Raw genomic sequence first — 461,373 nt, forward strand, 5'->3', positions numbered from 1 at the left:
GTATATTAAACGCGGCGTAACCATCAATAACGAGAAATACATTGAAGGTTTATGGAATGCCTGCGCTAGCCTCGGGACACAGTATTACGATGAGCTAATCGATGATCTTTCTGCAATTGCCGAATTTTATGATCACATTATTGTCACCCCTGGAGCCAATGCGGATATTCTTCCAGAGCTCAAGCATCTCCCCCTATCTAAAGTGAAGGGGCAGCTTGTGGAAATTGCTTGGCCTGCAGAAATCCCTATGCCGCCGTTTAGCATCAATGGGTCCAAATACATGGTTGCTGATACAGAAAGAAATACTTGTATACTAGGCGCAACTTTCGAACACAACCAACCGGATGCCACTCCAAACGCTCAGGTTGCTTACCAAGAAATTATGCCGCCTATCTTAGCCCTTTTCCCTGGGCTTAAGGATGCTCAGGTTCTCAATTATTATGCCGGTATGCGATCATCAAGCCCTACCCATCTTCCTATGATTAGCCGTGTCCAAGAAAAATTATGGTATCTTGGGGGACTAGGATCTAAAGGCCTTTTGTATCACGGGCTTTTAGGAGATATGCTGGCCCAGGCTTTACTGCGAGACTCTACAGCGTACATCGCTAAAGAGTTCCTGTATACCCCAGAGACCTCTTAATCCCCCTTTTGCTCATCGAAAAAATGTTTACAGAGAGACACTAGCCTTCTCTTGGAGAATTTCGTCTAAAGAAATTTGCATTTTTCCCTGAATAAAGGAGTCCCAAGGAAGCCCTGGAACGATCTCGTACTCTCCAGTCTCCAACATCCGGCAAGGGAATCCAAAGATGATATCCTCCGGCAATCCATAAGGATTGTGATCCGAGCACACTCCAGAGGAAAACCATTCCCCCTCTTTTGGTTGATATATAGAGCGAGCGGCCTCTGACAGAGCTCGAGCTGCAGAAGCCGCAGAAGACTTCCCTCTTGCTTCTATCACAGCACTACCACGGCTCTGCACAGAGGGGATCATAATATTCTCTAACCAATCCCGATCTGCTATCGTTTCCGCGATAGGACGCCCATGAATCAATGCTTGTGTAAAATCTGGCACCTGCTTGGCGGAATGATTCCCCCAAACAACAATCTGCGATACCGCAGATAAGGGCACCTCAGCCCTATGTGCTAACATACTATGCATACGATTTTGATCTAAGCGTAGCATGGCATGAAAATTTTTTCTTAATAAGCGAGGCGCGTGACTCATTGCTATCCAGCAATTCGTATTCACAGGGTTTCCAACAACAAAAATTTTTGCGTCGCGTTTAGCCGCTGTGTTCAATACTTTCCCCTGAGTAGCAAAAATCTCGCCATTTTTCTTCAGTAGATCTCTTCTTTCCATCCCAGGGCCTCTAGGAACAGACCCTATAAGGAAGGCTGTGTCAATCCCATCAAAAGCATCGTGCAAAGAGGTTGTCACCTGCACTCGCTGCAATAAAGGAAAGGCCCCATCATCCAATTCCATGCGCACTCCCGATAAAGCCCTTTCTGTCCCAGGAATATCATAAATACGCAGATCTATTCCGCAAGTGGGTCCGAAAACATCCCCGTGAGCCAAAGCAAATAAAAAGCTGTAGGCGATTTGCCCTGTTCCTCCTGTTACCGCTACACTCACTGTTCGAGAAAACATAAACTACCCTCTCCTTGCTTTTACAAAACGTACGTACTCTCCATACCACGATTGTAATCCATCAATTCTGATCCCCAACATACGTTTGGATGATAAAAGAATCAAGTCTCTAGCCTGGTATAAAAAAAAAGCCCATCTATTGAATCCAATAGATGGGCTAACAGTATACTTGGATATACACCTAGAAAACCTTATAAAAGACAGGTCCCTGAGCTCCTACCCACATGCTCGACCCAGACCGCATAACTTGCTGCCCTTTCTTAGCAGCCAAATAGCCGTGGACATCTAAAAAGCCAATGAACCGTGCGCGAATAAAAAACATAAAGGCCCCCTAAAAACATTTCAAGAGAGAAGCGCCCCATTATAACATATTTAAAATAAAAACTCTGCAACAACACTTAGAAGCCTCGACTTAAGAAAACCTCACAATGCGTTAAAAATCCTTAACATTTCTCTCGCTTCAGGAAATTCTAGCGGAGCTGTTCCAGACATGATCCCCATAATTTGAGTCGCCAATTCTTTACCCAGGGAAACTCCCTCCTGATCAAAAGAATTTATCCCCCAACAAAAACCTTGAAAGGCGAACTTATGTTCATAATAAGCCAATAACCCTCCAGCAATACGAGGAGAAAGTTGCTGTGCTACTAGGATCGAAGAAGGTCTATTCCCCCTAAACTTTTTATTCGGATTTGCATTATCTCTCCCTTGGGCCAAAGCTAATGACTGCGCAATAAGGTTAGCAAACAGTTTCTGAGAGGAAGAACTCCCAGATAACATACAGTCAAGACCCCGCTGGTTTTGTAAAAATCCAATAAATTCTACGGGGACAACATCTGTTCCCTGATGCAGACTTTGGAAAAAAGAGTGCTGACAATTCGTCCCCACATCCCCCCAAATGATCGGGGTTGTTTTGAAAAGAAGCTCTTTCCCTTGTATAGAAATGCTTTTTCCATTGGATTCCATTCCGCACTGTTGTAGATGCGCAGGGAAATATTTTAATCCCGTTGCATAAGGAATAACTGCTGTTGTAGGATACCCCAACAGATTGCGATTCCAAATACCAATCATAGCGGATAAAAGGGGGAGATTCTTTTCCATAACAGGAGTCAGCGCGTGAACATCCATAGAGGCTGCTCCTTGTAGGAACTCCAAAAAGGCTTCAAAACCAAAGGCGAAGCCTATCACAACCCCGCCAACCATAGAAGTCGCAGAAAATCTTCCACCAATACTATCCCAAAGATGGAAAACTTCCAAGTAACGGCTATGGTCATCCATGGGACTCCCTTGAGCCGTTACTGCTACAAAGTGCTCTACCGTAGCAAGCCCCCTATCTTGATAAGCTCGCCTAAATAATTCTTCGTTTACCGCGGGTTCTAAAGTCGTCCCGGACTTAGATACTACAACAACAAGCGTCTGCTCTAAATCGATCTTCTGTAATACTTCTGCAGCATTATCTGGATCTACATTCGAGACAAAAAAGATCTGTTTATCCGATGGACAACAGCCTTGCATAGCAAAGTACATGGCTTTAGGTCCTAACTCGGATCCACCAATACCTATCTGCACAAGCGTAGAAAACCTAGAACGGGCTGTATACAAAAATTCTGCAAGACGATGTGCTTCTTGTTCAGAATAATCTGCTATAGATGCGGCTTCTCCTTGAAGATTATGGTCGCGAACCCATGCTCGCGTTGCTGTATGCAATACGGCGCGGGACTCACTCTGAACCCCCTCAATATAGTTCATAACAGAGCCTTGTTGCATACGTTCCATCTGCTTGACTAGCTCTCTTTCTTCAGCGAGCCCATTTAAAGCACAGAGACTACGCTCATCCACACGCTCCGTAGCATAACTGTAGGTAAACCCTTCCGCAGATAAAGCATACCGTTGAATCCGCTCCTGCGACAAAGTCTCTGGCAAAGTCAAATCAATCGGATGCGAGGCTAGCTCTTGCAAAACCTCTAATGACTCACAATCTAAAAAACCTGTACCCATCAAGATTCTCCTTTTGAGGAAGTTTGACACAAGAGACTTTTTTTTCTTTTATGATTCCATTTTTGCAAAAAAGCAAGATTTCATCACTCTACCACATGCTCCGCGTATCTTTTATGTAGGCTATTTGGCAAAAATGCTTTAACTATGAGCAAATCATTTTCGTAATGATGAGAGATCACCAATCCTGCATCACATAATTCTGTAAATAACCCATATTCTTTGTAAGGGAGATGCAAGGTGACCTGGGGATACTCTTCTTGTACCATATCTGCCATAGCTTGCAGCAAATCTCGTATTCCCTCCCCTGTTTTTGCAGACACACACACAGGATTAGGAGACATAAGTCGCAATTTAGAAACAACTCCCTTATCTGTAACCATATCTAGTTTATTCAACACAGTAATGACACGGGGCTGCTCAATCCCGAGTTCTCGCAAGATCGTTTTTGTGGTTTCGACATGTTCCAACGCCAGCGGATGAGAAGCTTCAATAACATGCAGCAAAATATCCTCGTGCAAGGCGGCCTCTAAAGTACTTTTAAATGCTGCTACCAAAGTGTGTGGAAGCTTACGAATAAATCCTACAGTATCGGTCAACAATACTCTTTGACCACAAGGCAAAACACAACGTCGCGTTTTAGGATCCAATGTAGCAAATAGCTTATTCTCCGCATAAGTCTCTGCTGAAGTCAGTAGATTTAAGAGGGTACTTTTCCCAGAATTTGTATATCCAATCAATGCAAAAGTCGGAATCTGGCTCCGTTTTTTGGCTTTACGACGCTCTTTTCTCTGTCGTTCTACATCTTTTAAATCTCTGGAAAGCTTATGAATCCTTTCCCGAACAATTCTTCGGTCTAATTCAATTTGTTTCTCCCCTTCTCCCTTAACAAACCCGCTACCACTTCCTCCAGATTTCTGTCTAGACAGATGCCCCCACATACGCTTCAATCGAGGCAACAAATAACGTGCTTGCGCAAGCTCTACTTGCAATCCTGCTTCGGCCGTAAGCGCTCGGCTAGCGAAAATCTCTAAAATTAACTCTGTGCGATCTAATACTACAACACGTAACCGTCTTTCCAAGTTCCGTTGTTGAGAGGGAGAGATCTCTTCATCAATTAGTAAAGTCCCAATTGTTGGAAACTCTTCTAAAATCCGTTCTATTTCCTCTATCTTTCCCTCATTCAGATAAAAAGATGAAGAGGGGGATCGCAAAAGCCATGTACAAGTCTCTAGAACACTCAGATCACAAGAGTTTGCAAGAGAAATCAGCTCTTCAACATACTCCGGAGCTCGCTCTTGCTCTGCACGATTTGCATAACAGCAAACAGCTAAAGCCTGCGCAGGATCTTGTTCCTCCCGGGGAAGAGAAAATCTCCAACCGATAGCACTTTGTCTCTCTTTTTTCTCCTTCTGATTATTCTTTTTCATTGCTTATTTTCCCTATTCCCATAAAAGCTCCATTCCATCATAAGCACACTCTCTTGCAGAATCCTGCTCCAATACTTTGTGTAGATAGTGACTTACATGCGTTATCACTAAACGTGATGCCCCTATCTTTTCCACTAAATGATCCGCTTGTTCCAAAGTTAAATGTGAGGGCGAGCGGCTTCCAAAAGCCTTAGGAAGAACCCCTAATGAAGTTGAAAGAACAACCGTTTCAACTCCCTTCAAATAATCCAAAATCTGATCATCATAATGAGACATGTCCGTCAAATAAGCTAAATTCCCAAAACGATATCCAGTCACTTGGCAGTTTTTTTGAAAATAAGAAACATAGGTAAAAGGCACACCTAAAAACTCGTATTCCCCACATGGTTCATTTAAAATTGTGAAACGTAAGGAAGCCGCTAAACTAGCATCCAAGGATGCTTGCCGAATTAAATGCTTTCTAGTTTCACACAAATAATTGTATGTGAACGCAGAAAGAACAATAGGAACTTGTTTAAGATGGGCAATATACCAAGAACGCAGATCGTCTATCCCTCCAATATGATCATAATGGGGGTGGGTAAGGAATACCCCATCTAATTGCTGAATCTTATATTTCAATAACTGAGTTCTAAGATCCGGGCCTGTATCAATAATCAAATTTTTTCCCTGACTTTGTACCAACACGGAGGAACGCAGACGACTCACAGCCCCCTTCGAACATACCTCACAAGAACAAAATGGCACAGGAGTCCCCTCCGGATCTCCTGTGCCCAAAAAAACAACCTTCCCAGAAGAAGATGTTGCTTCCATATAAGGCCTCTTAGTATTCAGACTTCAACTATTTAAACCCCATTTCTGTTCTAGCTCCGCCAACACTCCCTCCTTCTTAATCTCTTGTACTGCGGCTTCTATCTCAAAAGCTAAAGATGGACGATCAGAAGCAACTCCTATTCCATACCCTAAAACCCATTGATCTTCAGGGAGCTCTATAGTTGCAGTAGTAAGAGTCGGAAAATCTTTCAGAACGACTTGTGCAATGGACGGCTCCAAAACAGCTACGGGAGACTTATTATGCAAAACTTCCATAAGCACTTCTAAAGTACTATCAAAAGAGCGAATACGCACTCCTGGAAGAGACTGCAAATATGTCTCTTGATAGGTTCCTGTTTGAACAGCTACAGAACTGTACTGAGCTAGTGGTAAAGGCTCCGCATTTTCTCCCTTAAAAACTAAAACCAAGTTCTTAATTTCTTCTCCGTAGTAAGGAATCATAAAAATTTCTTTCAATCGAGAAGGCGTAATGGACACTCCTGCCATAACTGCATCAATACGATGCTGTTTTAAATTAAGAATAAGCGCATCAAAAGCAAATTCGCGGACTTCTAATTTTTTTCCTAACTTTTTACTAATTTCCCTAGCTAAATCTATATCAAAGCCAACCGTTTCTCCTTTTTCATCAACAAACTCAAACGGAAGATACGTTGCGTTAGTCCCTACAATGAACTTTTCGCCAAGAGAATCCCCATCCTCCTTTAAACATCCCGTCAAACAGAAACTAGAAACAACAGCTAAGAATGCCATCCAAAAATTTTTTCTTCTCACGCCCATACTCACTCCGACTCAGAGGTCTAACGACAGGGACTATACCCAGCAAAAGAAATAAGAATCTATACAAAAGCTTTTTTCTTAGATATCAGGTCCTGTTCCTGTATCCACAAAGCTAATTCTGCAAGTTCAGGAGAAGAGATATGTTGAGCTCCATCACACAAAGCTAATTCTGGCTGCTCATGAACCTCCACCATCACGCCGTCAGCCCCAAGAGCGATAGCAGCACGAGCTAAAGGCACAACCAAGTCTCGAATTCCTGATGCATGAGAAGGATCCACAATAACAGGCAAGGCCGTCTCTTTCTTAACCCATGCAACAGAATTCAAATCGAGGGTATACCGAGTTGAGGTTTCAAAAGAGCGAATGCCTCTTTCACAAAGAATCACTCCAGGACAACTTGCATTACGCAGTAGATACTCCGCAGCTCCCAGCCATTCCTGAACTGTAGCAGCAGGATTTCTTTTTAAAATCACCGGACGATGGCTTTGGCTCACCTCATTAAGAAGAACAAAATTTTGCATATTACGAGCCCCTATCCGCAAAAGATCCACGTGTTCCGCGGTCATTTCCACATCACGAACATCCAAAACCTCTGTCTCTGTTAACAATCCGTGAACAGCCTTGGCTCGACTATGCCACACCACACAATCCGGAGACCAGCCTTGAAAAGAATGTGGATTCGTACGTGGCTTGCGAATAGAACCTCGAAAAATGTGTGCCCCAGCCTCCTTAACCTTTAACCCTAAAGAAATAGCATGTTCTTGGCTTTCTAAAGTACAAGGTCCAGCAATAAGAATAGGCCTCCCCCCTCCTATGGATAGGGTTTCTGATAAATGAATAACTGGGTTCCGGGTTGAATCAAATACATAGGGCAAAGGAACCCGTTGTTTTTCCATAAGATCTAGTTTTCCTGTTCTTCTTTTTTAGCAGGGGCAAATCATACACACTGGGAAGAGAAAGGAAAGAAAAAGATTTTCTAGAAAAAGAAAAATGTCCTCTTCTCTCAAAAGAAGAGGACATAAAAAAATAGTTATTATTCTGAACCGTTAGGCAACCGTTTAATATCAGAAATCACATCTATCAGAGTCGTAAGGAAAGCTTGAAACAATGCTTCATCGGCATATGCCACGCTTCCCTTGAGTAACTTCCTACAATAACACAGTAAGCTACAGGTTAAACACATAACTCCTTGTATAAAAAACAATCTACATTTTTGTTTTAGCATATTTTCTCACAAATGTAATAGCTTCTTTTATAAGAACTAAAACAACTAAATCTTAAAAACTAAAATTAAAATCAACAAAAACCACTTAAAACAAAATATTAAACTCGTTGAAAACAAAAAAACTTTTGTTAAAATTTTTGCCCGGCTGCAAAAACGTTTACAAGAGGGTAAAAGCGTGTTCGGATCTATTCCCTGTTATCCAGGATGCAAGAAAGTCTCTTTGCAGGATGATCACTATTACTATTGCAATTTATGCGATAGCATCGTTTCTCCAACGAGCGTAGATGTTGCCGTTGTTTCTCCTAATCTACCAACCGCCCACCCAAAATTTAAGCTCTCTGTTTTACGTTGCAAAAACCATCCAACGAAAGGTTTGAACCCTGGGGGACCAATTACTTCTTTACAAGGTCTCGCCCCATCTGCATCAACCCCCTTAACGGAAACTCACCAAGAAATGCTTCGTCTCTGTTCTCGAGTTCGTTGCTTAGACATACTTACTTTATGCAGCACGCTGACTGCCGCCCTTCTTGCCATTACCGGAGCCATCATTCAATTCGTCATTGCCGCTCCCACAGCCTTCTTCATTCCCCTCATTCTACTGGGTCTGGCAATTGTCCTCTGCATAGGAGCCTTCTCTTGTGCTCGGATTTCCCAAAAAAGCACAGCGCGTTGGCAGAGCCTCTCCAAAAAAATAGTTCTATCATCTGTCAGGGTCCCAGTCCAATCTGGAACAGAACGCTACACTTTATTAACAGAATTTCCCCCAACCTGTTACGAAACTCCTAAACCCATAAATAGCGCTCCAGGCTCTAGGAACCAAGATTTCAGGAATACTCCACGTTTTGTAGCGAAAAAGACGGCCTGTAAACTTTCAGCTAAAACTCTGAAAATCTTAAAAAATCGCCGCAAAGATTAACGGATTTCTACTTAAACAAGGCGAATAAAGCTCCCGCTGCCGCAGATTGCAAAGAAGCTGATTCTTGCACACAGCGGCCTCTTAAAAAACATGTCGCCTTTCTATTTTCCGAATACGCGATTGCCTCCAAGATGGTCAGCTTGTCTTGCCAACGGCTCTGTGGGTATAGATCGATTACTGCATTCAATCCAGCCTCTTCCCCCTCACGTTGTAAAGAAAAGAGAGCTTGCTCTAAAACAGAAGCAAAGCTCTCTTCTTGCGTAGGTTCCCCGAAAGATTCGCAATCCCCTTCAGCCAATAACACACCAGAACAAAAACTCCATCCCACCTGCTGCCCAGCTAAATACTGAGCAACAACCTCTTTTACCTTACTGTATTGAGCAGCGGCTAATAAACAGATAATCTTTTTCGCTAAATCTCTTTTGATAATTTCTGCTTGTAAAGGAGATGGTGGGATAAGAATTTTTTGATCTTCACACAAAAATCGTTCCAGCGCTCGACAGGGCTCTATTCGTTGCATAAACATAGCTATGATATCCCCTGCCTCTTCTATCTTTTCTCTACTTACTAAAAGCACAAAAGCAAGATTTACCTGAGCACGAGTCCCTTGTACTGTTGATAAAAACCGCCCAGCTAAATGAGCGCCTTGAATACCTAAGGAGCAAATAGCTTCCGAAGCAGCTTCACAAAGCATACTAGAAGAAGATGACAACCCTTCAATCAACTTATCCTCTCCTAAAGGGTCTTCTTGTAGATAAAGAATCGCTGCAGCTTGCATCTGCACACGCGCAGAGGGAGAATGACAAGCCAACTTCCGCACAGATTCTATTATAGCGGCCGATCGAAACTCTTTACCCATTCTTAAAACAACCTGTAAAGTAGCCAACTGAACATCCGGGTGATCCGCAGCAAATAATTGCAAAACTTCTTCTTCTACATATTTTTCTGGATGCTCTTTTAACATTTCACAAGTCATTAGAGCCTGATCAATACCCATTAACACCGGGCATTGGGGATTCGCAAGCAAACACAAGGCTCTCCACGCCTCTCTTCGCTCAGTTCCATCTAATTGCGAATTTTGGACAACGCCCCTCAAATGAGAAGTTAAATCCGTGATCTCTAACAAGGCTGCAGCTCGATACGCCGCAACTCGAACCTGCATCGAGGAATCATTTTTTGCCAAATCGCTCAGAGCACGAAGTAAACTACTGGAACCATACATAGCAGCTACCTGTAAAGCGATCTGTCTAACCGTATCGCTATCATCAGACAAAGCCTGCAAAATTATAGGCACTAATCGATAATCGTGAGCCATGCCTGCGGCCAAAATAGTAATCACCCGAACTGTAAGCGAAGGATGTCGAATGTTTTTTTGAAGAAGGGTAGCAGCAAGATCTTCATGCACATCGCGATCAAATTCCAATGAAGAAAAACGTTTTTTAGAATGAAGAAAAGCTGCTTCCCAAGCCGAATATTCATGGTGCAGGGCTAAAGCCTGTAATGCTACACGCACCTCTTGTAAAGAACATTCGGAAGATAAAAGAATTTTTGCCTCTTGTGCTGCCGCACCATACTCATGAAAAAGCATCTGCCGCTGAATCGAATCAGAACAATGCCCACAACACATGATGAAGAAATAAACTATGCGATGGAGCCTAATAAGCCTCCGCCAAGAAGATGAATATGTAGGTGGAATACGCTTTGTCCCCCCTCTAAACCATTATTGATCACCACACGATATCCATTTTCTATACCGAAATCGCGGGCCATCATCTGAATAATCTTACCCGCTTCTGCAAGCAAGAGAAAATCATTGCTTTGCATATCTTGTAATTTTTCAATATGCTTCTTTGGAATAATAAGCAAATGCACTGGAGCCTGAGGAAACTTATCCTTAATTACGATAAAATTTTCATCCTCAAAAACCTTATCGCATTCGACGGAACCTTCTATAATACGTTCAAAAATTGTAGTCATTCCACTCCCTGCTGTTTTAATACTAAATTCAGCGCCTCTTCACAACTTTCCCGACTATCCCAAACGGAGAGGAACAACCCTTTGTGACAAAAAACTGCTCCAGGGATTCCTGTAACCTTAACCAACTGATCTCCCAATAACCCCGCCCACTCTTCTGGAAAAGGAATTCTTACCTCCATTCGACGATCCAGAGTAGGGGGAATCCCTCGTAAAATCCATTGATCCGAACAGGGAAAACTGACAAAAGCCGCAGGATGATTTTCTCCTCCTAAGGAGAAAAAATTCTCCTGCCACGCTAATGGACGATCAAAGCGCAAACAAACATCTTCCTTCTCCATAACTTGCTTGACAACATCTCGACACATACGATCGTAACGAAACTTATCTCGTAAACGAGTAAGCAGATCTATCGCAAAATGCAAAGCGAAGAAAAATTCTTTATCGGTATTCCCTCCCTCTTCCAAGGGATTATAAATTTTAATGATGTCTGAGAAAGAACAGAACCCTTCCTTAGAAAAAAATCGTCCGTTATCTTGCTCATCCACACCATGTACTAGCGTGTTATTGAGATATTCATATTCTTCATGAGAGAGGAATCCTAGATTATGCAAATAATCAAGAACCATCCCAGCACTACTCCAAGAACCAGCATACGACACCTGATGATGATCGAAACGCTTATCTTCTGCGGAGTATCTCCCTCCCACATCACAAACGTACTCACATTGCGCTAACTTTTCAGGATCTCTGGTGCGAATAATTTTGTTCTCATCAACAAGATCAAACATAATCAATAAAGCGCAAGCCGTCACTTCGTCGGCGTGAAAAGAACCATCATGTGTGCCAACACTTCTTGGAATTTGCATTCTCATTATCCTCCGTGATCCTCTCGACAATAGAACAACAAACAAACCTAGGCGGTAGTATCCTATCCAAAAGCTGAAAATCCTCCATCCTACTTGTTGTTTAGGATTAATATCAAGCGTTCCGCGGAAAGCTTTCCCCCTTTTGAAACCCTAGATTTTCTATATTTTCAAAATAAACCCTTTACAAACCTCGTGTTAAGTATGCATATAAATTCTTTGACTTCTCTTTTTAAAAATTTTTCCGATAAGCTGGTTCTTCACCTACGAGGATTCCAATGACACTCTTTCACTCTTGCCACGATGCCGTCTCTCCAGACGGCTATTTATGTTCTTCTCTTCAATTAATCAGTACCGGTGTGTATGAAGGAGAAATCGAAATTCAAAATATCCCCTCCTACTTCCTGGGATTCCAATTACCTCTTCATTGCGTTCATCTCAATCTAAAAAGTTCCTTAGCCCAACTAGGAATAGATGCAACTCTTCTTCACTGTGAGCTCAGCAAAAACCAGAAGCGAGCTCATATACACGCACAATTTACTAGCCACGGCCCCGTTGCGGAATCTATGCTCACTCTTCTCAAGCCCGGAGATCGAGTAGCCAAACTATTTGCTGCAGACGAGCGTAGATTGGTCCGCTCTCCCGATTATCTTGAAAGCATGCTAAAAAATACTGATAAGGCTGGACACCCCCTGCTTTGCTTTGGGAAAAAACTGGAACATCTTATTTCTTTCGATGTAGTAGATGACCGTCTTGTTGTATCCCTCCCCACTCTACCGGGCATCGTTCGTTATGACTCAGACATCTACGGCCTTCTTCCTCTGATTCAAAAATCTCTCAGCAACCCCAAATTAAGCATTCGTCACTTCTTGTCCCTTTATCAACAGATTGCGGAGGGACAACATATTCCTTGTGAAGGCAATATTCTTTTGATCAAGACAGAGCCTCTTCATATCCGCACAGTATTTGCTCGCGTGGTCAATCAACTTCTTCCTCAAGGGCTCTTCCATACTTCTGCTAACATTTTAGAGCCGACAACTCAAGAATCTGGAGACATTTTCGAATTTTTTGGAAACCCATCCACATCAATAGAGAGAATCCCTTTAGAATTTTTCACTATTGAACCCTACAAAGAGCACTCCTACTTCTGTAATCGAGATTTATTGCAAACAACCTTGCAATCCGAAAGCGAAATCAAAAAAATATTTGGAACAGCTCCTCAAGGCCCTGTAAAAGCTGCTACTTATTTATCCAAAGGAAGCGAAATTCCTTCTCTTTATGCAGATTCTTGGCTTACAGGATCTGCAGCTGCATATCAATGTAGTGAAAACCAAGCAGTCAAGGACGAATATATCCATGCACAGCCCTGCTATCCTTTTTTGGAAGCAATGGAAATGGGCCTTATTAATAGTGAAGGCGCTTTGCTCTCCCGCTTTTTCCCTTCTTCTAGCTTGAAGGGGATGTTGATCTCCTATCATGTACGCCACTATCTCAAGCAAATTTATTTCCAAGTGCCTTCCTATACGTATGGAGACTACTTCTCTCATAATGACAGAGGATTGTTATTAGACCTTCATCAGGCCGGTATTGATGTATTCTGGGCAGATGAAGAAAGTGGTCGCGTCTTGCAATACACAAAACGACGCGATAAGAATAGTGGAATGTTCGTTGTTAAAGATCGTGTTGAAGAATTCCGTTCAGCTTTTTTCGTAGCTATTTATGGATCTCGTCTTCTCGAAAATAACTTTTCCGCCCAACTCCATACTCTTCTTGCAGGACTACAACGGGCGGCACATACCCACGGCATTCCAGGCTTCTCCAAACCTACCCCTCTAGCCGTAATCACTGGGGGAGGAACCGGTGTCATGGCCACAGGAAATCGCGTCGCAAAAGAACTTGGCATTCTTTCTTGCGGAACTGTCCTCGATTTAGAAGCCTCACCTGCACAAATCGACCAGCCAGCAAACGAATTCTTGGATGCCAAAATGACGTACCGGCTCCCACAGCTTATAGAAAGACAAGAACATTTTTATGCAGATCTTGCTATTTTAGTCGTTGGTGGGGTCGGAACAGATTTTGAGCTTTATCTAGAACTCGTCTACTTGAAAACTGGAGCAAAGCCTCCTACCCCTATTTTTCTGATTGGGCCTGTTGAATACTGGAAAGAAAAAGTAGCTCATGCTTATGAGATTAATCTCAAAGCAGGAACTATCCGAGGTTCCGAGTGGATCAGTAACTGTTTGTTCTGTATCACATCTCCCGAGGCGGGGGTTGCTGTGTTCGAACAATTTTTAGCTGGAGAACTGCCTATAGGCTATGATTATCCTCCAGCTCCAGACGGATTAGTTATCGTTTAAACATAAAAATTCCCCTAGCCTTTTTTCCCTAGGGTAGGGGAAGCCATTTGAGGAAACCGCTCAAATAGCAAAGGTTTCACCGCTCTAGGCAACAACACCTTCTTCCTACGAGAAGCCTCTCCCGCTATCAAAGTGACGTCATTCTTAGGAAGCGACAAAAAATCGGCTAACAATTCTATGACTGCGTCATTAGCCTTACCTCTTTCCGGAGCTTCTGTCACTCGAACCCTTAATATACCATCGTCCAGACATAAGACTCTATTTTCTCGTGCCTTTGTAGTAACTCTCACTTCCACAACCCAAAAGCCTTCTAACAAAATTCTCTCCTTCTCCTTTTCAGGAATTTGAAGGAAGCGTAGTAGTAGTACGCGTCCTTTTATCGTTTACTAGCTCACAAGAATACCTATTCCGGATTTCATTTCCCTCTAAAATACAAGTTTATTTTAATTCTCAAAAAAACTTTACCCCCCTTCTCCCAAAAATCTTGTTTTTTCTCAGCTTCCGAGTTATAACGAGGCAATCCCTAACCCACGCCAAAAAGATGAAACCTCTACGTTTCGGTTGTTTCTTTTACGTTCTTTCTTTTGTCTTTCAGATAGCTGTTGCCAATGAACCAAATTCTTGTCCCGATTGCCAAAATAACTGGAAAGAGGTAACTCACACCGATCAACTCCCTGAAAACATAATTCATGCTGACGATGCTTGCTATCACACTGGTTATGTACAGGCTCTGATCGACATGCATTTTTTAGATAGCTGTTGTCAAGTCGTTGTCGAAAATCAAACAGCCTATCTATTCTCCCTCCCTACAGATGCTGTAACACGTAATGCCATCATTAATCTAATTAAAGACCTACCTTTTATCCACTCAGTAGAAATCTGTCAGGCTTCCTATCAAACCTGTCACCATCAAGGGCCTCAAGGCACAGCTTCTCTTCCAGAACAACGTTCCTTCTGCACAAAAGTATGTGGAAAAGAGGCTATTTGGCTGCCGCAAAACACAATCCTCTTTCCACCTCTTGTAGCCGATCCTAGACAAGCAACTAACAGCGCAGGCATTCGTTTCGATGATGAAGTCATAGGGAAACGTGTGGGATCCGCAGTATTTGGAGGAGATTTCATCTTTTTACGATTGTTCGATGTTTCGCGTTTCCATGGAGACATGGACATCGGTCTCCAAGGTGCGGTTTTTTCTGTATTCGACCTAGAAAATCCAGACGCCTGCATGGTGAATTCGGACTTTTTTATCTCCGCTTTATGCAGTTTTGCTGTAAATAAATGGAGCTATCGTTTGCGACTATGGCATCTTTCTTCTCATCTTGGAGACGAGTTTATCCTCGCAAACCAGTTGCCTCCTAAAAACCGTTATAATCGTAGCGACGAGGCAATAGATTTCTTTGCTTCTTTCCGCTACACACCACAAATACGTGTCTACGGAGGAATAGGATACATTATCAGCCGAGACCTAACCTTCCCTGAAGATCCTCTTTACTTTGAAGGAGGGTTAGAGCTCCGGCCTTTCGGATTACGCGAAGATAATCTTCACGCTCAACCTATCTTTGCTATGCATTTTCGTTTCTGGGAGGAGCAAGACTTTTCTATAGACCAGACTTATATATTAGGAATGGAATGGTCTAAATTCCAGGATATCGGTCGAAAAGTTCGTGCTGTGATCGAGTACCATCAGGGATTTTCTTATGAAGGACAATTCGTCCGAAAAGAATGTGATTACTATGGTTTTAGGTTGAGTTACGGCTTCTAGCCACCTAAAAATTAGACTAGACATATGAGAGCCCCACCTTTATAGTACCGTCCGCTATTTTGATTCCCTTATGTTTCTTTCGAAGTGGGTGGTTTATGAAGAGAAATCATAATTTCGCATCTTTAGCGACAAATTACTTATTCTCTGATTTACAAAAGCGAGTTACTCAATTCCGTTTAGACAATCCCCAACATCGAGTGATCAGTTTGTCCATAGGAGATACAACCCAACCTTTGGATACGAGTGTTGCGGAAGCTTTTTCCGAGTCGATTATGCGTTTGAGTTCTCCTGAGACTTATTGCGGATATGGTCCGGATTTTGGGTTGCCATCCTTAAGACAAAAATTATCCAAAGATTTTTATCATGGCTGCGTTGACGCGGAAGAAATCTTCATTTCTGATGGCGCTAAAGTTGATCTCTTTCGTTTGCTCTCATTTTTCGGCCCTAATCAAGTAATTGCTGTTCAAGATCCCTCTTACCCGGCTTATGTCGATATCGCCCGCTTAACAGGTGCTAAGGAAATTGTTACTCTTCCATGTTTACAAGAAAATGACTTTTTCCCTGTATTTCCTACGAATACTCACATTGATATTTTGTGCCTATGCTCCCCCAATAATCCAACGGGGACTGTTTTAAATACCAATCAACTGCGAGCAATCGTGCATTATGCGATAGAACATGATATTCTCATTTTATTCGATGCGGCTTATAGCACCTTCATCGCAGATCCGTCCCTTCCTAAAAGCATCTTCGAAATTCCTGATGCACGGTTTTGTGCAATAGAAATCAATTCCTTCTCTAAGCCCCTCGGATTTGCCGGCGTTCGATTAGGATGGACTGTTGTGCCTAAAGAGTTAGTCTATAGAGAAGGCCTTCCCGTAATTCGCGATTGGGAACGCTTCCTTTCAACGACTTTCAACGGAGCCTCTATCCCAGCTCAAGAAGCTGGAATCGCAGGTCTTTCCATTCTTCCAAAACTTGAAGCTGTTCGCTATTACAGAGAGAATAGCGCTTTACTTAGAAATTCTCTATTGGAAGCGGGGTATCAAGTATTCGGAGGCGAACACGCTCCGTATTTATGGGTCAAACCTACTATGGAAACCATTGCTGACGAGGATCTTTTTGACTTTTTCTTACAAGAATACCATATCGCAGTTACACCAGGGATTGGATTCGGTCTTTGTGGTTCAGGGTTTGTTCGCTTCTCTTCTCTAGGAAAACGTGAAGACGTATTAGCGGCCTGTGAACGGTTACAAATGACTCCCGCTTTGCAGTAATAGCAGGAATAGGGGTTCTATGCTTTTGCGAAAAATTTTTGGCTATGTTTTTTGCGCTTCTTTAGCTTGTTCTTTCATTTCAGTAGTTGTAGTTTCTTTTCGTACCGAGCCGACAACCCCTTGCATAGCAATCTTCTCTTCATTCTCTCATAATTCGCTTAGCGAATGTATCGAGAGCTGCCAAAAAGAGCTTGTAAGTTTTGGCAACATGCCTTCTATTTCACTATTTAATGCTGAAGACAATGTGGTCAAAGCAAGAAAAATTGCTCGAAATCTTCATAAAGACCCCAATATCGTTACAATTGTTACCCTAGGACCCATCGCTACCAAAGTAATGAGTCAAATTGAGACGCAGAAGCCGATCATCTATGCTGTGGTCCCTTCAGGAGAAGCGCTCCGCTTCCCAAAAGAACAAGCCAATATCTATGGGGTCCATGATAGTGTAGATATCAATCAGTGCTGTTTTGCAATTCATGCTGTAACCAACAACGCGACTTCTTTGATTTACCTGCAGCCTCATGAACCTTTCCCCTCTTCTTTGCAAGAAGAAATCACCACGAAGCTCCGCGCCTCAGGGATTAAAGTAACGGGACTTCCGATCTCCACAGCAAATGTTTCTTCCCGTATTCAATTTATTGCCGAAAATCGTCCATCCGCAGTCTTTTTCCCTCTTTCTTCCTTATCAGAAAAAATGGGAACCGCGCTGATTAAAAGTATCTTAAAGGAAAATATTCCTCTCGTTACCGATGATTCTTCTCTTGTTACGGAAGGAGCATGCGCGGCATGCAGTGTAGACTATAAATTATCTGGGAAACAAATCGCCCATATCGTCCGCTATTTGCTTAGCAAAAAAAATAAGGAACAAAACCCTCACCAAATCAGCACAGAACCCATTCTTTCCAAAATAACCTTTAATGAAGAGATCATTCGACTCCTAGGTTTGCCCTTTAATATGGCTCCAGTCCATCAATGCATCTCTTTCCATTCAGCAGATAACCCAGGATTAGTTGCTGTACAAACCCCTTAAAATATTTTATTGCCACCCCCTATCATCATCGGACACAGATTCTGAATCCAAGCTTTCATCCTGCGGCATGACGAACAGAGAGTCTTCTGCTGCGCCATCCCGCAACCGATCTCGCAAAGAACGCGGATCTTCTAAAGGAGGGTTAGAGCCTAAATAGGAAGCATACGGATTGGTGAATACCCCTGGACGCGTATAATAATCCGTACGTTTAGAATGAATCCCAACCTTATTTGAAATCCAACGAAAGAAACGTAAAATTTGTTGATACACAGCTCGTAAAGCACTCATTAAGTGCTCCTGGCAAAACTGATATGCTTTTTTCCATGCACAGCAACATGCGTTTGCCTCTTCTTTGGAAAAATCCTCATCCAGATCGAAAGACTCCCCTTCGTGCAAACGTTCTGCTAAAAGTGCTAAGTCATAAATCGATTGATGTAAACGCCCCACCTCTCCATGGGACCGAAGTTTCCATTCCCCTTTTGCATCTATCTCTAATCCCAGTTTTTTCAATTGAGAAAGGACGGCTTCGCCATCCTTACCCAGCTCCAACAACAGGTCCTTTTGAGAAATTCCACGAAGTGTTTTGTGTAAGTCTGCCAAAGAAGAAGTAACCAACCCCGCATGATGGCGCATCCCCTTTGCCATCCTTTTTAGTGAAGAGCGAGTATTTACCAATCTATTACGGACAGAAAGAGATCCGGGCCGCGTATTTTTGGCTACCCCCTCTTTACGATCACTGGCACGTCTTGAACCTTTTAATGAACCTTTACCGTTCACCTCTAAAGATTCCAGCTGCTCTTCACCAGAAGCAATCGCTTGAAAAATAGCTTCTAGATCTTCTTCTACTTGCTGAACATTTGCTTCATTCTTTTCTACGACATCAGCAACAACATCAGCAACTTCGAGCTCTCCAATAGCGCCCCCTAAAATTGGGGATGACATCAGACCATCTGATTGGATGATAGGAAGCGCAACCTGCTGAACTTCTGCAGCAGATTCATTTTTCTCGACAGCCGTAAAAGAAACGGTCTGGCCAGAGGGAAGGACTCCTTCAGGATTCACCTCCTCGTCCCCACTAGCTCTGGGAAGTCCATCTGGAGAAGCCCCCGATGCTCCTTGTATAGCAACCATAGAAATTAAAAAACAAAAACCAGAATAAAATTAATTTTATTTGACAAACACTCGAAATATCAAGGCATTAAAAGAAAACAAATCGAAACTAATTAAAATACAGAGAGAACCAAAATTACAAAGATTGATCCAGAAACCCTCCTATGCTAAGATTCTCCTTCACAAAAACAAATACAAAGCCCTCGCCTCCCTATGAGAACATCTCTTTTGTTTTACAGAACCTCTAAGAATACCAACAAAGAAGCCTCTGTTCTTTCCTATGAACTTCTTGAGAAAGCCGGCTACCTTTTCAAAACATCTAAAGGAATTTACTCATACGCCCCTCTTTTCCAAAGAGTTGTCTTAAAAATGACGGAGATCATCCGTGAAGAGCTCAACGCCATTGGAGGTCAAGAAGTTTGTCTCCCCCTATTACAGTCGGCAGAATTGTGGCAAAAAACGGGCCGTTGGGATGCTTTTTTATCAGAAAAACTACTCTATGTCCTTAAAGACAGAGAGAATCGAGAGATGTGTTTAGCTCCTACCCACGAGGAAGTGGTTTCAGAGTTCGTAGCCCAGTGGCTATCGGGGAAAAAACAACTACCTATCCATTTATATCAAATTGGAACTAAGTTCCGTGATGAAATTCGGCCTCGATTTGGACTCATGCGGGCAAAAGAGTTTTTAATGGAGGACAGCTACACATTCTCAAGCTCTCCAGAGCAAATGGATGAACAATATGCAAAACTTCGTTCAGCCTATCAGCGCATTTTTGATCGATTGAACCTCAAATATGTCATTGTTACCGCTGATGGAGGGAAAATTGGTAAAGGAAAATCTGAAGAATTTCATGTCCTCTGCTCACTTGGAGAGGATACCATTTGTGTGAGCGGCTCCTATGGAGCCAATTTAGAGGCCGCACAGGCTATCCCTCCATCCTACGCATACTCCTCCGAATTTCTCCCCTTAGAGGAAGTTGAAACTCCAGGAGTTCGAACTATTGAAGAGTTAGAGGCCTTTTTCAAAGTCCCTAAACAACAAATCATGAAGACTATAGTTGTCAAAGCTTGCAAAAAAGGCTGCGAACAATTTGTTGCCATTTGCATTCGTGGAGACCGCCAAGTCAACCTAATCAAAGTCGCTTCTTTCTTACAAGTAGATGACTGTGAACTCGCTTCTGATGAAGAGATACTCAAACATCTCCATGTTGAAAAAGGATTTATTGGACCTTTATGTTGTCCCATCCCCTACTATGCAGATGAAACAACACGCCCTATGACAAACTTCATCTGCGCAAATAATCAAAAAGATACTCATTGCAAATACGTGAACTGGGAACGAGATATTCCTCTTCCGACCTTTGGGGATTTTCTTTTGGCAGAAGCTGGAGATCTCTGTCCTCAAAACCAAGGAGCCCCCTATGAAATTTTCCAAGGTGTTGAAGTAGCTCATATCTTTAATCTTGGAACGCGCTACACGGAAAGTTTCTCTGTAGATTTCCAGGATGAGAATGGGGATAAGCAACTCTGTTGGATGGGTACATACGGCATTGGAGTAGGAAGGACCCTGGCTGCTTGCATAGAACAATTGGCTGATGACAAAGGAATCGTTTGGCCTTTGGCTATTGCTCCGTTCTCTATTACTCTGCTTTATAATGGTGGCGATACCGAAGGAGAGGCTCTGGCAACACAATTGTATCACAGCCTAAATACAGCAGGTTTTGAGCCGCTTCTCGATGATCGTAATGAGCGTCTTGGCTTCAAATTAAAGGACAGCGATCTACTGGGAATCCCCTATAAATTAATTATTGGGAAGTTTTTCCAGAAAACAGGACTACTTGAGATCGAATCTCGAACAGGAGAAAAACAGAATCTATCTCCCGACGATTTATTAGATTGGTGTTCTAAAAATCTTCCTTGTCACACGAGAAAAATTCCTCCCATCCGAGAAATCTAGCACTCTTTGCTCGCGAGCGCTAAAATTCTTGACCTGAGGATCGAGTTTTCCTATAATGACACCGACTTATGGAAAATAGAATAGAAATGTCCCAACTGCGAGCATCAAAAAAAGATTCTAAGGTTTCGCACGTCCTACTTATGGCCACTAAGCTTTATTTAGAAAGTGGCCAGCCCGTAGGCTCGAAACTTCTCAAAGAAACTTATTGTTCCGATCTAAGTTCGGCAACGATACGGAATTACTTTGCTCAATTGGAAACAGACGGCTTTTTAAGAAAAAACCATATCTCAGGGGGAAGAATCCCTACCGATCTTGCTTTCCGCTATTATGCAGACCACTGCGCTCCCTTTCTTGAACAAGAAGAGCTTTTAACAATTCAACAAAAACTGGGAGCTTTACCAGAGCACAGCAAAAATATCGTAAAAGACCTACAAAAAGCTTCTGAAATTCTCTCAGAGATCTTACAGCTCCCTGTTTGTTTTTCTTCTCCACGTTTTGAAAGCGATTCGGTAACAAACATTCAACTAGTCGCTATAGATGACCAACGCGTAGTGTTTGTACTTTCAACAGAGTTCGGGCAGGTGTTTACAGATGTTCTCTGGCTTCCAGAACAGCTTCCCGAGAACTCGTTGCAAAGAATCGAACACTTTTTACAATGTTATCTACGAAAACAACCCTCAGACAACCTTCTTTCTCAAAAAGAAGAAGATCTTGGTATGACCTTGTACAACGAAGTTGTGGTCCGTTATCTTACTCGTTATTGCCACTTCAGCGAGGAAGATCTGTACCAAACAGGGTTAGCTAGGTTACTCAAATATGAAACCTTCAAAGATCCTGAAACGCTTGCTCAGGGACTTGCTTTTTTTGAAAATCGCAAGCATATGTGTACACTTTTAAATGCGTATCTACACAAAGAGACTCCCACTGCGTTCATTGGCCGAGAGCTATCAGATATCCTAGAAACCACGGATCCTTCGTGCACAGTAATCACTGTTCCTTACTATATGGATCGTACTCCTCTGGGAGCGTTTGGTGTGCTAGGCCCTATAAATCTCCCCTATCAACAGGTGTTGAGCACGCTCTCTTTATTCACAGAACGCTTGAAAACGATTCTAACCCAAAGTTTTTATAAATTTAAATTGTCTTTCAGAAAGCCTTGTCCGACCGACTCTAGATCTTCTCAAAGACCGGCAGAGTTGACTCGACGCTCTTCTATAAAATTATTACCTGCTAAGGAGCTATCATGACAGAAACCCCAAATACCTCGTCGGAAGAAATTCAGACTAGCGAGCCTTCGCCTGATAACGAACTTCAAACGCTCCAACAAGAAAACGCTAATTTAAAAGCCGAGTTGCAAGAAAAAAATGATCGTTATCTTATGGCTCTCGCTGAAGCAGAAAATTCGAGAAAACGTCTACAGAAAGAACGTACAGAAATGATGCAGTATGCTGTAGAAAATGCCCTTCTGGATTTTCTCCCTCCAATAGAAAGCATGGAAAAAGCTTTAGGATTTGCCTCTCAAACATCTGATGAGGTGAAAAATTGGGCCATAGGATTCCAAATGATCCTGCAACAATTTAAACAGGTATTCGAAGACAAAGGTGTTGTTGAGTACTCTTCAAAAGGGGAACTCTTCAACCCATATTTGCATGAAGCTGTAGAAATCGAAGAAACAACGACTATTCCCGAAGGGACTATCTTGGAGGAATTTACTAAAGGTTATAAGATAGGAGATCGTCCTATTCGTGTAGCAAAGGTAAAAGTAGCAAAAAGTCCTGCTAAAGGGAATACAGACAGTAACGAAGAAAAAGAATAATTATCCTAGAAATTAGGTGTTCAATATGAGCGAAAAAAGAAAGTCTAACAAAATTATTGGTATCGACTTAGGGACGACTAACTCTTGCGTCTCTGTAATGGAAGGCGGCCAACCTAAAGTGATCGCCTCTTCCGAGGGAACTCGCACAACCCCTTCTATCGTTGCTTTTAAAGGTGGCGAAACTCTCGTGGGAATCCCTGCAAAACGTCAGGCTGTAACTAACCCAGAAAAAACGTTGGCTTCTACTAAACGGTTCATTGGTAGAAAATTCTCTGAAGTCGAATCCGAAATTAAAACCGTTCCCTACAAAGTAGCAGCTAACTCCAAAGGAGATGCTGTTTTCGACGTAGAAAATAAACTATACACTCCAGAAGAAATCGGCGCTCAGATTCTCATGAAAATGAAAGAAACTGCCGAAGCTTATCTTGGAGAAACCGTAACCGAAGCTGTCATTACTGTGCCGGCTTACTTTAATGACTCTCAAAGAGCCTCCACAAAAGATGCTGGACGCATTGCAGGATTAGATGTTAAGCGCATTATCCCAGAACCAACAGCCGCAGCTCTTGCTTACGGCATTGATAAAGCGGGAGACAAAAAAATCGCCGTATTTGACTTAGGAGGAGGAACTTTCGATATCTCTATCTTAGAAATTGGTGATGGAGTCTTTGAAGTTCTTTCGACAAACGGGGATACTCACTTGGGAGGAGACGATTTCGATGAAGTTATCATCAACTGGATGCTCTCTGAGTTCAAAAAACAAGAAGGAATTGACCTGAGCAAAGATAACATGGCTTTGCAAAGATTAAAAGATGCTGCTGAGAAAGCAAAAATCGAATTATCCGGAGTATCTTCTACAGAGATCAATCAGCCATTCATCACGATTGATGCTAACGGTCCTAAACACTTAGCTTTGACGCTAACTCGTGCCCAATTTGAAAATTTGGCCTCTTCTCTCATTGAGCGCACCAAACAACCTTGTGCTCAAGCTTTGAAAGATGCGAAATTATCTGCTTCAGACATCGATGATGTTCTTCTTGTTGGAGGGATGTCTAGAATGCCCGCAGTGCAGGCTGTTGTAAAAGAAATCTTTGGCAAAGAACCTAATAAGGGCGTTAATCCGGACGAAGTAGTAGCAATTGGCGCAGCTATTCAAGGAGGAGTCCTTGGAGGAGAAGTGAAGGATGTTCTTCTGCTTGACGTGATCCCTCTCTCCTTAGGGATTGAAACTCTAGGAGGAGTCATGACTCCCCTCGTAGAGAGAAATACAACGATCCCCACACAGAAAAAACAAATCTTCTCTACAGCAGCAGACAACCAACCAGCTGTAACCATCGTCGTTCTTCAAGGTGAGCGACCAATGGCGAAAGACAACAAAGAAATTGGACGGTTTGATTTAACAGATATTCCTCCAGCTCCTCGTGGTCACCCACAGATCGAAGTCACCTTCGATATTGATGCTAATGGAATTTTACACGTATCTGCTAAAGATGCTGCCAGCGGACGTGAGCAGAAAATCCGCATTGAAGCAAGCTCCGGATTGAACGAAGATGAAATTCAACAAATGATCCGTGATGCAGAGCTCCATAAAGAAGAAGATAAGAAACGAAAAGAAGCTTCTGATGTGAGAAATGAAGCGGATGGAATGATCTTTAGAGCCGAAAAAGCTATTAAAGATTATCAAGACAAGATTCCTGCAGAGCTTGTTAAAGAAATCGAAGAGAAAATAGAGAAGGTTCGTCAAGCTATGAAAGACGAAGCTTCCACGACAGCTATTAAGGCAGCTTCCGATGAGCTTAGCGCTCACATGCAAAAAATCGGAGAAGCTATGCAGGCTCAATCGGCATCTGCTGCTGCTGCAAACGCTCAAGGCGGACCTAATATTAACTCTGAAGATTTGAAAAAACATAGTTTCAGCACACGCCCTCCAGCAGGAGGAGACACGTCTTCTACAGATAACATTGAAGACGCGGATGTTGAAATTGTAGATAAACCTGAATAGGATCTCTGATCATATTTTTCTTAAACAAGAGCCTCCCATTTCTTAAAATGGGGGGCTCTTGCCCTCTAAAAAATTCTCTTTTTTTTTTAAATCCTACATTACACTTCTTTCTTAAGAGTAATTAATCCCTTTGTTCATGTATGCTAGTAGTACGTATCTTGACTGCTATAGCATAAACGTTTTTTCTAAGAGGCGTTGTATCATTAAAACCCGGCTGCCCTACTACCCCTAACTTCAAGATGCACAATATTTCTTGGTAGTTTGAGAAGCGAGACTGTACCGGCAGTACGACAGTAATGGAGTTTAGCTTGTGGGAAAAGCTAAAAACAAAAAGAAAGTTCTAAAAAATAAAAGACAGGTTTTGGTTCCTGGTATTTTATTCATTCATCCTAAAAAGGGATTCGGTTTTGTCACTCCAGATCAGCCAGAACTGTACCCTTTTGATATCTTTGTTCCAGCTAATGACCTAAAAGGCGCCTTAGATGGAGACCATGTTCTTGTCGCTCTCCCCTTCTCTCAACGTGGAGGAGAAAAAATAAAAGGAGTAATTCACAAAGTACTCGCTCGAGGGAAACAGGTCTTAGTAGGGACTGTCGTTTCTCTTATCAGTCCGACCTTAGCCTTGGTTTATGTGAATGCCATAAGTCCAGAGAGTCCTGTGAAAGCAGAACTTCTCCCTAAAAGGACTTACAAGACCGGCGATCGTTTACTACTAAAAACTCCTGTGTGGAAAGAGAATTACCCAAGTAAAGAGCCTCCTCCTTTGGTGATGTTAGAATTCATGGGGAATATCTCTAATGCTAAAACCGATTTTCCTGTGATTAAGGCCGAATTTTCGATCACAGAAGAATTCCCCGAGGCCGTTATTCAAGAAGCTGGCCAGTTTTTACAAAAACACATTACACAGGCCCTACACTCCAGAAAAGATCTCCGGGATCTTTTGTGTTTTACCATAGACTCTTCTTCAGCTAAAGACTTCGACGATGCAGTCTCGCTGACCTACGATCAAGAGGGAAACTATATTCTTGGGGTCCATATTGCCGACGTCTCCCACTATGTTACCCCAAACTCGGCTTTAGATAAGGAAGCATCAAAACGCTGCAATTCGATCTATTTCCCTGGAAAAGTCATTCCTATGCTACCTTCGGCTCTTTCCGACAACTTATGCAGCTTAAAACCCAATGTAGATCGTTTAGCGGTATCTGTTTTCATGACCTTTTCCAAAGAAGGATTGCTTTCGGATTACAGAATTTTACGTAGTGTCATTCGCAGTAAATACCGTATGACCTACGATGAAGTAGATGCGATTATTGAAAAAAAATTACCCCATCCCATCTCTAAAACTATTTTAGAAATGGACAAATTGAGCCGTATTTTTGCGGATATCCGCGAGCAACGTGGATGCATGCGTCTTGTACTTCCTTCTTTCACTATGTCTCTCGATAATCTACAAGAACCCGCGGCGCTTGTTGAAACCAAACAGACTGCTGCACACAAACTCATTGAAGAGTTCATGCTGAAAGCTAACGAAGTAATCGCCTATCATATTTCTCATCAGGGAGTCACTATGCCTTTCCGGATACATGAACCTCCGAATGAAGAAAGCCTCCTTACTTTTAGAGAAACCGCGAAAGCCTTAGGCTTCACGATCACGCAAACTCCTGCACAAGAACCTGATTATCAGTACTTGTTACACACAACTTCTGCAAACCACCCTCTGGAACCTATTTTGCATTCTCAGTTTGTGCGAAGTATGAAGACCGCATCGTATTCTACGGAGAATAAAGGACATTACGGACTTTGTTTGGATTACTATACCCATTTCACTAGTCCTATTCGTCGATATGTGGATCTTATTGTTCACAGGCTCCTATTTCACCCTCTTTCTGTGGAAGAAAACCATCTTGAACAAATTGTTCGTGCATGTTCATCACAAGAACGTGTTGCCGCAAAAGCTGAGGGAGCGTTTATAAATATGAAAAAGGCTCGCTTTTTGAAAAAGTTTTTTGAAGAGCAACCCGCCTCCCTTTATAAAGCTTTTATTATCACTGTATCTCCAGAAGGGCTCTCCTTCGTTCTTCCTGAATTCTGTCATGAAGGTTTCATTCCAGCCGCTAAGCTCCCTAAAGAGTATGTAATCAAAACAAAGCTTGGGGTGGAAGATCTCCCAGAGCATCTACGCCCAGGAACCTCCATTTTCGTACAGCTTTCCTCTGTTACCTTACTTACCCAGGCCATTGAATGGACATTAGTGGAAGCTAAAGAGAAGCGCTCATCGAAAAAAAAGAAAGCTGGGTCTAGCGCAACGAAAGAAAAGAAAAAAGGCAGCTCTAAAACGAAGAAAAAATGAAGAAAAGCAGCGGGTTTCTCTCTGTTCTTTCAAAAAATTATTCGTTAGATCCCCGCTCTTTTTTTGAAAAAGATTTTCTTAAACAAAAGGTGCTTTACTTCTTGCAGAAAAAGCGGTAAACTTGCCGTTTCGTCTGGGCAAACTCATTCGCGTCTTTTTTTTTCAAAAGCCCCTTTTGAAAAGTTGGGGGAACGCATTCAGATTTTCTGGATTAGAGGGAGCCGGCAGTACAAGCTCATATCAAGGTAAGGAAAGATTTCCATGCATGACGCCCTCCAAAGTATTTTGGCTATCCAAGAGCTCGACATTAAAATGATTCGTTTAATGCGGGTCAAACAAGAACATCAAAAGGAGCTCGCTAAAATTCAAGCTTTAAAAACGGATATCCGTCGCAAGGTTGAAGAAAAAGAATTAGAAATGGAGAAACTCAAAGAGCAGATCAAAGGTGGCGAGAAGCGCATTCAAGAAATTTCTGATCAGATCAACAAATTAGAAAATCAGCAAGCTGCTGTAAAGAAAATGGATGAGTTTAATGCTCTAACCCAAGAGATGACAGCAGCCAATAAAGAGCGCAGAACTCTAGAACATCAACTCAGCGATCTCATGGATAAACAAGCTAGCGGGGAAGATCTTCTTGTCTCTTTAAAAGAGAGTTTGTCTTCTACAGAAAATAGTAGCAGTGCTATCGAAGAAGAGATCCGAGAGAATATTCGAAGAATTAACGAAGAAGGGCGTTCTTTATTAAGTCAAAGAACACAATTGAAAGAAGCCACAGATCCAGAGTTATTTAGCATTTACGAACGACTTCTCAATAACAAGAAAGACCGTGTTGTTGTCCCTATTGAAAATCGTGTTTGCAGCGGCTGCCATATAGCCCTTACCCCTCAGCATGAAAACTTAGTGCGCAAACAAGATCATTTGGTATTTTGCGAACACTGCTCACGAATTTTATACTGGCAAGAGCTTCAGGCGCCATCAACAGAAGGCACAATGATCAAACGTCGTCGTCGTCGTACCGCCGTGTAACGAACTAATCGGAAGAGCAAGGCAGCCGCTGGAGCAGTTTGTTTAAAGCTGATATCAGAGGAAAGTCCGGACTTCATAAGAAAAGATGCTGGAGAAATTCCAGGGGCCGAGAGGCTACGGAAAGTGCAACAGAAAACACTCCGCTATAAATTGCAAAATTTATAGACAGGCTGAAAAGTCCTACTTTAGGAGTAGGAGCTGCTGGGGAGACCCGGTAGACCTGTAAACCCCATCTGAAGCAAGAGAAAAAGTCTTTTGTCTCTGCAAAGAACCTCTCTACGGGAAGGTTCAGACTTTTTCATAATCGCTTGAGAAGTATAGTAATGTGCTTCCTAGATGAATGGCTGCCCGCAGGCAAGAATTTTTATTCGCGCTTGTTGACAGAATCCGGCTTACTCGCTCTTCCGAGCTTTTTTATTGCAATAATCCCGCCCTAGCTAACGTATGCATATGTAATAACCCAACGACAAAACGTTGATGTTGGGCGTCTACCACAGGAAGCACAGTCACAGGATTGCCTGTTTCCATCATCTTTAAACTCAAAAGAATATCCGCGTCTTCCGAGATTGTCTTAGGTTTTTTCGTCATGACCCGTTGCAACGGAAACTCCAATACATCTCCGCCACATTCAGAAAGCCCTCGTCTTAAATCTCCATCCGTGAATATCCCTAATAACTCAAATTGCTCATTCACTATGCATACACATCCGTAACCATACGAAGAAAGTACAGTAAGAGCTTCTGAAACACTAGTGGATGGAGAACAAAAAGGAACTTCCGTCTTAGGGAAAAAATAATCTTTGACTTTCCCATTGGCTTTCAAACCGATCTGTCCGCTTGGATGATTCCTCCCGTAGTCCGATAAGGAGATTTTTCGAGAGTGCAAAACCGTCATTGCCAAAAGATCCGAAAAGAGCAACTGACAAGTTGTCGACGTTGTAGGCATAAGATTAAAGGGATCCAACTCTTCTAACTTAGGCAGTGTCACAACAAAATCAGCAGAAGCTGCCAGATTAGAACAAGGAGATGCTGTGATCCCCACTAAAAAAACTTGTCGATTTTTAAGATGCGGAATCCATTCTAAAATCTCTTTAGTCTCTCCGCTATTCGAAAATAAACAAACAATATCTCCTGAAGAAACAACTCCTAGATCCCCATGAAGAAGGTCGCCAGAAAGAAAAAAAGCTTTTTCTCCAAAAGATTGCATAGTGGCAACTAATTTACGAGCGATGCAACCGCTTTTTCCTACTCCAGAAAAAAACACTGCACCCTGATGCTCCAAAAGCTTTTCTGTAAGCAGACGAACACTAGCACACTGAAAGTTTGCGAAATACTGCGAAATCATTTGTCTTTGCTTATGAAAAATATCCAAACAAAGGTCTTCTGCAATACCTGGCATGTGCGTTAACTCGCTCGTCTTATTAAAAACTTTCTTTTAGCTCATCGTAACAGACTCTAAGCGATTTTTCAAAGCGGTTAAAAACTCTCCTCCATAAATTCCATCTAACACGCGATGGTCAAAAGTCAGGGTAACGTACACCATTTTCCTAATAGCCAAAGAATCATCGTCCCTAACAACAACACGTTTTTGGATAGTCCCAATCCCTAAAATAGCTACTTCTGGATAACGAATAATGGGCACGCCGATAAGAGCCCCAGTCATGCCAAAATTCGTGACGGTAACACTTCCGCCTCGAGTTTCTAAAGGATCTAATTTATTAGCGCGTGCTCTAGAAGAAAGATCTGCGAGAGCTTTAGCTATACTCACTAACCCCTTATCCTGACAGTTATGAATAACAGGAACAACCACACCCTCTTTATTTAGGTTTACAGCCACTCCTACATTAACAGCTTTCTTTAAAACAATCGTATCTCCATCCAAAAATCCATTAAGAAGGGGGAACTGCTCCAAAGATTTAGCTAAACACTGTATGATAAAACTCGTGATTGTGAGCTTAACACCATGAGCTGCCGCAAAACGCTCTCGCTCTAGAGAAATAAGATGTAATAAATCCGTAACGTCCACATCAACAACCAAAGAGGCATGCGGCACCTCTTCTGAGGATTGCTGCAAAGAAGAGGCTATAGCTCGGCGTAGCGGAGACATTGGGATTCTATTTTCTTCTTTAGAACAACACACATCTTTAGCGTCTCTTTTATCAACAAGATAACGTTCCAGGTCTCTTTTAGTAATTCGACCTTCCTCTCCTGTACCACGAATCTGTTGCAATTCCTGGAGATCCATTCCCTCTTTGTTTGCTATTCCCAAAACTGCTGGGGATAGCCACTGCGACCCATTTTTTAGAGAAGGTTCTTTAGATTCCTCCACATGAGCTTGTACAGGATCCTCTGATGCGGAACTTTCTCGCAAACGAGCCAAAACATCTCCAGAGGAAACCTCTTCCCCCTCTTGAACCAAACACTCTTCTAAAATACCTGCTTGTGAAGGAGCTAGCTCTGTTGCGATCTTATCTGTTGAAACCTCGATCAACGGCTCATCTTTTTGAATAAAGTCTCCGACCTGTTTCAACCAGCGGACAACTATACCCCCAGATGCGGTTTCCCCTATCTTTGGAAATCGAAACTCGAACATGAATCCTCTTATTTATGAACTAGTAAGCGAGGTAGTTGTTTAACTCAAATTCATGCGAATACACAGCTCTTTTAACCGTCACAAGCTATTAACAACGACCGCGCTTACTGAAAAACATTAAATATGTCCCATGTTACACTAAATACTTTTTGCAACTACAGAAAAGAATTCGAGGGGGGAGAGTTAAAAAGAAAACGAAGAAAGTTTTTCTTTCTTCGTTAAGAAAAGACCTTTCTACCCATTTTGAGGAAGGATATTCTCCTCTTGTTCAGAAGAACACTCTCCTTCTCCTTCGGCAATATACAAGGCGACAACAGCATCTCCTAAAATATTCATAGGCGTTCCGATAATATCGCGTAAGCGATCGATACCAGCTAAGACTGCAATCCCCTGGATAGGCAGGCCGACAGAAGCAAGTACAGAACCGAGGGTGATCATTCCTCCCCCAGGAACCCCAGCACTCCCCACAGCTGAAAATGTCGCCGTGACAACTAAAAGAAGCAGACTGGTTAAAGAAAGTGGGCAATTATACGCTTGAGCAATAAAAACTGCTGCCATTCCCTGAAAAATCGCCGTACCATTCATGTTTACGGTTGCTCCTAAAGGAAGCACAAATCCCGATATCTCTGAAGAAACTCCAAGATGTTTTGAAACACAACGCATGGTAACAGGCAGTGTAGCAGAACTGCTTGCAGTCGATACAGCGCAAGAAATGGCATCCATCATGGCCGACAAAAATCCACTAAATGAGCGTCTACATCCTAACCGAACCAATCCGCCAAACACCAATATAGCATGACAAATACAAGCGATGTAATAAACAACAAGGAATTTTCCTAATTGCAGTAAAACTGTTAACCCATGATTCCCAGATATCCAAGCCATACTTGCTGCTACTCCGTAAGGAGCAAAAGACATAATCATATTTACCATGCGCAGCATAATTTCATTACACCCATGAATTAGCTGTTCGACAGGGCGAGCCGCGGCTCCCGCTAAACGCATAGAAACTCCTGTGAACAAAGCAAATATGATGATTTGCAGAATATTCCCTTCAACAAAAGAACGTATAGGATTAGAAGGAAAAATTTGGCCAAAAGTCGTTAAAAAGCTCGTACTGCTAGGTTGTCCCGATATAGAAGAATAAGACGCATCGAACCCATGAAGATCGCAGCCCTTCCCAGGACAGAAGAAGAGCGCAAAAGCCAGACCAATACCTATCGCAACAGCAGTTGTGCCTAAATATAATCCCAGACTTCTTAAGCCTATACGCCCTAGTTTTTTCATATCGCTAATCGAAGCGATTCCCAAAACCATGGAGCAAAAGACCAAAGGATACACTACCATACTCAGTAGATTCAAAAATATATCCCCAAAAGGCTTAACAAATGCTGCTTTGTCTTCTAGAACTAAGCCGGAAACAACTCCAACGATCAATCCTATAAAGATTTTTACCCATAATTTCATGTAGTCACCCTCTTATTTTTCCGGACGGCTTCTATTGCATCCAACATGGCTACCATTCGTTCTTCGTTGCTCACACAAGAAAACCTCATGCGGACTTCCCCTATGGGCAACGACATCTCCTCAGCGAGCGATCCTATTTTTATGCTATCCTTTTCTGTGCATAAGAGCCCCACTCCTTGGCGCAAAATAATTTTTTTACAGAAAAGATCTAACTCTTGTTTGGTTATCCCCTCGTGGTCGGGCAATAGATGCGTTCCTAAAATATGGATCCCCTCTTTCCTTAACATAGTCAAAAACCCTTTTGGGAATCCTAAACCACAAAAAACCCCCACTCCCAAACCTTTCCAACGATCCCGAGGCATATTCGCAGACATATTCAACCAAACAATCTCCGAAATCTTCGGTTCAATAACAATCTTGGCTTCGGAATTGAATCGATCCAACTCGCGCAGATCAGACGGAGAACACCGACCATTAACTATGATGTAATTCGCCTCACCTAATCGTTCCGGAAAATCCCGAAGTCTCCCTTTTGGGAAAAAAGCTCCTCCTCCAAAGGGGTCTGATCCATTCACCAGCACAATGTCGATATCTTTATGAATACGCTTATATTGAAATCCGTCGTCTAGTAACAACACATCGAAAGCTTCTGCACTTTTTTCAGCCAGAGCTCTGCGATCTTTTTGTATCCTTACTGTTCCTGCAGGCAAATACTTTGCTAAGAGCAAAGGCTCATCACCAACACACGAAGCCGAGTGAAGCAAAGGATCCACAATAACAGAAGACTTCCGCCGACTATACTTTCCTTTGTATCCTCTAGACAAGACCGCACAAGAAAGTCCTCTTTCCCTTAAGGCTTGAGCCAACCACAACACCAAGGGGGTCTTCCCTGTCCCACCAACAACAATATTCCCCACACTCACAACTGTTGCCTGTACCCGATGCGGAGATCTTGAAATCTTATGTCGCAACCAAACAACACAAGCAAACACTCTAGCAATAACTCCCCACACCAAGCCCAAACGATCAGACAAAGCTCCAGAAGTCGCAGAGATAATAAAATGACGGGAAAGGTCTCGAATACCAGAAAAGAAACTGAATCTCATGGGCGTCCCTTTACTCAAGTTCTTGCTAAACGAACAACCTGCAAAAACATGACAACCCTAAAGGGCTGAGACAGACTCTTCGTCCTCTTTACCCAAACAGCCCCTCCAAACAAGGACATTTCTCAGGATCGCATATAAAACGTTAAAAATCAAGTTTTAAAGCCGAAGATCAAACTTGATGTCAAATACTTCTTTGACGAACGATTTCATAAGCAACAGCTGCAACAGAAGAAGAGAGGTTCAAAGAGTCCGCTTTCCCTAGCATTGGCAAAGCAATACTACAAAAGCTTCCATCTAACCAAGAGGGGGAAAGACCATCTTTCTCAGAACCAAATACTACAGCTAGTGGTTGGCAAAAATTTTGATCAAAATACATAGTTTGTGCTGACGGAGTCGTTGCAAAAATCTTCCACTCTTGTTCTCTCACCAAAGCTAAGACCTCTCCCAAAGAAGCCTGCCAAACGGGGACAGTAAACACCGTCCCTAGGGAAGACCGAATCACATTGGGATTATACAAATCAACCACAGGATCACAAAGAATGACCCCATCAACCCCTGCGCCATCCGCTATCCTCAATAACGCCCCAATATTGCCAGGTTTTTCGGCTTGCTCAACGATCAAATAAAATGGCTGCTGATTTTTGCGCCGGAATCCTAAGAACTCTTGGCAAGACAGCTGTTTTTTTTCAAAAACAGCTATGAAATGATCTGGATGCTCCTTAAAAGAGAGTCTCTCTAAGACTTCTTTAGAACAATAAAATTTTTCAATTCCCAGAGAAGAGAGCTCTTTATCAAAGTCCCGCTCTTTCTCTGAGATCGATTCCCCACAAAACACATAGAGACACCGGTAACCAGAAATCAACGCCCGATGAATCTCTCGGAACCCTTCTAATAAAAAATATGGACTATTACGCGCCCGTTGGCGCTTCAATGCAAGCGCTGCTTTAACGCGCGCGTTATTTTTTCCTATAAATTCCATTGCGCAAAGACTCCTGAAGGCAACCGTTGATCCCCCTCACCACAAAAACTTTCGCCTACACGCCACCCCTGCAAGGGAAGCATAGGAAGCGCCCTTCTAGCTAAACAGTGCAAAAACTCTGGGGTATGCCCCGGTGTATGAGAAGTAATGAGCATATGCGAAAAAGAACTAGAAAGTAGCTGTGAACACAACTCTAATAAAAAGAAAAAATCTCTCTCTATTTTAAAGGTCTCTCCATCTGGTCCTCTCCCATAGGTTGGAGGATCTAGAAGAATTATATCATAAGTTTTTCCTCTACGAATTTCTTTCTTTAGAAAGGAAAAAACATCTTCAATGATCCAAAAAATTCTTTTTTCAGAAAAAGAATTTCCCTCAACGTTTTTTTGAGCCCATTTAACAGCGGCTTTAGAAGCATCTACATGATAAACAGTAGCGCCCTGCTGTGCACAAAAAATGGAAGATGCCCCAGTATATGCAAATAAATTCAAAACTTTGCAGGAAGACTTAGATAAAGAGGGCCGTAGATCCCGCCAGAATGTAGCATGTTCAGGGAAAATTCCCACATGACCAAAAGGGGTAAGCTTTAACAAGCATCGCACTGAATCGATGGTTATCCACCACTCTTTAAGATTGTGATTACGGAATTTCCACTCACCCTTCTCCCCTACACGGATAAACTCTGCAGAATGTTGTTTCCATAAAGAAGGTTGCGTCTTTGGCCAAATCGCCGTAGCAGCAGGGCGGATCAAAAGGACATCCTGGAATCGCTCTAGTTTCTTCCCATCCCCACTATCTAGTAATTCATAATCCATCATATGCCTATCTTTTCGGACTGAAATCGCATCACCGCATCCACCTGCATTTTTGTCATCATATCAGGCTCTATGTTTACTCGAGACCCAACCCTCTTGTATCCCAAAGAGGTCCGTGCTCGGGTCTCTGGAATCACGCTGACAGAAAAGATATCACCCCGGACTTGCGCGACCGTTAAACTAATACCATCAATGGCAATAAAACCTTTTTCAAGAATATACGGCACCAGATGTGCTGGCGCCTTAAAAAACATATAAGATTTTTCCACAGCAAGGATAGAGCCTACACCACAGACATGCCCAGAAACAAAATGGCCACCTATTTCATCCCCCAATCGAACAGAACGCTCTAGATTCACCATGGTCCCCACTGTATAATCTTTAATCGTGGTACAGGCCATGGTCTCTTCTGTAACATCAAAAAACAGCAGTTCATATTCTCTTTTGACCAAAGTCAAACATATTCCATCAACAGAGAGACTACTCCCTGGAGCTCCATCGATTAATTTACGGGCAAAGATTCCTATCTCCATGAAATCCCCGTAATAGTTGACAAGCTCTACCCGAGCGACCTCTTGAATAATGCCTGAAAACATAGATACCCTAACGCCTTGCTAGGCTATAACAAAATATTTCTTAGTGACTTTAAGGAACTAGATACACGACAAAGCCTCTCGGATCACATAGAAGCAAACTTCGGTTGCTTATAATCAAAAAATGATTATACTCCGAGACCGTCTGTAGAGAAAACTCTCCCTAGGACAGAGCTCTTTTCAGCACGAGAGATAGGATTTTATCCATTAAAATAAAAACCGTGGTATCTTGAGCGTCCTGCAAATGTTAGGCGACCTTTGAAAAAAAATCACCACAAATCACAATCAAGAATTGTGTTACCAGATCCCCCAACCCATCTCTTTCTTGTATTTCTGGAGGACCTGTTAGTAGTCCACAAGGATCCAATGTTTGAATTTTAGGAGGAATCTCCCATGCTATGCCCATTTTGTAACCATGGAGAGCTTAAAGTTATCGACTCTCGAAACTCTCCAGAAGCTAATGCAATTAAACGACGCCGAGAATGCTTACGATGTAATCAAAGATTCACAACATTTGAAACTGTAGAGTTAACTGTACAGGTGTTAAAGCGAGACGGTCGTTACGAAAATTTCCAAGAATCTAAGCTTGTAAATGGGCTGAAAGCAGCTTCCAGTCACACAAGAATTGGTCAAGAACAGGTACAAGCCATAGCTTCCAATATCAAGCAAGATCTTCTGGGCAAACAAAATCGAGAAATCTCTACCAAAGAAATAGGCGAACTAGTAATGAAATATCTAAAAAAAGCAGATATGATTGCCTACATTAGATTCGCCTGTGTTTACAGAAGATTCAAAGATGTTGGGGAACTCATGGAAGTGTTATTATCTGCGACACCAGACGGTGAAAAATAAACATGAAAAGGAGAATTTTATGCCCCTAACGGCCGAAGAAATAGCCGATTTTAAAGCTCGCCTTCTCGAGATGAAGGCTAAATTATCCCATACTTTAGAAGGGAATGCTCAAGAAGTAAAAAAACCTAATGAAGCGACCGGCTATTCGCAACACCAAGCTGATCAAGGCACAGATACATTTGACCGAACCATCAGTTTGGAAGTAACAACTAAAGAGTACAAACTTCTTAGACAAATTGATCGCGCTTTAGAAAAGATCGAAGAAGCTTCTTATGGTATTTGTGATGTAAGTGGAGAGGAAATTCCGTTGGCAAGATTAATGGCAATCCCTTACGCTACAATGACCGTAAAAGCTCAAGAAAAATTCGAAAAAGGACTTCTTTCCGGAAACTAGTTATAATGCCGACCCGCTCTTTATCAACCTTCCTTACTCTCCTACTCCTAGCCTCTCTTGATTGGGTCTCAAAACTAGTTGTGTTACTTAAGAGTTGTCAACTCTCCCCCCACTCCCCGGCTTTACTTTATAGCTATGTGTGGGGACACTTTTCTTTTCTCATTACCCCTTCCTTCAATGAAGGAGCGGCTTTTGGTCTATTTGCTCAACATAAAGTCCCTCTTCTCATTTTCCGCATTTGCGTTATCTTAGGCCTTTCTCTTTTCTTAGGAATTAAATATAGATCTTTACACACAAGAACACGAATTGCTTTAACACTAATTCTAGCAGGAGCTCTAGGTAACGTAGGGGATATCGCTCTACATGGGCGGGTTGTTGATTTCCTTTCCCTCAACTACTACTCTTGGAGTTTCCCTTCTTTTAATTTAGCAGATACCTTTATCTCCGCAGGCACCCTTCTGCTTGTTGGGCACCTATATTTTAGCAAAGACAGCAAGAAATATTTTTAATTTGCTTCTCGTCAAAGGATCCCCTACCAAACAAAAAGGAAAAAGGAGATAATAGTAGAGTTATTTTTTTCAAAAAAATTAGTTTAAATAGCATCTTATGAACGCATTTCTATCTTTCTTAACGGCTTTTGATGACTTTATTTGGTCATACATAGCGTTTATTTTGATCCTTTCGCTCGGAGTTGTGTTCACATATAAATCTAAGTTTGCACAATTCACTCAGCTCCCTTCTTTTTTCAAATTGTTTTACCAATTTTCAAAAGAAGCTTCGTTAAAGGAAGAAAATCATAAGAAAGGCGTTCATCCATTAAAAGTTTTTTTTGCATCTGCCGGAGGGAATATCGGCATAGGGAATGTTGTCGGAGTGGTCACCGCTGCCTGCGTTGGAGGCCCCGGGGCTCTTTTTTGGGTATGGGTAGCCGGAATCCTTGGGTCTATCGTTAAATATTCCGAAGTGTATTTAGGAATTAAATTCCGACAGTCCGACGCAAACCATGTTTATCATGGAGGCCCCATGTTCTTCCTTGATAAAGCCTATAAGACCCGTATCGTCTCTGTCATTGTAGCAGTTCTTCTTTGCATTTATGGGGTAGAGATCTACCAGTTTTCGGTTATTGCGAATACCCTATCCTCCTGCTGGAACATTCCCAAGCTTCTCTCTATTGCAACCCTTCTCTTTCTGGTTGTCTATGCCGTGCAAGGAGGATTGCAGCGGATTGGGAAAATCTGTTCCTTAGTTTTACCTTTCTTTATGTTGGTTTACTGTGGAATGGCTTTTTATATCCTTGTTCAAGAAATTCATACACTCCCAACGCTTTTCTCAACTATTTTCCACTCAGCCTTTACAGGCCACGGAGCCATTGGAGGATTTGCAGGATGCACTGTTGCTTCAACGATTCGTCAAGGACTTTCTAGAGCCGCTTATTCAGGAGATATCGGCATTGGCTTTGATTCGATTATTCAAAGTGAAACATCTGCTACCAACCCTCAAACCCAAGCCCAGCTTAGTATTGTGGGAGTCATTGTCGACAATCTTGTCTGTACATTAAGTCTTCTCATAGTCCTCGCTTCTGGAGTTTGGCACAAGGCTGGGCTTGAAGGATCAGAGATTGTGGAACAAGCACTCTCCTCATACTTCCCCTATATCCGCGTATTTCTTCCTGCGTTCCTTTTTGCAACGGGGTATACAACGATTATTTCCTACTTCCTTGTTGGGAAAAAATGCGCAAACTTTATTGGCGGAGGCAAAGGATCTTATTTATATACTCTTTACGGCATAATGGCTTTACCCGCTTTCTGCTTCCTACCACAAGACACGGCATTACTCGTCATGTCCGTCTCAGGAGCATTGTTGTTATGCCTCAATCTATTCGGAGTTTTTTTAATGCGAAAAGAATTGGTCTTCCCTGAAAAAACCTCTGAAACCCGTGAAGCATCTGGCCCCTCTCTCTCTTCTTAAGAAGAGAGAGAGACATAAAGCTGTTGCTGATCAAAGCAGCGTCCCTTATATATGGTCCTTCTAACCCATGAGAACTTTTAGAAACCCATAGGTAACTTTGTCTTTATAAATAAGGTTTTTTCTACTACAGAAAGAGCCTTCCCAGAGGAGAGCAAAACTCCCTCTTATTCAAGGACAAAATTCCTCCAGACTTTTTAACTTCCAATGTCATATAATGATAGCTTGCAACCAAGAACTTCTTTCGCCTAGAGGCTTAGATTTGCTCAGCAAAAATTCTAATTCTAATCTTACCCCCACGATATTTTATCCATCAGACCATAATATTGATCTGCAAAGCTTCTCTCCTCACGCTCTTTCTGTTGTGAAAACATTAAAAAAGGCGGGATACGAAGCCTATATCGTTGGAGGATGTATCCGAGATCTATTGTTAAAAAAAGAACCTAAAGATTTCGATGTCTCTACTTCCGCTAAACCAGAAGAAGTCAAAACCTTATTCAAAAATTGCATTCTTGTAGGTAAACGCTTCCGTTTAGCGCATATCCGCTTCCCTAATCAAATTATAGAAGTCTCAACCTTTAGATCGGGGAGCAACGAAGAAGATTCGTTGATCACAAAAGATAATCTGTGGGGATCTGCTGAAGAGGATGTGCTGCGCAGAGATTTTACTATTAACGGCCTTTTTTATGACCCTAGCGCAGAAGTCGTGATCGACTATACAGGCGGTGTTGAGGATTTAAAAAATCGATATTTAAGAACAATCGGCGATCCTTTTCTTCGTTTTAAGCAAGATCCAGTGCGCATGCTGCGCTTATTAAAAATTCTGTCTCGCTACGACTTTACTGTCGATCCCAAAACTTTAGAAGCTCTTCAAGAGTCTCGTCATGAATTAATCAAAAGCTCGCAACCTCGAGTCTTTGAAGAGCTTATCAAAGTCCTGAGCTCTGGAGAATCTACGACGTTCTTCCAACTAGCTTCTGAATACCGAATCTTAGAAATCTTATTCCCCTATATGGCTAAGGCTTTTAGCCTGAGCAAAACTCTACAAAATCAAACTTTTGCTAGCTTGACGGCTTTAGATACTAGGGTTCGACAACGCTCTTTCTGTTTAGAAAGACATCTTCTGTTAGCGATATTGTTGTTCCCTATCGTGAACTTCAATGTTCGGTATAAGTATAGTCAGCATCCTACTATGTCCATCCAAAATATCTTTGACTATATCAAAAACTTTTTAACAGAATTTTTTGCAGACTCTTTTACCAGTTGCTCCAAGAAAAATTTTATTCTGACAACTTTGCTTTTGCAGATGCAGTATAGACTGACTCCGCTGACTCCTTTGAAAAAAGAAAGAAAATCTTTCTTTAATAAAAAATTTTTACGCCACACCTACTTTCTTGAAGCCCTTTACTTATTAGAAATCCGCAGCAAGGTATATCCAAAAGTGAAAGCTACATATGAGGAGTGGCTCAAACATTATGAACAAGCCTCGGAGTGACTTTCTACGTGCATTTGGGAAATTTTCTCTCCCTATAGATTTACAATGAGCTATTATGTTTCCCCAGAAAATCACACTTTGGTTATACCCCTTAGGGCTTTTTGCTAACCTCTTCTTTGGTACAGCATTTTGTGTTCAGTGGTTCTTAACTAAGAAGAAAGGAAGCTCTTTCGTTCCCAAAATTTTTTGGCACCTGTCCAGCACTGGAGCAGTTTTGATGATCTGCCATGGATTTATCCAAAGTCAGTATCCTATTGCCCTGCTCCATTCCTTCAACCTGATTATTTATTTCCGGAATCTCAATATAACTTCCTCCAATCCCCTTCCGGTCTCAAAAATCGCCTCTTTATTGGTAGTGACCGCAACAGCAATTACGTTATCCTTTGCGATCGGCACATATTATCTTCCCCACATGACATGGATGGCATCTCCAAATATCCTACATTTGGATCTTCCAGAAGCCAATTTTTCATGGCAGATGATAGGATGCATCGGATTAACGATCTTTTCTTTAAGATTTTTTATCCAATGGTTTTACCTAGAATATAGAAATCATACATCCCTTCCCCTTCCTTTCTGGAGGGCCAGCCTATTGGGGGGATCTATTTGCCTTGTTTACTTTTTACGAACCGGAGATCTCGTCAATGTTTTGTGCTATGGATGTGGACTATTTCCTTCTCTGGCAAATCTTCGCATTGCCCGTCGAGAATCTCTTCACAAACCTTTTAGCAACAGCTGCTTCATCTCTGCAGGGGAACATAGCGGTGATACTCTAGGCGCAAATGTATTAAAAGCAATTCAAACAAAATACCCAGACATACACTGTTTTGGTGTAGGAGGGCCGCAAATGCGCGCTCAAAAATTTTGCGCGCTCTTTACCATGGAAACGTTCCAAGTTAGCGGATTCTTGGAAGTGTTTCTAGCTTTGCCTAAATTATGGTACAGATACCGCCTTCTGTATAAAACGATTCTTAAACAAAACCCTCGCGCGGTCATCTGCATTGACTTCCCCGATTTTCACTTTTTATTAATAAAAAAGCTTCGTTCTCTCGGATATAAAGGGAAGATCGTGCATTACGTGTGCCCTAGCATATGGGCTTGGAGGCCTGCAAGAAAAACTACTTTAGAGAAGCATTTAGACTTGCTTCTATTAATCCTTCCTTTTGAACAAGCGTTGTTCCAGGATTCTCCCCTCCGTACAATATATCTGGGGCACCCTCTTTCTGAAACTATCCAGCTTTTCCGTCCTAAACAAAACTGGAAGGAACAGCTCCATCTTCCCCCCAACAAACCCTTCGTTGCAGCTTTCCCAGGAAGCCGTCGAAGCGATATCCTGCGTAATCTTATGATTCAGGTACAAGCTTTTCAGGCATCAGATTTTGCGACAACACATCATTTGCTTGTATCTTCGGCGCACCCTGAGTATGACCACCTTATTCTGGAAGTTTTGCAACAAAATCGTTGTGTGCATAGTCATATTGTTCCCGCTCAATTTCGTTATGAATTGATGAGAGAATGTGATTGCGCTCTTGCAAAATGTGGAACCATTGTTTTAGAAACAGCTCTGAACCTTACTCCAACAATAGTCACCTGTCAACTCCGTCCTCTAGACTCCTTTTTGGCGAAATATATTTTCAATATTATCCTGCCAGCCTACTCTCTCCCTAATATCATTCTAGGAAGAACCATTTTCCCAGAATTTATCGGGGATAAAAAAGATTTTCAATATGAGGACGTTGCTGCAGCGTTAAACATCCTTAAAACATCTTCCGCTCAAGAACAACAAAAAAACGCTTGTAGAGAGGTGTATGAGGCCATGAATGAGTCTACATCAACCATGAAAGAGTGTCTCTCTCTTATATTCGAAACCAGTTAACACCTCTATATCAGCGACTTACGGAAGATTTCTTGGGTCGATAGAAAAAGATCTTTCTGTTTATAGTTCCCTTGCAGAATGACGCCACAAGGCGTTTACAATGAAGGAACTTATGAATCAACCCATAAAAAAACACTCTCATTTTTATCCTAAAACCCCATCTAAACCCACTTTCTCAACAACAACCCCCTATCTAGCTCTTATTCCCAAGCTCCTACTTGGTTCTCTGATAATTTATGCCCCATATTCTTTTGGAGAAATGGAATTAGCCATTTCTGGACACAAATACGGCAAAGATCGAGACACCTTCACGATGATCTCTTCTTGCCCAGAAGGCACTAATTACACTATTAACCGTAAACTTATCCTAAGCGATTTCTCTTCAATAAATACCTTCTCATCAGGAGGAGCTTTTAAAAATATAGCAGGGAAAGTTTCCTTCTTAGGGAAAAACCCTCATTCTGCTATCCATTTCAAGCACATCAATATCAAAGGATTTGGATCCGGGGTCTTTTCTGAATCTTCAATTGAATTTTCTAATTTACGCAAACTGGTTGCTTTTGGATCCGAAAGCTCTGGAGGCATCTTTACAGCAAAAGATGACATCTCCTTCAAAAACAATCATTACATAGCCTTTCGTAATAATATCGCTAAAGGAAATGGTGGGGTCATCTTACTTCAAGGTGCAGTTAAAGGAAATGTGTCTTTCACCGATCAAAGGGGCGCTATAATCTTTTCTAATAATCAAGCCATTGTCTCTTCATCTATAAAACATAGTGGGCGTGGAGGAGCGATTAGCGGAGATTTGACTGGATCTCGAATTCTTTTTCTTAATAACCAACAAATTATGTTCGAAGGAAATAGCGCTGTTCATGGAGGAGCTATTTATAGTAAAAATGGGGTGGTAGAATTTCTTGGCAATGCAGGCCCTCTTTCTTTTAAAGAGAATAGCTCCGTAGCCAATGGAGGAGCTATTTATACCAGCAATTTCAAGGCGAATCAGCAAACAGCTCCTATTATATTCTCACAAAACAATGCTAACAAGAAAGGCGGAGCTATTTATGCTCAATACGTTAACTTAGAACAAAATCAAGACACCATTCGTTTTGAAAAAAATTCTGCAAAAGAAGGCGGCGAAGCAATTAGCTCATCCCAATGCGTGATTACAGCTCACGATGCGATTACTTTTGCAGACAATGCTGCAGGAGATTTAGGAGGCGGAGCGATCTTTTTAGATGGGAAACTCCCATCGCTATCCCTAGTAGCCCATAGCGGTAACATTGCATTTAGCGGCAATACAATGCTCCAGGCCACCAAAAAAGGTGCTCTTTCTCGACATAATTCCATTTTTATCAAAGAAGCGCCTTATAAAATTCAATTCGCAGCGAACAAAAACCAGTCCATTAATTTCTTTGATCCAGTCATTGCCCTAGCAGCATCTCCCTCCCCGGTACAGATCAATGCTCCCGAACATGAAACCCCGTTCTTTTCTCCTAAAGGGACCATTGTCTTCTCTGGCGCTAATCTTTTAGACAATGCTAGAGAAGATACGCTTAACAGAACCTCCATTTTCAACCAGCCCGTTCATCTTCATAACGGAACCTTATCTATTGAAAATGGAGCTCATCTCATTGTCCAAAGCTTCAAACAAACAGGTGGCCGCATTAGCTTATCCCCCGGCACCTCTCTAGCTCTCTATACGACGAGTACGCTCTTTCATGGCAATGTTTCTAGTAAGGAGCCTGTTGAAATTAATGGGTTAAGCTTTGGAGTAGACATTTCTCCTTCCAATCTCCAGGCCGAAATCCGTTCAGGAAGCGCTCCTATCAGATTATCGGGTTCCCCCTCTATTCACGATCCTGAAGGCCTATTTTATGAAAATCGAGATACCGCGGCGTCTCCTTACCAAATGGAAATCCTTTTATCCTCGGATAAAGTGATTGATATTTCCAAGTTTACCACAGACTCCCCCGTATCGAATAAAGAAGCTGGGTTTCAAGGAGCTTGGCATTTTAGCTGGCAGCCCAATACGATAAGCAATACCAAACAAAAAATTTTACGCGCATCCTGGATCCCAAACGGAGAATATGTTCTTGAAGCAAACCGCGTTGGCCGAGCAGTCCCTAATTCCTTGTGGAGCACGTTTTTACTTTTACAAACAGCTTCTCATAATCTGGGAGATCACCTATGCAATAAAACGACACTTATTCCAACTTCCTACTTTGGAGTATTAATGGGTGGAACTGGAGCTGAGATGCGCACCTATTCTTCAGACAGAGAAAGCGTTGTCTCTCGTTTAGGCGCAACAGGCACCACTATCATACGGCTGACTCCCTCTCTTACCCTCTCCGGAGGAGGAACACATATGTTCGGAGACTCTTTTGTTGTTGACTTACCAGAGTTTATCACTTCTGAGGGAATTGTACAGAACGTTGGACTTACCCAAATCCTAGGACCTTTGACTCTAAACTCTACTTTATGCGCAGCTTTAGATCACAATGCTATGATGCGCGTATGCTCCAAAAAAGATCATACCTGTGCCAAATGGGATACCTTTGGAATCCGCGGAACGTTAGGAGCCTCTTATACGTTTCTAGATTATGAGAATATCATTCGCATATTCTCATTTGCCAACATAGAAGCTACTAATATTATGCAAAGAGCATTTACTGAAACAGGCTATAACCCAAGAAGTTTTGCTAAGACAAAACTGACGAATATCGCCGTTCCAGTAGGAATTGGTTACGAGTTTTGCTTAAGCAACCACTCCTTTGCTTTATTAGGAAAGGGACATATCGGATACTCTCGAGATATTCAACGAAAGAATCCAGAAACCCTTGCTAAGTTAACTATGAATGACTTCTCATGGACTACCGAAGGCTGCCCCGTTCCAACCTCGGCACATACAGTGGCAAACCAACTCATTCTTCGCTATAAAGCATGTTCTCTGTATGTAACAGCATATGCCATCAACCGAGAAAACAAACAGCTCTCAAGCAGCTTATCTTGCGGAGGCTATGTTGGTTTTTAATAAGCTCTTATAGAGAACGCTTGTTAAAAGCTTTAGAACTTCATGATAAATTAGGCAAGGAATACCTTGCCTAATTTATTTTTCTGATTTATCTAACGCCTATCGAGTTCGTACGTATTCAATGGGTTTGTCTTCTATGAAATGGATGTCAGCTACTGCTGTGTTTGCTGCTGTTCTTCCTTCGGTCTCAGGGTTTTGTTTCCCAGAATCTAAAGAATTGAATTTCTCTCGCACAGGCACCTCTTCTTCTTCTACAACCTTTACAGAAACTATTGCTGAGGACGGCGCAGAATATATTGTCTCTGGTAACGCATCCTTTACCAATTTCACGAATATTCCTGTTAAGACAACGACCTCGAATACATCAACCTCTACCACAACCCCCAATAGCAAGCCTTCTGCCGATACAACTCAAACAGGAAAACTGGTCAGTGCCGCTTCCTCTTCTTCTAGTACCACCGAAAACACTACGGACACTCCAGATCCTAAAGGAGGTGGAGCTTTCTATAATCAGTTTTCCGGAGTTTTATCATTTATGACGCGATCAGGGACCGAAGGTTCTCTGACTCTGTCTAACATCAAAATGACTGGGGATGGAGGAGCGATTTTCTCTCAAGGAGATCTGCTTTTCACAGACCTTACGGGGTTGACTATCCAAGGGAACCTTTCTCAACAGTCTGGAGGGGGAATCTTTGGAGGTTCTAAGATCTCTTTATCCGGAATCACTCAAGCCACATTCTCGTCCAACGCCGCAGAAATCGTTGTTGCAGAAGAAACCCCTCCTACCGAAAAACCAGAAACCTCTTCTACCGCAAAACCAGAAACCGTAACAGCACCAACAACAACACCAATACCACCAACAACAACACCAACACCAACCCCAACAACAGTCTCTACCTCCTCTGAATCAAATTCTTCTGCTTCTGCTCGTAGTCGTTTCATTTGCGCTTCAGCTAATCCAACTACAGGAAGCGATACCAGTTCGGATCATAGACCTGGATCCGGAGGTGCTGTCTATGCTAAAGGAGATTTCACTGTCTCTGACTCTAAAGCAATCGTTTTTTCAACAAACAAAGCTAGCAAAGATGGCGGAGCAATCTTTGCTGAAAAAAATATTCTTTTTGAAAACATTGGTTCATTAAAAGTCCAAAACAATGGAGCAGAGGAAAAAGGCGGGGGTATCTATGCTCAAGGCAACCTCTCGATTCAGTCTTCTAAACAAATCCTGTTTAACTCCAATACCAGCAAGCAAGGAGGCGGAGCTCTTTACATCGAAGGGGATGTAAAATTCCAAGATCTTGAAGAACTTCACATTAAATACAATAAATCTGGCACGTTTGAAACGAAAAAAGTCTCCTTATCGCTACCAAAATCACCTGATAAAAACTCGTTAGCCGCATCTTCCACATCTGAATCGAACACAGCATCTTCCCAATCTGGATCGGGCACAGCATCTCCCCAATCTGGATCGGACACAGCATCTCCCCAACCTGGACCGGACGCAGGAACACCTACTCCTACACCTGTAACAGCGAAAGGAGGAGGGATATATACTGACAAAAATCTTTCTATCTCCAACGTTACAGGGATCATCGAGATTGCGAATAATAAAGCAACAGATGTTGGAGGAGGCGCTTATGTAAAAGGGGCGCTCACTTGCGAAAACTCACACCGCTTACAATTTCTGAAAAACTCCTCCGATAAAAAAGGCGGAGGACTTTACACAGAAGATAGCATTACCCTATCCAATCTGACCGGAAAGACTTTATTCCAAGAGAACACTGCTAAAGAAGAAGGTGGCGGACTTTTCATCAAAGAAGATAAGCCCCTTATCATGAAGGGTCTTGATAGCTTTTGCCTGATCAACAACACTTCTGCGAAAAGCGGTGGGGGTGCCTACGTCTCCAAAGAAATATCTCAGACCTATACTGCCACCAGTGAAGAGTTCCCGGGCATTACTCCTGTACATGGCGAAACAATCATTACTGGGAATAAAGCTACAGGAGGTAGCGGTGGCGGGGTCTGCACAAAACGTCTTGCTCTATCTAATCTCCAGACCGTCTTATTATCTGAAAATTCTGCATCAGAAAATGGAGGCGGAGCCTATACATGTCCGGATACATTTCCTCCTGTAGCTGATTCTTCGACCACAACAGGAACCCCACCCTCAACAGCAACCTCATCCACAACAGGAACCCCATCCCCCGCAGGAGCAGCCGGAGCCGCTGCATCCTCTTCTTTATTTTTCTTAACAGCAGCCACAGATCCTGCCGCTGCTACTCCTAAAGCGGATCAAGAGAGCGATCCTAAAGCGGACAAGGATTTTTTAATCGACTATGTCGTCAACACCACGATTAGTAAAAATACTGCAACAAAAAAGGGTGCTGGTGTTTACGCCAAAAAAGCTAAACTATCCCGTATAGACGCTCTTAACATCTCCGAAAACTCTGCTCAGGAAACGGGTGGGGGGATCTGCTGTACAGAATCTTTAGAATTAGATGCTATTGTCTCCCTATCCGCAACTGGTAACCGCGCAGGGAAAGAAGGCGGAGCTCTTCATGCAAAAACTTTAACCGTTTCTAATTTACAATCAGGATTCTCTTTCTCAAACAATACAGCAAACTCTTCTTCTACAGGAACCGCAACAACCGCAACACAACCCGCTGCTTCTCCAGGTGCAGCTTTACCTCAAGCTTCTGCAGGAGGCTCTTCAACGTCCTCACCAACAACGACCCCACAACCAACGTCCTCACAACAAACGCCCTCACAAAACCCCCTAACATATGCAGGAGTAGTAGGAGGCGCAATTTATGGGGAGACGGTCTCCTTCTCCAAGTGTAGCGGACTTTGTCAATTTTCAGGCAACTCTGCCATAGATAATACCCCTTCTAACCCCTCTTTAAATGTCCAGGGTGGAGCCATCTACGCAAAAACGTCTTTATCTATAGAGGCGGAAGATTCTAGCACTTCTTATGTCTTTGCTGGGAACAGCGTCTCTAGTGGGAAGGCTCAAACCAAAGGGCAAATAGCCGGTGGAGCGATCTGCTCTCCTACAATCACATTAAAATGCCCAACTACATTTTCTAAGAACACCGCTTCCATGGCAACAGCAACTTCCTCATCCGGAAGCCCTAAGGATACCATTGGAGGAGCCATCGCAGGGACTACGATTTCCCTATCAGGGACTTCTCGCTTTTCTGAAAATGCAGCAGATTTAGGAGCTGCCATAGGAACCTTGGACTTGAAAGCGACTAACGGGTCTCCACAAACTCCTGCTGATACTGAAAAAATTTCTCTAGAGAATGGCTCCTTCTCATTCGAAAAAAATAAAGCGAATAAACGCGGAGCTATTTACGCGCCGACCGTTTCCATTAAAGGGAACAACATCACATTTAACCAAAATACATCTACACATGATGGGAGCGCGATTTATTTTACTAAAGACGCAACCATTGAATCTTTGGGATCCGTTCTTTTTACTGGGAATAACGTAACCGCTGAGCAAGCAAACTCCCAAACTTCTGGCCAAAACACCAATACAAAAAACTATGGTGCTGCCATCTTTGGGGATCCTGTAAGCTCCCAGCAACCTCAAACCGATACAACTTTAAAACTCATTGCTTCCTCTGGGAATATTACTTTCAGCAATAACAGCCAAAATACAACTCCAGACAGCCCAGCTAAAAAGTTCTGCAGTATCGCAGGATATGTGAATCTATCTTTACAAGCCGCGCAAGGAAGATCGATTAGTTTCTTTGATTGCATCCATACCTCCACGAAAAACGCTGGCCAAACACAAAATAGTTATGCATCTCTAAATATCAATGAATCTGTTGGAGACAAAACCTATTCAGGGACAATATCTTTCTCTTCAGAACTCCATGAAAATAAATCGTATATTCCACAGAAAGTTGTCTTGCATAACGGAACACTTGTTCTTAAAGAAAACACGGAATTACATGTAGTTTCCTTTGAACAGAAACCTGGCTCAAGTTTGATCATGGAGCCAGGAGCCGTATTGTCTAACCAAAATATAGCTAACGGAGCCTTAGCTATTAATGGACTAACTATTGACTTATCTAGTATGGGAACTCCGAAAGCAGGAGAAATCTTCTCTCCTCCTGAATTACGTATTGTTGCCACTTCTTCCAATTCGCAAGGGGCAGGAGGAGGCAGTAATAGCGGAGTAGGCGGAGTAGGCGGAAAGGTAACCGCCTCTAAAGAGCTCTATACAGCAGCCGCCTCCTCAGCTCCTGGCGCAGCTAGTCCAGCTATGGGCGATAATAAGGTTTTCTTAACGGGAAATCTTACTTTAATCGATCCTAACGGCAACTTTTACCAAAATCCCCTCTTAGGAACAGATCTATCCAATGTCCCGTTAATCAAATTGCCAAGCAATACCAATGATATCGATGTTTCTGCTTTAACTCTCTCTGGAGACCTTGCTCCTAAGAAAGGATATATAGGAACTTGGACTTTGAATCCCGATCCACAAACAGGGAAGATTGTCGCTAATTGGAAATTTGATATGTATCGTCGCTGGGTATATATCCCAAGAGACAATCATTTCTATGCGAACTCAATTTTAGGTTCCCAAAATTCCATGATTGTCGTGAAGCAAGGGCTTATCAACAATATGTTGAGCAATGCTCGTTTCGATGATATTGCTTACAACAACTTCTGGGTTTCTGGGGTGGGAACTTTCTTAGCTCAACAAGGGACTCCCCTCTCAGAAGAATTTAGTTATTATAGCCGAGGAACTTCTGTAGCCATTGATGCAAAACCTAGACCAGATTTCATCTTGGGAGCTGCTTTCAGTAAAATGGTTGGAAGAACCAAAGCGATTAAGAAAGTACATAATTATTTCCATAAAGGGTCCGAATACTCTTATCAGGCCTCTGTCTATGGAGGGAAGTTCCTGTATTTCTTACTCAATAAACAACATGGCTGGGCATTACCCTTCTTATTACAAGGGGTTGTCTCTTATGGGCATATTAAACACGATACGACTACTCGCTATCCTTCTATTCATGAGCTAAATAAAGGAGATTGGGAGGATCTCGGATGGTTAGCAGATCTACGTGTTTCTATGGATCTTAAAGAGCCATCTAAAAATTCTTCTAAACGAGTTTCTCTTTATGGAGAACTTGAGTACTCCAGCATTCGTCAAAAATCATTTACAGAGATCGATTACGATCCACGACACTTTGATGATTGCGCCTATAGAAACCTATCAGTTCCTGTCGGCTGCTCTTTTGAAGGTGCTATCATGAGCTATGATATCCTTATGTATAACAAGTTATCTTTAGCTTACATGCCTTCTATCTATAGAAATAGCCCTGTTTGTAAATATCGAGTCTTATCTTCGAATGAGACAGGCGAGGTTGTTTGCGGAGTCCCTACAAGAACGTCTGCTAGAGCAGAATACAGTACACAACTATATCTAGGACCCTTCTGGACCTTATACGGAAATTATACTATAGATGTAGGCATGTACACTCTGTCACAAATGACTAGCTGCGGAGCTCGCATGATATTCTAAATAAGTGGCCTCTGAAACAAGGAGGCCAAACTTATTCGAGCGGCTTTTTATAAAAATTTTAATACAAAAAGTCGCACGAAACTTGCCCCTATTCTCCCCAAAAAAACTTCGTTTTCAAACTTTTTGAAAACTTCGAATTACGACTCCAAAACCTTCTGTTTTTGCTTTTTTTTAATTCATGGTCTATCTAACACCTATCTTTGTTTTATAGTTAGGCTATCCGAGTTATGAAATTTCTATCAGCTACCGCTGTGTTTGCCGCAGCTCTCCCCTCTGTTACCGAGGCTAACTCCTCTGAATCCCCAATAAAGCTTACAGATTCGAACAGAACAGGCTCCTCTTCTCAATTTACAGAGATCATTCCAGATGGAGGTGCTGAGTACGAGATTTCGGGTAACGTTTCGTTTTCTAGCTTCTCGAATATCCCAGAGGAGATCAAAGATCCTTCTCCAGCCCCCGAACACGAAGAAAATGCCGATACCGATGAAGATTCTTCTCCGGATAGCCGAAATACAAATCCAGAAGAAACCCCACAAAATCCTTCTTCAGAGACTCCAAGAGATGATTCTCAAGCCTCCTCTTCGCAAGAATCTGACGGTGCCTCTGAAGACGGTTCTTCTTCTACACCCACCGCTTCCCCATCAACACCTCCTGAGCAACCTCTAAGCAGCGCGATAGCGCTCCGCTCTTTCCTGTACTCTTTGCAAGCAGAAACAGAAGAGAGAGCCCCAATATCCCAAGATGGTGGCTCTAACGGAGACGCTACTCCCTCAGAGCCTACAGAAGAAGGTCAACAAGAGCCGCGGGTTAACAACACAATTAGTGGAGGCGGAGCCTTTTATAACAATCATGAAGAGAAATTATCCCTTGTAAACAACCCTGAAAATCCAGGCTCCCTCACCCTATCAAACATTCGAGTAACAGGAGCAGGTGGGGCTATTTACTCGAAAGGACCTTTGAGCATAAAGAATCTTAAACAGCTTGTATTAGAAGAAAACTTATCTAAACAAGCTGGTGGAGCTATTTTAGGAGAATCCACAGTGACTATCAGTGGCGTAGACACTCTTACGTTCACTAAGAATGCTGTCAAAGTTACCTTTGTTGATAAATCAGAAACTGAAGGTTCAGAACCTGAAGGTCCTTCTGGCAGTCCAGAAGCTGAAGCTCCTTCTGGCAGTAGTAATGCCTCAGATAACAATTCTTCCGGTGGCGGTAGCAACGGAGTTCCTTCTACTCCCCAAGCCGCAGCCTTTTCAAGATTTTTATCCGCATCTCCTAGTCTAGATTCTCAACCGAACAAAACGGAAAATACGAATAGCACCTTAAACTTTGAATTAGGCTGTGGAGGAGGAATCTACTCTAAAGACAAACTTACTGTCTCGAACTCTAAAGAGATCTCCTTTAATGAAAACTCTGCTACTAAAGATGGAGGAGGTATCTATTCAGAAAACGAAATATCGGTAAGTACCGCTGAGAAAGTTCTCTTTACAGGCAACACCGCAGGGGTAGTAGGGACAGCATCTGCTACCGATACTGAGCAACCCCAAACAGATACGAAACAAGACTCTCAGGAGAGCGCCCCTGGTTCCACAAGCTCTCAAGGGAGCTCCCCAGGTTCCACAGACTCTCAACCGGGCAGTATTGCTTCTGCTAGATTAACACAGCTTTCTTTAACCCGTTCCGCTTCTACAGAGGTTAGCGGATCGCAAGGCCAAGAAGATAGTCCCCAGCAAAACGAACAAGATTCCGAAAATAATCGGCAAGAAGAAGCTTCTTCTAATGAAAACACGAATCCCGATCAAGCTGCTTCTACAAATGATCAATCTCCTGACGGCGGATCTTCTGGCAGCGAATCTCCTTCCCCAACATCTCCTCAATCCCCTACCACGGAAGTCATCAAACCCGTTGTAGGTAGCGGAGGTGCGGTCTATACCAAAAAATCTTTGACCGTTACAGATGTTACTAAAATCGAGCTTGTCAAAAACTCAGCTACAGGAGACGGAGGAGCTATCTATGCAGCTGATAAGGTAGCCTTTACCACTACTACGGCAAGCGACACTAGTGATGCTCGAGATCCTGGAGAAACAACTATCTCAGATAACAAAGCCTCGGGATGCGGAGGAGGCGTATGTACTAAAGCTTTCTCTGCTAACAATCTAAAAACACTTACTCTGTCTAAAAACACTTCTGAGAAGTCCGGAGGAGCTATTTACACAGATCTGGACGCTCTTAAAACTCCAGAAAAATCGGAAACAGAACCGTCTACCACCCCATCATCATCAAGTCCTGGAGCACCAGCTGCCGCTGCTAAAACGAGCCGCTTTGTAGCAGCGACTTCCAATCCTCAATCAGAAACTGTAGTTGATAGCCCTGATAGTGATATTGATGTATTCATCAATAAAGTCTTGACCGTTTCTATTACAGAGAACAAGGCCGCGAAAAAAGGTGGTGGAGTTTACGGTAAAAAAGCCAAATTCTCTAATCTTGATAAGTTAGACATCTCAAATAATACCGCTCAAGATATTGGAGGAGGTCTTTGCTTAACAGAAAGTGTCGAATTTGACGCTATAGGATCTCTATCTACCTCTAATAACTCTGCTATCGCGCAGGGAGCCGGAATTCACGCAAAAACAGTTACTATAACCAACACAAAGTCTGCGTTTACATTTGCCAATAACACTGTAAAAGCAACAGAAAATCCCGGACCAGAAGTTACTCAACCAGAGGGAACCGCTCCTTCTGACGGAGAGAATCTGCCCTCAACTTCTAACGATGGACAAGATCAAAACCCTTCCTCCGAAAATGAATCAAATCAAGAGCAACCAGAAGCTGAGTCAAGAGCCTCTGAAGAAGCTTCTGACGTAAGTAGCGGGCAAGAAGAAAATGAAGAAGGATCTGCTTCAGCATCCTCCTCTGCAAGAAATAGTGAAAGTGAAGGAAGATCAGATTCAAACGAAGCTGATCAGCCAGAGGCTCTAGTTAGCAGCAATAGTGAAAATAGCGACCAAGCAGCAGGATCTGATTCAACACCCTCCCCTGAAATAAATGGTGAAAGTGAAACCCAACATCTTCCTGAGACATCTCCAGAAACACTTTCAACTGAAGAAACACACGATTCTACATCTGAACACACAGAATCTGAAGCAGCAGCCCCCGAAGCTTCTAGCCCAGTTTCTTCCGAATCATCCACAACTAGTCAGGGAACTCAAGCTACCGCATCCTCTCGTGTTGCAATTCTAAGCTCTACAAACACAGTTGGATCTCCGAGTGCTACGTCCCCTACTTCTGAAGCTTCTGGATCTACTGCAGGCGGAGAAGATTCTAGATCTGATACAGGCGAAGGAGATTCACAATCCGGAGAAGCAGGCCCTAATGGAAACCAAACAGAAGGATCTAGTGACAGCCCAACTTTAGTTGCTGGAGGAGCCATCTGGGGAGATACCGTTAAGATTGAAAACTTCTCCGGAAATGGAACGTTCTCTAAGAATACGGTTATAGATAATAAGAACTCTGGATCTACAGCCAATGTCTTAGGAGGAGCTATCTATGCTAAAACCTCCTTAGATATTAACAACGGAAGCTCTAATAGAAGCATTATCTTCTCAGATAACTCTGTTTCTTCGGAATCTACCACAGGCCAGGTTGCTGGAGGGGCCATCTTCTCCCCCACTGTTACGATCAAAGCCCCAGTGGTATTTTCTAAAAACTCTGCAACTCATGAAAGAACAAATCTCAAAGATGGAGGTACAAATCTCAAAGATACCTTCGGAGGAGCTATTGGGGCCACTACCTCGGTCTCTATCTCGAAAGGAGCACGTTTTTCAGAAAATACTGCCGACATTGGATCTGCTATTGGATTAGTGGCTGGTGCAATCCCTGTAGATAACAATTCCGGTACTACTACAGTCTCTGACCCAGGAACCCCAAGTACAACTCCTGACACACAAAACAAGGATACGGTAAGACTCGAAGGTGGTTCTTACTATTTTGAAAAAAATAAAGCCCTAAAACGAGCAACTATTTACGCTCCTACTGTATCTATCAAGGCCTATACTGCAACATTTAACCAAAACAGTTCTGCAGAAGAAGGTAGTGCAATTTACTTCACTAAAGAAGCGTCTATCGAATCTTTGGGATCTGTTCTTTTTACAGGAAACTTAGTAACTCCAACAAACAGTACCACAGCAATCTCTACAGAAGCTGTCAAGAAGTATGGAGCTGCCATTTTTGGACAAATTGCTGCTACAAATGGAACACAACCAACTTCTCAGACACCGCCAACAACAACACCAGAGAACCTTCCTCTAAAACTTATAGCTTCCGGGGGAAATATCAGTTTCCGTAACAATGAGTACCGTCCTACTGCTCCAGCTATAGGACAACCTAGTTTCTGCAGTATCGGAGGAGATGTTAAACTCACTATGCAAGCAGCAGAAGGCAAAACGATAAGCTTTTTTGATGCGATCCGAACAACCACTAAGAAAACAGGAACGCGAGCATCCGACTATGATACCTTAGATATTAATGCTAACACTGTAAACTCTGCTTTCACGGGAACAATTATGTTCTCTTCTGAGTTACATGAGAACAAATCCTATATTCCGCAAAATGTGGTTCTACACAGTGGATCACTTGTATTGAAAGCTAACACAGAACTTCATGTGATTTCGTTCGATCAGAGAGAGGGCTCCTCGCTTATCATGGAACCGGGAGCAGTTCTTTCTAACCAAGCTACAGCCGATGGATCCTTAGTGATAAATAACCTCACCATCGACTTATCAAGCGTAGGAACCACCGTATCCCCCGGAGGAGGGCTTTTCACGCCTCCAGAACTGAGAATCGTAGATACCACCAGTGGTGGAAATAGCGGAGCTCAAGGGGGAAGCAGCGGAAGTGCAGACAACAATCCTAGCAGCGGAAGTGTAGACAGCAATTCTGGCGGCGGAGGCTCCGGTAGTGGCCAAGATGCTACCAACGCTGGTAACGGCGGCAGCTCTACTGGCACAGATAGTAGCGTTAATGGAAGCGGTGGAGCAAGTTCATCGGACTCTAGCAGCTCCTCTGCTCCAACCTCTAACTCTGCCCCTTCTCCTGTAGCAGCCTCAGCCCAAGCTTCTATTACTAAAAACCTGACGGCAGCAGTTCCAGCAAATCCAGGAACAATAGGTAATAAGGTTATTATTGATGGAGTGATTACTCTAGTCGATCCTAACGGAACATTCTTCCAAAACCCTGCATTAGGATCTGACCAAACAATCTCTTTATTGGTGCTGCCTAAAGATTCCAACAAAATGCAAGCACAGAAAGTGGTGCTGTCAGGCGATATTTCCCCTCAAAAAGGCTACACGGGAAACCTTACGCTTGATCTAAGCAACTTACAAACAGGAATCCAAGCTATCTGGACATTCAAATCCTACAGACAGTGGGTCTATATTCCTAGAGATAATCACTTCTATGCCAACTCGATCCTAGGCTCTCAAATGTCTATGGCCACCGTCAAACAAGGCTTGATTAATGATAAGTTGAATCTCGCTAGATTTGATGAGGTTGCTTACAACAACTTGTGGGTATCTGGAGTAGGAACAAAGCTTTCTCAGAGAGGCGGTCCACGATCTGAGGAAATGACTTACTACAGTAGAGGCGCTTCTGTTGCTTTAGATGCGAAACCTGCTCAAGATCTGATCATTGGAGCTGCATTTTCTAAGATGATTGGAAGAAGCAAGTCTTTGAAACAAGAGCATAACTACACGCACAAAGGATCCGAATACTCTTATCAAGCCTCTGTTTATGGAGGAAGACCTTTTCACTTGGTAATGAATAGAGGAACAGAACGAACCCTACCACTCTTATTGCAAGGGGTGATTTCTTATGGTTACATTAAACATGATACCGTTACCCACTATCCTACAATTCGTGAACGAAACAAAGGAGAGTGGGAGGATTTAGGATGGTTAGCTGCGTTGCGCCTATCTTCCGTCTTAAAAGCTCCTACACAAGGGGATTCTAAACGCATTTCTGTTTTCGGAGAGTTTGAATACTCCAGCATTCGTCAAAAACAATTTACGGAAACAGAATACGATCCTCGTTACTTCGGTAACTGCACTTATAGAAATTTGGCAACACCTTTAGGGATAGCCCTAGAGGGAGAGTTCAAAGGTAACGATATTTTGATGTATAACAGATTCTCTGTAGCTTATATGCCATCCATCTATCGAAACTCACCAGTATGCAAGTACAAGGTACTTTCATCCGGAGAAGGAGGAGAAATTATTTGCGGAGTCCCAACAAGAAACACCTCTCGAGCAGAATACAGTACACAGCTGTACCTCGGGCCTTTATGGACACTGTATGGTTCCTACACACTAGAAGCGGATGCTCATACGTTAGCTAATATGATTAACTGCGGCGCCCGCATGACCTTCTAACAATTCTTAGAAGGCAGCTCTTGACTAGAGCTGCCTTCTAGGAACTTGTCTCTCACCATCAATTCTCCGACTCAAGAACATTCTGGCGAAAACAAAGACACACTTGCAGTGGTGAGGGTCATTTGTGCAAATGTGACAAACGGAGAGAGAGGGATTCGAACCCTCGGTACGCGTTAACGCACACACGCTTTCCAAGCGTGCTCCTTAAGCCACTCGGACATCTCTCCATAAGTACAGACTACGCCCTAAAAGCCTTAGCTACCGTCACTAAGCAGACCATTAAGGCAGTAGAAAAAACATTCTTAGTTTTTTAAGATTTTATCTCCAGCTTTTTCTTATAAAACTCATCGTTACCCAAAAAAATCCTTGCCCAACTTGTCATTCAACAAATCTCTGTACAATCTTTAACAGTCTCTTCCCTAAAGAATAAATTATACGGGAGACAAGCCATTGAACAAAATTGCTAAACAATAGAATAATGGTCCGTTGTTAATATTTTAAGATAGTATGCGCTTACTTATTTTTCTCCTCCTTTCTTTGGGGATCATTCATTCTTATGGAGACGAGATTCCTAGTCGAAAGCAGGTTTTGGTTAGTATTGTTCCTTATAAATTTCTTGTGGAACAAATTGCTGGTGATACGTGCCAAGTCTTTTCTATAGTTACGGATAATCGTGATCCCCACAACTATGAGCTTCCTCCCAAATATATAGAAAAAATACGCCAGGTAAAACTTTGGTTTCGAATCGGAGAAGGATTTGAAAGGACTTGTGAGCGAATTATCTCTTGTAAACAGGTAGACCTTGCTGCCAATATCGATAAAATCATGAATGGGTCTTGTTGCCAACGTTTTCTAAATTTTGATACTCACACTTGGTTAAGCCCGAAAAATTTAAAAATTCAAATTGAATCTATAACAGAATCTTTAATCGAAATGTCTCCAGAGCATGAGGCTTTATATCGTAAAAACAGCTTGTTATTACAAGACAAGCTTGATCAGTTAGATCAACAAGTCTCTTCTATTGTTTCTGAAGCCTCTCAACGGAATATCTTAGTTACCCACGGAGCTTTTGCCTATTTTTGTAGAGACTACGGGTTCACACAACATACTATTGAACGCCCTAATCATTCAGAATTATCCCCTAAAGACATTGTTCGCGTGGAACGAACAATTCGCGATCATAATTTGCATTCCGTTATTTTGCTAAAACATGCCGGGAAACGTAGTAGTGCTGCTTTAGTGCGAAAGTTCAATATGACCCCCATTCTACTAGATCCTTATGCTGAGGATATTTTCACTAATTTAATAGCTATCGCAACGGCCTTTGCAAGTTTATGACAAAACAATTACTACTCGAGAATGTGTCTTTTCGCTACGGAAAAACAGGTCCTTTAATTGTTGACCACGTCTCCTGCGAAATCTGTTCTGGAGATTTCATTGGAATTATCGGGCCTAACGGAGGAGGGAAAACGACTCTTACGCAGATTATGCTTGGGCTATTGCAACCTACCTGTGGGAAAATCTCTACCTACTCTACGCGAGAAAATAGTCCTTTATCCATAGGTTGGGTCCCCCAACACTTTGCCTATGATGCTGCATTTCCTATTACCGTCAAAGAAACTGTTCTTTCTGGCCGGTTAGCAACTCTTCCGTGGTATGGACGTTATACCAAGCAGGATCATGAAGCCGCCGAAGAAGCTCTTCATACAGTCGATCTGCTCCCCTACCGAGACTCGTGCTTTTCCCATCTGTCCGGAGGACAAATCCAACGGGTTCTTTTGGCTAGAGCTTTAGCTGCTCGTCCAGAATTCCTTCTATTAGATGAACCAACAGCTAATATTGACCCTGCTAATCAACAAAAGATTTTGCAAATTCTTTCCGCTCTAAATCAGCACTGCACGATCCTTATGATCACTCATGACTTACATCACACTGCAGGGTGTTTTAATAAAGTATTCTTCATGAATAAAAAATTAACAGCTTTGGCAGACACTAAAACCATTTCAGAACGATTTTGTTGTAACACTTTTGGTAAAAATTCATGATCTCCGTTCTCTCTTCTCTTCTCCCACCTCTTTTGTTTCCTTCCTTGTTAGCTGCGTTGGGAGCTTCCATTGCTGGGGGAATCGTAGGATCATATATCGTAGTGAAACGCATCGTATCTATTAGCGGAAGCATAGCCCATTCGATTCTAGGAGGAGTTGGGATTGCTTTATGGCTGCAATATCAGTTTGATCTACCTATCTCGCCTTTGCACGGAGCTATTGCATGCGCAATCTTTGTGGCGATTTGTATTGGAAACGTTCATCTGAAATACCATGAACGTGAAGACTCTATTATTTCTATGATTTGGTCTATCGGTATGGCCGTGGGAATGTTATGCATATCAAAACTTCCCTCGTTTAATTCGGATCTTGCGGACTTTCTTTTTGGAAATATTCTTTGGGTAACTCCTAAAGACCTTTACTTTCTTGGGATCTTAGATCTTCTAATTGTTGCTACTGTATCGATTTGTCATACACGATTCTTAGCTTTGTGCTTTGATGAGAAATACATGGCATTAAATCACTATTCTGTAAAGGCTTGGTATTTATTACTACTTATCCTGACAGCAATCACAACAGTCGTTCTCATGTACGTAATGGGAGTCATTTTAATGTTAAGTATGCTTGTTTTACCTGTGTCGATAGCTTGTCGTTTTTCTTTTAAAATGAGCCGTATTATCTATACTGCATCCATTTTGAATATGTGCTGCTCATGTTTAGGAATCATTCTCGCCTATATCTTGGACCTACCAGTTGGACCCGTTATCGCAATCTTAATGGGAGCAGCCTACTCACTGAGTTTACTGTTAAAAAGATCGTGCAATGCATCCACTCCCTCTCCAGTAAGTCCTGACAGCAAGATAAACTGTTGATCAGGGAATGTACGCTTTAAAAGAGCCAGACGTTCTTCTCGTTCATCAGGCAATAACTGATCTGTCTTATTTAAAGCGATCACCATACTTTTATTTTTAAGATCTTCTTTATAAGCCGAGAGCTCGTTAAGCAAAATTTCAAGATCCTTCTCAGGGGAATTTCTTTCTACTCCAGAGATATCGACCACCAATAATAACAATCGCGTTCGTTCAATATGACGAAGAAAATCTAATCCCAAGCCCCGATTCTGCGAAGCGCCTTCAATAATCCCAGGGATATCTGCTATAACCCACGGTTTCTGGTATAAAAACCCTTTTTGATGAACTAATCCTAACGAAGGCTGTAGGGTTGTGAAAGGGTAGGCACCTACTTTAACTTCTGCACGAGCGAGATTGTTAAATAAAGTAGATTTCCCCGCATTAGGGAAGCCCACGAGACCAATATCAGCTATGAGTTTGAGTTCTAATTCTACCAAACGAATCTCACCAGGCTTCCCTGGAGTTGCTTTTGTTGGAGCTCGGTTAACAGATGTTTTAAAGAACACATTTCCTTTACCACCTCTACCTCCTTGGCAAACAACAATGCGGTCTCCATCTTTAGTGAAATCATGGATTAGCTCTCCAGTATGAGCATCCCGTAAAAGAGTTCCCTCTGGAACCTTTAAAACCAGATCCTTACCATTTTTTCCTGTACGATTATTACTAGCCCCAGGCTGCCCATCATTTGCTTTAAGAAAACGAAGATTCCGGTATTCTTCAAAAGAATACATGTTGGCAACAGCTTCTATAAGAATCGACCCGCCATTACCACCATTACCACCATAAGGGCCTCCCTTAGGAAGATATTTTTCCTTTCTCCAAGCTACAACACCGTTACCGCCTTTCCCTGCGCGTAACTCTAAAGTAATTTGATCAACAAACATGAGACTAGTCCTGGACAAACAAAAAAAGCCCCATTTTTACGCTTAGGCAAAAATAGAGCTCGAAAAACTAAATTATAAATAAAAACGAACTAAGCTTGTGGTATAACAGAAACGTAAGTACGATCCGTTTTTTTCATAACAACAATACCATCCACTAAAGCAAATAGTGTATCGTCTTTTCCTCTACCAACATTCACTGCAGGATGCCACTTAGTCCCTCGTTGTCTAACTAAAATGCTCCCAGTAGAAACTCTTTGCCCTGCGCCAACTTTTAAACCAAGACGCTTTGATTCGGAATCGCGACCGTTACGGCTTGCTCCCTGACCTTTCTTATGTGCCATGACTCAAAAACCCTTTATGTTTCTTACAATTTACATAACCAAATCGCAAATCTTCACCCGAAGGTAATTTTGACGATGACCTATTTTTTTGTGGTAATTCTTACGTTTTTTGTACTTGTAAGCCACAACCTTCTCTCCGCGAACAAAAGAAACTAGTTCCCCTTTCACTACAGCGCTACCAACAGTTGGAGCCCCAACGGAAGCTTTCTCTCCATCAAAAGTAAACAAAACTTCTTGAAAAAGGACTTCTTTGTTCTCTTCAGAAATACCATCCAACAATTCGACGTCTATAACATCGCCTTTGCGAACCTGGTATTGCTTATTTCCAGTCTGAATTACAGCGTAAGGCTCCATTAATTTTTCCTATAAACTTTACTTGTTGAAACTCCCCATCCTGAAGGAAGCGCCTGACTTGTCCGGAGAGCCTTTGTGTTAATGCCTACAGATATATCATCCTTAAGCGAACAACAAACATAACTACTTCCCCCACGCTTCAAAAAGACCGGCGCTCCTTTTTCCTAATCCAGGGCACTGGCCAAAGCACATGCGGATCGTAGCAACTTTTAATTCTCTGAGTAGATGCGAAACCTGCTATAAAAAAGTTAGAGGGCCTCCGTCCAACCCCCTGAACGCCACTTGCGAGTACACTCGCACACTCATAAGATGGCCAGAGCCGGGATCGAACCGACGACACAAGGATCTTCAGTCCTCTGCTCTACCAGCTGAGCTATCTAGCCACACTCGGGACCATTGTAGAGAAACTACCGCTTTAAATCAACGATATTTCTTGTTATCCGAAAAATCTTTAATCCTATTAAAAAATACCAGCGCCTACAGATTCCCTCAGAGCAAAAAGGGAGGCTGCTGCTACTCCAAAAACGAATTACAAGTTATAAAGAATTTAGCTATAGTTTTGCCTAGAATTCCAAGCGAGAGGGAATTCCCAAGCCAAAGGAGCTCTTGTTATGAAAAAGCATTTTATTACTGGCCTAGTTATTCTTCTCCCCTTAGCAATTACCATCGCGGTTGTTGGGATGATTATGAATTTTCTCACACAGCCTTTTGTTGGTATGGCTTCGGATTTATTCGAAAAATTTAGTTTTTATGCTAAATACAAAGCTTTTCTTAGATTTGGCTTACAAATTGTACTTTTATTTGGGCTTTTCTTTACAACAGTTCTGCTTGGATTCCTTGCCCGCCTTATGATTTTTAAATCTTTACTATCTGTTTATGACAAAGTCCTTCATAGGATCCCAATTATCAAAACTGTCTATAAGGCAGCTCAACAGGTCATGACGACAATTTTTGGCTCCCAATCCGGATCTTTCAAACAAGTGGTCATGGTCCCCTTCCCTAACAAAGAAGTTCTATGCATCGGTCTAGTGGCGGGAGACGCTCCAACATCATGCTCTCGAAACGCTGATGACCCCATGATTACTGTATTCATTCCGACAACTCCAAACCCTACTTCTGGGTTCCTGACTTTGTTTAAAAAATCGGACATTACCTTTCTAGATATGAAAATTGAAGATGCATTCAAATACGTGATCTCTTGTGGAGTATTGAACTCGGACCCCTGCGCTTCTTCTCCATTCATAAATCCTAATTCTTAATCCCTTCAATCGTCGCTTGTTGCGCAAAAATTTTTTAGTTGAAGCCTGCTTAGAGCTCTATTGAAAAAAAAACAGCTCTCTACTATTCTGTTCTCTTCATGAGCAACAGCCGCAGCTAAGTTGCTATTTTCTTCGTAAATCTCTTTTCATCCGGAAAGAAAGATCTTGTTGGGTTATTTATATGACACGAATGAGTAAACAAGCTCGCCGTAGAGCTCAAAGTCCAAAGAAACGCAAACCCGTTTATGCTATTCAGCATCCAAAAGATGCTCCAAGAATTGCTTTTAAGGTCCACACCAACACGGTGAATAGTGTTGGCGTTTTTGTTCCTCAAATTGGTTAGTTATTAGAGAAAAAACATGTCTAGACATCGCAGTTACGGAAAATCTGTTAAAGGAGAAACCAAAAGAAACGTTCTTAAGCGTTTTGAGCGCATCGAAGTTTTGCGTAAATTAGGGCGCTGGGACGATGCTACCGCTAAGAAAGTCACAGGCCTTCTTAAAACTCCTGTGATTAAATAATTTGTATTTTTTTTGTTTATTTTGGATTCATCTTCTCCTCAAATTTTTGTTTCTAACGAGCAACAAGACGTTGATATAGATTTACAATCTGTTCGACGTCTTGTTGTTTTATTTCTGCAGATGCATAAAATTTCTACAGATCAGGTGTATATCTATTTTTTAACAGATGCTGCTCTTGCTCAACTGCATGATGAGCAATTTTCTGACCCCTCCCTAACAGACACCATCACGCTTCCCATAGACAAACCAGGCGACCCTTCTTTTCCGCATGTTCTAGGAGAAGCTTTTGTTAGTCCTAAAGCAGCCATGCGATTCCTGGGGCAATATACACAATCCCAGTTATATCATGAGATCTCCCGTTATGTAGTCCACTCTTTACTACACATGTTAGGATACGACGATCAAACAGATGAAGATAAACAGATTATGCGAGCACAGGAAGACTCTTCCTTGGACTTCTTAGCTCAAAACCAAGCGTTACTACAACCTACTACATAAAAAAGTCTTCTTCTCTCTCTAGAAATCTCTATATCGATAAAAATTTTTATCGTAACATGCAAAGAAGGCTATGAGCCTCCTCAAATTAGGCTCCTAGAATAATTTCTTGTTTTACCGGAGAAAGCCCCTTTTCGCCTCTCACCATGCTATACATTCTGCTGGCAATCATCGTTCTTTTCCTTATTTTCGGCTCAGAAATCCATCGCAGAGTCTCTACCTTAACATACGGCGGGAATGGAAATCCTGCACCTCTTCCACTATTTAAAACACTTCCTTTGCTTTGCCTAATTTACGGAATGCTAGGAGCCCCTGTTTATCAATACATCAACACATTTTTCTCTGTCCCGCAGCCTATTTTTTGGTTCATCTTTCTATCTTTAATCCTGATCGTTTATAAACTTTTGCCTTCTTTTTCTCGTTATTCAACCTCTACAATCAGAACCCTAGAAAGATGCTTATCAGGAGTTAAACAATCCTCTTCTATTACGACTCCACAACTTTCAGCCCCAACACCTGCTAACGAACTATCAGCAAATATCGCTTGCCTAAACGATAGGATTGCTCGAGAAATTATGACTCCCAAAGCAGATATTTTTGCTCTTCAAAGAGACACTCCTATTTCTCAAGCATTCCCCCTAATCATAGATGAGGGGTATAGCCGCATTCCCTTATTTACGAAGAGTATCGACGACATTACAGGAATGGTTCTAGTAAAAGACCTGTTGCCAGTGTACTATAAAGATCCTCACACCACTCAACCTCTATCGTACGTTGCCTATCCCCCTCTGTATACACCAGAAATTCGCCGAGTCTCTTTACTTTTACAAGAATTTCGGCAGAAGCGGTGCCACTTAGCTATTGTTGTGAATGAGTATGGGTTCACGGAGGGCTTGGTTTCTATGGAAGACATCGTTGAAGAAATTTTTGGAGAAATCGCAGATGAATACGATGATCAAGAAGATGTTCACTATAAAAAAGTGGGGAATGCTTGGATTGTGGATGGCCGCATGAATATTTCTGACGCTGAAGAATGTTTGGGCCTGCGCATCGCACATGAAAACAGCTACGACACCCTTGGTGGATATGTTTTTCATAAATTAGGAGCTGTTCCTGAAAAAGGAATGAAAATTTACTACGAAGATTTTGATATTGATATCTTATCTTGCTCCGACCGTAGTGTAGAAAAAATGAAAATCACTCCAAGAAGGCGCAAACCTTTATCATAAGACAACCTATTCTCAATGAAATCATTAGTAAAATCTAGTTTCTCTATCTGTTGTCTAAAATGTATAGCCATAGTAGAAGAAAAATTACGGAAGGGCCTTCTAGTCATAATGTCTGTAGAATCCTTTTGTAAACTCCCTAAAAACAAAACAGTCCTTCTAACTACTCAATCTTAGGAGCCTTAGACCTCATGAGTAATTTTCAAAAAGAAGAACAAGGTCAAACCGGAATTTTTCATTTACAAGGAAAACTCGATGGGGTCTCCTCTCCAGCTGTACAAGAAAGCATTTCTGAATCTCTTTCGAACGGCATGAAAAACATCATTTTGGATTGTACAGCTTTAGACTATATATCTAGTGCGGGCATTCGTGTTCTTTTACAAAGCTACCACCAAGTTGGGAAAAATGCAGGGAAAATTGCTCTGACCTCCATTTCTAAAACGGTTGAGCAAACTCTTTATGTTACGGGATTTCTGTCCTATTTCAAGGTTTTTGATTCCGTAAATGAAGCTTTACAAGCTTTAACAAAAGAAAATGCTTAATCCAGTCTTTTACTCATTCTCTTTTCAAGTGATGTGTCTCAATCAAAGTTGTGTGGTCCTGAAAAAATTTTTGGTGTAACATAACTTTGTCTTCGAAGATCCTTTGTAAAGCGTGCCAAAGCAAAATTTTTACATGAAAAGGACTTCCTGGTTACTCAAACTTATATATTAGTTGCTATGCGTAGATCTGTTTGTTACGTTACTCCTTCAGTTGCTAGGGCCGGTCAAATTTCTACCTGGAGGTTTGAATATTCTTCAGCTAATTTCCTCCCAGAGGGAACATTACTCAAATTTGACTTAGGAATAGACGGACGCCCCATAGACTGGGAGATTCCCTCTACAGACCTCTCTCAACCGCGTAACACGATCTATTTGGAAACCCCTTCTGAGGATATTGTGACAGCACGAGCAGTGTATGCTCCCGGAGCCTGTATCCCCGCCTTCGAATTTGTTCTCCCCTGCGATATAGAAATAGGAGATACTTTTTCCATTATTCTCGGGGCCTCTCCTAATTTCCCTCAAGAAGATGCTTCCGGCAATGGAGCTCAATTGTTTACTCAGCGCCGTAAGCCGTTTTCTCTTTATATCGATCCTACAGGTAAAGGAGTTTTTGAAGATCCTGATATCTTCACCATGGACATCCGCGGAAATGTTTTAAAGAATATCCGTATCTTTGCTCCCTCTTATGTGGTCAAAAACAAACGCTTTGATATTACCGTTCGCTTTGAAGACGAATTTGGAAATTTAACAAATTTTTCCCCAGAAGAAACCCATATAGAGCTTTCTTATGAGCATCTGCGAGAAAATCTCAGCTGGCAATTGTTTATTCCTGAGACGGGGTTCGTCATTCTTCCCAATCTGTATTTCAATGAGCCAGGGATTTATCGTATTCAGTTACGTAATCAAGCAACAAAAGAAGTGTTTACGTCTGCACCCATTAAATGTTTTGTAGAAACCTCTTCTCATCTTTTATGGGGACTTTTGCATGGAGAATCTGAGCGCGTCGACTCTGAGAGCAATATTGAATCTTGTTTACGTTATTTTCGGGATGACTGTGCTTTGAATTTCTTTGCAACATCTTCATTCGAAATTCAAGATGGACTCACTCCTGAAACCATTAAAGCTATCAACCAAACGGTCTCTGATTTCAATGAAGAGGACCGCTTCATTGCTCTATCTGGAGCACAGTATCTTTCTGAAGAACCCGGCGAAGGAATTCGCGAGGTTCTTATGATGAAAGAGCCCAAATCTCCAGGCAAGCATAAAGAGTGTAAACTATTCCCCTTGTCTAAGCTATATAAGCAGTCCACCAGTCACGAGTTGATTTCGATTCCATGCTTTACTGCATCGAAAAAATTTGGTTATGATTTTCAGAATTTCCATCCTGAATTTGAGCGGGTTGTAGAGATTTACAATGCTTGGGGATGTTCAGAAAGAACAGAGGCTGAAGGAAACCCCTTCCCTATCAAAGGTTCTATAGACTCTGAAAATCCCCAAGGCACCCTTTTGTCTGCCTTAAAGAGAAATTTACGTTTTGGATTTGTAGCCGGAGGTCTTGATGATAGAAACCTATACGGCAACTTTTTTGATTCAGATCAACAACAATACTCTCCAGGGTTAACTGCTGTCGTCTGTAATAAATATTCTCGAGATTCTTTGCTTGAAGCCTTGTACCAACGCCAATGCTACGCAACAACAGGTCAAAGAATTATTTTAAGCTTCCAAATTACATCTGCTCCTATGGGCTCAGAACTTTCGACAGCTATGAAACCGGGCTTAATGATTAACAGACATATTTCAGGATACGTGGCAGGAACTGCAAAGATTTCCTCTGTCGAGATTATCCGCAATGGAGACACGCTTCATACTTTCTATCCTGATGGGAATAATTTTGAATATGAGTATGATGATTTGACCCCATTTGCTCAGGCCACTCTTGAAGACCCCAAAAACGGGGCTCCTTTTGCCTTTTATTACCTACGAGTCACGCAAGAAAATGGAGCTATGGCTTGGAGTTCTCCTATTTGGATAGATCTTAATTAAGCTGTGTATGACCTCTTTGTTTCTTCTCATCTGTTGTGCCACAGTCTTATTAGCTATAGGAGTGACTGCTGTGCTTGTGGGATCTTTTCTATTAGGCAGACCCTTATCTAAGGGATGTGGCCGCAGGGATTGCTGTCAAAAAAAAGGGTCTTGCTCTCATAACAATAAAAACTCGCAACCCGACAACGATTATGACGACTCTTCCAGCTCGCATTCTTCCTAAAAGTTCGTGGCTCAAGGCTTTGTTTGATGATTACTTGTCCGGAGTTCGGCTTTCCGAGGAACAAGCTTTACAATTGCTTCTTGTGGATGCTGAGGACGAACAAGCACTATGGAGTTTCGCAGACCACATTCGTGCCAAGCGTGTTGGCGATACTGTTTTCTACTCTTCAACCCTTTATCTCTATCCCACTAACTTTTGCCAGTTCAACTGTACTTTTTGTTCTTTTTACGCCAAACCAGGGAACCCTTCGGGATGGTTTTTTACTCCCGATCAACTCATTAGTCGTATAAAAGAAAGCCCATCCCCTATTACCGAAACGCATATTGTAGCAGGTTGTTATCCCTCCTGTAATCTTGCCTATTATGAAGAGCTTTTCACAAAAATCAAAAAACATTTTCCAGACTTACATATCAAAGCTCTTTCTGCTGTCGAGTATGACTATCTAGCAAAACTAGAAAACCTTTCTGTCAGAGAGATCATGGAGCGCTTACGTATTGCAGGCCTAGACTCCATCCCTGGAGGAGGTGCAGAAATCTTGGTTGATGAAGTCCGAGAAACCCTTTCTCGTGGAAGATTATCTTCTCAGGGTTTTTTAGACATTCACCGAACCGCACACTCTTTAGGAATTCCTAGTAATGCTACCATGCTCTGTTATCATCGAGAAACTCCTGCAGACATTGTTACGCATCTAAGTAAATTACGCGCTCTTCAGGATGAAACTTCTGGATTTAAAAATTTTATTCTTTTGAAATTCGCTTCCGAGAATAATGCCTTAGGGAAACGTTTGCAAAAAATAACGTCAAGACACTCGATTCCTCCTGCGACCATCATTGCGGTTGCCCGGCTATTCTTAGATAATTTTGCTAACATTAAAGCTTTATGGAATTATCTAGGACTAGATGTTGCCTTACACCTACTTTCTTGTGGAGCTAATGACTTTTCTTCCACTCATCAAGGAGAAAAAGTATTTCAAATGGCCTCTTCTCAAAAGCCTATCCGGATGGACATCGAAGGAATGGCTAATCTAATCATGCAACAAGGTCGTATTCCATGCCTAGTCAATTCCAAGGAAGTCTAACAGTTGGTTGCGTACGTTATGTTAACGCTTTACCTTTCTCTATTGGATTATCGCAAACTCCAGGGATTTCCCTGTTTACGGATACGCCAGCTAACCTGGTTCCCAAGCTGCTCTCAAAGGAGATTGGCTATGCCTTAACCTCTGTAATCGCAAAATTCTCTTCTCCTTTACAGCAGGTTTCTTGTTTTGGAATCGCAGCTTATAAAAAAATTTTGAGCGTTAACTTACACGCTACTTCTCAATTTTTTACTAAAGAAGCTCCCCGTATAGCTGCTACAAGAGAAAGTCTCTCTTCCATTATGCTTGTGCGTATCCTTTGCGAAAATCTCTGGAAAATTCCGTTTCCTGCTATTACATCTCTTTCTTCAGAAGAAGTTCTTGCTCAAGCAGAACATTACGATGCTTTATTATTAATAGGGGACACCGCTTTAAGACACCCAACAATTCCTGGATTTCAAACTTATGATCTAGCAGCTTCATGGTATGATCTTTCAGGCAAGCCATTTGTTTTTGCGGGTGTTCTTAGTCTTTCTTCAGTTTTTCCTGAGCAATTGCAACAAGGGTTCCTATCCGCTCTGCATTATTTTCAAGATTATAAGGAGGAAGTCTGTCGAAAGGCAGCTGTGTTACTAGACCTCCCGGAATCGCTGATGCAACAATATTATACCCTATGTCGTTACGAGCTATCCGAAGACGATTTTGCTGGTTTACAACAGTTTAAGCACTATTATGACCAACTTTCGCGAAAAACCGAACATTCGCATTATGTTTGATTCCTTGGCACCCACCTATGACAAAATCAATAAGATTTTGTCTTTGGGCATGCATCTGTCCTGGAATTATTCTTTTGTGTCTCTTTTAGGGGAAACTGATCATCTATTGGATTTGTGTGCTGGAACTGGTCGTGTAGCCCTGTCATACATCCAAAAGCACCCGCAGGCTTCAGCGACCCTTGTAGATTTTTCTACTAAAATGCTGGAGACTGTCCAAAACCGCTATCCTTCAGCTCCATTCTCTTATGTGACCAGTGATGTCGCCCATTTACCTCTTCCCGACGAGTCTTTTCGTTTAGCTTCCATGGCGTATGGACTAAGGAATCTTTCTTCTCCTTTAAAAGCTCTGAAAGAAGTACACCGGGTTTTACAAACGGGAGGACGCCTTGGCATCCTTGAATTGACTCGTCCTGCGCCCTATAACCCAGCCTATCTCCTACATAAGCTTTATCTCAATCTAGTCGTTCCTAGTGTAGGTCGGTTGTATTCTGGAAATAGTTACGCTTATTCTTATCTCAAAGAAAGTATTCGCAACCTTCCCTGCGACACCACTCTTGAAAAAGAGTTCCTCGAAGCAAAGCTGCGCATTATCCGAAAACAAAAATTATTTTTTGGAACGGCAACCATCTGGATTTTAGAAAAATAAAACGAAGAAAGCGTTTCAAAAATGTTTACGAACGAGCTTTCTTCCGACCGCGTTTGGTAGCCTTTTTTGGTTTGACGATATCATCGTCGTCGTCATCGTACTCTTCATCAAAAAAGTCACTAGACTCCCCATCACCATCATAACCAAGTTTAGCAGATAACTCGCGCAAAGAGTCGAAACGCTCAGAAAACTTCGCTAGGTTCAGCTGGTCTTCCAATCGCCCTCCTCCTCGTAAGTGAGCTAAGAACTCTTCTTCTGTATCGAATTTTTCAGAAAAAGTAAGAGAAGAAGGAGATGTAATCTCTGGCAAGAACAGAAAACGCCGCGCTGCAGCAGGGACCTTTGTATAGATATCGCTAGACACCGTAGTTTCTGCTTCCACTTTCGCAGACTGTTTGGGAGGACGGCCTCTCTTAGGACGAGGATTCAAAGCCTCGTTCGAATAGTATACTTTAGACTTATTCAGGAGAAGCTGCCGCGCCTGCGTCAATTCTTTTGACACTTTTGCATCAAACAAATGCACCTTCAACTGCTCTAAAATATGTTTTGAAAAATCCAAATCTTCTTCAAAAACAAACTGGAACTTATTGTTTCGTAACCACTCAATAATTCGAATACGAGAACGTTCAACATAAAACTGTTGCCACTTCTCCTGCTCCGTCTCATGGTCATACAAAAATTCTAAAAACTGCTCGCGAGCATTTTTAGACTGCACAATTTCCAAAAATTTTTCTTTGGTGTCGATATCGTAAATTTTTTCATTTACGAAGGTCTCCATGATCTTCTTAATTTCATAGAAGGTCAATTTTGGAATCAAACAATACCGATCTGCATTCTCTTCCAACTCTTGATAGATCTTATCAAGATCTTCCTGATCTTTATCGAGATCTATGTACAAGATAAATCCCTCCACCCGATCTAAATAGAAATCTCTCTCATCATCAGATTTTGAGAAAGCATCCATCAGGCGCAGAACACGTAACAAAAGAGGATTTTGAGGTACAGGATATGTTGTCATAGGCTCCAGTATAGGGAATGCTCTGTTAGATAGCAACCCTCTCTTGCTTTATCCTCAAATTTATCTACTACATTTAGATCTAGGAGTTAGCCATCCTATATTTTCACTTCGGTTCAAAAGACATACAGGGCCTTCTAAAAACACCTGCTCATTTTCAGAAAAAATCTTAACGATGTTCCCGCTCCGAGAACACACCGATAGAGAAAAGTCTTGTCCCAAAGAAAAAATATCCGCAGCGACCAAGGCACTAGCCAACATTCCCGTCCCACAAGACAGAGTTTCTCGTTCACACCCCCGTTCATAGGTATAGACAAGAAGTAGATCATCTTTTTTTCGTTGAACAAAATCTACGTTTACTCCTTCAGGACTAAAGTCTTCATGATAACGAATAAAAGCCCCCCATTCATGTATAGGGATCTTGTTCGCATCGGGGACAAAGACCACAACATGAGGAACCCCGGTATCAATAAAGAAGACCTCTTCCGGCATACCAGGCAACACATGTGTTAATTTCCGCTTCGCCTTCTTCCAATCAGGCAATGTCATATTCACCAATACCCGACTCATAGAAAAAAACTTACCCTGATAGACCCCACGATCCGTTTCAATAGAGACATCTTCTAAGCCGAAACATTGCGCTACGTGAGCCATCGCGCATCGCACGCCATTACCACACATAGAAGCAACAGATCCGTCGCTATTAAAAATCGTAAGCTTAGCATCCGCGATATCAGAGGGCTCCACGCACAAAAACCCATCGACCATCTCTTTCTGGCATAAAAACAAAACATCCTCAAGAGAAGGTCTAGACTCCCCTAAAACGAAACTGTTTCCTGCTCCAGAATATAAAAGATATCTACAAGTCGTTAAAAGAGAAGAGAATCCCATCTAATAACCCAAACTCCATAGCTTCATTTGCGCTCATCCACATGTCTCGATCAATGGCTTTCTCTATTACCTCTCGAGATTGACCAGTGGCTTCAACATATACATCAATAATACGTGCTTTCGTTTTTAAAATTTCACGCGCATGAATATCCAGATCTGTAGCTTGTCCTGTAATGGTCCCTCCAATGGAAGGCTGATGGATCATAATACGCGCATGCGGCGTAGCAAATCGTCGTCCTGGAGCCGCACATAAGCTCAACACGGAGCCCATCGATGCCGCTAACCCCGTAACAACAGTGGTTACCGGAGAAGAAATCATTTTAATTTGGTCCCAAACAGCAAATCCTGCGTCAACAGACCCTCCAGGGCTATTAATGACAAACACAATCGGCTGTCCAGGGCTTGTGAGTTCCAAATACCAAAGCTTTTTGATAGCCTCTGCAGCGCTCTTCTCTGTTACTGGCTCAGAGAAGAAAATACGACGAGAGTCCAACAACTTTCTATCTATGACATCTTGCAACTTATGCATCATTTCCCCTTCAGGCATAGAGTCTCCCACTAAACTAGCGTTTCCAGATCGATTTCAGGGTAAAGAGGGAATCTTCCCAACAAATCTGCTACTCGTCGTCTCGCCTCTTGAGCGATCCTTTCTGGTAGCTCTCCCTCACATTTACTAGAACCGCCCTCAGCATTGCTTCTCACAGTAATATTTCGCAATACTTTCACGATAATATTCGCAACTTCTTCCATCTCGCCCCCTCCCATACCTAAAGAGGTCAGAGCCGGGGTGCCCAGCCGGATACCAGAAGTCTTCCATTGTCCAGAAGCATCTGAAGGAATGGTATTCCGGTTCACCGCGATACCTACAGAGGTTAACACATCTTCCGCAATACGTCCAGGAACTCCTAGAGAAGTTAGATCGATAATCAGCATGTGATTATCCGTTCCCCCGGTTAATAATCTCAATCCATTCTGTTGAAACACTTCTGCTAAGGTGCGAGCGTTATCCACCACTTGGTGCGCATACTTCCTGAAATTGACTGTCATAGCCTCTTTCAAAGCGATTGCTTTGGCTGCAATCACATGAGGAAGGGGGCCTCCCATCATCAATGGACAAGCCTTATTCAAGGTATTTGCATACTCTTTTTTGGCTAGAACCATCCCCCCTCTTGGGCCCCGTAAAGTCTTGTGCGTAGTTGTGGTAACAATATCTGCATAAGGGATAGGATTCTCCTCACCAGCAAAAACACCTCCAGCAACTAATCCTGCAAAATGGGCCATATCCACCCATAAAACTGCGCCACAATCTTCCGCGATTTGTTTTAGTGTAGCAAAATTTAAACGTCTTGAGTAAGACGAGTACCCCGCGATAAGAACAGTCGGTTTATGTTCTTTTGCTATTTTTGCTATGACATCGTAATCAAACAACTCAGTATCTAAATTAACATCGTAAGAAAGACAATGCATTAATTTAGACATAATATTCATGCGTACAGTGCCATGCGTTAAATGTCCACCAGAATTCAAAGAAGGACCTAAGCACTTGTACTGTGCCATTTCTGCTTTTAATGCCTCATACTCCTGTTCAGGAAGATCATTGATCGTCTTGTATCCTAAACGTTGAACAGCAGGGCTTTGAATCTTTTGTGTAAGAATAGACATAATAGCAAGTAGATTCGCATCTGCTCCAGAATGAGGCTGAACAAAAGCACTCTCGGCACCAAATAATTCTTTAGCAGTCTCTGCACACTCCCACTCAATAGCATCTACATTCTCACAACAAGAATAAAAACGTTTGAATGGGCTTCCTTCACAATACTTATCTGTGAGCAAATTTCCCATCGCCAGCTGAACGGACAGGGAAGAATAGTTCTCTGAAGCAATCATTTTCAAGCGAGACCGCTGGCTTTTCAACTCTTGGACTATGCTTTGCCCAATGGAAGGAAAAGCGTGTAATAGGTGATCTAGCGCTGCTAAATAAGCTACAGACGCCAAACTTTGATGACTTTTTTCGGAAATATTTCTCAAATATCTATCCAATAAAGAAGCCATATTTCCACCTCCGCTGATTAAATCCTCAAGATCCTATAGGATCTTTCCGAGGAGCTCTTTTCTCCTTTTTCCACAATTTGTTATAGAAATCTGATTTTCTTAGAGAAAAGAGGATTTTTTCTATTTATATTCAAAGATCTACGATCAAACAATCTCTATCGATCCGCCTTCCTTCATCACTATCAAAAGGCCTTGTTACATCTTTGCAGCTTCAGTTGATCATATTCTCACCGCAAAGTCAAGAAGCTTCCTATTAACAAAAAGCTTCTCTTCAATTTAAAAAAAACTCTAACATGATCTTTTTAAACAAAGGAAAGTTCTCCTATTGTTATGATTCTTTACTTAGGGCTTAACCCGTCCTTTGCCAAACGATATTCTGCGGTTTTTCAGCCAATGATCCGCATAGTTCCTTTTTCCAAACGGGCTCCTCAGATGCGCCGAGCTCGACAATTTCTTGTATCCGCTTCCCATATTTTGTTAACAAGTCCCTCATCTACTCGTTGCTTTTTTGCTTCTATAAAAAAGAACATCTCTTCCTCCGCACTGATCAACAAAAACTTTGTTACTATTGGAGAGACGACTTCTTCTCGCGTACGCGCCCACTTCCCTAACGCCACGATTCAGCAGGTCCCCTTCCCTCAAGCGGAATCTTTTCTGCCCATTCTGTCCTCCTTATCTCCTGAAGCCTCCATACTCTACCCCCACTCTTTTCTTGCCCGGCCTATTATCCGCTCTTTTCTTGAGAAGCTCCCAAATCCCTTCTTTGCCTATCCCCACTACACAGTAAAACCTCTCAAACTTCCTCTTAAAACATTTCTTCCTTATAAAATCATTATCCTCACCAGTCCTTCGATTGTTCATGCGTATGCAAAATTATTCCCCTCACTTCCCAGGAAAGAACATTGGTGTTTAGGAAAGATTAGTGCAGAAGCGTTTACCAACACATATTGTGTCTCTCCTTCCAAAATTCTCTTTTCATCACAAGAGTCCACAGATTGTTAATAACTATCTTTCTGTTTATTTTAATAAACATATTTTCCAGAATGAGCCGAGAAACATTTTTTAGCATAAACGCATGACAACAACTCCTCCTCGTTTTGTTCTTCCCAATCCAGAATGGATTTATCGTGTCGGCATTGGCCAAGACAGCCACCGTTTTCTCTCTGATGAAGATCCTAAGCCTTGTATCCTTGGCGGGGTTGTTTTTGAAAACACTCCGGGATTTGAAGCCAATTCGGACGGAGATGTCGTTTTACACGCTATTTGTAACGCTTTTTCATCTGTAACGCATAAAGGAATTTTAGGAGGACTTGCAGATGAATTATTAAAAACACAGGGGATTTCCGATAGCGCCACCTATTTGAAAGAAGCCGCGGCTTCTTTAAAACCTACTCAAAGAGTCTCTCATCTGGCGATTACTATAGAGGGAAAACGTCCTAAATTACTTCCTAGACTACCTGCCATGCGAAAAAACATAGCAGAGATACTGCAGATTCCCTTAGACTCCATTAACATTACAGCGACTTCTGGTGAAGGACTGACCAGCATGGGACTGGGGGAGGGGGTACAATGTTTTTGTGTTTTAACCGTTATGGAATTTTGTCCAAGTTAATATACGTCTAAAACGAGTCTCTTTTCCAAAATAAGCTCTTGCACGAGTGGCAAGCCTAAAACATTCCCTAAAGCACGTTTTGTTTCTGTCCCAAGAATTTTTTTCCCGCAAATAAAGAAAAAAGCACCTTTTTCGTAATTTTCTTGTATAAGCTCCTTTTGCTGTTCAATTACATCTTGAACATACATTTTGGTCTCGGCATCTCTAGAAAAAGCTGTGAACAACTGCAGTTTTTCAGAGGCAATTAAATCTTGCAAAAAGTCTCGATAGTAGAAATTGCTCTTCTCAAAACGCTCTCCAAAAAATAAAAAGTTTGCGCCAGGATCCTGATGATACAATCTATGTTGCAAAAATCCTTTGTATGGAGCAATCCCAGTTCCCGCGCCAACCATAATCAAGGGCTTTCCAAAAGTTTTCTTTTCTAAAGTGAAATGCCTTGTTGGCTGTATAAACCCTTGAAAAGTCATCCCCTCTTGCAAGTGGTTACATAAAAAAGCCGAGCACAATCCATAACGCACCTGCTCTTTCCCAGGGAAACTGATACAACGCACGAGCAGCTCAAGTTGTCCATGAGAACAATCTGGAGAAGAAGCGATCGAGTAAAATCTCGGGAGCAGAGGTGAGAGTCCATTGATAAATGTTTCAAAAGGAATCGAAGGACGATAAAACAAAATAGCCTCTGCCAGAGACCAAGAATCATCAAGATCCTCAGGGAAAAAAGGCCTTAAAGCTTTTGGAAATTTATCAAGATCCGCATAGCTAAGAAGGAATTCTTGAACAGGAATGGGAGAATCTACATATCGAGAAGCGACTAAAACACGAGAATCGTACTGTAAGGTAGATAATATAGAATTCACCAGTGGGAGGGAATTTGTTGGGAATACACCTAAAGCATCCCCAACTTTATAAGAGATCTTCGACTGAGAAGGACCACATACGATCTTAAAAACAGGATCTAAAGAGGTCTGAACGCCATCTTGATGAGAAGAACAAAGCTCACGAGAATGTAATACCATTCGCTGAGCTTTGAATTTAGCAAATAAAGACATTCTTAAATCGAAAGATTACGCAGCCTTAATTTTAATATCGACTCCAGCAGGCAAAGACAACATTTTTAAAGCATCGATTGTTTTTCCTGTAGGATCTAAAATATCAATTAATCGTTTATGCGTACGAATCTCAAACTGCTCACGAGATTTTTTATCTACGTGAGGAGAGCGTAAAACCGTATATACTTCTCTCTTCGTTGGTAAAGGAATCGGACCAACAACACGAGCACCGGTTCTTTTAGCAGTCTCAACAATGTTTGCTGTAGACTGATCGAGCTGCCCTTGATCAAACCCTTTCAAGCGAATCCGAATTCTTTGTTTTTGCTGCTTCATATATTCCTTACTTCTTAACAATCTCTTCTTGAATTTTCTGAGGAACTTTAGCAAAGAATGCAGGTTCCATAGTCGACGTAGCTCGACCAGAAGTCAATGATCGTAGAGAGGTCATGTACCCGAACATTTCACTCAAAGGTACCTCTGCGCTGACTTGAGCCATGTGTCTAGAAGACTCTTGCCCCAAAATCTTACCTCTACGACGGTTTAAATCTCCGATTACATCCCCTAAGTGGTCTTCTGGAGTGATAACAGTCACTTTCATAATTGGCTCTAAAATAACTGGAAGAGCTTTTCTACAAGCTTCTTTTACAGCCATTGATCCGCAAATCTTAAAGGCCATCTCACTAGAATCCACTTCATGGTAAGATCCGAATACAATACTTACCTTGATATCAACTAAGCCGTATCCAGCCAAAACTCCAGAATTCAAGCCTTCCTCAACGCCCTTAATCACCGCAGGAATGTATTCTTTTGGAATTACCCCTCCGACAATCTTACTGACGACCTCATTCCCTTTTCCAGGTTCATTAGGCTCGATTTCCAAACAAACGTGAGCATATTGCCCCCGCCCACCGGACTGCTTAACGTATTTAGTTTCACTATTACTATTTTTTGTAATAGTTTCTTTATAAGAAACCTGCGGCTTACCGACGTTAGCTTCTACTTTAAACTCTCGAATCATTCGGTCTCGAAGAATGTCAAGATGCAACTCTCCCATTCCAGAAATAATCGTTTGGCCTGTTTCTTCATTCGTAGAAACTCGGAAAGTGGGGTCTTCTTCGGAAAGAGCACTTAAAGCTTGAGCTAACTTCTCTCGATCCCCTTTAGATTTAGGCTCAATAGCCATATCAATTACAGGTTCTGGAGCTTCTATACGCTCTAACACGATCTCTTGGTTTTCATCACAAAGAGTGTCCCCTGTTACCGAAAACTTAAGTCCCACGCAAGCTCCGATGTCCCCAACAGTGAATTCATCTCTATCGGTTCGCTCGTTAGCATGCATTTCCAAGAGTCTGGAAATCCGCTCTTTCTTATCCTTAGTGGAGTTAAGAATAGCAGAACCTTTCTTCAATGTTCCTGAGTAAATACGGATAAACGTAATACGACCAACATAGGGGTCTGTCATAATTTTGAAAGCAAGCGCAGCCAAAGGACCATCTTTGGAAGGCTTCAAGCTCACTTCTTCCCCGGTTTTCAAATTAATTCCGCGAACATTACCACGATCAAGAGGAGATGGCAGCCATTTGACAATTACATCAAGAAGCTGTTGAACTCCCTTATTCTTAAAAGCACTTCCGCAAAGAACCGGATTAATTTTGCCTTCAATCACTCCCTTGCGCATCACCGCATGGATTTCTTCTTCCGTAATAGAATCGGGATTCTCAAGAACTTTCTCCATGAAAGCTTCGTTACTTTCGTCAACGGTAGCCAGCTCTTCTAACAACTGCATTCTTAGTATTGCACACTGCTCCTGAAGATCTTCTGGGATCTCTCGTTCTTCCCACTTAGCCCCTAAAGTTTCATCTAGGAAATAAAGAGCCTTCTGGGAAATCAAGTCCACCATTCCTACAAACTGGCTTTCAGATCCAATCGGGCAATGCACTGGAACAGCATTTGCCCCGAGTTTCTCTCTCATAGACTCAACAGCGCCAAAATAATTCGCGCCCATACGGTCCATTTTATTCACAAAAGCAATTCTAGGAACCCCATACTTGTTAGCTTGCCGCCAGACAGTTTCAGACTGAGGTTCAACCCCAGAAACCGCGTCAAAGACAGCTACAGCGCCATCAAGCACTCGTAAAGAACGTTCAACTTCAATCGTAAAGTCGACGTGACCAGGTGTATCGATAATATTAATTTTGGATCCCAACCAGAATACGGTCGTAGCAGCAGAGGTGATAGTAATCCCTCTCTCTTGTTCCTGCTCCATCCAGTCCATGGTCGCACCACCTTCATGGACCTCTCCGATCTTATGAGTTCTTCCCGCGTAGAAAAGAATCCGTTCTGTTGTTGTTGTTTTCCCTGCATCGATATGCGCCATGATACCGATATTTCTAACCGCGTCTAAACCGAACTCTTGACCGCTCATCGAACTTTTTGCCTCTCACACACGAATGTTAAACGTTATCCTACCACTTATAATGAGCAAATGCTTTATTTGCTTCAGCCATGCGATGGGTATCCTCGCGTTTCTTAATCGTCGCCCCTTGCTTATTGAAACAATCGATTAGTTCATTAGCTAGGCCAACTTCCATACATTTGCCTGGCTTGGAGCGCGCATGCTTGATAATCCACTGCATAGCAAGACAGCATCTTCTATCTGGAGCTACTTCAACAGGAACCTGATAAGTTGCCCCTCCAACTCTGCGGGAACGCACCTCAAGAATCGGCTTCGCATTTTCTAAAGCTTCTTCAAACCCTTCCAAAGGGTTTTCCAAGCCCAATTTTTTAGCAAAGCGATTCAAAGCCCCGTAGACAATCTTTCTGGCAATGCTCTTTTTCCCGTGCAGCATCACCTTGTTAATAAACCTTTCTAAGACTACGCTCCCATAAATAGGATCGCCTGGAATGACTTTCTTCTCAGCCGCATGTCGTCTTGACATATAAACTCAACCTCTTCGTAACTCTTTTGCTTTAGGTTTAAGAAACCAATCTACTTAGGACGCTTCGCTCCGTAGCGGGAACGGCTCTGTTTTCTATTTTTTACGGCAGCACAATCTAAAGCACCTCGAACGATATGATAACGCACCCCTGGCAAATCTTTAACTCTTCCGCCTTGAACCAAAACGATGCTGTGCTCCTGCAAGTTATGACCTTCTCCACCGATGTAGGCAATCACCTCTTGTCCATTAGACAAGCGAACCCAAGCTACCTTACGCAAAGCAGAGTTTGGTTTCTTAGGAGTTTTAGTTTTTACCTGAAGACAGACCCCTCTTTTTTGAGGAGACTTTTGTAAAGCTGGAGATTTCTTTCTAGTTGCGCCAGACTGACGCTTCTTACGTATTAACTGATTAATCGTCGGCATGTACTCTTCTCGATTCAACCTCTCTTACAAACAGAGGAATATAGAATAAGAATATCTTTGTTTGCAAGGGGTTATTTCTAGGACTAGTAAGAGTTTATGAGACTCTACAATAATTTTTATTAAAAAACATTTATCCCAAAAAATTTTCTTAAAATGCTGTTTTTTAAAAAGAATTAATAAAAAAAGGGTTGAACCCTTGCTGATAAAATGATTTCTTAGAATACTGTTAGTTCAAAAATTTGGAAACAAGACCTGCATCATGAAAGTTGTTGTGAATCCTGCTTGCGAACCTTCTCAAGCACCCACTCCAGTATTGCCGCAGAATCAGCGAACCGCATTTTTCAGAAATACCGCAATGTTGACCTGTAGCCTTATATTCACTTTATGTTCAGCAGTTCTATTTATTATCGGTCTTTTCCCTCAAACTACTATTCCTTTCGCTGGAGCATTTTTTGTGATCGGGATGTTTCTTGCGTTTTCGGCGTTAAGTATTTTTCTTATCGCTCTTGTCTATAACATGAAGAACTGGCTATCCAATAAGCCTATTCCCTTACCGTTTTTCTCCAACATTAATTTTCTTGTCGCGAAAGAAAAATAATTCTTTTTTGCCTTCTTTGTCGACAAAACTTTTTTTTCGATGCGAACAAATAAATAACCAGACACTTGAGGCTTTATAAAGCAAAAGCCGACTCAAGTTTGAGCGACGCCTGTCGAAGATACGAATAATCATCATCAATAGAGATATTCGTAATGAAGAGACTCGCTCGCTTTTGTCTTCTAATCCTAACTTTCTTTCCACAACTTGCTTTTTCCTCGGCGCCTCTTCGACAACAAGATATTCGCAAAACAGTAGAAAAACTCGTCGAGCATCATATAGATACGAAGCAAATTTCTCCGTATATTCTCACACGCTCGTTAGAAGATTATGTTCGAGCATTTGATTCTCATAAGGCCTATCTAACCAGAGACGAAGTGCAATCCTACGCTTTTTCAAAAGAAGCAACGCAGCCTTTGTTTAAACAATATCAAGAAGACAACTTTTCTTCGTTTAGAATGCTGAATGCTTGTATCCAACAAAGCATTTCTCGAGCAAGGGAATGGCGCGCTATGTGGTTAGCAGACGCTGTACGCGTTATCCAAGACGCAGCCTCCCACTCTATCCAGAAAAAACCCTCCGCATGGGCCTCTTCTATCGAAGAAGTGCGAGAAAGACAATACGATCTTCTTCTTTCTTACGCCTCTATCTACTTAGAAGACGCAGCAAAAAATCGTTACCAGGGTAAAGAACATGCATTAGTACGATTATGCATTCGCCAAATCGAAAACCACGAAAATCCTTACATAGGCATCAATGACCAAGGGCATAAGATGTCTTCTGAAGAAGAAGCAAACAGCTTCCATATTCGTGTTATTAAATCCATTGCGCATAGTTTAGATGCGCACACAGCCTATTTCAGCAAAGAAGAAGCTCTATCTATGAGAGCTCAATTAGAGAAAGGCATGTGTGGGATAGGGGTAGTTCTTAAAGAAGATATTGATGGTGTGGTTGTTAAAGAAATCCTTCCTGGCGGTCCTGCCGACAAAACGGGAAGTCTTCGCGTAGGAGATATTATTTACCGCGTTAACGGAAAAAACATTGAGAATATTCCCTTCCCTGGAGTGTTGGATGCTCTGAGAGGATCCGCAGGATCTTCCGTAACGTTGGACATTCACCGACAAGATAATGACCATATCATTCATCTACGTAGAGAAAAAATTCTTTTAGAGACTCGTCGTGTTGACGCATCTTATGAGCCCTATGGTAATGGGGTTATCGGTAAAATCACTTTACACTCTTTTTATGAAGGAGAACAGGTATCCAGCGAACAGGATCTACGCCGAGCCATTCGAGAGCTGCAGGAAAAAAATCTTCTAGGCCTAGTCCTTGACATTCGAGAAAACACTGGAGGATTTTTATCTCAAGCCATCAAAGTTTCTGGCTTATTCCTAACCAATGGAGTCGTGGTTGTCTCCCGCTACGCAGATGGATCAGTAAAACGCTATCGCACCATATCCCCTCAAAAATTTTATGATGGACCATTAGCTATTTTGGTCTCCAAAAGCTCTGCTTCTGCAGCAGAGATTGTTGCTCAGACTCTTCAAGATTATGGTGTAGCTCTTGTTGTGGGAGACCAACAAACCTACGGCAAGGGGACCATTCAGCATCAAACGATTACCGGAGACAATTCTCAAGAAGATTTCTTTAAAGTGACCGTAGGGAGATATTATTCTCCTTCAGGAAAATCCACCCAACTTGAGGGTGTTAAATCGGATATTGTCATACCATCTCGCTACGCAGAGGATGATCTTGGCGAGCGCTTTTTAGAGAACGCTCTACCAGCTGACCAATACGAGAATGTTTTGAACGACAACCTAGGAGATCTTGATGTCAATATCCGTCCTTGGTTCCAAAAATATTACTTGCCGCATTTACAAAAGCAAGAATTTACATGGAAGGAGCTGCTGCCTCAACTTGCCCGTAATAGTCAAGAGCGACTGGAAAAAAACAAGAACTTCGAGATATTCATCCAACATCTCAAAAAAGCGAACAAGCAAGACCGGTCTTTTGGAAGTAATGATCTACAAATGGAAGAGACTGTTAATATTATTAAAGATATGATCCTTCTGAAAACTTCATTGCGAGCGCCTGAGCAATAAAATCAAAGAAAAAATTTTACCCTCTTTGTAAGCACCTATTTAGTTAGAAGGAGATCTGCTATAGAGATTTCCTTCTAACTTTTTTTTATTGATTCACTCGTTGCTGGATAAAAATTCAAGGGTATTCTCTATATGGTTTAAATTATCTTCCGTGAATACTTTATTAGAATTATTAAGTATCCCATCGTCTAAAACGTCTTCAGATGTTTTCAATAGCGTTTTACATAATGCCCACCTGTCTCTGGAGCAAAAACCATTTAGAGATAAAATCCCCAAGCAGATATTCACACATCCCAAAAGAGCCGGGATAGTTAAATAACTTGCATTAACAACTAACGCAACTTCGGGAACTATAAATAACAAAGCAATACTGGCAATAACCAAAAGCACACCAACCACGACCAATCCCACCTTAAATGCGGTAGAAGATAGAAGACTTGAGGCGCGATCTTTTAGAGTCGATGACTTGGTATCTCTAGGAATATCTTGTGATGAATTGGGAGATGGGGCTCCCGAAACAACGGATACAGTGCTCATATTTCCCCTCCTATTTGTGTTGTCGGACAGGGAGTCTACACAAACACTTATTTTTCTAAAACCCGTCTAGAACGCTATGTGAGCAGGAAAATAAAACACCGTTTTTTGCAACAAAACAAAAAAGCTGCCCAGGAAGCATCCTGGACAGCTTTATCACACACACTATCAATGATTAATAGATGTGGGTATTCTCAGTGTCAGATACAGGGACTGTCAATGTGTCGGAGGAAAGAATAGCCTCTCCACGAGCATCGCCAGCTGATACAGCTTTCAACGTTACAGAAAACTCCACCGTTTCTTTAGAACCTAATCTAGGTAACGCATCAAACACTACCGTATTGCCTGTAATTGTTCCTTTAGTTGGCCCAGAGAAGGATACTGGTTGCAATTCTTTAGAGAATTTCAAGATTAAAGAAACATTAGTATCTTCTGCAGACCCTCTGTTTGTCACACAGATGCGATAAACAGTATTTTCCCCTACGCAAACCGGATCACAGGTATCAACTACACACATGTGAGTCGCAGCAACCCCCTTCCAGTAAGTTGTTGCCTCTGCGCAAGATGTACAAGTACCACAATCGGAGCAGCTTTTCACAACGACGTTATTTGTAAATTGCCCAGGAGTTTGCGCTCTTACTAAAACTTTATATTGCAGGGATTCTCCAGGATTGAGTTCTTTCACAGTCCAAACTACTTTATTACAAGAAATTTGAGCTCCAGGTGCCTCAATGACAGTTACTCCAGGAGAAAGTGTATCTTCGACTACAACGTCTCGTAAAATCAGGTCTCCAGGATTAGAAACAGAGATCACATATTCTACAGGTTTACAAACGTAAGACCAATCAGCTCCAGCGATATTTACTTGTACGCAAGGCTCATTGATTACCGTTGTTACGCTAGCCGTATTTTTATGTCCACCACAGTAAGAAACTGTCGCGATGTTTGTAGCTCGCCCGCGTTTAAGAGGGCAAAACTCAACAGTAACTACTTTCTGTTCTCCGGGCTGCATATCCCCTAGGGTGTATGTCAACACACGCTGTCCAGATGAGTGAGCAAAGCCATCCGGAACAGGATTTTCTAGCACAACGTTACGAGCTGTAGCTGTTCCTTGGTTAACTACGAGAATTTTGTAGGTTACAGGGCAACGCAAACATGCGCATTCAGGACCTTCCTGTTTAACGCAGATTGCAGGCTGACCACATTTTGTAACCGAACGAATCTCTGGACAAGCACAAACCGTTGCAGCAGTAAAACAGCAGCCTTCTTTAAGAGGTTTTACCCATACAGTAATTTTACTTTCTTCGCCTTGTCCTAACCGATCAATTTTCCAAACTAGCTTACCGTCAGCAGTAGGAGTTGTAGCTGGATCGCTACTAACGAACTCTGCTTCGCAAGGTAATTGCTGTGTAATGATGACATCAACACAATCTCTTTTTCCTTTAGCAGTGATCTCAATAGGATAAGGAGATCCTACCGTAGCATATTCAGGAACAGACTGCGTGATTTCTACATTACGATCGTCATTAACTTTGACGGTGTACATTTTTCCAAAGCAAGAATCCTGTTTAGGACCAGTAGATTTAGACTCCCGAACTGGAGCAACCGCCTGGTTATGAACTACAGGAGTTTCTTTTTGATGATTTTTTCTTGCTTTTTTGTCTTTGTGATGAGAAGCAGTATTTTTCGCTTTGGTGTCAGCTAAGCTAATAACGTTTGTAGAGAGAGACTCTGCCATAGAGGTCTCTAACACCCCGCTAGCAAATAAACTCGCCACACTAGTCACCGCGAAGATCGTCACTGCTCGTCTGATGAGTTTGTTCATTGGATCTCCTATTCGCATAGATTATTTTTTGTCTGCCATCGGGTAGAAATTGTTATTAACTAACTTTTACCCTCAACATTTTCTTCTAGCTGAAATAGTTAGTAAGGAAAGGTGTTTTCCTTACTAACTACATCTGTTGTGGGTAGGCTTTTAACTAGCGCTACCTATTGTCTACATCTGCCGTCAGCTGGAATGCCTCTAGCTTGAGGTCCTTGTTTACCCTCATGGTTTACATCCCCTCCGCAAGGTTTGCAGGCTGGGACATACCCGTTACAAGAGTTGCAACCACCGTCTCCATCTCTCTTCTTAGATTCACAAGGGGAACATTTAATAGGTGCGCATGGATCTTCGAAGCAACAGTCAACGATACGACAACAACTACTTAAAGAAACAACACTGCATAAAGCAGCGAGCAAAGCAGTTTTTTTCATAACTTCCAGACTCCTTTCTAGAAAAGGGCTCTCGAAGTTTCTTTTATCGATAAAAGGGATTCTTTTAGTAATAAAAGAAACCGGCCCTCATAGACAATATTACATTATAAAATAAAAATTATATCAATTCTTTTTTAAAAAGACGGCTTTATAAAAGATAATAAACAAACCTAGTTCAACAAAAAGCTTTTAGGTTAAATCACTATATTTCAAATGCCTGCGACATTTTAAACAAAAAGAATCTTCAACCAGAAAATCTGAAAACAAAAAAAGCTAACTAGCCAAACTATAGAAAACAAATAAATTAACTATATAATAAGAAAATCGGAGGGGGTAGAAAGATGAAAAAACTTTTCTTTTTGATAATCACAACTATCGCTCTCCTGACACCAGGGTGTTCTTATGAACCTCCTAAGAGAGAGTATATTTTGGCGCATAGATGCTCGCCTCTTTTCAAACGAGCCCAAACCTTAGACTTCTCCCTAGCTCAGGCCGTTTTTGAAAAAACTTTTTCTCCTCCCCAGAATCCCGAAGAATATTTTCAGAACTAGAATGTTGAAAAACGAATTTCTTCGAGAGGCTGCTCTTGCAACATCTTATCAATCTGCTGCTGCTGTTTCTTAGAAATCCCTCCCAATAGATTTTGGGCATGGGTAAGTCGAGCTCTTGTCCGAGCTTTCCCCAATAATTCCATAGAATCAAAAAGAGGCAGCCCCTGCTTCTCTCCCGTAATAGCAACATACAGTAGTGGAATCACCGCTTTTTTATGGTGAACTTGGAAAGCCTCGGCCAACCACTTAGATCCTTGATAGAAGAAATCTTTTTCCCACAAATCCTTCTTCTCTAAATACTTAACCAAAGCATAAAGCATAACAGTAGCCTGTTCTGGACTGAGCGAAGAAGGCAACAGCTCTTCTTTAGTGTACTCTGGAATATCTGTGAAAAAGAATCCGGTTAACCGAACAAAATCTGCTAGTGTGGTGATGCGTGTCTGACACAGCGGAAGAATTTTTAGTAAAAATTCATCATTCCACAACCATTCCTTTAACTCCTTCAATAGACTCTCTGGAGATCCTTCATGATTGAGATAATGTTTATTCATCCAATCTAACTTACGGATATCAAAAACAGCTCCAGATCTACCAATACGTTTAGGATCAAATGTTTCGATCAAACGCTGCATGGAATAAATTTCTTCATCCCCCTCCATGCTATATCCCATGAGAGTCAAGAAATTCATAAATGCTTCCTTCTTGTATCCCGCGTCTCGATAGTAGAAAATGGAAGTAGGATTTTTTCTTTTTGATAGTTTGCTTCCATCGGGGTTAAGAAGGAGTGGCATATGGAAAAACTGAGGAGGCTCCCATCCAAAAGCTTCGTAAAGAAGAAGATGTTTCGGAGTGGAGCTTAACCACTCTTCCCCTCGCAATACATGCGTGATCTTCATCAAATGGTCATCAACGACATTGGCAAAATGATAGGTTGGGAATCCATCAGATTTTATCAAGACCTGGTCATCAACATCCGCCCAAGGAAAAACTACGCGGCCCTTGCACTGATCCTCAAAAACGCTTTCTCCTGTCAACGGAACCTTCAATCGAATAGTGTAAGGTTGGCCCTGTTCCTCCCTCTGTCGCACTTCCTCTGCAGAGAGATATCGATATCGGCGGTCATAACCACCTCTATAGCCTAAAGTACTGGCGACTGCCCGCATCTCTTGCAGCTCTTGAGGAGTAGCAAAACATTTATAAGCATAATCCGTTTGTAAGAGAATTTGCGCATATTCCCTATAGATCTCAGTGCGTTCAGATTGACGATACGGCCCATAAGCTCCTCCAATATCTGGACCTTCATCCCAACGAATTCCACACCATTTGAGTGCTGAGAAAATATTTTTTTCATAATCATCACGACTTCGAGTCTGATCTGTATCCTCAATCCTCAAAATCATTTGTCCATTAAATTTTCTTGCAAAAACTTCATTAAACAGAGCCATGTAAGCAGTCCCTACATGAGGATCTCCTGTAGGAGAAGGGGCCACTCTAACGCGTACATTTTGGAAAGTCATTCGCTACTAACTCGGAAAAGGATTCTATTTTTGTGAAAGAACTCCCCATCTTCCAGGGTTCCTGTCTTATCTTTCAGGCATAAAATCGGACCGTTCAAAGCCCTATGCCTCTAAACAATACCAAAGAAATTCATTCTTGGCGACTTTAACAAAGGCAAAAACAAGAGTTTTTCTAACCTCTTTTTCAAGAGAAAAAAAAAGCCTCCTTCGGAATCCCGAAGGAGGCCCAGGCCCCTCCCTGCATGTGCCCTCACAGAGAAGGTCTTGGCTCTATGAGATCAAATTTTCGGCGTCCGTCAGCAGCTCTGCCGCCCCTAAAGCTCCGAACCCTTCCTTCATAGCAGCAAGATGCTTGCCCTTTCGCTCAACCTCTTTCTTAAGATAATCGTTTCGATATCTCTCTACTTCTGAGACATGAATTACCCAAGCTGACCCTCTACGCTCTCCTTTCATAGCACCAATACGAGTAGCATAGTAAATCTTTTGCTCAGGAACATTGAGCATGGATGCTACTTGACCCACAGAATAAAACCCTTTCTCGTTGTCAAACAGCAATTCCCCTTGGTAGGTAGATTTGGCTCTTGAATAACGGTTTTTTCTGTAATCTTCTAAATCTTGCAGATCAATTTCCCAGCGCGTGGTTTTCAACGCCTTTAGCTTCTTCTGTTTAATAGCAACATAAATAGCCTGACGTGTCACATTGTGCAACTTGGCAGCCTGAGTAATCGACACCCTTTGTTCAGGAGCTGAGGCAGAACTTTCTTCTTGCCGCGTCTCTTGCTGAGGATCTCGAACTTGTTCTTCTTCGGTCCATGTATCTTGTTGTAAGCATTCCATACGACTGTTTAGTCCTCCCCCGTCCACTTAAAAACAAATACTTTTTTTTCTTTTTTTCTAGGCTTGTTGCGTGAATAATGGCTCTGTCATCCCAATAACCCTCCCCCAGAGCAGCTTCTGCAGCTCTAGAGCAGACAAGCCCTTTCACTAACACTCTCTTCTTAGGGCTAGCAAGCGACCGCCAAAAAAATCTCAACCCCCTTAAAAAGAGAAAGTAATATTTTCCCAACAAAAAACTTATTAATCAAGCTGTTTGTTAAAAATAAATGCTATTTTTGAAACAAACCTTTGTAAATTTTTTTACAATTACGACTGACAAGAGAAGAGAAGGGGGACAAAAAAATCGCAAATTCTCCGCTCTCATCACAAACAAGATAAAAGGATACATTAAAACAATAGATTAGGAGGCATTGCCCCCCTCAAAAATTTTACAGATTTCCTGGGAAAATCTCGCAATCAGGACGCCAGTATACGAAAGTCCTGGATAAGAAGCCGCACAGCCCCATGAGCTGACCGCCTCGTAACACGCAACGTGTAGGCAATCTCTAGAGGCATATTCCAATTGGCTTTGAGTAAACTGATTTTATCTCCCTGACCAAAAGCCGTGCCCTCTAAATTTCTTTCCCCGCTATTCAAATATAATTTCACGTGATTTCCAGGTAGTAGCTTCGGATATCGCACCTGTATAGCCTTTGTATAAAAAACAGGAGACAGATTCCCCTTACCAAAAGGCTCCAATAGCTCCATAGAAGAGATCAGATCGCGGTTAATATGAGAAAAATCCATGTCCACATCTAGGGGAAGAGTGCGCATAGCCTCATCTTTTCTCAAAGAAGAGCTCACCAAATGAATAAATTTCTTTCTAAAACCTTCTACTTGATCCTCTTTGATCATCAGCCCTGCAGCAAAATCATGCCCCCCATAAGATAGAAAAAAGGGTTCGCACTTGCGGAGCACTCCCAATAGAGGAAACGATCCTATAGTACGTAAAGATCCTTTCCCCACACCATTTTGAAGCGAAATAATTGCTACCGGTTTGTTATAGGTGCGCGCTAAACGAGCAGAAATAATCGGGATCACTCTAGAGTGCCAATTAGGAGAGGCTAGCACAATCGCAGCTTGGGCAGTTAGCTTAGGATTTGCTGCCAAAATCCTTTCCACATCTCGAAGCACCTCAGCCTCTATACGCTGGCGCTCCTGATTTACAGTAGCGAGTTCTGAAACAATCGCTCCAATAGCTCGTGAATCTTGGGACAAAAGCAATCTAACCCCTTGGTCAGAATCTGCTAATCTCCCTAGGCTATTTAATTTGGGGGTGATTCGAATTCCTAAATTGGTTGAAGAAACTTCACATTTATCTACTCCAGATAAAGAACAAAGTCTTTTCAAACCCAAACGCTTTCCTTTGGCGATTTCTTTAATTCCATAGGCAACCAAAATACGATTTTCACCGGAAAGTCTCCCAACATCCGCAATCGTTCCTAAGCTTACCAAATCCAAAAATCGCACCAAGTCTATTTTATCTGTCCAAGAGGAGTCTTGTTTAATAAGCTCCTCATAAGTTGCGCTGACTAGCTTAAAAGCAACGCCAACACCTGTCAGTTCCTTATTAGGATAAGGATTTTTATCTAATTTCGGATTCAGCATGGCAACACAATGGGGAAGTCTCCCTGTAGGCATGTGATGATCTGTGACAATCACATCTATGCCTTGTTTATTCATTGCCTGCACTTCCTTCCCTGCAGTAACGCCGCAATCTACCGTAATTAATAAAGAAACTTTATCCTGCAGCATTTGCGAGATCAAAGAGGAGGTTTCTCCATGTTGCTTAAATAAGGTCCCCGAACAACAATAGCTCGTTTTCACTCCAAGTATTTGTAAAAATTCTACAAGTAAAGTTACGCCTGTTATACCGTCTACATCACTATCACCATAGATCATCACATGCTCATTATTTTCCTTAGCTAGGAGTAGCCGCGCTACAGCCTTTTCCATATCTAAGAACAGATCGGTAGGGTGTAATTCCGAGAGTTGTGGATCCAAAAAATCCCGGATTTTTTGGATAGATTGGAAGCCTCGAGATACAAGAACTTGAGCAATGGCAGGATGAAGATTGAATTCCTTTATAATCTCCCTCAGGAATACCTCATTACGCTCAGGATAAGCCCATTTTTGTCCAAGTGCAGATAGAGAGTCTTTTTCCATATATTCTCATCACCAGAGGAAAACTCCTTTTAAAAAAAAGCTCCTTCCCCCTTCAGGAGGAAAGGAGCCTGATTATAACCCCATACTCTGGGATTACATACGCTGACGCTGGGCGCTTTTACTGTGGGGAATTTTGTTCTTCCTTGCGCACCATAAACAGGAGAAGCGGAGGCGCTATATATAACGAAGATAGCGTCCCCAATAAGATTCCTACTGTCATAATGAACGCAAAATTGAAAATAGAGCCACCTCCAATAAATAACAAAATGACCAACACAGATAGGGTAGTCGCGGTGGTCATAACCGTACGTCCCAGTGTTTTCTGCAAAGCGTCATTGATTAATATTGGCATTGGGGTAAACAGTTTTTCACGGCGATCCTCCCGAATACGATCAAAAATAATCAACGTATTGTTCAAAGAGTAACCTAACACTGTCATCAATGCGCCTATCGCCTGCAAATCGATCTGTATTCTTTGTAAAAAGAAATGCAGAGCAACTAACACAGAGCATGTTGCTAACAAATCATGCAGCAAAGCACAAATGGCACTGAAAGCATATCTCCATTCAAAACGTAAGCTAACATAAAGCAGGATAATTCCCAAGGCCCCCAATAATGCGAAGATTGCCTGTGTACGCATTTTATTGGAAAGTTGCCCGCTAACCTTAAACCAGCTGCCTTGAGAGGCATCGAATGCCATAGAAGAAGTAGAACTTCCAGAATCCGATAATACTTGCAGAACCCGAGCCAAATGATAGTCTGGCCCTTGCTGTTCTACATTCCCTCCATCCTTTCGCTCCACCCAATCTAAAGCATTCTGAGAAAGATAGATCTTAACCTTTCCAGAGCTATCGGCTTTACGTACACGATAATCTCGAGAAGATAATCCTATTTGCTGGAATCGTTTTTTCAAGACGGAACACATTTGCTCTGGATTATAGTCACATACATCGGCATCCAAAGTCAGCGCATATCCTCCTTTGAAATCCATGCCTAAAATAGAGTCCCAGGCACCAAATCCCAATCCAATACAACCTAAAACAACAACTGTTCCAGAAACCATCCACAAACGTTTACATTCTTTTAAGAAGTTGTGTTTGATCCCGATAAACTTGTTCATCATATGTAATTGGGTCTCCCTTGTTTTTCTTACCCAAATTACGAAAAAGAACTTCGTCATGAACAAAGCTGTGAACATGGAGGAAAAAATACCAATGATCAAGGTTAGGGCAAAGCCTTTGATAGGGCCTGTATCAAGCATAAGAAGCAATGCTGAAGCCAAAATAGTCGTTAAATTCGAATCAAAAATTGCACTAAAAGCTTTCTTGTACCCAGCCTCTACAGATTCCGATAAACTTCTGGTCAATAGATATTCTTCTCGAATTCTCTCGAAAACCAAAACATTGGCATCTACAGCCATTCCCATAGCTAAGATAATCCCAGCCAATCCGGACAAGGTGAGAGGAGCATCTAAATATTGTATAGCGGCCCAAATAAGCAATAAATTCAAAAGAACCGCTACCGAAGCAATGACTCCTCCAAATTTGTAGTAAACACTCATCAACACAATGAGAGCCGTGAGTCCCAACACTATCGAAAGAATCCCTTGCAACCGCTGCGTACTTCCTAATTCTGGAGAAACGACTTCCTCACTTAAAATTTCTGGAATGAAGGACATGGCTCCAGATTTAAGATCTGCAGCCAAACGGTTCACTTCCCTATACGAAAAATTCCCAGAAACACTGGCATGATCCCTTAGAGGGACATTCAAGACTGGAGCACTAATAACATATCCATCTAAAATCACAGCCATACGCCATCCTCGTCCTCCAGAGAAATGGCTATTTTGTGTTTTACTTACTCCTTCTTGACAGAACTTCGAAGTCCAAGCGTGGAATTGGTGCACAGGAGTTTCCTTACTGTCTAAAGAGACAGCTTTATCCTTCACGCCGAAGTTTAAAACATAACCCTCCCCTACAGCAAATTCTGGACGGATGTTCTTAAGAGAGGCCCCCTCTAAAGCATGGTTTCTAAACACGATCATAAGAGGGTTTACTTGATCTCCAGAATCTTTTTCTACCGCAATCATCGAGTATTGCGTATCTAAACAAGCCCCTCCCCCCTCACACTCTTTGGAAAAATCTAATCCCGCTTCTTTCAGTTTCTCAACAGCAACGCGAACATTGGCGGGAACAGCTCCTTGATCTCCGTGGAAAATAGCTGCTGCTAAATGATTAATATTTCTAGGAGATGCTTCATCAAGACTACGTGCAGTAAACCAAAGATAATCCAAGAAAGTTTGTACTTCGTAACGTAAAGGGCTTCTTGAAGAAAACTGCTCATTCACTACGTGAAAAGACATTTTCGAAGTTCCCAAGATATCCGCAGAAGACAGGTTAGCGGCTCCAGGAATGCTTACCTGTAGATGATCCCCCTCTCTTTGCATGCTGACTTCTGATACTCCCAGTTTATTTAACCGGGCATACAACTCATCAGAGACTTTATCAATGCTTTCCTTGTCTGTTACAACATTCCCCTGATGGTCTCGGAAAGCTAATCGAATTTGCTTCCCTCCTACGAAATCTGTACCAAATCGTAAAACATGCTCCCCTCGAGAATACTTTCTTACATTTAACTTAAAATTCTCGATAAAAACATTTTTATGAGGAATCGCTGCTCGCAACCGCACCTGAGGATTCATAGAACACTGCGCCTGCCGATACTGCTCATCCCAGCGCACTAACTCTGCCTGCTGAGCCTTCTCAATACGATTCATCACAGCCAAACGGTCGCGAATATCCCGAACTTCAAGGGAAGCATCCCCAAAGCTTTGGACAAACTCCTCTCCCCAAATTTGTATGATGCGCTGTAAAGGTTCTTTGATTTCTAGAATTCGATCCTCTCCTAAACTCCAAGACACAGCATCCGTATGAACAAAACATGCATACAAATTCTGCAAATCTTGCTGTAAAAGAGCAGCTTCTTCGGCTCCAGCATTTTCATATTTAGCAATGATCGAACGTAAACCTTTGAAAACAATATATACGGATCCTTTAGAAAAATGCCGGCAGCTTCTATCTGGGGAAAAAATAAAACATCCCAAAGCATCGCTTTCCACAGGGGCTCTGCTGTACACAGGAAAATTTTCTGTAGATAAATCACAGGTTCCTGCAGCAGGCCGATTCAGAACCAAAGCCGTTAAATGTTCCCCTATTCTTTGGCACACCCGGCTCCCCTGCAAAACAATCCTACCGCTTGCAGCCTCATCCCTGAGCCGTACGGCAAATCCAGATTCCGTTTCTTCAACTGAACGATTCAAGCGAGTAGCTATGTGCTGTTTTTCAACAACAAACAGCCGCTCCAAATCCAAGCGCTCATTGCCCACCAGTTGTTGACGCTTAGCAATAACCTCTGCATCAAAATGGAATAATAACTTGCCATCACCAGTCAATGACATCGATGAGAAACAAGGCGAAAGCTCACTACAATCTACCACATTCCCGACGACTTTAGGGCTGATCTCATTCCAACGCACATTACGAGAGTGTAAAAAATAAGCGGCTTCTTTAAGTTCCTCTCGATATTCTTTGACATCTTCATGCTGTAAAGCTTTTTCGAGCCTAGCCAAAAAAGCGAAAAAATCTCGCTCCGAACCTAAAAAACGCGATAAGAAAGCCTGCGTCTTTCCTGTAGGCAATAATCGCAAACCAGAACAAACACTCTGCGCTATATGGGCGACTTTTTCTATAGGCATAGAGTCCCATAGGGAATGATACCCGCATTCACAGAGGGTTTCTGATTCCATAAAAACGTTCGTTGCAATCGCTGCTAATTCCTGTGACACGGTAAGTTCTTTATCTTCATAAGAAACAAAAGAAAGATCTTCTTCTGTTAAAGAAGTCACTAAACTTCCTGAGACTTGAACAACTGTTTCCCCTGAGAGTTCAGAACTTCCCACGACATGTAGTCGCGCCGATTTAACAGGAACTGTAGGTTCACCATGAACCACATTATCAACGAAAGTGGCAGCCTCTTCTGCTAGAGGGAAATGAACATTTACTACCCCCGGGATGCTGGGATGTTGTTTAATAACCCCGCGCAATTTTAATGTAGATAAAATCTTTGCAACACGAACCGTCAAATCATTTCGTGTATCCGTAACCTGCTTGGTTAGCCTCTCTATAATCCTCTGCGCCTCTCTTCCATCTATTTTCCTATTCAAAGGACGCGAATAGTATAAACAGGTAGGTAAAACGTGATATAAAGCCAAAGCAAAGACAAAAATTATAACACTTAGATTTCGCTTAAAATTACGCTTCATTATGAGGCTCTTCGTTATTCGTGAATTCTGCGAATGCAGCTACTTAGCCCTACGCTAAAGCAGCAAGAAGGAAGTTCTAGGCTCTTCAAAACATATGGGTTTAGAAAAGAAAAAAGCCCTCTCAATGACAAGAGAAGGAGCCCAGAGTCTCCCTCATTTTCGACGTTTAGAGATAAGCTGAGATGGAAGGGTTCTTACAAAAAAAACAGTCGCTTTCCAAGGATTCCACTCAATTCATATAGAAAACTCTCGCCTAACGCCTGGTTAAGGCAAGATTTTCCCCGGACTATACCCTTTGTTCACGTCAAAAAACTGTAGCTCAGTATGTTTTTTGTAACGTTTATAATCAAGGGCAATTACCAACAAGCAAAGACGTCTAAAAAAGTAAAAAGTAAAACTCTTTCTCAGAAACCTTTACTGAATGTTTTTTTCAGAAAGAGCATCAAAAGAAAGCGCCTGACGAATGCGTATATTTGCCATTTGATGATAGGCCCAATAAAAAAGTAGTGCACCTAAAAGCATCAGGCCCATTCCCGGCAAAGCCGTCAAGCAGGTACAAAAAGCCAGAACGCAGCAACCTAAAATAGAGATTCCGAGCAGAGCAATCAACGCTGGAGCAATTTTTTGCATCCAATCCGTTGCCTGTGATCGACACTGAGAGGTTAGAGTTTTTTCTGACCGTCTCAAAGAAGTTGTAAATAGAGGTGAGGGGAAATTCGAGCAGAGGTCTGGTATTTTCATGCGAAATTTCCTTACTTATCGTAATAGCAAAACTATTTTTATCGCTCCATCGAGCTCCCAAGAAAATCTACTTTCAAGGGAAGCCTGTCCAACAACAAACAGAGTTTTAAGACTCTTGCTCTTAGCAACAACGAGAACGTCCGTCCATTTTACCAAACTGAGCCGCTAAACCGCAACTCTCAAAACACCCTCACAAACCAAAAAAAATTTTTTTCTTACTCATCTTAAAAAATTTCTCTAGAGAATAGAAATTCTCTACTTAGAGGAGACTTGATAATAATCATCGTCTATGAGTACCATCCCTGCTCTGAGTTTTAAGAACGTTTTGCCAAAGGCTCCGCCTCATCCCTTCCTGCCCTGTGGGAATCGTCTCTTAGAAACAGAGGTTATGAATCCCTTCACAATTCGCAGAGGAATAGCAAAATCTCCAGCCATTACAGAATGTCAGACTGCGCATGTCTCTAGCTTTAGAACAGACGAATCTAATTCAAAAAAAAATTACACAGGAAACTCCTATTCCTAAGCATATCGCCATCATTATGGACGGGAATCGTCGATGGCAAAAAAAACACACGTGTTTTTGTCAAAAACATGCGATCTCCGGCCACCGGCGAGGGGCGGATAGCATCCCACAAGTTGTGGATACGGCCTTACACTTAGGAGTAGAAGCTCTTACGCTATTTGCTTTTTCTACAGAGAATTTTTCCCGATCGAAAACCGAAGTCGCAGAGTTATTTTCGTTATTCAACTCACAACTGCATAGCAAGCTCTCTTTTTTACATGATCGGGAAATCCGGTTACGCTGTATCGGCGACTTATCCAAACTCCCCCAAGAGTTACAAAATAACATCAAACAAGCCACATCTTCAACCGCCCACTACTCTCAAATGGAACTCATTTTTGCGATTAATTATGGAAGCAAAAATGAATTGGTTCGAACTTTCAAAAAACTATACCAGGATCTTGTGAGTAAAAAAATATCTGTTAATGATATTTCTGAAGAGCTTATCAGCTCCCACTTAGACACATCTGGTCTTCCTGACCCAGATTTGCTAATTCGTACGGGCGGTGAAATGCGTGTCAGTAATTTTCTCTTATGGCAAATAGCTTATACAGAACTTTACGTAACGGATGTGTTGTGGCCTGATTTCACAGCCCAGGACTTGCTAGAAGCAATTAAAACATACCAACAACGATCAAGACGCGGAGGGAAATAAACGCAATGTTCGACTCGGATCATAATTCCATTTTTCAAAGCGACTTTTGCCAACGCTTGGTCGTCCACTCGATTCTACTTGTCTTCCTTATTATTCTTCTTTGCACCTCTTTATATCCTAGCTCTGCCTTCATTGTTGGACTGCTTGCTTCCTCCTGCGCAGCGGTTGGGACATATGAAATCGCTGCCATGGCAAGAATGAAATTTCCTTTTTCTTTTACTCGATATAGCGCTATGGGCTCCGCTATTTTTATCGCTCTAACTTGTCTTACAGCTCGTTGTAAAACGATGCTACCAGACCATGCAGACCTGATTCCCTGGTTTTTCTTATTTTTTTGGACCATTCGTCTTGTATTCAAAAGTCGGCATTATAAACTTGGTCCGATAGGATCCACCAGCCTAGCCTTGTTTTGCATGCTTTATGTATCCGTCCCTATCCGCTTGTTCCTCCACATCCTTTATGGATTCATTCATACTGATACACCTTTCGAAGGGATTTGGTGGGCTATTTTTCTTATCGCCACGACAAAAAGCTCGGACATTTTTGGGTACTTTTTTGGCAAAGCTTTTGGGAAAAAACGCATCGCCCCAGTCATTAGCCCAAATAAGACTGTAGTCGGTTTTGTGGCTGGTTGCATAGGCTCTATTCTAGTTAGTTTGCTTTTCTACTCTCATCTTCCTAAAGCCTTTGCGGATCAGATTGCCATGCCTTGGATTCTTGTTGCCCTAGGCATTACATTAGGAATTAGCGGATTCTTTGGAGATATTATTGAATCCACTTTCAAACGCGATGCACAAATCAAAAATAGTAGTGATTTGGAGTCTGTCGGAGGAGTGTTAGACGTCCTAGACTCCTTGCTTCTTTCCACTCCTATCGTTTATGCTATCCTTCTCATCACTCAAAACGGAACATTTTTAGGATGATTATCACGATAGATGGTCCTTCAGGAACAGGGAAAAGCACGCTAGCAAAAGCTTTGGCAGAGGCTTTGCAGTTCAACTACTGCAATACAGGGGCTATGTACCGGACGCTGGCGTATGCACGTTTACAGCCTGATTGGCAAGAAGTCTCCTTAGAAGATTTTCTTGCATCACCTCCCTTCTCTTTCTCGTTTTCTAAAAACACTCCTTTACAAGCCTTCTATAAAGACCAGCTCCTCACCACTGAGCTCTCCTCTCAAGAAGTTGCTAATTTTGCTTCTAGTCTTTCCAAAAATCCGCAGGTTCGCTCCTATATGCAGACTTTGCAAAAAAAATATGCTACGATAGGGAGCTGTGTTTTTGAAGGGCGTGATATGGGATCTAAAGTGTTCCCCCATGCTGAAATCAAAATTTTTTTAACAGCCAATCCGGAGATTCGCGCAAAGCGACGACTAAAGGACTTGCCCGAAGGCTCTCTGTCTCAAGAAGCATTAGTAGCAGAACTGATAGCGCGTGATCAAGCAGATCAACAAAGAGAACTCGATCCCCTTGTCATTCCTCAAGATGCTCTAGTTATAGACTCTTCTGATTTGACAATAAGCCAAATTCTGGAGAAAATCTTACCTTTGGTACATTCCCGCTTAATATGATTTTTACTATTGCAAAGAGCCTTGTCCGCTTATTATTCCCTCTGTTTTACAGAAGAAAAATTTTTAGGTCAAAAGCTAGCGCTGCCGTGACGGGAGCGGCTATTATTGCTGCAAATCATGTTTCATTTTTAGACCCTATAGTGATTCCTCTTGCTTTCCCAGGCAAAATTTATCACTTGGCTAAGTCTGGTTTATTTGCAAATCCTTTTGCTCGATGGCTTTTTCGTGCACTAGGCTGCTATCCAATCAGCAGGGAGGCTGGGAATTCTGCCGCTTTTAAGGCCGCGCTCAACATCTTTTCTAAAGGAGAAAAGCTCATTATTTACCCGGAAGGGACCCGACACTCTGATGGAAAAATTCACCGAGGGAAAGTAGGTGTAGGTATGCTAGCTCTGAAAGGGAATGTTTCTGTAATTCCTGTGTATGTTGCTGGAACCTTCGAGGCTTTTGGAAAAAAACACACATTCCCAAGGATTTGGAAAACTTTAACTACCGTGATAGGCAAACCGATCACATTTCAAGACCTCATTGACAACTCCGCTCTCGATAAAAAAGAAGCTTATCAATTAGCAACAGATCGCATCATGGCCAAGATTACAGAACTACAAACTTGGTTCCAGCAAGGATGCATTGGAGAAATCCCTTAGTTTATAGATTTTATGACAACATTGCTCTCTTTTCTGACTTCGCTATGTTCTTCGGCGATTCATACAGCTTTTCCAGAATTGGAAGAACTCCCCCTCGATATTACCCCTTCTACTAAAGAGCATTTTGGGCATTACCAATGTAATAATGCCATGAAGCTTGCTCCCGTCTTGCGCAAATCTCCTCGCGCAATTGCAGAAGAAATCCTCGCTCACATTCCAACAACTCCTTTTTCCTCCGTAGAAATCGCTGGAGCAGGATTTATAAACTTTACCTTCTCGAAAGAATTTTTAGCAGATCAGCTCCAAATCTTTTCTCAAGAATTAGCGAAAGGGTTTCCTGTCTCCTCACCACAAAAAGTCATCATTGATTTCTCCTCTCCCAATATTGCTAAGGACATGCATGTGGGGCATCTTCGCTCTACAATCATAGGAGATTGTCTAGCTCGTTGTTTCTCTTTTGTAGGCCATGATGTCCTTCGCTTGAATCATATTGGAGATTGGGGAACAGCTTTTGGCATGCTTATCACCTATCTGCAAGATACTGAGCAAGCCAACATCCATCAGTTAGAAGATCTTACAGAATTATATAAGAAAGCCCACGCACGTTTTGCCGAAGACCAAACGTTTAAAAAGCGCTCTCAGCACAATGTCGTAGCCTTACAATCTGGAGATCCTAATGCGCTTGCCTTATGGAAGCAGATTTGTGATGTTTCAGAAAAATCCTTTCAAACGATTTATTCTATCTTAGATGTCGAACTTCATACTCGAGGGGAGTCTTTTTATAACCCCTTTTTGGCTGATGTGGTTTCAGATCTAGAATCCAAAAACCTCGTTACTCTTTCTGATGGGGCAAAATGTGTCTTCCATGAAGGATTCTCCATCCCTTTGATAATTCAAAAAAGCGATGGAGGATACAATTATGCAACGACGGATGTGGCTGCTATGCGTTATCGCATGCAGCAAGACCACGCCGATAGAATCCTTATCGTCACAGACTCTGGACAATCCCTCCACTTCCAATTGCTAGAAGCTACCTGTCTGGCAGCAGGCTATCTTCCCCGCCAGGGAATCTTTTCCCACGTGGGATTTGGTGTCGTTTTAGATACTCAAGGAAGAAAATTCAAAACCCGCTCGGGAGAAAATATCAAACTCAAAGAACTGCTCGATACTGCTGTTGAAAAAGCTAAAGAATCTTTAAGAGCACATCGCCCCGAAATTTCCGAGGAGGAGCTGGCCTATCAAGGGCCAATCCTTGGCATCAATGCCATTAAATATGCGGACCTTTCTTCTCATAGAATCAACGATTATGTGTTTTCTTTTGAGAAAATGCTACGCTTCGAAGGAAACACCGCGATGTCCCTTCTATATGCTTACGTACGGATTCAGGGCATTAAACGTAGAATGAAGCTAGCCTCTCTCCCTGAACAGGGAGCTCTATCCATTCATGAGCCAGCGGAGGAAGGGTTAGCACTTACCTTACTACGCTTCCCAGAAATTTTAGATCTAACTCTACGAGAACTCTGTCCTCATTTTCTCTCGGACTATCTCTACACGCTGACAAACAAATTTAATGCGTTTTTCCGCGATTGTCACATCGAAGGATCTGATTATCAACAAGAGCGTCTTTATCTTTGCGGATTGACCGAGAGAACGTTATCAACAGGTATGCACCTATTAGGGCTAAAAACTTTAGACCACCTGTAAAAAGCTTCTAAGGAGAGCTTTTGAAAGCTCTCCTAAACGCACCTCGCTTTTTCTGTCAATATTCTGGCTCCCAGGCTTTCTAGTTTCCCTAACCAGTCAGTGTACCCCCGATCTAACATCTTGGTATTTTCAATCTTAGAAGCTCCCCCCTCGGCGATAAGAGCTGCCATAACATAAGCAAATCCCGCGCGCAGATCAGGAATCACTAAATCTGTTGCTTTCAAGGGAGTGGGACCGTGAATGACCGCACTATGCGGATGATTTCCTGTAGAGTATCGACAGGCCTTTGCGCTTAGACACTCATAGAATAAATCACAGTGAGCCCCCATCTTCGCTAACCCCCGCAAATACCCCAATCGGTTCTCATGCACCGTCTCATGAATAACAGAGCATCCTTCTGCTTGAGAGAGCAGTACTGCAAAAGGCTGCTGCCAGTCCGTAATAAACCCTGGATGCACATCCGTTTCTAAAAGAACACCTCCCTTCAAGGGTTTGTCATAGAAAAATTCAATCCCAGTTTCTTGAACAGAAAATCCTCCACCTATAGATCTTAGAACTTTTAAAAAAGGAATCATATGCTCGTGACGAGCCTGTTCTACAAAAACTCTTCCTTGGGAGACTACAGCAGCCATACCAAAAGAAGCTGCTTCGATTTTATCTGGAATCACAGTGTGTTCGACAGGGGAAAAGTCCCGGCAACCAAAAATTTCGATGGTTTTATCATTATCAGTCGTGATCTCTACACCAGCTTTCTGCAAGAAAGCAATAAGTTCAATAATCTCCACTTCCAGAGAGGCATTCTTAATAAGGGTTCTTCCTTGAGCCCCGACAGATGCTAAAATAAGGTTTTCTGTAGCCCCGACAGAAGGATAGGGCAACGTAATATGCGCTCCAACAAGCCCATCTGGAGCAGCAGCCCAGTACCCTTCTTTACTAACAACAAGCTCTGCTCCTAATTTCTCTAGCCCTTCGAGATGAAAATGTAACGAACGCGGTCCAATGGCATCGCCCCCTAAATTAGGGACAAAGATCCCATAAGGACAACGACGAAGCAAAGCTCCTAATAACAAAATAGGAATGCGATTTACACAGGAAAATTGTGGAGGAACTTTAGACAACAAAATACGTGGAGTAATAATGTCAATCACTTGCGATTGCTGATCCCAATCTATGACAGCCCCCAAAGCCCGACACAACTCCACTGTTTGCCGAACATCTTCAATATTGGGGACGTTCTTCAAAATGGTCCGCTTATCCGAAAGCAAAGATGCCACAAGCAACTTAGTAGCTGCGTTTTTAGCTCCCGACACACGTACAGATCCTTGTAGGACCGTTCCTCCAAAAACCTTGATACCAGGCATTTTAGTTCCTTTGATTGCATTTCTTCACAAACGTTACCTGGTACGCAGTTATTTTTCACGAAAACTTTATTTTTAATAAAACACCATCTTATTAACAAACAAAAGCTTGTTAGAAACACAATAGATTTTAAAAACAATTGTTCTATCAATTAACAAAAGCAATTTTTTAAAATCTAATTAAATTAGACGTTGTTTTTGTTTTTGTTTGTAGTTATGACGACTCCAATAAGCAATACTGGACCCAACATCCCAACAGTTACAGTCTCCACTACCACCGCAGCTTCCGGATCTCTTGGGACTTCCTCTGTATCCACCACATCTACCAATTCTACAGCTGTAGAAACATCAACTAAAACAAGTTCCTTGGCAGAGAGTGCCATTCCGACTAGTGGAGAGCAGATACAAGCCAGTACCGGCTCCAATACCCCTATTACAGCTAGCGTCTCAACAGCGTCTCCATCTCAAACAGCCTCTGCCTCAGCAAACAAAGCAGCAGCATCTGCTGCAAGAAACTTTGGCACTTCTGAATCTTCTGATTCATCTAAAACCAATGCCTCTTCATCCAATCATGTGGAGAGCAACAATACCGAATACGAGAGCGGGTTATCAACGGATGATGACGGATTGTCTAACAGCGCAGATGTATCTCGTTCAACCCCATCTGATACAGCTCAAACAGGAAAAGCCTCTGGTGATGGCGCCGCCGTTAGGCAACTACGATCGTCCACCTATACCACAAGGCCTCGTAATGAGAACGTATTAGAGCCTGGACCGGAAGGGCTTCCGGATATGTCTCTTCCTAGCTATAACCCCACAGACCGGAATTCTTTACTCAGTTTCCTAGCCAATCCTAATGTCAAAGGGAGAATGCTCGAACACTCCGGACATCTGGTATTCATAGATACGAACAGAAGTAGCTTCATTTTTGTTCCGAATGGAAACTGGGATCAGGTTTGTTCCATGAAGGTTCAGAATGGAAAAACTAAAGGAGACCTTGGCTTAAAAGATTTAGAAGATATGTGTGCAAAATTTTGCACAGGGTACGCGAAGTTCTCTTCCGATTGGGGTAATCGTGTAGAGCCTCTAGTTGCCTCTAAAGCAGGTGTAGCCAGTGGAGGTAACCTCCCAGATAAAATTATTATCAACAATAAATTTAGAACCTGTGTTGCTTACGGCCCCTGGAACGCTGCAGAATCCGGAAACAGCTTCACCCCTTCTGCTTGGAGACGCGGGCATGAAGTAAAATTTGGACCAATCTTTGATGGAGTAGCGCCGTTTAATAAAATCAACTGGGGCTCTTCCTCTGGCCCTGGTGATGACGGCATCTCCTTCTCCAATGAAACTTCGGAACCATTCGCAACCGCTCCCTCATCTCCATCCCCAACCCCAGTTATCAACGTCAATGTTAATGTCGGCGGAACTAATGTTACTGTTGGAGACACAAACGTATCTGGAAGCTCCGGCAGCAGCACACCAACAGCTTCTAAATCTGTGGACATGTCTACGGATACTAGCGATTTAGATACTAGTGATATTGATACAACTGACCAAACAAACTCCTTGAATGCAGACATCGACGATGTATCAGATGCCGACTCGGGTATCGGAGAAGACAGTGTATCAGATACAGAGTCTACAGATGGAGATAACTCCGGAAAAACTACTTCAGCCTCTGGGAAACCTACTTCATCAATAGAGGACGGAGCGAACGGACCAGACATCCTTGCTGCTGTACGTAAACACCTGGATACAGTCTACCCTGGTGAGAATGGCGGTTCCACAGAAGGACCTCTCCCCGCTAACCAAAACTTGGGTAAAGTCATTAGCGACATGGAGAAAACTGGAACAGCTGAAGAGACCGTTATATCTCCAGGAAATGGCTCAGGAACACTTGACTCCTTGAATGCAGACATCGACGATGTATCAGATGCCGACTCGGGTATCGGAGAAGACAGTGTATCAGATACAGAGTCTACGGATGGAGATAACTCCGGAAAAACTACTTCGGCCTCTGGGAAACCTACTTCATCAATAGAGGGCGGAGCGGAAGGACCAGACATCCTTGCTGCTGTACGTAAACACCTGGATAAAGTCTACCCTGGTGAGAATGGCGGTTCCACAGAAGGACCTCTCCCCGCTAACCAAAACTTGGGCAAAGTCATTAGCGACATGGAGAAAACTGGAACAGCTAAAGAGACCGTTGTATCATCCCCTTATCAAGGGACTGGGAAAGCCCCCACAAATATTACTGGAACGAACTCCCCGCTCCCTCCGGTTCCAACCAAACCAACAACTAAAACACCTAGAACAGATAACAAAGCTCCAGCTTCTGGCGTGATGGCTCGTCACAGTCTCCTGCCTACAGGTAAGGCTGGGTCTGGAGGGCTAACTCTGCAAGAGCTACTTCCTCGCGTACGAGCACATCTTGACGAATCTTTCTCTGAGTCTGGAGAGCTTATAAGTAAAGATGGGCCTCAACTTGGAAGTATCGTTGATAACTTCAGAAAGGAGACGGGCTCTGGAGGAATTATAGCTTACGTTGAAAATGTTCCAGGAAACAAAGGAACGGCCTCTCCGTTAACAGGCGGCGATTCCGGGAAAAAAGCTTTTGATGCGGCACGAGAGACTGCGCAAGCTTTAGGAACCGTTGCAGGTAAGTTGAATATGGCCTTACAAGCACAAAAACTAGAAAACCTTACAAAAGATGAGGGCCCCACCACTGTTGGCAAAAACCTTTTTGAGGCGGCAGCAGCAACAACAAAAGCCCTCGGATCTCTTATCGACAACATAGGGTAGAAAGAACCCCTCGAGCAGAGCCCTTTTAGCTCTGCTCGGGGCCAATATAATTACGCCATATTGTGATAGACATCGTCTACATCATCGATATTCTCTAACCACTCAATTAGAGCCAAATTAGACTTCCCGGTCTCTTCATCACAATCTACTAAACGCAAAGGAACATAGATTATCTTCTCTTCAGAACACGTAACTCCTCTAGCCAGCAACCCCTCTTTGACGGAGGCTAAGTCTGTGGGCTCACAAAGAACTAAAAAAAATTCCTCATCGTCACTATCCAGGTCTTGCCCTCCGCAGTCAATCACATGAGTTAATAGAGTGGCCTCGTCAATAGAACTCTTGGGAACATAGCAGGCTCCTGTACGAGCAAAATTATATAAAACACTTCCGGGCTCAACCAAAGTCCCACCACGTTTATTAACAGCTACACGCATATCTGAAGCGGTTCGGTTTTTATTATCGGTCATCGCTTCCACGATAATCCCAACCCCTCCAAATCCATATAACTCGTAAGTCACTTCCTCATAATTTTTCTGATCTGCAGAAGAAGCCTTTTTCAAATTACGCTCGATATTCTCATTAGGAATGTTTTGATCCTTGGCTTTCTGAATAATCATTCGCAAACGAGCATTTGACTTAGGATCTGGGCCTCCCATTTTGACTGCAGAAATGAGCTCTTTAATCGTCCGAGAAAAAATTTTCCCTTTCTTATGATCTGCTCTTTCTTTCCGGTGTTTAGTATTGGCCCACTTACTGTGTCCTGCCATGCTTATTACCTATAATCCTTCTACTATCAGGAGATCCCTGACAAATTATTTTTCAATTCTGCTTTCAAACATGCCATTAAAAAGGCGAATTTTTTCAAACCGAAGTCTTTTGACACAACCATCTTACACAAAAGAAAGTTTCGACTCTATATGGAAAACTTAGAGCCCTCTCTCCATAGTAATTTTCGCTAAGTATCCTAGCTCATCTTTATAAAAAGTCTTCTGTCTTCCTACCTCTATAAATCCAAATCTCTCATAAAGATGGATAGCGGGATTTCCCTCGTACACTTCTAAATACACAAGCTCTAATTTTAACTGCGTCTTCCCTAAGTGAAGCAAGTTGTTCAACAGAGCAGTCCCAATGCCTTTATTACGAAATTTTTCTCCCACAATGATGGATAATAAACTGTGATGAGACACTTTAATATAGGGATTGAGTATGAGAGTAGCGACTCCCGCGACCTCCCCATTATATACAGCTGTCAAGCTGCTGCGACAGCGATAAAAACTTACCCAAAAATTTACGCTATCGCGAATTTCTGCTTCGGTTTTTATAGGGAATCCTCGAAGAATTTTGGGATCATTTAACCAAAGACGCATGTAATGTGCGTCCTCGGGAACTGTATAACGGATCTCTAATAATGGATCATGCATAGTGGTCATGTAATTTCTCCATAATCAGCTAGGTATGCCTTGATAAAAGCATCTAAAAGCTCGCCATCCATCATCGCTTGGATATTGCCTACTTCGTATCCTGTCCTCACATCTTTTACTAAAGTATAAGGTTGAAACACATAATTACGAATCTGGGATCCCCAGCTGATTTCTTTTTTATTTTTTCTATCTATATTTTGTTTCTCTAAACGCTCCTGTAACAGCCTCTGATAAATTTTCGCGCGTAACATATTCATACACGCCTCGCGGTTTTGAATTTGACTGCGTTCATTTTGACACGAAACCACAATCCCTGTAGGAAAGTGGGTGATCCGTACCGCTGAATCTGTTACATTCACATGTTGTCCTCCGGCTCCTGAAGAACGATACGTATCAACACGAATATCTCCGGGACGGATCTCAACTTCTATTTTATCATCAATTTCTGGGAACACTTCTACTGAGGCAAAACTGGTATGCCGTTTTGCGTTACTATCGAAAGGAGAGATCCGCACCAAACGATGCACTCCGCTTTCGGCTTTAGCATAACCATAGGCATACTCACCAATGAGTTTCAAAGTAATGTGCTTAACTCCCGCAACCTCTCCATCTAACCGATCGATGATTTCTATTTTCCATCCGTGGCTGTTTGCCCAGCGCGAATACATACGCAATAACATCTCTACCCAATCACAAGATTCGGTTCCTCCGGCTCCCGCATTGATAGATAGAAAACAAGAATTTCGATCCAACTCACCAGAAAGAAGTCTGAGCGTTTCCCATTCTGCTATTTTCTTTTCACAAAAAACAAATTCTTTTTCTAATTCTTTTTGTATTTCTACGTCTTTAAAAAATTCTTCTTCTTTTAAAAAGAATTGTATGTCGTTAATTTTGTTTTTTAATTCATTATATTCTAATATCTGCTGTTTTAATCGAGCGATTCTCTCAGAAATTTTCCCGGCCCTAGCCACATCATCCCAAAACCCTTCTTGAACAGACTGTTGTTCCAGGGTCTTTAATTCGTTTTCCTTTTCTTCCGGGTCAAAGAGACCTCCGAGTTAAAGCCAACCCCTCAAGCAAAAGCTCTAATCGTTTATCAAAATTCTCATGCATAACCGTTCACCATTCAAAATATCTAACCAAACTCTATTGTAAGGACTCTTTTTCCATTTGTAGTAGCAGGAATTGCTAAAACGTCCTCATGGTAACACGATCCTCTCTTAGGGATCAATTTCTTGCGAGTCCAAGAAGAAGCGGCATAGGGGTCCCCGTTTTCTATCGCTCTCCCTGAAAGCTTTACTATGTTTTTTATTTTGACGATAAACCTTGTTAGAGAATAAAAGTGTTGCGAGGGAAGAGCCAAAAACTTTGCTTGTCACCTTCTTTAACTAGGAGTCACCCATGAGTCAAAATAAGAACTCTGCTTTCATGCAGCCTGTAAATGTATCCGCTGATTTAGCTGCTATTGTTGGTACCGGGCCTATGCCTCGCACAGAGATCATCAAGAAAATTTGGGATTACATTAAAAAGAATAACCTTCAAGATCCTACGAACAAGCGCAACATCAATCCCGATGATAAATTGGCTAAAGTTTTTGGTTCTAAAAACGCTGTAGACATGTTCCAAATGACGAAACTGGTCTCCAAACACATCGTTAAATAAAATAGAAATTGACTCTCGCGTTCCTCGTCCTTAAGATGGGGAACAAATTAGTTCTTTTTATTTGCGTTTGTGGGCTTTACTGCATCTTTAACAGCTATCGTAACAGCACCAGCTTTAGCATGGGTTTGGGCCAACCACTTCGAGCCTAATCTGCTAAAAGTCACCCACTTGAGCTGGAAGCTACCCAAGAAGTTTGCTCATCTTCATGGGCTTCGCCTTGTGCAAATCTCAGATTTGCACTTGACTCAGTCGACGCCCGATGCCTTCTTAAAAAAGATCTCTCGCAAAATTTCTTCTTTATCTCCAGACATTTTAGTATTTACGGGAGACTTTATCTGCCGTGCTAAAGTCGAAACTCCTGACCGACTAAAAAATTTCTTATGCTCCTTAAATGCTCCTTTAGGGTGCTTCGCTTGCCTAGGGAATCATGATTACGCTACCTATGTATCTCGCGATATTCACGGGAAAATCAATACCATTCCGATAACAAGCTGTCGTCCTTTAAAAAGAGCTCTAGTTTCGGTGTATCAAAGCCTGCTCTCCTCGTCTCGCAATGAATTTGCAGACACATTGAACCCCCAAGCTCCTAATCCCCACCTAGTAAAGGCATTGCAAGACACTCCATTTCAGCTATTGCATAATCAAAGTGTCACACTCTCTGACATGGTGAACATCGTTGGATTAGGAGACTTTTTTGCCAAACAATTCGATCCAAAAAAAGCTTTTACTAACTATAATCCTACGTTACCTGGTATTATTCTTTCCCATAATCCCGATACGATTCACCTTCTGAAAGATTATCCAGGCGATGTCGTTTTTTCTGGGCACTCTCACGGTCCTCAAATTTCGCTCCCTTGGCCAAAGTTTGCAAAAGCCATAACAAATAGACTTTCGGGATTGGAAAACCCAGAGCTAACTCGGGGATTGTTCTCTTTCCCTCAAGAAAAAAGGCTCTTATACGTAAACCGAGGACTTGGAGGGTGGAAACGATTACGATTTTTCTCTCCTCCAGAAATTTGTATCATGAGGTGTCTCTATGAACCTTAGTTGTTCCCTTGTATTGTTAGGAGGAGGAAAGGGCGAACGTTTTCAGTCTTTCCAACCCAAGCAATACGCGCATCTCGATGGGGAGCCACTAATTCTTCATGCCTTACACGCTTATCAACGTCTTCCATTTATTCAAGAAATCGTGATTGTTTGTGAAGAACAGTATCAAGAACTGTTTCTTCCCTACCCTGTTAAATTTGCTTCCCCAGGAGCCTTGCGACAAGACTCGGTTTTTTCTGGCTTACAACAAGTCTCGTCCCCCTGGGTGTGTGTGCACGATGGCGTGCGCCCATTTGTCTATGCGGATGAAGTGACCGAAGTTTGCTTTGCGGCACTCAAAACTGGCGCGGCAGCTCTTGCTACACCAGCAACTTACACGATTAAATCTCGAACTCCAGTACGCACTCTAGATAGAGATGCGATAGCGGTAATTCATACCCCTCAATGCATAGATACAGAAATACTCAGAGAAGGACTTCTTCTTGCGAAAATCATGGATTTCACCCTATCGGATGATACAGAAGCTGCTGAGCTGCTCGGCATAGAACCTACGCTAATCTTCAGCAATAGAACTCAAATTAAGGTAACCTATCCCGAAGATCTTCTATTTGCTGAAGCTCTTCTTCAAGCCCACACTCATCAATAAAACTTCTCATGACACGAAAAATCGTTTTAAGAATTGCTTATCAAGGGACCGCATATTCTGGATGGCAGAGACAACCCAATGCGCTTTCTATCCAGGAAGTTTTAGAAACGCTCCTAAAAAAAATTTCTGGGGAGCGGATTTCTGTTATAGCCTCCGGACGTACAGATGCTGGTGTTCACGCTCAAGGACAAATTGCTCATTTTTGTTGTCCTGACCACCCTCATTTTTCCGATCCTGCACAAATCAAAAGAATGCTTAACGCTCTTTTACCCCATGATATTGTCATTCGCGATGTTGTAGCAACCCATCAAGATTTTCATTCTCGATTTTCCGCTATAGCTAAAGAATATCATTACACGCTTTCGCTACTCCCTAAACCACTTCCTCACCATCGACTATTTTGTTTTAGTCCTCACCACACACTCCATGTTGAGCGCATGCGAGAAGCAGCACAATACCTCGTAGGCACCCATGATTTTGCTTCCTTTGCTAATCTAGGAAGAGAGTACTCTTCCACGGTACGAACTCTCTATACCCTCGACTTGTTAGAACAAGAACATCTTGTCACAGTTGTATGCAAAGGAAGTGGTTTTCTTTATAAAATGGTACGCAACATTCTGGGAGCTCTTCTCGATGTTAGCAAAGGGAAATATCCCCCAGAACATCTTCTGGAAATGCTCGAAAAAAAAGATCGTAAAAAAGGGCCTCCTTCCGCCCCTCCTTACGGGCTTTCTTTACATCACGTGTGTTATCCCGCCCCATATCAATGGTTTTGCACACACGAACCTACTAATGATTCTAGCGAGGGGAAGCAATAGCATTCTCTTGCTGGGAATGCCGTCTGAATTTTTTCTATAGAAAAAGCGGCATTCACAGCCACCATAGTTGCTTGCACCCCAGATAATGCTTGAAGTCCTTTCAAACTATCTTCAAATCCGATAACCCGTTCTCCATTCCTTACAAAACGCTGCCAAGCCAATAGATAACTATCCGAAGCCGGCTTAGGACAAGCATAGTTCTCTCGGGTTATCCAGAATTGCATACATTCTAAAATGGGCAATTTTTCTCGAATGCGTAAAGTAGCCTCTTTAGAAGAGTTCGTCACAACACCGAAACGCTTCCCCTTTAATAAAGGCAGTAACATTTCCACGCCAGGCATAAGCTGCACTGGCTCTCTTAATAAAAGACTTTGGTAACAACGGTCTCTATCCCCAAAATAGCGAGGGAAAAAAGCGCGTGTCTGAGGGAAAAGCTCTATAAAAGCTTTTTGAAACCTCTCTCTTCCAAGCATAGCTAAAGAATAATATTGGCTAAAAGATAACGTAATGGGGACTCGATAGTTCTGCCAAGTCTCTAAACATGCTTGATAAAATAAAGGTTCTGTGTCGATTAATAACCCATCTAAATCGAAAAAATACACATCATAAGCATCTATATGCATAACTTCTTCTTCCCCATCCAAAACGAAAGTGCTAAATCTTGTACTTTTTCTTTCATGAAGATATAAACCTTTTTCTATTCAGCGCAAAAATCTTATGCACCCCGCCCACCTTCTCTTATTATGCCTTCTGAGCCTTTTATCGGGATGCTCATCCCCAACCTCTCCTTCTCACATAGAAGCTGCTCGCGTCACGACACAAAGTTCTGGCCAGCTCATCCTATATCCCTCCATAGAGTCTCGCCCCGCTCCCATATACAACTGGCCTACCCCAAAATCTCCCGTTATTACAAACTACTCCTTTCATTGCCATGGAGCCTCTGGATCATTATCTACAGAAGAGTCTCTGATTTTTGACTGCGATGGAATCAAACATTTAGCCAAACCTTTTTTCGTTCACCCCCTTCTTCTTACCATTGCTCAACTTATTCACCATCATTTCCCCATCACCGTTGAAGAAGGGTATTGTTGTCCTATGCACTACCAGTTTCTCCAAGTTTCTGGGGTTCCCTTATCAGAACAACACTGTAAAGGCTTAGCAGCAATCGTTGCTACACAACAGTCTATCTCTCCCCAGATGCTAGCCCCTATTCTAACAAAACTATACAAAGGCCCCCCGCTTCCCTCCAAAACAATAACCCTTTCTCAGACAAGCATCCAAAATGAAGATTTTAAGATCACGTCAACTTTTAGAAAGAATAAACCCATCTTAATCATTGAGATTCAAAATGAATAAATCCTTTTCCCCTTAACAAAAAAAAACTTCTTCCCTATACTTTGCCCCGTAAGAGCGTTTCTTACCAGATAGAGGGAGACCCCCTTTTTCTGTCTTTCTTCAGAATTAGAAGATTGTGCCGGCGTGGCGGAATGGTAGACGCGGTAGACTCAAAATCTACTCTTAGCAGTAAGGTGTTGGTTCGAGTCCAATCGCCGGCATTAATCGTTCTTCATGATTTGTGTTGCTAATAATTCGTAAGAGTCTTTTTTTAAAGGAGAACGCCAACCTGCTCTCCTGTCATGAAAGAATCATCCCTTCTCCCCTTATTAAAAAAAAAGAAAGGTTTTTTCTTATCGATCCTCGATCTCACACAAAATGAAGCCTCTCTTTCTTCAGACGAGCTCACTAAAGTATTACGGCAGAAAAAAACTCTTTTATCTTGTATAGAAAAAGTCGACCAGCAAATCAAAAAATTCCGGGATAGTTTCTCTGTAGCTCTTCCTCAAGAAATTCAGGAAGAACTAGCAGAAATACGCTCCGTCATTCTGCGTATTCTAGAAACGGACAAAAACAACTATTCCATAAGAAAAACCGAACTGGGAACTTATGTCAAAAATCGACACCTGTGATTCTTGCGTTTCCAATAGCGAGCTTTTAGCCATTCGTGCACGCGTAACCCAATCGTACCGAGAGGCTCAAACCATTCTTGCTTCTATTCCTGATGGAATTATTCTACTCTCTGAATGCGGAGAAATTGTAACTTGTAATTCCCAAGCTCGTTCTATTTTAGGAATTCCAGAAGATATTCAGTTAGTCCATCGAATGTTTCATGAGTTCTTTCCGGACACCTTTTTTGGATTCTCGGTTCAAGAAGCTCTAAACAAAGAGATCCCTCCTAAAACGATTCGTTTGACCTTATCCCAAGACCTTTCTCATAAGGAAATCGAAGTATTCGTTAGAAAAAATCTTTCAAATAACTTTCTTTTTCTTCTTATCAGAGACCGGTCAGACTATCGACAGCTCGAGCAAGCAATCGAAAAATATCGTAGCATCTCTGAACTAGGGAAGATCGCTGCCACTCTTGCTCATGAAATACGCAATCCTCTAACAGGAATCTCCGGATTTGCTGCAATTCTTAAAGAAGAACTTTCTTCCGAACGGCATCAACGTATGCTCAATGTCATCATAGAAGGCTCTCGCTCTTTAAATTCGCTCGTTTCTTCTATGCTCGAATATACAAAAATCCAGCCTTTGAATCTTCGCTCTATAGACTTGCAAGATTTTTTCTCCTCGTTAATCCCCGAACTTTCCTTAACCTTTCCTTCCTGTACATTCAAAAGAACCCTCTCATCCCCCTCTTTTCGTTCTATAGATCCAGATCGCTTGCGATGCGTAATATGGAATCTCGTAAAAAATGCTGCAGAAGCTTCGGATGACGAGATTGTTCTCGAGCTGCATGATAAAGGATTTTCCGTCACAAATACAGGAACTCTTCCTCTAAACATTCAAGAGAAACTTTTTTTACCATTCTTTACTACCAAACCTCAAGGAAACGGTCTTGGACTGGCTGAAGCACATAAAATTATGCGTTTACATGGCGGAGACTTGGTTTTTTCGAACCAAGACAATCTGATCGTTTTTACCCTACTATGGACTCCCGCTTAAACGCCTCTAAGACAATCCCTCTCTCTTAAAAAGCTCATGGCAATAGAAAAAATCCTAATTATTGACGACGATCCCCATATCCTAGATCTTCTTTCAGAACTTTTGGGAACTAAAGGATTTGTTGTTTCCTCTGCAACAGGAGTTCAGCGGGCTTATAAACAGATCTCTACGCAAACGTTCGATCTGATCATTTCCGACATGAACATGCCCGACGGATCAGGCTTAGATATTATTAAGTATTCAAAACAACATTGCCCACAAACTCCCATTCTGGTGATTACCGCTTTTGGAACCATTGAAAATGCTGTGGAAGCAATGCATTTTGGAGCCTTTAACTATCTCACTAAACCGTTCTCTCCCCAAGCTCTTTTCACCTTAATAACGAAAGCGGAGGAACTACAATCCCTACAACAAGAAAACCTATTTCTTCGATCACAAGGGTCTTCTCTTTCTCATCCTTTAATAGCAGAAAGCCCTGCGATGAAACAGCTGCTCGATAAGGCTCGAAAAGCAGCTAACAGCTCTGCAAATATTTTCGTACACGGAGAATCTGGTTGCGGGAAAGAGAACCTCTCCTTTTTCATACATAAACACTCTCCCCGCTCTACAAAACCTTATATCAAAATTAACTGTGCAGCCATTCCCGATACCCTCTTAGAATCCGAATTCTTCGGCCATGAAAAAGGAGCCTTCACAGGGGCAACTACAAAAAAAGTGGGTAGATTCGAGTTAGCGCACCAAGGGACTCTCTTATTAGACGAAATCACGGAAATTCCTATTCACCTACAAGCTAAACTCTTACGAGCAATTCAGGAACAAGAATTTGAACACGTGGGGGGAACGAAAACTCTTCCGGTAAATATTCGTTTTTTGGCAACTTCGAATCGCGACCTTCAAGAAGCTATGGCAACTAAAATTCTTCGGCAAGATCTCTACTATCGGCTTAGCGTTATTTCTTTACACATTCCCCCTCTTCGCGAGAGAAAAGAAGACATTTTACCCTTAGCCCATTACTACCTAGAAAAATTTTGTAAACTTAATAACAAACCTTCCAAAACCTTGTCTTTAGAAGCTCAACAAAATTTTTTAGACTATTCATGGCCAGGAAATGTCCGAGAACTTTCTAATGTTCTTGAACGCACCGTCATTTTAGAAAGCGATCCCTTAATTACTCCTTCTATGCTCGCGCTTCTATAATCATTTCCAAGAGTTTTGCTTGTTTTTCAGAAGCGATTCTGGTAATCTGGGCCTCTTCAGTAAGCACCGATAGCTCAACTGGATAGAGTACCTGGCTTCGGACCAGGTGGTTGGAGGTTCGAACCCTCTTCGGTGCGTTTTCTCCCAGATCTCTTTTTAATTTTTACTATTCCGGTATAAGCAACATTTGTAACCACACCTGCTTGCGATTGGAAGTTTTTGATCCTATGAACACCTCTTCCCCAGAGCCTCGTTATCTTTTCGATCCCATCCGCTGCAAACCTGTCCCCTCTTTCCCCGAGGAAAACATACGACAAGCTCTCCTCTCTTTCCTTATCCAAGAGCTCTCCTATCCTCCTCAACAGATCATCGTAGAAAAAGGAATTCGATCCTTCATTCCCACCTCCCGTCCCCCTCTATCTAAAAAAATACGTGGAAGAGCAGATGTTCTGATCGTTTCCCCTTCATCCTATACTCCCTCTGGGCAAGCCTCTTTTTCCTTCGCTCATCCTAAGCCCTTGTTACTCATCGAGTGTAAAGCTCAAACCATTACCTCACGCTCGTTCAATCAATTAATTAGCTACAATTATTTTATTGGAGCCCCTTGTTTATCTTTGATTAGTAAATCTTCTCAATTGACAGGGTTCCTCTCTCCAGCAACAAAAACATTCGCCTTTTGCCAAGGCATTCCTTCATATTCTCAACTTATAAACTTCTATATAGATACGTTTTCATGCAGCTCATCCTCCCCGGAATCGTTCTCTCCCAATCTCCCGCAGAAAAACAACATGTCATAGTGAAAATCTTCTCTCCCTCAGGGCTTCTTTCTGCTTTCGCAAAAAATGGAGCCGCTCTATCTTGCGATTTTCGAGAGTCCTTGCTCCCTATTTCGCTCAGTCTTTTCACTATTCAACATACTCCTCCCAAAATGCGAAAAGTCCTACAGGGAGAGCTCAAAAATTCTTTCACAAAAATTAAAAATTCGTATTCGCTCTTGGAAAGTACGGGAAGAATGATTCGAGCTATTCTTAAAACGCAATGGCACGAAAAACCCTCTCCCCATCTCTTCTCCATTTTTCTGAACTTTCTTCAACGAATCCCCGACACTTCACAGCCTTATTTTTTTTCTTCTATGTTTCTACTTAAACTTTTACAGCATGAAGGAAGTTTAGATTTGTCATACTCCTGTTCTGTGTGTAAAAGCTCCTTAGAAACTTCAACCGTGTATCGTCATGAAGGAGTATTGTTTTGTGAAAAACATGCTCACGAAAAAACCATTTCCTTTAGCCACGAAGAAGAACACCTCTTAAGAATCATCGTACAAGCCAAAAAGTTCCAAGAGCTGATGTGTTTAGCTGAATTCCCTATAGACATCGACGCTAAAATCGATGCCTTGTTTTCCTCTTTTCTTACAGAAGCGCCTTCTCCCTAAATCCACAAAAAGTAATTACGGATTAACGAAGAAAAATGGTCCCTCCGTTACGTGTTGCCACATGAAAAGTAAGCGTGACAGGGGCTTCTCCTACTAAAGAATTTCGAAAAGTTTTTTTCCAGAAACCCCTTCCTTTTTGCACTAACGCTCCCTCTGCAACCACTTTGCTGTTCATGTCAACCTGCGTATAGACTACCACTCCGACATCTTTAGGAAGCAGGATAGTAATTGGTTCTTGCTCATTGCGAATATGAATAGCAGCGTTCTTCTTCCAATCTCCGCGGAAATCCAAATCCATTCTACAAGAGGTGCAAGACAAGTCCACGAAAGAAAGTTCTGGGCACTCCCCTTTTATTTTTGAACGAAGCAACCCAAAAGATCCCTTATAAACAACGCTCTCTAATTTAGGAAAACTCCCTGTCACATCAAACTGTACACGTTTTTTTCTTTCCGCATGGATCTCCATAGTCTCCATATCTGGATACCGACCAGAAAATACAAACCGATCCATATAAAACTGCTCTTCTTCCGCAAGAAAATGAGCGCCAAAAGCAGGCAGACTGAACACTCCACAAATCGTTAATAAACAAACTAATATATGCACAACAATACGCCTCTCTTCTGCACTATGAAAGAAACATGGATCTACGCGTCCACAATCACTTATGCAAGCCAAAACCTATTGTCAGCATACTAGAAAGACAAAAAGATTATCAAAATGAAAAACTGTAAGAGATAACAGTAAGAAGAAAGCTTTGCGAAAGAGGGGACTCGAACCCCTAAGGAAAGCTCCACTACCACCTCAAGATAGCGCGTATACCAATTCCGCCACTTCCGCAAAAAAGAAGACCAAGCAAAGAACAGCTTACTCCGATTTCTCTCTTTACTACAAGAAAAAACCTTCCTATCGAGATTTTTCTTATCTTTTATAAAGAAAAATCTTCGTCTTCCCAAAAACTACCAGCTCTTCTACCATACTCTGTTTAGAGGCTGTATACATGAAGATGGTTCCTCAGAGCCTCATCCCCTTGTTGTAAAGAAACTCTTGAATGTGAAACACTCTCTCTTAACGATATAGATAGAAATTTCTCCATGCGCTGTTCCGCTTATTGCTCGGCTTCGGCCTATCATTTACATATTCTCTTTCACATCCTCAAAGCCAACTATCCTTCGGTCTTATCCCGAGAATATGTGCTTATTTCCTCTGAAGAACTCGATGAGAGTGACAAGGCTGCTGTTTTTTTCCCTTTTGGCGTTTGTGTATTCTGGGGATGGGAAGAAGCTGAAGAACTTCAGGTAATCCGGGCAATCACTTCGGCAGCAGTAGATCCTCTTCCTAACCCAGAATTTGATAGCTACGACTTCCACTATGGAGAAAAGCTTCAGATCCGACGAGACAGACTTGTCCTAACAAATTCTAACTTAAATACGAAACTTGCTATTTCCTTCGGGTTAGCACAATCCATCAAACTCACTGTTTTTGAAGAAACGATTTACAAAACAGTCGAGAATTCAAAGTCCTTACCTCAAGAACTCGCTTCCAAAGGGAAAATTTCTCTGTCTCGCAAAACAATCGCAAAAAAGATCGGAGAACTGTTTCTAGATAAAGCTTCTGTTAACCTACACTCTGATATTCTCGATGAACCCGACTTTTTCTGGGAACATCCGGAAACTCAGCCTTTCTACATCGATGTTTTAACTTGCTTGGATGTAAATGCCCGCGTGAATGTGCTGAATCACAGACTCGCAATCCTTGGAGATGTTCTTGAAATTTTAAATGATCAGTTGAATCATCAACACTCCTCGGCTCTAGAATGGACTGTGATCTGGTTAATTGCTTTGGAAGTGTTGGTCACACTACTTAAAGACGTATTCAACATCATCTAAAGGACTATGAAGCCCTCCAAGATCAGCATGTTTTTTCAGGGGATGATTCATCTATACCGATGGACCATTTCCCCTCTTTTAGGAGCCCCTTGTCGTTTTTTCCCCTCGTGCTCTGAATATGCTCTTGTTGCCTTACAAAAACATCCTTTGAAAAGAAGCCTTTTCCTCATCGCTAGGCGGCTACTCAAATGTGGCCCTTGGCATATCGGAGGGGTTGATCTTGTCCCAGGAACGTCTATTGAAGAATACCTAGACGCTCCTAACTCCCAGCTAAAATCCTCTGACGACACGAATGCTCCAGTTGAGCAAGAAACTGTCTTGTATAACAAGCATCTTTAGGCACAATCTGAACAAAATTTTCCAAATCTTCATCAGAAAACTCATGCAATACCCAGTCTGCATCGTGCACTAATAATAAAAGTGCGGCTAAGGGCTCCTGTTTATCTACATAGGCCTTAAGAAAAATCCTCCTCTGCTGGTCGGAAATAGCCGTTTGGCGATTCTCTGGACAACACAGAGAAAAGAAAAGATCCTCTCCTCCCTGAATCACCATTCTTGCCAAAGAGGCCACAGAAGCCACCTCAACCTCTGCTCCGAAAAGGAGTGAACGCACATAAAGAAACTCCGGGAGATGACAAAAACGATAGAGAATATCTTCATCAACCATCCCAGCTTTCCAATCACGTACCATCATACGAAAGAATCCTTGAGAGGAAAAAGGAAATCTTTCGGTATGCAAATACTGCTGAATCCGCAAGCACTCCTGATCATTAATGTCTGGAAGTAACCAAGTGTGTTCCGGGCTTTTGAGCTTAATGAAAGTGAGCGGATGCGTTAGCATGGAAGCAACATCTAAAGAATATTTTTGTATGCCAACACCTAAAGCCCATAATTTTAATGGGTACCCAAATATCTTTTTCTCCTCCTGCAATAAGGTAAGCAAGTCGGAAAAAGAAGCTTTCTCTAGCCTTTCCAAAATATCAGGAGGAATGGTCCCTATACGAGAACTTTTAGCAACGAGATGTCCCGGAAAAACCTGTAATTTATAAATATCTTTTCTAAATACCGTGGAATAAATCAGAAGCAAGAGCAAAATATTCACAATGGAACTAAGAACGAGCGCTTGTCTTAACCACTTAATAGTTTTTTGATTTTGGACGGCCTTTATTCCTCTCCTTTCCATGCCCACAAAAACTCCTTCAATCCTCTCCCTCAAAATACTTGCTACTATACACGCCTCTTCGTAAAATCTACCCAAAAAAACTGCAGCTACTCATGCTCGTTCCCTTACCCTTATTACAAAAGTTCTTTTCTTCACCTCTTACTATTGAGGAAATTTTACAGGCCTGTGATCGCATTGGAATTGAAGCAGAGTGTCCCAATGTCTTTCCTGAGTCTCTGCATACGGTCGTAACAGGTAAAATTTTAAGCACTTCCCCTCATCCTGAGGCAGAGCGACTTGCAGTCGCCATTGTTTTTGATGGGGAAAAAGAACGTCAGATCATTTGTGGAGCCTCCAATTGCCGCGCAGGGATTATCGTCCCAGTTGCTTTACCTGGAGCAAAAATACGTAATGCCCAAGGCGAAGTAACTACGATCAAAAAGTCTAAAATTCGTGGACTAGAATCTCTAGGAATGTGTTGTGGTGCTGATGAACTAGGATTCTCGCAGCTACAAAAGGGAGCGCGGGAGATTTTTGAATTTCCAGAAAACACTCCCTTAGGAGAAAGCGCCTGCCTACTACTCGCAGGAGCTTCTTTAGAGTGTTCTTTGACCCCAAATTTAGGCCATTGCGCATCTTTACTTGGCCTAGCCAGAGAAATTTCTTTTCTGTCGGAGACTTCTCTTAGTATCCCCAAGGAATTCTCCTTTGCCCCTTTCCCTCTGGAATCCCAATCTTGTAGCGAACACAACCTTGAGGCTTGTCCTGTTTTCTATTCCGTCAAGATTTCGGGAATATCTTGGAGACAATCCCCAGAAGAGCTCCAGGCATCCCTATCAGCTCTCGGTCAAAAACCTTTAAATGCTATTGTAGATATCACCAATTATGTAATGCTCTCTTTAGGCCAACCTTTGCATGCCTACGATAGCCAAGCCGTCGATCAAAAGTCTTTGCATGTAGCCACTCTGCGTTCTTCACAACCTCTCACTCTTTTGAACAAAGAAACGTACTCTCTCCCAGAAGGCTCTCTTGTCGTTGCCGATCAACACAATATCTTAGGGCTAGCAGGAGTCATGGGGAGCGCCGCATCCGCTTACTCTGAAAGCACAACAGAAATTATTTTAGAATCGGCGTATTTTCTTCCTCAGGCTGTGAGAAAAAACCTACGAGAGATTCCGCTACACACAGAAGCAGCATATAGATTCACTCGAGGAGTAGATCCTCAAGGAGGATTGACTGCTTTATATGCAGCGATTCACATGATCCGAGCTCTGTTCCCAGAAGCCCATATCTCTCCTATTCAAAAAATTGGAGAGAGCCCTTCTGTTCCATTATCTCTCAATATCCGCCCTGAAACCCTGAAAAGGTTGCTTAACATCTCCCTTTCTCCTTTGGAGATAGCAGAAAAACTCTCTTCTTTAGGGTTCCAGGCTTCTGCAGAAAAGACCTCAGTCCATGTAGAGGTTCCTCCATATCGCCATGATATTCAAGAAGAGACTGACCTGGTTGAAGAAATCTGCCGAATCACACCTTTTGTTCAAAAAACACAAAAGATACTTCCGGTCTATACTCCGAGTTATTCTTTAAAACGCACTTTAACCACAGCTCTCGCAAATAGCGGACTGCAGCAATTTTTCACATGTTCCTTGCTAGATACAGAAACTGCAGAACTCTCTTTGCAAAAGAGCTGTCTGATTCCTGTGCAGAATTCTTCCTTGAAATTACGAGACTCTCTTCTTCCTGGGATGCTGAAAAGCACAGCAACGAATCTCAACAGACAAGCTCCTTTTGTCCATGCCTTTGAAATAGGAAATGTCTACTCCCAAGAACGGGGACAGTACCAAGAGGAAGAGCATGTTGCGATTCTTCTAACTCGCCAAATTATGAATAATTCGTGGCACGAAAAGGTCCCTGTATCCTTCTATACAATCAAAGGCTGGGTTGAGAAATTGCTGAGCCATGCGGGCACCTCTATAGAAGACTTTATCCTGCAGCCAAGTCAACATCCAAATTTCCATCCTTATCAGCAAGCAGCTTTATATCACAAAAAACAGTGGTTAGGTATCTTTGGGACAGTGCATCCACAATTGTGTAAAAAAAGCCAGATCAAACAGGATGTGATTTTTGCGGAGCTCTCTTTAAAAGTTCTGTTGTCCTCGAAAAAGAAAACAGAGAAGCGTTATATCCCATATCCAATCTATCCTTCCTCTTCTAGAGACATTACAATTACAGTGGATAAAGATCTTCCAGCGGATCTCGTACGCAAAGAACTTTTGCGTTTCGAATCTAAATGGCTTGAAAGTGTTCATATTGTCAGTGTATATCAAGGGAGGGATGGTGAGTCCCAAAATAAAAACCTGTCTCTTCGGATGGTCTTCCGTGATCATGAACGCACCTTATCCGGACAGGAAATAGAGGAAGAATACGAACGTCTAACCACATTACTTGATAAGAACTTAGCCAACATAGGAAACGGCAACTCATGAAGCGTTTATTTTTTATTTGCGCCCTCGCCCTCTCTCCTCTAGTACATGGAGCTGTTCAAAAAGATCCTACGTTAATGAAAGAGACTTTCCGCAATAACTACGGGATCATTGTTTCTAAGCAAGAATGGAAAAACCGTGGATGCGATGGATCCATCACGAAGGTATTTAAAGATGGAACGACAACCCTAGAGGTTTATGCGCAGGGAGCCCTTCATGGAGAAGTCACTCAGACATTTCCCCACTCAACAACCTTAGCTGTCGTAGAGACCTATAATCAAGGACGCCTTCTTTCTAAAAAGACTTTTTTCCCAAATGCTTTACCAGCTCAAGAAGAAGTGTATCATGAAGATGGCGCTTTTTCATTAACTCGTTGGCCAGATAATAATAACTCAGACACCATCTCTGACCCGTGCTTTGTAGAAAAAACGTATGGAGGGCGGGTATTGGAAGGGCATTACACCTCTTTTAACGGGAAATACTCCTCAACTATTCTTAATGGCGAAGGAGTCCGCTCTACGTTTTCTTCTGATAGCGTGTTATTAACAGAAGAGACTTTCAGCGATGGTGTAATGGTTAAAAAGACAACTTTTTACTCAACACGAGAACCAGAGACAATTACGCACTATGTTGATGGATATCCCCACGGTATACGCTTTACTTACCTTCCAGGAGGGATTCCCAATACGGTTGAAGAATGGCGATATGGACACCAGGACGGGCTCACAATTCTATTTAAAAACGGATGTAAAGTAGCCGAAATCCCGTTTGTACGCGGAGCCAAGAATGGTATCGAGCTCCGATACAATGAGCAGGAAAATATCGCGGAAGAAATTTCTTGGCAGCACAATACTTTGCATGGAGTCCGTAAAATCCATGCTGCAGGAGTATGTAAATCCGAATGGTATTACAAAGGCAAACAGGTCTCACAAACGAAGTTTGAACGATTAAGCTCTGCCAGATGATACAACCTTGGGAGCCCCATGACTGAGAAGTTCTTTGTTGTTTCTCCAACGTCTAAGAACTTGTTGGCTCAGGCCTGCTCTCAAGGGCTTTCTATAGATAAGCATCCCCCAATTCAAATCATTGTGCATTTTCGGGGGGCGTTTATTTTTCACTCGCGCCTCTCCCCGGCGCCAGTCTTCACTAGCTTATTCCTTGGACCAGGAGCTCATAAAGCTATGGAGGGGCTTGTGCACTGGTGCAAGGCTTACGCGATGAAAAAACCTATCCCGCTATCCTTCCTTGACCTAGCCTCTTTCAAAGGAAAGTCCTTAGCTATCCTAAATGCTGTCAACAAAATCCCTTTTGGTACCCGGCTTACCTATCAAGAAATTGCAGAGCAGACCGGAACAACAGCAGAAGAAGTGCTTATCACCTGTAAGCAAAACCCTCTACCTCTTCTCATCCCTTGCCATCGAGTACTCTCTGAGCAAGATTATCCCGGAGGAAAAATTTTTTATGACATCCTCTCCCGGTTTGAAGGAATCTAATCTTGCATCTTAGGATCCAAGGCATCTCGAATCCCATCGCCAATCACTGCAATAGCCATCAACAGCAATGTCAACATTACTGCTGGGGGCCATAAAATTGCACTTTCGGAAGGGAATGCAGTAACTCCCTCTCGTAATAAATTCCCCCAAGACGCCGAGCTCTCCTCTCCCAGCCCTAAAAAGGTTAATCCAGCTTCACAGCTAATCATAGCCATCATAGAAAAAGGTAGTAAAGAAATGACGGGGACAATCACATTAGGAAGGATTTGATGAACCATAATATGGTAATGACTATAACAAAGATTTGTGGCCGCTAATACGTACCCTAAATTTTTTTGTTTTAAGGTTTCAATACGAACATAGCGACTGATGCTCACCCAGCCAAAACATCCCAACAATACCGAATCTAATATCAAAGATTTCTTCTGCGTGATGGCTACTACAAGCATAAGGATAAACAGCATGGGCATGGTCTCCCAAATTTCAGTTACCCTTGATAACAACATATCTACTTTGCCACCAAAGTACCCGGATAGTAATCCCACAACAATACCAATGAATAGCGCGATAGAGACCCCCAATCCGCCAACGACAATAGCGATGCGAATGCCAAAAATAATAGAGGCGAGTAAATCTTTTCTATTAATACGCGTAAGTTGCCACCAATGAACATATTTGTTCATTTCCCGAGATCCTCCGGCATCGTCCTCCCAGTGAAAACTACTGAACAGAGGATTCAAAAGCAGTTGAACTTTCTCTGATTCACTGTCTATCCAAGCGCGTTTATCGACAATAAACGCGATCGAATTATTCAAAGCCTCTCGCTCTTCTAAAAGATGGCGAATAAAAGACAACCGTTGACGAAAAGGAGCTTCCTTTTCCTCAAGAGCCTCATACGCAGCACGCAGCTCTTTCTCGGGATGTTGCTCATATATAGCCATGTTTAGAGCATGTTCCGCACGAGCCTTCGCCATCAGATAAGGCCGATAATCCTCAAGAAGAGTCCCCCATCCTTTAAAACCTTCTGGATACGCGTCTTTCAACTTATCTATCTTGTTTTTTAAAAAGCGCAAACTTGCCGTCTCGTTCTTCATTTCTAAAAAACGTAGTGTGGGCATGGGAGATTTCTTACAAATTTCATAAATCTCTCTTTGCTTTTCAAGGCGATCATGCTGCTGCTTACGATATTTTGCTTTAACAAGCATTCCTAACTGCTCATACTTACTCATATAAGCACGCTCACTTTCCCAAGTTCGCGTTTTTTTAGGGATGGTAGTGAGAAATTCTGCTTGTGGATGCGTGGTGAATTCTTTTTGAATATGCTCTGCTCGCTTTTTCTTTAATGCCTCATCTCGACACGGATCTTGAATGCCCCCATTCAACGCAAAAGAAAACAGCGCAATATGAACACTGGCAACTAAAGCTAAAAATAGTTTTCTCCAAATACCACTCAGATAACGCAGTCCCAGAACGATAAAAGGAAGCGTGAGCATCAACACATTAAAAAACAAGTCTATAGACTTTGTATAAAATCCCGGGAAAAGCAAATAACGGAATAAAGGGAAGTACCACTCTCCTTGCCAACAAACAAGAATGGGTTTGCTACAAGCAAATAAAGGCGCATAAATGCCCACCAGCATAAGCCCAATAAAGAACTTCAATGCTAGAGAAGGAAGCGTGCGTTTATGATACGCAAGAGAAAACCTTTGATAAGAAGTCTTCGGCTCATTCATCTCACACCTCCCTTTCTTCTAACTGAACACGAGGATCGAGAAGAACATAACAAATATCCCCTATTAAATAGCCGATAAGAGAAATCACAGATCCCATAATCACGGAAAACATGACCACGTTATGATCACGGTTTAAAATTGCCTGGTAGAAAAATTTCCCAAAGCCATCGATATCAAACAAGGTTTCCACTACTAAAGCCCCTCCAAGCAATGCGCTTAGCGATGATGCTAGAGAGGTAATCAATGTTGCTGCGGAGTTTTTCCCTACATGTCGGACCAAAATATCATATTGAGAAATTCCTCGTGCTCGAAGAGCTGGAATATAATCTTCTCCCAAAACTTCTAAAAACACAGCGCGACTCAATCGAGACTGCGCAGCAAACGCTCCATAACTTACAGCACAAAAAGGAAGGAAGCTATGTAGCACTATATCTACAAGCTTTTCCAGAGAAGTCATTTCTCTGAAGGCTTCAGGAGAAGAGCACAACCCGCTGTACGGCATGGAAATAGAGGTAAAAGGAACCGTTTTGTTCAAAACAAAATTATCAATAATCCAAGGAACCGCAACAAAAACAGGGATGGAAAATAAGATTAAAAAGAGAAAATTAAGGAGGTGATCTATCCAGCGGTTTTTATGGATTGCCATGATCATCCCAAATACTTGGCACAATATAAAAACAACAATCATGGGAAGCAGGGATAGAATTAAAGACGACCCTAAACGTTTTATCACTTCTGAAACGACCGTTTTATGGCAGTCATTCCGTAATGTTCCAAAATCTAATTTAATAATTCGAGAAAGATATCTAGCAAAACGAGTCTCAAAGAAAAAAATCCTCCAAGAATCCGTTCGCATAAGCTTCTCTTTTCCCCCTTCCTGATCAACCCATGCTTGTAATGCGGCAATCTTCACTTCAATATCGTTTTCATTAAGTAAGCGCACCAATTCCGCATTACTCTTGGATACTTTCTGATTATATTCTCGTTGTTCTGGAAGCAAGTGTGCACCAACGATACCTTGACGAATCCCCCCTCGAATAAATAAATCCGCAGCGACATGACGATAGATATCTTCTTGCGAGGGATCCTCAGCTTCTGCCAGTAGAGCAGGCATAATAAACTTAGCGCAATCTCCCCAATACACTTTGATATTAGTTACACATCCTGTGGAATTTTTTTTATGGATCGTCCCATCGATAATTTCTTGAATCCCTGCGCGCAGCTCTGCTCGAGAAATTCTCGGACGAGTATTAAAAAAAATGGGAAGAGTTAGTCCGTAATGCTCTCTAAACTGCAAATAACGATCCGGCCCTTTATATGTTCGGATCTTATCGGATCGCCCAGCTTCTCCCTGAGCATCCACACTGTGCTCCTCCAAAAGGTCTCCTGGAGCAGCATTCAGGATAACAAAATTTACGGAAATAATCGCAAATAGGGTTAAGGGAATCAGGCATAAGCGCTTTAAGATATAACGGAGCATCGGCCCTCTCCTCTATCCACCCACATCATAGATAAATTCACGGTTTCATCCTGGGCTCCAGGAATTAAATCCTGATGTTCCGTCGGGATGAAAATATTTTTCACATATTCCTTATGGACTAAGGAGTATTGTCTTGAATAAAGAAAGGCATAAGGGGACTCTTCATGAATCACTTCATGGAACCGGTGATAGAGCTCTTGTCGTTTATCAGGATTATATTCATAGCTGAGCTGTTCTATAATACGATCTACTTCTTCATTACAGAACCCTACAGCATTCGCAGAGCCTTTCTCTAAAGCTCCTTCTGAGTGCCATAAAGAGCGCGGATCCTCTGGAGGAGTTCCTAAACACCATCCAGAAAGGATCGCATCAAAATTTTTCTCTTCAAGAGCCTGCGAATAGTCCGCCATATCCAGCCCAAGTAGGCAACATTCAATACCCACTTCCTTGCATACCGTGGCCACATATTCTGCAATAGTTCTTGCGGTCACACTTTTTACATAATAGCATAATCGGAAGCGGAATGGCACGACTACCCCGTCTATTACTTTTTCTCGAATCCCATCTCCATCGGCATCAATCCACCCCTCTTCTTCTAGCTTACGAGAAGCTTCTTCTGGAGAATACTGCCAACCTTCTACATTTCGATTATACGACGGAGAACACAAAGAAAAAGGCCCGCTGATCACGGATCCTCGTCCATCCAAGCATTGCTCAATAATCCGCTCTCGGTCGATCAGCATATTCATTGCCTGTCGAACAGCACGATTTTTAAAGAAAAGAGAAAGGCAATTCCAGCCAATATAAGAGTACGAACGATCCGAAGAATTTTTCTCTAAGATAGCCTCTCCCCTAGCTACCTGTTCTTTATAAGCAGAAGTTTTCATGAAACTAGCCAAATTTTCCACATGGTTAGGAGGGAAATAGGCAATATCCACCTTACCAGCTTTAAAATCTTGAAAGAGCGCGTCCGTGCTATCTTTCATATAGACATACCGCTTCTCTACAAGAGCTGCACGAGGGTTGTAATAATTGGGATTACGAACCAGGGTAATTTTCTCATCATCCATCCCTGCAAATCGGAAAGCTCCGCAACTCACAATGTAATTATATGCCCAGTGCGAAGAAAAGTTCTGTGCCCACACAGAATCTTTTCGATACGTATCTGGATCAGAATCATCTTGAACAATTTTTTCCCCATTTGCGAAATACTGATATACAAAGCATGGAAGAGGTTGCAGAGCCAGGGTATTTGCAAAGGCCGAATACGGCACCTTCTTCTCTTCCTCTCCGTGCTCATTGCACACAGTATGCGCGCGCCAGCGCACAACTAACTTCAAATCATTTTCTACACGAACGGAAACGATATCTTCAAAGTAGGACCGCAAGGCTACAGCGCGCATCTCTGCGACATAGGGATTCATGACGACGTCGTAATAGAATTTAACATCATAAGCCGTCACTGGATGAGGTTTTAAAAAAACCTCTGCTAAAGTCACGTTTTTAGGGAACAACGTAGGATCTATGGGCTCCCAAAACATATTGGGACGTAAATAAATATGGAACTCCTTATCCCCAGATCCATCATCTACATAATGCTCTTCTACCTTCAAAGCCAGACTAGGAGCAAACTCCTCATATTTACCAATATGTTCCGTAGCCAAAGAGGGAACGCACAATTCGTAGAATCGAACGATATTGACAAAGCCGTTAAACGGGCTCAAATTGTCTGGACGTCCTACTTGAGCTGTACGGATGACTCCTTTTGGAACAAAGTCTTCTTTCAATAAGGTGGGAACAACTTTTTCAACGTAGGGATCCGAACACAGCAAATTAGGAAAGGCAGGATCTCCATAATTCTCGCTCACACATATTTCTGGAGATACGTGAGCGTTCATAGATTGTATCAAACTTTTTTGCTGATTCGAGACTCTGACCAACTCCAGGACATCTTCATGCAAAGTCCTTAGCTCTTTTTTGATACATTTAACATCTTTTTCAAGTAAATCTGAAGACCAATACAATAGGAATAAAGATAGAACTAATATCGTTCGTGTAATTTTATCTATCATGCGTTGTCTCCTCTATTCGTTGAAAACGCACCAAAAAGCCAAGAGACTAGTCTCGGACACTCTTATCAATTCGGATTTTGAATTCTAGTGCCTGGAGAATTATAGCAAAAGAAAAGCTTTTTCCTCTTATGAACAAGATTCTTGACTTACCAAGAAAACGGTCTCAAAAAAACCTTATAGAACCCAGCGTGAATAGGGCGCCCCCAAAAAAAAAGAGAGTTGATTTTTCAACTCTCTTTTAGACAAAACCGTCGAGTAGATTATTCGCCGTCTTTAGGACCTTCTTCTTCTCCACCACAGCATAGGGATGTTACAAAAGAATCAGTATTTTTTTCTTCTTCAGTATCACCAGCATGAAGAGCGCAAGAAGAAAGTACAAGAGCGAGTAAAAGTAATTTTTTCATCGGGGTCTCCTTTTAATAGGTAGATTTCGAGAATTATCCAACTTCCTATTCTTCATTCAAAAAAATGCTATAGAAAAGAAAAGAAGCGGTCTTAAGCCGTGTAAGCTTGGTCAAACTTTAAAAAAATCTGAAAATATAGGCAAGGAAAAGGAGGCTTCTAACCTGCTGTGGATGAGGAAAGTTCTTTAATGCAAAACAAAAAATTGTTTGAATCGACGCATACAAAGCCGATGAGGAGAAGGAATTTCTCTACAATCTAAAGCCATATCCATACGCGGAATACCGTGTTGTGATTGCTGTGCATAGGAAAAACTCGCAGTGTTCCCTAATAAGAATGAATAGCGATAAGCTTCCTGAACCAAATGTTGACTAATTAGATCACTTTTTCCAAAGGGATAAAAAAAGCTCTCTATAGGGGCTTGTACGGCCTCTTCTAACAAAATTTTAGACAATACAATTTCTGTATGTAGATAAGGAGGAGAACGTTTTAGGTTTCTAATAGCAAATCCCGAAGAAGCTAATCGAATGTATGGGCTTTTAGCCATAATACAAAGCTCTTTCACGGAACAGAAGGGTTGATAACGAGAAAAAATTTCATCTTGAAAAGCTAAACCATCTGATGGAGAGGTCCGCACATCAATAGGGAGGTTTTCACTTTCTGATCGAGATACATACCTCCAAGCAACTCCGACAACCGCCGGGATCTGGAATTTTTGAAGAAAAGGAAAGACGTGGGTGTAAAAATCTACAGAGGCGTTATCGAATGTAAGCATAATCGCCCTTTTTTTTGGGAGAGAGTCCCCTGGCAGCACAAAGGAATAATGCCGCCCAAGTAAGCGCAAAAAACCCAAAAATGATTTGAATATATGAGGAACCTTAGAAAAAGCAACTTGGCGATAAGCTAAAACGCGGAGCATGGATCAACTGCGGGAATGGCAAAAGGATCTTCGGGATAAATTACTAGCTGCCCAGAAATAACGGTAGGAGCGGGCTCTTTTTCCTTAACAGCGCTCTCTGCTGTTTCTATAGAACAGTCTTCAGAAGTAGGGAGGGTGTTGGGCATAGAATACATTCCAAATCAACAAAAGGATTTGAGGCTGGAGTACCGTTTCGATATCGTCCAAACCCCGTCTTTATAAAATTGTTCGTAATCTTCGAATCCTGGCAGAGCCTGTAATTCTTTTAACTCTAAAGAAAAATCTTGATTCAAAGACTCCTTCACCTCGATCACCCGAAGCAACGTTAAAAAACGCAACATCAGGAAATCTTGAGAAGAAGAAATGGAGGAAAGAAGTTCTTTAGATTTATCTAATACCGCTTGATACTGCTGTGTAGCATGCGCATCAGCGATTTCTTTCCAAAGGCTGTGTTGCAGCGAGGGACGCCGCAAGCGCATACCGTGATGATACGCGAGGTCTGAGTAATAGGCCCCTCGCAGGGGGTCCTTATAAACATGAAAGCAGGAAGCAAGAAATCCTGCATAAGGAAGAACCTCCTTCCCTCCCCTGCGAAAAGCCTGTTCTAGCATAGGCAGGGATTCTTTAGGAGGAAACACTCCTCGCGAACAGGCCGCTTCTGCAGATCGAGAAAGCAAAGATATGCTGTTCCAACGTTCTGCGCGCCCTGTTTGTATATTCATAACAATCTTCCCCGAAAGGAAAACGGCTAAAGCAATCAGGCAAAAAAGAGCAACCGAGTAAGAAGAAGTTTTTTTTTGTAGAGTCTCGATCATAGTCTTTACGCACCTATAAAAACAAACAGTCCTGAGCCCGTTCCAATGTACTAAAAAATCTTGAGACACTAGTGTAAGACGGTCTTGTAGATAGCTTGTCTTCCCGATAAATATCTCGACCAGGTTCTTTTACACAAGAGGAACTTCAGATGGAGCCAGTGTACAATGGTTGTTATTTTGAATGTAGGCCTTTTTGCATAAGCTCTAGCCCAATAGACAGGCCCCCCTCTATCTTGTCAAAACAAAAATTCACTAATGCTTTGTAAAAGCTTTCTACGAGAGAGAAAGACTCTGTGATTCCCTAAAAAAAGTATCCCGAGGTAAAATAGACCCCCTCTCTGTTTAAAAGAGCCCCTCTATTTCAGGGTATGTTATGTCCATTATCCCTCCGAGGTCTTTTTCATCTCCCACAAGCTTTTGTGGGAGACTCAGCGTTTCATGGCGAGCCTCTTTATCGCCCCGTGCCCGTTATGAGGTAGGGAGTGTCATTGCCATTACTGGCCTGATCTTAACCTTAATAGGAGCTGCCAGCGTTCATGCCGTGCTTTTGCGGTCTGTGGCTACCGCTACCCTGCTTTCCATTTGTGCATCGCTTTCGCTTTGCCCCCTAGCAACAGCAATCTTTTCCGTGCTTGTTGGACTAGCGCTTCTTTGTGGAGGAATCTTTTTACTCCCAATACAACAAGCCCCTCCTAAAACTCTTCTCTTTATTTAGCCACTATCCCATAGAATTTGATCAGCTTTTTGGATTTTTTTAGATCCACCTTTCTGAGCTGCTCATAGACCTGTAATCCTTTTGCATTCATCCCTTGTTGAAAATAGAGAATCCCTAATTTCATCATCGTGTTCGCTTCATTGGGCTTCAATTTCAATACAATCTCGTATTCACGAATCTCCTCCATCGGCATTTGTAAATCATGATAACTATATGCCAATTGGGAGTGCACCCAAACGTTCCCAGGAGCATATTCATTAAGAATTTTGAACTCCTCCGTAGCTCTACGAGCTGTTACAAAGAACTTTTCTTGAATATCCTCTCCATAACGCCCTGGAGGCACCCAATATTTCGTATCGAACTCCGGATACTTTCTCGGATCGGCATAGAGTCCCGATAAAGATACGTAAGCATCTGCTAAAGAAACATGCGCCCCTAAATCTGTCGGAATTGCTTGAACCACAAGCAAATATAAATCTACTGCTTTTTGTAAAAGGAGTTCTCGGAACATGAAATAATCCTTCCAAAAACAAAAACAGCTAAATTTTTTGATCGAATCGTAAGGAGGGATAATTTTCAATAAGTTACAAAAAACAAAATACTCCTGATGCTGCATCACCAGGGATAGTTGCGTAACAGCGGCCGCAATCTCTGGCTGTTCTTCCACAACACTTTTCTTTTTAAAAATCGCCTGCGCTTGATGAATAAATGCTGCGAGCAGCCTATCGAAGACTTCTGTTTTTCTGGAAAGGATGTAAAGACGAATAACCAAACAAAAAAAGATCGTCAGAATAAAACAAGCAAGACAAAAAGCCGGCAATAAAGTTTTGCCAGAGAACAGAAAGAAATAGAGAAAGATACCGAGCTCAGCTACCATCAGGGCTGTACCCAAAGCCACTAACAGAGTTTGCTTTAGCAGATAGCGCAACAAATTTTGGTGCGTCTTTTTACATAAAGCCTCCAATATGGACTGAGCGTTTCGTGATTTCATGGAAATCCCGCGTTCCTAAATTGCCGAGCGACCCAAAAAAAAGTTTTTTCTCCTCTACAATAGAGAGGCCTGCCAATAAAATTTTCTTCAAGACTATATTCTTAGAGACAATACCGAACAGCCGTTTTCTTGAGAAGTTGAAAAGCAGACTCGTCTAAGGCATCAAAAAAGGCTCTAAGAAAGTCTCTTGAGGAGAACTTTTCACTATAGCAGCTAGAGATGAAACCCAACTAGCAGAGGCATTTACAGCAGGAACGCGAACCACTTTATACCCTCTTTGCAATAACATCGGAACATACAGATGGTCGATTTCATACAAAGTTTCAATATGATCTGAAACAAACCCGAAAGGTACGATCACAATATAACGCTTCTTTGTGGATAGAGAGCGGCAGACCTCCTGTGTAGAAGGCCCTAACCAAGCTCCTATACCAAATTTCGATTGAAAGGCGAGAGTTCCTTCTTTTTCGCCGAGCAAAGCCTCAAAAGAGGCTTGGCACTGTTGAGCATAAGGATCTCCTAAGCGAATATGGCGCATAGGAAGCCCGTGTACAGAAAAAAGGAAAAAACAGTCTTCTGTAGTAATTCTATGAGCTAGCAGACAATCCTCTATATGTCTTTGCATGCAGGAAATAAACTGTGGATGAACTCCGAAATGAGTAATCCATGCCAAGGGTTTTTCCGGAAGATGCTGTAAAAAAAACCGGATTATACTGCCTGTTACAGCAAAAGTATAATGCGGGAATAGAGGAACCCCAACAATATCTCCTTCACTCTCTTGCAAAGCAGCAAGAGTATTTTTATGGGTTTCTGGTAAATATCGATGAAAGGGAATCACAGAAGCCTGTAGCTCTTGAGAAAGATTTCGAGCGAGAAGCTCTGTATCTTGAAAAATAGGAGAGCCTCCTCCTAAATACGCATATTGTTGTGCTACACGACGCGTTCTACATTTCGCAATGAAGGAGAAAAGCGGTTTGTGCAACAGGGAAGGAACTCCTCCTCCAGTGACATCTCGATCTGTCAACAAAGCTTGCAGGAAGCTAAAGATTTCTCGAGAAGTCCTCGGGCCGCCAAAATTCGCTAATAAATACGTTGTCACGATCACTCTTATAGATTTCTGCTTTAGGGAAGGCGTGACTGCTGTTTAATAGCCTTATATCGTCCGGATCGACGACTTTTTGCCAGCCCAGCATTAAATCCCTCTAATAAAGAATCTGCACTGCCTCGCAGCACAACTAAACGTAGGCCTTCCTCATTAAGAGGTTCTGAAGCAATACGCAAACGCCCTTTATAAGCCGTTTCTACTAGAGCGGTCGCTTCAATCACTGGCACTAACAAAGCATCATAACGTTGTGTAGACAAAGCCTCTAAAGCGATAGGAATATGCTGATACGAATTAATCACGGCATTGGGAACATCTTGGGCGATGAGAACAGAAGAATCAAATTTATACACACCAATCAGCTTCCCTTCCAAATCTTGAAGAGATTGATAAGGAGAATTTTCGGCAACGACAAGTACAGGCCCTGTCAACAAAATAGGGTCAGAAAACTGATACCGCGCCAGCATTTCTACAGAAGGAAATACCGAAGTGAACGCTCCGCCCGTCTTCTTATCATCTACATTTTCAAAAAGATGAACCCAATCTTGGTTCACCAAGGAGATGTTCAAGCCCTCTTTGTAATTAATCTCCGAAACTAAATCATTCACAAAAGCATTGATTCCTGATGTGTAGATTCCAAACTGTTGAGGGAACCAAGTGGCATCCCTTCCTACAAGAATTTCCTGTTTTTCTCTCGAACACCCGTAGCAAAATGCCACAATAACCAAGATTAAAAAACTGAATGGCCGTAAATACTTAAATTTCACTCTAACCTCGGAGATCCGCTTAGATCTCCGAATCATATTCAAGAGAAAAATTTTTATCTACTCACTAGACCTTGCTTACGAAAAATTCGCCTATTCTTCCTTTTCCAAGATATACTCAGAAAGGAAGGTTCCCCCCGATTTTCTACGTTTTCGGATAGATAACCCTTCGACCACAATCTCTTGTAAAGCAGCGTTTTCTAAAAAAAGAATCCCCTCTGGATCTAATAACTTTTGTTGCACAACATAGGACAAGACCTCTTGCAGAAAAGCATTTTCTAAAGCGTACGGAGGATCCACGTAAATAATATCAAAAACACGCTTCTGTTTACCTAGGCGCAACAGAGCGGAACGCACATCTTGCTTGAAAATATGGACTGGTAGATTGTTGTCCAACAAAGCAAGATTAGCCCGGATTAATCGAATAGCTTCCACAGAAGAATCAATAAATGTCACGGAGCTTGCTCCCCTGCTAATAGCCTCAAAGCCCACGGATCCAGACCCAGCAAATACATCTAAAAATCGCGAATCAATGATCCGATCGGAACAGATATTAAAAACAGCCTCTTTGATAACGCCACAAGTTGGGCGTACAGCAGGATTAGAAAAAGTCTTTAAAGACTTCCCTTTGAATTTACCAGATAAAATTTTCAACGGACGACCTGTGGAATAAAATCAACGTAATCGGCAGCCACAAGCATATAATCAATCCCTCGGATTTTCCCAAATCCAGGAAAAGGCCTCGGCACCTTATGCAAATGTCCAAACAAACAATGAGAGACTCTCCCATCCGCCTCTAATAATTTAGAAACAAGGCCCGGAGAGCCATCGTTACTAATCGGAGGATAATGAGTCATAACCAGAACCTCTTCTACAGAAGAAGGCAGTTGTTTTAATGCTCGTTCCAAACGACCTAATTCTCGAAAAAAAATTTTTTCGTCTTGCTCAGTTAAAACCTTTTCATGAGACGATTCACAAGCATCTTCCCACTGGACACAAATATCTTGAGAATCCCACAAACGAACACCCACGATCGCTTGATAAGCATTAAGCAATACATACCCCTGAGAAAGATAGTGAAGGTTTTCTGGCAATACGGTAGCGAGTTTTGATGCAGAAGCAGAGCTCCAATAATCATGATTTCCCCGAATCATGTACTTTATCCCAGGAAGAGAACCTAAAAACTGGAAATCTTTCTGAGCCGCCTCTAAGCGCATAGCCCAAGAGATATCTCCCGGAAGACAAACAATATCCTCTGGGGTAATTACTTCTCGCCACCGCTTTTCTATTTTATGATGATAGCCAATCCAAGGCTCCCCAAAAACTTCCATTGTTTTTTCTGGGGCACCAAAAGATAGATGTAGATCTGCAAGGGCAAAAACACGCACAGGAACCTCTTGCTAAACAGGAAAATCAGCCCGTTATTCTGCCAACAGCCCTTGCCTTTGTCAACAGATCAAGAAAAAACTCTCTCTCTTAGAAAACATAATTATCCGGGATTTTCGTCCCTCTAGGAACAATGATAATCCCATCTCGAACCACTAACTTCCCATCAGGAGAATCATAATCTTTATGCCCCTGTAAATTTTGTAACCGCACACCATTTCCTATGCAGCAGTTTTCATCTATAATCGTTTTATGAATCTCACAGTTTTTCCCTATCCCTAAAGGAGATGTTCCCGATGTATAGGAATCGCTCCCCATCATAATGGAATGGTCGAATATAGATCCCTGGCCAATTACCCCTCGCACACCAATCACGCTATGAGATACCTGACCAGACTCAATCATTGCTCCCTCACAAAGGAGCGAACTGGAAATTTTAGAATCGGAAATGATGGCTCCAGGAAGATGATTATTTTTACTATAAATCATTCCCCTATCATCATAACAATTAAAACCCCGAACATTTTGTGAGGGACGCTGAGTCAATGCCATATTCGCTTCATAGTAGGATTCTATAGTTCCAATATCTGTCCAATAACCTTTGTACAAATAAGCAATGGTTTTCCCTCGATGCATTTGTCTGTGAATCAATTCTTTTCCAAAATCATCTCCAGTTTCTTCTAATAATAACTGGAATAGACACTCTTTGCGGAAAAGATAGATTCCCATAGATCCTAGAAAGTTTCCTTGTTGAGGATCTAAACCACATTTTTTCATCGCGGCGTTGCTTAGCCGGAAATGTTTTAAAATCTCTTCACTTTGAGGTTTTTCATAAAAATCGACTAATTTCCACTCATCATCAACTTTAAGTACCCCAAATCTGGAAACATCTTTGTCGGATACAGGCTGAGACGCTATCACCATGTCTGCCTGAGCATCAATAGCGTAGTCAACTATAGAACGAAAATCCATGTTGTACAATTGATCCCCGGACAAGATTAAGAAATACTCTATACGAGAATCTTCTAGGTAAAGAAGATTTTGCCGAATTGCATCAGCAGTCCCTTGATACCACACTTGGCTTCCATCCCGTCTTTCTGGAGCTAATAGATGGATGTGGTCTTGCATAACTCCATGATAGAAATAAGTCTTAAATAAGTGTTGTTGCAAGGTATAGGTTAGGTATTGCCCAATCACAAAAATTTTAGAAAAGCCTGAGGCAATAGCATGAGATATGGGAACATCAATGAGTTTATATCTTCCACCGAAAGACACTGTTGGCTTACAACGCCAACAAGTTAGTGGAGACAATCTCTTTCCCTCTCCCCCGCATAAGACAATAACTCCTACGTTATCTCGATAGAAATGCGACCGTTGTCGATTGATCTGCTCTTCTTTCGTCCGTTTACCAGTCATCTGTCCCCGCTCCGATAAAAAAATAATTTTAAAAACAAATTATTAAAAAAGCTAGACAAACAAAGTTATAAAAACTGCACAAACAATAAATCGATTTTATTTTTAGACGCTTGAAAAACAATTTTTATCTTTTTTGACAAAAACTTTTCTAATTTTTACAAAGAAAAGAACCCCTTACCGAGACTCCTATGCTCTTTCATCTATTTGTTGGGATCCCCATCCAAGAGCAGATTCTTGACCCCGAATCTCCTCTTCAAGTGATCTATTTTGACGGGAAAAGATTTTTAGGGATGTACAGCCAACCAGCGGAAAGCTTTTGTGTAACGGAAATAGCAGAACTTGTGAGAGCTGCTGTAATCAAATTAAATGGGGTGGCTTTTCGGAATATTCAATCCTACCAGGCCACCCCTGTCATCATTCCAGAAATCCTAATCGGATAAAAACGGCGCTTAATCTTTCAAGGACAACAGGAACTCAGTGTTACTGTTCGTCTTTTTCAACCGCCCAAGAAGCAAATGCATCGCATCAATCGCTGTCAAGCCAGCTATAGCCTGTCGGAACAGCCGAACTTTTTCTAGTTCTCCAGGGTGATATAACAACTCTTCTTTTCGTGTTCCGCTCTTGATTAAATCAATCGCAGGATAAATTCTACGATCAGAAAGATGGCGATCAAGAACCAACTCCATATTCCCGGTTCCCTTGAACTCTTCGAAGATTACCTCGTCCATTCTGGAGCCTGTATCAATTAGTGCTGTAGCTAAAATCGTTAAAGATCCTCCGCCTTCAATGTTTCTAGCTGCTCCGAAGAAACGTTTCGGCTTATGTAAAGCGCTGGCATCAACCCCACCTGTGAGAATTTTCCCAGAATGCGGTTGTACAGTGTTATACGCACGCGCTAAACGTGTAATCGAATCTAATAGGATCACAACATCCTTACCGTGTTCAACCAAACGCCGCGCCTTTTCTATCACCATTTCAGCAACTTGAATATGTCGATCGGGTTGTTCATCAAAGGTCGATGCAACAACCTCTCCCCGGACCTGACGAATCATATCTGTCACTTCCTCTGGGCGCTCATCGATCAGCAAAACAATGAGTTCTGCGTCAGGATTATTTACCGCGATAGCATGTGCAATGCTTTGCAAAATCACCGTTTTCCCCGAACGAGGAGGCGCAACGATCAGCCCTCGCTGTCCCTTACCAATTGGAGCTGTTAAATCCAATACACGCTCTGCGAGGTTTTCTTTCCCGATCTCCATGATCAAACGCTCGTTAGGATGTAGTGGAGTCAAGTTCTCAAATAACACTCGCTCCTTTGCCTTATCAGGAGTAGAACCATTGATTTTATCTACTTTCAACAGAGCAAAATACTTCTCTTTTTCCTTTGGAGAACGGATGGTTCCAACGATAGTGTCTCCCTTTTTCAAATCGAAACGACGAATTTGTGCCGGAGAAACATAAATATCCTCCGCAGAAGGAAGGTAATTGTAAGTAGGAGATCTCAGAAACCCAAAGCCATCGGGGAGCACCTCTAAAACGCCCTCTCCAATTAAAAATTCATCAGGACGTTCGGACTTAGCTTTAACGATTTCGAACACTACCTGAGATTTCGTCAGAGAACCTACATTTTTCACTCCGTACTGCCGAGCCAAAACATTTAACTCGTTGATGCCCATGCGCTGTAATTTAGCAATCTTAGTAACTGCCACTGGCTGCGAGGTTTCTTTCTCTTCTGTAGCAACAGCACTGTCTTCACTAATTTCTTTTTCCAATGATAAAGGGCCCTCGCGCCTCTTGTGCTCCTTTACCTTTTGTAAGACCTCGGCTGGACTCTCTTCTTTCATATTGTTCCCTTTAAAGCCTTAAAACATTGTTTTACTTTGCGACGAAATTCTTCCTTCGTTCCATTGTTCTCTATAACCACATCCGCTCGCAGGATTTTTTCTTCTAAAGCAGAAAAGCGTGCACACCGAAGATCGAAACTGGTATCCGAGCCTCCAGTTTTTTTAAGAAAACGCTCTTTACGTATCCCTGTATCTGCAGAGATCAAAATAACCCGATCAAACCAATCCGCATACTGAATCTCATACAACAGAGGAACTTCCACAATAAATAGAGAGTACTTTTGCTCTTGAACCACTTGTGCATATTTTTCCTCAACAAAACGACACACTTCAGGATGCAGGATCTTTTCTAAAGACAGCAATAAATCCCGGTCACCAAAAACTTTTTCAGCAATGGCCTTTCTATTAAGAGTATTCTCTATGATTATCTCTGGACCCAAAAGATCAATTACACGTTGACCCACTGAGGTATAAGGAACAAGGAAACTATGAGAAACTTTATCAGCACTAATTACAAAAGCTCCCAAATCTTCAAAAACTTGGCACGCCTCAGTTTTCCCAGAAGAGGGATCCCCAGTAACAGAAATCTTCAATAAATCTAGCATTCCGCCCAATTTTTTCCAATTAAGACATTCACAACCAAAGGAACAGACAACAACATTGCAGACTCCATCTTCTCTTGAACAAGAACTTTCAGCTCTTCCAACTCCTCCGCAGGAACTTCGAATAATAATTCGTCATGGATTTGTAATAATAACTGACTTTTTAGCCTTCTCGATACTAATTCCTTAGAAATATCTAGCATTGCTAACTTAATGAGCTCTGCAGCGCTCCCTTGTATACGAGTATTCACCGCAAGTCTGCCGGAAGCTGCTCGAGCCCCAGGAGAGCTTTCCCAATCACTCAAGATGCGTTCCCTTCCCAACATCGTTGTTACTTTTTGCTCTTTGCTAGCCTGCTCGATCGTTTGTGTAATAAATTCTGCAGCTCGAGGGTAGCGTGCAAAATAAGCGTCCATTAATCCTTGAGCCTCGCTCACGCTAATCTTCAAAATTTTTGACAACCCATAGGCCTGTTGTCCATACACAAGACCAAAATTTACAGCTTTAGCCTGATGACGTTGTCTCTTTGTCACTTGTTCCAAAGGAACATTGAAAACCTGCGAAGCAGTGAAAGCATGAATATCTTCGCCAGAATTGAAAGCCTGCTTCAAGGTCTCGTCCTGGCTAAGATGGGCAAGAAACCGTAACTCAATCTGAGAATAATCAGCGGCCAAAAAATAATCATTTTCTTTTTTAACTCGAAATGCCTCTCGAAGCAATCTCCCCCTTTCTGACCGTACTGGAATATTTTGAAGATTTGGGTCCTGACAAGCAAGTCTTCCTGTTACAGTCCCTACTTGGTTGAAGGTCGGATGGACTCTATGTGTTCTGCTATCTGTCTGTTTAGGCAAAGCGCGAACATAGGTCGACAACATTTTTTCTGTGGCACGGAATGCTAAAATTTTGGAAACAATTTCGTGGGCACCCTCTAAAGCCTCTAATACCTCAGCCTTAGTAGACTTTGCTTTATCCACAGGCTCTATTCCTAATCGGTGATACAAGACATCTGCTAATTGCTTGGGAGATTTAATATTAAACTCACATCCAGCAAGAGCATAAATTTCTTGGGTATAGGCTTCGAGCTCTTGAGATAAGTCCTTATCCAGCATGGATAAGCTTGAACAGTCTAGAGGCATCCCTGCGCGTTCCATAGCAAATAAAATAGCTTCTAACGGCTGTTCAACGGTTTCAAAAATGTTTTTGAGCCCCTTTTCTTCTAACTTCGCAAACAAATTATTTTTAACATCTAGCAATCGCGAAACGAATGTTCCAAAATATTGCTCAGGGTGCCGAGGAAGACTTTGCACAGGAAGAGAACTGGCCCCCCATTCTTTTGCAAAGAAGGCAGCTTCTTGAATATATCCAGCTTCAACTAAAAGCTTTTGAAAAGAAATTTTTGCTCCCCCACTAACCAAATGTTCCGCTAAAACCAAATCGGCAGTTACGTGAACATCTATTCCGAGATTTTTTAAAGCGTGGTTATCCCGTTTGGTGCGGTAACCAAAAAATTTAGTTGTAGCATCCCCAAAAAAGGGTTTAAGTAAAGCGATCTCCTGCTCTCCAAACACCTCTATATAAAACACTTCATCTTTCCCAGATAAAGCAACTCCTTGCACACGCAAGGATGGTAAATGCTCTCCAGTATAGGCAACACAATACCCAACTTCACCACCAGCTAATCTTTCTAAAACTGCTTGCAAAGTAACAGGATCTCGCACCATTTGCACAGAAACTGGGCTCTCGGACATTTCTGTATGCCGAACTAAAGCATTAAACCCATGTTGTAAATAAAATGTGTTCAGCCGTGTGATATCCACATTCTGCGGAGAGAAAACCATCTCTTCAGTTTTCAAAGGAAGCGCAAGATCCGCGTGAAGAGTAGCAAGACGCTTACTTAAGAGAAGAGTCTCAAGCTGCTCCTCTATCATTTGTTTATTTTTCCCCGACAAACGTTGAACATTAGCAGCTAAATCTTCTACCGAGCGAAACTCTTTAAGTAATGCTTGAGCTTTCTTAGGCCCACAACCTGAAACACCTGGAATATTATCAGAAGAATCCCCAACCAAAGCTAAATAATCAGCGATCTGCTCAGGAGCGACCCCAAACTGCTTCAAGACTTCGTCATAGCGGATTTCTTGTTCTTTCCACGGATTAAAAACAGAAACATGCTTATCCACTAACTGCAATAAGTCCTTATCTGCTGTACACACACAAACTTCAAAACCATCTGCTACAGCTTTTTTAGTAACACTGGCAATCACATCGTCAGCTTCTACCCCTTCCTTTTCCAGACAAGAGATCCCAGCTAACTCACAATACTGCTTCACCAGGTTAATTTGTTCAGGCAAATCTTCTAACTGCCGATCGCGATTCCTTTTATAATCCGCATAGAGCTCCTGACGGCTTAATTTATTATTCGGACCATCAAACACAGCCACGATGTATTCGGGAGCGAGATCATTAATTAATTTATCTAAAGAACGGATAAACCCGAATACCGCTTGGGTACTCTCCCCTTTGGGGCCTCTCATCTCAGGAAGGGCAAAATATGCTCGAAAAACAAATCCTGAAACATCTAAAACGAAAAGTTTTTTCATCTGCATCACCCCAGCCTTTAATCCATGTACCACAAAGATTTTTGTTGCTGGTCAGGTAATACTGTCCATTGGAATTTACCTGTCACAAGCGGGCTGTTACTCAAACAGCAGGAAAATCGTTTTAGAAAATGACCAGAGCTCAAGCCAATAACTCGATAAGTTTCTTTGGCTCCACATACTTCGGCAAGATCTTCCAAGGCCTGTTCTTGAGTCAGATTAACAGCATCAACAAGGCCCTCTTCTAACGCCTGTTTAGCAATAAACACACGAGCGCCCAAAACCTGAGTCACACGATCCTTAGACAATTGTGGGCGATTTTTAACAACATGATCCACAAACTGTTCATAAAAGGCGTCGACTATAGCTTGCCGCTCTGCATATTCTTCTTCTGTCCATGGCGAGAATGGATTTAAAGGAGCTTTATCCTGTCCTGCCGTAAGAATAGCCGTTTCCACCCCATGCCGCTGGAGCCCTTCCTTAACATTAAAATATGGTCCTGATCGAACTCCAATGGAACCAATTAAAGCGCTAGAGGTTGTTCCAATTCGATCAGCTACGCATGCAACATGATATCCCCCAGAAGCACAAAGCCCCGATACAAAAACGTGAACGGGAATTTCTAATTGCTTCTTCCAGAAAGCAAGAGTTGCGCTCATGCGATCAACTTCAAAAATCTCTCCTCCAGGGCAATCCATTTTAATTAAAAGCCCCTTCACTCTACCTTTATACGGAGCCTCATTTAAGCGTTGCAAAGCAGATTGCAGCCGCTTAGCTGCCCCATTACTAGACATAAGCGCATCGTTAATCTCAATGACAGCTAGAATAGGAGCGGTCTTCCCTAGCTCTTGAACCTCTCCCTGAGCGTTAGGAAGATTTACAAAAAGAGCATTGTCTCCGGATCCTAAGAACAAAGAAAATACAATAAAGATGACGCTCAAAGCTCCGACAACACCAACAGATAAACCGCAGGTAGATAAAAAACCTTTTAATAAAAATCGAAAAAAATTCTTCATAAAAACCCAAATAAATCTATTAATTGCTTTTCGCATTAGAAACAAAACGGTACTAAAACACGGGGATTATAAAAAGAATTTTTAAATAAAAAATTAAAAGACCTGGGATAAAAATCTCAGGTCTTTTTTCTTGCTAGGCTACAAAGTAGTGACGACCTCTTCTCGCGTTTCAGCCTCAGGAGCAGAGATTTTGCCTTCTTCATCCAAAGAAGATGTTTCGCCAGCAAGCTTGGCTCTGCTTAAAGCAGCAGTTTTAGCTTCGTACTCTTTACCTAACCAAGCAACTACAGCGATCCAACATCCCAAAGCTAGCAACAAAATAATCGTAATCACATTTAAACTAGCCGCGACAGAAGAGAAGATAATCAAGAGCCCTTGATAAACCAAAGATCCACCAGACTTCCCAACTCTAGAAATCACCCCATCGATGGCAGCTTTCCCATAGTTTTTCTCATCGTCTTCCAAGGGGATAAAGGCCATTTCTTTAGTTTGATCAAAATATGTGAATTTAATCGCCCTAGAGAACACATTCTGCATCCCCCCAAGCCAAGCAGTAAGAACCAGCGGGGAAATGCCGAGGAATCCTCCCCAAACCATCGCATCGCCTTTGAAGGCATAGATTGCGCCGAAGAAAAGCGCTCCCGTTATTAACATTGTTAGCGGAGTCACCAAGGCCCCCACAGTCCATCCCCATCGACGAATGCTCTGCCCTGCAGCAAAAACCCCCGTTACAGCAGACACAACTCCGGTAAGGGTTGTAATCCTACTCATATAAGAATTAAATTCTACCCGAGAGGTATAGATTTGACAAACTTGGGCCTTCCAAACAACTTCAAAAAGGTGAATAACAAGATTATAAGCGAGAACAACTATGGCAATTCCCATTAAATAGCGGGAACGAAGGAGAAGAGAGAAAAGACTTTTTGCTTTTGCCTTGGGACGCTTCTTCTCCTTTTTAAGCTGTGCCATAGACATTTCTGCCGCTAATCCATCTCCTAATACCAAAGATTCCTCCGACAACCGATCTAATCTTTGGTATAAATAGAGAATCCCCCCTCCTGCGGCCACAACCAATAAAGTAATATTAAGTAATACTTCGTGCCAGGGATCCACTGCCATAGGGAAGGCAATCAACACATGTTTACCTAGCCACAAAGACATCTCCCCCGCAAAAATAGAAGAGAGATTTAATCCTGTATTAATGAGAGCGTAAAAACGCCCCGCTTCACGCACACTCGTAATATGGTTAGCTACCCCCCAAAATAGGGTAGATAGAACAACAGAACTCCATAGCTCAGACATCACATAATACAAGCTATAGCTCCAGTACTGAACCATAACCACGAATCCCCGCACCCCTGGAGGCAAAATAGATTGTAGCTTTGCGGCCAGACCGTTTAGATGCAGCGAATCTCCCATAGGGTAAATCACCGCAGCAAACAAAGCGAAAAAGCCTAAAAAACCACCAACAATAGAGCAGAAAACGGTGCTCCTCGAATAGCGGCGGCTCATCCACCCATAAATCATGGTAACAATAACGGCTCCCGGAACAATCCCCCAAACTTTTAAGAAAGGAATGACTTCCGCTCCCGCTCGAGACCCAACTAGAACTAGCGAGTCTTTCGTGGTTTTTAATAGAGCGTAGTTAAAACCTACAAAAAAAGCTAAAAAGAATAATGGTAAAAATTTAGAGAATTCTGATCTGTGGATGGGGAAAAAGTACCCCCGGAACTTCGAAAAGGACTTCACCTCGGAAGACATATACTCCTTCCTAATTTAATAAATATTGAAGACTTTGGGAAAATAACTCGCGATGCGAAGAAGCTCGCATACTTTTGAACTTTAGAACAACAACTGCTGGACGCTTGGCGATGCATAATCACAAGATTTTTATAAAATCTAGGGAACAAGGATAGCGCACTCGCGGCTAAAATTCAAGCTCTTGATCACCCCCGCCTCCTTCTCTCCTTGAGCAGCTACTCCACACAGTGTCGTCTGTAATCCAGAACCCTCTCTAAAAAATAGAGAGCCCCAACAACCACTAGGGGAGTTAACCAGACCTCGGGGATCCGCATTCCAAGCGTCTCCCCAAACAAAATAAAGAATTGAATAACTGTAAAGATCTTACCAAAAGATAAGGCTCTATAGTCATATCCCTTCCATCCCCTAACCCAGAAGAGGTAAAATCCAAAAAATACCAAGAAAATATCTCTAGAAAAAATCAAAGCAAGATGTGTCAGCCCTAAAGAATTTTCCCAAAACAGGACTCCCACACAAATCAAAAAAAAGATTTTATCTGTAGCAGGATCAAGTATAGACCCTAAACGACTTGTAGCATTGTACCGCCTAGCCAAATAGCCATCTAGAACATCGCTAACCATCGCAGCAAAAATGACCAAGAGTCTTGTAACCGTTCTCTCCTGGAAAAAAAGAAGAGCTAGCCACACCCTGGATAAAGAAAGGAGATTGCAGAAATGTCTCATAACATTGATTCGGAAGCTTACCTTTAAAATTCTTAGCCTCCAGCGCAATGACACACATTATGCAACATAGACACTCTAAAAGCAAGAAGAGAGTTACCCACGATTCTTGCCATTTCTCTCAGCTTGTCAACAAAAAATTCTAAAGAACAAACGGTTTTGAAAAATCAAAAAAAGAAACGGAAAGAGAGGGATTCGAACCCTCGGTACCCTTTAAGGGGTACGCGTCCTTAGCAGGGACGTACTTTCGACCACTCAGTCATCTTTCCATAGAAACAATCGGTCTACGAACCCGAAGGACAAATCTACACGAGAGGATTTTTTTTGAAAAGCATAAGAGTTTTCCTCTTTTCAAAAGAGCGTTTTTAACTTAAACGGAAAACACTTTTCTTTATCGCCTTTCCTCTTGAGGATATATCACGAGATCCCCTAACCTGGCGCGAGGGATTCATTTACTAATAATAAACACCACCCTCCCACTATGGCAACCCAAACAAAGAAACCCCACTCTCCCCAGCTCATCTCTCTTCCTAATTCTAAGGAATCCGAAATGATCGTGTTAGGGTGTATGTTAACAAACGTGAATCACCTTAACCTGGCGGCCAACCTTTTACAGGAAGAAGACTTCTATTTCTTAGAGCATCGCATTATTTTTCGCGTATTACAAGATGCCTTTAAATCAGACCGTCCTATGGACCCCCATCTTACAGGGGAAGAGCTGAAACGCCGAGATCAGCTAAACGTCATTGGAGGAGCTTCTTACCTCATCACTTTATCCGAATTTGCAGGGACTTCTGCTTATATCGAAGAGTATGCAGAGATCATCCGTTCCAAATCTATTTTAAGGAAAATGATCCAAGCGGCTAAAGACATCGAAAAGAAAGCCTCTGAGGAGCCTCGCGATGTAACCACCGCCCTAGACGACGCTCAAAACCTATTATTCCGAATAAGCCAGACAACCAACCTAGCTCCCTACGTCCTTGTTTCCGATAAACTCAAAGGAGTCTCTTCTGCCAAAGACAAATCCTTTTTACTCGCTTTACAAGAACGTCAAGAAGCCTTTCAAGCTAGCTCCCACGATGCAAACATCCCAACACTTTCAGGGTTTCCTACGCATTTCCTGGATCTGGATAAAATGATTAACGGGTTCAGCCCCTCTAACCTCATTATTTTGGCTGCACGGCCCGCTATGGGGAAAACCGCTTTAGCCCTTAACATTGTAGAAAATTTTTGTTTTGAAAGCCGTCTTCCCGTCGGAATTTTTTCTCTAGAAATGACCGTAGATCAACTGATTCACCGGATCATCTGTTCTCGTTCTGAAGTTGAAGCCAGAAAAATTAGTGTTGGAGATATCTCCGGTCGCGATTTCCAGCGAGTGGTCTCAGTGGTTCGCCAAATGGAAGAGCATACTTTACTAATAGACGACTATCCAGGCTTAAAAATCACAGATCTTCGAGCTCGAGCTCGAAGAATGAAAGAAAGCTACGATATCCAATTTCTTGTTATTGACTACCTCCAGCTGATCTCTAGCTCCGGCAACTTAAGGAATTCTGATTCTCGCAACCAAGAAATTTCAGAAATTTCTCGAATGCTTAAAAATTTGGCGCGAGAATTAAATATCCCTATTCTTTGTCTCTCACAATTATCCAGAAAAGTTGAAGATAGAGCAAATCACAGACCTTTAATGAGTGATTTACGCGAAAGTGGAAGTATCGAACAAGATGCAGACCAAATCATATTCCTCCTTCGTCGTGAATACTACGACCCTAACGATAAACCTGGAACGGCAGAGTTAATTGTCGCCAAAAATCGCCATGGTTCAATAGGTTCTGTACAATTAGTTTTTGAAAAAGACTTCGCTCGATTCCGAAATTTCGCTGGATGCGAATTCCCTGGATAAACAAGTTTATTCCAAAAAATTGACCACCATTGTAAACTTCTGCCCATCACTGGTAAAAGCCGGAGATGCACTTTGAGAAAAGCCCGGAGGGAGTCGAGCACATGCTCGATTCCCGAAGGATTTGTTGCAGCTTTTCGAAAGACTTACTTATTATTCTTTGCGTAACTTATTAAGAAGAAAACCATGTCATCTGTTAAGAAAAAACGAAGACTTAAGATCGCCAAACACAAGCGAAAAAAAAGACGCAGAAGAGATCGTCATAAAAACAGATAGTTAAATCGTTTGGGTTTTATGTGGACGTTCCCCGTTGAATACGATGTAATAGTCATTGGCGCAGGACACGCTGGTTGTGAGGCCGCGTATTGTGCTGCTAAAATGGGGGCTTCTGTCCTACTTTTGACCTCAAACTTGGATACTATAGCAAAGCTCAGTTGTAATCCTGCTGTAGGGGGCATTGGTAAGGGACATATTGTCCGAGAAATAGATGCTCTCGGTGGGATTATGGCTGAAGTTACTGATTTGTCAGGAATTCAGTTTCGCATTCTAAATCAAACTAAGGGGCCTGCAGTACGAGCTCCTCGAGCTCAAGTAGACAAACAGTTGTATCATATCCATATGAAACAACTGTTAGAGCAGGTTGCTGGCTTGCATATTATGCAAGGAACGGCCGAATCTATCTTAGATGATGGCGAAAAGGTTTTGGGAGTTTCTACGAAGGAAGGCTGGGCTTACTCTGGGAAAACCGTCGTTTTATCTTCAGGGACTTTTATGCAAGGGCTCATCCATATCGGCTCCCAGAACTTCTCTGGAGGACGGTTAGGAGATGCAGCATCCTTTGGACTGTCTAAAGATCTAAAACGGTTAGGTTTCCCTCTAGGACGCTTGAAGACCGGGACTCCTGCTCGCTTGCTATCTTCGTCTATTAACTTTTCCGTGATGGAAGAGCAACCTGGCGATGAGAATGTGTGTTTCGTGCATCGCGAGGAAGCTTTTATTCCCAAACTCCCCCAAGTTTCTTGTCACATCACTCACACCACAGACAAAACGAAAGAGCTAATCACTAGTAATCTTCATCGTTCTGCTTTGTACGGAGGCCGCATAGAAAGTGTTGGTCCACGATATTGTCCTTCTATAGAAGACAAAATTGTGAAATTTGCGGATAAAGATCGCCACCATATTTTTATCGAACCAGAAGGACTTCATACACAAGAAGTCTACGTGAACGGACTTTCCACATCGATGCCTTTCGATGTACAATATGAAATTATTCGATCCGTGGCTGGTTTAGAAAATGCAATCATTACCCGGCCAGCCTATGCTATAGAATACGATTATATCCAAGGGAATGTAATCTACCCTTCTTTGGAGTCTAAGATTCTTGAAGGATTATTCTTGTGTGGGCAAATCAATGGAACAACAGGCTATGAAGAGGCTGCTGCGCAAGGCTTGATTGCAGGAGTTAATGCGGTAAACAAAGTCTTACATCGCCCACCTTTTGTTCCTAGTCGCCAGGAATCATATATTGGGGTCATGCTAGATGATCTTACGACTCAAGTATTGGATGAGCCCTATCGCATGTTCACCAGTAGAGCTGAGCACCGTCTACTGTTACGTCAGGATAACGCAGGCTTGCGACTTGCTCATTACGGACATGCTTTAGGATTGTTATCCAGCGAACGTTATTCCATGTTTCAGGCACAAAAAACTTGTATAGAACAAGAGAAAGAGCGCTTAGAGAAAACCTTTAGAAAATATGGTGATACGGTTGCTTCATTAGCAAAAGTTTTATGCCGTCCAGAAGTTTCTTATCAACAGCTTCTTACAGAATTTCCGGAAGATGTTAAAGATTTAGGGCCGGTGATTAGCGCCTCCTTAGAAATGGAGATCAAGTATGCAGGCTACATCTCCCGACAGCAAGCACTTATCCGTAATATGGAGAAGTCTGAAAATATTGTGATTCCAGAAGATATGGATTACCACAGTATTTCTGCTCTTAGCTTAGAAGCTAGAGAAAAGCTTTCTAAATTTACTCCTCGCACCATTGGATCTGCAGCAAGAATTTCAGGGATTTCTGTAGCAGACATTCAAGTGCTCATGGTCTCTTTGAGAAAAGATGGTCTTTGATTGCGTTTTCGTTCATTACCAAGGGCTCCCTATTTTTAAACAATTGCAGATAGAAGAAGCGTTGCTTCGCAACTCTTCTCAAAACTTTTGTTTAGTAAATACCAATCCTCCAGAAGCCGTTGTGTTAGGTATTTCTCGGAAACCCGAACAGGATTTGTATGTAGAACATTTAAGATCAGACAACATCCCAATCATTCGTCGCTATAGTGGTGGTGGAACAGTTTTTTTAGATGCGGATAGTCTCATGGTTTCCTGGATTATGAACTCTCCCTCTCCCATGCCATCTTCAAAACAGCTTTTGCAATGGACTAGCACCATCTACGCGCCCATCTTCCCCTCAGGATTCAAGGTTATAGATAATGACTACACGCTTTTTGAAAAAAAAATCGGAGGGAATGCTCAATACATTCAGAAACACAGATGGGTTCATCACACAACGTTTCTTTGGGATATGAATCCTCAAAAGCTTGCTCGTTATCTTCCTATTCCTCAAATCCAGCCAGCTTATCGTCAGAACCGTTCCCATACGGATTTCTTAACGACTATCCACTCCTGGTTTGATTCAAAAGAGGATTTTTTATCTAAATTACGCCACTCTGCAGCGCACAAAATAGTTTGGAAGGAAGGTTCTCAACAAATGATCGCTGAAGCGCTCAGCCAGCCCCACCGTCAAGCCACGCAGATTCTTTGATCCCTCCCTACACAAGTAAAGAAGGAGGGATCAAAATGTCCGCAATATTACGCCACAGAATTGACTATTTCCGTTTTGGCAAAGAAATACCCAACTTCAATAGCAGCATTTTCTAGGCTATCGGATCCGTGCACAGCATTAACGCCTATAGACTCTCCGAATAAAGCTCGAATAGAACCCGGAACAGCTTCTTTAGGATTTGTTGCTCCCATCAATTCTCTATTACGAGCGACAGCGTTTTCTCCTTGCAATACCATGACCACAACAGGACCAGAGATCATAAAATCTACTAGTTCTTGGAAAAAAGGTCTGTCTTTATGAACAGCATAAAATCCTTCTGCCTCTTTTGCAGAGAGGTGCACCATTTTCATAGCAGCAATCCGCAGTCCAGCTTTTTCAAAAATAGAGACGATCTCTCCTATATGTGCCTTGCCTACAGAATCGGGTTTGATAATTGATAATGTTTGTTCCATGTATTCTCCTTTTTGCCTCTTTTTCGCCAATTCAAAAAGAGTCTCTTAATGGAAGAGAAAAAGAGGCGGTTTACATCACAATCGCAAGAAAACTATAGCTTAGCCAAGCATTTTCAGAAATACCAGAGAAAGGCCCTATCCTTTTCTTAGGGCTACAGGAAGAAGTTCTGCCACAGAAGCGTCTTCGGACAATTCTTTTACAGCTTCTGTCATCATGCGATCTGCAGCAAGACGCGAAAACCCGAGATTCATTAAAGCCCCAATCCCCTCTTTAAAAGAAGACGAGACTGCAGGAGAAACAACAACGGGCTCTTCTAGATAAAGAGGCATCAAAGCGGGAAGCTTTTGTTTAAGATCAACCATTAATTTCTCGGCTGTTTTTTTCCCTATTCCAGGCACAGAAGCGATCGCCTGCACGTTTTCTAAACGCACGATCGAGCATAACTCTTGCAAAGGAAATGTATTCAAAATAGCCAATCCAGTTTTTGGACCAACACCAGAGAAAGAAATCAACAAACGAAAACATTCCCGTTCTGCGCGGGAACTAAACCCGTATAGAATATGCTCTGTTTCACGAATGACACTATGCACGTAAACAAGCACCTCTTGGTGCATAAGTGCGCGCAAATCCACTAAAAATCGTTCAGAAAGCACAATTGAATAGCCTATACCAAAGCTTTCAATCACAACATAGGCTCCGTCAATATGTGTTAAATTCCCTTTGATATATTCGTACATAGGAGCCTGCTTTATCGATTATAAAAGAGTTTTCTTTAAATTCTGATAAGGAGCTAAATGAGCGTGGCACATAGCTAAAGCAAACGCATCCGCAATGTCTTCATTATCCTCTGCTAAAAGATCTTGTATGTTCAGTAATCTACTGACCATAAGCTGTACTTGCTGCTTAGAAGCATTTCCTTTCCCCACGGCAGCTTTTTTAGCTGTATTAGGAGCGTACTCAAAAACAGCAACATCCTGTAACGATGCCGCCAATAACAATACTCCCCTAGCCATTCCTAGTTTAATTGTGCTTTGAGGATTTTTATGAACATACTGCGTTTCTAAAACAACAGCTTGGGGAGACTCTTGTTGAAGGATTGTGGAAATCTCTGTAAACAACTGTTTATATCTGCGGGATAACGTCTGTTTTTGCGAGAGTTTGATCTTTCCAAAGCTATGCGGATACACTTGATGGCGATTTTCCACTCGGATGAACGCATATCCACAAACCAAAGTTCCAGGATCTATTCCCATGATCAAATCTGCCATGCTCTTCTATCCCCGAGTCTGCTCGTTGTTTTTGCGTTAAGCAGATTCTACACGATCAAGGAAAGCATTGCTAATGAAATTCAGAATCCAACAAGAGGCTGTATTATCAAACCTCTTCTTTTGCCAAAAATCGATCTATTTGCTCTTCAAGCACCCTAATTTTATGCTCATAACATAGCCTGCGTCCCTCACTAACCTCCATCTGCTGAACACTTTCTACTAAATCACGTTTTAGCTCATCGATCACATCATTTTGATGCCGGGACTGCTGTAATTTTTCCGCTAAACGATTTTGCAACCAATGATTTTCTGCCTGTAATTTGGAAATCTCCTGCCGACTTTCATCTTCTTGTGATGCTAGCCGAGATTGTAATTCACAAACTCGTTTTTCCCACTCTGCTAAAGCCTGTTCTTTATCTGCAGATTGTATCTGCTGCTGCTGCTCATTTCTTAGCAAATCTTCGCTCATTTTTGTGCATACTCCAAACAAAAGCTGGCAAGTATTCTCCCACTCCATAATGTCTGAATCTTTCCAAAGACAAAACAACTGAAGCATTGAGCGAGAATATTCTTCGTATTGATCAGGAGGGATAAACGAACGAACCTTGCGAAATCGCAACCAAGACAGCAGACGTAGCTTAACTAAAGACCAACGCCACACCAAAGAGATACCTATAGTTAAATAGCTCTCTTCATCTATAAATCAAAAAGGCATTATTGTATCAAGAAGCAGAGAAAAAAAAGATGTGCTCAGAACAAGACTCGAACTTGCACGGGCCAAAGCCCAAGGGATTTTAAGTCCCTAGTGTCTACCATTCCACCATCTGAGCAAAAAATAACGAGGGCCTTTAGAGCCCTCGTCATAGCTTTACAAGAAGTTCTAGCACGCACAACTGGAAAAGCTAGGCCAGATTGTATGTTAAAGTTTAAAAAAAAGCAACGGACTTCTTATTTTTCGGAAGAAATCCTATTCCAAAGGAAGACTGGGAAGCTCCTCTTGAGGTTCATCGACAGGCTTTTCATTTTCCTTCGTAAAAACTACTGAGTCCTCATCGGCCAAGATGGACTCAATGACATTACAGCTTTCGTTCACTAAAGCATTCAAAGACTCATTGAGGTCTGCAGAAGTCATAGGCTGAGACTCTTTAGGTTCTTCCTCTGGGCCTTCAGAAATTAAGCGAGTAGGAGGCGGAATCAAAGCAAACCGGCGCTCGGAAGACTCTCCTTCCTCAACAGGAGAAGATTCTTGCAAACATTCCTCAGTAACCGTATCGATCATTTCTTGAGAAGACCCTACAGCATCAGCTATTTCTTTATTATTCCGCCGACGCCCCTGTTTTTTCTTCTCTTTCCACTTCTCATTCTTAAACTCCTTCCGTCTTTCCTTCTTAGACATAGGAGCTGGAGGAACTGCAGAAGGCGCGGCAACAGCAGGCTCTGCAACGACTTCTTCCTCTGGGGAGGTACTTCCTTCCTCCTGAACAGGAACCGATGGAGACACTTTAGGCATTTTTAATAAAGCATCTCGACCACCAACAATCTTAACGCCGCGGTCTAGTCCAACAGCTTTTAGATTAATTTTAGCATCGCGAACTTCTGTAATTTCATAATCCGCTGCAGGAACCAAAAAAGGTTTACAGTGATCGCAATTACGGAAGAAGCTCGTCCCTCCCAAACAGATAACCTCTATAGCCTCTACAACAAAAGGATCCTGGGAAAGGTGTTTTGAATTGCGAATGGATAATTTATATCCTTCTCTAGATGTAATAACAGTCTCTATGACTGGATCTCTTGTAAAATACACGAATTAACCTTTATTTAGAGTTTTCTTGTACGTACTCTAATAAATCTACTATGCGAGTCGCATAGCCTATTTCATTATCATACCAAGCTATCAATTTGAAGAATCGATCATTCAAAGCAACTCCGGCTTGGGAATCAAATACTGACGAATACTCACAACCAATAAAGTCAGAAGAAACTACAGCCTCTTCTGTGTAATGCAGAATACCCTTCATACTTGTATTTGCAGCATGCTTCACAGCTTCGCAGATGGCCTCATACGTTGTTGCCGAGCTCAATTTAACAGTTAGATCTACTACAGAGACGTCCGCCACAGGCACTCTAAAAGCCATCCCTGTCAACTTTCCTTTAAGCTCTGGCAAGCACAACCCCACAGCCTTTGCGGCTCCTGTTGAGGCGGGAATAATATTTTGGAAAGCGCCTCGCCCTCCTCTCCAATCTTTCCGAGAAGGACCATCCACCACACTTTGCGTGGCTGTCGCCGCATGAACCGTTGTCATCAACCCCTCTTCTATACCAAAGTTGTCTAGCAAAACCTTAGCCAAAGGAGCTAAACAATTTGTTGTACAAGAGGCGTTGGAAATGATTACATCATTCGCTGCATCAAATTTTTGATGATTAACTCCCATAACAAAGGTAGGGACATCGCCTTTAGCAGGAGCGGTTATCAATACACGCTTAGCGCCAGAAGCTAAATGCTTCGCCGCATCATCTCTATTAACAAACAATCCTGTGCTTTCGACGACAACATCAACATCCAAATCTTTCCAAGGAAGCTTTTGAACGTCTCTTTCTGCCAAGAAACGGATCTTTCTTTCTCCGACAACCAGACATTCATCAGAAAATGTCGCCTGCGAAGCGAAAGATCCGTGAGTGGAATCATACTTAAATAAGTACGTGAGAAGATCTCCTGCGACTAAATCATTAATAGCTACAACTTCGATAGAGGAATTTCGTTTCAGAATTTGTCTTAAAACTAATCGCCCAATCCGTCCAAAACCATTAATCACAATCCGCATGGCTAAATCCCAGGTAGTCAGTGTTTTCGAAAAATTAGCACTAATCTGCTAAAAATTCTATAATACACTTTTGAGCATTATCACCAACCCTATTTTGCAGCTTCAAAATGCGCGTATATCCGCCATTTCTCGAAGAAAATCTGGTGGCCAATACATCAAACAACTTCCCAAGGACTCTTCTATCAACATTGTAAGCAGATAAATCGCCCGCCTTAGCCTGACGAGCCTCTTTACTAGTCAAGGAATTATATCTGATCATAAGACGCCCAACGGCCAATCTTTTTGCGGCTAAAGTATTTTTCTTGGCTAAAGTAATCATCTTGTCCGCATGACGACGCAACTCTTTGGCCTTAGGTATTGTTGTCTCAATTCTTTCATTGTGAATCAAGGACTTCAACATATTAGCCAACATGCAACGGTTATGCGAAGAAGTTCGACCAACCCTAAATTTTTTTCTAGCGTGTTGCATATCTTTTTTTATCCCTTGGTACTCTTAGTCGACCGAATTTTTTCGGCATACCATTTCATTTTTTCTTTGACATTATCTAGCCCTACGCCAAATTGGCTAAGATCCATGCCTAACTCTAATTTCATTTCTTTCAGCTTATTCTTAATCTCACAAAGAGACTTCTTCCCGAAATTCCTAAACTGTAACAATCGAGGCTCCGGCATAATCACCAGCTCCCCTATCGTTTCGATATTAGCATTAGACAAACAGTTCGTGGATCGCACAGAAAGCTCTATCTCATTGATGCCTAAAACTAATTTATGAAGAATATCGTCTTTGTTTTCTTTCTCTACAGAAATAGCTTCTTCAAAAACGATTCGTTTTTCATCCATTTTCTCGAAAACGGAAAAATGCTTGCTCAAAATTTGCGTAGCAAAGGCCACAGCTTCTTTAGGAGCCACACGACCATCCGTTTCCACTTGTAAGACTAGCCGATCGAAATCTGTATCTTGCCCAACACGGGTATCTTCAATAAAATAATTGACCAAAACAACAGGAGAAAATGCTGCATCTAGGACAATTTCATTCATCCCTCTTTCTTCAAGAACAATTCTCTCAGAAGGAATGTACCCTCTACCGAAGGCAACCCGCAACATAACTTCCAACTGCATAGGGCGAGTAACTGTAAAAATTACGTGATCAGGATTTACAGCTTCAAAGGTCCCTTCTTGCAAAAGATCTCCCAAAGTAACAGCTCTTTGTCCACCAGCCGCAGCTAAATCAGCAGCATCGATGGAAATCGTGGCGTGTAATTTTTGAGAAGCTCTTCCTCCTTCAGCGCCTTGCAAAGGATATTTTTTAAGCAAAGAACCCTTCAAATTCAAAACGATATTGGTCACATCTTCAATGATTCCCTCTACCGCCATATATTCATGTAAAACTCCCGTCATGGAAAAAGAAACAATAGCAGGAGCTTCCAAGCCGATTAATAGAGCACGTCTCAAGGCGCTTCCTAATGTGTGCCCCATCCCTTTTTCTAAGGGATCAGCAACAAACCGAGCTACTCTATCAACGCCACCAACAGCCCCTTCAACGGGAGACATTTTCACCGATTCAGGCAACTCAAATTTGTTATAAAGTAAATTATGTGAATTATCCGACATCCCAAACTCCTTAGCTATAACTACACTCTTCGTCGTTTTCTTGGTCGACACCCATTATGAGGGACGGGAGTTTCATCTCGGATAACAGAAACAATAAGCCCGGAAGAAATCAGAGCCCGTACAGCAGATTCTCGCCCAGCGCCAGTTCCTTTCAAACTTACTTCAACCTCTTTCAACCCAGAGCTCATAGCAGTCTTAGCGGCGTCTTGAGCAGCAACAGTCGCTGCAAATGCCGAAGATTTACGAGAGCCCGAGTAACCAACTTTTCCAGCAGAGGCCCAGGAAATCACATTACCAGCAGGGTCGGTTATGGTTACAATTGTATTATTAAAAGTAGCCTTAACATGGACAACGCCCGAAGGAATGTTTTTTACTTGTTTTCTTTTTACGCCTTTTTTTTGCGTTTGATTTTTAACCAAAACACTCTCTCCTAAAAATTATTATTTCTTCTTACCTGCAACAGTTTTACGTTTACCCTTACGCGTGCGAGAATTGGTTTTAGTTCTCTGACCACGGACAGGTAAAGAAAGTCTATGTCTTTGCCCACGATAAGCATGGATGGTAATCAGACGTTTGATGTCAGATTGCACGCGACGGCGCAGATCTCCTTCAACAACATAATCCGACTGCAAAAGAGCGTTTAGTCGACCCACTTCTTCTTCAGTCAACTCTGCAGCTCTCGCTTCTGGATTCAACTGCAATCTAGCAATGATCTCTTCAGAAAGAGCTGGCCCTATTCCATAAATATATGTAAGACTTATTTTTAATTTCTTTTTCGCAGGAATATCTATTCCAATGATGCGTGGCATACGAAGGGCCTCCCTTAAAGTAGTATAAGCATCTTAGGTCAAAAATTGTTATTTTTCAACGTCTTCCTTTGGGGCGATCTTTCTTTAAAACTCCGTCATAACGCCGGACTAAAAGGAAAGCATCTATTTGCTTCATCGTATCCAAAACAACTCCGACTACGATAAGCATGGCAGTTCCACCCAAAAAGTAGCTGACGTTCGCGTCAACTCTTAAAACCCTTCCCAAAATAGAAGGTAATATCGCTACAACAGCTAAAAATACAGCCCCCAGTAAAGTTACCCTGTTCATTGTGTATTCAAGATAGGTCTGGGTTGGTTTTCCCTGTCTAATACCAGGGATAAACGCTCCATTTTTTTTCATTTCAGAAGCTATTTGTTCTGGCCGAAACTGCGTAGCTGTCCAGAAATAGGTAAAAAATATAATAAGCAGCACGTAAAAAATTGAGTAAACCACACTACCAGGAGACAACATCGCGGCTATACGCTTCAACCAGGAAGATTCTGAGGAGAGAAACTGTCCAATGGTAGCAGGAAACATAAGCAAAGAAGAAGCAAAAATAACAGGAATTACCCCCGCATAATTCACTTTCAGCGGAAGATAAGATCCTCCTCCTAAAACTTCTCTTCTTCCAATAATTCTACGAGCATGCTGAACCGGAACTTTTCTCACTCCCTCTATAATCAATACAGTCCCCATAAGAACGAAAACAAAGACTGCACAAAGAAGCAAAAGAGAAACGATTCCAAATTCAGAAGGATCCTGAGATCCCAAATTTAATTTATTAACAATAGACCCTAAAACAGAGGGGAACGAAGCTAATATCCCAAGGGTAATGATCAAACTAATTCCATTACCAATCCCTTTATCAGAAATTTGCTCTCCAACCCACATGAGTAAAAGAGTCCCAGTCGTCATCACAACAACAGTTGTCAGATAAAAGACCCAGGGCACGCCAAATAATTTCAAGGACAGCATCGCAGGAAGAACAATTCCTGGAACAGCCAGATTCATTCGCAGAGCAAATTTTGCAAAAAGCAGAGACTGCACGCAAGCAAGAAGCAAAGTGAAAAGCCTTGTCATTCGTCCTAACTTGCGTCTTCCCTGATCAGGAGCTTCCCGCATTTCTCTCTGCAGGGTGGGCATAAAGACCACAAGAAGCTGCACGATGATCGAAGCGGAGATGTAAGGCACAACTCCCAACGCTATGACCGTCATCTGAGCGAAAGCTCCCCCAGAAAAGATATCAGCTAATTGAAACAAGTTTTGGCTGGATCCTAACAGCTGATTAAAATAAGCTACAGCGCGTTCTCCATTAATTCCTGGCACAGGAATAAACACTCCAATTCTACACAACGCAAGCAGAGAAACGGTAAAAAATATTTTCTGTCGCAGTTCGCAAATCGAAAACACTTGTCGCAATGTAGCCATAAACTTTACCCAAAAGTTTTAGTTAAATAGTCTCGATAAGACTTTTTACTCCTTCTGACAGCACTATTGCAGCATCTTTCCAGACTAATTTCTTATCTAAAGCACCCTTAAGGATCACTTTAACACGAGACGTCTCTCTATGGATAACTTTTCGCTGTTTTAAAGTCTCCAAGGACACTTCTTCTCCGTTTTCAAATATTTCATTCAAACGTTGTGTTGCAACTTCTTCACAACACTTGTCAAAGCGTTTGTGAGAAAATCCTCGGGTAGGGACTTTTCTATATAAAGGAACGCCTCCCCCTTCATATCCGAACCGTCTTTTGTATCCAGAACGGCTCCCGTCCCCTTTATGTCCCCGTCCACTAGTTTTACCGTGTCCGGAAGAAGGGCCTCTGCCCAAGAGTTTAGTTCTCCGCTTACGAGGAGAAGAATCTTGTAAACATTCTAACTTAATCATTGATAACGGCTCTCCTTTTCATAATATCATCTTTACAAGAAAGTGTCAGGAGAGCTTTAAAAGCTGCTTTTACCTGATTCATAGGATTATTAGATCCTAAACTCTTTGCCACGATGTCTTTTATTCCGGCCATCTCTAAAATCAAACGAATACGAGATCCTGCCACAATTCCGGTTCCTGGTTTAGCAGGTTTTAACAGAAGCTCCGCTCCATCATGATTAACAAGAACCTCATGAGGAATAGATCCTCCCTCAAGAGATTTGATAGAGACAAGATTTTTTCGAGCAACATCTCCACCTTTACGGATAGCATCCGTTAACTCGTTAGCTTTCGCAAACCCAAAGCCCAAACGCCCTTTTCTATCGCCTACTAAAATAAGCGCAGAAAAACTAAATTTACGGCCTCCTTTAACAACCTTACAACAACGGTTGACGACGAGAACCTTCTCTTCCAGCTGATCTTCCTTATGAGAATTTCTTGATAGCGTCATTATCTAAACCTTCATTAAAACTGTAATCCACCCTCTCTGGCACCATCAGCAACCATAGCTACTATGCCATGATACTTGTGAGCCCCTCGATCGAAAACAACTCGATCTATTTGAAGGCCTTTTCCTAACTCAGCAATTTTTACCCCTAAAGCCTTGGCATTATCTTGATTTTTATTCGTTAATCCAGAGGTTTTGGAAACTTTAGCCAAGGTTGAGATGGATGCCAAAGTTTTACCTTCAACATCATCTATCAGCTGCACATAAACATGCTTATTTGTCTTCACAACGGATAGCCTAGGCTTTAAAGAAGATCCTTTTAAGGCTTTCCGCACTCTTAAAGCTCTGCGAGCTTTCCCAGAAGTTTTTTTATATAAAGAGCTTTCCATAGTTCGACTCTACTTTACCCTCTATTTTTTACCAGTTTTTGCTGCTTTTCCAGCCTTACGACGTACATATTCGTTCTCATAACGAATTCCTTTACCTTTGTACGGCTCTGGAGGGCGTTTCGCACGAACACAAGCTGCAAATTCTCCAACCAATTGCTTGTTGATACCCTTGATAGAGATTAATGTATTTTTTTCAACAGAGACTTCCAATCCAGCAGGAATAGGCATTTTTGTTGGATGAGAAACCCCGATCGACAAATCTAAAAAGGACCCCTGCACAGCAGCTCTAAATCCGACTCCGATCATTTCTAATCGTTTCTCAAATCCAAGGTGGACACCTTTGACCATATTTGCTATTAAAGCCCAATAAAGCCCTTGCATACGACCAGGTCTGTCTACAACGTGAGCTGCAGGAGAAACAAACACCTCATTACCTTTAAGGGCAACTTCAACTTCTTTTGCCAGTGCCTGTGTCAAAGACCCTTTAGGACCTTTTACTGAGATTTCATCATTTTGAATAGAGACCTCTACTCCTTGAGGAAGTACAATAGGGTCTCGAGCTTTACGAGACATTCGTTACCGTCCTAATCTTTTAACTTGCTACCAAACTAAACAAAGCAATTCGCCGCCAACATTCTTAGCTCTGGCTTCAGAACCCTCTAAAACTCCTTGGGGAGTTGAAAGGACGGCAATACCCATATTTCCGAAAACGTAAGGAATCTTTGCTGCAGAAACATAAACCCTTCTGGAAGGTTTAGACACACGCTTAAGCGCATGAATCACAGGTCTGCGGTCTTCCCCATATCTCAAAAAGACTCTCATTAGTCTTTTACGATTTTCTTCCTTCACCAAAAAGTGTGCAACAAACCCATGTTGCTTGAGGATTCTTACAATTGATTCAAGCATTTTACTATGCTCGATATCAATGTACAAATGCTCCGCCATCAAAGCATTTCGAATCCGTGTCAATAAATTTGCAATTGAATCACTCGTCATTCCCATACCGACCTACATCTCCCTTATTGAGCCTTCTTGAAACGTAAGCCCATACACTCTAACAAGGTAAGGCACTCCGCATCGGTTTGTGCTGTAGTTACCCAAGTAATATTCATTCCCTGAGATCGTTTAACGCGATCCAAATCAACTTCAGGGAAAATTTGTTGATCATCTAAACCAAGGGAGTAACATCCTCGCCCATCCCCTTTACAAGAGAATCCTCTGAAGTCGCGAATTCTTGGGGAGACAATATTGCAAAAACGGTCCATAAAGTCATACATACGAACACCTCGCAAAGTGACTTTTGCCCCGATGCCTTGCCCTTCTCTTAGCTTAAATCCAGCGATTGAGTTTTTAGCTCTAGTTACCAAAGGCTTTTGCCCAGAAATAACAGCTAACTCCTCTAAATGAGACTGGAAAAGATTTTTATCTTTTGCCGCCTCAGCAAGCCCCATGCTTATAACAATCTTTTTAAGAACAGGGATTTGCATAACGTTTCCATATTGGAACTTGTCTTGAAGAGTCTTTCTGATCTCTTCAATATACAGTTTTTTTAACCTGCTCATATTAACCCTTTCTTTCTCTTACCAACCGGTATAATGAAGAACTTCCGTCAGAACGCTTATTCCAAAGCTCCCGTCCTTTTTCTGTAACCTTGACAAATAGTCTAGCAGGCTCATTATCAATACTTAAGCGTACGTTGGAAATATGAAGAGGAGCCTCAATATTAATACGCTTCCCTTTAGGATTTTCTTGAGAGCGTTTAATATTTTTTACTCGGACGTTAACTCCTTCAACTACAACTTTATCCTTCAAACAACGCAAAACTTTTCCTTGCTTACCTTTGTCGTTTCCAGCAAGCACATAAACAGTGTCACCGACACAAACACTACGTCTCTTCATACTATCTACCTTTAAATCACCTCAGGAGCCAAGGAGCTAATCTTAATGAAACCTCGATCTCGAATTTCTCTCGCTACGGGACCAAAAATTCGAGTTCCCTTAGGATTGCCTTTGTCATCAATGATTACACAGCTATTTGTATCAAATCTCAGTGTAGAACCATCTTTACGACGAATATCATTTCGAGTCCGCACAATGACGGCTTTAACAACGTCTCCTTTCTTGACGGAACTATCAGGCTCAACATCCCTTACAGAGCAAACAATCACATCACCGACCGTTGCATAACGTCGGCGAGACCCGCCGAGAACCTTGAAACATTTTACCTTTTTAGCTCCCGTGTTATCGGCAACTTTTAACTGACTTTCTTGCTGGATCATAATTGCTAAACCACTACTAATTTACACGTCCGACAACCCGCCATCTCTTTGTTTTAGACAAAGGACGCGTTTCTTGAATTCGAACAGTATCTCCCTCTTTCACATCCAACTCATTATGCGCATAATATTTGCTAGAATCCCTAACTACTTTAGCATATTGAGGGTGCGAGTACACTCTTTCGACTCGAACAACGACAGTTTTTTCCATTTTTGACGAGACAACTACACCGATCTTAGTCTTTCTACGACCTCTCACATCACTAGCCATGGACTCTATCCTTTTGTTCTTGTTTTATTGTTAGAGCGCGAGCAATGCTTTTTTTATACAGAGAAAACTGATGAGTCTTTACAGCTTTATTTTGTAAAGCAGCTTCTGCTCGTAAAGTGAAGAGAGCTTTTTTATTATCGCGAATAAACTCGTCCAACTCTTCAGAGCTTTTTCCTCTAAGTTCTGCTAATAAATTCTTTTTTGCTCCCATACTATACCCTTTCTACACGCTTGACAAATCGTGTCCTAATTCCCAATTTCGCAGCAGCTCTTCTCAAAGCATCCTGAGCATCTTCTTTGGAAACGTTCGCTACTTCGAATAAAATACGTCCGGGACGAACAACAGCTACCCAATGATCTGGAGCTCCTTTACCTTTCCCCATTCGTGTTTCAGCAGGTTTTTTCGTTACACTTTTATCTGGGAAAACTCGAATCCAAACTTTCCCTTTTCGTTTTAAATATCTGTTAATAGCAACCCTGCAGGCCTCAATTTGACGGCTAGTAATCCAACCTCGTTCCAGAGTTTGCATTCCAAACTCACCGAAATCAACAAACGTTGCTCCCTTACTCAATCCAGCAAACTGACCTTTCTGCTGCTTGCGAAATTTTGTTCGTTTAGGCATTAACATAATAATTCACACACCCTTATAACCTGTCTGCATTACGCAGCAGCTGTTGAGGCTCCACCTGCATGATTAGCGGCAGGGACGGCCTTCTTTTCACCAAGATTAATCCAAACTTTTATGCCGATAATTCCATATGTCGTCTCTGCAGACGCTGTAGCATAATCAATATCTGCTCTGAGCGTATGAAGAGGCACACGACCATTCTTATACCATTCTGATCGAGCAATCTCAGCTCCAGCCAAACGACCAGAGACCTGAACCTTAACCCCAAGAGCTCCGGCATCCATTACCGATTGCAAAGCTTTTTTCATTGCTCTTCTGAAAGACACACGTCTTTCTATTTGTTTAGCAATACCGTCAGCTACAAGTTGAGCATTTAATTCAGGACGTTTAACTTCAGCAATCTCTACCCAGACATCTTTGCCTGTTAACTTTTTCAATTCAGCCTTCAGAGACTCTACTTCAGCACCTTTTTTCCCGATGACTAACCCTGGTCTAGCCGTATGAATAGTCACTTCAATTTTTCCACTCATACGTTTGACAACAAATCCTGCAGCGCCTTGACAAGAAGGTTTTTTTCTCAAAAATTCCCGAATTTTCACATCTTCAATGAGAAATTTCCCAAACTCTTGATTATTCCCATACCATAAAGATCGCCATTTTTTAGTAACCGCTGTACGGAAACCTACCGGACATCCTTTCTGACCCATACTCTACTCCTACTGCCCTCTCTCGCCAACAATCACAGTTAAATGACTTGTGCGCTTCAAAATAGGGGCTCTTCCCCCTCGACTTTTCGATTTCACTCTTTTGAACATAGGACCAGCATCAACTCGAACTTCCACAACGCAAAGATTCTCTCTCTTTACGTTTGCGTTGGATTCCGCATTTGCAATGGCGCTATCCAAAACTTTTTTAAGATATCTTCCAGCCTTCATTTGAGAAAAACTAAGCTGTTGTTGTGCTTCAATAACACTACAGTTTCTCATTAGCCCTGCAGCCAAACGAGCTTTTCTTGGCTGAACCCGCATATATCGGGCGGTCGCTTTAAACATAATCCGTCTCCTTATGACTTACCCTTTTTTAACGGGATGGCTCTTAAACATTCTTGTTGGAGAAAACTCTCCCAACTTGTGTCCAACCATAGTCTCAGACACAAAGACCGTCAAAAACTTACGGCCATTATGAACTTCAAAAGTGTGCCCAATCATTTCAGGAGTAATCATAGAACGACGAGACCACGTTTTGATTGGAGTTTTCTTCTCCAAAGCGTTCATATCTCGAACCTTTTTGAGAAGGTGATGATCAACAAAAGGACCTTTTCTTAGCGATCTACTCATAATCCCTATTTCCTTCTATCCTTAACTATCCACTTATTACTCTTACGCTTATCACGAGTTTTCAATCCTTTCGTGACTTTACCCCAAGGAGTCTGGGAAATATATCCATTATGCCGTCCTTCCCCTCCTCCGTGTGGGTGGTCCACAGGGTTCATGGCAGTTCCTCGAACGGTAGGACGGATTCCCTTCCAACGACGACGTCCAGCTTTACCATCTACACACAGATTATGATCCGCGTTAGAAACTTCTCCGACAGTAGCTCGGCACATTTCGTTTAACATACGAAATTCGCCAGAAGGCATTTTCAAAGTAACGTATCCAGAGGTCTTGGCAATGATTTGAGCAGAAAGCCCAGCAGATCGAACCAATTTTCCTCCAGATCCTGGTCTCATTTCCACGTTATGAACAGAAATTCCCAGAGGGATGCTCTTAAGAGTCATGCAGCATCCAGCTTTAAAAGGACTTCCTTCTCCAGAAATTACACGATCACCGCGCTTAATTCCCTTAGGAGCCAAAATATAACGTTTTTCTCCATCTACATAGTTCAATAAAGCTATGTAAGCAGAGCGGTTAGGATCGTACTCCACAGAAGCAACTTTAGCTTCAATACCATCTTTATTACGTTTGAAATCGATCACTCTATAATGACGTCGAGCTCCTGCTCCACGATGACGACAGGAAATATGCCCTAAATTATCTCGTCCTCCAGAACTTTTCTTGAAAAAAGAAAGCTTCTTGTTTGGACGAACACTTCTTTTAGAGGAAGACCCGTCTAATTCTCCTTGAGTAGTAAGCTCATCAAAAGAAGGCAGAATCAGCTGTCTTGTCCCGGGAGTTACTGGCTTAAACTTTTTAAACATGTTATTCTTCTCTTCCTTCTTTACTAACCAATAGAGTGGCCATCAACAAAAGTCACAATAGCCTTCTTAAACCCGGCCGTTCTTCCTCTTTTTCTTCCCCGAAGCATTCTCGTAGGTTGAGGTTTTACACAAACCGTATTCACTTTTTTAACCTTCACGCCTTTATTAGCGTAGATCGCTTCTATGGCTTCAGCAATCATAGGCTTAGTAGCGTTCCCTGCAACAACGAACGTATACTTAGGATCTTTGCAATAACTACCTTTTTTCTTGCCTTCTCCGCCCCCGAGACTTAATCCTTCCAGCATTTTAGCCTTCTCGGTCACATAATGTCTTTTGACAACATCATAAGGATCTTTCATGTCTTAGTTTCCCCTTTAATCTTTTGTTGTAGAGACAAGATTCTCGACAAGTACTTCCAAAGCCCTTTCTGAAACCACAATACTTCTTGCAGCGGCAATATCGTACCCACTAATATTTTCTCCGTAAGCAAAACCTCTTACAGAAGCCAAATTTCGCACGCTTAATTTCAAATTCTCGTTGCTTCCAAGATGATCCAACCCATCAACGAATAAGATCCCGCGGCACTCTACGTTGCACTCTTTCAAAAATCTCAAAGCTTCCTTTGTTTTAGGCGCGCTCAAGCTACCAACAAACACAGAGTTTTCTGCGACAATTAATTTGCCCGTTTGAATTTTTTGAGCTAAAAGCAAACGAATAGCTGCTCTTCTCTCTTTCTTATTGATGCGAATATGTTGATCAAATTTCGGTTTAGGGCCAAAAACGATCCCGCCCCCTCGGAATTGCGGAGCTGCCAAACAACCTTGACGAGCATTTCCGGTTCCCTTTTGTCTAAAAGGCTTTTTAGTGGAGTGGCTAACTTCTGATCGCCCTCTTGTGCAAGCGCTCCACTGACGTTTATTGGCCTGAATGGCCACTAAATAGTCTTTTACTGATTGCTCTTTTCCTTCAGTAAAGAAGGCATCAGGCAAATCAAATTTACCCGACTCTTTCCCAGAAAAATCAAATTTTGATAATAAAACCATTAGGACCTCTACCCCTCTACTCCGCAAGAACGCTTCACAACAACAACGGATCCTTTAAAACCAGGAATTGCTCCTTTAACAAGCATAACTTTTCTATCTAAGTCAATTTTTACGACCTCTAAATTCTTAACCGTAACCCGGTCGCATCCCATATGGCTAGGACGCTTACTTCCAGGGAAGCATCGGCCAGGAGTAGATCGCATTCCAATAGATCCTGCATGACGGTGGAATCCGGAACCGTGGCTTTTTGGCCCTCCTCGGAATCCAAATTTTTTCATAACCCCTTGAAAACCTTTCCCTTTAGAAATTCCGCAAACGTCAACGCTAGACACTCCGTCGAAAATCTCTAACCCGAATTCATCGCCTAAAGAAACAGACTGAACAGCTTCTTCAGAAACAACAACCTCTTTTAAAACACGAAAAGCGCTTCCTCCAGACTTTTTAAAATGTCCTAGAAGCGCTTTAGAGAAACGCTTTTCAATAGTTTTTTCTGGAGCTTTTACTGCATCGGCTCCCATTTGAACAGCATTATAGCCATCTGAAGATGCGGTTTTCAGCTGGGCAACAACGTTTGGCTCTATGCTAATTACCGAACATGCAACAAGATTTCCATTCTTATCGAAGACATGCATCATGCCTTCCTTTTTCCCTATTAGGCTAAGCTGAGACCGCATATTTAATTACCTTATCACACAACTTGACAACGCTTAATAGACCGCCCTTGGTGCCTAATTACACTTTTAGCAAACGGCCATGCCCTCCACCCTGTACGAGTGATTCCCGCGATAAAAACGCGGCTCCTTAAAGCAAACAAAGGCTGCGAATGGGCAATGGTATATAACCCGCGACATCCACACAAGAGATTTTTCTTGACGCTAAGAAATCCCACACCAAAAATCGCAAAAACAAAGCCTGAAAAATCGTTCTAGGTTTCACCAGTGGAGCTTCCTTGGAAGAAAACTTAATAAGCTTATCCAAGAAAATTAAAGGGACAGGTTATCAAAGGAGGGCGATTTTTACAATAAGAAAAGCGAGGTTCTTTGCAGATAAAAAAAGCTGTTTCTAAAAAGAAACAGCCTTTTTCTTGAAAAATTTAAAAAATCTCTTATGCCTTGGACCAGAAAGTACACAACCCGATAATTGCAGCGGATAATGTGCATCCTGCAGCAACGATAGCGCGAATGCCTTGCGCAATTGGCAATGGAACCAATTTGAAAAGATCGGAGACACATTCTAAGAATTTTTCTATCATGGTAAGAATGCTGTACTTGATACGAGTCATCGATCTGGATTTTTCTCCAGCAACCGCTCTTTGTCGAACAAAATCCTCGCCCATCTCATTATTTGCGCCAAGCACTTGATCTGCTTCACCTCTCAGAATACGATTGCAGCGCTCCTCGCAATCTGCTCTTTCTGCACTAATATTTAAACCAGCTCCCACCACAGATGCCGCGTGGTTAGCAGCCATAATATAGCCAACAGAGCTTCCCAACCCATTTTTAGCTTGAGAACTCAAGAATGGTTTAGCAAGAAGCTTATTGACAAACAGCACTGGTCGAATCACTCCGAAGGTAGTAAGGTAGGTCGCCCCTCCGACAAAAGAACAAGCATCAGCAGCCGCTCTTCGCTTATGAGCCACACAAACATCTTTCATCAGGACGTTTTGACCTTTTTCTTCCGGCTTTCTAGCTGCTCGTATGTGATCGAAACAGCTTCGCGCACTCTGGACCGTTGCTGGTAATGAGCCGTTGAACGCATTCCCGAGGGCGATAACTGTCCGCGCATCGCCAAACCCTTTAGCGACTTTGGAAGCTGTAACAAAGGAGTCTGTTCCTGTTCCTTCGGTATGCTCTAAAATACTTGCGGTCAATTCTGCGGCAGATTTCGCAGTTTTTGCTAACTTATCCACTCCTTTCGCGCTATTCACGACTCGCGCAAGCTTATTCCCGGGCCGTGTAAACAAAGATCTCAACGCCTCGCTCGTACCAACCCCCAGACGCCCACATATAGAAGCCATAATGCTCACCTACCTGCTTCAAAATTATCCTATTACATTCAGGCGAACATTGTACCACGTCTATTACTTAAATCTAAAAAAGAAACGTTTAGAATCCCTTAGGCAGACTTTCTCGGCCCAAAAAATCAAAAAATATTTTGATGGGCCGAGACTCTTGATTGGCAAAAAATTTTTTAAAAAAACAGGACAGCCCCTCTCGATTGCCCATTAAAAAAATCTCTTGCTTTCATGCCAGCCTTTCCCTCTGGCTGCACTATGCGCAATCGCAAAGACCCTTGACGACAAGCAACCAATAAATCTTCACCAGAAACCCCTAGCACTTCTCCTGGGGTTTCATGAGGTTCAGAAGAGGACTCCATTCGAGCAGAAAGAATTCCCAGCCTTCGAGACTCCTTCCCTTGGAAGAGAAAACGAGTCCAAGCTCCTGGAGCAGGAGAAACCCCGCGAATATGAGCGTAAACAAGACGAGCTGGCGCATCCCATTTCACCAACCCCTCTTCTTTAGTTAATTTAGGAGCCAAAGTAGCTAGTGCATGATTTTGAGGAATATGCCGGACCGTTCCTGCTTCAATTTCTCGTAAAGTTTTTAACAAAATCTCTCCACCGGAACTAGCAAGAGCTTCTGCCAGATCTCCTGCCGTCATGTCTTCGCCGATCGCTACATGATTAACATTGGCAATGTCTCCGGTATCCATTCCAGCATCCATACGAATCACCGTGTTTCCAGAGAGAGTTTCTCCTGCCATGATACAACGCTGAATAGGCGCCGCTCCGCGATACGCAGGCAATAACCCTGCATGAAGATTGTAGCATCCATATTTAGGAATATCTAAAAGTTCCTGTCGTAAAATGACCCCATAGGCCACAACAATAAACACATCCGCCTGCCATTCTCGCAATTGGGAAAGAAACGCAGGATCTGTAGTCTTTGTAGGCTGAAGTAAAGGAATGTTTTTAGACAAGGCTAACTGTTTTACTGGAGAAGCAACCGGCTTGGACGAGCGTTTCTGAGGTTTATCAGCTCTCGTAACAACACCGACAACAGAGGTTTGTGCTTCCAATAGCGTTTGTAAAACAGTAGCCGCAAACTGAGGAGTCCCCAGATAAACGACTCTAAGATTCAACAAAAGCTCCTTCTTTTTTATCTATCGGCCCATCTAAAGGCATTCCGCAATCCACGCCTCTCTCTATGCCTCGCTTGCTCGGCTGCCGACAAAATTCAACGAAATGGCACACTTCCGGGACATCTCCAAACTCTTCCAACACCCCATCCAAAGAATCTTGAAAAGACTCTTCTGAACGGAAAACTCGTTTAAAAGTCTTAATTAGTGCCAGCCGCGTTTCAAAGGACACGCGACGTCGCTGCAATCCTACCTTGTTAATTCCTCCTAATGCGTAAGGATTCCCAGTCCCTATAGTAAAAGGAGGAATATCTCGGCGAATCCCACTCATGGCACCAACCATTGCATAAGAACCGATGCGAACAAACTGGTGCACACCAACCATACTGCCAATAGTTACACAATCCCCAACCTGCACATGACCGGCAAGCTGCACATGCGTACTAAACACTACATTATTACCAACAGAACAGTTGTGCGCGATATGCGCCCAAGGCATGATCAAACAATTGTTTCCTATGGAAACCGTAGTCCCTTCAAATGTAGAGGAGGTAATCATAGCAAATTCACGAATTTCGCAATGCTCTCCGATTTCGACAAAGGTTTTTTCCCCTTTAAATTTTAAATCCTGGGGCTTATTCCCGATCATTGCTGAAGGCCAGATCGTTGTTCCTCGACCGATCGTTGTGAATCCATCAATATACGCGTAAGACTTGACTACAACATCATCGCAAAGCGTCACATTTTTTTTTACAATAGCGTAGGGCTCTATCGTTACATTGTTTCCAATCTGCGCCCCATCTTCCACAATTGCTGTATGATGAATGTTAGTCATACACCGCCTCTTTATATCGCCTCTTTTTTAACAAGAACAAAGCTAAGTTCGCCTTCAGCTACAACCCGAGAGTCTACGAAAGCTTGTGCTACAGCCTTCCCGCCTTTAGCAGATATCAAAGAAAACTCAGCTTTTAAGGTCAAAATATCTCCTGGTTTAACAGGATGACGAAATTTTGCCTTTTGGATACCTAGAAATAATGCGATTTTTTGATCCCGCTCATTTTCCAATAAAATTCCCAACAACACACCGGCAGCTTGAGCTAAAGCTTCCAGTATGAGAACTCCGGGCATGATAGGCGCTCCAGGGAAATGTCCTGCAAAAAAAGGCTCGTTAATCGTTACATTTTTCTGGGCCACTATCGAACGAGTGCTTAAATCATAAGAAAGAATTCTATCCACTAATAGAAAGGGATATCGGTGCGGAAGCAATTTTTGTATATCTTGTATTCCTAATACAGGCTTTTCATTCATTTAATTAACTCCTGTTCCTGCTGCAACGCCTCTAAAATTTTATTCCCTAAAGCGACATTGGAAGAATGGCCAGATCCCACCGCAATAATATGTGCTACAAAAGGTCTTCCAATTAGCGAAAGATCTCCTATTAAATCCAACATCTTGTGGCGAACAGGCTCGTCAGAGAAACGCAGCTTGCCTAAACTAATGACACTATCATCTTTAAACAATACGGCATTACCTAAACACCCCCCGCCAATAAGTCCCTTTTCCATTAGAAAGCAGAGTTCATTGTATAGAGCAAACGTTCTGCAAGAAGCAATTTCCCTGCGGAAAGACTCTTCAGAAATTACCAGTGAACGATACTGTGTACCTATCGTAGAGTTATGTGAATAGTGCAGGGTATAAGAAATTTTAAATTCGTCTGAAGGAAACGCTGCTAAAATCGTATCCTGATACTGATAGTAGACTGGATGTGCAAGCCTCGCTATCTGGACCATTTGATCCTGATCCTCAACTCCTGCCTGGTCTATGAGATCTACAAATACTTGGGAACTCCCATCACCTATAGGAATTTCGTCTTCGGAGCAATGAATACGAACATTATCCACGCCAAAGGCGTACAGTGCCGCCAACAAGTGTTCTACCGTGGACACAACACCTCCTTGCGAGGATAATGTAGTGCTGCGCCCCGTCCCACAGACATTGGCTAACCGAGCAGGAATGTGCTGTCCAGAAGCTGCACAACGAGAGAAAACGACTCCCGTGTTTTCTTCTGCCGGCTCTAGAGTAAGCGTCGCAGCTTTTCCAAAATGTACCCCCACTCCGGAATAGCATACTTTACGCTTCAATGTTCTCTGAGCTCGATCTAACATGCAAAACCCTGACAAAGAGACCCCGTATATTATCCTTTTTTTTTTTTAGCAAGCAAGCGATATCAAAAAAATTACTATCTAGTTTTAAAACACTTGCTATTTCAAATACTGCTCTCTGACGGACCGTTTTTCTCTTCGCCTAAAAAAGCCTCTCAAAGCACCTAGAACCGAAATCCCCGCCACAAATAATAGCGGCGCATCGCCGAACTTTGCATATATAGTAGGATAGCTGTAAAGAGGGATAGACACTTGAAGCACATCTGGATGCACAGGGCTAGTTCTAGACTCCCAAGGGAGAATGCCCCGTACTCTACCTAAGGAATCTACTGCCGCAGACACCCCTGTATGGCAAGCGCGGATACAAGGCAGCCCTAGTTCTTGATTACGTAATACGCCATGATAAAAGTGAACGAGGGGCAACCTTGAGCGCGGATACCATCCGTCATTTGTGAGATTAACCAAAATATCTGCTTGCAGACTTTTGTAGGGGCGAATTGCATAACCAAAAGTCTCTTCATAACAGATGGAGATGCCCGCTTTTATTTGCTCAGAAACCTGCACAACTCCAGGTTTCTCTCCGGGCAGACGTTGAAAAGGAAGAGCAAGCTCAGGGCAAAAGATTTTACATAGAGAAAACCCGAGTTTACCTCCTGGGATATATTCTCCTCCAGGGACAAGAATTCGCTTATCATAACTAGTCACTTCCCCTTGTAAAGAGACGCATTCTGCGGCATTATATAGGTGCATTGCCCCGTTTTTATCTTCCCACCTTTCCATCCCCATGATCACAGCACATTGAAACCGTTCGGATAATGCCCGAATCCAATCTAAGTTTGTAAAAAACTCGCTCCAAGATTTATTGGGAACCAAGCCTTCCAAAATTTTTTGATTTTCATGAAAGGCATAGGCTTGCCTATGCAACCCAAAAGGGACACAGACCTCTGGGAAAACAATCACATCCACGGGAGGCTGAATAGCCTGACACAAAGAAATTAATCCACTCCAAACAGCGCTAGCCGTCTTTCCTCCCTGCATATGAGGGCTGTATCCTGGTTGTACAATAGCGACTTTAAGAACCTTTTCATCAGAAAACTGCCTTTTTATATATTCGTAGTATCCACCTCCTAATATATAGGGGAAAGCGCTGCAAGCTAGCCACAAGCCATAAGCAAAGCGCTTTCTTAACACCAATACACAACAACATCCTAAATTTGCTGCTAAGACTATAAAACTCTGCCCAGCCCAGCCAAAAAAACTTCCAAACTGCCGGCCATAGGCGGTTGCGGTAAGAGGCCAGCCAATAAAATCGAAAGAAACGCCAGAAAACAGTCCATAATAACGTAGAGCTTCTATAGCTACCCACACTCCTGGGAGCCAAAATAGAGCACTCCAATATTGCCTACGAAAACATAGAACAAGAAGGCTAGAGAAACTCGCAAAAAAGACAGAAAGAGAAGAGACAAGAACAGCCCAAACACCATAGATCCCTGTCCCTACATACAAATCCTCCAGCATCCAGGAAAAGTGAAAACCTTCAATGGTCCAAATCCAAAAAAAGGCTATCCACCAGATTTTTTTCCAGGGTAAGTGCTGGGCTAAAGAAACCAGACTTTTCCAAAATAAGCCGTAACCACACAGACAACTGACAACAGAAGCTAAAACACTTATATCAGGCTGCGCAAAGCAAACGAGCGCCCAAGAAAGACTAAGGTACCATACATTTTTTAACACTAACGGGACTCCCTCATTAGCTTAGATTAAAGACCAGAAATGAGAAAACGAATCCCAAAACATGCGTTCAAAGCTTTAAGCGGGAAGCTCTTCTCTGATCTGCCTCCAGGAAACGCCGTATCTCTTCTTGACTTTCAGGGATTAATTCGGGGACCTCTATAGGAGAATTATTCTCATCCACAGCGACAAACGTAAAATACGCTGAAGTGATATGTCTCTGTTCCTGCTTATAAATATTTTCTGCCCAGACTTTCACTCCCACTTCTAAAGATGTTCGCCAAGATCGATTCACGGAAGCACAGCAAATCAGATTTTCTCCCATATAAGCAGGAGCATAAAAACGCATAGCATCCACAAAAGCTGTCACACAAATACTTTCACAATGACGCTCGGCGACCACTAAAGCTAGCCGGTCCAACAGACTCATCAATAATCCGCCAAAAATTGTGTTGTTCGTATTTAAGTCGTTAGGAAATATTTTATAGATATGATCGTTGATACAACTAGCAGAAACTTTCTTCTTCTTATCTTTAATATCCTTCCTCACACAATCCTTCTATGCATCCAATAGTCCCATCTTGACTAGCCGGGGAGTCGAAGACACCTGCTATTCCCAGGCTTCCCTGTAACGGATAGTAGTCGTGGCATAGAAAAAAGCAAGGAATTCCTTGGAAGACTACAGCCCCAAAAAAGGGTTGTTTGCTTGAGCAAACCCAGTACCTTTTTTGCGAGCTTTGATCTCGCTACGAATAGAAAACAAGAGATCTTGGTCAAAGTCCATTTTGGAAGCCCATAATAGATATTCTAAGGGGATGTCTGTAAACAACCGTCCTTTATATTTCCCTAATGGCATATATTTCATTTTAATGGGCTTAGACAGAATATGTGTTACTTGAGACAATGTACGGAAGCGTTTCGTTAGGTGCTTAAATACCCTGACATTCATTTCCACATCTTTCATTGCCCGGTGATTCCCTTGATGAGGAACATTAAAATGCCTTGCTAGAGCCTCCAAAGAATTATTCGGACTATCCCCATATTCCTTCGCTAAACGCAAGGTATCAATCACATAGTGCTGCTTGGGAAGAAGCGTTTCGCCCAAACGCTCGCTTTCCTGAGAAAGCACTTGCAAATCAAATCCTACATGATGCCCAACAATATGATCTCTTTCTTTAAAGAAACCTTTAATTTTAGAGAACACCTCACCAAATTTCGGCTTATCTTTTAACATGGCATCGGAAATCTTATGAATTTTTTGTGATTCTGCCGAAACGGCTCGTTCCGGATGAATAAGAAACTCTACGGAATCAATAACTTCGTCAAATGTAAACCGAATTGCCGCAAATTCAATAACCCGATCTTTTTTTACATCTAAGCCCGTTGTTTCACAATCCAAACAAACGAACTCAATATCTTTCAACAGTACCACGCGCTAATCTTTCTCCATAAAAAAGCCTAAATCACAATCCTCTGTGATTTCTATAATTACTTCTCTTTGCGTATCCGTAAGAAAACGCATCTGTACACCACAACGTTTACGAAATTGTGGAAACAGATTCACAGCTTCTGGCCACTCAACACAAATAAGATCCTCTTCTTCTGCATCTTGAAAAAGATCCGCTCCACTTTCCTCAGAAATCATCCCGAGACGATATAAATCGTAATGGCAGACCCTTCGCTCCCCTTCTTCATAAACATGGAGCAGGGCGAAAGAGGGACTAGCCACCTGACCTACGGCAGCCTCCCCTAAAAACCCTTGGACAATCCCCCGAACGAACTCTGTCTTTCCTGAGCCGTAATCCCCTGATAGCAAAACAACCATTCCGGGAGTTAGGAGCCTTCCTAGCTCAGCAGCAAAGTCTATCGTCTCTTTACAAGAGTTGGTTACTCTTCTGTATCTACCCATTGGCTGATGTACTCATGAAACGCTGTGTCATCTGCTAGGCTTTCGACAAACTCAGCGATCTTGTCTTCCTCTAAAGCATCTTGCAATAAAGTCAAAAACGAGCTTTCTAACTGGAATTTATTTTGATTTTGCACTTCTTCAAGAGTCATAGGACGCAAATAAGAAGTTTTAAAATCTTCTAAGAGCGTTGGCAAACTATGGAATAGCTTCCCGGTTATTGCAGAAGCATATACTGTTTTGATGATGGGCTCTTTTGGAGGGACGATATACGCTCTGATTACCTCTGGATCATCAGACACTAAGAATCGTTTTACGGCTACACCGCTTTGTCTTTCCCTGTTCTGAGGGCAGGAAGAAAGCCAGTCATAAATGGCATCCTGAGGATTTGCATAGACGTTATCAGCAAAGACTTTCCCCGTAAACGGACAGATGTAAATACGCTTCGTCTGTTCATTTACCTCTGGTTTACCAGAAGAAATTTGAATCTCCGTTTCTCTCCAAATTTTCTTATCCGCTTCTAAAAGCTTAACAGCGTCTTCTACGCTTTTAAAAATCACTTTATCACGAATAAAAACAACCGGACTCAAGTGCAAAGACTGCTCTAAATAAAACAAGTACGTTGCTAACAATTCTGGGGATTTTTGCTTTTTCAAAAACTGGAGAAGTTTTTGTTTGATACTTCCAGAAATATTCATACTTATCCTTACTTTTTTCAGCTGCGTAACGGCAACCTGACTCTTCTTTTAATCACCAGCCTTCCTTATAAAAGGTAAGCCTTCCGCCCATATCCCTGTTCTCTACCTACTCTCACTTCCTTGCAAAAGTATTTTTACAAAAAGTAAAACAGGCTTAACCTCCCCAAGCTCTAGGGGTAGGGCATCCTGAATCCACTACATGCTATCATGATTTTCTGTTAGGCACAAGCTCATTACGTTTTCAAGAAGACTTTGAATTCAAACAGAAAGCTTATCTAGCATCAAAGAAAATGATTTTTCTTGAAACTTGCGCATCAACGACTCAACAAAAATTTTGCTGCAGGAGGCCCTTATTCCCTCTGTTAGTAAACAACTCAAAATATTCCTGTACAGAATTTATTTAAAAAAATCCACCACGCTTAACCTTTTATTAAAAAAGCGTTCCTTTTATACTGGGCCCTTGTGCAGCTATGGCGGAACCGGTAGACGCGCTAGATTCAGGTTCTAGTGAGCTTTTGCTCATGGAAGTTCAAGTCTTCTTAGCTGCAACATTCTTCTCAACAAATGCCCTGATTAAGGGCATCTTTCTTGACTTTTGCATAAGGGTTATGGCTAACTGGCCTTGCAGAACACAGTCAGCTCTGTTTACTTGTGGTTCTCAGGAATCTTTGAAACCTCCCCGTAAGGGCTTATACAGATTTTAATTTAGGAATACGCTTTATGGTCCAAATTGTATCTCAAGATAATTTCTCTGATAGCATTGCTTCTGGGCTAGTTCTTATTGATTTTTTTGCTGAGTGGTGCGGCCCCTGTAAAATGCTCACTCCAGTGCTAGAAGAAGTAGCAAAAGAACTTCCTTCCGTCACCATCCTGAAACTGGACATCGATGCTTCTCCTCGTCCCGCAGAACAGTATGGCGTCTCTTCTATTCCCACTCTAATTCTTTTTAAAGACGGAAAAGAAGTTGAGCGTAGCGTTGGCTTGAAAGATAAAGATTCTCTGATCAAGCTCATTTCCAAGCATCAATAAAAAGATTCTTAAAAAAGGCCGAGGATTCCCTCGGCCGGAAAACTGATTTAAAATATATTTTTATAATTCTGCCGCACTACTTCGTACATGATAATTCCAACCGAAGTAGCTAAATTGAGCGAACGCGTTCCCTCCATCATAGGAATATACAAACACTGAGACGGGTAAGCGTCCAAAACAGACTGTGGCAATCCTCGTGATTCTGCCCCAAAAATATACGTGCCATCCAAGGGAAGCTCTCGTTCTCCATAGTAAGAAGAACCCTTCGTCGTTAGACAAAAAATTTTCTCTTGAGGCACTCCACTAAGAGCCTCTTCCAAAGAATCTACTACAGACAAAGAAAGCTGGTCCCAATAATCCATCCCAGCTCTCTTCACAAACTTATCCGCTAAAGAAAACCCCAGGGGCCGCACCAATATCAGTTCAGCCCCCAAAGCCACACACGTCCTACCAATATTCCCTGTGTTTTGAGGAATATCCGGATTGTGAAGAACTATGCGCATAAAAAATCCTAATGACTACTCTACAGCAGAGACGTTATCGTCACTTGCTTCTATCAATTTCACTTCAAAGATAAGCAAGGAATTTGGAGGTAGTTGTCCTGTAGTTCCATAAGCTAAATCTGGATGTATATACAGCACTCGAACCTCTCCTTCTCTCATCCCTTGCATTCCTTGGGAGAATCCTGGGATAACTTTTGTCAAAGGCAATAAAATTGGCTCTTTATTTTTCTCGGAGGTATCAAAAACTTTTCCGTTTATGAAACTTCCTGTGTAGTGAAGCAAGGCATTAGGTTTCCCAGAAAGAACACGCCCCGTCCCTTCTTTCACAATGCGGTACTGCAATTTATTAGGCTCTAACTCAATAACGCCTTCTTTATCTTTGTTTTCTTTTAGGAATAGTTCTGCTGCAGCTAAGTTTTCCGAACATTTTTGTTCAAAACTCGCTTTTTGCACCGCAGCCATTTGTATTTCATATTCAGAATCTGTCAAAGGCGCGCTCTTTCCTTCGATTTCCGATTGCATACCAGCAATCACTTCAGCAAGATCTAGCGCAAAATCTTCTGAACGGCCCAACTGTCGAGCCAATAAATGTCCGAAAGTTCGCGACAACTTTTGATTATCTGTTAGTGCAGAGTCTTCTACCATGCTTTTCTCCGTCGCAGATGTTTGCGAGCCGCTACGATTATCGCACCCTGCTATAGGTAGGGCGACTGCAAACATAAGCATCCAACTTAATATATTCTTCATTCGTTTCTTCCTTAGTTGCACCCGATTTCTCAGACGCGCTGTTTTAAAAACCATTTTCTCCAGGAGAAAACCAGCTCCTGTCCCCCGCTGTAAAAAAAAAGCCAGTTTTCTCAACCTTTAGAGCAAAAATGATACTACAGCTTCAGCCCCAATTCTTTTAACTGAATCGGCAAAATTTCTGAAGGCGCTGACATCATTAAATCCCCCGCCTTCTGCGTCTTAGGAAAGGCAATAACTTCTCGAATAGTTTCGGCTCCTGTCAGCACCATCATAATGCGATCCAAGCCTAGAGCAATCCCTAAATGTGGCGGCGTCCCAAAACTTAAAGCATCGATGAAAAATCCGAACTTCTCTTTCACACTTTCTTGCGACAGCTTTAATAAACCAAATATTTTATTTTGCAAATCTGGATTATGTATGCGCTGAGAACCAGAAGCAATTTCATACCCATTCAATACTAAGTCATAACTCGATGAGCGGACAGATAAAGGATCTTTATCCAAAAGAGGAATATCTTCATCTAACGGAGCTGTGAAAGGATGATGCTCGGGACACAGCTCTCCGTCTTCCTTAGCAAAAAGAGGGAAATCTGTAATCCAAACAAACTGGTATTGCGTTGCGTCATAAAGTTGACGCTCCTTAGCGATCAATCTACGCAAATGATCCAAGGATTGGTTGGCGACGGCCTCTGGAGCCGCTACCAATAACAACATATCCTGGTCTTTGGCTTCAAAAGCCTCGAACATTTCCTGGAAAACCTCTTCCGAAGCAAATTTCGCAACATTGGAAGCAATCTTACCATCCTGGTTTTTAATCCATACCAGTCCCATAGCTCCGTAGCGCTTCACAAAATCCGTATAACCATCCAACTGTTTTCTGGAAATGTCCGCTCCACCAGGAACACAAAAGCCCTTGACTATGCCTCCTTGAGCCATTTGATCTAGGAAAATAGAAAAGGAGAACTTCTTCGCATATTCACAGCAATTCTTAAGACGTAAACCAAACCGTAAATCAGGTTTATCTGTCCCGTAAAACTCTTTTGCCTCCTGATACGTCATTCTCTGGAAGGGAGCGGATAATTCTACCCCCTTAACAGCAAACATCCGGGCAACTAAATTCTCCACTATTGGGAAAAGATCCTCCGGACCACCAAAACTCATTTCCATATCAATTTGAGCAAATTCAGGCTGACGATCAGCTCGCAAATCCTCATCACGGAAACAGGTGGCTATTTGGAAATACCTGTCTAATCCCCCAACCATTAAAATTTGTTTAAACAGCTGAGGAGATTGTGGAAGAGCATAAAAATTTCCTGGATAAATCCGTGAGGGCACCAAGTAATCTCTAGCTCCTTCAGGGGTAGACTTCCCTAAAATAGGAGTGACGACCTCTGTAAAACCTTGCTCATCTAGATACTCTCTGCAAGCCAACATGACCTTATGTCGCCACATCAATCTGTCCAAGATATCTCCACGACGCATATCGAGATAACGATAAGTCAGCCGTAGCTCTTCATTCACGTTAATGTGCTCGTCGGAAATCGAAAAAGGAAGATTCTGCGCTCGAGATAAAATTTCTAAATGAGAAACCTCTACTTCAATACTTCCTGTAGCCAAATTGGGATTTTCCATCCCTTCCAAACGAGCACACACAAGCCCTTCTACACAAAGCACCCATTCGGAGCGGACCTGATCCATAAGCCGATGAAGTTCTGGGCTTTCCTCTTGCCGACATACAATCTGCGTGATCCCAAATCGATCTCGTAAATCGATAAAAACAACTCCCCCGTGGTTTCGGTAACGATGTACCCACCCAGACAAACGAACACGGTCCCCAACATGATTAAGGGATAGCTCATTACATTTATGCGTTCTGTACTTCATAAACCAACCTTTGTTCTACATCTTGTTTAGCTCCAGAAAAGCTTTGATGTAGAGCCATATCTTTAACTATAAACTGTTCCCTAGATAATTCTTGCTCTCCCACAAGACAAACGAAGCCCACCTGGTGGTCAGCCGCATCTTTAAGAGCGGCTTTAGGTTTTTTGTGCGACCAATCTACCTCTGTCGCAACACCTAAATGACGCAGACGCTTCGCCCAGGAGAAACAAAAAGAATCCGCGCTCTCATCCAAAGGGACTAATCGCAACCTCTTCGTAAAAGTCGGCGAAAAAGCTCCCTGTTCCAATAAAGTTTGAATCACGCGTTCCAATCCCACTCCGAAACCACATGCAGGCATCGAAGGTCCGCCAGACTGCATCACCAACTCATCGTAACGCCCCCCTCCCCCTAACGCATAAGAGTGGTCGCCAACAACGGTAACAGCTTCGAAAACTAAATCTGTGTAATAATCCAATCCTCGAACAAGCCGTGGATTGATTTTGTAAGGGATATCCAAAACTTTCAGCTCGGCTAATACCGCATCGAAATAGCTTAAATCTTGATCCTCAACGTAATCTAGGATAGAGGGAGCCTTTTCAATAAATTCTTGGTCTTCCGGCTCTTTAGAATCTAAAATACGCAACAAATTCGCGTGATATCGTTCCTGGCTTAATGGAGATAAACGGTCCAAATCTTTGCGGAAAAACTCTCGTAAAGCCTCGTCATAACGCGCCCGCGTCTTTTGGCCTCCCAAAAAATTCACCTGAATTTGCATGTGCTTAAGACCGACCGCAGCATAAAAATCCCATAACAAGGACAACACTTCAACGTCTCGCAAAGGATGCCGCACACCAATAGCCTCTAAACCAAACTGGTGATGCTGCCGGTAACGCCCAGACTGTTGCCGCTCATAACGAAACATCGGCAAAATGTAATAAATTTTATTATCTTTGCGCATATCCGCAGAATGGTCTAGCAAAGCTCGAACAACAGCGGCAGTTCCCTCTGGCCGCAAAGTCAAGGAACGCCCTTTTTTATCTAAAAAGGTGTAAACCTCTTTTTTTACGATGTCGCTATGCTCCCCAACGCGCAAAAAAGTTTCCGTCTTTTCAAAAACCGGTGTTCGAATTTCATCAAATCCATACAAATTACAGACCCGATGCGCCGCATGCTCAACATTTTTCCAAAGGGCAGAATTTCTCCAAAGATTCTTTGGAGAGGTTACATAGGGGAAAACATCGAAAACACCTTTCGGCAATGCGCTACTCATTTTATATAACCGGACTATGCTTCACGAAAAAAATCGCTATCTTTTTTTGTTTTAAAGTTTTTTTTTGCACAAAGAACGAGACCATCATGTTACACCAAAAGAGTTTTCAGGACTACTCGAAAACCCTCCCCCTTTTCTTCCCATTATTTCTTTGACACCCCACGCAAACTATTCACCACCCTCTTGTTAAAAACGCAAACGAGTTGTCTTCTAAAAGACTTTGAGCTAAATGAAAGGAGTATTGACGACATTACTGCAATTGTCCAATATGATGCCCGGGCTGGTCTAGCCTAGACTGATGGCAAAAAAACGAGGTCTTAGAAGCTGATACTCCCGTCTCAGCGCGCGTTTGTATTTCTCTTAAGCTTCTAAAGCAAACACACTTGAATCGAGCTAACCCTATGAATCTATGGACCAGAATTTTTCAGCCTCCTCGCCACATTAAAGAAATCAGTGACCCGGAGTTGGTTAAAAAGCAATATAAGTACTGGAGAGTGCGCATTTTCTACAGCATGTTCTTCGGTTACGTATTCTTCTATTTTACAAGGAAAAGCTTCACTTTTGCCATGCCAACCCTGATAGCAGATCTTGGGTTCGATAAAGCTCAACTGGGGATTATCGGCAGCACTCTCTACATCACCTACGGCATTAGCAAGTTCGTAAGTGGCGTGATGTCCGATCAATCGAATCCCCGCTATTTCATGGCCACCGGCTTGATCATTACCGGGCTCTCTAACATCTTCTTTGGTCTATCCTCGACCGTGCCTTTATTTGTGCTGTTTTGGGGGATTAATGGATGGTTCCAAGGATGGGGATGGCCTCCTTGCGCACGGCTGTTGACTCACTGGTATTCCAAATCAGAAAGAGGCACTTGGTGGAGCGTCTGGAGCACATCTCACAACATCGGGGGGGCATTAATTCCCATTCTTACCGGAGTCGCGATCGATTATGCTGGATGGCGAGGAGCCATGTTTGTCCCCGGAGCGATCTGCATCATCATGGGTTTTATCTTAATAGACCGTTTGCGAGACACTCCGCAATCATTAGGATTGCCCGCTATAGAAAAATTTAGAAAAGAAGAAGAAGCTCGTCACCACGAAGAAACTACAGCAGATATCTTAGAAGAAGAGGCTGAAAGAGAGCTTTCTACTAAGGAAATTTTGTTTACATATGTATTATCCAATAAATGGTTATGGTTCCTTTCCTTTGCTTCTTTCTTTATATACGTAGTCCGCATGGCTGTGAATGATTGGAGCGCTCTCTATTTAATCGAGACAAAAAATTATTCAACAGTAAAAGCAAATCTCTGCGTATCTTTGTTTGAAATTGGCGGATTATTTGGTATGCTATTAGCCGGCTGGTTGTCCGACACAATTTCTAAAGGGAAACGCGGACCAATGAACGTAGTCTTCTCTTTGGGCTTATTGTTCTCTATCTTGGGATTATGGGGAACCCACGACCACTTCATGTGGTGGGTGGATGGAGTACTCCTATTCATTATCGGGTTTTTCCTTTTCGGGCCGCAAATGATGATCGGATTAGCCGCTGCCGAATTATCACACAAAAAAGCTGCTGGAACGGCCAGCGGCTTCACAGGATGGTTCGCCTATTTCGGAGCCGCTTTTGCTGGGTATCCTTTAGGAAAAGTCGCTCAAGATTGGGGATGGCACGGATTCTTTGTCGCACTCTTAGCTTGCGCTTTGATTGCTTTGTTATTCTTCCTGCCAACATGGAATGCATCCGAACAGAGTTTAAGAAAACATAGCCACTAAGTGAAGAGCTGTTTTGACCTGGATTCCTTTACACTGCCACTCTCAATATTCCATTTTGGACGCAACATGCTCCATCAAAAAATTTGTTGCTAAAGCAGTGGAATACCAAATTCCCGCGCTCGCCCTTACCGATCACGGGAATTTATTTGGAGCGGTTGATTTTTATAAAACCTGCAAACAACACGCAATCAAACCTATTATTGGGTGCGAACTATATGTCGCACCCACCTCTCGGTTTGATAAAAAGAAGGAAAGAAAGAGTCGCGTAGCCAATCACCTTATTCTTTTATGCAAAAATGAGGAAGGGTATCGTAATCTTTGCTTACTTTCTTCCCTCGCCTATACCGAAGGATTCTACTATTTCCCTCGCATAGACAGGGAACTTTTAAGCCAACACTCAAAAGGGTTGATCTGTTTATCAGCCTGTCTGTCTGGATCCGTCGCTCAAGCTGCATTAGAATCGGAAGAGGCCTTAGAGAAAGATCTTTTGTGGTACCAAGATCTTTTCCAAGAAGATTTCTTCAGTGAAGTGCAACTTCATAAATCCTCTGAAGAAAAAATCGCACTTTTCGAAGAAGAGTGGTTGAAACAAAACTATTATCAATTCATTGAAAAACAACTCAAAGTCAATGAAGCAGTTTTAACCGTCTCGAAACGGCTCGGCATTCCCTCGGTTGCTACCAATGATATTCATTATTTACATCCCGACGATTGGCTTGCTCATGAAATTTTACTCAATGTGCAGTCTAGAGAGCCCATCCGAACAGCAAAACAAAATACCTACGTCCCTAATCCTAAACGCAAAACCTATCCTAGCAGGGAATTTTATTTCAAATCTCCTCAAGAAATGGCGGAGTTGTTTGCTGATCATCCTGAGACCATTTCCAATACCTTGATCGTTGCCGAACGTTGCAACCTGGAACTCGATTTTGTTACCAAACATTATCCTATTTACGTCCCGGAAGATTTACAAAAAAAAGGTTCTTATACTGAAGAAGAGCGGTATAACGCCTCTTCAGCCTTTTTAGAACAGCTTTGCAATCAAGGGCTAAAAACCAAATACACACCAGAAGTGTTAGAGCATATCGCTCAAAAATTCCCAGGAAAAGATCCGCTTACAGTCGTCAAAGAACGACTCAGTCTAGAGTCTTCGATTATCATCTCTAAAGGGATGTGCGACTATTTACTCATAGTATGGGATATCATCAATTGGGCAAAAGATCACGGGATTCCTGTCGGTCCTGGAAGAGGATCGGGAGCCGGCTCAGTTATGCTATTTTTACTAGGGATTACTGAAATCGAGCCGATTCGCTTCGACCTCTTCTTCGAGCGGTTCATTAATCCTGAGCGAATATCTTATCCAGATATTGATATCGATATCTGCATGATTGGGAGAGAACGTGTCATCAATTATGCAATAGAACGTCACGGGAAAGAGAATGTAGCCCAAATCATTACATTTGGGACCATGAAAGCCAAAATGGCTATTAAAGATGTCGGAAGAACGTTAGACACTCCCCTTTCTAAAGTAAATTTCATCGCGAAAAGAATTCCTGATCTCAATGCTACCATTTCTTCAGCGTTAGAAGCGGATCCTGAATTAAGGCAAATGTATGTAGACGATGCTGAAGCGGCGGAAATCATCGACATGGCAAAAAAGCTGGAAGGCTCCATTCGCAACACTGGAGTACATGCTGCAGGCGTTATCATTTGTGGAGACCCGCTTACCAATCACATCCCCATTTGCGTGCCGAAAGACTCTTCCATGATTTCTACCCAATACTCTATGAAACCTGTCGAGAGTGTTGGTATGCTTAAAGTGGATTTTTTGGGTCTAAAAACCTTAACAAGCATCCACATTGCTTCACAAGCCATTTATAAAAAAACCGGAATTTTACTACAGGCCGCAACCCTCCCCTTAGATGATCGCAATACATTTTCTCTTCTTCATCAAGGCAAAACCATGGGGATATTCCAAATGGAATCTCGAGGGATGCAAGAGCTCGCCAAAAATTTACGCCCAGACGCTTTTGAAGAAATTATAGCTATCGGGGCTCTCTATCGTCCCGGCCCCATGGACATGATTCCTTCGTTTATCGATAGAAAACATGGTAAAGAAGCTATCGAGTACGACCATCCTTTAATGGAGCCCATTCTCAAAGAAACGTTCGGGATCATGGTTTACCAAGAGCAGGTCATGCAAATTGCAGGATCATTGGCAAAATATTCCCTGGGAGAGGGGGATGTTTTACGCCGAGCTATGGGGAAAAAAGATCATGAACAAATGATCAAGGAGCGTGACAAATTTTGCTCAAGAGCTGCTGAGAATGGCATAGATCCTGCTGTAGCAACAACTATCTTCAACAAAATGGAGAAATTTGCTTCCTATGGATTTAATAAATCGCATGCCGCAGCATATGGACTCATAACCTATACAACAGCTTTCTTGAAGGCAAATTATCCCAAAGAATGGCTCGCAGCTCTTCTTACTTGCGATTACGATGACATTGAGAAAGTCGGCAAACTGATTCAAGAAGCCCATAGTATGAACATCCCCGTACTCCCTCCCGACATTAATGAGTCAGGGCAAGGCTTCGAAGCCACGCAAGAGGGCATTCGGTTCTCATTAGGAGCCATTAAGGGCGTGGGGATGAGCATTGTAGATAGCATTGTTGAAGAACGAGAGAAGAATGGGCCTTATCAAAGCTTACAAGACTTTATAAAACGAGCAGATTTTCGCAAGGTTACTAAAAAACAACTTGAAAACCTTGTGGATGCAGGAAGTTTTGATTGCTTCGAACCCAATAAAGACCTTGCTATAGCCATACTTAATGATCTTTATGACACCTTCTCTAGAGAGAAAAAAGAAGCCGCTACAGGAGTCCTGACCTTCTTCTCTTTAGATAGCATGGCTAAAGATCCCATCAAAATCAATTTATCTCCTGAAAATGTTGTTCGACGCTCAGACAAAGAATTGCTGAAACGAGAAAAAGAGCTGTTAGGAGTTTATCTTACAGCCCATCCCATGGATGCTGTTAAACACTTGCTTCCATATTTATCTGTAGTCCGTGCAAAAGATTTCGAAGGCCTTCCTCACGGGGCTGTTGTTCGAACGATCTTTTTAATCGATAAAGTCACGACTAAAATTTCTTCTGCTGAGCAGAAAAAATTTGCACTTTTACAAGTAAGTGATGAAGAAGATTCTTATGAACTTCCGATTTGGGCCGATATGTATTCGGAGCACCACGATTTACTAGAGGAAGATCGTCTGATCTATGCTATTTTAACAATAGATCGCCGTAGTGATTCCCTCCGTCTCTCTTGTCGTTGGATGAGAGATTTATCCACGGTCAATGATACAGTGATCGCAGAATGCGATGAAGTTTATGACAGACTCAAAAGTCAAAAAACTTACTCTTCTATGAAAAAATCTTCAACAGGACGGCCGCAAGCAATGGCAAAAAAAGAAGAAACTAAACAAATTCCGCCTGTAACCATCTCCCTAGATCTAAACAAGTTGCGACACAGTCACTTATGCATTTTGAAAGGATTGATACGCAAACATTCTGGATCTCGAGCCCTCTCCCTAGTGTTCACAAAAAATAACCAACGAGTCGCTTCGATTTCTCCTGATACAGATTTTTTTGTCTCAGAAGATATCTCATCCTTTCTTAAAGAAATGGAAACGACAAATATCCCTGCTCGCGTTCTAGCAACTTCTGTGTAAGCGCTATCTTTGAATAGTAAAAAGGGTTTGTATCCTCCATTGACAGTGTAAAAAAAAGTCTTTACCATCCTGAGGAATTTGTTTTTTTGGGATCAGATACTTACAATGAAAACTATTCTCGCTACTGCATGTCTCATCTTATGCACCTTTTCTTCCTGCTGTGCTAAGGGAGTTTACGGAACACGTACTAAACTAGTTTGTGATGAAACAACTCAACCTAAACACTCTCCAGAAGAGTATTTCTGTAAGGGAGAGCGTAAGTTAAATGAAAAACAATACCTTGAAGCACAACAATATTTTAGTCTAATTCAACGGCATTTCCCGAAACATCCTTTATGTGAGCGAGCTCACCTGTATGCTAAATTGTGCGCAATGGAATTAGATCAGGCGCAGCTTCCCTCAAGCACTCTTACACGATATGTCCCTTCAAATCCCTCTGACTCTTATTCTAAACCTTTAGCACCCGTTTATGTACTCAGTCATCCTCTGATACAACATAAAGCTTCACTTCTTCGAAATAAAAAAACGAATTCTAAAGTATTCCGCGAGTGCCTTAAGGAAGTTTCTTTAGGCATTTGTTATGAAGCGACACGCGATCTTGCTCTCAAAAACGTCTCTATTCAAACTCCTTTAATGCAGGCAGAATGTCCTCATCTCACAGGCCCCAAGATTGTTGTTGTCCCAGTATTAAGAGCTGGGCTCGGAATGGTTGATGGCTTTCTTTCTCTAGTGCCCACCGCTAAAGTAGGCGTAATAGGCATGAGTCGCGATCATGAGACATTCCAAGCCTCGGCTTACTGCTGTAAACTTCCAGAAGACATCTCTGATTGTCTCGTATTCATCGTGGATCCAATGTTAGCAACAGGCGGATCAGCATCAGCAACTATTCAACTTGTAAAAGAACATGGAGCTAAAAATATTACCTTACTCAATGTTTTAGCCGTTCCAGAAGGGATCGAACGCATTCAAAAAGATCATCCTGATGTAACCGTTTACGTAGCGTCTCTAGACGAAAAATTGAATGAAGTTGCCTACATTCTTCCTGGTTTAGGTGATGCAGGAGATCGTTTCTGCGGAACATCTAATCCATCATAATCTATTGGCTAGAAGAACAGAGAATAACGAGGGCGGAGACTGTTCCACCCTCTTCTTTTAAAGGAGAGAAAAAGAGCTGTCGTTAAGCAAAGACTTAAAGAGATGGCAGAACCGCTATTGACGATGAGAAGGGGAAAAATCGAAAGGCTTTCCTGTAATGGCATTAATATATTCAACCCGAACGCTGCTATCTGAGGCGGCAATAGAAACTTTGTATACAGGAACCTGAATACGCTCGGAACTTAAGATAAAGAAGTTATCTCCAAAGATCATCTCTACTAAATTTTGAATACGATCTTCAGGGTATACAACTGAGCAAACCGAAGATCCTTTGGGTTTATCTAACCAAACAGGAGAAGAATTGAACACAGTCATACATCCTTTAATTGGCTGCGCCTGCTGGAAATGGCTGTAAATCAAGTTATCATGAGTAAAGATGAGTTTTTTCTTCTGACAAGCACGAATTACCCGATCGGCACACATATTCCGCATAGATAAAGCTTGAGAAAGCTGTTCTTTTGGAGCCGCTCCCCCCATACCAGCCAAAACCTGCATTAATTGCACGTCTTGTTTTCCTGCTTTCAACATTAAGCATTCTCTAAATCCTTTAGAGTATGTCCAAGAAGCTGTGTTTAACACCATCTCTCCATTAGACAAGCTCCATAGAACAGTACCTTCATGACTTCCAGCACGCTTGTCTTCTTCTCCAGAAAAGCGGACTCGCATAAGAACGTGTGGAACGAAAAGCAATTCAGCAGAAGCCTTTTCTTTAGCAAACATTGCTAAGACTTGTTCTTCAGATACCCGTCTTTCAAACACACACAAACGCTCTTTCCCAGAAATTTTACGAACGAGTTGAGAACCTTTCTCAAAAAGCTCTACTCCATAATCTATCGCAAATTGTTTGATTCTATGTGAATAAGGGATCTTTTCCCAAAAGACAATAGAACTAAAAATCGCTACAACAAAAACAAGTTTCTTCATAAACGAACCTTTTTATTTATTTTAATAAATAAAAACTGTAATGCCAAACAAATTTTTTGTTCTTTGTTAAACAATGGCTGTAAGAGATTTGACAAATTCTCTTTTTCTTTTTTATGATGACGCTTTGTTATCGTTATCTTGGCGTCTAATTATGAGAGTCATTTTGAGAGCGCTTTGCTTGTTGTTCTTGTTGCCCTGTTGTTGTTATGCGCGAGTGCCCTCTTTCGAACCTTTCTTAGGCACTATGTCTCCTAAAAAGTACTCTCCTAAATATGCTCCCGAACTGTATTTCGAAAAGGGAGACCAGTACTTTCAAGCTAAAAAATTTAAGCAAGCTCTTCTCTGTTTCGGGATGATCACTCATCACTTCCCGGAACATGTTCTGTATTCCAAAGCGCAATTCCTTACCGGGCTTTGTTACCTTGAAATGGGCCACCCAGATTTAGCAGATAAAGCACTATTACAATATCAAGCGCTCTCCGATACAGAATACTCAGACCAATTATTCGCGATTAAGTATTCTATCGCACAAAGTTTCGCTAACGGGAAGCGTAAAAATATCGTTGCTTTAGAAGGATTCCCTAAGTTACTGAATGCGGATGCAGATGCTTTACGTATTTTTGATGAAATTGTGACAGCTTCTTCTGATGAGAATCTTAAAGCTTCTGCTCTTTACTCAAAGGGAGCGCTTTTATTTGCTCAAAAAGAATACACAGAAGCAATCAAGACCTTAAAAAAGGTTTCACTCCAATTCTCTTCCCACGAGCTTTCCCCAAAAGCTTTTACTTTGATTGCTAAAATTTACTGCCTACAAGCCTTGCAAGAACCTTACAACGAACAATATCTGCAAGCTGCACGAGAAAATGCTAGCGCTTTACAAAAACAACACCCCTCACATCCTAGTAATACAGAAGTTGCTAACTATATCCGACGCATGAGCGAAGCCTATGCTTCGTGCCTGTATTCAACAGGACGTTTTTACGAGAAAAAACGAAAAGCCTCTTCTGCAAAAATTTATTACTCAATAGCATTGGAGAATTTCCCCAATACGTCTTATGTCGCAAAATGTAATAGACGATTAGAAAAGCTTTCTAAATACGTTAGTTAAGCAAACAGAAAGACAGTTATGCTTAAGCTCTATTGGTTATACAGCTTCATTTTTTGTGCATTCTTCTTGTCTTCTTGCGGTTACACTCTGATCTCTCCTTACACAGGGGGAAAACAACACCCTATATCCCAAGGTATTTATGTTTGCCCTATAGCAGAAGATTCTTTAGGAGAGGTCGTTGCTGCACTCTCTTATGAGCTGGAAAAACGCTGTCTCAGAACACGATCGCAACAATCTGCTGCAGACTATTCGCTTAAAGTTCTGCTTTTTAATGAAACAGATGAAAATATCGGCTTTACCTATACCCCTAAAAAATCAGGAGAAAAAACTGCCAAACACTTCATCGTCTCTAACGAAGGTCGGTTGGCTTTATCAGCCAAAGTACAACTCATAAAAAACCGCACCCAAGAAGTATTAGTAGAAAAGTGTTTAAGAGAATCCGTCACATTTGACTTTCAACCAGACTTAGGCACTGCAAATGCCCATCAATTAGCGCTTGGGCAATTTGAGATGCACAATGAAGCTATCAAAAGCGCTTCTCATACATTGTATTCCAAATTAGCTAAGACCATTGTACAACAGGTATATTATGACCTCTTCTGAAGGAGAACAGGTTTTCCCTGCAGTATTACAAGAACTCTATACTATGCTCGATTTTGTAAAACGAGCTGGCACGCACTGTAATTGTCCTAAAGAAAAATTAGCAAAGTTAGAACTGGCCTGCGAAGAGCTTCTCTTAAATATCATCAATCATGCCTATAGATCCCTACCCTCCCCCGGATGGATCCGTATTCTTTGCACAGAAACCCCAGATGCTCTTCTGGTTCGAATCACAGATCATGGCCCAGCTTTCAACCCCATCACCGCCTCTCCAGACCTCCTGCAACTCGATCTTCCCGTTGAGCAGCGAAAAATCGGGGGATTAGGAATATTTCTTGCTAAACATTCTGTGGATGTTTTTGATTATGAAAGAGTCAATGATACGAATGTCGTCACGTTAACGCAGTTTACGAAACCTCAAAACTCGTAACACCTCGTGTTATTGAGGAGGAAACAGAGTCCTTAACTCGTTTTCCGTATCACGGATATCGTATAAATACCGTCGCAAAGCCTCTAAAATGAGGCTAGAATTGTTGTATTGCCCAGAAGCCTCAAAAGCTAATTCAGGAGAAATTTCCGAACCGTGATTTACAGCAATATAGCCGCGAGTAACAGCTTCCCCATTAACTAGCGAAGGCACTAACCACACAGCAAAATTTTGGTTAAATAAAGTGAGTTTATCTGGAGATTCTGATACGATGAAGTCGTTGACTGCGCCATCAGCAAGCCCCTCAGCTTTAAAATCTAAAGCCGAACGCGCTAGAACATCAGAAATATCCAAAAAACCTTCTGGAAACGCTGTATTGTAATTTGCTATTGAGTGACGAAAAAATTTTTCTAAAAAATCTGAACTCACCGCAATTTCTCCTTTTCAAAGGGTAATTTTTTATTGAAGGCACCGTCAAGAGCTTTTTTTTCTATTCATAAGTGGGAGTCCTTAAAAAGCAGACCATCAGCAGGTTCTATGCGTATTTTTTCCGTGTTGTGTCGATTCTTTGTCTGCTTCATCTCTTTTTACCCACACTCCCTACCTTTGTTCGCCGAAGCCCCTTCAATTTCTACCAAAGGAATCGCTGCAGCGGTAGTCCATGCAAATTCTGGCGTTGTGCTTAAAGAAAAAAATCTAAATCAAACGATTTTCCCAGCAAGCATGACAAAAATTGCCACAGCCTTGCTCATATTAAGACAATACCCAGATGTTTTAACTCGATTCATTACTGTCCGCCGAGAACCACTAACCTCCATTACCCCTCAAGCAAAACGCCAATCTGGATATCGTAGTCCACCTCACTGGCTGGAAACGGATGGCTCGACTATCCAGCTAAAAGCAAAAGAAGAAGTCTCTGGCTGGGATCTTTTGCATGCGCTTCTTATTAGCTCTGCCAATGATGCCGCAAATGTTTTAGCGGACGCCTGCTGCAAAAGCGTCCCCGCTTTCATGCGTCAGCTCAATGATTTTTTAAAAGAACTGGGATGTCAAAACACCCATTTTAACTCTCCTCACGGACTTCATCACCCAGACCACTATACTACGGCAAGAGATCTAGCGATCATTATGAAAGAAGCTTTAAAAGAGCCTCTTTTTCGACAGGTCATTCGTACAGTCTCTTACACCATGGAAGCTACAAACTTAAGCCCTGAAAGGGTTCTTTCTTCCACGAATCGCCTTCTTTCCTCGTCCTCTACTTACTTTTACCCTCCCTGTCTAGGAGGAAAAACTGGGACAACAAAAAGTGCAGGGAAAAATATTGTTTTTGCAGCAGAAAAGAATTCCCGTTCTATTATCGTCGTAGTAGCAGGATATTTTGGTCCCGCCGAACAACTTTATCAAGATGCTATTGCTTTATGCGAAGATCTATTCAATGAGCAACCTCTCCGATGTTTTCTAATTTCCCCAGGCAGTCTGTACCCTGTACAAACCAAATTAGGAACGATAACAGCTCCCGTATCCCAAGGTATTTATTACGACTTTTATCCTTCTGAAGGAGATCCGCTCCTATCTCTTTCTCTGAAATCACAAAAAATCTCTTTCCCTATTCGACAAGGAGATCTTTTAGGAAATTGGATCTTATCCTCTCCTTCTGGGGAACAAGTCTGTTCCATCCCATTCCTAGCAGAGAGCGATATCCTTCCCTCTTTTAAACAACGCATTCTTTTGATCGGTCTTCGGATTCTTACCAGGTATAAAACCTATGCTCTGATCTTGCTTGTCTTCTGGCTGTACCGAAAGAAAAAACGTTCTCGTGCAACAAGAACTTTTTCTAATCCTTTTTTTTCGTAACTTACTAGTTGAGAAATCTTTAGCGGACTTTTTTTCTACTTTTTTCTAAGATTTTCGTATTGTTAGAGAAAGTCTTTTTCCCTGCCCGTTTTTCTCAAGATCTTGTTTCAGATTGTGTATAGGACGCCCATGTTCGCAAAAACTTTTTTTCAGGCATTGCTATTTCTCTCGCTTCTTCCTGTACTCCTTTTCCCAAATTCTCCAACCCCCTCACCAAGCCCTGCTAGAAAAAAACCTTCTTTACTCCAATTATTCAAGCGCAGCCTTCCAGAAACAGCTCATCACAGAAAAGAACGGTATTATCTTTTCCTTAAACATGTAAGCCACTCTCTTAAACGCCCAGAAATATGGAATGATTTACAAAATCTTCTCCTGATTCTTATGCAATTTGAACAATTTGCCAATCAAGAAGTCGGCTCTCGCCGTTATGAAGAAATTCTTGCCCAAGTGATAGAAAAAAGGATTCACTTCTTATTATCAGAACAACAGGTTTCAGAACTTACAGACATACTTTCTCCTAAAATAGGCGATTCATGATCCCTTTCCGTTTCCACCACCTTTATACCCTACTTGACACCATGTTCTCTTCCCCCATTGGAGAGAGCAATCGAGTGGCCGCATACTTCAAAGAACACCCCGCTCTCGGCTCTAAAGATCGCCAATGGATAAATGCTCGTATTTTCACAATCCTCCGTCACCGGCGCTTATTAGAAACATTGATTCTAGAAGAAGGCAAAGAGCTCTCTGCACAAACATTAGTGGACAAAGTAGAAGAAGGCGTAACCGAAAACTTGGAACTTTTCCCACACCTCCCCTGGGCTATCCGCTATTCTATATCTGACGATTTAGCGGACTGTCTATCCCAAGATTACGGAGAAGATGAGGCCATTCGTTTAGCTAAACTCTTTTTAGAAGAAGCTCCTTGTTCGATTCGCGTCAATACACGCCGCATCTCCGTGGACAAACTGCAAGAAATCCTGCCTTTCCCATGCCAAAGAGGCGCTGCCCCATCCTCCTTACGTTTCGAGAGACGCTACCCTTTACAACATACCAGAGCATTCCGTAGAGGACTCTTTGAAATCCAAGACGAATCTTCTCAAATAATTACGAATGCGATCCTGATTAAAGACTCCGACACAGTATTGGATTTTTGCGCCGGAGCTGGAGGGAAAAGCCTGATTTTTGCTCAACGCGCTCGACACGTGACTTTGCATGATAGTCGCCCACAAGCTTTAGAAGAAGCTCGTACGCGCCTTTCCCGATCTGGTATAAAAAATTTCACTATTGCTTCTTCCCCTCTTAAAAAACAGGGTTTCTCTTTAGTTGTCGTAGATGCTCCTTGTACAGGAAGCGGTGTTTTTCGACGCCATCCAGAAAAAAAATGGCTTTTCTCCAAAAAATTACTTAAAGACAACGCGTTAGCTCAAGAAAAAATTTTAAAACAAGCTCAGGCCTATGTAGCTCCTCGCGGCCGCTTGGTATACATCACCTGTTCTCTTCTGAAAGAAGAAAATGAAAAACACACGTCCTACATGGAAGCTCTCGGCTGGAAATGTGTTAAAGAAGTGAAAATTCCTCTAGTTTCCCAACAAGGAGATGCCTTTTTCTCTACACATTTTATCCGAACACGAGATCTCTAGAACCTTGATCTTAAACCATAGGTGTAGGTACTATAGAGCGAGAGTTAGCGGACATCTTCTATTTCATCTTTGTTGTTCTCTCCAAGAACTTTTTTCATCTCGGAGAGGTCTCCGTTTTCTCTTATAAGTAACAGTCACTTTTTTTTATCATGCATAAGAAAACACAATCACATTCTCACAAAGGACTTTCCGTTTGGTCTATAGGGGGATCTATTTTTGCTATGTTCTTCGGAGCTGGCAACGTCGTCTTCCCTCTAGCCTTGGGACACCATTTCTACCATCATACCTCTTACGCCTGTTTTGGTATGATACTGACAGCCGTGCTCACCCCTCTATTAGGGCTGTTTGCTATGATGCTGTACTCCGGAGATTACCGTTCTTTCTTTTCTTCCGTTGGTAGAATGCCTGGCATGATTATAATGGTTGCTATTCTATGCATCATTGGCCCTTTTGGAGGAATCCCTAGAACAATTGCTGTATCTTACGATACATTAACCTCGTTAGGCGACAAATCATCTTCGTTATTCCCGTCTTTGCCTTGGTTCAGTTTAGTATTTTGTGTGCTTGTCTACCTTTTTGTCTGCAAGCTCAGTAAACTGATTCAATGGTTAGGATCCGTTTTTTTCCCGATTATGCTCGCCACTCTAGCCTGGCTAATTATCAAAGGGTTATTACTAACGGCTCACGCGCCATCCTTAGACAACATACCTTTCTCTAAGCAACAGGCTTTTGTCGCAGGTCTAACGGAAGGGTTTAATACCATGGACTTGTTAGCGGCTTTTTTCTTCTGTTCCATAGTTCTCGTGTCCATTCAGCAGTTTATTGTGCAGCAAAACCACGCTTCCTCAGAAGAAAAACCTTTGGAATTTCACCATATTAATAAAGCCGAGAAATACAAACTTGTTATGAGCTTTCTTTTAGCGGCAGCTCTTCTTAGCCTAGTCTACTTGGGATTTGCATTCTGCGCAGCACGTCATGCGGGAGCGCTTTTAGATGTCCAAAGAGGGCAAATTTTAGGAAAAATTTCGGCACTTGTTGTCGGCCCTAATAGTTTTTTAACAGGGACAAGCGTCTTTCTAGCCTGCTTGACCACAGCAATTGCAGCTACGGGGATTTTTGCAGATTTCATAGCAAGGGTAGTCTCGTCACAGAAAATGAGCTACTCTAATGCTTTGATTATTACGTTAGTGCCGACATACTTAGTGTCCATTCTCAGTTTTGAGAACATTAGCAAAATCCTTATTCCAATTTTAGAGGTAAGCTACCCGGCGCTAATAGCTTTAACTTGTGGAGTCATAGCGAAAAAACTTTGGAATTTCCAACAGATAAAGACTTTGTTTTATCTTGTTTTTGCGCTAACGGTACTCTATAAGCTGTCCATTTGATGTGCATAACTGCCAGAATTTTCAAGAATATCCCTTACCGAATAAGTAAGGGATATTCTTTTGTGCAAAACACAGAAAAAAATACTTTGAAAGACACTTTCATCTTCTCCAAAACAATCGTTCCTTGTCTATCTTAAATCATTTGCATGCTCGGGAACGTAAAAAAGATCGATTCTTATGATTCTAAATTCATTATCCACGTTTCGTCATCAGGCTACCCGCTTCTTACAAGATAACAGAGAATCTATAGCCGTTTCTTTTTCTAAAAACACCTATAAAATCACCATCCCAGATGAAGACTCTCCGGATGGGGAATGGATCAGCACCCTTTCCTTCAATGAAGAAGAACGCCTATCCTTTGCAGCATGCAGTTGTCCTGATGGCGACTGCTGTGAGCATCTTCTTATAGCAACTTTAGCAGCCTATGACCCTAAAGAAGGCTCTCTTCTTCATAAAAAATTTGAAGCTTCTTTTTGGTGGAAACTATTTTGCAAACTTTTCCTTAACAAAGCCTCTTTACAAGCTCCGGGAGAAAGATTTTATACTGTAGAATCTGAACATCTTACTGTATCCATTCAATGTCTTTCCGCAGAATCTCTTGCCTCTTGGCTGCCTATTATACACGCATCTCCAGAACCTCAAACACTCTCTGGAGAAACATTCCCCCAATCCGCTCTCTATCGGATTGCTCGAGAACTCTTTCTTTTTTCCCAGAAAGGCGCTCTTTTAAATATCCAAGAAAATCCCCAAGGATTTCCTTCATTATTCTCTTTTCAGTGGGCCGGGATCTCTTTGTCTATTGAAATCTTAGATGTAGATACTCTCAAAGAACTCTTCCCCTTACTAGAGCTGTCGCAGACTTCCCTATGTAGCGACAACTCATATTTGCTACAGAACGTGCATGTTGTCCCAGAAGAAGCTCGCATCCATTTTACTAAGGAATATCCACCTCTCCCTAAATCCATTAGAGAATACCAATCAACCTCATTGGGCCCCGTAGAGTATTTCGCAGGAGCACATAAATGCACTGCCAACCCCAAAAAATGCTCTCTTCCTATACACATCATTCCTGCATTGGATCCCTCGTTTAGAGAGCAGCTCCTCTCTCAGCTCTGTTACGAAACAGAAGAGCGTCCTATACATTATGCGATTCATTTCTTTAGAGATGCCTCTCTTGCCTTTTCCGCGTATCTCGAAACTCCCGGAGATCTGGCAGAAGGACATATTATCTATCCGGGATTCTGTTATATCCCGAATAAAGGCCTGCTTGCAGTGTCTGGGTTGTTATCCCCAGAACCTTCTTTCACCATACGTGCCGATCATATCGAATCTTTCTTAGATGAATATGGAGCACTCATTAAAGAACCTGGTTTTGAAACCTTTTCTAATAAATCCCCGACAGGGTCGTTATCTTATAGTGTGACGGAACAAGGTGTTCTTCTATTCCATTATGATACAGGGAACTCTGCTGACGTAGAACTACGTTTTGGGAAATGGACTTACTATTCAAGACAGGGGTTCTTTTTAAATAGCCGTTTGGACTTCGCTCTTCAAGATGGCTTGACCATAGAAGCTCCCCAAGTAGCTGATTTCATTCACCAACATGAGGTAGCTCTTAAATCCATCCCCAACTTCTTTGCTCCACAGCCGCCTCTCAAAGCCATCCGCTTTGAAGTGCTTAAAGAAAAAAAAGGCTCGGGAATCTACCTTAATCCAATTTTTGAAGGATTAGAAGAAGAATCCTGTCGTTTGTTCGGCCAATTTTTGTATCGAGAAAATGTGGGGTTCAGTTTGCTCCCCGCCTCTTTGCAAATGGTCTGTCAAATTCCCTCAGAGATTCCAGCTAACCAGGTAGCAGAATTTCTACAGCAGTTCTCGAAAGACGATCGCATGCTCTTCCCGGACCCTCAGCTCGCTCTTCCTGAACATGTTGAATTAAACATCCTTGCTATTAGAAGGCCTCATCCCTCCTCCCCTCTTCATCTTAAGTTGGAACTAAAAACTAATATTGGGTCCGTTCCTCTTAGCTCAGTGTTACAAGCCTTGAAAGGGAAAAAAGAATTCTTATTCAGTAAAGCGGGCTTTTTGAACCTCGACAATTGTTTGTTTGTTTTCCTTAAACAATTTCTCTCCTCTCAACGCTATGATATCCAAGAAAGCACCCTGATCACCATGGTGACGGATATTTTTAAATTAGATGCTTTAGCTCCTCTCGTAACAGATCCAAATATCGAGGCCTCAGAAGAGGATCTTGCGTATTTCTCTCAATTAAAATCCGCGTGTCTCCCTCCTATCCCTAAAAACTTATTTTCCACGGACCATCAACTTCGCCCCTATCAAAATAGCGGGCTTCTGTGGTTATGGTTCTTATATAACCACCGGTTATCTGGGCTTCTTTGCGACGAAATGGGGTTAGGGAAAACACACCAGGCAACAGCGTTACTCGATATCGTTGCGCAAACCGCTAAAGAACCCAAGTTTTTAGTCGTTTGCCCAACAAGCGTATTGCCTCATTGGGAGCACATCCTGGCTTCGCATCTACCTAAGGCCTCCCTCTTTTCTTTCCATGGCCCGCATAAACCTAAAACGCTTCCAAACAGCGATATTATCATTACTTCGTACGGAACCTTAAGGCAAAACTATGCTCTATTTTATAAAGTTCCGTTCACCACCGCTGTATTCGATGAAATTCATATAGCTAAGAACAAATCTAGCCAAATTCACAAAATTCTTTGCCGTTTAGACGCTCAGATGAAACTTGGGCTTACAGGGACTCCTGTAGAAAATAATCTCATTGAATTCAAAGGGCTTTTAGATATTATCCTGCCCAATTATCTTCCTTCCGACGGCCTATTCAAACGATTGTTTGCTCAAAAAAACACCTCCGAAACGGACGATGAAGTCGTCTCTTCTAAGGATTTACTACTTAAACTCACTCGCCCATTTATTTTGAGAAGAACAAAAAAACTCGTTCTCCCAGAACTCCCAGAAAAGGTCGAATCCTTAATTCCATGTCGACTTTCCCCAGAACAGTCTCAGCTGTATGCTTCGACCATGAAAAAAGAAAAATGCCAAATCCAACAGCTCGAAACAGAGGATTCTTCGGCAACGGTCAACTATCTTCATGTGTTTGCTCTTCTCAACCAGCTCAAACAAATCTGCGATCACCCTGCCGTGTATTTCAAAGATCCCGAATCTTACAAAAAGTATGATTCTGGAAAATGGTCTGCCTTTGTGAAATTACTCAACGACTCTTTGACAGCAGGATATAAAGTAGTTGTCTTCTCTCAGTATATCCAAATGATTCGCATCATCTCCTTGTACCTAGAAGAACACAATATTCAATATGCTTTGGTGCAAGGAAAATCCCAGAATAGAAAAGAAGAAATAGACCGCTTCTCCAATGATCCCAACTGTCGCGTCTTTATTGGCTCCCTTCTTGCAGCAGGAACAGGAATCAACCTTACCGCAGGGAATGTTGTGATTATGTACGACCGCTGGTGGAACCCAGCTAAGGAAAATCAAGCCTTAGACCGCGTGCACAGAATTGGCCAAAAAAACACCGTGTTTATTTATAAACTGGTCACTGAAGACACGTTGGAAGAGCATATCCATTATCTAATAGAAAAGAAAATGCGCTTACTCAATCAAGTAACGACAACTCAAGACGCCAATATTCTGCATGTTTTAAATCGCGAAGACTTAATTACTATTCTTTCGTATAAAGATGAGCACGGACTATCCGACGAGACTCCAGCCGACGAGACTCCAGAAACCCCTGACGATTCTTAGAAAAAAGAAATGGTTGACCTTTTATTCTTCTTTTTACGTATTACCTTGATTTTTTCCTCCTAGGAACTATAATTCGGGTGGAGTATCGTCTTGCAGCCAAGGGGATGTTGCAAAGGGACATACGGATGGCAATATGGAAGCCATAAAAAGGCCTCAACGACTGTTAAAGAGGTAATTTCATGCCATTTGCAAAAGAAGCAGATCTACAGCGCACGTGTTGGAAATGCGAAGGGAGTGTTTCGGCCTGTATGCCTCAATGCCCCTATTGCAGCGCTTTTCTTCAGGATCCGCCAGTGACATCCAAAGGGTTCGCTTCTTGCCATATCACCTTCCCTTCAGAGGCTTCTCAAAAAAGTGGAGACAGCGACCTTTTTGCGGTCTCTTCAGAAGATTGGGAAGCTGTGCTCAATAGTCAGAACTCTTTTGAAGCTCCGGTTCAGGAACCCACCATTTCTCAAAGAACGTGGCTTCAACATTGGCCAACCGCGGCTCTTTTCTTGGGGAGTGGATTTCTTGCCTTTGCTCTGATCATTCTTTTGTGTTCCACAGACTCTGGTCTTGTTCTCGTCTGGCCTAAGAATCGCTCGTACATCTATGCTCTGATTGGAGCTTTTCTTGTTTACCAAGGCTATCGCTCGATTCCTGATGACTCGCAATAGTTCTTTCCTACTTAGAAGACTCTTTCCTTCTCTCTTGATTGAGATTTTATCGCTCCATTTGTACAATTCAAAAAAAATATTTTCCTGGAGAGGTCTTCTTTTCTTATCCTCAAAATATTGAGAAAAAGAAATCCCTTCCCTCGAGCTAATCATCTCATGTGGATCATTACAATCCTAAACCCTCTTTAAAAAGGTAATACTATGAATGACGCTTTCGACTGTGTAGTTATCGGAGCCGGCCCCGGAGGCTATGTTGCTGCAATTACTGCCGCTCAAGCAGGACTCAAAACTGCGTTAATCGAAGAGCGAGAAGCCGGAGGGACTTGTTTGAACCGGGGGTGCATTCCCTCCAAAGCGCTACTTTCAGCTGCAGAAATCGTAAACCAAATACGCCATGCTAACCAATTTGGTATTCATGTTGATAATTTCAGTATCGATTACCCTGCCATGGTGCAAAGAAAAGATTCTGTTGTTCGTAGTATCCGCGATGGGCTGAATGGCTTGATTCGTAGTAATAAAATCACTGTATTCTCTGGAAGAGGCTCTTTAATCTCTTCAACAGAAGTAAAAGTTTTAGGAGAAACCCCTTCTGTCATTAAAGCGCGCTCCATTATTCTAGCTACAGGATCGGAACCGAGAGCCTTTCCAGGAATTCCTTTTTCTCCATCCTCCCCACGCATCTTATGCTCAACAGGAGTTCTAAATCTGAAAGAACTTCCTCAAAAATTAGCTATTATCGGGGGAGGTGTTATCGGATGTGAATTCGCTTCCCTATTTCACACCTTAGGATCAAAGGTGACTGTTATCGAAGCTAGCCAACAAATTCTAGCCTTAAATAATCCTGATATTTCGAAAACTATGCTCGATAAGTTCTCTCGTCAAGGGCTTCGCTTCATACTAGGAGCTTCTGTATCAGCTATTCAGGATATGGGAGATCGCGTTCGCATCACGATTAATGGCAATGACGAAGAATATGATTACGTTCTTGTATCGATAGGGCGCCGCTTAAATACAGACAATATTGGATTAGACAAAGCTGGAGTCATTTGTGACGAACGTGGGGTTATCCCTACGGATTCTACGATGCGCACAAACGTTCCTAATATCTATGCTATCGGAGATATTACAGGACAATGGCAGCTTGCACATGTGGCCTCCCATCAAGGGATCGTTGCCGCTAGAAATATAGCTGGCCATAGAGATGAAATCGATTATTCTGCAGTCCCTTCTGTTATCTTCACTTTCCCGGAGGTAGCAACAGTAGGACTATCTCCATCCGCTGCCCAACAACAGGGGATCCCTGTCAAAATCACGAAATTCCCATTCCGAGCGATTGGAAAGGCGGTTGCTATGGGAGAGGCCGACGGATTCGCAGCGATTATCAGCCATGAAACCTCTCAACAAGTTCTAGGCGCTTATGTTATTGGCCCTCACGCCTCTTCTCTTATTTCCGAAATCACTCTAGCAGTCCGTAACGAGCTTACGCTTCCTTGCATTTATGAAACCATCCATGCGCATCCAACCTTAGCAGAAATTTGGGCTGAAAGCGCGTTACTAGCTGTTGATACCCCGTTACATATGCCCCCGACGAAAAAATGAATCAGTTACCGCCTTCAGACTCCTCAGCGACAAAAAAATCTCTACCACAAAGGTTCCCTAAATGGTTGCGACAAAAACTACCATTAGGGAAAGTTTTTGCTCGCACGGATGATAACATAAAAGGTACCGGGCTTCCCACCGTCTGCGAGGAAGCCTCTTGTCCGAATCGCACTCACTGCTGGTCTAAACGTACCGCGACCTATCTTGCGTTAGGAGATGCATGCACTCGTCGCTGTGGTTTTTGCGACATTGATTTCACAAAAAAACCACTTCCTCCAGATCCTCAAGAAGGAGAGAAAATCGCCGCCTCTGCAAAAGCCTTAGGTCTAAAGCATGTTGTCATCACTATGGTTTCTCGGGATGATCTAGCGGATGGTGGAGCTAGTGCTCTTGTCCAAATTATTACTACCTTACACAGGGAATTGCCAACAGCGACTATTGAAGTTCTTGCCTCTGATTTTGAAGGGAATATTCCCGCTTTGCATCACCTCCTGGATACGCACATTGCTATCTATAACCATAATGTAGAAACCGTAGAACGGCTCACTCCATTTGTCCGTCATAAAGCAACGTACCGCCGGTCACTTATGATGTTAAACCAAGCAGCACAATATCGTCCGGACCTTATGATTAAATCCGGTATCATGGTGGGATTGGGAGAACAAGAAATCGAAGTCAAGCAAACCTTGCAGGATCTTGTGGACCATGGCGTTCGGATTGTTACCATAGGTCAATACCTTCGTCCTTCGCGAAGACATATTCCTGTAAAAAACTATGTTTCTCCAGAGACATTCGAGTATTATCGCTCGGTAGGCGAGGCTCTTGGTCTTTTTGTTTATGCAGGGCCATTCGTTCGTTCGAGCTTCAATGCAGACGCGGTTTTTGAAGCGATGAAGCAGCGAGAAAACCAAGCACCAGCACTACCAGCAGAAGAAACGCCCTCATAACCCCTTCGGAATAAAGGCCTAAAGCATAAAAAATTGTTCCCGATTGGCACTAATCTCCCCATTTGCTATGGTGAGTAAAAAGGTGTGCGTGGGTTATGTTTCGTTATACTCTTTTCCGATCCTTGTTTTTTATTTTTGCTCTTCTTTGTTGTTCGGCATGCGATAGCCGCTCTATAATTACGCATGGTCTTTCTGGACGAGAGGCCAACGAAATTGTCGTGCTCCTGGTCAGTAAGGGAGTCTCCGCACAAAAAGTGCCTCAAGCAGCCTCATCAACAGGGGGCGGGGCTTCGGAACAACTCTGGGATATCTCTGTCCCTGCAGCACAAATCACAGAAGCTCTTGCCATTTTAAACCAAGCAGGGCTTCCTCGCATGAAGGGGACCAGTCTACTCGATCTTTTTGCTAAGCAGGGACTAGTACCTTCTGAAATGCAAGAAAAAATCCGCTACCAAGAAGGTCTTTCTGAACAAATGGCAACGACCATAAGAAAGATGGATGGTATCGTCGATGCAAGCGTACAAATTTCCTTCTCTCCAGAAGAAGATCAGCTTCCCCTCACTGCTTCCGTTTATATCAAACACAGAGGCGTTTTAGATAATCCTAACAGCATTATGGTTTCTAAAATTAAACGTTTAGTAGCTAGTGCTGTTCCAGGCCTTTGTCCTGAGAATGTTTCTGTGGTAAGCGACCGCGCCTCTTACAGCGACATTACAATTAATGGCCCTTGGGGACTTTCAGATGAAATAGACTATGTCTCCGTATGGGGCATTATTCTTGCTAAAAATTCTCTCACTAAATTTCGGCTTGTTTTCTACTTCCTAATTCTTCTGCTCTTTGTTCTTTCTTGCGGACTTCTTTGGGTCATTTGGAAGACTCACACATTAATCGCAGCTCTAGGAGGAACAAAAGGATTCTTTAATCCTGCTCCTTATTCACAGCTAGCTTTCACACAGAATAAACCGGCAGCTAAAGAAAACCCTGCACCTTCGGAGGGAGTCGGAGCTCAGTCTGCAGCAGAAGAGGCTCCTAAAGACAACACAGAAAAACAAGAAGAGAGTAATGAGGACGCTTAAGTGACTGCGAACACCTTTGGGATTCTGAATATCCTAATGAAGCATGCAAAAGCAGATGATCTGGCTCAGTTTTTGCCAGAACATCTGCTGCTAGACTCTCCTCATCATCAGGATATCCCACTACAGTCCTTGTCTTTTAACATGCGATGGTTGGCAACCGTCCATCCTTCTTGGATTAGCGTTGCTATGAAGGAGTTCCCTCCTGCGCTACAGTCACAGTTATTAGCTTGGCTGCCGCAGCCTTTAACACAAGAACTCCTCCCTCTATTAGATGCGAACGTTTCTCCTGCAACTCAACGGTGTTCGGACTTCGGGGCATTCTATCTATTGGATTTACTAAGTAAAAAAGTTCGTCCGCCAGGAATTACAGAAGAGATTTTTCTTCCCGCATCTCCCTTTAATGCTATGCTGTACTATTCAGGAGCTACAAAAATGGCCCTGATCAATTGCTTAGGGGTGCACTCCTTGGCTCAAGAACTGCGCAACGTCGTCGATCGTGTAGTGATTGACCGTGTACAGCGCATGCTATCCGAAACGGAACGAATGTTTTTAACCTATTGCAAAACGCATCCTATGAAACATCTCGAGCCAACAGCTTTTCTTAGCTCTTGGGAAAAAGATGATGCGTTACGTCATTTTATCCATGTGCAGGGCTTACGCTTCTTAGCTCGGGCTTTGGCACAAGAAGATAGCTCCTTCCTTTGGTACTTTATTCGCAGACTGGATGTTGGAAGAGGATATATTTTTGAAAAGGCTTTGCAGCAATTGCTAAACAACCCCCATAACAAGTATTTCCGAGAACGCTTAGAACACTGTATCAGTATTCTTGTACAATAAGTCTGGGAGCCTCGTCACTTCTATCGCACTCCCATATATAAAAAGAAGCACCAAATAGCATTGTAGATTTTTTCTATGATGGCTATGTTAAAAACGAAGCGCCCGAGGAGAAAAAACCTCGGTCTTTATGTAAAACAGAATGAGATCCTTGTCTGACTATCTAGTAAAGGACATACCTCATCGCGTTGGGAATAAGGTAACGAGCAAAGGAGCGAGGTTCCCTACCTGTTGGCTTTGCCAAAGGATCCCCACCTCGTCAAAAGGATGAAATTTTTCAGTTTGATATTCAAAGACCAAGAGGTCGTCCCTAATAAAAGAGTTCTCTCCCCAGATGCCTATTCTGCCGTATTGAATGCCCAAGAGCTTCTAGAAAAAACACAAGAAGACTGCGATGCTTATACACAGAATACTCGCGAAGAATGTGCAAAACTCCGAGAAGAAGCAAAGAATCAAGGGTTCCAAGAAGGAAGTGAAGCTTGGAGCAAGCAACTCGCATTTCTCGCTACAGAAACAGCAGCTATGCGAGAACAAATTAAAAGCTCTCTTGTTCCCTTAGCTATTGCTAGCGTGAAGAAAATCATTGGCAAGGAGTTGGAGACAAAACCTGAAACGGTGGTTTCTATTATTTCAGAATCCTTAAAAGAACTCACACAAAACAAACGGGTTATCATCCATGTCAATCCCCAGGATCTCGCCATCGTCGAACAACACCGCCCTGAGTTAAAAAACCTCGTAGAATACGCCGATGTTCTATTACTTTCTCCGAAAGCTAGTGTAACCCCTGGAGGGTGCATTATTGAAACCGAAACCGGTATCGTGAATGCTCAGCTTGATGTACAACTTGCTGCCTTGGAACAGGCTTTCTCCGCTATTCTCAAACAAAAGAAATCTACAGCAGCCCCAACCACAGATCAGCCTCAAAGCAAAGAAGCCTAGGTATTGAATTTTATGCGATCGATTTTTCGAATTTTCTTCTTTCTATGCATGCTTAGTGCTACTTATAGTTTTGCCGATAGCTGTTCAGGCACCTCCTGTTCCATGGTGCAAGAGGCCTCTTCTTGCCGCCATTGCTTTTCTGCTCCACAGCAAGAAATCCCAGCCTCACCAGAACCCCAAGAAAAAGCATTTCGCTGTCCATCTTACAGACCAACCGTAGAGGCTCAAGATCTTCTTCCTCCTCCAGGAGAGCTTTCTTCAGGAGCTTTCTCAGAAACGTATCCAGATTTGACTACGCAAGCAGTCCTTTTGCTATTCCTTGCCTTGTCTCCTTTTCTGGTTATGCTGCTTACCTCCTATCTAAAAATTATCATCACGTTAGTCTTACTTAGAAACGCCTTAGGAGTACAACAGACTCCTCCCAGCCAGGTTCTCAACGGAATCGCTCTAATCCTCTCCATTTATGTCATGTTTCCTACCGGAATGGCTATGTACAATGATGCGAAAAAAGGGATTGAGTCCAATGCTATTCCTCGAGACCTTTTCTCTGCAGAGGGAGCAGAGACCGTGTTCGTTGCTTTAAATAAATCGAAAGAGCCGCTGCGTTCTTTTTTAATTAAAAATACCCCAAAACCCCAAATTCAAAGTTTTTATAAAATTTCACAAAAAACTTTCCCTCCAGAACTTCGCCAGCAATTGACTCCTTCGGATTTCGTCATCATCATCCCGGCTTTCATCATGGGGCAGATTAAGAATGCTTTTGAAATCGGGGTCTTGATTTACTTGCCTTTCTTTGTCATCGATTTAGTAACTGCAAATGTTCTCGTTGCTATGCAGATGATGATGCTTTCTCCTTTATCCATTTCTCTCCCCTTAAAACTTCTTCTTGTCGTTATGGTAGATGGATGGACATTGCTACTAGAAGGATTGATGATTAGTTTTAAATAAGAGACTTCCCTATGCTCATGCTCGCAACAAGTTTCAAATCGATACTGTTTGAATATTCATATGAAGCCCTCTTATTAATTCTAATCATTTCAGCTCCTCCCATCATTTTAGCTTCCATTGTGGGGATTATGGTGGCCATTTTCCAGGCGGCTACGCAAATTCAAGAGCAAACATTTGCCTTTGCCATTAAACTCGTCGTTATTTTTGGGACGCTCATGATCACGGGAGGATGGTTGTGTAGTATGATCTTGCGCTTCGCCGCCCAGATTTTTCAAAATTTTTACAAATGGAAGTAAATTGCCATGGCCACGTTACCCGAGGTTCTTTCTGGCCTAGGCTCTTCCTATATCGATTATATATTCCAGAAGCCCGCCGATTATGTTTGGACCGTTTTTCTTCTGCTTTCTGCTCGCATATTATCCTTATTAGCGATTGTCCCTTTCCTAGGAGCAAAGCTTTTCCCTTCACCTATTAAAATTGGAATAGCTCTTTCCTGGATGGGAGTGATTTTCCCTAAGGTCGTACAAGATACGACTATTATGCACTATCAAGATCTGGATATCTTTTACATTCTTCTTATTAAAGAGATTTTGATTGGCGTATTAATTGGATTTTTATTTGCCTTCCCTTTTTACGCGGCTCAGTCCGCAGGATCTTTTATTACCAACCAACAGGGGATACAGGGGTTAGAGGGAGCAACATCTCTCGTATCTATAGAACAAACCTCTCCTCACGGAATCTTCTACCATTATTTTGTGACTATCGTTTTTTGGTTAGCAGGCGGCCATCGCATTATCTTATCCGTTCTTTTACAATCTCTAGAGGTGATTCCTCTTCATGCTGTTTTTCCTGAAGAGATGATGTCGCTACGTGCTCCTATATGGGTTGCTTTATTAAAGATGTGTCACTTGTGTTTGGTTATGACCATACAACTAAGCGCTCCTGCTGCTGTAGCGATGCTCATGTCTGACTTATTCTTAGGGATCATTAACCGAATGGCCCCTCAAGTGCAGGTCATTTATTTGCTTTCCGCGCTTAAAGCTTTTCTAGGCTTGCTCTTTCTGACTCTGGCCTGGTGGTTCATAGTCAAACAGATTGATTATTTCACCTTAGCTTGGTTTAAAGAAATCCCCACCATGCTTTTTGGAGCGCATCCCCCTAAAGTATTGTAATTGCAAAGGGAAACAAAAAGAACCCCCAAAGAAGGGGGTTCCTTTTGTTTCCAAGCAAGACATTCAAATGTTAAAGAAAAGAAGCGTTAGCCATTACGAGGAGTATCTTTGTGTTGTCCTTGAGCAAGTAAAACAACGATGATGCAAAGCACAATAAAGGACAAAACAAAAGAAGGCGCTTTAATCAGCCAGAAGAGAGAGAGCCCGCAGATCAAAGCGTTTTTGATAGGCCCATTCTTAGCATAATAGCTCTGAAGATTTTGCAGTACAGCTAAGATTTCTGGATAAAAACCAAGAACTATCCCGGAGGCAACGAATAATCCTCCAACCCAAGACACACAGTTCGCTATAATCCCAAAGACAATCAAAGCGCCGCTTATTGCCTCGCGTGCGTGTCGAGATAAGAATCTCTTCATTCCCCCAACTTTAGGACTGGCGTGCAAATCACGTACTTTTTGTTTGAATGAACCAAACTTAGAGGACGATGGTTCTTGTGAGGGGCTCTCTTTTTGCATCTCGTCCGCCATAAGCCATACCTGATTTTTTTCTTTTTATTAAACTAATCTCGTATTAAACAATTATCAAAAGATAATTTAAATATAAACATGAAAAACTCTTTAATTTGTTTTTCTTCTTGAAACGCAACGACTTCTGGCAACCTCTTTGTTTTCTGGGTCTACGATAAAAATATAATCTCCTGCGCTCCCTAATGTATAATCAAAAACCTTCTTATTGAGTAATGGAAGTAAATTATATCGATGAAGAATGACTTGCGTCTTGTCTTGTAATTCTGTACGAAAATCTGTCCTTGTTTTGAAAATTTCTAAGGCTGCAGCTTGCCCGTATGTTTTCACCGCAAGTTCTTGTTGCCGAGCACTTTCCCACACCTCTTGGCGAACCTGCTCTAACTCTTTGTAAGCGTTCGAATCGCACACAAAAGCCTGAAGAATCACAGGATCTGCAAAAAGAAGATTTAACCTGCCCTGGTTGGTGTTTTTCTCCTCATAATGCAGAAAATGCAATAAAGAACGGGTTCCCTTGGCGCCCTTTAACATGGCGTATAACCACTCTGCTTCCTCAGGAGGCAACACTAAGGTCTCTATACAATCAGCTCCAAGTTCCCGAGCTCGGGTACTAATGATCTCCTTCCGATCAAGCAAAGCCTGCATAACTCGGTACTCCGCTCCCGCTGGAATCACTCCGGACTGAACGTATAGCGAGTGTAATAATCGCGCAAAAATGGCATATGCCGAAAGAGAATCCCCATAATTTTCCGGAGATCCCTTAAGAAACAAATAAAGATTGAATCTAGAATTATTGGGAGGACGAGAAAAAGGCACCTCCAACAAACGATAGCGTTTCTGTCGGACAATTATGCTATCCCGTTCTTTCTCTTGCGAATACCCCTCTTCTCTTTTCGTTAGAGAGGACAACCGCTTATTTTTATCCCTATAGCTCACTTCAGAAATAGCCGATCGCTGCGCAGAAAACACTACTTCGTCCTTTTCTACTTGTTGGGAATAAGAGACTCTCCTACGTGCCCCAGCAGCATCTAGAGATACCACAGTCAGCAACGAAGTTAAACAGAGTAACGTAAAAAGAAAATGCATACGCCCTAGCCTCCTACTGCAAAAACATAGAAAAGGGTTCTTGGGGACAAAGTCCCAACCTTCCTTACCAAGGTCAGACACACCCGCTCTCTCTTTCCCCCACATTCCTGCTGCCGAACGACTTTCCATTCTGCAGAAAGCACCTGTGTCCACAAAGGCAGGATTTCCTGGCGATCCTCCTCCCTCTCACTCGCTATCACTAAGGAGAGCGTTTGCTCCGTCGGATCATAGAGAAACCTCCCCCGAACAACTCCGGCTAAATCGGGATCAATATATACTCCTCGATCAAAGGAAAAAACCAGTTCATTTCCTTCTTCAAGGACAAAGGTTGATAAAAACACATCTCTAAGTAGACGGTAATTTTTTGCATCAAGGAGAAAGGTTTTGTAAGAGCGCTCCTTCTCTTTATGAGATACCCATATCCGCCGCGTCCAATACCCTAAAGATCCTAGTAATAAGCTAATAAGCACACAGGCAACCAAACATTCGGAAAGAAGAAAAGAACGTCTCTCTTTTATCTTTCTAAGCATAAACACCTCTGCACAGTGGCTCCTTTTTTCTGTCCAGGGAAGATATCCACCGTAACATCCACCGAGCACAAAAGAAGTAGCCCTTCCGCATTACGTTTCTCCTGTCGAGGGGTTATTATATAGTTGTAGGGGACTTTAATAGCCTCTCCTTGACTAGTATACAAATAGACTCCCTCCAGCTCTCCCTCCCCCTGAAGAGAAAACGTCCCAACTTCCATCTGTCGAAGGAGCTGATCCTCGACAGCGAAAAAACAGTGATCTATCAACGCGGGAAGTTGTAAACGAAAAATATCTCTTTCAAACGAATGGGTTAGCCGGGTATAAAAAAACACACTAGGGAGCAGTACTGTGCAAAGAAGAGAAAGAGAAAGCAGTACCTCCACCAATAAAAAACAGCGTTTTCGTTGGAAGGTCATGCTGTTCCCTTATCCTCGTTGCTCATTTCTTATCTTTCTGGATAACACCACAATGTCATCCCCTCGATCGTTCAGTTTGACAATGAGATCCTCTCCCCAGGCATCTTTAAGAAGTTTTTTTCCTTCTTTACACCATGCAGAATTTTCTAAGAGGGATTCCTTATTCGCAATGACTTCTTTTAACGATAAGTTCCCGGAAGCATACTCCATCATAAGAACGTCGTAGACTCGAGCGCAATTTTGCTCTGTTTGGAAGACTTTTCCTTTTTGCAAGCTTCCCCGCATATTAAATGCCAAAGCCCCGCCGATAATGCCTATGAGCGTAATCACAACCATCATTTCAATTAATGTGATCGCTTGTTTTCTTTTTTTTGTTTTCACCACAGTCTCTCTCCTATAGTTAAAACGTTTGAATACCATTTGTTAACGGAAGAAGTATAGATAGCATGATCAGTCCAATGAACCCTCCTAGTAATATAAGAACGATTGGCTGACACCATGCCGTTAGCCAAGTTAAAACCCTTTGAATATCCTCGTTATAAATCTGTGCAATATGCGCAAATACTACTGATAGATCCCCGGATTCTTCTCCTAGAGCAACCATCCCTATCACTAGTTTAGGAGTCCATGAACACCGGGATAACTCACGACTTAAAGAGCCCCCACGAATCACCGCTTGAATCACTTCTTGCAACTCTTCGCGTAGAAAATCCTGAGAGATAGCTCCACACCCTAATGTCAGAGCTTCAATAAGATTTCCTCCTCCCTGCAATACGGCAGAAGTAACGGAACAGAATCGACAAAACCCTACTTTAATCACAAAATTGCGTAAGATAGGGATATGTTTCATTCCGGTTTCGATCGCCTTTCTTCCTACTTGTTTCTTCCAAGCCGAGCGAATAGCGAATCCTCCGCAAATTCCCCCCACCAAAACGAAAAATTTGTATTTACAAAACCAAGTGCTGCACGAGAAAACAGCTCTTGTAAGAGCTGTCATCTCCACATCCTCAAAAGTTTCTTTTAAATAGGGGATAACTCCAACCAAAAAGAACACGATTACCGCACACGAAAACACCAAGAGAATTGCTGGATAACTTAATGCCGCGGAAATGTTTTTGGAGAATTTTTCCTTTTCTTCTAAAACCTTAATGATATTCCTTAGGGCTCCCTCCAGGTTGCCGATGCTCTCTCCTGAACGCACGCTATTTTGATAAAAAGAATCAAAAATTTTTGGGAACCTAGCCAAAGCTTCTGAAAAGGACCCTCCTGAACGCAAGACCTCCATTAAAGAGGTAAGGATCCCAGATAGAGCACGTCCTTGGTACTGATCTCGCAAAGAGGACAGCGCATCGTACAGGGAAATCCCCGAGCCTAACAACAAGGCTAGCTGCTTGGTAAAAATTACCAATTCTGCTGTGGAAATTCGATAGTTTCTCTCGCGGGCCTTACGGATATCCAAGATCTGCGCTCCTTGCGCAACGAGAAGCTCTCGCGCTTCCTGTTGATGAAAAGCCTCTACAAAAGAACGGCGCTTTTTTTCCGATTGATCAAGATATGTGCATAAAAATCTAGCCATACCCGCTCCTATTATTCCGACCGCTTAGCAACCCGCAACACTTCAGAAAGAGTCGTTTCGCCAGCAAGAGCGAGCTCTACTCCATGCTCAAGCAAAGGCTGGTATCCATCTTGCTCTGCTACACTCCGTAAAACATGATAAGGTTTCCCTGAAGCAATCTCAGACCGAAGGGTGGGAGTCACATCGACAAACTCATAAATCCCCTGTCGCCCTTTGTATCCTGAACGGAAGCACTGAGAACACCCCCGACCTTTATACAGGGGCGCGTCAGGATCTTTTCCCAAAGCTTTTAACAAAGCCTGCTCCTGCACGTCTGCTCCACAACGTTCCTTGCAGTGAGAACAAATTTTACGAACCAATCGTTGAGCAACAGCTCCAATCATCGTTGCCGACAATAAATAAGACTCTACCCCCATATCTAACAGACGAGGAATTGCAGAGACAGCATCGTTCGTATGGAGAGTGGAGACCACTAAATGCCCTGTGAGCGCTGCTTGAATAGCGATCTCTGCTGTTTCTTGATCACGAATTTCTCCCACCATCAGAACATCTGGATCCTGTCTTAATAGATGCCGAAGTCCTCTAGAAAAGGTAAGTCCGATTTTAGGTTTGACAGCGATCTGAGCGATCCCAGGAAGTTTATACTCTGGAGGATCTTCTATCGTCATAATATTAGTAAAAGGCCCGGATAGATGTTGTAACACACTATACAACGTTGTCGTCTTTCCGCTCCCTGTGGGCCCTGTAACCAATAAAATACCCTCAGGCACCCCTATTGCCTTTCTAAAAGAAGATTCCATCCTAGGCGGCATACACAGTCCGCGGATGTCTAAAATCACATTACGTTTATCTAATATACGCAACACCACACGCTCCCCATGAATCACGGGGACTGTGCTGACACGCATATCCACCTCTTGTCCTCCCAATTGTAATTTGATACGACCGTCTTGAGGCAATCGGTGTTCCGCAATATCCAGTTTAGCAAGCACCTTAATACGAGTAATAAGCGCTGCTCTAAGATGATTTGGCGGGGCATGGCGATCATGAAGAACCCCGTCTATACGATATCGAATACGCAGAAGATCCTCTATCGGCTCAAAATGAATATCCGATGCACGTTCTTCAATAGCCTCTTTAAAAATCAAGTTTAACAGCCGAACAACCGGAGCACTATTTTCTGGATTTTCAAGGAGCTCTGTCGCATTACTTTCAGACTCTGGGGCACCCTCTTCTTGCATAGAGAGCAGCATCTCAGAAGCCTTCCCCCCTTTATCGCTATAAAGTTTTTGCAGACCACGGACAATTTCTGTTTCTTCTTTAGTAATGATGGTGAGGGGCTTTTGTAAGATCAATCGCACCTCATCCAAAGCTTCTAAAGGGGTCTTTTTCAGATGTCTAGCCAATACGATCTTATCCCCAGCCTCTATAGGCAGTAGGTAATTTTTCTTTAAAAACGAGTAAGGGAGTCGATCCAATAGATCTTGCATAGAACACTTATTCTCGGCCATCATACTCTACCCCTTCCCGAGGACTCTGGGAGTCTTCTCTCCACAGTATGGATTCTTTTCTCTCCATAGCCTGTTTGGCGGCCTGTTTCCCCGACACCAAAGCTTTAAGAAACTCCTCGTTTTCTCCCGGACGAGAGGCTAAAAAGGCGCTCTCTATCTTCTCTTCTTCTTCAACAGGATTATCTAAAATCTTCGGAGTGATAAACATGAACATCTCTGTTTGCGAATCAGAAGTCGTATCCATGCCAAATAATTTCCCTATTCCTGGTAATTCTCCTAAAAAGGGGATACCGTCACGAGAATCCATTGTTTGATTGCACCGCAATCCCCCAATGATTACCGTTTCTCCATCTTGAATTCGCACTTTATTGGTGATATTTCTACGCGTAACATCAGGGCGTTCTGCTTGATTTTTCCCTGTTGAATCAAACGTAATATCTGTCTCTAGAGTAATAAAACTTTTTCCATCGTCCTCCCCAATATTAATGACCGGGAGGATCTTGATCATAATTCCATATTGAGCTCGATTATATTGAGCTTTGTCTTTCTCTGAGGAAACCGCTATCGACATTTCTTCCACAATGGCAATTCTAGCGGGGGTCTGATTCATAGTTACTACAGAAGGACTGGCATTAATGCGCACATCTTCCTGAGCCATAAGAAATTGATAAGCAAAATCATAGCTAGGAACAGCTCCCTTAGCTCCCCCTTTAAATAAAAATTCTAAAATGCCTCCTTTTGACCAAGAAACTGCTTGAGCCCCCTGCTTACAAACCTCCTCTCCTAAACGTAAGAGATTCAACCCGGCTTTCCGCTGACTCGATAGTTTTCTTTCAAAAAGCAAGACCTCTATTCGGACCATTTTTTTCGGAACATCGAGCTTTTTCAATAACATCTTGATTTTGGGCAGAGCTTCTTTCTCTATGACCATAATCAAAGTCCCTGTCTTGGAATCTGCAATGAAGCTTCCATACTTAGCGGAGCCTTCCTTTACAGCTCCTCCGATAGACGTGTCTATGTGTACCGCCAATCCGTTTGAAGTTGACCCGGCTTTATTAGAGGCGAGGCTCATATCACCACTTCCAACACCTCCCGCACCATTTGAAAAAATATCATGGACCTGAGAGAGTAGAGCAGCAAGCTCCTGAGGATCTGAATGTTTGACGTTGTACCAGAAGACCGTTTTGTCTGTAGGGTTCTCAACACCTTCTTCTAATTCCCGAATGAGATCTGCTGCTTTTTGAACAATAGGGAGTGCTCCGCTTAAAAAAAGAGAGCGACCATGATTTTGCAGGGGGACAACCCTTAATCCTACCCCCGCAGTATCTTCTCCTTCCTTAGCAAGGTCTTCTCGAAAAGCTGCCTTTAAAATGGCTAACATTTCAAAAGGTTCTATCTTTGATAAAGAGACTATGCGATGCTCTTGTCGAAGATTATCTGACTGTAAAAATTCATAAATTTTAAGAAGTTCAGTTATCTCATTCACCGTTCCAAACAGCCATATTTTCCCCCCAATAAAATCAATCAATAAGGTGTCGCTGTTTGCAAACTTTCGTAAAGCCTGAACATCCGCTCGTGCGTCTAAATTTTTAGAGGAAAGAACAAAGGCAATATGGGCAGTTGAAGGAAGCGTATCTAGGTCTTGTCTAGCACCGAAAATACCAACAACTCCAGCCTCTTCTCGATTTGTTAAATAGAGTTCTTTGATCCAGGGGCTTACTAGTCTTACCCCAATCCCCAAACGGGCTAATAACAAAGATAAACTCTCTTCAAACCCTTCTTTAGGAACCACCAATTTTGACAAGGCTGTTATTCGCATAGCCCCAACATTTTGGGGAATCAAATAGATGCTTTGTTCATCCCCATAATCACTCACAAGATTGTAAATCGTCGTTTCAGGATGGTTCCAAAGAGCATAATCTTCAGGATCGCCGCCCTTTTCTGATACCTCTGCCGACCACAAATCTTCTAAAGCCCGTACTCGCTGTTTGGCACCAAGCAAACGCTCACGCAAATCGTTCCAGACTTCGGGAGAAGTTTCTCCAAGCGAGCGTAAAGACATCGCTTCATCATACAAGGATTTCAGATGCGCATTTGCATCCTTTAACTCGGCATTAAAGGACGAAAGATGAGCAAAAGGAGCTTGGGCCTCCGTTTTCCCCTCGATAGAAGCAAATTTTTCTGCGATGGTGATGGGAAACACTTGCGAGTCTAAACTTCCCAAACAGAACGCCCCTATGAAACCATAGCACAAAACATTCTTCACTTAAGATCCTCCCCCTACACGAGCACTTTTCGCTCCACCCTCTTGCCCAGAATGGTCTGATAAGGCCGTCTCATTAACCTGCTTTAGTGGCAAAGAAAGCGTTTCAACAACTGTACGCTGAGCATTAAATACATGGCCCTTGAAGACAAACTCCCCAGCCTCTTTATCTATTTTTTCAAAAACTAAAAGAGGGCTGCGGATCTTCCCTGACAGGTATTCTTCTAACTGCCTTTTTGAGGTTACCCGCTCCCATTGCTTACCTGTATAGATCACCCAATCATCAGGAGAAAGAACCAAGCGGTCTTTACCTGCCATGATAATGGGACGCGACCAAGTCCGCATACCAATGAAAGAAAATTCTTTCGCCAACTCCGCTATTTCAATAGGAGATGGGACCTGTTTCACTAATGTGATTTGCTGACTCATTAACCCGTCGACACTCCACAGCTCAATCACCATCATTCGGTCGTCTATACGCTTTACTTCAAGGAGCGGAACTTTTGTTCCTTCTCCTAAGAAGGCCCCATAAGGGACCCACCGATCGCTATCCCATAAAAGCACATCCCCAACAGTCAGATATTGACTATAGGGCTCTCCAGACAAAGACTCGAAGTCCACTCGCTCTTTTGCTGCCTGCACGACATAATCAGAGCCTCCATGCATCAATAAAAATTTATCTCCGCCAATACAGCGTATGCGCTGCTTCACAGCAATACTAGGCTCTACTCGCATCCCGCCGATCTCCCAAGATTGAGAATGTTTTGGAGCTAGGGATAGGGAAAATTGCGCCCGCTCTTTAGGAGATGCGATCACTCCACCTAAAACCCCGTTCATCCGAACAGAAACCTCCACAGAACGTCCATCTACACTAGGGCGACACTCTAACCACAAAGAGGTGTGCTCAGAACTAAATGCCCAGGTTCCTTCGTTTGGGTCTTGTTTAAGAAAAACCCTCTCTCCTAAAGAAATTTCCCGGGTTTCGTGGGCAAGCGCCAATTCTAAAAAAAATTTGCCAGCCTGCGCATCTGGTCGCCGGTTACACCCGAGGAATAAAATGTGTTTGCGCAAATCAGGAAGTTCTTCCTTTATAGAAAAATCTTGTAGCGCCCAAGCTCCCGTACTCACAGAAGAAGTCTCCGCTGCTATGAGAGGGCCGCATACTCCGAAGATCGCGCCTAGCAAAGAGACGATCCTCACCCGCTGATAAAAAAACAAACAAAGTCGGCGCATAACAACAAATAAACAAAAAAAGAACTGTATAAAGTAACTGATTCGAGGAAAAAAATCAATTCTTTACAAAAACACAAGAAAAGCCGCTTTTTTGTTTTTTAAACGCAAAAACGACTTTTATATGAAATTAAATGATAATTATCTCTGACGGGACTTGGCGATTTGTTAAATTTAAATTTTCATTAACACCAATCATGATAGTATCTTCAATGCGGATTCCCCCTACCCCAGGGAAATACACCCCAGGCTCCACTGTCACCATCATATTATGTTGTAATTTCGCATCCGAAGAAGGCGATAAGCGGGGGTATTCATGGACCTCTCTGCCTACACCATGTCCTAGCCCATGAATAAACGCTTTCTCTAGCCCATATTCTCGAAGAACTCGCACAGCCTCCTCATGGACCGCACGACAAGAAACCCCTTCTCGGCAAAACTCTATCGCTAGACGCTGAGCTTCGGCAACAGCAACATACCCGTCCAATAGTTGCTGTTCTGGAGCTTCCCCGAAAGCAACCGTTCGAGTCATATCCGAACAATACCCCTCATAGCAAACTCCAATATCAATTAAGACAACATCCCCCTTCTTCAATGCACGATCTGTAGGGATCGCGTGAGGAAACGCCGCATTCTCTCCAAAAGCAATTATCGGTGGGAAAGAAAGTTTTTCTATACCGAGATTCGCCCAAAAGACATGAAGTAACCGCACTAACTCTTTTTCGGTAATATTGGGACGTAAAGCTGCCAATATGAAATCATACCCAGCAGAACCTATTTCCGCCGCACGCATCATCTTTTGGATTTCGTCAGCACTTTTCACGCTGCGGAGCTTCTCTATCACCAAACTTTGCGGAACAAACGAAGGGCTACTAAGCATACGTTTTTGTCCGATACCGAAAGAAGTATACCCACTATCAAACCCTACTGCCTGTAATCCCCTTCTTTCGATATACGCGAATAATTCTTGCTCCATATTTCCGGAACAAACAACTAGCGTAACATCGTTTATACGAGCATAGAGATCCCGATCCAAAGGAGAAACAAACAACACAACCTCATCACGAGAAATTAATAGAGCTCCTGACCGCGCCTGATCTCGCAGGAAATAACTTATATCCTCGTCTTTCTCTACTAAAAAAGCATCGAGAGCATAATCTGCTAAAGAGCTCTGGAGTCGCATGATCGGATGTTGATTCATTCCTATCTCCTACATAAAATCTTCATCCAAAAGTACCCGACGGATCGTCTCTCCGTCAAACGCTTTTTCGGGTTTCCCCATTTGCCACAATATCTGTAACCAGGAATGATCAAATGTTCGCGCCTGTTTAGAAAAAACCATTTTTTGCACAGTATTTTCCACAAGCTGTTTAAAAGATTCTGTCACCTGAACCATTCCCTCCTGAGCTAAGGAGATAATCCATGCTTTTAATTCCTCTTCTTGAACAAACGGCGGGGCGCTTTCTATGGCAAAACTATCAGGACCAATTCGACACAATTCAATTCCCTGTGCAAGGAGAGATTCTAGGTGTTCTTGTACAAAATCCGCTTCTAACTGGGTCATTTGTATAGTTGGGGGAACGAGAAAAGTTTGACAGGCTACACGCGACTCAGACTGTTTGGACACCAAGGATACATAAAATAAGTGCTTGCGGGCAGCCTGCGCAAATACGGCATGCACCCCTTCAGAATCTTCGGCCAAAATCACTTTCCCTAGAGAGGCGAGAAAACGAACCTTCTCTACCACAGGAAGACAAAAATTTTCTTGGTTCCGATACAAAGTCTCCGAGGAGTTTGTTGTTGCAAGAAGGTGCTGTTGAAAGTTCGGACAAGAGAGTGAAGCGGGAGGCTTTATAGGTTGGATAGCCGGAATCTCTAATCTCCTAGGCTCTATTACGACGCTCCCCTGGATATCCTCTGCTACTGGCTTCTCTGGAGAGGGCGTGCAGCTCAATAACGCTTCAGAAACGGCCTCTACAAGAAGAGCTCCTATTTTCCCCTCTTGTAACAATCGAACCTCTGTTTTTTGAGGATGCACATTAAAATCGCACCACATAGGAGGAATTGAGAGTTTTAATACAAATACCGGATAGTGCTGCGCTGGGAGCATCCATGAATAGGCTTCTGTAATCTTTTTAGATAAGAAAGCAGATTCCACTGCGCGGTTGTTAATGAACAACCGCTGACCTTGTCTTGTAGACCGGTGTATACTCGGAGCTCCTAAAAATCCTGTCAGATGAAGCTCGTGCTGTTGTTTGTCGATGAAGAAAGATTCTTTAATAAAAGCCTCCCCCATCACCAAGGCTACACGCTCTTCAAACCCTAGTCTCTTAGCTACATGTAATTCCTGCCGCCGCTCACTGATCCAAGTCCAACCAATACCCTCGGTAGAAAGAATACTGTTTTCCAGCAATCGTCGAATAGCCAACCGATCCATTTGAGAAGATTTTTGAAACGACTGCCGCATAGGAACATTATAAAAAAGAGAGTTTACCGAAATCGTCGTTCCTGGTTGCCTGGGGCAAGCCTCGCAACAAACCGGTTCGCCTTTTTCGATCATGGTTTTAGACCCAGGACCCTGTGCTCTTGCTGTGTGAATTTCCATTTTGGAAATAGAAGCGATTGCAGGTAAAGCTTCTCCTCGGAATCCAAAACTAGCGAGAGAAAAAATATCCGTAAAATGGACTATCTTCGATGTTGCATGACGCTGGATAGCCACTGAGACCTCCTCAGGATCCATACCAGAGCCATTATCTCGGACGATGATCTGTCCTCTCCCACCTCCAAGAGTTTCTATACTCACTTCATCTGCGCCAGCATCCAAAGCATTCTCTATCAACTCTTTAACCACAGAAGCTGCATTTTCTATAACTTCACCAGCTGCAATCTGGTTAACGGTTGCACTATCCAACAATCGAATTCGAGAAGACGACAATGACACAACGGATCTCCGCTCTATTAAGACATTAATGAAAAAGAGACAGTGCGAGAGAAAGTGTGGCATCCACTCTTTCTCTCGCGCAGAAGGAACAGTACTGTCTACCCACAAAAAAAGCAAGGTAACGACTAACGGTTCTTCTTGCAGTTAACTAACGTAAAAAGAATTAGTTATCGCTATTTAAAATCATAGATTAAAAAGTTTTTATTAATCGGCGCTGTTAAATCAATTCGATCGAGTTTAATATTGTTAGTAAGAATTGTTGTTTTTTTATTTTTTAGGAATTATCGCGATGAGCACCCCATCTTCTAATAATTCTAAAAAACCTTCGGCCTCTTTTAATAAAAAATCACGCAGCCGCCTGGCCGAGATTGCTGCACAGAAAAAAGCTAAAGCTGAAGATTTAGAGCAAAAGTATCCTGTTCCTACCGAAGAGGAAACAAAAAAAGTTTTAATGGAAATTTTGCAAGGGTTGAGTGACGGGCTCACTCTTCAACAAATTTTAGGTCTTTCCGACGTACTCCTAGAAGAGATCTACACTGTCGCCTACACTTTCTACTCCCAAGGAAAATATCAAGAAGCCATCGGTCTTTTCCAAATTTTAACAGCATCTAAACCGCAGTGCTATAAATATATCCTAGGTCTGAGCTCTTGCTATCATCAATTGAAAATGTACGATGAAGCAGCTTTTGGGTTTTTCCTCGCTTTTGATGCCCAACCAGAAAACCCCATTCCCCCTTACTACATTGCAGATAGCTTAATGAAGCTCGATCAACCTGAAGAGTCTCAGGATTTTCTAGATATCACTATCGATATGTGCAAAAACAAACCCGAATACAAAGTTCTTAAAGAGCGCTGCAGCATCATGAAGCAGTCTTTGGATGCGCTCTTGAAAAAAGAAAAGAAAGCGTCTGCCAAAAGCTCTGAACCCAAATCTTCTACTTCTAAGGCATCAAAGACTAAAAAAGCTGCTCCTAACAAGAAAAAAGCAAAGTAAAGAAGCAAGGCCCTAGCTATGAGTAAAAAACACAAACCCAAAAAAGCTCTCTCTTCTTCTAAGCCTCAGGTAGATGCACACCTTTTAAAGAAGGACAGCTCAGCTTTGCAGGAATTGCAAAATGTGATGATTTCCTTTTCGCAAGACTTACCTTTGGCTCAGATGCTTTCTGAAATCCAAGATGAGAAGCAGTTAGCTAAGATGATAGCGGCCTTAAGCGGAATGCTGGACTCTTTACCTATAGAAGCCTTAACAAAAGGGATTTTGAATAACCCTAATGAAGAGGCGCAGCTTTCTCAAGAAATTTCCAACATATTCCTTGGCTTAAAACACCTAACCGAAGCCGTGAATAAACATGTGAGTGATGAGAAGTAATTTTTTCATCTTACAAAGAGTTTTGGAGAGGTTATATGTCCATTTCATCTTCTTCGTCTTCTGACAACAACAATCTGAAGAACGTTTTATCTCAAGTCATTGCGTCGACCCCGCAAGGCGTTCCGAATGCAGATATGCTGACAGGGAATCAGGTTAAGCAGGTTCAACAGACTAGACAAAATCGAGACGACCTGAGCATGGAAAGCGATTCTGCTGTCGCTGGAACTGCTGGGAAAGATCGTGCTTCCTCCGTTTCTCAAATGGAGGGACAAGAAGCCATTGAACAGCAGGGCTTAGCTGCTGGAAAAGAAACCGCATCCGCGAGCACAGCATCGCTAACTCAAAGCCCCTCTACAGGAGCGGCTTCGCAAAAACGCATCGAAGATGCCAGCAAATCTTTAGAACTCTCTTCTTTAAGCTCTCTCTCATCTGTTGACGCAGCGCAATTGCAAGAAATTCAAAACATTATATTCTCGGCAGCAGGCCCTGCTAACGAAGCTTCTTTGAAAAACTTAGAGACTCCGGGGCTGCCAAAACCGTCAACGACACCTCGCCAGGAAGTCATGGAAATCAGCTTGGCTTTAGCGAAAGCTATTAGTGCCCTTGGCGAATCCACGCAAGCTGCTTTAGAGAACTTCCAAAGTACGCAAGTGCAGGCTTCGAATACGAATAAAATGTCTCTGGAATCTCAAGGGCTCAAAATTGACAAAGAACGCCAAGAGTTCCAAAAAATGCAGGAGATCCAAAAAAAGGTTGGCGACAACGCTACGATGGACACTGTCAACAAAGTGATGATCGGAATAACTGTCGCTATTACCGTCATCTCTGTTGTCGCGGCGCTATTCACCTGCGGGCTTGGACTAATTGGAACGGCAGCAGCAGGAGCTACAGCAGCAGCTACAGGGGCAGCAGCAGGAGCTACAGCAGCAACAACCGCAGCAACCTCTGTAGCCACAACGGTTGCTACGCAGGTTACTATGCAAGCGGTCGTGCAAGTAGTTAAGCAAGCCATCGTTCAAGCGGTCAAGCAGGCTATTGTTCAAGCCATCAAACAAGGGATTAAACAAGGGATCAAACAAGCCATCAAACAGGCTATCAAAGCTGCCGTTAAAACCCTTGCTAAAAACATCAGCAAAATTTTCTCTTCAGGGAAAAATGCTCTCAGCAAATCCTTCCCTAAACTGTCCAAAGTGATCAACACCTTGGGAAGTAAATGGGTGACCATGGGAGTAGGAGCCCTCACAGCGGTTCCCCAACTCATATCGGGGATTGGAGGCATCCAGCTATCGGATATGCAAAAAGATCTTGCGAAGATTCAAAAAGAGGTCGGAGCGCTTACCGCGCAGTCCGAAATGATGAAAGCTTTCACATTATTCTGGCAACAAGCAAGTAAAATTGCAGCCAAACAGACTGAAAGCCCTAGCGAAACACAACAGCAAGCAGCCAAAACTGGAGCTCAGGTAGCCAAAGCTTTGTCTGCCATCAGTGGTGCCTTAGCCGCTGCAGCGTAATTATTAACTTTTTGATGGAGATCGTGTGTTATGACAACAGGAGTACGTGGAGATAATACTCCAGATCCCTCATTGTTAGCCCAACTCACCCAAAATGCTAACTCAACATCCGCAAATGCAACTGGGAAAAATGGTGCTGCCGCCCAAACAAACCAAGCGGATGCTGAAGCTAGCTTCGAGGACTTGATCAACGAGTCCCAAGGGTCAGGGAAAACCAAAAAAGCAACTACTAGTCAAACATCAAAAAGCAGCAAAAGCGAAAAAGCACAGAAAAGTAGCGCGTCATCAACAACTACATCCGTGGCTCAATCTAGCCAAACTGCTACAGCCCAGGCTGTACGCGCTGCAAGAGATTCTGGTTTCAACAGCGATGGATCTGCATCCCTGCCTTCTCCGTCCGGAACCGAGGTAAACGGAGTTGTTTTAAAAAAGAATATGGGTACGCTCGCGCTTATGGGGCTAATTATGACCCTGCTAGCACAAGCAAGCGCCAAGTCTTGGTCTTCTTCTTTCCAACAACAAAACCAAGCCATTCAAAACCAAGTAGCCATGGCTCCGGAGATTGGGAATGCTATTCGAACACAAGCAAACCATCAGGCTCAAGCAACAGAATTACAAGCTAAACAGAGCTTAATTTCTGGGATCACCAACATCGTAGGATTTGCAGTTTCGGTAGGAGGGGGGATCTTATCCGCAGCCAAAAGCTTAGGTGGATTGAAATCTGCAGCTTTTACCAATGAAACCGCATCAGCTGCAAGTTCTGCTGCAAGTTCTGCTGCCAAAGCAGCTACCAGTACCCTGGATGATGTCGCGAGCGCTGCTGCCACTGCCGGAACTAAAGCCGCTTCAGGAGCAACCTCTGCTGCCTCGTCTGCGGCAACAAAGCTTACTCAAAGCATGGCCGAAACTGCCTCAGAAACTCTTTCTAAAACAGCAAGCAACGCAAGCAGAGGTTTGTTCGGAAAAGCATTGAATACCCCCAACTGGTCCGAAAAACTATCTCGTGGAATGAACGTGGTAAAAACGCAAGGAACTCGTGCCGCTCAATTTGCAGGGCGGGCGCTCTCACAAGCTATGAGCATCTCACAAATGGTTCATGGGCTAACTGCTGGTATTGATGGGATTGCAGGGGGAATCATTGGGGCTCAAGTAGCTCAGGAACAAAGAGCGGCAGGAATGGCAGAAGCTCGTGCAGAAGAACTGAAATCTCTTAACTCCGTCCAATCACAATATGCTGCCCAAGCCCAACAGCTCCAAGAACAATCTCAACAAAGTTTTAACTCCGCACTTCAGACTCTTCAAAGTATCTCGGATTCTCAGCTACAAACCACGTCATCGATGTTTAACTAATTCCTAATGCGCTTTGAGACAAAATAGCCCGTAAGAGTTTTCTCTCTTACGGGCTTTTTTTTACTCCGAAGAGAGCACATATCCTTGGCGAAATTCCTCATGGTAGATCATTCGGCATCCCAAGACCATGAACCCCACAGCAAATAGCAGTCCTGGAGGGAACTTTTCTCCAAGAAGCAGCCAGCCAAAAAAGCTAGCAAACAAAGGCATTACCAAATTACAGAAGGATAAAAATGTAGAGGAAAACGACCTTAGCAACCTTGCGAACAGGTTATAACAAATCAAATTCGAAAAGATAACCAAAGCGCCTATCGCTTGCAAAAATAACAACGGCTTTTCTACTGGCAAAGGATTCCACACTTCGACCATCGCGGAGTGCATTAACGATAAAACTCCAGAGATAACCATGGCATAGGCATTGACTGCTGTATTAGACAAAGACTCACATCTTCGACTTAGCTTTCTAAGTAAAGTCCACCCATAAGAAGAAAGGCATGTCGCTGCTATCAACAGCAATTCTGGAAGTCCCAACTGCCATCCCCACGCGGAGATATCTTCACCCCCACCAAAAAGCAAGTACACAAGATAACTCACTAATCCTAAACTCAATCCCCCTAATTTTTTCCAAGTAACCACTTCTCTGAGCTGAATATAGGAACAAAAAGCTGCGGTAAAAGGAGAAAATCCGTAAATAAAACACGCCTTAGACGACGAGAGCCCCTGTAATCCAATAAATTCTAAAACATTGGCTAAGTAGAACCCAATTACAGCGAGCAACAAAACAGGCACAATTGCCTGCCGCGGCAAACGAAGCGACTCTCTTTTGCTAATCAAAAGCCCAAAAAGAACCACCCCAGCCAACACCATCCGACTTCCAGTAACGAATAAAGGTGCTGCGGCCTCCATTGCGAATTTGCTTAAAGCAAACGAAGAAGACCAGATAAAGGCGTTAAGGAAAATTAAGAAAATAGCCATGTTTTTGAACACAAAAATTTCAAAGCCACAAAACGAACAACATTTTTCCCTACAACAATAAGGGCCGTTGTCAACATCTCAGACCCATTCTATGGGACAAATACAACCTGTTGTTAGTCGTGTACTAAAAAAACGCTTCCATTGTAGGGAATTTCTTGAAAAAACCCTAGTTTGAAAAAAAGTTTCATCTTTCTTTTTTCCTTCTCATAAAACCCTTTTGCTTAGTTCCGTGAAACGCTACAATAACCACTCTGCGAAAAAAGAGAATGTTTTCGCAGAAACCTTGCAGTAAAAATTTTTATTTATGGAGAAGGAATGATCCGCGTAACTTGTAATGAAGAAGCTTTCGAACTACCAGAAGGCGCCTCGGCGATGGATCTTGCAACCAAGATGAAACACTCGCATTGCTTTGCAGGAGCCCTTATTAATGACCAAGCAAAGGATCTTTCCACCACCTTACAAGACGGAGATACCATTCTCTTTCTTTCTTGGGACGATCCAAAAGGTCGAGAAATTTTTTTACACACATCAGCACATATTTTAGCCCAAGCAGTCCTTCGTTTGTGGCCTTCAGCGCAACCAACGATAGGACCCGTTATTGATCAAGGGTTCTACTATGATTTCGCGAACCTCTCTATTAGCGAAGACGACTTTTCTGCTATAGAGGATATGGCAAAAACCATCGCAGAGGAAAAATTTCCCATCTCTCGCCAAGTTTTTTCCAATAAAGAAGAGGCTCTTGCCTATTTTTCGGAAAATCCATTCAAAACCGAGCTAATTACAGAGCTTCCAGAAGATGCAGAAATTTCCGCTTATAAACAGGGGGAATTTGTAGATCTGTGTCGAGGCCCCCACCTTCCGTCAACAGCCCCAGTAAAAGCATTTAAACTATTACGCACATCTGCAGCTTATTGGAAAGGAGATCCATCTAGAGACTCTCTGATTCGGATCTATGGTATCGCCTTTCCTACAACGAAAGAACTTAAAGAACACCTGCATCAACTAGAAGAAGCCAAAAAACGTGATCATCGCGTACTAGGGGCTAAATTAGATCTTTTCTCTCAACAACCCTGTTCTGCAGGAATGCCTTTTTTCCATCCTCGAGGAATGGTTGTGTGGAACGCCTTAGTCGATTACTGGAAGCGTCTTCATCACCTTGCTGGCTACCAACAAATTCAAACCCCTCAGCTTATGAATAGGGAGCTATGGGAAATTTCCGGCCACTGGGAAAACTACAAAGAGAACATGTACACCTTAACCGTGGACGAAGAAGATTACGCGATCAAACCCATGAACTGTCCCGGATGTATGTTGTATTACAAAACACAACTCCACAGTTACCGAGAATTTCCACTACGCGTAGCAGAAATCGGCCACGTGCATAGACAGGAACTCTCTGGAGCTTTATCAGGGCTTATGCGAGTCCGAGCTTTTCATCAAGATGATGCGCACATATTTTTAACTCCTGAACAAGTTGAAGAAGAAACGTTAAATATTCTCGACCTTGTTTCTAAATTATATGGAACGTTTGGATTAGAATATCACTTAGAGCTTTCTACTCGACCTGGACAAGGAACGATTGGAAGCGATGATCTTTGGGAACTCGCAACGGACGCTTTGCAGCGAGCTCTAGTTAAATCCCAAAAACCTTTTGTTATAAGCCCGGGAGAAGGTGCTTTTTATGGTCCAAAAATTGATATTCACGTACGGGATGCCATTAATAGAACTTGGCAATGTGGAACCATTCAGCTGGACATGTTCCTTCCAGAACGATTCGATCTAAAATACACCAACCAACAAGGAGAAAAAAGCACTCCTATCATGCTTCATAGAGCATTGTTTGGCTCTATTGAGCGCTTCTTGGGAATTTTAATCGAACACTTTAAAGGCCGCTTCCCCTTATGGCTAAGCCCTGAGCATGTGCGCATTATTACTGTAGCAGACCGCCATGAGGCTCGCGCTCAGGAATTAGCCAAGCATTTCACCCAACAAGGAATCCGTGCTACGGTGGATCAAACGAATGAGTCTGTTAGTAAAAAAATTCGCAACGCGCAAAATATGCAAGTGAACTATATGCTTACTATCGGAGATAAAGAACTTGAGACTCAACTCCTTGCCGTACGCACACGAGATAATCGCGTATTAAATGCAATTTCTGTTGAGCATTTCACCAATGCAATTCTTGATGAGCTCCACTCTCTTTCTTTAAGCTCTTCCTTGTAACCTTCCTGGCTTGCATAGAGGATTTCCTCTATGCAAGCCCCTATCCCTCAGTCCACTCCTGTACCCTTCATTACAGACGATCGTAGATTTCAAATGGTCAAAAGCCTTATAACATGTTCGCTGTAGCCAAAAATTCCTAATAGGAATACAACGGACTAGTCTAGGGTTCTGAGCTGGAACCAAGTTAACTATATGATTGTTCTAGAAAAACTCTTAAAAATCCCTCGAAGCGGAGGCTACAAAAATCTTCTTCCGTTTTCAAGAGACTGATCTCTAAAAATCGTCTTTTCTATCGGAGGAATGCTATACCCAGTAATAAAAAAAGAGGCCTCTGAAAGACTTTTTGACCTTTCTACCTTCCCAGAGCCTCGTCCGTCCTTGCTTATGGACAAACAATATAAGGAATTAAAGCAACTCAAAAGGAGCGAGGCTTCCTCCCCATGTCGGGGCTTCACCTCGTTATATACATGAAAACAATCGCTGTTAACAGTTTTAAAGGCGGCACAGCAAAAACCTCCACCACCCTTCATTTGGGAGCTGCCCTAGCCCAATATCATAAAGCACGAGTTCTTCTTATCGACTTCGATGCTCAGGCAAATCTTACAGCAGGATTAGGTCTAGATCCCGATTGCTACGACAGCCTTGCCGTTGTCTTACAAGGAGAAAAAACTATCGAGGAAGTCATTCGCCCTATTGACTCTTCAGGATTAGACTTAATCCCTGCCGATACGTGGTTAGAACGAGTCGAAGTCTCAGGATCTTTGGCTGCCGATCGCTATTCGCATGAACGGTTAAAAACCATTCTTTCCACGATAGAGCACCAGTATGACTACGTCATTATTGATACCCCGCCTTCCCTATGCTGGCTCACAGAATCTGCTCTGATTGCAGCTCAGTACGCCCTAATCTGTGCCACACCAGAATTCTATAGCGTCAAGGGCCTAGAACGGTTAGCGACCTTTATTCAGGGGATCTCCTCGCGACACCCTCTCAACATTTTAGGAGTCACTCTGTCTTTTTGGAATTATAGAGGGAAAAATAATGCCGCTTTCACAGAGCTGATCCAAAAAACATTTCCAGGCAAGCTTTTGAATACCCGTATACGCAGAGATATTACTATCTCAGAAGCCGCTATTCACGGGAAACCAGTTTTCTCTACAGCTCCCTCAGCTCGAGCTTCGGAAGACTATCTAAAATTAACTGAAGAACTGCTATTTTTGTTACGGGACATTTAACGCTATGGGAAACATCAAAACCCTTCTAGAAAATCGATTTAAAAAACCCGCCTCCGATAAGATGGAGTCCCTTGCTAAAAAACGATTAGAGGGCGAGCTCTCTCCCTTTCTAAATGGGTTCACCAATCCCAAGCTTTCTCCGCAAGAAGAAGCAAAATTCCGACAATTATTAGAAGAGTATTCCTTTTCTCAAGAAATCTCAGACCTCGACCTACAACAGCTTTGCCACCTGTCTGCCCAAGTAAAACAAATCCATCATCAAGCCGTACTTCTTCATGGGGAGCGCATCAAAAAGGCTCGCGAGTTATTAAAATCCTATCGAGAAGGTGCATTTTCTGCCTGGCTGTTGCTTACCTATGGCAATCGGCAAACTCCCTATAATTTTCTAGTTTACTATGAGTTTTTTTCTATCCTCCCCGACCCTTTAAAACTTGAGCTAGGGAAAATGCCTAGACAAGCTGTTTACACACTAGCTTCTCGAGAGGGAGATCTAGAGAAAAAAGAAGCTATTATCCGCAACTATCAAGGAGAGACCAAGGGGGAGATTCTCGAAATTATCCGAAGGGAATTTCCTCTACTTCCCACAGATCGCCGTCAAGCATCCCTCCCCCAACAAGCTTTTGCCCTTTTTGCCAAAGGAACAAAATTATTACGACAATGCAACGAGATCTCTCAAGAGGAACTCCTCTCCTTGGAAAAATTGATTAAAAAGCTACAAAAAGTTACAACTAACCTTCTTTCTAATACTAAGGTGTCCCGTAATGACGACGAAACCCAAAAACCTAGAAATCGATAACAATACATTCCTACTTTTGGAAGGAAATTTAAAAAGAATTTTTGCGACGCCAATTGGGTATACGACATTTAGAGAATTCCAAAACGTAGTATTCAACTGCTCACAAGGACAACAAGAGCTTGCCAACTTTTTATTTGAAATGCTGATCAACGGAAAGCTTTTGCAAGAGTTACCTGCAGGACAAAAACAATCTGCACAAAGCCTCATTGTACAATTTATGATGTTGATTCGTGTAGCAAAAGATATTCACGAACGCGGAGAATTTATTAATTTCATCACTTCAGATATGCTCGCCCAGCAAGAACGCTGCGTTTTCTTGAACCGCCTTGCACGAGTTGATGGTCAGGAATTTTTACTCATGACGGATGTACAAAACACCTGTCATCTCATCCGCCATTTGCTATCTCGTTTACTGGAAGCTCAAAAAAACCCTATCGGAGAAAAAAATCTTCAAGAAATTCAAGAGGATTTGGTTTCTTTAAGAGCTCATTTTGAAGAATTGACGAAATCTATGTAAATTGATTAGCCTTCCTGACGGCCATTTTCTAAAAATGGTGTTGATTTGCCCCCACGAACAAGTCTTTGGGGGCTTATTTTTTCAATCAAAGAATTAAAGAACAAACAAGGAGCGAGGTTTCTTCCCTCTCCCGGGTCCCGCCTCGAGAGTCAACCATGAATAAAAAACGTGTTCTTACCGGTGATCGTCCTACAGGAAAACTCCATCTGGGGCATTGGATTGGCTCCATTGCGAATCGCCTACAGTTACAACAAGACCCTCGCTATGAGTGTTTCTTCATTATAGCAGACCTGCATACACTAACAACCAAGACACGAAAAGAAGAAGTTCTTCACATTGATAACCATGTTTACGATGTTCTTGCTGACTGGCTAAGCGTAGGCATAGACCCGGATAAATCTGCTATCTACCTGCAATCCGCTATTCCTGAGATTTACGAGTTAAATCTCATCTTTTCGATGCTAACCCCCTTGAATCATATTATGGGGATTCCAAGCATTAAAGAAATGGCTCGCAATGCTTCTATCAATGAAGAAAGTCTATCTCATGGGCTTATTGGGTATCCTGTTTTACAAAGTGCGGATATTTTACTTGCTAAAGCGCATCTCGTTCCTGTTGGGAAAGATAATGAAGCTCATGTCGAATTAACTCGTGATATAGCGAAAACGTTCAATCGACTATACGGACCTGTATTCCCAGAGCCAGACACCCTACAAGGAGAGCTTACAGCTCTTGTAGGGACAAATGGACAAGGAAAAATGAGCAAATCAGCAAATAATGCTATTTATCTTGCTGACGATGCGAAGACAGTACAAGAAAAAATCCGAAAAATGTACACAGATCCTAATCGAATTCATGCGACAACACCCGGAAGAGTAGAAGGCAATCCTTTATTTATTTACCACGATCTGTTTAATCCTCATAAAGAAGAAGTAGAAGACTTTAAAACACGCTACCGCCAAGGATGCATCAAAGATGTGGAAGTAAAAGCTCGCTTAGCAGAAGAAATTAATCTGTTCCTGGATCCTTTTCGAGAAAAACGCAATGAACTCATTGCTCGCCCTAAAATTCTTGAAGAGGCTTTACAAAAGGGGACAGAAAAAATGCGCTCTTTGGCTAAGGCCACTATGGAAGAAGTCCATGACTGTTTAGGCTTAAGTCGCAAATGGCGAGCAATCCTAGCATCCTCTAAATAATCCATCAAACAGGAGGGGAGTTCTGAATCCACAATTTGTATTACATGCTCCTTTCCTTCCTTGTGGAGATCAGCCAGAAGCTATTCGGCAACTCTCTCAGGGAATTTTAGATGGAATCCCCTCACAGGTTCTTCTGGGAACCACTGGGTCTGGAAAAACATTTACTATGGCAAATGTTATTGCCAATGTTAATGTTCCAACTTTGGTGCTTGCTCATAATAAAACCCTGGCAGCTCAACTGTACCAAGAATTTAAAGCTTTCTTTCCAGAAAATGCTGTCGAATATTTCATTTCTTACTACGACTACTACCAGCCCGAAGCCTACATTGCCCGTAGTGATACCTATATTGAAAAAAGCCTGCTAATCAATGACGAAATTGATAAGCTGCGTCTCTCTGCAACACGGTCTATCCTGGAACGACGCGATACGCTAATCGTTTCCTCCATTTCCTGTATTTACGGAATTGGATCCCCCGACAACTATTCCTCCATGGCCCTTACTTTAGAGGTAGGCAAGGAATACCCCCGCGCACAACTCTCCTCCCAGCTCGTGCGTATGCATTATCAAGCCACTGCTACCCCCCAGCGTAGCGCATTTCGCGAACGAGGGAGTGTTATCGATATCTTCCTAGCTTACGAAAGTGATTGCGCTGTCCGACTTGAATTTGTGAACGACACTCTGGTCTCAATAGAATATACAGATCCGCTGACTATGATCCCTTCGGGGACAACCTCCTCTATCACTCTTTATCCTGGCTCCCACTACGTCACCCCCGAAGCCGTTCGCGAACAAGCGATCCGCTCTATCCGAGAAGAACTCGAGCAACGCTTACTCTTTTTTGAAGGACGTCCTGTAGAGCAAGAAAGGCTCTTTCAACGCACGACTCATGATATAGAAATGATCAAAGAAATCGGTTTCTGTAAGGGAATAGAAAATTATTCTAGGCACTTTACTGGAGCTGCTCCAGGAGAGCCGCCAACTTGTCTTCTTGATTATTTCCCAGATGATTTTCTTTTAATCATCGATGAGTCCCACCAAACACTTCCTCAATTACGAGCAATGTATCGCGGAGATCAATCCCGCAAACGCTCCCTTGTCGAGTATGGATTTCGTCTTCCTTCTGCTTTTGATAATCGCCCTCTAACTTATGAAGAAGCTCGGCGCTATTTCCATCGCGTAGTGTATGTATCGGCTACTCCCGGAGAGCTAGAAATCCAAGAAAGTCGCGGTCATATTGTAGAGCAAATCATTCGCCCTACAGGGATTCCCGATCCACTGCCAGAAATTCGCCCTGCAACAGGACAAATCGATGACCTCTTAGAAGAAATCCGCCAAAGACTCCACAAAGATAAAGAAAAAATCCTAGTCATTTCCGTAACAAAAAAATTAGCTGAAGACATTGCTGCTTTTCTTGCTGAATTAGGTATTGCCGCAGCTTATCTACATTCGGGTATCGAAACTGCAGAAAGAACTCAGATTCTTACAGATTTACGATTAGGAACTATCGATGTTCTTATTGGCGTAAATTTGCTTCGTGAAGGAATCGACTTACCAGAAGTTTCTTTAGTCGCTATCCTCGATGCAGATAAAGAAGGCTTTTTACGAAGCAGTTCTTCTCTCATTCAATTTTGCGGACGAGCCGCACGTAATATCCATGGGAAAGTGATTTTTTATGCAGATCGCATCACACCTTCTATGGATCATATGCTTAAAGAAACCGAACGTCGCAGACAAATACAACTCGATTACAATAAAAAACATCAGATCACCCCGCGCCCCATCATTAAACCCATCTTAGCCAATCCGATTACTAAAGAAGAGGCTCATGAAAAGTCTCGTCTGGAACAGCAATCTTCTAAAGAGCTAGAAACATCCATAAAGGCTTATGAAGAAGCTATGTATAAAGCGGCTCAAGATTTTCAGTTTGATGAAGCTGCTAAGTACCGCGATTTGATGAACGCCGCAAAACGGCAGCTCCTTTTTCAACAAGAAGAAGAAGGCAATACAAACTGAAAAGAATACCACAGAATTGAATCCCTCGTTATGATCCCTTTCTATTAAGCAAAATAACCTTGCGGGCGTCTCTTTATTTAGTGCCATAAGATTCTGTCGGAGGAAACGGATAAAACGAGCAAACCGCTTTCATTAACCAGTCTAGAAAAGGATCTTGTTATGTTTGACGCAGTCATCTCTGATATAGAAGCTAGAGAAATTTTAGATTCCCGAGGGTATCCTACATTATGCGTCAAAGTCATTACTAACACGGGAATCTTTGGCGAAGCTTGTGTTCCTTCTGGTGCATCTACAGGCATTAAAGAAGCGTTAGAACTTCGTGACCGAGATCCTAAACGCTATCAAGGGAAGGGAGTCTTACAAGCCATCTCCAATGTAGAAAACGTATTGCTACCCGCTTTACAAGGGGTCAGCATTTTTGATCAAATTACAGCAGACGCTATTATGATTGATGCCGACGGCACTCCTAACAAGGAAAAACTCGGCGCCAACGCCATTCTCGGGGTCTCTTTAGCATTAGCAAAAGCTGCTGCCGCAACCTTAGAAAGACCGTTATATCGCTATTTAGGTGGAGCTTTCTCACATATTCTCCCCTGCCCCATGATGAACCTAATTAACGGCGGGATGCATGCAACGAACGGCCTACAATTTCAGGAGTTTATGATCCGCCCTATTAGCGCTCCTTCTTTAGCAGAGGCTGTACGAATGGGCGCAGAAGTCTTCCACGTCTTAAAGAAAATCTTACAGAATCGACAGTTGTCTACTGGGGTCGGTGATGAAGGAGGCTTCGCTCCACAACTCGCTTCTAATTCTGAGGCGCTCGATCTTCTTTTGACAGCTATTGAAAAAGCAGGTTTTGTCCCTGGAGAGGATATTTCATTAGCGCTCGATTGCGCTGCCTCCTCTTTCTATAATACACAAGATAAAACGTATGATGGGAAATCCTCTGCCGATCAGGTTGCAGTGCTTGCAGAACTGTGCGATCAGTATCCTATTGATTCTATCGAAGATGGCCTTGCTGAAGAAGATTTCGAAGGGTGGAAGCTTTTATCAGAAACTCTAGGAGATCGTATTCAACTCGTTGGAGATGATTTATTTGTAACGAACTCTGCGCTAATTGCAGAAGGCATTACGCAGGGCCTTGCCAATGCTGTTCTCATCAAACCTAACCAGATAGGAACACTGACAGAAACAGCGGAAGCTATCCGCTTGGCAACTACACAAGGCTATGCAACGATTCTATCGCATAGATCTGGAGAAACAGAAGATACCACAATCGCAGATCTTGCTGTTGCCTTTAACACGGGACAAATCAAAACAGGCTCTCTTTCCCGTTCAGAGCGCATTGCTAAATACAATCGCCTCATGGCCATTGAAAAAGAAATTGGCGCTGAAGCTGTATTTCAGGATTCTAATCCTTTCTCTAAAGCTTAAACAGTGACTGAGAATATCCTGTTCTCGTTACGAGAGGGGCTTTACAAAGCCCCTTTTCCTCTTTGCTTGTAGATTTTTCCTGGGGAGAGTATGTAATACTTTATCTTGTCCCTTTAGGGGAAAGTACAGAACATGCCCGTCCCTATACATGAAAACCGCTATACTATGATCTCTTTTACACGAACGATAGGTTTTCGTTTATGGCTTATCTGTGTGGCCGCGATCATGTTCCCTTTAGGGATTAATATCTTCCAGTTGAATCTCCTGCAATATAAAAAAACTCTGCTTTCTACCACCTCTGATTTGCGAGAAAACGCTTTATTTAAAGCGCATACGCTGCAACAGATCATTCCTTTAAACATTGATATCCTCGCGCTCTTTTCTGAAATTTTTGATCTAGACAGAGGGGTTCCTTCCGAACCCGATCTCGCGCTCAGCAAAGAAATGGAAAAAATTTTTTATTCTACATACAAAGAGATCTCTCTTGTAAGAAAGGATCCTGATGGCAATTTTATTGTTGTTGCTTCTAGCCAACTGCAACAACTTGGGAAAAACTACAACCAAGAAATCTTTCTATCCCCATCACAGCCTTTTTTAGCCACTCTGAGACACTCTGATGGAGATTCTCCGCTTCTTTCCGTATTGCAAACTCCTATTTTCGATATTAGCTCTCAAGAAGTTCTTGGCGTTCTATATACCCTTTCAGATACTGATTATCTATTAGATGGATTGCTAGCAGCAAAAGACCCTCTTTCCATGAAAACGGCAATCCTTTCTAAAAATGGGATTATTCTACAAGCAACAGATGCTAGCCTGAATCTTGTATCCACACATAAGGAGGTTGCGCAGGATCAATTCTGTGATGTCTTTCTTCGAGAGGACTTCTGCCCTCCACACCTCCTATTACGAGCACCACTAGATCTCTCCCCACTTCCTTACGGAGAAGGTTTTGTTTCTTTCCGTATCCAAGATCAAGAAATGTGGGGATACATCTATACACCCTCTGATATGGATTTTCGCATCCTAACCTACACAGAAAAAACGATTATTTTTGCTTCTTTATGGCGTCGAGCCCTGCTGTACTTTGCTTATTTTTGTTGCGTACTTTTAGGAAGTATTACTGCTTTTTTAGTAGCAAAACGCCTATCTAAGCCTATACGAAGGCTCGCTACAGCGATGATTGAAACTCGGCGTAATCAACACCACCCTTACGAACCAGACTCCCTAGGCTTTGAAATTAATCGCTTAGGGGAAATTTTCAACTCTATGGTACAAAGCCTCTCTCAACAACAATCCCTGGCAGAAAAAAATTACGCGATCAAACAGCAGGCACAAAATGCTCTACGATTAGGAGAAGAAGCGCAACGGCGCCTTCTTCCTAACCAACTGCCAAATTATCCAACAACAGAAATTGCAAAAGCCTATATTCCAGCAATTACCGTAGGGGGAGATTTTTTCGATGCCTTTGTTATCGGCGAAGGAGACCAGGCTAAACTGTTTCTAATCGTTGCCGATGCCTCCGGGAAAGGCGTCAATGCCTGTGCCTACTCCCTTTTTCTTAAAAATATGTTACACACTTTCCTGAGTGAGCTTTCGTCTATTCAAGAGGCTGTTCAACGGACCTCTTCTCTCTTCTATCAACAAACCGCAGAATCGGGGATGTTTGTCACCCTATGTATCTATTGTTATCACTATACAACACGACAGCTAGAATACTACTCCTGCGGCCATAATCCTGCTTGTTTACGCGCGCCTAATGGAGATGTCTCTTTCCTCTCCCATCCGGGCATGGCTTTGGGATTTTTACCAGGAGTAGCACCTCATCTTACCTACACTCTCACGCTCGAAGAAGGGTCTCTTCTCGTCCTTTATACCGATGGCGTAACAGAAGCCCATAATAAACATGGAGAAATGTTTGGAGAGGAACGCTTAAAAAATTTGGTCGCCTCTTTAACTCAACACAATGCAGAGGAAGCCGTACAATCAATCATGTTCTCTATTAAATCTTTTGTAAAAGATTGCCAGCAACACGATGATATCACGCTGCTCGTTTTAAAAACCCCTAAGGCCCATGGCCCTCTTTAAAAATTTTTTGCTTAGCAGCCCCTTAAAGAATCCTTGTAGATTTTTTCTTTTCCTCTTCTTTATCGTGCCGTTAAGAAGGCTTTTTGAACACTTCTTCCCCAAACGAAATTTTTGTGTGTAGAATGAGACAAACATTCACAAAAAGAATCCTACTTTTTCTTTTTCTGGTGATTCCCGCTCCCCTCCTCTTGAATCTCGCTGTGCTCTCCTTTTTCTCTTTTGCAGCAGTCAAAACAGCGGTTGTTCAAGATCTACACACTCGAACCATGAATTTTAATTTAGAGCTCGAGAAAAAAATCGCCATCCACAAAATTTTTCTCAAACGGTTGGCAGAAACTTTAGCCCTGAAAACCCTAACCACAACGCAGGATTTTTTTACCGAAGCATATAGTGAAATGATCGCTCTGGGAGACATAGATTTATCGCTCTGTTTACTCTCTTCTGCTAATGATAGTATCCGCACTAAAAATCCCAGAGATCCTTTTATACGGTATATAAAAGCGCATCCAGAAATACGTGACAAACTTATCCAAAATCCTGGGAATGCTAGCCTAGTCTCCATTTCAGGATATTTGGACAAAGAGGAACACTATCTTGTGTTTGCGGAGCCGCTTCCTACTACACATGAAGACTCGGCTCTTGCAGGCTGGGTCATTGCCTTCTACTCCATGCAAAAGCTTCGCAACTATTTATTCCAAAACCCAGCTTCTCGCCAAACCCAGCTTTGCTTCCTAAATAAGCAGGGAGAATTACTTTTTTCAGATGCGGCCTCTCTGCAAAACGGAGCCTTCTCTCTTGCATTAGCAGGATATCCACAGCTTTCCCCTTCACACACTACGTACCCTTTGGAACCCTCGCCTAAGGCATTCAAATCCAAAGAACTTTTACAGGTTACCATACAAGGAAAAACCTTCTTGGGCTACCTTTCTTCTTGGCAGCCAATCCCGCACACCTATTCTCTCGCGCTTGTTCCACTATCAAACTGTATTACACAAGCCTTAAGACTCCCCATTAACGTCATTGTATTTTACATCCTTGCTTTTTCTCTGATGGGATGGTTGCTCTCTTGCACTAGCAAACGCTTAAATCGCCCTTTACAAGAACTCACTGTCAGCATGGAATCTGCCTGGAAAGGAAATCATCTTGTTCGTTATGAACCGCAGCCTTTCGGATACGAAATTAATGAACTAGGGAATATTTTTAACTGCACGCTGCTATTACTTCTCAATGTGAAAGAAAAAGCAGAGATAGAATATGCTTCTGGTAGCTTATTACAAAAAGAGCTTGCTTTGTTGGCTTCTTTACAAGACACTCTTCTCGGTCAACGTTCCGATGAACTTCCTGGAGGAATCTTCTCGTTGAATAGATTGAAAGGAGAGCAACAAACAGGGCACTTTTATGGCTGGGTAGCATCTCCTCAAAAAACAAGCTTTCTCGGCGTGATTGGAATTGCTGGAGATATTGGGCTTCCTTCTTATCTATATGCTCTCTCTGCCCGAAGTCTATTCCTTACTTACGCAAGTTTGGGATACTCACTACGCGCTATTCGCGATAAAACCACTCAAAATTTCAATGAAACAACCGAAGGGAATGAAGCCTCCATTTCTATGGTTTTCCTGGAATATAATCCGGCATCCCGATCATTATCCATGCTTTCGCAAGGGATTAATCCTCCCTCTCTATTCCTGAAACGCAAAGAACGCCTCCTAGCTATTGCAGAACAACAAGAGATAGAATCGGGAGATATTCTGATTTGTCTCACAGGCTGCCCAAATATCTCCCAGAGTCTAACATCACTTCCCATAGAAGCTTTACTCAAAGACCCTCTTGCTCCACTACACTCAGAAAATTTTACTGAAATACTAACCACAATGTTGAAAAATAAAAACCAAACACAAATTGATGGAGCTGTAGGTTTCTTCTCTTTTATCTAAAGCAGGTCTTTTTTAGAAAAAGCCTTTGGGCAGTCCACTTCGATACCCAGGAGGAGGCGGCATCCCATACTCAATAGGATTAGGATAAAGAACCCAGGGAGAGGGAACAGCAAACCAACGTTCTTTATGTTCTGAAGGGCGACCGGATAATCCTAAATAATTAAATTCCCATAAATCCATTTCCTGGGTCCCAGGATGCAAAATAAAACCAAAATACCGGTAAGCCCAATTCGTATCTCCAAAAAGAAGCGGAGCCGGATATGCTAAACCATGATGACGCATAGCGGCTATTAATCGCATAGAAAGGTCCTCTTCATGATAAACGCGTTGATATCCAGCCATCAACAAACCTTTATATAGACGTCTAAGATCCGCGGAAGATAGTAAAGAGTGTTTTTCTATGTTTGCTTCCAATAATTCTGCAAAACGGTCGTAAGAAATCCTAGAAGAAATGCCTAAATAAGAAGATATATCTCCTATCACTTCGGGCAATCGCTGTTCCGAGATGTAAGGTGCTTCTTGCACGAGTTGCTGCGCCAAATATTTTTGTAACACAGCGACCTCTTTTTCCTCTCGAACCGTTGCCTGAAAAAAGCGCGTACTTTTTTCATAGAGTTCTGGAATGGATAGCGATAAATCGTCACAAAAATAGACAAAATCTTGTATCCATTCCTGCAAATAGTAGCGTGTACAGAATCTTGTGATAAAAGCATAAATAGCTGTTTTATCAAAAACAGTGTGTTTTAAAAAGGCTTGGTGCTTAGAGACCCATACATCTCGTAACCAAGTATAACTATACCAGTCATTCGTCCAAGCATCTCTAAATAATGGCGACCCCGCTGTTATAGAAAATACATGGGAGGGTGTAGCAGCTAATAAAGCGTGCTCTCCATCCTCCAAATATTCTTTCACTGCGCTTGGGAGGTCTTTCAAAGCATCCGTAAAGAATGCTGCTAATTCATGTGGATCTGCTGGCAGTTTTTTTAGCTGAGATACAGGGTGAGGATTTTCAAAATAATCACTCACCAATGTCGTTACCGTTCCTCCAGAAACATATACCCAAGGAGTATGCGTAATCCGATTCAAATTCTGAAATATCCCCTGGGGAACAGGGCAATTATACGCTTTAAGGATCCGTTCCATTGCTGCCTCTTGAAAACGAGGCTCATGTAAAGCAGCTGCTATACGATGCAACAAAACAGAAGTTTCTTTCTCTAATCCAGAAACATTATGTTTGGCTAAAAGATCTCCTTCCGTAGAAGAAAAAAAGTCCGTCAACGCATGAATAAACTCCTCTATAGAATAGATCGGTTCCCAGGTGTTAGGATGACTTCTTCCGTAGGTAAATACTATACGGAATCCTGCAGGGACATCCTCATAGTGGTCAGAAAATTCCCTAATAAAAGCATCATAGACACTGCGGAAATATACTGGGATTGCCCGCGAATAAAAAGAGAAGAGAAAGTCCGGAAGCGTGAGAATTTTTTTTAATTTTTCTTGCGCAGCGTTCCAATCTTGTAAAGCCTGGTTCAGCTCTTGCCGGAATCGCACATGATCCATGGCTAAAATTTGACTGTCCTGCTTATTAATGGGATTACGCATCCGGCTTTCCACATACTCCAACTGGGCTTTTGCTTCCTGATAAGTCTGTTCACACTGTCCTGCAAAAGCTTGTGTTGCCGCTATCTCCTCCGCTAAAAAATTCCGTATGATGTCGTGTAAACCATACTCATCACCGCTACTCCACCCCAAAGCGATTTGTAAATGCTTGACAGTTGTTGTCTGACTGGCATCCGCTAATGTAGCTAGTGTATACTCCCAGGATTTCAACAATACATTCTGTGTATCACGAATAAACCCTTGCTTAGCCTGCTCATACGATTCTAGGTAGCTCAGCACATGCTGGCTACTCGCAGAAAGTACGGATGCCCCAAGACGACTTCCCCATTCTCTATTACGAAAACCCTCTTGCAAAATGGATGCTTGAACCTCAGAAGGAGAAACTTGATAATGATGTAATAATCCATCTTGAATGATATCATGCGCAGTGATCGTCCCATGAACATCCCGAATTTTTTGAAAAACTCTTTCATTAGCAAGCACTGACTGAATTTCTTCCGATATATCTCCTGTTGTCGGGAATATCCCTGAAGCAACAAATGCGGCTTGAATATCTGGAGAGGTTGCCAGAGTAGCGATGGGATTAGGATACAGATCCACCACACGAATAGGTCGGAATAAATCCCCGATGCAAGGAAGAAGATTGATCGGAACAGTGATTTCCCGATCTCCAATAGTACGGGAAATTTTTCCAGAAGATAATAAATCTTCTAAGTCACGAATAAACAATAAGGGATACTCTCGATGGATAAGAATAGCTAGCGCTGTTGCAAAACAAGACCCCACGTCTTGTCTTAAATAGGTAAATAAAGAGACTAACACAGCTTCGCACACATGCCGAACGGTTAGCTGCTCTCCTGCAGGCAGCGCTAATGTATGACGAATTAAATCCTGAACTCTTGCATAAGATGGAACAAAAAAACGCCGAAAACGGCTTTTAATTTCTTGATTATCATGTAAAAACTCGAGCATTTTCAATAGATGCTCGCGCGCTGGACCTTCTTCTTCTCGATGAGGACCTAAAGGATATAAACATTTTGTTAACAGCTGAATACTTTCTGCTATCTTTCCTTGTTCAAGATCCCCCTGCTCATTTAAAATGTAGCTAGCTAACTTCCTCGCAATGGAAAGATTTTTCTTAGCTAAAAAGGTTTTGCTATGCTGAGCAAAATCTTGAGGATTTTCCCCACATAAAGCCTCCTCTAGAAAAGAGGTCTTTTCCTTATTACTAAAAGAATCGAATACAAGGACGTCCAACCGAGACATAACGTAGAAAGGTTGTTTTTCTCTCCCTTTACCACGGAATAAAATTGCGATGCAATCTCTGAAACTTAAGAGAGCGGATCTGAAGGATTCTCTTCTTGTTTCTCTTTTTTCTTCTTAAATAAAGCTGAAAATAGCGCTCGTAAAGAAAAACGAGAGACCTCTCTCCCCATAGCAGAGATACTTTCTGTTAAAGGCAATTTTTTGGGACAGACTCGTACACAATTGTGTGCTTGGCCGCATCCTTCTATTCCTCTATTTCCCATAAGAGCTTTTAATCGCTGTTCTCGTCGTTTCTCTCCCGGATAAGAATTAAAATAGCGAGCTTGCGCAATCGCTGCAGGCCCCATAAAATCACTTTTCTCATTAACTTGAGGGCAGGCTTCCGTACAGCATCCGCAAGTCATGCACATGGATAATGCATACATTAAAGCCTGCTCCTCTTGAGAGACCTGAGGGCCTGGGCCTTCACCGCATTTATCAGCAGAAATCCAGCCTTGGATTTCCTCTAAATTTTTAAACATCACAGAGCGGTCGACAATCAAATCCCGAACTAAAGGGAACTTAGAAAGAGGCGCTAACTTGATCTCTCTTTTAGCATCTATATGCTCATGAATCAATGCGGTACACGCTTGTCTTGGAACGCCATTTACCAACATTGCACAAGAACCACACACTTCTTCTAGACAGGCCTGCTCCCAAACCACAGGATCTACTCGTTCGCCTCGAGTATTTACGGAATTCTTCTCAATTGCCATAAGAGCGCTAATTACGTTCTCTCCTGGGTGTAACTCTAACTCAAAACTTTCCCAATACTGCTTCCCAGGAACGCCTCTATAAATCTGCAATATAAACGTCTCTTTCACCCCAGCCTCCTATATAGGGAACTGAATATTCGTCGGAATATTCTCTAATACAACGTTTTTGTCTCCCCGTTGTGTGTAATCTCGTAATTCAGGGTTCACATGTCGAGTATCTACTCGCTTGTAAGAAATTTCAGGCTCGTCCGCCGAATAAGTAGCAATAGTCGTTTTCAACCAATTCGCATCATCCCTTGTCGGAAATTCTGGTTTGTAATGCGATCCCCGAAATTCATTTCGCAATAAAGCCCCCTTAGTAATGGCTAAAGCTAGCTCTAGCATCGGCTCCATTTGCCGAACAAAATGAAAGGTTTTATTAGCAAATCGAGATGAGTCATGTACAGAAACTTTCTTCAATCTTTCTCGAAATTCTTTTAACTTCTGCAAAGCCGCTGCAAGAGCGCTATTCTCTCTTTTTACAGAGACATGATTCACCATGACGCGAGCGATTTCTTCATGCAAAGAAAAAATATTTTCTCCGCCTGTACGTGATAAAATTTCTTGTGAAAGCTCTTGTTCCTGCTGTAAGGCTTGTTTAAGATCTTGTTGCGAGTAAGGGCTACTTCCAAAAGATGCAATAAATCGAGCCGCTTCATCTCCCGCCACTAATCCTGCATATAAACAGGATAACAAAGAATTTGCCCCTAAACGATTAGCTCCGTGATATTGAAAATCAGACTCTCCACAGTTAAAGCATCCGGGGATGTTGGTCATATGGCGATAACGAGAGCCTCGATCAACATCATCACTTGCCGGCCAATCTACCCATGCCCCGCCCATAGAATAGTGTACGGCGGGGAAAATCCTCATAGGAACCTTTCTGGGATCTTCTCCCGTAAATTTATGATAGATATCTAAAACGACCTCTAACTTGTTCAAAGTCTCCACAGGCAAATGCGTAACATCCAAAAACACTTCATAACGCCCATCGATCCCCATACCAGCTTCACAAACTTGTAAAATAGCCCGAGCACCAACATCCCGGCTCACTAAATTGCCATAGGCTGGATACATCTCTTCTAAAAAATACCAAGGTTTCCCAGTTTCTCCACAAGGACGACGAGAACCATCGGGGAACAAGATTGTCTTGGACGAACACCCTGGCACCCAAACTCTTCCTCCCTCACCACGAACCGACTCTGAAATTAACCGTAGTTTATCAATGCCAGGAATTGCTGTAGGATGAATTTGAATAAATTCTGGGTTGGCATAATGCATTCCTTGCATAAATAAACGTCCATTCGCAGCTCCTGTACAAATAGTCGAGTTAGTAGACATTTTAAAAATCACCCCTAACCCACCCGTTGCAATAATGACAGCATCGCCTTGTATCACTTCTAAACGGTTATTGAACAAATTCATGACAACAACACCGCAGGCTCGGCCTTCCGCATTTGTGATCAATCGCACGAACTCATGGTTCTCTCTTTTAATGATTTTCCCCTGACATTCCCGACGACGAACTTGCTCATCCATCGTGTACATCAATTGCTGCCCTGTGGAGGCTCCACAAAATACGGTACGATGATACAAAGTCCCTCCAAAACGACGGACATCCAAATTTCCTTGAGCATCTCGATTAAACGGACACCCAAACCTGTCTAACATATGAATAATCCGCGGAGCCGTTAAGCACATTTCTAAAACCGGAGGCTGATCGGCTAAAAAATCCCCTCCTTTTATCGTGTCGTAAGCATGAATATATGGAGAATCGTTCTCATTTTTTAAATTTAAAGCGGCATTAATGCCGCCCTGAGCACATACAGAATGCGAGCGTTTAACTTTTGTTAAAGAGAATAGCTCAACTAAAATCCCCCGATCAGCAAGTTGCATAGCGGCAGAGAGCCCAGCTAGTCCTCCCCCAATAATAATGACTCGACAACACTTTCTCGTCATAACAAATACATATTCCAAATTACGCTAACGCCCATAGCCATCACAACAAACATGCCTATGTAGCATACGATTTGACATAACCGTAAATATCGCGATGATACGATGATTCCCCAGCGCGCTACAACAGTCCATATTCCATTAAATCCATGAAAAACGGCAGCCATAACAAAAAGAGTATAAAAAATCGCCATCCATAAAGATCCCAAAGCATTTCTTACCGCATAAAGAAATGCTTTGCCAACCTCAGGAGTAAAGATATACGGCTTAGGTGATGCAAATAACGCTCGATCTTTTTCCTGTAAAAAATGTTCCGTGATTTGCGGCCCCCCTTCTGCGAAAGGAACATTCATGGTAAAGAATCCTGTAGTCCCTTGCACGACAGCAGAATAACGAGAAGCTTCGAAAGCTACTGCATAAAAGGTTTTTCCCTGAATGTTTACATGAATAGGATACAAGATAAACCGAAACTGAATGACGTGAAAAGCCAAGCTCGCCAACAAAAACCATGCTGTGATTCGTTGTAAGGTATATGCAAGATTTCTTCCGTAACGCAAAGAAGGTTTTCTTCCGTCAGACGCAAAAAAATTTTCTTTGCTTCGAAGCAAATACCCTATCCCAATGAGAGTATGAATTCCTAAAGGCAGAGCTAAACCGACAATCTCAATCACTTTAAGCCCAGGAATCTTATGGAACATATTCACCAAGGCAATAAATCCTTGGCTTTTTGCTAAGAATGATGCTGCTAAAATATTGGTAAGAAGATGTTCACACAAAAATAAGGTAAATATGCAGCCTGATATAGAATGAATACATCGTATAATGAAACGAATGTAGGAAGCTTTTTGCACGATCTCCCTTCTCATGTGAATGCCTCCCTATCCGTTGCTCTTCGATATTCCCCAGACTTCTAATCAAAAGCGTTTTAACGCTATCTTTTCTAAGCTATACATTTATCTTGGACGTTAACAAACAGCAACTATATCTCTCAATAGAAAGGCTTTTTCTTCTAAGAACCTCGCAACCATCTCTGCACATTAGCAAAAACAGCTTCTTGTAGTTCATTAAGACTAAGGCCTTTTATCTCCGCAATTTGTGTTAAAGTATAGAGGATATTTGCTGGCTCATTCCTTTTTCCTCGAAGAGGAGTGGGAGCAAGATAGGGGGCATCTGTTTCTACAAGCAGTCTTTCCAAAGGAATTTGTTTCACAAGGTCTCGCAATCCTTGCGCATTTTTAAAAGTCACAATTCCACTAATAGAAATATACCAATCGCGAGCTAACAGCTCCTTCGCTTCCTCATATGTCCCTGTAAAACAGTGCAACATTCCAGGTCTAGCCCGTTCATCTACACAATACGCGTGGTCTAAAATAGAAAAGAAATCTGCAAACGCTCCTCGACAATGTACAACAAGAGGAAGTTCGTGCTGTAAAGCTAACCCTAAATAACGTCGAAGAACTTCCTTTTGTCGTTCCTGCTCGTGTTCTTGTACTGCGAATAAATAATCCAGCCCTACTTCTCCAATAGCAGCGAGCTTCCCTCCTTCTGCCGCTCGACAAAATTCTTGGAAATCCTCCTCGATGTCATCCTGTGCATCTTGAGGAGGCGTCCCAGCAGCATGATAAAAAAGCCAAGACGGATACGTCTCCGCATAAGCAAATGAGCGATGCAACTCTGTTTTTGTTGTCGCTACATTAACCACTCGAGTGACTCCAGCTGTTTTACCTCGCAAGTGGACTTCTGCAAAATCTTCTATAAATTCTTCGGACGAAAGATGCACGTGCGCATCGATTATCTCCATACTTCCCTCATAATCTATCATTCTTAATCAAGAATCATGAAGGAAAAGCTGCTTTTGGAAAAGGTTTCTATTTAGCAAAAATCATTTCTTCCAAAGCAGCTTGTGATAATCTTTCTGGCAAAATTACAGGAGCTCCGTTGCCAGCGGGATAGAACACGTAAGAAGGCACGCTTGCTCGTCCTAGACGCGCCAACTCCTTTGTGATCAAAGGATCTTTTTTCGTCCAATCCGCTTCCAAGGTAGCAATACCCTTTGCAGCAAAAGTATGTGCATTAGCATAAAGAATCGGTTTATTGACTTGGCAAGTCAAACACCATTTTGCTGTAAAATTCACAAAAACTGGCACTCCTTTCTCTCGTAAATCTGCTAATTTTTCAGGAGAAAAAGCCTGCCACTGAGAACTTTGCCCAGGACTAGCATCCTCATCAAAGTAACGCACTCCCACAGAAGCTGCGACTAAAGAGCTCATAATGCAAAAAATAAACGCAGCAGAAGCACACAATCTTTGCCGGCGCGGAGATACAGGAGTTCCCCATCGGCCTAAAATCCATGCCCCAATGGCAACCAGCCATAATCCTATGAGGAGAATCGTCACAGCAGCTGTACTTGTTTCCTCGCCAAAAATCCAAATCAACCAGGTTGCTGTAGCAAGCAACATAAATCCAGTTAGCTGTTTAAACGTGCTCATCCAGGGGCCTGGTTTAGGTAAAATGGCTAACATTTTTGGGAAGGAAGCAAATAAGAGATAAGGGCTTGCCATACCCAAACCTATGGCAGTAAAAATAGCTATTTGCTTAACAAACGATACGGCCATAACTAATCCAAAAACCGAACCTAAAAAGGGCCCGGTGCAAGGTGTTGTGACAAAAGTCGTTAGCACTCCATTGAAAAAAGCACCCCAACGCTGGTGTTTCCTTGCCGAAGAGCCCCCCTCTTTTTGCAGTTTTTTTCCTAAGCTCAAACAGATCATCCCCATCTCGAAAACTCCCAGAGAGCTTAAAGCAAATAAGAAGAAAATCAAGACTAAGACTGCTACAAACATAGGCTCTTGGAGCTGAAAACCCCAACCAATATTTTGTCCTAGAATCTTCAACAACCAAGCACAAAAAGCTAATCCCCAAAAGCTCGCGATTGCCCCTAGAGTAAACCAAACTCCGCTAACAACAGATGAGGAATGATGATCTGCCGCAGACTTAATTAAACTGAATACCTTGAGAGTGATGAGAGGCAAAACACAGGGCATAATATTTAATAAAACCCCACCAACAAAAGCCATCAGTAGGATCGAACAAAATCCCCAGCTCAGGGCAGGAAGCTGTTGCACTTGATGTTCTTGCACCTGATAAGCTGCTATTACCCTACCCGAATCGTCTGTAAACACTAGAATCCCAGACAAGCCGGCGCCCTTGGGCATGTTCCCTTCAAAATGTTTAAGCCGCCATATACGAGCATGCTCTCCTTCTGGTGAATCTCCCTCTGCGCAAGCAAAATCGCGAGTATTTTCTGCAATGAACCACGCTTTAGCCGCCCCATTAGATTTCCCTTCTTTCACAAGGACATCCAATCCATCTGTCTGATACGAAATTGTAATTGCCGCATCCAACTGACGGGGTTGAGCAGTTAAGGCGCGAGAAAAGGCTAATGACTCTTGACTATTAGGGATTAAAGGCCCCTGGCCTATCGGAAGCATAAGGGTTCTTTCCGAAGATCCTGGAATACAGGACTCTCCACAAGAGAGCCACTCCACTCGAGCTTTTATTTCTAATTGACTGCTTTCCAGATTCTTAGAAACATGAATATCCGCTACAACCATTGTGGAATGTTTATATCCAAAATAAACCGTTCCTTCCTCTTCAAAAACTTCCGGAGTAGGCCAATGTTCTTCAAGCAACTCGCACCCGGTAGGCAAATCCCAAAAAATGCGCAACGGCATGCCAAGCCTCCCGGGATTCTTCCAGTAGATATGCTCTCCCTTGGGTATAGCAATAAGCACCCCGACACGAACCACCTCTCCCTTAACCGCTTGTTCACTTTCACCCACAAGCTCTACAGTAGGAGAAGCTCTTCCACTATTCTCTTCCAGGCAAAAACAAGACACGCTACCGAACAGTACGCAAAGAAGAATTCCAGTCCACTTCCGAATCATAAACACGACTCTCTCTCCGGTTTAGCAAAAACGAAAACAACAGTAGAGTTGTTTTTGTTTTTGCAATACATTACACACCAAAAAGGATCTTGGTTCTATACAAGAAATTTGTTAGGATCGTCTAGGAACTCGTTGGTTAGGTCTATGTCCTTATGTTCCAACCCGCAAATAATCCCATTATCCAATCCTTTCAGGAAGCCGATCTTTTTGGAAAGGTGATTTTTTTCTCGCTGTTCGCCCTTTCTGTATGTACATGGACGGTCCTTCACCAAAAACTCACCATTCAAAAGAAATTTCTAAAATCAGGAAAATCTTTAAAAGAATTTTTAATAAAAAATCGTCATGCCCCCCTGTCTTTAGATATCCATCCCGAATCAACTCCTTTTACCGATCTCTATTTTACCATTAAACGCGGCACATTAGAGTTGCTGGATAAAAATAGACAGCATACCCCAGAACAGACCCCCATGCTTTCTAGAGAAGACATTCAGTCTTTAGAAACCCTTTTCCATGCTGTGATGCCAAAATATCGAGTTCTTTTACATAAAAACAATTTCATTCCTGCCACAACTATCAGTCTCGCGCCTTTTTTAGGATTATTAGGCACCGTTTGGGGGATTCTGTTAGCTTTTGCGCATATCAGTTCCGGGCAAGCCAATGGAACCGTCATGATGGAAGGCTTAGCGACAGCCTTAGGAACAACCATTGTGGGATTATTTGTCGCAATTCCCTCTTTGGTCGGTTTCAACTATCTCCGCGCTCACGCCTCCCAAGTTTCTCTAGAAATCGAACAGATCGCCTTTCTTCTACTCAACTCCATTGAAGTCAAATACCGACAAACAGGCTTATGAAACGCTTCTTTCATGAAGATCTAGAAGAAGATCCTAATGTGAATCTTACCCCCCTTATTGATATTGTTTTTGTGATCCTTATGGCATTTATGATTGCTATGCCACTCATTAAAATCGATTCCATCTCTTTGGCTCCAGGAACCTCTTCTCACAGACCTTTGCAGCAACATGAGTTGACACAACCGGAAATAAAAGTTTTCCGAAACCACACGATTACGCTCAATGATGCTCCAGTTTCTCTCCAAGAGCTTCGCTCTCAACTCGCCATCATGCATACTCAAAACTCGCAGATGATCCCCTTACTCCTACAGGATGGAGACACAACTTTTAAACTATACCAAGAAATCAAGTCGACGATCGAAGAAGCAGGTTTTCAAGAACTTCACATTGCTTTAAAAAACTAATCATGCCTTCATCTCACTACTTTCCATTTTTTTGCGCCGCTATAATCATCCATATCGCTCTTGGAGGAGCGCTATTGCTTTCTTCACCTCAAACCCCCAAACCGAAATTGCGCTCTTTTAAGGAACGAATCGTTTCTTTCCCCGTGGATCCGAAAATCACTTGCCAAACACCCGTTGTTGTGTCCCCGGCTGCACAACCAAGTCCGACTCCCAAGCCAAAAGTTCCTCCATCAGAAAAAAAACACTCCACAAAACCTCCTGAGCCCCCTTCTTCATCCAAGCCCTCTCAAGCTCCTATTTCTTCTAAACCCTCTCAAGCTTCTCAAGAAAAGAAGCTAGCAACGCTAAAAAAACTGGCTCAGCTGGCGAATCAACTTGCGAAGGATGCGGAAGCACAAGAATCTCATATTACCCAACTCTCCTTGCCGCCAATGCAGGTCCAGGTTTCTGCAGAAAGCGCCTATCAACAAGAAGCTTTTTGTGCGCTCTTTCAGCAATATGTCTGTCTGCCTTTCCCTGGAGAAATCCGCCTTAAATTGGAATTTTCTAAAGAAGGGGCGCTTGTACAGTGTTCTATTCTTTCTTCTATTAGTCCGACAGATAAACAACGCCTGCTTTCACAAATTCAGAAAATCCCTTTCCAATCTTTCTTTAATACATACAAACCCTCGAAAAATATCACTTTTCATATTAGACTGCAGGGAAGTTCTGCTTGATGAAAGGCTCTGTTGTGTTTCTCCGTTCTTTTCTATGTCTACTCTGTCTACTCCCTTCTATCCTTCACTGCAAAGACTTAGAAATTCACGTTCGAGCAGAAACTTCTCTTCTCCCCGTCAATATCTCGCTACTCTCTTCTCCCAAAAATACAAAACAAGATGCTTATCTTAAGTCTCTTCGAGACTTATTTGCTCGAGACTTGGCCTTAGGAGACCTTCTAGCCCCAACCTCAGAGATAGCTCCTTTGACCATTTTTATAGAAGCTTGCTACCCCGAGCTGATTTTTTCTTTCAAAAGGGATGGGAAGGCCTCTCAAAAGATTTTTTCTTTAGAGCTCTCTGGAGATCCTTCTAAAGACCATCAAACTATTCATGAGGCTGCTGATCGTATTCATTTTCTTCTTACACGCATCCCTGGAATCAGTTCTGGGAAAATTCTTTTTTCCCTATGCTCTACAGACGCTTCCTCAGAGCTAAAACAAGGTGAGATTTGGTCTGTAGATTATGATGGACAACACCTCGCACCTCTTACTAGCGAACATTCCTTATCCATAACTCCTGCATGGATGCATATCGGTCATATTCCTGCATATATTTATGTTTCATATAAATTAGGCGTTCCTAAAATCTTCCTGAATACTCTCAGTCAGCCTGCTGGAAAAAAGATTCTTGCTATGCAAGGGAACCAGTTTATGCCGGTCTTTTCTCCCAAAACTAAGCTCCTTGCCTTTATTTCTGATCGAGATGGAAACCCTGATCTATTTGTACAACCATTTTCCCTCGCTACAGGAGCTATCGGCACTCCTAAAAAGCTTCTTAATGAAACTTTTGGAACGCAGGGGAACCCTTCTTTCAGCCCTGATGGTACACGCCTCGTTTTCGTCTCCAATAAAGATGGAACGCCTCGTATTTACCAGATGCAAATCTCTCCGGAACAACATCCTCCTCGCCTGCTTACGAAAAAATATCGAAATAGCAGTTGCCCGACATGGTCCCCTGATGGTAAAAAGATAGCCTTCTGCTCAGTGATTAAAGGCGTCCGTCAAATTTGTGTGTATGATCTCGCTTCAGGGAAAGATGAGCAATTAACCACCTCCGCAGACCACAAAGAAAGCCCTTCTTGGGCTGCTGATAGCAACCACCTTGTTTATAGCGCCGGATCTGCCCACACATCCGAACTGTTTCTGCTGAGCCTAATTACCAAAAAAAGTAAGAAAATTGTTATAGGATCTGGAGAAAAACGTTTCCCTTGCTGGGGAGCTTTTCCTTCGCAACACATAAAGAAAGCATCATGAGAAAGCCCATTTTTAAAGCGTTTTATTTATTGTTTTCCCTTTTTTTCCTTTCTTCATGCTCGTATCCTTGTAGAGATTGGGAGCGTCATGGGTGCGATTCTGCAAGACCGCGTAAATCCTCCTTCGGCTTTGTTCCGTTTTATTCGGATGAAGAAATACAACAAGCCTTTGTTGAAGATTTCGATTCTAAAGAAGAGCAGCTTTACAAAACGAGCGCACAAAGCACTTCTTTCCGCAATATCACTTTTGCTACAGATAGCTATTCTATCAAAGGCGAGGATAACCTAACTATTCTTGCCAGCCTAGTGCGTCATTTGCATAAATCTCCCAAAGCCACTTTGTATATAGAGGGGCATACTGATGAGCGAGGCGCTGCGGCTTATAATTTAGCTTTGGGAGCTCGTCGTGCGAATGCAGTAAAACAATATCTTATCAAACAAGGGATTGCTGCTGATCGCTTATTCACTATTTCTTATGGCAAAGAACATCCTGTTCATCCTGGGCATAATGAACTTGCCTGGCAACAAAATCGTCGTACCGAATTTAAAATCCATGTTCGTTAGTCGCTTATTTTTAATTGCCCTTATGGGATTTGGCTATTCTGCTTACGGCGCAGGGAAAGCGCCGTCCTTGCAGGTTCTTCTCGCAGAAATGGAAGACACTTCATCTCGTTTACACGCCCATCAGAATGAGCTTGTCATGCTCTCAGAACGGCTAGATGAACAGGACACTAAACTCCAACAACTTTCATCTGCTCAGGACCATAATCTTCCTCGACAAGTGCAACGTCTCGAGATCGATCAAAAAGCTTTAACGAAAACGCTCTCTGTTCTGTCACAGTCTATCGAGGATATCCGATCATCTGTACACAATAAATTACAAGAAATCCAACGAGAGCAAAAAAATTTAGCTCAAAATTTACGAGCTCTTCGCAACTCTTTACAAGCCCTAGTTGATGGCTCTTCCCCAGAAAACTATATTGATTTCTTAGCAGGAGAAACTCCGGAACACATTCATATTGTTAAGCAGGGAGAAACTCTGAGCAAGATCGCAAGTAAATACAATATTCCTGTTGTGGAGTTAAAAAAACTTAATAAACTGAACTCGGACGCTATTTTTACAGATCAAAGACTTCGTCTTCCGAAAAAGAAATAACAGCTCTACCCTAGATAATAAACAAAGGCTACTGTAGGATCCGAAATTAAGGAATCAACTATTATGTGGGATGAAATTTACTGTTGCTGTGTTCGGCGAAGCAGAGAAAGGAAGCTTTGATGCTGGGTACCTCTGTTCTTCATTAACAGATCTGCATACCAATCTGGGGCATGGGAGGGATTCTCCCTCCGGAATTTCACTAGCCGTGCGAGCTATCATGCAGGGATACAACATCCTCTTCTTTCGAGTAAAAGAAGAAGGATTTTTTATCGACAGCTACTTCTTTGGGCTTCATTTTCTGAGTACGCAAAGCCCTCCGACAAACATCATCGCACTAGCTCTGCCAGGAGTAGGAGACTACAACATCATTGAAGCCTCTCTAGCCCTATGCCGAAGATTAAAAAGCATCCTGCTCTTCTCTGATCAGGACCTTTACGATTTCCTAACCTTTAAAGACTCTTAATCCACGGTCTGGAAATATTCCTTTAATCCCTCTTCGGAAGGAACCATGCCGCGCTCCCCAGAACGCCAATTAGCTGGGCAGACCATTCCATGATTCTCAAAGAAAATCAATGAATCTAAAATACGGATTTCTTCATCTATAGAACGTCCCAAAGGAAGATCATTGACCACTGCGTGTCGAACAACCCCTTGCTTATCGATTAGAAAAGTCGCTCTCAAAGCAAGCGTGCCTTCCGGATTCAGAACCCCAAACATTTTAGAAATTTCCAAAGAATCATCGGCTAGCAAAGGATACTCGGTTCCTTGTATTCCACCGGCATTTCTTTCCACCGTCAGCCAGCGAGCATGCGTTTCTGCATCATCGACTGAACATCCAATAACAACAGCTCCACGCTCTTCAAAATCAGTTAATTTATCTTGAAACGCATGCAACTCTGTTGGGCAAACATAAGTAAAATCTTTAGGATAAAAGAAGAGGACAACATACTTGCCTCGGAAATCCGCTAAAGAAAGGACTTTCTCCTCCCCGCGCACAACAGCTTTGCCCGAAAAAAGCGGAGCTTGTTTTCCAACTAGAGATCCCATGTTATGCCTCCCAGAAAGAAAAAAAACGCACCAGAGAGGATTTGAACCTCTGACCACCTGGTTCGTAGCCAGGTACTCTATCCACTGAGCTACTGGTGCACAGAAAACTACAGGGCAGAAGAATACCGAGCTTTTGCTAAATGATCAAGAAAATCTCCTTGGAAAAAGAAAAAAACCAAGATTTAAAGATTGTTTTACTGTTATCTTTTCTATTCCTCTGGCAATTCTTCCCCCAAAACGGCCTCCTGTGAGGCAAAAAATAAGGCCGAGGTTAATAACGCCCCCACAGTCCCTACCGCATGACTCAAAGTATGCTGAACACAGGACGCCCCATCACAAATTCCTTGAGCAACAACATCTTCTATTGCTCCCGAAAGCCCGTTAAATCCTACACGCCAATCCGCATGAGAAAATACTTGAGAAAACACCTCCTCCACCGTTCTGCCACTTTTGGCAACGATAGCACGAAAGGGGCTTTCGACAGCTCGAAGAACAGCAATAAAACCCTCCTGCTCACCAAAAGAAAGAGATTCCGGCACAGAAATTTCTCGAGCAGCACGAATGAATGAACACCCCCCTCCAGGCAAACAGCCAGATCGCAAACATTCTGTCATTGCTTGTACAGAAGAGGTGATATAGGCTAACTCTTCTTGATGAAGAGATTTCTCAGTAAGACAAATTCGCACTTCTCCTAACGAGATCCTAGCTAATCGCTTTCTTAAGCTTTCGCGAGCTTCTTCTCCGTGTAAATGCTCCAATTTATCCTGCAACAAGGAACAATGCTCGGCCCATCTCTTCTCATTTTTTACTTCCCTAGGAATACAAAAGCTCGTTGAAGAAATACAAATCCCCTCTACGAATCCTAAGCAATGGGTCATGATCTCTTGGTGATCTTTTTTCAAAGAAACTTCTGATAATAGACTTGCCCCAGTCAATACCGCTATATCTTCTAAAGATTCTCGAGCATGCTTCCCTCCCACTCGCACAGCACATACAGGGAACCCTCCTTCCATGTGATTAATTTCCAACATAGTCAACAGCTCTCGATCAAAAGCCTCTGCTAAAATAATCAGAGGCGTTTTCCCTGCCTGTACAACCGCTTCAAGAAAAGATACAAAAGAAGAATCTAAAGAATGCAGCGGGCTTTCACTAACCAGAATATAAACTTGACTATACTCTACAGTTCCTGTTTCAGCATGAGTAATGAAATAGGGGGAAGCATAACCAAAATCCCACACAGCATGCTCTTCTGCGAACCAATGCTCGCTTTTTCCCCCAGTCTCTTCCAAAATATAATAGCCATTCTTTCCCCCGTAGCGAACGGCATTGGACAAAACAGTAGCTACGTCAGGATGGAACCGACGAGCTATACTGGACACGCATACCAAATGTTCTGGGTCTGTTATCGAGAAGGTTTCTCTAGAAAAAATTTCTTGCAGGTGCTTTTCCGCAAACAGCATTCCTCGAAGGAACTCTTGCGGATCGATCCCCTGTTGAATACTTGCTATTCCTTCTTCTAGCAAAGCTTCGATTAACAATGCCGTTGTTTTTGCTCCGTCTCCGAATCGGTTGCGTGTTTGCAAAACAGCATCTCGGATCAGTTTAACCCCTAAATTTTCAAAAACGTCCGGCAAGACAAAGTCTTTAAGCATTCTTTGGCTATCGTGAGTAATTTTTGGGGGCGAAACATGATGAACAATCGTTCCATATCCATATGGTCCGATTGTTTGAGAAAACATTTGCGATATTACACGAGCGGCTCGGAGAACTGCCTGTAGACCCTGTTTTTGATTACGAAAACTATTGGCCACACCAGTCCCTCTATCAGCTGCAGTCTTTTGACTCGGATATAGAAAGGCTATTTATTCTTGTCAAATTTCCTTTGTCTAAAGCTATTGCGCATATTCTGCGAGTAAAAATGATTGCCGAGCCTCTTTAAAAGACCTTCTTCCCTCAACACACAGCGTTCTCAAAGGCCATGTAATATATTTTTTTTGTAAACAAACATCCAAGAATTCCGCACATCCCAATAGAGATAGGATGGCTTTACGTCTAGGAGCCAGCCTATCTAACAAAAGAAACGCTTGCTCCACTTCTTTAGGATACAGAGTTTTCAAAACCCCTAAAATAACGCTTTGCGTTTCCATAGGCAGAAACACTTTCGGATCCTGAAGCACCAACAAAACTCCGGAGCAAATCTCCATTTTAAATTTTCCAAAAAACGGCTCATACATAAAAGGAAGGAACTGGACCCCAGGAAGCCGCGCTTTATTGAGCTCTTGAGCAACCTTACAGCCGTCCATCCACGGAGCGCCGATAACTTTAAAAGGAAGCGTGTATCCTATTCCTATATTTGTGATAGATAATGCCCCTATAACACCTGTCGCAGCATAAAAATACGCAGACTGTGAATCTGGCACTTGAGGACTTGTGGGCACCCAAACCAATCCTGTATCAGCAAATGTCATCGAACGCTTCCAGCCCTGCATTGGAACGACAGTGATTTGTGCATTGGGCGCGTACCAGGCACGATACAATAAGGCAAGTTCTCCGGGAGTCATCCCGTAACAATAAGGAATAGCTGGTAAAACCCCTTTATCTGGTAAAGGGCCATCGACCATATTCCCTCCCATGGGATTAGGACGATCCAAAACGATTAATTCTTTTTGGCTACTCTCTGAAGCTTTGACTACTTGCAATAATGCGGAAATAAATGAATACGAACGCACACCAATATCTTGAACATCGTATACAAAAACATCGCAAGCCTCAATAACCTCTGAGGGAATTTCTTTAGAGGCAAACAGAGAAACAACAGGAATGTCCGCTAACACAGGATCATATCCCGGCGTCTCTGCTATCGATGCTCCGAAATAACCATGCTCCAACGTACACAAAGCGCTAAGTTTGCAAACCTCTTTATGCTTGTCAAATACACTCAGCGAATGTTCTCCTTGTCGATTGATAGCTGCGCTATGAGAAATTAAAGCAATCCGCTTACCTCGAATTTTTTCAAGATATTGCCTTTCTTGAAAAATGCGTTCCAAGCCGACCCGAACACAAGTATAGCCCATACAAGGAAACAACAAGGCGACTATTGTCAGCTTACAAATGGTCTTCATACTCTCCCTTGAATGGCCACTTTAGTAAACAAATGTATCTTCCTTGTTTTTGCTTTTTTGATCTACAGCAACCCTATTATACAAATCTCTTAATGGAAAAAAGCTTAGTGAAAGAAAATTCTTGTCAACGCTATCATTTTGCCAAGGCTCCTATACAGAGCTAAAATTTCTTTTTGTTATCCGAAGGATTTTTATGAAAATTCTTATAGCCAGTTCTCATGGATATAAGGTACGCGAAACCAAAGCTTTTCTAAAAAAAATAGGAGAGTTTGATATTTTTTCTTTGGTAGATCATCCTTCCTACCTTCCCCCAAAGGAGACCGGAGAAACTCCGGAAGAAAACGCTATTCAGAAAGGGATTTTTGCTGCCCAAACTTTTCGTTGTTGGACTATAGCCGATGATTCCATGTTGACTATTCCAGCTTTAGGCGGCCTTCCAGGGAAACGCACCTCTTCTTTTGCAGGGGAAAAAGCAAGTGATAAAGATCATCGCAAAAAACTTTTAGAAAGCATGCTTTCTTTAGAAAATCCTCTTGATCGTTCCGCGTATTTTGAATGTTGTGTGGCTTTAATATCGCCTTTTGGCAAAATCTACAAAGCTTTCGCTTCCTGCGAAGGAACTATTGTTTTTGAGGAAAGAGGCTCTTCTGGGTTCGGATATGATCCGTTATTTTTAAAACACGATTATAAGCAAACGTACGCAGAACTTCCTGAGGAGATTAAAAACCAAGTCTCTCATAGAGCAAAAGCCTTGGTGAAACTACAACCTTATGTAGAAACGGCCCTCTCTAATCATTTACTCGCCAGGAACGAGTGTCTCTAGAGACCGTTCCAGACTGGCGCGGATTTCTTGCATCTCAGAAAGAATCTGTTCTGCTCGAATAAAATCTGCTTCGAGCTTCGCATTTGCCAATGCGCCTTCTTGCAGATTCGGGGTTGTTAAAGGCATCTCCAGGCTCACTGCAGACTTCGCGGTAAGGCGACGTGTCGCCCCTAAAAAACAAATTTGAACTCCGTCGATCATCCTGTCTTCCAATTAATCATCGGCTTTCCCTGTTTTTTAAGCAGATAGTTAATTTTTGAAAAGTGGCAACACCCAAAGAATCCTCTGTGCGCAGCTAATGGAGAAGGATGCGGACAAGCGAGAACAGCATGTTGATGCTTAGTCTGAAAAAGAAGGTCGCATTTTTTCTTTGCAGCGCTTCCCCATAAAACAAAAATAATGTGCTTTCTATTTAAAATTAACTTAGAGACGATCGCATCAGTAAAATGTTCCCATCCTTGTCCCGCATGAGAGAAGGCTTCTCCAGCGCGAACCGTTAATACCGTATTCAAAAGAAGAACTCCCTGATCTGCCCATGTTTGCAAGCAGCCGATTTTATTATGAATCCCCAAGTCTGTTTGCAATTCTCGAAAAATATTTTTTAAAGAAGGCGGTAAAGCCTGCCCCTCTGGAACACTGAAACTTAACCCGTGTGCTTGCCCCTCTCCATGATAAGGATCCTGTCCAAGAATAACCACCTGCACTTGATCAAAAGGAGTGCTTTGCAGAGCAGAAAAAACGCACTCTTTTTTAGGATAAACAGTGGTTCTTGCATACTCGCTCTTTAAAAAAGCAAGCAACTGAGACCAATATGGCCGAGACCACTCATCTTTAAGCTGTTCTTGCCAAGACTGGGGGAGTTGCTCTATAGTAAAAGCCTCGTGCATAAGCTCTCCTTTATCTGACACTCAGAGTATATGCATTCTCGAAAATTTTCTTCGAACCCGAAAAAAATATATTACGTACGTATGCTTACATCAGAATTAAATGCAGCACAAGTTGCCGCCGTTACCGCGCCATTACAACCTGTCCTTGTTTTAGCAGGAGCCGGAGCAGGAAAAACCAGAGTAGTATCTCATCGGATCCTTTATCTTATTGAAGAAGCTCAGCTAGACCCAAAGCAAATTTTGGCGATTACCTTCACCAATAAAGCTGCAAATGAACTGAAAGAACGCGTCCAAACACAATGCCATTCCTTAAAACATAAAGGCGTGCCCATGGTGAGCACCTTCCATAGCCTTGGTGTTTATATTCTTCGACGCTCTATTCAATTGTTAGATAGACAGCAAAATTTTGCCATTTATGACCAAGGGGATTCTGAAAAATTAATTAAGCAATGTTTACGTAAACTTAATCTCGATAAAAAGCTTTGCAGCGCCATGCAGTTTACGATCTCTCAGGCAAAGAACCGCTTACAAAATCCTGAGGATCTTGATCCTAGAGAGTTCCCAGACCCTGCTCGTGCAGTTTACGAGGAATACCAAGAACAATTGCGCGCTGCAAACGCTTTAGACTTTGATGATCTTTTATTTTTAACAGAAAAGCTTCTCCGTTTGCCAGAAATCCAACAAGAGTATGCTAACCTCTGGAAAGCTTTATTAATCGATGAGTACCAAGATACCAACCACGCACAATACCTAATTGCTAAACGTCTCGCCGCTTCTCATAATAATATTTTTGTTGTTGGTGACCCGGACCAATCCATATACTCTTGGCGAGGCGCCAATATCTCTAATATTTTAAACTTTGAACAAGACTATCCGAAGGCTTTAGTCGTTCGTTTAGAAGAAAACTATCGTTCCTGTGGAACCATCCTTGAAGCTGCTAATGCTCTCATTAAAAATAACTCCGCTCGTCTAGACAAAACGTTACGCAGCGTAAAAGGGCCTGGAGATAAAATTTTTTGTTTCACAGGAAAAAATGATCGTGACGAAGCGGAGCAGGTTTTAACCGAAATTTCTAATCTCCATGCGTACCAAGACATCCCCCTGTCTCATATGTGCATTTTGTATCGAACCAACTTTCAATCGCAATCCTTCGAAGCCGCTCTTCTCAAGCGGGGATATCCCTATGAAATTATAGGAGGAATTTCCTTCTACAAACGCCAAGAAATTCAAGATATCCTTGCTTTCTTGCGTTTATTTTCCAACAACTATGATATGGCCGCTTTCGAACGTACGGTAGGACTCAAGAAATGCGGCATTGGGCCCACAACCTTAGCAGCTCTTATGCAGTACGCGAAAACCGAAGATCTACCAATTCTACAAGCGTGCTGGGATGTTTTGGAGAAAAAAAATATCCGCTTAAATAAAAAACAACAACAAGGGCTCTTCACATACCTTACCTATTTCCATCAAATGGAACAGCTTTACGGAAACTGCGAGCTTCATGAATTTATCAATGAGACTATTCGTATTACCGATTACCTCTCCACTCTTAAGGAAGACCCCGAAACTTATGAAGATAGAAAAAACAACCTAGAGCAGCTGCTAGCAGAAACACAGGTATGGGGAAAAAGCAGCGAAAATCTTCCAAACTTTTTAGAAGATTTGGCTTTAAAAAGCTCTGCAGATGAGACTGCAAGTTCCAATGATTGCCTCAAACTCATGACTATCCACAATAGTAAAGGGTTAGAATTCCCTGTAGTCTTTCTTGTTGGACTCGAAGAGAACTTACTGCCCCATGCAAACTCTAAAGGCATGCATGAAAATATTGAAGAGGAACGGAGATTATGCTACGTGGGAATTACCCGAGCACAAGAGTATCTTTACTTATCTCGAGCAAAAACCCGATTCCTTTGGGGAACGGAACGCACAATGGTCCCCAGCAGATTTATTAGTGAGCTTCCTAGAGCTCTTTTAAAATTTGTTTAACCTATGTTGCATCAGCATCGAACAGCATCTGTAACGCTTTGTCCTTCTTTACACATTCAACAAGGGTTGGACATGTTACAGATGCCCGTTGCTGATCTTTCTGCATTTGTATCTCAGCAAATTACCATCAATCCCTGTTTCGATCTCGATTCTTTAGACTCCCCACCAGATAGCTTTTCCTTTTTTCCTCTTAACGACCAACATCCTTTTACCGAAACGCTTTCCTCGCATCTTTTTCGACAAATAGAGGAACATTTTCCCCTTCCTCAAGAACGTATTATAGCGCAATACATCGTGGGGAACCTTTCTCCGGAAGGATTTTTTCTGGACGACCCCTCTCTCTCAGCTTTAGATTTAGGAGTCTCTCCGCTCCTTTTTCAAACCATCTGGCATCGTATTCAGCAATTGCATCCTTTAGGAATAGCCTCTCCTTCCTTACAATCTTATTGGTTATCTTTATTGGAAGGTTCTTCTCACAAAGAGGCTTTAACGATTATCCGTCAGCACTTTTCCCGATTAGCTCGTTGTGATTTTGCCGCCATCTCTAAGAAAATGCGCATTCCCGTAGCAGATATTCTCGCTTTTCTCAGACAAGCTCTTGCTTCTATCCCCTGGTGTCCAGCTGCAGGTTTTTCCCATTCACACAAAACTCCCAATCCTGCTCTTCCAGATGCTTATCTTTCTTTTTCCCAAGAGGCTGTTTGGGAAATCTCCATTAACAAAGATTTTCTTCCTCCCATAAAACTTAACCCCTCCGTGCTGCACATTTACGACACACTTCCCCGAGATGATAAGGGCCATTTATCGCAACACATTCGTTCTGCCAAACATCTCCTTCGCAACATAAAAAAACGAGAAGAGACCCTATTGGCTATCCTTCAAGTTGTAATCCCCTATCAAGAAGAATTTCTTCTTAACAAACGCTCTTATCCTAAAGCTTTTTCCGTAAAACAAGTTGCTCAAGAACTCTCTTTTCATGAAACAACAATTTGTCGCGCGATTGATAATAAAATGCTCGCGACTCCTATCGGTTTGATCTCCATGCGATCGCTATTTCCACAGGCTGTTGGAAATTGTCCCGATCAATCTAAAGCGACTATCTTACATTGGATACATCAGTGGATTTCTACAGAAAAACATCCCTTATCTGATGCGGCTATCAGCCAAAAAATTCTGGCGAAGGGAATTCCTTGTGCTCGTCGTACGGTAGCGAAATATCGTTCGCAACTAAACATCCCTCCGGCACATCAGCGAAAGCACCTATGCTCTTCCCTAACAACATCATAATAGGAATCTATCTCTACATGTAAAGCGGCTTTACATGCCTTTTATAAGAAAAACCCCAGAACACGTGTTCTGGGGCAAACAGATACAACTCGCGACCTTAACAACACGTGGGTTTGTGGCAATGGCAGCAAGCTGCAGGCTCTAAAAAGGAATCTAAAAAGCCATACAAAGATTGTGTTACTTCTCGTGAAGCTTCTAAAACTTGCTCGCTGTCATCTTTGGATAACATCTCAATCAAAGCCCGCTCTTCGCTAGCATGCCGAACATCTGCTTCCTCATGCTCTGTGAAATAAGCATAATCTTCTGGTTGAGAAAAACCAAAAAACTCCTTCAGCCCTCGGATTTTCTCCTTAGCTACACAAGGAATCTGACTCTCATAAGAATATAAAGCTGCAACTCCTGCTGCCAGAGAATCCCCTGTGCACCATCGCATGAACGTTGCCACCTTAGCTTTTGCTGCTTCACTAGGTTCATGCGCCTCTAACTCTTCTGGAGAAACGCCAAGGGCAAAAACAAACTGCTTCCATAAATCAATATGATTAGGATAACCGTTCTCTTCATCCATCAAGTTATCTAACAATAACTTTCGAGCCTTTAAATCATCACAGCGACTATGAATAGCAGATAAATATTTCGGAAAAGCTTTGATATGCAGATAGTAATCTTTTGCATAAGCTTGTAACTGTTCTTTCGTGAGTTCCCCTTTTGACCATTTCATATAAAAAGGGTGGTCCAACATATGTTTGTTTTGAATAATTGAATCTAGCTGATCTAAAAAATTCACGATCACTCCTTTATTCCTTTTCTTGATTCCACAAAACCGCTTGCAAAAGCGGCCCGTATAAATCCTCTGTTTCATCTATGCGCAAGGAAAAGTACTCTTCTTGGGAAGTCGGGTGCTGATGATACACAACCTTAGGCGCTTGTTCAATCACCGCTAAAGGCGTTTGCTCATTCCCTTCCCCCATACAGACAACGGCCGCTACCGCTAAAGCATCCACAAGATTACTCTGAGTCATCTGCAAGGGTCGACCAAAACAATCTGGAGATCCTACATAATTATGCAAAGGAGAAAAACCATACCAACATAATCCTATCCCCAATACTCCTCGCCGCATAGGCGTAGTATGGCTGTCTGTAATAATGACACCTAACTCTTTCACCCTAAAAACTTTTTTTAACCACTCTCCGATTTGATTACACGACCTTAAAAGATTTTTAGGATATAAAACAAAGGCTTGATCTGTATTGGATTCATCAATTCCTGCAGAAGGAATCAAAATACCTTCTTTTTTCGTTAGATAGATGCCGCTTTTTTCGCAAAATAAATAAGCCTCGGCCTCTTTTTTAATCAGTTCAGCCTTGCTCACCTGAGCATCCGCAACAGATCCTTCACATAAACTGACAATCTTCGAAGAGATGGCTACTATACTCCGTTCTTGAAGAGTCGGCAAGGCTTCTTGCAAAATCTCCTGCAGCGAATCCTGAGCAACCACTCTACGAGTTTTAATCGGCGTAATTTTCATAATAATAAATAGCAAAATTTTCTGTTTGGCGAATACGCTTCCTTTTCCAGCCCAACAAGTGCTTTACAGGGAAATAGGTATCTCCCGGATACGTTTTTTGTATATGCGTCACAAAACAAGCTTTCAGAAGGTTCTGCTGAAAAAAACACTCAAAGAGCTCCGCCCCCCCTATTAAGAAAGGAGAGTCTAGTGACAGCTTTTCATACTCTGCTAAGGAAGAAATCCACACCCCTTGAGATAATCTGTGTTTTTGAGAAAAAACAACCACAGTGCGACCACACTTATACTTATCGGGAAGAGACTCCCAAGTCTTTCTTCCCATAATAATCGGGTGGTGTTGAATCGTTTCTGCAAAGAAGCGTAGATCCTCCGGATAACTCCAGGGGAGCTTTCCTGAAGCTCCCATCACTCCTCGAGGATCAATAGCAACAATGCCTGTTGCTTGAATCATACGGGCATTCCAGCCCAGGCAGCAGCAGCTAAAGCCCGTCTGTTCCCTTCAACTTGATGTACTCGCAGATAATCGACTCCTCGATCATGAAGAGCTACAGAACACCCTATAGTTTCCCAATCTCGATCCTGGTAACTGAATCGGCCCAACAGACTCAAGCAGGATTTTCTAGAATGCCCAATCAATACAGGGCATTCTAAAACACGCTTGAACTGCTCCACCCCTTCCATAAGCAGCATGGATTGAACTGGAGTCTTCCCAAAGCTTATGCCCGGATCAAACACTACCTGCCAGCTTGTATCAAGGCCAATTTGAGCAAAAGTTTCTAATTGAGATTCTCCCCAACGCAACATCTGGGTAACAGGAGATTCCTCATAAGAAAGCACACAATCAGGCCTTGGAGGCAAGGAGCAAGAGTGATTGATTAACAGTCGGAGTCCAAACTCTTTCGCTAAATGAGCCATTTCCAAAGATCCCCCAGAAACGTCATTTATCCAACGAATCGGAAATATCTCAATAGCGCGTCGAATGATTTCTGGCCTAAAAGTATCTATCGACACATCCGGGTATTGTTTTGCCCCTTTCCAGCGCTCTGCTAATAGCTGCAAAACAGGCTCTAAACGCCCCCACTCTTGCTCCACATTTCCTAGATCTTTCACTCGAGGATTCGTAGCTTGAGCCCCTAGATCGATAATAGAAGCTCCCTCTGCAAATAACCGCTCTGCATGCGCAGCAGCCCTTCTTGCTTCCAAGAACAACCCTGTATCGGAGATTGAGTTATCGGTGATGTTAACTACTCCCATAATCTGAGTTGCTGGACCAAAGCTTCCTAAAACCTCTCCTTCAGCTAGCGGATAGATAGCGGCAAGCTCCGCAAAGGTCTTCCCATTACAAGGAGATCCCTCAAGATAAAAGCGACGATAAGGACACAAAGAAGCTATCAGAGAAATAAGAAAAGGTCTTTCTAACAGTCTAGGATGAGGAACTGTGCACGTTTCGCTATGGAAAGCAAACGTTTCATCCCCATAAAGAATCACATCAATATCAATAGGCCGTGGGCCCCATTTCAATGAAAAATCTCTTCCAAACGCCCGCTCAATCACCTTACATTCTCTGACCAGCTCATCCGGAGATAATTGCGTTTCTCCTATAGCAACACAATTGAAATAGGGAAGATCCCACTCCTTCGGAGACCCTTCTAACAGTATGGCTTTGGTCTCAAGAATCACGGAGCTTTTTAAATTCTTAATCCCCGCTTTTTTTAAGCATGCGAAAGCACGTCTTATGTATTCGTGCCGGTTACCTAAATTCGAGCCGAAACTCAAACAAACAAAATTCCAAGCAGTCACAGAACCTCTCTACCTATGCTAAAACTCACAGGGCCTAACAAATCTGGGATCGGTGGACGCTCTTTACTCACTCGTAAATCAATCCTACTAACCTGTCCCGCTAAAGCCTCTTCTAATTTTTCCAGCAAAACCTTAGCTAAACGTTCTATTAAAGCACAGGGATTACTTGTTAACGTCTTTTCAATAAGAGAGACAAGCGCCGCGTAACAAACGCCATCAGAAAGTTCATCCGAAGAACATGCCTTGGGTTCCTCTTTAAAAATAAGAGATACGGAAACAAGAATCGGCTGCGCATGGTGCCGCTCCTGTTCTGTAACTCCCATCGATACCCACACACGAAAATCAGTTATGTCTAACCGATACAACCAGACTCCTTCTAAAAAGAAAGATTAATTCTTATAACTCTTAACTTTACCCGAGCCACTCTTCTCTTCTTCCAACAGATCTAGGAATGCTCGCAGCTGTTTAGAACGAATGGGGTGACGCATTTTCCGCAAAGCCTTGGCTTCAATTTGTCGAATCCGCTCTCGCGTCACATTAAATGCGGAACCCACCTCTTCTAAAGTTTTGGGCCGACCATCTAAAAGACCAAACCGATGGATCAAAACAAAACGCTCTCGGTCGGTAAGAGTCTTTAAGACCTCTTTCATTTTGTCTTTCAGCATAGAATAGCCCGTCGCTTCTGCCGGGGATTCAACAGCGGTATCTTCCAAGAAATCCCCAAAGAAGCTCTCCCCGCCTTCTCCGACTTCTGCCTGCAAAGAAATTGGATGCTGGGCTATTTTATAAATCTCTCGAACACGATCTGGAGTAAAACCAAGTTCTTCTCCCAATTCTTCAGGAGTAGGCTCCTTTCCTGTTTCCATCATTAATTTTTTGGCTCCACGAAGCACCTTATTAATGGTTTCGATCATATGAACAGGAATCCGAATGGTTCTCGCCTGATCAGCGATCGCTCGCGTCACAGCTTGACGAATCCACCAAGTGGCATAAGTAGAAAACTTATAACCCCGACGATATTCAAATTTTTCCACAGCTTTCATTAAGCCCATATTTCCTTCTTGAATCAGATCTAAGAAGGACAACCCTCGGTTAGTATATTTTTTTGCGATCGAGATTACTAACCGTAGATTGGATTCCACCATTTCTTTCTTAGCTTCCTGGCTTTTATCCATCCAACGCTGCAACATCCGAACATCTTTTTTAAACTCTTCAAGAGTTCTTCCTGCAGCTACTTCTCGCTTGTAAAGCTTACGTCGCGCAGCAGCAAGTTTGGCTGCCGCGAACTTATTTCTTTCTGCGCGGACTTTCAAATCATTAATTTGCTGTTCTAGCTGTAAAAATGAATCATAGGCTTTAAAAACGACCTCTCCAAAATCCTCTGTCACATTGTGACGGCAATGAAAACATCGCAAATATGCCTGTGTCCGAATACGACATTTTTCCAGCTCGTCGTTCAGTCTAGCCTGATCTTGTTTGGACAACGCTGGATCTCTTAACGCAAGAAGACGTTCCTCTAGATAAGCATCCTCTTCCTTAAGTAAAGAAATTAGTTTCGGCAAAAGATTTAAAAAATGTGTTTTGTCTTCTACCTCTTTCTCAGAAACAATTTTATCAAATCGTTCCTTACCGTTGATTAAATATTGTGCGATAGAAACAGCCTCTTTGGTCGAGTAGCGAAAACGCAAAATAATTCTCTCTATCTGTACTTGAGCCTTTTCTATCCTTTTAGAAATTTCTACTTCTTCTTCCCTAGTGAGAAGAGGTACTGTACCCATTTCTTTTAGATACATCCGGACAGGATCATCCGGCGTTCCTTCAGAACGTTTAGCCAACCCCTCTAGCTCTTTGGCTTCTTTCTTCCTTTCTTTCTGCCGCTCTACGTCCGCTTGGTTCAAGACTTGAACATCCATCCCCGCAAGGAAAATTAAAACTTGATCTATCTGTTCGGGCGTATCGAAAGAGGGAGGAAGAATTTCATTAATTTCTTCATACGTAATGAACCCCTGATCCTTAGCAAGAGTCACCAACTCTTCTAATTTTCTTTGGATTTCTTCTTCTTGGGCTGCCCCAGCAGCTTGACTATCTAGCGTATCCATGCGCATGCTAACAAATTAAAAACTAAGGAAAAAATCGGCCTAGAAAGTGACAGTCTATCTTAAGAAAAACAAGAAATCTAGGGATTTTTGTGATAAAACTAGCCGGTTGACCAGATTCTGGCCTAAAAACACCTCTCACACCAACTTTCTTCTCGATCGGTTTTTAAATGTAAGAAATGTTTGTAAAGAAGCTCGCCTTCGCTGGGTACAAAACTCCGAATGTATGCTTTGCTAAAGGTCCTTTACTTAAAGTAACTACACAATAGTAAAAAGGAGTGGGACCGAAGGCTTTTGTTTTAACAACAATTTTGCCCGAACGCTCTGTTCGAGACTCTGTCAATAGATCTCGCTCCCACGAAGCGAAGCCTTCTAAAACAACATCCCCATCTTTATTTAAAAAATCTTCTAACCCATAACCCGTCCAATCCGTAAACAACGCATTAGCGAAGAGAACTCTTCGAGCAAACGGTGCATAAATAAATAACATACCTAAACTTTCTTCTCGTAACCCATCAAACAATTGACGACACGCCAAAGAATAGTTGTGCGCTGCAGGATCTGTTCTTGTGTATCGTAAAGCCGTCAAAGAATCTGCGGCCTCTGTTGTCTCCACTCGAAAAACAATTTTACGAAATTCCTGCACAAGTTGAGCAACGACATCTCGAGAAGCCACAGGTCGTCCTGGCAAATCCGTTTTTGCTTCCATCTCTAGCTGCAAAAGGTTCCGCAACTCACACATCAAATCTTGTACTTTTGCCTCTAAATTACCAATATAAGCCTGTCTTTTATCGAGCATACTATGCTGCTCCACAAAAGTTGCTTGATACTCGTCATGAAGCTCTTGCTGATACGCTAATGTCTCTTTAAGTTCTTGTCGTAACTCTCGATTTTCTGCCATTTGCTCATTACGCTCACAAACAACAGCCTCCAACTGCATATGCAATTGTTGATTTTCTTCCTTCAGCTTACGCGACATTTCTTCCATGTGATCATAGCGCCCTTTAGCTTGAATAAACACTTCTCGAGCTTGACCAAGCCGTTCCACTAACTTATCGTTGTGAAGTTTCAAACGATTAGCTTCTTTTTGACGCTTCTCTATCGTTTCTCGGATATTTCTTAGCCCTTCATCCTGCTCCGTAAGCTTACGAATTTTCGCTTCGAGCAGCTGCCCTGCTGCTGCTCGCAACTGTCTCTCTCGTAATCCAATAGCAAATAACCATCCTAAAGAAGAGACGACAGGGAAAAGAAAATAGCCATATCGCCATTGCTGTTCAGATAAAAAAGGCCAGCTTCCTATAGGCAAAAGTATAGCTAATACGGGTGGCAAATAATGAAAATATCTAGAAACACAAAGGTATATTTTTTGCTTAATGACCCGGTTTCTTTCTCGCAATTTTCCTAGTTTAAAAAAAAACCTCGTCATGTCTTTGGTCCTTCCCCTCAAATACTGTAACCCAGACAGTGAAGCCCAGCATCACTTCCTTATATAAACGATCGGAATGAATCTTTATTTTTTCGAATTTTGGAATATCCTCTGTTTTAGAATCTACTACGATATTCGTAGTCATTAAAACTTCTTTTAAACAAGAGGCTTCTTCATTACTATAACCGCTCTTTTCTTTCGCTTTTCATACGAATCCTATTTTTCTTTCTATTTTATTGTCTTTTCACCTAGAATCTCTACGTGTTCCGTCCCGGGTTACCTGTAGGGTCTGAGCGGATGATATCGTTACTGCCGGCACTCTCCTTAGAGAATTGTGTCGGTCTCTGGAGTGACACTCCCAGAGATGACGTAAAGTTTCGGATACAATTTATCCTAATCTCATGTCATGCCGAAAATCACAGCCGAATTGCTGTGAGGTGTCGCGTTTGTTCTTTACGTTAAAGATAACAGTTAAAATTAGCCTAATTGGGAGAGATTATGGCACCAAAAAAACCGAGCAAGAAGGCCGGACCACAAAAACGCCCTTCTGCAGAGAAGCGAGTTATCACTTCTAAGAAAAAACAGCTGCGCAATCACAGCTTCAAATCAAAAGTCAAAACCACATTGAAAAAATTTGAATTGGCGGTTCAATCGGGTGATGTGGAATCCATCGCGATGGGGTTGCGTTCTGTTTACAGCATTGCAGACAAAGCTGTAAAACGCGGTATTTTTAAGAAAGGTAAAGCTGATCGAGTCAAATCTCGCGCCTCTGGCCGCGCTTGTATTGCAGCCTAAGCTTTCTATTCTTTCCTAATCAAATCATCTTAAGTCCAAGAAGCTGCCGGGCTCACTTGATTCGGAGGCTTTTTGGACCTTTTCGTGTTAAAATTTTATTTGTATCGATTTAAAATTTACTAACCTCTACAATTTTTCCCCTAAAAGCCATTTTTCGAGTTACAAGCCTTTAATCTCCTAACATTGCTAACGAGATGGGGTCTTAATTTTTTGGAGGTTTCCAATGGCAACAGCAGCGACAGCGCTCATGAGCCCTGCGAGAGGATGCTTGTCTTCCGCCACCATATCTACTTTACGAGGAGACGCGACAGCTCTTCGCTCAAAGCTCAGTAGTCTTAACGATTTCTTTGACCTAATATCCTCTTCCTGCTCCATAGCTAGGCTCGCCCCTGGAGCTTCTTGGTCTAATGCCAATCAACAACAATTCTCAAGCGTAGAGAAAACGCTAGGGATTGCCTGCGACACAAGTAATGCTGTGCAAGCGGGATGCGGATTAGCCCAATTATTAACTGGGGGGCTATTCTTCAAAACTAATGCCGACGGATCTTTCCAAGTAGATCCCCTATCAAAACAAAGAATCCTGTTCTCTCCTCTATCTATGTTGAGTAAGGTGACTCGTTTAGCCAGTAAAGTTCTGGGTACCGTGAAATTTATGGGATCTCCTTCTCTCCCTATTTATCGATTGGGAGGGCATGCCAAAGGCATTGGCTTGGCAGCAACCGCATTTGGAACGGTCAGTTCCGCTTTCGATGTCGCCGAAAATACTCGAGACGTTGTCGAGACAGCTAAACAGGCTCCCTCCTCACAAGAAGGAGCAAGCAAAGAGGCCTCCTTCTCGGCACGCCTTGCAAACGCTCGTAAGAGCATGTTTGCTTTGCTGTGCAGTATCTTTGATTTGCTGGCGCAAGCGTTTATCTTTGTTACCGAAACGGTCTCTTCGGTATTTATGGGAGTGCATACTGCGTTTGTCGTGGGGATTTTCTGCTTCTTATCTGCTTTAGGAAATATTCTGCTTGCCGTTGCTTCTTAAAAAAATATTTAAACACCGAAACCCGTAGATATACCTACGGGTTTCTTTTTTTAATTGGTATAAATTTCCGCCGCCAAATGGGACAAAATCCCATTAAGAACTTGCATAGAAGTGGAAACCAGCGTCCACTCCTGTTGAATGTTTGTCATTTGGTTTTGTAAATTCAATTGTTGTGTTTGGCTTTGCGTCAAATAATCGTGTTGATCCGTTTGCACTAGCGTATGCATCGGCCCTAATCCCCCAGAAGGACTCGCTTTATCGAATCCATTAGCAGCATAGCCTTCCAAACTCGCTAACGTCGAAATCCAATCGGTCGGCCCTCTGATCTCGTACTTATTGGCATCGTACTTACCATCTTTTTGTAGGGGGTTATAATAAAAACTTCTTAACAAAGAGTCTAAAACCGCCAATTGTTCAACAATGATCTGAATAAAAGATAAGTACAAATTCGTCTGCGTACGCATACTATTGGCTTGAGCTGCGGTCACTTTATTCCCAGTAGCTAAAGCTTCTACTTTTGCCAACAGAGCTTTCCCAAACGCTTGAGCCCGATAACAGCTGTTGATGTCCCTTGCAATATACTCTCGCTCTTTAGCTAAAGCGCTAAGAAACTCGAAGAAATCTCCACAAAAATAATTCTGTCCTTCTCTACTTTCTACAAGATAGGAGGACAGGTTGTAGTATACAGAAGAAGTAGAGAAATTATTAGTGATCGACAACAAGTCATTCACAGCATTTGCTGCCACGTTATTGAAGTTCACTTCTTGAATCAAAGGATTTAAGAAGTTTTCCTGCTTAGGAATCTGTGTATTGAGAATAAGATGAATAAAAGCAGAACCCAAACTTGTAGACTCGACCCAGCTATTGACAGCTTTTTCTCGCAAAGAAGCTTGTCCCCCTGCAGAGGCATTAAATGATGCCTTTGTTGGATCCAAATCTTCATAAGCTTGTTTAAGGGCATCTATTTTAGTTTGGAAGGTGTTGAGATACTCCGCCGCCTTGGTCTGAAACTCTGCAAGCATAGTCTGTGCCTGAGTAGCTGCCGAAGAAAGGTCTAAGCCACTTGTAATCACCGAATCCACAAACTTGCTGAAATAAGCTTGGCACACCCCATTTCTTCCTTCTATATAATTATTTTGTAATTCTGTGTCTGATGGTGCAGTTAAGGTTCCACAAAATGTTCGTTGGTTAAGCTCTTGAAATTTAGCTTTGACTTTTTGAACTACTGTATTCTTCTGTGCTTCCAGAATTGTATTGGCCATGGTGCTCTCAGCGACTTCGCAATAAGCTGCCACGTAAGATATTACATGTGCTAACGTTTGTGCCGTATTGCCATTATTTAATTGCAAAAACCTGTTTACATACTCTGTTATAAGATTAATACCTTTAGTTTCTAATACCCCAGACATTTGCGATAACGCCAAGAGTCCTGCATAGCACTCCATAACGGAAGATAATCGTACAGATGTAAATTTCTTATTATCATTGAGTCGTTTCACTCCCTCTAACATGCTCTCTAAGGAGGCTTGGGCTTGCTGGAAAGATGTTTTTTTGACTTCTAACTCTTCAATATTAGCTTCTATATCAGCTCGTACAGCTGCTAGATTCTGAGTGGCTTGTTGAAAAGCCTTGACCACTTCTCCTTTACAGATCCCCGCATCTTGACTTGTCAGGTAATAATCCATCACTTCTGGAGGTGGTAATGCAGCTTGTGTATAAATGGCATTGATGTCCGCGTCATTTAACTTGGGGTGTGTTGGTTCTGCATATGGAATCATTTTGAGCACAGCTTCAACGATCGCTTTATCCCCTCCCAAGGCTGATTCAGTTTCCATAGCACGATTAAATGCATCCATCCAAGCTTTCAGAACCCACTTTGCATTAGCTTCTTTGACATTATCTTTGGTTAAAGCATCTGGAACGGCTGGGCCTAGTGCCAAGCACTTGTCCAGCATCATTTGGATATTCTCTCCAATGTTTGCACGATGTTTCAGAAGAGCTTGTTTCACATGTGTGTTAAAATACTCGGAAACGTAATGTTCCTCATAATCCTTCAAAGAGTCTTCTATCACTTTCTCAGAAGCGCCTTGCGCTGTCAGTTGTGCAGTAACACGATCTTTTCCTTCTTGGATTGCTTGTTCTTTTTCTTTTTTTATGACTTCCTTAATGGCCTCATCGGAAGGAATATGCGCGCTAGCAAATACACCACCTTGTTCTGTCTCGATAAGAGTCGGGTTTTGTTGATAGGCGGCCATCAAAACAAGGGTTGCAGATACACTTGCTACCTGAGTCATAGGTAGTTCTGAAACTTCCTCTATTAAGGCATTTAGGCTATCTGTGATGGTAGTCACTAATACTTTTGCTGTATTTTGTTTAATTTCAGCTACTGTAGTACCGGAAATCGCTCCAGAGGCAGGCACACTACCTTCCCACACTCTCCGAATCCCACACTCTCCCCCAGGAAAAATTCTATTATTTGGATTAATGACAGACCCACCCCCCAAATAGCCTGCTTCTAAGGCTACAGCCAAGCGTCTGAGCACATAAAGTCCAGAATTTAACTCTTCAATATTGATAGCGGGCTTCGCTCGATTTTCAAAATTCGAACAAGGATTCGTGAGTTTAATTTTAAATAAACCTTCCCCAGATACGGTAGTCGGCCGGAAATTTAAATAGTAAGAAGACATAGAAACAAAAAAACAAAACTTCTTTTTTTTATTTTCTTATTAAAAAAAGTTTTTTTCTATGTTTGTTTTAATAAAAATTTTTATGGTAATCTTTTATAAAGGATAATAATCGAGATGTGTTCTATGAACATATTTAACAAAATTAATTCTATTTCAAAAGATTACACTAAAATAGAAAATCTTTTTCTTCCTACTAATCAGAAAAAGCCTCTCTTCCTTAATTGTGTAATGCAATTTCAAAAAACAGAAATAGAACGCAATGCGATTCAAAGCGTGCTTTCTCTATTAGATAACGATGTACAAGACAGCTATGAACAACTCATCTCTTCCTTATCCCAGAATACCTTAGCCACAACTGCTCAACCGTCTAACAATCCTGCAGCGATTACCTATGATCCCCCCTCCCTCAACCCTCTTTACAACGCCTCTAAACAAGCTTGGGCGCACAATGTACTAGAAGACTTTTTAGCCGTTGTAAGCAAAGCAACAGAAGCCGTATTCTTGCAATCGATGACCCCTACTACAACAACAGCTCCAGCAACTCCAGCAACAGCTTTTCAGACTTTGAGAGATCTAGAAGCTTTGTTAACCAAGTTGGTAAATAAAGCAAAAAATGGAGAGTTATCCACAGAAGATTTTGATAGGTTTTATCTTCTTCCCGACCAAATCTTTGCTGCTATTCAAGCCGTTCCTTTCGAAGGAAATCTAAAAGTTCTCTTTTCTAATCAGTTACTAGCAGCTTTGGGAGAAGATGCCTCTATAGAACAGGTATTCGCAGATATTCGAATCGAAGGACTTCAAGATATTCTTAATATTGTCCAAACCAAACTCTCGCCAGAAGAGTTTGCGTCCTTTCAAGAATTACAATCTCTAATAGACTCGCTACGAGAATATGTAGACCCCTTCCAGACAGAAGGATTTGATACAATTTTACAAACTAGTGAAGCCCTAGCTGACGCTATTATCAAAACCTCCCTCCCTAGCAATGAAAAGATAGAACTTTGCCGCAATATTGCAGATCTTTACAGAGATCAAGTGCTATCCATCAAAAACTTAGATAATGTCTTAAATGAAACTATTTTTATCAACGCGCGGATGCGTTCTCTTTTTACAGATATCTGCAGCCTAGTCGAATTTATTATGGGAAGCTTTGCTCCTATTGGTTTGAATGAGACAACTATAGAGGTAACGAATGCTTCCATTGCAGGATCCCTACAAGCTATTCGTGCTATCGATGCTCGATTTCACGAACTAACTGCTGAGCAGCAAACATTAGTCAATGAAACCGTTAAAAAACTTAATGACTTTAAAGGAGGCGATTACATTGGTGCTGTTTGGGCCTATTTTACAGCAGCGACAGTCATTTCGTCTAACGACTCGGTATCTATGGATGACGTTAAGCGAGCTTTGACGGCACAAGCCGATACTATGGTCTCTTCTTTCGCTTTAGCCGAAACGCTAAAAGCCTCAATGAAAAACATTGTCGCAGCTAACTGTAGATTTATAACGAACGTCGATGGTGTAGACCGAGATTACACGATTTGTAGTGTTGATAATTCTAATAAAGTGGTCCTAAACCCTGTTCTTCTTAACTTTGGATCTAGAGGATTTTTGCCCAATATAACCTTAGCAGCAAACAATCATGCAGAAACTTCTGCCCGTGCTTTTTTTAGATTCAGAGCTTTAACTCAAGTAGAAAGTGCAAAATTAGAAAGTACTTTACAGGGCAGCGAGCATTTTCTACAAAGAATTACTCAGCTAAGAAAGGATCTTTTGTCCTATCAACTGTTAGCACAATCTTATGAAATCCGCTCTCTTCCCCTTCCATCCGCTGTAGCTGCCGTATTGATAGACCGCTATATGCCTAAAGAAATCGACTACTTAACACAGATGAAGGCTGATTTATATTATAGCAATCTGGGATCTAGCGTAGGAAATGCAATGATTGATGCTATTTCTCAGTTTGTAAATGGAGCTACTTATTTCAATTTTGCTAGCTTTGCTGGTCAACAGCCGATGACAGCGATGGCTACAGATACTTTCCCTGGATCCATGGAAACCGCTCAAGCAAAACTCGCTTTAGAAAAACAGCAATCAAAACTTTATCTAGAGTATGCCAACAAGGCACTAGAAGAGGTAAAAACCCAATTAGCTCGTGTCCAAAATGATACAGTCATAACCAATGAGCAACGTCTACGCATTACAGACGCTTTGCAGGGGTATGCGGATAACCTCAATGCTATCAGCGGCTCCCTGGTCTTACTACAAATCTATCTTAATCCACTGAGGGTGGGAGTTCGTGACGGAAATCAAGGCGGGGGAGACACCGGAAAAGATCCCGAAGGAACTTTCCACGTCTTTGGAGGGCAGGATCAATGGCAAGCGCGTTTAGAGACTCTAGAAGACGCCCTGGTCTCAGGACTCCCATCCAATATTATTAGCGGAGGATTGTTCCCAGTACAAGCAAGTGTACAGGCGGATCAGCAAGCTTTCGCAGACATGGGCCAAAGCTATCAGTTGGAAATGCAAATGCATATGACTGCTATGCAACAAGAATGGACTGTTGTTGCCACATCTTTACAAATTCTTAACCAGATCTATCTCGGATTAACTAGAAAACTTGCGGGATAGACAAACCTAGCAGCTTAAAAGTTTTTACTTTTAAGCTGCTGTAACACTACCGAGCCAAATTACGCGCTAAGCCTAAATAAATTTGATTCAACAGCTGAAGAGAGGTTGCCACAACCATCCACTCCTGCTGCATGGAGGTGAGATGCATTTGTAGCTCTAACTGAAAATTCTGCCCCATATCGGCATAAGCTTGTTGATTAGAATGTACAAGAGCTTGCATCTGAAACATTCCGATATTTACAGCATCTCCCACTTTTCCAGAAACGACTGTGTCTTCTAAAGTCTGTAAGACTAACCGCCAATTTGTCTTATCTTGTCCATCTATACCGTTTTTCACTTCGAAAACTCCAGCAACACCATTAACAGCCACCACTTTTAATGGCTCTAGATGCGTTTTTAATGATGTGAGGGCCGTCGAAATCGCAGTTAAAATATCCGTATATCGTGTAAGCTCGTCCTTAAGTTTTGTTTTTTGCTCTTCTGATAGACGAGTATCCGCAGTAACCAGATTCTGTTGATCGGCAACTACGGCTTTAGCATCAGTTGTAATTTTCAAAAACTCATCTACCTGTTTTTTTTCTTCTTCCAGCTTCTCTTTCGCTCCATCCACAGATCCCGCGAAAATATTTGGCCCAGTTTTTCCCGCTGCCGGAGGTTGCCCAATATAGTTAGCAAAGCCGAAGTGTGTAGCAGAATTCACATAAGCACTAATAGCCTCTAAAATCGTATTTCCAATAGAGGACCCTTTGTTTCCGTAATATAACTTGGCGGAAACGGCTTCTAAAAAGCCCACCTCTTTAGGCATATAGTGATCTATCAATACAGAAGCTACAGCAGAGGGAAGGGGAGAAGCTTCTACTCCCTTAGTTTGTGCTACTGTTTTCCCAGCATTTAAATCGGCTTGCAAGTTGGTCAAAAACTGACTTTTAAGCTCTCCTTGAACTACTCGTTTATGAAGCACGCTTTTTTCGGAATCGGCTGTAAGAAGGAACCCCTCTCTTTCTTGCTTAAATACTTCTGCCTGAGAGAGCGCCACTGTCAACATTGTTTCCAACACTCTGTGAAAACTATCCCCTAACACCATCTCATCGCAAACGGCCTCTCCTCTATCATTGTAAAGAAATAGTCTGTACGTTTCGCCATTGGTTAGTGTTACCTGCCCATGTTGAGCACAAGTCTGCAAAATCTCCTGCATTTTAGCAGTAAGAACAAACGTTTGACTGAGTCCACTTAATGCTTCTGCAAAACTCTCTTCTACCCCCTCCAATAATCCGGTTTCTGGATTCTGACAATTGATGAGGATGAGGTGTGCCCATAAAACCCCTAGATACTCATCTACCTGCTGGTGCTGTAGAGATGCTACTGCGGTATTGATCATCTGTTGCTGATCTGCCGTTAAAGAACTAAAGCGAAAACCAATGGATCGCACAGTAGGTAAAAGAGTTACCATCATCGCAGGATTCAATAAAATACGCTCCTCTTCACTCGTCGGAGATAAAACCTGCAAAAGCGAAGCAACTAAAGAAATTACCTGTATAAAGTGATTGTGTTGCCAGGAATTTACCAATAAGGCTTCTTGCTCAAGATCTTGATATGCTTGAACCGCATCTACTTGCTCTTGATACATAGAAGCTATCCGCTGACACAGGTCTACCTTATAACTGGCCTTCAGGTCTGACTCTACAATTTTAGAAGAAAGATGGCCACCTACCCTCGCAATGGCTTCTAGATGTTCCTGGCTAAGAAAATCTTCACTAGAGCGTTTGATAGAAGAGATCTCAGCATCAACATCTTGAAAAATACCAAAAGTTTCTTCCGTTAAAAGCTCTTTAATTGTCGTTAAAATTATATGAAAGTTATCCAATCGCACCCGAGCAAAGGACTGCGCTAAATCCTCTTCTGTTCCAAAAAGCTGCGACAGAAATTGAAACCATTCCAATTTCTGAGTACTAGTCAAAGAAGCTTTTTGCAAAACCTTCATTACATCTTTAGAGAGGGATAGCAATGCACGCACATCCTCTGCCGATAACTGCTCTTGTTTATCTTGAAGAGCTGCGGCATCCAAACGAATAGCAAGAAGATCTCCCCGCTCTTCTTCTGTAAAAAGCGCTTCCTTTATCAAAATTTGATCGAGAAGCTCTCGTATCCCCACAACCATCCGCACAGCCCAACTCTGACGAATACCGGTAAAAATCGGTACACCAGAATCTCCATGTACCACAGCCTGTGCAATAACCTGATTCTCTGACTGCATAGAAGCCTTTGGCTGCTCCTGGATAACAGAGCTTTCTGGGAATGGCACAGTCTGTCTTTCTAACTCAAATTGTTCCAAGCGTTGAATAAGATCACGATATTGCTGGTTCGCCTTTTGATCAAAAGAAACAAGAAGCGCCTTAAGCGCTTCCTGATCCATTTTGAGCTGCTCATATTGAGTTACCTGGGAAACAATCGCAGAGTCTTGTTGAGCACAATTTTTTGCTATAGCCTCAAGAGTTTTATTATAATCCGTTGAGGGGCCTTGTGTGTGATTAATACGGGTCATCGCCAGCTCTCTAAACTCTACAGTTTCTTTTGTCGCGAACCTATCCCAACAATATTTTTTTTACAACTTTCTCTCAGAAGAGAAAAAATCGCGGGGACTTTTTTTGTAATAAGAACTTATTACTTAAAAGGCTTCTGTAAACAACGCTCCTAAAAGAAAAAAAAAGAGCCAAAAAAAAGAATTTTTTTGGCCCCTAAAAACAGATCCTATTTCTATACGTTAGGAAAGATAGCCGGAGAATAACGAAGCGATGTTCACTAAAACTTGCTGAATGAAGGCCGGTTGTTTTCTAAAGGCATTTTCCCTTGCCTCTGCCAGATTTTGCTCCCCATCCACAAACTCTTTTTCCAGTTGTGCAGCGAACTTCTGTAAACTATCTGAAGAATTTTGAACTGCAGGATAGCCAAATTGTGGAGCTTTAGAGATCGACGCTGTGAGTTTCTGCATGATCTCTTCCTGATTCGCCTGAGGATTGCTTGCCACCGCGCCCATCAACGAATCCAAAACTTGTAAGCGACTATACACATCACCAAGAGTTCTACTATCTCTTACGATAGCTTCTGCTGCTCTACGACTCGTATCTGTACTGCGTCCCTGGCTTTCTATGCCAGAACGAGAGACGGTTCTTGAAAGCGCAGGATTCGCAGTCTGATTGATAGCGGACTGCACTCCACTTCTACTTTCCGAATACAGAGAGTTTAAGCTTTTGTAAGCAGCGTATCCCTCAGAAAGAACCGAAGCATAGGAGCCGGAAGATGGGGAAGCAAAAGCCGCATTGTAAAGCCGCTTTACATTTGTTTGAATAGTTCCAGCTGTTCCAGCAGAACCTCCTCCAACTTTGGCAGCAGCAAAAGCCACTTGCCCTAAAGCTGTAGCAAGACCGTCTGCTGCCGGCTGTTTCAAAGCTTGAGCAAGAGCCTCTTTGATAGCTTGTATTTCTGCAGGAAGCCCTCCCTCTGCACCGGCTATTTGTTCTGACATAGTTTCCAATTGATTGCTCATCGCTTGCAGTTCTTTAGCCGTTGCAGGGTTGTTTACATTAAACTGTTCGATCATTGATCGGAATCCCTGCATAGCAATCGATGCCGTCTCATTATCCACGTCATCGAGCAGCAAAGAAACTCTTCCTGAAGTATTGGAAGTTTTCAAAGCTCCAGCAGCACTACCGGCAGAAGCGGACGATCCGCTCGGCCCAACAATCGGAATATCAGAACCACTCGGTTTAATAGTCTGAATATCTTTCCCTGCTTGCGTTACTTGAGCTTCTGCCTTAACCACAATGGGCGATGTGGCAATCTCCTGATTGTCTTGTTTTAACTGATCAATTTTTGCTTTAGATTCATTAATAATCTGTTGGCTAGCAGCAATATTATCGGGACTATTATTTTGCTGAGCCTGAAGAACTGCGGCTTGGCTTTGGTTCCCAGCATCCGCAATTGTTTGCAAAGCAGTGGCGAGTTTCCTCCCTTTTTCAGAAGAGTCTGTAATAACGCTTTCCGCGTCAGTAAGCACCGCAGTATAATTAGGATTAGTCAAGTTTTGCGCTTTAAGATCTTTAATAACGCCTTCTGCTACGTTTTTATTGATCTCCAATTGGCTATTAATAGCGGGAAGCTGATCCGGAGAATCTGTTGTTTTCAGAGCGTCGATCAGTGTCTGGTTCTGATTTTTAATCGTAACTAATTGATTGAGTTTATTAATAACTTCTTGGTTCGCTTGGAGATCCTGCTTGATGGCATCAATTTCTGCTCGATGAGACTGATCTGAACCTACTAACCGCTCCATATCTTGGAGAGCGGTAGTTAAATTAGCCATATTTGTTTCATAACCCGCAAGCGTAGTAGCGCTCTCTAGCCCGCTCTTTGCTTGATCAAAGTTTCTCTTAGCATCGTCATAGGTGTTTGGAGAGTTAACCGTCGTAGTGGGAGCCGAAGCCTCAAGCTTTGAGGCGGACCCGGTCAATCCGGAAAGTTTATCCGCAATAGCATCACGAAGAGATACTAAAGCGCTCTTCGCTGAGGCCAAGAAATTCCATCGGCTTACAGACGACTTGGCGGCGTTGGTTTCTTGGGTTTTTGTTGACGCTTTGGTCTCTGAAACAGAGGCCCCTTGCGCACTAATAAACGAACTTACTGAGCTCTGATTATTAGAAGAAACTGATTCTGGCCCGGATTCCATAATAAAAAAACAAAAAAACAAAACTTTTCTTCTTTTATTATAAATAAATAGCCATAAAAAAAGCCTATACCGGAAATCATCGGCATAGGCTTTTAAACTCTTGTTCTTTAAAAACTTAGAACGAAGAAATTAATCCCAGATCATATTTTCGATAGGTAAACTCACTACCTAGGTTGTTATTGGCTGGTTTAGAATACGCTGCATAGGCTCGGAAAGAAACAGAGTCTGTAAGCCCCATAACAAATTGGTAAGCTACCCCTTTGTAGTTTGTAAAGCCGTTAGCCTCTTTAGGATCTAAGCCTTGCTTAATAGCTTGCGCAAACCAGAACTTCATTTGATTTCCTCGACCGATTCCAGAAACATCAATTTCAGGAATAGCTAAAGCCTCAACATACTCATAACGAACCGTCGCAGACCAATCTCCTGCCCGTCGGACACCTCCAAGAGTGCATCCCACAAACCAAGCATGATTCTCCTTACCGGATGCAACTTTCGTCGCTGGTTTAACCGCTTGTTTCCAATTCTCTGGAATTTCAGCTAAAGGATTAAAGAGATAGGCACCATACGTGTAAAGATTTTTTGTTTGTCCATTAAACCATGGCATCGCAGTACTTTTTCCTACTAACCACTGCCAGACTAAATAATCATACTTCGTATCTGGTTTAGGAGCTGGCTGAGCGGTACTTGCATCGGCAGGATCGTTCGTTTTTGCTGTTAATGTATTCCAATCAATAACACTTGTTTTCACAACGAAGTTGCCTGGAAGCTTATTCAACACAGTTTCCACAACCCAAGCATATTCTTTCTCCGCCATATTCACGACGAAAGGACCTCCGTGAACAATCAGTGTGTAAGGAAGGCTTTCGCTAATACGCCGTGCAGCATACAAATGAATCCCATCGAAATTACTACTAAACTGTACATCGGAATCAAAAATGTCTCCTAATCCAGAACGGCCGATTTCTGCAAACACTTCAGCTTGTGTTTCTGGGTTTTTATAGAATCGGTATCCTAGGAAAGCTCTATTAATATCTAGACCTGCAGCAGAAGATTCCCCGCCAGCAATGGTCACCCAGTTCATTTTCGACGTCATCCAACTATTGGCTGCCGTGTAATCTACATATAGATTGAATTCACTACGATAGCGATTGATTGGTAGCGTTGGTTTGGCAAGAGTTTGTTTTTGTTCTAGATCTTCTTTTGCATAGATCCATCGAGCACGAACATCTCCTGCTAAACGCAAAACCCCATCGCGTTTGCGAGTTTCCACAAACCCTCTGGAATTCAAATAAGCATCTAAATCTTCAATAGACCATAGCCGGCTATCCATGGAATTGACTAGAGTAGACGCTTCTCCCGCTACTCCACAAGCCAATAACAATGCGCCTACAAACCCTTTATAAAAGTATTTTTTCATAATGTCCTTAGCATAATTTGACATCTCGTACAACCGACCCATAGTTTGTATGTTGTTGAGAAATGCTCTCAGTATTCTCTTTTCCTGGGACGCTTGATAGTTTCGCAAATGGTTACAATTCTCTTACTTACACAAGCAGGATCGTAACCAGTCCAAACACTATAGCTTAGGACGGATTTTTTCTAAAAATACAGTTCTATTCTTAAAGGAAAAAGAAGTCCTAAGAGACTAGTAACAGCTAGTTTCTTAGGATAGACTGATGCCCTTTCCAATATTGGAAGGATGTGAGATTCAGAAGATCTTCCGCTCTCAGAACCTTTGCCAGCCCAAATAGGACAGCTAAGAAAAGAGCTGATTCAGCAAAAAACACTTCACACTGATCTAAGAAAGACTCTAAAGGTTTTGCTGGATTTGCCAGGGGGTGGATGAACACTACGTATGTAGTGTTAGTCAAAATATTAATTCCAATCGTAATAAACGCGGCAAGAATCGTTGTTACAACTGTTTTTCCACTCTCTTTAAAAGTCTTCCACATTAATCCCTTGTAAATAGGCAAGCTCTTTCCTGCATAATACCATAAAATAGCCAATTGGCTCCAAGAGGCTACAGAGGTCGCATAAGCTAAAACAGCAACATGTTTGCAAACAAAACATCCAACTATGTTGAGAATCATGTTCGCAACGGCAGCAGCAATGCCTACAAGCATGGGCACTTTATAATTGCGTCTAGCATAGAACAGGGCAGAAACAAGGGGAGCTAAAGCCATAGGGATAATACTCCCACTATATCCCCGAAGCACTTCTACAATGGCATGCACAGCTGTGGTCGGGAAAACTCCATGCTCATAAAGCACGCGCACCCCAGGTAAAGCTAGCAACAACAACCCCATAGTCATCACTAACATCACAGCTACCGTAAGCTTCAAGGAAAACCGCAAAAGAGCATATCCTTGTTGATGTTCATTATCTTGAACACAACGAGAAATCGCGGGAAGAAGGACCGTAAATACCCCGAGCCCAAATAAATGAACAGGCAGCTGCTGTATACGGACAGAATACATGAGATATAAGGGGCCAACCTCATTGAGGTATCTTGCAAGCCACATATCACACAGCAAATTCAACTGGAAAATCCCCATCGATAATAACCCGAGAGAAAGCGGAGCAATTAATGCACGAATACTATCGCGCTCTTTTGGAGTTTCCCTACTTTGCCCTAAAAACTTCATGACCCCAGGAAGCGTTACCGCCCACTCTAGAACAAAGCCCACAACAAGAACCACCGCCAATCCAAAAATACGATTGCGCGGATCATAATTTCTCGCTAAAAATACGGTTCCTATCCACAGTACATTAACAACAGAAGGAGCTAATCCCACGCTCAAAAACTTCTTTTCACAATGCAACAACGTGGAATTCACGGTATACATCATCAGAAAAATTCCTGACGGAAGCAGAATAATCGTTAAAAGTAACGTATCGAATAAACTTCCAGTAACGCAAGAACACCAGACGCCAAGCCCTAATTCTATAACTAAAGTAAATATTATGGCGCTGTAACAAAAGAATTTAGAAAAGCTTCTAAAGAAAAAAGTTGCTCTAGAAATATCCTGCGCACGTAGAAACTCAAAATGCGGAATAAAAGCGAGCCCGAGAATAGGCCCCCCTAAAAGTTTTCGTAAAAAAAAGATGGTCCGAAAAGCCAACCAAAAAGAAGCCACTAGGGGATCTGCGCCGAAATAGGTAGCCATAACAATCTCGCGCAACATCCCAGTAAGACGGCTAAAAAATGTTCCGGACAACAAATTAAACAACGAGCGCACTAGCGACCCTTCATCGTCTTTTCTCATCCTTCTCCTCTTTCTTTTCATTTTGAGCATTTTCAGCTCTATTTACCGAAATACGGCTAATCACATTTTTCTGATAATGCAATAACTTCCGCTATTCTCGCTATTTATAGTTTCTTTAATCAAAAGCCTCTGGCAATCTTCTATCATGAATGATTAGATAGAGCCTGGTTATGTTCATCCTTCCTCCTCCCCAAGAACCTTTATTAGGAGCCCACACGTCTGCTTCCGGAGGACTCCATAACGCTCTTTATGAGGGGCGAGACATCGGCGCAACGACCGTTCAGCTATTTACTGCCAACCAACGTCAATGGAAACGACGTTCTTTAACGCAGAATATGGTAGAGCAATTCAGAATAGCCCTAGAAGAGACTTCTTTATCGTACATAATGAGTCATGCCGGCTATTTGAATAATCCTGGGGCCCCCAACCCTGAGATACTGGAAAAAACTCGTATTTGCATGCATCAAGAAATCGTCGATTGCATCGCTCTAGGTATTTCTTTTGTTAACTTTCACCCTGGAGCGGCTCTTTCGAAAGAGAAAGAGAGCTGCCTGGACCGAGCAATTACCAGCTTCTCACAACTAGCTCCCCTTTTCGAAACAGATCCCCCTCTTGTTGTTCTTCTTGAGACCACAGCAGGCCAAGGCTCCTTGATAGGAAGCTCTTTTGAAGAACTTGCTTATCTGATCCAGGGATTGAAAGCACACATACCTGTGGGCGTTTGTTTAGATACTTGCCATATTTTCGCTGCTGGGTACGACATTTCTTCTCCAGAAGGTTGGGAACAAGTCCTAAAACATTTTGATGAGGTTATTGGTCTTTCTTTTTTACGAGCGCTTCACTTGAACGACTCTGTTTTTGATCTTGGAAAGAATAAGGACCGTCACGCTCCCATTGGAGAAGGCTGCATAGGATCAGAAAGTTTTTGCTTTCTCATGCGCGATGAGCGCACACGCAAGCTTCCTAAATACTTGGAAACTCCTGGAGGCCCAGACTTATGGACAAAAGAGATCCGTTTTTTACAAAAAGCGAGCACACGTTAAGAGTTAAAAATTCTAGTTTCGCGTAAGCAAAAAAAAGCCCCGAAAATCGGGGCTTTGAAAGCTTTACAACTAGTCCAGCGACTGACTATGTTCTGTGAGATAAAAACTCGCAGATAACAGAAACGTTCACTGGCAAAGGAAGCTGAGAAGCTATCTGATCCAGTTCTGGAGCCACAACCAACTCCCCTTTGCAAGCTGCTTTATCAAGCGACAAATAGGCTGGAAGAGAACTCTGATCTTTGTTTTCCAAAGACTCTGTAACTATAGCTAATCGTTTGGATTTTTCTTTCAAAGAGATCTGCATACCGGGGCGAACAAAGAAAGAACGTCTGTCCACTTTCTTTCCATTCACCAGAACGTGTCCGTGAGAGACCAACTGCTGAGCAGCAAAAATAGTCTTAGCAAAACCTAAGCGGTAAACAATGTTATCCAAGCGACATTCAAATTTTTCCAAAAAGAGTTGTGCAACATTCCCTTGCTTGTTTACAACCTCTTTGTAAGCCTTGACTAACTGCTTTTCTAAGATCATCCCATAGCAAGCTTTTAACTTTTGCTTTTCCTCTAACTGTAGACCATAGTCAGATTTCTTTTTTCTCTGCATGCCGTGCTGACCCGGAGGATTGGGTTTTCTCAGCAAAGGGTTCCGACCTCTCCCAAAGATGTTAGCTCCAAAACGTCTCGCAATTCTGTTTTTAGGGCCACAATATCTCGCCATGTTCAGTCCTTGTTTTATTCCTTAAAAAACATCGCCTCGCTATTTTTTTCTGGGAGACGTTGTTGAACGCGAGTTACCCGCGCTTGACAAAATACAAAAGAGCATTCTAGTTCTATTTCCAATTTTCTACAATCGAATTCCTAGATTCCTATCCCTAAAAAATACTTCTTATTTAAAAACCCTCAAAAAACAAGTCGATTAATCTTGCTTTTTGTTTAGAAAATTCTAGAAAAGATTTCTTTTTATTTCTTCATCAAAACTCTTTGATCTTTTCTTTTTATCTCGTATACTCTCTCTCGACCCTAAAAAAGTTGCTTGAATAGACTTTAAGCTTCTGGTTTCAGTCGTAGGGCAGGTTTTCAGCATACAGGATATCTTCATGGAAAAGAATTATTATGCTTTAGCGTATTATTACTTTGGCTCTGTAAGCAATCCTCATGAAGAAATTGCTTTGCATAAGCAATTATTCAAGAACATGGATGTTTCTTGCCGAATTTATATCTCTGAAGAAGGCATTAACGGTCAGTTTAGCGGTTATCAGCCAGATGCAGAGCGCTACATGGCATGGCTAAAGCAACGCCCAGATTTTGCGAACGTAAAATTTAAAATTCACCACGTTAAAGAAAATGTTTTTCCTAGGGTTACTGTAAAATATCGCAAAGAGTTGGTTGCTTTGGGATGCTCTGTTGATACCAGCAAGCAGGGAAAACACATTTCTCCCGAGGAGTGGCATGCAAAACTTCAAGAGAATCGTTGTTTAGTTTTAGATGTTCGAAACAACTATGAGTGGAAAATTGGCCATTTTGAAAATGCTGTTCTTCCAGATATTGAGACGTTCCGAGAGTTCCCTGCTTATGCAGACCGCCTTGCTCAAGAACACGATCCTGCAAATACCCCGATAATGATGTATTGCACTGGAGGAATTCGTTGTGAACTCTACTCCGCGCTTCTTTTGGAAAAAGGCTTCAAAGAAGTGTATCAATTGGATGGCGGTGTTATTGCCTATGGTCTAAAAATGGGTACCGGGAAGTGGAAAGGCAAGCTATTCGTGTTTGACGATCGCATGGCCGTACCTATCGACGAAGCAGACCCTGATGTTACTCCCATTTCACGCTGTTCTCTTTGTAATATAGAATCTGACACGTATTACAATTGTGCAAATACGGACTGCAATAATCTGTTCCTTTGCTGTGAATCTTGCATCACAACGCATAAAGGATGTTGTTCAACAGAATGCTCTCAAGCACCTCGTATTCGAGTATTTTCTGCAGAAAGAGGAAACAAACCTTTCCGAAGAAAGCATTTATGCCCAACTATTGAGCAATGCTGTTGCGCGACGGTAAAATCTTCTCAACAAGACTAAAAAAAGAGAGGCGTCCTTTTTGGGACGCCTCTTCCAAAGTCTTCTAGATGCAAGTTAGCACAACTGTTATTTATTTCTTTTATAAAAAACACGCTGGCACAACCCTTCTAAGGGCTTCACGAGTTTTAGCCCCTCATCCTTCAGCAAACAAAGATTTTTAATACACTGCTCAAAAGCTTTATCAAGTAAATCTTTCGCAGCTTGCTCTCCAAAAAGAAGAGCATAATTCAGTTTTTTTTCTTCCTGATCATCTTGATGCAAATCAGCAAGATCATCTCGTATTTGAAAAAGAATCCCAAAATGTTCTGCAAAGGCAGAGACCAAAGAGGCGCATTCTCGTGCTCCGCCTCCAAATAACCATCCAGCTACACAAGCTATTTCAAAAAGAGCCCCGGTTTTCTTCTTGATAATACCTAAAACACTCTCTTGCGTGAAATCCTGAAAGAAGACGTCTTCATATTGTCCCCCTAAAATCCCTCCAACACCAAAGCGCTGTTCAATTAGCTCTAAAATGTCCTCATAAGCATCCTCTACCTCTTGTTGAACAGAAACCCTCTCTTTCAAAATCTTTGCATTTTTTCGGATCCTTGCATAAGCAGCAGGAATCAGCGCATACGAAGCAAGGAGAGCAGAAGCTTCATCAAAAGCCTTATGCACAGCCGGCTTTCCTCTACGCATGTCATCATTATCCATGCAAGGCAGATCATCTGCTATTAACGTGGAAGTGTGGATATATTCCACAGCGATGGCTGTATCCAAAACTTCTCGTCCCTTTTGGAGGCCATCTGCAAACAGACAAACGAGCAAAGGACGCACACGCTTCCCTCCACTCAAAAGAGCATACTCTATGGGTCTCCGTAATCCCTGTTGAGCATTTCCAAAATCCTCTAAAGAATCGCGGAGCTTGTTTTCCACCTTCGATCGATAATCATTAAAATCATCCATTTTAGAGCAACCGCCTACTTTTTTTATCAAAGTCTACCCAACCAATCTTCTTCCTAATCAACCGTTTGATTAGGAAGAATTTTTGTTGTGCTAACTACAGAACATCCGGGATTAAGCACGGTATTACACCCAACACTTACTCCTCGGCCTAGAAAAGCTCCTAATTTTTTTCTTTGTGTATCATATCGCTCGCCAGAATAACGGAAGAAAACGGTTTTTCCATCCAATCGAAAGTTTGCGCAACGAACTCCAGCTCCTAAATTCACCCGAGCCCCAAGAACAGAATCCCCTACATAAGCAAAGTGAGCCGCCTTAACATGGTGCCCTAAATAGCTATTTTTGATCTCAGAACAATGTCCAACCACACTGTGAGCTCCTGTTATTACACCGCCTCGAATATACGCACCATGACGAACCTGTGTGTAAGGTCCGATAATGCATGGCCCGCAAATATATGCCCCAGACTCTACATAAGCTCCTTCTTGGATCTCAATAGTCTCTGCATTTTTTAAATACACACCGGACTCAAGATGTCCCAAAATCCCAGAAAAGGTATGTGAAGAGAGTTTTTTTTCTAAGAGAGTTAGAATAGACCAAACAAATTCCGCCTGACTCACAATCTCTGGATAGAGAAAATCTTCCGGGGAAAAAAACGAGGCTGCTAAAACCATACTCAGCTCCTGCTATAAGCTTAGGCAGGTATTTAAGCACCCCTAGTTGTTTTAAGAAAGCTTTGTATCTTACTGTGCAAGATTTTTATTCTCATCATCAGAAAACAAATACCCAACACCACGCACTGTGACAATTCTATTTCCGTAGACGCCTAGCTTTTTCCTTAAAGAGGCTATGTGTACATCTACATTTCTCGCCACAATTGCTTTAGCGTGATTTTTGATTTCCTCAAGAAGATGCTTGCGCAAACAAAGATGACCTTTGTTCAGTAAAAGCCTTTTCAAAATGCCAGATTCAGAGGGTGTTAGATGAATAGTTCCTCCAGGAGTTTCTACCACCAGTTTCAGAACATGGAATACGTTTGGACCAAAGCGAATACTTTCTGGAACAGATTGTAAAGAACCTTGAGAAAAAAAAGCGCCTATAGCCGCTTTTAAGATTCTAGGCGTGATGGGCCGAGTTAAAAACCAAAAACCCCGCTCTAAAAGATCGATACAGATCTCTTCGTCAAAAAAATCTAACAAAACTAAAACAAAACTTTCTTCCAAGAATTTAGGAGCAAGAATCTGTTTAGGAAGTAATGAATATTCGCAAACAATTAAGTCTGCGGACGCATCTTGTTTGTATTGCTGACCGATTGTGCACCGATATTCTTCAGGATTAAGTAATTCTTTTGTGTGAAAAAATAAATCCCAATTCTCACTGACCAGTAGCACATGTTTAGGCCCAGCCATATAAACAAACCCATTTAATTATTAGATTACCTAATACAATAAAAATAATTTTTGCCAACCCCCAAAAAAAGCCGATATCTTCAGACTTTTTTTCAAGTTTCGATTACACTGCTTTTGCAATAAACAGTTACTCCTCCACGATCTAAAAATTTGTGAGACAATGAAAACATTAATTGATAACAACATCGTTAGATTCAAAAACATCTCTAAAACCAAGCAAGGGATTTTTGTTAATTTTCAAGTTAAAGGGGAACGTGGCGGGGCTTCTTTTACCGCTTCTATCGCGGTGGATATCGATGCAGCAGACGTCTCGGCAGGAGATTCTTTAGAAACCATTATCGAGCGTTGCGCCCTCATTGGTATTCGAGAATTTCAGAAATGTGAATTCCAGTTCGAAGGGATTACCTGTTTATAACAGATCCTTTTAGAGTTTTTTATTCTTTATAGCTAAATAGCTTGACTCCGAAAATCATTATTGTAAAACTGTGAGTGGTTAACACCCAGCTTTTTATCCTTTTCTGGATGTAGCGCAGCCTGGTAGCGCACTTGCATGGGGTGCAAGGGGGCGGAGGTTCAAATCCTCTCATCCAGAATTTTATTTAATCTTTCCTCCGAGACTCTTGTTTCAATCTTCCTAAATCAGTTTCTGAGTAATCGACAAACTTAAAGAATAGCTCGTACGCTGGATGAAACTGAATCACTTCCTTTGCCATATTTATGGCGATTTGTCTGTAACTCTCGTGTCCTTGTGGCTGAGAGCGCAACTCGCAAAGCCATTGCAAACCTCTTGCGTTAATATGGAAAAGCCAACGAATGTTATACGCCAAAGGAACAACATATTGAGCTTCTTCAGGAAACTCTTCTGCTATTAACCGGTAAGCCTGGTCGGCTTTTTCCATAGCAGCCCTAAATGGAGCCTCCATCGGAGTGCCTATCAGCTGCTGAGGAACGGTATACCCTAGCTTAGTCGTTAAGAGTTGTCTCTCTTGAGTTAAGATACGATGTCTTTGCAAATCCCGATAAGCCCCGAAATCCGCTGTAATATCGAAAGCAAATTCAGCGCACTCCAAACCTCTGGGGGATTTATGTCGGCGATTTTCTCGGAAAGAGGCTCCTGCTTCTAAAATGCGCATCAGATCCTCGTTAGGGATTTTGCGACAAATATCCAGTAGCTCGGCATACGTATGTTCAGAATATGGAAACAGAGAGGCCGCCGCGATCTTGTATAAACCATCCGGATCCCCGTAAACCAATCTTACTCCCGTCTCTAAAGAAGGTTCTCTTTCTTCTCCATAGCGTTTTGCAAAACTTTGGAGCTGTTCTCTTAGAGCCCGACGATAATCCACCATAGCCTGATGATGATAGTGATGAGTCTCTGCACGACTCACAAAGGATGGGATGATTTTCATCAACTCCGTTAAAGACTTCTCCCCAATATTCCGCACTTCAACCAGGTTGTTGTCCTGTAAACGATGTAATAAATTTTGCCAGAATCGACCATTACCAAAAAAACCCAGATTGGTAAGGGTAGCAGCTGGCAATAAACCTCTTAAACAGTCCAAAACTTTTGCTCGTAAAGAAACTGTATACGCGGACTGAGAAACCTCAGGATCTTTTGGGTATATTTTCTCAAAATACGCGCGAACCTGTGGGATGAGCTCCGAATACGTATTGAATAGAAAATCACAGGTATCCAAAAAGACGTCTTTAAAGGCCGAGGTCATCAAAATAGGGTCTCTATAGTATAAAAACTCCCCATTAACCTTTTGATCAAAATAAACGTATCTAGAAGACTTTTCTAGAGGAGACCCTCCTATGCGAGCATCCTCTAAAACTTTCGCAGCAAGCATAGATACTTGTTCCAAGGCGAGATGAGCTCCTCCTAACTCACCAACAGAGTCATCGCCAAAGTTGTCCAATACACGACGATAAAAATCTGCGGCTTTTTGAATCCCTAACTCACAATCTTGTTGGTCATTATCGAGAAAATCTCCGCCCTCTCCATCTAAAAATTCTTTTAAAAGAAGAGCGCGCAACCCCAAAGTAGATCTGGAATATTTAGAAAATAAAGCACCTTTAACGACTTCAGGAAGATTTTTTAAAGCAAATATCGGGGAATCCAAATTTGTCACAAAATGCGACAAACGGGCTCTTTGTTCCTCCGAAAAATCTCCTTCTTTGCTCAACATAAGAAAACTCCCATAAAGCGGATCAGCCTATCACACATAACAAAACACACAAAGTTTTTCAGCAAAAAAGCTTGTTGAAAAATTTGTTGACCACCTGTTCATAAATAGGCATAACTTTCTGTTCTGAACAGTTTGAACAAGCTGCAAACAGAGTTATGAACACTTTTTTCACAGCTTTTTCTCTCGAAAAAACAAAGTTATAAACAATTCCCACACCCCCTAAAGAAGAAGAGACTAATAAATATCTCTAAGTATTTTCTTCTAGGGGTGTGGAAGTTTTTGATAAGAGTGCAATTTTATGATGAGACTTCCCCTACTCAAACGCCTACGCAGAAATCGTAAAAGTGCTTCTGTTCGAGCGATAGTTAGAGAAACCAATATCGTTTCTAGCGACTTAATTTGGCCTATTTTTCTCAAAGATGGCTCAGGTATTCGAGAGGAAATTGAGGGTATGCCAGGAGTATATCGTTGGAGCTTGGACGTTTTAGCTAAGGAATTGGAAAGGCTCTGCCTTATAGGACTAAAAGCGGTGATTCTTTTTCCTGTCATAGATGCGAAAAGAAAAGATCAATTTGGATCTTATGCCTCTCACCCATACAACATTGTTTGTAAAGGGATTCAGGAAATCAAAAAATCTTTTCCCCATCTGTGTGTTATCAGCGATATAGCTTTAGATCCTTTCACGACAAGTGGTCATGATGGAATTTTTCATAATAACGAAGTTCTAAATGATGAAAGTGTTCTTGTGTATGGAGAAATTGCTGTGTTGCATGCAGAGATGGGAGTAGATATTGTTGCTCCAAGTGATATGATGGATGGTAGAGTTCGTCATATTCGCGAAAAAATGGATCAGATGGGGTTTGTCAACACAGGAATTCTATCCTACAGTGCAAAATATGCATCTGCTCTATACGGACCTTTTCGAAATGCTCTTTCTTCACATCCTCAGTCTGGGGATAAACGGCAATATCAAATGGATCCAGCAAACGTTCGAGAAGCTTTGTTGGAATGTTTGTCGGATGAAGAAGAAGGAGCAGATATGGTGATGATAAAACCTGCGGGCTTTTATCTAGATGTTATTGTTAAAGCTAGGGAAAGCACGCATCTTCCAGTGATTGCCTACCAAGTTAGTGGGGAATTTTCAATGATTATGGCAGCAAGTCTTCATGGATGGTTGAATAAAGAAGACGTGATCATGGAATCTTTGGTAGCCATTAAACGAGCAGGAGCCACGTCTATAATTAGTTATGCGACTCCATGGGTTTTAGAATGGTTGGCGCGAGACACGCTTCCTTTTTATGAAGGCGTTCTTTGAAGAACTAGCTAGAAAATATTAAACGTTTGGTAAAACGTTCTCCTTTGCATAACGAAGAAGAGATTCTTTAACAATAGCAAACATTTCTGTCTTAGAAGGATCTATAAATGTGGGTAGAGCAAAATCTTCTGGAGCGATCTCTAGGAGACCCAAACGAGACGCTTCTTCAAAATTTTGAGTTTCCAAAGCTTTGATAAGAAGTGCTACAGGAATAGGAAGCGCAGAGACTCGATCGTAGATCTCAGCATCTATGATCGGGCGTTTTTCTCCGTGTAAATTCGTATCCATGTCCATGAATACGCGTTTCCTTTTGAAAAATCCTGAAAGATAGGTTCGAGTAACTGTATGTTTATTCCATCCTAAACGTAAGAAAGATAAGGATTCCCGAACTTTAGGGTTAGGAAGAAGTGTTATGGTATGGTCTCGAAAACCTAAACAAGGATTCTCTTCTTTACTACATAATCTTCCTGTAAGCGGATCACCAGCAATTAAGCTTATGTCCTGGGAAGAGATAATCTCTTCTGAAAGAAGATCTTTGAAACTAGCGCCCTTTGCGGTAATCAGGTACTTCCGTTGAGAAGGAGGAAGAGCAGATCCGGCTAGGGCAACAATTTGTTGTCCTAAAACAAATCCTTTTAAGAATAGGTGCCCGATGGAGAGAACTTCTTGGAAGCTAATTGTAAAGACAATATCTTTGTCGTTTTTGATACGGGCAATGTGGTGAATATGTGTTGAAGGAGATCCCGAAGGGAAAGGACCTTTTACCGTGTGTAAGTGGGCTATAGATACTAAATCTTGAGAGGGTAAACTGAGCTTGTCTGTAGCAATAATATGCGGTTTTAACCCGAACAGTTTGGCTATTGCCTGAACTCCCACGACAAAAATGTAGTAACCGTCTTCTTTAGAAGAAAATAGACTTAGATGCTTTTCTACAGACGGGGTGAAAGGACGATTATCTGCTAGGTTGATGAAAACATCTCTAGGAGAATGGGAGGGAAGCGCAGGAATATCAAAAGGTCTTTGTTTAAAGAGGGCAAAAAGACCCTCTTTCTTAAAAACTTCTAATAGTTCTTCTCGGGATAAAGCTTGGAGATCATAAGAAAATTTAGACTGAGAGCTCCCGGGTTTCTTTCTAATCACGATATCCAGAAGAGACCTTTTGTGCCCTCTACGGATTTCAAGAATCTCCCCATCAACAGGGGAGGTAATAAAAACTCCTGGAAAAGTCTTATACTCTGCTAAAGGAGTTCCTGCTGTCACGTGGTCTTCAGGAGAAACTTTTACCCCTAGTGGAAGGGGCGCAAAAGGCCTTAGGTCCACGGAAACTACTAAAGGGTCCACCTTTCCGCAAAAACCAGACTCCTTTGGAGCGCCCTTTAAAGACAAATCTAATCCGCGAGAAACAACGATCTTCATGTCTCGGGATTATAGAAGTTTTTATAAGGGAATCCAATTTTTTTTCTTATTTTTTTTCGAAGACAGAGAATTCGTCGTTTTAGGAGCCGGTTTTTTTTCTGAGGTATGGCCGATATCATTGGTTACCTCTTTGATTAATTCTTCTGCTTCCTTTTTGTATTCATTGCAGGAAGAACGAATGGTTTCCAGCGCTCTCCACTCTTCTGGAGAAAAGTTATCAGGATTGTTAGCAAACACTTCCATTTGCTCGCGAGTCATGCCTGTTTGTTGGAGAATTTCTTGAGAGCGTTTGTCGAGCTCTTGGATTTTTTCCTGAGTTTTTTCGATAAGCATCTGATAGTCTAGATCGTTATCATCGGTAAGAGAGGCTCCAAAGGAAGGATCAAAGTCTATTTTATAAATAGAGAGAATTTGTTTTATAGAATCTATAATTTTTTGAGCAGAATTATTTTTCATAACAAAAATCTCGATCTTTTATTTAATAATAAAATTTTTCTTGTTTTTTGTGGCGTAATATTGCTCTTTTTTGTTGTTCGGCGTATATTTCCGGACTAAAAAGGGGAGCCGTCGTGGATTATCTAGAAAAGCTGCAGTCCTTAATGGAAAAGCATCCTTCGGATTTTTTTAGTTTGTGGGAAGAGTATTGCTTTAATGACATTGTTAAGGGAGACGAGTTAATAGTCTTACTGGAAAAAATCAAGAACTCGACTATAGCGCCAGCTTTTGGAAAAATTGCAGAAAGTGTAATTCCTTTGTGGGAGCAACTTCCAGAAGGTGAAGAGAAGGATAAAGTACTTTCGCTAGTCTTTGATGTCCAAACCACTAACAGCAAGCGCTTGTTGGAACTAGCTCTTCAACAAGTAAAAAAATACGAAGGCTCTGAGAATTACAAAGAAGCTTTGCGGATAGTTGGGTTAAGGGATGGGATTTCTTTTGCTCACTGTTTAGGACGTTTTGCTCTGCTTATGCATCTTTGTGAAGGGAACTTTGTTTTCCATCAGGGAGGCTGGGGAGTTGGAGAGATTATGGGTGTCTCCTTTCTTCAGCAAAAAGTCCTGGTGGAGTTTGAGGGAGTGCTTACTGCAAAAGACATTTCCTTTGAGACAGCTTTCCGCATGATAACTCCTCTAAAAAAAGATCATTTTTTAGCAAGGCGTTTTGGGGATCCAGATGCTTTTGAAGCTTTTGCAAAGAAAGATCCTGTAGCTGTCATAGAGTGTCTGTTGAAAGACTTAGGGCCTAAAAATGCTAAAGAGATCCGTAATGAGTTAGTAGAACTTGTTATTCCAGAAGAAGACTGGAGCCGGTGGTGGCAGTCAGCTAAAATCAAGATGAAAAAGGATTCTCGGATTCTAGCTCCAGCATCTTCTAAAGATCTTTACGTTTTTGATCCTAAAGGGTTCTCTTTTGTTTCTCAATTACAGGCGTCTTTATCGGGAAGCGCCGATGCAAACAAGAAGATCGCTTCTTGCTATACTTTTGTGAGAGATCTAGGAAGCGAACTCAAGGATGAAGCTAACCGCCAGTTAGTGATTAACGAGTTGAAGTCTTTGGATTTACCTGCAGATTCTGCTCTACTCATGCAGAGAGCTATGTTGTTGTCAGAATTTCTTGGAGAAAAGACTTCTGAGTTAGAATGTGAAAATATTGCTAAACTTTCCGAGGACCAGCTGTTTGATATTGTCAAACACATTGAAATTCTCGCATTACAGAAGAGCTTCCTCTCTTTAATACACTCTTGTTCTCCAGTTTGGGAGTCTGTGTATACAAAAATCTTTTTAACAACAAGCGCATCTATTCTGCGTGAGCTGGTCTTTAAGGTTTTGAATTCAGATAAAGAGGCTCGAAAAAACATCTTAGACAAAATTTATGCTGTAATCGAGCAACCTTTGCTTTATCCAGAACTCTTTGTTTGGCTGTTTTTGCGTGTGGTTGCTGGGGAAGACGGTCTTTTTGCAGAATCTGAGAGAAAAGAGATCCAAAGACAAATGCTTGCAAGCGCTTTAGAGCTCATGCATAAAGTAGCAACCACCTCCCAAAAAGAGCTTGGGAAAAAACTCTACGCATTCTTGGTTGGACAACGGTTTCTTGCGGTTCGTCAAATTATAGAAAACGCTTCTATAGAGTATCTTAAGGAATTTATTTTGTTGTCTTCTAAATGCCCACAATTCTCACAAGGAGACCTTGGAGTTTTGAGAAGTTTAGCAGAAGTTGTGCAACCGGCTCTTAAACGAGGGACTCCAGAAGAAGAAGAAAATATTCTTTGGACAACTTCAGACAGTTTCACGCGTATGAAAAATAAACTACAATCTCTAGTTGGAAAAGAGATGGTAGAGAATGCTAAAGAGATAGAAGACGCACGAGCATTAGGTGATTTGAGAGAAAACTCTGAGTACAAATTTGCTTTGGAAAGACGAGCCAGACTTCAAGAAGAGATTCGGGTGTTGTCAGAGGAAATCAATCGGGCAAAAATTTTAACAAAAGATGCTGTTTTTACAGATTCTGTTGGTGTCGGTTGTAAAGTAGTTTTAGAAAACGACCAAGGAGAAGAGGTCTGTTACACGATATTAGGTCCTTGGGATGCTAACCCAGAAGCTAAAATTTTATCTTCAAAATCCAAGCTTGCACAAGAAATGGTTGGAAAGACGGTTGGAGAAACTGTGTTATTCCAAGGTAAGAAACATAAAATAAAACAGATCTCTTCTATATGGGACTAAATAAAGATTGGAGCATAGCGGGATCGAACCGCTGACCTCAACAATGCCATTGTTGCGCTCTACCAACTGAGCTAATACCCCGAAGGAAGAAACTAGAGTATCATGTTTATACGATTTAGGACAACAAGCTGTGATCCTATCAGAAAGAAAAAGATAACTAAGCAACAAGTTCGCTATGTAGAGGTGTTATTGTGAGTCTTTTTGAACAGTTGCCTTCCTTCTCTCCGGATTCGATTCTTGGTTTAGCACAGGCTTTTCAAGAAGATCCTCGTGAGGATAAGATTAATTTGTTACTGGGGACCTACGAACGAGAAAAGAAACGGTATGGAGGGCTCTCTAGTGTTAGAAAGGCGCAGACTGTTTTTTTCGACGACGAAAAGGATAAAAACTATCTCCCTATCAAAGGATCCCCAGTTTTTTTGGAAGAGATGGCGGCATTGTGTTTTGGTGAAATCGATGCCAAACGCTGGACTGGAGTGCAAGCGATAGGAGGGACAGGAGCTTTACATCTGGGTGCTGCGGTATACGCGAAATCCTCACTAGCAGGAAAAGTCTATATTCCTGCTCAGACCTGGGGAAATCATTCGAGAATTTTCTCTAGCCAAGGCTTGTCTTTAGAGCACTATCCTTACTATGACCCAAAGACAAAAGAACTAGATTTGCAGGGATTCAAAACTGCTTTGCAAACAGCTCCCGAGACATCTTTGATTCTTTTGCATTGTTGTTGCCATAATCCTACAGGGAAAGACATTCCTATTTCTGAGTGGCCTGAAATTATAGCAATTATAAAAGAAAGAGATCTCATTCCCTTTTTTGATATGGCTTACTTAGGTTTTGCTAATGGCATAGTAGAGGATCGTCGACCTATTCAACTTTGTATAGAAGCGGGAGTGACAACCTTTGTCGCCGGATGTGCAAGTAAAAACTTCTCTTTGTATGGTTCTCGGGTAGGGTTTTTCGGGGTTATCCATCAAGATAAACAAGATCTAAGTAGAATTCTTTCCTTTTTGGAAGAGCAGATTCGAGGAGAGTATTCTTCGCCCGCTAGAGAGGGTGCAGCGATCGTGTCTTCCATATTGGCGAATCCTTATTTGCGACAAGAATGGGAACTTGAATTGGAGGGCATTCGCCAGTCTTTAGAAGAAACTCGTGCTAAATTTATTGTGGCTATGAGAGAGGTTGCGGGACATACTTTTGATTTCATAGCATCTCAAAAAGGGTTCTTTGGATACCCAGGTTTTTCAAAAGAGCAAGTTGTGTTCCTTAGAGAAGAACTTGGTATTTATACGACAGCTGGTGGAAGATTCAATTTAAATGGCATTACAGATAAAAATATCCATCGTGTGACCCAAGGTTTTGCCCAGGCTCATGAGTACTCTCAGTCCCTATCATAAACGTATTCGGTTTATAACATATTTTCTTGTCGCCGCAGGAATTATTGTGAGTTGGAATCTTCCTCGGAGCGTTTATGAGTCGATTCAAAATACATTCGTAAGGGTATGCGCTAAGCTGCTTCCTTCTCAACCAGGGACCTCTTCTAAGTCCCTGGTTGAAGAAACTCAAAGTTTTCTACTTAATGAAAAAATCCGCCTATTAGAAGAAAGGCTACTTTCTATAGAAGAAACTAAAAAGCCCCCACCACTATTTCCAGAAATTTTATCTTCATATTTTCAATCTCCTCTCATGGGAAGAGTAATTTTTCGAGATCCGGCTCACTGGGGTAGCTCTTGCTGGATTAACATAGGGAAACATCACGGGGTTAAGAAAAATTCTCCGGTTGTTTGTGGAAAAGTAGTGGTTGGATTAGTAGATTTTGTTGGGGAGACACAATCACGAGTACGACTGATCACAGATGTGGGTATCAAGCCTTCTGTTATGGCTGTTCGCGGGGAGATTCAAACGTGGGTAGTGAAAGATCTGCTGCGTACACTAGAAAAAAATGTGAACAACCTTCCACCATCAGCTTTTTCAGCCTGTGATAAACAACAGGCCTTGGAATGCTTACAAGCTGTAGAGAGGGCGTTGTCTTTATCTAAACAAAATGATTTTGCTCTTCGGGGGATTGTTTGTGGTAGAGGAGATCCGATTTGGAAACCAGAGGCATCGATTCTAAATGGTAGTGACTTTGGTTTTGTAGACGGGAAGACTATAGAAGTAGGAGATGTTCTTGTTACAACAGGATTGGACGGTGTTTTTCCTCCAGGATTACTTGTTGCTACTGTGAGCGAAGTTTTACCAAAAAGCGAGGGAGCTTGTTCTTTAAAAATAAAAGCGCTCTCTTTGGCTCCAGATTGTTCTATAGTTGATTTTTTAGTGTTGCCACCAATGAATTTTAATCCCCATGATCGTCCAGATATTTTTGGATTAATTTGGGAGTAAACTAACCATTCCTTAAAAAATTTGTAGAAAACCATTCCCTTCGGTATCAATGCCTCGAATAAACACAAAGGCCATTTCAACTTGAAGAGAAGAATGGAATTGCTGAAGGAATCTGTTAGCAGCTTTTTTATACAAAGCTTCTTGTTTGTCTAATCCTTGTTGTTGTACGTACAAAAGAAGTCGATCAGGAGAGTACTGGGAGGTTTGGTCTCCTAGAAAGGAGGTTTTCCAGTCGACAATAAAAAACTTTCCTTTGTGTTCAAAAAAAAGATCTACAATCCCCTGCCATAACGCTCCTTTTTCCTCCAGAAGAAAGGTTTCTTCTACCCGTATATTGTGGGGATGTACATCTTGTAGAGAAAAGGCTCCAGAAGCAAAAGGAAGCGGGGTTGAAAAAGCTTTATAAATTTTCTCTGCAATAGTGGGGGTAAATTCTTCTAAAGGAGAATTTTTCAATAAAGCTTGGGTCTTGTTGAAAATTTCTTCAAAAGAAGCTTGGAAACTTCCGGCTAAAGATTCTAGTACTTTGTGAATCAGAGTTCCTGTTAGAGAACCCCCAGGAAACAAAAGAGAAGAAGAATTCTCATGAAATAGTCCCGGGAAAAGAGAAGGCTCTATTGTGGAGGAAAAAGAGTAAATCGTTTGAGAAGGGAGTATTGGAAGGGAAAAAAAGTTCTGTTTTGGAAGAGGTGTAGAAGAAACTGGTTCGGAAGCACTTTCCGGAGGTTGCGTACTGGATGAGAATAATTCTGGATGGGAAGAAGTAAGAGTCTCTACTAAATGAGGAATGCTATCATGTTGTGTACTATGAGCATAGTTAGCAAGAGCTGAAAGTTTTTTAGTGCTAGGTGTCCGTTTCTCGACATGGGAGTAAGGAATAAATAAAAATTTCTTAGCTCGAGTACAGGCTACATACATCTCTCGCATATGAACAGAAGAAGACTTTTCTTTGACTTTATTGAGACTAGAGCAAAAAACGACATCATATTCTAATCCCTTAGAAGAATGGACGGTGGTAATTTTTATCATATTCTCATCGTTAGATTGAGAAGAAAAAGAAAGTTCCTCGTCATACTTCCCAGTATCAAGAATCTTGATAAGATGGAAAAGTTTGTGGTAGGGATTTTCTGTGATTTTATCAAGATACAAGCAAAGCTCTTCTATTTCTTGAAAAATAATATCGCCAAGAGGCGTTTGTAATAAGGTTTCTCCTATGGTTTGGGAACCTATTTCTTCTTCCACCAGTTTGTAGAATGTTGCTAGTAAAGAATAGCGGTGAAGATATCTATTCAGCGTAAAAAATAGAGAAGAAAATGTTTTTAGCTGTAGGCGAATATCATTAGCAGAAAGGCTGAAAAGCCGACTTAACAAGACAGCTTGCATTTTTTGTTGATTGTCAGGGTAGAGAAGAGCCTCTAAGAGAAGAATAAGAAGATAGGGAGATTCTGTGCGATCAAAGATACGTTTTTCTTTGCAATATGCCATTGGAATCATGCTATGGGTAATTAGCTTGAGGGCTTGTGGGTAGTCTTGGACTAAGACTGCCATATTCCCGAATGGAATCGCGAAAGAAGAACGAAGATAAGAAGCCGTTTGGGTGATCCAAAGAGCCTCTTCCTGCACATCTTGTACGGAGAAGAAATGTACCGGGCTAAACTCTGCATAGGAAACGCTCTCGTTTCCTTTAGAGTGGAGAGGATGGTAGAGAATCGTTTGCGGAGACTGCAAAAAAGGAGAAGGCAGCGAGAATAAGTGATTAAGCGCCTGCATAAGTTGAGGGGTTGATCGGTAATTGGTATCCAATAACAGCTGCGCTTCTGTTGGGAAAGAGCTTTTTGCTTGCAGATAGGTGGGTAGGTCGGCGTTTCTCCATTCGTAAATGGATTGTTTCGGATCTCCAATAAGAAAAAGAGAGCCGGAATAATCAGGAGATGCAAATAGCTTAGAAAAAATTTGCCACTGACATTTGTCTGTATCTTGAAACTCATCTATTAAAACGAGCTGAAATTGTTGACGTAGTAGAGATACCACGTGATTGTTCTGCGTAAGTAAAGATTCTAAAGTAGCGATGCTTTCATCATGAGAATAGGATTGTGCGCAATGTGTTTTTAGGTATTCCTGTACGTTTTTAAGAAGCGTGTGGAAAATGGCTTCTTTTTGGCAGAAGGGGTGCGCTAGTAATAACCAGTCTTTGAGAAAAGGCTCTAAAGGAGAAAAAGGTGCTCCTGTTTTCTTTTTATTTCGATTGTTTTCCTGAAATTTCTGAACCATTGCAGGGAAAAAGAGTATGTCCAAAGAATTTGGGGCAGTTTCAAATTGTTGAACAAAAGCCGGGAGTTCCTGATCGATGGGCAAATCGATCTGTTTAAAGCGTGAAGCGTAAGCTTGTAACTCTTCGAGAGAAAGCGGAGCAAGGTGTTTGTATTGAGCAACCCAGTCATCTAATTTTTGCAAAAATGTCGATAAAGGGGGAAGCGCAAGATGCGGTGTGGAAGCATAGTCTTGAAGAAGTCTCTCAGAAAGATGGCGAGTTTGTTGGGTTGTCGCGCGATGATGGTAGGATAAGAAAGCAAATTGTTTAGGAGAAAGAACAGCCTCCCAAAGGTTGTCTCTTAGGTAATCTAGAATGTGTTGTTGAATGGTTTGTGGTTCGGAGAAGAGGGAGGAATGGGGAATTGGTTGTATCCAAGGAAAATGGTGTTCTAAAGCAAAACGACAGAATCCATGAATCGTAAAAATGTTCATTTCATCTAAAGTAGCAAGACTGTTACGAATTTTGATGTAAAGCTGCTTTACTTTTGCATCTGAAGAAGGGATATAGGGGGGTAGGGGCGTTCCCGGATGAGCAAGTGCTTGAGAAAAAAGAGACAAGGCTTGCTTAAGACAAGCTTGAATACGTAATTTTAATTCGTTAGTAGCTGCATTAGTAAAAGTAACGACTAAAATATTCTTAGTCTGTTCAACAGACTCTTCAAGGAGGGAACGAAGAATAACCTGTTCTATGGTAAAGGTTTTTCCTGTACCTGCGGAGGCTTCTAGGAAAAATTTGCCAGAAACAGAAGTCGTCGGTAAAAAAATATCGAAAGAGCTCATATCCCTTCTATTGAGTGTCTTGATTTATAAAAAGAGAGAGAAGCTGTGAGAGCGTATCCTTAGAAAGCCCAGAGCAAATCTCTTCTGTATCACGGTTATGGAATAGCCAAAAGCTACTGGTTAGCGGATCTTCTTCTCCATCTAACAGTTTTTTTATAGAGTCAGAGGCTGAGTCTATTTTTTTCATGTATTCCCAAGCCTGAGCAGAAGGGAGAGGTATGGCGTTGTTCTGTAGATGGTTGTAAAGGTTAATGGCTCGGATCAAATATGCTTCTGGAGAAGAAAAAGGCGGGGATATCGGTTCTATATTGTGAAAAGAGACTCGTAGTATGGTAGCTTCTTTAGGAAGAAGATGAGCTGCTTGAAGAATCGCTAAAGAGAGGTAAGCTTCTAGATAGGTTTCGAGTTCGAAAGAATTTTTGGGAATAGCAGGTGATGTACGAGCTTTTCTAAAAGCTTCGTCTGGAAGCATAGAAAATAAATATACTCCTTGTGAGCACGCTCCACGAATCTCTCCCTGAAGAGAAACGTTATGTTCTGGGAGGGAGAGAACGAGGGGTGGGAGATGCTTATCATGAGGACTATTAAGATCGTGGAAAAGTTGATCAGAAAATACAACGGAAAAAGGAGCAAGGGAGAGATCTTGTCGTAGAAATGCCACACGTTTGTTTATAGCTTCTTGTGTCTGAGTGTATAGGGACTCTGTAAAGGTTGAAAGATAGTTCGTTGTGGGTGAAGGAGAGCGAGAAGATAGTTGATAGTCCCAGAAAGCTTTCGCGTCGTATGCACTAGGAAAAACTTTTTCCGCTTTTGAGAAAAGGGTTCTAGGGTGAAAAGAAAGATTGTGCTGAGCATGAAGGAAAAAATTTAGCGGGTCTTTAAAAGCCTTTATCAGATGTTTTAGGGATAGATGTGTTGGGGCGGGTTTAGTTGTTGCCTGGGTGAAAAGCGAGGGCGCCTTGTTTTGTGCCGGAGTGGCTTGGGCCATACGGTAGAAAACTTGATAGGATTGATGTAGTGGGGTGGTAGAAAAGTTTTCTTTTGCGTACAGCTTTCCAGAAAGATTCTCTTCTTGAATGGGCACAGCATCTAACAGGTGTTTAAGAGCAGAACAGGGTAAAGCGGGATTTTTTGAGGAGGAAAGATAGCTGATATGGAGCTGGTGTTTTGTAGAAACGAGCGTTTGTAGAAAATGAAGATTGTCTTCATCCTCTGTGGAAGAAAAGAAAAAATCTTCCTGCATAAGCGAAGGGTCTATAAGAAAACTTGTGTCTAGGGAAAGATCTTTTTTGTTAGCACCAAGAACAAAAGTATATCCTTTTGGAATGAGGCTCAGGCTATTTAAAGATCCCACAAAGGGGCCCGGCTGATTATATAACTGACTGTGACCAGGAATATGAGAAAGGAAATCTAAGCAAAACTCTATAAAGATAGTTAAAGGACAGGAAGCTTGCGCAAAAGGTTGTAGAGTTCTGGATAGGGAAACCAGCAAAGCGTGTTCTTCTGCAGAAAGAAGGAAGATTTTTTCTAATGCTAAAAAGATCTGCTGTGAGTGGAGCTCATAGGTTTTTTCTTTGCTGTCTGCGTAATGAGCCACTATTTGTTGCAATGCGTCAAGTAGCGGAATAACGGTTTCCCAAGTCTCTACTTCATTCACCTCTCCCGAGTCATCTATGAAGGGATACTCATCGAGAATTTTGTGGATGAGTTGAGTAAGCGGAGGAGATTTTTTGGATAAAGACTTCCAGTAACTCGAGAGTTTATAAGAAAGGAACCGTAATTTTGTCGTTTCCAAAGGGACGACAAGATCTGGATGTGAAAGAAGGCGTAGTAAGTCATGCAGAGAGTCTTTAGAGAATAAGAATGCTACGACTAACAACAGTTTGTTTTTTAGTTCACGGGTTTGAGATTTTTCTGTTTTTGTTAAATACAAAGGGAGATGAGGTTCAAATACACCCTTTAAGAGCGGTTCATATTTGGCGAGGTTAGAAGAAACGATGAATATTTCTTCGGTAGGGACTCCAGAGTGCAGTAGTTGAGAAATTATAGAAAATATTTGGTGAACCTCTCGTAAGGCCGAAGGCGCCTGACGAACAAAAATAGTTTGTGGAGATTTGGCAAAGAGCTCTTTGTCTATAGGCTGTAGATGAAAAAAGCTGTCTTTTACAATGTGTAAAGAAGAGGTTTTTTCATAAGGCTGAAAAAGCTCTTCATAAGGGACGCTATAATCTAAAAAGAAATTTTGTAAAGACTGGGATCGATGTGCAAGGTTGGCTAGAAGAGCTAGGCGATCGGTTAATATGTATTTTTCCCAGGTCTCCTGGTAAGGCTCTGGGATTTTTGAAGAAAGCCGAGCCATAGCTTTATCTGACAACAAATCTCCAAAATACGCTGCACTAGGAGAAAAACAATAGAAGTGCACAGGGAAATGTTTCCCTAAGGCAACGAAAAACGAGGCTACATGCTGAGGGAGCTGGGGATATCCAAAAATGTGTAAAGAACAAGGGTATTTAGGGGGGTGAGCTAAAATCGAAGAAAAAATAGTTTCTAGTGGAGTGTAGGCGGTTTTAAGCTGATCAAAGATTTGTTTATAATAAGGGTTGTTGGTTGTGGGTTCTTGAGAGAAAGAATAAAATTTTTTAAAAAGAGAAGAAAGTTTTTGTAAATGAACGTAGGAGACTTCCGAAGAAGAGTTAAAAGAGGTCTCTCTTAACAAGTTATAAATGTGCAATGGAAGGGTAATGTGATCGGGGGTAGAGAGATCGGCCAGACGCGTTCCCGTAAATAAGTATTTGACAAAAGCGTCGAAAGAGGCAAAAATGTGTGTCCCCATGAAGATGTGATTGGATGAAGCCTTTACCAATTCTCTTCGTAACCAGTGATCTGTGTCTGAGCTCGGCACCAGGATCCATCGTTTTGTCATGGGAGTTTGGTTGATAGAGAACAGATCTTGAGCGAGTTTAGCTAACAGGACTTCTGGATAGTTGCTAAATGTTGCTTGGCTGTGAGATAGTTCATTCATCGGATGGGTTCATGAGTAGTGTTGCTAGGAAACGATCTTTCCGGGCTTTGGTCGTTACACATTTTCTTACGATTATAAACGACAATCTCTATAAGTTTCTTTTAGTTTTTTCCTTGTTAGAAGGAAAAAACTTAGAAGAAAACGCAAGAATTCTTTCTTTAGTCAGTTTCTTTTTCGCGCTGCCCTATATCTTGCTAGCTCCATTCTCTGGAAGTTTGGCGGATCGTTTTCAAAAACGAAATATTATTTTGTTGACTCGCGTAGTAGAAATTTTTTGCGCGATTTTGGGGGTGTACTTCTTTCATATCCACTCTGTTATGGGAGGATATCTTGTTTTGGTGTTGATGGCTTGTCATTCCGCGATTTTTGGCCCAGCAAAAATGGGTATATTGCCGGAAATGCTTCCCTTAGAGGAGCTGTCTAAAGCCAATGGATCGATGACTGCGGCGACATATTCTGGGAGTATTTTAGGGTCCTGTCTAGCCCCTCTTATGGTTGATTTAACCAAAGATTTTGTAACAAACAGCTATGAATTATCGGCTTGTTTTTGTGTGGCTTCTTCTATTTTAAGTTTATTTGTCGCTTTAAGAATCCGCGCGAGCAATGTCAAAAACAAAGGCCAAAAAATTGCATATGTAAGCTTTAAAAATTTGTGGGCGGTCTTTCTGGAAACGCGAAATATTGCCTACTTGACGGTTTCGGTTTTCCTCGTTGCCTTCTTTCTTTTTGTCGGGGCTTATGTGCAACTACAAATTATTCCTTTTGTAGAATTTACTTTGGGATATTCGAAGCATTATGGGGCATACCTGTTCCCTATTGTTGCGGTGGGAATGGGAGTTGGCTCTTATATGGCGGGATGGATATCTGGAAAGGATATCAAACTTGGGTTTTCTCCATTAGCTGCCGTTGGGGTAGGGCTTTCTATGATGGTCCTCTGTTTGCTTTCGTTTTCGATAACCGCGGTGCTTTTGCTTCTTTTTTGTCTGGGGCTTTTCGGAGGGATCTATCAAGTCCCTTTGCATGCATATATCCAGTTTGTAAGCCCGGAACATAAAAGAGGCCAAGTATTGGCCTTAAACAATTTTTTAGATTTCTCTGGGGTTTTATTAGCTGCTGGGTTTGTTCGGCTACTAGGCTCTGGTTTACACTTAACGCCAGATCAAAGTTTTCTATATATGGGCTCTCTGGTCGTGTGTTTTGCCGTGCTTTCTCTGTGGTTGCTGAAGGAGCAGGTGTATCGGTTATTGTTAACACGAGTTTTAAGAAGGCAGTTAGGTCAGAGCTTTTCTTCTCCCAAGGCAGAAGATGTGAGCTGCTTTTTTGTTTCCGCGACTTCTTACAAGGAAGCGCGACGGATTCTCGCGCTTTTCCCAAAAACGATACGCAGCCGCATGTTCATTCTAGATAAAAAACTCCAACCAGGCTGGACGACCTACTTAATCCCGCATTGTGTAACTACTGTTTTTTCCTATGGGATAGAGGGGCAAGCTTTTGTGGATTGGATAGATCTGCAAGTGCGAGAAATTCATGAGCTGCTCAAGAAACAACCTTCTTTAGGAGTGGTGTGTCTTGGAGATCAGTCTCAGAGTCAATTTTTCTTTGCTCAATTACAAGCTTCAGGGGTGTCTATGCGAAATGTAACATTGGTTCAAGACCCTGGGCCAAAGTATTCTTTACTTTTAGCCGAATGAAAGTTGTGTAGATAGCTATTTAAGTGAAATAGCTCTGATAAATTTGCCTCCACCGAACGCTTTTGAGTTTTTCTTTTCGAGCAAAGTCTTCTAGTACTGCTGTGGGTTGCGTAGCAAACAAACGGATTTCTTTATCTGTTAGACGAAGGAGAACCCAGAGAGGTTCTATACCTAAAAGTTTGCGAATTTTTTTCTTTGCTTTATGAAATAGACTCTGGGTTCGAAATAATCGAAAAAGAAAGAAAACATTGGGGCAAAATATACAGAAGAAACCTATCCAAGGAAACCAAGGAAATAAAAAGGCGCCAAATAGAACGAAAAAAAGAAAAAAATGAGTCTCTCCTGTTGAGCGAAATAAGGGGCCCAAAAACCTTCTCCAACAATGTTTAGAAGTGCTGTATGCGAGCACTTCTTCAAACATCGGCTCGTAAAATTTCATGCGCACAGCATGGATAGCTTCGTGAGAGAGCACTTCTTCTTTAGAAAAAAAACCAAACCAGAAAGAAGCTTTTTTAAACTGTTTACGTAGTTGAATGGTTACCCGATTATCCATAATCCATGTACACCCGGCTTCCCAGGCGTCAAGGCTTTCATTAGAGTAAGAAACTTCTAAAAATGTTGGGTTGATATCGTATTGTTTTTGCAGTTCCGGGGGGAAGGGAGTCGGGTGTGTAGGGGCTTTTGCTAAGGTTTGGTCTACTCGTAGAAAAAAAGCCTGTTTTTCCTCTTCCGGACCAGCAATAAAGCCTTCTTTATTGAGCTGGAGTAAATCATTGTAGGAATCCAACGAAGGGGGAGAAGAAAGAAATTCAAGCTTTTTCAAGGTTGTTCTCAAAGTTTGGGGCTACGGAAAAAGGCTCCAAGTTCTATTTTTTAGAGAGGAGTTTAGAGATTTCACCATACGCCAGAGGAGTTTTTTTGCCAAAGAATAGCGGGTTATTAAAGTGTTGGCAAATCCGAGATCTCACCTAGCTATAAAGGCTTAGTTTGTTTGCAAGCAACAAGATTGACAGCTTGCGGTAGCGGGGTGTTTAAAAAGTCTCGCTCAGTAAAGCGAATGTCCTTGACTTTTTCCTGAGACCCAATGATATTGGGTCCCGGGAAGGCTTGGAAGGCTTACTATCCTGCAAATTCTTGCTGCGGTTAGAAGGTTCCGCACAGTTACTAAAAGTCGTTAATCTGGAAAGCTTCAAGGCTTTTTCCCGGCAGTTCTTTTATCAATTTTATTGGCGGCAAGGTTAACCCCCGTTCAAAGTTCCTGACAAGGCTTTGCGTTAAAGCCTTATGATACAGGGTCGTGCATTAAAGTTTTGTAAAGAAGCCGAATTTTCTGTGTCGCTATTCTACGAGCGAGCTTCTTTTGTTCCTTGGGAAGAATGCAAAGTCTAGTCGTTCGAAAGGCTCCGAAGTGGCGGGTTGCGTGTCTTGAAGTTAAAAGACGCTTTTTGTTTATGGATATAGGAATTTCGTAACCAAGAAGGGTTCTATACAAAGAGAAAAAAACTAACAGCTCAATTTTCACTGTTGTTTTTGAATCGTTTTTTAGTAAGGGCACGAAATTGTAAGTTTTTTAATAAGAGTAATTAAAAAAAAGAATCTTCTGACAGGGCATAAAAATCAGAGAAGGTAAATAGAGAGGGACTAATATAATCGTATAAGAAAAAGGTTTTTTTTTTTTAAAAAAAGCTTTTGTGCGAGAGACCGTGATCCCGCTTATTGGCATTGGTATATGAAAAAATCCTTAATCATCGTCGAGTCCCCAGCTAAAATCAAAACCTTAAGAAAGTTACTAGGGGAGGGGTTTGTTTTTGACTCTTCTTTGGGACATATTGTTGATCTTCCGGCAAAGGGTTTTGGTATTGATATCGAAAAAGGGTTCATTCCGGATTACCAAGTTTTAGAGGGGAAAGAAGAGGTTATTCGGAAAATTTGTTCCGAGGCCAAGAAATGTGATATGGTTTACCTTGCTCCGGATCCAGACCGAGAAGGAGAGGCTATAGCGTGGCACATAGCCAATCAATTGCCTAAAGGCACTAAAATTCAAAGAATTTCTTTTAACGCGATCACTAAAGCGGCTGTTACAGAAGCATTAAAGCACCCACGAGAGATTGATATGTCGTTGGTCAATGCGCAACAAGCTCGGCGTTTTCTGGATCGCATTGTGGGATACAAAATTTCTCCGATTTTAGGTCGTAAGTTACAACGGTGGTCCGGGGTTTCTGCTGGAAGAGTACAGTCTGTGGCCTTAAAACTGGTTGTGGATAGAGAATATGCTATAGAACAATTCGTTCCTGTAGAATTTTGGAATATCCGCGTTAACCTTCAAGATCCACGAAGTCGAAAAACTTTTTGGGCTCATTTGTATTCGGTGAATGGAAAAAAATGGGAGAGAGAAATCCCAGAAGGAAAAACCGCCGATGAAGTCGTACTAATAAATTCTAAAGACAAGGCCGATGAGATAGTCTCGTTGTTAGAAACCGCCACTTATCGTGTGGATCGCCTAGAATCTAAAGAGAAAAAACGTAACGCATATCCTCCGTTTATTACGTCGACATTACAGCAGGAAGCTAGTCGGCATTACCGCTTCTCTTCTTCCAGAACTATGAATATTGCGCAAACTCTGTACGAGGGAGTGGATTTAGATAGTCAGGGTACTGTTGGGTTAATCACGTATATGAGAACAGACTCTGTTCGAACAGATCCTGAAGCTATTAAACAGGTTCGTAAGTATATAGGAAACGTTTTTGGAAAAGACTACCTTCCAGCCTCTCCTAATATGTATGCCACGAAAAAAACGGCTCAGGATGCGCATGAAGCGATCCGTCCTACTGATGTTACTCTAACTCCTGAAGCGATACGAGCAAAATTAACAGACGATCAGTACAAATTGTACTCGTTGATATGGAAGCGTTTTGTTGCTTCACAAATGATAGCAGCTCTTTCTGACACGTTAGCTATTCGAATCACAACGGATAAAGGGATTGATCTGCGAGCTACAGGATCGTGTTTGAAATTTAAAGGATTTTTGGCTGTTTATGACGAGAAGCGGGACGAAGAAGGTGAGGAAGAAGAAAATATTCTTCTTCCTAAGCTTCATGAGCAGGAAGTGCTGAAAAAAGAGGAAATAGAAGCAGAACAATCTCATACCAAGCCGCTTCCACGTTTTACAGAGGCGTCTTTAGTTAAAGAATTAGAGAAATCGGGCATAGGAAGACCCTCTACCTATGCTACAATCATGAATAAAATTCAAAGTCGGGAATATACCCTCAAAGAGGGACAAAGACTGCGGCCTACAGAACTAGGGAAAGTTGTTTGTCAGTTTTTAGAGACAAATTTTCCTCGTATCATGGACATAGGCTTTACTGCAAAAATGGAAGATGAGCTAGAGCTGATCGCTGATGATAAAAAGCCCTGGAAACAACTGTTACAAGAGTTTTGTGACGTATTTCTTCCCTTTGTGGCTACTGCTGAAAAGGAAGCGTTTATTCCTCGCGTTGTAACTGAAATAGATTGCCCTAAATGTCATAAGGGAAAATTAGTGAAAATTTGGGCGAAAAATCGCTACTTTTTTGGATGCTCAGAATATCCTGAATGCGACTATAAGACTTCGGAAGAAGAGCTGACCTTTGATAAAAGTGAGTACGCAGAAGATACTCCATGGGATGCTCCTTGCGCCCTTTGTGGAGGGGCAATGAAGATTCGACACGGAAAGTTTGGAAGCTTTCTTGGGTGTGAAAATTATCCTCAGTGCCACAATATTGTGAATCTTTTCAAAAAGGGAGAAGCTGGCTCAGAGCCAGAAGAAATCGTAGCTTGCCCAGCAGATGGCTGTTCTGGGCATCTCGTGAAACGAAGATCGCGATTTAATAAAATGTTTTATTCGTGTTCCGAGTATCCAGCATGCAGTGTGATCGGGAATTCTGTGGATGCCGTTATTGAAAAATATACCGGGACTCCGAAAACTCCTTATGAGAAGAAAGCAAAAACTAAAAAAGCAGCTTCTTCTAAGGAAGCAAAAACTAAAAAAGCGGTTTCTTCTAAGGAAGCAAAAACTAAAAAAGCTGTTTCTTCTAAGAAAGGGACAACGACAACAGCAAAGAAAAAAGACCCGACAGCAAAAACAAGAAAGGCTCCGGCCTATACACCTTCTGCAGCTTTAGCTGCGGTCATTGGTTCCGATCCTGTTAGCCTCCCAGAAGCTACCAAGAAACTCTGGGCATATATCAAGGACCGCGGGTTACAATCATCTAACAATAAAAGAATCATCCTCCCTGACGATAAATTGAAACTGGTGATTGGTTCCGAGCCGATTGATATGTTCGCATTAGCGAAGAAGTTAAGCGCCAATTTAATAAAAGGTGAGTAAGCCTTTTATTAAAATAACCTATTCAGATAAAGGCGGGTCCTCTTCTGCACTCTCTTCGAAGAGAGAAATCAATTGATAAACCTCTTGTGATGAGGATGCTTTAGCTAGGCTTGCGCGCAAAGAACGCACTCTCGGAGAAAGGATTAAATAATGACCGCAAAGTTTGCGGGTGTCTGTCAGGAATTTTTCTTCGCTTTGGTAATATTCTTCTATCCACTGGAGATGTTGTAAAAAGGCTTGTTTTCTCATAGCAAAAGAGAAAGAAGAATAGGTTCCTGTGGTTAAATAATCTTCTATCTGTTTCCCGATCCAAGGGGCTCCCATAGTGCCTCGGGCAACCAGAACTCCATCGCAATGAGTCGTTTCTAACATAGTTTTTGCTGCTTCAGGAGAGAATACATCACCATTTCCAAATACGGGGAAGTCTTTCCCAGCAGCAAGCTTAGCACGGGTAATAAAATCCAAATTGCTGGGGCCTTGATATCCTTGGGAGCGAGTTCTTCCATGAACGAAGACAGCGCTAGCGCCGCTTTCTTTAATTATACGAACGGTTTCTTCTACATTAATATGGTCGAAATCCCATCCGGAACGGATTTTTACGGTTACAGGCACAGACACCGCTTCGACCATTTTTTCAATCACTTTACCGATCAAAGAAGGGTTTTTGAGCATACCAGACCCACTACCATCCTTAGTGATGCGATCTGTAGGACAGCCACAATTAAGATCTATCAGATCAAATCCTAGGCCTTCTAGAATTTTTGCAGATTCTCCAGCTAACTCTGGATTGCTACCGCAAAGCTGTCCCCCGATAGGACGCATGGATTCTGAAAAATCGAGGAGGCGTAACGTCCGTTTAGGGCAGTAGTGTAAGCCTTCCATTTTTACCATTTCACAGAACATCAATGCAGGGCGATACAAAGCCGACATTTGGCGATAGGGGTAATCCGAAAAGCCTGCTAAGGGTGCATAGACTATGGGGGTTTTCAGGAGAAGGTTTTTTATATGTATTGAAGAAGCCATGGTGATTGAAAAATATTTAGAACAATGAAGCGCACGATTTTTAGAACTATAAAAGGAAGCATTCCAAGACAAAGAAGAGCGATCATTGGACTAATGTCAATAAACCCTATACGGGGAACAAATGTATGGAAGATTCGCAGATAGGGGGTTACCCAGCGACGAAGCACACGATACCACTGTGCGTTGTGGCTTTCCGGGAGCCAGGAGCTGAGTACGTAAACTAAAATTAAAAAGCTATAAATATTAACTGCTGTTCTAAGTAAATAAGAAAGCATTTTAAAAACTTTGTTTACTGTTAATAATGTTTTTCTTGAAAAAGATGCTTTTGTTTTCTAAAATAAGCGCTTTTCATTTTAAAAAAGCAAAAGAATAACGTTAAATGGATTTTAATTTGCCCATTTACCGCATAGGGATCTCCCGTGATGCAGAAAACGCCATCAGGATAGCAATTTTACAAAAAACCTGTAAAGGGTGGCGTCTGGTTCGCGGCGAGAAGCTCGCCGATGGAACCGAGTTGTCTTTGCCAAAAGGTTTTTTGTCTTCGAAAGTAGTTCTGTCCTTACAAGGACAGGAGACTTTAGTAAAAAGCGTTCAATCTTCTTTAAAAAGCAAAAAAAACTTTTTAAAAGTGGTTTATGCAGAGCAAAAGGCCACTGCAGCCTTCCCTCTGCAAGAACTGGTTATCACCCATGATTTGGGAGAGTGGAATTCCTCCCAAGAACGGGTTCTCACGTTGTGGATGTTGCAAAAACAATCTATCGCCACACAAAGCGCTCTTCTAGAGGATAGCGGGGTTTTTGCTACCCATATTTCGTGTCGAACCAAAGATATTTTCTCCGCTTTGCAAAACTCCCTTGTACATAAGCTCGCCGCCTATTTTTTCATTTATGAAGGAGTCGATGAAACCATTTGCTTGTTTGTGCAAGAAGGGTCTGTGTTATTAGCTCGATCTTTTAGAAACGATTCGGAAAATTTATTGGAGGATTTATTAGCCTCTTTTGCTTACGTACAAGAGGTGTACAAAATAACCCTAGCAGAGATTCACGGATCTTATCTATCGAACGCGTTACGCATTGCTATAAGCCGTCAGGCCGGGGTTCCGGTGATTATAACCCCTCTTTTCCCAGAGCTTTCTATAGACCAGGAACCTTATCGCGATGCTGTTGCCGCAGCTTATCTGGGAGTGCATAGTAGTCATACGTGTTTTGCTTATGGATGGGCGGATTTCTCTCAGAAAGCTTGCGGTTATTGGCTAAAAAGAAAACTTTTTAACCTAACCAAAATGGCTCTTGCAAGTACGCTAGCCTTATGTATAGGGTTTGGGGTAGAGTCTTTTTTTAGATTTCGCCAAGCGCGAAAGATTTTTAGGGAAATCTCCTCCGAAACAGAGCTCCCTTGGAATTTTCATGCGGCTCAACAAGCCGTAAAAGAAATCCAAGACTCGAATCAAGGGTTGGAATACCCCTATCTTCCAACGGTCCCAACGAATCAGGAAATCATGAATACCCTTGGACAGATGACGGAGAATCTCTCCTCGGTCTCTTTCTCACATTATACATACAAATTAGAGGATATTCCTTCTGAAGAACGGCCTTTAGGAGGGTACAAAGCGTATGTTTCGTTACAAGGCTTTGCTAACGACGAAGATTTTGCAGTTTTTGTGGATAAGCTATCCGCATGGTTGGGTGCGCCAGTCCTTTCTAAAAAGCAAGCTGACGGCCAATTTGATGTGCGAATCATTCTACAAGAGAGGAGATAAATGCGACGACTAGGAGTGTTCTCTTTGCTATTTTTAGCCAGTTGTGTGGCAGCTCTTCCCGTAGTGGGAGTTTGGTGTTGGCGTAAGCATGTTGTCGAAGCCTGGAAAGGAGTGCTCTTCGATATGCAAGCAATTCAGAAAAAACGAAGCTGTGCGCATCGGATAGCCGTGAACAATGCTCGTTTGAAAGCTTCTCGGCAACACACCAATTTTTCGGATTGGAAGGCTCGAGGAGAGCGCTGTGTTTTTTTAAATAAAGAACAAAAGGCTTTGGCTCAACTTCCTGTAACGGCTGGGGATGTAAGAAATCGTGCAGTGCAAGAGCGGAAAGCTTTCTTGCAAGATAACCGACTGGTATGGCGAGAGCAGCCTTTAGGAGAAAAAAGTACGCTTTATTCTTTACAGAAAGAAATCCAGGTAGACGGAGAAGATGTTCCGTTATTATTGGAATTATTTGATTCTAAGCAGACTCAAACACCCATTCTCTTTCTTTCTTTCTGGGAAATGACGAAACAAATTTCCTCTCTAGGAAATGAGGTTTGGGTCGTTCACGCGGAGGCTTGGGGACGATGTGTATAAATAAAAGCATAAGACGGTGCTGTTTATTTTTTCTTTTAGCTTGTGGGCTCTTAGAAGCTGGCGTTTATGATAAGCTTCGGCTTACAGGAATTAATATCATGGATAGAAATGGTCTGTCTGAAACGATTTGTTCCAAGGACAAGCTACAGAAATATGCCAAAGTGGATTTTCTCTCTCCTCAGCCTTATCAAAAGGTTATGCGCACCTATAAAAACGCAGCTGGAGAATCTGTCGCTTGTCTAACAACGTATTATCCCAATGGCCAAATCCGACAATATTTGGAATGTTTGAATAATCGAGCTTTTGGGCGTTATCGTGAATGGCATAGTAATGGGAAGATCCATATTCAAGCAGAAATTATTGGAGGAATTGCAGACCTCCATCCTTCTGCAGAAGCTGGGTGGTTGTTCGATGGAACATCCTATGCTTATGATAACGAGGGACGCTTAGAGGCGGTTATTTGTTATGAAAAAGGCTTTTTGGAAGGGCTTTCTGTGTATTACCATGCCAATGGCAATGTCTGGAAGGAGTGTCCTTATCACAAAGGCGTCGCTCATGGAGATTTTTTAATATTCACAGAAGAAGGGAGCCTCTTAAAAAAACAATCGTTTTGTAGGGGAGTTTTGTCGGGAAGATCTTTGCGTTATGAGCCAGGGTCTCAGCAATTACTTGCGGAAGAAGAGTATGTCCAAGGGAAACTTCGAGAGGGTAGATACTTTGATCCTTTTACTAAAGAAGAAATCGCTTGTGTAAAAGGTGGAAAAGGAGAGCAAGTCATTTATGGAAAATATGCCATTGTAGAAACTCGACAAATTCTTCGTGGAGTTCCTCATGGTAAAGTAGTTGTGTTCGATGAAACCGGAACAAACATAATACAAACCTACTCTTTAATTAATGGACAAAGAGATGGTGAGGAAGTGTTCTTTTTCCCAGGCGGGGAAGGAAGAAAAATGCTGCTCACTTGGTCTAAAGGAGTATTGCAGGGGGCGGTAAAAACTTGGTATCCTAGCGGGACTCTAGAGAGTAGTAAAGAGCTTGTCCAAAACAAGAAGAATGGGCTTCTTATGTTATATTATCCTACAGGACAAGTCATGGCTACAGAGGAATATGCAGAAGACCTTCTAATAAAAGGCGAATATTTCCGTCCGGACGATCGTTATCCCTTTGCTAAGGTGGAAAAAGGCTGTGGAACAGCGGTCTTTTTCAGCCCAACGGGGGGGATTTTGAAGAAAGTGTTTTATGAAGATGGGAAACCTGCCATTAACTAGGTATGCGTACGATCCCAGAACAGAAGAATGATTGGCGCCGCGAAGGATTGGCTAGGCGGAGACAGATTTCTTCTCATCGAAGAGAAGAAGCGGCGCTTTTGTTAAAAAATTTCGTTATGCGAACCTTTCCTCAAGGGTTTGTCTTATCCTATATTCCTTTTCGTTCTGAGTTGAATGTTCATGCGATCAATGTGTGGCTAGCTCAAGAAAATCGACTGCTTCTTCCAAAAATCCAAGGGAGGACCTTGGTTCCGGTCCAAACTTCTTTAGAAGAACTCTCTCGACTTTCTTCCCCTAAAGATGTGAATCAATTGTCAGGAGAGGAGGTTGCGGAGCAGTTCGTAGCAACCTCATTAGTTCCAGCTGTAATGTTCGATCGGCAAGGATTCCGGTTAGGCTATGGCGGAGGATATTATGATCGATTTTTATCTAAAAACCCGCATATTTGGACGGTTGGTGTGGGTTTTAAAGAACAACAGATAGAAAGCCTTCCTCGAGAGCCTCATGACATTCCTTTACGTTGTTTATATTTAACTTAAAAATATGTTTTAACCCCCTCTTTTGATCCTGATTTTTTGGGAGACGAAGAACCTGTTGCGGTCTAGTTTCTCTAAAAAAGAAGAGGATTTTTTGGAATTCTAGCACTTGACTGTTGTCTTTGAAATATTGCAAACTGACGCCACAAAATGCAAGGAGGGTGCGGGTGGCAACCCTCTGAAGTAGAGTCTTCTAGACAGCAAAACAAGGGAGAATACATGAGCGTTCCCGACCGGAAACGGGCTTTGGAAGCTGCCATTGCCTATATTGAAAAGCAATTTGGCGCAGGATCTATTATGAGCTTAGGAAAACATTCTTCTGCTCATGAGATATCAACTATTAAAACAGGCGCATTGTCGTTGGATTTGGCCTTGGGAATAGGGGGTGTTCCTAAAGGCAGAATTATAGAGATTTTTGGGCCAGAGTCTTCTGGGAAAACGACTCTAGCAACGCATATAGTGGCTAATGCTCAAAAAATGGGAGGCGTGGCTGCTTATATCGACGCTGAGCACGCTCTGGATCCCAATTATGCTGCGCTAATTGGGGCAAATATTAATGATTTAATGATTTCTCAGCCGGACTGTGGTGAGGACGCTTTGAGTATTGCGGAGCTTTTAGCGCGATCGGGAGCGGTAGATGTGATCGTAATCGATTCTGTGGCAGCATTGGTTCCTAAAAGTGAATTGGAAGGAGAAATTGGAGACGTACATGTAGGGTTACAAGCTCGTATGATGTCTCAGGCTTTACGAAAACTCACTGCGACTTTGGCTCGGACGAACACTTGTGCTATTTTTATCAACCAAATTCGAGAAAAAATCGGAGTGAGCTTCGGGAACCCAGAGACCACAACAGGGGGACGCGCACTGAAATTTTACTCGTCAATTCGTATGGATATTCGTCGTATCGGTTCCATAAAAGGAGGCGATAACTTTGACATAGGAAATCGAATTAAAGTGAAAGTTGCGAAAAATAAATTAGCGCCTCCTTTTAGAACCGCTGAATTCGATATTTTGTTCAATGAAGGAATTTCTTCTGCAGGATGTATTATTGATCTTGCTGTAGAGAAAAACATTATTGATAAGAAAGGCTCTTGGTTCAATTATCAAGATCGTAAATTAGGACAAGGCCGAGAGGCTGTTCGAGAGGAGCTTAAAAGGAATAAGGAGTTATTCCAAGAGCTCGAGCGTCGTATTTATGAATCTGTGCAAGCGACCTCGTCACAAGCTGTAGCATCTGCTTGTTTAGAGCAAGAATCCCGAGAAGTAGCAGAAGCCGCAAAATAAAACAGTTTCTCTAATTGTTTTGATCAAGGAAAAGAAGTCTCTTCTTTTCCTTGATGTCTTTCCAGTCTCTTTTTTTCAATAGCCCTGTAGTCCGGATTTTTTCTGTCTTGCATGAACGCTTTATCACATACTTTTTCTTTGAAAGGTTAAAAATTTTTAGTGTAAACTCCGCGGCTCTTCGGAGAGGGTTTCTGCATAGTCTTAGGATTTGGAAACCAACTTATGAAAATCTTTTTAATCTAGCAGTTCAACGAGAGAGAAGGCTTTGTGATTCGCGTTTTCTTATTAGTGTGTTTTCTCCTTTCTTGTTTCTCCGCGGGAAGCCGATTATATCTATTTTTTTCTTCTAGAGAGACAGCTCCAACACAATACGAAAGTAAATGTCGAACCTTAGCACGATTAAAAGAAGGAAGTACCTTAGTGGAAGGTCTTCCCCTCGAACAAGAGCAAATGTATTTGCTTTGCTGTCAGGGGTTCGCTTTACAAGCTCAAAAAAAATTTAAAGAAGCGGAAGAGATTTTTTCTCGTATTTGCAAAAGAAAAACGGCTTCGCCCTTTTTCTTGAAACGAGAGTTGTTGGAAGGACGTATCATTAATGCGTATTTTTTAAATAACCTTCCAGTAATGGCAATGTGTATTACTGAATTAGAAGAAGCTTCTGGATCGGAAGCTCATATTTGGTTGTTTAAAGCGTTACACGCCCATCGTGAAAAACAGTATGATCAAGCCATTCATGCGCTCACCCAATGGTTTGAGCATACAGAGCAAATGAAGCCGCTATGTTTAGATACAGATGTCTATGAGTTATTCTCTCCTTATGTTTTAGAGGATCTAGCGGCAGAGAGTTTAATTAGTTCTGGCCGATATTCGGAAGGGCGAATGGTTCTGAATAGAATTTTTAGAAAAATTCTATCGCAAGAATATGCCTGGTCTGTAGATATGTACAACCGGTTGGTGTTAATGTTGGGACACAGTTACCTTCTAGAATTACAAGAAGGTGTCCGGGAGGATTTATTGCCAGAGTATTATAAAACGATGGTTTTTTATCAGAAACAGATGCGGGGATTTGATGCTGTAGCATACAAAACCTTCTTTCCGGAGAATTTATTAATTCCAACGATCATGCAGCATATTTTTACGGCTTCAGAAACTTTGCTGCCGCTTTTTATGGATGCGTTGCTTATTTGGGAGAATAGTTGTGTAAGCCCGAATTATTCCTTGGTTTTGGAAGAGATCAAAAAAGATGTGCAGCAGGAGTACTCGCAGTCTTTAAAAATATGTCAAGCAATCGCGGATTCCAACATTTATAAATTAAAAGGGAAGGCTATAGAGGTTTTTAGTAACGAACTCGCTTTTTGGATTGCTCAAGGAAATTCTGTGTTGGCAACTCGATTCTTGGCTTTATTAAAAGTTTTAGATCCTAGAGTTTCTTGGGCCCACAAATTATTACTCCCTGAGCAGGATATCGTAAATATGGTTTGTGAAGACGATGAGCAGTACTCCCGACTAAAAGAATACCTTGTTTTGTGGGAGGAACAAGATGTTACCGATGTAAATCGGCAACAACTTGTTCATTATCTGTTTTTTAGCGCAAAATATTTATGGAGAAGAGGCCAGGAAAAGTCGTGTTTGCGTTTATTAAAAGAAATTATTGCGTTTTCTCGCAAAGAGAAGGCCTGTCAAAATCAAGCGCTTCGCCTTGTTAAACGTTTCTACACACAAGCTTTAGCTATGCGTAAGTTTTCTCATTTGACTCTGTTAGAAAATTTTTTAGAAGAAATGGATTTGCCTAGGACGTTGGCCAGTGACACAGAAATAGCCAATTGTTTGGCGGATGCACAATATCTATTTGCTAAAGAAGATTATCGACGTTGTATAGCCTATAGTTCTTGGTTAGCAAAAGTATCTCCTTCTCCTGAGGCGTTGAGATTACTAGGGTTGAGCTTAGTAGAACAAAAAGAATATCACGAAGCTTGGGAAGTTTTTCAAAAGCTCCCTTTAGGTAAGAATACTGAGGATTCTCGTGTGCAGAAGGCTGCGCTTTTATGTTATAAACATCTGTCTCAACAGCAAAAAAGTAAGTCTTTTCCGTGAATGAAACTTCCGCATGTCCAAAGTATTGTACAATCTTTATTAGCACAAAGCATTCTGCTTCCTTTTGATATCGTGTTTGCGCAAAAGCATCTGGCTCAAGCCTCTTCTTCTAATGCGGAAGCTGAAGCGTTTTTAGCCGCAGCATCTGCATTATTACGTTGTGGCTATCCGTATTTTGCTATCCATAAGGATACGATCAACCCAACGCTTCCTGGAGTTTCCAACAAATTGTTGTTTCAATGGTTCCAAGCGGTACCTTCTGATACGAAAAAAATGTTGTTTGAGGTGGTTGATAACAAGATCTATTTACGGTCTCTTTTTCTTTTACGAGAACAAGTCTTTCAAAAATTACGCATCCTAGCAGAGGCTACGCCCCGGACTCCTTTATGTTTTAAAACGATTTCTCAGCTATCGGAAGAGCAAAACTTCGTGTTGGAACAAGTGTTAAAGTCCTGTTTTTCTCTTGTTTGTGGTGGACCAGGAACAGGAAAAACGTTCTTAGCAGCACAAATGATTCGTTCGATCCTGGCACAAATTCCTTCTGCCCAGATTGTGGTAGCGTCCCCGACAGGAAAGGCTGCCGCTCATCTACAGAGCGTATTAGCCTCTCTGGGGATGATAGAAGGCTCTGTAGAAGTAATAACCATTCATAAATTTTTAAAAGATGTGCGTTTAGGCCGTTCTCCTGTGGACTTACTGTTAGTCGATGAGGGATCTATGGTTACTATGAATCTTTTACATGGGCTCATTAAGACCATCCGAGGAGAGCTTCGCGGGGAAAGATATTTTGCTGATAGAATGGTCATTTTTGGAGATGCAAATCAATTACCGCCCATAGGTATTGGAGTAGGAAATCCTTTTCGTGAAGTAGTGACTAATTTTACTGAGCAGACATTTGTTTTATCCACTAGTCATCGAGCTAAGCGCAAGGAATTACAGGATTTAGCAAAAGCGGTTCTTCATAAACAGCCCATACCATTTCAGCCGTTGCCCTCTCGACAGGAGGCTATCCGACAATTAGCTGCAGCTTTTATACATGCGGTTAAAGAAGGGGTATCATTATGTGCCTTAACTCCTATGCGACAAGGGCCTTGGGGGTTCTTACAGTTAAATCGGTTATTGTTTAGTGAGATGCAAGAGAAATACCCTCAGGCGCCTATTCCCATTATCGTGACAGAGAGATATGAGACTTGGGGATTAACGAATGGTGACACAGGTTTTTTAGACCCTGTAACGCAACAATTACATTTTATGAATGGAGAGACTCTACATAAAAATGATTTCCCTTACTATTCCTGTAATTACGTTATGTCGGTACATAAAAGTCAGGGAAGCGAATATGATCATGTGATTGTTATTCTTCCGAAAGGAAGCGAAGTTTTTGATTCGGCAATTCTTTACACCGCAATTACACGAACAAGGCATCGTGTGGAAATTTGGGCTGATCGAGAGGCTTTAGATATGGTCATTTCGAAACGGGGTCGTTACGAATAGAACTGGCACACTTTTTGCTCCTAGTAAAGATGAGTGCTTTCAAAAAGAAGGAGCGGATGTGATGGACCAGTTATCGCAAATACATCAAGAACTAGCCCGTTTAGAATTTGTTAATGATCAACTGCAATCAGAAAGGGCGTATATTCATGATTTACTGTGCGCTATAGGATTTCCGGAGGGATTAAAGACTATAGCTGCGATAGCTAATGAGGTGCTTTCTGAAGAAGATCCTCAAAGGTAGGTTTTTTTAATCAAAGATGCTCTGGTTTAACATCCGGAATGAGTCTCCAAGACTCGGATCTTACTTAATCCTGGGTCTTGGAGACTTTTTATGAGAGAATGATCATGAGAAAGAATCCCCCAGGTAGTGCTGTCTAACCATGGGATTAGCGATCATTTGTGCAGAAGATCCTTCGAAGAAAATTTTACCATCGATGATGAGGTAGCATCGATCGGCGATGGATAGGAGTTCCTTAGCGTTGTGGTCGGTAATTAAGATGCCAATACCGCGACTTGCTAAAATTTTAATCAGATATTTAACGTTTTGAATGACCAAGGGGTCCACGTTAGCAAAAGGTTCATCGAGTAAAAGAACGCTAGGATTCAAGGCAAGAACACAAGCTATTTCTAACCGGCGACGCTCTCCTCCAGACAAGGATCCAGCTTTCTTATGCAAGCAGCCGGTTAATTGCAAGTCGTCGATTAAAACGTTCAGTAGATGGGTCTGCTCTTTCCGTGTTTTGTAAATAATTTCAAGGACACACAGCAGATTTTCTTTAACAGAGAGTTCTTTAAAGACCGTGGGTTCTTGTGCTAAATAACCAATACCCAAGCGCGCTCGATAGTCCATGGGTTTTTTGGTAATGTCTGTATTTTTAAACAAAATTTTCCCCGAGTCTGGTCGGATTAATCCTACGGTTTGATAAAAAGCTGTTGTTTTCCCAGCTCCGTTAGGTCCTAATAGTCCAACGATTTCTCCTGCATTTACTTGAAAAGAGACATCGTTGGTAACTGGTTTTTTATTGTATTTTTTGATGAGGTTGCAAACAGATAATACTGACATAGAAGGGGTTAGTCTTTAAGCAGAGAAAGAGAGAGGACTTTCATTCCTCCCTCAGCAATCTCTTTATCGGTTTTTGTGATGGAATCTGGGCTATTAATAGAAAAACAACAGTTGTATACGCTTAACGAATAGTCTTTGTAATTAAGAAGCCCTCCTGTCCCTCGAAACAACATCGCACGCTCTGCCGTTTCTGTTTGAAGGCTGCCTGTTAGATGGGACAAAAGTTCTCGACAATGCAAATTTGTATTGGCGAAGTACAGCTCCATACAGGACTTATCTATCGTACAATAAAAGAACTGCTTTTCAGGAGAAATAATGCGTTTGCAGACTCCGAGTTTTTTAATTTTCAAAAAAGGAGGTGGAGGTGTTGAAGGGTCTTGATACATAAGCATGGGATTCGTGAAATTTCCCATTTTGACAACGGCTAATACCGTTGCGCAAAAACACAAAGCTAGGACAACTACGCACCAAACACCATGGAAGAGAAACTTTGTCATACGGAAACAGCTTCCATCTCTCGAATATAGGAAAATAGTTGTACCCAAGAAGGCAATAATCGTTCCAGATCTCTTAAGGAGAGCATAGAGGCGGCGTCACTGAGAGCAGAAGCAGGATTCGGATGGGTTTCTATAAATAATCCATGTGCACCAGCTGCTATAGCAGAACGTGTTAATACGGGAATAAACTCTGTTTGTCCACCGCTTTGACTTTGTAAAGCCCCAGGTAGTTGTACGGAATGTGTGCCGTCAAAGATGACGGGAAAGCCAAAGCGTCGAAGAACTTCGATAGAACGCATATCAGAAACAAGATTATTATACCCAAAAGAGCAGCCTCTTTCTGTGAGAATAATTTTACGATTTCCAGTAGAAAGGACTTTATCAATAGGCCCTTGCATGTCCCAAGGGGAGAGGAACTGCCCCTTCTTGATGTTCACGATAGCCTGAGTCTCCCCTGCGGTAACAAGAAGATCGGTTTGCCGGCACAAAAAAGCCGGAACTTGAATAATATCACATACCTTAGCAGCCTCACGAGCCTCTTCAGGAGAATGCACGTCTGTTAAAATTTCCACGTCAAGGGACTCTTTAATTTTGGCTAATGTTTGTAAGCCTAGTTTTAACCCCGGGCCGCGATAGCTCTGTAAGGAAGAGCGATTGGCTTTGTCGTAGCTGCTTTTGAATATCCAATGAACAGAAGAAGCGAAAGGAGCAACAATTTCTTTTAGTCGTTGTGCAGTTTCAAACACGGTATGGTCTTCAATCACACAAGGGCCTGCAATTAAAAGCAGTTTGTTGTCCGAGAACATAAAAGCGGTCCTTTTTTAGTTTAGAGAGAACTTTTGCTGTTAATCGAGTCTTTTAAAGACCTTATTGCTGACAGAAATTTGACTATACACCATTTATGTTTGATTGGTACGAGAAACCTTGAAAAATCCTCATGAAGATAGCTTTCTTGAAGAAAATAGAGGGATTCGGAGAGCGCGAAGGGTGGGAGATAAACACATAGAGAAAGGAAGCTTAAAAGGAGAAGACGGAAGAGTGCTTCCAGAAAATCGATGTCTGCGGTATAGTATCTTCCATCTCTGCGAGGAGATTTTTTGTTAAGGACCGATAGCTCAGTGGATAGAGCATCCGCCTTCTAAGCGGATGGTCGCAGGTTCGAATCCTGCTCGGTCCGAGATTCCGCAGCTTCCTTTTTAGATTCGTTTCCTTTCTCTTGTGAAAAATCCTTTTGTCTCCAGTAAAATACAAAAAGAATTTTGTATTCAAAAGAGGCTTGTATGGACGCGCGGTTTATAGCGGATCAGGTTATTCGGAACCAGGGGGCAGCTTCTGTTTCTAAAAAAATACAAGAAGACGTTACCTCTCCTTCAAACAAAACTTTTGAAGGCCCTGTACGTACTCTTGATCAATTGCGGCAAGCTCTTATTGCTAAAATGGGTGAGCAAAAGGGCTTAGAGATGTACGACCGTTTCATACAATCCCTATTGATCTCTACTTTTACCACGGTTCACAAAGAGATGGATCGTGCTCAGCGTGCTTCTAAGAAAATGCGTTCGGTCTATAAAGACTAATGGAAATCCTCCACTTCTTAGCCATCCCCTTATGTGAAGAAGATGTTAGTAAGCTTGTTCACTATTGTAAGGCATCTGCGTTCGATGCGGAGAAATATTTGATTCCTATTTGCTATAAACAGGTTAGGTATTTAGCTAAACCGGTAGAAAAATTTCCTATATCTATAGAAACTTGGGAACTACATGTGCAGCATGTAAGAAGTTTATTGAAACACCGGTTTGGTTTTCTTTTGCAACGCGATCTTATTTTCCTTGCTTGTGAAGCTGGGTTAGTCATAAAAGAGTCGGTTTTTTAGTCATTTTTATTAAGATTTGTTGATGGTGATGAGGTTGAATAAAATCTCTCTCCGCAAGTATCATGGTGGGATTGAAAAGATGAGATCTTGCTCTAAGGAGGTCGCTTCTGGAAACTCTCTCTCCAGCTTTTGCTTTTGTTACAGATGAGAAGTTGGCGGGACGCCTAGATAAAGGGTTGGTCTTGTATAACAGTGAGTACTCTCGAGCCTTCTACCAGCAACAGATACATCTTGGCAGAGTCCGAGTGAATGGTCGGGTGCAGACACGTGTTTCGTATCCTCTGGTCGAGGGAGATTTGGTGGATATAGAGCTCGTTGAAGAGGAACCGCCTTCTTCTTTAACTCCGGAGAAAATTCCCTTAGACAAGGTTTATGAAGACGATACGATCTTAGTGATCAATAAACCTCGAGATATGGTGGTGCATCCGGCTCCGGGGCATGTGCATGGGACTGTGGTCCATGCGTTGCTTCATGAAATGGGAGAACGCTTAAAACAAGAGTTCCCCGAGGAGCCATGGCGTCCGGGAATTGTACACCGCTTAGATAAAGATACTTCCGGGCTTCTTATAACAGTAAAAACACGGCGAGCTAAAGCTTTGTATAGCGGACTTTTCGCTTCTAAGCAGATGAAAAAACTGTATCTCGCTGTCTGTATACATTCTCCTTCCCAGGAGTATATTCATACACGGATCGTTCGTCATCCCGTAAAACGCAAAGAGATGACCGTGCTTCCAAAAGATGCAGAAGGAGGGAAGGAAGCGATCACACATTGTCGTGTTCTCGCTTCCAATGGACGATTAAGTGTAGTTGCTTTATACCCTGAAACAGGAAGGACACACCAGCTTCGTGTGCATATGAAACATCTTGGATCCCCGATTCTCGGGGATCCTGTTTACGGGATTCCTTCTATAAACTTGCGTTATGATCTTGACAAACAACAATTGCATGCCTATAGCTTGATTTTTACTCATCCGGAGAGTGCGGAGCGAGTGAAGCTAGTGACAAAGCTGCCAGACGACATGGCTTCTTTAATAGAGAAAGAATTTGAAGAAGGAGTCTCTGTAGTGGATAGTGCGTGTGATTGGTTTAAAACCGTTAGGTAGTTTTGTTTTTTTTAGTAAGAAGTATAAAATTAGATTAGAAATACTATTTTATTTTTTTCTTTCACACCTTCGGAAAAAAGCTTGTGTAGGATTTGCTTCGCATGAAAGAGTTTTTAGCATACATTGTAAAGAATCTTGTTGATAAGCCAGAGGAAGTGCACCTGAAAGAGGTGCAGGGAACAAACACCATCATCTATGAATTGACGGTTGCCAAGGGAGATATTGGTAAAATTATCGGAAAGGAAGGACGAACAATCAAAGCCATTCGTACCTTACTGGTCTCCGTAGCAAGCCGAGATAATGTGAAAGTCAGCCTGGAAATTATGGAAGAACGATAGGCTTGGTCCCGGCTAGCTATTCTTTTCTTTAAAATTTGCGAAGTCTTTTTTGGCCCGAAAGTTTAGCCAACTCGAGGGCCCTGTGGTCATCAGAAGGAGTCGTCTCCTTGTTCGATAACAGCTAATTCTTTCTCTTTTTTGCGAAACAAGGTTTTCTCCGAGGGCAGGTCTTTAAATTGCGCCATTCTCGTCTTGCGTTGTCCGAGGTGTTTATAAGTGTCCAGCAATTTCTTAATGTAAAGAATCGTATATTTTTTCAGTTGGCTAAGGTCTTTTTGCACGCAGCTGCGCTTTTTCTCTAAAGAGAGCAGCTCTTTCTCGTATATATTTTCATCGAAACACAAAATTTTTTTGATGGTCAGAGAGGAGAGTTGTGCGGTTGCCTGTTTATCTGGAGGAGGAAGCGTTCCCAGAAAGGGTGTTAAGGCATCAAGAACTGCAGTGTGAATCGCGCTTGCTGAGGGAGAGGTTTTTCTTTTGGAGAGTGTGGAGCGCACGACGTCATACAATTTGTGTTTGATAAATAGGTATTCAAGGGTTTTATGGTACAGCTCGCGATTGAGCACATCTTCTAAAAGAAGAAGTTCTTTTTGTAGATAGTTTTGGAGGGTTTCGGTGTGTAAGCGAAGAATTTCGCTAATAGAGGTTTCCCACGGTTTCCCTTGGTAGATCACTGTTGGACGAGAGGTCAAGATAACTTGACATTCTGTATGCGCATAAAGCGGTTGCAATAAGTCCTTTGCATACACTCCTTTAGGGAGTTTGATTTCTATATGTGGAAGATCTGTCGAAAAATCTTGAATAGAATCGATCTTAATGAACCCGCGTTTGGCAGCATTCTCGATAGAACGAATCAAACTTTCTGTCGTTGTGGATGGACAAATCTCTTTAATGAGCAAAGTTTTATCATTAATTATATCTATGGTTGCGCGGAGAACGATAAATCCTTGTCCATCTTGATAATTTGAGGCGTCCATGGTGCCTCCAGAAATAAAATCTGGAAAAAGAGAGAAGGGGCGGTCATTGAGTATAGCTATTTGAGCTTCTAGTAGTTCACAAAAGTTATGCGGAAAGATTTTTGTTGTCATGCCTACCGCAATGCCTTCTACGCCGTGAAGAAGCAATAATGGAATTTTTGCTGCTAAAACGTCCGGTTCTTGCTCCCTTCCATCATACGAATCATGGAACGTCATCAGATCGGTGTTAAAAAGCACCTCTTTAGCTAGAGGGCTTAAACGCGCTTCTATGTAACGAGCTGCGGCATGGGGATCTCCCGTGAGAGGGTTTCCAAAGTTACCCTGGGTCTCTATGAGGAAGCCTTTGTTTGCTAAAACTACAAGAGCTTCTACAATAGGCGCATCACCATGGGGGTGTAGCGCCATTGTTCGTCCTGCAATGTTGGCAACTTTATGCATTTTGCCATCATCCATACGAAATAAAGTCCAAAGAAGACGCCTTTGAACAGGCTTCAGACCGTCTAAAACATGCGGGATTGCCCGCTCCAAAATGACATAGGATGCATACTGTGTGAAATGCATTTTGAATAAATCTGAGAGGTCGCTCATAAGTCCTTGTAAAGCTATAAATTAGTAACAAGATTCTCAATAATAAACAGCTTTCGCTCTTTCGTATTTTTCCCCATGTAAAATTGTAGAAGAGAATCTAGAGAGTCTGGGGAGGGGAGAGTAACGGGGGTTAAGCGCATATCGGCGCCTATAAAAAGTTTAAATTCTTTGGGAGAGATTTCTCCCAACCCTTTAAAACGAGTAATTTCAAGCGCAGACTCTTTTTTCCCAAACTGAGCTATAGTAGTTAATTTTTCTTCTTCGGAGTAACAATAGACTATTTCATCCTTATAGCGGACTTTAAAAAGAGGCGTTTCCAAAATAAATAAATGGTTGTTTTCTACCAAAGGAAGAAAGGTTTTTAAAAAAAAGGTTATCATCAAGTTGCGGATGTGCATGCCGTCCACATCCGCGTCGGTAGCTAAAATGATATGATTATAACGAAGGTTTTGTAACGAATTCTTATGCAAGCCAAGTGCGGTAGCCAGGTAAAAAAGCTCATCATTTTTATAAATAGTCTCTTCTTTGGAAGAAAACACATTCATTGGCTTTCCTCGTAAAGAAAAGACGGCTTGTGTGAGCGGATTGCGAGAGGCCAGAATGGATGCAGAAGCAGATTCTCCTTCGGTAATGAAGATGGAGGAGTTTTTCCCGTACAAAGAGTTATCTGTAAGATGAAATTTGCAATCGCGAAGTTTAGGAATTTTATAGTGAAGCTTTTTTTGTTTGTCTTTTAGCTCTTGTTTGAGGAACTGTGCATTCTTTCGCGTTTTTTCATTTAGCCTAATTTTTTCTTGAATGCGATCTGCGCAGGAGGGGTTCTTTTTCAATAAGGAGATAACAGCCTCTTTTACTCGTTTAACAAGGTCTGCGCGAATATGCGTGTTCCCCAGTTTAGTTTTAGTTTGGGACTCAAAAATAGGAGAAGCAATTTTAATAGCTATACAACCGGCGATTCCTTCACGAACGTCTTGTGAGGAGAAAGTTTTTCCGAAGAATTCATTTATGCCTTTAACAATCCCTTCTTTAAAAGCCATAAGATGGGTTCCTCCATCAGCGGTTTCTTGGCCATTTACAAAGGAAAAATATTGTTCCGAAGAGGTCTCGGTATGAGAAAATAGAAAAGAAAGATCGGAATGTTGAAAAGCAAGAGGAGGATAGAGGAGCGGGGTTTGGACCTCTTCTTCAAAAAGATCTGCTAATCCATGCTTCGAGATGAAAGCTTCTCCATTATAGAGAATGGTAAGACCGGGATGAAGATAGGTATACTGGCGAATTTTCTTTTTTAAAAATTCGGGGTGAAACGAAAACCGTTCAAAAATTTCTTGGTCGGGAGAGAAAGAGATCTCGGTGCCATCGGGATCAGGCGTGTTTCCCTGTTCGGTATGCGAAAGAATACCTTTGGAGAAAATAGCTTTGAAAAATTTTTTGTTCCGCACAGAACGAACAGAAAAATGTTGAGATAAGGCGTTGACTGCTTTGAGTCCCACGCCATTTAGTCCAACAGAAAAGTGGAAAACATCTTGGGTATATTTGGCTCCAGTATTTATTTTAGAAACGCAGTCGATCACCTTACCTAAGGGAATCCCGCGACCTTCATCTCGAATAGAGAGTTTTTGCGAGTCTCCTGTTATGAAGATGGTGCGCCCGTGTCCCATTACATATTCATCGATAGCATTATCAACGACCTCTTTAAATAGAGTGTACACACCATCTTCTGCTTGGGAGCCATCTCCGAGCCTTCCAATGTACATCCCAGCTCGCAGGCGAATATGATCTAGGGATGCTAAAGAAATGACGGATGCTTCTGAGTAAGCTGTGTTTTTTCGCATAAAAGTTCGTGGGCTTGACAAAGGTTCTTGGATTTTTTGTATTTTCTCAGACAAACAAAGAGCTAATAGTTATGCCTTCTTTAGAAAAAGAATGTAAGGCATAGGATTTCTTTTACTGTTCTCTTTACAGGTTGGGAGCTGGTAGATTCTAAGAAAAGAATCTCTTTTAACGTTTTTTCTATTTTTGGCTCTAGATTACAAAAATTTTCCATAAAACGCTGTAAAAGCGGATCAAAAATGTTGGTATAAAAATGAGAAACGAAGAGAATAAGCCAACCAATAGAGGAACCACAGATCTTGTCTTTAAGAAAAGATTCGAAGGAGATCGCAGAAACCGAGATGGTTAAAGAGGAAGAACTGCTAGGCAAGGAATTTTCATTAGGTGTTGTCGGAGTGAGTTATCGAGAAACTCCTTTGCAACAACGAGAACAAGTCCTTCGCTTTTTCCAGCAATTTCCTTCCTTTCCCCAAGAAGAAGGGTGTAGTGTTCTATTATCCACTTGTCATCGAGTGGAGTTGTATGGTGTGGCTCCAGATGCTTGGTTTTTTACTTTGAAAAAACACATTCAAGCTATAGGAGCAACCCCTTATTTTTATCGGAATCAAGACTGTTTCTCACATCTGTTCTGTGTGGTAGGGGGTCTGGACAGCTTAGTGCTTGGGGAGACTGAAATTCAGGGACAGGTGAAAAGAGCCTATGTACGCGCTATAAGCGAGCGAAACCTCGCATTTTCTTTGCATTTTCTCTTTCAAAAAGCATTGAAGGAGGGGAAATTTTTTCGAACAAAAAGAGGGTTTCCTTCTACAGAAATCACTATTCCGGCTTTTGTTGCGCAAGAGTTAGCGCTGCGTAAGATAGCTAAGAACGCATCCCTATTGTTTATGGGGTACTCTGAGATTAATCGTTCCGTTGCAGATTATTTACAGCAGGAGGGATTTTCTCGTCTTATATTCTGTTCTCGCCACCAATTATCGTTGCCAGCTGTTCAGCAAGTGTCACGAGGAGAGTTGCGTTTTCAGGATCCGTATCATGTCATCTTTTTAGGATCTTCGGAGCTTCAGGATGCATTTCCCGATTCGCTTTGGGCGGGGATATGGGATTTCCCAAACCGAGAGATTTTTGATTTTGCAGTTCCTAGAGCGCTTCCTGAGCAGCACGTATTGTCTAATCATTACATAGATATGGAACACATTAGCTCCTGGTTACGACAACATCAAAAAGAAGTCTGTTGTTCGCAACTCGATAGCTTAAGAACAATCGCTTATCGTTGTTGGGAGTCTTTGATGCAAAGACTCGAACGACGTCATCAGGCTGGCATGAGTGTTTAGATAACTCTGTACGTGTACGAGAAATTGTTTCGAACAAAAAGATGAAGTTATTCTAACGTGTGTAAAAGTCGAAGAAAAAGAGATAGGGGCTAGCGAGAGACCTTCTGACAGAAAAGCGCGCAATCAAAATTTTCTTCCGTCAGGTTCAAGACTTTTTAAAACGAGCACTTTCAAGTTGATTTATTTGTGTATTAGAGTTACGTTGCCCTATTCGGCCTTTCATTCGAAAGCTTGCAGATTCCCGGGGGAATGCAAAGCCTTGATAGAAAGCAGGGGAGGGGGATCTGTTAAGCTACGCTTAACCTAAGAACGAAAAACAAAGAGAGGGAAGACTTCTCTTGAGGTTTCTTAGATACATATTATTTCGCACATATATGACTCATCAATGCCGTTGCACGATTTACGCGCAAGTCCCTTTGGGGTCCACTCCGAATGAGTAAAAGTGTGTTAATAAGGTGTGTTTTTTGGGGGATGTCTTTAGAAATCAAAAGAACGAGTCGTTCGGTCCTGATTTTTTCTTAGATTCTTTTGTGCTTTAAATTGAAAGGGATAAAAGAGAAAGCGAAAAAGACTCCGCTATCGAGATGAGAAATCGTTTTTCTTTTTAAAGTAGGTATTGGCATAACTCGGCATAAGGTTAGCGGGTCCCATTCCATTGGGAAGGAGTATTTCGGACCCAGAGCTCACAGTTAGAGATGAGCACGTGAACACATGTTAGAAAAGTTGATAAAAAATTTTGTGGCTTACATGGGGGTAGTTTCCGAGCTAGAGCTCGATGCCGACGGGTCCTATGTATTGCCTATTAGCGACCTTGTGAGGCTGCGTGTCCGTCAAAATGCTGATGAGGAAATTATCATCAGTGCTTTTTTGGGAGAGATCCCTGCATCTATGGATATAGAAAAAGCCTATACTCGAATGATGGAAGGTAATTTGTTCGGTCAAGAAACCGGAGGTGCCGCTTTAGGGCTTGATAGCGATGGGCATGCTGTACTCATTCGGCGGGTGCCTGGAGATGTTTCTCAAGAAGATTTTGCAAATTATATAGAGAGCGTCCTGAATTATGCCGAGGCATGGTTGGAGGATTTAGGATTAAGCACAACGGAGCAGGAGTAGGGGATGGGTATACGCTTAGTTGTTGATAAAGGGCCCTTGTCTGGAACCGTTCTCATTTTAGAAAATGGGACGAGCTGGTCTCTTGGAAGTGATGGAAAGGCTAGTGATATTCTGTTACAAGATGAAAAGCTGGCTCCTGCTCAGATTCGCATCTCTTTAAAAAATGGGGAGTATTACCTGGAAAACCTGGATACTTCACGTCCAGTTTCTGTTGAGGGTGTTGTTGTTAGTGCTCCTGTTTTATTAAAAGATGGCGTTTCCTTCGTCATGGGAAGCTGTCAGCTATCATTTTTTAAAGGAGAAGAGGTAGAAGGAGATATCGAGATATCATTCCAGACGGAGGCTGGCGGAGAACAGACGGTAGGGCAAGACTTTACCGAAAATGCCCCAGCGGCATCGACAGTAGAAGCTGGGCATCAAGACTCTTCTTCTCAGGCGCTATCGGAGGGAGGTGCGTTAAGTCCCGCAACAACGAAAGAACAAGAGTTAGCGGAATCCTTTTTAGCTTCAGTTAAAAAGGAGCCAGGAACTGGACAAGAAGACTTGCAAAAAGAAAGTTCTTCGACAGAAAAGACTGCGTCTTCGTCTGCAAAAGAGGCAGAGAATCTTGAGCCTCCTTCAGTTAACCAAGAACAACCTAACCAAGCTACTCCAGCCGGTAGTGGTGAACTAACCCAATCTCAAAACGTGAGTATGGAAGAAAACAGAACATCGCCCGATCAAAATCAGCAGCCTCAGCTGTCTTCTGCTTCAGAATCAGGTTCTAACCATTCTGAGGATCAGGAGCAGGCCTCTCCATCACAGGACACCCCTAAGCAACCAGAAGAGACAAAAAACTCGGGAGAAGAGAGCGCTCCTTCTTCAGGAGAAGAGCTACCAGAGACAGAAAATCAGGGAGTTAATGAAGAAGATAAAAGCTCTGAAGAGGCGGTAGAAGAAACTTCTGAAGAGCAGGAAGAAACTTCGGAAGAGCAAGCAGAAGAAACTTCAGAAGAGCATGCTGTAGAGGCTTCCTCTGAAGAGGAGAAGAAAGAAGAAAAAGGAGAGGTTCTGGCTCCTTTCAATGTGCAAGATCTTTTTCGGTTTGATCAGGGGATTTTTCCTGCTGAGATAGAAGATCTTGCGCAGAAACAAGTAGCTGTAGATCTGACTCAGCCTTCACGATTCTTGTTAAAAGTGCTTGCTGGAGCAAATATTGGCGCGGAATTCCATTTAGATAGTGGCAAGACCTATATTGTGGGAAGTGATCCTAAGGCTGCTGATATTGTTTTGAATGATATGAGTATTTCGCATCAGCATGCAAAACTCATTGTTGGGAACGATAATTCCGTTTTGATTGAAGATTTAGGAAGTAAAAACGGAGTAATTGTTGAAGGTCGGAAGATCGAGCATCAATCTACTCTTTCTGCTAATCAAGTTGTTGCTTTGGGAACAACCTTATTCCTGCTTGTTGATTACGCCGCTCCTTCCGATACAGTAATGGCGACGATTTCTTCCGAAGATTACGGATTATTTGGTCGTCCACAATCTCCGGAAGAGATTGCCGCAAGAAAAGAGGAAGAAGAGGAAGAAAAAAGAAAACGAGCCACTTTGCCGACAGGAGCTTTTATTTTGACGCTGTTTGTTGGTGGGTTAGCGCTGCTTTTCGGTATAGGAACAGCTTCTTTATTTCATACGAAAGAAGTGGTTTCTATAGATCAGGTGGATTTGGTGCATGATATTGAGCATGTGATTCAACAATTTCCAACCGTACGATTTACTTTTAATAAGAATAATGGGCAGCTGTTTTTAATTGGCCATGTAAGAAACAGCATCGATAAAAGCGAGCTGCTTTACAAGGTTGACGCCCTACCTTTTGTTAAATCTGTTGATGATAACGTGATTGATGATGAGGCTGTCTGGCAAGAGATGAATATTTTGCTCTCTAAGAAGCCTGAGTTTAAAGGCATCAGCATGCAATCTCCGGAACCCGGAATTTTTGTTATTAGTGGATATCTAAAGACAGAAGAACAAGCAGCCTGTTTGGTAGATTACTTGAACCTACACTTTAATTATCTTTCGTTATTGGACAACAAAGTAGTTGTTGAAACTCAGGTAATGAAAGCTCTTGCGGGTCATTTGATTCAGTCGGGCTTTGCTAATGTCCATGTTGCCTTTACTAATGGTGAAGCTGTTTTAACAGGCTACATTAACAATAAAGATGCAGATAAGTTCCGGACAGTTGTGCAAGAACTGCAAGATATTGCAGGGATTCGTGTGGTGAAAAACTTTGTTGTTTTACTGCCCGCTGAAGAAGGTGTCATTGATTTGAATATGCGGTACCCAGGGCGTTATCGGGTAACCGGTTTTTCAAAATGTGGAGATATTAGTATTAACGTTGTAGTTAATGGGCGCATTTTAACCCGAGGCGATATTTTAGATGGAATGACGGTAACAAGCATACAACCTCATTGTATCTTTTTAGAACGGGAAGGGTTGAAATATAAAATTGAGTACAATAAATAGGCAGTTCGAGGTTTATTTAATTCTTCCAGGGAGGAATAAATCTATGTTTAATATGGAAAAATCGGCAGCTAAAGAAGAAAAAGCTGTCCGTCAGTTGTTTGATCTAGAACAAGACATGCACGATTTAACTAAAGCCCATGAAATCAATGCCAATGTACAAAATAAAGTACAGATGCTGACATCTTCTCTACGAGAAGGGGCTTCTAAAGAGTCTTTTGAGAAACAACAAACATTACTCGCGGGATATGTGGCTCTTCAAAAGGTGCTGGGGCGTATCAACCGTAAAATGGTGTAATGTAAACGGTAAAGGAGAGGGTATCTATGGCGAGCGGTAGTTGTTCGGCTTTTAATTTTAATCAGATGCTGGATGGCGTATGTAAATACGTTCAGGGAGTACAACAATATTTAACAGAATTAGAAACATCCACGCAAGGAACTGTAGACCTTGGGACAATGTTCAATTTGCAATTCCGTATGCAAATTTTGTCTCAATATATGGAATCTGTATCCAATATCTTGACCGCAGTGAATACAGAGATGATCACTATGGCAAGAGCTGTTAAAGGAAGTTAATAAAATAAGAGATGGGTCATGGCAGATTTGGATGTTTTTAAAGAAGATTTTGCGTTGTTGTTTGAAGCTGGGATGGTGGCGATCAAACAAGGAGATGAGGCTAGTGCTAAAGCTTTGTTTCAAGCTTTGTCGGTATTAAATCCTGAGCATACAGCTCATGAGTTGGGAATCGGACTGCTTCATTTACATAAAATGGATTTGACAACAGCAGAGGGGATTTTCCGAGGTGTTGTGGAGAAAGATCCTGAGAATTGGAGTGCAAAAGCTTTCCTATCGTTAACACTCATGATGATCGTTCTTCAGCAAGGAAGTTCTTTTGAAGTGCGCAGAGAAAGCCTGGAACACTGCTTACTTTTAGCTGGTCAGGTATTAGAAAATTGTGAAGTGGAGTCCACAAAGGCTTTAGCCAAATCTGTTCTGGATTGGCATGATGGATTAGTTGCCAAGAGTGGTGGACCTTTAAATTAGGGAAAGATTGGGGTATTCCATGATAGATCCTCTTAAGCTTTTTCCAAATTTTGATGGGGATAAGGAGAGTGCTGCGGTTAATAAACCTTCAGCATCTCCTATGCCCAGCGAATTAACTAAGAACGTGGCCACATTTTCTTTAGGAAGTGGAAGCTCTTCTTTGGACACGAGAGTGTCTGAAGAAAAGCCATCCTTGATGGCTATGATGGAGGATAAGAATTCGAAGCTCATCGATCCAGAATTAGAAGAAGCTTTAAATTCAGAAGAGTTACAGGAACAAATCAATTTGCTAAAAAGCCGGTTGTGGGATGCACAAACGCAAATGCAAAATCAAGATTTGGATAAGCTGGCTTCGGAGCATGTAGACGCTCTAGGAGTCATCGTTGATTTAATTAACGGAGATTTTCAGGCGATCGCTGAGCATACGCAGCAAGGTAAGCAAGGAGATCGCGAGGAAGAAAAATCTGCCACGCGTAAAATCGTCGATTGGGTCTCTTCCGGAGAGGAAATTTTAAATCGGGCTTTATTGTATTTTTCCGATCGCAACGGAGAGCGAGAAACTCTAGCAGATTTCTTGAAAGTTCAGTATGCCGTTCAAAGAGCTACACAGCGTGCCGAATTGTTTGCCAGTATTTTAGGGGCCACGGTGAGTAGTATAAAAACGATCATGACAACACAATTAGGTTAACATGAAAGAGCTAACGACTGAGTTTGATACACTCATGACTGAGCTGCCGGAGGTGCAATTAACGGCAGTTGTTGGGCGTATTATCGAAGTAGTCGGGATGTTAATCAAGGCTGTCGTCCCAGATGTTCGGGTTGGTGAAGTGTGTTTAGTGAAACGTTTTGGAATGGAGCCTCTGGTGACAGAGGTGGTAGGATTCACTCAAAACTTTGTTTTTCTTTCTCCTCTTGGAGAGTTAACCGGTGTGAGTCCTTCCTCTGAGGTGATAGCCACGGGCTTGCCTTTGCATATTCGAGCAGGATCTGGGCTTTTAGGACGAGTGTTAAATGGCCTTGGAGAGCCTATTGATACGGAGACTAAGGGGCCTTTAGAAAATGTGGATGCAATTTATCCAATTTTTAAAGCTCCTCCAGATCCTTTGCATCGGGCAAAATTGCGAACCATTTTATCTACGGGAGTGCGTTGTATCGATGGAATGCTAACCGTTGCTAAAGGACAACGGATTGGGATTTTTGCAGGAGCTGGGGTTGGAAAATCTTCGTTATTGGGCATGATTGCACGTAACGCTGAAGAAGCGGATATTAACGTCATTGCTTTGATCGGTGAGCGGGGACGAGAGGTCCGAGAGTTTATAGAGAATGACCTTGGTGAAGAAGGGATGAAACGCTCCGTTATTGTGGTTTCTACTTCTGATCAATCTTCTCAATTACGACTTAATGCGGCTTATGTGGGTACGGCTATAGCAGAGTATTTCAGGGATCAGGGTAAGACTGTTGTGCTGATGATGGACTCTGTAACCCGATTTGCGCGAGCCCTAAGAGAAGTTGGCCTTGCAGCCGGAGAGCCTCCCGCTCGAGCTGGATACACGCCTTCAGTATTTTCGACTTTGCCTAAATTATTGGAACGAGCGGGGGCCTCCGATAAGGGGACTATTACTGCTTTTTATACCGTATTGGTTGCTGGAGACGATATGAATGAGCCAGTAGCTGATGAAGTGAAATCTATTTTAGATGGACATATTGTTCTCTCTAATGCATTAGCGCAAGCCTATCATTATCCTGCCATTGATGTGCTAGCTTCCATTAGCCGGTTGCTAACGGCAATTGTTCCTGAAGAACAACGGCGAATTATTGGACGCGCTAGGGAAGTGTTAGCGAAGTATAAAGCGAATGAAATGTTAATTCGTATCGGAGAGTATCGTCGAGGATCTGATCGTGAGGTTGATTTTGCAATTGACCATATTGATAAATTAAATCGGTTCCTTAAGCAAGATATTCATGAAAAAACAAATTATGAGGAAGCTGCTCAGCAGTTACGAGCGATATTCCGGTGAGTTAGGAAAATAGTGGGATTGTGTGATTAGATATCCTTTAGAGCCTGTCTTATCTATTAAAAAGGATCGCGTAGATCGGGCAGAAAAGGTCGTTAAGGAGAAGCGAAGACTTTTAGAAATAGAACAAGAAAAATTGCGAGAGTGTGAGTCAGCGCGCGATAAAGTAAAGAATCACTATATGCAAAAGATTCGTCAGCTTCGCGAGCAGTTAGATGACGGGACGACCAGCGATGCGATTCTTAAGATGAAAGCCTACATTAAGGTTGTAGCTATACAACTTTCCGAAGAAGAAGAAAAAGTCAATAAACAGAAAGAAAGTGTACTGGCAGCAGCAAAAGAATTAGAAAGGGCTGAAGTAGAGCTGACAAAACGACGTAAAGAAGAAGAAAAAACGCGACTGCATAAAGAAGAATGGATGAAAGAAGCTCTCAAAGAGGAAGCTCGCCAGGAAGAAAAAGAGCAAGATGAAATGGGGCAACTGCTTCATCAGTTACGTAAGCAAAAACAACGGGAATCTGGGGAGAACTAGTTTATGGAACTCAATAAAACAACAGAATCTTTGTTTAATGCAAAGGTTGAGCACAATCATATACCAGCAGAAGCTCATGAACCGAGAGATCAACGAGAGGTTCGAGTATTTTCTTTAGAGGGAAGATCGTCCGCTAAACAAGCAAAAGATGATCGAGCGTTGGGAAGAACCTCTTCGCGTCAAGAAACTGCAAGAAGTTCTGAAGATGGATCCGTAGAAGAAAAAGCTTCAGGAGTTTCTTCGCGAGAAGAAGAAGAACAAAAAGAGGGGAACTTCTTTTCTGGAGGCAATCCAACTGCGGGTATGGCTCTTGTTGATACTCCCATGGCTGTCGCTAGTGAGGTTATGATGGAAACTAGCGTTTTGACTACGAGCACTATGAATTTAGAGTGGGTGGAGCAACTCGTTTTGACCACGGTAGAATCTTTACTGGTTGCTGATGTGGATGGCAAGCAATTAGTAGAAATTGTTTTGGATAACACAAGTACAGTACCAGAAGCTTTTTGTGGAGCTAATTTAACTCTAGTGCAGACAGGAGAGGATGTCGCTGTTTCCTTCTCGAATTTTGCAAATCAAGCTCAGGTTTCTGAAGCTATGCAGCTCGTTCAACGCAATCCTGAACAATTGGTTACTTTAGTAGGTTCCTTGAAAGCTCGTCAGTTAAATTTGACAGAGTTTGTCATAGGGAATGTTGCTGTTAGCTTACCCTCCATTGAAAAGGTAGAAACGCCTTTGCATATGATCGCAGCGACAATTCGTCATCATGATCAGGAAGGAGATCAGGAAGATAAAGGGCATCAAGACCAACATTCAGATCACCAGCAAGAGAAAAAAGTAGAAGAAGCGCAGATATAAGGTATTCTCATGGCAGTTGCGGCAGAGCCTAGTAGTAATTGGTTAAAAGCTAGAGACGAGTTACTAAGTTCTTTGCAAAAACAGGATGAAGAGCAGAGTTCTCTCCCTGTTTTCCCAAAGCAGGAGTGCGAGCAAAAACTTAAAGAGAAATTTCACATGGAAGAGGTGGAGCTTTCCTTTGAGTCGCAAGGACTTCTGTCTGCTGAAACTGCCATACAGGAATATGGGGAGCATATTTTGCTCCAGTCCTTTTTGGCCAACCCCTTTGAATCAGGGGAATTTTATATCGTTTCTTCCGAAGAAGAGTTACAAGCCCTGATAGGGACTATTTTTAATGACAGTTCTCTAGTTTCTTACTTCTATGAAAAAGATCGGTTATTAGGATTTCACTACTATTTTGTAGCCGAAATTTGCAAACTTTTGCAGGAGACTCCTTGGATTCCCTCAATGGCTGTGAAAGTAACTGGAGATGTCTCCTTTTCTGCACGAGCTCTAAAAGGGAATTATCATGTTATAAAAGTTTCTTGCCGTTTAGACAGCACTTATGTGCGTTTCTCTATTTTGGTTCCAGAAACGACCTCACAGAGCGTATATCGTTTCTTAGAAGAGAAAAATCAGACTTTCGATATGCAGAAAGTTGATTTGCAAACGCCAGTTACTCTCGCTATAGAAGTTGGTTTTTGTCAAATTTCAGAAGAAGAGTGGCACCAAGTTGTCCCTGGGAGTTTCATTTTATTAGATGCTTGTTTGTATGATCCAGATACAGGGGATGCTGGAGCCTTTTTGTCTATTCAGCGAACGCGATTTTTTGGTGGACGGTTTGTAGACAAACAGTCTGGAAGTTTTAAAATCACAGGATTACAAGAGCTTCAAGCTGAGGAAGTGCCTGAAGAACATAGTGAGGGGGGACCAGCAACTCCTTTGCCATCTGCAACAAAAGTTGTTGCAGAAGTTGGACGCTATTCGCTCTCTGTTGGAGAGTTTTTGAAGTTAGGCCCTGGGAGCGTCCTCTCTTTTGAAGGAGTGCATCCTACGTTAGGCGTTGATATTGTTCTGAATGGAGCTAAAGTAGGGCGGGGCACTATCATTGCTTTGCAAGATGTTCTAGGCATTCGGGTTTTAGAAGTATAAGAACCGTGCTTTTAATAAAAATTCTATAACTGGATCTTCTGCCTTAAGAATAAGTCATATCTTAAGGCAAGGGTTTTCTCCCGAAAAGAGATCTTAACGTTGTGTCAGTTTTTATGCTCGGATTAGGTGGATCTTTTCCTTCCAAAGCAAAGTATCTTCTGACGCGAGAACTCAGTCGTAAGGTAGGATTGACTGTTTATCAGGGAATAGAAGAACGAGCATCTTCTCCTGTGGTTATTAAAACCTTGGTCTCTCCAGGAATTCATGATCGACGTTTTCTTCAGGCTTTTGAAGAAGAAGCGAAGATTATGCAGCTCGTAGAACATCCAGCGTTTGTCCGATTAAAAGAAAAGGGCGAGTGGGATCAGGGACGCTATTTAGTTTCCGAGTATATCCAGGGTAATTCTTTGCGAGATATTATCCTCGCAGCTCCCCTACCCCTGGATAAAGCTGTTTCTATTGTTTTACAAATAGCACAGGCAATCACAACTCTTCATAAGCATCGAGTCTTGCATCTGGATATCAAACCAGAAAATATCGTGCTGTCTCGATTGGGAGAAGTTAGGCTGATCGATTACGGGCTTTCTGCTTGGCAATTCAATCACTGGGGATCACCAGCCTATATGAGCCCAGAGCAAAGTCGACAAGAGCAGCTCTCTCCTGCATCAGATGTGTATGCACTAGCTTTGCTTGCCTATGAGTTAATTATAGGACAACTTTCTTTAGGCAAAGTGTATTTATCTTTGCTTCCAGTGAACATTAGTAAAGTGTTAGCTCGCGCATTGCAGCCTGCACCGGAAGCGCGATTTCCATCTATGCATGAGTTTGCTATGGCTTTACAGGAGTATCTTTTGCATGATGTGTATGAAGATTATCGTAAAAAAGATCTCGTAGTTGCGCAGCTGGAACAGCTGCAGCAACAAAGCTTGTGGCTAGCTCCAGAAGAGCTTAATGTTCCTAAAGAGATGGCTATTCAAATCTATTCACAAAAAGAGCCTAGTTATTTACATAATGTCTACTATGACATGTTTAGCTCAGAGAATAGCAAGGAACTTTGGTTTTGCTATGCCCAAGGAAATGGGAGTTTTGCCTTAAGTATGATCAAACAGTTTCTCAAACAGCAAGAGGACAAAACAAAAGATATTCCAACGGTAATCAAGACAATGGATACTTTCTGTAAAACACTGCAAATCCCCCTTGGTGAACAAGGGATCTCTTGCTGTTGTTTTGTATTTTTCCAAGAAGAACTCTTGTGCTTTTCTTGTGGGAAAACTGATTTCTCGTTAAAAAAGCAAACGAGGAGAGTGCAACGATTTCAGGCGGAATCGCAAGGAATAGGGGAGAAGGGGCCTTTAGAGATCCACGAACAGTCTTTTTTGTGGGAAGTTGGCGATGAACTTATCGTACATACTCCAAAGGCTAGAGATTTGGTATATTTGTACTGTCCATCTTTCCTAAAGTTGCAAGATAGAGGGCAAATAGATATATTCTGCCAAACAGATGCTCTGCAGAAGGGAATCAAGCAGAAGCAGGACAGAAGTCTTTGTCCTTCAACACTTATCAGCTTAAAAAGAGTCCGGTGAACATAGTGACGTCGAAAATAGGAAGCAAGATTTTAAGAATCATTCAAAATAATAAAAAATTAGGCCTCTTGTCTGCGTTAGTTGTTCTAGATGCGGCGTTGTTAAGTGTGAACTCACAGTCTGGCGAGAGCTTAGTCAACCGTTCAGCTTCTTTGCCAAATTATCATGAAGCGGACCAGCAGATCGCTGCTTGTCCAAAAAATATCGCAAAAAATTTAGCGAAAAAGAGTGCTCCAGGAACAAAACCTGCGGTGGGCCCTACGCCATCTGCGCGTTCCTCATCTGTATCAGCAAAACCGCAAGCTCCTTTAGCGCAAACGCGACATTTTAAGAAAAATCACCAAATTTTTTCTCCGAATTTTACACAATCCACTCAGCCTGCTAATAAACCAGAAGAGAGAAAACGTCCCTTGGAATCTCGGTATTTACAAGGAGCTGCTAAGCAGGCTGCTGCCACGAAGGAAAAAAGATCTATCGAGCAGGAACAGATCAGAACAGAGGATGCTGCGGCTAAAATCTGGGAAGATAAACAAAATTATGCGCGGCGTGCAGTAAATGCCATCAATTTCAGTGTAAGGCAACAAATAGAAGAGCAGCATAAAGCTGCGTCTAATAAAGGCTCTGGGCATCCTCTATCTGGGAAAGAAGATAAGACTCCGCAGGAGGAGCCTTCTATCAAAACCGTACAAGATAGCTCCAAAGAGCAAGACGAAGAGAAAAAAGTTTTGGAACGTCTGAATCAGCGTTCGCTTACTTGCCAGGATCTCAAAGATGTCGGCTATACTGTAAACTTTGAAGACATCTCAATTCTGGAGTTATTGCAATTTGTCAGTAAAATTTCCGGGACAAATTTTGTTTTTGATAGCAATGACTTGCAGTTCAATGTAACCATAGTCTCTCACGACCCCACTTCTGTAGATGATTTGGCAACGATTCTTTTGCAAGTGCTGAAGATGCACGATCTAAAAGTCGTTGAACAGGGGAACAACGTATTAATTTATCGCAATCCTAAGCTTTCCAAACTATCCACAGTGGTTACTGATGGTTCTGCAAAGGATACTTGTGAAGCTGTCGTGGTGACACGAGTATTCCGATTGTATAGTGTAAGTCCTTCTGCTGCTGTAGGAATTATTCAACCGTTACTTTCACATGATGCGATTATTAGCGCTTCAGAATCTACAAGACATATTATCGTCTCGGACATAGCAGGAAACATTGAGAAAGTTCGTGAATTACTGCAAGCTCTAGATAGCCCAGGAGCCGCTATCGATATGTCCGAGTACGAGGTGCAGTTTGCGAATCCTGCCGCGTTAGTTAGCTATTGCCAAGATGTCCTTGGCGCAATGGCTGAAGAAGAAGCTTTTCAAATTTTCATTCAGCCTGGGACAAATAAAATTTTTGTGATTTCATCGCCAAGATTAACTGCTAAAGCGATCCAATTATTGGAGTCTTTAGATATTCCGGAGATGGCGCACACTCTGGATGATGTGACGAGCCCAGCAGCTGCATTAGGAAGCTCTGGGGCCGCCAATCCTAAAAGTTTGCGCTTTTTCATGTACAAATTGAAATATCAAAATGGAGCAGCGATTGCTCAGGCTATTCAAGATATTGGGTATAATTTGTACGTAACAACGGCAATGGATGAAGATTTCATCAATACATTGAATAGTATCCAATGGTTACCTGTTAATAACTCTATCGTCGTCATTGGGAATCAGGCAAATGTAGACAAGGTGGTTAGTTTACTCAATGGCTTAGATCTTCCTCCGAAACAAGTATATATAGAAGTCTTGATTTTGGAGACGAGTTTAGAAAAATCTTGGGATTTTGGGGTGCAGTGGGCAGCTTTAGGGGATGAGCAAGGGAAAGTAGCCTATGCCTCTGGGTTGCTAAGCAATACAGGATTGACAGAACCTCTCCGTAATCAGGCGTTACCTATCGCTCCTAATCCCGGGAATATTTCTTTACCAACTCCGGGGCAATTAGCCGGAATCAGCGATATGATGTATGGCTCTTCTGCTTTTGGATTGGGAATTATTGGGAATGTTCTTAGTCATAATGGGAAGTCTTACTTAACATTAGGAGGCTTGTTAAGCGCGTTAGACCAAGATGGGGATACGACCGTGGTGCTTAACCCAAGAATCATGGCTCAGGACACTCAACAAGCCTCCTTCTTCGTAGGACAGACTATACCGTTTCAAACAACTAGTACCGTTATTCAAGAAACGGGCTCTGTTACACAAAATATTGAATACGAAGATATCGGCGTGAATCTTGTCGTAACATCAACTATTGCTCCAAATAATGTTGTTACCTTGCAGATAGAGCAAACGATTTCTGAGTTGCATTCAGCGCAGGGGGTGCTCACTCCTGTAACAGATAAGACATTTGCTGCCACAAGATTACAAGTGCCTGATGGGTGTTTCCTCGTTATGAGTGGACACATTCGAGATAAATTAACAAAGATCGTTTCCGGAGTGCCGCTACTCAGTTCTCTTCCATTAATTAAAGGGCTCTTCAGTCGGACCGTTGATCAGCGCCAAAAGCGCAATATTATGATTTTTATTAAACCAAAAGTGATCAGTAGTTTTGAGGAAGGAACGGCCTTATCTAACACAGAAGGGTACCGTTATAACTGGGAAAGTGAGAGGGGATCTTTAGAAATTGCTCCTCGTCACGCCCCCGAATGTCAGCATATTCCTAAGGTCCAAGCAGAAAGTGATTTTAAAATGCTGGAAATAGAAGCCGAATAATGGTATAAAGGTTGCAAGTTGGTATTCTAACGCCATGGAATAGCTTCTGACTCTAGTGCGTGTGCACAGGGGGGAAGTCAAGATGGACTGGAGTTAGCCGTATCTCCGGTTCTCTTGGCTTTTTGTGAATTAGCCTAAATAGCTCAGTTGGTAGAGCAACGCATTCGTAACGCGTAGGTCGTCGGTTCGATCCCGGCTTTAGGCATGCCCAGGTAGGGTGTATTGATTAGGGTAGTTGCTTAGATATTTGTTCATGTAACAAGCCGTCAGTGTCTAAGCCGAAAGAGGAATTTCATTCCTTCGTCCCCTCTTTCAGACTCGAATAATCAGTCGCTCTGCCTGGGGTTTTGTTGTCCTAGCTCGTATCTGAGCTATCATCTCTTTTTCAACAGTCTTATCCGCGGAATCTTGATTGTACAGAGCAAGGTGCCCTCTTCGTAACTCCCAGAATAGGGGATTCCAGAAAGGTTGTTTTTCGCTATCTTCGATCCACTGCATACTCATCCCCAATTGTATCCAGCTTGTCGCATCTAATGCCTCTTGTAAATCTAAAGAACAAGAATGTGTAAGCATTCCTATGGATCGAAGTATCCGGTTTTTGATCTCTGTAGAGTTTTCTGTTAATAACTGGTTACGAGCAGCTGTCTCTGCGGATAAAATTTTTGATACCACGATCCTTAATGAAGAAAGAATCTGTTCTTCCGATAGTCCTAACGAACAAATATTGGATAAACAAAGGATATCCCCTAAAGATTCTTGGGATAAGGGAAGTAGAGAGGAGACAGCAAATTCTCGTTGATGAGGGACTAAGAGCTCGGCAAGTGTATTTTTATACCTAAGAGCAGGAACATGAATAAAAGCTCGAGCTATAAGTGCTGTTCCGCAACGCAACGGATCTGTAGTTAAAAATCCAAAATCAGAAGAAAAGGCAAAAGACAGAGAGCTCTGTAGATATGTATCCAATGTAATTAATTTTTGTAACAAAATCTCTGGCTGCCACACAAAATCTATGCCATGCAACACTAAATGATCTTGGAGATTGATTCCTATTAATAGAGTTCCGGTTCGATTCACAATCAGCGCTTCTCCCTCTAAGGAACCTCCTAAGTCGAAAGAGCAGAGATAATGTTCTAATAAGCATTCTCGTTGCCATATAGGTAAATCTTTGAGAGGTAATACAAAAAACTCTTCTCCTTCGATAGTAGAAAATTGTTTGGCAATAGTTTCTAAAACATCACGTTTGTTTTCTTTAGAGAGACAAGGAACAAATTTAGAAACAGAAAGATTCCTTGATAAAGAGATCGTCGAAATGGGACGAACAGTTTCTGTTTTAAGGGAGTATTTGCTGGATATGATATCTGTAAGAATAGGATTAGGGAGCATCGGTAGTGTTCTGATTTTTTAGTTGATTAATCTGATCACGAATTTCTGCAGCTTGCTCATAATCTTCTTGGCGTAAAGTCTCTTGCAAGGCCTCATGTAAAGCAATCAGACGCATAGCAGGGTTAATGGTGGGTTTTTCTAAATTTTCTAAAGAACGGCCAATATGAAAGTTGTTGGTTTTATCGGCCGTATAGGATGAAATAGCTTGATGACGCAAGAGCTGAGATACGATAAGAGATTTGAAGGTCCTATAACATAAAGAACATCCTAATAAAATCTTGTCTGTATCACGGATACACCACTTGGTTTTGCAGTTACCACATTCTAAAATCAAAGAATCTTTAGTTGAAGAAGCGAGAAAAGTTTCTCGATCGTAGTATCGGGAGGGGTAAGGACAGTTATTGCACACATAACACCGCGAAGTGATGTTGTCAGAAATTTCTGTAAAGCAAATCACCGCTGGTTGTTGGCAGTTATAACAAAGAGCAGAAGACTCTTCCGAAGGATCCATATCAAAAGCCGTGCAAATACAATGAAGTATTTCCAGCAATAACAAAAAACGTAAAGGATGAAAATATTTTTAGTGAAAAGGATTACCTTCTGAGGAAAAAAGAAATGGGTCTTGAAGGATTCGAACCTGCGACCCTCTCATTAAAAGTGAGATGCTCTAACCGCTGAGCTAAAGACCCATATTTCTTTTTTGTTATGACCCCAAGGGGATTCGAACCCCTGTTACCGGAATGAAAATCCGATGTCCTGGGCCAGGCTAGACGATGGGGCCAGGACGGGTGTAATGTTACCATTAAACCCCTTTTTTCTGCAAGGCTCTTTCTTTAAAAATCGAATAATTTTCAAAGAAAAAGCTCCTTGCAAAGAAGCTGTCTATAACGAAGATAGCTCAGCCTCTTTCTGCTTCGTAAGCTCTTCTACCTGCTTACAAAACTTATCCGTAAGTTCCTGAATTTTTTTCTCCAGACCTTTCACGGCATCTTCTGTTAGGTTGTTATCTTTTTTCAACCTATCGTTAAATGTTCGTCGAATATTGCGAATAGATACTTTGGCTTCCTCGCTTTTGCGTTTCAGCTGTTTTACTACTTCACGTCTGTACTCTTCTGTAGGCGCCGGAACGTTGATCCGAACCGTAGCCCCTTCAACTATGGGCTGCAGGTTTAAATTCGCTGCTAAAATCCCTTTGGAAATAGCAGAAACAGTCCCTGCATCATAAGGAGAAATTAAAAGTTGGCGTACATCAGAAACACTGATCGATGCAATGTCTGACAACCGCATAGTCGTCCCGTATACTTCAACGGTGACAGTTTCTACCAGAGCAGGGTGTGCTTTCCCAGTTCTAAATCCTCGGATTTCCTTCTGAAAAAACGTTAAAACCCCAGACATCTCTTTCTCAGCAGAAGAGAGCGTCATAGCTGACCCTCCTCTTCAGAAGATATTACTGTACCAACAGCATTGAAGATCGCCTCTTCTAGAGAATGCCTTGAAAAGCTAAACATTCTAATTGGGATGCCAGCCTCCATACACAAAGATACGGCAGCCGGGTCAATCGCGCCCAACCCTTGGGAGAGGAAATCTCTGTAAGAGATGTGATCGTATTTTACCGCATCAGCAAACTCTCTTGGATCTCGATCATAAACTCCATCCACATGCATCGTTGCTTTGAGTAACACATCGACTTTTAATTCACAGGCACGCAAAGCTGCGCCTGTGTCTGTTGTTAAATATGGAGCCCCAGCCCCCATAGTACATATGACAATTTTACCCTGACTTAGGGCATCAGATGCTTTCTGCGGATTATACAAGTCTGCTAACTGTGGACAAGACAATGTTGACGTTAATAGATTGGGCACGTCTTCAGTTTTCAAAGCATCTGCCAGAGCCATTCCGTTAATTAACGTCGCTAACATTCCCATTTGATCAGCTGAAACCCGGTTGATCTGCAGGCTTTGGCTTTGAGAAAGTCCGCGGAGGATATTCCCTCCGCCGATTACCACCGCGACCTCAACATCTGCATTGCGAACAACTTTAAGTTCCGCAATCAACCGAGAAAGACGCTCTTCACTGATCCTGCTGCTGGAACTCTCATCAGAAAGAGCCTCTCCAGAGATCTTGAATAAAACTCGTTTCACTCGTTTTTTCATCATCTCGCCATTTAGTTATGCGCCAATTTTCCAAAAGATAAAATGCTCAACTTTTAGTGGTTCTCCACTAGCTTGCGCAGCTCTATCAACAAGTTCTCGAATGGTAATTTCAGGATCCTTAATGAAGGCCTGTTCCAATAAACAAGTCTCTTGGAAAAATGCCTTAAACTTCCCTTTAGTAATTCTCTCAATTACTTCCTGGGGCTTCCCTGCTATCTGGGAAGAAAACACTTCCCGTTCCCTTTCTAAAACCTCCTGAGGAACGGTTTCTTGACTCAAAAATTGTGGCTGACTCGCCACAATGTGCATCGCGATGTCTTTCGCCAGAGCCTCTTGTTTCTCGGATCCGGAAAGGAAAACTACCGCAACAGCCTTCCCATTTCCGTGAGAATAGACTCCTATGCTTTGGCCGGAGTTAACTGGCGTATAAAGCGCGCGTGTTATACGAATATTTTCTCCGACCGTTTGCATAGTTACAGCCCTGAGCTCTTCCACTGTCAGAGAAGGCTCTTGAGAGGACATCACATGAGCTAAAGCTTCAACATCACTAAGTTTATTGTTGAGGAGGTCGGATAATAAACCTGTGACGAATGTCCGAAAAACGCTATTGTTGGCGACAAAATCTGTCTCAACATTTACTTCGATGATGGCCGATCCTCGTTCATCGACCAGCGCAGCAATAACGCCTTCTTTTGTTTCTCGGTGTTCCTTCTTGCTCGCAGAGGCAAGCCCAAGTTTCCGTAAGTAGAGGACAGCATCTTCCAAGTTGCCCTTAGCATGTTCAAGAGCTTCCTTACATTTCGTCAGGCCCACGCCTGTTTGCTGTCTTAAATTTTTCAACGCTTCCATGGAAAAGTCGCTCATTTTAATGCCTCGCAATTGTCTATGTCTGCCCAAAGTAAAAAGCCTTCCCGAGACTTGTTGTCGTTGTCTTGAGATTCGCTTGAAACAGGGACCTCTTCAACAATTTCGACAGGTCTTTCCATAGGACGCACAGGGGATAAAATTTCGATTCCCGAACGTTTTTTCGCATCAATAATAGCATCCTTAAGAACGTTAACAACAAGCCGGATGCTTTTTATTGAATCATCATTACATGGAATAATATGTTGTATGGGGGTCGGATCACAATTTGTATCAACTAAAGCCATCACAGGAATGCCAAGTTTCCCGGCTTCTGCTACTGCAATACGCTCATATCCCGGATCAACGACAACCAGAAGCCCTGGAAGAGAATTCATATAACGAACACCTTCCAGGTTGTTGAGCAGCTTGCGATGTCTTTTAGCTAATAAAGCGATCTCTTTTTTCGTGAGAATAGAATTTGGAGCCTCAAGGTCCAACTCAATTCTGTTTAATGTTTTCACGGAGTTTCTAATGGTTGACATGTTTGTTAACATGCCGCCCAGCCATCTTTCCGAGGCAAAGAACTCTCCGCATTCGATGGCGGCTTCTCTAATGATCGGTTTTGCTTGTTTTTTTGTTCCAACAAACAAAATAGATCTTCCTTGTTCTACGGCTTTTTGAATGTGAAAAACAGCCTTTTTCAGTTGAGCTAAAGTCTTAGCCAAATCAATAATATAAAGGCCATTTCTTTCTTCAAAAATGAAAGGCTTCATTTTTGGATTCCAGCGGCTTGTCTGGTGTCCAAAATGTGCCCCAGATTCTAAAAGTTCTTTTAAAGTTAGTTCGCAAGAAAATTCCAAGCTTTGTCCCTCCCTATTTAAGTGTTAACAAGGCATCTGAGCTGTGCTGCTCAGATTTCAGACTTGGTGGTTGTTGCGTGTTAGGAAGCGCCCGATCAGAATCGAACTGACACCGGTAGCTTGGAAGGCTACAGCTCTACCATTGAGCTACGGGCGCGCTCAAGTAGACCGACATAGTAGTTGAAGGATGGGTTTTTATGCAAGCGTGTTTTGTAGAATTTTTTACTTTTTTTTAACTAAGAATAAGGAAGCTTTTGTAAACAGGAGGGCAATTGTGTGTGCGGGAAGAGTCTTTGAAAAAAACTGGACTCGGCTTCCACCGAGTCCAGAAACACCGGAGTGTTTGTTGATGAAAAATAAGCTAATTAAAAAAGATTCTAATAAAATTTTACACCGCTATTAGAAACGGAATTGAGCATTTACGTGAGCTGCTCTTTCGTCGATTAAGCGAGTCTCAACAGTAACTGCGTATTTGTCAGCATCTACAATCGTTGTTCCAACTGCAAGACCACAAGATTTTCTGGACTTCATCTTGTTGATTTGCAAGGAGACGATTTGCATTGTATCTTGTAATTTGGCGGCATCTTGGCCTTTTCCAGAAATGGTGGGGTTAAGTGTTGTTATATCGCCAACAAAGGTTGCCGCTTTAGGCTGAGCAATGCGAATTGTGTCGGCATCAAAGCTTGCTCGAGACCATTTAACTCCAATGTAAGGAGTGAACATATTTAATCTGTAAGAGAGGGCTAAACTTGCCTGCCATTCATGGTAATCGATAGAGGCATCTTTAGTCCCTGTAGCATTAGGTGTTCCTGCTGTTAGATCGAGAGGGAATTCTACCCCAACATACCCTTGAGGTTTGTTGATGGTGAATTCAGCAGCATTGCAAAGAACGTTTAACTCTTCTACTTTAGGTTTAGACTGAGCGTATTGGAAAGAAGCTCCCAAGGTTGCGCATCCACACTCCCATAAAGCAGCTCTAGCGCCAACACTCCAAGCAAAGGCTGTATCTGTATAAAGCTCGACAACGGCTTGAGTTAAACTAACGTTAGGTAAATCTGCTTTGTCTATGTCGGTTGTTTGATCTAATCCAAAAAGACCTACTAGATTGAAAGCTGCAGAGTTGCCTTTGAGGTATCCGTTAGTTGCTCCTAAAGTACAGAATACATCAAAACGATCCCAAATATTCAACGCCATAAAAGCAGCATTGGTAAACATCTCCGCATCTTGGAAATGCTTGCCATAAGCTACGTTACTTGTTGTTTCACGAGTCTGTGACTGTGCTGCATCGGCCGAATACTGTTGTCCCATTTCAAACTCTTTGGCCACATCTGTTTTTAAGACGCGATCAAAAACATAATCTCCATAATAGCCGAGACGCAGGCTGACAGCATCACACCAAGTTGTGCAGGGATCGCAAGGATCACCGCCAAAACCTTCCCAAAGAATCCCGTCAATCATAAGGCTTGGTTCAGCAGGATTCCCCACAGGCAGAGCTTGCAAGGAGGAAGCAGAACCCAAAGCGGCAAATACTAATACCGATTTCAAGAGTCTTTTCATTCTTACCTCTAAGATTGTATATTTAGCTCTCTTTGTGCTCGCTATCTTTTTCTGGCGGCACTATGTCCTAGTTAAAGCCAGACAAGATGTCCTGTAGCAATTAATGATTAATGGCTCTGAGGAGTGTCTTGCAAGTAAAAGCAGCCTTAATCGAGAACATGTCGTTCAATGCTCGAGACCATAACAAAAATTTCTTATTATCGTAAAGTTGATAAGAAAAACGTCTGTCTCAGGAAGAAGCCTTCAAGCGCCTCCTGATTTAGCAATAAAGCAGACTTCTATTTTTGTATATCTTTTTATGTTTTTATATGTTTGTTTTTTTGCGGGGAAAACAGCCTTGAAATAGAGTGTCGGATCAAAAAAAGAAAAGCTTCGAGTCGCTGAGAAAGAACGAGTTGCGAGTTAGTTGCAAAAAGAAAGGAAACAAGGTTTTTTAATTGTGCGTCTAATAAACATAGGTTGAATTAACCACATATGAAAAAAAAACGATGCAAACAACTTTCTGTCCCAGAAAAAGCCAACAGGCTACTTGTGGGGTTTATTATCGCGTTGTCGATTATCACTTTGCGTATATGGCACGTAGCTGTTGTTCAGCATGATAAAAAAAAGGAGGAGGCCTACCGGCCTCAGCACAGAAATATTCCAGAGCATTGTGATCGTGCAGGAATTTGCGATCGATTTGGTAGGACATTGGCTGAGAACGTTCTGCAGTATAATGTGGGGATTTCTTATCGTGCAATACGAGATATTCCTACTCGTGTTTGGCATACAGATGCGAGTGGGAATAAAAAATTGGTGCCTGTTCGAAAGGATTATATCAAAAAATTTGCCAATTTTTTGGCTCAAGAGCTCCATATGGATAGCAATTTTGTTGAAGACACTATCCATGCTAAAGCCTCTGTATTGGGCTCTGTTCCATATATTATTCAAGCAAATGTATCTGAGCGTACTTTTTTAAGGCTTAAGATGCTGGAAAAAGATTGGCCAGGATTACACGTAGAATCTTCGGTTCGTAGACATTATCCAGAGGGGCGTACTGTAGCAGAGTTGTTAGGATATGTAGGGCCGATTAGTACCGAGGAATATAAGAAAATTACGAGAGAACTAGGAAATTTACGAGAATGCATACGCGCTTATGAAGAAGGAGAAGATCCTAAATTTCCTTCGGGAATATCTAGTATTGACCAAATACGGAAGCTTTTGCGCGAGTTGGAGATGCATGCTTATGGGGTGAACTCTTTAATAGGAAAGTTGGGTGTAGAAGCTTTTTGTGACCGGAAATTAAGAGGATTAATTGGTAAACGATCCATGTTAGTTGATCGTCGGGGGAATTTTATCCAAGAGGTGGAAGGCTCTTCTGTTGGAATCCCGGGGAAAAAGATACAGCTAACTATTTCTACAGAATTGCAAGCTTTTGCCCACGAGCTTCTTGCGGAACATGAGCGGGGAGAAGTTTTTCGAGACTATAAGCAGTGGCGGCAGCAACAATACTTGCCGCCTTTTTTCCCTTGGATAAAAGGTGGCGCTATCATCGCTATGGATCCGAAAAATGGTCAGATTTTAGCCATGGCTTCATCCCCGCGCTATGACAATAACGATTTCATTAATATGAAAGATTCTCCTAACCAAGAGGAGTGTCGCTCGTCTGTTTTGCGCTGGTTGGAGAATCTCGAATACCTAGGAGAGATTTTTGATCGGCGAGTTCCATTGAGAAGAGAGCGGCTCAATCCTCTTACAGGAGAATATTTTGATGAAGAGCTTTCCTTTTCTTATCGAGCTTTTTTAGATTTTATTTTACCGGATACTTCTAAAGTAAAGCAGGTTTTGTGTGATAAGGGCTCGGTTGGACTTTCTATTTACTTACAGAGCATAGTAACGCAGCTTTTGGAGATGTTCGATTCTGAGGAAAAAGACTGCGGGTTGATTTTCGATGTGTTGTTTCCAAAAGAAGAGGGGCATGAGCCTATAGGAGAGGTCACCTCTCTTAAACGGCAAACACTATTTAAAAAAGTGTTGTTGGAGAGAAAAGAAGAAATCCAGGAGTTGCGAGAGCGCTGCAGCTCTATTTTTATGGAGTTGCCAGCAAATTACGATAAAGTGCTGTTTTTAGATTTGTTACGAGCTGCGGTGGATCCGGAGCGCGTCTCTATTTCTCTGCTATCGGAAATAGGGCATATGTCCATACTAGATTTTGTGGATTGTCAGGGACATTTTATCGCGTTGCGGAAATCTTTTTCTAAATTGATGGAAAATGTTTTTATCGATCAAGATTTTGCTGCCTGGAGAGAGGAACATTTTACGCAATTTCTTAAACAAAAGCGAGAAGAGGAGTTTTGTCGTAAACAAAGATATCCAACTCCTTATGTAGATTATTTAACAGAAGAGAGGTCTCGGCAGTATGCTCTTTTTTGCCAAAAGCATATGGATTCCTTTATCGCTTTTCTATTGTCCGACAAGGAACCTCCTCCAGACAATCTCTATTATCAAGAGATAGCTTGTTGGCGGCAGGAGTTGCGTTCCGGGGCGTATCGAGCTTTAAATTGGCGAGAACATTATGATTTTTTACAGAAACGTCTAACACACACATCTTATGATTTGTGCGAACTATTTGCAGCTTTTCGCGAATTTGCAGAACTCAAGCGCCCTTTGTATGGACAGTATCCACTTACGCTCACGCGTAATATAGAGCAGACCGAGCAAGATCTTATAGCTTCTTTTTATCCGCTGTATGGGTATGGCTATTTATCTGCTCATGCCTTTGGTCAAGCGGCTACTTTAGGGTCTATTTTTAAGTTGGTTTCTGCTTACTCAGTGCTTACACAACATGTATCTGATGCTGAGGATTTATCCAAATTGCTAGTCATTATTGATAAGCAATCCTTAGGGTGTCGTTATGGGAAGCCTCATGTTGGTTTTTTTAAAGATGGTTCTCCGATTACGTCTTTTTTTAAAGGGGGAATGCTTCCTGGGAATGATTATTCTGGAAGAGGATATATAGATCTTATTTCTGCCTTAGAAATGTCTAGTAATCCGTATTTCTCTCTGCTTGTGAGTGAATACCTTTCTGATCCAGAAGATTTATGCGAGGCCGCAAAGCTTTTGGGGTTTGGAGAAAAAACTGGGCTTGGACTTCCTGGGGAATATGCTGGAAGGGTGCCTATAGATGTTGCGTATAACCGTTCAGGGTTATACGCAACTGCTATAGGGCAGCATACTCTTGTCGTGACTCCTTTGCAGACAGCTGTAATGATGGCAACATTAGTGAACGGGGGAATTGTGTATCAGCCGAGTCTAATACAAGGTGAATGGTGTGAAGGAAAATTTTCTCCTGCGGCTATTAAAAAGAAAAGGGAGATATTTTTGCCAGATTCCATAGTGCAGCTCTTCAAGAAGGGAATGCATAATGTAATTTGGGGACAATACGGAACTACAAGGTTTATGCGCCAACGATTTGCGCCAGAACAACTATCCCGTATTATAGGGAAAACGAGTACAGCAGAAGTAATCGCTCGGGTGGGGTTGGATCGGGAGCGAGGACGGATGAAGTTGAAAGACGTATGGTTTGCTGCGGTTGGGTATGAAGATGAGGCATTGACACTCCCCGACATTGTGGTTGTTGTTTACTTGCGACTTGGAGAGTTTGGAAGGGATGCGGCTCCTATGGCTGTGCGTATGATAGAAAAATGGGAAGAAATTCGTAAAAAATCTCTCGATTAGTTGAGAATGGCACGCTTTTTGCTCTTGTACAAAGTAGGATGTTACTTTGACAGGGAACGACTATGGAAGAAGCGGAAAAGCATTTAGCGAAAGAGCTCTTATGTTCAGGAATTAATTTGTTTCTAAGCGGTGAATACGAGCAAGCTGAAGAGAGGTTGAAGGAGGCATTGGAATTAGATTCGGAAGCGGGTTTAGCTTATTGTTATTTAGGCATTATCGCTTTGGAAACAGGACGCATCCCCGAAGCTTTAGTTTGGTGTAAGAAAGGGTTGGAAGTTGATCCCGGAGATAGCTATTTACGTTATTGTTATGGTGTTGCTTTAGATAAAGCGGATTGTGTAGAGGAGGCGATAGGACACTATCGGGCGTATTCGGAGCTTCATCCCGAAGATGTAGAGTGCCTCTTTAGTTTGGGGAGCGCATACCATCGTGTATTACGTTATGAAGATGCAATTGCCTGCTTCGATCGTGTGACACAACTCGATCCTTGGAATTCCCAAAGTTTGTACAACAAAGCGGTGATTTTAGCAGATATGGAAGATGAAGAGGGAGCCATTAATTTGTTAGAGTCTACCGTTAAAAGAAACCCTCTTTATTGGAAAGCTTGGGTCAAATTAGGATATTTGCTTTCCAGAAATAAAATTTGGGATAGAGCAACCGAAGCATACGAGCGTGTTGTACAATTACGACCAGACCTGTCTGATGGGCATTATAATTTGGGCTTGTGTTATTTAACACTTGATAAAACTCGATTGGCGTTGAAAGCTTTTCAAGAGTCCCTGCTATTAAATGCTGAAGATGCTGATGCACATTTTTATATCGGATTAGCGCATATGGATCTTAAGCAAAATGAGCAGGCTTATGATGCCTTTTATCGAGCATTAGGGATTAATTTAGATCATGAACGAGCTCACTACTTGCTGGGGTATTTGCATTATATGCAAGGAGAATCAGAAAAGGCAGAGAAAGAGCTTTCTTTCTTAGTTTCCAAAGAATCTGTATTTGCGCCGCTGTTGCAAAAAACGGTAAATAGCTTGGGAGATGTCGGTAAAAAAGTGTTTTGAAAGAAAAGGTTTTCTGTGGAAAAGCACTTTTTTTTCGTTTTTTTGTTTGTTTAGGTTGTAGAAAAATTCCGTTTTTTTTACGATCCGTGGCCAACAAGTTTTTTCTTAAGGACTGTCTAACAGTCCTTTCCTTGGGTCTAGGGAAAGACAGCCTCTTTCCCTAGGCTGTCTTCTTACAGGAATTTTAAAAAGGTTTTAGAAAGAAACATCTCACGATACAGTTTAGGAATTGTTTTGTCTTTTTTAGAATAGAAGAATAGGCTTTTTTCGCTAGGATTTGCCTTTGCTCAAAGTAAAGCGGTATCCAGACCGAAGAGGAGGATCATGGACGAACCGGTAGATAATTTTCTTCAGCGGCAGGAGTATCCTTATGGATTTGTGACTCCCATAGAGTCTGAAGGATTGGCTCCAGGTATTAGTGAAGAACATATAGAACAATTGGTTCATTTACGAGGGGAGCCACAGTTTTTGTTGGATTTTCGATTAAAAGCTTTTCGTCTGTGGCAGAAGATGGAAGAACCCAAATGGGCTCGCCTTCATTATGCTCCTATTGCCTATGATAAAATTATTTATTTTTCAGCGCCTAAATCCAAAAAGCCTTTAGGGAGATTAGAAGATGCCGATCCTGAGCTTCTGAAAACTTTTAACAAATTAGGCATTCCTATTGATGAGCAAAAAAGGCTTCTCAATGTGCAGGATGTCGCCATGGATTTGGTGTTTGATTCTGTTTCTATAGGAACGACTTTTAAAAAAACGTTAGAAGAAGCTGGGGTGATTTTTTGTTCTTTACAAGAGGCTATTCGTAACTACCCAGATTTAATACAACGGTATCTAGGATCTGTTGTTCCTGCTCGAGATAATTTTTTTGCAGCATTAAATTCGGCCGTGTTTAGCGATGGCTCATTTGTTTATGTTCCTAAGGGGGTGCACTGCCCAATGGAAATATCTACATATTTCAGAATCAACGATAAAGAGGCAGGGCAATTTGAGCGGACACTGATTATCGCTGAAGATGATGCTTATGTCAGTTATTTAGAAGGTTGTACGGCTCCTTCTTTCTCCTCTCACCAATTGCATGCTGCTGTTGTCGAGTTAATAGCGAATAACCGTTCTGTTATTCGCTATTCGACTGTACAGAATTGGTATCCTGGAGATCGTAAAACAGGAGAGGGCGGGATTTATAATTTTGTTACGAAACGGGGGTTGTGCGCAGGAAAGCAATCTAAAATTTCTTGGTCACAAGTCGAAGTGGGGGCAGCGATCACTTGGAAGTATCCAAGTTGTATTTTGAAGGGAGCGGATAGTGTTGGTGAATTTTATTCTATAGCATTGACGAATGGGAAAATGCAGGCAGATACAGGAACAAAAATGGTGCATATTGGAGAGGGTTCTTCCTCTACCATAGTTTCTAAGGGAATTTCTGCAGAGGAATCACATAACACTTTTCGAAGTCTTGTTTCAATTTCGGCACAAGCTTTAGGAAGCCGCAATTACACGCAGTGTGATTCTATGCTTGTTGGGACATTGTGCGGAGCTTACACGGATCCGAAAATTGTTGTTAACAACGCGGAAAGTTGTGTAGAGCACGAGGCGACTACTTCTAAATTGCGGGAAGAACAGCTGTTTTATTTACGTAGTCGAGGATTCGATACGGAAGAGGCTGTGAGTTTAGTTGTTCACGGCTTCTGTAGAGAAGTTATAGACCTGTTGCCTTTGGAATTTGCTCGAGAAGCGACGAAATTATTAATGATTAAATTAGAAAATAGTGTGGGCTAGCAATGCTTCATCTATACGATATTTATGTGTCTTGTGAAGAGAAGAAGATAGTAGAAGGTTTATCTTTGTCTATTCGTCCTGGAGAGCTACATATTATTATGGGGCCTAATGGAGCCGGGAAATCTACTTTAGCAAAGGTTCTGGCTGGAGAGGAGAGTGTTGAAGTGATTTCTGGCAGAATGACTTTGGCTGGGAGAGATTTAATGGCATTGTCCCCGGAAGAGCGGGCTCATGCGGGGCTATTTATTAGTTTTCAGAACCCTCCGGAAATTCCAGGAGTCAATAATCGAACTTTTTTAAAAGAGGCCTGCAATGCTTGCAGAAAGGCTAATAATCAAGCTGCATTAGATGATGCAGCTTTTGACGAGCTGCTTGCAAGCTTGGAGGAGATCTATGGATTTCCCGGGTTTCATTTCTTTTCTGATCGAAATGTGAATGAAGGGTTTTCTGGCGGGGAGAAAAAGAAAAATGAACTTTGGCAAATGTTGGCATTAGAGCCCCGAATGATCATTTTAGATGAACCTGATTCGGGGTTAGACGTAGATGCTCTTAAGGGGATTTGCACTACTTTACAAGTGTATCGACATAAACATCCCGAGTCAGCCTTTTGTATTGTGACGCATAATCCTAAGTTAGGAGACCTTCTTCAACCCGATTACGTGCATATCCTGTTAAATGGGAAGATTGTGTTTTCTGGGGACATGCATCTTATGGAAGAGCTAGAAAGAAAAAGTTATCAAGAACTGTTAGATACCGTTACCCTGGAGTAAGCTATGTGGGAAACCCCTTCGCAAAAGCTTGTTCATCCTAATGCGCGCTTACTACAGCTAGTAAATGCTTTATGGAATCAATATCAGCGGGACCGTGTTTTTCGAAATGCGTGTTCTTGGCTGCGCGAAATGGCGCAAGGAATAGAACTTTGGAGTTCTTGTGAGAACGAAAATGCGGTTTTTATAGAGCCTCGAGATAAGAAACGCATGGGGTGTGTATTTGTAAATGGAAACTTTGTTCCCGCTTTATCGTCGCTACCTGCAGGAATTCTTGTGGCGCCTTTGCGCGAAGCTCGAGCCTTGTTTCAAAAGAACTCAGAGTTAGATCTTTTAGAAGAAGTCCACTCTTGTCTTCGTGGTGAGGAGGGGACTGTTATCTACATCCCTGCGGGACAAAATGTTAAGCCGTCCTTGGCTATGCGTTACCATTATGTATGTGACGAAGCAAATAATGATAAAAAATTCGGTGTGCCCTACATAGTTTTTGTTTTAGGCAAGGGAGCGTCTGCGACTATCGAGATGGAAACAGAAGCTCTTCCTAAAAATTTTCATCTTTTTGGGCAAACTCAGTGTTTCTTAGAGGAGGACGCAGAACTGGTTTTAACGATAAAACCGTTCCCTGAGGGAGCAGAGAGAGTCATTTGGGCGAATCGTGTAGTAATAGAACAAAAAGGAGCATGCGCTATTGTCCAAGAAATGTATGCTATGAAAGGATGGTTCCGCAATAGTTTTGCTCTTAAAGGAGAATCTGCTCATGGGGAATCTTTAGTGAAGGTTATCGGGGGTGGGCAGCTAGGAGTATACAATACTATGCATCACGATGCTCAAGCGACTTCTTCCCGGCAAAACATTCGTTCCATACTAGATGATGGATGCTTTACTTTTGAAGGAGGCATTCATATTAGTCCTAAAGGATCTTTGTCGAATGCTTATCAGAAGCACGATACCTTGTTATTAAACAATCGTGCTTCTGTAACTACTTTCCCTCGATTAGAAATTTTAACGGATGACGTTAAGGCTTCCCATGGAGCAACCGTGGGTTCTTTGAATGCAACTCTTCTTACATATCTTCGCTCAAGAGGATTTAGTTTAGCGGATGCCAAGCAAATGTTACAAAAAAGCTTTTTGACGCTTGGCATAGAAAAAGATTATTTCCCGAAACTAAAGGAACAAGGTCTTTGTGAATGTATAATGTAAAAAAAGACTTCCCTATTTTTAAGAAGCAAAAAGATCCTTATGTTTATTTAGATTCTGCAGCTACTACTCATAAGCCCCAATGTGTCATTGATGCTGTAACAGATTACTATAGTTCTGCATATGCCACTGTAAATCGTGCGATTTACAGTACATCACATGACGTCTCTGTCGCTCATTGGGAGGTCCGCTCGAAAGTAAGCGCTTGGATTGGTGCGCAATATGATCAGGAAATAGTTTTCACTAAAGGCACGACTTCTTCTCTCAATTTACTAGCGATTGCAGCTAATGATAGTTGGTTGGCCGGGGGTACTGTAGTAATTTCGGAAGCAGAGCATCACGCGAATCTTTTATCTTGGGAAATCGCTTGCCGTCGCTCAGGAGCCACAGTAAAAACAGTGCGAGTGGATGATGAGGGGATGGTAGATCTTAACCATTTGGAACAATTATTAAAGCAAGGGGTCCAGCTTGTCAGCTTAGCACATGTGAATAATGTGTCTGGAGCGGTTTTGCCTTTACAAGAAACGGCGCTTTTAGTTCATCGTTATGGCGCTCTTTTTGCCGTAGACGGGGCACAAGGAGTGGGAAAAGGCCCGTTGCACCTGTCGGAATGGGATGTGGATTTTTATGCATTTTCTGGCCATAAGCTGTATGCTCCTACAGGAATCGGAGTTTTATATGGGAAAAAGGAGCTCTTAGAGTCGCTCCCCCCTGTTGAAGGTGGAGGTGATATGGTAGTTGTCTACCATTCAGAAGCATCTATGTATCAACAGCCTCCGCTGCGTTTCGAAGCGGGAACTCCGCATATTGCAGGGGCTTTAGGATTAGGTGCTGCTATCGATTACCTGCAAGGCCTGCCTTTTTCTATAGAAGATCATTTAACAGGGCTTACGGACTTTTTATATGAACAGTTGCTTACTCTACCAAACATTCAGATAGTAGGGCCTCGAAAAGGAGCTCTGCGGGGCTCTTTATGTAGCATCAAGGTTCCTAACATGCAAGCTTCAGATTTAGGCTTTTTGTTAGATGGGCGAGGTATTGCTGTGCGTTCCGGCCACCAATGTTCTCAACCTGCTATGGCGCGATGGGATCTAGGACATGTTTTACGAGCATCATTAGGTATTTATAGTGACCGGCAAGATATTCTTCTTTTTGTTGAAGCTTTAGAAGAAATTATACGCTCATGTTGTTAGGAGACTAGTTCTGTATTTAGTAGGATGCTCGAGTTGTGTCCAGCTTGATTTGGATTGTGAGATTTTGTATTTTGATGCGGTCGAAAAAGATGTCTTGTTAGGCATGAGCTAGGGAAGTATTGTGAGTGAATTATCAAAAGAAGATACGCTTTTAGAAGTGAATATAGAGGATATTCGTGTTAGCCCTTTTCAGCCTAGACGAGTCTTTTTTGAAGAAGATTTAAAAGAGTTAATCCTTTCTATAAAGGCCGTGGGGCTGATTCATCCTCCAGTAGTAAGAGAGATTCGTAATAAAGATAAAGTTTTGTATTACGAGTTGATAGCAGGAGAGCGACGTTGGCGCGCTCTGCAGTTAGCGGGATACAAAACGATCCCTGTTGTTGTAAAGCCCGCTTTAGCTGATGATCTTGCAGCAGAGGCTACTTTAATAGAAAACATTCAAAGAGTGAACTTAAACCCTTTGGAAATGGCAGAGGCTTTTAAGCGTTTGATTGTTGTATTTGGTCTTACTCAAGATAAGGTTGCTCAAAAAGTCGGGAAGAAGCGTTCGACCGTGGCTAATTATCTACGGTTGTTTTCACTTTCTGAAGAGATCCGAGAAAAAATCCATTCAGGCGAACTTTCTTTGGGGCATGCCAAAGTGATTTTGTCGTTAGAAGATGAGAAGCTTCGGCAGGTTCTCTGTCAAAAAATTGTTTCTGGTCAACTAGCTGTTCGTGAGGCAGAAATAGAAGCTAGGCGTTTGATAAAAGCTCAAGCAGCTCCTGCGAAAAAAGAGCCTCTTTTGCAAGACTCCTCCTGCTTAGTTTCTTATCAAAAACGATTGGCCGCAACCTGCGGCTGTCCTGTGACTGTAAAACGCCAAGGGAAACGTATATGCGTATCATTTTTGGTAGAAGGAGAAGACGCATTAAAGACTTTAGAAAAAACTTTAAGTGCATGTTCTTCTGAAGTCACCGTGTAAAGGGCTCGTCAGCAGGCGGTGCAATCGGTAAGTCTCGGCGATCCTCGGGGAATTCCGGTAATTGCGAGTTCAGCAGCATTTGTGTATAGGGGTGCTCGGGCTGACAAAATATTTTTTCTGTCGGTCCCATTTCTACAATCTGCCCTTTATACATAATGATAAGTTCTGAGCAAAATGAGCGTACAACCGCAAGGTCATGCGAAATAAATAAATAAGTGAGTTGGGCTTGTTGTTGCAGCGAGGTCAACATATTCAAAATCTGCGCCTGCATAGACAGATCTAAAGCAGAGACAATTTCATCACAGATAATAAGCTGGGGAGCTCCTAATAAAGCTCTTGCGATCGAAATTCGTTGCAATTGCCCACCGGATAACTGATGTGGGTAAGCATAAAGATAGTCTGTAGAAATGCCGACCCAAGACAGAGCTTTTTCTATAGTTGCCCCAACCTCTGCCTTGGGGACTAGACGGTGATAAAGAAGAGCATGCTCTAATGTGGCAAAAATAGTTTTGCGAGGATTTAAAGAGTAGCGAGGATTTTGAAACACCATACGTATCTGCGAGCTCAAGTATTGGCGGCCTTGCTTATTGTGTAGTGGGATAGCTTTATCATTGAGAGAAATGTGCCCAGAAGTTAGGGGAATAAGCCCTGCTAATCCTAAAGCCAAAGTCGTTTTCCCAGAACCAGACTCCCCTATAAGACCAAGAATTTTATGTCTCGGAATGCTGAAAGAGACATTATTCAAGGGAGTTGTGGCAATCTTTTTTTTCTGAAACCAGAAAGACCTTTTGTAATAGTGTTTTGTTAAGCGACTTGCTTGGAGTAAAGGGAGATTATCCATGTAACCAGCACCTCACGTGATGGTGAGCGTTTAAGGGGGTAGACTGTGGAGGTTGTTCGAAACAGATAGGTAAGGCTTTTCGGCAGCGAGGAGAATAACAACACCCTTTGGGAAGATGAGTATAATGAGGCGGCTGCCCTGAAATAGGAATGAATGTCTGCTTCCGATATTGTGAAGGACGAGAAGCTAATAAGTCTACTGTATAAGGATGTGCAGGAGAATGGAAAATCTCTTGTACCGAGGAATATTCGGCCATACGTCCTGCATACAAAACAAAAACATCATCAGCCATTTCGGCAACAACGCCCATGTCATGGGTAATCATAAGAAGACTCATTCCTGTTTTTTTTTGTAAGGTCTTCAAAAGTTGTAAAATCTGATATTGAACAGATACATCTAAAGCTGTTGTAGGTTCATCCGCTATCAATAAATCAGGAGAGGTGAGTAGGGCCATGGCGATCGCTATGCGCTGCAGCATTCCTCCGGATAGTTCGTGGGGATATAGTTTGATACAACGTTCGGGATCTTGAAATCCTGTTTCGCGTAATACAGCTAAAATTCGTTCATGCGCGATTCGATTTGTTAAATCTAAGTGGGCATGGATGACTTCATGAAATTGTTGTTCTATGGTGAATACAGGATCAAAGGATATCAGTGGATTTTGAAAAATCATAGCAATCTTCGATCCAAATAGAGAACGAGTAGTGACATTGCTGCGATCAAGCAGGTTCTCATTATGAAAAAGCGCTTCCCCAGAAAAAGAAAAATGTTCTTCTGGCAGAAGCTGCATAAGAGACTGTGCTGTAATGGATTTGCCTGAGCCAGATTCTCCTATGATCGCTAGAGTCCGGCCGGGGAATACATTAAAAGAAAGAGACTCTACGACGGGAAACGACTGACGATTTTTATTGAGAAAGACGGAAAGATTTTTGACTTGGAGAAGAGGTTGAGCACTCATGGCAGTGTCTCCTACTATGTTCTAGAAAGGTTTTCTCAAGAGAAAAATTTCAGAAAAGTTTAATTCTTAACACATTCTAGATTGCAACTATATATCTGATGAGAATATATTACGAGGAGTCTTTTCTCGAAGACAAGGAAAAAAAAGGCTTTTATGCAGGTTCTTGCAAGTTTATTTGGACAATCTCCTTTTGCTCCGCTACAAGCACATTTAGAACTGGTTTCTGCGGGTATTGATGTTTTGTTCCCTCTTTTTAACGCTATCAAGGAGGGTGATTATGATAGAGTCGATACTCTAGCACGGCTCGTTTCTTCAAAAGAACGACAAGCTGATGGTGTGAAGAATGATGTAAGAGGTCATCTAGCTTCAGGAGTATTTATTCCTGTGTCGCGGTTGGCAATGTTGGAGATCATTTCGATACAAGATTCCTTGGCAGATTGTGCGGAGGATATTGCAATTTTGTTGACAGTGAAAGAGCTGCAGTTTTATCCAGAATTTGAAGAGTTGTTCTTCCAGTTTCTGCAAAAAACGGTGCAATCTTTCGAAGCTGTTGCAAAAACTATTCGGGAGATGGATCTTCTTTTGGAGACCTCTTTCGGAGGATGTCGAGCAGAGAAGACTCGTGTTCTAGTGAATGACGTATCTAATCTCGAACATGAGTGTGATTTGTTGCAGCGGGAATTAATGAAGATATTCTTCTCTGAAGAATTTGCTATTGGAACAAAGGATTTTGTTCTTTGGATGCAAATTATTAAAGGGATAGCGGGAATATCCAATAATTCTGAGAAACTAGCTTATCGAGTGAGTATGACGCTAGAAGAGAAATAGGCATGTGGTTGCTGCTGGTTTGTGTGGTTGTAGGCGGATTCTACACGGCTTGGAATATAGGCGCTAATGATGTAGCGAATGCTGTAGGACCAAGCGTAGGGGCCGGTGTGCTAACTCTAAGACAAGCCGTTCTTATCGCAGCAATCTTTGAATTTCTCGGAGCAGTGTTGCTGGGAGATCGAGTTATTGGTACCATCGAAAGTGGATTAGTAGCTCCCTCCGGGAACGTTTTGTCATCTCAAGACTATGTGTTTGGGATGACGGCCGCTCTTTTCGCTACTGGCGTTTGGCTGCAAATAGCCTCTTTTTTTGGATGGCCTGTGTCCACCACACATGCTATTGTGGGCGCCGTTTTGGGATTCGGGATCATTCTCAAAGATGATGCGGTCATCTACTGGAACTCTTGCGGTCGGGTTTTTGTAAGCTGGTTGGCCTCTCCTATTATTGGGGGCTATTTCGCCTTCCTCATATTCTCTTTTATTCGTAGAGCCATTCTTTATAAAAAAGACCCGGTCTCTGCTATGGTGCGTATAGCTCCGTTCCTATCTGCTATCGTTATTTTTGCATTAGGTTTGATCCTGATCCTTAGCGGAACTGTTTCTCGAGTAGTTTCTTTTCCTATTGCCTTTCGTATTGTTTGCGGATTAGCTGTTTTCGCTTTTTTCTTTACGATATGGGGGGTGCATTTTTTCAAGCTAGCTATTCTTCCTCAAGAAGTCGTTCCGGGGACATTGTTAGATCGTTTGTTATCTAAAAGCACTGATTATGGACGAAAATATCTCGTTGTTGAACGAATCTTCGCCTATTTACAGATTATTATTGCTTGTTTTATGGCTTTCGCTCATGGATCCAATGACGTTGCTAATGCAATAGCCCCTATCGCAGGGATCTATCGGACTTTATACCCACAGAGCTATTCCTCAAACATCCTCTTTATTTTTATGGCCTTAGGGGGATTAGGTTTGGTCTGTGGTCTGGCAACATGGGGATGGCGTGTGATTGATACCATCGGAAAAAAAATCACAGAGCTTACTCCATCGCGAGGGTTTTCTGTAGGGATGAGCTCCGCGATTACTATAGCAGCGGCATCTGCTTTTGGATTTCCAATATCAACTACACATGTTGTTGTGGGATCCGTATTAGGGATTGGTTTAGCAAGAGGGCTACGCGCTATCAATCTGCGGATTATTAAGGATATCGTTCTCTCCTGGTTTATCACAGTGCCCGCAGGAGCCGCTCTTTCTATCCTAATTTTTTTATTGCTCCGTTCCGTGTTTTGTTAAGCGCACATTCTTATATTCGGAATCAGGAAATATTGGCCCGAGCAATTCTTCTTTAGTAGGTTTGATAAAGGCTTGAGTTTTCTATTGCTTAGGCGCTATAAGAAAATTTAGGTTATGGATCGGATAAGATGGATAAATTATCAATAAGAGAGCTTTCTCCAGAAGGGAAAAAGGTATTAGTTCGTGTAGACTTTAATGTCCCTATTAAAGATGGGAAAATTTTAGACGATATCCGGATTCGTAGCGCTATGCCTACGATTAATTACTTATTGAAAAAAGATGCTGCGGTAATTTTAGTCAGCCATTTAGGTCGACCTAAAGGAGATGTTTTTGAAGAGGCTTATTCGTTAGCTCCTGTTGTGCCTGTATTAGAAGGATATTTAGGGCACCACGTACCTTTATCACCGGATTGTGTTGGAGAAGTTGCGCGACAAGCTGTCGCGCAGCTTGCCCCAGGAAGAGTGCTCCTTCTTGAAAATGTGCGTTTCCACAAAGGGGAAGAACATCCTGATGAAGAGCCCTCCTTTGCTATGGAGCTTGCTGCTTATGCTGATTTCTATGTCAATGATGCTTTTGGAACCTCTCATCGCAAACACGCTTCTGTGTATCGAGTCCCTCAAATGTTCCCTAATCGTGCTGCGGCAGGGTTCTTGATGGAAAAAGAGCTTGAATTTTTAGGACAACACTTATTAGTCGAGCCTAAAAGGCCTTTTACTGCTGTTTTAGGAGGTGCTAAGGTTTCTTCAAAGATAGGAGTAATAGAGGCCCTTCTATCGAGAGTGGACCATTTGGTGTTGGCTGGAGGTATGGGCTATACTTTTCTAAAAGCGATGAACCGGCAAGTCGGAAACTCTTTAGTTGAAGAGACCGGGATCCCTCTGGCAAGAAAAGTTTTAGAAAAAGCTCGTGCGCTAGGAGTAAAGATATATCTTCCTGAGGATGCAAAAGTTGCGAAACGTTGTGAGGCTGGAGAGGATTGGCAGGAAGTGTCTATCCTGGACGGGATTCCAGAGGGTTTTGCTGGGTTCGATATTGGAACTAAGACGATAGCTCTATTTTCTAAAGTAATTCAGGACTCTGCCACGATATTTTGGAATGGCCCTGTGGGGGTTTACGAGGTTCCTCCTTTTGATCAAGGATCCAAAGCCATTGCTCAAAGCCTTGCAAGTCACTCTTCTGCTGTGACGGTTGTTGGAGGAGGTGATGCCGCTGCTGTCGTTGCTTTGGCAGGGTGTACTTCACAGATTTCTCATGTATCTACAGGAGGGGGGGCTTCTTTAGAATTTTTGGAGAAAGGCTATCTCCCAGGGACAGAGGTCCTTTCTCCTGCTCGCAGCTAACAATACCGCGAATGAATCCCTATTTTTTGAGGAAAAGCCCTGATCAACAGGGCTTTTTTTGTGGTTGTTTTAAGGCTTCTCAGTGTAAAGATTTTAATCATAGGAGGATCTTTGCAAAAAACTGCATCGCTTAAAACGGTAGTTTCTAACCAATTAAAATTCGTTTTTGTCTGCTTTAAATAAAAGTCATTGTTTTTCTTAAAGAGAAGGGTTTAAAATTTAATAAAAAATAGTTGATCAAAAGTTATTGCTGGGCGGAGGATCTATGAGTATTCTACCTACTAACGGGAACGGGAATAACTATCCGTCTGTGGGAGCTTCTTCCGGTGATAATAGTCAGAAGGGGCGAGTGGAAACTAAGCCTAACTGTGGCAGCCACGCCATTTCTTCTCAGGGAGAGTCTAAGGGGCTGGGAGCTCGAATACTAAACGCCTTTAAGAGATGCTTCTCCGGCAGTAAAAATACAGATAAAGCATCCCAGGCTTCTAACAAAAATCATAAAGTTTCTTCTAATTCGAATGAAAAAAGTCGTGGACTAGGCGCTCGTATTGCCAGCCTATTTTGCTGTTGCTTCCCTCGTAAGACAGCTCCTCAAAAAACCCCGCTTGATCCAGCAAGTATTTATCATCCGACTCTTTCTGGACAGGGGGCTAAGCCGATAATTTCTACAGGAGACAAAAAGTTAGATAAAGCCATTATCGACAGCGATCTGAAAACCGAAAATAAACGCACCATGGCTACACATATCCAGAATAAATTAAAAGCCATGGAGAGACAATCCCCAAAAGAATATAAGGCTGGTATATATGAAGCTTTAAGATTCACCATGTTTACTCCGGGGGGGACTTCCGTAGGTAGCGAGCGGGCGCGTCAAGTTGGCATTTTTGGCAGAGATTTGTGGGAACAGTCCGCAGAAGATCTTGCTGCAAATGCAAATACAGATGGACTCATGATGCTTACATGTCTATCCGTAGGAGGGAAAGATGTCCCTCCTGGACGTTTAAGGGAGTTTATGGAGCAAGTCAAAAACACCTTTTCTGATGAAACAGATCCAGCAGATCCTACTACGGATGCGGTGCTTACGTTGGCTTCACATATTGATGATGCGGAAAAAGCTTTCCCTGGAAGCGCAAATTCTATCTTGGATTATATAGGAAATTGTGGGAAAGCGGCTTTGGATAACAAAGAGATGAAGCAGCTCGTGTTGGAAGATACAAAAGACAATAATCTACAACGTGTTCAAGACAATGCCAAAGAGTTGCAAAAATTATTGCAACAGGCAAAACAAACGGATCCCGAGCTGTTTTCCCAAACAGTCTCAGTCTTGGCCTCAGACCTCTTCTTTGAAGGAGGAGAGGTCCAGGCAGATCCTTTTAATTACTAAGGAGAATACATTGTGAGTGGTGTGAGCTCTATAGGAGGCGGTTCGGGGCCTGAAGGGGTGGGTGAATCTCACAGAGACGAGCAGCTTGATCAACCAGAGGCAGAAGAAGGAGAGCTGGAAGAACGTGTTTCTGATAGCGCAGAAGCTGCAATTGCAGACAGCTCAGAGACCCTTCTTCGGACGACTTCTTCAGAAGGAATTGCTGAAAGTCTTCAACAACATATTAGTGTAGAAGAATCTCCGAGACAACGAGGCTTCTTGGGGAGGATTCGCGATGCTGTTGCTTCCATTTGGAGGCATCGTATCTTGCGGCGGAGCGGAAGTGATCGTGAAGGGAAGGCTGCAGAACAATATGGTATTACGCAAATACTATCTGCGTCAAAAATGCCTTCTTTGACTACATCCTCTCGGCATTTCCGAGCATTCGGTTCTTCGTGCCTTAGTGCTATTCGGGGTTTTTTTGCGAAAATTTTTCACGCGCTGCGAGACGCTTATGCTAAAAACTGTACACGTTCAGGCCTAAATTTCTGTGGCGCAGGAAAAGATTCCCTTGAAGTCCTTGCTGCGACAGGATTACTTTTGCGTATGGCGACTTTACATTCTTTTCAGCAAGTCGGAGGCAATTACGAAGATCGATTGGCAAATAATGATGCTCCTGTGATCGAAGAAGGAAGAACCCTTGTTGATGAGACGGAGGAGCATATTGAGGCTTTGCTTAGCACGAGAGCGCAATGGCCTCAAAATGTTATGCTAGGCTTTTCTCGTGGATTAGTTAAACTTTGCGCAACTCCTTATTACGCAAACCCTTTTTCCTGCTTAAAGTCCATTGCAGATTTAGAGAAAAAGGATCCGTCTGCGGATTATTCTCAAGCATTAGTATTAGCTAGTGAAATCGATCGATTGGCAGCATCTGCCCCTCTGGCGGCAAAGTATGTTTTAGATGCTCTTCGGGTTCGGACTTCAGAACTATTAGGAGAACTGATTTCTCTCGATTTGTTACCTCCCAGGGGGGAGGAGAGTAGAGTCGGAGGCTTCCCTCCTGTGAATGAGCAACTCGTGGTGCAAATTTTTCAGGCTAATATCGATCGTTTGTACGCGACTTTTTTGCAGGATCAGCAGGCTTATTTGCGAATGATAGAAGGTTTGGTGCAAAATTTCTTTTTTATTCCTAGAGAAGAAGCTCCTTCTTCCGCCGGAACCCCGAACAATTTCTAAAGAGAAAATGACGTGAAATAATACTTATTATGTGAAGAATAGGCGAAAAGACCTAATCACTTATGCTATTGGATTCTCGCTTCCCTTCGGATTATTATTTACGTATCCTAGAATTAGTCATTCGGGATTCTTCTTGTAAACTGGTGTATAATCGTCGTCTCCACATGTTGGAGGCGCTGCCTCTTGATCAAAAGCTTTCTGTTGATCAAGAGGGAGAATCCAGCATTTTACGGGAGGTGATTAGCGAGCTTCTCGCGCATTCCGGCGAAAGCTATGCTATTTCTGCAAGACTCCTTGCTGTGATCGATATTTATTTGAAGCAAGAGCAGCCATCAAACTCCCTGTTTGCCAGAATATTTCGGAAAAAAGAACGGGCACGAAAGAAACGAATAGTGAATAAACTGCTTTTGTTAAAAAGCATTCTATTCTTTGAACGACAACGTCCTGTGAAAAAGGTGTCGGCAGTCGCAGATTCTATTCTACGCAAATCCAGAGGGAATTTCTCCTCTTGGGAGGATTTTACTCACGATGTACAGGCTCATAAATCGGGGGCAGAAGAGGATGTTCCGAATTCTTTGCGAGGGCGAGTCGAAGAGGATGCTGCTTCACAAATGATTGTAGAAGTTTTGCTAGCCTTTTTAGACAATCAAGATATGTACCTCTCTGTAAGCTTTGAAATTCTTCGCAATTTTTTGGAGGAAAAAGTCTTGTCCAAGAGGAGCTTATCTCCTCGCAGTCATGATGCGATTAACAAGATCAAAGATCTGTATTTGGTAAGCCCAGAAGACTTTCAAACATTCGTAGGGGGAGTGATTACAGAGTCTCTATTTCAAACAGAAGATCAACTTGTCGTTGGATGCGAGATTTTTTCTCAAGAAGGAAAAGCTCTTTTTGATTCTTGGCAGAGCATTACGCAGAAATATCCTCATGACATGCTGTATACACAAGCATTTTTAGCAGATGTGGTGTTACATGTTGTGCAACACCACATTCGGTTAAATGCAAAGGTTAAACCTACATCTCCAGAACAAGTAGGAAGTTTGTATAGTATTCGGGATCACAGCCCTCGAGCCTGGGCAAGAATGATGCGAGTATTGCTAATGCGCTGGCTACTCGATTATCATTTCGATGTGTATGCACATCTTAAAGAGGAAATTCTTCGTTGTCCTCCTCGTCCTCCTTTTTGGCAAATGATTCCTTCAGAATCAGGAGATGGAACTTTCCGTAAAGAGGCTCGTTAGCCTGAATGTAGAGCTAAAAATGAGCAGATAGGACAAGAAGCTATTTGGTGATGCAAGGCCGGACAGTACTCTCTTGCGTAATAGATGAGCTGTAAGTGTAATTTCGGAGAATTTGTAGTGCCAAAGAAGGAAACAAGATCTTTCTCCACAGCGTAAGGGCTGCGTTTGGTAGAAAGTCGCCAGCGATGCGCTAGACGAAGAATATGTGTGTCTACGGGGAAAGTGTTTTCCCCATAGTAAATACTTAAAAAAACCGAGGCGGTTTTTCGTCCCACCCCAGGAAGTTTCGTTAGCTCAGTAAGAGAACGGGGAGGTTCTTGATCGTAGTGTTGTACAAGAATATGAGAGAGTTTGTGAATGTAGTTCGCTTTCTGTTCTCCTAATCCGCAAGGAGCGATGAAGGAATATATTTCAGAAGGAGTAAGCGCACTCATTGATTTCGCATCAGGAGCTTTAGCAAAAAGGGATGGGGTAACCGTATTGACGGCTTTATCTGTCGAGTTCCCAGAGAGAAGAATTGCTATCAGGAGCTGGAAAGGAGAATGCCATCCTTTCAAAGAGGGTTCTGGAGAGGGAAAAAGTCGGTTTAAAGTGTTTAGAATAAACAAACGTTTAGATGATCCGCTTACCGCATTCATAGCCGTTTATTTCCCGATACAAAACTTACTAAAAATTTCTCCTAAGACACTTTCGGTAACTTCAGATCCGGATAAATTCCCTATAGAATGCAAAGCCTGTCTAAGATCTAAAGCAAGACATTCGCTGGGGAGACATTCCTTGAATCCCGCTAATGCATCTGTTAGACACGATTGAACTGTGTGTAATAGGCTGTGATGCCGAGCAGAAACTAAAAAGATTTTAGAAGACTTTCCTAATTTGGAGGTGTTGAGCCAATTATGTAAAGCTTGTTTCAATTCGGACAGTCCTTCTCCAGTTTTTGCGGATACGCAGATCTGCTGAAAAGGAACCTGTAATGAAGGCGGGAGAGCGACATCACATTTGTTCCAAAGTAAAATAGTGGGCTTTTGATATAAGATGTCGGGAAGTTGCGGGACAGGTTGTGAGGCGTCCATCACCCAAAGAATGCCTTCTGCTTGGCTCATAGCCTCTCGAGCACGTTCGATACCTTCTTTTTCAACAATATTCTCAGTATCCCGAATTCCTGCAGAATCGATTAAACGAAGATGTTTCCCGTGCAACATCCAGTTTTCTTCCAAAATATCTCGAGTTGTTCCCGGGATGTCTGTAACAATAGCACGATTTTTTTGTGTGAGCGCATTAAGGATAGAAGATTTTCCTGCATTGGGGAGCCCCGCTAAAACGATGCTGGTCCCTTGGGCAAGGCGCTGCCCTTCATCGAAGCTAGCAAGAAGCTCTTGCGTAATAGCAAGAGCTTCTTGGATTTTGCTTTGAGGAAGAGAATGCTCGGTTTCGATATCTTCTTCGGGGAAGTCGGCTAAAACCTCTATGTAGGCAAGAGCTTCTATGATGAGGGAGGAAATCGTTGCAATTGCTTGAGAGGTGTGTCCTTGAAATTGATTCTGCGCAATGCGGAAAGCATCCATATTTTCAGCTGAAATCAGCTGTTGTATAGCCTCTGCTTGAATTAAGTCGATTTTCCCATTTAAGAAGGCTCGTTGCGAAAATTCGCCGGGGAGTGCTGCTCTAGCTCCCTCAGCTAGTAAGGCTTGCAAAATCTGAGAGCAAGCAAAGTACCCTCCGTGGCATTGAAATTCTACAACGTCTTCTCCTGTAAATGAACGGGGAGAGCGCATCACTAAAACTAGGGCTTGGTCAAGACAAACTTCGTTGTGGGATACTGTGCCAAGGTGGGCCGTGTGTGTGGCATAGCCTGCAATATTGCCAGAAAAAATGCGATCAGAAATAGAAATGGCTTGCGGGCCTGAGACTCGAACAATGGCGATACTCCCCTCTCCTGGAGGGGTTGCTATGGCTGCGATCGTATCATTTTGAAGCATGGGTAGAAGCCTTCAGGCTAATAAAGTGCTGAAAAGGGAATCATTATACTGTCGGAAGAGCTTTCTAAGCAAGAAAGGGAGATCAAAGGAGTTTGTTACTGGGCTTAGCATAAATTTTTGAAACAGAGATGAAAACAGGTTGATTGAAAAGGTTTATGAGGCAAAAGGGGTTTGTGTTTTTGAGAAAGAGGAACTTCTTTATAGTCTTTATGCCTTGTGTGTAACAGGCGTCTATGAGCAGAGTAAGTCATTCGCTTGCGGGCTAGGAGAAAAGCATGAAATTGCAGGAATTTTTATATGTGAATCGTGAAACTGGGGCTATAGAAAAAGAACCAGTCTTTTGTCCCGGGGCAATCAAGTTTTTTCTTGGCGCCAGGATTGGGAGGGCAGTGTATGCTTTTTTGTGTAAAAACAGCCTGTTTTCGCGAATAGTCGGCCGATTGCAAAGACTACGAGTAACAAGACGTTTTATTAAATCTTTTGTTGAAAAATATTCGATTCGCGAAGAGGAATGCCTCCTCTCTCTTCGCGAGTACGGATCTTTTAACGATTTTTTTATACGGAAACTTAAGCCAGAGGCTCGCCCTATTTTAGAGGGAGATGAAATCTGTGTTACTCCTGCAGATGGCGCCTACCTTGTTTTCCCTTCTATGGAAGATGTTGCTGCTTTTTCTATCAAAAACCAAAAATTTTCTTTGGAGACCTTTTTAGACGATTCGCGATTGGCGAGCGAATACTCAAAAGGAAGTATGGTCATTGCAAGGCTGGCGCCATTCGATTACCATCGATTCCATTTTCCTGTGGCTGGTATTGTTGGTTCTTCGCGGCGTATAAACGGCTATCTCTTTTCTATTCACCCGCTTATGTTGAAAAAAAATCTAGCGATTTTCTCTGAAAACAAACGGGAGATTACCATTCTTGAGTCTAAAGAATTTGGAAAAATTGCTTATGTGGAAATCGGGGCTTTAAATGTCGGCTCTATTCATCAGACGTTTTCTCCCGGAAGTTATGTGAGGAAAGGAGAGGAAAAAGGCTTCTTTGCTTTCGGGGGATCGACTGTTGTTCTGTTATTTCAGCCTCAACGCATTATGTTTGATGCAGACTTGATTAACTATTCGGCCCAAGGTTTAGAAACTCGATGTTTGATGGGACAGTCGTTAGGAAAACGTTTCTCTTCATAAAAATAAAGACTTAAAACGTTTTTTTTGGTATTGCAAGAGAGAGAAAACTCGGAAGTTACGCATTATGTGGCTAATCGTAGCATGGACACTCTTGGTTTGCTTAGCGATGGCTTTAGTCTTCAAAGCTTACAGGAGTGTTGTCTGCTTCCGCAACCACGTCAATCAAGTAATGCGGGACGTGCGTTTGAACGTGGATTTGAAGGAGTGGGCGCTTGCAGAAAAACTCCTAGCTCCTATTTTGAAAAAACGTCTGTATCGCCGAAAATATCTGTTTGAATATATCCGGATCCTTCGTGAGCAAGAGCGCTTTGAAGAGGCCGAGAAGCTTTTGGGAGAAGCCAAACGATTGAAGTTGGGCGGCCCTCGATTTTTCTTAGAGATTGCCCATAAAGCTTTTCGTCACGGGGCTTACAAAGAGGCTGCTCGGGCTTTTTCGCTGTTGCCTTCTGAGTTGCTAGAAGAGCGAGAGATCGCTCGGTATACGATTTCCCTTGTGTATCTAGGGGAAGTAGATTTAGCGTGTCGGATAGTGGATCCCTGGATCAGCCCGTTAGCTCATCAAGAAATCTTGATCAGCGTTGGGCATATCTATTTCGCTACGAAGCGTTACGCCGATGCCATAGATTTCTATCGACGAGCGCGATCTTTAGGCTCTTGTCCCATTGATGTTTTGTATAATTTAGCGCATTCTTTGCGCATTTGTGGGCACTACGTTGATGCGGGGATGCTTTTTAGAGAGCTTCTCGGAGATCCCATTTATAAAGACGAAGCCATGTTTAATATTGGATTATGTGAGCAGAAGCTAGGGAATTCGAAAAAGGCTCTGCTGATCTACCAAAACAGTGCTTTATGGGTTCGGGGGGATGCCTTGATGATGCGTTATGCGGCCCTCGCTGCCGCAGATCAGCAGGATTACCATCTCGCCGAGCATTGCTGGTCTTTGGCTTTTCGCTGCCAAAATTATGCTGACGATTGGAATTGTTGTGTGCATTACGGATTAGCGTTATGCCATTTGAAAAAATATGAGGAAGCAGAAAAAGTGTATTTACGAGTGATCCAAAAGACTCCGGATTGTCTTGTCGCTTGTAAAGCGCTTGCTTGGCTAGCGGGAGTCGGACATGCCACAATAATTTCTGCTCGAGAAGGAATCGCATATGCTAAGCGTGCCCTACAAATCAAACGGTCTCCAGAAGTGCTGGAGTTATTAAGTGCTTGTGAAGCTCGGGAAGGAAATTTTGATGTGGCGTATGACATCCAGGCTCTTTTAGCTGAGCGGGATACAACTGTAAAAGAGCATGAGCGCCGCGCACAGATTCTGAAAAACTTACGCCAAAAACTCCCTATCGATCAACAACATATTGTAGAGGTTTCGTTATTGCTAGCGGCGTAGCGATTTCTTCCTTATAAGTAAGCTCAGCATAAGGGCTTAGCCCGGTGTTGTGGGAGTGCTTTTTGTTTTCTTTTTCTCGGGGAAAGTCTAAAATGAGCCAGAATACACGGATTTCTTTTCTCTCGAGCAGTCTTCCCCTGAGAGATTTTGTGTATAAAAAGATAATTATCAAAAAGAAATAGAAAGACTCATTCTTGTTGTTTAGGCGCCTTTAAATGAGAATGGGTTTCTTTTCAAAAGCATGTGTTGAACATATGATGGATTTCCTTAAGCGTTTTTTCGGATCCTCCCAAGAGAGAATATTAAAACGATTCCAGAAGCTCGTTGAAGAGGTTAATATTTGCGATGAGAAATTTTCGTCGTTATCCGACGAAGAGCTTCGCGAAAAAACTCCTCAATTGAAGAAGCGGTATCAAGAAGGAGAGTCCTTGGATAAACTTCTGCCGGAAGCGTATGGTGTTGTGAAAAACGTATGTCGGCGCTTGTCAGGAACCCCTGTAGAAGTTTCTGGATATCACCAACAGTGGGATATGGTCCCCTATGATGTGCAAATTCTCGGTGCTATTGCTATGCATAAAGGCTTTATTACTGAGATGCAAACAGGAGAAGGGAAGACTTTGACTGCGGTGATGCCGCTTTATCTGAATGCATTAACGGGAAAACCAGTCCATCTCGTCACCGTGAATGATTACTTAGCTCAGCGAGATTGCGAGTGGGTAGGTTCGGTTTTACGTTGGCTGGGATTAACAACGGGTGTTTTGGTTTCTGGGATTCCTCCGGAAAAACGGAAAGCGATTTATCAGTGTGACGTTGTCTATGGAACCGCTTCGGAATTCGGTTTCGATTACCTACGAGACAACTCTATTGCAACAAGGAAAGAAGAGCAGGTAGGACGAGGTTTTTATTTTGCCATCATTGATGAAGTAGATTCTGTATTAATCGATGAGGCGAGAACTCCTCTGATTATTTCTGGGCCAGGAGAGAAACATAATCCTGTTTATTTCGAGTTAAAAGATAAGGTTGCCGACTTAGTGCATTTCCAAAGGGAACTGTGTAATCAAATTGCTGCAGAAGCAAGGAAACACCTAGATCCCTTTTTGGGCACCGACGTACTTCCTAAGGATAGAAAAATTATGGAAGGGATCTCAGAGGCTTGCCGCGCTTTGTGGTTGGTAAGCAAGGGGATGCCTCTTAACCGGGTTTTACGTCGTGTGCGGGAGCATCCAGATCTCCGCGCCATAATTGACAAATGGGATGTTTTTTATCACGCAGAACAAAACAAAGAAGAGTGCTTAGAGAAGCTCGCCTCTTTGTATATCATTGTAGATGAACATAATAATGATTTTGAGTTAACAGACAAAGGCATGCAGCAATGGATCGAGAAGATCGGAGGTTCTGCAGAAGACTTTGTAATGATGGATATGGGGCATGAATATGCCCTGATTGAGGAGGATACTACCCTTTCCTCCGCGGAAAAACTTAATCGCAAAATTGCGATTTCTGAGAAAGATACACAGCGAAAAGCGAGAGCTCATGGGTTGCGTCAGTTGCTGCGTGCTCATTTGCTTATGGAAAAGGATATTGATTATATTGTTCGCGATGACCAGATTGTGATCATTGATGAGCATACAGGGCGTCCTCAACCAGGACGTCGCTTCTCAGAAGGGTTGCATCAAGCTATCGAAGCAAAAGAACAGGTAACCATTCGGAAAGAATCGCAAACCTTTGCTACGGTTACTTTGCAAAATTTCTTTAGACTATATGAAAAACTTGCAGGAATGACTGGGACGGCTATCACAGAATCCCGGGAGTTTAAAGAAATTTACAATTTATATGTGTTGCAAGTACCTACATTCAAGCCTTGCCTACGTATAGACTATAATGACGCTTTTTATATGACGGAGCGAGAGAAGTATCAGGCTATTGTTGCAGAAATTGTCTCCGCTCATCATTCCGGGAAACCGATTCTGATTGGAACAGAGTCGGTGGAAGTTTCTGAAAAGCTCTCGCGTATTTTGCGTCAAAATCGCATTCATCATACGGTACTTAACGCGAAAAATCATGCACAAGAAGCAGAGATTATCGCTGGGGCTGGAAAAGTTGGGGCTGTAACAGTTGCTACAAATATGGCGGGTCGAGGTACAGATATTAAACTGGATCAAGAGGCTGTTGCTGCCGGAGGGCTTTACGTTATAGGTACGTCGCGACATCAGTCACGACGTATTGATAGACAGCTACGAGGTCGTTGTGCTCGTCTTGGAGATCCTGGAGCAGCCAAGTTTTTCCTTTCGTTTGAAGATCGGCTTATGCGACTTTTCGCTTCTCCTAAGTTGAATACTTTGATTCGACATTTCCGCCCTCCTGAGGGAGAGGCTATGTCGGATCCTATGTTTGACCGATTAATTGAAACAGCTCAGAAGCGTGTTGAGGGCCGTAACTATACGATACGTAAGCATACTTTGGAATACGACGATGTGATGAATAAACAGCGGCAGACCATCTATGCTTTCCGGAACGACGTTTTACATGCAGAGGACCTATTCGTTGTTGCTCGAGAGCAAATAGAGCATGTTGCCGTAGCTTTAGCTTTTTTGATTTTAAAAGATGCGCATGCAGATCACTGCTCCCTACCTAAGATTGAAGAATGGCTGAGTTATTCGTTCCCAGTAAAACTGGATGATCAAGAAATTCGTCGTTTAGGAGATGTAGATGCTGTCGCAGATTATATAGGCGGTCTACTGATAGAGGCTTTTGATGCTAAATTTTCTGCTATGCTTTCTGAGTTTACAGAGATCATTGGTTCGGCATCTAATGCTCAGGGTGTTTGCAATGATATTCTTCGTTCAGTGATCATTTCGCATATTGACGAAGAGTGGAAAATCCATTTAGTAGATATGGACTTGCTGCGTTCTGAGGTAGGATTGCGTTCTGTTGGGCAAAAAGATCCTTTGATTGAATTTAAGAATGAGTCTTTCCTTTTGTTTGAAGGGCTGATCCGCGATATTCGCATCGCTATAGTGAAACATTTGTTTGCTTTGGAATTGTCATTAACGCGAAGTGACAGGCCTGACAATGCGATTCCAACGGTTGCTACGGCTTTTCATAATCATGATAATTTCCGGCCTATGGAGTTAACCATTATTGGTGAGGACGAAGCATCCTAGTCTTGAGGCCGTCTCCTAGCTAGGAGACGGCTTTTTGTATGCGGAGAAAGGTGCTGAAAGTTAGGGGTTCAAGGAGTGTGGGCTATACGAAAGCTTCCCATTTGGACCAAGTGCTTCCATCATGATGACGAATCCAAAAAGAACGGTGGTTATCTCCTATTAAAAATTGTACCCGATGGTCCCTGCTCACAGTAGTCATACAAATGAGAATGTTATCCAAATTAGCATTCTGGGCGGGAAAATCTTCTGGAGCATGGATTAGTTTTTCTACATTCGTAGTAAGTAGTAAATCTGGCTGAAGAAGGGTGTCACAATCATACTCTGCTGTAGGAATTTTTTTAGGAGGGATATTAAACCATCCTTCCCAGCGGCCTCGATAATAGCTGCGAGTGTAGGCATAGTTGTGATCACTGATATAGAATTGGCGGATAACGCCATTCAATACCGACTTCCCTAATACAATAAGTAAGTCTCCGTTTTCTCGATCATCTTCCTCTATATATACTCCGGTTTCATGATAGGCATCTAAAGGCTTTGTTTTATCAGATTCGCAAATAAGAAGATCTAGATCTTGTTTATCATCAGATTGGGATTCGTCGTAGAGTTCATAGTGCATAGGGATTAAAATCTCCAAGAAATAACTAATTTTAGTTTTTATTATTTCTAATAAAAGATTTTTGTTTTTTTACAAATTAATTTGATTTTCTTGCAGGTTTTGCCTTGTATTCTAAATCAAAAGGAACCCCATATAAATTAAAAGCTGCCTTTAATGTATTTTTTAAATACAGCTCGTAAGGTTTCGCTAGCAGCGAATTGGAATTGATAAATAATAGGAAAGAAAAAGGCATGACCGTCTTGTGAATCGCATAATAAATGCGTAGGCGTTTCCCCTGAATAACTTGAGGGTGATGCCTCTGCATAGCCGTCGCTAATACCTTGTTTACTAATGAGGTCGAAAGTTTCGTTGTTGCTATGGAGCAGACATCATCGATAGCAGAAAAGATTTGTGACAGGTTGCGCTGTTGTTTTGCCGAAATACAAAGGATGCGCGCTTGACCTATGTAGGGATCCTTTTTGCGTAGATCCTGAACATAGTGTTCCATCCGAACCCCAAACATTAAATCCCATTTATTTACGAGAATGATATGCGGTTTTTTATATCGCACAATCGTGGACAGGATGCGCTTATCCTGATGAGAGAGTTGCTGTGTAGCATCTATTACTAATAAACAAATATCTGCCCGAGAAATAGCCTTTTCGGTTCGAGAAAAGGACATCCACTCTACAGAATTTTTTATGCTCTTAACTTTTCTTAACCCTGCCGTATCGATAAAAATATATTCTTTATTGTTATGCGTATAGGAAACATCAATATTGTCTCGCGTAGTCCCGGGAGAGTTATCCGTTATGCAGCGTTCTTCCTTAAGAAGGGCGTTGACGATAGAGGATTTTCCAACGTTAGGATGTCCAATAAGAGCCACTTTTAATGGGCGATCTAGGGACGTCGCTGGAGTGTTTTGGGCAACAAGGTCTTCTAAGAAAGAAGCCTCTTCTTGAGACAAAGACTCATTTTCAAACAGAGTCGCGTCAGCAAAAGCATGTAAGGATACGGAAGGCTCGGAAGGCTCGGAAGAAGGGGCTCTTTCCTCCCCACAAGCTTCCTGGCTGTCTGCCGATGGTTGGGGGAGCCCGGCTACTTGACGAATACGCTCTAACAGTAAATCAATATGTTTATCGTGGCTGGCAGATGTAGCAATCATATTAGAGATCCCCAAGCCATAAAACTCGTGAATGCGCTGAAGATCTCGCTGAGAATCCGCCTTATTCATCACAAGAATTAAAGGTTTTTTTAGAGCAAGAAGTCGTTTGGCAAGTTCCTCGTCCTGTTTAGTGATTCCGCATCGGATGTCTACAACAAGCAAAAGAATGGAGGCTTCTTCTGCCGCTGCCAAAGCCTGTTTATGAATCTGTTTTTGGAATCGATCAGGGGATTCTTGGTCTACTCCTCCTGTATCAATAACATGGACAACAGAATCCCAGGCTCGAATTTCTCCATACAAACGATCTCGGGTAGTGCCTTCTTGGGAATTAACAATCGCTAACGAGCGTTTGCATAAGCGGTTAAAAAGAGAAGATTTTCCTACATTAGGTCTTCCTAAAATAGCAATGCTCATAAACAGGCTCTATTAATCCAGAACAATTAGGAAGAAATGATAAAGAGTAAAAAATTAAATCTAAAGAAATAAAATTAACTGTTTAAGAGCAGAATCGAAGCAAAAGGATTATTTCCAAAAACCTTTATCTTTCAGCAAAAATAAAATTTTTTCTTTGTCGGAACACTCGAGTTCTATCGATAGGGCCTCTGCCTCCCTAAGCAGCTCTCCTAGCAATCGCCCGGGAGCAATACCTTTCGCCATTAGATCTGCCGCAGAGACAAGAGGAGAGCCGGTCTGGATCCTTTCTGTGAACAAAGCTAGTCGTGTTTTGAGGTCATGCACGCGAGAAATAAACTGCTCTTGTTCGTCAGGTGTACGCTGTAATGATAAAAACAGAGAAAGGAGTAGAGGAGCTGTTTGTGAGGCAAAAAAATGTGCCCAAAAGACCTTATCGTCTCGTTTGGACCGAAACTGTGGCAGCGCTTCGTACCAATCCTCCAACACCTCGAGCTCTTTATTGGATACTCTTAATCTAGAGAAGGCTGAGATGGCCTCTTCTCGTTTTACCTCTTGGAATAGAGGAAGTAAAAAAGCTATTTCTGGAATGTGGGGCTCCTGTATTTTTTGAGCAAAAGCAATAGTAGAACATAAAAACCCGCCAGAAGAAACTTTTAACTCGGGGAATATGATAGGGAGGATTTTTAGTTTCGTAAGTAATTGGAGAGATGCATATGGTGCTTTACGGAGCATTTTTTTGAGCTCTTGCCAAATTCTTTCCGGAGACACCGAAGAGGGGAGGGAGGGAGCCTCTTTAATAATAGCTAGCTCAGTTTGTGGGTCTAAAGCAAATCCCAATGTTGCGGCAAATCGAATCGCCCTCAGGATGCGGAGCTTGTCTTCTAAAAACCTTTGTTTAGGATGGCCAATTGCCCGAACGACTTTTCTTTTCAGGTCCGTTTGTCCCTCTACCAGATCAAATAGCTTTTCTTCAAAAGGATCGTAATACATGCCATTGATGGTAAAGTCTCTTCGAATGGCATCATCTTTCATGGAAGCAAAAACGATGCGATTGGGATGGCGACCATCTTCATAATCCTCATCGCAGCGGAAAGTGGCAACTTCGAACAGTTGCCCATTTTCTTTTACGGCAATGATACCAAAAGCTGCACCAATAGAAAGAGTATCTGGGAAGATCGTGGTTACAATCGTTGGAGAGGCATTGGTGGCTATGTCTACCTCTTCAATAGGGCGCTCCAAAAGCATATCTCGGACACTTCCTCCAACGAAATATGCCTGATACCCAGCGTTGCGTAATTTTTGAACAATTCTTTTCGCTGTTGCCAAAACGGACTGGGTCATGCAACTCCTAAAAGTTAAGCAATAGCTTCTGGAGATCTCTGAATGATGACGGGAGGTTTATTTTGCTTAATCGTATCCTCTCCTATGCGGATAGCTTCCACAGTAGGATCGGAAGGAACCTCGAACATCAGATCTCTAAGAAGATTCTCTAAAATCATCCCTAAAGCTCGAGCTCCAGTCTTTGCCTGTTTTGCTTTTTCTGCTATAGCATAAAGAGCCTCTTTTTCGAAGATCAACTTTACATTTTCTTCTGCAAAAAGTTCTGTATATTGCTTGACAATAGCGTTCGCAGGTTCTGTTAGGATTTCGACAAGTTCATCTAGTGTTAACTCTTCGCAATTGACGATGCAGTTAAACCGACCAATGAACTCCGGAATCATCCCAAAAGCGATTAGGTCCTCTGTTTCTACTTTAGCAAGAAGATGATCGCGATTAGTTACCGCTATATCTGTTTCTTCAGAGAACCCTATAGTCGTTTTTCCAAGTCTTTTAGCAATGATTTTATCCAGGTTAACAAAAGCTCCCCCCACAATAAACAGAATATTTTCCGTGTTTACACGGATATATTCTTGATTAGGGTGCTTCCTTCCTCCTTTAGGAGGAATATTAGCAACGGTTCCTTCTATGATTTTCAAAAGAGCTTGTTGAACTCCTTCTCCGGAAACGTCGCGCGTGATAGAAACGTTCGCTGTGGTACGTCCGATTTTATCAATTTCATCAATATAAATGATTCCACGTTCTGCGCGAGCTACATCGTAATCCGCAGCTTGAAGGAGCCTTAAGACAATGTTTTCTACATCCTCTCCTACATAGCCAGCCTCTGTTAAGGTAGTTGCGTCCGCAATTGTAAAGGGAACATCCAAAATTTTTGCCAGGGTTTTGGCAATCAAGGTTTTTCCTGATCCTGTTGGCCCTAATAACAATACATTGGATTTTCCATAGCTGACTTGTTTGTCCTGCATGAGCGCCCGAATGCGTTTATAGTGGTTATAAACAGCAACCGAAATGGTTTTTTTCGCGCGCTCTTGCCCAACGACATAAGAGTCTATGTGGCGCTTGATCTCTTTAGGAGTTAATACTTTTAGGCTTGTATGAGAAGCTGTTGTAGGAGATGCTGCGACCTCCTGTGTTGTTGTGGGAGTTGGCGTCTTATCCAAAATCCCAGAACAAAGCTTGATACAATAGTCACAAATATAAACCGATGGACCAGCAATAAGTTTTTCTACATCTTTCTCTGATCGCCCACAAAAAGAACAGACCGCAAGATTTTTTTTTGTCATAATAATTCTCTAAGACACAATGCTCTTATCTTTTGTCTCTTTAGCAGAGGAGACAACCTTATCGATTAGCCCATACGCAATAGCTTCCTCTGCTCCCATAAAAAAGTCTCGTTCAGAGTCTTCAATAATTTTTTCCACCGGCTGACCAGTACACTCAGCAAGAATATTGGAGAGATGTTTTTTAAGTGTCAAAATTTCGGCGGCTTGAAGCTGAATGTCCGCAGAAGTCCCAATGATCCCTCCGGAAGGTTGGTGGATCATCATGCGGCTGTGAGGTAAAGCATAACGTTTCCCTTTTGTCCCTGCAGAAAGCAAGAGGGCTCCCATAGAAGCTGCTTGACCAATGCAGTATGTGTTCACATCGCAGCCTAGGAAACGAATGGTGTCGTAAATTGCTAACCCCGCTGTAATATATCCGCCAGGAGAGTTGATAAAAATTTGGATGTCTTTCGTGGGATCCTCGGACATTAGGAACAGAAGCTGGGCGATTACAGTGTTTGCCAACGGTTCGGTAATTTCTTGCCCAATCATGACAATTCGGTCCTTGAGCAGCCGAGAATAAATATCCATAGCTCGTTCGCCGCGACCCGTGTCTTCAACAACGTATGGTACCAACGTCATATGCGTGCTTCCTCTCAAATCATTTGGTTACAGGTGTGCGTACGTTATGTCTACCCTAGACCCAAGAAGGGGAGATCCCATCTAATTAAAAATACACCTACGCATCAAAATGATGAATTCTATGTTTAAGTGTCTCTTGGGTCAAGCGTTTTCCTGCGATCAAAATTAAGAGGGGATGCCCTCTAAATCTTTTTTCTCAGATGAAACAGCCTCGATTGCTTTACGGTAAGTCAACCGATCTCGAGCCACAAGAACCAACTCCTGGATCATTTGATTAGAAATGTCTTTAGGAGGGTGAGCTCCAAAACGCTCTCTCGAGCAGACATCCATCATATATTGAAGTTCTTCTCTAGAGATAGACAATCCTTTTTCTGAAAAGACCTTTTGTGTTAGGAACAAAAGCTTTACAGCCTTTCTTGCATCAGCTTTTGCTTCTTCTAATAAAGTTTGTTTTTGCTCTTCTAGCTCAGAATCCGAGCAATATTTGACTAAGCGAGCATTTAAAAGTTTTTCTCTAGAGAGAAGCTCTTCGCGTTCCTGCAATAGACTTTGTGGTAAGTCAAAATCTACGAGCTGAGCCAAAGCATCTTCAGCTGCTGAGAAACGTTTTTGGTATTGAGCTTCTTTAGCCTGGTTTTCTAGCTGTACACGAAGCTTGTTTTTCAAATCTTCCAAAGATTCTGCTTGCAATTGTCGAGCTTTTTCGTCATCCAACTCTGGAGATGAAATTTCAATGACAGCGTTGACTGTAAAAGTGAGGAGATCCCCATTCAAAAAAGATTGAATGTCTTCGGAACCAATTTCTTCTTCTACACGATGGCCTGTAGACACATTTAAAAATTTAGCTTTAAACGCGTCGGTCATGTCCTCTTCACTAATTTTGAAATATTTGTTTTCAAAAATAGCGGTAGGAGTTGAGTTAAGATCTCCTTTTTTGGAAACATATAGTGACAGGGAGATAAAGTCTCCTTCTTGAGAGGGTCTTGTAACAGGCGTTTTTGTCGCAAAAAAGTAAGCAACGTTTTTCAAGCCGTTCTCTAAGTCCTCGTCAGAGATCTCCTTTACTGGCTCTGGTTCTGGGAGAGCTAATTGTTCCCAGGGAAGAGAAGGGATAACCGGGAATGCTTCGTATAAAAAGGAAACAGTCCCCCCGCTGACAGCACTGCACGAATCAACCGTGGAAGAGCGAACAGCCTTGGGAGATAAAGGTTTTCGATCACATAGTTGAGAAAGAGCTTCGAAAGAGGCTCTCAGTAACAACTGGCGAAGCTCATTCTCAACATGGGATGAATAGCGAGCCTCAATAATGTTATCGGGAGCTTTTCCTTTGCGAAACCCGGGTAACACGATATTCTTTTTCACAGTTTTGAGAGCTTCTTTATGACACTTCTGCGTGACTAAGGGATTAGCCTGAACTTTTGCAGACACAACGCAGCCAGCAGTTTCCTCTATATTTATAGAAAACAAATCATTAGAAAAATCTCGAGAAGACACAGAATACCCTTTTGGTAAGTTATCCGGTAAAGAGAAGCGGGTGATGAGGCTTGAACTCACGACCTTCACGTTGGCAACGTGACGCTCTACCACTGAGCTACACCCGCGAGAAGAAGAGCATTCTAGATAATCTGGGGAGTTTTTCGCAATCCTTTGATTAGAGGTTTCGCAAAAAAATTTTGGCTAGAAATTTTTTAGGAGGCTAATCGGGGAAAAAGGTCTTGTTGATAAAGGACTCTTTGGAGGCCTGAGGCGTCAAAATTTTCATTGATTTAGCGGATGTAAACAGGTACAAGTAACAGGTCTATCAACCCCCCTATGGTTTAGAGGAGAAATGCTTAATTTTCGTAAATTAAGAAGAGATTTTACAGCCAACATACTGCAGGATGGAAAAGAGTTGTTTACTCAAGGCGCTGTGGTTAGTGCGAAAATCTTGTCCATGAATAGCGAGACGGTGTGTATCAGTGCACAAATCCGAGGTTCATATGACAATGTTTACGAGTGTGAAATTGAAGTGGATCGAGCGGAATCTGATACCGTGGATTCGAACTGTGATTGCTCTTACAATTATGATTGTCAGCATATCGTAGCTTTGCTGTTTTATTTAGAGCAGTACTTTAATGAAATGGTGGTTACCTATTCTAAGGAAGCAGATCTTTCTTCTAATGAAGAGGTGTGTAAGGAGCTGCAAGAGACTTTTGTTGTAGCTGCCACGCGAGAAGAGGAGCGCCGGGATCGCGAACATCAAAAAGAAATACTTCGAGAATACAATCACGCAGCCTCTGTATTAAGTGAAAATCCTTTCTTCTTGCCTTTGGAGTATTCTGAGAAGGATAGTGCGGAACTTGCGGTTCTATTTGTCCCTCAGAAAAACGAAGGGGACATTTTTTCTCCAAATCAGCCTATAGAGTTTCAGCTTGTTTTGAGGCTTCCAGGGCGTTCTAAGCCTTTTTATGTTTCCAATATCAAAACTTTTTTAGAAGGGGTCTTGTATCAAGAGCCAATCGTTTTTAGCGGGAGACGCTTCTTCTTTACGTTACAATCTTTCAGCGCGTCAGATAGAAAGTTAATTGATTTACTGATTCGTTATGCGCGTTATGCTACAGGAAGTTCTGAAGAAAAATTATTAAAATCCGCCTTTTTAACACCAGCATCTTTAGGGATGATTTTATCTAAAATGCTGGAACATCAAATGGCAGAAAGCAGCGGTTCTCAATTAGGAGAGAAAGAGAGTTTTCAAGGAATTTTTTGTGGGAATTTAGAAGAACCTCTGCTTTGGTCTATCTCTCCTGCTAAAATGAAATTTCACTTGGATTATTTCGACGCTCCGTACAAAGCGTTACTGATGAAGCCTTTAATTGTGGTGGATGAAGAAGAAATACAGCCAGAGCAAGCCGTTCTTTTAGAGTCGAGTTGTCCAGGAATCATTCATAAAAATGTATACCACCACTTTTTGCCCCAGATTAAGCGAGCGCATATACGGTCTTTTGTGGGATTGCGTGATGTAGCGATTCCGGAAGCGCTTTTTGGTTCTTTTTGTGAAAATGCTTTGCCAGTGTTCCGAAATTATGCGGAATTATCCAATGTCGAAGCGTTAAATGGTTTCAGTACGTTGCCTTATACAGAAGAACTACGAGGAGTTTGTGATATCAGCTACCTGGATGGGGAACTCGAGGCCAAGCTCTTTTTCTTATACGATGGACAGCGGGTGCCTGCTACAGCATTTTCTTTACAATACCAAGAGGTACGGGCTTTTGTTCGCCCAGATGGAATTTTAGCTCGAAACTTAGTAGAAGAGAGAAAAATTTTAGAAGAAGTCTTCTCTGGGTTTGTGTACGACGAGCGAGATGGGGCATTTCATGTAAAAAGTGAGAAAAAGATCGTTGAGTTCATGACGGAAACGATCCCAAACAATCAGCATCGCATTACGTTTAATTGCCCAGAAACCCTTTCAGACCAATTTATCTATGATGAAACGGTCTTTGATCTCTCTTTCAGGGCAGGAGAAGATATCAACTACTATGAGGCAGAGTTAAAAGTTCATGGGTTGTTGAAGGGAATCAGCTTAGATTTGCTATGGGATTGCGTTAGCGCGAAGAAACGCTTTTTAGAATTACCGAAAAAGGGTGGGCAATTGAAAAAAGCTCGTCGAGGTAAGTCTGTAGCGTCGAAGCTGCCATGTATTCTTGTTTTGGATTTGGAGAAAATCGCTCCTGTAATTCAAATTTTTAATGAGATCGGGTTTCAGGTTTTAGATGATTTTGTAGAAAAATGTCCTTTATGGAGCTTATCTGGAATTTCCCCCGAGTCTTTCAAGGATCTTCCAGTTAACTTTTCTATGACAGAAGATTTGGCAGAGATACAGAAACAAATCCGCGGCGAAGTGGATTTTGCATTCCAAGAGGTCCCTGCTCAAATTCAGGCAACTTTACGTGGTTATCAGAGAGAAGGTGTGCATTGGTTAGAGCGTTTACGTAAAATGCATCTCAATGGAATTCTTGCAGATGACATGGGGTTAGGGAAAACCTTACAAACCATTATTGCTGTTACGCAAAGTCGCTTGGAGAAAAAGGGAGGGTGTTCTTTGATCATTTGCCCGACCTCTTTAGTATACAATTGGAAAGAAGAATTCCGAAAATTCAATCCAGAGTTTAAAACTCTTGTGGTTGATGGGATCCCCTCTCAGCGACGTAAACAGTTAGCTTCTCTAGGAGAGTATGATGTAGCTATTACCTCTTATAATTTGCTACAAAAAGATATCGATATTTACAGGGACTTTCTTTTTGATTACGTCGTGCTTGATGAAGCGCACCATATCAAGAATCGAACGACGCGTAATGCTAAATCGGTAAAAATGATTCGAGCTTGTCACCGCTTAATTCTTACCGGAACTCCGATAGAGAATTCATTAGAGGAGTTATGGAGTCTGTTTGATTTTCTCATGCCAGGACTTCTTAGCAGTTATGATCGTTTCGTTGGTAAATACATCCGTATTGGCAATTACATGGGGAATAAGGCGGACAATGTCGAAGCTTTAAGAAAAAAAGTGGCGCCGTTTATTCTTCGCAGAATGAAGGAAGATGTTTTAGAAGATCTACCTCCAGTTTCTGAAATTTTGTACCATTGTCATCTTACCGAATCTCAGAGGGAATTGTATCAGTCCTACGCTGCTTCCGCGCGGCAAGAGTTATCTCGTTTAGTGAAACAAGAAGGATTTGAAAGAATTCATATTCATGTGTTGGCTACGCTTACACGTTTAAAACAGATATGTTGTCATCCAGCGATTTTTGCGAAAGACACTCCGGAGCCAGGGGATTCTGCAAAATACGATATGCTGATGGATCTGTTGGGTTCGCTAGTAGATTCTGGTCATAAGACGGTTGTATTTAGCCAATACACCAAGATGTTGGGCATTATAAGACAAGATTTAGAAGCAAAAGGTATTCCTTTTGTGTATCTTGATGGTTCCACAAAGAACCGGTTGGAGATCGTTCAGCAGTTCAATGAAGATCCAAGTTTGCTGGTTTTCTTAGTTTCCTTGAAAGCGGGAGGTACGGGATTAAACTTAGTAGGAGCTGATACGGTAATCCATTACGACATGTGGTGGAATCCTGCTGTTGAGAATCAGGCCACAGATAGGGTTCATCGTATTGGCCAAAATCGTTCTGTTTCTTCCTATAAACTGGTTACCTTGAATACAATTGAAGAAAAAATTCTAAGCTTGCAGAACAGGAAAAAGGGTCTTGTAAAGAAAGTGATCAATTCTGATGATGAAGTCGTTTCTAAGTTAACTTGGGAAGAAGTGCTCGAACTTCTACAGATATAGTTTTATGAGCCCACATCGCAGCTTATACAAGATTAAAAATTTTTCTAATCGCCTGTATAACAAGGCTTTAGGCCGTTTCGATCGACTGTTTAATTTTTTTTCCGGGAATATCGGCATCGATTTAGGGACGGCAAATACTTTAGTCTATGTTCGCGGTCGTGGGATTGTTCTTAGTGAGCCTTCAGTTGTGGCTGTTGATGCTCAGACTCATGCAGTATTGGCTGTAGGCCATAAAGCCAAAGCAATGTTGGGGAAAACCCCTCGAAAAATTGTCGCTGTTCGCCCTATGAAAGATGGGGTGATCGCCGATTTTGAAATTGCAGAAGGGATGTTGAAAGCTTTGATCAAACGGGTTACCCCAGCTCGTAGCATGTTCCGTCCCAAAATTCTTATCGCAGTACCTTCCGGTATTACTGGTGTTGAAAAACGAGCTGTTGAGGATTCTGCCTTACATGCTGGGGCTCAGGAAGTGATTCTGATTGAGGAGCCTATGGCTGCTGCTATTGGTGTGGATCTTCCGGTGCATGAGCCTGCTGCCAGTATGATTATTGATATCGGCGGAGGGACAACAGAAATCGCCATTATTTCTCTAGGGGGAATTGTCGAGTCCCGTTCTCTACGTATAGCGGGGGATGAGTTCGATGAGTGCATTATTAATTATATGCGGCGCACTTACAACTTAATGATAGGGCCTAGGACTGCGGAAGAAATTAAGATTACGATAGGCTCCGCATACCCATTAGGTGATCAAGAATTAGAAATGGAAGTGCGTGGGCGAGATCAGGTGGCTGGGCTCCCTATTACAAAAAGGATTAATTCTGTAGAAATTCGAGAGTGTTTAGCGGAACCCATACAGCAAATCATAGAGTGTGTACGATTAACTCTAGAAAAATGTCCGCCAGAACTTTCTGCAGATTTGGTAGAGCGAGGGATGGTTCTCGCTGGAGGTGGAGCTCTTATTAAAGGGTTGGATAAAGCATTAAGTAAAAATACCGGACTTTCTGTTATCACGGCTCCGCATCCACTGTTAGCGGTTTGCTTAGGAACTGGAAAAGCTCTGGAACATCTAGATCAATTGAAGAAGCGAAAAGAGAGTTTAGTATGACAGGCGATTGGATGTCTAAGATAACCCATTTAGGGTTAAAATCCTGGATAGAAGAGGTGATTGCCTTAGTGACTCCTGATGCTGTTTGTTTATGCGACGGCTCAGAAAGCGAATATCAACAACTGTGTCAGCAAATGCAGGAGTCCGGGGTCATGATCCCTCTAAATCCTGAGTTACATCCAAATTGTTTTCTTGTTCGCTCTTCTCCCAAAGATGTGGCTCGCGTTGAGCAATTCACCTTTATTTGTACTAAGACTCAGGAAGAAGCAGGACCTACAAATAATTGGCGAGATCCGCAAGAGATGCGGGCAGAGCTGCATGAATTATTTCAGGGGTGTATGCGAGGGCGCACTCTTTATATCGTTCCATTTTGTATGGGGCCTTTGCATTCTCCTTTTTCTTTAATTGGAGTAGAGATAACCGATTCTCCTTATGTTGTTTGTTCCATGAAAATCATGACTCGGATGGGATCTGCTGTTTTGGAGATGCTCGGGTCATCCGGAACGTTTTATAAGTGTCTGCATAGCGTTGGAAAACCTTTGTCTCCGGGGGAAAAAGATGAGGCGTGGCCTTGCAATCCGGAGCACATGCGCATCGTCCATTTTCAAGATGATAATAGTGTCATGTCTTTTGGTAGTGGATATGGAGGCAATGCTTTGCTTGGCAAAAAATGTGTGGCTTTGCGTCTAGCTTCTTATTTAGGGCACAAGCAAGGTTGGTTAGCCGAGCATATGCTAATTATTGGTGTGACTAATCCTGAAGGACGAAAGAAATATTTTGCAGCAGCTTTCCCTAGTGCCTGTGGGAAAACCAATCTTGCTATGCTGATGCCCAAACTGCCAGGGTGGAAGGTAGAGTGTATTGGAGATGATATTGCATGGATCCGTCCAGGGGATGATGGAAGATTGTATGCAGTAAACCCTGAGTTTGGGTTTTTCGGCGTGGCTTTGGGAACTTCTGAGACTACTAATCCCAATGCATTGGCAACATGCAGAGCAGATTCATTATTTACGAATGTTGCTTTGACCGCAGATGGAGATGTGTGGTGGGAAGGTAAAACAACAACGCCTCCGCCAGGGATTATTGATTGGAAAGGAAGAGAGTGGATTCCTGGAGGTGATCCAGCAGCGCATCCTAACGCGCGTTTTACAGCGCCGCTGGATCACTGTCCTTCTTTAGATCCTCAATGGAATAATCCTCAGGGGGTCCCTTTAGAGGCAATCATTTTTGGAGGAAGACGTACAGAAACGATTCCCTTGGTTTATGAAGCGTTAAGCTGGGAGCATGGAGTCATGATGGGAGCTGGGATGTCTTCCACAACAACTGCTGCAATTGTCGGAGAATTAGGGAAATTACGCCATGACCCTTTTGCCATGCTCCCCTTCTGTGGGTATAACATGGCAGCCTACTTTAAGCACTGGTTGTCTTTCGCAAACAAAGGGTTGCGGTTGCCTAAAATTTTTGGAGTGAACTGGTTCCGCAAAGATGCGGACGGCCGTTTTATTTGGCCAGGGTTTTCTGAAAATCTTCGGGTATTGGAGTGGATCTTCCGTCGTACGGATGGAGAGGACTCTATCGCGCAGCGTACGCCTGTAGGCTATCTTCCTACGGAATCAGGGCTCAATACGACTGGGCTCAATTTATCTCAGGAAGCTTTGCGCGCTTTGCTTACGGTGGATACGTTAGGCTGGCGAGCGGAGGTTAATAACATTCGGGAGTATTGTACTATTTTTGGGGCGGACATGCCGCAGCAAATTATTAACGAATTATCCAGGATAGAAAGCGAATTGAAATAATTAAAAAAGAAGCGAGTTTGTTTCTTTGGGTTTAAAAACTGTTGTTTTTTGTTTTTAAAAAACGAATTTTGTTTTTAAAATTAGAAAAACAATAGTTTTCTGGATAACCTCGTGTCATTACAACCCACGTCCATTTCTTTTTCTAAAAACATAACAGCGGCTTTAGTTGGAGAGCAGATTGATGCGGCTGCGGTGTATATGCCGCAGGCTGTTTTTTTCTTTCATCAGTTGGATGAAAAAAGTAAAGGACTAAAGCGGGCTTTAGGATTGCTAGAAGAGCTTGATCTAGAAAAATTTACTCCATGTTTGGAGAGCGCTCCCGCTATTGTCGCTGCGGAGAAATCAGGAAAAATTTCCGCAGATGGGATAGAAATGGCAGGATCTCTTACCGCGGAGCAAATTTTAGCAAATCCTGATCAGGCTGCAGCACAGGTTTTTGGGGAGGGGCTTGCAGATAGTTTTGATGACTGGCTAACGCTATCCGAAAATGGCGGGATACAAGATCCTCTTCCCATAGAACAAGAAATCGTTACTAAGTATCAAACAGAACTCAACACGCTACGTAATAAACTTAAACAGACTGCGTTAACGGATGAGGAATATGCAAGGCTTTACGCGATGCCTCAAACCTTTGTGAAAGAGATAGAAGGCCTAAAGAATGATAACAATATTAGACTGGTTCCCAAAAGTAAGGTAACAAACTTCTGGCAGAACGTGATGCTTACCTATAACTCGGTAACATCGTTATCGGAACCCGTTTCCGATGCAATGAATACTGCTATGGCGGATTATTCTCTTTATATTGAGCGTGCTACGAAAGCAGCAAGTTTAATTCGAGAGATTACGAATACGATTAAAGATATCTTTAACCCTGTCTGGGATTTGCGTAACCAAAACAACTCGGTATTTAATCTAAAGGGAGCGGATTACAATGCTTTAAAAGGGAGTATGATCCAGAGCTTATTGAGCTTTGCGGGTCTTTTCCGCCAGTTAATGAGTCGTACATCCACTGAGGATGAAATTGGTGAGCTGTATCCTAAAAATATACAAAATCAAGATGTTATTCATACGGCTATCGATGCATATGTGAATTCTCTTGCGAATTTGAAAGCCAATGATAAGGTAAACTTAAATGGTTTATTGAGCCTTGTTTATGCATATTTCTCTGGGACCAAGGGGTTCGCCCAGAAAGATGTGTTTGATCGGGTATTGGTCACGCTTACTGATTATAGCACGTTCTTAGAAAAGGAAATACAATATTGGACTCCAAGAGAAACGAATAGTTTTAAGGTTTCGGATCAAGCATTAAAGACGTTTAAAGAGAAGCCTTCGGGGGATTATAATGGAATTTATCTTTTTGATGCTAAAGGGTTAGAAACCAATCTGTTTAATCCTACCTACTTCTTTGACGTTGTCAGTCTCATGACTAAAAATCCTTCTCAAGCGATGTCTAGAGAAGAGTATAATACAGTCATTACAGCTTCTGAATCCAGTATTAGGCAAATCAATGAGGCGATCGCCGTCTGGGAAGCGGCAATTGCGGAGTGTAATACAAAAAAAGCTCAGTTAGATCCGGCAGGCCTAAAATATTTTAACGCTATGGGTTTAGCAAAGCAGACTTTTATAGAAAGCTCCCCTATACAAATGGTGTATGCATCCCTGATGTTGGATAAGTATTTGCCAAATCAGCAGTATACACTGGAAACATTAGGGAGTCAGATGACCTTCTCTAATAAGGCGGCTCGCTACCTAAATGAAATTATTCAGCATGCGGTGAGTTTTCAAACCGCAGATGTTTATTATTCTTTAGGGATGTATCTCAGACAAATGAATCAGCAGGTTTTTCCTGAGGCAATCTCTCGAGCCTATGATACTGTGAAACAGGAAATCGAGCGAAGCCGGGCGGATTTATTTCACTGTCAAAAGGCTTTAGAGGAAATCAATAAACTCGCGACCTCTGTAAAAGCGGATACGGAATTAACCTCTTCACAACGGGCAGAGTTGTTGGAAACGTTGGCGAGTTATGCATTTGAGTTCAAGAACCTCCATCATAACCTTTCTAATATCTATGTCATGATTTCTAAGGTGCAAATTTCTGGAGTAAAGAAACCAGATGAAGTGGATGAAGCTTTTACTGCAAAGATTGGAACCAAGGAGTTTGATACCTGGATTCAACAGCTGACAACTTTTGAGAGTGCGGTTATTGAAGGGGGGCGTAATGGCGTCATGCCAGGAGGAGAGCAGCAGGTGCTGCAAAGTTTAGAAAGCAAGCAGCAGGATTACACTTCTTTCAACCAAAATCAGCAATTAGCATTACAAATGGAATCTGCGGCTATTCAGCAAGAGTGGACAATGGTCGCTGCAGCACTAGCTTTGATGAACCAAATCTTCGCAAAGTTGATCCGTAGATTTAAATAAAATCGTTTTAGGGGGCAAAAACGATTATGAGAAACCAACCGATTCAAGAAGGACAAAAATTTTTTGTTCCAACCATAGAAACTGCGGCTCCTCGGGAGCGTCGGGTATCTCCTGCAGAAGTTGCAGCGGATTATACCCAGATGCATGAGGCCGCAACGTATCTTCAAGTATTTCAAGATTTATTGAAAGAAGCCCATCAGTTTGGATTGAATGAAGAGTTTTTAGAGGGTTTGCGTCAAGATTTCTTAAAAACAGGTTCCGAGATGTCTTTGATGCAAGCTATATGGACGGAAGAAAGCCAGAGAGAAGCTCGCAGAAAAGAGCGCAAAGAGCTTAAGCAGCAGCTAGAGGCTAAGGTATTCAGCCCGCAGGCGTTGACAACAGCTGAAGAGTTGCATCCTGTAGATGGAAGCGTGATTAATAAAATGCCGTTTCAATCGGCTTTTGCATATATTCTTCTCGATAAATACATTCCTGCTCAGGAAGAAGCCTTGTACGCATTAGCTAGAGAACTGAATTTTTCTGGGTATGCACAGACCTTATTTAGTCCTGTTTTAGAATTGGTAAAAAGCTTTAATAACGCACCCATTGTGTATAATCTAGGCTCTTATATTGGGCAAACAGAGGGGACTGCCAATTTTAAATACGGATACCAGATGGTCTTAGACCGTTATGAAACGGAGAAGAGCCACTTAAGAAAAGATATCAACAATGCCGAGAACGCCAAGCAACAACTTACACAAATTATTAAGAACGTAGATGCAAATAATTCTTTAACGCCAACGCAAAAAAGTAAGTTAAAAGATATGGCAAATGGGTACATTCGGACATTGGATGTCTGTATTACTCAGATGCAAGAGTTATCCACAGGATTAAGGGGATTGGCTTTTATTCCCGGGAGGGATGAGTATAGCCCTGCTTATGAGATTATGGGCTCTTCTTTTTCTATAGTTACGTTACAGAATTTAGAAGGGAAGGTTGTGGATGGAGAGATTAATGTTTCTTCAGGAGAAACGAAGGGGGGCTTGTTAAATTTCTTTACATATTTTCTCGCCGACGTCCAAAACTTTGGAGATTTAGCTCAAACGAATCAGTTAATGCTAGAGTTGCAAATGCGCGCTATGCATCAACAATGGAGCTTAGTTACAGCTTCTCTGAAGTTGTTGCATAACGTTTATCGAACGTTAGCTTCTAGTTAAAGAAATATAGTTCGGGGTTAGAATTGGAATCCTCCGGAGATGTTGATAGCGCGCTGGCTTCCCCATCTTCCTTCTACATTATAGAAGAAATTATCGGCGATATAGTTCGTAGCCCCGATGCAGATATTTCCGCGATGAGAGCTCGTAATTTTACGAACTTTGAATTTAAGGTTCGTGAACCTATCCTCGAGCTTTTTGAAACTATTGTCTGGCGCTTCACGAGAAACGTTCCCTACAGAGAATGCGATGTAGGGGAGGACGTAATCGTTTACGTAAGTGGTGAGCCCCACGCAAACGCTCCATTCTTTGAGGCTAAGCTTCCCTTCCGAGTCTGCGATAAACACTTCGGGATTTGCTTGGCTGTTCGCAATGATGTAGTCAATAGGACATGAGGCGTGGCGATAATCAGCTCCTACTCCAACAAAGGAAACCCCATCCTTCCAGAGTACTTTCTTAAGACTTACGTCCCAGACAAAACCATAATTAGACTGTACCTCAATAAGCCCATCCGTAACTTCTGACTCAGAATTGAGTGGATCAGAAGTAAAATCGCGATAGGCGTTCATGGGAAGCCGATAATATTGTTTGAGCCCGCCAATTTTTACTTCGCAGCTCATATCAAAAAGAGGGATTGCGCTGAATGTACGATCGGGAATAGAAAATGCCGCAGCCACACAGTTAGAGCTAAGAGAGCAGTCAACAAGATCGAAATCTCGATTTCTAGTGGTTGAAGTGATGGTTGGAGAGGGCCCTATTCCGGCTGTGTTTACCGAGGTAACCACAGGAACGTCTTTTACCCGAGCCTCTTCAGAGAAGATATAGTCCCCACAGAAGCAAAGTTTTAAGTTCCCTGAGAGGGCGGACAATACATCGTAGGAATTGCATAAATCGAAAGTGCAGGCACTTTTCTGTTCAATATTGATCCCCGGGATGACTGGAAACGCAGGGTTTCCTGCTGGCATAGCGTCTAATGAGGTGGATGCGATCCCTAAAAAAGATAGTAAAGTCAAACGGAGATGGTTCACTAGCTTGCTACTCATTTAGTCAAGGGCCTTTCTTTGTAGTCTGGGACTGAACCCGTATCTTTAGCAAATGCTAAAAAATTGTACAAAGGAAAAACATTGTCTCATGAATAGCGCCAAAGCTCTTCGAGATCTTTTTTCTAAGAAGTCCCTATAAATATTCTTCTTTTGTATTTCTCTGAAGAAGCTGAGCAATGCCTTCTTGAATGTCTAGGTTTTCGTAAAGCACACGATAGACGCTGCTAGTGATGGGCATGTCTATTCTGTGGTGCTTCGCAATTTGATGAGCAGAGAGAGCGGTATATACCCCTTCCACTACCATTCCAATTTTTGTTTTTGCTTCTTCTAGGGATAAGCCTTCGGCAAGCAACTTTCCAAATAGGGTATTTCTGCTGAAGGAAGAGAAGCAAGTGGTACAGAGGTCCCCTAGACCAGCAAGCCCGTTCAGGGTCTCTGGACGACACCCCATAATTGTTGCGAATTTTCGGATTTCATGAAGGCCTCGGGTGACGAGTCCGGATTTTGCATTATCTCCGAAGCGGAACCCATCAGAAATTCCACAAGCAATAGCAATGACATTTTTTAATGCTCCGCCTAAAGCAACCCCTTTGAGGTCACTGTTAGGATATACGCGAAATGTAGGAGTGAGGAAAGCTTGATGGATTTGTTTTAAGGTGGAAGGATCATATGCACTGATCACAACGGAGCACGGGCAACCGCGAAGAACTTCACTGGCGATAGATGGGCCACTGAGATACCCTAGATATTGCGCGGAAGCTCTTCCAAAAATTTCTAATGCGATCTCGCTTAAAAGTAACCCCGTATTTTGCTCGATCCCTTTCGATGTGATGACCAAAGGAACCTGAAGATCCGTTATAGACTTTAACTGAGAGAGAACGGGGCGTATTCCTGCGGAGGTGACTCCTTCCACAATCATGGTCGCTCCATCTAAAGCTTCTTCCATATTAGAGGTGAAAGAAAGCGTTGATGGGATCGTAACGTGAGGAGCCGCAGGGTGCCGGCGTTGAACAGATAGTTGTTCAATTAAAGAAGGATTTCTTGCCCATCCCACTACGCGATGGCCATTGTTAGCAAGAAGATTGGCTAAGGAAAATCCCCACATGCCCATTCCAAGGTAGGCGATAGTCTCTTTCATGAAGCCTCAATAATTGGTTCCTGGAAAAAAATTTTATTTTCCCACTCTAAGGAAGTATGTGAGGATGGGTAATAAAAGTCCGCTTCTAATTCAAATATCGTATTTGGAGAGAGTTTTTTTTCCGTAACAGCGGTGAATAAGGCATGTTCTCTTTTGCGCATAGCTTCACGAACCGTTGCAGGACTATGGTTCCCCTCATGATTTTTAAGAGGAGCAAAGCATTCGTGACGAGGATAGACGATGGCCTGACTTCGTCTGCTGTAGCGGAATAAATCAAAAATAAACTCTTCAAACTTCCAGGCATTTTTTTCGGTTGGAGAGGAGAGCAATTGTTTAGCTTGTTTATTTGCTTTGTGGATAGGCAGCGTTTCTTTTGCTGTCAGGGCTAGAAAGTCCATAGATAAACAGTATAAACCAATGTTTGCGAGCGAATAAGCGAGCTCTCCTGAAGAAGTTGTAGCAAAACGTTCGTTATCCGGGAGAGCAGAATATTCAATGACTGAGATATTGTGTTCTGCGGATTCTACGAGGACTCCAACGTCTTCCTGTGCATTTTGGCGTAAAGTCGTTTTGATGGTGACATCATTGTGTTCTGCAGCATGAAATCCACATAATTCTCTATCAAACGGTAAGGCTAAAGGATTATCAATGGGGATCACGCTGACCATTTCAACTCCAGCTTGATCCCATTTATCCCAAATCCCAGAAGATTGTAACAGGGAGGCGACACAACCGTTTCCGGTAGGTCCGAGCGCTAGATGATCTGCCGATTCTAGGAAAAGATCTCCTGATAGAGAAAGAAGGGGCCAGAGCGGCTGACAAAAAAAATCCACTTGCTGGGGATCCAAGTTAAAATAGTGATTAGCAGTAAAGTAGGAAAGGGTTTGTTGATGATTCAGAGGAGACGTCATGAAGGCTACAGGTAAAGGACGTCCCGCAAGTTTACTGGCAGCAGCAACTTTTTCAGCAACAAGTTGGTACAGAGGTTTTTTCTTTACAGAGGAGACTGGATACAATCCCTTTGGTCCATCGAATTTCAATCGAGAGCCTTGCCCCCCAGCTAATACAACACATCCTACCTTCCCTTTTTGAAAAAGCTGGAACCCCAGTTGAGCATACGCAGGGGTCTCTCCAGCATAATGTGTAGGGGATAGGGGAGAGTAAGTATAATGAGGGGAAGGGGGGGTGTTTAGCAAAGCCTGTTGCTGAAGGAAGAAGGGAATGTTTATCTGCGAGATTTGAGTCCCTAAGCACAATCTTTCTGGAGGAGAGAGAGAGGGCCAATAGTCTAACAGATGTTCTTGTCGAATCGGAAGAAGCTTATCCAATAAAAATGATAAGTCTGCATAGGGAGAATCGGTCATTATAGGCGGCCTTAGTTATTCGCGCTCTTTAAAGGATATTTGTTGATGCGGATCTTTTCGATAATTTTTATCCGGTCTATGTGTTTTTGTATGTCGATACAAGAATTGTGCAGTTGAGTATTTAGTGCCATACGCTGTTTATATAGAGAAGTTTGTTCTCTTTGTAAATGTTCTAAATATTTATCGTACGCACATGTATACGAACGGGACAGAAAACGTTTGTGTCTAGCTTCGGAAAATTGCGCAATTTGCTCTTGGAGGTATTGGATTTGAGTTTCGATGTGTAGGAGCTCTTTTTTTAACGTTTCGAGCAAATCACGCTTTTTGAAAAGCTTGATTTTGAGGAGCGTAGATAGGTCCTGGAGTTTTTTATTCATGGTTTAACAACCGGTATAGTTGTTCAATAGTGTCATGAATAGCAGAGTAATTGGAAAGGGGTTGAGATAAAAATTCTTGTAATGAGGGAAGGATTCGAATCGCTCTATCGAGCTTAGCATCCTGTCCAGGAACATAGGCTCCCAACTGAATGATATCGATAGCCTCATGGTAGGCTTTGAGTAAAGAGAGGAGTTCTTGAGCCGCAGCATAATGGTGGGGATGGACGAGTTGGCGGGCTGACCGAGACAGACTTGTTAACAGATTGATGGGAGGAGAAGAAAAGCTTTTCTCCTGAGGAGAGAGAAAGAAATGCCCATCCAGAAGAGATTTGACATAATCATTGAAAATGTCTGGATGGTTGGCATAATGGAGCATTGCGTAAAAAGAAGTAATAGATCCTTTATCATTATTTCCTGCTCGTTCCAAGAATGCAGCGACATGGTGAAACACGGATGCGGCGTAGTGATGAGTAGAAAGTGTTTCTCCTCTAGCAAGAGCTACCTCTTGGAGAGATTCTATCCACCTAGACAGCGAATCCATAATAAATAATACGCGGGCTCCTTGATCTCGGAAATATTCTGCAATGGTGATAGCCGCTCGGCCAGCAATAACCTTACTGGCAGCTGTGTCATAAGCGGTAGAAGCAATAATAATTGTGCGTTGAGCGGCTAGGCCTTCTTTATGTTGGTGGACATAGTCTCGGACTTCTCTGCCCCGTTCTCCTATAAGAGCAATGACATTGATTGTATTTTGAGCTCCTTTTGCTATGGTAGATAGGAGAGAGGATTTTCCTCCTCCTGGTTCTGAAAAAATTCCCACGCGTTGCCCTTCTCCTACGGTAAGCAGGGCATCAATTGCCCGGATTCCTGTAGGGAAGATTTCTTGTATAGGAGTACGGGACATAGGAGCGGGGGGAGAAGCAAATAGTGGAGAAAGAGGGGCTTTAGGGAGTGGGGGATTCCCATCCAAAGGGTTGCCAAATCCATCAATGACTCTTCCAAGAAGATGATTGGAAAGGGGAAGAGAGGCTGGCCTGCGTAAGGGGATAACCTCAGTCCCTAATGCAAGATCGTGTACTGGAGTGAGCGCTAATAATACTGTCGTTTGATGATGAAGGTCGATGACTTCTGCCAGAACGGGAGAGGATCTGAAGGAAGGAATATGACAGAGTTCTCCTAAGCAAGCGGCCAGTCCTTGAGCCTCCATAAGGGTTCCTGATATGCGGGATAAAATTCCGCATTCTCGATAAGGATTCCACTGTTGGATCAAGGAAGTTTCTTGTTGTAGATAGGCCATAGAATGGTTTAGTTAAGCAATTCTTAATAGAGGCGCTTGTGTAACAGACTTGTTGGCTACGGCGTGAGAACGCTTAACAGATGGGAAAGCTCTTCGCCAATGTCTTGTCTCAGAATCCCAAAAGGAAGTTCCATCTTATAGCTTGCTTTTTTACATAGAGGATCTGCAATAAACTCTATATTTTTTAATAAGGGAACGTCGTTAAGCATTAACCATTGGGAAAGATTCGAAAGGTCTTCGGGATGCAGGCCGATTTTTATGGAAGAATGGGCACAGGTGGCTAAATGATGCTTAAGAGCTGCAGAGATCAGCAGAGCGAGCTCTTCTGTACAAGCGAGTTTTCGATACAAAAATTTTTCACAAACGAGAACAGCAATTTCAAGGAGATCGGGTTTAATTTTTTGAGAGACTTTCTCAATTTCGGAAAGAAGATGTATGGATAATTTTCGGAAAACCTGAACTAAAGAAAGAAGCTCATGAGAGAGAGCTTCTTCCTCTAAAAGAGAGTTTTCTGTTGAAAATTGCGGGGTTTCTGGAGAAGTGAGGGAATGAAGATGAGGAGAAACCACGCAATCCTCCGAAGATTTATGTCCTTAACTTTAGCACGGCGTTTCTCATATCTTCAGGAAGCTTATCAAGAAGTTCTTCCGCTTTTGCCGCGTCTAGATAAGAGAGAATCAAAGCGACTTTTTCTGGGGACTCTCTCTTCATCATCTCTATCAGCTTTGGGATATTTATGCTTTGTATTTTTTCTTTCTGCTGAGAGACGTGATCATAAGTGTGGAAAGCAAGGTAAAAAGTGGCTGCGCCTAGAATGCTGAGGCTTAGTAAAACAATTGCGATGCTTAGAGCTATCGAGGAGAAGTGAGAAATTTTTGGTGTCGCGGGCGTCAGGAAAGGAACGATATCCATAGAGGTATGGATTTCAGGGAATGCTGCGAGGATCTCTTGTATATGAGATAGTAAGTTAACGCGAGCGGTTTTAGAAAGGGTATCGAGATAGTTTTCATCAATAAGAAGTTGTAGGCGCCACTCATTAGCTAGGGGGATATAGTTAAGAGTGAAATGCTTTTGAGGAAGAATGGCCTGAAAAGAGCGTTCTAGTGAAGTTGTGAGTAGGGTAGTATTTTGTTCAAGGAAAGGGGAGTAAAGATTCCCTTGCTGATCGGATAGAGTGATCTGTTCTTTAGTTAATCCAGGAACACTACGCATCAGGTAATCCGTAATAGAATGTACAAGTGATGGGGATAATGTCTGTGCATGAGGGAGTGAGAGTATCACAGATATTTCTGCTGGGGTTTCCTCTCCTTGAGATAAGGCAACTGTAGCTTGTAGAATAGGATCGAACATCGTCAGGTCCTTTTCTATCTGCTCTTTTTTTGCTTGGGTGTCTATGGACTGAAGATTCCCTAGATGAGAAAGTTTAAGCCAAGGAGAAGGTTTTTTCTCTGTTAATGTTGTGGCGGGAGCAGGCTGTGGAGAAGAGGGTTTATACAAGAGGATCACTCCTATCAGAATAGCTGCAAGAAGGTATCCAAATGATTTAACGGAGGCAGTCTTATGTTTTAGAAAGCGAGGTAGCACCGGTATTCTCCATGAAGCAAGTTCTTACAAAAGCTCTACGTATACGTAGAGAATAGAGCAAAGGTCGAGCCTACTAAGTATCCTGCAAAGAAAGGAAAGAAAAAGAAATCTTCTTCTTGTGCCCAAGAAGGAGGTGCAGCCGGAATGACCAAAAGGCTCAAAAGAGTCTTTTTGTTAAAAAAGACCTTTTGTTCTCTGTAACAAAAAAAGGCCATTAAAAACAATATGTTATCTAAGAACGATGCACATTTGTTTTTTTTAGAGATTTAAAGGGATTAAAACAAGAGTGACTGTTCATCCACTTTTATTTCTAATAAAGGATAAACGTGTGCTCGGAAAAGCTGCCCTATCGAATTCAGAGTAGACCCTACAGCGGATAAACAGGAGGAACAATTCCCCGAATAGGCAATAGTTACGGTAAGTCCTTCAAAGCGAACGATACGTACAGAGCCATCATCCATAGCAACTAGAGGGGCTATTTTTTCTTTCATCATTGTATTTAATGTTGAGAGCTGTTCATCGTAAGAAAGATTTTCCCACTCTTCTTTGGAGAAAGGCTGGCTATCATGCAGCTGTAATAGCGCCTCTCGGAAAGGAAAGGACCCGTCTTCCACAGGGATATCGACACACTGTTCAGAAGCAATATCAAGAGCATCCATTACCAGGTGGTAAAGAGGAGAAAGGTCTTCTAGGGCAATAGATGGGAGGGAGTATCCGCGAATCTCGTCATTGAGATCATTGATAGTGATTTTGTAAGCTGCAGCGAAAGTTTTTCCAATTACTAGCGAGCAGGCGGCTTCGGCCAGGACAAGAAGATAGGGATGCCCGAAGTATTGAAATTTTGCCTCTCGAATAAGGCCGTTGGTCGTATCGACAAGCCAGTAAAATAGTACTGTATTCCCCATAAGCAGGTGCCCCTGCTTCCCTATAATGAGTTGGGAGTGATCATCTTCCTGCTCTTGAGATAGAACTCCTCCGTGTTTAGGTTGAAAGAATAGGCGTAAAGCTTTTGCAGGGAAGCTTTTCCATAAAAAGAAAGGGTAAAAAGGAACAGTCATAGAGATGAGGTGATCAGGGGTTGTAGATGGGAGAGTCCTTCTTGTATGGCGGCGGTTAAAGCCGAGAAGTGTGTCATAGGAGTGCGTTCGGTAAAAGATATGTGTAGGGCGCTATGACAAAGAAAAGGGGAAACTCCAGAGCTTTGTAAAATCTGAGATAAAGGTTGGAAGCGGTCGTGCCCCAGCCCTACAAAAATTTGTTTCTGGAAAAGGAAAAATCCCAAAGATTCTGCAGGGATGCCAGGAATAGCGAAAACAGCTACGTTAGGGAGTCTTTGAGGGCTATCTTCTAACAGAAATTGCACCTGAGGAATAGCTTTTAGATGTTGTTTCAGGCTTTCCCGAGAAGCAATAGAAGAAAGAACAAGAGAGGAGAATGCTGCCGTACGTTCTTGACAGGCTAGAGAGAACGCTGCAAGAGAGCTTAGGCAAGTTGAGAGCTGAGATCCTCCGGGAAGCCATAAGGAAAAATATTTGGCTAAAGAGGGACGAATAAACATAGCTCCAGAGGAACCGATTCCCCCAAGGGCCTGTGAGGAGAATGTGAGAATGTCTGCCTGATACAGTTCTGAAGGGAGTGCGCATCGGCCAAGAATGTCACTCAGGTCGATATGGAAAATGATCCCGCGTTCTTTACATAAAGCGACAAGCTCTGGAATGGCTTCTAGCAATCCTGTCATGCCGTTGGCGGCAGATAGGGAAAAGAGTAGGGTGCGAGGAGAAAGTGCTTCCGCTAAATCGCTTTCTTTCACACAGCCTGTTTTGCTCGTTACCCAATCATAGGTTGTTCCTAAATTCTGACGGCGGCAGAGAGCGTTAATAATCCACTGCTGTTCACAAGAAGGAATCAGCAGGTGATTCCGCCCCTGGAATGCTTGGTGATTTTCAAGAAGAGCTGCCACGATAATGGCTGCTACATGAGGGTAATGGGGAACGAAATGAAAGGAAAAGGCGGTTTCTTGGCATCCGGTCAGCTTGCGAGCAGAAGCTTCTGCTTCTGCTTGTAAAGCAAGAGCAGAAGAGGAGGCTTTGCAAGTAAACACATTGGCATAACGTTGAAAAGCCTCTTTAACCAGCTCAGAAGGAGGGATGGCTTGTTGATTATTTAACCAAACGAAAGAGCGCTCTTCGTGAATTGTTGTTCCGTCCATTCGTATACAATTGGCTTACCTGTTGGCAACTCTAAAGAGAGTACTTCTTCTTCGGTTAATTTTTCTAGATCCATGATTAAGGAACGTAACGAGTTCCCATGAGCAGAGATAAAAATATTTTTCCCTTGTTGGATAAGGGGGAGAATGCGTTCTTGGAAATAGGGGAGAGTTCGTTGCCCTGTGTCAAAAAGGCTTTCTCCTTGAGGAGGAGCGATTCTGTAGCTTCTGCGCCAGAGCTTAACCTGTTCTTCTCCAAACTGCTCTGCGACTTCCTGTTTGTTTTTCCCCTGAAGCTCGCCATACATCCGTTCATTAAGAGCACTTGATTGGAAAAGGGGAATCATTTGCTGAGCTTCTTTTTCGCTATAAATCCGGCTCATGTCGGGGCGTTCCTCATGAACAATATAAGGAATTTTTTGAGAGTGGTGGTTTGTCATAGCTAACAGCGCTGTCATGAGGCTTCTAACTAGCGTCGATGTAAAAATATAATCAATAGGAAGATTTTTAATGATTTCTCCCGCTGCAAGGGCTTCTTGAATCCCTCTTTGGCTAAGAGGAATGTCCACCCATCCAGTAAACAGATTTTTTTGATTCCATACAGATTGCCCGTGGCGTAGCAAAATAAGAAGAGTCATAAAAAGTACGATTCAAAAGGTGACAAGGAAAGTTTTATCTTCCCTGTTTAAGGATTATCTTTGCAAAGATTTTTTACCTTGTCGATGGTAACGGGGGCGAGGTATTTATCGCTGTTGTAAAGAGAACTTCTTCTGGACTCTCTAGCGAAATCTTGATATGATAGTGAGTCATTTTTATTTTTATCCCTATAAGAGCCCCAAACACTTGGGGATTCCGTATCTTAGAAAATCGCTTGAATGCAAAATATGTCGAAGACAAGAGGACTAGAATGGCAAAGGTTCGCCTCAATAAATTTTTAGCATCGGCAGGAGTCGCTTCGCGGAGAAAGTGCGATGAGATCATTTTTGCTGGCGCCGTCACTGTTAATGGTAAGGTGGCCGCAGGACCTTTTGTGATCGTCGATGAAGAGCTGGATTCTGTAGAAGTGGGAGGCCAGCGCATTGGCACAGAAAAGAAAGTCTATTTTATGGTGCATAAACCTCTAGGGTATCTTTGTTCTTCTGAGCGTAAATTCCCGGGATCCAAGTTAGTGATCGATCTTTTGTCCCATTGTCCCTATCGTTTGTTCACCGTAGGGCGTTTAGATAAAGAAACTTCGGGATTGATTTTGGTAACTAATGACGGAGAGTTTTCGAATCGGGTGATACATCCCTCTTTCGGGATCACGAAAGAGTATTTACTAAAGGTGAGCCGAGATGTTTCGGCTCGAGATCTCGAGACCTTGATGGCCGGGGTCGTGATCGATGGCCGCATTGTGCGTCCGGTTTCCGTTAAAAAAGTGCGTCGTGGAACCATTAAAATTATTGTAAATGAAGGGAAAAAACACGAAATTCGTCTTTTTGCAGAAGCCGCAGGACTGCAGTTGTTAGAGCTAAAAAGGATTCGTATAGGAAGTTTGGTATTGGGCGGACTTCCTTATGGCCAATATCGAGAATTGACGGATGCAGAGCTCAACAGTTGTTTATCTGGGAAGGGTACGGCTCTCGTTGCCTAGATTCGAAAGGTTTATTGTTCTATAAATCATAAAAAAGAAGGGGGAGGCCCCTTCTTTTTTTTTGTGCGTGTGGGGTAAAGGTAAACTCTCTGGTAGGTATTGGAGATCCAGAAGCTAGGAGTGGGCATGTTATTTTGGATGGTATGTAGTTTATTCTTAGGAGGATTAATCGGAGGGTATTCTCGCTTGCGGTATACGGGCAAAGCCTTGCTATTATCTTGGAAGCAGCTTCTTACTTGTGCTGTGAAAAAAAGAGGCGTGCTTCATGAAATCGTTGAGCTTTATGCGCGCTCTCTCCCAAAGATAGAAGAAGAAAAAGCCTTTTTATTACGAGGGACCGAGTACTCCTTGAAAGAATTTCTTAAGGCTTATGATGAGGATAGTTTGACTTTTTATGAGATGGAGAGGGTGTTTACTCTTCGATTAAAACAGTCTTTAGAATTACTGTTAACAAGCCCTCACGAAGAAAAGCTTTGTAGTTTAATGGAGGAGCTGCTTGCCTATGAAAATGCCTTTGCTTTTGAGGCGCGAGCATTTGACGAGGCAACAGAAAAGTATGTATCGCTTCATAAGCATCCGGTTATTAGCTTTGCAGGGAAACTGTTTCGTTTCCCAAAAATAACACGTCTGTCTTTAGCTGAAGTGATTTAGGAGAATAAGATAGTTAGTAGATGAAAGAAATTTATTACGAAATAGCGAGTACGGATTCCACAAATACAACGGCAAAACGGGGGATATCGTTGTGGGATCCTTATGCTCTTACTATCGTCACAACCAGGAAACAAACGGCAGGACGAGGCAAATTTAGTAGATACTGGCATTCTACGGATCGAGATCTCCTCGCTTCCTTTTGCTTCTTTTTACGAGTAGATAGCGTGGATAGTGCTTTGTTATTTCGTATAGGCACAGAGGCCGTTATTCGTCTTGGAGTTTCTTTAGGGATTCCAGGAATGGTTATGAAATGGCCGAATGATGTGCTGGTCCAAGGAAAAAAACTTTCTGGAGTACTTTGTGAAACGGTCCCTGTAGAGAATGGGATGGGAGTTATTATCGGGATCGGAATCAATGGGAATGTAAGTGCAGAGGAATTGTTAGTGGTGGATCAACCCGCAACTTCTCTGCAAGAATTAATAGGAAGGCCTTTAGATATAGAAGAGCAGATTTATCGGCTTGCCCAAGAAATTCAAGATCTCATACGAGGCCTTCCTTTATGGGGAGCTGTGTAAAGAGGACGGGTATTTAGCAAAACGTCGACTGTAAATGCTTTGCAAAATACCTAAAGATGCCATTGTGGAGATCACAGAAGACCCTCCGTAAGAAATCAAAACCAAGGGAACTCCTGTGATGGGCAAGAGCCCGCTCATCATGCTAACATTAATCAATACGTGCATGACAAGATGCACTGTGACACCTCCCGCTAAAAAACGTCCAAAATCATCGACTGCAACGGCAACAGTGCGACAGCCGAAACAGACCAGGTTATAAAACAGCCACAGCACGAAAAGTAGCCCAAGCAGACCGAATTCCTCTCCTATGGCTGGAAATACGGAGTCCGTATAGCCATAGGGAAGCCAGCCTCTGCCTGCAAATTCTCCAGATTTCCATCCTTGACCTTTTAATCCCCCCACTCCAATAGAGACTAAAGAGGCTCGTTGGTGATGGTTCGAGGGACTTAAGCGTTCATACTGATACTCTTTTAACACTTTAAGAGCATAGGGTTTTACTTTGTCATGAGGAATAATCCCGGAGAAAATTAGTAAGGAGCCGAGTATTCCTAAAGCAGCAAAAATCGAACAGACTTTCACTAAAGGAGGATAAATATTCCCTATATAAAAAATCGCTAGGGCTATCGGACATAATACTAGGGCTGTTCCAAGATCTGGCTCTTTGAGGATAAGCAGAAAGGGGATCCCTACAATGATACAAGCGATAAAAGCTGTCGTTTTGGAAGAGATACGAGCTTTTCGTATTTCCAGAATGTAGCTGAGCATGATTACAACTACAAGCTTTGCATATTCAGAGGGTTGGACGCTAAGGTTGATAATGGGGATACGATACCAGCGATGCACATTTTGCACTGCAGGAACGAAAAATAGGCCGATGAGGCTAAAAAGAATTAGCGAATAAAGAACCCAAGCCCACCGTTTGAATTGATGGTAATCTACGTATAGGCAAATAAAATAGACGATCCATCCTAAAGCAAAATGACGTAATTGTATTTTGCTTTTTGCTGAGAAGAGCCCTCGTGATGTATGGACTAACATGGAGGAAGGATCTTGAGATGAGATCACAACCACACTTATGCTCATAAGTAGAATAATCACTACAAAGATCCATACATTCACTTGACGCAAGTATTTTGTATTTTTCATAAAAGGGATGTTATATGTTCTCGCCTTCTTTGGAGAGGGAGGCGTGCTGTTCTATCCACCAATTTTCTCAGACATAAATACTGTTAAAATCATGTATTTCTTAAAAGGCGAAGAGCATTAAGCCCTACAACGACGGTGCTCCCTTCGTGCAAAATTACGGCAAGCCATAAAGGGATAACTCCCATAGATGCTGGGCCGGAGATAAATAAAATAATCGCTAAAGCCAAAGCTAGGTTTTGCGAAACAATGCGCCGAGTTTTTTTGGCTTTTTTTATGAGCCAGGGGAGAGAGGACAGCCCTTGGTTTAACAAGACTACATCTGCTGCCTCTATAGCTGTAGCGCTACCAGCCTCCCCCATAGCGATTCCCACAGTAGCTTGAGCTAAAGCAGGGGCGTCATTGATACCATCTCCTACCATCATGATCTGCCGTGTACTTGCTAGCTCTTGGATTTTAGCTAGTTTATCGTCAGGAGTTAGATCGTAAAATACTTCATCAATACCAAGCATCCGAGCAGTATTTTCTGCACTGATACGATGATCTCCTGTAAGCATACACACCGGATATCTATTTTTTTTCAAATAGGAGACAATATCTGCAGCGTCATGGCGAAGGGTATCTCGAAAATAAAAAAGAGAAACACGTTCCCCTAGACAAGCAATGGAACAGGTTTCACCTCGATCTTGAGCTTGTTTAACTCGCTCGTGAAGCTGTTCGTGATATTTTTCGGGGACGTAGCGTAAAGCGGTGGAAACTCGTCCTACAAACGCCAGTTCCCCGTTAAATTCTCCTTGCACGCCTTCTCCAGGGATGGTGGTGCATTGTGTTGCTGGGAGAGAATGCACTTGTTTCTCTGAAAGATAATGAACTAAGGCCTGGGCAATGGGGTGGGATGAAGACTGTTCCATTGCTAATATATAGGAATAAAAAAGCGGGGTTTCTGGGCCGAAATCTTCACATCCCGAGCAAATTAAATCTCCTGTAGTGAGAGTCCCCGTCTTATCCATAACTATGGAGTTACAGGAGACTAAGCGGTCCAAGACTACGCCTCCTTTCAGTAAAACTCCGTGTTTGGCGCAGGCATTAATAGCGCTGAGATAAGCAATAGGGATGGCGATGATAAGCGCGCAGGGGGATGCTGCGATTAAAAAAGCTAGGGCCCGATAAAAAGCGCTATCAGGTCCAAGGAATGGTAGAGTTGTAAATAATGCCCCTCCTACTGCTATAGCCGCGGAAATAGCAAAGATCGTTAAAGCATAAGTGGACGAGTAACGATCTAAACGCTGCTGTAGCTTGGGTTTAGTGCTTTGAGCTTGGACAACAAGGTTAATGATATGAGCTATAGTGGATTCTGCCCCGATTCGCAAGACTTTAAGATCAAAGCTTCCTTCTAAGTTATGAGCCCCGGCAGGAACCGCATCCCCTATTCCACAGGATTTAGGGATTTTTTCTCCTGTTAAGTGCATCAGATTGATAGAAGAGGCTCCTTGGATAATTTCTCCATCTAAAGGAACCACCTCTCCGCTCTTAACTCGGATAATCTCTCCAACTTTGACATTTTGCACTAAAACTTTCTGCAATGAACCATCTGGCTGGACAACCCAGGCCACGGTAGGAGCCAAATGTTTTAAAGAGGCGAGAGTGCTCTTGGCTTTCCCAGAGACCATAGCTCCCAGGGATTCTGAAATAGCAAAAAGTACTAAAAGTAAAGCTCCTTCTAACGCGCCTCCAATGAAAATAGAGCCGAAAGCAGCTGACGTCATGAGAATATCGATATTCACTGTTTTATTAAGAATATCCTCAAAAGATTTGACGAGAGCAGGCGTGCCCGCGAGGAAAAAAGTAAGAATCAATAGTAAAGAAGAAAGAGGCTGATACCCGATCCAATAAGAAAAGAGAGCTCCTAGATAAAGGGCAAGGGATAGATAGGCAGATTTAAGTGTTAAATTTTGACTTAAAAGACGGTTTTTTCGAGAGAGCAAAGGGCTCGTTTCTTCCGTCATTCCAGATTCAAAAAAATCGTTTAAGAGTTCTCGAGAAAATGGGGAGGAAAAAAGATTCGAAGGCATAGGCTACCTGCTAGGAGTATAGACTAGAATAATCGTATCACAGAGCAGCAAAAGCTGATCGTGGTAATAAAGATTCCTACTCCCCAAACGATTGCGGGGGTAACAGCATTGTTTATAAGACGGGTTTTCAGAGCAAATAGAGCGCTAATAACAAAAGCCGCTAGAAGGACAGATACTGTGTAGCTCACGGTCAGTGCAATTGGGAAAAATAAGAGTAGACCAAGAATTCCTCCACAAGCTTTCATGCCGCCTTGTTTAAGAGGATGAGGATAGTTTTCCAATTGAATATGTAATTCTTCTCTGAGCATCGTATCTAAAAGAAGAGAAGAATCTGAACACACAAAGTCCGTCATTTGTGAAAGTAGCGGCTCTTGGAATCCTTGATTGGCATACAGCGCACGTAATTCCAGTCGCTCTTGTTCTGGGTGCGCTTCGATCTCTTTTTTTTCTTGTAACATGTTCCTATGGGTAAGTTCCATATAGGCCCAAGCGGATTGCGCGCACTTACAGCTGGTGTAAAAAATCCAGCTGACTCCCGTTGCAAGAAGAAGTTTTCCATAAGATGCCAAGGGGAGGGTGGGGGTAAGAAAAAATACAGTGCGAATAAAAAATATAAAGACACCGCAGTCTATGGCATCACTAGCTAAGTGATACCACCCCCCTTTTTTTGTCTGATGGGGTTCTCCCTTGCAGACTTTGTGCATATCCTGCACTTCTTTGAGGTGTTCTTCTGGGGATAAATCCCCAAAATGCTCGTATTCGGATGGCATAATACTCCTCTCCCTTTCGATCCCACTATAGAGTTATCTATCCGTTTTGGGTAGGAGAATTTCTTGGTTGTCCATATAGGGGCGGAGTACATCAGGGATCAGGACAGAACCGTCTTCCTGTTGATAATTTTCTAAAATGGCAACTAACAATCTAGGAGTAGCTAATCCTGAGCCGTTTAGAGTGTTGACAAAATGCAGCTTCCCTTGAGCATCTCGATAACGAGTCTCAGAGCGCCGAGCTTGAAAATCTCCACATTTGGAAATAGAAGAGACTTCATAAAAAGCATTTTGTCCTGGTAGCCAAACTTCTGCATCAATGGTTTTTTTAGCAGTAAAAGACATATCTCCCGTGGAAAGTAGAGAAAGCTGATAAGGAAGCTGAAGCTCGGAAAGGATTTCTTCAACAACGCCAATCATTTTTTGATAAGCCATCTCTTCTTGTTCCGGAGTAGTAAAAGCAAACATTTCTATTTTATGAAACTGATGAACTCTTACTAAGCCGCGTTCATGAGATCCTCCTGCTCCTGCTTCCCTTCGAAAACAGGGCGTGAATGCTGCATAATAGAGGGGGAGGTCTTGTTCGTTTAGGATTTCTTGAGAATGGAATCCATTAAGCACAACTTCTGCTGTAGGAATGAGGAAAAGAGATTGTTCCCCATCTTCGACACGGTAGTATTGTCCATCAAATTTTGGAATTTGACCGGAGCCAAAAAGAATATCGCGTTTAACAAGCAGGGGAGGAAGCCACAATTGGAACCCGTGAGACTGCTGCTTATTTAGAAGGTAGGTAAGTAGTGCCCATTCTAGAAGAACCCCAGTATTTTTGTAAGCAGGCCAGCCCGACCCCGTTGTTTTGGCAGGAAGTTTAAAGTCTAAAATATGCAAAGCTTCGTTCAATTGCATATGGTGTTTGGGAGGAAAGGTAAAAGAGGGGAGTTCCCCATGGCTTTTGATGACTTGATTCCCAGACTTATCAGGAGAGACGGGGACGTCCTCATCGGGATAATTAGGCAGTCTTGCCATGAGATCCTGCAGAAGAGCTTCTTGTTCTTGTAAACTGTTTTCCAGTGCAATGAGTTGGTCTGCAATGGCACTAACTTCTTGAATTAGAGGGGTGGCATCCTCGTTAGCAACCTTAGCTTTATGAATTTGCCCAGAGAGAGTCTTGCGTCTTGCCAGCAGAGCATCTGAATCAGACTTTAGCTGTCGCACTTTTTTATCCAAGTCTAGGAGTCGTTCTAACGAAATAAGAGGATCTTTTTTTTGAAGACGAGCTTCACACTCTTTTGGTTCCTTGCGTATTAATCGTATATCCAACATCCTTGCATCTCTTTCGCTATCTGATTTTTCAGGTTGAGTATATGGAAGTTTTGTCTGAGCAACAACTGTTTTTTATGCGTAAGGCCGTTGCATTGGGAGAAAGAGGAAGGCTTTTGGCTCCTCCTAATCCCTGGGTCGGATGTGTGATCGTAAAAAATGGATGTGTGATAGGAGAGGGATGGCATAAGGGGATCGGGTTCCCCCATGCGGAGGTATGTGCTATCCAAGATTCCCCCTGTTCCTTGGAAGGAGCGGAAGTGTATGTTACTTTAGAGCCTTGTTGTCATTTTGGCAGGACTCCTCCTTGCGTAGATCTTTTGATCAAAAGCAAGGTAGCGGCAGTGTACGTTGCCTTATTGGATCCAGATCCTCGTGTGTGCAAAAAAGGAATTGCTCGTTTGAGAGAGGCTGGGATTCCTGTTTACGTGGGGATAGGGAGCAAAGAAGCAAAAGCTTCTTTGCAACCCTATTTGCATCAACGAGAAACAGGGCTGCCATGGGTTGTTATGAAAACGGCGGCTTCTCTTGATGGGCAGACTGCAGATCGGGAAGGAAGATCGCAGTGGATTTCGGGGGAGCTTGCTCGAGCAGATGTGGGGAAGCTTCGCGCCGAGTCTCAGGCTGTGATTGTTGGATCGCGTACAGTTTGCTTAGATAATCCACGATTATCTGCTCGGCAGGCTCATGGAAATTTGTACGAGCGTCAACCGCTACGGGTCGTCATAGATAGTTTAGGGAAAGTTCCTTTGGATGCTCGAGTGTGGAATTCGGATTCAGGGAAATCTTTACTCGCGACAACAGAACAATGTTCGTTGGAATACAAGCAAAGATTAGAAGATTTAGGAGTGGAGGTATGGCAATCCTCTTCTCAACAGGTGGATCTAAGAGAGCTTTTACAAACCCTTGCGGCTAAGGGATGTCTGCAAGTGTTGATTGAGGGAGGGGCTCAGTTACACTCCGCTTTTTGGAAAGAAGATCTTGTAAATGCTGGCGTAATTTATTTGGGCCCTAAATTTTTGGGGGATCAAGGGAGCCCTATGCTACAAGATCTTCAGGTGGGTTTAGCTAATGCAAAATCTGTGAAAATTACAGAAATTTCTTTAGTTGGCGATTCTGTAAAGGTGTGTTTTGAAAGAGAATGTAGATAGGAAGGCCTTTGGGTCGCAGAAAGTATGTGTTTATGTTATACTCTACACACAGCAAGGAATTTGCTGTTGAAGAACTTTTCACTGGCAGGGTTTTTCTCAAAAACGGGGTAGATGGGGAATGGTTACATGTGAAACCGGGATAGCTTCGGTACAGCAAGCAATAAAGGACATTGCTGAAGGAAAATTTGTCATAGTTATTGATGAGGCATCTCGGGAAAATGAAGGAGATTTGATCTTAGCCGGAGAGAAGGTTTCTGCAGAGAAAATGGCCTTTCTTTTATCCCACACGACAGGCATTGTTTGTGCCTCGGTTACTCAAGAACGAGCAAAAAGGTTGGATTTACCTGCAATGGTTCAAGAGAATCAGTGTGCTTTCAAAACAGCCTTTACCGTTTCCGTTGATGCTGGAGTCGGGATTACTACTGGTGTTTCTGCTGCGGATAGAGCAAAAACAGTTCAGTTGTTAGCAGACCCCGCATCGACTCCCGCATCTTTTGTTCGTCCTGGACACGTTTTTCCTTTGGTTAGTCAGCCGGGAGGAGTTATTCAACGCCCGGGACATACCGAAGCCTCTATGGATCTTATGCGACTTGCAGGGATGCAACCCTGCGGTATATTTGCTGAGCTTGTTAACGCAGATCATTCCATGATGCGGCAACAGCAGATATGGGATTTTGCAGAGCAACAGGGGCTGACTGTTATTACTGTTGACGATCTGATTACCTATCGCCTCACTTTTGATTCTTTGGTCTCTCACATTTCATCAGCGCGCCTCCCTACTAAGTACGGGGAATTTTCGATCCATGTTTATGAATCGGTTATTGATGGGACTCAGCATTTTGCCTTGGTGAAAGGGAATATCCATGCACAGGAAGCTGTTCCTGTACGGGTGCATTCGGAGTGCTTGACTGGTGATATCTTAGGGTCTTGTCGCTGTGATTGTGGAGCTCAGTTAGATATGGCAATACGGTATATTGCAGAGCAAGGATTAGGGGTTGTTGTGTATCTTCGGGGGCAAGAGGGGCGCGGGATCGGCTTTGGCCATAAAATTCGGGCCTATGCATTGCAAGATCTTGGGTATGATACGGTCGATGCCAATCTGCAATTGGGGTTCCCTATAGATGCTAGAGAATATGGGATGGCCGCGCAGATTCTTAAAGATCTTCAGTTGACAAGCGTGAGATTGATTACCCATAATCCCAAAAAGTTTTTTGGACTACAACGACTAGGCATACAAATTCTTGATAGGATTATTTTGCCTGTAAGTATTTCAGCAGAAAACGAAGGGTATCTACGTACGAAAAAGGAACGAATGGGGCATTGGTTAGACCTCCCCATGCTTGATGAATCGGAGGAGGAGTATGCATCTATTGAAAGGATTTCCTATCGCTAAGGGCATACGTGCGGCTGTTGTTGGGTCGTGTTTCAATGCTCCTATTGCGGATCTGTTGGTTTCTGGAGCGCAAGAAACTTTCTTAGATTTTGGAGGAGACCCAGCTTCTCTGACGATTATTCGAGTTCCTGGAGCCTTTGAGATTCCTTGTGCGATCAAAAAATTGCTTTCTAAAAAGGGTGGTTTTCAAGCTATCGTTGCTTGCGGAGTCCTCATCCAGGGAGAGACTTCGCATTATCAGTATATTGCGGATAACGTTGCCGCAGGAGTCAGTCGATTGTCGGTAGAGTTCTGTCTCCCGATCTCTTTTTCTGTAATAACTGCGCCCAGTGTGGAAGCTGCTTGGGAGCGGGCCGGAATAAAAGGTCCTAATCTAGGTGCTTCGGGAATGAAGACTGCGCTGGAAATGGCGTCACTGTTTGCGCAGATAGACAAGGATTTGTAAGAAAGAAAAGCGTCCGATTACGGACGCTCTTATAGGTGGATGCTGACCGTTCCATTTAAGTGAATTTGAACCACGACATTTTCAGAAAAAATATCCAATCCTTGGCAGGAAGCGGCTGTATTCGAAAAATCTAAAACAACATCCTTAGGGAGAATCTGTTTATTTTGCATATCCTTGTGCGTTCTCAGACTTTTCGCTACCAAAGATAACGTTGTCGCGTAAATGTGCTGAGAGCGAGCTTCTGCACTTGTATTCCCATGAGCAGTTTTAGTGAGCTCAGAAATAAGAGCGGGAAGCCCTCGTAAAGAAAGCGCTAGAGAGTCTCCTTTGTTTGTATAAAAACTATTCACCAATCCTTCTGCGTCTTCTGGAGAAAGAGATTTGAAGCTTGTTGTCAAAATAGCGGCTTCAGAAGAGGATAGGTCCATTAAGGTTGCCAGTCTAACTAAAGCCATATCTGTCCGAGATGTTCCGTCAAATCCTAGGCGATTAGCTCGATAAGTAAAGTAGCGAGAGAAAGCTTCTTCAACAGTCGCGTATTGTTGTAACATGGACTGCAAAGGAGCAAAGTTCATGTGAAATTGAGAAGACAGCCCTTGTTCGCCGCAAAAGTCCAAAGCATAAAGATATAAATCTAGCGCCAGAAGAGCTCGTTGTGAGCGTCCAACAGACAATAACTGAAAACTAGGAGTGTTTGTCAGAGCAAGTAACTCATCGTAGTTCGCCAGTTTTCGTAAGGAAAAGAAGAGCGTTTTTTGTTCTGGGGAAAGTCTAGCAAAAGAAGGACTTAATTCTGGGAAGGTGTGGAGCACATGCAAAGCTTTTGTGTAAAAAGCCTCTCGTTGTGTTTCAGAAAAATAGGGCTTAAATGTTGTAACAGCTCGTGAGGAACACCCTAAATGACGAAGAATGATCGCAGTCTCTAACACTTTAATGGAGTCATAAAACTCCTTGGGAGAGTTTAAAAATAGCGTGAGCTGTTTGTGTAAGGAAAGGAATTGTTTAAAAGTCAGCGGGGATTCATTGGCTTGTAGCTGGATCAGCTGAGCATAGGCTTGGCGCGACCCTTGGACAAGTAGATGCAGGTGAATAAGGCTGCGTACAGCAACATCAAAAGCGGGGACTTTCTTTTGGAATAGCAAAGGAGAAAAGATCGTCCCAGAGGGAGCTTTTAAAGAAGCTCCGGCAGAAGAAGGCTCCACCAACCACAAAAGTTCTGGATATTGACGGACTTTCTGCTCTATCCAAGCTTCCGATCCAATTTTTGTGGTGGTGCTAGGAATCATTACGCGAGGCTGCGTGGCTGAGAAAACCGGGACACTGGCGAGTGTGGCAAAAAACAAAAGACAGTTGCGAAAGGTAAAGTTTGTTGGCATATAATCCTCTGCTACTCCCGAAGCTTTACCCCTTTAATACCGATCGGCGGGGTAACTTGTAAAGAGCTTAACGGGGAATTGTGGTTGATATCATCGGTGGTGACAGGTCTTTAAGAAGAAGCCTTGTGTTCTAAGCATTTTTAAGCAGCAAACACTCTCTTGGTTAGGGGGCTTCGGAGAGACTCTACCGGCTTTATGCTAGCATGATTTTTTGTTAGGGGCAAGGGCCTTGCAAAGATCTTTTCATTCCTTTCTTGAGAAGTTGAATAGAATGTTAAGACCTTAATTTACGTGTGAACAAGAGAAGGTTTTTATAAGCTGCTTAGTTAATAAGATTTGTGTTATAATGTTACAAATTTATTTTTAATTTAGCAGGTTTTATGAAAAAGTTTGTCTATAAGTACAGCTTTGGGGCTCTATTGCTGCTCTCTGGACTAAGCAGCTGTTGCGCCAACTCTTATGGATCGACTCTTGCAAAAAATACAGCCGAGATAAAAGAAGAATCTGTTATACTTCGCGAAAAGCCGGATTCCGGCTGTAAAAGGAAATCTTCTTGTTGTTTACGAAAATTTTTCTCGCGCAAGAAGTCTAAAGAGAAGCTAGAGCCTGTGACGCCAAACTTTAAGTCTTATGCAGATCCGATGACAGATGCTGAAAGAAAGGATCTTTCTTTCGTGGTGTCAGCTGCTGCAGATAAGTCTTCGATCGCTTTGGCTATGGCTCAGGGAGAGATCAAAAGCGCGTTATCTCGTATCCGAGAAATTCACCCCCTCGTGTTACTTCAAGCTCTTGCAGAAGACCCAGCTTTGATTGCTGGAATGAAGAAGATGCAAGGACGAGATTGGGTCTGGAATGTCTTTATCACAGAATTAAGCAAAGTTTTCTCTCAAGCAGCGGCTTTAGGAGCCTTCAACGTTGCAGATATTGCCGCGTTCGCGTCGACCTTGGGATTAGACTCGGGGACCGTTACCTCAATTGTTGATGGGGAAAGGTGGGCTGAGCTGATCGATGTTGTGATTCAGAATCCTACTATATAAAGGCCATTCTAAAAGGCCCCCTTTCCCCAGGATAGAGGAGAAAGGGGGCTTTTGTATATTCCGCTTATTTGCCTCCAAAGCGGGCTTAAGCATAAGAGTAGGACGATGTTACAATTTTTAGAGCAAATTAATCATTTTTTAACTTCTTTCTGTGTATTCCCCCTGATCCTTTTCTTGGGAGGAATACTAACATGGAAATTGCGAGGGCTGCAGTTTACCTCTTTGGGATTAAGTTTCCGGTTGATGTTAAATAACAAACAAGAGCGCGCAGCCTCTGAGGGAGAAGGGGTTTCTCGGTACGAAGCTGTGGCTGGTATGTTGGCCGGGAATTTCGGAACGGGGAATATAGCTGGGATGGCCATCGCTATCGCGAGCGGGGGGCCAGGAGCCTTACTTTGGATCTGGGTGGTCACTCTTTTAGCTGCGATCGTTCAATATGCAGGAGCTTTTCTCGGATGTAAGCATCGGCAGTTCCAAGCAGAATCCCAGGAATATATCGGGGGACCGATAGCCTGTTTGGGATATAAAATGAAAAGCCGTTTCCTAGCTGCAGCTTTCTGTATAGCAGGCTTAATCACAGCCTTTTCTGCAGGGAACCTAGTTCAGGTGAACTGTATTGTCTCTCTCTGTGCAGATGGATTTTTCCCCAAGATTTTAGTGGGTATATTGCTAGCCCTCTCTGTTTATCCTGTTTTAGCTGGAGGGAATACGCGAGTTCTCCGTTTCTCAGCAAAAGCTATTCCATTCGTAGCAGGTTTTTATTTCCTATTTTCTCTCTTAGTGTTGGCGATACATTGTGATAAAATTCCCCTAGCCTTACACCTGATTTTCTCTTCTGCTCTTGGGGTAAAGGCTGGAGTCGCTGGTATTGGAGGTTATACGCTGGGGCAGGTAATCTCAACAGGTTTGAACCGAGCTGTTATGGCTACGGATTGTGGAAGCGGAATGGTTTCTCTCCTACAATCCAATTCTAAAAGCGCAAATCCCGTTGCGGATGGATTGGTAACACTCCTCCCTCCTGTGATTGTCGCAGTTGTTTGCTCTATTACGATGTTAGTTCTTCTTGTAACAGGGGCTTACGATTCGGGAGAGTTGGGCGTGTTGATGGTTATGCGGGCTTTCAAATCTTCCTTAGGGATGTTAGGTGGAGGTGTTGTTCTCATATCTATGATCTTGTTTGGGTACACAACAGCTTTGTCATGGTTCGCTTGCGCAGAAAAAAGTTTAGAATATATGATCCCAGGAAGGCGGGCAAACCTGTTGCTAAAGGCGATTTACCTGTTGGTGATCCCTTTTGGCGGCGTTTTGGGTATGCAATTCATTTGGGCCCTATCTGATCTGGGTTTTTGTGGAATGGTCATTTTCAACTCGATCAGTTTGATTGCCTTGTTTAAGGAGGTGATTGCTACTCGGTACGAGGTCGCTCTTCTCCGTAAAGAGGCAAACGCCCAATCCGATCCTTTAAGACAGTAACGTGAAAGCTTGGGGCCGCTTTACTGCAAGAAGCGGCCTGCCTTTTCGTCAAAAACAGGAGATCTTGATAATGCAACTTTCTTCGCAGGCTTTTTCTTATGGTCGTCCCATTCCTAAAAAATATTCGTGTCAGGGGGTTGGGATCTCTCCGCCGCTTTCTTTTTCTGGAGTGCCCAAAGAGGCTAAAAGTCTCGCGCTTATCGTTGAAGACCCAGATGTTCCTGCTCATGTTCGGGAAGATGGATTGTGGGTACATTGGATAGTGTACAATCTCTCCCCTATGGTAGCTAATTTGGCAGAAGGAGCTCAAATTTTTGCTGTTCAAGGGTTGAATACCGCAGGAGAAATTGGGTACTGTCCTCCTTGTCCTCCAGATGCAAAGCATCGCTATTACTTTTATGTTTATGCTTTGGATGTCGTTTTACCCGAAGAAGAAGGGGTAACAAAAGAACAGCTATTAGAGGCTATGGAAGGGCATGTCCTTGCTACAGCTGAACTTATGGGAACATATGAGCAAGACTAGCAAGGCTACTCTTCTTGAGGGATGAACTCTTCTTTTTTTTGACGATGTTTCCAATACAACGGACCGTAATGGTAGCAAAGCTCTTCCCCAGGAAGGATATCTTTGATGGCTCGGATAATAATATGGAAAAGGCCTCCTTCAAAAGCGCCAATGGCTTCTAGATTGGGGTTATCGCTGTGGTTGATAAAACGGGTGATGTTCCCTTGTCTTCCACTATCGATAGTGAAGTAACGCCATGCGTAATGGGGGACCGGATAGCGAAAGCAGTAGTCATTCTCGTCGAGCCAAAAAGCTTGTCTTCGTCGCAAAATTCCCGTGTACTCTCCGATATAGCTCCAGGCAGGAATGAACTCGCGGGCAAAAACCCCATATCCTACAAAGGCGTCGATCCAGCAGATAGCAACCGGAGGGATGTCTGGGATTTGGAGTTGCTGCTTATGTAGTTGGCCTAGCCACTTTGCTAAAGAGGAAACGGATTGGCGTTTCTCTTCGCGATGACATAATTGTCGGACGCGTTTCTCTACTCTAGAATTTTGAAACTGGAGGCGAGGAAGAAATGAGAATTGCAACAGCTTCTCAACTTTGGCTAAAGAACAGGGGGTCGCGGATTTTATTCCTCCATGTAAAGCAAGATACAGAGTGTCTTGAGTGTAGCTAGCAGTCATACAAGGCTCGGGGAAGAAAAGAAAATTGGGGCTGTGATACCAAAACTTTGAGCAACGATCGGACGAATGGCGGTGATCTCTTGAATTGCAGAAGACACGGTATGTAAGGCCTTTTCTTCCGTATTACATTCAAGAGAAAGATGTGCAAGATAAATCTTTTTAATACGAGGAGTTAGTACTCGTTGAAGTAAAGCTCCGCATTCTGCATTAGAAATATGCCCTTGTTTGCCAAGAATTCGTTGTTTGCAACTTTCGGGGCGTGAAGATTGAAGGACCATCTCGGGATCGTGGTTGGATTCTATGAGTAAGTAATCACAATCGTACAGGAAGTGAGTAATCCAAGAGGTCACCCATCCTAAATCGGTGCAAAAGCCTATTTTGATCCCAAAATAGTGAAAGATAAATCCTACGGGATCCACGGCATCGTGCGGCACATTAAATGTTTGAATGCGAAGATCTTCTAAAGAAAAGCTGTGCCCCGTGGTAAAGATCTTAAAAGTTGGGCATAGATCTAATAAGTGGCGTAAACTGCGCGCGGTTTCTATGTTGCATATAAGGGGAGTTTTATAGCTTTTAATAAAGCTTCTAAGCCCCGCGATGTGATCGGAATGTTCATGGGTAATTAAAATTCCTTGAATCTCTTCCGGATGAATGTTCATAGAGCGTAACGCTTCAACCGTCGCTTGTTTGCTAATTCCTAAGTCCACGAGTAACTTGCATGACTTCGTGCCGAGATAGGCGCAATTGCCCTTAGAACCTGAAGCTATAGGGAAAAAACCTTCCATGGCATTTTAATCGTCCTGATTCGACAGCTGGACCAATATTTGACGAGGTTTGGCCCCTTCTGATGGGCCAACAATTCTCGCTTCCTCTAGCTGATCAATAATACTAGCTGCTCTAGCGTAGCCAATTTTGAGTTTTCTTTGGAGGAAAGTTGTTGAAGCATTCCCTGTTTGTAATACAAGAGTTTTTGCCTGATTGAATAAAGGATCTAGACTGTCTGGATCTAAAGAAGATGCATCATCATAGGTGTCAAAAGAGGGAATCACATACTTACAGGGGAACCTGGAACATAAATCTTTGATGACCTTGTTAATGTCCTCATCACAAATATATGCTCCTTGTACGCGCAGAGGGGCAAAAGATCCTGGAGAAACCACGAGCATATCTCCGTTCCCCATCAAATTTTCTGCTCCAGGCTCGTCAATAATAATTTGACTGTTGACTTTGTTGGCTACTTTGAAAGCTATGCGAGAGGGGAAGTTCGCTTTGATTAAACCTGTAATCACATCGCGAGAAGGGCGTTGTGTCGCTAAAATGAGGTGAATCCCCACAGCTCTAGCCATCTGGGCTAAACGGACGATAGGCGTTTCAATGTCGTGAGAAGAGGAAAGAAGTAGGTCGGAAAGTTCGTCAATAATGCCCACGATGAAAGGCATTTTTTCGGGAATCTCCTTGTCATAAGATGCTTCAATTTCTGCGTTACGACTACGAGCATTGAATGATTGGATGTTTCGCAACCCCAAAAATCGAAGGATTTCATAACGAAGCTCCATTTCTCGAACAAGCCAAATTAAAGCGCTATGAGCTTCTTTAGCCTCTGTAATCACGGGCGTTAGCATATGAGGAAGTTGCGAGTATCCGGTTAATTCTACTTTTTTAGGGTCTACAATTACGAGTTTTATGTCTGTAGGCGGCGAAGTCATGATGAGAGACATGACGATGGTATTGATGCAGACGGATTTCCCGGATCCTGTGGTCCCGGCAATAATTAAATGCGGCATGGTTGCTAGATCCGTCCAAAAATTATCTCCGTTAGCTTTTTTCCCTAAAAGAAGAGGAACTTGGAGCCGTTGGGAAAGTTTTTGGTAGTCTTCTAATAAATCGCGGAAGTTGACGGGTTGGGGATCTGGATTGGGAATTTCAATTCCCACAGCAGCTTTCCCGGGAATCGGGGCAATAATGCGGATGCTGGAAGCCTGTAAATTTAACGCGATGTCATTCTCTAGAGCTTTAATTTTTTGTACTTTGACCCCCGTGTTAGGAAGAACTTCAAAGGCTGCAAGAGTGGGACCTGAGCAGATATTTCCGATAGCGGCTTCTATGCCAAAACTAGCTAAGGTTTGTTGTAAGATAGCGGCCTTCTTTTTCAATTCTTCTAAAAGAGACTCTGGGCGTCGCACGTTTCGTTTGCTTAAGAGATGGTATTGCGGTAGATCTGGGGCCTCCCCAGCCGTTGCGAAAGAAGATGGGGCGTTTTTTGGGGATAAAAGGTTCGGAAGATCAGGTCTTTTCTGAGAAGAAACAGCTCTTTTTGCTGGATGGGGAGGGGAGAGAAAAATAGTCCGATTAATGGGGGAGTTATCTTGAAGGTCTTTATTTTCCAAGGGGAGGGAAATAACGGGTGTCGGAAGTTTTAAGATTTCTTTTTTAGCCACGGAAGCCGGAGTGGGGACGTGTAGCGAAGGTTCGGGGCAATAAGACTTGTGGTCAACAAGATTTTTTAAAAGCCTTTTGTAAGCGTTCCAGCATGCGCAAAATTTGTTTTTGAGAAATTTTAGGAGAACGTCTAGAAGAGCTTTTTTTTTTAATACGAAAGACTTGGGGACAAGGTAGCAGATCGCGCACAACAACATAGCAAGAAAAATTAACCCAGTCCCTACTGCGCCAATCAAGAGTTTTAAGGAGAAAGAATGGCCATCGTATAACAGGTAAAAGGGAATGCCTCCTAGGTAAGCTTTTGGGGGTTGAAGATCCATGATAACCAGTGGCACTCTTGTAGCTAAAAATTGTGGAAGATTTTGTGCAGGAGAAACCATGGATAGTAGTACCGCGCAGCAAACTGGGATGGTTCCAAAAGCGGCCGCTTTTCTAAAGGCCAGTGGAGCTGGGGTTTTTTTCATATTTAAGAAAGAAAGCCAGCTAAAATGAAGGGGAATTAGAAAAGCAGCTACGCCAAAGTTATAGAATAGAAAAGAACTTAGAGACCATCCAAGCAATCCTATCCAGTTTTGCGTGTACGGTTGATTGTGTTGAAAGCTCCATAAACTAAGTCCAGAAAAACAGGCTAAGGCTAGATAAACACAAGTTTTGATAGCGAAGATTGCTTGCGGAGAAAGAGAGACGCTTGCTTTCTTTCGTTCTTTTCTCATGGTTCCTCTCTTAATACGCGGACCGTTATCTTTAGGGAATAGCGCTTGAATGGAGATAATAGTTTGTGAATGAGAGTGGTTATTCCAACGCGCATGTACAGCTTGTTATAACAGGAAAAACAAAAGAATCGAAGTAGTCTTTTTAGGAAGATGAAGAAGGGCGAACGACGGGGTTCGAACCCGCGACCTTCGGAACCACAATCCGACGCTCTAACCAGCTGAGCTACGTTCGCCATGAAAAACTCCCCAACCAGTGTAGCGTGCAGGCGCTTCACGTTGGGGAAAGGGAAGTATAATGAAGGGATTGTTTTTATGGAAGATGAAGGTGAATAAAATCTGCGAAGAAGTTTTTTCGCAAATATAGCGGGTGGCAGAAAAATTTTTGTTTGAAGCGTTAAAAGAGGGGATAGGGCGGGGAGTTTTTTTGAAAGAGGAAAGGGAAAAAGAAAAAAAATATGGGGTTGAGATGGGTTGAAGAAACGGGTTGAGGAGGTGTTGTGGGGCAAGAAAAATATTTTTGTGAGTAGAGGGGGAAAGAAAGTTTGATAAAAAAAAGGTGCAAAAAAAATAGGGGCTGACATAAGATGTTGCTTTCTTTCGAACGAAGGTTTGAGAGAAACACCTCTCACAGAGATGAGAGGGAGCGAAAAGAGTCTGAGCGATGAGCGAGGGCTTTTCTTAACAATGCAGATGAGATAGAATGCAAGCCAGTATAAATGCTTGTGAGGTTTTTTAAGGAATTAATAGACCTCGTCAATAAAAAAAGATTATATATATTTTTCTGAGAATTTGATCTTGGTTCAGATTGAACGCTGGCGGCGTGGATGAGGCATGCAAGTCGAACGGAACAGTTTTTAACTGTTTAGTGGCGGAAGGGTTAGTAATGCATAGATAATTTGTCTTTAACTTGGGAATAACGGTTGGAAACGGCCGCTAATACCGAATGTGGCGCCATTTAGGCATCTAGGTGGTGTTAAAGAAGGGGATCTTCGGGCCTTTCGGTTAAAGGGGAGTCTATGTGATATCAGCTAGTTGGTGGGGTAAAGGCCTACCAAGGCTATGACGTCTAGGCGGATTGAGAGATTGACCGCCAACACTGGGACTGAGACACTGCCCAGACTCCTACGGGAGGCTGCAGTCGAGAATCTTTCGCAATGGACGGAAGTCTGACGAAGCGACGCCGCGTGTGTGATGAAGGCTCTAGGGTTGTAAAGCACTTTCGCTTGGGAATAAGAGAAGGCGGTTAATACCCGCCGGATTTGAGCGTACCAGGTAAAGAAGCAACGGCTAACTCCGTGCCAGCAGCTGCGGTAATACGGAGGGTGCTAGCGTTAATCGGATTTATTGGGCGTAAAGGGCGTGTAGGCGGAAGAGTAAGTCAGTTGTCAAATCTCGGGGCTCAACCCCGAATCGGCATCTGATACTATTTTTCTAGAGGGTAGATGGAGAAAAGGGAATTTCACGTGTAGCGGTGAAATGCGTAGATATGTGGAAGAACACCAGTGGCGAAGGCGCTTTTCTAATTTACACCTGACGCTAAGGCGCGAAAGCAAGGGGAGCAAACAGGATTAGATACCCTGGTAGTCCTTGCCGTAAACGATGCATACTTGATGTGGATGGTCTCAACCCCATCCGTGTCGGAGCTAACGCGTTAAGTATGCCGCCTGAGGAGTACACTCGCAAGGGTGAAACTCAAAAGAATTGACGGGGGCCCGCACAAGCAGTGGAGCATGTGGTTTAATTCGATGCAACGCGAAGGACCTTACCTGGGTTTGACATGCATATGACCGCGGCAGAAATGTCGTTTTCCGCAAGGACATATGCACAGGTGCTGCATGGCTGTCGTCAGCTCGTGCCGTGAGGTGTTGGGTTAAGTCCCGCAACGAGCGCAACCCTTATCGTTAGTTGCCAGCACTTAGGGTGGGAACTCTAACGAGACTGCCTGGGTTAACCAGGAGGAAGGCGAGGATGACGTCAAGTCAGCATGGCCCTTATGCCCAGGGCGACACACGTGCTACAATGGCCAGTACAGAAGGTAGCAAGATCGTGAGATGGAGCAAATCCTTAAAGCTGGCCCCAGTTCGGATTGTAGTCTGCAACTCGACTACATGAAGTCGGAATTGCTAGTAATGGCGTGTCAGCCATAACGCCGTGAATACGTTCCCGGGCCTTGTACACACCGCCCGTCACATCATGGGAGTTGGTTTTACCTTAAGTCGTTGACTCAACCCGCAAGGGAGAGAGGCGCCCAAGGTGAGGCTGATGACTAGGATGAAGTCGTAACAAGGTAGCCCTACCGGAAGGTGGGGCTGGATCACCTCCTTTTAAGGATAAGGAAGAAGCCTGAAAAGGTTTCTGACTAGGTTGGGCAAGCATTTATACGTAAGAGCGAGCATTCTATTTCATTTGCATTGTTAAGGTAGCTGAAGAGGACGAGACATATAGTTTATGATCAAGTATGTTATGTAAAGAAAATCATGGTAACAAGTATATTTCACGCATAATAATAGACGTTTAAGAGTATTTGTCTTTAGGTGAAGTACTTGCATGGATCTATGAGAAATTACAGACCAAGTTGATAAGAGCTATTGGTGGATGCCTTGGCATTGACAGGCGAAGAAGGACGCGAATACCTGCGAAAAGCTCCGGCGAGCTGGTGATAAGCAACGACCCGGAGGTATCCGAATGGGGAAACCCGGTAGAGTAATAGACTACCATTGTATACTGAACACATAGGTATGCAAAGCGACACCTGCCGAACTGAAACATCTTAGTAAGCAGAGGAAAAGAAATCGAAGAGATTCCCTGTGTAGCGGCGAGCGAAAGGGGAAGAGCCTAAACCGAGCTGAAGAAGCGAGGGGTTGTAGGGTTGAGGAAAAAGGATCAGGACTCCTAGTTGAACACATCTGGAAAGGTGGATGATACAGGGTGATAGTCCCGTAGACGAAAGGAGAGAAAGACCGACCTCAATGCCTGAGTAGGACTAGACACGTGAAACCTAGTCTGAATCTGGGGAGACCACTCTCCAAGGCTAAATACTAGTCAATGACCGATAGTGAACCAGTACTGTGAAGGAAAGGCGAAAAGAACCCTTGTTAAGGGAGTGAAATAGAACCTGAAACCAATAGCTTACAAGCGGTCGGAGACCTATGGCCCGTAAGGGTCAAGGTTGACGGCGTGCCTTTTGCATGATGAGCCAGGGAGTTAAGCTAAACGGCGAGGTTAAGGGATGTACATTCCGGAGCCGAAGCGAAAGCGAGTTTTAAAAGAGCGTTTAGTCGTTTGGTTTAGACACGAAACCAAGTGAGCTATTTATGACCAGGTTGAAGCATGGGTAAAACTATGTGGAGGACCGAACTAGTACCTGTTGAAAAAGGTTTGGATGAGTTGTGAATAGGGGTGAAAGGCCAATCAAACTTGGAGATATCTTGTTCTCTCCGAAATAACTATAGGGTTAGCCTCGGATAATAAGCTTTTGGGGGTAGAGCACTGAATTCTAGCGGGGGCCTACCGGCTTACCAACGGAAATCAAACTCCGAATACCAGAAGCGAGTCCGGGAGATAGACAGCGGGGGCTAAGCTTCGTTGTCGAGAGGGGAACAGCCCAGACCGCCGATTAAGGTCCCTAATTTTATGCTAAGTGAGTAAGGAAGTGATGATTCAAAGACAGTTGGAATGTTGGCTTAGAGGCAGCAATCATTTAAAGAGTGCGTAACAGCTCACCAATCGAGAATCATTGCGCCGATAATAAACGGGGCTAAGCATAAAACCGACATCGCGGGTGTGCCGATAAGGCACGCGGTAGGAGAGCGTAGTATTCAGCAGAGAAGGTGTACCGGAAGGAGCGCTGGAGCGGATACTAGTGAAGATCCATGGCATAAGTAACGATAAAGGGAGTGAAAATCTCCCTCGCCGTAAGCCCAAGGTTTCCAGGGTCAAGCTCGTCTTCCCTGGGTTAGTCGGCCCCTAAGTTGAGGCGTAACTGCGTAGACGATGGAGCAGCAGGTTAAATATTCCTGCACCACCTAAGACTATAGCGAAGGAATGACGGAGTAAGTTAAGCACGCGGACGATTGGAAGTGTCCGTAGAGCGATGAGAACGGTTAGTAGGCAAATCCGCTAACAGAAGATCAGGTCGCGATCAAGGGGAATCTTCGGAGGAACCGATGGTGTGTAGCGAGGCTTTCAAGAAATAATTTCTAGCTGTTGATGGTGACCGTACCAAAACCGACACAGGTGGGCGAGATGAGTATTCTAAGGCGCGCGAGATAACTTTCGTTAAGGAACTCGGCAAATTATCCCCGTAACTTCGGGATAAGGGGAGCCTTTTAGGGTGACTATGGAACGATAGGAGCCCCGGGGGGCCGCAGAGAAATGGCCCAGGCGACTGTTTAGCAAAAACACAGCACTATGCAAACCTCGAAGGGGAAGTATATGGTGTGACGCCTGCCCAATGCCAAAAGGTTAAAGGGATATGTCAGCTGCAAAGCGAAGCATTGAACCTAAGCCCTGGTGAATGGCCGCCGTAACTATAACGGTGCTAAGGTAGCGAAATTCCTTGTCGGGTAAGTTCCGACCTGCACGAATGGTGTAACGATCTGGGCACTGTCTCAACGAAAGACTCGGTGAAATTGTAGTAGCAGTGAAGATGCTGTTTACCCGCGAAAGGACGAAAAGACCCCGTGAACCTTTACTGTACTTTGGTATTGATTTTTGGTTTGTTATGTGTAGGATAGCCAGGAGACAGAGAACACTCTTCGTCAGGAGGGTGGGAGTCACCGTTGAAATACTGGTCTTAACAAGCTGGGAATCTAACATTATTCCATGAATCTGGAAGATGGACATTGCCAGACGGGCAGTTTTACTGGGGCGGTATCCTCCTAAAAAGTAACGGAGGAGCCCAAAGCTTATTTCATCGTGGTTGGCAATCACGAGTAGAGCGTAAAGGTATAAGATAGGTTGACTGCAAGACCAACAAGTCGAGCAGAGACGAAAGTCGGGCTTAGTGATCCGGCGGTGGAAAGTGGAATCGCCGTCGCTTAACGGATAAAAGGTACTCCGGGGATAACAGGCTGATCGCCACCAAGAGTTCATATCGACGTGGCGGTTTGGCACCTCGATGTCGGCTCATCGCATCCTGGGGCTGGAGAAGGTCCCAAGGGTTTGGCTGTTCGCCAATTAAAGCGGTACGCGAGCTGGGTTCAAAACGTCGTGAGACAGTTTGGTCTCTATCCTTCGTGGGCGCAGGATACTTGAGAGGAGCTGTTCCTAGTACGAGAGGACCGGAATGGACGAACCAATGGTGTGTCGGTTGTTCTGCCAAGAGCATAGCCGAGTAGCTACGTTCGGAAAGGATAAGCATTGAAAGCATCTAAATGCCAAGCCTCCCTCAAGATAAGGTATCCCAATGAGACTCCATGTAGACTACGTGGTTGATAGGTTGGAGGTGTAAGCACAGTAATGTGTTTAGCTAACCAATACTAATAAGTCCAATGGCTTGGTCTTTTTATGATTGGAAGAGCCGGAAGGCGAAGACAATAAAGAATAGAATAGAGAGTGCAAGTACAGAAAAGACAGACTTTTAAGCGTCTATTAGTATACGTGAAAGAACGATACCAGGATTAGCTTGGTGATAATAGAGAGAGGGAAACACCTGAAACCATTCCGAACTCAGAAGTTAAGCCTCTGATCGCTGATGGTACTATACACAAGAGTATGGGAGAGTAGGTCGTTGCCAAGCATTTTTTATATAATATCTTAGTCATAGACTAAAAAGGAAAGGGGGGTAGCCGCTTAGATAAAGCAGCTACCCCCTTTCTTTTTCTCTTCTGTTTTATCTTTTGCCAAAGATTTATGTAATTCTACATGTCATAGAGATGCTTTTTTGCTTCTTTATTTCGTATCGATTCAAGCTAGTTTATTCTGCCGTATCCATTTACAAGTAAGAAAATGTGTGTGTACAGAAGCAAACAGCTCTTTTTATTTCTGTGCTTGAATCCGCCCCTTTTGCCTCTTTTATCGGTACAAAACTTCTTCCCTGGGGATAGAGAATATCCTTAACCCACAGCTATTGATTGGCTGTTTCCTTTTTATGATTCTTTAGAATTTTTATTCTTCTCCCAGCTGGGCTTTAGGCATAACCTCGATCGTAGAGATATAACTAGCCTAGGAGGGGGGATTACTGACAGCGAATGGCGAGTAGCTTGGGGAAGAGATGTTTTATTTACGAATCCTCTAGGAAGGATGCCTGCATGGATGTATGCGACTAAAGGAGATCAACCCTGGGAAGAATTTTTTCGAAAAAGCGGGGGTCCGTTTTTTTGGACTGCATTTAAATACACAGATTAACTTCCAAAATCATCTAAGACGATCGAAGAACGCTCTACTCCATAGTTATCAAGCAAGGTCAGGATGCTACTGTTGTGCAGTGCTGGACCACAAACATAATATAGGTAGTCTTCGGGATTGGGAAGCTTACTCAATTGGCCGAGTTCAAAAGCCTTGAACAAAAAGTTTGTTTTTATGGGATCTTTACTATCCCAGCCTTTATCCAGATCTTCTTGTAAAGGCTGAGAGAGAACAAGGTGGTAGTGAAAGTTTGAAAATTCTTTTTCTAACCGTTCGTACTCTTCTTGGTAGATATTTTCCTTAAGAGAACGCGCGCCATACCACAACGTAAGCTCTCTGTTTGTGTGTTTATTTAGTAATAAATCAAGAATATGGCTCCTTCCAAACGAGGATCCGGCTCCTCCGATTAGGAAGATAACCGGGCGGTTATCTTCTTTCATAAAAGATTCTCCGTATGGGCCGGATACCGTTACCTTATCCCCAGGTTTGAGAGAGAATATATAGGAAGAACAGACTCCCCATGGAATGGTTGGATCTGGGGCACGATTTACCAACGGAGGCGTTGCAATGCGGATGTTAAATTTGATGAGGGGAAGCTCTGCAGGATAAGAAGCCAAAGAATACGCTTTGTTGGCGGAATTTTCTTCCAAAGAGAGATGGTCTATGACTTTATCAAAGAGCTGAAAAGTCTCCCAATCACTGTAGTATTGGGGATCCATAGTTTGTTTCCAATCAGAAGTATTCGTTTTGTAGGGAGGAACGGAAATTTGCAGATATCCTCCCGGCTTGAAAGGAATCGGACGAGAAGGATCAATAGAAAGAACCAGCTCCTTAATAAAGGTAGCGACATTCTCGTTTGATACGACTGTCCCCTCCCAGGACGAAGCATTGAAATACCGCTCTTCTATTTCTAAGCCAAGATCGTGTTGTACTTTTGTTTGGCAAGAAAGTCTCCAGCCTTGCTCTAACTGTTGTTTTGAGAAAGTTGAGCGATCCGTCTCCAGAGGTTCATCGGCGTTTTTCGTGATACGAACTTTGCATTGTTTGCAAGAGGCTTTTCCTCCGCATGGAGAAGGAATGGCTATTCCAGAATCAAGCAAGGAAGAGAGCAGAGTTTTCCCGCTATCCACGGTCTTAGTAAGAGAATCGTCATTATTGATTCGCAGCTTACAAGGATGAACTTTAATCAGAAACTTCCTGGAGAGGAGGATAACGGCTACAAGAACAAGGCCTAAAGTACAAAATGCAGCAGAAGCAACAAAGATTGGGTACAGGCTTGAAAGCCAAGACATAATTATAAAAATCCCTGGAATTTCAATGAGACTGTAGCGTCAAGTTATAGTTTACTCCATAAAAAATCAATGGAGTTTTTTACAGTTTTATTACGAGGAAGCAAAGCCCAAAAAGAACAGGGGCTTTGCTTAAAGATAATCTTTTTATTTTTCAGCCTTAAGAATTTCAGAAATTGCTGCTTTGAGAATTTCAATTTTCCCGGAGGCAATGTTCAGAACAACAGTGTGCTCTCGGATTTCTGCGATTGTTCCAACGATGCCCATAGCGGTCACTTTATCTCCTACGGCTAACTCGCTTTTTCTTTTTTCCATGGCTTGGCGACGTTTTTGTTCTGGGCGCCATAAGATAAAATAGAAAAAGGCAATCGCAATTCCTAACATGACAGCAGGTTGTCCAAATGTTGCTCGTTGAGGAGAATCAACATCTGCAAATAAAACTGGGCAACATCCTAGAAAGAAAAGGATACTAAAAAACACACGAGAGAACATTAAGGTACCTTTCATTAGGGTTAAAAAGGATTAGGTTAACACAGGAACATGGGGGGATCAATCCTTTTCCAGGAGTAAAGCTATCAAGAGAAAAGCTTTCTTTTTAAGAAAGCTTTTCTAAGAGAACTATATTTTCTAAGTGGTGCGTGTGAGGGAATTGGTCTATGGGCTGCATGCGCTGAAGCTTATACCCTTGTTCCACGAGAGTGGTACACTCGTGGATTTGTGTAAGAGGATTACAAGAAACATAAACAATTTTTTTAGGCGCTATGCGCAAAAGATATTTTAAAGCTTTATTTTGCATTCCACAGCGTGGAGGGTCAACGATAACAACATCTGGGGCAGGAGCCTGTTCATTACGTTTACAAAACCGTTTTGCATCTTCTAAGAAAACTTCCATATTTGCAGAATTAAGCTGGATATTCTCGTGAGCCGAAGCAATGGCATCGGGGACGAGTTCTACTCCAACGACCTTTTTTACATAAGGGGAGAGTGAAATTCCGATGGTTCCTGCTCCACAATACAAATCCAAAAGAGTCTCTTTTCCGGTTGGGGAGATAAAATCTTTTATCGTTTGAATGATTTTTTCTGCTTGGCGGCTTTGTGGTTGGAAAAAGCTTCTTGGTCGGATGTGAAATAGGTTAGAGCGACCTTCTAGGGATAGCTGTTGTTTGAGAAAAGGTTCTCCATAAAGGTGGGAACTTCGGAAAGTAGTAGGAGAGTTACGTGCAGAGATCCTCTCTTCCCAAAAAATAGAGGTAATGGGCAATCCTAAATTCAGAAGTCCTCGTTGCCATTCCTGTATGACATCCTGCGATACAGCAAATTCCTCTCTTCCTGATGTCGTCAGAATAATCATAAAATCATTGGAGACATTCCCCACTCGGATAGTAAGCGTGCATAGAGAGCCCTTATTTAGCGGAGGGTAGTAGGCTGATAATTCGGGATGAGCCGACCACCAAACGCGGGTATAGTTGAGGATATCCATAGCGCGCTCATCGATCATCAGACATTCGGTAATAGGAATTCCTTTTTTAGGTTTGGATGGGGAGATAAATCCCAAGGTTTTTTCTCCATCCGCTGTTTGATAAAAAGAAAATTCCATTTTATTCCTTCCGCGGAGAAGGGGGGAACAGGGAATAACTGGAAGGATTTTTTGAGAAGGGATTAGAGGCTCAAATATATGATGAAGAGCGAGTTCTTTTTCTTTTAAAGAGATCTCATATTCTGTTTGAGGCGACGAACACCCTCCGCAGACTCCAAAATGTTTGCAATTACGATGACAGGATAGCAACTTGAATTCCAAAGAAAATAAAGTTTTACTCCTAGAGGAGGAGAGAAGTTTTTTATGCAAAAGCTTGCAGTTACAGGACAGAGAGGATAGCAGAAAAAAGAGAAGCAATCAATCAGAAGAGGAAAGAGGGCCCTGTTGACGAAAGTGCCCTCTACAAAGAAAGAGCCAAGAGTTTATTTTTTTGTTGAGCGAGCTTTTTTCGTTACTTTAGCTTTTGTTTTAGCAGGGGCTTTTTTTGTCGTTTTAGCTGCTTTGGCTTTAGTTGCACAAGTTTTTTTGGTGCAAGCTTTTTTGGTTGTCGCTTTAGTTGCTCGAGCAGGTTTTTTAGCTGCAGCTTTTGCTTTTTTAGCAGCTAGTTTACTTTTTTTCATTAAGCCCGATTTTTCGGCTTTAATAGACTCTTTGCGATATAACTTAGCAATTTTTTCGAATTTGATAGATTCCGTACGGACTCGTTGTGCTGCGGCTTTATTTCCTTTTTCTGCTTTTTGCAAATTTTGCTGGATGCTTTCCAACAAGTCTGTCATTTTGTTAGCCGTATCTTTTAGCGCCATGAAAAAGTATCCTCTAGTTGTTGTTTTAAACTATTTTCTTCAGTTTTAATTTTTAATTAGTTTGTTTGTTCAAATTCATGCAACCATTTTCTAGGATCTGGGGAGGGATCTTAAAGCCGGTTTGTTTAGAGGATCTGTGTACTGCTTTGTTTATCAATAGGTTATTTTTTTCTATAGATAGATTTTTTTTTATAAAACAATGTGCTGCATAGGGTCTGGATGGGGTTTCTTTTATAGAAAAAGTTCTTACCTCTGATTGAAAAATCTGAGGATTGAGTTTTTTTATGCGAAGATTCGTCCTAGATCTTTTCAATGAGGATCGTTAAGATCCCCGGTGATGAGAAGTTCTCATAATTGTTTTTGGGAAGAAGGATAAAAGGGTCTTTTCTGTATGAAGATGTACCAATTCATCTTTGGGAGCTGTTCGTGGTTTCTAATAGGATGGGGAATATGCTTCGGAGTTGAGGCTCCTCGTTCTTTTGGGCATCAATGTGCGGATGTTCACAAAGCGATGCAAGAGGGGAAACCTCTTCTTCCTATTTTCGATGCATTCATTAGGCGTATTCTAGATGAGGGCGCAGCTCTTTCCGAGAAAGAATGGGAGACAGCTGCATGGCTAATCTGTGAATATATACGTGGAAGCTTGAAACGCGGAGAACCGGACCTATGTACGGAACTTGTGAAGCCTTTGTTTTCCTTAGTTACAATGCCTCCAAACATAAAAGGGCGTATCCGGATGGCCTGGCAAACGCTCAATCCCCAAGGAATCCCTTTAAAGGATTTAGTACATGCCCTGGAGAGCTGTAGCTGCCCCTCTTCTCCGCAGGATCACTTGTTGCTTTCCTTGTATAGTATGACTCTGCATAGCAGCTATGAGAATAAAAAAGCCGAGATTCTTTTTGCAAAAGATCAAAAAAATTATCAGGAAGCCTTACGTTTGTGTGAAGAGCTGCAAGAAAGCTTGGAAACAGGAAAGTGTTCTCCTCCACCAGCGGTATATGATGTAGAGAAGGCTTTTTTGCAAAAAATCTTGCTGGCTATGCAATGGGAAAAGGAAAAAGCTTTAGAAGGAGTTCCTCCCGCCCAAATGCTGTTAGCGTATTGTGCTGCAGAGGAGTGCTATGTACAAGCAGTAGAGCAATTAATCAAAAAAATAGAGGCTGGCATCTTGGAGAGATCTCAGGAAGTCGATGCCATTTTATTTTCGCACGCTTTAAGTAAATTACCTTGGGATGAGGCCCGAGGGGCGCATGAATTAGAAGTACTCATAGCTGGAGGCCAATATTTAGCTTCTAACTATGCTCAAAATGCCTACTTTTCTCTTCTTGAACTGTACTTTAAACAAGCTCGAATGCAAGAAATCGCACGTTTATTAGATTTTGGGAAGAGCGTTTTTGTTGAGTCGCATGGAAAATATCCAGAATACCTATTTTTTGTAGGAAAATATTGGTTTTGCTTAGGAAATTTCCCTCGTGCGGAGGAGGCTTTTTCTTCTGTCATTCAGTATGCTGATCGATTGGGAGTTTCTTTAGCGGAGTCTTATGAGTATTTGGGATGTTTAGCCTGTTACAAAAAGCAGTATGCTGCTGCTAAAAATTTTTTCCTTGTAGCTTACAAAGGCTGGGGAAGGGAAGCGGCTGGTATCGGATTACATTTATTAGCTGCTTTAAAAAAAAATCCAGCTCTTTGGCTCCAGACAAAAGAACATGTATCGCTATCTTTCTCTCATCAAGAGTTTTTGAAATGGATGGAAAAAAACTTTTCCTCTCAACAGGGGAGAGAGGGTTCTTCGTTTTTAAGAGTGCTGGAGAGCCCCTTCTCCTTATCTGAGGAGGAATTTTATGGGTTGCTGCTTAGCGATATGATTAGTCGCTATCAGCGAGAGAATCTTTCCCTCTCTCCTATAAAGCAGCTTGTGTACGACCAATTAGATCAAGAAGTGAGATCCCGTTTAGCAGAAGTTTTAACAGGAACAGAGGATCTCGTTTTGAAGCGGAGGCTATCGTTATGGGGGGCTTTATATGATGGGGCTTTTGCTTCTTGGAGCGAAGCTCATCAAAACAAAACCTTTTTTGAGAAAACGATCCTTCTTTGTTTTTCTGCATTATACCAGAGCTCCTCTAGTGCGATACAGCAAATAACCGAAGCCTTTTCCTCTGCACCATCTTTATGGCAATCCTCTTTAAGGATGGTATGGGCAATGTGTCATTCCAGCAAAGACCCTTTATCGAACGCGTATCTGCAAGGAATTTCTGAACGGCCATGGGGAGACCGACTATATCTTCTACAATATCCACTGGAGCAGTATTTTGCTGCAGATACACAGATTCTGGAGTATTTAACAAAATTTCCTGAGTTATTCCCACGCTCTCCCTTGTTACCTTTAGTCTATTATTTGCAGTCAAGAGCAGAGGAAGCCCCTATTAGAAAGGTCTCTTGGTTAGTGAAAGCTTTAGAGGCTTTTATTGAGAATTCTTTATCTGTGAAAGATATGAAGGCTTGGGCTCATTTATATTATGTAATCAAGATGGATTTAGCGGAGACCTACTTGTTCTTAGGTAAAAAGTCAGAATCGCGGATTCTTTTTGAAGAGATTAGAGAAGACTGGGAAAACCCGCATCATCCTTATGCAAAATTAATAGATCAGCCTTGTATTCGGGTATCACTAGAAATGCGTTGGGTTTCCGGCCTCGCTCATACATATGACGCCCTGCAGGAAAAAGAGTGTCGGAATGCACTGTTAATTAGCCATATTGAAAAACGATTGTTTCAGATGCGGCCAAGACAGGAATACATTGGGAAGATGTTAGCTGTAACGAGTTCTCTATGTAAGGAGCTGTTAGTCTCCGATTCGTCATATTCGTAAAGAAGCAATCGCTTCGTAAGCAGATGCTGTTGCTCGGTTTAGACCAGGCCCTGCAAAGTTCTGCCCCACAATTTTTATGTTTTGGGGAAGTTTAGACAAAATCATTTGTCGTGATCGAATAAATCCCACATGATGTTGAGGAAGGCCTTCTCGAGGAGAGAACAGAGAGAAAGCCTGAGGAGGGGTATAAATTTGCAAATGTTCAGCAAGAGCCGCTAGAGAGAAGGCGTAAGCTTCTTCTTGGTGCCACCTCCCCTCTAAAAGGAGAGAGAGTATGGTATGCGGTTGCCCAGAATGAGGAAAGACTTCTGTGTTAAAAACAATACCTAATAAGGGAGGGGTATCTGCAAAAAGCATACCATACCCATGGGGGACGGGAAGCGAAGAATGCCACCCTAATGCTGCGCAGGATAGGTCCCAAGAGGAAGTTGTTTGCGTTAGGAGCTTAGATTCTGGGATTTCTTCTAAACAAGAAGAGAGATCTTGAACGGATCCGGCATAGACGAGGAGATCTCCCGTGATTTCTCCAGATGGGCACGAGAGAGAAAGTTTTCCATCAGCTAACTGACGAATTTTGGTAACAGGCGTAGAAAAGTGCCATGTAGCTGGAAGCTTTTCTTGCAGGGTTTGGATTAGGGTGTCCATTCCTGTGCGTAAGGTAGCTAAATAAGGGGCTTTTCGATTGGTTCTAGGAAAGTCTTTGAGATAACTCCGCAATAAAGATCCTGTTTTTGCTTCTCGCCGACTTAATTCTGGGTAAGCCATTTGTGCCGAAAGAATATGACTGTGGCCAGCTCGAATAGCAAGACTTACCGGATTTAAGAGGTTTTTTCTTAATTTGGAGGAGCTGTGCCTTTTAAAAAACGCTTCTACAGAACTATCTTGCTTATAAGGGCGAGCAAATAAATCCTTAATCAGGGTGAGAGGGAGATTCTGTTGAAGAATGGTCCAGGGAGAAAGTTTTCGCGTTTTGTTATTATAGTGAATAAATCTGTGTTTAGCTGCAGGAGAGTTATATACTAGCTCTCCTGTTAAACCTAAAGACTGGATGAGGTGGAGGGTATGTTTTCCATCATGGGCCAAGGCAAAGCCTTTTGGCCCCATATTGAAAGAAAGACCTTTTTGTTTTTCGGTGATAATAAGCCCACCAGGGCGAGCTTCCTTTTCTAAAATGGACAGGCGTATATGTGGAAAGCGTTTGTGTAGCCACCATGCTGCAGAAAGACCTGCAATACCAGACCCAACAATCAATGCATGTTTCATATAGATTTTGAAAAACGAGGTTTTTCTGTAACGGTCTTCAGAAAATAATCATCAAAAGCCGTGGCAATGACTCGTACGAAAAGTTCTCCAAGAGGGGTTACTTGTAAGGAAGAGGAGTCTTGACGGATGAGTCCGGCACTCTCCATCCCGCATAGCCGATCATAGCTATCAGCGAAGTATAGATCAAATCGTTCATGAAAACGTTGTTCAAACTCCAGTTTGGATAAAGAAAAGGAACACATGAGGGTATGAATGACCCACTTACGGATTTTATCATCTTGAGAAAGGATCTTCCCTTTTACAGTAGCAAGTTTTCCAGAGAGAATAGTTGTAGAGTATTCCCGAATATCTTTAGCATTTTGTAGATAGATTCCTCGAATGAAGCTGGTTGCTGATAGGCCAAATCCCAAAAGATCTTCTTCAGGAGGAAGAGAATAGCCCTGAAAATTGCGAATAAGGGTTTTGTTTTTAAGGGCAAGAGTTAAGGGATCATTGGGTAGAGAAAAATGATCTAAGCCAATAGCATGATATCCTTCCTGGATCAGGGTATGGCGAGATTGAGAGTATATCGCAAATTTCTCTTCCATAGAGGGAAGATCTTTGGCTCGTAAAGCTTTTTGATGAGGTTTCGCCCAGGGGACGTGGGCAAAGGAGAAAAGAGCCAAACGATCGGGGCGCATTTCTAAGATATGTTGAATCGTTTGTTTAAAGCTCGCTTGCGTTTGTTTAGGTAGACCATAAATAAGATCGATATTGATGCCTGTGAATTTTAGCTCTCGAAACAGGTTATAGGCCAAGAGCGATTCTTCATAGGATTGGCGTCTGCGGACAGCTTCTTGAACTTCCCATTGTGTATCCTGAATTCCTAAACTCACGCGATTAAATCCAAGTTGGTGAAGAAACTTGGGCTTATCCGGATCTGGTCTTAGGCTTCGGGGATCAAATTCAATAGCAAGCTCTTCGATATTAGAAAGATCAAAAAAAAGCTGTATGTGAGTAAATAGATGTTCGAATTGTGCTCGCGATAGCCGACTAGGAGTTCCTCCTCCAAAATGAATTCTAGAGACCTTTTTTTTCTCTCCTAATAAAGAGAAAACGAGTCGCATTTCCTGGATCAAAGTTTCTATGTACTGATCTACTATTTCCTCTTTTCTATTTAAGACAACGGCACATCCACAATACAGGCACATAGATTGGCAAAAGGGAATATGGAAGTATAAAGAAAGGGGGGAGCTCTCTTTAGCCAGGTTTTTTAGGGCTATATAACCATAATCGGAGGAAGCTTCCCAATCCACGATAGTGGGATAGCTCGTGTAGCGGGGAGCTGGTTGGTGAAGTCCCTTTAAGAAGTTGAAATTGATGTTAAACATGATACGACAGCCTGTACATTTTCTAATGGCGTTTGAGGCAAGATACCATGCCCCAAATTGAAAATATAATGGGATTGCTCTTTTAAAGGAGCAAGATAGGCTTCGAGATGTTTTATCAGCATATCCTGAGGAAGAAGCAGGAAAGCTGGATCAAAATTTCCCTGAATAGAGCCGGGATTTCCTAGCTGGCGATAGACTTCTGGAAGTTCTACATGATAATCAGGATGCAGGGTATCGGCTCCTGTCGCATATAAAGATAAAAATTCTTGATAAAAGCATCGACAGAATAGGCTGACAGGTGGATTGCTGTCCTGTTTGATTTGTCGAATGAGCTTAGTATTAGGAGCAACTACATATTTTGAAAATAGACTGGGAGGTAATCGTAAGCTAGAAGATTCAAAAAGTTGCACAGCTGAAGCTCCCGCCTGGACTTGTAATTGGAGGTAAACAGCGGTTCCTTTAATGATCTCATCTAATAAGGTTTGGAATCTATCGGGATACCGATAAAGGAATGCCATTGTTTTGGAACAGTCTTTGGAGGCCCCTCCTTCAAGTAGATAACTAGCGAGAGTAAACGGGGAGGCTGCAAAGGCGATTAGAGGAACAGTCAGACGTTTTGTTAATTGTTGAATAGCCTCAAGTAAAAATGAGAAAACAGCGAGAGGTTCTTTGGTGAACACCAGGGGCTGTTGGGGAGAATAAACAATTTCCGGACCAGGGGCAAATTGATACTCTACAGCGAACCCTTCTAGAATAGAGAGGATATCAGCAAAAACAATGGCTGCATCGACGCCCAATAAAGATGGGCCTAATAGGGTGGCTTCTACAATAGACTCGGTATCTAAAAAAACTTCTTTTAGAGGGCGATTTTTTTTGAGCTCTTGGTATTGAGGCATATATCGACCCACCTGACGAAGGAGCCATACTGGGGGGCGCTGCTGATTGTAAGGAGCGATAGCCTCATAAAAACCTACCATAAAATCCTCTCCCATTAGTGTTGTTTAGGAAAAGCTTTTTCTATCGATTCTTGGACCTCTTTCACTAACAGTTCGGGTGTTGGTGAGAGCGAGTAAGGTAATGTTTTTTGAATGTGTTTGTCTTTATCGTGATATTGCTGGATGTATAAAGCATTTCCTGTCCCCTTAATGCTCGAAAGATGGTAGTTTAGAGCAATTAAACGAATCTGCGCTAAGGCCAACAGCCAATGTACGGCGTCGGGTAAAGGCCCAAATCTATCTAAAAGTTCTTCTTCTATAGCTTCTAACTCTTCTTTAGATTCCGCATTCCCAATTTTTTGATAAAACTCGATGCGCATAGAAGCTAGGTCTATATAGTCTTCTGGAATCCGTGAAGGATAAGGAAATTCAATTTTTACATCGTCGTGGAAAAGCATAGGTTTCTGCTTATGCTTCAGGGCGGCGACAGCTTTTTTCAGTAATTTGCAATAAAGGTTAAAGCCCACAGCACTAATGTGACCAGACTGATCCGTTCCTAAAATATTCCCCGCTCCGCGGATTTCTAAGTCATGAAGTGCGATTTTCATCCCTCCGCCATATTCTTGCTTATTCAGAGCCTCCAAGCGTTTAGAGGCTGGACCTGAGAGGCGGTCTAAATGGGGAACAAGAAAATAGCAGTACGCTTTTTTGTTCCAACGCCCAACACGTCCTTTCATTTGATATAAATCGGCCATCCCGAATTTATCTGCATGATCGATTAAAATGGTATTGGCATTAGGAATATCGATACCATTTTCGATCAGCGCGGTCGCGACAAGAACATTAGTTTGTTGGGTTTTAAACTTGTGAAAAATACTAGCGAGCTCATCCGAGTGCATTTGTCCATGTGCAATACCAATACGGGCTTCCGGAATTAAAGTCCGAATGGTTTCTCCTAAACGAAAAATACTTTCGATTCGATTATGAATAACGTAAACCTGCCCTCCCCGCAGAAGTTCATGTCGTATCGCTGCGGATAAAGTTTCTTCGGAATGCTCCATGACAAAAGTGCTCACAGGCAGCCTGTCTAGGGGAGGCATTGTAATAAGGGATAGGTCTCTTGCTCCAGATAAGGAAAGATATAAGGTGCGCGGAATGGGAGTGGCAGAAACGGTAAGGCAATCTATAGTAGGATAGCGTTCTTTTAGAGCGTCCTTAGCTTTCACTCCAAAGCGTTGTTCCTCATCAATAATGAGCAGCCCGGGATTATGAAATTCAATGGCTTTATTAATGACTTTATGGGTGCCGATTAAGATATCAATTTTCCCTTGAGCAATATCTTCTAAGGTTTTCTTCATAGCTTTCCCTTGTGAAAATCGGGAAAGCATGCCAATGGTGATGGGAAGCCCAGCCATCCGCTGGGAAAACGTTTCAAAATGTTGGTTAGCTAGGATTGTTGTAGGGACCATAACGATCACCTGCTTTTGGCCATCACACACAGCCTTTACCGCTGCTCGCATGATGATCTCGGTCTTTCCAAATCCAGCATCCCCGCAGATAAGGCGATCCATGAGTTTATCGGACATCATATCTGCGTAGATTTGATCAATAGCTTTGAGCTGGTCGGGGGTTTCTTCATAGGGGAAACTTTCAGCAAACTTGATAACCTCTTCCCCATGAGGAGGATATATGAACGAGTTTGCTGTAGAACGTTGAGCCTCCATCTGAATCAGCTTTTCTGCATAAAGGATCACAGATTTTTCGGAAAGCTCTCGGGATCGTCTCCACTTTGCTCCATTGAGATGATGTAGATCGGGAGCTTTTTCTGAAGCGCCAACATAGCGAGAAATGAGATAAGATTGGTCTGAAGGGACATACAGCCGAGCTCGATCCGCATACTCTAAAACCAAATAATCGGTTTCAATATTGAGGTGATTTGGCTTTTTTTCTATGCCGATAAATTTCCCAATGCCGTTATGCAAATGAACAACAGTCTCTCCCGGGACAGGAACATACACTTCCTCCGTCGTAGTAGAGAAATAGTTGCGCTGTTTTTGTCTGCGAAGGACCTTGCTGGCGGTAAATTCTGAAAGAGAAATCGCAGCGAATCTAGACTCTACCAAAGCAAAACTAGAAGAAAGAGTTTTTGGATAGTCATAAATTTGCGAATCTTTGATTAAGGTTCCTGCGAGATCGTGCGCCTCTTTTAAAGATTTGGCATTGGGACTATACAAGGCTAAGGAGATAGAGCTTCCAGTGCAAAAATCTTGGAAAGTTTTTAGAAACGCGAGCAAAGGGTTTGGTTCTTGGCTTGTTTCTATGAGTGCAGAGGGATAGACAAAGGGTAAAGAAACTCTTTGGATAGCGATCTTTTCATGAAAAACTTCTAGAGCGAGCCCGGTATCCTTGTTGGAAAGAATGTTAGGAAATACATTTTCTTCAAAAAATAACGGGGTAGATGCGTGAAGTATTTTTCGGCATAAATCCTGAATAGGCAGAAAGCGCTTTGGAAGTGAGGATAAGATCCCTGCGATGTCTGAGAAATTGTCTTCTAGAGAGGAGATTCCATCGAAGATGCAAAGGGGGAAAGCCTCGAAATAATCTAAAAGAGAATGGGATAATTTATCTGTGGGGATGATAGCTGTAGCAGGAGAAAGCGTAATCTGTGAAAGCTTCCCTGTGGACAGTTGATCAGAAGGATTGTAAGCCCGAATAGACGCAATGCGATCTCCCCAAAATTCTATACGGAAAGGTTCTGGAGAGGAGAGAGGGAAAATATCTACAATCCCTCCTCGAAAAGCAAAATCCCCTTTTTCTCGGGCCAAGGCTTCATGCCGATACCCCAGATTTTTACAAAGATCTAATAGGGTATCTGGATCGAGCTCTTCGCCTACTCGAAGTTCGAGATGATCTTGTATCAAGGATTCTGGAGAAGGAGTCCTTTCTAGCAAAGCTTTTAATGTTGTAATGCAGATAACCGGAGTCTGCTGTTTCTGAAGAGAGTACAGAATGTGATCCCTTTTCCCTACAGCATCGATGTTTACCAGCTTAGGAGATAAATCTATCTCCGAGGCTGGGAATTCAAGAGGAGCCTCTTTAAGGAGAGTAGAGAGGTCCTCAAATACATCATCGAGCTTCGTGGGCGTCGTTATCACAACGATAGAACGGCGAAGCTCTTTGAACAGTTTCGCTATAACAAAAGACCTAGCTCCCGAGTGAAGATTTTCCACCAGAAGAGGGAGCTTAGTGTTTTTTAACGAAAGGAAACTAGAAAAATTTATACCAGTCGGGTCGAAATCCATTGTCTTAAAGTTTTGTTAAGAACCTCTATTGGGGGCAATTCTTTGGAACTGCCTTGAGCAGAAATTGCTTTCCCGCCACAACGGCCTCCGTAAGGAGCGAGCAGCTCCTCAAGCAAGGTTTGTGCGTGAATACCTCGTTTTATCAAATCATCAGAAACTCGGATTAGGACGATATAGCGACCGCTCTTCTCCGTCACCCATAAAGAAATGCAGTTAGCAGGGATTTCTTTATGCAAGGCATTGGCATATTGTTGTATTCTCTGTCCTTCTTCCTCTGTCAAAAGATATCCCAGATAGAGAGTTTCATCGATTTTGTCACAGGCTGGTAAGAGGCTTTTTACATGCTGTTGGACAAGCTGGTTCTCCAAATCTGCAACTTGTTTAGCTAACTCTCTTTTTTCTTCTATAACATTGCGAATTTTAACAAGGATCTGATCTTTAGGGGATTGAATAACAGAGGCTATTTCGTTAAGATCAGCGTCTTGCTCGCGAGCAAGAGCCTCTGCATCTTCTCCTGTTGTTGCCTCTATACGGCGTATTCCCGTTGCCACTGCATGTTCTTTTGTGATTCTGAAATATCCGATGTCTCCCGTTGCTTGAGCATGAGTTCCTCCACACAGTTCGTGAGAAAATCCGGCAGAAACAACGCGGACAACATCCCCGTATTTATCTCCAAAAAATTGTTTGATCTCAGAAGAACTCTTTACATCCGAGTATAGAGCTTCACGAATCGTTACCGGGTCATTCTCTCGAATTTTTTCGTTGACAATCGTTTCTATTGCCAAAAGATCCTCTGGAGAAAGAGCTTTATTATGGGTAAAATCTAAACGAATTTTTTTAGAGTCTACATAGGATCCTGCTTGGCGAATATGCTCCCCAAGAGTGATTTCAAGAGCTTTGTGTAAAAGATGACACCCAGTGTGGTTGTTAGCTATTTTTTTTCGGAGGTTTTGGTTTACTTGTGCCGTGACAGCCATTGTTGTTTGTAAGCTGCCTTGAGAAAGTTTTCCATGATGGACAATTAATCCGGCTTTCGGGGTTGTTGTATGGGAAACTAAGAAGGTCCCGGACTCACAAAAGATTTCTCCGGAATCTCCAATTTGGCCTCCCTTTTCTGCATAAAAAGGAGTGGTGCGTAGAATGATGGCCCCTTCCTCTCCTTCTTCTAAGGTTGTTGCTATTTCATTATACTTAACAATCCCTTCGATGAAGGTATCGCAGGAAAGCATGTGATATCCCACAAATTCGGATGTGTTGGTTGGATCTAAATCCAGGAAAATCGAATTGCTATCACTCGTAGTTTTTGCAGTGTTTTTTCGGGAGCGCTCTTTCGCTTCCATTTCCAATTTTTCGAAAGTCTCCATGTCTACTGTGTAGTCATGGTCTTTCGCTAAAAGGGCTATTTCATCGATAGGAAGTCCATAGGTATCTTTAAGTTTAAAAGCATCCTCCCCAGAAATTTTTGCTGAAGAAGCAGAAGATTTTAACACTTGCTGAAGAAGGTTCCCTCCTCGTTGTAAGGTTTTGAAGAAATGTTCTTCTTCTGTAGTGAGAACTTCTTGAATCTGTGTTTCAGATGCTTGCAGTTCGGGATAAGCTTCTCCCATCGTCTCTATCAATGAAGGCACCACTTCGGCAAGAAATGGGCGATGGAAGCCTAGGCGTTTTCCATAATTTACTGCGCGACGAAGAATTTTTCTTAAAACATACCCACGCTCTGTGTTCCCCGGTAAAAGTCCATCAGCTATAGCAAAAGAAAGAGAGCGGATATGATCGGCTATAACTCGGAACGCTGCTCCTTTGGCCTCCGTTGGAGAGTATGTTGTTCCAGATAAGTTTTCGACTTTAGCAATAAGATGTCTTAGAACATCTGCTTCAAAAACGGTTTCTGTTTCAGCCAATAAGGAGACTAACCGTTCTAATCCTGCGCCGGTATCAACACATTTTTTTTGTAAAGCTAGAAGAGTCCCGTCAGAAGCTCTGTTAAATTCCATGAATACTAAATTCCAGTATTCCAAAAACCGTTCTCCATCGACATCTTCCAGAGGAGAGGTTGCTTTTCCAAATTTTTCTCCTCGATCGAACAAAAGTTCGGAACAGAACCCGCAGGGCCCCGTATCTGCCATGCTCCAGAAATTATCTTTATCCGTTAATCGGAAAATTTTATCCGTGGGCAAATATTTTTCCCACAAAGCGAAAGCTTCGTCATCTTTTTCGTGTACGGTGGCATAGATGAAATCGGGATCAAAATTAAAAATAGAAAGAGACACCTCCCAAGCAAAAGAAATGGCGTCCTGTTTAAAGTAATCGCCGAAAGAAAAATTCCCTAACATTTCAAAGAAGGTAAGATGTCGGGATGTATGCCCAACATTTTCCAGGTCATTATGTTTTCCCCCAGCCCGAATACATTTCTGCGAAGTTGTCGCTCTTGTGTAGCTGGTTTGCTCTTTTCCTAAAAAAATATTCTTGAATTGGTTCATTCCCGCGTTTGTGAAAAGAATAGAAGGATCGTTGTGCGGGAAAACAGGAGAGGAGGCAACGGGAGTGTGGTTCCGGTTAGCATAGAATTTTAGAAAGTTGGATCGCAGAGTATTACTCAACATGGGAAGACCGTTTTAGCTCGTAACAATAAAATTTTTCGAAAAGAAAATCTCAAGAAGATTTGTCCAAAGATCGAGTCCACTAGTTTAAGGGAAGGATAGTTCAACAGGGACCTTTCAAGAGGTGGGATCTCCGGCTTCAAGAAAGGATATACTAGTAGATCGTCCATAATTAGAACAAGCCAAGATAATTGTGCGCTTGTGGGACAGAAAAATTTTTGTTTGAAGCATTAAAAGAGGGGAGAGGGCGGGGAGTTTTTTTGAAAAAGGAAAGGGAAAAAGAAAAAAAATATGGGGTTGAGAGGGGTTGAAAAACGGGTTGAGGGGGTGTTGTGGGGCAAGAAAAATATTTTTGCGAATAGATGGGGAAAGAAAGTTTGATAAAAAAAAGGTGCAAAAAAAATAGGGGCTGACATAAGATGTTGCTTTCTTTCGAACGAAGGTTTGAGAGAAACACCTCTCACAGAGATGAGAGGGAGCGAAAAGAGTCTGAGCGATGAGCGAGGGCTTTTCTTAACAATGCAGATGAGATAGAATGCAAGCCAGTATAAATGCTTGTGAGGTTTTTTAAGGAATTAATAGACCTCGTCAATAAAAAGATTATATATATTTTTCTGAGAATTTGATCTTGGTTCAGATTGAACGCTGGCGGCGTGGATGAGGCATGCAAGTCGAACGGAACAGTTTTTAACTGTTTAGTGGCGGAAGGGTTAGTAATGCATAGATAATTTGTCTTTAACTTGGGAATAACGGTTGGAAACGGCCGCTAATACCGAATGTGGCACCATTTAGGCATCTAGATGGTGTTAAAGAAGGGGATCTTCGGACCTTTCGGTTAAAGGGGAGTCTATGTGATATCAGCTAGTTGGTAGGGTAAAGGCCTACCAAGGCTATGACGTCTAGGCGGATTGAGAGATTGACCGCCAACACTGGGACTGAGACACTGCCCAGACTCCTACGGGAGGCTGCAGTCGAGAATCTTTCGCAATGGACGGAAGTCTGACGAAGCGACGCCGCGTGTGTGATGAAGGCTCTAGGGTTGTAAAGCACTTTCGCTTGGGAATAAGAGAAGGCGGTTAATACCCGCCGGATTTGAGCGTACCAGGTAAAGAAGCACCGGCTAACTCCGTGCCAGCAGCTGCGGTAATACGGAGGGTGCTAGCGTTAATCGGATTTATTGGGCGTAAAGGGCGTGTAGGCGGAAGAGTAAGTCAGTTGTCAAATCTCGGGGCTCAACCCCGAATCGGCATCTGATACTATTTTTCTAGAGGGTAGATGGAGAAAAGGGAATTTCACGTGTAGCGGTGAAATGCGTAGATATGTGGAAGAACACCAGTGGCGAAGGCGCTTTTCTAATTTACACCTGACGCTAAGGCGCGAAAGCAAGGGGAGCAAACAGGATTAGATACCCTGGTAGTCCTTGCCGTAAACGATGCATACTTGATGTGGATGGTCTCAACCCCATCCGTGTCGGAGCTAACGCGTTAAGTATGCCGCCTGAGGAGTACACTCGCAAGGGTGAAACTCAAAAGAATTGACGGGGGCCCGCACAAGCAGTGGAGCATGTGGTTTAATTCGATGCAACGCGAAGGACCTTACCTGGGTTTGACATGCATATGACCGCGGCAGAAATGTCGTTTTCCGCAAGGACATATGCACAGGTGCTGCATGGCTGTCGTCAGCTCGTGCCGTGAGGTGTTGGGTTAAGTCCCGCAACGAGCGCAACCCTTATCGTTAGTTGCCAGCACTTAGGGTGGGAACTCTAACGAGACTGCCTGGGTTAACCAGGAGGAAGGCGAGGATGACGTCAAGTCAGCATGGCCCTTATGCCCAGGGCGACACACGTGCTACAATGGCCAGTACAGAAGGTAGCAAGATCGTGAGATGGAGCAAATCCTTAAAGCTGGCCCCAGTTCGGATTGTAGTCTGCAACTCGACTACATGAAGTCGGAATTGCTAGTAATGGCGTGTCAGCCATAACGCCGTGAATACGTTCCCGGGCCTTGTACACACCGCCCGTCACATCATGGGAGTTGGTTTTACCTTAAGTCGTTGACTCAACCCGCAAGGGAGAGAGGCGCCCAAGGTGAGGCTGATGACTAGGATGAAGTCGTAACAAGGTAGCCCTACCGGAAGGTGGGGCTGGATCACCTCCTTTTAAGGATAAGGAAGAAGCCTGAAAAGGTTTCTGACTAGGTTGGGCAAGCATTTATACGTAAGAGCGAGCATTCTATTTCATTTGCATTGTTAAGGTAGCTGAAGAGGACGAGACATATAGTTTATGATCAAGTATGTTATGTAAAGAAAATCATGGTAACAAGTATATTTCACGCATAATAATAGACGTTTAAGAGTATTTGTCTTTAGGTGAAGTACTTGCATGGATCTATGAGAAATTACAGACCAAGTTGATAAGAGCTATTGGTGGATGCCTTGGCATTGACAGGCGAAGAAGGACGCGAATACCTGCGAAAAGCTCCGGCGAGCTGGTGATAAGCAACGACCCGGAGGTATCCGAATGGGGAAACCCGGTAGAGTAATAGACTACCATTGTATACTGAACACATAGGTATGCAAAGCGACACCTGCCGAACTGAAACATCTTAGTAAGCAGAGGAAAAGAAATCGAAGAGATTCCCTGTGTAGCGGCGAGCGAAAGGGGAAGAGCCTAAACCGAGCTGAAGAAGCGAGGGGTTGTAGGGTTGAGGAAAAAGGATCAGGACTCCTAGTTGAACACATCTGGAAAGGTGGATGATACAGGGTGATAGTCCCGTAGACGAAAGGAGAGAAAGACCGACCTCAATGCCTGAGTAGGACTAGACACGTGAAACCTAGTCTGAATCTGGGGAGACCACTCTCCAAGGCTAAATACTAGTCAATGACCGATAGTGAACCAGTACTGTGAAGGAAAGGCGAAAAGAACCCTTGTTAAGGGAGTGAAATAGAACCTGAAACCAATAGCTTACAAGCGGTCGGAGACCTATGGCCCGTAAGGGTCAAGGTTGACGGCGTGCCTTTTGCATGATGAGCCAGGGAGTTAAGCTAAACGGCGAGGTTAAGGGATGTACATTCCGGAGCCGAAGCGAAAGCGAGTTTTAAAAGAGCGTTTAGTCGTTTGGTTTAGACACGAAACCAAGTGAGCTATTTATGACCAGGTTGAAGCATGGGTAAAACTATGTGGAGGACCGAACTAGTACCTGTTGAAAAAGGTTTGGATGAGTTGTGAATAGGGGTGAAAGGCCAATCAAACTTGGAGATATCTTGTTCTCTCCGAAATAACTATAGGGTTAGCCTCGGATAATAAGCTTTTGGGGGTAGAGCACTGAATTCTAGCGGGGGCCTACCGGCTTACCAACGGAAATCAAACTCCGAATACCAGAAGCGAGTCCGGGAGATAGACAGCGGGGGCTAAGCTTCGTTGTCGAGAGGGGAACAGCCCAGACCGCCGATTAAGGTCCCTAATTTTATGCTAAGTGAGTAAGGAAGTGATGATTCAAAGACAGTTGGAATGTTGGCTTAGAGGCAGCAATCATTTAAAGAGTGCGTAACAGCTCACCAATCGAGAATCATTGCGCCGATAATAAACGGGGCTAAGCATAAAACCGACATCGCGGGTGTGCCGATAAGGCACGCGGTAGGAGAGCGTAGTATTCAGCAGAGAAGGTGTACCGGAAGGAGCGCTGGAGCGGATACTAGTGAAGATCCATGGCATAAGTAACGATAAAGGGAGTGAAAATCTCCCTCGCCGTAAGCCCAAGGTTTCCAGGGTCAAGCTCGTCTTCCCTGGGTTAGTCGGCCCCTAAGTTGAGGCGTAACTGCGTAGACGATGGAGCAGCAGGTTAAATATTCCTGCACCACCTAAGACTATAGCGAAGGAATGACGGAGTAAGTTAAGCACGCGGACGATTGGAAGTGTCCGTAGAGCGATGAGAACGGTTAGTAGGCAAATCCGCTAACAGAAGATCAGGTCGCGATCAAGGGGAATCTTCGGAGGAACCGATGGTGTGTAGCGAGGCTTTCAAGAAATAATTTCTAGCTGTTGATGGTGACCGTACCAAAACCGACACAGGTGGGCGAGATGAGTATTCTAAGGCGCGCGAGATAACTTTCGTTAAGGAACTCGGCAAATTATCCCCGTAACTTCGGGATAAGGGGAGCCTTTTAGGGTGACTATGGAACGATAGGAGCCCCGGGGGGCCGCAGAGAAATGGCCCAGGCGACTGTTTAGCAAAAACACAGCACTATGCAAACCTCGAAGGGGAAGTATATGGTGTGACGCCTGCCCAATGCCAAAAGGTTAAAGGGATATGTCAGCTGCAAAGCGAAGCATTGAACCTAAGCCCTGGTGAATGGCCGCCGTAACTATAACGGTGCTAAGGTAGCGAAATTCCTTGTCGGGTAAGTTCCGACCTGCACGAATGGTGTAACGATCTGGGCACTGTCTCAACGAAAGACTCGGTGAAATTGTAGTAGCAGTGAAGATGCTGTTTACCCGCGAAAGGACGAAAAGACCCCGTGAACCTTTACTGTACTTTGGTATTGATTTTTGGTTTGTTATGTGTAGGATAGCCAGGAGACAGAGAACACTCTTCGTCAGGAGGGTGGGAGTCACCGTTGAAATACTGGTCTTAACAAGCTGGGAATCTAACATTATTCCATGAATCTGGAAGATGGACATTGCCAGACGGGCAGTTTTACTGGGGCGGTATCCTCCTAAAAAGTAACGGAGGAGCCCAAAGCTTATTTCATCGTGGTTGGCAATCACGAGTAGAGCGTAAAGGTATAAGATAGGTTGACTGCAAGACCAACAAGTCGAGCAGAGACGAAAGTCGGGCTTAGTGATCCGGCGGTGGAAAGTGGAATCGCCGTCGCTTAACGGATAAAAGGTACTCCGGGGATAACAGGCTGATCGCCACCAAGAGTTCATATCGACGTGGCGGTTTGGCACCTCGATGTCGGCTCATCGCATCCTGGGGCTGGAGAAGGTCCCAAGGGTTTGGCTGTTCGCCAATTAAAGCGGTACGCGAGCTGGGTTCAAAACGTCGTGAGACAGTTTGGTCTCTATCCTTCGTGGGCGCAGGATACTTGAGAGGAGCTGTTCCTAGTACGAGAGGACCGGAGTGGACGAACCAATGGTGTGTCGGTTGTTCTGCCAAGAGCATAGCCGAGTAGCTACGTTCGGAAAGGATAAGCATTGAAAGCATCTAAATGCCAAGCCTCCCTCAAGATAAGGTATCCCAATGAGACTCCATGTAGACTACGTGGTTGATAGGTTGGAGGTGTAAGCACAGCAATGTGTTTAGCTAACCAATACTAATAAGTCCAATGGCTTGGTCTTTTTATGATTGGAAGAGCCGGAAGGCGAAGACAATAAAGAATAGAATAGAGAGTGCAAGTACAGAAAAGACAGACTTTTAAGCGTCTATTAGTATACGTGAAAGAACGATACCAGGATTAGCTTGGTGATAATAGAGAGAGGGAAACACCTGAAACCATTCCGAACTCAGAAGTTAAGCCTCTGATCGCTGATGGTACTATACACAAGAGTATGGGAGAGTAGGTCGTTGCCAAGCATTTTTTTAGATAATATCTTAGTCATAGACTAAAAAGGGAAGGGGGGTAGCCGCTTAGATAAGCAGCTACCCCCTTTCTTTTTCTCTTCTGTTTTATCTTTTGCCAAAGATTTATGTAATTCTAGTCAAATTATCTTTGATTCTCTACTATCATCAAGAGTATCTCAGATGAAGTCCGAAAATGACTTCAAAAGCTTTTCTGAGTACTTGTAATGATTTGTTCTTCTATTATCGAGCTCTCGGTTCTATATCGAACCGAATCATTCATACAGTGATCAACTTCTGCTAAAGGGAAAGACATGGCTGGCAATAGTGAATTGGATATAGATATCTTAGAAAAGATTGCAGGAACTATTAAACAGTTGAGTATAGAAAGCATTCAAAAAGCTGCTTCAGGCCATCCAGGAATGCCTTTAGGATGTGCGGAGCTCGCTGCTTATTTGTATGGTTGTGTATTACGATATAATGCTAAAGATTCTCGTTGGATGAATAGAGACCGGTTCGTGTTATCCGCGGGGCATGGCTCTGCGTTACTCTATTCATGTTTGCATTTAGCTGGCTTCAATGTGGGCTTAGAAGATCTTCAGCAGTTCCGTCAGCTACATTCTCAAACTCCTGGGCATCCGGAATTTCGAGAAACGGATGGTGTGGAAGCTACAACAGGCCCTTTAGGGCAAGGAATAGGGAATGCTGTAGGAATGGCCCTTTCTCTAAAAATGTTGGGAGCTAGGTTTAATCAGCCCTCGCTATCTATTTTTGATGCTAAGGTCTATTGCTTGGCTGGTGATGGTTGTTTCATGGAAGGGGTAAGTCATGAAGTGTGCAGCTTTGCGGGCTCCTTGGGATTAGATAACCTAGTTTTGATTTACGATTATAATGAGATTATTTTAGATGGAACGCTTCAAGACGTCAGTATTGAAGATACAAGACAACGATTCCAAGCCTATGGTTGGGATGTTTTTGAAGCTAATGGGCATGATTTCGAAAGCCTACATCAGGTATTTTCTCGAGTCAAAAAAGAACAGCAAAAACCTACGTTGATTATTGCTCGTACTATTATTGGTCACGGATCCCCTAAAGAAGGGACGAATAAAGCTCATGGATCTCCTTTAGGAGAAGACGGTGTGGCTCAAACGAAAAAATTTTGGCATCTTCCAGAAGAGAAGTTCTTTGTGCCTTCAGCGGTGAAGATGTTCTTTGCAGCGAAGCAACAAGAAGGTAAAAGATTACAAGAAGAGTGGCAGGAACGCGTCCGCGTGTGGTCTAAACAGTTCCCAGAACTGCACCAAGAATACCTTAAACTGTTCAACCAGGAGATGTCTAATCAAGAGATTGAAGATCTGTTGAATCTCATAGATATGCCAGAGTCTATAGCAGGGAGAGCAGCCTCCAATAAAGTCATCCAAGTGTTAGCAGAGAATATTCCAGCTCTAATAGGTGGATCAGCAGATCTTTCTAGTTCAGATGGGACTTGGATAGCGAAGGAAGAGGCTATTTCTGCAGCTCATTTTCAAGGGCGGAACATTCGCTATGGTGTACGTGAATTTGGTATGGGAACGATTATGAATGGTCTCGCGTACAGCCAAGTATTCCGGCCCTTTGGGGGAACTTTTTTAGTATTTTCAGATTACTTACGCGCTGCGATTCGATTGGCAGCGTTAGCCAAGCTCCCGGTTATTTACCAATTTACACACGATTCTATTTTTGTTGGAGAAGATGGCCCCACCCATCAACCTATTGAGCAAATTATGTCGTTACGAGCTATTCCTGGGTTAAGGGTAGTTCGTCCTGCCGATGCGAATGAAATTAAAGGGGCCTGGTTGGCTGCTCTAGCAAACTCTGGGCCAACAGCTTTAATTTTATCCAGACAGAATCTCCCCACTCTTAAAGAGACTAAGCGTTCTTTCAGAGAAGGCGTAGGAAGAGGGGCTTATGTTCTGATTAAGGAAGAAGGAGGTCGCCCAGACTATACATTATGTGCTTCTGGATCAGAGGTACATTTGGCTGTGGAGGTCGCACAAAGTCTGTTGGCTTTAGATAAGCGAGTACGAGTCGTTTCTTTCCCTTGTTGGGAGTTGTTTGAGAGACAAGATGCTGAGTATCGTGAATCTGTAATTGGAGGAGATTTGGGATTACGCGTCTCTATAGAAGCTGGTTCCGCTTTAGGGTGGTATAAATACATAGGTAGCAATGGCTTGGCCATTGCTATGGATGGGTTTGGAATGTCAGGCGCTCCACATGCAGTTGCCGAGGCTTGCGGTTTCACTGTGGATGACATTGTTCAAAGGATTTTGTCTGTTTAGAAATCCCTATCAGAAACTCCAGTCTGCTCAGAGAGAGAGTCGTCGGCTTGCCCAAATTCCATATGTGGCAAGCCTTTTGTTTTCTTGATCCCAGGGCCGACTTTTTCTTGTAAGGTCGCAAAAACTTCAACGCCTGTTAATATATGCTCTTTAGTGTGATTGGCTAAGATGGCTGAGCTGCTTTTTTTAGTTTTTATGCCGTCTCTTCGTAACGGGAGATCTGAGATAAGAAGAAGGGCTCCTAACGGCAGATTTCTTCGGTACCCAGCAGCAAATAAAGTCGCGCATTCCATCTCAACAGTTTGAGCTTTATTTTCATAAAGTTTTCGACGAAATTCCTTATTAAATTCCCAAAACCGAATGTTCGTTGTGTGGGTAATACCTATGTGGTAGGGAAGGCTTTTTGCTTCAAGAATGTTTGTAATCGTTTTCTGTACAACGAAATTGGCTAAAGCCGGAACTTCCGGAGGAAAGTATGCATCAGAGGTTCCATCTTTGCGAATGCTAGCAACAGGAACAAAATAATCCCCTACTTGATAATGGGAGCGCAAACCTCCACACATACCTAACATGACAGCAGCTAACGCATTGGGAAGAAAAGAACATAGATCGACGGTAAGAGCCGCTCCAGGAGACCCTAATTTGAAGTCAATAATGGAGGTTCGAGTTTGAGGAGAATGGGCTGCAGAAAACATAGAGCCACGAGAAACGGGGACCTGATAGATTTCTGCAAAAACATCAACATAATAAGCAAAATTGGTGAGAAGGAGATAGGGTTGAAACTCTTGGATGTTAGAGCCTGTATAGCGCTCTAACATGTCACAAGCAATAGCTTCCTCGCTAATTTTTTTGTGAATGTCGGTCATAAACAATTAATATTCTAGTGTTTGTGAATCTGAATGCGCAACAAACCTAAGACTTGGTTGGCTTGAGTTGTTCTCGCGAGTGTAATAGTAGCGCTGCTTAAAAGTATAGTTTTCTTTTATGAGAACAGAGGAATGAGCAGCTTTTTCGACATTCTTCTGGACAAAGCCTAGGAGAGAACGATAACATGGATCGAGAAAAGATAACGGGTTAAGCGTGTTATGGTTCGTGTAAGCACTAGTGAATTTCGTGTTGGATTGCGAGTTGAGATCGATGGTCAACCCTATGTGATTTTGCAAAACGATTTTGTTAAACCAGGGAAGGGGCAGGCTTTCAATCGGATCAAGGTTAAAAATTTTTTAACCGGGCGTGTCATAGAAAAAACATTTAAATCTGGAGAGTCAATAGAAACTGCTGATGTGCGGGAACAGCAGATGCGTCTTTTGTACACGGATCAAGAAGGCGCTACGTTTATGGACGATGAGACTTTCGAGCAGGAGTTGATTTTTTGGGATAAATTGGAAGATGTCCGGCAGTGGTTGTTAGAAGATACGATTTACACTCTTATTCTTTACAACGGGGAAGTGATTTCCATCGAGCCTCCGATCTTTATGGAGTTGTCCATTGCAGAGACTGCTCCTGGAGTTCGTGGAGATACCGCATCGGGACGAGTGTTGAAACCTGCTACAACAAACACCGGGGCAAAAATTATGGTCCCTATTTTCATTGAGGAAGGTGAAGTTGTGAAGGTGGATACGCGGACAGGTAGTTATGAGTCTCGCGTATCAAAATAAAGGAGGAGGGGCTTAAGCCCCTTCTTTAAGAAGGCGTTCTGCAATTTTACGAAACAATTGCGAAGGTTCGAGAGTTTTTCTTGTTTCTATAGGCTCTCTTGTAGATTCCGGCATAGTTATCAGTTTCTCTACCCAAAATTTTCTTTTCTGCATTTCCTGATGGGAAATCGCTCGGTCACGAAGTTTTTTCAGTAGCGCTGCTTCTGGCGATATTTCGAGTACTTTTTTTTCTTTCATAATCAGGTTTCCAGGTTCGTGGTTCTAAACTTCGGTACAAAGGGTTTATAAAGAGATCGTAGTTTCTTCAATAGAAATTTTTAACGGTGAGGCAGTCTCTGTCAGGTTGGTTATCGCTGCAGTAGAAATTTGATATCCCCCTTCTGGGTGCAAATCGATAATATGAAAACGTGCATTCGAAGGCAGGGTTAAAGAGCCGCTATTCACAACCAAAGGAGGAAGATGATTTAGTTCTACATGATGGTCATGTCCGTGTATGTACAGGCGTACTGAAGGGAAGTGCATCAATAAGGATTTTAAAGGGGCGTAATTCAATAAATCGTGGGCAGGTCTGGTTGTGGGAGATAAGGGATAGTGATTTGCCACGATCACATGATCTGAAGGAGGGAGAGAAGAGAGAAATCTCTCTAAATCACGGAGCTGTGATGAGGTGACTTCCCCATTTGCGGCGTACCAACCATTAAAGCAGGAGCAATCTAGTAAAACGAGCCACCAGGTAGACGTGAGCCTTTGAAAGGCAATGCGATGTGTTTGGAGTTCTTTATTTGGGAAGTAGGAATAAAACGTTTGTTTTTTCAAGGATCGATATGTGTACACGTCATGGTTCCCTGGAACTATGTACACGGGAGCTATTGTTTCGATGCGAGAAAGAAACTCTTTTGCTAAGCGAAATTCTGAATCAAGAGCGGTAATCGTAACATCCCCGGTTACGCAGACTCCATCAGCTTCGAGCTGTTCAATGAGCTGTGGGAAGCGTTGGGAGATTGCAAGAGCTCGAAAGGATACGCCACCTATAAGTTGTCTGAGTAATCCTTTAAAGCGCTTGTTGAAGCATTGAAAAGGATTTTTGGGGAACACGCAAAAATGGATGTCCGAACAATGGATAAGTCTAAAGATAGTCGAGGGTTTCTTTGGCATAGGGAGATAAGGGTTTTAGAGACGGCGGCTGGATGATTACAAAGTCGTACTTTCGGCATGATAGGTTGATAGTTAGTAAAAATTAAGTCTTTTTCTCTTCTGCTATAGGGCCTGGGGGGAGGGTATAGGAGGCAAGAAGAAGATCTAAAGCTGTATGGAGAGAGTAAGAAAAAATATCCATAACAGAAGCCAAAGGAGCAAGGATCCCTGCAGAGATCATATCTTCTATTTGTTGCGAAAGGACATTGAATCCAAGACTTGGAGTCCCTAAAGAACAGAGTTTGTCGGCAACAAGTTTTCCATCCATGTGTACAGATGCAACAAGTTGCTCAAGAAGAGTGCGACAGGCCGTTTGTAAAATATGTAGGGCTGCAAGATCTTCTTGAGAATCCTCTGGAGCGGACTGAAGGTTTTGAGAGGCGTAAAGAAGAGCTGCACCGCCTCCTAAAACAAAACCAGATTCTTTTGTTGTGTTTAGTGTGTGTAAAGCGAGTTGATATAAGGGAGCGGTCTCTTGTTCGATAGGAATAATCGCAATACTGTGTTCTAAGCGCTGCTTTCGTTCTTTCAGCTTTTGTCGAGAACGTTCGTCTTCTGCGTTTTGTAGGGCGTAATCAAGTTGTCTGATTTTTAATTTCACAACTTCTGGAACAAGGTTTTCACAGACTAATAGGGTGTGATCTCGAGATAACTCAGCCCAGGTGCACGAGCCTAACAAAGGAAGCTCTATAGGAGGTTTATTAGAGAAAGGTAGCGTTGAAAAAACTGTCGTTCCTGTGAGTAATGCAATGTCTTCCAGGAGATCTGGATCAGCAACGGTCACAACTAAAACATCTAAAAGCCCTGCTATACGGTTTGCAATGCAGGTGGCCAGTGGATTGGGAGAGATTTCTTTGCAAAAAATGATAAGAGGAGTCTGCCCTTCAGAAAATTGTTTAAGTAGAGGAAGAAAAGGAAAAAGCGAGTGGATTTTTTGGTCTGTGACAAAAATTTTAGGAGCTACCAAAGGATTTTCATGAAAAGAATCTTGAGGGAAAAAAGAGGGAACCCGGTACCCTTTTTGTATTTGGATTCCCTTAACGAAACGTAGAGAGGGACCGCTGCTTTGAGATAAAGCAATCTCTCCTTCTTGTCCTATATGAGCAAGAGCTTCAGCAAAGACCTCTCCAATAATAGGATCGGGAAGGTGAGAGCGAATCAATCCTTGCACTTTTGAAGTGTCTTTTAGGAGAAACGAGTGGGACTGTAGGTGAGCACATACAGCCTGTTTTTTTGCGGCCAGAGCAGAAGCGAGAAGTCGGGGAGAAAGTCCTTGGTCAATGAAAGGGAGGGAGGCTTTTAAAAAAGCTCGAAGAAGGATTACAGCAGAGATCACGCCATCTGAATGGCGATTATAGATTTGTTTTGCTAAGGATTGAGCAAAGTACACTCCAATGCGCTCAAGGGGATCTGAAAGTTCTATGCGAGAGAGAATATGATAACCGCGTCCTTTGAGAAAATCTTTCGGAGTAGAGAAGTGCGCGGGGCCATAAAACCCTTTGACTATTTGGTAAGCCTTATCAAGGCCGGAAAATAATTGATGGATGGCATTGCGATGCATCCCATTGTTTTCGTGAGGCATGGCTAAGTGTCTTGCAAAGGTTCCCTTTGTTTTTCAGAACACTACCAACTTGCTAGTTAGATCACAACGAGATTTAAGAAGGTGGCACCCGGAATCGAACCGGGGATAGAGGCTTTGCAGGCCTCGGCCTTACCGCTTGGCGATGCCACCTAAAGAAGCCCAAGTGTACGCGAAGTCATGAAGAAAAGTCAATAAGCGTGTGTATTTTGTAGGATCTTTTTTTGGATCCAGTAGGAATGGAACAAAGTTTTTACCAAAAGGTTTTGTATCTAAGCAAAAAGCATTTGTTAGAGGTTGAATTGATAATGAATATAGAATAATTTTTAGGTCTCTAGAGGAAAGAAAGAGATCGCTTTAGAAAGCTATTTTTGTTGAGTTGTTTGTTTCCTATGCGGAGCCAGGGGATCTACTATGCGGCCTATTTTATTGGAAGAATGGTCTTCTTTGTTGTTAGATATCGAAATCCCTCGCTCAGGGAAAACAGTCACTGGAGTCGCTATTGATAGTCGGCTTGTTTTGCCTGGGGATATCTTTTTTGCCCTCCCAGGAAATCGAACGAGTGGGCATCTATTTTTGAAGCAGGCAGCGCAGGCTGGAGCTGTGGCTGCTGTAGTAGCACACGACTACCGGGGTCCTAGTTATGGTCTACAGTTGTTGCATGTGGCAGATCCTCGAGAGTCTCTGAGAGAAGCGGGGAGAACTCAGGGGGCCTTGTTCCAAGGAGAAGTGATAGGAATAACTGGATCGGTAGGGAAAACAACAACAAAAAGTTTTGCGCAACAATTGCTCTCTTCTTTTTATAAAGTTTTTGCAAGTCCGAAAAGTTATAATTCGCAGCTCACGCTTCCCTTGAGTATATTGATGGCTGATGGGGATGAGGATTTTCTTCTTTTAGAAATGGGAGTTTCTGAACCAGGAAATATGAAGAATCTTTTAGAAGTCATCGAGCCCTCTATTGGAGTAATTACACATATCGATGTGCAGCATGCGATGAATTTCCACGATAAAGGAACTGAGGGGATTGTCGAGGAGAAGAGTTTATTGTTGGAGAGATGTGGGCTTCAGCTTCTCCCTAAAGATTCTTCTTGGTTTCCTTTTTTTATGAAAAAAAATTCTGCGGCTGAACAGTTTTCTTTTTCTATGAATAATGAAACTGCCGATTTTTACTACCGAGCCATTCATTCTGATGGAGTTCTCATTAGTGCTCCTGACGGAGATATTGAGTTGCCAGTGGTTTTTCCTTATTCGCCAGCTTATATGAATTTTCTTGTTGCGGTAGCCTTAGCTTGGCTCACTAATGTCCCTATGGATCGTTTAGAGCAGGTAAGCCCTTCT

At 42.4% G+C, this 461,373-nt stretch carries 391 protein-coding genes, 19 tRNA genes, 6 rRNA genes, 1 other RNA gene and 4 pseudogenes (2 of these 421 cut by a window edge); 196 read left to right on the forward strand and 225 right to left on the reverse strand.

Annotated elements, in window-relative coordinates; all coding sequences use genetic code 11:
- A protein-coding gene (locus B6E89_RS02045) for an NAD(P)/FAD-dependent oxidoreductase (RefSeq protein WP_080121450.1) crosses the window boundary here: on the forward strand, positions 1-640 show its 3' portion. 416 nt of this gene lie to the left of the window's left edge; only the last 640 of its 1,056 coding nucleotides appear in the window; the start codon falls outside the window, past its left edge; its stop codon occupies positions 638-640.
- A gap of 27 nt (positions 641-667) precedes the next feature.
- Here the strand turns inward: B6E89_RS02045 and B6E89_RS02050 are convergent, their stop codons facing one another.
- The 8 genes from B6E89_RS02050 to B6E89_RS02085 all read right to left on the reverse strand — a co-directional run bounded on the left by B6E89_RS02050 (position 668) and on the right by B6E89_RS02085 (position 7,906).
- The gene (locus B6E89_RS02050) at positions 668-1,648 is read right to left on the reverse strand and encodes a malate dehydrogenase (RefSeq protein ID WP_080128695.1); all 981 of its coding nucleotides are present in this window, start codon (positions 1,646-1,648) and stop codon (positions 668-670) included.
- A 181-nt stretch (positions 1,649-1,829) separates the two neighbouring features.
- Positions 1,830-1,970, reverse strand: coding sequence for a protein LtuA (ltuA, locus tag B6E89_RS02055; RefSeq protein WP_035406437.1), 141 nt, complete (start codon positions 1,968-1,970; stop codon positions 1,830-1,832).
- Between the two features lie 101 nt (positions 1,971-2,071).
- Positions 2,072-3,646, reverse strand: a complete 1,575-nt coding sequence (locus tag B6E89_RS02060) for a glucose-6-phosphate isomerase (protein WP_099156068.1) — start codon at positions 3,644-3,646, stop codon at positions 2,072-2,074.
- Positions 3,647-3,726: 80 nt separating this feature from the next.
- Entirely contained in the window at positions 3,727-5,070 is a 1,344-nt protein-coding gene (gene hflX / locus B6E89_RS02065) for a GTPase HflX (protein WP_080129041.1), read from the reverse strand.
- A gap of 12 nt (positions 5,071-5,082) precedes the next feature.
- Positions 5,083-5,883: an MBL fold metallo-hydrolase gene (locus B6E89_RS02070; protein ID WP_080133038.1), complete on the reverse strand. Its 801-nt coding sequence runs from the start codon at positions 5,881-5,883 to the stop codon at positions 5,083-5,085.
- Positions 5,884-5,907: 24 nt separating this feature from the next.
- Positions 5,908-6,681: a transporter substrate-binding domain-containing protein gene (locus B6E89_RS02075; protein WP_080133041.1), complete on the reverse strand. Its 774-nt coding sequence runs from the start codon at positions 6,679-6,681 to the stop codon at positions 5,908-5,910.
- A 59-nt stretch (positions 6,682-6,740) separates the two neighbouring features.
- Complete coding sequence (gene aroF / locus B6E89_RS02080) at positions 6,741-7,577, reverse strand: 3-deoxy-7-phosphoheptulonate synthase (protein WP_080125522.1); 837 nt, start codon at positions 7,575-7,577, stop codon at positions 6,741-6,743.
- A gap of 137 nt (positions 7,578-7,714) precedes the next feature.
- Positions 7,715-7,906, reverse strand: a complete 192-nt coding sequence (locus tag B6E89_RS02085; RefSeq protein ID WP_080133043.1) for a hypothetical protein — start codon at positions 7,904-7,906, stop codon at positions 7,715-7,717.
- A gap of 175 nt (positions 7,907-8,081) precedes the next feature.
- Here B6E89_RS02085 and B6E89_RS02090 point away from each other — a divergent pair, with 175 nt between their 5' ends.
- On the forward strand, positions 8,082-8,822 hold the full coding sequence (locus B6E89_RS02090; RefSeq protein ID WP_080133046.1) for a hypothetical protein: 741 nt from the start codon (positions 8,082-8,084) through the stop codon (positions 8,820-8,822).
- 7 nt (positions 8,823-8,829) lie between these two features.
- Here the strand turns inward: B6E89_RS02090 and B6E89_RS02095 are convergent, their stop codons facing one another.
- The 3 genes from B6E89_RS02095 to B6E89_RS02105 are packed head-to-tail and all read right to left on the reverse strand — an operon-like array spanning position 8,830 to position 11,665.
- On the reverse strand, positions 8,830-10,449 hold the full coding sequence (locus B6E89_RS02095) for a HEAT repeat domain-containing protein (protein ID WP_099156069.1): 1,620 nt from the start codon (positions 10,447-10,449) through the stop codon (positions 8,830-8,832).
- Positions 10,450-10,463: 14 nt separating this feature from the next.
- Positions 10,464-10,799: an HIT domain-containing protein gene (locus B6E89_RS02100; protein WP_035406452.1), complete on the reverse strand. Its 336-nt coding sequence runs from the start codon at positions 10,797-10,799 to the stop codon at positions 10,464-10,466.
- Entirely contained in the window at positions 10,796-11,665 is an 870-nt protein-coding gene (locus tag B6E89_RS02105) for an MYG1 family protein (RefSeq protein WP_035406456.1), read from the reverse strand. The genes B6E89_RS02100 and B6E89_RS02105 overlap by 4 nt, the downstream gene beginning before the upstream one ends.
- A 275-nt stretch (positions 11,666-11,940) precedes the next feature.
- On the opposite strand from B6E89_RS02105, the gene B6E89_RS02115 reads away from it, so the two are divergent.
- Positions 11,941-14,019, forward strand: coding sequence for an LOG family protein (locus B6E89_RS02115; RefSeq protein WP_080123804.1), 2,079 nt, complete (start codon positions 11,941-11,943; stop codon positions 14,017-14,019).
- Positions 14,020-14,033: 14 nt separating this feature from the next.
- Here the strand turns inward: B6E89_RS02115 and B6E89_RS02120 are convergent, their stop codons facing one another.
- A complete protein-coding gene (locus B6E89_RS02120; protein ID WP_035406461.1) occupies positions 14,034-14,336 on the reverse strand; it encodes a DUF167 family protein in 303 nt (100 codons plus the stop codon).
- A gap of 224 nt (positions 14,337-14,560) precedes the next feature.
- On the opposite strand from B6E89_RS02120, the gene B6E89_RS02125 reads away from it, so the two are divergent.
- The 3 genes from B6E89_RS02125 (at position 14,561) to B6E89_RS02135 (ending at position 18,085) form a co-directional block, all read left to right on the forward strand.
- Positions 14,561-15,781: a DUF1207 domain-containing protein gene (locus tag B6E89_RS02125; RefSeq protein WP_080121460.1), complete on the forward strand. Its 1,221-nt coding sequence runs from the start codon at positions 14,561-14,563 to the stop codon at positions 15,779-15,781.
- Positions 15,782-15,876: 95 nt separating this feature from the next.
- A complete protein-coding gene (locus tag B6E89_RS02130; protein WP_080133053.1) occupies positions 15,877-17,058 on the forward strand; it encodes an LL-diaminopimelate aminotransferase in 1,182 nt (393 codons plus the stop codon).
- 19 nt (positions 17,059-17,077) lie between these two features.
- Positions 17,078-18,085, forward strand: coding sequence for an ABC transporter substrate-binding protein (locus B6E89_RS02135; RefSeq protein WP_080133056.1), 1,008 nt, complete (start codon positions 17,078-17,080; stop codon positions 18,083-18,085).
- A gap of 6 nt (positions 18,086-18,091) precedes the next feature.
- On the opposite strand, the gene B6E89_RS02140 is transcribed toward B6E89_RS02135, so the two are convergent.
- Entirely contained in the window at positions 18,092-19,222 is a 1,131-nt protein-coding gene (locus B6E89_RS02140; RefSeq protein ID WP_080133059.1) for a CT392 family protein, read from the reverse strand.
- A 186-nt stretch (positions 19,223-19,408) separates the two neighbouring features.
- Between B6E89_RS02140 and B6E89_RS02145 the strand changes: the two genes are divergently transcribed.
- The 7 genes from B6E89_RS02145 to rnpB all read left to right on the forward strand — a co-directional run bounded on the left by B6E89_RS02145 (position 19,409) and on the right by rnpB (position 28,753).
- Positions 19,409-21,151 carry a proline--tRNA ligase gene (locus tag B6E89_RS02145; protein ID WP_080133061.1) on the forward strand — a complete coding sequence of 581 codons (1,743 nt, stop codon included), beginning with the start codon at positions 19,409-19,411 and terminating at the stop codon, positions 21,149-21,151.
- Between the two features lie 68 nt (positions 21,152-21,219).
- The gene (gene hrcA / locus B6E89_RS02150) at positions 21,220-22,398 is read left to right on the forward strand and encodes a heat-inducible transcriptional repressor HrcA (RefSeq protein WP_087877858.1); all 1,179 of its coding nucleotides are present in this window, start codon (positions 21,220-21,222) and stop codon (positions 22,396-22,398) included.
- Complete coding sequence (locus tag B6E89_RS02155; RefSeq protein ID WP_035406480.1) at positions 22,395-22,967, forward strand: nucleotide exchange factor GrpE; 573 nt, start codon at positions 22,395-22,397, stop codon at positions 22,965-22,967. The genes hrcA and B6E89_RS02155 overlap by 4 nt, the downstream gene beginning before the upstream one ends.
- 25 nt (positions 22,968-22,992) lie before the next feature.
- Complete coding sequence (dnaK, locus tag B6E89_RS02160; RefSeq protein ID WP_080123046.1) at positions 22,993-24,966, forward strand: molecular chaperone DnaK; 1,974 nt, start codon at positions 22,993-22,995, stop codon at positions 24,964-24,966.
- Between the two features lie 310 nt (positions 24,967-25,276).
- Positions 25,277-27,316, forward strand: coding sequence for a ribonuclease R family protein (locus tag B6E89_RS02165; protein ID WP_080128455.1), 2,040 nt, complete (start codon positions 25,277-25,279; stop codon positions 27,314-27,316).
- Between the two features lie 261 nt (positions 27,317-27,577).
- Complete coding sequence (cdsZ, locus tag B6E89_RS02170) at positions 27,578-28,342, forward strand: zinc ribbon domain regulatory protein CdsZ (protein WP_035406487.1); 765 nt, start codon at positions 27,578-27,580, stop codon at positions 28,340-28,342.
- 9 nt (positions 28,343-28,351) lie between these two features.
- Positions 28,352-28,753, forward strand: an RNA gene (rnpB, locus tag B6E89_RS02175) — RNase P RNA component class A.
- A gap of 3 nt (positions 28,754-28,756) precedes the next feature.
- Here rnpB and B6E89_RS02180 read toward each other — a convergent pair.
- From B6E89_RS02180 to B6E89_RS04950, 8 genes are all read right to left on the reverse strand, one after another.
- On the reverse strand, positions 28,757-29,740 hold the full coding sequence (locus B6E89_RS02180; RefSeq protein WP_080133064.1) for a KpsF/GutQ family sugar-phosphate isomerase: 984 nt from the start codon (positions 29,738-29,740) through the stop codon (positions 28,757-28,759).
- 36 nt (positions 29,741-29,776) lie between these two features.
- Positions 29,777-30,934, reverse strand: coding sequence for a dihydrolipoamide acetyltransferase family protein (locus tag B6E89_RS02185; RefSeq protein ID WP_080126650.1), 1,158 nt, complete (start codon positions 30,932-30,934; stop codon positions 29,777-29,779).
- 234 nt (positions 30,935-31,168) lie between these two features.
- Positions 31,169-32,401: a dicarboxylate/amino acid:cation symporter gene (locus B6E89_RS02190; protein ID WP_035406496.1), complete on the reverse strand. Its 1,233-nt coding sequence runs from the start codon at positions 32,399-32,401 to the stop codon at positions 31,169-31,171.
- Positions 32,398-33,507 carry a tetraacyldisaccharide 4'-kinase gene (gene lpxK / locus B6E89_RS02195; protein WP_080133066.1) on the reverse strand — a complete coding sequence of 370 codons (1,110 nt, stop codon included), beginning with the start codon at positions 33,505-33,507 and terminating at the stop codon, positions 32,398-32,400. Before lpxK ends, B6E89_RS02190 begins: the two co-directional genes overlap by 4 nt.
- Positions 33,508-33,688: 181 nt before the next feature.
- Entirely contained in the window at positions 33,689-34,486 is a 798-nt protein-coding gene (locus B6E89_RS02200) for an RNA methyltransferase (RefSeq protein ID WP_080123813.1), read from the reverse strand.
- Positions 34,474-35,301 carry a class I SAM-dependent methyltransferase gene (locus tag B6E89_RS02205; protein ID WP_080133069.1) on the reverse strand — a complete coding sequence of 276 codons (828 nt, stop codon included), beginning with the start codon at positions 35,299-35,301 and terminating at the stop codon, positions 34,474-34,476. Before B6E89_RS02205 ends, B6E89_RS02200 begins: the two co-directional genes overlap by 13 nt.
- On the reverse strand, positions 35,298-35,894 hold the full coding sequence (locus tag B6E89_RS02210; protein WP_080133072.1) for a riboflavin synthase subunit alpha: 597 nt from the start codon (positions 35,892-35,894) through the stop codon (positions 35,298-35,300). The genes B6E89_RS02205 and B6E89_RS02210 overlap by 4 nt, the downstream gene beginning before the upstream one ends.
- Positions 35,895-36,138: 244 nt before the next feature.
- On the reverse strand, positions 36,139-36,297 hold the full coding sequence (locus B6E89_RS04950; protein WP_157779247.1) for a hypothetical protein: 159 nt from the start codon (positions 36,295-36,297) through the stop codon (positions 36,139-36,141).
- Here B6E89_RS04950 and nrdR point away from each other — a divergent pair.
- The 10 genes and pseudogenes from nrdR to B6E89_RS02255 form a co-directional block, all read left to right on the forward strand.
- The gene (gene nrdR / locus B6E89_RS02215; protein ID WP_035406508.1) at positions 36,285-36,743 is read left to right on the forward strand and encodes a transcriptional regulator NrdR; all 459 of its coding nucleotides are present in this window, start codon (positions 36,285-36,287) and stop codon (positions 36,741-36,743) included. The two genes, B6E89_RS04950 and nrdR, sit on opposite strands and share 13 nt — an antisense overlap.
- A 19-nt stretch (positions 36,744-36,762) precedes the next feature.
- Complete coding sequence (locus tag B6E89_RS02220) at positions 36,763-37,137, forward strand: TraR/DksA family transcriptional regulator (protein ID WP_035406511.1); 375 nt, start codon at positions 36,763-36,765, stop codon at positions 37,135-37,137.
- 5 nt (positions 37,138-37,142) lie between these two features.
- Complete coding sequence (gene lspA / locus B6E89_RS02225) at positions 37,143-37,646, forward strand: signal peptidase II (RefSeq protein WP_080121472.1); 504 nt, start codon at positions 37,143-37,145, stop codon at positions 37,644-37,646.
- Positions 37,647-37,743: 97 nt separating this feature from the next.
- Positions 37,744-39,105 carry an AGCS family amino acid carrier protein gene (locus B6E89_RS02230; RefSeq protein ID WP_080126653.1) on the forward strand — a complete coding sequence of 454 codons (1,362 nt, stop codon included), beginning with the start codon at positions 37,744-37,746 and terminating at the stop codon, positions 39,103-39,105.
- Between the two features lie 214 nt (positions 39,106-39,319).
- Complete coding sequence (locus tag B6E89_RS02235; RefSeq protein ID WP_080123052.1) at positions 39,320-40,597, forward strand: polynucleotide adenylyltransferase PcnB; 1,278 nt, start codon at positions 39,320-39,322, stop codon at positions 40,595-40,597.
- Between the two features lie 55 nt (positions 40,598-40,652).
- The gene (gene lpxB, locus B6E89_RS02240) at positions 40,653-42,473 is read left to right on the forward strand and encodes a lipid-A-disaccharide synthase (protein ID WP_080133075.1); all 1,821 of its coding nucleotides are present in this window, start codon (positions 40,653-40,655) and stop codon (positions 42,471-42,473) included.
- Positions 42,474-42,585: 112 nt separating this feature from the next.
- Entirely contained in the window at positions 42,586-45,504 is a 2,919-nt protein-coding gene (locus B6E89_RS02245) for a polymorphic outer membrane protein middle domain-containing protein (protein WP_080133081.1), read from the forward strand.
- Positions 45,505-45,640: 136 nt separating this feature from the next.
- Positions 45,641-51,046, forward strand: coding sequence for a polymorphic outer membrane protein middle domain-containing protein (locus B6E89_RS02250; RefSeq protein WP_080133261.1), 5,406 nt, complete (start codon positions 45,641-45,643; stop codon positions 51,044-51,046).
- Between the two features lie 227 nt (positions 51,047-51,273).
- Positions 51,274-52,497 (forward strand): annotated as a pseudogene (locus B6E89_RS05060) (Pmp family polymorphic membrane protein autotransporter adhesin); the annotation flags it as partial.
- Positions 52,498-52,749: 252 nt separating this feature from the next.
- Positions 52,750-57,471, forward strand: a pseudogene (locus tag B6E89_RS02255) (polymorphic outer membrane protein middle domain-containing protein); the annotation flags it as partial.
- Between the two features lie 140 nt (positions 57,472-57,611).
- On the opposite strand, the gene B6E89_RS02260 reads toward B6E89_RS02255, so the two are convergent.
- A tRNA-Ser gene (locus B6E89_RS02260) sits at positions 57,612-57,698 on the reverse strand.
- A 280-nt stretch (positions 57,699-57,978) separates the two neighbouring features.
- Here B6E89_RS02260 and B6E89_RS02265 point away from each other — a divergent pair.
- From B6E89_RS02265 to B6E89_RS02275, 3 genes are read left to right on the forward strand one after another with little or no spacing between them, the layout of a single operon-like run.
- Positions 57,979-58,809 carry a metal ABC transporter solute-binding protein, Zn/Mn family gene (locus tag B6E89_RS02265; protein ID WP_035406529.1) on the forward strand — a complete coding sequence of 277 codons (831 nt, stop codon included), beginning with the start codon at positions 57,979-57,981 and terminating at the stop codon, positions 58,807-58,809.
- Positions 58,806-59,516 carry a metal ABC transporter ATP-binding protein gene (locus B6E89_RS02270; protein WP_080133087.1) on the forward strand — a complete coding sequence of 237 codons (711 nt, stop codon included), beginning with the start codon at positions 58,806-58,808 and terminating at the stop codon, positions 59,514-59,516. Before B6E89_RS02265 ends, B6E89_RS02270 begins: the two co-directional genes overlap by 4 nt.
- Positions 59,513-60,388 carry a metal ABC transporter permease gene (locus tag B6E89_RS02275; RefSeq protein WP_035406535.1) on the forward strand — a complete coding sequence of 292 codons (876 nt, stop codon included), beginning with the start codon at positions 59,513-59,515 and terminating at the stop codon, positions 60,386-60,388. The genes B6E89_RS02270 and B6E89_RS02275 overlap by 4 nt, the downstream gene beginning before the upstream one ends.
- Here B6E89_RS02275 and obgE read toward each other — a convergent pair.
- The 4 genes from obgE to B6E89_RS02295 all read right to left on the reverse strand — a co-directional run bounded on the left by obgE (position 60,304) and on the right by B6E89_RS02295 (position 62,389).
- Positions 60,304-61,311, reverse strand: a complete 1,008-nt coding sequence (obgE, locus tag B6E89_RS02280; RefSeq protein WP_080133088.1) for a GTPase ObgE — start codon at positions 61,309-61,311, stop codon at positions 60,304-60,306. The two genes, B6E89_RS02275 and obgE, sit on opposite strands and share 85 nt — an antisense overlap.
- Before the next feature lie 89 nt (positions 61,312-61,400).
- Positions 61,401-61,652 (reverse strand): 50S ribosomal protein L27, encoded by a 252-nt coding sequence (rpmA, locus tag B6E89_RS02285; protein ID WP_009871771.1) that lies wholly within the window; start codon positions 61,650-61,652, stop codon positions 61,401-61,403.
- Between the two features lie 30 nt (positions 61,653-61,682).
- On the reverse strand, positions 61,683-62,006 hold the full coding sequence (rplU, locus tag B6E89_RS02290) for a 50S ribosomal protein L21 (protein WP_035406542.1): 324 nt from the start codon (positions 62,004-62,006) through the stop codon (positions 61,683-61,685).
- A gap of 310 nt (positions 62,007-62,316) precedes the next feature.
- A tRNA-Phe gene (locus B6E89_RS02295) sits at positions 62,317-62,389 on the reverse strand.
- A gap of 228 nt (positions 62,390-62,617) precedes the next feature.
- Between B6E89_RS02295 and B6E89_RS02300 the strand changes: the two genes are divergently transcribed.
- The 11 genes from B6E89_RS02300 to ubiE all read left to right on the forward strand — a co-directional run bounded on the left by B6E89_RS02300 (position 62,618) and on the right by ubiE (position 70,812).
- On the forward strand, positions 62,618-63,265 hold the full coding sequence (locus B6E89_RS02300; protein ID WP_035406545.1) for a DUF502 domain-containing protein: 648 nt from the start codon (positions 62,618-62,620) through the stop codon (positions 63,263-63,265).
- A gap of 181 nt (positions 63,266-63,446) precedes the next feature.
- The gene (locus B6E89_RS04900; RefSeq protein ID WP_087877865.1) at positions 63,447-63,608 is read left to right on the forward strand and encodes a hypothetical protein; all 162 of its coding nucleotides are present in this window, start codon (positions 63,447-63,449) and stop codon (positions 63,606-63,608) included.
- Positions 63,609-63,624: 16 nt separating this feature from the next.
- Positions 63,625-63,786 carry a small basic protein gene (locus B6E89_RS02305; RefSeq protein ID WP_080121478.1) on the forward strand — a complete coding sequence of 54 codons (162 nt, stop codon included), beginning with the start codon at positions 63,625-63,627 and terminating at the stop codon, positions 63,784-63,786.
- A 12-nt stretch (positions 63,787-63,798) separates the two neighbouring features.
- The gene (gene ybeY, locus B6E89_RS02310) at positions 63,799-64,284 is read left to right on the forward strand and encodes an rRNA maturation RNase YbeY (protein ID WP_080123058.1); all 486 of its coding nucleotides are present in this window, start codon (positions 63,799-63,801) and stop codon (positions 64,282-64,284) included.
- A 143-nt stretch (positions 64,285-64,427) separates the two neighbouring features.
- Positions 64,428-65,510 (forward strand): hemolysin family protein, encoded by a 1,083-nt coding sequence (locus B6E89_RS02315; RefSeq protein WP_080123825.1) that lies wholly within the window; start codon positions 64,428-64,430, stop codon positions 65,508-65,510.
- Positions 65,511-65,698: 188 nt separating this feature from the next.
- Positions 65,699-66,049 carry an anti-sigma factor antagonist gene (locus B6E89_RS02320; protein ID WP_035406552.1) on the forward strand — a complete coding sequence of 117 codons (351 nt, stop codon included), beginning with the start codon at positions 65,699-65,701 and terminating at the stop codon, positions 66,047-66,049.
- A gap of 177 nt (positions 66,050-66,226) precedes the next feature.
- Positions 66,227-68,092: a CehA/McbA family metallohydrolase domain-containing protein gene (locus B6E89_RS02325; protein WP_080133089.1), complete on the forward strand. Its 1,866-nt coding sequence runs from the start codon at positions 66,227-66,229 to the stop codon at positions 68,090-68,092.
- 7 nt (positions 68,093-68,099) lie between these two features.
- The gene (locus B6E89_RS02330) at positions 68,100-68,315 is read left to right on the forward strand and encodes a hypothetical protein (protein ID WP_080123827.1); all 216 of its coding nucleotides are present in this window, start codon (positions 68,100-68,102) and stop codon (positions 68,313-68,315) included.
- A complete protein-coding gene (locus B6E89_RS02335) occupies positions 68,284-69,393 on the forward strand; it encodes a CofH family radical SAM protein (RefSeq protein WP_080133090.1) in 1,110 nt (369 codons plus the stop codon). Before B6E89_RS02330 ends, B6E89_RS02335 begins: the two co-directional genes overlap by 32 nt.
- Positions 69,366-70,166, forward strand: a complete 801-nt coding sequence (locus B6E89_RS02340) for a menaquinone biosynthesis protein (RefSeq protein WP_080133091.1) — start codon at positions 69,366-69,368, stop codon at positions 70,164-70,166. Before B6E89_RS02335 ends, B6E89_RS02340 begins: the two co-directional genes overlap by 28 nt.
- Positions 70,123-70,812: a bifunctional demethylmenaquinone methyltransferase/2-methoxy-6-polyprenyl-1,4-benzoquinol methylase UbiE gene (ubiE, locus tag B6E89_RS02345; RefSeq protein WP_080121485.1), complete on the forward strand. Its 690-nt coding sequence runs from the start codon at positions 70,123-70,125 to the stop codon at positions 70,810-70,812. The genes B6E89_RS02340 and ubiE overlap by 44 nt, the downstream gene beginning before the upstream one ends.
- 25 nt (positions 70,813-70,837) lie before the next feature.
- Here ubiE and B6E89_RS02350 read toward each other — a convergent pair whose 3' ends face one another.
- Genes B6E89_RS02350 through B6E89_RS02365 form a run of 4 tightly spaced genes read right to left on the reverse strand, consistent with a single transcriptional unit; the run spans position 70,838 to position 74,770 of the window.
- Complete coding sequence (locus B6E89_RS02350) at positions 70,838-71,830, reverse strand: UPF0158 family protein (RefSeq protein WP_035406566.1); 993 nt, start codon at positions 71,828-71,830, stop codon at positions 70,838-70,840.
- Positions 71,831-71,890: 60 nt separating this feature from the next.
- Positions 71,891-72,718, reverse strand: coding sequence for a bifunctional diaminopimelate epimerase/glutamate racemase (gene dapF, locus B6E89_RS02355; protein WP_035406569.1), 828 nt, complete (start codon positions 72,716-72,718; stop codon positions 71,891-71,893).
- Entirely contained in the window at positions 72,687-73,265 is a 579-nt protein-coding gene (locus B6E89_RS02360; protein WP_035406656.1) for an ATP-dependent Clp protease proteolytic subunit, read from the reverse strand. The genes dapF and B6E89_RS02360 overlap by 32 nt, the downstream gene beginning before the upstream one ends.
- Positions 73,266-73,276: 11 nt before the next feature.
- Positions 73,277-74,770, reverse strand: coding sequence for a glycine hydroxymethyltransferase (locus B6E89_RS02365; RefSeq protein ID WP_080133092.1), 1,494 nt, complete (start codon positions 74,768-74,770; stop codon positions 73,277-73,279).
- Positions 74,771-75,100: 330 nt separating this feature from the next.
- Between B6E89_RS02365 and B6E89_RS02370 the strand changes: the two genes are divergently transcribed.
- Entirely contained in the window at positions 75,101-75,772 is a 672-nt protein-coding gene (locus tag B6E89_RS02370) for a uroporphyrinogen-III synthase (protein WP_080133093.1), read from the forward strand.
- Positions 75,773-75,845: 73 nt separating this feature from the next.
- Positions 75,846-76,382: a 2-C-methyl-D-erythritol 2,4-cyclodiphosphate synthase gene (ispF, locus tag B6E89_RS02375; protein WP_080123067.1), complete on the forward strand. Its 537-nt coding sequence runs from the start codon at positions 75,846-75,848 to the stop codon at positions 76,380-76,382.
- On the opposite strand, the gene B6E89_RS02380 is transcribed toward ispF, so the two are convergent.
- Genes B6E89_RS02380 through rpsL form a run of 5 tightly spaced genes read right to left on the reverse strand, consistent with a single transcriptional unit; the run spans position 76,379 to position 80,792 of the window.
- Positions 76,379-77,431, reverse strand: coding sequence for a ferredoxin reductase domain-containing protein (locus B6E89_RS02380; protein WP_080133094.1), 1,053 nt, complete (start codon positions 77,429-77,431; stop codon positions 76,379-76,381). The two genes, ispF and B6E89_RS02380, sit on opposite strands and share 4 nt — an antisense overlap.
- A 15-nt stretch (positions 77,432-77,446) precedes the next feature.
- Entirely contained in the window at positions 77,447-77,764 is a 318-nt protein-coding gene (rpsJ, locus tag B6E89_RS02385; protein WP_009871791.1) for a 30S ribosomal protein S10, read from the reverse strand.
- Between the two features lie 7 nt (positions 77,765-77,771).
- Complete coding sequence (gene fusA / locus B6E89_RS02390; RefSeq protein ID WP_080123832.1) at positions 77,772-79,856, reverse strand: elongation factor G; 2,085 nt, start codon at positions 79,854-79,856, stop codon at positions 77,772-77,774.
- A gap of 40 nt (positions 79,857-79,896) precedes the next feature.
- A complete protein-coding gene (gene rpsG / locus B6E89_RS02395) occupies positions 79,897-80,370 on the reverse strand; it encodes a 30S ribosomal protein S7 (protein ID WP_035406586.1) in 474 nt (157 codons plus the stop codon).
- Between the two features lie 50 nt (positions 80,371-80,420).
- Positions 80,421-80,792 carry a 30S ribosomal protein S12 gene (gene rpsL, locus B6E89_RS02400; protein ID WP_009871794.1) on the reverse strand — a complete coding sequence of 124 codons (372 nt, stop codon included), beginning with the start codon at positions 80,790-80,792 and terminating at the stop codon, positions 80,421-80,423.
- A gap of 259 nt (positions 80,793-81,051) precedes the next feature.
- Here rpsL and B6E89_RS02405 point away from each other — a divergent pair, with 259 nt between their 5' ends.
- Positions 81,052-81,390 (forward strand): hypothetical protein, encoded by a 339-nt coding sequence (locus B6E89_RS02405; protein WP_035406589.1) that lies wholly within the window; start codon positions 81,052-81,054, stop codon positions 81,388-81,390.
- Positions 81,391-81,542: 152 nt separating this feature from the next.
- The gene (tsp, locus tag B6E89_RS02410) at positions 81,543-83,489 is read left to right on the forward strand and encodes a tail-specific protease Tsp (protein WP_080133095.1); all 1,947 of its coding nucleotides are present in this window, start codon (positions 81,543-81,545) and stop codon (positions 83,487-83,489) included.
- Between the two features lie 93 nt (positions 83,490-83,582).
- Here the strand turns inward: tsp and B6E89_RS02415 are convergent, their stop codons facing one another.
- From B6E89_RS02415 to B6E89_RS02425, 3 genes are all read right to left on the reverse strand, one after another.
- Positions 83,583-84,026, reverse strand: a complete 444-nt coding sequence (locus B6E89_RS02415) for a cysteine-rich outer membrane protein (RefSeq protein WP_080123834.1) — start codon at positions 84,024-84,026, stop codon at positions 83,583-83,585.
- A gap of 172 nt (positions 84,027-84,198) precedes the next feature.
- Positions 84,199-85,866 (reverse strand): outer membrane complex protein OmcB, encoded by a 1,668-nt coding sequence (gene omcB, locus B6E89_RS02420; RefSeq protein WP_087877871.1) that lies wholly within the window; start codon positions 85,864-85,866, stop codon positions 84,199-84,201.
- Positions 85,867-86,012: 146 nt separating this feature from the next.
- On the reverse strand, positions 86,013-86,279 hold the full coding sequence (locus B6E89_RS02425) for a small cysteine-rich outer membrane protein (RefSeq protein ID WP_035406600.1): 267 nt from the start codon (positions 86,277-86,279) through the stop codon (positions 86,013-86,015).
- 341 nt (positions 86,280-86,620) lie between these two features.
- Here B6E89_RS02425 and B6E89_RS02430 point away from each other — a divergent pair, with 341 nt between their 5' ends.
- On the forward strand, positions 86,621-86,830 hold the full coding sequence (locus B6E89_RS02430; RefSeq protein WP_035406603.1) for a hypothetical protein: 210 nt from the start codon (positions 86,621-86,623) through the stop codon (positions 86,828-86,830).
- Here the strand turns inward: B6E89_RS02430 and gltX are convergent.
- The 5 genes from gltX to B6E89_RS02455 form a co-directional block, all read right to left on the reverse strand.
- Positions 86,827-88,347, reverse strand: coding sequence for a glutamate--tRNA ligase (gene gltX, locus B6E89_RS02435; protein ID WP_035406606.1), 1,521 nt, complete (start codon positions 88,345-88,347; stop codon positions 86,827-86,829). The genes B6E89_RS02430 and gltX overlap by 4 nt on opposite strands.
- Before the next feature lie 270 nt (positions 88,348-88,617).
- Positions 88,618-89,184 (reverse strand): helix-turn-helix domain-containing protein, encoded by a 567-nt coding sequence (locus B6E89_RS02440; protein ID WP_035406662.1) that lies wholly within the window; start codon positions 89,182-89,184, stop codon positions 88,618-88,620.
- Between the two features lie 456 nt (positions 89,185-89,640).
- On the reverse strand, positions 89,641-91,389 hold the full coding sequence (recJ, locus tag B6E89_RS02445) for a single-stranded-DNA-specific exonuclease RecJ (protein WP_080133096.1): 1,749 nt from the start codon (positions 91,387-91,389) through the stop codon (positions 89,641-89,643).
- Between the two features lie 118 nt (positions 91,390-91,507).
- Positions 91,508-95,710 (reverse strand): protein translocase subunit SecD, encoded by a 4,203-nt coding sequence (secD, locus tag B6E89_RS02450; protein WP_080133097.1) that lies wholly within the window; start codon positions 95,708-95,710, stop codon positions 91,508-91,510.
- A 414-nt stretch (positions 95,711-96,124) separates the two neighbouring features.
- Positions 96,125-96,451, reverse strand: coding sequence for a hypothetical protein (locus B6E89_RS02455; RefSeq protein ID WP_080123837.1), 327 nt, complete (start codon positions 96,449-96,451; stop codon positions 96,125-96,127).
- Positions 96,452-96,906: 455 nt separating this feature from the next.
- Between B6E89_RS02455 and B6E89_RS02460 the strand changes: the two genes are divergently transcribed.
- From B6E89_RS02460 to argS, 5 genes are read left to right on the forward strand one after another with little or no spacing between them, the layout of a single operon-like run.
- On the forward strand, positions 96,907-97,668 hold the full coding sequence (locus B6E89_RS02460) for an isoprenyl transferase (RefSeq protein WP_080124418.1): 762 nt from the start codon (positions 96,907-96,909) through the stop codon (positions 97,666-97,668).
- Between the two features lie 5 nt (positions 97,669-97,673).
- Positions 97,674-98,591, forward strand: a complete 918-nt coding sequence (locus B6E89_RS02465; RefSeq protein ID WP_035406621.1) for a phosphatidate cytidylyltransferase — start codon at positions 97,674-97,676, stop codon at positions 98,589-98,591.
- On the forward strand, positions 98,588-99,238 hold the full coding sequence (gene cmk, locus B6E89_RS02470) for a (d)CMP kinase (protein ID WP_080123080.1): 651 nt from the start codon (positions 98,588-98,590) through the stop codon (positions 99,236-99,238). Before B6E89_RS02465 ends, cmk begins: the two co-directional genes overlap by 4 nt.
- Positions 99,235-99,885: a lysophospholipid acyltransferase family protein gene (locus B6E89_RS02475; protein WP_080133098.1), complete on the forward strand. Its 651-nt coding sequence runs from the start codon at positions 99,235-99,237 to the stop codon at positions 99,883-99,885. Before cmk ends, B6E89_RS02475 begins: the two co-directional genes overlap by 4 nt.
- A gap of 12 nt (positions 99,886-99,897) precedes the next feature.
- A complete protein-coding gene (gene argS / locus B6E89_RS02480) occupies positions 99,898-101,589 on the forward strand; it encodes an arginine--tRNA ligase (RefSeq protein WP_080133099.1) in 1,692 nt (563 codons plus the stop codon).
- A 32-nt stretch (positions 101,590-101,621) separates the two neighbouring features.
- Here the strand turns inward: argS and murA are convergent, their stop codons facing one another.
- On the reverse strand, positions 101,622-102,950 hold the full coding sequence (gene murA / locus B6E89_RS02485; protein WP_080133100.1) for a UDP-N-acetylglucosamine 1-carboxyvinyltransferase: 1,329 nt from the start codon (positions 102,948-102,950) through the stop codon (positions 101,622-101,624).
- A 213-nt stretch (positions 102,951-103,163) separates the two neighbouring features.
- Here murA and tarP point away from each other — a divergent pair, with 213 nt between their 5' ends.
- Positions 103,164-105,746 (forward strand): type III secretion system actin-recruiting effector Tarp, encoded by a 2,583-nt coding sequence (tarP, locus tag B6E89_RS02490; protein ID WP_080133262.1) that lies wholly within the window; start codon positions 103,164-103,166, stop codon positions 105,744-105,746.
- A 50-nt stretch (positions 105,747-105,796) separates the two neighbouring features.
- On the opposite strand, the gene B6E89_RS02495 is transcribed toward tarP, so the two are convergent.
- The 3 genes from B6E89_RS02495 to prfB form a co-directional block, all read right to left on the reverse strand.
- Entirely contained in the window at positions 105,797-106,513 is a 717-nt protein-coding gene (locus B6E89_RS02495; protein WP_035406683.1) for a YebC/PmpR family DNA-binding transcriptional regulator, read from the reverse strand.
- Between the two features lie 159 nt (positions 106,514-106,672).
- Positions 106,673-107,176, reverse strand: coding sequence for a GNAT family N-acetyltransferase (locus B6E89_RS02500; protein WP_035406685.1), 504 nt, complete (start codon positions 107,174-107,176; stop codon positions 106,673-106,675).
- Positions 107,173-108,280 (reverse strand): peptide chain release factor 2 gene (prfB, locus tag B6E89_RS02505; protein WP_099156071.1). Its coding sequence is split into 2 segments (ribosomal slippage): positions 107,173-108,217 and positions 108,216-108,280, totalling 1,110 coding nucleotides; the frame shifts between segments, so codons are not numbered across the junction. The genes B6E89_RS02500 and prfB overlap by 4 nt, the downstream gene beginning before the upstream one ends.
- Positions 108,281-108,568: 288 nt before the next feature.
- Between prfB and B6E89_RS02510 the strand changes: the two genes are divergently transcribed.
- The 4 genes from B6E89_RS02510 to truA all read left to right on the forward strand — a co-directional run bounded on the left by B6E89_RS02510 (position 108,569) and on the right by truA (position 111,340).
- Entirely contained in the window at positions 108,569-108,829 is a 261-nt protein-coding gene (locus B6E89_RS02510; protein WP_035406695.1) for an SWIB/MDM2 domain-containing protein, read from the forward strand.
- 69 nt (positions 108,830-108,898) lie between these two features.
- Positions 108,899-109,876, forward strand: a complete 978-nt coding sequence (lpxG, locus tag B6E89_RS02515; protein WP_080133101.1) for a UDP-2,3-diacylglucosamine diphosphatase LpxG — start codon at positions 108,899-108,901, stop codon at positions 109,874-109,876.
- Complete coding sequence (ispD, locus tag B6E89_RS02520; protein ID WP_035406701.1) at positions 109,866-110,522, forward strand: 2-C-methyl-D-erythritol 4-phosphate cytidylyltransferase; 657 nt, start codon at positions 109,866-109,868, stop codon at positions 110,520-110,522. Before lpxG ends, ispD begins: the two co-directional genes overlap by 11 nt.
- 8 nt (positions 110,523-110,530) lie before the next feature.
- Complete coding sequence (gene truA / locus B6E89_RS02525) at positions 110,531-111,340, forward strand: tRNA pseudouridine(38-40) synthase TruA (RefSeq protein WP_080133102.1); 810 nt, start codon at positions 110,531-110,533, stop codon at positions 111,338-111,340.
- Here truA and B6E89_RS02530 read toward each other — a convergent pair.
- Positions 111,286-111,963: an HAD family hydrolase gene (locus B6E89_RS02530; RefSeq protein ID WP_080133263.1), complete on the reverse strand. Its 678-nt coding sequence runs from the start codon at positions 111,961-111,963 to the stop codon at positions 111,286-111,288. The two genes, truA and B6E89_RS02530, sit on opposite strands and share 55 nt — an antisense overlap.
- A gap of 94 nt (positions 111,964-112,057) precedes the next feature.
- On the opposite strand from B6E89_RS02530, the gene B6E89_RS02535 reads away from it, so the two are divergent.
- The 8 genes from B6E89_RS02535 (at position 112,058) to recO (ending at position 116,972) form a co-directional block, all read left to right on the forward strand.
- Positions 112,058-112,696 carry a hypothetical protein gene (locus B6E89_RS02535; RefSeq protein WP_080133103.1) on the forward strand — a complete coding sequence of 213 codons (639 nt, stop codon included), beginning with the start codon at positions 112,058-112,060 and terminating at the stop codon, positions 112,694-112,696.
- Positions 112,697-112,813: 117 nt separating this feature from the next.
- Positions 112,814-112,896, forward strand: a tRNA-Leu gene (locus B6E89_RS02540).
- Positions 112,897-112,977: 81 nt separating this feature from the next.
- Positions 112,978-113,307 carry a hypothetical protein gene (locus tag B6E89_RS02545; protein WP_080126676.1) on the forward strand — a complete coding sequence of 110 codons (330 nt, stop codon included), beginning with the start codon at positions 112,978-112,980 and terminating at the stop codon, positions 113,305-113,307.
- The gene (locus B6E89_RS02550; protein WP_080129075.1) at positions 113,285-114,343 is read left to right on the forward strand and encodes a two-component system sensor histidine kinase NtrB; all 1,059 of its coding nucleotides are present in this window, start codon (positions 113,285-113,287) and stop codon (positions 114,341-114,343) included. Before B6E89_RS02545 ends, B6E89_RS02550 begins: the two co-directional genes overlap by 23 nt.
- Before the next feature lie 36 nt (positions 114,344-114,379).
- Complete coding sequence (locus tag B6E89_RS02555; RefSeq protein WP_080121509.1) at positions 114,380-115,540, forward strand: sigma-54-dependent transcriptional regulator; 1,161 nt, start codon at positions 114,380-114,382, stop codon at positions 115,538-115,540.
- Between the two features lie 63 nt (positions 115,541-115,603).
- Positions 115,604-115,677 (forward strand) — tRNA-Arg (locus B6E89_RS02560).
- Between the two features lie 90 nt (positions 115,678-115,767).
- Positions 115,768-116,337 carry a type I restriction enzyme HsdR N-terminal domain-containing protein gene (locus B6E89_RS02565; RefSeq protein ID WP_051581866.1) on the forward strand — a complete coding sequence of 190 codons (570 nt, stop codon included), beginning with the start codon at positions 115,768-115,770 and terminating at the stop codon, positions 116,335-116,337.
- On the forward strand, positions 116,274-116,972 hold the full coding sequence (gene recO / locus B6E89_RS02570; protein ID WP_080124426.1) for a DNA repair protein RecO: 699 nt from the start codon (positions 116,274-116,276) through the stop codon (positions 116,970-116,972). The genes B6E89_RS02565 and recO overlap by 64 nt, the downstream gene beginning before the upstream one ends.
- Before the next feature lie 22 nt (positions 116,973-116,994).
- Here recO and B6E89_RS02575 read toward each other — a convergent pair whose 3' ends face one another.
- Together B6E89_RS02575 and B6E89_RS02580 are read right to left on the reverse strand one after the other, a co-directional pair.
- Positions 116,995-117,576, reverse strand: coding sequence for a hypothetical protein (locus tag B6E89_RS02575; protein ID WP_080124427.1), 582 nt, complete (start codon positions 117,574-117,576; stop codon positions 116,995-116,997).
- A 152-nt stretch (positions 117,577-117,728) separates the two neighbouring features.
- Positions 117,729-117,810 (reverse strand) — tRNA-Leu (locus tag B6E89_RS02580).
- Positions 117,811-118,064: 254 nt separating this feature from the next.
- On the opposite strand from B6E89_RS02580, the gene B6E89_RS02585 reads away from it, so the two are divergent.
- A complete protein-coding gene (locus tag B6E89_RS02585; protein WP_080123848.1) occupies positions 118,065-118,859 on the forward strand; it encodes an RMD1 family protein in 795 nt (264 codons plus the stop codon).
- A 6-nt stretch (positions 118,860-118,865) separates the two neighbouring features.
- Entirely contained in the window at positions 118,866-119,198 is a 333-nt protein-coding gene (yidD, locus tag B6E89_RS02590) for a membrane protein insertion efficiency factor YidD (RefSeq protein ID WP_080124428.1), read from the forward strand.
- On the opposite strand, the gene B6E89_RS02595 is transcribed toward yidD, so the two are convergent.
- On the reverse strand, positions 119,119-120,042 hold the full coding sequence (locus B6E89_RS02595; protein WP_231909334.1) for a hypothetical protein: 924 nt from the start codon (positions 120,040-120,042) through the stop codon (positions 119,119-119,121). The two genes, yidD and B6E89_RS02595, sit on opposite strands and share 80 nt — an antisense overlap.
- Positions 120,043-120,134: 92 nt before the next feature.
- Between B6E89_RS02595 and pheT the strand changes: the two genes are divergently transcribed.
- Genes pheT through B6E89_RS02610 form a run of 3 tightly spaced genes read left to right on the forward strand, consistent with a single transcriptional unit; the run spans position 120,135 to position 123,997 of the window.
- Positions 120,135-122,507, forward strand: a complete 2,373-nt coding sequence (gene pheT, locus B6E89_RS02600) for a phenylalanine--tRNA ligase subunit beta (protein WP_080133104.1) — start codon at positions 120,135-120,137, stop codon at positions 122,505-122,507.
- Positions 122,504-123,469, forward strand: a complete 966-nt coding sequence (locus B6E89_RS02605; protein ID WP_035406735.1) for a toxin-antitoxin system YwqK family antitoxin — start codon at positions 122,504-122,506, stop codon at positions 123,467-123,469. Before pheT ends, B6E89_RS02605 begins: the two co-directional genes overlap by 4 nt.
- A gap of 18 nt (positions 123,470-123,487) precedes the next feature.
- On the forward strand, positions 123,488-123,997 hold the full coding sequence (locus B6E89_RS02610; RefSeq protein WP_080124430.1) for an MGMT family protein: 510 nt from the start codon (positions 123,488-123,490) through the stop codon (positions 123,995-123,997).
- Here the strand turns inward: B6E89_RS02610 and B6E89_RS02615 are convergent.
- The 7 genes from B6E89_RS02615 to B6E89_RS02635 form a co-directional block, all read right to left on the reverse strand.
- Positions 123,994-125,730, reverse strand: coding sequence for an ABC transporter permease (locus tag B6E89_RS02615; protein WP_080124431.1), 1,737 nt, complete (start codon positions 125,728-125,730; stop codon positions 123,994-123,996). The genes B6E89_RS02610 and B6E89_RS02615 overlap by 4 nt on opposite strands.
- A 1-nt stretch (position 125,731) precedes the next feature.
- Positions 125,732-127,210, reverse strand: a complete 1,479-nt coding sequence (locus B6E89_RS02620; RefSeq protein ID WP_035406744.1) for an ABC transporter permease — start codon at positions 127,208-127,210, stop codon at positions 125,732-125,734.
- Positions 127,192-129,282: an ABC transporter substrate-binding protein gene (locus B6E89_RS02625; protein ID WP_080121517.1), complete on the reverse strand. Its 2,091-nt coding sequence runs from the start codon at positions 129,280-129,282 to the stop codon at positions 127,192-127,194. Before B6E89_RS02625 ends, B6E89_RS02620 begins: the two co-directional genes overlap by 19 nt.
- 260 nt (positions 129,283-129,542) lie before the next feature.
- Positions 129,543-129,686, reverse strand: a complete 144-nt coding sequence (locus B6E89_RS04970) for a hypothetical protein (protein WP_087877876.1) — start codon at positions 129,684-129,686, stop codon at positions 129,543-129,545.
- A 185-nt stretch (positions 129,687-129,871) separates the two neighbouring features.
- Positions 129,872-130,603 carry a polysaccharide deacetylase family protein gene (locus B6E89_RS02630; RefSeq protein WP_080133105.1) on the reverse strand — a complete coding sequence of 244 codons (732 nt, stop codon included), beginning with the start codon at positions 130,601-130,603 and terminating at the stop codon, positions 129,872-129,874.
- Positions 130,588-130,749: a hypothetical protein gene (locus B6E89_RS04975; protein WP_167366890.1), complete on the reverse strand. Its 162-nt coding sequence runs from the start codon at positions 130,747-130,749 to the stop codon at positions 130,588-130,590. The genes B6E89_RS02630 and B6E89_RS04975 overlap by 16 nt, the downstream gene beginning before the upstream one ends.
- Before the next feature lie 15 nt (positions 130,750-130,764).
- Positions 130,765-131,418, reverse strand: coding sequence for a hypothetical protein (locus B6E89_RS02635; protein ID WP_080125588.1), 654 nt, complete (start codon positions 131,416-131,418; stop codon positions 130,765-130,767).
- 373 nt (positions 131,419-131,791) lie between these two features.
- On the opposite strand from B6E89_RS02635, the pseudogene B6E89_RS02640 reads away from it, so the two are divergent.
- Positions 131,792-132,147 (forward strand): annotated as a pseudogene (locus tag B6E89_RS02640) (hypothetical protein).
- Here B6E89_RS02640 and B6E89_RS02645 read toward each other — a convergent pair.
- The 6 genes from B6E89_RS02645 to glgC form a co-directional block, all read right to left on the reverse strand.
- Positions 132,126-133,124 (reverse strand): tetratricopeptide repeat protein, encoded by a 999-nt coding sequence (locus B6E89_RS02645; RefSeq protein ID WP_035406756.1) that lies wholly within the window; start codon positions 133,122-133,124, stop codon positions 132,126-132,128. The pseudogene B6E89_RS02640 and the gene B6E89_RS02645 overlap by 22 nt on opposite strands.
- 154 nt (positions 133,125-133,278) lie before the next feature.
- Positions 133,279-134,223 carry a ferrochelatase gene (hemH, locus tag B6E89_RS02650; RefSeq protein WP_080121795.1) on the reverse strand — a complete coding sequence of 315 codons (945 nt, stop codon included), beginning with the start codon at positions 134,221-134,223 and terminating at the stop codon, positions 133,279-133,281.
- A 23-nt stretch (positions 134,224-134,246) separates the two neighbouring features.
- Positions 134,247-135,029 carry a transporter substrate-binding domain-containing protein gene (locus tag B6E89_RS02655; protein WP_080123853.1) on the reverse strand — a complete coding sequence of 261 codons (783 nt, stop codon included), beginning with the start codon at positions 135,027-135,029 and terminating at the stop codon, positions 134,247-134,249.
- Positions 135,030-135,083: 54 nt separating this feature from the next.
- Positions 135,084-135,644, reverse strand: coding sequence for a 16S rRNA (guanine(966)-N(2))-methyltransferase RsmD (rsmD, locus tag B6E89_RS02660; RefSeq protein ID WP_080121521.1), 561 nt, complete (start codon positions 135,642-135,644; stop codon positions 135,084-135,086).
- Entirely contained in the window at positions 135,641-136,378 is a 738-nt protein-coding gene (locus B6E89_RS02665) for a metallophosphoesterase (protein WP_080123854.1), read from the reverse strand. The genes rsmD and B6E89_RS02665 overlap by 4 nt, the downstream gene beginning before the upstream one ends.
- Before the next feature lie 88 nt (positions 136,379-136,466).
- Entirely contained in the window at positions 136,467-137,792 is a 1,326-nt protein-coding gene (gene glgC, locus B6E89_RS02670) for a glucose-1-phosphate adenylyltransferase (RefSeq protein WP_035406769.1), read from the reverse strand.
- A gap of 188 nt (positions 137,793-137,980) precedes the next feature.
- On the opposite strand from glgC, the gene B6E89_RS02675 reads away from it, so the two are divergent.
- Positions 137,981-138,232 carry a hypothetical protein gene (locus B6E89_RS02675; RefSeq protein WP_035406772.1) on the forward strand — a complete coding sequence of 84 codons (252 nt, stop codon included), beginning with the start codon at positions 137,981-137,983 and terminating at the stop codon, positions 138,230-138,232.
- 9 nt (positions 138,233-138,241) lie between these two features.
- Here B6E89_RS02675 and rho read toward each other — a convergent pair whose 3' ends face one another.
- The 7 genes from rho to B6E89_RS02710 all read right to left on the reverse strand — a co-directional run bounded on the left by rho (position 138,242) and on the right by B6E89_RS02710 (position 146,597).
- Complete coding sequence (gene rho, locus B6E89_RS02680) at positions 138,242-139,636, reverse strand: transcription termination factor Rho (protein WP_035406775.1); 1,395 nt, start codon at positions 139,634-139,636, stop codon at positions 138,242-138,244.
- On the reverse strand, positions 139,633-140,241 hold the full coding sequence (coaE, locus tag B6E89_RS02685; RefSeq protein ID WP_080123097.1) for a dephospho-CoA kinase: 609 nt from the start codon (positions 140,239-140,241) through the stop codon (positions 139,633-139,635). The genes rho and coaE overlap by 4 nt, the downstream gene beginning before the upstream one ends.
- Positions 140,235-142,835, reverse strand: a complete 2,601-nt coding sequence (polA, locus tag B6E89_RS02690) for a DNA polymerase I (protein WP_080133264.1) — start codon at positions 142,833-142,835, stop codon at positions 140,235-140,237. Before polA ends, coaE begins: the two co-directional genes overlap by 7 nt.
- Positions 142,836-142,852: 17 nt before the next feature.
- Positions 142,853-143,848, reverse strand: coding sequence for a S49 family peptidase (locus B6E89_RS02695; RefSeq protein ID WP_080133106.1), 996 nt, complete (start codon positions 143,846-143,848; stop codon positions 142,853-142,855).
- Between the two features lie 138 nt (positions 143,849-143,986).
- Positions 143,987-145,609, reverse strand: coding sequence for an NTP/H+ exchange transporter Npt2 (gene npt2 / locus B6E89_RS02700; RefSeq protein WP_080133107.1), 1,623 nt, complete (start codon positions 145,607-145,609; stop codon positions 143,987-143,989).
- 215 nt (positions 145,610-145,824) lie between these two features.
- Positions 145,825-146,331 (reverse strand): CDP-alcohol phosphatidyltransferase family protein, encoded by a 507-nt coding sequence (locus tag B6E89_RS02705; protein ID WP_080133108.1) that lies wholly within the window; start codon positions 146,329-146,331, stop codon positions 145,825-145,827.
- A gap of 177 nt (positions 146,332-146,508) precedes the next feature.
- Positions 146,509-146,597: transfer RNA gene (locus tag B6E89_RS02710), tRNA-Ser, on the reverse strand.
- A gap of 212 nt (positions 146,598-146,809) precedes the next feature.
- Between B6E89_RS02710 and dnaB the strand changes: the two genes are divergently transcribed.
- The 4 genes from dnaB (at position 146,810) to B6E89_RS02730 (ending at position 151,043) form a co-directional block, all read left to right on the forward strand.
- Positions 146,810-148,228, forward strand: a complete 1,419-nt coding sequence (gene dnaB, locus B6E89_RS02715; RefSeq protein WP_035406790.1) for a replicative DNA helicase — start codon at positions 146,810-146,812, stop codon at positions 148,226-148,228.
- Positions 148,229-148,411: 183 nt separating this feature from the next.
- Complete coding sequence (locus B6E89_RS05050) at positions 148,412-148,501, forward strand: AURKAIP1/COX24 domain-containing protein (RefSeq protein ID WP_071804592.1); 90 nt, start codon at positions 148,412-148,414, stop codon at positions 148,499-148,501.
- Positions 148,502-148,519: 18 nt separating this feature from the next.
- Entirely contained in the window at positions 148,520-150,352 is a 1,833-nt protein-coding gene (gene mnmG / locus B6E89_RS02725) for a tRNA uridine-5-carboxymethylaminomethyl(34) synthesis enzyme MnmG (protein ID WP_080133109.1), read from the forward strand.
- Complete coding sequence (locus B6E89_RS02730; protein WP_080126692.1) at positions 150,342-151,043, forward strand: lipoate--protein ligase family protein; 702 nt, start codon at positions 150,342-150,344, stop codon at positions 151,041-151,043. The genes mnmG and B6E89_RS02730 overlap by 11 nt, the downstream gene beginning before the upstream one ends.
- Positions 151,044-151,090: 47 nt before the next feature.
- On the opposite strand, the gene ndk is transcribed toward B6E89_RS02730, so the two are convergent.
- The 40 genes from ndk to B6E89_RS02935 form a co-directional block, all read right to left on the reverse strand.
- Complete coding sequence (ndk, locus tag B6E89_RS02735; protein ID WP_035406799.1) at positions 151,091-151,516, reverse strand: nucleoside-diphosphate kinase; 426 nt, start codon at positions 151,514-151,516, stop codon at positions 151,091-151,093.
- Between the two features lie 135 nt (positions 151,517-151,651).
- Positions 151,652-152,254: a Holliday junction branch migration protein RuvA gene (gene ruvA / locus B6E89_RS02740; RefSeq protein ID WP_080133110.1), complete on the reverse strand. Its 603-nt coding sequence runs from the start codon at positions 152,252-152,254 to the stop codon at positions 151,652-151,654.
- Between the two features lie 18 nt (positions 152,255-152,272).
- Positions 152,273-152,785, reverse strand: a complete 513-nt coding sequence (ruvC, locus tag B6E89_RS02745; RefSeq protein WP_035406805.1) for a crossover junction endodeoxyribonuclease RuvC — start codon at positions 152,783-152,785, stop codon at positions 152,273-152,275.
- A gap of 106 nt (positions 152,786-152,891) precedes the next feature.
- Positions 152,892-153,446, reverse strand: coding sequence for a hypothetical protein (locus B6E89_RS02750; RefSeq protein ID WP_080121530.1), 555 nt, complete (start codon positions 153,444-153,446; stop codon positions 152,892-152,894).
- Positions 153,447-153,532: 86 nt separating this feature from the next.
- Positions 153,533-153,615: transfer RNA gene (locus B6E89_RS02755), tRNA-Leu, on the reverse strand.
- 137 nt (positions 153,616-153,752) lie between these two features.
- Positions 153,753-154,589 carry a GrgA family transcription factor gene (gene grgA, locus B6E89_RS02765; RefSeq protein WP_080128490.1) on the reverse strand — a complete coding sequence of 279 codons (837 nt, stop codon included), beginning with the start codon at positions 154,587-154,589 and terminating at the stop codon, positions 153,753-153,755.
- A gap of 10 nt (positions 154,590-154,599) precedes the next feature.
- Entirely contained in the window at positions 154,600-155,607 is a 1,008-nt protein-coding gene (gene gap, locus B6E89_RS02770; RefSeq protein WP_035406817.1) for a type I glyceraldehyde-3-phosphate dehydrogenase, read from the reverse strand.
- 40 nt (positions 155,608-155,647) lie between these two features.
- Complete coding sequence (gene rplQ, locus B6E89_RS02775) at positions 155,648-156,076, reverse strand: 50S ribosomal protein L17 (protein WP_080133111.1); 429 nt, start codon at positions 156,074-156,076, stop codon at positions 155,648-155,650.
- An 8-nt stretch (positions 156,077-156,084) separates the two neighbouring features.
- Entirely contained in the window at positions 156,085-157,218 is a 1,134-nt protein-coding gene (locus B6E89_RS02780) for a DNA-directed RNA polymerase subunit alpha (RefSeq protein ID WP_035406823.1), read from the reverse strand.
- A gap of 20 nt (positions 157,219-157,238) precedes the next feature.
- A complete protein-coding gene (rpsK, locus tag B6E89_RS02785) occupies positions 157,239-157,637 on the reverse strand; it encodes a 30S ribosomal protein S11 (protein ID WP_010231573.1) in 399 nt (132 codons plus the stop codon).
- 21 nt (positions 157,638-157,658) lie between these two features.
- On the reverse strand, positions 157,659-158,027 hold the full coding sequence (gene rpsM / locus B6E89_RS02790) for a 30S ribosomal protein S13 (protein WP_010231575.1): 369 nt from the start codon (positions 158,025-158,027) through the stop codon (positions 157,659-157,661).
- Between the two features lie 55 nt (positions 158,028-158,082).
- Positions 158,083-159,456, reverse strand: a complete 1,374-nt coding sequence (gene secY / locus B6E89_RS02795) for a preprotein translocase subunit SecY (protein ID WP_080123104.1) — start codon at positions 159,454-159,456, stop codon at positions 158,083-158,085.
- Between the two features lie 22 nt (positions 159,457-159,478).
- Complete coding sequence (rplO, locus tag B6E89_RS02800) at positions 159,479-159,913, reverse strand: 50S ribosomal protein L15 (RefSeq protein ID WP_035406833.1); 435 nt, start codon at positions 159,911-159,913, stop codon at positions 159,479-159,481.
- Entirely contained in the window at positions 159,906-160,403 is a 498-nt protein-coding gene (gene rpsE / locus B6E89_RS02805) for a 30S ribosomal protein S5 (protein ID WP_035406836.1), read from the reverse strand. Before rpsE ends, rplO begins: the two co-directional genes overlap by 8 nt.
- Positions 160,404-160,417: 14 nt before the next feature.
- On the reverse strand, positions 160,418-160,789 hold the full coding sequence (gene rplR, locus B6E89_RS02810) for a 50S ribosomal protein L18 (RefSeq protein WP_080124435.1): 372 nt from the start codon (positions 160,787-160,789) through the stop codon (positions 160,418-160,420).
- Positions 160,790-160,810: 21 nt separating this feature from the next.
- Positions 160,811-161,362, reverse strand: a complete 552-nt coding sequence (gene rplF / locus B6E89_RS02815; RefSeq protein ID WP_080133112.1) for a 50S ribosomal protein L6 — start codon at positions 161,360-161,362, stop codon at positions 160,811-160,813.
- Positions 161,363-161,389: 27 nt separating this feature from the next.
- The gene (gene rpsH / locus B6E89_RS02820; RefSeq protein WP_080121537.1) at positions 161,390-161,791 is read right to left on the reverse strand and encodes a 30S ribosomal protein S8; all 402 of its coding nucleotides are present in this window, start codon (positions 161,789-161,791) and stop codon (positions 161,390-161,392) included.
- A 17-nt stretch (positions 161,792-161,808) separates the two neighbouring features.
- Positions 161,809-162,351, reverse strand: a complete 543-nt coding sequence (gene rplE, locus B6E89_RS02825; protein WP_035406846.1) for a 50S ribosomal protein L5 — start codon at positions 162,349-162,351, stop codon at positions 161,809-161,811.
- A gap of 1 nt (position 162,352) precedes the next feature.
- Positions 162,353-162,688, reverse strand: coding sequence for a 50S ribosomal protein L24 (gene rplX / locus B6E89_RS02830; protein ID WP_035406849.1), 336 nt, complete (start codon positions 162,686-162,688; stop codon positions 162,353-162,355).
- Positions 162,689-162,699: 11 nt separating this feature from the next.
- Positions 162,700-163,068, reverse strand: coding sequence for a 50S ribosomal protein L14 (gene rplN, locus B6E89_RS02835; RefSeq protein ID WP_010231626.1), 369 nt, complete (start codon positions 163,066-163,068; stop codon positions 162,700-162,702).
- Positions 163,069-163,084: 16 nt separating this feature from the next.
- Positions 163,085-163,336, reverse strand: coding sequence for a 30S ribosomal protein S17 (gene rpsQ / locus B6E89_RS02840; RefSeq protein WP_009871883.1), 252 nt, complete (start codon positions 163,334-163,336; stop codon positions 163,085-163,087).
- A complete protein-coding gene (rpmC, locus tag B6E89_RS02845; protein ID WP_035406853.1) occupies positions 163,329-163,547 on the reverse strand; it encodes a 50S ribosomal protein L29 in 219 nt (72 codons plus the stop codon). Before rpmC ends, rpsQ begins: the two co-directional genes overlap by 8 nt.
- 1 nt (position 163,548) lies before the next feature.
- Positions 163,549-163,965, reverse strand: coding sequence for a 50S ribosomal protein L16 (rplP, locus tag B6E89_RS02850; protein WP_009872721.1), 417 nt, complete (start codon positions 163,963-163,965; stop codon positions 163,549-163,551).
- Between the two features lie 32 nt (positions 163,966-163,997).
- The gene (gene rpsC, locus B6E89_RS02855; protein WP_080121539.1) at positions 163,998-164,672 is read right to left on the reverse strand and encodes a 30S ribosomal protein S3; all 675 of its coding nucleotides are present in this window, start codon (positions 164,670-164,672) and stop codon (positions 163,998-164,000) included.
- Positions 164,673-164,681: 9 nt separating this feature from the next.
- Complete coding sequence (gene rplV, locus B6E89_RS02860) at positions 164,682-165,017, reverse strand: 50S ribosomal protein L22 (RefSeq protein WP_080121540.1); 336 nt, start codon at positions 165,015-165,017, stop codon at positions 164,682-164,684.
- 18 nt (positions 165,018-165,035) lie between these two features.
- Positions 165,036-165,302 (reverse strand): 30S ribosomal protein S19, encoded by a 267-nt coding sequence (gene rpsS / locus B6E89_RS02865; protein ID WP_009871888.1) that lies wholly within the window; start codon positions 165,300-165,302, stop codon positions 165,036-165,038.
- 5 nt (positions 165,303-165,307) lie between these two features.
- On the reverse strand, positions 165,308-166,162 hold the full coding sequence (gene rplB / locus B6E89_RS02870) for a 50S ribosomal protein L2 (RefSeq protein WP_080121541.1): 855 nt from the start codon (positions 166,160-166,162) through the stop codon (positions 165,308-165,310).
- A 23-nt stretch (positions 166,163-166,185) separates the two neighbouring features.
- On the reverse strand, positions 166,186-166,521 hold the full coding sequence (locus tag B6E89_RS02875; protein ID WP_035406863.1) for a 50S ribosomal protein L23: 336 nt from the start codon (positions 166,519-166,521) through the stop codon (positions 166,186-166,188).
- Between the two features lie 15 nt (positions 166,522-166,536).
- Positions 166,537-167,205 carry a 50S ribosomal protein L4 gene (gene rplD / locus B6E89_RS02880; protein ID WP_080123107.1) on the reverse strand — a complete coding sequence of 223 codons (669 nt, stop codon included), beginning with the start codon at positions 167,203-167,205 and terminating at the stop codon, positions 166,537-166,539.
- An 8-nt stretch (positions 167,206-167,213) separates the two neighbouring features.
- Positions 167,214-167,879, reverse strand: a complete 666-nt coding sequence (gene rplC / locus B6E89_RS02885; protein WP_035406869.1) for a 50S ribosomal protein L3 — start codon at positions 167,877-167,879, stop codon at positions 167,214-167,216.
- A 431-nt stretch (positions 167,880-168,310) separates the two neighbouring features.
- Positions 168,311-169,222 carry a CT529 family inclusion membrane protein gene (locus tag B6E89_RS02890; protein ID WP_080133113.1) on the reverse strand — a complete coding sequence of 304 codons (912 nt, stop codon included), beginning with the start codon at positions 169,220-169,222 and terminating at the stop codon, positions 168,311-168,313.
- Between the two features lie 173 nt (positions 169,223-169,395).
- Positions 169,396-170,346, reverse strand: a complete 951-nt coding sequence (fmt, locus tag B6E89_RS02895) for a methionyl-tRNA formyltransferase (RefSeq protein ID WP_080133265.1) — start codon at positions 170,344-170,346, stop codon at positions 169,396-169,398.
- Positions 170,336-171,178 (reverse strand): acyl-ACP--UDP-N-acetylglucosamine O-acyltransferase, encoded by an 843-nt coding sequence (lpxA, locus tag B6E89_RS02900; RefSeq protein ID WP_035406874.1) that lies wholly within the window; start codon positions 171,176-171,178, stop codon positions 170,336-170,338. Before lpxA ends, fmt begins: the two co-directional genes overlap by 11 nt.
- Positions 171,179-171,189: 11 nt before the next feature.
- On the reverse strand, positions 171,190-171,651 hold the full coding sequence (gene fabZ / locus B6E89_RS02905) for a 3-hydroxyacyl-ACP dehydratase FabZ (RefSeq protein ID WP_035406878.1): 462 nt from the start codon (positions 171,649-171,651) through the stop codon (positions 171,190-171,192).
- Complete coding sequence (gene lpxC, locus B6E89_RS02910) at positions 171,648-172,508, reverse strand: UDP-3-O-acyl-N-acetylglucosamine deacetylase (RefSeq protein WP_035406881.1); 861 nt, start codon at positions 172,506-172,508, stop codon at positions 171,648-171,650. The genes fabZ and lpxC overlap by 4 nt, the downstream gene beginning before the upstream one ends.
- Positions 172,509-172,604: 96 nt before the next feature.
- Positions 172,605-174,239 carry an apolipoprotein N-acyltransferase gene (gene lnt / locus B6E89_RS02915; protein ID WP_080133114.1) on the reverse strand — a complete coding sequence of 545 codons (1,635 nt, stop codon included), beginning with the start codon at positions 174,237-174,239 and terminating at the stop codon, positions 172,605-172,607.
- 67 nt (positions 174,240-174,306) lie between these two features.
- A complete protein-coding gene (locus B6E89_RS02920) occupies positions 174,307-174,786 on the reverse strand; it encodes an acyl-CoA thioesterase (RefSeq protein WP_035406888.1) in 480 nt (159 codons plus the stop codon).
- A gap of 129 nt (positions 174,787-174,915) precedes the next feature.
- Positions 174,916-175,668: a putative quorum-sensing-regulated virulence factor gene (locus tag B6E89_RS02925; RefSeq protein ID WP_035406892.1), complete on the reverse strand. Its 753-nt coding sequence runs from the start codon at positions 175,666-175,668 to the stop codon at positions 174,916-174,918.
- A 3-nt stretch (positions 175,669-175,671) separates the two neighbouring features.
- Positions 175,672-176,145: a tRNA (adenosine(37)-N6)-threonylcarbamoyltransferase complex ATPase subunit type 1 TsaE gene (gene tsaE / locus B6E89_RS02930; RefSeq protein WP_080123111.1), complete on the reverse strand. Its 474-nt coding sequence runs from the start codon at positions 176,143-176,145 to the stop codon at positions 175,672-175,674.
- Entirely contained in the window at positions 176,124-176,840 is a 717-nt protein-coding gene (locus tag B6E89_RS02935) for a DUF2709 domain-containing protein (RefSeq protein ID WP_035406898.1), read from the reverse strand. Before B6E89_RS02935 ends, tsaE begins: the two co-directional genes overlap by 22 nt.
- A 464-nt stretch (positions 176,841-177,304) precedes the next feature.
- Here B6E89_RS02935 and B6E89_RS02940 point away from each other — a divergent pair.
- Positions 177,305-177,388 (forward strand) — tRNA-Leu (locus B6E89_RS02940).
- 172 nt (positions 177,389-177,560) lie between these two features.
- Complete coding sequence (gene trxA, locus B6E89_RS02945; protein ID WP_035406901.1) at positions 177,561-177,869, forward strand: thioredoxin; 309 nt, start codon at positions 177,561-177,563, stop codon at positions 177,867-177,869.
- 47 nt (positions 177,870-177,916) lie between these two features.
- Here the strand turns inward: trxA and B6E89_RS02950 are convergent, their stop codons facing one another.
- The 4 genes from B6E89_RS02950 to hisS all read right to left on the reverse strand — a co-directional run bounded on the left by B6E89_RS02950 (position 177,917) and on the right by hisS (position 182,269).
- Positions 177,917-178,372 carry a tRNA (cytidine(34)-2'-O)-methyltransferase gene (locus tag B6E89_RS02950; RefSeq protein WP_035406903.1) on the reverse strand — a complete coding sequence of 152 codons (456 nt, stop codon included), beginning with the start codon at positions 178,370-178,372 and terminating at the stop codon, positions 177,917-177,919.
- A gap of 15 nt (positions 178,373-178,387) precedes the next feature.
- Entirely contained in the window at positions 178,388-179,119 is a 732-nt protein-coding gene (locus tag B6E89_RS02955; RefSeq protein ID WP_080123862.1) for an FKBP-type peptidyl-prolyl cis-trans isomerase, read from the reverse strand.
- A 134-nt stretch (positions 179,120-179,253) separates the two neighbouring features.
- Positions 179,254-181,002, reverse strand: a complete 1,749-nt coding sequence (gene aspS, locus B6E89_RS02960) for an aspartate--tRNA ligase (protein WP_035406906.1) — start codon at positions 181,000-181,002, stop codon at positions 179,254-179,256.
- Positions 180,983-182,269: a histidine--tRNA ligase gene (gene hisS, locus B6E89_RS02965; protein WP_080133115.1), complete on the reverse strand. Its 1,287-nt coding sequence runs from the start codon at positions 182,267-182,269 to the stop codon at positions 180,983-180,985. The genes aspS and hisS overlap by 20 nt, the downstream gene beginning before the upstream one ends.
- 401 nt (positions 182,270-182,670) lie before the next feature.
- Between hisS and pgtP the strand changes: the two genes are divergently transcribed.
- The 3 genes from pgtP (at position 182,671) to upp (ending at position 188,863) form a co-directional block, all read left to right on the forward strand.
- On the forward strand, positions 182,671-184,041 hold the full coding sequence (pgtP, locus tag B6E89_RS02970) for an MFS transporter (RefSeq protein WP_035406912.1): 1,371 nt from the start codon (positions 182,671-182,673) through the stop codon (positions 184,039-184,041).
- Positions 184,042-184,054: 13 nt separating this feature from the next.
- A complete protein-coding gene (dnaE, locus tag B6E89_RS02975; RefSeq protein ID WP_080133116.1) occupies positions 184,055-187,768 on the forward strand; it encodes a DNA polymerase III subunit alpha in 3,714 nt (1,237 codons plus the stop codon).
- A gap of 105 nt (positions 187,769-187,873) precedes the next feature.
- Entirely contained in the window at positions 187,874-188,863 is a 990-nt protein-coding gene (upp, locus tag B6E89_RS05040; protein ID WP_080123202.1) for a uracil phosphoribosyltransferase, read from the forward strand.
- A gap of 114 nt (positions 188,864-188,977) precedes the next feature.
- Here the strand turns inward: upp and B6E89_RS02985 are convergent, their stop codons facing one another.
- Positions 188,978-189,847: a hypothetical protein gene (locus B6E89_RS02985; RefSeq protein ID WP_035406917.1), complete on the reverse strand. Its 870-nt coding sequence runs from the start codon at positions 189,845-189,847 to the stop codon at positions 188,978-188,980.
- A gap of 151 nt (positions 189,848-189,998) precedes the next feature.
- On the opposite strand from B6E89_RS02985, the gene B6E89_RS02990 reads away from it, so the two are divergent.
- The 3 genes from B6E89_RS02990 to B6E89_RS03000 are packed head-to-tail and all read left to right on the forward strand — an operon-like array spanning position 189,999 to position 191,985.
- A complete protein-coding gene (locus B6E89_RS02990; protein WP_080121800.1) occupies positions 189,999-190,955 on the forward strand; it encodes a tetratricopeptide repeat protein in 957 nt (318 codons plus the stop codon).
- A gap of 18 nt (positions 190,956-190,973) precedes the next feature.
- Positions 190,974-191,558 (forward strand): LPS assembly lipoprotein LptE, encoded by a 585-nt coding sequence (locus B6E89_RS02995; protein ID WP_080133117.1) that lies wholly within the window; start codon positions 190,974-190,976, stop codon positions 191,556-191,558.
- Entirely contained in the window at positions 191,545-191,985 is a 441-nt protein-coding gene (locus tag B6E89_RS03000; protein WP_080133118.1) for an ATP-binding protein, read from the forward strand. The genes B6E89_RS02995 and B6E89_RS03000 overlap by 14 nt, the downstream gene beginning before the upstream one ends.
- 9 nt (positions 191,986-191,994) lie before the next feature.
- Here the strand turns inward: B6E89_RS03000 and B6E89_RS03005 are convergent, their stop codons facing one another.
- Positions 191,995-192,411, reverse strand: a complete 417-nt coding sequence (locus B6E89_RS03005) for a hypothetical protein (RefSeq protein ID WP_035406926.1) — start codon at positions 192,409-192,411, stop codon at positions 191,995-191,997.
- A 108-nt stretch (positions 192,412-192,519) separates the two neighbouring features.
- Here B6E89_RS03005 and B6E89_RS03010 point away from each other — a divergent pair, with 108 nt between their 5' ends.
- The 14 genes and pseudogenes from B6E89_RS03010 to B6E89_RS03080 all read left to right on the forward strand — a co-directional run bounded on the left by B6E89_RS03010 (position 192,520) and on the right by B6E89_RS03080 (position 208,827).
- Complete coding sequence (locus tag B6E89_RS03010; protein ID WP_080124441.1) at positions 192,520-193,836, forward strand: D-alanyl-D-alanine carboxypeptidase family protein; 1,317 nt, start codon at positions 192,520-192,522, stop codon at positions 193,834-193,836.
- 129 nt (positions 193,837-193,965) lie between these two features.
- Positions 193,966-194,373, forward strand: a complete 408-nt coding sequence (locus B6E89_RS03015) for a hypothetical protein (protein WP_035406931.1) — start codon at positions 193,966-193,968, stop codon at positions 194,371-194,373.
- Positions 194,374-194,497: 124 nt separating this feature from the next.
- Positions 194,498-195,476 (forward strand): annotated as a pseudogene (locus B6E89_RS03020) (RsmB/NOP family class I SAM-dependent RNA methyltransferase).
- A 149-nt stretch (positions 195,477-195,625) separates the two neighbouring features.
- The gene (gene brnQ / locus B6E89_RS03025; RefSeq protein WP_080124443.1) at positions 195,626-196,861 is read left to right on the forward strand and encodes a branched-chain amino acid transport system II carrier protein; all 1,236 of its coding nucleotides are present in this window, start codon (positions 195,626-195,628) and stop codon (positions 196,859-196,861) included.
- 177 nt (positions 196,862-197,038) lie between these two features.
- Positions 197,039-200,653, forward strand: coding sequence for a DEAD/DEAH box helicase (locus tag B6E89_RS03030; protein WP_080133120.1), 3,615 nt, complete (start codon positions 197,039-197,041; stop codon positions 200,651-200,653).
- Positions 200,654-200,832: 179 nt separating this feature from the next.
- On the forward strand, positions 200,833-201,312 hold the full coding sequence (locus B6E89_RS03035) for a hypothetical protein (protein ID WP_035406946.1): 480 nt from the start codon (positions 200,833-200,835) through the stop codon (positions 201,310-201,312).
- 201 nt (positions 201,313-201,513) lie between these two features.
- Complete coding sequence (gene lpdA, locus B6E89_RS03040; RefSeq protein WP_080133121.1) at positions 201,514-202,911, forward strand: dihydrolipoyl dehydrogenase; 1,398 nt, start codon at positions 201,514-201,516, stop codon at positions 202,909-202,911.
- Positions 202,908-203,858, forward strand: a complete 951-nt coding sequence (gene lipA, locus B6E89_RS03045) for a lipoyl synthase (RefSeq protein ID WP_080123120.1) — start codon at positions 202,908-202,910, stop codon at positions 203,856-203,858. Before lpdA ends, lipA begins: the two co-directional genes overlap by 4 nt.
- Positions 203,859-203,953: 95 nt before the next feature.
- The gene (gene sctJ, locus B6E89_RS03050) at positions 203,954-204,934 is read left to right on the forward strand and encodes a type III secretion system inner membrane ring lipoprotein SctJ (RefSeq protein ID WP_080123872.1); all 981 of its coding nucleotides are present in this window, start codon (positions 203,954-203,956) and stop codon (positions 204,932-204,934) included.
- Positions 204,935-205,771 carry a hypothetical protein gene (locus tag B6E89_RS03055; RefSeq protein WP_080125613.1) on the forward strand — a complete coding sequence of 279 codons (837 nt, stop codon included), beginning with the start codon at positions 204,935-204,937 and terminating at the stop codon, positions 205,769-205,771.
- 264 nt (positions 205,772-206,035) lie between these two features.
- Positions 206,036-206,707: an HrpE/YscL family type III secretion apparatus protein gene (locus B6E89_RS03065; protein ID WP_080121563.1), complete on the forward strand. Its 672-nt coding sequence runs from the start codon at positions 206,036-206,038 to the stop codon at positions 206,705-206,707.
- Between the two features lie 12 nt (positions 206,708-206,719).
- A complete protein-coding gene (sctR, locus tag B6E89_RS03070; protein ID WP_080133122.1) occupies positions 206,720-207,655 on the forward strand; it encodes a type III secretion system export apparatus subunit SctR in 936 nt (311 codons plus the stop codon).
- An 11-nt stretch (positions 207,656-207,666) separates the two neighbouring features.
- Positions 207,667-207,951, forward strand: a complete 285-nt coding sequence (cdsS, locus tag B6E89_RS03075) for a SctS family type III secretion system export apparatus subunit CdsS (protein ID WP_035406960.1) — start codon at positions 207,667-207,669, stop codon at positions 207,949-207,951.
- Positions 207,952-207,957: 6 nt separating this feature from the next.
- Complete coding sequence (locus tag B6E89_RS03080) at positions 207,958-208,827, forward strand: EscT/YscT/HrcT family type III secretion system export apparatus protein (protein ID WP_080129468.1); 870 nt, start codon at positions 207,958-207,960, stop codon at positions 208,825-208,827.
- An 86-nt stretch (positions 208,828-208,913) separates the two neighbouring features.
- Here the strand turns inward: B6E89_RS03080 and B6E89_RS03085 are convergent, their stop codons facing one another.
- The 11 genes from B6E89_RS03085 to mutL form a co-directional block, all read right to left on the reverse strand.
- Positions 208,914-209,354 (reverse strand): hypothetical protein, encoded by a 441-nt coding sequence (locus B6E89_RS03085; RefSeq protein WP_080121565.1) that lies wholly within the window; start codon positions 209,352-209,354, stop codon positions 208,914-208,916.
- A gap of 90 nt (positions 209,355-209,444) precedes the next feature.
- The gene (locus tag B6E89_RS03090) at positions 209,445-210,437 is read right to left on the reverse strand and encodes a hypothetical protein (RefSeq protein ID WP_080133123.1); all 993 of its coding nucleotides are present in this window, start codon (positions 210,435-210,437) and stop codon (positions 209,445-209,447) included.
- 5 nt (positions 210,438-210,442) lie between these two features.
- Positions 210,443-210,967, reverse strand: coding sequence for a DUF1494 domain-containing protein (locus B6E89_RS03095; RefSeq protein ID WP_080125616.1), 525 nt, complete (start codon positions 210,965-210,967; stop codon positions 210,443-210,445).
- Positions 210,952-211,383 (reverse strand): hypothetical protein, encoded by a 432-nt coding sequence (locus tag B6E89_RS03100; protein ID WP_080121568.1) that lies wholly within the window; start codon positions 211,381-211,383, stop codon positions 210,952-210,954. Before B6E89_RS03100 ends, B6E89_RS03095 begins: the two co-directional genes overlap by 16 nt.
- Before the next feature lie 9 nt (positions 211,384-211,392).
- Entirely contained in the window at positions 211,393-211,767 is a 375-nt protein-coding gene (locus tag B6E89_RS03105) for a type II secretion system protein (protein ID WP_172820140.1), read from the reverse strand.
- A gap of 16 nt (positions 211,768-211,783) precedes the next feature.
- Complete coding sequence (locus tag B6E89_RS03110; protein WP_080126718.1) at positions 211,784-212,959, reverse strand: type II secretion system F family protein; 1,176 nt, start codon at positions 212,957-212,959, stop codon at positions 211,784-211,786.
- An 11-nt stretch (positions 212,960-212,970) separates the two neighbouring features.
- Positions 212,971-214,473, reverse strand: a complete 1,503-nt coding sequence (locus tag B6E89_RS03115) for a GspE/PulE family protein (RefSeq protein ID WP_099156072.1) — start codon at positions 214,471-214,473, stop codon at positions 212,971-212,973.
- Positions 214,457-216,736, reverse strand: coding sequence for a type II secretion system protein GspD (locus tag B6E89_RS03120; protein WP_080133124.1), 2,280 nt, complete (start codon positions 216,734-216,736; stop codon positions 214,457-214,459). Before B6E89_RS03120 ends, B6E89_RS03115 begins: the two co-directional genes overlap by 17 nt.
- On the reverse strand, positions 216,737-217,966 hold the full coding sequence (locus B6E89_RS03125; protein ID WP_080133125.1) for a hypothetical protein: 1,230 nt from the start codon (positions 217,964-217,966) through the stop codon (positions 216,737-216,739). It lies immediately after the preceding gene.
- A 127-nt stretch (positions 217,967-218,093) separates the two neighbouring features.
- Positions 218,094-219,164 carry a M24 family metallopeptidase gene (locus B6E89_RS03130; protein WP_080133126.1) on the reverse strand — a complete coding sequence of 357 codons (1,071 nt, stop codon included), beginning with the start codon at positions 219,162-219,164 and terminating at the stop codon, positions 218,094-218,096.
- 9 nt (positions 219,165-219,173) lie between these two features.
- The gene (gene mutL / locus B6E89_RS03135; RefSeq protein ID WP_080124605.1) at positions 219,174-220,904 is read right to left on the reverse strand and encodes a DNA mismatch repair endonuclease MutL; all 1,731 of its coding nucleotides are present in this window, start codon (positions 220,902-220,904) and stop codon (positions 219,174-219,176) included.
- A gap of 289 nt (positions 220,905-221,193) precedes the next feature.
- On the opposite strand from mutL, the gene B6E89_RS03140 reads away from it, so the two are divergent.
- The 4 genes from B6E89_RS03140 to sctE are packed head-to-tail and all read left to right on the forward strand — an operon-like array spanning position 221,194 to position 225,134.
- On the forward strand, positions 221,194-221,898 hold the full coding sequence (locus tag B6E89_RS03140) for a SycD/LcrH family type III secretion system chaperone (protein WP_035407086.1): 705 nt from the start codon (positions 221,194-221,196) through the stop codon (positions 221,896-221,898).
- Positions 221,899-221,916: 18 nt separating this feature from the next.
- Positions 221,917-222,273 carry a hypothetical protein gene (locus B6E89_RS03145; protein WP_080124455.1) on the forward strand — a complete coding sequence of 119 codons (357 nt, stop codon included), beginning with the start codon at positions 221,917-221,919 and terminating at the stop codon, positions 222,271-222,273.
- Between the two features lie 35 nt (positions 222,274-222,308).
- A complete protein-coding gene (locus B6E89_RS03150) occupies positions 222,309-223,784 on the forward strand; it encodes a secretion system protein (protein ID WP_080133127.1) in 1,476 nt (491 codons plus the stop codon).
- Positions 223,785-223,814: 30 nt separating this feature from the next.
- Positions 223,815-225,134: a type III secretion system translocon subunit SseC family protein gene (sctE, locus tag B6E89_RS03155; RefSeq protein ID WP_080133128.1), complete on the forward strand. Its 1,320-nt coding sequence runs from the start codon at positions 223,815-223,817 to the stop codon at positions 225,132-225,134.
- A gap of 60 nt (positions 225,135-225,194) precedes the next feature.
- On the opposite strand, the gene B6E89_RS03160 is transcribed toward sctE, so the two are convergent.
- Positions 225,195-226,109, reverse strand: coding sequence for an S-adenosylmethionine/S-adenosylhomocysteine transporter (locus tag B6E89_RS03160; RefSeq protein ID WP_080123882.1), 915 nt, complete (start codon positions 226,107-226,109; stop codon positions 225,195-225,197).
- 315 nt (positions 226,110-226,424) lie between these two features.
- On the opposite strand from B6E89_RS03160, the gene thrS reads away from it, so the two are divergent.
- The 9 genes from thrS to B6E89_RS03205 all read left to right on the forward strand — a co-directional run bounded on the left by thrS (position 226,425) and on the right by B6E89_RS03205 (position 239,543).
- The gene (gene thrS / locus B6E89_RS03165; protein WP_035407002.1) at positions 226,425-228,332 is read left to right on the forward strand and encodes a threonine--tRNA ligase; all 1,908 of its coding nucleotides are present in this window, start codon (positions 226,425-226,427) and stop codon (positions 228,330-228,332) included.
- A gap of 467 nt (positions 228,333-228,799) precedes the next feature.
- Complete coding sequence (locus B6E89_RS03170) at positions 228,800-229,567, forward strand: ParA family protein (protein WP_035407092.1); 768 nt, start codon at positions 228,800-228,802, stop codon at positions 229,565-229,567.
- Positions 229,568-229,571: 4 nt separating this feature from the next.
- Positions 229,572-230,363 carry a pGP6-D family virulence protein gene (locus B6E89_RS03175; RefSeq protein WP_080121577.1) on the forward strand — a complete coding sequence of 264 codons (792 nt, stop codon included), beginning with the start codon at positions 229,572-229,574 and terminating at the stop codon, positions 230,361-230,363.
- Positions 230,329-230,880 carry a CT584 family type III secretion system tip protein gene (locus tag B6E89_RS03180; protein ID WP_035407010.1) on the forward strand — a complete coding sequence of 184 codons (552 nt, stop codon included), beginning with the start codon at positions 230,329-230,331 and terminating at the stop codon, positions 230,878-230,880. Before B6E89_RS03175 ends, B6E89_RS03180 begins: the two co-directional genes overlap by 35 nt.
- Positions 230,881-231,035: 155 nt before the next feature.
- A complete protein-coding gene (trpS, locus tag B6E89_RS03185) occupies positions 231,036-232,076 on the forward strand; it encodes a tryptophan--tRNA ligase (protein ID WP_080123206.1) in 1,041 nt (346 codons plus the stop codon).
- A gap of 22 nt (positions 232,077-232,098) precedes the next feature.
- The gene (uvrB, locus tag B6E89_RS03190; RefSeq protein ID WP_080133129.1) at positions 232,099-234,090 is read left to right on the forward strand and encodes an excinuclease ABC subunit UvrB; all 1,992 of its coding nucleotides are present in this window, start codon (positions 232,099-232,101) and stop codon (positions 234,088-234,090) included.
- A gap of 159 nt (positions 234,091-234,249) precedes the next feature.
- On the forward strand, positions 234,250-235,524 hold the full coding sequence (eno, locus tag B6E89_RS03195; protein ID WP_035407014.1) for a phosphopyruvate hydratase: 1,275 nt from the start codon (positions 234,250-234,252) through the stop codon (positions 235,522-235,524).
- Between the two features lie 132 nt (positions 235,525-235,656).
- The gene (locus B6E89_RS03200; protein WP_080133130.1) at positions 235,657-237,609 is read left to right on the forward strand and encodes a SpoIIE family protein phosphatase; all 1,953 of its coding nucleotides are present in this window, start codon (positions 235,657-235,659) and stop codon (positions 237,607-237,609) included.
- 122 nt (positions 237,610-237,731) lie between these two features.
- The gene (locus B6E89_RS03205; protein WP_080133131.1) at positions 237,732-239,543 is read left to right on the forward strand and encodes a PP2C family serine/threonine-protein phosphatase; all 1,812 of its coding nucleotides are present in this window, start codon (positions 237,732-237,734) and stop codon (positions 239,541-239,543) included.
- 12 nt (positions 239,544-239,555) lie between these two features.
- Here the strand turns inward: B6E89_RS03205 and B6E89_RS03210 are convergent, their stop codons facing one another.
- The 6 genes from B6E89_RS03210 to B6E89_RS03235 form a co-directional block, all read right to left on the reverse strand.
- Positions 239,556-242,429 (reverse strand): hypothetical protein, encoded by a 2,874-nt coding sequence (locus tag B6E89_RS03210; protein WP_080133132.1) that lies wholly within the window; start codon positions 242,427-242,429, stop codon positions 239,556-239,558.
- Between the two features lie 65 nt (positions 242,430-242,494).
- Positions 242,495-243,292 carry a succinate dehydrogenase iron-sulfur subunit gene (gene sdhB, locus B6E89_RS03215; protein ID WP_080133133.1) on the reverse strand — a complete coding sequence of 266 codons (798 nt, stop codon included), beginning with the start codon at positions 243,290-243,292 and terminating at the stop codon, positions 242,495-242,497.
- Positions 243,293-243,301: 9 nt separating this feature from the next.
- Positions 243,302-245,182 carry a succinate dehydrogenase flavoprotein subunit gene (gene sdhA / locus B6E89_RS03220; RefSeq protein ID WP_080123888.1) on the reverse strand — a complete coding sequence of 627 codons (1,881 nt, stop codon included), beginning with the start codon at positions 245,180-245,182 and terminating at the stop codon, positions 243,302-243,304.
- Positions 245,179-246,045 carry a succinate dehydrogenase cytochrome b558 subunit gene (locus B6E89_RS05055; RefSeq protein WP_080123889.1) on the reverse strand — a complete coding sequence of 289 codons (867 nt, stop codon included), beginning with the start codon at positions 246,043-246,045 and terminating at the stop codon, positions 245,179-245,181. Before B6E89_RS05055 ends, sdhA begins: the two co-directional genes overlap by 4 nt.
- A 143-nt stretch (positions 246,046-246,188) precedes the next feature.
- Positions 246,189-246,980, reverse strand: a complete 792-nt coding sequence (locus B6E89_RS03230; RefSeq protein ID WP_080123141.1) for a TatD family hydrolase — start codon at positions 246,978-246,980, stop codon at positions 246,189-246,191.
- Positions 246,981-247,047: 67 nt separating this feature from the next.
- Positions 247,048-249,126, reverse strand: a complete 2,079-nt coding sequence (locus tag B6E89_RS03235; RefSeq protein ID WP_080133134.1) for a protein-disulfide reductase DsbD family protein — start codon at positions 249,124-249,126, stop codon at positions 247,048-247,050.
- 152 nt (positions 249,127-249,278) lie between these two features.
- Here B6E89_RS03235 and B6E89_RS03240 point away from each other — a divergent pair, with 152 nt between their 5' ends.
- The 7 genes from B6E89_RS03240 (at position 249,279) to B6E89_RS03270 (ending at position 254,010) form a co-directional block, all read left to right on the forward strand.
- On the forward strand, positions 249,279-249,977 hold the full coding sequence (locus tag B6E89_RS03240; RefSeq protein WP_035407032.1) for a MotA/TolQ/ExbB proton channel family protein: 699 nt from the start codon (positions 249,279-249,281) through the stop codon (positions 249,975-249,977).
- The gene (locus tag B6E89_RS03245) at positions 249,974-250,381 is read left to right on the forward strand and encodes an ExbD/TolR family protein (protein WP_080129110.1); all 408 of its coding nucleotides are present in this window, start codon (positions 249,974-249,976) and stop codon (positions 250,379-250,381) included. The genes B6E89_RS03240 and B6E89_RS03245 overlap by 4 nt, the downstream gene beginning before the upstream one ends.
- Positions 250,382-250,383: 2 nt before the next feature.
- On the forward strand, positions 250,384-251,097 hold the full coding sequence (locus B6E89_RS03250; protein WP_080133135.1) for an inclusion-associated protein: 714 nt from the start codon (positions 250,384-250,386) through the stop codon (positions 251,095-251,097).
- Positions 251,097-252,392, forward strand: a complete 1,296-nt coding sequence (gene tolB, locus B6E89_RS03255) for a Tol-Pal system protein TolB (RefSeq protein ID WP_080123145.1) — start codon at positions 251,097-251,099, stop codon at positions 252,390-252,392. Before B6E89_RS03250 ends, tolB begins: the two co-directional genes overlap by 1 nt.
- Positions 252,389-252,955 carry an OmpA family protein gene (locus B6E89_RS03260; protein ID WP_035407041.1) on the forward strand — a complete coding sequence of 189 codons (567 nt, stop codon included), beginning with the start codon at positions 252,389-252,391 and terminating at the stop codon, positions 252,953-252,955. The genes tolB and B6E89_RS03260 overlap by 4 nt, the downstream gene beginning before the upstream one ends.
- Positions 252,945-253,547: a muramidase family protein gene (locus B6E89_RS03265; protein WP_080126733.1), complete on the forward strand. Its 603-nt coding sequence runs from the start codon at positions 252,945-252,947 to the stop codon at positions 253,545-253,547. Before B6E89_RS03260 ends, B6E89_RS03265 begins: the two co-directional genes overlap by 11 nt.
- Positions 253,548-253,617: 70 nt before the next feature.
- Positions 253,618-254,010: a hypothetical protein gene (locus B6E89_RS03270; RefSeq protein WP_080123147.1), complete on the forward strand. Its 393-nt coding sequence runs from the start codon at positions 253,618-253,620 to the stop codon at positions 254,008-254,010.
- On the opposite strand, the gene B6E89_RS03275 is transcribed toward B6E89_RS03270, so the two are convergent.
- From B6E89_RS03275 to B6E89_RS03290, 4 genes are all read right to left on the reverse strand, one after another.
- Complete coding sequence (locus B6E89_RS03275; RefSeq protein ID WP_080125887.1) at positions 254,007-254,594, reverse strand: peroxiredoxin; 588 nt, start codon at positions 254,592-254,594, stop codon at positions 254,007-254,009. The two genes, B6E89_RS03270 and B6E89_RS03275, sit on opposite strands and share 4 nt — an antisense overlap.
- 26 nt (positions 254,595-254,620) lie before the next feature.
- Positions 254,621-254,693 (reverse strand) — tRNA-Arg (locus B6E89_RS03280).
- Positions 254,694-254,803: 110 nt separating this feature from the next.
- Entirely contained in the window at positions 254,804-256,405 is a 1,602-nt protein-coding gene (gene groEL2, locus B6E89_RS03285; protein WP_080133136.1) for a variant chaperonin GroEL2, read from the reverse strand.
- 81 nt (positions 256,406-256,486) lie between these two features.
- Entirely contained in the window at positions 256,487-257,716 is a 1,230-nt protein-coding gene (locus B6E89_RS03290) for a DUF1343 domain-containing protein (RefSeq protein WP_080132660.1), read from the reverse strand.
- 193 nt (positions 257,717-257,909) lie between these two features.
- Between B6E89_RS03290 and B6E89_RS03295 the strand changes: the two genes are divergently transcribed.
- On the forward strand, positions 257,910-258,539 hold the full coding sequence (locus B6E89_RS03295; RefSeq protein ID WP_035407145.1) for a non-canonical purine NTP pyrophosphatase: 630 nt from the start codon (positions 257,910-257,912) through the stop codon (positions 258,537-258,539).
- Here the strand turns inward: B6E89_RS03295 and B6E89_RS03300 are convergent.
- Together B6E89_RS03300 and ung are read right to left on the reverse strand one after the other, a co-directional pair.
- The gene (locus tag B6E89_RS03300; RefSeq protein ID WP_087878140.1) at positions 258,513-258,752 is read right to left on the reverse strand and encodes a hypothetical protein; all 240 of its coding nucleotides are present in this window, start codon (positions 258,750-258,752) and stop codon (positions 258,513-258,515) included. The genes B6E89_RS03295 and B6E89_RS03300 overlap by 27 nt on opposite strands.
- Positions 258,737-259,426, reverse strand: coding sequence for a uracil-DNA glycosylase (gene ung / locus B6E89_RS03305; protein ID WP_080124053.1), 690 nt, complete (start codon positions 259,424-259,426; stop codon positions 258,737-258,739). The genes B6E89_RS03300 and ung overlap by 16 nt, the downstream gene beginning before the upstream one ends.
- 81 nt (positions 259,427-259,507) lie before the next feature.
- Between ung and B6E89_RS03310 the strand changes: the two genes are divergently transcribed.
- On the forward strand, positions 259,508-261,412 hold the full coding sequence (locus tag B6E89_RS03310; RefSeq protein ID WP_080126737.1) for an ATP-dependent helicase: 1,905 nt from the start codon (positions 259,508-259,510) through the stop codon (positions 261,410-261,412).
- Between the two features lie 3 nt (positions 261,413-261,415).
- Positions 261,416-262,699 (forward strand): RNA polymerase factor sigma-54, encoded by a 1,284-nt coding sequence (rpoN, locus tag B6E89_RS03315; RefSeq protein WP_080132661.1) that lies wholly within the window; start codon positions 261,416-261,418, stop codon positions 262,697-262,699.
- Positions 262,700-262,796: 97 nt separating this feature from the next.
- Here rpoN and B6E89_RS03320 read toward each other — a convergent pair whose 3' ends face one another.
- From B6E89_RS03320 to B6E89_RS03350, 7 genes are all read right to left on the reverse strand, one after another.
- Entirely contained in the window at positions 262,797-263,438 is a 642-nt protein-coding gene (locus B6E89_RS03320) for a CADD family putative folate metabolism protein (protein WP_231909337.1), read from the reverse strand.
- Positions 263,439-263,493: 55 nt separating this feature from the next.
- A complete protein-coding gene (locus B6E89_RS03325) occupies positions 263,494-264,225 on the reverse strand; it encodes a putative folate metabolism gamma-glutamate ligase (protein WP_080121593.1) in 732 nt (243 codons plus the stop codon).
- Positions 264,206-264,676, reverse strand: coding sequence for a dihydrofolate reductase (locus B6E89_RS03330; RefSeq protein ID WP_080121594.1), 471 nt, complete (start codon positions 264,674-264,676; stop codon positions 264,206-264,208). The genes B6E89_RS03325 and B6E89_RS03330 overlap by 20 nt, the downstream gene beginning before the upstream one ends.
- Complete coding sequence (folP, locus tag B6E89_RS03335; RefSeq protein ID WP_080123898.1) at positions 264,673-266,025, reverse strand: dihydropteroate synthase; 1,353 nt, start codon at positions 266,023-266,025, stop codon at positions 264,673-264,675. Before folP ends, B6E89_RS03330 begins: the two co-directional genes overlap by 4 nt.
- Positions 266,022-266,390, reverse strand: coding sequence for a dihydroneopterin aldolase (gene folB, locus B6E89_RS03340; RefSeq protein ID WP_080123154.1), 369 nt, complete (start codon positions 266,388-266,390; stop codon positions 266,022-266,024). The genes folP and folB overlap by 4 nt, the downstream gene beginning before the upstream one ends.
- A 24-nt stretch (positions 266,391-266,414) precedes the next feature.
- On the reverse strand, positions 266,415-268,130 hold the full coding sequence (locus B6E89_RS03345) for an RNA polymerase sigma factor (RefSeq protein ID WP_035407173.1): 1,716 nt from the start codon (positions 268,128-268,130) through the stop codon (positions 266,415-266,417).
- Positions 268,131-268,287: 157 nt separating this feature from the next.
- The gene (locus B6E89_RS03350; protein ID WP_080133137.1) at positions 268,288-269,547 is read right to left on the reverse strand and encodes a hypothetical protein; all 1,260 of its coding nucleotides are present in this window, start codon (positions 269,545-269,547) and stop codon (positions 268,288-268,290) included.
- Between the two features lie 498 nt (positions 269,548-270,045).
- On the opposite strand from B6E89_RS03350, the gene rpsT reads away from it, so the two are divergent.
- Both rpsT and B6E89_RS03360 read left to right on the forward strand, forming a co-directional pair.
- Entirely contained in the window at positions 270,046-270,342 is a 297-nt protein-coding gene (gene rpsT / locus B6E89_RS03355) for a 30S ribosomal protein S20 (protein WP_080133138.1), read from the forward strand.
- A 223-nt stretch (positions 270,343-270,565) separates the two neighbouring features.
- On the forward strand, positions 270,566-271,372 hold the full coding sequence (locus B6E89_RS03360; RefSeq protein WP_080133139.1) for a hypothetical protein: 807 nt from the start codon (positions 270,566-270,568) through the stop codon (positions 271,370-271,372).
- 50 nt (positions 271,373-271,422) lie between these two features.
- On the opposite strand, the gene B6E89_RS03365 is transcribed toward B6E89_RS03360, so the two are convergent.
- Positions 271,423-274,059, reverse strand: a complete 2,637-nt coding sequence (locus B6E89_RS03365; RefSeq protein ID WP_080133140.1) for a CT620/CT621 family type III secretion system effector — start codon at positions 274,057-274,059, stop codon at positions 271,423-271,425.
- Between the two features lie 114 nt (positions 274,060-274,173).
- On the opposite strand from B6E89_RS03365, the gene B6E89_RS03370 reads away from it, so the two are divergent.
- Positions 274,174-276,690, forward strand: coding sequence for a CT620/CT621 family type III secretion system effector (locus tag B6E89_RS03370; protein ID WP_080133141.1), 2,517 nt, complete (start codon positions 274,174-274,176; stop codon positions 276,688-276,690).
- A 46-nt stretch (positions 276,691-276,736) separates the two neighbouring features.
- Here B6E89_RS03370 and B6E89_RS03375 read toward each other — a convergent pair whose 3' ends face one another.
- The 4 genes from B6E89_RS03375 to B6E89_RS03390 all read right to left on the reverse strand — a co-directional run bounded on the left by B6E89_RS03375 (position 276,737) and on the right by B6E89_RS03390 (position 284,676).
- Positions 276,737-279,232: a CT620/CT621 family type III secretion system effector gene (locus B6E89_RS03375; RefSeq protein ID WP_080133142.1), complete on the reverse strand. Its 2,496-nt coding sequence runs from the start codon at positions 279,230-279,232 to the stop codon at positions 276,737-276,739.
- 219 nt (positions 279,233-279,451) lie between these two features.
- Positions 279,452-281,410 carry a hypothetical protein gene (locus B6E89_RS03380; RefSeq protein ID WP_080133143.1) on the reverse strand — a complete coding sequence of 653 codons (1,959 nt, stop codon included), beginning with the start codon at positions 281,408-281,410 and terminating at the stop codon, positions 279,452-279,454.
- A 115-nt stretch (positions 281,411-281,525) separates the two neighbouring features.
- Positions 281,526-282,827 carry a hypothetical protein gene (locus tag B6E89_RS03385; protein WP_080133144.1) on the reverse strand — a complete coding sequence of 434 codons (1,302 nt, stop codon included), beginning with the start codon at positions 282,825-282,827 and terminating at the stop codon, positions 281,526-281,528.
- 238 nt (positions 282,828-283,065) lie between these two features.
- Positions 283,066-284,676 (reverse strand): lipid II flippase MurJ, encoded by a 1,611-nt coding sequence (locus B6E89_RS03390; RefSeq protein WP_080133145.1) that lies wholly within the window; start codon positions 284,674-284,676, stop codon positions 283,066-283,068.
- Positions 284,677-284,846: 170 nt separating this feature from the next.
- On the opposite strand from B6E89_RS03390, the gene B6E89_RS03395 reads away from it, so the two are divergent.
- Positions 284,847-285,719, forward strand: a complete 873-nt coding sequence (locus tag B6E89_RS03395; protein WP_080133146.1) for a deoxyribonuclease IV — start codon at positions 284,847-284,849, stop codon at positions 285,717-285,719.
- An 85-nt stretch (positions 285,720-285,804) separates the two neighbouring features.
- Here B6E89_RS03395 and rpsD read toward each other — a convergent pair whose 3' ends face one another.
- Positions 285,805-286,434 (reverse strand): 30S ribosomal protein S4, encoded by a 630-nt coding sequence (rpsD, locus tag B6E89_RS03400; RefSeq protein ID WP_035407204.1) that lies wholly within the window; start codon positions 286,432-286,434, stop codon positions 285,805-285,807.
- A 379-nt stretch (positions 286,435-286,813) separates the two neighbouring features.
- Between rpsD and trhO the strand changes: the two genes are divergently transcribed.
- The gene (gene trhO / locus B6E89_RS03405) at positions 286,814-287,797 is read left to right on the forward strand and encodes an oxygen-dependent tRNA uridine(34) hydroxylase TrhO (protein WP_080129487.1); all 984 of its coding nucleotides are present in this window, start codon (positions 286,814-286,816) and stop codon (positions 287,795-287,797) included.
- A 66-nt stretch (positions 287,798-287,863) separates the two neighbouring features.
- On the opposite strand, the gene B6E89_RS03410 is transcribed toward trhO, so the two are convergent.
- The 3 genes from B6E89_RS03410 to chxR all read right to left on the reverse strand — a co-directional run bounded on the left by B6E89_RS03410 (position 287,864) and on the right by chxR (position 290,148).
- The gene (locus B6E89_RS03410; RefSeq protein ID WP_080126747.1) at positions 287,864-288,742 is read right to left on the reverse strand and encodes a polyprenyl synthetase family protein; all 879 of its coding nucleotides are present in this window, start codon (positions 288,740-288,742) and stop codon (positions 287,864-287,866) included.
- A gap of 53 nt (positions 288,743-288,795) precedes the next feature.
- Positions 288,796-289,413 (reverse strand): LbetaH domain-containing protein, encoded by a 618-nt coding sequence (locus B6E89_RS03415; RefSeq protein WP_035407211.1) that lies wholly within the window; start codon positions 289,411-289,413, stop codon positions 288,796-288,798.
- Positions 289,414-289,482: 69 nt separating this feature from the next.
- Positions 289,483-290,148 (reverse strand): two component system response regulator ChxR, encoded by a 666-nt coding sequence (chxR, locus tag B6E89_RS03420; protein WP_035407213.1) that lies wholly within the window; start codon positions 290,146-290,148, stop codon positions 289,483-289,485.
- A gap of 160 nt (positions 290,149-290,308) precedes the next feature.
- Here chxR and B6E89_RS03425 point away from each other — a divergent pair, with 160 nt between their 5' ends.
- Entirely contained in the window at positions 290,309-290,563 is a 255-nt protein-coding gene (locus B6E89_RS03425; RefSeq protein WP_035407215.1) for a hypothetical protein, read from the forward strand.
- A gap of 103 nt (positions 290,564-290,666) precedes the next feature.
- Positions 290,667-290,740 (forward strand) — tRNA-Pro (locus B6E89_RS03430).
- Positions 290,741-290,747: 7 nt separating this feature from the next.
- Here B6E89_RS03430 and B6E89_RS03435 read toward each other — a convergent pair.
- Positions 290,748-292,337, reverse strand: a complete 1,590-nt coding sequence (locus tag B6E89_RS03435) for an FAD-dependent thymidylate synthase (protein ID WP_035407217.1) — start codon at positions 292,335-292,337, stop codon at positions 290,748-290,750.
- Between the two features lie 298 nt (positions 292,338-292,635).
- Between B6E89_RS03435 and hemB the strand changes: the two genes are divergently transcribed.
- The gene (hemB, locus tag B6E89_RS03440; RefSeq protein WP_080123166.1) at positions 292,636-293,652 is read left to right on the forward strand and encodes a porphobilinogen synthase; all 1,017 of its coding nucleotides are present in this window, start codon (positions 292,636-292,638) and stop codon (positions 293,650-293,652) included.
- A gap of 18 nt (positions 293,653-293,670) precedes the next feature.
- Here the strand turns inward: hemB and B6E89_RS03445 are convergent, their stop codons facing one another.
- Both B6E89_RS03445 and B6E89_RS03450 read right to left on the reverse strand, forming a co-directional pair.
- Entirely contained in the window at positions 293,671-295,068 is a 1,398-nt protein-coding gene (locus B6E89_RS03445; RefSeq protein WP_080133147.1) for a Na(+)-translocating NADH-quinone reductase subunit A, read from the reverse strand.
- A gap of 21 nt (positions 295,069-295,089) precedes the next feature.
- A complete protein-coding gene (locus tag B6E89_RS03450) occupies positions 295,090-295,524 on the reverse strand; it encodes a hypothetical protein (RefSeq protein ID WP_035407226.1) in 435 nt (144 codons plus the stop codon).
- Positions 295,525-295,637: 113 nt separating this feature from the next.
- Here B6E89_RS03450 and B6E89_RS03455 point away from each other — a divergent pair, with 113 nt between their 5' ends.
- Positions 295,638-297,785 carry a GreA/GreB family elongation factor gene (locus B6E89_RS03455; RefSeq protein WP_080133148.1) on the forward strand — a complete coding sequence of 716 codons (2,148 nt, stop codon included), beginning with the start codon at positions 295,638-295,640 and terminating at the stop codon, positions 297,783-297,785.
- Between the two features lie 8 nt (positions 297,786-297,793).
- Here the strand turns inward: B6E89_RS03455 and B6E89_RS03460 are convergent.
- Positions 297,794-297,866: transfer RNA gene (locus B6E89_RS03460), tRNA-Ala, on the reverse strand.
- Between the two features lie 110 nt (positions 297,867-297,976).
- Here B6E89_RS03460 and B6E89_RS03465 point away from each other — a divergent pair.
- Together B6E89_RS03465 and B6E89_RS03470 are read left to right on the forward strand one after the other, a co-directional pair.
- Positions 297,977-299,179: an amino acid aminotransferase gene (locus B6E89_RS03465; RefSeq protein ID WP_080124476.1), complete on the forward strand. Its 1,203-nt coding sequence runs from the start codon at positions 297,977-297,979 to the stop codon at positions 299,177-299,179.
- Complete coding sequence (locus tag B6E89_RS03470) at positions 299,154-300,164, forward strand: rod shape-determining protein MreC (RefSeq protein WP_080124477.1); 1,011 nt, start codon at positions 299,154-299,156, stop codon at positions 300,162-300,164. The genes B6E89_RS03465 and B6E89_RS03470 overlap by 26 nt, the downstream gene beginning before the upstream one ends.
- Positions 300,165-300,176: 12 nt before the next feature.
- On the opposite strand, the gene recB is transcribed toward B6E89_RS03470, so the two are convergent.
- A complete protein-coding gene (gene recB, locus B6E89_RS03475) occupies positions 300,177-303,257 on the reverse strand; it encodes an exodeoxyribonuclease V subunit beta (protein ID WP_080133149.1) in 3,081 nt (1,026 codons plus the stop codon).
- Positions 303,258-303,264: 7 nt separating this feature from the next.
- Complete coding sequence (locus B6E89_RS03480; RefSeq protein WP_080133150.1) at positions 303,265-306,279, reverse strand: exodeoxyribonuclease V subunit gamma; 3,015 nt, start codon at positions 306,277-306,279, stop codon at positions 303,265-303,267.
- An 11-nt stretch (positions 306,280-306,290) separates the two neighbouring features.
- Here B6E89_RS03480 and B6E89_RS03485 point away from each other — a divergent pair, with 11 nt between their 5' ends.
- A complete protein-coding gene (locus tag B6E89_RS03485; protein ID WP_080121806.1) occupies positions 306,291-307,970 on the forward strand; it encodes an MFS transporter in 1,680 nt (559 codons plus the stop codon).
- Between the two features lie 19 nt (positions 307,971-307,989).
- Here B6E89_RS03485 and B6E89_RS03490 read toward each other — a convergent pair whose 3' ends face one another.
- A complete protein-coding gene (locus B6E89_RS03490; RefSeq protein ID WP_099156078.1) occupies positions 307,990-308,793 on the reverse strand; it encodes a hypothetical protein in 804 nt (267 codons plus the stop codon).
- A 906-nt stretch (positions 308,794-309,699) separates the two neighbouring features.
- On the opposite strand from B6E89_RS03490, the gene topA reads away from it, so the two are divergent.
- Entirely contained in the window at positions 309,700-312,336 is a 2,637-nt protein-coding gene (gene topA, locus B6E89_RS03500) for a type I DNA topoisomerase (protein ID WP_080133153.1), read from the forward strand.
- Between the two features lie 18 nt (positions 312,337-312,354).
- Here the strand turns inward: topA and dusB are convergent, their stop codons facing one another.
- Both dusB and B6E89_RS03510 read right to left on the reverse strand, forming a co-directional pair.
- Positions 312,355-313,359 carry a tRNA dihydrouridine synthase DusB gene (dusB, locus tag B6E89_RS03505; RefSeq protein ID WP_035407354.1) on the reverse strand — a complete coding sequence of 335 codons (1,005 nt, stop codon included), beginning with the start codon at positions 313,357-313,359 and terminating at the stop codon, positions 312,355-312,357.
- Positions 313,338-313,634 (reverse strand): YggT family protein, encoded by a 297-nt coding sequence (locus B6E89_RS03510; protein WP_080123917.1) that lies wholly within the window; start codon positions 313,632-313,634, stop codon positions 313,338-313,340. Before B6E89_RS03510 ends, dusB begins: the two co-directional genes overlap by 22 nt.
- A 104-nt stretch (positions 313,635-313,738) precedes the next feature.
- Between B6E89_RS03510 and B6E89_RS03515 the strand changes: the two genes are divergently transcribed.
- The 8 genes from B6E89_RS03515 to B6E89_RS03550 all read left to right on the forward strand — a co-directional run bounded on the left by B6E89_RS03515 (position 313,739) and on the right by B6E89_RS03550 (position 322,614).
- The gene (locus tag B6E89_RS03515; RefSeq protein ID WP_080133154.1) at positions 313,739-315,118 is read left to right on the forward strand and encodes a hypothetical protein; all 1,380 of its coding nucleotides are present in this window, start codon (positions 313,739-313,741) and stop codon (positions 315,116-315,118) included.
- Positions 315,119-315,697, forward strand: a complete 579-nt coding sequence (locus B6E89_RS03520) for a hypothetical protein (protein ID WP_080133155.1) — start codon at positions 315,119-315,121, stop codon at positions 315,695-315,697.
- Positions 315,688-316,965, forward strand: a complete 1,278-nt coding sequence (locus B6E89_RS03525) for a toxin-antitoxin system YwqK family antitoxin (protein WP_080133156.1) — start codon at positions 315,688-315,690, stop codon at positions 316,963-316,965. The genes B6E89_RS03520 and B6E89_RS03525 overlap by 10 nt, the downstream gene beginning before the upstream one ends.
- A gap of 2 nt (positions 316,966-316,967) precedes the next feature.
- On the forward strand, positions 316,968-317,504 hold the full coding sequence (locus tag B6E89_RS03530) for a 5-formyltetrahydrofolate cyclo-ligase (RefSeq protein WP_080133157.1): 537 nt from the start codon (positions 316,968-316,970) through the stop codon (positions 317,502-317,504).
- 216 nt (positions 317,505-317,720) lie between these two features.
- Positions 317,721-318,785 (forward strand): recombinase RecA, encoded by a 1,065-nt coding sequence (gene recA, locus B6E89_RS03535; protein WP_080124057.1) that lies wholly within the window; start codon positions 317,721-317,723, stop codon positions 318,783-318,785.
- Positions 318,786-319,052: 267 nt separating this feature from the next.
- A complete protein-coding gene (locus B6E89_RS03540) occupies positions 319,053-320,879 on the forward strand; it encodes a DUF1347 family protein (protein WP_080121624.1) in 1,827 nt (608 codons plus the stop codon).
- Positions 320,880-322,373: an exodeoxyribonuclease V subunit alpha gene (recD, locus tag B6E89_RS03545; protein ID WP_080121625.1), complete on the forward strand. Its 1,494-nt coding sequence runs from the start codon at positions 320,880-320,882 to the stop codon at positions 322,371-322,373. It abuts the gene before it with no gap.
- Between the two features lie 61 nt (positions 322,374-322,434).
- A complete protein-coding gene (locus tag B6E89_RS03550) occupies positions 322,435-322,614 on the forward strand; it encodes a hypothetical protein (protein WP_035407357.1) in 180 nt (59 codons plus the stop codon).
- 102 nt (positions 322,615-322,716) lie between these two features.
- On the opposite strand, the gene lptB is transcribed toward B6E89_RS03550, so the two are convergent.
- The 3 genes from lptB to kdsA are packed head-to-tail and all read right to left on the reverse strand — an operon-like array spanning position 322,717 to position 324,739.
- Positions 322,717-323,436: an LPS export ABC transporter ATP-binding protein gene (gene lptB / locus B6E89_RS03555; RefSeq protein ID WP_080121626.1), complete on the reverse strand. Its 720-nt coding sequence runs from the start codon at positions 323,434-323,436 to the stop codon at positions 322,717-322,719.
- Between the two features lie 8 nt (positions 323,437-323,444).
- Complete coding sequence (locus B6E89_RS03560; RefSeq protein WP_035407269.1) at positions 323,445-323,933, reverse strand: DUF1137 domain-containing protein; 489 nt, start codon at positions 323,931-323,933, stop codon at positions 323,445-323,447.
- Positions 323,930-324,739, reverse strand: coding sequence for a 3-deoxy-8-phosphooctulonate synthase (gene kdsA / locus B6E89_RS03565; RefSeq protein WP_080121627.1), 810 nt, complete (start codon positions 324,737-324,739; stop codon positions 323,930-323,932). The genes B6E89_RS03560 and kdsA overlap by 4 nt, the downstream gene beginning before the upstream one ends.
- Positions 324,740-325,037: 298 nt before the next feature.
- Between kdsA and B6E89_RS03575 the strand changes: the two genes are divergently transcribed.
- From B6E89_RS03575 to B6E89_RS03595, 5 genes are all read left to right on the forward strand, one after another.
- A tRNA-Arg gene (locus tag B6E89_RS03575) sits at positions 325,038-325,110 on the forward strand.
- 103 nt (positions 325,111-325,213) lie between these two features.
- Positions 325,214-325,507 (forward strand): CT656 family putative T3SS effector, encoded by a 294-nt coding sequence (locus B6E89_RS03580; RefSeq protein WP_035407277.1) that lies wholly within the window; start codon positions 325,214-325,216, stop codon positions 325,505-325,507.
- Positions 325,507-325,803: a hypothetical protein gene (locus B6E89_RS03585; protein ID WP_080132683.1), complete on the forward strand. Its 297-nt coding sequence runs from the start codon at positions 325,507-325,509 to the stop codon at positions 325,801-325,803. Before B6E89_RS03580 ends, B6E89_RS03585 begins: the two co-directional genes overlap by 1 nt.
- A gap of 107 nt (positions 325,804-325,910) precedes the next feature.
- Positions 325,911-326,906, forward strand: a complete 996-nt coding sequence (locus B6E89_RS03590; protein ID WP_080133158.1) for an RluA family pseudouridine synthase — start codon at positions 325,911-325,913, stop codon at positions 326,904-326,906.
- Positions 326,907-327,007: 101 nt separating this feature from the next.
- Positions 327,008-327,244: a KH domain-containing protein gene (locus tag B6E89_RS03595; RefSeq protein ID WP_009872031.1), complete on the forward strand. Its 237-nt coding sequence runs from the start codon at positions 327,008-327,010 to the stop codon at positions 327,242-327,244.
- Positions 327,245-327,333: 89 nt separating this feature from the next.
- On the opposite strand, the gene B6E89_RS03600 is transcribed toward B6E89_RS03595, so the two are convergent.
- On the reverse strand, positions 327,334-328,809 hold the full coding sequence (locus B6E89_RS03600) for a DNA gyrase subunit A (protein ID WP_080121632.1): 1,476 nt from the start codon (positions 328,807-328,809) through the stop codon (positions 327,334-327,336).
- Between the two features lie 14 nt (positions 328,810-328,823).
- Positions 328,824-330,641, reverse strand: coding sequence for a toprim domain-containing protein (locus B6E89_RS03605; protein ID WP_080133159.1), 1,818 nt, complete (start codon positions 330,639-330,641; stop codon positions 328,824-328,826).
- 339 nt (positions 330,642-330,980) lie between these two features.
- Between B6E89_RS03605 and B6E89_RS03610 the strand changes: the two genes are divergently transcribed.
- The 14 genes from B6E89_RS03610 (at position 330,981) to B6E89_RS03675 (ending at position 345,703) form a co-directional block, all read left to right on the forward strand.
- Positions 330,981-331,970 carry a glutamyl-tRNA reductase gene (locus B6E89_RS03610; RefSeq protein WP_080133266.1) on the forward strand — a complete coding sequence of 330 codons (990 nt, stop codon included), beginning with the start codon at positions 330,981-330,983 and terminating at the stop codon, positions 331,968-331,970.
- Between the two features lie 711 nt (positions 331,971-332,681).
- Entirely contained in the window at positions 332,682-333,083 is a 402-nt protein-coding gene (locus B6E89_RS03615; RefSeq protein WP_035407294.1) for a CesT family type III secretion system chaperone, read from the forward strand.
- Between the two features lie 3 nt (positions 333,084-333,086).
- Positions 333,087-335,588, forward strand: coding sequence for a type III secretion system inner membrane ring subunit SctD (gene sctD, locus B6E89_RS03620; RefSeq protein ID WP_080133160.1), 2,502 nt, complete (start codon positions 333,087-333,089; stop codon positions 335,586-335,588).
- 43 nt (positions 335,589-335,631) lie between these two features.
- Positions 335,632-335,883, forward strand: coding sequence for a DUF5398 domain-containing protein (locus tag B6E89_RS03625; protein ID WP_035407299.1), 252 nt, complete (start codon positions 335,632-335,634; stop codon positions 335,881-335,883).
- Positions 335,884-335,909: 26 nt separating this feature from the next.
- Complete coding sequence (gene cdsF / locus B6E89_RS03630; RefSeq protein ID WP_009872038.1) at positions 335,910-336,161, forward strand: type III secretion system protein CdsF; 252 nt, start codon at positions 335,910-335,912, stop codon at positions 336,159-336,161.
- Positions 336,162-336,179: 18 nt separating this feature from the next.
- Positions 336,180-336,629 carry a CdsG family type III secretion system protein gene (locus B6E89_RS03635; RefSeq protein WP_035407303.1) on the forward strand — a complete coding sequence of 150 codons (450 nt, stop codon included), beginning with the start codon at positions 336,180-336,182 and terminating at the stop codon, positions 336,627-336,629.
- Positions 336,630-336,648: 19 nt separating this feature from the next.
- The gene (locus B6E89_RS03640) at positions 336,649-337,317 is read left to right on the forward strand and encodes a CT668 family type III secretion system protein (RefSeq protein WP_080133161.1); all 669 of its coding nucleotides are present in this window, start codon (positions 336,649-336,651) and stop codon (positions 337,315-337,317) included.
- A gap of 1 nt (position 337,318) precedes the next feature.
- The gene (gene cdsN, locus B6E89_RS03645; RefSeq protein ID WP_080121635.1) at positions 337,319-338,647 is read left to right on the forward strand and encodes a SctN family type III secretion system ATPase CdsN; all 1,329 of its coding nucleotides are present in this window, start codon (positions 337,319-337,321) and stop codon (positions 338,645-338,647) included.
- A gap of 22 nt (positions 338,648-338,669) precedes the next feature.
- A complete protein-coding gene (gene cdsO / locus B6E89_RS03650; RefSeq protein ID WP_035407310.1) occupies positions 338,670-339,176 on the forward strand; it encodes a type III secretion system protein CdsO in 507 nt (168 codons plus the stop codon).
- A gap of 3 nt (positions 339,177-339,179) precedes the next feature.
- Positions 339,180-340,031: a DUF5421 family protein gene (locus B6E89_RS03655; protein ID WP_080121636.1), complete on the forward strand. Its 852-nt coding sequence runs from the start codon at positions 339,180-339,182 to the stop codon at positions 340,029-340,031.
- A 9-nt stretch (positions 340,032-340,040) separates the two neighbouring features.
- Entirely contained in the window at positions 340,041-341,162 is a 1,122-nt protein-coding gene (gene sctQ / locus B6E89_RS03660) for a type III secretion system cytoplasmic ring protein SctQ (RefSeq protein ID WP_080133162.1), read from the forward strand.
- Between the two features lie 113 nt (positions 341,163-341,275).
- Positions 341,276-342,745 (forward strand): serine/threonine protein kinase, encoded by a 1,470-nt coding sequence (locus B6E89_RS03665; RefSeq protein ID WP_035407320.1) that lies wholly within the window; start codon positions 341,276-341,278, stop codon positions 342,743-342,745.
- Positions 342,742-345,498 (forward strand): secretin N-terminal domain-containing protein, encoded by a 2,757-nt coding sequence (locus tag B6E89_RS03670; RefSeq protein ID WP_080121638.1) that lies wholly within the window; start codon positions 342,742-342,744, stop codon positions 345,496-345,498. Before B6E89_RS03665 ends, B6E89_RS03670 begins: the two co-directional genes overlap by 4 nt.
- A 132-nt stretch (positions 345,499-345,630) precedes the next feature.
- A tRNA-Thr gene (locus B6E89_RS03675) sits at positions 345,631-345,703 on the forward strand.
- A 107-nt stretch (positions 345,704-345,810) separates the two neighbouring features.
- On the opposite strand, the gene B6E89_RS03680 is transcribed toward B6E89_RS03675, so the two are convergent.
- The 10 genes from B6E89_RS03680 to B6E89_RS03730 form a co-directional block, all read right to left on the reverse strand.
- Positions 345,811-346,881, reverse strand: coding sequence for a protein arginine kinase (locus tag B6E89_RS03680; protein WP_080121639.1), 1,071 nt, complete (start codon positions 346,879-346,881; stop codon positions 345,811-345,813).
- Positions 346,871-347,392 carry a UvrB/UvrC motif-containing protein gene (locus B6E89_RS03685; RefSeq protein ID WP_080121640.1) on the reverse strand — a complete coding sequence of 174 codons (522 nt, stop codon included), beginning with the start codon at positions 347,390-347,392 and terminating at the stop codon, positions 346,871-346,873. The genes B6E89_RS03680 and B6E89_RS03685 overlap by 11 nt, the downstream gene beginning before the upstream one ends.
- Before the next feature lie 105 nt (positions 347,393-347,497).
- Positions 347,498-347,570, reverse strand: a tRNA-Lys gene (locus B6E89_RS03690).
- A 17-nt stretch (positions 347,571-347,587) separates the two neighbouring features.
- Positions 347,588-347,662: transfer RNA gene (locus tag B6E89_RS03695), tRNA-Glu, on the reverse strand.
- Positions 347,663-347,763: 101 nt separating this feature from the next.
- On the reverse strand, positions 347,764-348,303 hold the full coding sequence (frr, locus tag B6E89_RS03700; protein ID WP_035407331.1) for a ribosome recycling factor: 540 nt from the start codon (positions 348,301-348,303) through the stop codon (positions 347,764-347,766).
- On the reverse strand, positions 348,300-349,037 hold the full coding sequence (pyrH, locus tag B6E89_RS03705) for a UMP kinase (RefSeq protein WP_080128541.1): 738 nt from the start codon (positions 349,035-349,037) through the stop codon (positions 348,300-348,302). The genes frr and pyrH overlap by 4 nt, the downstream gene beginning before the upstream one ends.
- 12 nt (positions 349,038-349,049) lie before the next feature.
- Positions 349,050-349,898 (reverse strand): translation elongation factor Ts, encoded by an 849-nt coding sequence (gene tsf, locus B6E89_RS03710; RefSeq protein WP_035407337.1) that lies wholly within the window; start codon positions 349,896-349,898, stop codon positions 349,050-349,052.
- A complete protein-coding gene (gene rpsB, locus B6E89_RS03715; RefSeq protein WP_080121642.1) occupies positions 349,895-350,740 on the reverse strand; it encodes a 30S ribosomal protein S2 in 846 nt (281 codons plus the stop codon). The genes tsf and rpsB overlap by 4 nt, the downstream gene beginning before the upstream one ends.
- Before the next feature lie 86 nt (positions 350,741-350,826).
- Positions 350,827-350,897 (reverse strand) — tRNA-Gly (locus tag B6E89_RS03720).
- A 242-nt stretch (positions 350,898-351,139) separates the two neighbouring features.
- Entirely contained in the window at positions 351,140-352,297 is a 1,158-nt protein-coding gene (locus tag B6E89_RS03730) for a porin (RefSeq protein ID WP_080121644.1), read from the reverse strand.
- Positions 352,298-352,771: 474 nt separating this feature from the next.
- Here B6E89_RS03730 and B6E89_RS03735 point away from each other — a divergent pair, with 474 nt between their 5' ends.
- The 7 genes from B6E89_RS03735 to B6E89_RS03765 all read left to right on the forward strand — a co-directional run bounded on the left by B6E89_RS03735 (position 352,772) and on the right by B6E89_RS03765 (position 362,975).
- Positions 352,772-356,014 (forward strand): penicillin-binding transpeptidase domain-containing protein, encoded by a 3,243-nt coding sequence (locus B6E89_RS03735; RefSeq protein WP_080133163.1) that lies wholly within the window; start codon positions 352,772-352,774, stop codon positions 356,012-356,014.
- 62 nt (positions 356,015-356,076) lie between these two features.
- Positions 356,077-357,078, forward strand: coding sequence for a tetratricopeptide repeat protein (locus B6E89_RS03740; RefSeq protein WP_080126775.1), 1,002 nt, complete (start codon positions 356,077-356,079; stop codon positions 357,076-357,078).
- 324 nt (positions 357,079-357,402) lie between these two features.
- A complete protein-coding gene (sufB, locus tag B6E89_RS03745; RefSeq protein WP_080123217.1) occupies positions 357,403-358,854 on the forward strand; it encodes a Fe-S cluster assembly protein SufB in 1,452 nt (483 codons plus the stop codon).
- Between the two features lie 2 nt (positions 358,855-358,856).
- The gene (sufC, locus tag B6E89_RS03750; protein ID WP_080121648.1) at positions 358,857-359,624 is read left to right on the forward strand and encodes a Fe-S cluster assembly ATPase SufC; all 768 of its coding nucleotides are present in this window, start codon (positions 358,857-358,859) and stop codon (positions 359,622-359,624) included.
- A gap of 3 nt (positions 359,625-359,627) precedes the next feature.
- On the forward strand, positions 359,628-360,821 hold the full coding sequence (locus B6E89_RS03755) for a SufD family Fe-S cluster assembly protein (RefSeq protein WP_080133164.1): 1,194 nt from the start codon (positions 359,628-359,630) through the stop codon (positions 360,819-360,821).
- Entirely contained in the window at positions 360,809-362,011 is a 1,203-nt protein-coding gene (locus tag B6E89_RS03760; protein ID WP_080133165.1) for a SufS family cysteine desulfurase, read from the forward strand. The genes B6E89_RS03755 and B6E89_RS03760 overlap by 13 nt, the downstream gene beginning before the upstream one ends.
- Before the next feature lie 121 nt (positions 362,012-362,132).
- The gene (locus B6E89_RS03765; protein WP_080121650.1) at positions 362,133-362,975 is read left to right on the forward strand and encodes a ParB/RepB/Spo0J family partition protein; all 843 of its coding nucleotides are present in this window, start codon (positions 362,133-362,135) and stop codon (positions 362,973-362,975) included.
- On the opposite strand, the gene B6E89_RS03770 is transcribed toward B6E89_RS03765, so the two are convergent.
- Positions 362,965-363,816 (reverse strand): ATP-binding cassette domain-containing protein, encoded by an 852-nt coding sequence (locus tag B6E89_RS03770; RefSeq protein ID WP_080121651.1) that lies wholly within the window; start codon positions 363,814-363,816, stop codon positions 362,965-362,967. The two genes, B6E89_RS03765 and B6E89_RS03770, sit on opposite strands and share 11 nt — an antisense overlap.
- Entirely contained in the window at positions 363,809-364,774 is a 966-nt protein-coding gene (locus tag B6E89_RS03775) for an ABC transporter ATP-binding protein (RefSeq protein WP_080121652.1), read from the reverse strand. The genes B6E89_RS03770 and B6E89_RS03775 overlap by 8 nt, the downstream gene beginning before the upstream one ends.
- Positions 364,775-364,927: 153 nt before the next feature.
- Here B6E89_RS03775 and B6E89_RS03780 point away from each other — a divergent pair, with 153 nt between their 5' ends.
- The 6 genes from B6E89_RS03780 to B6E89_RS03805 all read left to right on the forward strand — a co-directional run bounded on the left by B6E89_RS03780 (position 364,928) and on the right by B6E89_RS03805 (position 372,065).
- Complete coding sequence (locus B6E89_RS03780) at positions 364,928-365,602, forward strand: TIGR00153 family protein (protein ID WP_080121653.1); 675 nt, start codon at positions 364,928-364,930, stop codon at positions 365,600-365,602.
- Positions 365,603-365,604: 2 nt separating this feature from the next.
- Positions 365,605-366,885: an inorganic phosphate transporter gene (locus tag B6E89_RS03785; RefSeq protein ID WP_080121654.1), complete on the forward strand. Its 1,281-nt coding sequence runs from the start codon at positions 365,605-365,607 to the stop codon at positions 366,883-366,885.
- 128 nt (positions 366,886-367,013) lie between these two features.
- The gene (locus B6E89_RS03790; RefSeq protein WP_080121655.1) at positions 367,014-368,225 is read left to right on the forward strand and encodes a phosphoglycerate kinase; all 1,212 of its coding nucleotides are present in this window, start codon (positions 367,014-367,016) and stop codon (positions 368,223-368,225) included.
- Positions 368,226-368,490: 265 nt separating this feature from the next.
- Positions 368,491-369,609, forward strand: coding sequence for a SemD/SinC family type III secretion system effector (gene semD / locus B6E89_RS03795; RefSeq protein ID WP_080133166.1), 1,119 nt, complete (start codon positions 368,491-368,493; stop codon positions 369,607-369,609).
- 12 nt (positions 369,610-369,621) lie between these two features.
- Positions 369,622-370,824 (forward strand): TmeB family type III secretion system effector, encoded by a 1,203-nt coding sequence (locus B6E89_RS03800; protein WP_080133167.1) that lies wholly within the window; start codon positions 369,622-369,624, stop codon positions 370,822-370,824.
- A gap of 62 nt (positions 370,825-370,886) precedes the next feature.
- Positions 370,887-372,065 (forward strand): hypothetical protein, encoded by a 1,179-nt coding sequence (locus tag B6E89_RS03805; RefSeq protein WP_080121658.1) that lies wholly within the window; start codon positions 370,887-370,889, stop codon positions 372,063-372,065.
- Here the strand turns inward: B6E89_RS03805 and B6E89_RS03810 are convergent.
- Both B6E89_RS03810 and mnmE read right to left on the reverse strand, forming a co-directional pair.
- Positions 372,062-372,703: an endonuclease III domain-containing protein gene (locus B6E89_RS03810; protein ID WP_080133168.1), complete on the reverse strand. Its 642-nt coding sequence runs from the start codon at positions 372,701-372,703 to the stop codon at positions 372,062-372,064. The two genes, B6E89_RS03805 and B6E89_RS03810, sit on opposite strands and share 4 nt — an antisense overlap.
- A 6-nt stretch (positions 372,704-372,709) precedes the next feature.
- Positions 372,710-374,044: a tRNA uridine-5-carboxymethylaminomethyl(34) synthesis GTPase MnmE gene (gene mnmE, locus B6E89_RS03815; RefSeq protein WP_080133169.1), complete on the reverse strand. Its 1,335-nt coding sequence runs from the start codon at positions 374,042-374,044 to the stop codon at positions 372,710-372,712.
- Positions 374,045-374,319: 275 nt separating this feature from the next.
- Here mnmE and B6E89_RS03820 point away from each other — a divergent pair, with 275 nt between their 5' ends.
- From B6E89_RS03820 to secA, 3 genes are all read left to right on the forward strand, one after another.
- A complete protein-coding gene (locus tag B6E89_RS03820; RefSeq protein WP_080121661.1) occupies positions 374,320-375,225 on the forward strand; it encodes a phosphatidylserine decarboxylase in 906 nt (301 codons plus the stop codon).
- Between the two features lie 64 nt (positions 375,226-375,289).
- Positions 375,290-376,615, forward strand: coding sequence for a tetratricopeptide repeat protein (locus B6E89_RS03825; RefSeq protein WP_035407418.1), 1,326 nt, complete (start codon positions 375,290-375,292; stop codon positions 376,613-376,615).
- Positions 376,616-376,869: 254 nt separating this feature from the next.
- Positions 376,870-379,779, forward strand: coding sequence for a preprotein translocase subunit SecA (gene secA / locus B6E89_RS03830; RefSeq protein ID WP_035407527.1), 2,910 nt, complete (start codon positions 376,870-376,872; stop codon positions 379,777-379,779).
- Between the two features lie 82 nt (positions 379,780-379,861).
- Here secA and B6E89_RS03835 read toward each other — a convergent pair whose 3' ends face one another.
- The 7 genes from B6E89_RS03835 to B6E89_RS03865 form a co-directional block, all read right to left on the reverse strand.
- Positions 379,862-380,395 carry a hypothetical protein gene (locus B6E89_RS03835; protein ID WP_080133170.1) on the reverse strand — a complete coding sequence of 178 codons (534 nt, stop codon included), beginning with the start codon at positions 380,393-380,395 and terminating at the stop codon, positions 379,862-379,864.
- Positions 380,396-380,471: 76 nt separating this feature from the next.
- Positions 380,472-381,953 (reverse strand): ribosome biogenesis GTPase Der, encoded by a 1,482-nt coding sequence (der, locus tag B6E89_RS03840; protein ID WP_080129516.1) that lies wholly within the window; start codon positions 381,951-381,953, stop codon positions 380,472-380,474.
- Between the two features lie 108 nt (positions 381,954-382,061).
- Positions 382,062-383,294 carry a CCA tRNA nucleotidyltransferase gene (locus tag B6E89_RS03845; RefSeq protein ID WP_080133171.1) on the reverse strand — a complete coding sequence of 411 codons (1,233 nt, stop codon included), beginning with the start codon at positions 383,292-383,294 and terminating at the stop codon, positions 382,062-382,064.
- Positions 383,295-383,308: 14 nt separating this feature from the next.
- On the reverse strand, positions 383,309-384,574 hold the full coding sequence (gene clpX / locus B6E89_RS03850) for an ATP-dependent Clp protease ATP-binding subunit ClpX (protein WP_035407429.1): 1,266 nt from the start codon (positions 384,572-384,574) through the stop codon (positions 383,309-383,311).
- A gap of 9 nt (positions 384,575-384,583) precedes the next feature.
- Positions 384,584-385,195: an ATP-dependent Clp protease proteolytic subunit gene (locus tag B6E89_RS03855; protein ID WP_035407431.1), complete on the reverse strand. Its 612-nt coding sequence runs from the start codon at positions 385,193-385,195 to the stop codon at positions 384,584-384,586.
- A gap of 165 nt (positions 385,196-385,360) precedes the next feature.
- Positions 385,361-386,689: a trigger factor gene (gene tig / locus B6E89_RS03860; protein WP_080121667.1), complete on the reverse strand. Its 1,329-nt coding sequence runs from the start codon at positions 386,687-386,689 to the stop codon at positions 385,361-385,363.
- A gap of 35 nt (positions 386,690-386,724) precedes the next feature.
- Positions 386,725-386,796 (reverse strand) — tRNA-Gly (locus B6E89_RS03865).
- 227 nt (positions 386,797-387,023) lie between these two features.
- On the opposite strand from B6E89_RS03865, the gene B6E89_RS03870 reads away from it, so the two are divergent.
- The 5 genes from B6E89_RS03870 to B6E89_RS03890 all read left to right on the forward strand — a co-directional run bounded on the left by B6E89_RS03870 (position 387,024) and on the right by B6E89_RS03890 (position 397,033).
- A complete protein-coding gene (locus tag B6E89_RS03870) occupies positions 387,024-390,515 on the forward strand; it encodes a DEAD/DEAH box helicase (protein ID WP_080129519.1) in 3,492 nt (1,163 codons plus the stop codon).
- Positions 390,516-390,519: 4 nt separating this feature from the next.
- A complete protein-coding gene (locus tag B6E89_RS03875; RefSeq protein ID WP_035407437.1) occupies positions 390,520-391,620 on the forward strand; it encodes a rod shape-determining protein in 1,101 nt (366 codons plus the stop codon).
- Positions 391,617-393,416 (forward strand): phosphoenolpyruvate carboxykinase (GTP), encoded by a 1,800-nt coding sequence (locus B6E89_RS03880; RefSeq protein ID WP_080133172.1) that lies wholly within the window; start codon positions 391,617-391,619, stop codon positions 393,414-393,416. The genes B6E89_RS03875 and B6E89_RS03880 overlap by 4 nt, the downstream gene beginning before the upstream one ends.
- Before the next feature lie 111 nt (positions 393,417-393,527).
- Entirely contained in the window at positions 393,528-395,834 is a 2,307-nt protein-coding gene (locus B6E89_RS03885; RefSeq protein WP_080133173.1) for a CT620/CT621 family type III secretion system effector, read from the forward strand.
- Between the two features lie 26 nt (positions 395,835-395,860).
- Complete coding sequence (locus B6E89_RS03890) at positions 395,861-397,033, forward strand: CT620/CT621 family type III secretion system effector (RefSeq protein WP_080123960.1); 1,173 nt, start codon at positions 395,861-395,863, stop codon at positions 397,031-397,033.
- A 17-nt stretch (positions 397,034-397,050) separates the two neighbouring features.
- Here the strand turns inward: B6E89_RS03890 and B6E89_RS03895 are convergent, their stop codons facing one another.
- The 10 genes from B6E89_RS03895 to B6E89_RS03945 all read right to left on the reverse strand — a co-directional run bounded on the left by B6E89_RS03895 (position 397,051) and on the right by B6E89_RS03945 (position 406,677).
- Positions 397,051-398,073: a hypothetical protein gene (locus tag B6E89_RS03895; RefSeq protein WP_080133174.1), complete on the reverse strand. Its 1,023-nt coding sequence runs from the start codon at positions 398,071-398,073 to the stop codon at positions 397,051-397,053.
- Positions 398,074-398,206: 133 nt separating this feature from the next.
- Positions 398,207-399,211 carry an NAD(P)H-dependent glycerol-3-phosphate dehydrogenase gene (locus B6E89_RS03900; protein ID WP_080121673.1) on the reverse strand — a complete coding sequence of 335 codons (1,005 nt, stop codon included), beginning with the start codon at positions 399,209-399,211 and terminating at the stop codon, positions 398,207-398,209.
- Positions 399,208-400,575 (reverse strand): UTP--glucose-1-phosphate uridylyltransferase, encoded by a 1,368-nt coding sequence (locus B6E89_RS03905; protein ID WP_080133175.1) that lies wholly within the window; start codon positions 400,573-400,575, stop codon positions 399,208-399,210. The genes B6E89_RS03900 and B6E89_RS03905 overlap by 4 nt, the downstream gene beginning before the upstream one ends.
- 11 nt (positions 400,576-400,586) lie before the next feature.
- Positions 400,587-400,952, reverse strand: coding sequence for a hypothetical protein (locus B6E89_RS03910; RefSeq protein ID WP_080127293.1), 366 nt, complete (start codon positions 400,950-400,952; stop codon positions 400,587-400,589).
- On the reverse strand, positions 400,945-402,249 hold the full coding sequence (locus tag B6E89_RS03915) for a type III secretion protein ATPase (protein WP_080133176.1): 1,305 nt from the start codon (positions 402,247-402,249) through the stop codon (positions 400,945-400,947). Before B6E89_RS03915 ends, B6E89_RS03910 begins: the two co-directional genes overlap by 8 nt.
- Positions 402,250-402,305: 56 nt before the next feature.
- On the reverse strand, positions 402,306-402,818 hold the full coding sequence (locus B6E89_RS03920; protein WP_035407459.1) for a hypothetical protein: 513 nt from the start codon (positions 402,816-402,818) through the stop codon (positions 402,306-402,308).
- A gap of 16 nt (positions 402,819-402,834) precedes the next feature.
- On the reverse strand, positions 402,835-403,839 hold the full coding sequence (locus tag B6E89_RS03925; protein ID WP_087878174.1) for a type III secretion system protein: 1,005 nt from the start codon (positions 403,837-403,839) through the stop codon (positions 402,835-402,837).
- Positions 403,840-404,108: 269 nt separating this feature from the next.
- Entirely contained in the window at positions 404,109-404,891 is a 783-nt protein-coding gene (locus tag B6E89_RS03935; protein WP_080133177.1) for an iron-sulfur cluster assembly scaffold protein, read from the reverse strand.
- Complete coding sequence (locus tag B6E89_RS03940; RefSeq protein WP_080133178.1) at positions 404,888-406,042, reverse strand: aminotransferase class V-fold PLP-dependent enzyme; 1,155 nt, start codon at positions 406,040-406,042, stop codon at positions 404,888-404,890. The genes B6E89_RS03935 and B6E89_RS03940 overlap by 4 nt, the downstream gene beginning before the upstream one ends.
- Positions 405,997-406,677: a 2,3-bisphosphoglycerate-dependent phosphoglycerate mutase gene (locus tag B6E89_RS03945; protein ID WP_080126800.1), complete on the reverse strand. Its 681-nt coding sequence runs from the start codon at positions 406,675-406,677 to the stop codon at positions 405,997-405,999. The genes B6E89_RS03940 and B6E89_RS03945 overlap by 46 nt, the downstream gene beginning before the upstream one ends.
- Positions 406,678-406,946: 269 nt before the next feature.
- Here B6E89_RS03945 and B6E89_RS03950 point away from each other — a divergent pair, with 269 nt between their 5' ends.
- The 3 genes from B6E89_RS03950 to B6E89_RS03960 all read left to right on the forward strand — a co-directional run bounded on the left by B6E89_RS03950 (position 406,947) and on the right by B6E89_RS03960 (position 408,898).
- A complete protein-coding gene (locus tag B6E89_RS03950) occupies positions 406,947-407,672 on the forward strand; it encodes a pseudouridine synthase (RefSeq protein ID WP_035407476.1) in 726 nt (241 codons plus the stop codon).
- A gap of 126 nt (positions 407,673-407,798) precedes the next feature.
- On the forward strand, positions 407,799-408,323 hold the full coding sequence (locus B6E89_RS03955) for a hypothetical protein (protein WP_080121680.1): 525 nt from the start codon (positions 407,799-407,801) through the stop codon (positions 408,321-408,323).
- Positions 408,324-408,343: 20 nt separating this feature from the next.
- Positions 408,344-408,898, forward strand: a complete 555-nt coding sequence (locus B6E89_RS03960) for a biotin--[acetyl-CoA-carboxylase] ligase (RefSeq protein ID WP_080121681.1) — start codon at positions 408,344-408,346, stop codon at positions 408,896-408,898.
- On the opposite strand, the gene B6E89_RS03965 is transcribed toward B6E89_RS03960, so the two are convergent.
- From B6E89_RS03965 to serS, 4 genes are all read right to left on the reverse strand, one after another.
- Positions 408,881-410,044: an FtsW/RodA/SpoVE family cell cycle protein gene (locus B6E89_RS03965; RefSeq protein ID WP_035407484.1), complete on the reverse strand. Its 1,164-nt coding sequence runs from the start codon at positions 410,042-410,044 to the stop codon at positions 408,881-408,883. The two genes, B6E89_RS03960 and B6E89_RS03965, sit on opposite strands and share 18 nt — an antisense overlap.
- A gap of 89 nt (positions 410,045-410,133) precedes the next feature.
- The gene (locus B6E89_RS03970) at positions 410,134-412,113 is read right to left on the reverse strand and encodes a cation-translocating P-type ATPase (protein ID WP_080129169.1); all 1,980 of its coding nucleotides are present in this window, start codon (positions 412,111-412,113) and stop codon (positions 410,134-410,136) included.
- Between the two features lie 23 nt (positions 412,114-412,136).
- Positions 412,137-412,883, reverse strand: coding sequence for a VIT1/CCC1 transporter family protein (locus B6E89_RS03975; RefSeq protein ID WP_080124524.1), 747 nt, complete (start codon positions 412,881-412,883; stop codon positions 412,137-412,139).
- 33 nt (positions 412,884-412,916) lie between these two features.
- Positions 412,917-414,203, reverse strand: coding sequence for a serine--tRNA ligase (serS, locus tag B6E89_RS03980; RefSeq protein ID WP_080133179.1), 1,287 nt, complete (start codon positions 414,201-414,203; stop codon positions 412,917-412,919).
- A 41-nt stretch (positions 414,204-414,244) separates the two neighbouring features.
- Between serS and ribD the strand changes: the two genes are divergently transcribed.
- The 3 genes from ribD to ribH all read left to right on the forward strand — a co-directional run bounded on the left by ribD (position 414,245) and on the right by ribH (position 417,189).
- On the forward strand, positions 414,245-415,351 hold the full coding sequence (ribD, locus tag B6E89_RS03985; RefSeq protein ID WP_080121810.1) for a bifunctional diaminohydroxyphosphoribosylaminopyrimidine deaminase/5-amino-6-(5-phosphoribosylamino)uracil reductase RibD: 1,107 nt from the start codon (positions 414,245-414,247) through the stop codon (positions 415,349-415,351).
- Between the two features lie 118 nt (positions 415,352-415,469).
- Positions 415,470-416,744, forward strand: coding sequence for a bifunctional 3,4-dihydroxy-2-butanone-4-phosphate synthase/GTP cyclohydrolase II (locus B6E89_RS03990; RefSeq protein ID WP_080133180.1), 1,275 nt, complete (start codon positions 415,470-415,472; stop codon positions 416,742-416,744).
- A complete protein-coding gene (gene ribH / locus B6E89_RS03995) occupies positions 416,713-417,189 on the forward strand; it encodes a 6,7-dimethyl-8-ribityllumazine synthase (protein WP_080133181.1) in 477 nt (158 codons plus the stop codon). Before B6E89_RS03990 ends, ribH begins: the two co-directional genes overlap by 32 nt.
- 29 nt (positions 417,190-417,218) lie before the next feature.
- On the opposite strand, the gene B6E89_RS04000 is transcribed toward ribH, so the two are convergent.
- Positions 417,219-418,565, reverse strand: coding sequence for a hypothetical protein (locus tag B6E89_RS04000; protein WP_080126126.1), 1,347 nt, complete (start codon positions 418,563-418,565; stop codon positions 417,219-417,221).
- A 380-nt stretch (positions 418,566-418,945) separates the two neighbouring features.
- Here B6E89_RS04000 and B6E89_RS04005 point away from each other — a divergent pair, with 380 nt between their 5' ends.
- The 3 genes from B6E89_RS04005 (at position 418,946) to B6E89_RS04015 (ending at position 421,598) form a co-directional block, all read left to right on the forward strand.
- Complete coding sequence (locus tag B6E89_RS04005; RefSeq protein WP_035407504.1) at positions 418,946-419,602, forward strand: hypothetical protein; 657 nt, start codon at positions 418,946-418,948, stop codon at positions 419,600-419,602.
- 105 nt (positions 419,603-419,707) lie between these two features.
- The gene (locus tag B6E89_RS04010) at positions 419,708-421,075 is read left to right on the forward strand and encodes an alanine/glycine:cation symporter family protein (protein ID WP_080133182.1); all 1,368 of its coding nucleotides are present in this window, start codon (positions 419,708-419,710) and stop codon (positions 421,073-421,075) included.
- 70 nt (positions 421,076-421,145) lie between these two features.
- The gene (locus tag B6E89_RS04015; protein ID WP_010232709.1) at positions 421,146-421,598 is read left to right on the forward strand and encodes a YbhB/YbcL family Raf kinase inhibitor-like protein; all 453 of its coding nucleotides are present in this window, start codon (positions 421,146-421,148) and stop codon (positions 421,596-421,598) included.
- A gap of 5 nt (positions 421,599-421,603) precedes the next feature.
- On the opposite strand, the gene B6E89_RS04020 is transcribed toward B6E89_RS04015, so the two are convergent.
- The 4 genes from B6E89_RS04020 to B6E89_RS04035 form a co-directional block, all read right to left on the reverse strand.
- A complete protein-coding gene (locus B6E89_RS04020) occupies positions 421,604-422,263 on the reverse strand; it encodes an SET domain-containing protein (RefSeq protein ID WP_080124530.1) in 660 nt (219 codons plus the stop codon).
- Positions 422,260-423,048, reverse strand: coding sequence for an MBL fold metallo-hydrolase (locus B6E89_RS04025; RefSeq protein ID WP_080124531.1), 789 nt, complete (start codon positions 423,046-423,048; stop codon positions 422,260-422,262). The genes B6E89_RS04020 and B6E89_RS04025 overlap by 4 nt, the downstream gene beginning before the upstream one ends.
- Before the next feature lie 6 nt (positions 423,049-423,054).
- Positions 423,055-425,415: an FtsK/SpoIIIE family DNA translocase gene (locus B6E89_RS04030; RefSeq protein WP_080133183.1), complete on the reverse strand. Its 2,361-nt coding sequence runs from the start codon at positions 425,413-425,415 to the stop codon at positions 423,055-423,057.
- Between the two features lie 159 nt (positions 425,416-425,574).
- Positions 425,575-425,648: transfer RNA gene (locus B6E89_RS04035), tRNA-His, on the reverse strand.
- A gap of 544 nt (positions 425,649-426,192) precedes the next feature.
- Here B6E89_RS04035 and B6E89_RS04040 point away from each other — a divergent pair.
- The 3 genes from B6E89_RS04040 to rrf (B6E89_RS04050) all read left to right on the forward strand — a co-directional run bounded on the left by B6E89_RS04040 (position 426,193) and on the right by rrf (B6E89_RS04050) (position 431,155).
- A 16S ribosomal RNA gene (locus B6E89_RS04040) occupies positions 426,193-427,740 on the forward strand.
- A gap of 243 nt (positions 427,741-427,983) precedes the next feature.
- Positions 427,984-430,920: ribosomal RNA gene (locus tag B6E89_RS04045) — 23S ribosomal RNA — on the forward strand.
- Positions 430,921-431,040: 120 nt separating this feature from the next.
- Positions 431,041-431,155 (forward strand): 5S ribosomal RNA (gene rrf, locus B6E89_RS04050).
- The 16S, 23S and 5S rRNA genes sit together here, the layout of an rRNA operon.
- Before the next feature lie 604 nt (positions 431,156-431,759).
- On the opposite strand, the gene nqrF is transcribed toward rrf (B6E89_RS04050), so the two are convergent.
- From nqrF to hctA, 4 genes are all read right to left on the reverse strand, one after another.
- Positions 431,760-433,055 (reverse strand): NADH:ubiquinone reductase (Na(+)-transporting) subunit F, encoded by a 1,296-nt coding sequence (nqrF, locus tag B6E89_RS04060; protein ID WP_080123258.1) that lies wholly within the window; start codon positions 433,053-433,055, stop codon positions 431,760-431,762.
- 144 nt (positions 433,056-433,199) lie between these two features.
- Positions 433,200-433,544, reverse strand: coding sequence for a preprotein translocase subunit YajC (gene yajC / locus B6E89_RS04065; protein WP_080125762.1), 345 nt, complete (start codon positions 433,542-433,544; stop codon positions 433,200-433,202).
- 103 nt (positions 433,545-433,647) lie between these two features.
- Positions 433,648-434,838, reverse strand: a complete 1,191-nt coding sequence (gene rlmD / locus B6E89_RS04070; RefSeq protein WP_080133267.1) for a 23S rRNA (uracil(1939)-C(5))-methyltransferase RlmD — start codon at positions 434,836-434,838, stop codon at positions 433,648-433,650.
- Positions 434,839-435,011: 173 nt separating this feature from the next.
- A complete protein-coding gene (hctA, locus tag B6E89_RS04075) occupies positions 435,012-435,392 on the reverse strand; it encodes a histone H1-like protein HctA (RefSeq protein WP_080121695.1) in 381 nt (126 codons plus the stop codon).
- A 391-nt stretch (positions 435,393-435,783) separates the two neighbouring features.
- Between hctA and B6E89_RS04085 the strand changes: the two genes are divergently transcribed.
- On the forward strand, positions 435,784-438,258 hold the full coding sequence (locus B6E89_RS04085) for a CHLTR phosphoprotein (RefSeq protein WP_080133185.1): 2,475 nt from the start codon (positions 435,784-435,786) through the stop codon (positions 438,256-438,258).
- On the opposite strand, the gene B6E89_RS04090 is transcribed toward B6E89_RS04085, so the two are convergent.
- From B6E89_RS04090 to alaS, 5 genes are read right to left on the reverse strand one after another with little or no spacing between them, the layout of a single operon-like run.
- Positions 438,247-439,521: a protoporphyrinogen oxidase gene (locus B6E89_RS04090; protein ID WP_080133186.1), complete on the reverse strand. Its 1,275-nt coding sequence runs from the start codon at positions 439,519-439,521 to the stop codon at positions 438,247-438,249. The genes B6E89_RS04085 and B6E89_RS04090 overlap by 12 nt on opposite strands.
- Positions 439,518-440,891, reverse strand: coding sequence for an oxygen-independent coproporphyrinogen III oxidase (gene hemN / locus B6E89_RS04095; protein WP_080133187.1), 1,374 nt, complete (start codon positions 440,889-440,891; stop codon positions 439,518-439,520). Before hemN ends, B6E89_RS04090 begins: the two co-directional genes overlap by 4 nt.
- Positions 440,864-441,868 carry a uroporphyrinogen decarboxylase gene (gene hemE / locus B6E89_RS04100; protein ID WP_080133268.1) on the reverse strand — a complete coding sequence of 335 codons (1,005 nt, stop codon included), beginning with the start codon at positions 441,866-441,868 and terminating at the stop codon, positions 440,864-440,866. The genes hemN and hemE overlap by 28 nt, the downstream gene beginning before the upstream one ends.
- Before the next feature lie 14 nt (positions 441,869-441,882).
- The gene (gene mfd / locus B6E89_RS04105) at positions 441,883-445,128 is read right to left on the reverse strand and encodes a transcription-repair coupling factor (protein ID WP_080133188.1); all 3,246 of its coding nucleotides are present in this window, start codon (positions 445,126-445,128) and stop codon (positions 441,883-441,885) included.
- Complete coding sequence (alaS, locus tag B6E89_RS04110; RefSeq protein ID WP_080133189.1) at positions 445,104-447,731, reverse strand: alanine--tRNA ligase; 2,628 nt, start codon at positions 447,729-447,731, stop codon at positions 445,104-445,106. The genes mfd and alaS overlap by 25 nt, the downstream gene beginning before the upstream one ends.
- A 607-nt stretch (positions 447,732-448,338) precedes the next feature.
- Here alaS and B6E89_RS04120 point away from each other — a divergent pair.
- The 4 genes from B6E89_RS04120 to tkt all read left to right on the forward strand — a co-directional run bounded on the left by B6E89_RS04120 (position 448,339) and on the right by tkt (position 455,604).
- Positions 448,339-449,886 (forward strand): 16S ribosomal RNA (locus B6E89_RS04120).
- 243 nt (positions 449,887-450,129) lie between these two features.
- A 23S ribosomal RNA gene (locus B6E89_RS04125) occupies positions 450,130-453,066 on the forward strand.
- A gap of 120 nt (positions 453,067-453,186) precedes the next feature.
- Positions 453,187-453,301 (forward strand): 5S ribosomal RNA (gene rrf / locus B6E89_RS04130).
- A 299-nt stretch (positions 453,302-453,600) separates the two neighbouring features.
- A complete protein-coding gene (gene tkt, locus B6E89_RS04135; protein ID WP_080133191.1) occupies positions 453,601-455,604 on the forward strand; it encodes a transketolase in 2,004 nt (667 codons plus the stop codon).
- Here tkt and B6E89_RS04140 read toward each other — a convergent pair.
- Positions 455,601-456,470, reverse strand: a complete 870-nt coding sequence (locus B6E89_RS04140) for an AMP nucleosidase (RefSeq protein WP_080121705.1) — start codon at positions 456,468-456,470, stop codon at positions 455,601-455,603. The two genes, tkt and B6E89_RS04140, sit on opposite strands and share 4 nt — an antisense overlap.
- Before the next feature lie 219 nt (positions 456,471-456,689).
- On the opposite strand from B6E89_RS04140, the gene efp reads away from it, so the two are divergent.
- The gene (efp, locus tag B6E89_RS04145) at positions 456,690-457,262 is read left to right on the forward strand and encodes an elongation factor P (protein ID WP_080133192.1); all 573 of its coding nucleotides are present in this window, start codon (positions 456,690-456,692) and stop codon (positions 457,260-457,262) included.
- Between the two features lie 12 nt (positions 457,263-457,274).
- Here the strand turns inward: efp and B6E89_RS04150 are convergent, their stop codons facing one another.
- The 4 genes from B6E89_RS04150 to B6E89_RS04165 all read right to left on the reverse strand — a co-directional run bounded on the left by B6E89_RS04150 (position 457,275) and on the right by B6E89_RS04165 (position 460,188).
- A complete protein-coding gene (locus B6E89_RS04150) occupies positions 457,275-457,499 on the reverse strand; it encodes a hypothetical protein (protein WP_035407605.1) in 225 nt (74 codons plus the stop codon).
- Between the two features lie 45 nt (positions 457,500-457,544).
- Complete coding sequence (locus B6E89_RS04155; RefSeq protein ID WP_080123986.1) at positions 457,545-458,417, reverse strand: metallophosphoesterase family protein; 873 nt, start codon at positions 458,415-458,417, stop codon at positions 457,545-457,547.
- An 82-nt stretch (positions 458,418-458,499) separates the two neighbouring features.
- Entirely contained in the window at positions 458,500-460,038 is a 1,539-nt protein-coding gene (groEL3, locus tag B6E89_RS04160) for a variant chaperonin GroEL3 (RefSeq protein WP_080133193.1), read from the reverse strand.
- A 79-nt stretch (positions 460,039-460,117) separates the two neighbouring features.
- Positions 460,118-460,188, reverse strand: a tRNA-Cys gene (locus B6E89_RS04165).
- Between the two features lie 261 nt (positions 460,189-460,449).
- Here B6E89_RS04165 and B6E89_RS04170 point away from each other — a divergent pair.
- Positions 460,450-461,373 carry the 5' portion of a UDP-N-acetylmuramoyl-tripeptide--D-alanyl-D-alanine ligase gene (locus B6E89_RS04170; RefSeq protein ID WP_080132718.1) on the forward strand. The gene runs 429 nt beyond the window's last position, so only the first 924 of its 1,353 coding nucleotides appear in the window; the start codon lies at positions 460,450-460,452; its stop codon lies beyond the right edge, outside the window.

This window comes from Chlamydia suis (assembly GCF_900169085.1).
GTDB lineage: Bacteria > Chlamydiota > Chlamydiia > Chlamydiales > Chlamydiaceae > Chlamydia > Chlamydia suis.

Excerpts from the sequence above, each read along its gene's own strand:
- B6E89_RS02050 (WP_080128695.1), bottom strand. The coding sequence starts at position 1,648 with ATGTTTTCTCGAACAGTGAGTGTAGCGGTAACAGGAGGAACAGGGCAA.
- ltuA (WP_035406437.1), bottom strand. The coding sequence starts at position 1,970 with ATGTTTTTTATTCGCGCACGGTTCATTGGCTTTTTAGATGTCCACGGC.
- hflX (WP_080129041.1), bottom strand. The coding sequence starts at position 5,070 with ATGAAAAAGAATAATCAGAAGGAGAAAAAAGAGAGACAAAGTGCTATC.
- B6E89_RS02070 (WP_080133038.1), bottom strand. The coding sequence starts at position 5,883 with ATGGAAGCAACATCTTCTTCTGGGAAGGTTGTTTTTTTGGGCACAGGA.
- B6E89_RS02075 (WP_080133041.1), bottom strand. The coding sequence starts at position 6,681 with ATGGGCGTGAGAAGAAAAAATTTTTGGATGGCATTCTTAGCTGTTGTT.
- aroF (WP_080125522.1), bottom strand. The coding sequence starts at position 7,577 with ATGGAAAAACAACGGGTTCCTTTGCCCTATGTATTTGATTCAACCCGG.
- B6E89_RS02085 (WP_080133043.1), bottom strand. The coding sequence starts at position 7,906 with ATGCTAAAACAAAAATGTAGATTGTTTTTTATACAAGGAGTTATGTGT.
- B6E89_RS02095 (WP_099156069.1), bottom strand. The coding sequence starts at position 10,449 with ATGTGTTGTGGGCATTGTTCTGATTCGATTCAGCGGCAGATGCTTTTT.
- B6E89_RS02100 (WP_035406452.1), bottom strand. The coding sequence starts at position 10,799 with ATGACTACAATTTTTGAACGTATTATAGAAGGTTCCGTCGAATGCGAT.
- B6E89_RS02105 (WP_035406456.1), bottom strand. The coding sequence starts at position 11,665 with ATGCAAATTCCAAGAAGTGTTGGCACACATGATGGTTCTTTTCACGCC.
- B6E89_RS02115 (WP_080123804.1), top strand. The coding sequence starts at position 11,941 with ATGACACTCTTTCACTCTTGCCACGATGCCGTCTCTCCAGACGGCTAT.
- B6E89_RS02125 (WP_080121460.1), top strand. The coding sequence starts at position 14,561 with ATGAAACCTCTACGTTTCGGTTGTTTCTTTTACGTTCTTTCTTTTGTC.
- B6E89_RS02130 (WP_080133053.1), top strand. The coding sequence starts at position 15,877 with ATGAAGAGAAATCATAATTTCGCATCTTTAGCGACAAATTACTTATTC.
- B6E89_RS02135 (WP_080133056.1), top strand. The coding sequence starts at position 17,078 with ATGCTTTTGCGAAAAATTTTTGGCTATGTTTTTTGCGCTTCTTTAGCT.
- B6E89_RS02145 (WP_080133061.1), top strand. The coding sequence starts at position 19,409 with ATGAGAACATCTCTTTTGTTTTACAGAACCTCTAAGAATACCAACAAA.
- hrcA (WP_087877858.1), top strand. The coding sequence starts at position 21,220 with ATGGAAAATAGAATAGAAATGTCCCAACTGCGAGCATCAAAAAAAGAT.
- B6E89_RS02155 (WP_035406480.1), top strand. The coding sequence starts at position 22,395 with ATGACAGAAACCCCAAATACCTCGTCGGAAGAAATTCAGACTAGCGAG.
- dnaK (WP_080123046.1), top strand. The coding sequence starts at position 22,993 with ATGAGCGAAAAAAGAAAGTCTAACAAAATTATTGGTATCGACTTAGGG.
- cdsZ (WP_035406487.1), top strand. The coding sequence starts at position 27,578 with ATGCATGACGCCCTCCAAAGTATTTTGGCTATCCAAGAGCTCGACATT.
- B6E89_RS02180 (WP_080133064.1), bottom strand. The coding sequence starts at position 29,740 with ATGCCAGGTATTGCAGAAGACCTTTGTTTGGATATTTTTCATAAGCAA.
- B6E89_RS02185 (WP_080126650.1), bottom strand. The coding sequence starts at position 30,934 with ATGTTCGAGTTTCGATTTCCAAAGATAGGGGAAACCGCATCTGGGGGT.
- B6E89_RS02190 (WP_035406496.1), bottom strand. The coding sequence starts at position 32,401 with ATGAAATTATGGGTAAAAATCTTTATAGGATTGATCGTTGGAGTTGTT.
- lpxK (WP_080133066.1), bottom strand. The coding sequence starts at position 33,507 with ATGAGATTCAGTTTCTTTTCTGGTATTCGAGACCTTTCCCGTCATTTT.
- B6E89_RS02200 (WP_080123813.1), bottom strand. The coding sequence starts at position 34,486 with ATGGAATTTATAGGAAAAAATAACGCGCGCGTTAAAGCAGCGCTTGCA.
- B6E89_RS02205 (WP_080133069.1), bottom strand. The coding sequence starts at position 35,301 with ATGATGGATTATGAATTACTAGATAGTGGGGATGGGAAGAAACTAGAG.
- B6E89_RS02210 (WP_080133072.1), bottom strand. The coding sequence starts at position 35,894 with ATGTTTTCAGGCATTATTCAAGAGGTCGCTCGGGTAGAGCTTGTCAAC.
- nrdR (WP_035406508.1), top strand. The coding sequence starts at position 36,285 with ATGCTATGCCCATTTTGTAACCATGGAGAGCTTAAAGTTATCGACTCT.
- B6E89_RS04950 (WP_157779247.1), bottom strand. The coding sequence starts at position 36,297 with ATGGGCATAGCATGGGAGATTCCTCCTAAAATTCAAACATTGGATCCT.
- B6E89_RS02220 (WP_035406511.1), top strand. The coding sequence starts at position 36,763 with ATGCCCCTAACGGCCGAAGAAATAGCCGATTTTAAAGCTCGCCTTCTC.
- lspA (WP_080121472.1), top strand. The coding sequence starts at position 37,143 with ATGCCGACCCGCTCTTTATCAACCTTCCTTACTCTCCTACTCCTAGCC.
- B6E89_RS02230 (WP_080126653.1), top strand. The coding sequence starts at position 37,744 with ATGAACGCATTTCTATCTTTCTTAACGGCTTTTGATGACTTTATTTGG.
- B6E89_RS02235 (WP_080123052.1), top strand. The coding sequence starts at position 39,320 with ATGATAGCTTGCAACCAAGAACTTCTTTCGCCTAGAGGCTTAGATTTG.
- lpxB (WP_080133075.1), top strand. The coding sequence starts at position 40,653 with ATGTTTCCCCAGAAAATCACACTTTGGTTATACCCCTTAGGGCTTTTT.
- B6E89_RS02245 (WP_080133081.1), top strand. The coding sequence starts at position 42,586 with ATGAATCAACCCATAAAAAAACACTCTCATTTTTATCCTAAAACCCCA.
- B6E89_RS02250 (WP_080133261.1), top strand. The coding sequence starts at position 45,641 with ATGAAATGGATGTCAGCTACTGCTGTGTTTGCTGCTGTTCTTCCTTCG.
- B6E89_RS02265 (WP_035406529.1), top strand. The coding sequence starts at position 57,979 with ATGCGCTTACTTATTTTTCTCCTCCTTTCTTTGGGGATCATTCATTCT.
- B6E89_RS02270 (WP_080133087.1), top strand. The coding sequence starts at position 58,806 with ATGACAAAACAATTACTACTCGAGAATGTGTCTTTTCGCTACGGAAAA.
- B6E89_RS02275 (WP_035406535.1), top strand. The coding sequence starts at position 59,513 with ATGATCTCCGTTCTCTCTTCTCTTCTCCCACCTCTTTTGTTTCCTTCC.
- obgE (WP_080133088.1), bottom strand. The coding sequence starts at position 61,311 with ATGTTTGTTGATCAAATTACTTTAGAGTTACGCGCAGGGAAAGGCGGT.
- rpmA (WP_009871771.1), bottom strand. The coding sequence starts at position 61,652 with ATGGCACATAAGAAAGGTCAGGGAGCAAGCCGTAACGGTCGCGATTCC.
- rplU (WP_035406542.1), bottom strand. The coding sequence starts at position 62,006 with ATGGAGCCTTACGCTGTAATTCAGACTGGAAATAAGCAATACCAGGTT.
- B6E89_RS02300 (WP_035406545.1), top strand. The coding sequence starts at position 62,618 with ATGAAAAAGCATTTTATTACTGGCCTAGTTATTCTTCTCCCCTTAGCA.
- B6E89_RS04900 (WP_087877865.1), top strand. The coding sequence starts at position 63,447 with ATGACACGAATGAGTAAACAAGCTCGCCGTAGAGCTCAAAGTCCAAAG.
- B6E89_RS02305 (WP_080121478.1), top strand. The coding sequence starts at position 63,625 with ATGTCTAGACATCGCAGTTACGGAAAATCTGTTAAAGGAGAAACCAAA.
- B6E89_RS02315 (WP_080123825.1), top strand. The coding sequence starts at position 64,428 with ATGCTATACATTCTGCTGGCAATCATCGTTCTTTTCCTTATTTTCGGC.
- B6E89_RS02320 (WP_035406552.1), top strand. The coding sequence starts at position 65,699 with ATGAGTAATTTTCAAAAAGAAGAACAAGGTCAAACCGGAATTTTTCAT.
- B6E89_RS02325 (WP_080133089.1), top strand. The coding sequence starts at position 66,227 with ATGCGTAGATCTGTTTGTTACGTTACTCCTTCAGTTGCTAGGGCCGGT.
- B6E89_RS02330 (WP_080123827.1), top strand. The coding sequence starts at position 68,100 with ATGACCTCTTTGTTTCTTCTCATCTGTTGTGCCACAGTCTTATTAGCT.
- B6E89_RS02335 (WP_080133090.1), top strand. The coding sequence starts at position 68,284 with ATGACGACTCTTCCAGCTCGCATTCTTCCTAAAAGTTCGTGGCTCAAG.
- B6E89_RS02340 (WP_080133091.1), top strand. The coding sequence starts at position 69,366 with ATGCCTAGTCAATTCCAAGGAAGTCTAACAGTTGGTTGCGTACGTTAT.
- ubiE (WP_080121485.1), top strand. The coding sequence starts at position 70,123 with ATGACCAACTTTCGCGAAAAACCGAACATTCGCATTATGTTTGATTCC.
- B6E89_RS02350 (WP_035406566.1), bottom strand. The coding sequence starts at position 71,830 with ATGACAACATATCCTGTACCTCAAAATCCTCTTTTGTTACGTGTTCTG.
- dapF (WP_035406569.1), bottom strand. The coding sequence starts at position 72,718 with ATGGGATTCTCTTCTCTTTTAACGACTTGTAGATATCTTTTATATTCT.
- B6E89_RS02360 (WP_035406656.1), bottom strand. The coding sequence starts at position 73,265 with ATGCCTGAAGGGGAAATGATGCATAAGTTGCAAGATGTCATAGATAGA.
- B6E89_RS02365 (WP_080133092.1), bottom strand. The coding sequence starts at position 74,770 with ATGGCTTCTTTATTGGATAGATATTTGAGAAATATTTCCGAAAAAAGT.
- B6E89_RS02370 (WP_080133093.1), top strand. The coding sequence starts at position 75,101 with ATGATTCTTTACTTAGGGCTTAACCCGTCCTTTGCCAAACGATATTCT.
- ispF (WP_080123067.1), top strand. The coding sequence starts at position 75,846 with ATGACAACAACTCCTCCTCGTTTTGTTCTTCCCAATCCAGAATGGATT.
- B6E89_RS02380 (WP_080133094.1), bottom strand. The coding sequence starts at position 77,431 with ATGTCTTTATTTGCTAAATTCAAAGCTCAGCGAATGGTATTACATTCT.
- rpsJ (WP_009871791.1), bottom strand. The coding sequence starts at position 77,764 with ATGAAGCAGCAAAAACAAAGAATTCGGATTCGCTTGAAAGGGTTTGAT.
- fusA (WP_080123832.1), bottom strand. The coding sequence starts at position 79,856 with ATGAGCGGTCAAGAGTTCGGTTTAGACGCGGTTAGAAATATCGGTATC.
- rpsG (WP_035406586.1), bottom strand. The coding sequence starts at position 80,370 with ATGTCAAGACGACATGCGGCTGAGAAGAAAGTCATTCCAGGCGATCCT.
- rpsL (WP_009871794.1), bottom strand. The coding sequence starts at position 80,792 with ATGCCGACGATTAATCAGTTAATACGTAAGAAGCGTCAGTCTGGCGCA.
- B6E89_RS02405 (WP_035406589.1), top strand. The coding sequence starts at position 81,052 with ATGAAAGTTGTTGTGAATCCTGCTTGCGAACCTTCTCAAGCACCCACT.
- tsp (WP_080133095.1), top strand. The coding sequence starts at position 81,543 with ATGAAGAGACTCGCTCGCTTTTGTCTTCTAATCCTAACTTTCTTTCCA.
- B6E89_RS02415 (WP_080123834.1), bottom strand. The coding sequence starts at position 84,026 with ATGAGCACTGTATCCGTTGTTTCGGGAGCCCCATCTCCCAATTCATCA.
- omcB (WP_087877871.1), bottom strand. The coding sequence starts at position 85,866 with ATGCGAATAGGAGATCCAATGAACAAACTCATCAGACGAGCAGTGACG.
- B6E89_RS02425 (WP_035406600.1), bottom strand. The coding sequence starts at position 86,279 with ATGAAAAAAACTGCTTTGCTCGCTGCTTTATGCAGTGTTGTTTCTTTA.
- B6E89_RS02430 (WP_035406603.1), top strand. The coding sequence starts at position 86,621 with ATGAAAAAACTTTTCTTTTTGATAATCACAACTATCGCTCTCCTGACA.
- gltX (WP_035406606.1), bottom strand. The coding sequence starts at position 88,347 with ATGACTTTCCAAAATGTACGCGTTAGAGTGGCCCCTTCTCCTACAGGA.
- B6E89_RS02440 (WP_035406662.1), bottom strand. The coding sequence starts at position 89,184 with ATGGAATGCTTACAACAAGATACATGGACCGAAGAAGAACAAGTTCGA.
- recJ (WP_080133096.1), bottom strand. The coding sequence starts at position 91,389 with ATGGAAAAAGACTCTCTATCTGCACTTGGACAAAAATGGGCTTATCCT.
- secD (WP_080133097.1), bottom strand. The coding sequence starts at position 95,710 with ATGAAGCGTAATTTTAAGCGAAATCTAAGTGTTATAATTTTTGTCTTT.
- B6E89_RS02455 (WP_080123837.1), bottom strand. The coding sequence starts at position 96,451 with ATGAAAATACCAGACCTCTGCTCGAATTTCCCCTCACCTCTATTTACA.
- B6E89_RS02460 (WP_080124418.1), top strand. The coding sequence starts at position 96,907 with ATGTCTCTAGCTTTAGAACAGACGAATCTAATTCAAAAAAAAATTACA.
- B6E89_RS02465 (WP_035406621.1), top strand. The coding sequence starts at position 97,674 with ATGTTCGACTCGGATCATAATTCCATTTTTCAAAGCGACTTTTGCCAA.
- cmk (WP_080123080.1), top strand. The coding sequence starts at position 98,588 with ATGATTATCACGATAGATGGTCCTTCAGGAACAGGGAAAAGCACGCTA.
- B6E89_RS02475 (WP_080133098.1), top strand. The coding sequence starts at position 99,235 with ATGATTTTTACTATTGCAAAGAGCCTTGTCCGCTTATTATTCCCTCTG.
- argS (WP_080133099.1), top strand. The coding sequence starts at position 99,898 with ATGACAACATTGCTCTCTTTTCTGACTTCGCTATGTTCTTCGGCGATT.
- murA (WP_080133100.1), bottom strand. The coding sequence starts at position 102,950 with ATGCCTGGTATCAAGGTTTTTGGAGGAACGGTCCTACAAGGATCTGTA.
- tarP (WP_080133262.1), top strand. The coding sequence starts at position 103,164 with ATGACGACTCCAATAAGCAATACTGGACCCAACATCCCAACAGTTACA.
- B6E89_RS02495 (WP_035406683.1), bottom strand. The coding sequence starts at position 106,513 with ATGGCAGGACACAGTAAGTGGGCCAATACTAAACACCGGAAAGAAAGA.
- B6E89_RS02500 (WP_035406685.1), bottom strand. The coding sequence starts at position 107,176 with ATGACCACTATGCATGATCCATTATTAGAGATCCGTTATACAGTTCCC.
- B6E89_RS02510 (WP_035406695.1), top strand. The coding sequence starts at position 108,569 with ATGAGTCAAAATAAGAACTCTGCTTTCATGCAGCCTGTAAATGTATCC.
- ispD (WP_035406701.1), top strand. The coding sequence starts at position 109,866 with ATGAACCTTAGTTGTTCCCTTGTATTGTTAGGAGGAGGAAAGGGCGAA.
- truA (WP_080133102.1), top strand. The coding sequence starts at position 110,531 with ATGACACGAAAAATCGTTTTAAGAATTGCTTATCAAGGGACCGCATAT.
- B6E89_RS02530 (WP_080133263.1), bottom strand. The coding sequence starts at position 111,963 with ATGCATATAGATGCTTATGATGTGTATTTTTTCGATTTAGATGGGTTA.
- B6E89_RS02535 (WP_080133103.1), top strand. The coding sequence starts at position 112,058 with ATGCACCCCGCCCACCTTCTCTTATTATGCCTTCTGAGCCTTTTATCG.
- B6E89_RS02545 (WP_080126676.1), top strand. The coding sequence starts at position 112,978 with ATGAAAGAATCATCCCTTCTCCCCTTATTAAAAAAAAAGAAAGGTTTT.
- B6E89_RS02550 (WP_080129075.1), top strand. The coding sequence starts at position 113,285 with ATGTCAAAAATCGACACCTGTGATTCTTGCGTTTCCAATAGCGAGCTT.
- B6E89_RS02555 (WP_080121509.1), top strand. The coding sequence starts at position 114,380 with ATGGCAATAGAAAAAATCCTAATTATTGACGACGATCCCCATATCCTA.
- B6E89_RS02565 (WP_051581866.1), top strand. The coding sequence starts at position 115,768 with ATGAACACCTCTTCCCCAGAGCCTCGTTATCTTTTCGATCCCATCCGC.
- recO (WP_080124426.1), top strand. The coding sequence starts at position 116,274 with ATGCAGCTCATCCTCCCCGGAATCGTTCTCTCCCAATCTCCCGCAGAA.
- B6E89_RS02585 (WP_080123848.1), top strand. The coding sequence starts at position 118,065 with ATGCGCTGTTCCGCTTATTGCTCGGCTTCGGCCTATCATTTACATATT.
- yidD (WP_080124428.1), top strand. The coding sequence starts at position 118,866 with ATGAAGCCCTCCAAGATCAGCATGTTTTTTCAGGGGATGATTCATCTA.
- B6E89_RS02595 (WP_231909334.1), bottom strand. The coding sequence starts at position 120,042 with ATGGAAAGGAGAGGAATAAAGGCCGTCCAAAATCAAAAAACTATTAAG.
- pheT (WP_080133104.1), top strand. The coding sequence starts at position 120,135 with ATGCTCGTTCCCTTACCCTTATTACAAAAGTTCTTTTCTTCACCTCTT.
- B6E89_RS02605 (WP_035406735.1), top strand. The coding sequence starts at position 122,504 with ATGAAGCGTTTATTTTTTATTTGCGCCCTCGCCCTCTCTCCTCTAGTA.
- B6E89_RS02610 (WP_080124430.1), top strand. The coding sequence starts at position 123,488 with ATGACTGAGAAGTTCTTTGTTGTTTCTCCAACGTCTAAGAACTTGTTG.
- B6E89_RS02615 (WP_080124431.1), bottom strand. The coding sequence starts at position 125,730 with ATGAATGAGCCGAAGACTTCTTATCAAAGGTTTTCTCTTGCGTATCAT.
- B6E89_RS02620 (WP_035406744.1), bottom strand. The coding sequence starts at position 127,210 with ATGCTCCGTTATATCTTAAAGCGCTTATGCCTGATTCCCTTAACCCTA.
- B6E89_RS02625 (WP_080121517.1), bottom strand. The coding sequence starts at position 129,282 with ATGATAGATAAAATTACACGAACGATATTAGTTCTATCTTTATTCCTA.
- B6E89_RS04970 (WP_087877876.1), bottom strand. The coding sequence starts at position 129,686 with ATGAAAAAATTACTTTTACTCGCTCTTGTACTTTCTTCTTGCGCTCTT.
- B6E89_RS02630 (WP_080133105.1), bottom strand. The coding sequence starts at position 130,603 with ATGCTCCGCGTTTTAGCTTATCGCCAAGTTGCTTTTTCTAAGGTTCCT.
- B6E89_RS04975 (WP_167366890.1), bottom strand. The coding sequence starts at position 130,749 with ATGCCCAACACCCTCCCTACTTCTGAAGACTGTTCTATAGAAACAGCA.
- B6E89_RS02635 (WP_080125588.1), bottom strand. The coding sequence starts at position 131,418 with ATGATCGAGACTCTACAAAAAAAAACTTCTTCTTACTCGGTTGCTCTT.
- B6E89_RS02645 (WP_035406756.1), bottom strand. The coding sequence starts at position 133,124 with ATGAAATCACGAAACGCTCAGTCCATATTGGAGGCTTTATGTAAAAAG.
- B6E89_RS02655 (WP_080123853.1), bottom strand. The coding sequence starts at position 135,029 with ATGATTCGGAGATCTAAGCGGATCTCCGAGGTTAGAGTGAAATTTAAG.
- glgC (WP_035406769.1), bottom strand. The coding sequence starts at position 137,792 with ATGACTGGTAAACGGACGAAAGAAGAGCAGATCAATCGACAACGGTCG.
- B6E89_RS02675 (WP_035406772.1), top strand. The coding sequence starts at position 137,981 with ATGCTCTTTCATCTATTTGTTGGGATCCCCATCCAAGAGCAGATTCTT.
- rho (WP_035406775.1), bottom strand. The coding sequence starts at position 139,636 with ATGAAAGAAGAGAGTCCAGCCGAGGTCTTACAAAAGGTAAAGGAGCAC.
- coaE (WP_080123097.1), bottom strand. The coding sequence starts at position 140,241 with ATGCTAGATTTATTGAAGATTTCTGTTACTGGGGATCCCTCTTCTGGG.
- polA (WP_080133264.1), bottom strand. The coding sequence starts at position 142,835 with ATGAAAAAACTTTTCGTTTTAGATGTTTCAGGATTTGTTTTTCGAGCA.
- B6E89_RS02695 (WP_080133106.1), bottom strand. The coding sequence starts at position 143,848 with ATGAAGAATTTTTTTCGATTTTTATTAAAAGGTTTTTTATCTACCTGC.
- npt2 (WP_080133107.1), bottom strand. The coding sequence starts at position 145,609 with ATGTCTTCCGAGGTGAAGTCCTTTTCGAAGTTCCGGGGGTACTTTTTC.
- B6E89_RS02705 (WP_080133108.1), bottom strand. The coding sequence starts at position 146,331 with ATGAGACATTTCTGCAATCTCCTTTCTTTATCCAGGGTGTGGCTAGCT.
- dnaB (WP_035406790.1), top strand. The coding sequence starts at position 146,810 with ATGGCAACCCAAACAAAGAAACCCCACTCTCCCCAGCTCATCTCTCTT.
- B6E89_RS05050 (WP_071804592.1), top strand. The coding sequence starts at position 148,412 with ATGTCATCTGTTAAGAAAAAACGAAGACTTAAGATCGCCAAACACAAG.
- mnmG (WP_080133109.1), top strand. The coding sequence starts at position 148,520 with ATGTGGACGTTCCCCGTTGAATACGATGTAATAGTCATTGGCGCAGGA.
- B6E89_RS02730 (WP_080126692.1), top strand. The coding sequence starts at position 150,342 with ATGGTCTTTGATTGCGTTTTCGTTCATTACCAAGGGCTCCCTATTTTT.
- ndk (WP_035406799.1), bottom strand. The coding sequence starts at position 151,516 with ATGGAACAAACATTATCAATTATCAAACCCGATTCTGTAGGCAAGGCA.
- ruvA (WP_080133110.1), bottom strand. The coding sequence starts at position 152,254 with ATGTACGAATATATCAAAGGGAATTTAACACATATTGACGGAGCCTAT.
- ruvC (WP_035406805.1), bottom strand. The coding sequence starts at position 152,785 with ATGGCAGATTTGATCATGGGAATAGATCCTGGAACTTTGGTTTGTGGA.
- gap (WP_035406817.1), bottom strand. The coding sequence starts at position 155,607 with ATGCGGATTGTGATTAATGGTTTTGGACGGATTGGGCGATTAGTTTTA.
- rplQ (WP_080133111.1), bottom strand. The coding sequence starts at position 156,076 with ATGCAACACGCTAGAAAAAAATTTAGGGTTGGTCGAACTTCTTCGCAT.
- B6E89_RS02780 (WP_035406823.1), bottom strand. The coding sequence starts at position 157,218 with ATGTCGGATAATTCACATAATTTACTTTATAACAAATTTGAGTTGCCT.
- rpsM (WP_010231575.1), bottom strand. The coding sequence starts at position 158,027 with ATGCCACGCATCATTGGAATAGATATTCCTGCGAAAAAGAAATTAAAA.
- secY (WP_080123104.1), bottom strand. The coding sequence starts at position 159,456 with ATGGCTACATTGCGACAAGTGTTTTCGATTTGCGAACTGCGACAGAAA.
- rplO (WP_035406833.1), bottom strand. The coding sequence starts at position 159,913 with ATGATTAAGTTAGAATGTTTACAAGATTCTTCTCCTCGTAAGCGGAGA.
- rpsE (WP_035406836.1), bottom strand. The coding sequence starts at position 160,403 with ATGACGCTATCAAGAAATTCTCATAAGGAAGATCAGCTGGAAGAGAAG.
- rplR (WP_080124435.1), bottom strand. The coding sequence starts at position 160,789 with ATGGAAAGCTCTTTATATAAAAAAACTTCTGGGAAAGCTCGCAGAGCT.
- rplF (WP_080133112.1), bottom strand. The coding sequence starts at position 161,362 with ATGTCTCGTAAAGCTCGAGACCCTATTGTACTTCCTCAAGGAGTAGAG.
- rpsH (WP_080121537.1), bottom strand. The coding sequence starts at position 161,791 with ATGGGAATGACGAGTGATTCAATTGCAAATTTATTGACACGGATTCGA.
- rplE (WP_035406846.1), bottom strand. The coding sequence starts at position 162,351 with ATGAGCAGGTTAAAAAAACTGTATATTGAAGAGATCAGAAAGACTCTT.
- rplX (WP_035406849.1), bottom strand. The coding sequence starts at position 162,688 with ATGAAGAGACGTAGTGTTTGTGTCGGTGACACTGTTTATGTGCTTGCT.
- rplN (WP_010231626.1), bottom strand. The coding sequence starts at position 163,068 with ATGATCCAGCAAGAAAGTCAGTTAAAAGTTGCCGATAACACGGGAGCT.
- rpsQ (WP_009871883.1), bottom strand. The coding sequence starts at position 163,336 with ATGGCTAGTGATGTGAGAGGTCGTAGAAAGACTAAGATCGGTGTAGTT.
- rpmC (WP_035406853.1), bottom strand. The coding sequence starts at position 163,547 with ATGGGAGCAAAAAAGAATTTATTAGCAGAACTTAGAGGAAAAAGCTCT.
- rplP (WP_009872721.1), bottom strand. The coding sequence starts at position 163,965 with ATGTTAATGCCTAAACGAACAAAATTTCGCAAGCAGCAGAAAGGTCAG.
- rpsC (WP_080121539.1), bottom strand. The coding sequence starts at position 164,672 with ATGGGTCAGAAAGGATGTCCGGTAGGTTTCCGTACAGCGGTTACTAAA.
- rplV (WP_080121540.1), bottom strand. The coding sequence starts at position 165,017 with ATGTTTAAAGCGACCGCCCGATATATGCGGGTTCAGCCAAGAAAAGCT.
- rpsS (WP_009871888.1), bottom strand. The coding sequence starts at position 165,302 with ATGAGTAGATCGCTAAGAAAAGGTCCTTTTGTTGATCATCACCTTCTC.
- rplB (WP_080121541.1), bottom strand. The coding sequence starts at position 166,162 with ATGTTTAAAAAGTTTAAGCCAGTAACTCCCGGGACAAGACAGCTGATT.
- B6E89_RS02875 (WP_035406863.1), bottom strand. The coding sequence starts at position 166,521 with ATGAAAGATCCTTATGATGTTGTCAAAAGACATTATGTGACCGAGAAG.
- rplD (WP_080123107.1), bottom strand. The coding sequence starts at position 167,205 with ATGGTTTTATTATCAAAATTTGATTTTTCTGGGAAAGAGTCGGGTAAA.
- rplC (WP_035406869.1), bottom strand. The coding sequence starts at position 167,879 with ATGCGGTCTCAGCTTAGCCTAATAGGGAAAAAGGAAGGCATGATGCAT.
- B6E89_RS02890 (WP_080133113.1), bottom strand. The coding sequence starts at position 169,222 with ATGGCTTCTATATGTGGGCGTCTGGGGGTTGGTACGAGCGAGGCGTTG.
- lpxA (WP_035406874.1), bottom strand. The coding sequence starts at position 171,178 with ATGACTAACATTCATCATACAGCAATTGTGGAAGATGGGGCGCAGATT.
- fabZ (WP_035406878.1), bottom strand. The coding sequence starts at position 171,651 with ATGAATGAAAAGCCTGTATTAGGAATACAAGATATACAAAAATTGCTT.
- lpxC (WP_035406881.1), bottom strand. The coding sequence starts at position 172,508 with ATGTTAGATCGAGCTCAGAGAACATTGAAGCGTAAAGTATGCTATTCC.
- tsaE (WP_080123111.1), bottom strand. The coding sequence starts at position 176,145 with ATGGGTAGATACAGAAGAGTAACCAACTCTTGTAAAGAGACGATAGAC.
- B6E89_RS02935 (WP_035406898.1), bottom strand. The coding sequence starts at position 176,840 with ATGAATATTTCTGGAAGTATCAAACAAAAACTTCTCCAGTTTTTGAAA.
- trxA (WP_035406901.1), top strand. The coding sequence starts at position 177,561 with ATGGTCCAAATTGTATCTCAAGATAATTTCTCTGATAGCATTGCTTCT.
- B6E89_RS02950 (WP_035406903.1), bottom strand. The coding sequence starts at position 178,372 with ATGCGCATAGTTCTTCACAATCCGGATATTCCTCAAAACACAGGGAAT.
- B6E89_RS02955 (WP_080123862.1), bottom strand. The coding sequence starts at position 179,119 with ATGAAGAATATATTAAGTTGGATGCTTATGTTTGCAGTCGCCCTACCT.
- aspS (WP_035406906.1), bottom strand. The coding sequence starts at position 181,002 with ATGAAGTACAGAACGCATAAATGTAATGAGCTATCCCTTAATCATGTT.
- hisS (WP_080133115.1), bottom strand. The coding sequence starts at position 182,269 with ATGAGTAGCGCATTGCCGAAAGGTGTTTTCGATGTTTTCCCCTATGTA.
- pgtP (WP_035406912.1), top strand. The coding sequence starts at position 182,671 with ATGAATCTATGGACCAGAATTTTTCAGCCTCCTCGCCACATTAAAGAA.
- upp (WP_080123202.1), top strand. The coding sequence starts at position 187,874 with ATGAAAACTATTCTCGCTACTGCATGTCTCATCTTATGCACCTTTTCT.
- B6E89_RS02985 (WP_035406917.1), bottom strand. The coding sequence starts at position 189,847 with ATGAAGAAACTTGTTTTTGTTGTAGCGATTTTTAGTTCTATTGTCTTT.
- B6E89_RS02990 (WP_080121800.1), top strand. The coding sequence starts at position 189,999 with ATGAGAGTCATTTTGAGAGCGCTTTGCTTGTTGTTCTTGTTGCCCTGT.
- B6E89_RS02995 (WP_080133117.1), top strand. The coding sequence starts at position 190,974 with ATGCTTAAGCTCTATTGGTTATACAGCTTCATTTTTTGTGCATTCTTC.
- B6E89_RS03000 (WP_080133118.1), top strand. The coding sequence starts at position 191,545 with ATGACCTCTTCTGAAGGAGAACAGGTTTTCCCTGCAGTATTACAAGAA.
- B6E89_RS03010 (WP_080124441.1), top strand. The coding sequence starts at position 192,520 with ATGCGTATTTTTTCCGTGTTGTGTCGATTCTTTGTCTGCTTCATCTCT.
- B6E89_RS03015 (WP_035406931.1), top strand. The coding sequence starts at position 193,966 with ATGTTCGCAAAAACTTTTTTTCAGGCATTGCTATTTCTCTCGCTTCTT.
- brnQ (WP_080124443.1), top strand. The coding sequence starts at position 195,626 with ATGCATAAGAAAACACAATCACATTCTCACAAAGGACTTTCCGTTTGG.
- B6E89_RS03030 (WP_080133120.1), top strand. The coding sequence starts at position 197,039 with ATGATTCTAAATTCATTATCCACGTTTCGTCATCAGGCTACCCGCTTC.
- B6E89_RS03035 (WP_035406946.1), top strand. The coding sequence starts at position 200,833 with ATGCCATTTGCAAAAGAAGCAGATCTACAGCGCACGTGTTGGAAATGC.
- lpdA (WP_080133121.1), top strand. The coding sequence starts at position 201,514 with ATGAATGACGCTTTCGACTGTGTAGTTATCGGAGCCGGCCCCGGAGGC.
- lipA (WP_080123120.1), top strand. The coding sequence starts at position 202,908 with ATGAATCAGTTACCGCCTTCAGACTCCTCAGCGACAAAAAAATCTCTA.
- sctJ (WP_080123872.1), top strand. The coding sequence starts at position 203,954 with ATGTTTCGTTATACTCTTTTCCGATCCTTGTTTTTTATTTTTGCTCTT.
- B6E89_RS03065 (WP_080121563.1), top strand. The coding sequence starts at position 206,036 with ATGAAATTTTTCAGTTTGATATTCAAAGACCAAGAGGTCGTCCCTAAT.
- sctR (WP_080133122.1), top strand. The coding sequence starts at position 206,720 with ATGCGATCGATTTTTCGAATTTTCTTCTTTCTATGCATGCTTAGTGCT.
- cdsS (WP_035406960.1), top strand. The coding sequence starts at position 207,667 with ATGCTCATGCTCGCAACAAGTTTCAAATCGATACTGTTTGAATATTCA.
- B6E89_RS03080 (WP_080129468.1), top strand. The coding sequence starts at position 207,958 with ATGGCCACGTTACCCGAGGTTCTTTCTGGCCTAGGCTCTTCCTATATC.
- B6E89_RS03085 (WP_080121565.1), bottom strand. The coding sequence starts at position 209,354 with ATGGCGGACGAGATGCAAAAAGAGAGCCCCTCACAAGAACCATCGTCC.
- B6E89_RS03090 (WP_080133123.1), bottom strand. The coding sequence starts at position 210,437 with ATGCATTTTCTTTTTACGTTACTCTGTTTAACTTCGTTGCTGACTGTG.
- B6E89_RS03095 (WP_080125616.1), bottom strand. The coding sequence starts at position 210,967 with ATGCTTAGAAAGATAAAAGAGAGACGTTCTTTTCTTCTTTCCGAATGT.
- B6E89_RS03100 (WP_080121568.1), bottom strand. The coding sequence starts at position 211,383 with ATGACCTTCCAACGAAAACGCTGTTTTTTATTGGTGGAGGTACTGCTT.
- B6E89_RS03110 (WP_080126718.1), bottom strand. The coding sequence starts at position 212,959 with ATGGCTAGATTTTTATGCACATATCTTGATCAATCGGAAAAAAAGCGC.
- B6E89_RS03115 (WP_099156072.1), bottom strand. The coding sequence starts at position 214,473 with ATGATGGCCGAGAATAAGTGTTCTATGCAAGATCTATTGGATCGACTC.
- B6E89_RS03125 (WP_080133125.1), bottom strand. The coding sequence starts at position 217,966 with ATGCGCCGACTTTGTTTGTTTTTTTATCAGCGGGTGAGGATCGTCTCT.
- B6E89_RS03130 (WP_080133126.1), bottom strand. The coding sequence starts at position 219,164 with ATGAATCAACATCCGATCATGCGACTCCAGAGCTCTTTAGCAGATTAT.
- B6E89_RS03140 (WP_035407086.1), top strand. The coding sequence starts at position 221,194 with ATGAGCACCCCATCTTCTAATAATTCTAAAAAACCTTCGGCCTCTTTT.
- B6E89_RS03145 (WP_080124455.1), top strand. The coding sequence starts at position 221,917 with ATGAGTAAAAAACACAAACCCAAAAAAGCTCTCTCTTCTTCTAAGCCT.
- B6E89_RS03150 (WP_080133127.1), top strand. The coding sequence starts at position 222,309 with ATGTCCATTTCATCTTCTTCGTCTTCTGACAACAACAATCTGAAGAAC.
- sctE (WP_080133128.1), top strand. The coding sequence starts at position 223,815 with ATGACAACAGGAGTACGTGGAGATAATACTCCAGATCCCTCATTGTTA.
- B6E89_RS03160 (WP_080123882.1), bottom strand. The coding sequence starts at position 226,109 with ATGGCTATTTTCTTAATTTTCCTTAACGCCTTTATCTGGTCTTCTTCG.
- thrS (WP_035407002.1), top strand. The coding sequence starts at position 226,425 with ATGATCCGCGTAACTTGTAATGAAGAAGCTTTCGAACTACCAGAAGGC.
- B6E89_RS03170 (WP_035407092.1), top strand. The coding sequence starts at position 228,800 with ATGAAAACAATCGCTGTTAACAGTTTTAAAGGCGGCACAGCAAAAACC.
- B6E89_RS03175 (WP_080121577.1), top strand. The coding sequence starts at position 229,572 with ATGGGAAACATCAAAACCCTTCTAGAAAATCGATTTAAAAAACCCGCC.
- B6E89_RS03180 (WP_035407010.1), top strand. The coding sequence starts at position 230,329 with ATGACGACGAAACCCAAAAACCTAGAAATCGATAACAATACATTCCTA.
- trpS (WP_080123206.1), top strand. The coding sequence starts at position 231,036 with ATGAATAAAAAACGTGTTCTTACCGGTGATCGTCCTACAGGAAAACTC.
- eno (WP_035407014.1), top strand. The coding sequence starts at position 234,250 with ATGTTTGACGCAGTCATCTCTGATATAGAAGCTAGAGAAATTTTAGAT.
- B6E89_RS03200 (WP_080133130.1), top strand. The coding sequence starts at position 235,657 with ATGCCCGTCCCTATACATGAAAACCGCTATACTATGATCTCTTTTACA.
- B6E89_RS03205 (WP_080133131.1), top strand. The coding sequence starts at position 237,732 with ATGAGACAAACATTCACAAAAAGAATCCTACTTTTTCTTTTTCTGGTG.
- B6E89_RS03210 (WP_080133132.1), bottom strand. The coding sequence starts at position 242,429 with ATGTCTCGGTTGGACGTCCTTGTATTCGATTCTTTTAGTAATAAGGAA.
- sdhA (WP_080123888.1), bottom strand. The coding sequence starts at position 245,182 with ATGACGAGAAAGTGTTGTCGAGTCATTATTATTGGGGGAGGACTAGCT.
- B6E89_RS05055 (WP_080123889.1), bottom strand. The coding sequence starts at position 246,045 with ATGAGAAGGGAGATCGTGCAAAAAGCTTCCTACATTCGTTTCATTATA.
- B6E89_RS03230 (WP_080123141.1), bottom strand. The coding sequence starts at position 246,980 with ATGGAGATAATCGATGCGCACGTGCATCTTTCGTCCGAAGAATTTATA.
- B6E89_RS03235 (WP_080133134.1), bottom strand. The coding sequence starts at position 249,126 with ATGATTCGGAAGTGGACTGGAATTCTTCTTTGCGTACTGTTCGGTAGC.
- B6E89_RS03240 (WP_035407032.1), top strand. The coding sequence starts at position 249,279 with ATGTTCCAACCCGCAAATAATCCCATTATCCAATCCTTTCAGGAAGCC.
- B6E89_RS03245 (WP_080129110.1), top strand. The coding sequence starts at position 249,974 with ATGAAACGCTTCTTTCATGAAGATCTAGAAGAAGATCCTAATGTGAAT.
- B6E89_RS03250 (WP_080133135.1), top strand. The coding sequence starts at position 250,384 with ATGCCTTCATCTCACTACTTTCCATTTTTTTGCGCCGCTATAATCATC.
- tolB (WP_080123145.1), top strand. The coding sequence starts at position 251,097 with ATGAAAGGCTCTGTTGTGTTTCTCCGTTCTTTTCTATGTCTACTCTGT.
- B6E89_RS03260 (WP_035407041.1), top strand. The coding sequence starts at position 252,389 with ATGAGAAAGCCCATTTTTAAAGCGTTTTATTTATTGTTTTCCCTTTTT.
- B6E89_RS03265 (WP_080126733.1), top strand. The coding sequence starts at position 252,945 with ATGTTCGTTAGTCGCTTATTTTTAATTGCCCTTATGGGATTTGGCTAT.
- B6E89_RS03270 (WP_080123147.1), top strand. The coding sequence starts at position 253,618 with ATGAAATTTACTGTTGCTGTGTTCGGCGAAGCAGAGAAAGGAAGCTTT.
- B6E89_RS03275 (WP_080125887.1), bottom strand. The coding sequence starts at position 254,594 with ATGGGATCTCTAGTTGGAAAACAAGCTCCGCTTTTTTCGGGCAAAGCT.
- B6E89_RS03290 (WP_080132660.1), bottom strand. The coding sequence starts at position 257,716 with ATGAAGACCATTTGTAAGCTGACAATAGTCGCCTTGTTGTTTCCTTGT.
- B6E89_RS03295 (WP_035407145.1), top strand. The coding sequence starts at position 257,910 with ATGAAAATTCTTATAGCCAGTTCTCATGGATATAAGGTACGCGAAACC.
- ung (WP_080124053.1), bottom strand. The coding sequence starts at position 259,426 with ATGCACGAGGCTTTTACTATAGAGCAACTCCCCCAGTCTTGGCAAGAA.
- B6E89_RS03310 (WP_080126737.1), top strand. The coding sequence starts at position 259,508 with ATGCTTACATCAGAATTAAATGCAGCACAAGTTGCCGCCGTTACCGCG.
- rpoN (WP_080132661.1), top strand. The coding sequence starts at position 261,416 with ATGTTGCATCAGCATCGAACAGCATCTGTAACGCTTTGTCCTTCTTTA.
- B6E89_RS03320 (WP_231909337.1), bottom strand. The coding sequence starts at position 263,438 with ATGTTGGACCACCCTTTTTATATGAAATGGTCAAAAGGGGAACTCACG.
- B6E89_RS03325 (WP_080121593.1), bottom strand. The coding sequence starts at position 264,225 with ATGAAAATTACGCCGATTAAAACTCGTAGAGTGGTTGCTCAGGATTCG.
- B6E89_RS03330 (WP_080121594.1), bottom strand. The coding sequence starts at position 264,676 with ATGATTCAAGCAACAGGCATTGTTGCTATTGATCCTCGAGGAGTGATG.
- B6E89_RS03345 (WP_035407173.1), bottom strand. The coding sequence starts at position 268,130 with ATGCGCATGGATACGCTAGATAGTCAAGCTGCTGGGGCAGCCCAAGAA.
- B6E89_RS03350 (WP_080133137.1), bottom strand. The coding sequence starts at position 269,547 with ATGACGAGGTTTTTTTTTAAACTAGGAAAATTGCGAGAAAGAAACCGG.
- rpsT (WP_080133138.1), top strand. The coding sequence starts at position 270,046 with ATGGCACCAAAAAAACCGAGCAAGAAGGCCGGACCACAAAAACGCCCT.
- B6E89_RS03360 (WP_080133139.1), top strand. The coding sequence starts at position 270,566 with ATGGCAACAGCAGCGACAGCGCTCATGAGCCCTGCGAGAGGATGCTTG.
- B6E89_RS03365 (WP_080133140.1), bottom strand. The coding sequence starts at position 274,059 with ATGTCTTCTTACTATTTAAATTTCCGGCCGACTACCGTATCTGGGGAA.
- B6E89_RS03370 (WP_080133141.1), top strand. The coding sequence starts at position 274,174 with ATGTGTTCTATGAACATATTTAACAAAATTAATTCTATTTCAAAAGAT.
- B6E89_RS03375 (WP_080133142.1), bottom strand. The coding sequence starts at position 279,232 with ATGACCCGTATTAATCACACACAAGGCCCCTCAACGGATTATAATAAA.
- B6E89_RS03380 (WP_080133143.1), bottom strand. The coding sequence starts at position 281,410 with ATGGAATCCGGGCCAGAATCAGTTTCTTCTAATAATCAGAGCTCAGTA.
- B6E89_RS03385 (WP_080133144.1), bottom strand. The coding sequence starts at position 282,827 with ATGAAAAAATACTTTTATAAAGGGTTTGTAGGCGCATTGTTATTGGCT.
- B6E89_RS03390 (WP_080133145.1), bottom strand. The coding sequence starts at position 284,676 with ATGAGAAAAGACGATGAAGGGTCGCTAGTGCGCTCGTTGTTTAATTTG.
- B6E89_RS03395 (WP_080133146.1), top strand. The coding sequence starts at position 284,847 with ATGTTCATCCTTCCTCCTCCCCAAGAACCTTTATTAGGAGCCCACACG.
- rpsD (WP_035407204.1), bottom strand. The coding sequence starts at position 286,434 with ATGGCGAGATATTGTGGCCCTAAAAACAGAATTGCGAGACGTTTTGGA.
- trhO (WP_080129487.1), top strand. The coding sequence starts at position 286,814 with ATGGAAAAGAATTATTATGCTTTAGCGTATTATTACTTTGGCTCTGTA.
- B6E89_RS03410 (WP_080126747.1), bottom strand. The coding sequence starts at position 288,742 with ATGGATGATTTTAATGATTATCGATCGAAGGTGGAAAACAAGCTCCGC.
- B6E89_RS03415 (WP_035407211.1), bottom strand. The coding sequence starts at position 289,413 with ATGGTTTTAGCAGCCTCGTTTTTTTCCCCGGAAGATTTTCTCTATCCA.
- chxR (WP_035407213.1), bottom strand. The coding sequence starts at position 290,148 with ATGGCTGGGCCTAAACATGTGCTACTGGTCAGTGAGAATTGGGATTTA.
- B6E89_RS03425 (WP_035407215.1), top strand. The coding sequence starts at position 290,309 with ATGAAAACATTAATTGATAACAACATCGTTAGATTCAAAAACATCTCT.
- B6E89_RS03435 (WP_035407217.1), bottom strand. The coding sequence starts at position 292,337 with ATGTTGAGCAAAGAAGGAGATTTTTCGGAGGAACAAAGAGCCCGTTTG.
- hemB (WP_080123166.1), top strand. The coding sequence starts at position 292,636 with ATGATGAGACTTCCCCTACTCAAACGCCTACGCAGAAATCGTAAAAGT.
- B6E89_RS03445 (WP_080133147.1), bottom strand. The coding sequence starts at position 295,068 with ATGAAGATCGTTGTTTCTCGCGGATTAGATTTGTCTTTAAAGGGCGCT.
- B6E89_RS03450 (WP_035407226.1), bottom strand. The coding sequence starts at position 295,524 with ATGAAAAATAATTCTGCTCAAAAAATTATAGATTCTATAAAACAAATT.
- B6E89_RS03470 (WP_080124477.1), top strand. The coding sequence starts at position 299,154 with ATGAGTACTCTCAGTCCCTATCATAAACGTATTCGGTTTATAACATAT.
- recB (WP_080133149.1), bottom strand. The coding sequence starts at position 303,257 with ATGAGCTCTTTCGATATTTTTTTACCGACGACTTCTGTTTCTGGCAAA.
- B6E89_RS03480 (WP_080133150.1), bottom strand. The coding sequence starts at position 306,279 with ATGAATGAACTATCTCACAGCCAAGCAACATTTAGCAACTATCCAGAA.
- B6E89_RS03485 (WP_080121806.1), top strand. The coding sequence starts at position 306,291 with ATGAGTAGTGTTGCTAGGAAACGATCTTTCCGGGCTTTGGTCGTTACA.
- topA (WP_080133153.1), top strand. The coding sequence starts at position 309,700 with ATGAAAAAATCCTTAATCATCGTCGAGTCCCCAGCTAAAATCAAAACC.
- dusB (WP_035407354.1), bottom strand. The coding sequence starts at position 313,359 with ATGGCTTCTTCAATACATATAAAAAACCTTCTCCTGAAAACCCCCATA.
- B6E89_RS03510 (WP_080123917.1), bottom strand. The coding sequence starts at position 313,634 with ATGCTTTCTTATTTACTTAGAACAGCAGTTAATATTTATAGCTTTTTA.
- B6E89_RS03515 (WP_080133154.1), top strand. The coding sequence starts at position 313,739 with ATGGATTTTAATTTGCCCATTTACCGCATAGGGATCTCCCGTGATGCA.
- B6E89_RS03520 (WP_080133155.1), top strand. The coding sequence starts at position 315,119 with ATGCGACGACTAGGAGTGTTCTCTTTGCTATTTTTAGCCAGTTGTGTG.
- B6E89_RS03525 (WP_080133156.1), top strand. The coding sequence starts at position 315,688 with ATGTGTATAAATAAAAGCATAAGACGGTGCTGTTTATTTTTTCTTTTA.
- B6E89_RS03530 (WP_080133157.1), top strand. The coding sequence starts at position 316,968 with ATGCGTACGATCCCAGAACAGAAGAATGATTGGCGCCGCGAAGGATTG.
- recA (WP_080124057.1), top strand. The coding sequence starts at position 317,721 with ATGAGCGTTCCCGACCGGAAACGGGCTTTGGAAGCTGCCATTGCCTAT.
- recD (WP_080121625.1), top strand. The coding sequence starts at position 320,880 with ATGAAACTTCCGCATGTCCAAAGTATTGTACAATCTTTATTAGCACAA.
- B6E89_RS03550 (WP_035407357.1), top strand. The coding sequence starts at position 322,435 with ATGGACCAGTTATCGCAAATACATCAAGAACTAGCCCGTTTAGAATTT.
- lptB (WP_080121626.1), bottom strand. The coding sequence starts at position 323,436 with ATGTCAGTATTATCTGTTTGCAACCTCATCAAAAAATACAATAAAAAA.
- B6E89_RS03560 (WP_035407269.1), bottom strand. The coding sequence starts at position 323,933 with ATGACAAAGTTTCTCTTCCATGGTGTTTGGTGCGTAGTTGTCCTAGCT.
- kdsA (WP_080121627.1), bottom strand. The coding sequence starts at position 324,739 with ATGTTCTCGGACAACAAACTGCTTTTAATTGCAGGCCCTTGTGTGATT.
- B6E89_RS03580 (WP_035407277.1), top strand. The coding sequence starts at position 325,214 with ATGGACGCGCGGTTTATAGCGGATCAGGTTATTCGGAACCAGGGGGCA.
- B6E89_RS03585 (WP_080132683.1), top strand. The coding sequence starts at position 325,507 with ATGGAAATCCTCCACTTCTTAGCCATCCCCTTATGTGAAGAAGATGTT.
- B6E89_RS03595 (WP_009872031.1), top strand. The coding sequence starts at position 327,008 with ATGAAAGAGTTTTTAGCATACATTGTAAAGAATCTTGTTGATAAGCCA.
- B6E89_RS03600 (WP_080121632.1), bottom strand. The coding sequence starts at position 328,809 with ATGAGCGACCTCTCAGATTTATTCAAAATGCATTTCACACAGTATGCA.
- B6E89_RS03605 (WP_080133159.1), bottom strand. The coding sequence starts at position 330,641 with ATGCGAAAAAACACAGCTTACTCAGAAGCATCCGTCATTTCTTTAGCA.
- B6E89_RS03610 (WP_080133266.1), top strand. The coding sequence starts at position 330,981 with ATGGTTAAAGAGGAAGAACTGCTAGGCAAGGAATTTTCATTAGGTGTT.
- B6E89_RS03615 (WP_035407294.1), top strand. The coding sequence starts at position 332,682 with ATGTTAGAAAAGTTGATAAAAAATTTTGTGGCTTACATGGGGGTAGTT.
- sctD (WP_080133160.1), top strand. The coding sequence starts at position 333,087 with ATGGGTATACGCTTAGTTGTTGATAAAGGGCCCTTGTCTGGAACCGTT.
- B6E89_RS03625 (WP_035407299.1), top strand. The coding sequence starts at position 335,632 with ATGTTTAATATGGAAAAATCGGCAGCTAAAGAAGAAAAAGCTGTCCGT.
- cdsF (WP_009872038.1), top strand. The coding sequence starts at position 335,910 with ATGGCGAGCGGTAGTTGTTCGGCTTTTAATTTTAATCAGATGCTGGAT.
- B6E89_RS03635 (WP_035407303.1), top strand. The coding sequence starts at position 336,180 with ATGGCAGATTTGGATGTTTTTAAAGAAGATTTTGCGTTGTTGTTTGAA.
- B6E89_RS03640 (WP_080133161.1), top strand. The coding sequence starts at position 336,649 with ATGATAGATCCTCTTAAGCTTTTTCCAAATTTTGATGGGGATAAGGAG.
- cdsN (WP_080121635.1), top strand. The coding sequence starts at position 337,319 with ATGAAAGAGCTAACGACTGAGTTTGATACACTCATGACTGAGCTGCCG.
- B6E89_RS03655 (WP_080121636.1), top strand. The coding sequence starts at position 339,180 with ATGGAACTCAATAAAACAACAGAATCTTTGTTTAATGCAAAGGTTGAG.
- sctQ (WP_080133162.1), top strand. The coding sequence starts at position 340,041 with ATGGCAGTTGCGGCAGAGCCTAGTAGTAATTGGTTAAAAGCTAGAGAC.
- B6E89_RS03665 (WP_035407320.1), top strand. The coding sequence starts at position 341,276 with ATGCTCGGATTAGGTGGATCTTTTCCTTCCAAAGCAAAGTATCTTCTG.
- B6E89_RS03680 (WP_080121639.1), bottom strand. The coding sequence starts at position 346,881 with ATGCTCCCTAATCCTATTCTTACAGATATCATATCCAGCAAATACTCC.
- B6E89_RS03685 (WP_080121640.1), bottom strand. The coding sequence starts at position 347,392 with ATGGATCCTTCGGAAGAGTCTTCTGCTCTTTGTTATAACTGCCAACAA.
- frr (WP_035407331.1), bottom strand. The coding sequence starts at position 348,303 with ATGACGCTCTCTTCTGCTGAGAAAGAGATGTCTGGGGTTTTAACGTTT.
- pyrH (WP_080128541.1), bottom strand. The coding sequence starts at position 349,037 with ATGATGAAAAAACGAGTGAAACGAGTTTTATTCAAGATCTCTGGAGAG.
- tsf (WP_035407337.1), bottom strand. The coding sequence starts at position 349,898 with ATGAGCGACTTTTCCATGGAAGCGTTGAAAAATTTAAGACAGCAAACA.
- B6E89_RS03730 (WP_080121644.1), bottom strand. The coding sequence starts at position 352,297 with ATGAAAAGACTCTTGAAATCGGTATTAGTATTTGCCGCTTTGGGTTCT.
- B6E89_RS03735 (WP_080133163.1), top strand. The coding sequence starts at position 352,772 with ATGAAAAAAAAACGATGCAAACAACTTTCTGTCCCAGAAAAAGCCAAC.
- B6E89_RS03740 (WP_080126775.1), top strand. The coding sequence starts at position 356,077 with ATGGAAGAAGCGGAAAAGCATTTAGCGAAAGAGCTCTTATGTTCAGGA.
- sufB (WP_080123217.1), top strand. The coding sequence starts at position 357,403 with ATGGACGAACCGGTAGATAATTTTCTTCAGCGGCAGGAGTATCCTTAT.
- sufC (WP_080121648.1), top strand. The coding sequence starts at position 358,857 with ATGCTTCATCTATACGATATTTATGTGTCTTGTGAAGAGAAGAAGATA.
- B6E89_RS03755 (WP_080133164.1), top strand. The coding sequence starts at position 359,628 with ATGTGGGAAACCCCTTCGCAAAAGCTTGTTCATCCTAATGCGCGCTTA.
- B6E89_RS03760 (WP_080133165.1), top strand. The coding sequence starts at position 360,809 with ATGTATAATGTAAAAAAAGACTTCCCTATTTTTAAGAAGCAAAAAGAT.
- B6E89_RS03770 (WP_080121651.1), bottom strand. The coding sequence starts at position 363,816 with ATGGATAATCTCCCTTTACTCCAAGCAAGTCGCTTAACAAAACACTAT.
- B6E89_RS03775 (WP_080121652.1), bottom strand. The coding sequence starts at position 364,774 with ATGAGTGCTCAACCTCTTCTCCAAGTCAAAAATCTTTCCGTCTTTCTC.
- B6E89_RS03780 (WP_080121653.1), top strand. The coding sequence starts at position 364,928 with ATGCAGGTTCTTGCAAGTTTATTTGGACAATCTCCTTTTGCTCCGCTA.
- B6E89_RS03785 (WP_080121654.1), top strand. The coding sequence starts at position 365,605 with ATGTGGTTGCTGCTGGTTTGTGTGGTTGTAGGCGGATTCTACACGGCT.
- B6E89_RS03790 (WP_080121655.1), top strand. The coding sequence starts at position 367,014 with ATGGATAAATTATCAATAAGAGAGCTTTCTCCAGAAGGGAAAAAGGTA.
- semD (WP_080133166.1), top strand. The coding sequence starts at position 368,491 with ATGAGTATTCTACCTACTAACGGGAACGGGAATAACTATCCGTCTGTG.
- B6E89_RS03805 (WP_080121658.1), top strand. The coding sequence starts at position 370,887 with ATGCTATTGGATTCTCGCTTCCCTTCGGATTATTATTTACGTATCCTA.
- B6E89_RS03810 (WP_080133168.1), bottom strand. The coding sequence starts at position 372,703 with ATGAATGCGGTAAGCGGATCATCTAAACGTTTGTTTATTCTAAACACT.
- mnmE (WP_080133169.1), bottom strand. The coding sequence starts at position 374,044 with ATGCTTCAAAATGATACGATCGCAGCCATAGCAACCCCTCCAGGAGAG.
- B6E89_RS03820 (WP_080121661.1), top strand. The coding sequence starts at position 374,320 with ATGAAATTGCAGGAATTTTTATATGTGAATCGTGAAACTGGGGCTATA.
- B6E89_RS03825 (WP_035407418.1), top strand. The coding sequence starts at position 375,290 with ATGTGGCTAATCGTAGCATGGACACTCTTGGTTTGCTTAGCGATGGCT.
- secA (WP_035407527.1), top strand. The coding sequence starts at position 376,870 with ATGATGGATTTCCTTAAGCGTTTTTTCGGATCCTCCCAAGAGAGAATA.
- B6E89_RS03835 (WP_080133170.1), bottom strand. The coding sequence starts at position 380,395 with ATGCACTATGAACTCTACGACGAATCCCAATCTGATGATAAACAAGAT.
- der (WP_080129516.1), bottom strand. The coding sequence starts at position 381,953 with ATGAGCATTGCTATTTTAGGAAGACCTAATGTAGGAAAATCTTCTCTT.
- B6E89_RS03845 (WP_080133171.1), bottom strand. The coding sequence starts at position 383,294 with ATGACCCAGTCCGTTTTGGCAACAGCGAAAAGAATTGTTCAAAAATTA.
- clpX (WP_035407429.1), bottom strand. The coding sequence starts at position 384,574 with ATGACAAAAAAAAATCTTGCGGTCTGTTCTTTTTGTGGGCGATCAGAG.
- B6E89_RS03855 (WP_035407431.1), bottom strand. The coding sequence starts at position 385,195 with ATGACGTTGGTACCATACGTTGTTGAAGACACGGGTCGCGGCGAACGA.
- B6E89_RS03870 (WP_080129519.1), top strand. The coding sequence starts at position 387,024 with ATGCTTAATTTTCGTAAATTAAGAAGAGATTTTACAGCCAACATACTG.
- B6E89_RS03875 (WP_035407437.1), top strand. The coding sequence starts at position 390,520 with ATGAGCCCACATCGCAGCTTATACAAGATTAAAAATTTTTCTAATCGC.
- B6E89_RS03880 (WP_080133172.1), top strand. The coding sequence starts at position 391,617 with ATGACAGGCGATTGGATGTCTAAGATAACCCATTTAGGGTTAAAATCC.
- B6E89_RS03890 (WP_080123960.1), top strand. The coding sequence starts at position 395,861 with ATGAGAAACCAACCGATTCAAGAAGGACAAAAATTTTTTGTTCCAACC.
- B6E89_RS03895 (WP_080133174.1), bottom strand. The coding sequence starts at position 398,073 with ATGAGTAGCAAGCTAGTGAACCATCTCCGTTTGACTTTACTATCTTTT.
- B6E89_RS03900 (WP_080121673.1), bottom strand. The coding sequence starts at position 399,211 with ATGAAAGAGACTATCGCCTACCTTGGAATGGGCATGTGGGGATTTTCC.
- B6E89_RS03905 (WP_080133175.1), bottom strand. The coding sequence starts at position 400,575 with ATGACCGATTCTCCCTATGCAGACTTATCATTTTTATTGGATAAGCTT.
- B6E89_RS03910 (WP_080127293.1), bottom strand. The coding sequence starts at position 400,952 with ATGAATAAAAAACTCCAGGACCTATCTACGCTCCTCAAAATCAAGCTT.
- B6E89_RS03915 (WP_080133176.1), bottom strand. The coding sequence starts at position 402,249 with ATGGCCTATCTACAACAAGAAACTTCCTTGATCCAACAGTGGAATCCT.
- B6E89_RS03935 (WP_080133177.1), bottom strand. The coding sequence starts at position 404,891 with ATGACTGTTCCTTTTTACCCTTTCTTTTTATGGAAAAGCTTCCCTGCA.
- B6E89_RS03940 (WP_080133178.1), bottom strand. The coding sequence starts at position 406,042 with ATGGACGGAACAACAATTCACGAAGAGCGCTCTTTCGTTTGGTTAAAT.
- B6E89_RS03945 (WP_080126800.1), bottom strand. The coding sequence starts at position 406,677 with ATGACTCTTCTTATTTTGCTACGCCACGGGCAATCTGTATGGAATCAA.
- B6E89_RS03950 (WP_035407476.1), top strand. The coding sequence starts at position 406,947 with ATGGCAAAGGTTCGCCTCAATAAATTTTTAGCATCGGCAGGAGTCGCT.
- B6E89_RS03955 (WP_080121680.1), top strand. The coding sequence starts at position 407,799 with ATGTTATTTTGGATGGTATGTAGTTTATTCTTAGGAGGATTAATCGGA.
- B6E89_RS03960 (WP_080121681.1), top strand. The coding sequence starts at position 408,344 with ATGAAAGAAATTTATTACGAAATAGCGAGTACGGATTCCACAAATACA.
- B6E89_RS03965 (WP_035407484.1), bottom strand. The coding sequence starts at position 410,044 with ATGAAAAATACAAAATACTTGCGTCAAGTGAATGTATGGATCTTTGTA.
- B6E89_RS03970 (WP_080129169.1), bottom strand. The coding sequence starts at position 412,113 with ATGCCTTCGAATCTTTTTTCCTCCCCATTTTCTCGAGAACTCTTAAAC.
- B6E89_RS03975 (WP_080124524.1), bottom strand. The coding sequence starts at position 412,883 with ATGCCATCCGAATACGAGCATTTTGGGGATTTATCCCCAGAAGAACAC.
- serS (WP_080133179.1), bottom strand. The coding sequence starts at position 414,203 with ATGTTGGATATACGATTAATACGCAAGGAACCAAAAGAGTGTGAAGCT.
- ribD (WP_080121810.1), top strand. The coding sequence starts at position 414,245 with ATGGAAGTTTTGTCTGAGCAACAACTGTTTTTTATGCGTAAGGCCGTT.
- B6E89_RS03990 (WP_080133180.1), top strand. The coding sequence starts at position 415,470 with ATGGTTACATGTGAAACCGGGATAGCTTCGGTACAGCAAGCAATAAAG.
- ribH (WP_080133181.1), top strand. The coding sequence starts at position 416,713 with ATGCATCTATTGAAAGGATTTCCTATCGCTAAGGGCATACGTGCGGCT.
- B6E89_RS04000 (WP_080126126.1), bottom strand. The coding sequence starts at position 418,565 with ATGCCAACAAACTTTACCTTTCGCAACTGTCTTTTGTTTTTTGCCACA.
- B6E89_RS04005 (WP_035407504.1), top strand. The coding sequence starts at position 418,946 with ATGAAAAAGTTTGTCTATAAGTACAGCTTTGGGGCTCTATTGCTGCTC.
- B6E89_RS04010 (WP_080133182.1), top strand. The coding sequence starts at position 419,708 with ATGTTACAATTTTTAGAGCAAATTAATCATTTTTTAACTTCTTTCTGT.
- B6E89_RS04015 (WP_010232709.1), top strand. The coding sequence starts at position 421,146 with ATGCAACTTTCTTCGCAGGCTTTTTCTTATGGTCGTCCCATTCCTAAA.
- B6E89_RS04020 (WP_080124530.1), bottom strand. The coding sequence starts at position 422,263 with ATGACTGCTAGCTACACTCAAGACACTCTGTATCTTGCTTTACATGGA.
- B6E89_RS04025 (WP_080124531.1), bottom strand. The coding sequence starts at position 423,048 with ATGGAAGGTTTTTTCCCTATAGCTTCAGGTTCTAAGGGCAATTGCGCC.
- B6E89_RS04030 (WP_080133183.1), bottom strand. The coding sequence starts at position 425,415 with ATGAGAAAAGAACGAAAGAAAGCAAGCGTCTCTCTTTCTCCGCAAGCA.
- nqrF (WP_080123258.1), bottom strand. The coding sequence starts at position 433,055 with ATGTCTTGGCTTTCAAGCCTGTACCCAATCTTTGTTGCTTCTGCTGCA.
- yajC (WP_080125762.1), bottom strand. The coding sequence starts at position 433,544 with ATGTTCTCTCGTGTGTTTTTTAGTATCCTTTTCTTTCTAGGATGTTGC.
- hctA (WP_080121695.1), bottom strand. The coding sequence starts at position 435,392 with ATGGCGCTAAAAGATACGGCTAACAAAATGACAGACTTGTTGGAAAGC.
- B6E89_RS04085 (WP_080133185.1), top strand. The coding sequence starts at position 435,784 with ATGAAGATGTACCAATTCATCTTTGGGAGCTGTTCGTGGTTTCTAATA.
- B6E89_RS04090 (WP_080133186.1), bottom strand. The coding sequence starts at position 439,521 with ATGAAACATGCATTGATTGTTGGGTCTGGTATTGCAGGTCTTTCTGCA.
- hemN (WP_080133187.1), bottom strand. The coding sequence starts at position 440,891 with ATGTTTAACATCAATTTCAACTTCTTAAAGGGACTTCACCAACCAGCT.
- hemE (WP_080133268.1), bottom strand. The coding sequence starts at position 441,868 with ATGGTAGGTTTTTATGAGGCTATCGCTCCTTACAATCAGCAGCGCCCC.
- mfd (WP_080133188.1), bottom strand. The coding sequence starts at position 445,128 with ATGGATTTCGACCCGACTGGTATAAATTTTTCTAGTTTCCTTTCGTTA.
- alaS (WP_080133189.1), bottom strand. The coding sequence starts at position 447,731 with ATGTTGAGTAATACTCTGCGATCCAACTTTCTAAAATTCTATGCTAAC.
- tkt (WP_080133191.1), top strand. The coding sequence starts at position 453,601 with ATGGCTGGCAATAGTGAATTGGATATAGATATCTTAGAAAAGATTGCA.
- B6E89_RS04140 (WP_080121705.1), bottom strand. The coding sequence starts at position 456,470 with ATGACCGACATTCACAAAAAAATTAGCGAGGAAGCTATTGCTTGTGAC.
- efp (WP_080133192.1), top strand. The coding sequence starts at position 456,690 with ATGGTTCGTGTAAGCACTAGTGAATTTCGTGTTGGATTGCGAGTTGAG.
- B6E89_RS04150 (WP_035407605.1), bottom strand. The coding sequence starts at position 457,499 with ATGAAAGAAAAAAAAGTACTCGAAATATCGCCAGAAGCAGCGCTACTG.
- B6E89_RS04155 (WP_080123986.1), bottom strand. The coding sequence starts at position 458,417 with ATGCCAAAGAAACCCTCGACTATCTTTAGACTTATCCATTGTTCGGAC.
- groEL3 (WP_080133193.1), bottom strand. The coding sequence starts at position 460,038 with ATGCCTCACGAAAACAATGGGATGCATCGCAATGCCATCCATCAATTA.